This window comes from Lentzea jiangxiensis (genome assembly GCF_900104175.1).
GTDB classification, from domain to species: Bacteria; Actinomycetota; Actinomycetes; order Mycobacteriales; family Pseudonocardiaceae; genus Lentzea; species Lentzea jiangxiensis.
The window spans coordinates 287,832-700,597 of the sequence record NZ_FNIX01000003.1 but is presented as its reverse complement, the minus strand read 5'-3'; the positions used below and the strand labels follow the sequence as shown (position 1 = coordinate 700,597).

Genomic DNA, 412,766 nt, shown 5'->3' with positions numbered 1-412,766 from the left:
ATGATGTCGCCGCGGTAGGACGGCAGGCCCAGCGCGTCGATGTTCGACGAACGCGGCTTGGCGTACTGGCCGGCGATGCGGCCGACCTTCACCACGGGCAGGCTGGCACCGTAGGTCAGCACCACGGCCATCTGCAGCAGGGTCCGGATGTTCGCGCGGATGTGCGGCTCGGTGTTGTCGGCGAAGGTCTCCGCGCAGTCACCGCCCTGCAGGAGAAACGCCTCACCGTTCGCGACCTGCGCCAGTTGTGTGTGCAGCCGGTCGATCTCGGCGGGCACGGTGATCGGCGGCACGCTCTCGAGCACGGTCCGCACACGACGCGCCTGTTCGGCGTCAGGCCATTCCGGCTGCTGGGCAGCCGGACGCGACAGGGCGTCGGTCAGCTTCAGCTGCAGTGGCCCGGGTAGAGGTGGAAGTTCTGGCAACGCGTCCACCGGCACGTCCACGGTCCAGTTCACACGGCGAGGCTACGTCAGCACGTTGAGCACGTCGTCCGTCGTTCCGCAGGGCTGAACACCGATCCGCCGTCGTACTCCGTTCTGTGCCGTGGGCATCCGCCAGTGCCGTTGAGCCCAACAGAACAACGTCGTCCCGGCGACTCGCACGTGGTGGAACCTGCAGTCACCAGGAACCGTTCGTGGAGTCCGTTCTCGTCGCGGCGCGCGGCGCGGGTGCTGTCCGGACGCTGGTTCCGCCCAGCAGAACGCGATCTTCCTCCGCTTGTCGGGCGCGATCTACCGTCTGCCTGCCGAGCGACGCGCGAAGGAGCGGACCATGAGCGGAACCGAGTGGGCCGCACGGCCCGACTCGCGAAAGCACCTGCTGCTCACCGAGACCGCCGACGTGTTCCGGGACGTCGTCGGCGAGGGTGTGCGGCACGTCGCGGCGCGAGTCGGCGAGGCCGTCCGGCCCACCACCGGACCCGATCCGGACGAGCTCCGTGCCGAGATCGCCTCGATCGACCTGGACCGGCCGCTGTCGGACAGCGCGGAAGCACTGGCCGAGCTCGACGACATCTACCTCCGCGACGCCGTCTACTTCCACCACCCCCGCTACCTGGCGCACCTGGTACCGCCCGTCGCGATCCCGGCTCTGCTCGGAGAAGCGGTGCTCTCCGCGCTCAACTCCTCTTTGGACACCTGGGACCAGAGCACGGGCGCGATGCTGATCGAGCAGCGCCTGATCAGGTGGATCACGCGGCGGGCCGGGTTCGGCGAGTCGTCGAGCGGCATCTTCACGAGTGGTGGCACCCAGTCCAACCTGCAGGCGTTGATGCTGGCGCGCGACACGGCACTGGCGCGGCGGGCTCCGACGCCCGGGGAACGATGGCGGGTGCTGCCGAAACTGCGCGTGCTCGCGTCCGAGCAGGCGCACTTCAGCGTGGTCAAATCCGCGCGCACGCTGGGACTCGGTGACAGCGCGGTGGTCCGGGTCAGCACGGACTCCCGCTACCGGATGCGTCCCGACGCGCTCGAACAGGCGGTGTTCCGGTGCTACGCCGAGGGCGCCGTTCCCATCGCGGTGGTGGCGACCGCGGGCACCACCGACTTCGGGGCCATCGATCCGTTGCCCGCGCTGGCGGAAGCCTGCCGCAGGCACCAGCTGTGGCTGCACGTCGACGCGGCGTACGGCGGCGGGCTCCTGGTGTCCGCTCGTCGTGAGCGGCTCGCCGGCATCGAGAACGCGGACTCGGTCGCTGTCGACTTCCACAAGTCGTACTTCCAGCCGGTGAGCTGTGCGGCGCTGCTCGTCGCCGACGAGGCTTCGCTCAGGCACGTCGCGTACTACGCGGACTACCTCAACCCCGAGGACAGCGGCGTGCCGAACCTGGTCGACAAGAGCCTGCAGACCAGCCGGAGGGCCGACGCCGTGAAGCTCTGGCTCACGTTGCGCGTCCTGGGCGCGGAGGGCATCGGCGCCCTGTTCGACGAGGCGGTCGACCTCGCCCACGCGACGTGGCGGCTGCTTCGCGCAGATGAGCGCTTCACCGTGCTGGCGGAGCCGGAGCTCAGCACAGTGGTCTTCCGCTGGGTGGGCGGGTACGGCATGACCGATCAGGAGTGCGACGCCGCGAACCAGCACGCGTACTCCGCGTTGTTCGACTCGGGTGCCGCGATGATCGCGAAGACGAAGATCGATCGGCGGGTGTGCTTGAAGTTCACGTTGCTCAACCCGAACACGACTCTGCAGGACATCGCCGCCGTGCTGGACCTCGTCGCAGGACACTGCGCGAACCACCTCGTCCTGGCGGACGCCGAACCGCTCCTGCCGGAGGTGAGCTGAAGCCGATGGGAGGTCAGGGACGCACTCACGACTTCGTCGCGGTCGGCGTCGGCCCGTTCAACCTCGGGCTGGCGTGCCTGGTGGAGCCGGTGCGGGAGATCGACGGGATCTTCCTGGAGAGCAAGGACGAGTTCGAGTGGCACGGCGGCATGCTCCTGGAGGGGGCCGAGATCCAGACGCCGTTCATGGGCGACCTGGTCACGCTCGCCGACCCGACCTCGCCCTACTCGTTCCTCAACTACCTCAAGGAACGCGGCCGCCTCTACTCGTTCTACATCAGGACGAGCCTCTTCCCGTTGCGGGCGGAGTTCAACGACTACTGCCGGTGGGCCGCGGGCAAGCTGGACAGCGTCCGGTTCGGGCACCGGGTGGTCTCGATCGACCACGACCCGGACGAGGGCGTCCACGTGGTGACCGCGGTGGTGACGGCCACCGGTGAGGTGACGCGGGTGCGCGGCCGCAAGCTCGTGCTGGGCACCGGGACGACACCGAACGTTCCGTCCGCTGTGGACGGAGCGGATCCCGGTGACGAGGTCGTGCACACGTCGCGCTACCTGCACGCGAAGCAGGAGCTGTTGCGCAAGAACAGCATCACGGTCGTCGGCAGCGGGCAGAGCGCGGCCGAGGTGTACCTGGACCTGTTGCGGAACACCGCGTCGGACTCGTGCCAGGTCAACTGGGTGACCCGGTCGCCGAGGTTCTTCCCGCTCGACTACACCCGGCTGACGCTGGAGATGACCTCCCCCGACTACCTCGACTACTTCTTCTCCCTGCCGCAGCGGGTCAAGGACGAGCTGGTGTCCCGGCACAGCCCTCTCTACAAGGGCATCAGCGACTCCCTGATCACCGAGATCTTCGACGTGCTCTACGCGAGGAGCGTGACCGGCCCTCCGCCGGGCAGGCTGCTCACCAACAGCGAGCTGGTCGCCGTGGCCAGGGACGGCAACGACCACGTGCTGACGCTTCGGCAGGTGGAGGAGGGACGCGAGTACGCGCTGAGGACCGAGGCGCTGGTGCTCGGCACCGGGTACGGCTACCACGTCCCTGACTTCCTCGCGCCGCTGCGTGACCGGATCCGGTGGGACGACCGGGGGCGCTTCGTGGTCAGCAGGAACTACAGCATCGACTCGGCCGGGGGAGAGATCTTCGTGCAGAACGCGGAGCTGCACACACATGGCTTCGTGGCACCGGATCTCGGCATGGCCGCCTATCGCAACTCGTGCATCATCCGCGAACTGCTCGGCCGCGAGCACTACCCGATAGAGAGGTCCGTGACCTTCCAGGAGTTCGCGGCACCCAGGGGAGTCGTCGGTCACCCGGAGAGGACGCACCGATGAGCGAGATCGTGTTCCGGTACGTCGACGACCGGATCGGTGAGCTCGCGTTGCGCCCGCTCGATCCCGCTCGCGACGTCGACATGCTGCACTCGTGGTTCGTCGACCCGAAATGCGAGTACTGGGGTCTCCGCGACTCGACCGTCGAAGACGTGCGCCTTCGATGCGAGGAGATCGCGGCCAGCCCCACCCACGACGACTTCATCGGACTGCACAACGGTGCACCGGCGCTGCTGTACGAGCGGTACGTGCCGTCCAGCGAGCTGGGGCCGGACGTCTACACCCCGCTTCCCGGTGACGTCGGCTGCCACTTCCTCGCGGCTCCGACCACCGCGCCCGTTCGCGGTTTCACCGCGGTCGCGATCAGGACGATGTTCGAGTTCCTCTTCTCGGACCCCGCGACCGATCGGGTCATCGGTGAACCCGATGTCCGGCACAGCGCCATGCTCGCACTCGTGCTGCGCTACGGGACCGTGGTCGAGCGGGAGGTGGTCTTGCCCACCAAGACCGCCTACCTGTGCTCGACCACCCGTGAGCATTTCCACACCGCGGTGAACGCTCTGCCGGGTGGATCGAGGAGGTCTCGATGAGCGAGCCGTCGCCGGTCCGGCAGGACGACTTCGTGATCTCGGACCTCGAGGCCCTGACCGAGATCATCGGCGAACCGCCGCCCGAGGTGCGGAGCAAGGTCGTCGACCGGATCGACCGGCACGCGCGAACCCTGATCTCCCTCTCGCCGCTGGCGTTCCTCGCCACCGCGACCGAGTCGGGGCTGTGCGACGTGTCACCACGCGGAGATCCGCCCGGCTCGATCCTGGTGCTCGACGACCACACGCTGGTGCTGGCCGAGCGACCCGGCAACCAGCTGGCCTTCAGCCTGCGCAACATCGTCGTCAACCCCCGCGTCGGGTTGCTGTTCGTCGTCCCCGGAGTCGACGTGACCTTGAGGGTGAACGGCTCCGCTCGCCTGGTGACGACGCCCGCGTTGCTCGACTCGCTCGCCATCGGGGGAAAGCGGCCCCGGCTGGCGGTCCTGGTGCACGTGGAGCGGCTCTACCTGCACTGCGCCCGCGCGTTCAACCGCGCGTCGCTCTGGCACCCGCAGAGGTGGCCCGACACGACGTCGTTGCCGAGCGCGGGCACGATCCTGCGCGACCAGACCGGAAGCACCGCCTCCGCCGCGGAGATCGACTCCGAGCTGGAAGCGGTGAACCGGCACCTCTACTGAGGAAGAGCCTGTTCCGGTGGACAGGGCGCTGTTCCTGTTCCCAACCGCGTTGTCGGTCCGCGGTCAGTTGACCGGCGCCTCATTCCGGTGATGCGACTCCTGCCGCCGCCGTGGACGACCGCATCGCCCTGCGATCTGTGTCACGCGCACGCGACTGGGGTGAGGATGTCCATTCATCTTCCGGTGAGAATTTCTCGACGTCACCACCGGCGGAGCAGGGGGTGTGTCCTCGCGGTCATCATCGGGGACGTCCGGCTCTCGCCGCCGGCACTGCGGACTTCCGCAGTGGGGTCAATGCGGAACTGGTTAGCCTGGATGTGCGCCAGTCGAACATGGCGCACATCCGAGCAGCTGCCCGGGGCGGACGACTCGGACGTGGTGAGTTCAGCCGTTCTGTCGCTTACCAGGTGAAACGCTGTGCGCGTCGATGATGCCGCAGATCGGTCGCTACGGATGTTTTCGTCGTTGCGGTTTTCCGTGATGTGCGGGCGGTTGATCTGCTCCAGGATCGGGATGTCGGCGCAAGAGAATTCACCGCATCCGAGTGAACAGCCCTTCTGCGCAACGGACATCCACGCAGAACCGGCTTCACCACGGGGACGGACCGAGTTGCCGGAAGAACACCGCGGAACGGTGGCGTGCAGACGTCAGAGTCGACGAGAACAGATTGGCAACGGTGCACAATGATCGCTGAGCCGGATGTGGTGCGGGAATCGGCGTTGGCCGGCAAGGTCGTGCTCTGGGAGGAGTCGGCGCGGGACGGGGCGCAGGGCAAGACGCTGATGAGCCCTGACTTCCGGGTGTGGCTGGCGCGCGAGCAGGGGGCGATGTTCGGCGAGGACGGTCCTCGGCACGTCGTGTTCGCCGCCGGGTTTCCCGCGGTGTGCAAGGAGGAGTTCGAGGCCGTGCGCCGGGTCGCGGTGGAGGCCGAGGGAACGGTGAGTCCCGCGGCGGTCTGCCGGGGTACGGCCGCGGACGTACGACAGGCGATCGCTTCCGTGCACGGCATCGCGCATGCACGGGTCATGCTCGTGGTCCCGGCGTCGGAGGCCATGGCGGAAGTCATGACGCACCGGCGGGCCGCCGAGGCCGTGCGCGTCGGCGCCGCCCTCGTGAGCGACTCGCTGGGTGCCGGGGTCGCGGTGGACGTGTGCCTGGCCGACGCGTCTCGTGCCGATCACGGTCTGCTCGCGGACGCCGCGCGTGAGCTGACGGCCGCGGGAGCGGGGGTGGTGTTCCTCGCGGACACCGTGGGAGACCAGCTGCCCGCCGAGTCGGGCGCGATGTTCGCGGCCGCGCGCTCCGAAGGCGTGGTGCTCGCTTCGCACGCGCACAACGACCTCGGCCTGGGGCTGGCCAACACGCTCGAAGCCCTGAGCAGCGGTGCGCGGGTGGTGTCCTCCTCGTGGCTGGGCGTTGCCGAGCGCTCCGGTCTGGTGGCGACCGAGCAGGTGCTGTTCCTGCTGGCCTACCGCGCCGACCGGACCAAGGTGCTGCTCGGCGAGGACGCCGACGCGTGGAGCACGCCCCCGGACCTGACCCGGCTGCCCGGCCTGGCCCAGGCCGTGGCCGAGGAGATCGGTGTCCCGCTGGGGGTGACCACCCCGGTGGTGGGCACCGGTGTCGGCACGATCTCCACCGGCACCCCGTTCGTGCACCCGGAGCTGTTCCAGCCCTTCGCCCCGGAGCAGCTGGGCATCACCCCGAGCGTCGTGCTCACCCATCTGGCCAGCGCCCGTGTCGTCACCGCTGTCGCCGGCCGCCTCGGTCACGAGCTCGACGTCACCGGCGCGCGCGCGGCGATGGCCTGGGTGAAGTCCCGCGCCTACCAGCAGGGCCACGCGGTCGTGGACGACCAGGCGTTCGCCCACTACCTCGACGGGATGCGCGCCGGAGCGGGACAGCGGTGATCGCTGACATCGAAGACGTGCGAGACGCCCTGGGCAGGGGTGAGGCGGTGGTGCTGCCGAACCCCGCCCCGCTCACGCACGTCGTCACCGCCACCACCCCGGGCGCGGTCAACGCCGCCAAGGGCCGACCGGTCGACCAGGCCGTCGCGGTGTGGGCGCACAGCCCCGACGTCCGCACCGAGATCATCTCGGCGACGACGCTCGAACCGGCCGCGGCCGCCCTGGCCCACCGGCTTCTCGCCGACGAGCACGTCACCCTGCTCGTACCGACGTCGCCCGGCGTCCCCGGCTGGCTGGTGCCCGCCACCAGAGACGCCTGGACGTTGCTGTTCGGCGCCCGCTGGACGCCGGTGCGCCCGGTGCTGGACCCGTTCCCGCTGCTCTACGTGAGCAGCGCGAACCGCACCGGCCACCCGCCCGTGGCCTCCACCGCCGACGCCCTCGCGATGTTCCCGCCCGGCACGCCCGTGCTGGACCTCGCGGACAGCAGCCGGGCGGAGCCGGTCCGGCGAGCCACCACGACGCTGCGCCTGCACCCCGGCGGAAGCCTCGACCTGCACCGCCGCGGTGCGCAGGACCACCAGCACCGCGACACCACCGCCTACCTGGAGCACCTGCGGTCCTGTTACCCCGAGCCCTGATCCGATCCCTGTGGCGTTCAACGGTGAACCCCTGACATCGCGAGGAAGCGCCCCCTCCGCGTGCCGTCGCCGCCAACCGAAGGAACTCAGCCACATGACCACGCCCGACCACGCCGCTGCCGCCACACCGGATGGGATCGCCGTCATCGGCCTGTCCTGCCGCCTTCCCCGGGCGGCGAACCCGGACGCCTTCTGGGAACTGCTCGTCACGGGTGCAAGCGCGGTCACCGAGACCCCTGCCACGCGGTGGGACGCGAACGCCCTGTACGACGCCGACCTGTCGCGGCCCGGCAGGGCGAACTCGCGCTGGGGTGGCTACCTCGACGAGGTCGACCGGTTCGACGCGGCGTTCTTCGGCATCTCCCCGCGTGAAGCCACGGACATGGACCCGCAGCAACGGCTCGCACTGGAGCTGGCCTGGGAAGCGTTGGAGCACGCCGGCGTGGTCCCGGCCGCCCTGCGCGAGCACGCCGTCGGTGTGTTCATGGGCGCGTTCGGATCCGACTACGCCACCCTTGCGCAGCGCGAGGGCATCGAGGGGATCGGGCACCACACGGTCACCGGTCAGAGCCGCGCTCTCATCGCCAACCGCATCTCCTACACCCTCGGGCTGCGGGGCCCCAGCTTCACCGTCGACTCCGCCCAGTCGTCCGCGCTCGTCGCGGTGCACCTCGCCGCGCAGAGCATCCGCACCGGTGAGTGCGAGGTCGCGCTGGCCGGTGGCGTGCACCTCAACCTCGCACCGGAGAGCACCGTCGGTGCCGCCAAGTTCGGTGGCCTTTCCCCGGACGGGTACTGCCACACCTTCGACTCCGGGGCGAACGGGTACGTGCGCGGTGAGGGCGGCGGCGTGGTCGTCCTGAAGCCGCTCGCGAAGGCGCTGGCCGACCAGGACGACGTCCTCTGCGTGATCCGCGGCAGCGCGGTCAACAACGACGGCGCGAGCGACGGTCTCACCACCCCGGACGCCACCGCGCAGGCGGAGGTCCTCCGCGCGGCCTACCGCGCCGCGGACGTCGACCCGCGGCAGGTGCGGTACGTCGAGCTGCACGGCACCGGCACCAAGGTGGGCGACCCGGTCGAGGCCGCGGCGCTGGGCCAGGTGCTCGGCGCCGGCCGCGCTCCGGCCGACGCGCTGCGCGTGGGCTCGGTCAAGACCAACATCGGTCACCTCGAAGGGGCGGCCGGGATCGCGGGACTGCTCAAGACGGTCCTCTCGATCAGCAGGGGACAGCTCCCGCCCAGCCTCAACTTCACCGAGCCGAACCCGGACATCGCGTTCGACGAGCTGGGCATCAGGGTCCAGACCGAGACCGCGGACTGGAGCGCCGAGCCCCGGCTGGCCGGCGTCAGCTCCTTCGGCATGGGCGGGGCGAACTGCCACGTCGTCCTCTCCGGACCGCCCCGGTCCGCGGACGAGGTCACCTCGCACCACGCCGAGGCGACCCTGCCATTCGTGCTCAGCGCGAAGACGCCCGAGGCGCTGCGCGCTCAGGCCGGGAACCTGCGCGGCCGGGACCTCGACCGCGCCGGCCTCGCTCAGGCGCTGCTCACCCGGCGCACGCTCTTCGACCACCGCGCCGTCGTGCTCGCCGCCACCGCCGACGAGCTCGACTCCGGTCTCGCCGGGATCGAACAGGGTGTCCCCGGCACAGGCGTCGTCCTGGGGCGTGCCGAGAAGGCGGAGGCCGGTCCCGTCTTCGTCTTCCCCGGCCAGGGAGCGCAGTGGGCCGGCATGGGCCGTGACCTCCTCGACGTCTCCGAGGTGTTCGCGGATTCCGTCGCCGCCTGCGAGAAGGCGCTGGCACGGCACGTGAGCTGGTCCCTGACCGAGGTCCTGCGCACCGGCGACGGCCTCAACCGCGTCGACGTGGTGCAGCCGGCGTCCTGGGCCGTGATGGTGTCGCTGGCCCGGCTGTGGGCATCGGCCGGCGTCCGGCCCGCCGCCGTGCTGGGGCACTCCCAGGGCGAGATCGCCGCCGCGGTGGTCTCCGGGACGCTCAGCCTCGACGACGCCGCGACCGTCGTCGCCCTGCGCAGCAGGATCATCGCCGCCGAGCTGGCCGGTCACGGCGCGATGGCGTCGGTCGACCTGCCCGCCGACGAGGTCCGCTCGCGCCTGGCCGGCCATCCCGGCGTCGAGGTCGCGGTGGTCAACAGCGTGCGCTCGACCGTCGTCTCCGGAGACCAGGACACGGTCGACGCCCTGCTGGCGCAGTGGAAGGGGGAGGGCGTGCGGGCGCGGCTGATCGCCGTGGACTACGCCTCCCACAGCCCGCACGTCGACTCCGTGCGCGGGCAGATCGTCGAGGCCCTCGCCGGGATCCGCCCGCGCCGGGGCAGCACCCCGTTCTTCTCCACCGCGGACTGCGCCTGGACGGACCGGCTGGACGCCGCGTACTGGGCGCACAACCTGCGAGCGCCCGTCCGCTTCGGTGAGGCCACCGAAGCGTTGCTGGCCGAGGGCTTCCGCCACTTCGTCGAAGTCAGCTCGCACCCCGTGCTCGTCGGCGCCGTCGAGGACACGGTGACCGCCGCGGACATCGACGACGCGGTCGTCGTCGGCTCGCTCCGTCGCAACGAGGGCGACTTCCGCCGCTTCCTCACCTCGGTCGCGGAGGCCTTCGCGGGCGGGGTGGATGTCGACTGGTCCGCCGTGGTGCCGTCGACGCGCACGCGCGTTCGTGCCGCCGACCTGCCGACCTACCCCTTCCAGCGGCAGCGGTTCTGGATCGGCGACACGAACGGGGCAGCGGTCGACACGGGACCGGTGCTGCACGGGATCGACCTCGTCCGAGCCCATGCCGCCGCCGTGCTGCGCACCACTCCGGACGAGGTGAACGTCCGGGAGTCGTTCAAGCGACTGGGTTTCGACTCCATCATGGCCGTCGAGCTGCGCAACCGGATCAACGCGGCCGCGTCGCTGCGCCTGCCCGCCGGTGCCGCGTTCGACTTCCCGACCCCGAAGGCCCTCGCGGCGGAGATCGACCGGCTCCTCCCCGGCGGCACCCGGAAGGCTCCCGCCGCGGCCGTCGCCGTGGAACGGGTCACCGATGCCGAGGAGACGCCCGAGGACGACCCGATCGTCATCGTGGGCATGGGCTGCCGGTTCCCCGGCGACATCCGCTCACCGGAGGACCTCTGGCGGTTCGTCACCGCGGAGGCCGACGCCATCGGGCCGTACCCGTCCGACCGCGGCTGGGACGTCCGCGACCTGTTCGCGGGAAGCGCCGAAGTCGCCCGCACGGGTGGATTCCTGCACGACGCCCCGGACTTCGACGCCGAGTTCTTCGGCGTGTCGCCCCGGGAAGCGCTTGCCATGGACCCGCAGCAGCGCCTGCTGCTCGAAGTCTCCTGGGAGGCGCTCGAACAGGCGGGGATCGACCCGGAGCTCCTGCGCGGCACCGACTCCGGGGTCTTCGTCGGGGCGATGGCCGGCGACTACGGCACCAGGCTGCACGAAAGCCCGGACGCCGTGGCCGGGCACCTCCTCACCGGTGTCGCCGGAAGCGTCGTCTCCGGCCGGATCGCCTACCTGCTCGGCCTCGAAGGCCCCGCCCTGACGGTCGACACCGCGTGCTCCTCCTCCCTGGTCGCTCTGAACCTCGCCGTCGAGGCGCTGCGCCGGGGGGAGTGCTCGCTCGCCCTCGCCGGTGGTGTGACGGTGATGAGCACACCCGGCATGTTCGCCGAGTTCAGCCACCAGCGCGGTCTCGCTCGGGACGGCCGGTGCAAGGCGTTCTCCGCGGACGCGGACGGCACGGGCTGGTCGGAAGGCGTCGGCGTCCTCGCGGTGGAGCGGCTGTCCGACGCGCTGCGGCTCGGCCACACCGTCCAGGCCGTCATCCGGGGGACCGCGGTCAACCAGGACGGCGCCTCCAACGGCCTGACCGCACCGAACGGACCCTCGCAGCAGCGGGTCATCCGCAGGGCGCTGGCCGATGCCGCCCTCTCGGCGTCCGATGTGGACGTGGTCGAAGCGCACGGCACGGGTACTTCCCTCGGCGACCCGATCGAGGCCGAGGCGATCATCGCGACCTACGGCCAGGACCGGGACCGCCCGCTGTGGCTCGGCTCGCTCAAGTCCAACCTGGGCCACACCCAGGCGGCGGCCGGCGTAGCGGGCGTGATCAAGATGGTCATGGCGATGCGGCACGGCGTCCTGCCGAAGACCCTGCACGCCGACGAACCCACGCCGCACGTCGACTGGGCTTCCGGGGCCGTCGAGCTGCTGACCGAAGCGCGGCCGTGGCCGGAAGGCACCCGGCGGGCGGCGGTCTCGTCGTTCGGCATCAGCGGCACCAACGCGCACGTCGTCCTTGAGCACCGGCCGCGACCGGACGAACCGGAGCGGCATCAGCGGCAGGTCCCGTTCCTGTTGAGCGCCAAGACGCCGCAGGCGTTGAGCGCACAGGCCAGGCGGCTGCGCGACCACCTCGCCGAGCACCCCGGGCTCGACCCGGCCGACGTCGCCTTCACCCTGGCCACCGGTCGCGGCCACTTCGACCACCGTGCCGCGGTCCTCGCCACCGGCACGGCCGGGCTGCGCGAGCTGTGCGAAGGCCGTGGAACCCGCGACCTCGCCCGGCCCGGCGAGCCCGTCGCCTTCCTGTTCACCGGCACAGGTGCCCAGCGCCTGGGCATGGGCCGGGAGCTGTACGAGACCCACCCGGTCTTCGCCGCCGCCCTGGACGAGGTGGCCGCCGAGTTCGCCCGGCACCTGGCCGAGCCGCTGCACGAGGTCATGTGGGGCGACGACGCCGCGGTGCTCAACCGGCCCGAGCACGCCGAGCCCGCGCTGTTCGCCATCGAGGTCGCGCTGTACCGCCTCGTGCGGTCGTGGGGCGTCGAGCCCGACTTCGTGACCGGCCACTCGATCGGCGAGATCACGGCCGCGCACGTCGCCGGTGTGCTGACCCTGGCCGGAGCGGCGGAGCTCGTCGCCGCGCGCGGCCGGCTGGTCTCCGGCACGGGGCTGGCGGAGTTCCGCCGCGTCGCGGAGCGGATCGCCTACGCGGCACCGGCGATCCCGCTGGTGTCGAACCTGACCGGCACCCTCGCGACGGCGGAGCAGCTCCGCTCGCCCGAGCACTGGGTGCGGCACGTCCGCGACGCGGTGCTGTTCCACGACGGCGTGCGGTACCTGCGTGAGCGGGGCGTGACCCGCCTGGTCGAGCTCGGCCCGGACGGCGTGCTCGCGGAGATGGCGCAGAACTGCCTGCCCGGCACCGGCCAGCTCGTCCTGCCCGCCCTGCGCGAGGGCGAGCCGGAGACCGACACCCTGGTGCTCGCGCTGGCCCGGCTGCACACCGCCGGCGTCACCGTCGACTGGCCCGCGTTCTTCACCGGCACCGGTGCCCGCCGCACCGAGCTGCCCACCTACGCGTTCCAGCACGAGCGGTTCTGGCTCGACCCGGTCGTGAAGACCGCGGACCTCGCCTCCGCCGGACTCGACGCGGTCGCGCACCCGGTGCTGAAGGCGGCGCTGTCCGTCGACGGCACCACGGTGCTGACCGGCCGGCTCGACGAGGCCGGGCTGCCGTGGCTCGCCGACCACCGGGTCGGCGGTGCGGTGGTCGTCCCCGGGACGGCGCTGCTCGAACTCGCCGCCCGCGCCGGTGCGCACGTCGGCCGCCCCGGCGTCACCGAGCTGCTGCTGACCGCGCCGATGGTCGTCCCCACCGGTGACGCGCTGGACGTCCAGGTCCGCGTGTCGGCGGACGGTGCGCTGAAGGTCGTGTCGCGTGCCGCGGGCCAGGGGGAGTGGACCACCCACGTCACCGGTCAGGTCGACGGTGCGACCGGTACCGGGGCCGCCGCGGTGCCGTGGCCGCCGGCCGGTGGTGAACCGGTCGATCTGGACGCGTTCTACTCCGGGCTGGCCGAGCGGAGCCTGCGCTACGGCCCTGCCTTCCGGGGCGTGCGGCGCCTGTGGCGCGGCGACGGCGAACTCTTCGCCGAGGTCCGGCTGCCCGAGACGAAGAACGACCACCTGCTGCACCCGGCGCTGCTGGACGCCGTCCTGCAGCCGCTGGCGGCCGGTGAGCTGTTGCCGGACGGGGGGACGGCGCGACTGCCGTTCTCCTGGACGGGCGTTCACCTCCGCGCGGCCGGCGCGTCGGTGCTGCGGGCCCGGCTGACCGGGCTCGGTCCCGACACCGTGCGGCTGTCCGCCTGGGACGCCGAGGGCACGCCCGTCCTCGACGCCGACTCGGTGGTGCTGCGGCCGGTGTCCGACGCCCAGCTGCGCGACGCCGTGGCAGCGGACTCGCTGTACCGCGTGGAATGGCGGCCTGCCACCGTCGTGGCTTCCACGCGGGGCACCACGCGGCGGCTGCCGGTCCAGCCCGCCGGTCCGCTGCCGCAGCGGGTGCGCGGGGGACTGGCCTGGGCGCTGACCACCGTGCAGGACTGGCTGTCCGGCGAGCAGAGCGGTTGCCTCAGCATCGTCACCGGCTCCGACCCGGTCGGCGCTGCCGTGCAAGGTCTCGTGCGTTCTGCGCAGGCTGAGCACCCCGGCCGCTTCCAGCTGATCGAGGTCGACGGCAGTGCCGCCTCCGACGCGCTGGTGCCGTCCCTGGCCGGTGCGGCGGAACCGCAGATCGCCGTGCGGGAAGGTGCCGTGCTGGTGCCACGCCTCGCACGTCACCCCGTCGCGCACGCCGCCGCCGACACCGGGTGGGGCGGGGGATCGCTGCTCGTCACCGGTGCCGGTGGAGTCGTCGGCTCGGCACTGACCATGCACGCCGTGACGACCTGCGGGGTCGGCGACGTCGTCCTGGTGAGCCGTCGCGGCGAGCGGGCCGCCGGTGTCGCGCGGCTGGCCGACCGGTTGCGGGGGATGGGTGTCGCTGTCACGGTCGAGGCATGTGACGTGGGCGAACGCGCGCAGGTGGCGGAGTTGCTGGCGCGAGTTCCGAACCTGCGCGGCATCGTCCACGCGGCGGGAGCCGTGGCCGACACCGTTGTCGAAAGGCTCACCACCGAAGGCGTCGAGGCCGTCCTGACGTCCAAAGTGGACGCCGTCAGCCACCTGGACGAGCTGAGCAGGGGGCTGGACCTGGACTGGTTCGTCGTCTGTTCCTCGATCGCCGGGTGGTGGGGCACGGCGGGGCAGGCCAACTACGCCGCCGCGAACGCGTGCGTCGACGCGATGGTCCGCGAGCGTGCCGCCGCCGGGTTCCCGGCGCTGGCACTGGCCTGGGGGCTGTGGGAAGAGCGCAGCGACCTCTCCGGACACCTCGGTGACGCCGACCTCCAGCGGATGGCCGGGGTCGGTATCGCGCCACTGTCCACATCAGACGCCGTCGCGGCGTTCGGCGGTGCGTTGCGCTCGACCGAACCGGTGCTGGCGCCCGTCCGCCTGGACCTCCGGTCCGTCACCGGACAGCCCGTGCCGCTGCTGGCCGACCTCGTCCGCACGCCGGCCGTGGCCAAGCCCGCCGCGGCGGTGCCGGAGCCCTCCGCGGGCTTCGGGGAACTGACCGGCGACGAGCTCCGGACGGAGCTGACCCGGCTGGTGCTCACCAGCACCGCGGCCGCGCTGGGCCACGCCCGGCTGCGCGACGACCAGGTCGGGCAGCCGTTCTCCGCGCTGGGAATGGACTCGCTGACCGCACTGGAACTGCGCAACCAGCTCAGGGAGGCGACCGGCCTGCGCCTGTCGCCGACCCTGCTGTTCGACCGGCCCAGTCCACTGGACGTGATCGACCACCTGGTGGAAGAACTTTCGATCGAGAAGGACACCACTGTGACCAGCGTGATCCAGCCGACTGAACCCGAACCCGGACCCGAAGCGGCCGAGGACGACCCGGTCGTGATCGTCGGCATGGCGGCCCGCTTCCCCGGCGGGGTCAGCTCACCGCAGGAACTGTGGGACCTGGTCGCCACCGGTACCGACGCGATCACGGCGTTCCCCGACAACCGCGGCTGGGACCTCGACACCCTCTTCCACGACGATCCCGCCCACCGCGGCACCAGCTACGCCCGTGAAGGCGGTTTCCTGCACGACGCCGCCGACTTCGACGCCTCGTTCTTCGGCATCGCGCCCCGCGAGGCGCTGGCCACCGACCCGCAGCAGCGGCTGCTGCTGGAGACCTCGTGGGAGGCACTGGAGAACGCCGGCATCGATCCGCTGTCGCTGAAGGGATCCCGCACCGGCGTCTACGCCGGCGTGATGTTCCACGACTACTCCACCCGCGTCGGGGACGTCCGCGACGTCCCGGACGGCATGGAGGGGATGCTGACCGTCGGCAGCCACGGCAGCGTCGCGTCCGGCCGCATCTCCTACGTCCTCGGCCTGCAAGGGCCCACGATGTCGGTCGACACCGCGTGTTCGTCCTCCCTGGTGGCCCTGCACCTGGCCACGCAGGCGCTGCGCAACGGTGAGTGCTCGATGGCGCTGGTCGGCGGTGTGGCGGTGATGTCCACCCCGGTCACCTTCGTCGAGTTCAGCCGCCAGCGCGCACTCGCCGCAGACGCGCGCTGCCGGTCGTTCTCCGCCGACGCGAGCGGGACCAGCTGGGCCGAAGGCGCGGGCATGCTCGTGGTGGAGCGGCTATCCGACGCACGGCGCAACGGGCACCGGGTGCTCGCGGTGGTCCGCGGCAGCGCGGTCAACTCCGACGGCGCCTCCAACGGCCTCACCGCGCCGAGCGGCTCCGCCCAGCGCCGGCTCATCGAGCAAGCCCTGGCAGACGCGCGGCTGACCGCGTCCGACGTCGACGTCGTCGAGGCGCACGGCACAGGCACGCCTCTGGGCGACCCGATCGAGGCACAGGCCGTGCTCCGCACCTACGGCCAGAACCGTGACCGCCCGCTGTGGCTGGGTTCGCTGAAGTCCAACACCGGCCACACCCAGGCCGCCGCGGGTGTCGGCGGGGTCATCAAAATGATCATGGCGATGCGCCACGGTGTCCTTCCCAAGACCCTCCACGTCAGCAAGCCGTCGCCGCACGCGGACTGGGCTGCCGGATCGGTCGAGCTGCTGACCGAGGCGCGGCCGTGGCCGGAAGGAACCCGTCGAGCCGCGGTGTCGGCGTTCGGCATCAGTGGCACGAACGCGCACGTGATCCTCGAAAGCCCCGCCGAAGCGGCCGTTCCGGTCGCTGAGCCGCGAGCAGGGGCGATCACGCCGTGGGTGCTCAGCGCCAAGACCTCGGCGGCGCTGCGGGCGCAGGCGGCCAAGCTGGCGGACTTCCTCGACCGGGAGCCCGGCCACGACGACGGCGCGGTCGCGGCGGCACTCATGAGCCGGTCGCGGTTCGACCAGCGTGCCGTCGTCCTCGGTGGCGATCGTGACTCGCTGCTGGCGGGCCTCACCGCCGCCGCACACGGCGACGACGCGCCGAACCTGGTGGTCACGGCCGAAAAGCACACGGGCGGGACCGCCTTCCTGTTCGCCGGTCAGGGTAGCCAGCGCGCCGGCATGGGACGCGAGCTGTACGAGGCGTTCCCGCAGTTCGCGGCCGCGTTCGACGAAGCGGCGGAGGCACTGGACCCGCTGCTCGGCGTCAGCCTGCGCGACCTGGTCTTCACCGGCGCCAGCCTGGACCGGACCGAGCACGCGCAGCCCGCGCTGTTCGCGCTCGAGGTGGCGCTGTTCCGCCTCCTGGAAGCCTGGGGGGTGCGGCCGGACCACGTCGCCGGCCACTCCATCGGCGAGATCGCCGCGGCCCACGTGGCCGGCGTCATGTCGCTGCGCGACGCCGCGATCCTGGTCGCCGCTCGCGGCAGGCTCATGGGCGCACTGCCGGAAGGCGGGGTCATGGTCGCCGTGGAGGCTGCCGCCGCCGAGGTGACCGACCTGCTCGTCGGTCGTGAGCACGAAGTCGGGATCGCCGCGGTCAACGGTCCCAGGGCCGTGGTCCTGTCCGGCGCCGCCGCCGGAGTGCGGGCGATCACCGAGGAGCTGCGGGCGCGCGGCCACCGCACGAAGGCGCTGAGGGTCAGCCACGCGTTCCACTCGCCCCTGATGGCGCCGATGCTGGAGGAGTTCCGGGACGTCGTGTCCCGCCTCGGTTTCTCGGCGCCGCACATCCCGATGGTGTCGACGCTGACCGGCCAGGCCGCCGGGGCGGGCGACTTCACCACCGCGGAGTACTGGGTCCGCCACGTGCGCGAGCCGGTCCGGTTCGAGGACGCCGTGCGCGTGCTGGAAGCCGGCGGCGTCAGCACCTTCGTGGAGCTGGGTCCCGACAGCGTGCTCTCGGCGACGGCGTCGGCGAGCTTGTCCTCGTCGGCCGCGTCGCTGCCGGTGCTGCGCAAGGACCGCGCGGAGACACGAGCACTGCTGGAGACCGTCGCCAAGCTGTTCGTGCGCGGCATCTCCGTCGACTGGCCCGCCGTCCTGGGTGAGGCCGCGCTGCCGCACGTCGAATTGCCCACCTACGCCTTCCAGCGGCAGCGCTTCTGGCTCGACACGCCGCGTGCCACCCGAGGCGTCACGGGCACCGGCCTCGATGCGGTCGGGCACCCGTTGCTGACCGCCTCGATGTCCCTGGCCGGCAGCGGAGCCACTGTCCTCATCGGACAGCTGTCCACCGCACGTCCTGCCTGGACCGGTGGCCACCGCGTCGGTGGTGCCGCGGTGGTGCCCGGCACGGCACTGCTGGAGATGGCCGCCAAGGCCGGTGAGCAGGTCGGCTGCCCGAGAGTGGCGGAGCTCGTCTTCCGGGCTGCGGTGGTGCTCCCCGCCGAAGGCACCCTGGACGTCCAGGTGGAGGTGTCCGCGCCGCAGGGTGACGGCAGCCGTGCCCTCGCACTGCACTCGCGGGCCTCGGCCGACGCGCCGTGGACCGCGCACGCCACCGGCCGCCTCGTTCCGGGCGTGCCCGGTTCGGGGGAGAACCTGACCGAATGGCCGCCCGCGCACGCGGAGCCGGTCGACCTCGACGGGCTCTACCCCCGCCTCGCCGAGGACGGCCTGGACTACGGACCCGACTTCCAGGGCGTCCGCAGGGCCTGGCGTCGCGGCGACGACGTCTTCGCCGAGGTGAGCCTGCCCGCGGCGGTGCGGGACGAAGCCGGCGACTACCTGGTGCACCCCGCGCTGCTGGACTCGGCGTTGCACCCGCTGGCGGCGGACGCGCTGCGCCTGCCGTTCTCCTGGGCGGGGGTGGAGGTGCGCGGACCCGGTGCCGCGTCGCTGCGGGTTCGCCTGCGGGACAAGGGGAAGGACTCGTTCAGCATCGCCGCCTGGGACAACGTGGGCATGCCGGTCCTCTCCGCCGAAGAGCTCGTCGCGCGGCCGGTGGTGCGCGAGCAGCTGCAGGTGATCGGTGCCGCACAGGCGCAGGAGACCCTGTTCCGCATCGACTGGAAGGCCCCGGAGAAGCTGTCCGGGGCACGAGGAACCGGGCATCTCACGCTGACCGTCGACAACGGTGACCCCGCGATGCCGCTGCCGCGCCGGGTCCGGACCGCGCTGGACGCGGCACTGGCCTCGGTGCGCGGCTGGGTGGCGCGCGACCACGAGCCCGGTGCCCAGCTGGTCGTGCTCACCCGCGGTGCGGTGGATGGTGATCCGGTCGCCGCGGCGGTGTGGGGCATGGTGCGCTCCGCGCAGACCGAGCACCCCGGCCTGCTCCAGCTGATCGATCTCGACGGCACGGCCGCGTCGGACAAGGCGTGGCGGCAGCTGGTCGGCACCGACGAGCCGCAGCTCGCCGTCCGCGGCGGACAGGTCCGCGTGCCGCGGCTGGCCGGTGCCGGTGCCGCCGGGCCGTCCGCTCCCACCGAGTGGCGTGGCGGATCGCTGCTGGTCACCGGTGCGGGCGGAGTCGTCGGCTCCGCGCTGACCCGGCACGCCGTGCGCGAGCACGGGGTCCGGGACGTGATCCTGCTGAGCCGTCGCGGTGCCGACGCACCCGGCATGGCCCGGCTGTCCACCGAGCTGCGTGCGTTCGGCGCCTCCGTCACCGTGGAGGCCTGTGACGCGTCGGACCGCGAGCAGCTGGCCGGGGTCCTCGCGCGGATTCCGGCGGATCGGCCGCTGGCCGGCGTGATCCACGCCGCGGGCACCTCGCGGGACGGGACCATCCAGTCGCTGACCGCCGAGGCCGTGGAGGCGGTTCTCCCGGCCAAGGTGGACGCCGTGGCACACCTCGACGAGCTGACGAGGGACGCCGACCTCACCTGGTTCGTCATCTGCTCCTCCGCGGCCGCCTGGTGGGGCACGGCCGGTCAGGCCAACTACGCCGCCGCCAACGCCTGCATCGACGCCATCGCGCGGCGCAGGCACAACGCCGGGCAGCACGCGCTGTCGCTGGCGTGGGGGCTGTGGGCCGAACGCAGCGAGCTCTCCGGTCACCTCGACGAGGCGGACCTGCGCCGGCTCGCCCGGCTCGGGCTCAGGCCGCTGTCCACAGAGGACGCGCTGGCCACGTTCGACGTCGCGTTGCGCTCGGGGGAGCCGATGCTCGCCCCGATCGGGCTGGACACCCGTCAGCTCGTCGACAGCGAGTCGGCGCCGCTGACCCCGCTGCTGCGCGAGCACGTGAAGTCGCGTCCGGCGGTGGAATCCGCGCCCGTGCCGTCCATCAGGGGCGAACTGGCGGGCAAGGACGAAGGTGCCCAGGAGACCTTCCTGCGCGACCTGGTCTGCAAGCAGGTGTCCCAGGTGCTCGGCTTCGCGAGCGCCGACGAGGTGGAGGCCGACCGCGGCTTCTTCGAAATCGGGTTCGACTCGCTGACGGTGCTGGAGCTGCGCAACCGCATCGAGAAGGCCACGGGGCAGTCGGTGCCGCCCACGGCGATCTTCGACCACTCCACGCCGGGTGCCCTCGCGAAGTACCTGCGGATCCACCTCGGCGGCGCACAGGAAGCGGAACGACCGCGCGAGGTGGAGAGGCGTTCGCTGGCGGGGACGACGGTGCTGCTGACCGGTGCGACGGGCGGTCTCGGGCGGCTCTTCGCCAGGGAGCTCGCCGAGGCCGGGGCGAACCTGGTCCTGACCGGACGCGACCAGGCCGCGCTCGACGAGCTGGCGGACTCCATCAGCGGACCTTCTCTGGCGCTGGTGGCCGACGTCACCGACGGCACGGCGTTGACCCGCGCCGTCGAGCGGGCGGAGCAGGAGTTCGGCTCGGTCGACGTGCTGATCAACAACGCCGGTGTCGGCGGTCCGGCCGGACCCCTGTGGGAGGTCGACGAGGACCACTGGTGGCAGACGATGGAGGTGAACGTGCGCGGGACCATGCGCGCCTGCCGGGCGGCGTTGCCGGGCATGGTCGAGCGCGGACACGGGCGGGTCATCAACATCGTGAGCTCGGCCGGAAAGCACCGCTGGCCCAACGTCTCCGGTTACTCGGTGTCCAAGGCCGCCGCCATCAAGCTCGGCGAGAACCTCGCGCCGGAACTGGCGGGCACCGGGGTGTCGGTCCTCAACTACCACCCCGGTCTGGTCGACCTGGGTCTGACCCGCAGGCAGCTGGAAGCCGGGAAGACCGGCGACCGCCACGTCGACGGGGTGGGCGCGTGGATGGCCGACCAGCGCGACGGCGGCCGGTTCACCACGCCGGAAGCCTCCTCGGAGATGCTCGTGCGGCTGGTGTCCGGTGAGGCGGACGCGTTGTCCGGCGGCTACCTGACCCCGGAGGACGACCTGGGCCGCCTGCTGGGCGGCTGATCGAGTGCCCGGACCGCCACCGCGCGGTCCGGGCCTCTCCTCGAGCTCAGCCGGTGCGGCAGAGGCTTGGCGCCGACGACGGTTTCGACTTCACAGCAACAAGATCGGAAAAGGGAGATCATGGCGAACGTCGCTGAAGGCGGCCGCTGGTTGAGGAAGTTCCGCGCCACGTCCGAAGAAGCTCCGCAGCTGGTGTGCTTCCCGTACGCGGGCGGCTCCGCCGGGTGGTTCACCAGGCTCCGCATGGACCTCGCCGGCGAGGTCCAGCTGTCCGCGGTCCAGTACCCGGGCCGCCTGGACCGCCTCCGCGACCAGCCGATCGACGACCTGCACGTGCTGGCGGACGAGGTGTTCGCGGTGCTGGACAAGAGCCGGCCGGTGGCGCTCTTCGGGCACAGCATGGGCGCCGTGGTGGCGTTCGAGGTGGCGCGACGGCTGCAGGCCGCCTCCGTCCCCGTCTCACACCTCTTCGCGTCCGGCCGAGCGGCGCCGCACCTGCAGCGCAACGCGGGCGTGCACCTCATGTCCGACGACGACATGGTCACGGTGATCGAGTCGTTGGGTGGCGTCGAACCGGGCGCGCTGAGCAACGCCGAGCTCCGCGCGATGGTGCTACCCGTTGTGCGCAACGACTACCGGGCGATCGAGACCTACAGGTGCGAACCTTTCGCGTCGATCACCGCGCCGATCACCGTTCTGGCCGGCACCGACGACCCGATCGTGCCACTGCCGGACGCGAGCGAGTGGACGCGGCACACCACCGGGTCATTCGCCCTGGAGAAGTTCCCCGGTGGGCACTTCTTCCCGGTGGGCCAGTGGGGGACCATCGCGGATCTCGTGCGGCGCGAACTCCGCGGCGGCGCCGGACTCGGCAGCGGCGGACGACACGGCCGGGACGAAGCCGCCGGAGCCTGACCGGTTCGCCCCCGTGCCGGCCGGGCACCGCGGGGTGGTGCGGTGCCCGGTGTGCCTGCTTTCCGGGGTCACGTACGTGGGACGAGACCCGCCAGTGCGGAGGACAGCTGGGTGCGCCGGCGTACGCCGAGCTTGCGGTAGATGTTGGTGAGGTGGAATTCGACTGTGCGTCGCGAGACGTTCAGTTTGCGGGCGATCTCGTCGTTGGAGTTGCCGTCGAGGACCAGTGCGGCGACGCGGCACTCGTGCGGCGTCAGTGCGAGTGCGCTGAGCCGGGGAGCGGGGGGCGCGGCGTTGGTCGGTTCGGGGTGGTGCGGCACCGGTGCGTGCCGTGTGGCGGCGGAGGTCAGGCCGGCGAGCCGCTGTCCTGGTTGCACGGTGATGCCGCATTGCCGGCCGAGCGACTGCGCTTCCGCGAGGTGCTGCCGGGCGGCGTCGTGCTGTCCTTTCTCCCACCGCGTGGCGGCGAGCTCCAGCAGCACCTCCGCGTGCAGCATCCGCGCGGTCGATCGGCGCAGCACCGAGTCGGCCTCGGTCAGCCACGGGGCGGCGGCGCCGCCGCCGGTCACGATGCCCACGGTCAGCAGCGCGCGACCGATCGCGGTCGGCGCACCCCACTGCCGTGCCAGGGTCAGCTCCTGCAACGCGAGGTCCAGGGCCGGTTGTGGCTGTCCGAGCCGCAGGTGTGCCAGCGCCGCGGAGGACCGCCAGGGGCGCACCGCCGGATTGGGCCGGCCCCAGGCCTGGAACCGCTCACCGCATTCGAGCTGGTCGGCGAGCGCTGCCTCGTGGTCACCGAGTTCCATGTGCACAGCGCCTCTGGCGTGCAGCAGGGCGGTGTGGTGCCAGGTCTGCGGCAGTTGCCTGGAAGAGCCGAAGGGCGTCAGCGCGTTCTTGGCCGCGTCGAGGTCGCCCAGTGCGAGCTGAGCGCGAACCCAGGCGTCGGTGGCGTAGACGTGCCCCAGGTGGTCCAGGGGCAGGTTCGCGGTCCGTGCCGCGGACAACGCGAGTTCCGCGTCCGCGGCGGCGTCGGTGAAGGACCCGTGGTGGTGGTGCGCCCGCGACCGGAGCGAGTGACCCAGCAGGACGATCAACGACAGCCCCTGCCGCTGGGCGTCGAGCAGGATCTCGTCGCAGTGGCGCATCGCGATCTCCGCCTCGTCGGCGCGCAGCAGGGCGTTGATCACTCCGAACATGCGTTGCGGGTGCTGCAGCGCGGAGGCCGCGCCGCCGGACAGCGCCGCGAGCGCGGCCTTGCGGCACAGGGCCAGCTCGACGCCCCGGTTGCTGGCGTCCTCGGCGATCAGCCCGGCCAGCCTGCGGCTCTGCTCGTCACCGCGGCGCCACTGCTGCTCGTCGAACTGGCGGAAGTCCACCTGGCCGGCCTCCGGATCGCGCGAGGGCACGGTGATCCGTTCCAGCATGCGCACCACTTCGACAGCCGCGGGCATCTTGGGCCCGATCTCGTCCATGGCCCGGTGCAGCACCTCGCTGGCGCTGTCGTAGGCACCGTCGAAGTAGAAGATCTCCGCGAGCCGGCAGGCGGCCGCGAGGATCTCCTGCGGATCTTCCAGCCCGAGCATCCCCTCCTCGAGGTGCGCCACGGCCATCCGCGGGTCGAAGTAGGTCTCGGCCAGACCGAGCCGCAGCAGCAGGTCCTTCCTCTGCACGGCGGAGGGGGACTCGTCGAGAGCCCTGGCCAGCAGCTGTGCCCCGAAGCGGGCATCACCCTCGGCGATCACGTCGTCGGCGGCGGTGCGCAGAACCTCCACCGCCCACGGATTGGACTGAGCGGGCGTGCGCAGGACATGGCGTGCCACGACGAGAGCGGGTGCACGCGTGTCGTGCAGGAACCGCGCCGCCTTGGCGTGCAGCTGCTCGCCTTCCCGGTAGCCGACCGCGCTCTGGATGGTGTTCCTGATCACCACGTGCGAGAACTTCAGCCCGCTGTCCGGTGTGAGCACACCCATGCCTTCCAGCTGCCGCACCCGATCAGCGACCTCGCCGGCGTCGGCGTCCATGACGGCGGTCAGCAGGGCCAGGTCCGACGGCTCCACGGCCGCGATCGCCTTGGCGAGTTCGACGAGTTCGGGCGACTGGCGGTTGAGCCGCGCGAGCAGCGACTGGCCGAGTTTCTCGCATTCGGGGCGCAGCAGTTCGTGAGCGGCGCTTTCCTTCGGCGGCACTGATCGTTCCCGCATCACACCCAGGATGTGCCGCGTCACCGTGGGGCAGCCGCCGGTGGCATCGATGAAAGCCTGGGTGAACTTCTCGTCCGGCGTCAGCCCGAGCATTCGTTCGGTGAGCTGCGCGATGTTGCGCGCGGTGAAGAACGCGAGCCTCATGCGCTCGGAGTAGATCTCCAGCTCCGCGATCAGCAGGGGATCGGTCGGCCGGATCCCGGGTGTGCGGGTCATCAGCAGGACGATCGGGAGCTTGACGACGCGGTGCACGAGGTAGTTGAGCCAGCGCAACGACGAGACGTCCGTCCATTGCACGTCGTCGACGACCAGGCACAGCGGTGTGTGCTGGGCGAGCGCGGCCGTGAAGCGGTAGAGGTCGCGAATCGCCCGCTGGACCTGGAACTCGCCGACGTCGTCCCCATCGGCGGTGAGGTGCCCGGCGATGAGGTCGTACCCGGGCGGTGGGGCTTCACCCCCGGGGCCGGGCGGCAACTCGTCGCGCAGGTGCTCGAAGAGCTGCTGGACCACGGCGAAGGGCGTCTCCCGCTCCATCAGCGAGGCTTTCGCGCGGCAGACCAGGAACCCGTGCTCGGAGGCGAGCTCGCACGCCACGTCCAGCAGGGCGGTCTTGCCGAGGCCGGGCGTGCCCTCGACCAGGAGGGTGGAGGGTGTCGCGCGCTTCGCCGATTCGAAAGCATCGACGATGCGTTCCAACTCCGCGCCGCGACCAACGAGGATGGCGCTGCTGCCTGAGTGCTGGTGTGCGTCGGCGACCATTTATGCGCTCCGTAGTTGTCAACTAAGCCAATCGGGTGGTTTTCTGTCTCAGATCAGCTCATATCTTCCTCCTATCGATTCCACGTTACGGGTACCCGTCCGGTCAAGTTCTCGACCCCCTTGCGAGGAAGACTTTGGTGACATTGATCCGCGGGTGAGAACGGTCCTGTTCCGTTCGGGTTGCGCGTAAACGCCGGACCTGGGCACGAGTGACGCTGAGATTTGTCACAGGCCGCCGCGAGACGGCCTCACCGGGCGGAAAGCGGACACGGGATCGCTCGGGTCCATACGAGTCTGCCGGGTCCGTACGAATAGCGGCTCATGATCGATCGGCGACGATGTGCGCCGTCAGCGTGGTTTGTTGTCGATCAGCTCGTCCGTTGCCCGTTCCTCGGCGAAGATGTGACAGCAGAAGGCGCCTCGGCAGCCTGGTCGGCTGCTCGATCGCGGTATCAGGTGATCGGCGGGTGTGGCATCAACGTGACAAGTCCGCGCTGCGGACAACCGTAGTGTCGCGACAGGCGATCGGCGATGTGCGTCACTCTTTCGTGGCAGGCCTGCTGTCCGTTCTTGGCCCGGTGGGTGCGCCTCGTCGTCGTTGCCGCTGGTGAACGACCGCACTCCTGGGTGGCCGCCGCATCATCCGGCCTTCGGGGACCGGACTGCGGACTTCCGTAGTCCGACCGGCTCGAACCTGCTTAGCCTCGTTGGCGTAACAGCGGAACGTGATCGCCTCTTCGAGATTGCCGGTGGACGACTCGTGGGGTGTCGTCCAGCGAGCGTGGCAGAAGGTGGTGGGCCGCTCCGTCCCCGCCATTCTGTTGCGCAGGCTGGAAGTGGTTCGCGGCGATGATGCCGCAATGCGGTCGAGGTGGCGAGACCGTTGTCGTGGAGTTCGAAGACAGGCAGGTTTCCTGGGTCGTCTCAGCATTTCTCTGTCGATGCGGAAAAATCACCGCATCGGTCTGACGAGTCCCTCCTGTGCGACGGACGCCGAGGTCGAATCGACTTCGGCGGCAGGCAGGCCGAACCCACCCGCGGTGTGAAACGGAGGAGCGGACGTCAGAGATGACGAGAACAGATTGACGAAGGTGGACAGTGGTCACTGATTTCTCGGCGGGTGCGTTCCGGTTACCGGGACCTCCGTCGGTGTTCTCGCCTACAGCGACAGCAGCGGGCGATGAGACCACTCGGCGACCACGGCGTGAAGGGCTCCGATCCGCCAGCCGGAACGCGTGCTCGTGGCGGCACGCGCACCGCTGACATTCTGTCGGCCGAGCGATCCTCCGGCTTCGCCGAAGCCGGAGCCGTCCCCTTTCCGGTGCTCTGAAATCCGTTGTCCCGCTCCAACATAAGGATCTCATCGTGTCTTATTCGTCGTCTTCCGAGCCGGTCTTCCTGTTCCCAGGACAAGGCGGGTACTTGCCCGGTGGCCTTTCACGCGTGTGCGCCGACCGTTCACTGCCGCCTGTTGTCGGTCAGGTCGATGCGATCTCCCTCCGGCACGGCGGCCCCACGATCTCCACCCTGCTGGAGAGCGCGGACGCGCCGACCTTGGACATGCTGCTGGCCAGTGACGTCCCTGCCTTGAGCCTGGCCATCTTCGCCACCGAACTGGCGGTCCTGGACCTGGCCCGTGAGCTCGCCGGCGTCACACCGGGTCTCGTGATCGGCCACAGCTTCGGCGAGTTCGCGGCGTTGACCGCCGCGGGAGCGCTCAGCCTGGCGGACGGGGTCCGGCTCGTGATCGCGCGTGACCGCGCGCTGCGCGCTTCGCCCGACGCCGAGGGGGGAATGGTCGCGCTGCGCGTCGGGCGACAGCGGGCGAACGCCGTCGTCGGCTCCCTGGCTGACCGCGGCCTGACGGTCGCGGCCCACAACGGATACGACCAGGTCGTGGTCTCGGGCCCGCACGAGTCGTTGGACCGGCTGACGGCGCTGGCCGGCCTGCTCGGGATCGAGGCGACGCGCCTGCGTGTCCCGTACCCGTTCCACAACCGGCTGCTGGCGGCGGCGAACCGGTTGTTCGAGGCGGAGGTGGCCGAGGTCCGGGTACGCGCCCCGCGGGTGCCGATGTACTCGCCGGTGCTGGGCCGTTACGTCGAGACCGAGCAGGACAGCCGGGAGATCCTGACCAGCCACCTGGAACGGGAGGTCGGCTTCCTGCCGGCCCTGGTGTCGGTGCGGGGTGACGGGTACTCCCACTTCCTCGAGTGCGGTGCGCGCGGCGCCCTGACCGACCTCGTGAGCGCGTGCCTGCCGGGCGTGCAGACCGCGGCACCGTTGCGGCAGCGCCGGACCCTCGACGAACTGCGCAGCGCGTTCGCCACGTCCTCCAGCTCTGAGGCCGGGTCACCGGTCGCACAGGCAGGGCCGAACGGATCGCCGGTGGCGCAGGCCGGTTCGAACGGGTCACCCGTCGCGAGCGCCCGAACGGACGCGGCGCCGGTCGAACCTGCCCGATCGGGCACGCAGCAGGTCCCTGTGCCCGCTGCTGCCGTTCCCGCGACGGCACCCGCGCCTGCTGCCGCCGTCCCCACGACAGCACCCGCGCCCGCTGAACCCGCGCCGTCCGGGGGCGCGGACGCGCCGGGCTTGGTGGACGAGCTGCGCACCCTGTACGCCTCCGCCGTCGGCTATCCGGAGGAAGTGTTCGAGGCCGACATCGAACTCGAGGCGGACCTGGGCATCGACTCCATCCGGCAGACCGAGCTGCTCCAGCGGGCCCGCCAGAAGTACGACCTCCCCGAGGCCGACATCCGGATCACCGACTACACCACCCTGGAGTCGATCGCCGAGCTGCTCACCAAGCTCGGGGCTGGCCGGGTGAAGGCGTGAACAGTCCACGTACCGGTGCTTTCGCCGACCGGATCTGCCTGGTGACGGGAGGCTCCAAGGGACAGGGCCGGGCCATCGCGCGCGAGCTGGCCCGAGGTGGCGGCCATGTGATCGTGAACTGGTTCCACGACATCGACGCCGCGCGGCAGACCGTGGCGGACATCCTCGCGGACGGCGGTTCCGCGGAGCACCTGCGGGCGAGCGTGGCCAAGCAGGACGCGGTCGAGGAGATGTTCGCCGACGTCGCGCGCCGCCACGGGCGGCTCGACGTGCTGGTCAACAACGCCGCGCGCGGGGTGTTCGAACCCGGTCACGTGCTGACCGACCGCGACTGGGAAAGGGCGATCGACACCAACGTGCACGGCCCGCGCCGTTGTTGCCGTGCCGCCTTCCCGCTCATGAAGGACCGCGGCGGCGCGATCGTGAACCTCGGTTCGATCGGCACCAGCGTCGTCATCGACAACTACAGCTGCGTCGCGGTGTGCAAGGGCGCCCTCGAACAGCTGACGAAGTACCTCGCCGTGGAGTTCGGCCCGCACGGCATCCGGGTGAACATGGCGTCCGCGGGAATGCTCGTCAGCAAGACCGTGGAGTTGTTCCCCCGCAGCGAAGAGGTCCTGGAGGCGACGGTCGCGGGCACCCCGCTCGGCCGTCTGGGCACGGTCGAGGAACACGCGAAGCTCGTCGCTTTCCTCGCCTCGCCGGAGGCGTCGTGGATCACGGGGGAGAACGTCGTCAACGACGGCGGGATCCGGCTGGGCGGTGCGCTGATCCGCGCCGGGGGCACGTGGGGCGACGCCCCGCGGCCCGTCGCCGACGTCGCCGACGTCGCCGAGCCCAGCGCGTCGGATGCGCCGGTTCACGATGTGCCCGCCCACACCTCGGACAGTGCGCCCGCCCGCACCTCTGATCGGGCGGCGGACCGCACCCCTGATCCTGCCGATGACGACGGTGCCATCGCCGTCGTCGGGATGGGGATGGTCGTTCCCGGCGCGGAGTCGCCCGAGCAGTTCTGGGAACTGCTGCGCGCCGGCGAGCCCGCGTTCAGCGAACCGGGGGACCGCTATCCGCTCGACACCTTCTGGGCCGCCGATCCGGGCGACCGCGACCGCACGTACGCGCGCACCGCGGGATTCGTCCGGATGGGACGGCATGAGGACGTCGCTCCCGACGCCAGCCTGTCGTCGTCCTGGCTGCGCCACGCCTTGGGGCAGGCGTTGCCGGACGGGCCGTCGTCCCGTTCCTCGCTGTTCATCGGTGCCTGCTCCGACGGCGATCAGCACTTCGAGCAGGCGATGGTGGTCGAGGGGTACGCCCGCATGCTCGCCGAGGCTTGGCCGACGCCCGCGGGGCCGGGGGCGGAACGGCTGCGCTCCCTGCTGCGGGAGCGCTACCGGCTGGCCGCGGGCAGCCCCGAGAACCACCTGCCGGACGGGATCGTCCGCAACGCGGTGCGCGGCCTGCTGCCGGACACCACGCCCGTGACGATCGTGGACACCGCGTGCTCCTCGTCGCTCTACGCCATCGACCTGGGTGTGGCCGCTCTCCAGGAAGGCAGCACCGACCTGGCGCTGTGCGGGGGCTACTTCATGGTCACCCCGCGGTTCAACGTGCTGTTCAGCAAGCTCGGCGGCCTCAGCCGCCGGGGAGCGGTCAACGCGTTCGACGGTTCCGCGGACGGCACGCTCTTCTCCGACGGTGCGGCGGTCGTGGCACTTCGACGGCTGGGTGACGCCCGGCGCGACGGCCAGAAGGTGCTCGGTGTGCTGGCGGGGTTCGGTGCCGCGGCCGACGGCCGGGGCAAGGCCATCGCGGCCCCCAACCGCCGCGGGCAGGAACTGGCGATCGCACGCGCCGGGCAGGAGCACGCCCCGGTCTGGGTGGTCGGGCACGGTACCGGCACCAGGGCGGGTGACGAGGTCGAGCTGACCGCGCTGAACCGGTCGGCGGCCGGTCGGCAGGTGTTGTGCACCAGCAACAAGTCCCTGATCGGGCACACGGGGTGGGCCGCGGGCGCGGTGTCGGTGATCCACGCGCTGCTGGCCCTGCGCCACGGTGTGATCCCCGCCCAGCGGCCACAACCCGGCGCGGCGGCGACCGCGGAGCACGTCACCGTCCCCACTCGGGACACACCGCTGCCCGCCGGACCGCGCCTGGTCGGCGTCTCCGGGTTCGGGTTCGGCGGGACCAACGGGCACCTGCTGCTGCGCGACGAGCCCGGCCCGGGTGAGCCCGTGCCCGCCTCGCGGCCGGCGGCGAAGGACGATCGCATCGTCCTGGTCGCGTGGAGCGCCCACCTGCCGGGCGCACCGGCCTCGGCCGACGTCGCGGCGCGCCTGGGCGACGGGCGTGCGCCTGCTGACGACGCCGGCTTCCCGATGCCCTACCCGGCGCCGGAGTGGAAGGTGAGCAGGCTGCCCGCCGCGGTGTCGGACGCCGTCGACCGCACCCAGCTGATGGCGTTGGACGTGGCCGAGCGCTTCCTGGCCGAACACGGGCACCTGTGGGAGGGCCGCGAGGAGACCACCGGCGTCATCGCCGCGCACTACGGACCGACCCTGTCGTGGTACCAGTCGGCGCTGCGCTGCTACGCCGACGACCTGCTCGCCGTGGCGCCGGGTGAGCTCGACGCGGACGAGTTCACCGAGGCCGCGCTGGCCGTGGGCCGCGCGGTGCGGGCGGGAACCGCCGCGAGCACCCCGGACACGCAGCCCGGTCTGATGGGCAACGTCATCGCTTCGCGCATCGCCAACCGCCACAACCTCAACGGTGCGGTGCAGCTCGCCGACGCCGGACCGGACGCCACCGCGCACGCGGTCCAGACGGCGGTGCGGCACCTCCGCGGTGGAGCGCTCGACCTGGCGCTGGTGCTCAGCCTCAACGGCAACAGCACCGACGAACTGCGCACCCTGCTCGGTCGCGGTCCACTCGGCGAAGGCGCCTTCCTGTTCGCCCTGGCGCGGGAGAGCACCGCGGCGGCCGCCGGGTGGCCCGTGCTCTGCCAGGTCTCGGTCGCCACCGGCAGCGCCGGAGCCCAAGCCCCACGGCCGCTGGACTACCTCGGCGCCAACGGCGCGTGCGACCTCATCGGCGAGCTCGCCCGGCTGGGGGAGAGCCCCCGCGTGATCGCTGCCGGCCCTTCGGCGCCCGGGATCGTGCTGACACCACACCGGCCCGCCCGGTCGGCGCCGCGCAACGAGCGCTACGTCTGCACCTACGTCGAGGAACCCGCTTCCGACGCCGAGTGGACCACCGCTCCGGGGCCGGACTGGCTCGTCGTCGTGCAGCCCGGATGCGAGGAGTCGGTGCCCGCGCAGGTGCGCGAGTCCGGTGCCCACGTCCACGTGCTGGACGAGACCACACCGGTCGAAGCCCAGTTCCCCGACGCCGCGACGGGCGCGGGCCGGTTCAGCCACGTCCGCCTCTTCGCCTCCACCGGCGGGTCGGCGCCCGGCGAGGCCGTTCCGGAAGGGACTCTCCGCGCACACGAAGCGCTGTTCCTCGCGGCGAAGTCCTGCCGCGACCGGATCGACGCCGGTGGCTCGCTCGGCGTGCACCTCGTCGACGAGCTGCGCAGCGGTGTCCCGCACGCCTCCGCCGGCCTGTTCACCGGCATCGTCAGCAGCCTCGCCTGGGACCTCCGCGGGGCGCGGCTGGCCGTGGTGATCAGCTCGGAGACCGGAGGCTGGGACACCCTGAACCGGGAGGTGGCCGGCTACCGCGGCTACCCGGCGGTGCTCCACCACGACGGTGTGCGGCTGCGCACCAAGCTGGTGCCCGCCCCGCTCGACCTGAGCTCGAACGTGTCGCCGCTGCGGCCGGGATCGGTGGTCGTGGTCACCGGCGGCGCGCGGGGGATCACGGCGGCCTGCGCCAAGGAGCTCGCCTCTCGAACGCCGTTGCGGTTGTGGCTGCTGGGCTCGTCGCGGTTGCAGGACGTGCCGGAGGACCTGCTGTACGCGGGCGACGAGCAGCTCCCCGGACTGCGGGCGGACTTCCTCAAGTCCGAACGCGCCCGCACCCCCGGTGCCTCGGTGCGAGAGGTCATGGCCCGGTTCGACCGCCTGCTCAACGCCCGTGAGTCGCAGCGGAACCTGCGGGAACTGCGTGCGCTCTGCGGCGAGGACGCGGTCGACTACCTGAGCTGCGACCTCACCGACGCCGAGGCCGTCCGCTCGGCCGTCGAGACGATCCGGCAGGTCACCCCGGACGTCGACCTGCTCGTGCACGGGGCCGGCCTGCACAACGGCGGCGACATCTCCCGGCTGACGGTCGACGGGCTGCGGCACATCCGCGGGGTCAAGGTCGACGGGTACCGCAACCTCAAGGCGGCGTTCGGCACCGCCCAGCCCGCCCAGTGGTGCAACTTCGGCTCGGTGGCGGGCCTCGTGGGCCTGCCCGGCGAGACCGACTACGCGCCCGGCAACGACTTCCTCCACGGCGCGGCCCGCCAGGCGGCGCTGGTGCGCGGCGCGGACGAGCGCACGCTGATCTGGCCGATCTGGGCGGAGATCGGCATGGGCGGCTCGGAACTGATGCAGGGCAACAACGAACGAGCGGGGATCATGGCTCCGCTCGCCCCGGCCGAGGGTGTGCGGCACCTGGCCGCCGAGCTGAGCACGCCGTCGGTGGCCCAGCCGCTGGTGGCGTTCCTCAACGCGAAGGAACGCGCGACGTTCGGCGAGCAGTTCCCCGGCTTCGTGCACCCGGTGCCGGAACGCACCCGGTGGATGCTCGGCACCCCGCACCGCATCACGCGCGGCGCCACCCAGTGGCTGCTGGACCTCGGCGAGCGCACCGCGGGATTCCTGGTCGACCACACGGTGAACGGCAAACCGACCATGCACGGCACCGGTCTGGCCACCATCGCGGCCGAAGCGGCGACCGCGGTGATGCCCGGCTTGCCCGTCCGCACCCTGGAGAACCTGCGGTTCTCGGCGTTCGTCGCGCCGAAAGCCGGGCCGGGCAACCCCTACCGGGTGACGGCGCGGCCGGACGGCCCGGATCGCGTGCACGTCCGGATCACCAGCGACGTGGTGGACCGGCGTGGCCGCGTGCTGCGCGCGGACCGCCAGCACTTCGCGTGCGACGTCGTGCTGGGCGCCCTTCCGGTTCCCCCGCTCGCCAGGAACGTCGTCACCGACCGGCCGTCGGAGGACCCCTACTACCGCGATGACAGCGCCGTCGTCCTGCGCGGGGTCTACCGAGCGAGCGCCGACGGCAGGGAAGGTCCGGACGGCACCAGTTCCCGCTGGGTGCTGGTCCCGCCCGCGACCGAAGCCGACCACGCGCTCCTGGAGAACCCGCCGGTTCCCACGGTGATGCTGGACGCGCTGGCCCGGACCCGGTTGCTGCGCACCGACGGCAACGGCGTCCACCTGGTCGCGGTACCCCGCTTCATCGACCGCATCGAGTTCTTCACGACGGGCAGCGACGCGGCGGTGAGCAAGTCCAACCCGGACGGCATCCTGCTCGTCCACGTCGACGACGCCAACGTCGAGGAGGCGGTGAACGCGGACGGCCGGGTCCTCATCCGCATCTCCGGTTGCGAGACGTTCGACGTCGGCGACACCAGTTGAGCATGACGGCCCCGACCACCGTGGTCGGGGCCGCGCCCGTCCTCATCGCCCGGTACCGGCCGGGAGATTCCGCGACAAGTGGGCGCCCTGACCGAAATCTGTGAGGTAGAAATGACGCGTTTGAACGTTGGCAACCCCGGCAACGACGTAGCCGTTGTGGGTTTGGGCATGAGGCTGGCCGGTGGAATCTGCGAACCGGCGGACTTCTGGGCCGGTTTGATCGCGGCACGCAGTGAGGTCGGGGACCTTCCCCGCGACCGGTGGTCGTCGTACCCGGCACACGGTCCCGCGGCCGCCGCCGCGGTGAACCGGGCCGTCAGCCGCGCCGCCTACCTGGAGGACGCCGCGAACTTCGACGCGGAGTTCTTCGGCGTCACACCCAGAGAAGCGGTCCTGATGGACCCGCAACAGCGCCTCGTGCTGGAAGTGGTGTGGGAAGCGCTCGAACACGCCGGGATCCCGCCTCTGTCGCTCGCCGGCAGCAACTCCGCCGTGCTGATCGGCGTCGGCGGCGGTGAGTACGGGCAGATGCTGCTCAACGATCCCGAACGGATCGGTCCGTGGAGCAGCATCGGCGGGGCCTACTGCGCCGTCGCGAACCGGGTTTCGTACTTCCTCGACCTGCGCGGTCCGAGCCTGGCGCTCGACTCCGCGTGCTCGTCCTCGCTCGCGGCGATCCACTTCGGACGGCAGGCGCTGCTGTCCGGGGAGTGCGACGTCGTGATCGCGGGCGGGGTGAACCTGATCGCCGCACCCGCGCAGACCCTGTCGCTGGGGGCGTCGGGAGCGTTGTCGGCCGACGGCAGGAGCAAGCCGTTCTCGGCTTCGGCCAACGGGTACGGGCGGGGCGAGGGTGCCGGTGTCGTGGTGCTCAAGAGGCTGGACCACGCCCGGCGCGACGGCAACAACGTCCTGGCCGTCGTCCGCGCGAGCGCGGTCCGGCAGGACGGCCGCACTAACGGGATCATGGCGCCCAACGGCGACGCACAGCAGGAGATGCTCCGATCCATGTACGCCGGGGCCGGCATCGATCCGTCCGCTGTGGACTACCTGGAAGCGCACGGCACCGGTACCCCTCTCGGTGATCCGACGGAGGCGGCCGCGGCCGCGGCCGTCCTCGGTGCCGGCCGGGCGCCGGACTCGCCCCTGCTCATCGGATCGGTGAAGGGCAACGTGGGGCACCTCGAGGCGGGCGCCGGGGTGGTCGGGATCATCAAGACGGTGCTGGCCATGCGTGCCGGTGTCCTGCCGCCCACGGTGGGAGCGCGGGACGGTGTCAATCCCGCGGTCGAGGCGGAGCGGTCGGTCAAGGTGGTGGCAGAGCCGACCGCCTGGCCCGAGGTCGCCGGAAAGCCGAAAATCGCCGGGGTGTCCAGCTTCGGCTACGGGGGCACCATCGCGCACGTCTGCCTGGCCGAAGGCGACCCGCTGGAACCTCACGAGGAGCGGGACGCCACCGACGCGCCGTCCCTGCTCGTCCTGTCCGCCGCCACCCAGGAGGCGCTGGCGCCGACGGCGTCCAGGCTCGCGGACGCGCTGGAGACGGGGGAGCAGGACGTCGACGCGGTGGCGGCCACGCTGGCGCTGCACAGGTCGCACCTGCCGTGGCGGACCGCCGTGGTCGCCACCGACCGCGCCGAGGCGGCCGACCGCCTCCGGGCGTGGTCCGCGACGGAGAAGGTTCCGGGGGTGGTGCACGGACGGGCCACCGAGCAGGCCGCCGGACCGGTGTTCGTCTTCTCCGGGCACGGTTCCCAGTGGGCGGGCATGGGACACGAGCTGCTCCGCTCGAGCAAGCCGTTCGCGGCCCTGTGCGAGCGGCTCGACCCGGTCTTCCGCGAGGAGGCCGGGTACTCGCTGATCACCGAGATCGACGAGGGGGACTGCACGCGGACGGACCGCATCCAGGCGACGCTGTTCGCCATGCACCTGGGCCTGGCCGAGGTGTGGCGGTCCTGGGGCGTCGAACCGGTGGCGGCACTCGGCCACTCGATGGGCGAGATCGCCGCGGCGGTGACCGCCGGCGTGTGGAGCGCGGAAGACGCCGCCCGGTTCGCCTGCCGCCGCGCGGCACTGCTCGAGACCGTGGCGGGACGCGGTGCCATGGTCCTGCTCGACGTGCCGTTCGACGAGCTGCGAGAACGGCTCGCGGGCAAGTCCGGCCTGACAGCGGCGATCGAACCGGCCCGCGGCTGGTCCGTGCTGGCGGGCGACGTGGCCGCGGTGGAGGAGTACGCGAGCGTGCTGGCCGGCGAGGGCCGCGTGGTCCGCCGAGTGGCCTCCGACGTCGCTTTCCACAGCTCGCACATGGACGAGCTCGTCGACGACCTCGGCGCCGCGGTGCACGGGCTGTCGATCAGCCCGGCGTCGTTGCGGCTGTACGGCACGATCCTGGACGACCCGCGTTCCGACGCGCCACGGGATGCCGCCTACTGGCAGCAGAACCTCAGGCGCCCCGTGCGGTTCGCGGCGGGCGTGGAAGCCGCGGTCCAGGATGGACACCGCCACTTCCTGGAGATCTCACCGCACCCCGTCGTCGTCCACAACATCGCCCAGATCGCGGAGTCGCTGTCGGTCCCGGCGGTCACCGCGGCGCATTCGCTGCGTCGCGCGCGGCCGGCGCTCGCGGAGCTCACCGAACAGCTGGGCAGGCTGCACTGCGCCGGAGTCCGCGTCGACTGGCGAGCCCTCTGGCCCCGCTCGGCAGCGATCGCGTTGCCGCGCACGGCGTGGCAGCACAGCCGGTACTGGCTTCCGGAGGCGCCCGTGGACCGGGGGACGGGAGGCCACGACCCGGAGTCCTTCACCCTGCTCGGTTCCCGGCTGACGGCGGCCACCGTGCCGCCATCCGCTGTGTGGCAGACGACCCTTTCGCCCGAGAACAGGCCGTACGACGCTCCGCACACCGTGCACGGCGTGGACATCGTTCCCGCTGCCGTGCTGTTGTGCACGCTCGCCGACGCGATCACGGGTGACGCGGACAAGCCGCGCCACCTCCGCGACATCGTCCTGCGCACACCACTGCCGGCCGAGCAGGACCGCGCCGTCCAGGTCGTCTGCCAGGACGGCAGGGCGGTGCTCTCCTCCCGCCTGCAGGAGGCGTCCGAAGAGACGTCCTGGACCACGCACACCTCCGCTCGCGGCGGCGGTGAGGGCACGGCGCGCACGGACTCGGCCGAGGTGGCCGGAGACCCGGTGCCGCCGATGCTCCCCGCCGGCGCCGACGAGGTGCTCGAGCTGCTCCGGCCGCTGGGAGTGTCGGGGCTGGCCTTCGACTGGCAGGTGGACCACCTGCGGCACGACGACGACGTGGTGCACGCGTCCGTGTCGACGCCCGGCCGTGCGTCCCACTGGGCGGTGGTCCTCGACGCCGCCACCACGCTGTCCTCGCTCCCGCTGGCCCGGCAGGGCATCTACCGCATGCCCGCTTCCATCGAGTCGGTCGAGTGGACCGGTCCCGCTCCGTCCTCGGTCCACCTGGTCGCACGCCTGCGCAGCGGCACCACCGACACCATCGACCTGGACCTGCGGGGGACCGACGGGCAGTCCTCCGCCAGGGTCACCGGCCTCCGGTTCGGCGTTCTCGACGCGGACCAGACGTTGATCACCGACCCCAGGACGTTCCTGCACGGGCTTTCCTGGCAGCCGCTGGAGGTCCCGGCCGTCGAGACACCCGCGGCCACGGTCACCCTGGTCTCGCCCGAACTCTCGATGACCGCGGAACGGCTCGCGAAACACCTCGTGCGGGCCGGTCTGCCGTGCACGCTCGTCAAAGCAGCACAGGACATCTCGCTGCCCGTGGGCGACGGGCCGCATCACGTGGTGTACGTGGCCCCGTACTCCGGATCGGGACACGAGTACGACGCCACCGTCCGCCACCTGACCGATCTCGCCGACGTGACGCGGTCCGCGGTCGCGGCCGACCGGCCGGGAACCAGGTTGTGGGCCCTCACCCAGGACGCCCTGGCCTGCGACACCCCCTCCGGTCTCACGCACCGGCCCCTGTGGGGAGCCGCACGGGTGATCGCCTCCGAACACCCGGAGCTGCGCGGGGGCGTGCTCGATCTGGAGGAAGGTGACGACGACGCCGCGTTCGAACTGGTGGCGCGAGTCCTCAACGATCCTCCTGCCGAGGACTGGCTGGTCATCCGGAACGGTGCACTGCTCGCCGGTCGCGTCGTTCCCCGCCCGGACCGCGGCCAGACCCCGCCGGTGCCCCTGCGGCCCGACGCGACCTACGTGGTGACCGGCGGTCTGGGAGCACTCGGGCTGGAGGCGGCGCGGCACCTCTCCTCACGGGGTGCCCGCCGGCTGGTCCTGACCAGCCGGCGCGGACTGCCGCCGCGGTCCACCTGGACCGAGCAGCACGACGACGCGACCCGGCGCGCCATCGGCGTCGTCGAGGAGCTCGAGAGCCAGGGGGTGAACGTCCTCCCGCTCGCCCTCGACGTGACCGACGCCGACGCCGCACGAGCGGTGCTGACGCCCGACTTCCTGCGCATGCCGCCCATCCGGGGCGTGGTCCACACGGCCGGAGCCGTGCACGGCCGCCTGGTGGACGACCTGGACGAGGAGTCGATCCGGGAAACGCTGCACGCCAAGGTGCTGGGTGCGTTGGTGCTGGACGAGCTGTTCCCGCCGGGAAGCATCGACGAGATGGTGCTGTTCTCCTCCACCGCACCGCTGGTCGTGCTGCCCGGCTGCACCGCCTACGCCGCGGCCAACTCGTTCCTGGACGGCCTGGCCGCACATCGCAGGCACCGAGGAGGCAACACCACCTCGATCGCCTGGACGGTCTGGCGCGACACCGGCATGGGCAAGCTCAGCGCCGACGGAATGCAGAGCATGGAGGCCCAGGGCTTCGGGGACATCACCCCGTCCGAGGCGCTGCGCGTCTGGAACTGCCTGCACACCACGGATGACGGCTACGCGCTGGTCGTCAGGCCGACCACGCCACCGCCGGGAGGACGTCGCGCGCTGTTCGAACACGTCCGCGATCCCCAGAACGGCGGGTCGCGCGAAGGATCGGCGGCCGAGTCGATCACCCTCCTGCGCGATCTGCCCGCGGACGAGGTGTTCGACGCGGCGATGGCCGTGATCCGGAGCGTGGTGGCGGCCGAGACCGGTGTGCCGGAGAACCGGATCGAAGCCGAACGGCCGTTCTCGGACATCGGCCTCGACTCGGTCATGGGCATCGCCATCCGGGGCAAGCTGCAGCAGGGCACCGGAGTCGAGCTGCCCGCGGGCATCCTCTGGACGCATCCCACGCCGGCGGCCCTGAGCCGCTACCTCGCCACGGCAGCGGCGCGGTGAGCTCGTGACCGCGAGAGAATGATCAAGCTGGTGGCGTCGGACAGGAGTCGAGTGGACCGCGTCCGGCAGTGAGGAGAAGTCGCCTGCGGCACGACGGAGTGGTCGTGCCGCAGGCCCGGTGGACCGGGTCTCCGCCCGGAGCCGAAGCGAGCTGCCCACCGGAGCCCGAGGCCTTGCAGGCCGGTCACGTGTGAGACCACCAGCCGACAGTCCACTCGCGACATCGGCACGCCGGCCGGTTCTCGAGTGGCTCCGCACTTCGTCGGGTGCGGTGGAACCGCTGACCGGTGGTCGGCCCGCAGCCCTCGACGCGCCTGAGGTGGACTCACCCGCGGCCCCGGTGTCCGAAGTGGAATGACGACGGTCGGCCGATGTGATCACAACAGCGGCGGATCCGTGCTGTGGACAACCGCAGTGTCCGGAGTGGCGATCTGCTCGGTTCTCCCGCCGTGGGCGGGCTGTCCTTCAGCCTCGGTGCGGGACCTGTGATGCCGTAACCGCGGGTGGACGTGGATCTTCCTGGTGACGGTGACCGCGTGCGCCCTGGCTCGGCAATCGGACTGCGGGCTTCCACAGCCCGGTTGCCGCACAGCTGGATAGCGTCGTTTGCATCCGGTCGGAAGGTCATCGCACCGATCCAGGAGCGGTCGGCGCCTGCCGGCGGTGAGGTTCTTCCGTCACCGACACCGTGCCGCTCGAGCGAGAAAGGCTCTGAAACTTGCCGAATGCGAGTTCTTCACCTTGGGAGTGGTCGGAGTGGCAATGGCGATCCGCGGTCGGTGAGGTGGAGGCCGGTGTCCGGCTGGCCCCGGAGAACTGGCCGCGGAACGCGACCGTGGCCGTCGCGATCTCGGTCGACGTGGACAACGAGACGCTGCCCCTCTCCCGTGGCGAGACGGGGCCCGGGCTCCTGTCCCAAGGCCAGTACGGTGCGCGTGTCGGCCTGCCGCGCGTTCTGGAGACACTTCGCCGGCATTCCGCACCCGCGACGTTCTTCTACCCGGTCGTCTCCACCATGCTCGACCCCGCGGGGCTCGCCGCGGTACGAGCTGACGGGCACGAGATCGGGTTGCACGGCTGGATCCACGAGAAGTGCGGTGAGCTGACCGCGGACCAGGAGCGGGAGCTCGCTCTGCGCAGCGCGGACGCGCTGGAGGCCGCTACCGGTGTGCGGCCGGTCGGTCTGCGCACTCCGTACTGGGACTTCACGGTGCACACGCTGCCGATCATCAGGGAGCTCGGGCTCGAGTACGACTCGTCCCTGATGGCCGACGACCAGCCCTACGAGCTCGTGCACCGGGGTGAGGCGACCGGGGTGACCGAGGTCCCGGTGTCCTGGATCCGGGACGACGCCCCCTACTTCCCCGACGACGCCCTGGGAAAGCAAATCCTGGCGCCGCGTGAAGTGCTGCGCGTCTGGCAGGACGAGTTCGACGCGGCGTACGCCGAAGGCGGCCTGTTCACCCTCGCGCTCCACCCGCACATCATCGGGCACCGGTCACGCGTCAAGGTGCTCGACGAGTTGCTGGCGCACATCGCCGCCCACACCGGGGTCTGGTGGGCCACCCACGCCGAGATCGCGCGACACGCGGCGGCGCACCGGACACCTCCACCGAAGTGATGACCATCCCGACCCCCGTCCCGAATCGAGAGGACCGAGCACCGTGCCGATGATCGAAGAGGTTCACCAGGACCAGGCCGCCACCCTGGTCGACGTCTACACCCGAGCCTTCCACGACGACCCCGTCTTCTCCTGGATCTTCCCCGATGCCGAACGACGCGCGGAGTGCAACAGGCGGTTCTTCACGGTGGTCGTGGAGTCGACGTTCGCCGGTGGCGGCCTCGCCCTCCAGGTCGAGGACTTCAGCGCCGTCTCGCTGTTCTACCCGCCGTCCGTCCTGCCCAGCGCGGAGGAGCACGCCGAACTCATCGGCCGGCTGGAGGAACTGCTGGGCGACCAGGCCGAGCGGGCGGTGGCGTTCATGAACCTGCTCAACGACAACCACCCGCGAAGCGTACCGCCGCACCTCTACGGCACGTTTCTCTCGACAGTTCCGGGGCGGCAGGGTCAAGGTCTCGGGACCAAGCTGAAGAAGGCCCAGTTCGCCCTCGCCGACGGTGCGGACGCCGGTGTGTACGGCGAAGCCAGCTGCCTGCGCAACCTGGCGTTGTACGAGCGGCTCGGGCAGGTGCGGCTGGGCGAGGCGATCACCTTGCGAGGCGGTCCGTCGCTGTACCCGATCTGGCGGCCGCGGGCGAGTGACCGCGCCGCGAGGTCCTGAGGACGCCGGGCGTTCGGACGGGCCGGCGGTGGAAGCCGAGGAGGGCACATGAGCCGGTGGGGTGTCACCATTCCTTTGCCCGGGATGCCTCTCGCACTGCACCGGAGGATCGTCGAGGAGCTCCCGGACCTCGGGTACACCGATGTCTGGACCTCCGAGAAGGCGGGCACCGATGCCTTCACGCCGTTGGCGCTGGCCTCCCAGTGGGCTGAGCAGCTGCGGCTGGGCACCGCGGTGGCATCCGTGTACACCCGAGGTCCGGCGCTCCTGGCGATGAACGCGGCCACCGTCGCGGGGCTGGCCCCCGGCCGGTTCGTCCTGGGCATCGGCGCGTCGTCGAAGGTGATCGTGCAGGAGTGGAACGCCGCGGAGTTCACCACCCCTCTCCGCAGGGTTCGGGACACGCTGCTGTTCCTGCGGTCCGCGTTGGGCGGCGAGAAGGTGACCGAGACGTACGAGACGTTCTCGGTCAGTGGTTTCCGCCTGGAGAACCCGGTCGATCCGGTGCCGCCGATCGCGTTGGCCGCCCTGCGGCCGGAGATGCTGCGGTTGGCCGCGAAGGAGGCCGACGGTGCGATAACCAACTGGCTCGCTCCCGGTGACGTGCGCCGGATACGGGAGGAGATCGGTCACGGAGTCGAGCTGTCCGCACGGATCTTCGTCTGTCCCACCACCGACAGGGCGCTGGCGCGCCGGCTCGGCCGGCGGCTCGTCGCGGGCTACCTGACCGTTCCGGCCTACGCCGCGTTCCAGGACTGGCTCGGCCGCGGTGAGGCGCTCAGACCGATGCACGACGCCTGGAGCCGCGGTGACAGGCGCGAGGCGCTGGAGCTGATCCCCGACGAGGTGGTCGACGACCTCATCGTGCACGGAGCGCCGGAGGTCTGCCGCGACCGGATCCGGTCTTATGTGGACAGCGGCCTGTCGACGCCGATCATCGCCTTGGTCCCGACCGGGGACGACCCTGTCGGCCACATCAGGAGCCTGGGACCGGCTTAGCACCGCGGCACCGCGCCGAGTCGTGTGCTCGCGAGCGCCACGTGCTGGTCCGCGTTGGACACTTCAGCCGGTTCGTCGCACTCCACGACCAGATCGGACGCCGCCACCGTCGTACGGCCGAGGCGAGTTCCGGAAGCGGTGCCGCCGCAGCAGCCTCAGACCCGGCCGGTGACGAACCGGTCGAGCACGTCCGCGGCGGTGCGGACGTCCACGTCCAGCCCGCCGTCCTCGTCGATCGGCGGCCTGGTATTCGCTGCCGTCGAAGGTGACCAGCGGGCCGAACCCGGTCGTCGTCCCGGGCGATGGCGACGGGGCGCGCCGACGCTTCGAGCATGTCGGTCGTGAGCACCTTGCCGGTGTCCAAGACCGTCTTCTCCGCTGCCGGGGTCATGACGCCTCCGCTGAGCCGGGGTGGGTGGATCGGCACGCATCGCCCTGTGCAGCAGGACTTCAGGAAGCGAAGGGTGTGTCCCCGCACCGTTCCGCTCACCGGAACGACCGCCCTCGGGACGTTCCGGCACGTGGAACACCTGTGGCGGCCGAGTTCGCGCCTGCCGCGCGTTCCGGCAGGCGACGGCAGGTTCACAAGCGACAGGAACACGGGTGATCCGGTCAAACAGCCGTGGCACCGCAAGGCAGGAGGACGTCCCGGCCAGGTGGGTCGTCGCGTGCCGCGGCGCGGAGCCGTTCGAAGGCGGCGGTGCACCCGTCGTCACCGACCGGGTGCATGGACCGCGTGCGGAGTCCTGCGGCTGACGCGAGCGGTGGTTCGCGATCGATCCCGCAGGATGCGCTTCGGCAGCCCGGTGCGATCACGAACTCGGCAGATCCGCGCTGTGGACAACCGCGGAGTCCTGATCGGCGCCCTGCGCCGCCCTTCGTGACGGGTGAGCTGTCCGTTCGCCTTGCGATGAGGACGTCGGACATCGGTGTCACCGCTGGTGAGCGACTGCATCCTCTTGGTGACAGAACCGCTGGAACTCCCGCAGTTCGCTCCGTCCTCACCACTCGAACGAGCAAGTCCCCTGTCCGCGGCCACCGCGCAGGGGCTCGCAGGCGCGATCGACCCGTGAACAGGTGGCAGCGCTGCGGACATCCGCAGGCGCACCACAACGCACCGTTCCTATGCTCACCTGAGGAACAGTCGAGCGGAACGGGACTGACGAGATGATCGAGGAGCTGACGAGCAGGCCCCGTCACTACTTCCCGTCACGCCGGCCGCTCTCCGTGTGCCAACTCGGGAGTCTGCGCCACGCGGAGCGCCGGCGGCTCGGCTCACCGCTCCTCAGCGGCTGGCCGTGAGTGTCTCTTGTGGACGGTCCGATCCCGTTCGCGGCACCGTTCCGACAGCTGGAATGCTCGTTTGTACGGCGTCTTCACCGATACATACTTGCGGCGAAAATCGTTACGAGGACGGGTCGAGGTCGCTTTCGCAGGCGGGGAAAGCGGGCCGGCGACCGGTGGCGGATCCGGCTGGTCTGGCGGGTGCGCTCGCAGATCAGGTCGGTGCGCCGGTCTCACCGCCGACAGGTCACTCCCTTCCGGTGCAAGCGCGATCACTTCGGACGGGCCGCTGACCTGGCCGACGCGGCTGATGACGAGCTCCAACCCACTTCGGCTGAACTAGGGGCGATGACACGATGAGCCCGATCGATTCCGCGACCACCACCCTCGACCTGTCGGCTCCCGTGGAGTTGACCCACCTGGAGGCCGCGGCCCGGCCGATGCGCATCGCGTTGTCCGCGCAGGTCGTGGCGGACGTCGAGCGCGGGCGTCGCTTCGTCGAGGCGACGCTGGCGCAGTGTGAACGCCCGGTCTACGGTGCCACCACGGGATTCGGCCCCCTGGTCGTCTTCGACGGCCGGGAAAGCAGCACCGCGCAGTGCGAGAACGTGCTGCAGCACCTCACCGTCGGACAGGGACCCGACCTGCCGATCCCCGTCGCCCGCGCGGCGGTGCTCGTGCGCGCGCGGTCCCTGGCCCGCGGCTTGTCCGGCGCGTCTCTGTCCACAGTGGACGCACTGGTCCGGATGCTCGACACCGGTTTCGCCCCCGCCGTACCGACCTGGGGCTCGGTCGGCGCCAGCGGAGACCTCGTTCCCCTGGCGCACGCCGTCCAGAGCCTGCGCGGACACGGATACGCCTACTTCGACGGCGTTCGGATGCCCGCCGGCGACGCCCTGCGCGCGGCGGGCCTGGCGCCGCTCGAGCTGGACGGCCGGGACGCGCTGGCCCTGGTCAACGGGACGTCGGTGACGACAGCGGCCGCCGGTCTCGCCGTGTTGTCGGCACAACGCTCCCTGAAGGTCGCGGTCGCGCTGACGGCGGCACTGGCCGACCTGCTCGGTGCGACGCCCGCGTTCCTGGCGCCGTCCCTGCTCGAGGCGTTCGGTCATCCCGAGGCCGCAGCGACCGGCCGTGAGCTGTCGTGGTGGCTCGGGGGAACCACGCCGGTGGCGGGGAGGCCACTGCAGGAGCCCTACAGCATCCGGTGCACGCCGCAGCTGCTCGGCGCCGCCCGGTCGGCGGCCGGGTGGTCGGCCCGGACCGTCGCCGACGACCTCCGCGGCGTCAGCGACAACCCGCTGTTCTTCCCGGACGAAGACCTCGTCGCGCACGGGGGGAACTTCTTCGGCCAGCCCGCCGCCTTCGCCGCCGACCTGCTGTCCTCGGCGGTGACCCAGGTCGGCAACCTCGCCGAACGGCAGGTCGACCTGCTGGTGGACCCCGGCCGCAACGGCGGGCGGCCCCCGATGCTCGCGGCCGAGCCGGGCAAGCAGCACGCGATCCAGGGCTTGCAGGTGCTGGCGACGTCGGTCGTCGTGGCGATGCGCCGGGCGTGCACACCCGCGGCGATGCAGAGCATTCCCACCAACCTGCACAACCAGGACGTCGTCCCCTTCGGCACCCAAGCCGCGCTGACCGCCTACGAGCAGGCTCGTCTCCTGCGGCTGCTGCACGGTTGCCTCGGCGTCGCGGTGCGCCAAGCCGCCCACATCGGCGACCGCGAACCGACCGCGCCGCACTGCGCCGACCTCATCGCGGCGCTGGGCGAGCGCGTTGCGCCGATCACCCGCGACCGTCCGCTCGACGAGGACATCCGCGCGGCCGCCGATGTGCTGGACGAGCACGTCGCGGAGGTGCTGTCGTGATCGCTCCGCCGCTGCCCCGGCTCACCGTCCCGTTACCGCAGGACCCGCTCGCCCCGTGTGGCTGGCACCCCGGTGAACCCGGCGAGGCCGTCGGCCCGCCGTTCGACAGCGAGGCGGAGATCGCCTGGTACCGCTGGTTGCTGGGTCACCACGGCGCCTTCTGCGTGTGGCGGCTGCTCTCGGCCGCTCTCGGCCGCGGTGACCTCGACGAGGCCGCCGTCCTGCACGACACCTACTCGGCACTGCTGCTCTACTCGGGCAGTTGCCGCCCCGAGGTCTACCACTCGGTCATCCGGCCCCGGATGGCGGCGCGGCACCCGGCGATGAGCGGGACGTGGGCGCGCGACCACCGCCACGCCGCCGCGCTGCTCGCCGGAGTGCGGCCCGCCCCCGGTTCGGCGCTGAAGGAGGCGGTGAAGTTCAACCGCCTCGTGCACATGACGGTCGCCGCCCGGCTCGTGCCGGTCGGCGGGTCGCTGCTGCGCGATGCCGGGAGGGATGCCCACCAGGCGCCCACCGAGGACGAGCAGGCGCTGCTCGACGACTTCTTCCTCGTCGACCGGGCCCCGGTCTGCGCCCACGTCTTCACCGCGGCGCTGCGGGCGCGGGTCGCGGCGCTGCTGGCGGACCTCGCCGCGCGGCCGGTGCACGCGATCTACGACCGCGACGCGGTGAACGACTTCCAGACCGACCTGCCGATGCACATCGGCCGCCTCGTCCCGATCGCCGAGGCGGCTCTCGCGGATGGAGCCAACGCATGACGACAACAGCGGAACAGCCCGACAAGGCAGTGCTGCTCACCCCGCAGGTGCTCGAGTACGTCCGGGGCCAGCTCCCGCCGTTCACCGACGTCCAGCGCGAACTGATCGACGCCACGCTCGCCCTCGGCCAGGTGGCCGAGATGCAGGTGCCTCCGGAACAGGGGGCGCTGCTCACGCTGCTGGCCCGGCTGAGCGGCGCCCGCGTCGCGGTCGAGGTGGGCACGTTCACCGGGTACTCGACGCTCGCGCTGGCCGAGGGCGTGGGTCCGGCCGGTCGGGTGATCACCTGTGACGTGACCGACCGCTGGGCCGGGATCGCCACCGCCGCCTGGAGCCGGGCCGGTGTCGCTGAGCGGGTGGAGCAGCAGTTCGGGCCCGCCGCCGACACCCTGCGGGGCCTTCCGGAAGAGCCGTTCGTCGACCTGGCCTTCCTCGACGCCGACAAGGTCGGCTACCGCACCTACTGGGAAGAGCTCGTGCCCCGGCTGCGCCCCAACGGCCTGATCGTGGCCGACAACGTGCTCTACGCCGGCGAGGCGGCTTCACCCGACGCCGAGGGCAACGCCCGCGCCATCCGCGAGTTCAACGAACACGTCCGCAACGACGACCGCGTCGAGTCGGTCCTGCTGACCGTCGCGGACGGTCTCACCCTGGCCCGCAAGAGGGGCCCGGGGGAGCGGTGAGGGCCGGACGGCAAGCCGCTGAAGTGCCGGTGCGGCCGTGACGGCGGCCTGGGAGGTGCCCGCCGGCGCGCACCTCGGCGACTACGTGCTGCGGCCGGGCGCCCCGGACGACGACCGGCTCGCGGTGGTGGACCGCTCCCGGGGCGGGCGTGTCGAATGGACGTACGGACGGCTGCGCGCGGCCGTCGCCGGGCTCGCGGCCTGGTTGCGCCGGTCGGGGGTCGGCGACGACGACACCGTGCTGGTGCTGACCGAGAACAGCGCCGAGTTCGTGGTCGCCTACCACGGGGTCCTCGCGGCCGGCGCAGTGGTGCTCGCGCTCGACCCGCGGGACACCACCGAGCGGTGGCGTGCCGCGATCGACGGCACCGGTGCGAAGGCACTGATCGCGGAGACGGCCCTCGGACCGCCGGAGGTGCCGCTGCCGACCGTCTGCGTCGGCGCTCTCACGTCGAACGGCACTCCGTGGGACGAGGCGGTGGCCACGCCACCGTTGCCGCTGTCTCCGCCCGGTGGTGACCGGACGGCGGTGCTGATGAGCTCCAGCGGCACGCTGGGCACACCGCAGCTCGTGGCGGTGTCACACCGCAACCTGACCGCCAACCTCGGGCAGATCGCCCACCTGCACCGGGTGCGCGGCGACGACGTCGTCCTGTCGGTACCGCCGCTCAGGCACGTCTACGGGATGCAGATGGCGATGAACCCGGCGCTGAGGGCGGGCGCCACCCTGGTCATCGGCGCTACCCCGTTCTCGGCCGCAGACTTCACCCGCGACGTCACCGAGGACGGCGTGTCGCTGGCGTACCTGGTGCCGAGCGTGGTGACCGAGATCGGCGCGGCCGGGGAGCCGCTGCCGTCGCTGCGGCTGGTCGTCTCGGGTGGTGCGCCGCTGCCCTCGGTGGACGCCGACCGCTGCGCCGCGGTTCTCGGCGTCCCGGTGGTGCAGGGGTTCGGGATGACCGAGGCGGGGTGCGTGAGCTTCAGCCCGGACGGAGTCCGGGTTCCGCCCGGCTCCACCGGCGTGCTCGTCCCGGGCACCGAGGTGCGGTTCACCGGCGGCGCGGACGCGGAGTCGGGCGAGTTGTGGCTGCGCGGGCCGCAGATCGCCCGCGGGGCGGCGGACGCGGACGGCTGGCTGCGCACCGGCGACCTGGTGAGCCGCGACGCGCACGGCTTCCTGCGGATCACCGGCCGGGCGAAGGCGCTGATCAAGTACAAGGGGCACCAGGTGTCCCCGGTCGAGCTGGAGGAAGTGGTCACGAGCCACCCCGCGGTGGCCGAGGCCTTGGTCGCGGGCGTGCCCGACCTGGTCGCGGGGGAGATCCCGAAGGCCTACGTCGTGCTGAACGAGCCGGTGTCCCTCGCGGAGATTACGGCCTACGTCGCGGACCGCGTCTCGCCGCACAAACGGGTGCGGGCCATCGAGCGGGTGCGGGAGATCCCGCGCTCCTCGACCGGTAAGCGGATGCGGCCCCCGGCGCTGCGGGTGCTGGTCACCGGCGGCGGGCGTGGGCTGGGACGGACGTTCGCGGAGGCGCTGGCCGCCGCCGGGCTGTCCGTCGCCGTCGCCGGCCGCCACCGGGACGCCCTGGTGGAGACCGTCGACGGGATCCGGCAAGCCGGTGGAACCGCGACCTGGGTGCGCCTCGACGTGACGGACCACGATTCGGTGGCCGGTGGAGTCGACCAGGTCGTGGCCGAGCTGGGTGGCCTCGACGTGCTGGTGAACAACGCGGGTGTCGGCGGCCCGATCGGTCCCTTGTGGACCGTGGACGAGGCGGAATGGGTGCGGGCCTTCGAGGTCGGGCTCTTCGGAGCTGTGCGGGTGACGCGGGCGGTGCTGCCCTCGCTCACCGGACGCGTGGTGAACGTGGTGAGCCGCGCGGGCGCGGTCGGCTGGCCGCACGCCAGCGCCTATGCCGCCACCAAGGCGGGGTTGATCTCGGTGACCGCGAGCCTGGCCGGCGAGCTGGCCGACTCCGCGCGGGTGGCGGTGGCGTTCGACCCGGGCCTGGTCGACGCCGGGATGACCCGGTCCCACCTCGATCGCGGCCGGACGGGGAACCGCTGGGAGGACGACATCCTGGCGTGGACGGTGAAGGCCCAGCGGTCCGGGCGTTTCACCGCCGCCGAGGACTCGGCGGCCGCGCTGGTCTCCGTCGTCACGGGCGCGGCGGACCACGCGGCGGGCGGGTGCGTCCGGACGGAGGACGTGCTGCCACGACCGCGGCTTCTGCCGTCCGCCGAACCGGGGGAGCCGGATTCGATCAGGCCGGGCCGACGAGAGGTGTCCTCATGAAGGCTGCAATCCTGCACGGAAAGCACGAGTTGACCGTGGAAGCGGTCCCGGACGCGGTGCTCCAGGCACCCGGTGACGCGGTCGTCCGCGTTGTCGTCGCCGGGATCTGCGGCACGGATCTGCACGGCTACAACGGACTTCCCGGTCCGGCCACCGGGCCTCGCTGCGGGCACGAGTTCGTCGGCGTGGTCGAAGACGTCGGCACCGAGGTCTCCACGCTCCGTCCGGGGATGATGGTCGTCGCGCCGTTCAACTTCGCCGACGGGACCTGCGCCGCATGTCAGGCCGGTGTGCACAGTGCCTGCGCCGCGGGCGGCATGTTCGGTGTGGACGGCGACGGCGCACAGGCCGAAGCGGTCCGCGTCCCCTTCGCCGACGCCAACCTGGTGGCGGTGCCGGTGGACGAGAACGACGAACGGCTGTCGTCGCTCCTCGCCCTCACCGACACGATGGCGACCGGCTTGCACGCCGTCCGGACGGGCCGGGTCGCGCCGGGCTCGTCGGTCGCCGTCCTCGGTGACGGTCCGGTCGGGATGTGCGCCGCGCTCGCGGCCCGGGAGGCGGGCGCCGGCCGGATCATCCTCGTGGGCAGGCACGAGACGCGGTTGAGCAAGGGCCGCGACTTCGGTGCGACCGACACCTTCCTGGCCCGAGGCCCCGAAAGCGTCGCCGAGTCCATCGATTTCGTTCGCGCAGCCACACAAGGGCGTGGCGCCGACGTGGTGGTGGAGTGCGGTGGCGGCCCCCAGGCGCAGAACACGGCTTTCGCGCTGTGCCGGACCGGCGGCACCGTCTGCGTGATGGGCAGCCCGCCGATCGGTGACGTGACGCCGGTGTTCTTCCGCGGCATCACCCTCACCGGCGGGCTCACGCCGGCCCGCGCCTACCTTCCCGATCTCGTCGAACGGGTACTGGCCGGCACGCTCGCCCCCGGTTCCATCTTCGACAAGGAGGTGGCTCTGGACGACATCGTGTCCGGCTACGAGGTGATGGCCGCGCGCGCGGCCACCAAGGTGCTCGTGCGGCTCTAACGCGCCGAAAGCTGCATTTGCCAAGCGCAGTCAGGTTTTCGACAAACGCAGGAAGCGAGAAGCCAGATGCCAACAAGGACCTACCGAGCCCGAATCCGCTCACGTGTGGTCGTGCCGCTCATCCTGTCGGCCACCATGATCGCCGCCCTCAGCCCGGCCGTCACCGCCGCACCGACCCACCACCCGCAGGGTGCGTTCGAGTCGATCGCCAGTCCGAAGGAAAGGGCGAACAGGGCGGTCGTCCTCGGCTTCTACTCCGCGCTGAACCGTGGGGATCTCGGACACCTCGACAGGGTGGTGCGCCCCGACCTCGTCCAGCACTACCCCGCGATCGCCAACGGCCGGGCCGCGTTCCGCGAGTACCACGCGGGCCTGCGCAACCAGAACCCGGACCTCCGGTTCACCGTGAAGCGGACCATCGCCCAGAACGACCTGGTCGTGGCGCACAGCCACTTCGTCGGCAAGGCCGGCGACGCGGGGGTCGCCAAGATCAACCTCTTCCGCCTCGACAAGGGCAGGATCGCCGAGCACTGGGAGGTCAACGAGGCCGTCCGGCCGGCCGGCACCGGCAACGACATGTTCTCCACGCTCAGCTCGCCCAGGATCTCCAAGTCGCTGCCGTTCGCCACGGACGCCGAGAGCGAACACGTGGCTCGCGCCGCCTTCGCCGAGATCGTCAACCAGCCCGATGACGAGCTCCGCCTCCAGGCGCTCGACCGCTACATCGGGGACAACACCTACTACCAGCACTTCCCGAACGTCCCGAACGGAACCGGAGCGCTGCAGCAGTTCATCCACGACGCGTTCGCCGCGCGGCCGGATTACCGCGCCAACGTGAAGACCGTCGTCGCCGAGGGAGACCTGGTCGCTGTCTTCGTCCACCTGGAGAACCTCTTCGACATGGACAACGGCGTGGGCGCCGACCTGTACCGCGTCCGAGACGGAAAACTGCTGGAGCACTGGGTGGTCATCGAGCCCACTCCGCCGACTTCGGCCAACCCGAACACGATGTACTGATCCGAGGGACGCGGGCGGGAAAGGCGGTTCCATGCAGGACGACATCGCAATCCGGCCCGCGTCCTCGTCGTCATCGGGCCACAGCTGGCCCACGACTCCACTGGTTCTGCTCGCGATCGCCCTCGCGGCGGTCGTGGCCTGGCAGATCCGGGACTGGTCGTCCTATTTGGACGTGAGGCCGCAGCCGCTGTCCCTCCTCCCGGCCGATGCCGGGCACCACGCAGGAACAGGCGGGTCTCCCACCCCGCCTCCAGCCATCGTGGCGAGCGCCGTCCCCAATTTCGCCGGCATCACGATGCTCGCCGCGCACGTGACGATGGCGAGCGTGGTGCTGGCCGCCGCCGCCACCCGGCGGTGGGCGGCAGCGAGGCGCACCACCGCCGCGCTGGTCTTCGCGGCGACGTCGGCCGTCCTCAGCGCCTCGATGACGATCCCCCTGGCGGGGCTCACCGTCGGCAACGCGATCTCACGCGGCAACACGATGTCCGCGGCGATCACCGTCTTGCAGTACTCGTTCGTGCTCTCCCTGCTGGCCGCGGCCGCCCTGCACCCGCGGTTCGCTCCCCGACTCCCTGAAGGTGATCGACGTGCTGAACAGAAGAGATGCGATCAAACTCGGTTCCGTCGTCGGCGCGGCCCTGGTCTTCCCGACGAAGCAGCTGGCGTCCGCGTTCTCTGACGATCCGCCGGGGGTGCCGCCCTTCTCGGTGCCGTTGTCGATCCCCCCGGTGCTGAAGCCCACGCGGAGCACGGCGGACGCCGACTTCTACGACATGCGGATCGCGGAGACCGAACTCGAGGTCCTCCCCGGCATCCGGACCAAGACGCTCACCTTCAACGGGAGCTTCCCCGGTCCGACCCTCCGCGCCCGGCGCGGTCGCGCCGTGGTGGTCAGGCAGTTCAACGGCCTGTCCGGCCCTGCCACCGTCCACCTGCACGGCGCTGACGTCCCGGCGTCGAGCGACGGGCACCCGATGGACCCGATCGCACCCGGCCAGTCCAGGGAGTACCGGTATCCGAACGACCAGCGGGCCGCGACGCTCTGGTACCACGACCACACGCACCACTTCGAAGGCGAACGGGTCTACCGCGGCCTTTCCGGCGCGTACCTGCTGTCGGATCCCGTGGACGAGCTGCTTCCGCTGCCCACTGGCGAATTCGACGTCCCCCTGATGCTGCGGGACGCGAAGTTCGACAGCAAGGGCCAGCTCGTCTTCGTGCCGGACGACTTCCTCAACCGGCCGACGGTGCTCGTCAACGGACGGCCGCAGCCCTACTTCGAGGTCAAGCGGAAGCTGTACCGCCTCAGGCTGATCAACGGCTCGAACCTCGAGATGTTCAAGTTCCGGCTCTCCACCGGAGCGCCGTTCCTGCAGATCGCGTCCGACGGCGGTTTCCTGCGCGTGCCCGCGGTGCGGCAGGAGATCGACGTCTGGCCGGCGGAGCGTGCCGAGGTGCTGGTGGACTTCCGGTCGGTTCCGCCGGGCACCGCCATCGCGCTGCAGAACGTGGCGGCCCTGTCCGAGAACAAGCGCGACATCCTGCAGTTCCGGGTCGGCGACGGGGGTTCGTGGGCCAAGCCGGAGATCGCCATCCCCAGCTGGTCGGGCGGCGGGCGGGTCCCGCTGGTGCGGGGACAGGTCCCGGGTTGGCCGGCCAACAACGCGCTGCGAGGCCGGGTCACGAGAACCCGGCGGTTCGTCCTGCGCCTCGATCTCGCGAAGGGCCAGTTCGTCATCAACGACCAGGGGTTCGACCCGGACCGCGTGGACGCGACGATCGAGCACGGCTCGACCGAGATCTGGGAGATCGTGAACGACGACGCCGCTCTCGGCATCCAGCACACGCTGCACCTGCACCTCGTGCAGTTCCGGGTCCTCGACCGCAACGGCAAGCCCGAGCCCGCCCACGACTCCTACCCGAAGGACACCGTCCGCCTGTTCCCCGGCGACGTGGTCCGCATCCAGGCGACGTTCGACTCCCACCTCGGCCGGTACCCGTTCCACTGCCACTTCCTCGACCACGCGACCCACTCGATGATGGGCCAGTTCGAAGTCGTGCCCAAGCGATGAGGGGCCGGGCGCGGGTGGTGACGGCGAAGCCGGTCACCACCCGCGCCCGCAGACCGCGATGGGACACACCGACGGCCTCACACGCCGAGACTGCGCGTGGAAGCTCAGTCCGACTCGTCCGGACGGTTGCGCCCAAGGGACTCGTGCGCGGAGACGAACTCGCCCGCGCACTGGGCGACCGCGCAACCGATCTCGCCCGCCAGCAGCACCGCGGCGATGATCTCCGCCAGTTTGGCCACCTTGCCGGTGCCGGCGCAGCCGACCATGCCCAGCGTCGCCTGGAAGGCCGGAAGGCCCGTCCCGCCCCCGACCGTTCCCACGACGAGCGTGGGCAGCGTCAGGGAGATCTCCAGGTCGCCACTGCTCGTCACGCGGGAGTCCACGATCCCCTTCGCACACTCGCCCAGGTAGGCCATGTCCTGCCCGAACGCCTGGAACAGGCCGGCCATGCCGTTGGCGACGTGGATGTTGAGCGATGAGCTGCCGTGCAGCGCGAGCGTGCTCCGGTAGGCCTGGACGTACCGGTCCAGCCGCAGCACGTCCGTCCGCCCCTGAGAGGCCACGACATCCGCCGGGAGAACCGCCCGGGCGGTCACCGCCTTGCCCTTCAGGCGTGCCGGAATGGGCTTCTTGTCCTCCGGGTACGGCAGGAACTCCTCCAGCTCGATGCCGCTGTACCGGACGACGTGCTCCGAAACCGCGGCTATCGCTTTGCTCGCCATGTTGCTGCCCATCGCGTCACCGGTGGTGAACTCCACTGAAACCAGCACGGTGGAGCCGACGTGCTCGTAGTGGAACCGCTGCGCGCGCAGATGACCGCTGGTGCTCTCCGCCACGGCGAGAAGCACCTGTTCCTGATTTCGGCACCACAGCACGAGGTCCTGCGCTTCGCGGAGGCTGTTCACGCGGTAGTGGATGCCCCGCAGGAAGCGGTCGGCCGTCACGACGACTTCGCAGCCCCCCGACGCCTTGAGCATCTTCGCACCGCGGCTGTACGAGGCCACCAGGGTGCCCTCCAGCGTCGCCATGGGGACCACGAACTCGCCCACGGCGTGCTGTCCGTTCACCAGCACGGGACCGCAGAGTCCCAGGGGGACCGGTACGGCGCCGACGAAGTTCTCGACGTTGCCCGCGACGTCGCTCTCGGTGAGCGTCGTCTCCAACGCCGTGATCAGCTTCTTGTCGTCGGAAAGCAGTTCCGCCAGCAGGTTCCGCCGCTGACGCTCGCTGGTGCGCGAGATGTGCATCTTCACATGCCGTTCTGCCGAGTGGTGGGAGAGGCGCTTCGTCGAAGTCGTGGGACCACCTCGGCCTCGTGTTCCGCGAGGCGGCCCCACGTGTCGCGCCAGTTCTGCGAGGACGTTCCCGAGTTCCGCACCTCAGGAGTGGAGGAGGTCGCCGATCGCGTCGGTTCCTTGCGACACAGGGGTTTCGCCCGCACTTTCGACGATGTCGGTGATGGTGCGAAGCGCGTCGTACTGCGCGTACTCGGCTTGCAGCCGTTGCGCGGCGGCGCGGTAGCTGTCGTCACGCAGCACCTTGCTCACCGCCGCACCGATGTCAGAGGCGCGCGGCCTGCCCGTCGCGAGGTTGATGGCCGCGCCGGTCCACGCGGCGTGCGCGCTGGAGTCCTTCTTCTCCTCGGTCTCGCCCGCCAGGACGAGGGGCACACCACGGCTCAGGGCCATCTGCATCCCGCCGAACCCGCCGTTGCTGACGAACACGTCGACATGCGGGAGCAGCTGCGTGTACGGGATGTACTCCGCGGCACGCACGTTGTCCGGGAGGGCGCCGAGATCGCTCACCGGCCGGCCGCCGGTCGTGGCGATCACGAGGCAGTCCTGGCCGGCCAAGGCCTCGATCGTGGGCAGCATCAGCTCGGAGTAGTCGTCGTTGCTGACGGTGCCCTGCGAAACGAGAACCACCTTTTCGGCGTTGAGCACGTCTTCCCACCACTGCGGCAGCGGCACGTCCTGGTGGTCCGCCTCCCACGGCACGCCCACGAAGCGAACCGAATCGGGGAGGTCGCTGCGCGGGTACTCCAGGGAGGGGATGGACAGGTGCAGGCATTCGTCGGGCACCACGACCTGCGCGTCGAAGTAGGAGGGCAGCGTGCCGGTGCCGCCGCAGTCGCGGACCAGCTGCTCCGCGAGGCGTTGCGCGGAGGAGAACGCCGCGCGCACCTCCGCGTTGAGCCGGGCGTTGCGCTCCCGTCCGCTCGGTGACGCGTCGGGCAGCAGTCCCATGCCGAAAGGCGCCGTGTCCACGCTGTACAGGGGAAGCACCGTGACACCGAGACCGAGCACCCGCGCGGGCCGGATGCCCGGCGCGCCCAGCTGGATCGGCCACAGCCCGTTGAAGTACATCTCGTGCAGCACGACCGTGGGCGTGTCCGGTTGCTGGGCGAGAACCTCCTGGACGGCCTCGTGCTGCTCCCGCATGGGCTTGGCCAGCACCTCGGTGAGGTAGACGGCGATCTGCTCGACCCCGGGCGCGGCGGCGACGAGCTCCGGGACGGTTTGGTACACGTTCGGGCCGTCGTAGTCGGCGTGCCCCTTGAGCGGGTGGAAGGTGGCGCCCGTGCCGAGGACCGCGTCGCGCAGGTTGGTGCCGGTGACGAAGGTGACGTCGTGACCCCGGGCCACCAGGTGGGCGGCGATGGGGCGCAGCGGGTTCACGTGTCCGGGAAAGGGAATCGCTGCCATGACCACGCGCGTCATACGTTGACCTCCAGAAGAGCATCTCGAAGAAAGATCGGTCACCAGAACAGGACCAGCGACGTGGGAAGTGAGTCCGCGGAGGACTCGGCAGTGCCGCGGGAGGTGATGTGCGCGGACCTGGACGCGCAGGCGTGACGACCCGCGGATCACCGACTCGGTCGGAGAATCGCCGGTCTGCTCAAGCAGGAACGCTCGCGGGTGCATCGCCGCGGGCAGCTCGCACGAGTTTCATCAGCACGGACCTGACGCTGCACTCGAGGTAGGTGTGGTGCCCCTCGGCTCCGAGCGCCAGCAGGGAGTCCAGGAACGCGACCGGACGCACGAGGTGACACGCCAGCACTTCGCGGACATCGGCCGGACGCTCGACCCGGCGCCCCAGCACGGGGGAGTGGACCGGGATGCTCGGCGCGGCACAGGTGATCGTGTCCACCACGGCGGAGAACCGGGCCGCGGCCTCGTCGAGCAACGCGTTGTGGAACGGGTAGGACACGTGCAGCCGGGTCGTCTCGATGCCCGCCGCCGCGGCGAGGTGGACCAGGCGCCGCAGCGGTTCGGCCGGGCCGGAGACGACGACCTGCTCGGTGCTGTTGTCGACGGCGAGCACCGTTCGCTGATCGGCGAGCCCGGTGAGCAGTTCGTCGACGTGTCGTCTGTCGGTGCGCAGCGCGACCATGCCGCCGTCGGGCAGACCTGCTCCGCGCAGTGCCTCGTCGCGCGCGATGATCAGCCGGACCGCGTCTTCGAGCGAAACACATCCGGAGGCCACGAGAGCGGCGAACTCGCCGAGGCTGTGACCCACCAGAACGGCGGGCGACAGGCCGCAGCACCGGGTGTAGAAGTCGTACAGGCAGATCTCGGTCGCGAAGATCGCCAGGTGGAGCCTGCCGGGGTTGTCCTCGACCAGGCTTTCCAGCGTCGGCGCTGTGCGGTCGGTGAGCAACTCGGCCACCTCGGGTCCGCCCGCGGCCCCGGACGCCGCGTTGATCCGCTCCAGCACGGCGGGCAGTCCCGCGAAGTCGTCCGCGAACTCGTGCAGGCCACCCGGGAGATAACCGCCGTGGCCGGCGAAGAGGAAAACCGGGTCGGCGCTTTGCGTGTCCACAAAACTCCCTCGTCGGTGTGCTGTGCCCGAATATTGCGGTCGTGCCGGTGGTCGACAAGGCGTCATTCCGCCCTGTGGAACGGGGTGATCGTCCGCCCTGCGGGTCGGTACGCGTCGGTGGCCGGTTCACGGCGGGAGACCGAACATCCGGTGGAGCACGTCCAGCGGCAGCTCTTCTCCGTGCCGATCGGCCCTCTCCACCGGCACGGTTCGAAAATCACAGGCGAAATCTTCGATGAGTTGGCCCTGTCGCGTTCGAGGCTCCCTCTCGACCAGTGCAAAGCGCTGCCGGAGTCGAGGTGAGCAGGACTCGTGGAATTCGTCCTCCCGGGAACAGCGGATGAACTGCGAATTGATTCTCACTGTGCCGCGCACCCGTGCATCACCCGATCGGGTGACAGCGAGCGTCATCGGTTGTTGCGGTGATTGCGGAAAACCGCACTGTGGAGCACTGCGAGATTGCGGAGTTCCGCAGGTTCGCCCCCACCGGGATTCCATACCGTCGAGCACCGGTCCTCCGCAGATCGCGTCGAGGAGGTGGTGAGGGGTGGTGGCGGTGTTGTCGATCAGCACGTCGTGCACGGATTCGCAGCCTGGAGGCGATAGCCGCCAACCGGACGGCGACGCCGTGACCGGCAAGGCCGCCGCGGCGAAGGTGCTCGCCGTTCTGGAGGCTTTCAGCCTCTGCCAGGGCGAGGTCGGCGTCGCCGAGTTGGCGCGGAAGGCGGGTCTGCCGAAGTCGACGACGCACCGGATGCTGGGGTTCCTCTGCGATGAGGGCTTCGTCAAGACCGCTGCCGGGCGCTACGAGCTGACGGTCAAGGTCGCGAGGTTGTCGTCTTCCAGCACGGACGTCGACCCCGGGCTCTACGACCGCGTTCTCCCGTATCTGACCGACCTCCACGAAACGGTCAAGCACCCGGTTCTGCTGGTCATCCGTGCGGGAGGCGTCGCGCGGGTCGTCAAGCGGGTGTGCGGCAGCCGAGCCGCGAGTTTCGCGACCCACCTCGGCGACACGCTGCCCCTGCACTGCACGGCCGCGGGCAAACTGCTGCTGGCGCACGCGTGGACCCAGGCAGAACAGGATCTCGAGCTGCACCGCTACACCGACCTCACCATCACCGACAGGGGGCGGCTCCAGCGGGAACTGATCTCGACGCAGGCCAGCGGCATCGCGACGGACGTCAACGAATGGCGGCTCGGGGTGACGAGCCTGGCGGTCGCGCTGCGGATCTGGGGATCCGCGCCGGCCGTGATCGCGGTGGTCGGTCCCTCCGCCAGGGTCGACGTGCGCGCAGTGGCTCCCCAACTCCGGCGGCTCGCGCACCACGCCGCGCTGGGGATGCGGGATTCCCAGCTCCGATCTGTTGCGACGTGACGGTGCCGCACGACGTCGACGTGTTCAGTGTCAGGGCTCACCAGGCATTTCACCGATGCAGCCGGCCTGCCGAGGAGTTTCCGTCCGGTACGTCGTCGACCGGGTAGTCGGTGTACCCGGTCGCGCCGCCCGAGTAGAACGTCGTCTGGTCCGGGAAGGCTTCCGGACGATCGGCTTGCCAGCGCCGGGGCAGATCGGGGTTGGCGATCGCGGCGCGTCCGACAGCGACGGCGTCCGCCTGTCCGGTGCCGACGAGATCAGCTGCGGTCCGCCGGTCGGTGACCGAGGAGAAGCCGGTGTTGACGATCAGGGGTGAGCCGGAGATGCGCCGGAGGTCCTGGACCAAGGCGCTGCCGGAGGCAGTCGAAAAGCGCAGCGCAGGTGGCCGACACGTCCTCTTCGTCGAGCTCCAGCGCGCCTTGGACGTTGGCGCCGGGCGAGACGCGGATGCCGACGCGGTCCGCACCGATCGCATCGGCGACGGCGACCTCGACGACGAACCGCGCCCGGCGGTGCGAAGTGCTCAAGCCGATGCACGACGCGGACGAAGTCCTATGTGGACATGATTCTGCCGGATCCGGTCACCGCACCGGCCCCGATCTGTCGGCCACGTCGCTGTTCCGTCCGGCGGAACGGCCGGTTGTGCCAAACGACCGCCGTTCGGCAGATTTCGCATGTCGGCATCGAATCGCCCGGCGGATGATTCGGGTGTTCCGCCTCTGAATCCGGAAGTCCTTTCCTCCCTTTGAATTCGCCGAGTTCCGAGGTGCTCACATGTCGAGGAGTGCGGTCGTCACGGGACTGTGCGCGTGGCTGCCCCCGGGGTGGTGACGAACGCCGAGCTGTGCTCGCCGCTACGAAGGCGACCACGCCCTCTTCTCGGAACTGCGGGACCGGGCCCAGCGCTGTCGCGGTGCCCGTGCCTTCCCCGCCCTGCCGGTCAGCGACGGCGCGCCTCTCCGGTGACCGGCGAGCACGCCGCCGAGGGACAACTCGCCGTCTTCCGAGAGCGCACAGCGCGGCCCTGAAGGGGGTTGGAGCGCAAGGAGTTCGCGACGTTCCGCGGCGGCAGGCCCACTCATCCGAGGAAATTTCGCCTCGGCCAGAGCGTGCGGCTGCTCTCCGTTCTGCCTGGAGGTCCTGGTCCGGAGGGCGGATTTCCAGTCACGGCAACGATTTCCGTGTCAGGAGGAATGACTGGCTCGATCGCGCTGCCGCGTTCCGGTGCGCGGGACGGTTCGTTGACCGGTCCATGATCCACTTCCAGGGTGGATCACGTGGGGAAGTGTCTGCGACCCATCGAGAGCTGAGGAACCACGTGATGTCTTCCGACTTGGAACTTTCCGCCACCGCGGTCGAAAAGTGGCTCGTGGAACGCCTTTCGGAGCTCACCGGCACACCTGCTCAGTTCATCGACGTGGACGAGCGGATCAACCGCTACCTCCGCGACTCGGTGCACATGGTCCGCCTGCTGACCGATCTCGGGACCGAACTGGGCAGGACGCTGCGGCCCACGATGATGTGGGAGAACCCCACCGCCAGATCACTCGCCCAGGCGGTGAGCGCCTCCGCACGGCAGGGGGAGCCGAGCCCGGCTTCCGCTCCGGCCACGCGCGGCGCCCGCTCCGACGACCCCATCGCCGTCGTCGGCATGTCCTGCCGGTTCCCGGGCGCAGGTGACCTCGACGCGTACTGGTCGCTGCTGTCGAACGGGGTGGACGCCACCAGCGGCGTGCCGGCGCGGCGTTGGCACGCCGGCACAGCTCAGGTCGAGGCCTCTGCGGTGGACGACCGCGCCGGCAGCTGGCGTGGTGGTTTTCTGGAGCAGGTCGATGGTTTCGACCCGCAGTTCTTCGGCATCTCACCGCGTGAAGCGGCCGAGATGGATCCGCAGCAGCGGCTGGCGATGGAGCTGTCGTGGGAGGCGCTCGACGACGCGGGCATAGCGCCCCACAGCCTCCGGGACACCCGGACCGGCGTCTTCTTCGGCGCCATGTGGCACGACTACGCCCAGCTGGCCGCGGGTGACCTCGCCGGGACCACGCAGCACACCGCGACAGGTCAGGACCTCAGCATCATCCCCGCCAGGATCTCCTACTTCCTGGGGCTGCGCGGACCCGCCATCACGCTGAACACCGCCTGTTCGTCCGCGCTGGTCGCCATCCACCAGGCGCGGCAGAGCCTCCTGCTCGGCGAGTCGTCGCTCGCCCTGGCCGGCGGGGTCAACCTGATCCTCGCGCTGGACAGCATGGTCGCGATGGACCGGTTCGGCGCTATGGCGCCGGACGGGCGGTGCAAGGCGTTCGACAGCAGGGCGAACGGGTACGTGCGAGGTGAGGGCGGCGGTGTGGTGGTGCTCAAACCGTTGTCCCGCGCACTGGCCGACGGCGATCCCGTCTACTGCGTCATCCGGGGCAGCGCGATCAACAACGACGGCTTCAGCAACGGCATGACCGCACCCAGTCCGGCCGCTCAGGTGGAGGTCCTGCGAGACGCCTACGCCAACGCCGGGATCGACCCCGCGCACGTCGACTACGTCGAGGCGCACGGCACCGGGACGATGCTCGGCGACCCGATCGAGGCGGGAGCGCTGGGCGCGGTGCTCGGGGCGGCCCGCCCGGCCGACCGCCCACTGGTGCTCGGCTCGGCGAAGACCAACATCGGCCACCTCGAGGCGGCCGCGGGGATGGCGGGCTTCATCAAGACCGTTCTGGCGCTGTGCCACCGTTCCATCCCGCCGAGCCTGCACTTCGAGAACCCGAACCCGCACATCGACTTCGACGGCCTGCGGCTGCGGGTCGCTTCGCGGCGCACGCCGTGGCCACGGCACGACCGTCCCGGGCTCGCCGGGGTGAGCGCCTTCGGTTTCGGCGGCACCAACTGCCACGTGGTCCTGCAGGAAGCGGGCGCGGGCGGGGCGCACCTGGTGCCGCTGTCGTCCCGTGACGAGGACGGGCTCCGCGCCGCGGCGGCAGAGCTCCTCGAGGCGTGCGGGCGACCCGGTGCGACGATGCCGGCGCTGCGTTCCGCTGCCGTGGCCCGGGGAGTCGGGGAGGAGCAGCGGCTGGCGGTCACCGCGGAGGACCCCGCCGATCTGGCGAGGCGGCTCACCGCGCACCTCGACGGCCGCCCCCTGCCCGGCACGGCGACAGGCCTCGTGGAAGCGGATCGAGCCAACCCGGTGTTCCTGTTCGCCGGTCAGGGATCGCAGTGGCTCGGCATGGCGAGGGACCTGGTGCTCGAACCGGCCTTCCTGGCCGCTTTGCGGCGTTGCGACCGCGCGATGCGCTCCCACCTCGACGTGCCGGTCCTGGACGTGGTGCTCGCGGACGACCCGGCCTGGCTCGAGGACCTGCGGCTGGTGCAGCCGGCGATCTTCGCCGTGCAGGTCGCCCTCGCCGCTCTGTGGCGCTCCTGGGGAGTGCACCCCGGTGCCGTCGTGGGGCAGAGCCTGGGCGAGATCGCGGCAGCCCACGTGGCGGGGTGCCTGAGCCTGGAGGACGCGGTGCGGATCGTCTGCGTCCGCAGCAGGATCGTGCACGGCGCCGCGTCCGGCTCGGGCGCGATGGCCGTGGTCGAGCTGCCGGCCGAGGAGGCCCGCCGGGTGATCGCGAGCCGCGCGGACGAGATCTCGATCGCCGTCAGCAGCGGTCCGAACTCGACGGTGATCTCCGGAGCGGCTGATGCCGTGCGGGACCTCTCGTCCGAACTCGCCCGGTCGGGGATCACGCTGCGGCCGATCCAGGTGGACTACGCGTCGCACTCCCCGCAGATGGATCCGCTGCTGCCCGAGCTGCGATCGGCGCTGAGCGGCGTGCGTCCCCATCGCGGTGTCATCCCCTTCTACTCCACGGTTGCCGGCCAGGACGTGGCCGGTGACGAGCTGGACGCCGAGTACTGGTGCGACAACCTGCGCGAGCCGGTCCTCTTCGCGGAGGTGGTGCGGCTGCTCGTCGCCGAGGGGCGGCGCGACTTCATCGACGTGAACCCGCACCCGCTCCTCGTGCACGACGTGACCGAGTGCCTGGCGGAGGCCGGTCGCGAAGGTCACGTGCTGCCGTCCTCCCGGCGCGCCGAGCCGAGCCGCTCGGTGCTGCTCGACTCCCTCGGCCGCCTGTACTGCCTGGGGCAGGACGTGAACTGGGCCCGTGCGCACGCCCGGACCGGCCGGGAGCCGGCGGAACGCCCGCACGCGCTGGACGGGCAGGAGCGGGAGCCGGTGGTGCTGCCGCTGTCCGCGCACACCCCGGCCGCGCTCGCCGAGGCAGCCACCGCACTCGCCGACGTCGTGCGGACCGCCGCGGACCTCGGGGACCTCGGTTACACGGCCGCCCGTCGCTCTCCGCACGCGCGACGCCTGGCCGTCGTGGGTGCTTCGCGGACCGAACTCGCCGATGCACTCGAAGGAGCCGCGGAACGGCCGTTGGCGCCGACGTGGAAGAAACCGTCCGTCGTGTTCGTCTTCCCCGGGCACGGCGCCGCGTGGCCGGGGATGGGCCTGGACCTCGCCGCGACGGAGCCGGTGTTCAGGGACGCGCTCGAGGACTGCGACGCGGCCATCCGGCGGATCAGCGGGTTCTCCGTCCTCGAGTACCTGCGGCGGGAGAACGGGGAAGTGGACATCCCGTTGATCGAGGAGGTGCAGCCCGCCCTGTTCGCGATGGAGGTCGCGCTGACGGCCCTGTGGAGGTCCTGGGGCGTCGAACCGGACGCGGTCGTGGGGCAGAGCATGGGGGAGATCGCCGCGGCACACGCCGCCGGCGCACTGTCCCTCGAGGACGCCGCACTCGTGATCTGCCGCCGGAGCGCGCTCCTGGCGTCGATCCGCGGGCAGGGCGCGATGGCGCTGGTCGAGCTCGGCCTCGAGGAGGCGCGGACGCTCATCAGCCGGTGGGACGGCCAGGTCGAGGTCGCAGCGAGCAACAGCCCGTCCTCGACGCTGCTGGCCGGGAGTCCCGAGGCGGTCGAAGAGGTGCTGGGAGAGCTCGAGCGCACGAACGTGTTCGGGCGGCGCATGGTCGTCGACGTGGCCGGGCACAGCCGGCAGGTGGAGCCGCTGCTCGGCGAACTGCGCGCCGAGCTGCGCGGGGTCTGGCCCGCCGCGACCTCGGTGCCGTTCTGCTCCAGCGTGACCGGCGCGATGAGCGCGGGCGAGGAGCTGGGGACCTCGTACTGGCTGCGGAACCTGCGTGAACCGGTGATGCTCGGGCCGGCCGTCGCCCTGCTCGCCGAGCAGGGACACCAGGTGTTCCTGGAGATCAGCCCGCACTCCGTGCTCGGCCCGGCGATCGACGCGACGCTGCACTCGGTCGGCGCGACGGCCACCACGATCGCCAAGGCGCACAGGAAGCGGGGTGAGCGGACGGGCCTGCTGGAAGCCGTCGCGGCGCTGTACACGGCGGGGTGCGAGGTCGATTGGGACCAGGTGCAGCCCGCCGGTGGCCGCACGGTTCCGCTGCCCGCCTATCCCTGGCAGCGCGAACCGTACTGGCTCGACCGCGTTCGTGCCGCTCGACGCGACAGGACGAGCGCGATCGACGACGGTTCGCTCTCGGAGCCCGAAGAAGCCGCCCCGCAGGAGGCCGCGGGGAGCGTCGACGACGGTGCGGCCTTCGAGGACCGGCTGGCGAACCGGGTGGCCTGGGTGCTGCGCCTGCGGCAGGACGAGGTCCAGCGGGACGTCCAGCTGAGCAAGCTGGGCATGACCTCCTTGATGGCAATGGAACTCCGCAACCTGGTGCTGCGCGATCTGGCCGTGGAGATCCCGGTCTCACGAGTGCTGCGTGCGGACGGGGTCTCCGCACTCGCGGCTGAGGTGCGGACGTCGGCCGGCGCCGGCCAGACGGCGCCCGGTGCCGCGACGGTCGTGGGATCGATGGACTGGATGGAGCTGTGAACGCGATGACCTCACTGGTGGAACTGCTGGGGCGGGGCGTGCAGCTGACGCCGGCCGGGGACCGGCTGCGGCTGCGGGCCGCTCCGGGAACCCTCGGCCCCGCCGAGCGGGATGCGGTGGGGGAGCACAAGTCCGAGCTCCTGGACCTGCTCGGCGGGCGCTCGGCCTGTCGGCTGACCGGTGTGCAGGACCGCATCTGGTTCCTCGACAGGCTCGACCCGACGGGAGTGGCGTACACGTTCACCGTCACCTACCGGATCGAGGGGCCGGTCGACGCGCCGGCGCTCGCCACCGCGCTGGAGACCGTCTGGCGCCGTCACCCCGGCCTGCGGGCGACCTTCGAGGAGATCGGGGGAGTGCCGGTCCAGTTCATCGAGCCGGCGTCGAACCCCGTGCTGAGGACCGCCGATCTCCTCGGTGCCACTGACGAGGAGGTCGACCGGGAGCTGCGAGATGCCCTGATCGCGCCGTTCGACCTCGCTCGTGGCCCGTTGATGCGTTCGGTGCTCGTGCGCACCGGGGAGCGGGAACACGTGTGGGGGCTGACCCTGCACCACCTGGTCGCCGACGGGTGGACCACCGGGCTCGTCGTGCGGGAGATCTCCGAGATCCTCAACGGCGAGAGCGGTGCGGTCGCGGGCTTGGACTACACCGACTACGCCGAGTGGGAGCGCACACACGCCGACACCCCCGCCTCAGCCGAGAACCTGGACCACTGGGTGGGGGCGTTGTCGGGAAGCACTCCGCTGGAGCTGCCGCTGGACCACCCGCGCCCGCCCCGGCGCGGCCACGCGGGCGCGCGGGTCGACTTCGTCCTGCGACCGGAGCTGACCGCCCGGCTCACGGAGTTCGGCAGGGAGGAAGCGGCAACCCGGTTCGCCACGCTGCTCGCCGTGTACCTCGTGCTGCTGTGGCACTCCACCGAGCGCGAGGACATCTCGATCGGCACGCCGTACGCCAACCGGCTGGACCCCGGGTTCGAGCGGACCGCCGGGTGCTTCGTCAGCACCCTGGTGCTGCGCGTCGGCCTGTCTTCCGAGCTGAGCTTCCGCGAGCTGGTGCGCAGGACCGCCGCCGTGTGCGCCGACGCCTGGGACCACCAGAACTACTCCTACGAGAAGCTGGTGAGCGAGGTGGCCGGAAGCCGGGACCTCAGCCGCAGCCCGCTGTTCCAGGCGTTCTTCGCCTTCCAGGACGCGTTCCACCCGCTGAGGCTGCCCGGCGCCACGGCCGAGCTGCGCCCGTTCGACACCGGCAGCGTCCAGTTCGACCTCGAACTGCACTTCCACCCCGGCATCGACGAACGGGACCTGCTGGGGAGCTTCTACTACGACACGGCACTGTTCGAGCGCTCGACGATCGAGGCCATGGCCCGTCGCTGGCAGCACCTCGCCGCGTCGCTGATCGGCTCCCCGGACCTGCCGATCGGTGACGTCTCCCCGATGACCGAGCTGGAGCGCCGAAACCTCCGCAGGCGCAACAGCACCGCGTCGGACCACGCACGGGACACGACGGTCGACCGGCTCGTGGCGGCGTGGGCCGAGGCCGACCCCGAGCGCGTCGCCGTCCTCTGCGACGGCCGTGAGCTCAGCTACGCGGAGCTGGACAGCGCGGTGTCGGCGTTGGCCTGCCGCATCGACGCCGCGGGAGGCCGTGGCCGGCGAATCGGGATCTTCCTGGACCGCGGCCCCGAGATGGTGGTGGCGGTGCTGGCGGCGCTCCGCGCGGGCGCGGTCTTCGTCCCGCTGGCCACCGATCTGCCCGAGGAGCGGATGGCCTGGATCGTCGAGGACACCGGCATGTCCCTGGCGGTCACGCGATCGGACGTCGCCGCCCGCCTGCCCGAGCGGGTCCGGCCGCTGCCGGTCGACGGGCTACCGGGCGCGACGCCGGACGGGCCGCTCGAGCCGCCCGCCTCCGGCAGTCCCGCCTACGTGCTGCACACGTCCGGGTCGACGGGCCGGCCCAAAGGTGTCGAGGTGCGGCACGACAACCTGCTGAACCTGCTGCACGCGATGGCGGTGAAGCCGGGGATCCGGCAGGACGACGTGTTCCTCGCGGTGACCAGCCTGTCGTTCGACATCTCGCTGCTGGAGCTGCTGCTCCCGCTGGTCACCGGTGCCGCGGTCGTCGTCGCCACCGCGGAGGAGGCGACGGACCCGGCTCGCCTGGCCGATCTGCTGGACACCAGCGGTGCCACCATCATGCAGGCGACACCCTCCACGTGGCGGATGCTGTTCGACTCCGGCTGGAAGGGCCTGTCCCGGCTCACCGCGCTGTGCGGCGGGGAGGCCATGAGCCGCGACCTGGCCGACCAGCTCCTGGCCGGGTGCAAGGAGGTGTGGAACCTCTACGGTCCGACCGAGACGACGATCTGGTCCGCCCGCTGGAAGGTCGACGCGTCCGATCCCGTGCGCATCGGAGAGCCGATCGAGAACACCCGGTTCTACGTCGTCAACGGACGCGGCCTGCTCGTGCCACCCGGAGTGCCGGGCGAGCTGTGCATCGCGGGCGAGGGCGTCGCGAACGGCTACCTGAACCGGCCGGAGGAGACCGAGCGGCGATTCGTGGACCTGGCGGAGGTGCCCGAGCGCGTCTACCGCACCGGTGACCTGGTCCGCGAGCTGGCGGACGGCACCCTGACCTTCCTGGGCAGGACGGACCAGCAGCTCAAGGTGCGCGGTCACCGCGTCGAGGCCGCCGAGGTCGAACACGCGCTGCGCCGGCACCCCGCCGTCGTCGACGCCGCGGTCACCCTGACAGCGGACGGGGTGCTCGTCGCCCACCTGGCCGCGCACGACGGCGACACCGTCTCCGCGGAACAGCTCAGAGAACTGCTCGCTCCTGTCCTCCCCGCTTACATGGTGCCGCAGCGTTTCGCCATGCACACGACGCTTCCGATGACTCCCAACGGCAAGATCGACCGCACGGCGCTTTCGTCGATGGTCCCGGAGTCGGCTCCGGCCGCCACCGCGTACGAACCGCCCGTCGGCGAGACCGAGGCGGTCGTCGCGGAGATCTACGGCGACCTCCTCGGCCGGACCGGGATCGGCAGGCACGACGGCTTCTTCGAGCTGGGCGGGCACTCCCTGCTGGCCACCAGGGCGCTGTTCCAGGTCGAGGAGCGCTTCGGCGTGCGGGTGGAGCTGCAGATCCTCTTCGCGCACCCCACGGTGTCGGCACTCGCCGCACGGATCGACGACGACCTCACCCGCGGTGCCGGGGACGACCTCGCCATCAGCGCCGCGCTCGACCAGCTCGAGTCGATGTCGGACGAGGAAGTCGCCCGCCTGCTCGACGACCTCAACTGACGAACCAGCGAACCAGGAGACAGTGTGAACACGACCGACCGGCTCCAGCAGTTGTCCGACACCAAGCGGCTGGCGCTGCTGCGGCTGCTGGAGAACAAGAACATCGGGAACGACCGGCTGCTCACCCTGGAGGGGTCGAACGTCAAGGTGCTGCGGGAGGGCGCCCCGATCCTGTTCCTCTACCCGGCCACGGACGGCAGCGTGAGCTACATGAACAACTACCTGCCGCACATCCCCGAGGCCTGGGGCGTGTACGCCTTGCAGACCCCCGGCATGGATGGTGAGCAGTCGCCCTACCGCACGGTCGAGGAGCTGGCCGCCCACGGCATCCGCCAGATGCGCCGCGTCCAGCCGGAAGGCCCTTACTACGTCGCGGGGAACTGCATGGGCGGACTGCCCGCGTACGAGACGGCCCGCCAGCTGCACGAGCAGGGCGAACGGACCGGCCTCGTCCTGCACCTGATGCCGAACTTCAACCGCCCTTGGAAGGAGCTGCCGGTCGACAGCTCCTCGTTGCAGCAGCGGGCGATCATGGACTACGTCTACATCATCGAACGCCTGCTGGCCGTGCGGATCGACCTGCCGTGGGACGAGTTGAACGAGCTCGACGAAGAAGCACAGGTCGAGTTCGTCGTCCGCTACGTCGACGAGCACGATCTGCTGTCCGGAATGGACCTCGACGTCTTCCGCAACCGGATGGCCATCTACAAGGCGAACCTCTCGGCGATGCTCACCTACGACCCCCCGACCGGCTTCGACGGCAGCATCACGATCCTCGCCGTCGGCGAGGCCAGCCGGGAGGAGACCGTGATCCACGCGATGTCGCCTTACGCCGCACCCCTGCGGTCGATCCACCGCGACCAGATCAACACCATCTTCGTGGACGCCGACGGCGGCGCGCTGTTCGACGGCGCCGAGCCGGACATCGGCAAGATCGGCCGCGAACTGCGCGAGATCGTCTCCGCGGCGGGCGAAGGCACCCTGGCGTGACCGCCGAGGAACAGGACCGGTATCCGCACCTGTTCTCCCCGCTGGAGGTGGGCAACGCGCGTTTGAAGAACCGGATCGTGTTCCCGGCGATCATGAACAACTACGCGCGTCAGGGACTGGTGACCGATCGCACGGTCACCTTCTACGCCGAGCGCGCCGCCGGTGGTGCGGCGATGGTGGTCTCCGAGGCGCTGTTCGTCCACCCGAGCTCGGTGCCCCCGCAGACGGGTCTCGCGGCGTACGAACCCGCCAACGCCGAGGGGTTCGAGCGCCTCGCGGCCGCGGTCGAGGAACACGACTGCCGGATGGTCGGTCAGCTCCTGCACTCGGGCAGGCAGCAGGTGCGAGGTCCGGTGTCGAACAGCTCGATCGGGGTATCGCCCCTGCCGGACCCGTACAGCTGGACGGTTCCGCACGTGATGTCCACGTCGGAGGTCCGGATGATCGCCGAGTCGTTCGTGGCTTCCGCCGCCGTCCTGCAGCGCGCGGGGTTCTCCGGCGTCGAGGTGCACGCGGCGCACGGTCACCTGATCACGCAGTTCCTGTCGCCGTGGTCGAACACCAGGCAGGACGAGTACGGCGGCGACCTGGACGGGCGGACCAGGTTCCTGCGCGAGGTCCTGGCCGGCATCCGGTCGGTGTGCGGGTCGGGTTTCCTGCTGGGCTTGAAGATGCCGGGCGACGAACTGGTGGAGGGAGGCATCACCGCGGAGGAGTCGGCCCGCATCGCGAACCGGGTGAGCCGGGAGACTCCGCCGGACTACCTCGCGTTCGGCCAGGGCAACTCCTCGCTCAGCTTCGGCGACCACGTGCCCGACATGCACTACCCGCCCGGCCCGTACCTCGGGATCCAGCGCGACCTCAGGGAGGCGGTGACCCTCCCGGTCCTGGCGTTCGGCCGCGTCACCTCCGCTGCCGAAGCCGAGGCCGTCGTCCGGGACGGCATCGGTGACCTGGTCGGCCTGGGACGCCTCCTGGTGGCCGATCCCGGCTTCCCGGCCAAGGTGCGGGCGGGCCGCGAGCGGGAGGTGCGGCCGTGCCTCTACTGCAACGTGTGCTGGGGAGAGGTCACCAGTGGCCGCACGATCGCCTGCGTGGTCAACCCCGACCTCGGCACCGGTGGTGAAGCCGCTCGCCGGGTCCGCGGGGCGTCCACGAAGCGCGAGGTCACCGTGGTCGGCGCCGGTGTGGCAGGTCTCCAGGCCGCCGCGGCGGCGGCCGGGCACGGGCACCGGGTGACCCTGCTGGCCGGACCGCACCTCGGTGGCAAGGCGCGGGTGGAGTCGCTGTTGCCGGGACGCGCTGACATCGCCGCCACCCTGGAGCACCAGCGGTGGCTGGTGGAGCGCAACGGCGTGCGCGTCGAGCAGAGTGCGCGCGTGACGGAGGAGATGGTCCTCGCGACCGGTCCCGACGTCATCGTCCTCGCCACCGGGGCGCGGATGATGCGACCGCCCACCCTGGACGCCCACGGCGAGGAGGGCGTCAGCGTGCGGGACTACCTGCTCCGCGACGACAGCGGAGCAGGGCTGGGCACAGCGGTGCTGTTCGACTTCGACCACTCGGCCGGGACCTACGCGGTCGCCGACCTCCTGGCGCGGCGCTACCGCGAGGTGGTGCTCATGACGCCCAGGACGTCCCTGGGCGACGCGGTGCCCTACGTGAGCCGCCTGGGCGTCCACCGGAGGCTGCACGAGGCGGGCGTGCGCATCGAGTTGTCGACCGAACCGCTGCTGTACGAGGACCACGTGCTGCGCTGCGCGAACGTGTTCACCGGGCGGCTCACCGAGATCGAGGACGTGGTCCTGTTCACCTGGTCGACCCCCCGCCAGCCGGTCGACGAGCTGTCGGGTCCGTTGTCGGCGAGCGGAGTGCCCGTCCACGTCATCGGGGACGCGTACGCGCCGGGAACCATGCTCACGTCGATCCGGGAGGCCGAGATGCTCGGCAGGCGGCTGTGAGGGCACCTCGGCGGCCGATCCCCTGAGCTTCCGGTTCACCCAGTCAAACCCGTGGAGATGAGATGTTGAACAGCAGCACGGGCCGTTGCCCCGTGCAGGGGCGATTCGATCCGCTGGCTCCCGGCTACATCGCCGACCCGTATCCGGCGCTCGCCACCCTGCGCGAGGAAGCCCCGGTCTTCTACGAGCCGCGGCTCGACATGTGGCCGGTCACCCGGCACGAGGACGTCAAGCGGATCCTCACCGACCACGAGAGCTTCTCCGGCGCGATCACGCAGACCCCCTTCTACCCGCTCGCGGAGGAGGCGAAGGAGATCCTCGACGCCGGGTTCCACGCGACCCCGACCGTCTCCAACTGCGACCCGCCCAAGCACACCAGGGTCCGCGCCTTCAACGTCAAGGCGTTCTCCGCCAGGAGGGTCGCAGGGCTCGAACCGGTCATCCGGGCCTACACCACCGAACTGCTCGACGCTGTCGCGTCGAGGTCGCGGTTCGACCTGGTGCGGGAGTTGACGGCGCCACTGCCCGCCAAGATCGTGTTCAGCCTGATCGGCTTCCCCGAGTCGGACTCGGAAGCGCTCAAGGCGCTCGCCCTCAACCGCATGGCCTTCACCTGGGGCCGGTCCACAAAGGATGAACAGGTCAGGATCGCGGGAAGGATGGTCGAGTACTGGCGGTACTGCACGGACTTCGTCGCCGCGCGCAAGGAGGACCTGCGGGACGACTTCACCAGCGACCTGCTCCGCTCGCACCTCGCGGATCCCGCCGCGCTGTCGGTCGAGGAGATCGTCAACGTCATCCACGCGGTGAGCTTCGCCGGCCACGAGACCACGACCAACGCGTCGTCGAGCACGCTGCAGCGGCTGCTCGCGCACCGGGAACAGTGGGAGGAGATCTGCGCCGACCCCTCGCTGATCCCGAACGCGGTCGAGGAGGGGCTGCGCTTCGACCCGAGCCTGCACACCTGGCGCAAGATCACCACCAGGGAGGTCGACATCGGCGGGGTCACCGTCCCGGCGGGAGCCAAGCTGCTGCTCCTCATCGGTTCCGCGAACCACGACCCGGCGCGGTTCCCCGACCCGGACCAGTTCGACGTCCACCGGTCCAACTCCCAGCAGCACCTCACCTTCGGCAGGGGAATCCACGCCTGCTTCGGCGCTCCGCTGGCCCGGCTGGAGATGCGGGTCATGCTGGAGGAACTCACGGCACGCCTGCCCCACCTCCGGCTCGCGGCCGACGAAGTCGTGCGATACCACGAAAACGCGTGCTTCCGCGGCCCGGTGCAGCTGTGGGTGGACAACCCTTCCCCCGCCTGAGCCACCACCACGCACACGACCGGGTCCTTCTGCCCGGTGACGGGAACAGCCCGATCAAGGAGAACTGCACTGAGGTACTGGGAACGTCACATCGCATCGCCGGCCGATCCTCTTCGCGTGGCCGCCGCGCTCGCGGCGACATCGGCCGAGGACAACGTGCTCTACGAGAACCAGGGGTCGATCTGCTGGGGTGAGGGCGCCTACGCGACCGTGACCACGCGGGCCGGCGAACCGCTGTCGGCGATCACCGCGCGGCTCGCAGAGGTCGACGTCGAGAACTGGCGCGCCTACGGCTGGGCCACCTTCGAGCTGTCCTACGCGTTGTACGGACTGGACGACGCGTCGAAGGCCGACGCGGTCACCTTGATGATCCCGCGGCGTGAAGTGCGCTTCCAGAACGGCACCGTCCTCCTGCGCGCTCTCACCGCGGTGGACCTGGACGCGCTGGAGTCGCGGCTCGCGGACGCCGTGCTGACAGGTGGGATCGAGCCGGCGGAGGCGCGTGTCGAGGTCGACGTCGACGGCCACGACGCGGAGAACTACCGGGCCGCGGTCGCGGCGGGCATCGCGGAGATCCGCTCCGGCGCGCTGGACAAGGTGATCCTCTCCCGGGTGGTGCCGGTGCCGGAAGACATCGACATGCCCACGACGTACCTCACCGGCCGGCTTGCCAACAGCCCGGCGCGATCGTTCCTGCTGCGCTTGCAGGGCTGGGAGGCGCTCGGGTTCAGCCCGGAGATCGTGATCAGCGTGAGCTCCGGGGGCGAGGTGGTCACACAGCCGCTGGCCGGCACGCGCGCCTTCCTGGGCGATCACGAAGCCGACCGGGTACGGCGCGACGAGCTCTACCGCGACGCCAAGGAGGTCTTCGAACACGCGATCTCGGTGCGCCTGGCGGCGACCGAGCTGTCGACCGTGTGCACGCCGTCGACCGTCCGCGTCGAGGAGTTCATGAGCGTGAAGGAACGCGGCAGCGTGCAGCACCTCGCCTCCCAGCTCTCGGGTTCACTCGCACCGGACCGCACCGGCTGGGACGCGTTCGCCGCTCTCTTCCCGGCGGTCACGGCGTCCGGCATCCCCAAGGCATCCGCCTGCGAGCTGATCCGGCGCGCCGAGACGCAGCCGCGCGGTCTCTACAGCGGTGCCGTGCTGACCGTCGAACCGGACGGCGCCATCGACGCCGCTCTCATCCTCCGCAGCGTGTTCCGCCGTGACGGCGACATCTGGCTGCGGGCAGGCGCGGGCGTCGTCGCCCAGTCCACTCCGGAACGGGAGCTGGAGGAGACCCGGGAGAAGCTGCGCAGCGTGTCGCGCTTCCTCGTGCCCACGCGGTAGGTCGCTTCGCCGGAACGATCGGCGGGCCGGGAACGGCTCCGCCGATCGTCCGGGTCCCTTCCCCAGCCGGGAGACCGCGTTCCGCACCGTGGAACTCGGCGATCTGGGTCACACCAGGTTTGGAATAGATTCCTGCTGTCGTTCAGGAAGAGCCAGCGGGGGACTTCACCAGGAGTGACCATGAGCGTTCAGGAGCAGTTGCGCGGCGGCGCACCGGATCTCGACGACTTCCCCACGCTGTGCAGCGTTCCGCTGCGCCCGGACTGGTTCGACGACGAGGAAGAAAACCCGGCAGCGGGCGTCGTCCGGGGCACGGACTGATCGGCAGGAAATCGTCTGTGTCGCAGTTGGATCGTGACCGCACCTCCGGGAATTGTCGGCGGACGACTCGTGGAGTGGTGCACGCGGCTGTTCTGTGAACTACCGAGAGGCATCCCGTGAACATCGCACTCGTGACCTCCAGCGCCTTTCCCGGCAGCGACTGGTCGGATCGCGACACCCCCGTCCTGCGAGCCTGCCTGGAGGAACAGGGCTGCACGACGCAGATCCTCGCCTGGGACGACTCCGACGGTGTCGACTGGACCGCGTTCGACGTGGTCGCCGTGCAGTCCCCGTGGAGCATGTGGCTCAAGCTGGCGCAGTTCCGGGACTGGGTGGACTCCCTGCACCGGCAGGGCGTGCGGCTGGCGAACCCGCACGCCGTCATCGTGAGCGGTATGAGCAAGGAATACCTCCCCCTGGTCGAGCAGCACGGTGCCAGGACGATCCCGACCACGGTGGTCCGGCCGGGGGAGCGAATCGGTGCTGTGGCAGCGGAAGCGCTCGCGAACGCCGAACGTGAGTTCGGAGAGGCCGCCGTCGTCGTCAAGCCCGTCTCGTCGGGAGGCACGCTCGGCGCCGCCCGGGTCACCGAGGAGCAGGACCTGGCCGACAGGCTCGCGGCCTTCGCGGAAGCCGACGTGACCGCGTGCGTCCAGCCCTACGTCTCCACGATCGATTCGCTGGGGGAAAGCGGAATCATCATGATCGACGGTGAGGTCTCCCACGCGATCACCAAGGACGCCATCCTCGCGCCGGGCCGCGTCGGAACGCAGTTCCACCCGAACGCCCGTGCCGGCCACGTCGAACACGGCGACGACCTCACCGACATCCACACCGCGTACGACGCCTACCTGAAGACCGTTCCGGTCCACCCGGTGTCGGTACGGCTCGACTTCCTCCGCCACCCCGTCACCGGCAGGCTGCTGCTCCTGGAGATCGAATCGGTGGCACCGGTCAAGTTCTTCCACCTCCACCCGGAGGCGGCGGCGCGCTACGCCCGGTCCTTGATCGCCGTGGCGGCTCGGAGCGACCTGATCCGGTCTTGATCAGGTGATGACCTCGCGCGGCCGGCTTCCAGGTCCGCCGGGCACGCCAGGCCTTCGTTCACGACACCGACAGCGCAACGGGACTTCTCCGTTGTTCCTGCGTGTTTTCAGGTTGGCGTCGAGCTGATCTCATCGTACTCGTCAAGAAGAGAGCGAACATGTGCGATTCGCCAATCTCCGCCGGCCATGAGAAAGATGGCAGTGCACTGGAGGTCGTCGCGTCACCAGCACTGCGGAAACCGTCCACGCCAACGAGTGTCGCGCCTGGGGCGCAAGAACCTTCCTGGCACGTCAAGGCTTCGCAGCCGGTCAACTACGAAGTCCGCCTGTGCCAGGGTGTTTTCGACCCGAACCGCACAGACCTGCTCGACGCGGGCAGACCGGACGGGAACCGGACACACCGCCGGTTCGTGGTCGTGGACGAAACCGTCGACAGGCTGTACGGGACAGCCATGAGACAGTACTTCGAGCACCACGGCGTCACGTGCGAGATCATGGTGGTCCAGGCGGGCGAGGTGCGCAAAGAGATCGACGTGGTGTTGCGCTTCGTGGAGCGGCTCGACGCCTTCGGAATCGATCGCAGGCGTGAGCCGGTCATCGTGGTGGGCGGCGGTGTCGTGATGGACATCGTGGGTCTCGCCGCCAGCCTCTACCGGCGCGGAACGCCGTTCATCAGGGTGCCGACGACCCTGGTCGGTCTGGTCGACGCCGGGGTCGGCGTGAAGACCGGGGTGAACTTCAACGGTCACAAGAACCAGCTGGGCACGTATTCGGCGGCGACGCTCACCCTGCTCGACCGCGGCTTCCTCGCGACGCTGAGCCGCCGGCACATCAGCAACGGGCTCGCCGAGATCCTGAAGGTCGGTCTGATCAAGGACGAAGCACTCTTCGGCCTCCTCGAGCGGTACGGCCGGCTGGTCCTGGACGAGAACTTCCAGGGAACGTCGCCGGAGGGGGCCGACGCCGCCACCGCCATCCTCGAAGCCGCGATCACCGGCATGCTGGAGGAGCTCGAGCCGAACCTGTGGGAAGAAACGCTGGAACGCAGCATGGACTACGGGCACACCTTCAGCCCCGCCGTCGAGATGCTCGGCCTTCCCGCGATGCTGCACGGCGAAGCCGTGTGCCTCGACATGGCACTGAGCACCGTCCTCGCCCACCGGCGCGGACTCGTGAGCGAGAACGAGTGCCGGCGGGTGTTCTCGGTGATGTCCGATCTCGAGCTGCCCACCTGGAGCCCGTTGCACACGCCGGAGGTCCTCGGGCACGCGCTGCACGCGACAGTCCGGCGGCGCGACGGGCAGCAACGACTGCCACTGCCCGTCGGCATCGGGAACACCGTCTTCGTCAACGACGTCTCGGACGAGGAACTGGTCGCGGCCATCGAAATCCAGCGGGAGATGGCCACGACCAGTTCGGTGGAGGTCGCGTGAGGCCCGGCGGGGCGAGGCCTACCACAAGGTCTGGCCTCCCTCGATCGCGAGGTTGTGGCCGGTCATGTAGTCGGAGACCTCGCCGGCCAGGTAGACGACGGCACCCTGGAGGTCGCTGACCTCACCCAGCCGTCCGGCCGGGATGTTCGACACCCATTCGTCCACCAGGGGCGCCAGTGTCTCGGACTCCTCGATCAAGGCGGTCCGGATGATCCCCGGCGAAATGCAGTTCACCCGGATCCCGCGGTCGGCCCACTCGGCGGCCAACGTCCGGGTCAGGCTGACCACCGCCCCCTTGGAAACGTTGTACGAGACCTGCTTCTGGGGGTGAGGCACGATCATCGACGCCATCGAGGCGGTGTTGATGATTTTTCCGTACCCGTGCGGGAACATCGCCTTCGCTTCGTGCTGGCAGGCGATGAACACTCCCCTCAAGTTGAGGTCGTGCACCATGTCCCACTCTTCGAGCGTTGTTTCCTCGGCTGCGGAGTTGAGATTGATACCGGCGTTGTTCACCGCGATGTCGAGTCGGCCGAACTGCTCCACCGTCGTGCGCACGAAGCTCTCGACGGAACGTTCGTCGGCGGCGTCGGCCTGGATCGAAATCGCTTTCACGCCCTTTTCCAGCAATTCGCCGGCGACCTCCTCCGCGCGTTCCGCACTGAGGTCGACAACCGCCACCTGGGCGCCCGCTTCGCCCAGGGCGTGCGCGAATGCGCGTCCGATGCCTTGTCCCGCACCGGTTACGAGAGCCGATCTGCCGGTGAGCCGGAACCGGTCCAAGATTGAACGGGTCGCGGCAGCCTGGGCGTCGCCGATGATTTCGTCCATGTCTGCACTCGCTTCTGGGCCGATGGGAAACTAGCCGTTCGACACTATACATATCCTGGCCACGTTGCGGCAGAACAAATTCGAGGAGTGTCATGGACCTACCGTTCGACCAGAGCCGCATGGACGCGCTGATGGAAAAGGCCGGCGCCGATGTGGTGATCGCGACCACCCGTTTTTCCATCCAGCACCTGCTCGGCGGATACCGGTACTTCTTCTTCGCCAACCTCGACGCGATCGGCGTGTCCCGATATCTTCCGGCGCTCGTGTACGTCAAGGGCTCTCCGGAGAACTCGTTCTACATCGGGTGCGGCAACGAGGAGTGGGGAACCTCCGTTTTCCCGCTGTGGGTCCCCGACGTCCGCAACCAGTCGTGGTCGAGCGTGGACACCGCGAACTCGATCGTCGAGGGGCTGCGGGAGCGCGGCCTGGACAACGCGGTCATCGCGGTGGAGAAGGCCTTCCTCCCGTTCGACGCGGCCGAGGTGCTGCGCGCCGCGCTGCCGGGGGCGGCGTTGGTCGAAGCTCATCCGGTCCTCGAAGCCATCCGGGCGATCAAGACCCCCGAAGAGCTCGAGTTGGTGCGAACCGCCTCCGTGGGGATCATCGACTCCATGGCGGCCACCTTCGCCGCTTCGCGGCCCGGCGACACCAAGATCGACGTGGTCGAGCGGTTCCGTCGCGAGCAGACCGATCGGGGACTGGTCTTCGACTACTGCCTGGTGTCGTGCGGCAGCGAGTTCAACCGCGCGCCCTCGTCCAGGGTGTGGCGGGAAGGGGAAGCGCTCTCACTCGACTCCGGCGGGATGTACCAGGGGTACATCGGCGACCTGGCGCGCATGGCGGTGGCGGGTGAGCCCACCGGCTTGATGAACGACCTGCTCGCCGAGGTCGAGTCGGTGCAGCAGAGCGTGCGCGCCGCGGTGACGCCCGGCCGGCGCGGCGGGGACGTCTTCGACCTGGCCGACAAGGCGCTGGCCGCGTGTCCTCACGCGGACGAGATGTTCTTCGTCGCCCACGGCATGGGCCTCATCACGCACGAGGTCCCCCGGTTGACCGGTACCGGTCCGGTGCCCTACCCCGCGGACCACGCGGAAGCCCCGCTCGAGGTGGGGATGGTCCTGTCCCTGGAGACGACGCTGTCCAACCCCGAGGTCGGCATCGTCAAGCTGGAGGACACCCTGATCGTCACGGAGGACGGGTGGGAAGCGCCCGGAGACGAGGCGCGCGGGTGGAACCGGCCGCTGCCGGGTGGCGGCCGGTGAGCTTGCGATCCCGCATGGCCGGCGGCGATCCGCTGCTCGGCCTGATCCTCAAGGTCCCCGCCCACTCCGCGGTGGAGCTGGCCGGGCACCTGGGTTTCGACTTCGTGCTGCTCGACACCGAACACGCGCCCGCCGAGACCGTCGAGGTGGAGCACCACGTCAGGGCGGGCGAAGCCGCCGGCATCCCGGTGCTGGTGCGTCTCGCCGGGAACGATCCCGCCGCCGCGCTGCACGCACTCGACGCCGGCGCGGCGGGAATCGTCGTGCCCCACGTGTCGGACGCCGCGGACGCCGAAGCCGCGGTCCGCGCCGCGCACTACCCGCCCCGGGGAATTCGCAGTCTCGCGGTGAGCACCCGGGCGGGACGGCACGGCACCCGCACCCTGGAAGAGCACCTGGCCGAGGCCGCACGCGAGACGGTGGTCGTGGTCCAGGCCGAGGACCGGGACTCCGTCCGGAACTGCGACGCGATCGCCGCGACCGACGGCGTCGACGCCGTGTGGATCGGCCCCACCGACCTGTCGCTCTCCCTGGGCGTGCCGGGGAACTTCGGCCATGCGGACTACCGGGCGGCCGTCGACCGGATAGTCGAGGCGGTGGTCTCGGCGCCGCAGTGCGCGCTGTGCGCCTTGGTGGATCAGCCCGGCAAGGCCGGGGAGTGGCGAGAACGAGGCGCCAGCGTCCTCCTCTTCAACTTCAACACCGTGGTGGTGGACGGTTTGCGCGCCATCGTGAGCAGCGTGCGCCGGTAACGGACGGAGCGGATGCGTCCGGTCCCGCAGACGAGGCCGCTTTCCCGACGCTCGGCGTCAGGAAAGCGGCCTCGCGCCACAAGAGGGCTTGCTGTCGAACCCGGTGTGCTCACCCCTGCGGGAACTGACTGCGGCTTCGCTTCCGAAGTCCACTGTGGACGGCTGGTTCGCACTCGACGGGTTCGCGGCGGGCGGACCGGTCGTCGAGTCGGTCCGCACCCTGCCAAGCGCTCGGTTGGTGTGGATCGGCTCCGGCCGCGCGGAGGTGTCCGCTGATCGTGGTGAGCGGGCGGTGTCTGTCCGGGCGGACGTCACGGAAGTGCTCCTGCGGCCATAGCACATCGCGCTAGCCACGAACTGGAGTAAGGCGCCCCGCCATCCGGGTCCATTCGTCAGGTTACGTAGGTGAGAAAGTTTCACCACCCTCTCGACGCCGCCTCGGGTTTGTGCGTACGGTGAGCGCGTTGTCACCGTACCGGTCAGTAGGAACCCTGGCTGAATTCCTTTCTCCCCACCCCTGCCGGGTGAGGAAGTGAGCGCAGTGAACATGCTGTCGGATCGTGAACGGGTGCTGTGCCTGAGTCCCTTCGGCACGCCCAACCCGGCCCTCGTGGTCGCCGCCGAACGAGCGGGCGGGCTCGGTGTGCTCGACCTCGGGACCCACGCCGCCGCCGACCTCGCCCGCGTCTGTGCGCGGCACCCCCGCGCGTTCGGCGTCAGGCTGCACGGACCGCTGGCGGTGCCGCTGCCCGATGTCGTCGACACGGTGGTGATCGATCTTGAACGGCACCGGCCCGACCGCGCTGAACTGGGTGAACGCCGCGTCCTGGTGGTGGTCACCTCGGTGGCGGACGCCGTTGCGGCGATCGAGTACGGGGCCACCGGGTTGATCGCCAAGGGTGCCGAGTCCGGCGGCCGAGTGGGTGGTTCTCCGGCTTTCGTGCTGCTCCAGCAGGTGCTCGCGCTGACCGATCTGCCGGTCTGGGCGGCCGGGTCGATCGGCCCCGACACGGCTGCCGCGGCCGTCGCCGGCGGTGCTCGCGGAGTGGTGCTGGAAGGGCAGCTCGCGCTCGTCGCAGAAGCTCGAAAACATATTTCCAGTGAATTTGTCAACGCGATCCGGATGATGGACGGCGCCGACACCGTCGTGATCGACGGGTTACGTGTGCATGTTCGTCAAAACACGCTCGAAATTGGCCAGGAAGGGTCCTTGGCTGATTTTTACCGTAGCTCGTTCGGCACTGTCGGTGGTGTCGTGGGCGCGATTGCGCGGGGGATTCGCGAGAATCTCACCCTGGCGGGTGAGCGCCGTCCGATCCGGCCCGCCGGACCGTTCTGCGACCGGGTCCCCGGCCTGCGCTACCCGATCGCGCAGGGCCCGATGACCCGCGTCAGCGACCAACCGGCGTTCGCCGCCGCCGTCGCCGAAGGGGGTGCGCTGCCGTTCCTCGCGCTCGCGTTGATGGAGGGCCCGGCCGTCCGCACGCTGCTGGAGGACACCGCCGCGAAGCTCGGCGACCGGCCGTGGGGCGTCGGCCTGCTCGGCTTCGCGCCGCCGGAGCTGCGGGCACGGCAGATGGAGGCCGTGCTGGCGGTGCGGCCGAAGTACGCGATCGTCGCCGGTGGCACGCCCACACAGGCCCGTGAGCTGGAGGACGCCGGCATCGAGGCGTTCCTGCACGTGCCGTCTCCCGCACTGCTGCGCCGGTTCCTCGACGAGGGCGCGCGCAAGTTCGTCTTCGAGGGCTCGGAGTGCGGCGGGCACACCGGTCCGCGGTCCAGCTTCACCCTGTGGCAGCAGCAGATCGACGTGCTGCGCGGCCGGGAGGCCGACGTCGTCGCGTTGTTCGCCGGTGGCGTCCACGACGCCCGCTCGGCCGCGATGATCTCCGCCATGACCGCGCCGATCGCGGCACGGGGTGCGGCCGTGGGCGTCCTGGTCGGCACGGCCTACCTGTTCACCGAGGAAGCCGTCACGCACGGCGCGATCCAGCCGGTGTTCCAGCAGGTCGCGCTGGAGTGCGCGGACACCGCGCTGCTGGAGACCTCGCCCGGTCACGCGGTCCGCTGCGCGCAGACGTCCTATGTGGACACCTTCGAACGCGCGCGGGCCGAGGTGTCGGGCCTGTCGAAGCAGGAGAGCTGGGAGCGGCTCGAACAGCTCAACCTCGGCCGCCTGCGCCTCGCGAGCCGCGGCCTCGTCCGCGACGACGACGGGCTCCGGCAGGCCGGCGAGGACGAGCAGCGCCGCGAGGGCATGTTCATGATCGGCCAGGTCGCGACGCTGCGGTCCGAGCGCACCACGATCGCCCGGCTGCACGAGGACATCGTCTCCGGCGTGCTCCCCGGGACGGACGAGGAGCAGCCCGGTTCGGCGCCGCTGGACGTCGCCATCGTCGGCATGGCAGCGATCATGCCGGGCGCCCGCGACGTCGCCGAGTTCTGGGCGAACGTCCTGGCGGGCACCGACTCCATCACCGAGGTCCCGCCGGAGCGCTGGTCGCCCGAACGCTGCGGGAGCCCGTTCACCAAAGGCGGTTTCCTGCCGCGCACGGCGTTCGACCCGCTCGCCTACGGCATCCCGCCCGCCTCGCTGACGTCCATCGAACCCGCGCAGCTGCTGGCGCTGGAGGTGTCGGCCAAGGCGCTCGAGGACGCCGGCTACGCCACCCGCGTGTTCGACCGCGAGCGCACGTCGGTGATCTTCGGCGCCGAAGCCGGAGCCGACCTCGCGAACGCCTACACCATCCGCACCGCGTTGCCCGCACTGGGAATCCACGGCCTGGACGACCACCTGCCGGCCCTCACCGAGGACTCGTTCCCCGGCGTGCTCGGCAACGTGATCGCGGGCCGCGTCGCGAACCGCCTCGACCTCGGCGGCGCGAACTACACCGTCGACGCCGCCTGCGCGTCCAGCCTCGCCGCGCTCGACGTGGCGTGCAAGGAACTCGTCGGCGGCACCAGCGACATGGTCCTGTGCGGCGCGGTGGACCTGCACAACAGCGCGCACGACTACCAGATGTTCGCCTCCGTGAAGGCGTTGTCCGCCCGGGGCCGCTGCGCCACGTTCGACTCGGCGGCCGACGGCATCGCGCTGGGGGAGGGCGTGGCCGCGGTCGTGCTGAAGCGCCTCGCCGACGCCGAACGCGACGGCGACCGGATCTACGCCGTGGTCAAGGGCATCGGCGCGTCGAGCGACGGCCGGTCGATGGGCCTCACCGCACCCCGTCCCGAAGGCCAGCAACGTGCCCTTCGCCGCGCCTACGCCTCCGCCGGGGTGCCGGTCACCGAGGTCGGCCTGGTCGAGGCGCACGGCACCGGGACCGTGGTGGGCGACCGCACCGAGCTCAGGTCGCTGACGGAGATGTTCGCGGGCGTCGAGCCCGGCACGTGCACGATCGGCTCGGTGAAGTCGCAGATCGGCCACACCAAGTGCGCTGCCGGCCTCGCGGGAGTGATCAAGGCGGCTCTGGCCGTGCACACCGGAGTCCGGCCCGGCACGCTGCACGTCAAGCAGCCCAACGCCTTCTGGGACGCGGCGACCAGTCCGTTCACGTTCGGCCACCGCACGTGGGCGAGCGGCAACCGGGTCGCGGGGGTCAGCGCGTTCGGCTTCGGCGGCACGAACTTCCACACCGTCCTGGCCGGCTACACCGGTGCCGACGAGCCGTGGCACGGCCTGACCGCGTGGCCCGCCGAGCTGTTCCTGATCCGCGGCTCCGATCCGGCTGCGGCACAACGGGAAGCCGCTCGCCTCTCGGCGCTGGTCGACGACCGCACCCCGGTGCGTTCGCTGGCGGCGGCGTGCGGTTCGGGCACGGTGCAGGCGGCGTTCGTGGTCAGCGATCATGCGTCGCTGCGCCGCGCGTTGGCCGACGTCGAGGCCTGGCGCGCGTCGGACGTGGTGTCGTTGCGCACGGGGGAGCGGCCGAAGGTCGCGTTCCTGTACCCCGGCCAGGGCAGCCAGCGGCCGGGCATGCTGCTCGACCTGGTCACGGCCTTCCCGCGTCTGCAGGATCTCCTCGACGCGCGCTACGAGCGGGTCATGTACCCGCCGGCCGCGCTGACCGCCGAGGACGTCGCCCGGCAGCGCGCCGAGATCACCGACACCCGCAACGCCCAGCCGGCGCTCGGCATCGCCGGGCTCATGGTCACCGCGCTGCTGGACTCCGTCGGCGTGCGCCCGGACCTGGCCGGTGGCCACAGCTACGGCGAACTGGTCGCGCTGGCGGTCGCGGGCGCGTTCGACGCCTCCGAACTGCTGGAGCTCAGCGCCGTCCGCGCCGAGGCGATGCTGGAGGCCGTGGGGGAGGACCCCGGCACGATGGCGGTGGTGTCGGCCCCGCTCGACGAGGTCGAGGCCCTGCTGCCCGCGGACGTCGTGGTGGCCAACCACAACGCGCCCTCGCAGGTCGTGATCTCAGGTGCGACCGACGCTGTGCGTCGTGCGGTCGAGGTGGTGCGGGGCGCAGGGTTCGTCGTGAAGGACATCCCCGTCGCCGCCGCGTTCCACAGCCCGCTGATGGCCGGCGCCCGCGACCGCTTCGCCGCTCGTCTCGGGCGCGTGTCCTGGGGCTCCCTGAGGTTCCCGGTGTGGTCGAACGTGTCCGCCGCGCCGCACGTGGACGTGCTCGACGGACTGTCCGCCCAGCTCTCCGGGCGCGTGCGCTTCGTCGAGCAGATCGAGTCGATGTACGCCGCAGGCGCGCGGATCTTCGTCGAGGCGGGCCCCGGCGGCGTGCTCGGCTCGCTGGTCGCCAAGACCCTCGGAGACCGCCCGCACACCGCCCTGCGCTGCGACGGCCACGTGACCTTCCTGCGCACGCTGGCGGCACTGGCGGTCGCCGGTGTCGAGGTGGACACCGCACCGCTGTTCGAGGACAGGGCCGAACCGGCGACGACCGTGCCGCAACGGGCGTCCTGGTACGTGGATGGAGGACTCGTGCGCGACGCGAACGGCGACGCGCTGCCCGGCGGTCTCCGACCGGCGACCGAGATGCCCGTGGTGAGGGTCGGGTCGGGGCTGGGGCGTGACGAGATCGTCGAGAAGTTCCTGGACGGGATGCGGGACGCGGTCAGTGCTCAGCGGGACGTGCTGCTGAGCTACCTCGGCACCGCGCCCGCTTCCGTGCCGGGGAACGTGCCGGCGGTGCGGCAGGTGGTCGAGGCGGTGCCCGATGGCGTTGTCGCTCCGGGCGTTGCTGTCCCGCTGGCCGGTGCCGCGCCGCAGGAGGACGTGGCGACGGTCGTGCTGCGGACGATCAGCACGCGCACGGGCTATCCGGTGGAGATGTTGCGGCCGGGGCTGGACCTGGAAGCGGACCTGTCGATCGACTCGATCAAGCGGACCGAGATCGTCGGCGAGCTGGTGGCCGAGCTGGGTGCGACCGGCGCGGTCGACGAGCTGGCGCAGCTCAAGACCATCGACGGGATCGTCGCGTGGTTCGGCGAGGCCTCCGGTGAAGAGGCCACCTCGCCACGGGCGGTCACCGCACAAGCCGCACCCCCTCACGCCGCAGTCCCCACGCAGCCCCCGGGACGCCTGGTCCGGCTCGTCCCCCGGGTGGTGCCCGCCGCCCCGGCCGCCCCTGCCGACCTCACCGGCACCACCGTCCTGATCATCGACGACAACGGCATCGGGCTCGAGCTCGCCGACCTCCTCGAACGCCACACCGCCCGCCCCCGCGTCGAACCGGTCTTCCCGGCGGACCTGCGGGGCGTCGACGTCGTGGTGAGGCTCGGCGCGCGGCTGCCGGAGGCGTTCAGCGAGGTCAAGGCCTGCGTGACGAACGGCGTGAACCTCGTCGTCGTCACCACGGGCGGCGGCACGTTCGGCTTCGACCACCAGCCCGACGAACTGCCGGCCGACATCGGTCTGCACGGGCTGGTCCGCACCGCGGCGCTCGAGTACCCGGACCTCGTCGTGCGCTCGGTCGACGTCAACCCCAAGGAGAGCCACCGCGACATCGCCACCGCGCTGCTCGCCGAGATCGGCCCCGGTCCGGCGGTCGTCGGGTACCACGCCGGGAAGCGCCAGGTCGTCGAGGCGGTCGAACAGGACCTCGAGGCGAAGCCCCTCGGCCTCGACGCCGACAGCGTGGTGCTGCTGACCGGGGGTGCCCGCGGCATCACCGCCCTCGCGGCGCAGGCACTCGCCGAACGCACCGGGTGCCACGTCGAGCTCGTCGGCCGGACCCCGATCGCGCCCGAGGACCACCGGCTCAGCCACGCCACCACCGAGGCCGAGCTCGTCAAAGCCCTGTTCGAGCAAGGGGAGGAGGACGACGTCCTCGCCAAGGCGCGCAAGGTCCTGGCCGAACGCGAGGTCCGCACCACCCTCGAACGCCTCAGGGCCACCGCGTCGAGCGTCCGGTACCACGAGTGCGACGTCACCGACGCCGACGCCGTGGCCAGGGTCGTCGACGACGTCAAGGCCCGGTTCGGCCGCCTCGACGGCGTGGTCCACGGCGCCGGGGTGCTCGACGACAAGCTGATCGAGGACAAGACCCAGGAGTCGTTCGACCGCGTCTGGGCCACGAAGGTCAACGGCGCCAAGGCGTTCGAAGACGGTTTCCTCGTGCTGTTCGGCAGCGTCAGCGGGGTGTTCGGCAACCGCGGTCAGGCCGACTACTCGGCCGCGAACGACGCCCTCGACCGGATGGCGCGGTTCTGGGGTGCGCAGCGCCGGGTCGTCGCGGTCGACTGGGGTCCCTGGGCCGGTGCGGGCATGGCCGTCGGGCTGGCCGGGGAGTACGCCCGGCGCGGCATCCCGCTGATCGAGCCCGAGCGGGGTGTGGACGCTTTGCTGAACGAGATCGCCGGCGGTGAGGACGTTCAGGTGGTCTACCGATGGGAGGCATAGCGATCGTCGGGATCGGCGCCGTCTTCCCCGGTGCCCCCGACGCGGCGACGTTCTGGCGCAACATCGCGGGTGGCGTCGACGCCGTCGGGCAGATCCCGCCCGGGCGCTGGGACCCGGCCACCTACTACGACCGGGGCAGCACCAGCGGTGACCGGTTCTACTGCCGCAAGGGCGGGTTCGTCGACGACCTCGCGGAGTTCGACCCGACGCGGTTCGGCATCATGCCGTCCACTGTGGACGGAGCGGAGCCGGACCAGCTGCTCGCCCTGGCCACGGCCGCGGACGCCATCGCGGACGCCGGTGGGGAACCGGCGCTGCCCCCGCGCGACCGCGTCGGCGTGGTCGTCGGGCGCGGTGGCTACCTCACGCCCGGCTGTGCGCGTCTCGACCAGCGGGTGCGGCTCGCCGACGAGGTCGTGTCGGTGGTCGGGGACCTCTTCCCGAACCTCGCCGGCGCGGAGCTCGACGCGGTCCGCCGGGCCATCCGCGACCGCATGGGGCCGGAGCAGCCCGAGTCGTCGATCGGCCTCGTGCCGAACCTCGCGGCCTCGCGGATCGCCAACCGCTTCGACCTCAAGGGCACCGCGTACACGGTCGACGCCGCGTGCGCGTCCGGGCTGGTCGCCGTCGAGCACGCCGTCCGCGAACTCCAGGAGGGCCGCGCGGACGCCATGCTCGCCGGGGCCGTCCACGTCTGCCACCACCCGACGCTGTGGAGCGTCTTCACCCAGCTCCGCGCGCTCAGCCCGACCGAGCGCATCCGGCCGTTCGACGAGAGCGCGGACGGCACGCTGCTGTCCGAGGGCGTGGGCATGGTCGTGCTCAAGCGGCTGGAGGACGTCGGCGACGAACGCGTCTACGCCGTGATCCGCGGCATCGGCACCGCGAGCGACGGCCGCGCTACGAGCATGATGACGCCCAACCCCGAGGGCCAGCTCCTCGCGGTGCGACGGGCGTGGGCCGACGCGGGCCTCGACCCCCGCGAGAACCCGCCGGGACTCATCGAGGCCCACGGCACCGCCACGCCCGCCGGGGACGCCGCCGAGCTGCGGACGATGATCAACGCGTTCGGCGGGGACGGCGACGAGATCGGCATCGGCACGGTCAAGTCGATGATCGGCCACGCCATGCCCGCCGCCGGCATGGCCGGGCTGATCAAGGCCGCGCTCGCCCTGCACCACAACACTCTGCCGCCGACCCTGCACGTCGAGAACCCGCACCACGCGTTGCGGGACACCAGGTTCACGCCGGTCCGGGAGGCCCGCGAGTGGACCGGGCGGCACCGCGCGGTCGTCAACGCCTTCGGGTTCGGCGGCATCAACGCGCACGCCGTCCTGGACGGCCACACGATCGCGAAGCCCCGCAAGCCGGTCATGACCTTCGCCGCCGACACCGCCGAAGCACTGGCCGAGGCGCTCAGGGACCGGCGCACCTCCCACGCCGACAGGGCGTTCCGGCTCGCCATCGGCAACCCGGACGAGCGCAAGCTCCAGCTCGCCGAACGCGTCCTGGCGCGGGGCGGGGCCTGGCCCGGCAGGCACGACATCTGGTTCTCGCCCGAGCCACTGCTGGCGAGCACCGACCAGGTCGCGTTCCTGTTCCCCGGCTTCGAGCGCGAGTTCACCGGCGAGGTCGTCGACCACGCCGTCGGGCTCCTCCGGGACGGCAGGCGCGAAGCCCGCGAGCTGATGGCGCTCGGCATCACCCCCGGCGCGCTCGCCGGGCACAGCATGGGCGAGTGGACCGCGATGGTCGTCGGCGGCATCTACCCGACGATCGACGAGTTCGTCGCCGCACTCGGGCCCGGCGCGGTCGCGGTCGTCGACATCGCCTACGCCGCATTGGGGTGCTCCGCGGACGTCGCCGAGCGGCACCTCGTCGACGGCGTCACGGTCAGCCACGACAACTGCCCGCACCAGTCGGTGATCTGCGGACCGCTGGACCGCCTCGAAGAAGTCCTCGTCACGCTCAAGGCGCACGGCGTCATGGCGCAGCTGATGCCGTTCCGCACCGGCTTCCACACCCCGGCCCTGGCCCCGTACCTGGGGCGCGCCGGGGAGATGCTCGACAGCCTGCCGGTCCGCGCCTCGGACATCCCGGTGTGGTCGGCGAACTCCCTCGAACCGATGGCCGCCGAGGAGGTCCGCGACCTGGTCCTGCGGCACCTCGTCGAGCCGGTCCGCTTCCGCCCGCTGCTGGAGAAGCTGCACGGCGGTGGCTTCCGCGCGTTCGTCCAGATCGGACAGGGCAGCCTGCCGGGCTTCGTCGGCGACACGCTGCACGACAAGCCGCACCTCGCCGTGAACGCCGACATCGCGCCGGAAGCGCTGTGGGCGTTCGGGCTCAAGCGCGGCACCGCGCACAGGGTCAAGCTGCGGCTCGGCACGCCGAAGATCCACCTCGACCCGCTCGGCACCGAACCCGTTCCCGTGGCCGACGACAGCCCGATGTCCGCGGCCGTGAACAAGCTCCTCGCCCACACCACCGCCGTCGCCCGCGAGGTCGTCAGCGCGCTCAGGCCGAACGAGGCCGGCTTCACCCGCGAGTTCTCGCTGCGGACCATGCCCGAGCTCGTGGACCACTCGGTGTTCCCGCAGGCACCCGGCTGGCCCGACCTCGCCGACGGGTTCCCGATCGTGCCCGCGACCGGCCTGCTGGAGGTCTTCGCCGACGCCGCCCGCCGGCTCACCGGCGGCACCGTGCACGGCTTCGCACAGGTCAGGGCCAAGCGCTGGCTGACGGCGCTGCCCGCGACGACGGTGCGGATCTCGGCCAGGGTGGAAGGACCCGACCGCGTGCTGGTGAAGGTCGGCGACTACGCCGAAGGTGTCGTGCTGACCGCACCGCGGACACCCCAGCCGGTCGGCAAGCGACTCGAAGGCGTCCGCGAGGCCCCGGTGACGGCTGCCGAGCTGTACCGGGACAACTGGATGTTCCACGGTCCGGCGTTCGCGGGGGTCAAGGAGATCGACTGCTTGGCGGACAACGGGATCGCGGGGGTGCTGACACCGTTGCCCGCTCCCGGTGCGCTGCTCGACAGCGCCGGGCAGCTGATCGGCCACTGGATGCAGGTCTGCCGCACCGAGGACCAGACCGTGCTGCCGACCGGCATCGAGCAGGTCGCCTTCCACGGCCCGGCGCCGGCCGGCGACGTCCACTGCACCGCGTGGATCCGCGAGGTCACCGCGCAGACGATGACCGCCGACGCCGAGCTGCGGGTGGACGGGGAGCTGTGGTGCCGCATCACCGGCTGGACCACCCGCCGGTTCACCACCGACGACCGGATCTGGCAGGTCAAGCTCCGGCCCGGCACCGAGATGCTGTCCACACGGGACGGTGAGTGGCTGCGGGTCGCCGAGAACTGGTCCGACAGCGCGACGCGCGACCTGATCATGCGCCGCTACCTGAACTCCGCCGAACGGCTGCACTACGGCGGACTGGACGTGCCGGCCCAGCGCGACTGGCTGCTGCGCGTCATCGCGCTGAAGGACGCCGTGCGCGCCTGGCTCTGGGACCGCGGGGCCGGACCGGTCTACCCGGCGGAGCTGACCGTCGGCGCGGACGCGCGGGTCCGCGGGGCCTTCGCCGTCCCGCACACCGACGTGACATCCGAACCAGGGCGAGCCGCCGCCCGAGTGCGAACGGAGAAGTGATGGACGAGGTGCTGCAGCAGGTCGCCAAGCTGATCACCGAGGTCGTCGGGCCGGACTTCCTGCTGGGCGTGGAGATCACCCGCGACACCACGTTCAGCGACGACCTGGGCCTGGAGTCGATCGAGTTCGTCGCGCTGGCGGACAAGCTCAACGCCCACTACGGCGTCGACCTCGTGGCGTTCCTGGCGGACATGGACATCGACGAGATCATGGCGATGTCCGTCGGACGCCTCGTCGACCACATCACGGCCCGTGTCTGACGTCCACGCCCGAGGGCTGCGCTTCCACGTGCAACGGCTCGGGCCCCAGGACGCGCCGACCGTGGTGTTCGTCCACGGCCTGGTGATGGACAACCTGTCGAGCTTCTACTACACGCTCGCCGCCCCGCTGGCCAAGGCCGGCTTCGGCACCGTGCTGTTCGACCTGCGCGGGCACGGCCTGTCCGAGCGGCCGCCGTCCGGGTACACGCCGGAGGAGAGCGCGCTGGACCTTGTGGCCGTGCTCGACGGGATCGGCGTGACCGAGCCGGTCTTCCTGCTGGGCAACAGCTACGGCGGCGTCGTCGCGATGCACGCGGCCGTCCAGGCGCCCGAACGCGTCGGCGGCGTCGTGCTCGTCGAGTCGGCGGTCGGGGGAGTGGTCGGCGACGCGTGGTTCGAGGACATCACGAACACGCTGACCGTCGCGGCGCTGGGCCTGGAGTTCGACCGCACGCAGGACCAGCTGATGGCGCTGGGACAGCGCAAGATCGCGAAGCTCGCCGTGAACGCCGACGCCCTGCTCAACGGCACCACGCTGATCGACGACCTCGGTTCCGGCGCGAAACTGGACCTGACGCAGGTGCGCTGCCCGGTGCTCGGCGTGTACGGCGCCGAGTCCGAGCTGGTCGGCGCCGCCGCGGAGCTGTGCGAACGGATCCCGTCGGCCCGGCTGCACGTCGTGCCCGGCCTGGGGCACACGGTGCTGCGCGAGGCCACCGCCGAGCTGCTCGACGTGCTGCTGGACTGGTTGCCGTCATGAGCCGGTTCCTCTTCGTGGTGCCGCCGCTGACCGGCCACGTCAACCCGACCGCCTCGGTGGGCGGCGAGCTGCTGGCCCGCGGGCACGAGGTCGCGTGGGTCGGGCACCCCGGCACGCTCGCACCGTTGCTCCCGGACGGGGCGAGGACCTTCCCGGCCATCGACGACGTCCTGGAAGCCGGCATCCGCGCGAAACGGGAGCGCTGGCTCGCGTTGCGCGGGATGGCGGTGCTCAAGTTCTTCTGGGAGGAGTTCCTGATCCCGCTGGGGCACTCGATGGTGCCCGGCGTGGAGACGGCGGTGCGCGCGTTCCGGCCGGACGTCGTCGTGGCCGACCAGCAGGCGTTGGCCGGGCCGGTGGTGGCGAGGGGCGCCGGGCTGCCGTGGGCGACTTCGGCGAGCACGTCCGCCGAGCTGGTCAACCCGCTCAGGACGATGCCGAAGGTCGACGCCTGGGTGCGGGACCTGCTGCACGGCTTCGCGGGCGGGGACGTGCGGTTCTCCGAGGAGCTGGTGCTGGTCTACAGCTCGAAGGCGTTGGTGGCGGGGGAGTTCGGCGACGAGGTGGCGTTCGTCGGGCCCGCCCTGGCGCACCGGGTCGAACGGGTGGGCTTCCCGTGGGAACGGCTGACCGGTGGCCGGCGGGTCCTGATCTCGCTGGGAACGCTGAACGGGCCCGCCGGCGAGCGCTTCCTGGGCCAGGCGCTGGACGCCGTCGCGGGACTGGACGTGCAGGCCGTGGTGCTCGCGCCTCCTCGGCCGGCCCCCGAGAACGTCCTCGTGGTCCCGTCCGTCCCGCAGCTCGCTCTCCTGCCGCACCTCGACGCGGTCGTCACCCACGGCGGCCACAACACGGTCTGCGAAGCGCTCGCCCACGGGCTCCCGCTCGTCGTGGCCCCGATCCGCGACGACCAGCCGACCGTCGCCGCCCAGGTCGTCGCGGCCGGAGCGGGCGTCCGGCTGACCTACTCGCGGGCACGGGCGGCAGACATCCGCAGCGCACTGCGGTCCGTGCTGGACGAGCCGGAGTACGCGGCCGCCGCCGGGTCGGTGCGCGAATCGTTCCTGGCGGCGGGCGGCGCGGCAGCCGCGGCCGACCGACTCGAGAAGGTGGTGGCCGGGTGATCCTCAGCGTGGTGGTGGTGCTCGTCGTCCTGCTGGACGTGCTGCGCCTGCGAGCCCGCGCGTCCAAGCTGCGGGTGCTCTCCCGGGGAGCGGGCGAGCACACCCTGCTCACCGCCACCGGGGTGCACCCGGAGGGCTCGTGGGCGACCGACGACGACCTGGTCGACCTCGTGCCCCGCGACCTGCCGGTGGTCGCGGCGCTCGACCTGCTCGGCGCCGTCGACCCCGGCGGGTACCGCGAGGACCGGTGGGCGCGCGGGATCAGCGCGTCGCAGGCCGTGCTGGTGCGGGAGAAGTACCGCGAGGACGTGAACCCGGACGACCCGACGGAGTTCGTCGCGTACGTGCGGCGGGTCAAGGACCACGTGCACGCGAAGGTCGACATCGCGGTCGCGCCGGGGCTGGAGGCCGGGCCGTACGACCTCGGCTACCGCGCGGCGACGTTGCGGCAGATCGGCAAGAGGCCGTCGCTGTGGATCGCGGGTTCGGTCCTCGGCTACGCGGCCGTGCTCGGCGCTCTGGTCACCGACTGGCGGTGGGGTCTCGTCGCGCTGGCCGTCTACTCGGCGCACCCGCTCCTCGTGTTCGCCGGCACGCCGCTGCGGCCGCGCGACCTGTGGGTGCCGCGGGTCCTGCGCACGCCCCACCTGTGGTTCAAGACGTCGGGCGGCAGGAAGTCCACGGCGGAGAAGCGGCAGGCCGCGCGCCTCGAACAGGCCGCACCCTGGTACGAGCAGAACCGCGACCGGAACTTCCACGAGCCGCCGCGCGAGAACTGCCCCTCGTGCGGCGGCACGGAGCTGAGCCGCTGGGTGACCGCGCACGACCTGGTGCAGCGCAAGCCCGGCACGTTCACCATGGACCGCTGCGTCCGATGTGGACACGTCTGGCAGAACCCGCGGCTGACCGAGGAGGGCCTGGGCTTCTACTACCGCGACTTCTACGACGGCCTCGGCGAGACGTCGGCGGAGGCGGTGTTCTCCGGCAAGACCGAGCCGTACTACGGCCGGGCGCGCATGGTGGAACCATTCGTGAAGCCCGCGCGGTGGCTGGACGTCGGCTCCGGGCACGCGCACTTCTGCCTGGGAGCCAAGGAGGTGCTGCCCGGCACGAGGTTCGACGGGCTCGACCAGGGCGCGGCCATCGAGGACGCGGCCCGCCTCGGCCGGATCGAGAACGCCTACCGCGGCAGCTTCAAGGACTTCGCGGGCGAGCTCCAGGGCCGCTACGACGTGATCAGCATGCACCACTACCTGGAGCACGTGCGCGATCCGTGGGAGGAGCTCGACATCGCGGCGGACGTGCTGCCCGACGGCGGCTACCTGCTGATCGAGCTGCCGGACCCGGAATGGCGGCTGGGCAGGCTCTTCGGGCAGTACTGGATGCCGTGGTTCCAGCCGCAGCACCAGCACATGATGCCGATCGGCAACCTCGAGAAGACGCTCGCCGAACGAGGACTGACCACTGTGGCCACCGAGCGCGAGGAAGCCCACCTCTGCAACGACTTCACGCTCGCACTGCTGCTGTGGCTCGGCGACAAGGCACCGCGCACGCCGGCGCCGTGGCGTCCGGAGGAGGTGCGGCTGCGCCGGACCCGCAGCTTCCTGGTGTGGACGTTCGGCATCCCGGCGTTCTTCGCCACGATGCTGCTGGACCAGACGGTGAACCGGTTCCTGGCCCACCGCACCGGCACCGGCAACGCCTACCGGCTGCTCGCGCGGAAGACCCCGCGGGCATGACGGACCTCGCGGACAGGCCCGAGCTGGCGCCGGAGCTGAGGCTGGTGCCGCACGCGTTCCGGCGCACGTTCGGAAGGCCCGCCCGGGGCGTCTGGTACGCGCCGGGCGTGCTGAACCTGCTCGGCGGCGCGGTGAAGGTGCCCGCCAAGTGGGGTGCGATCGTGGCGGGGGACGGGCGGGACGACGGCCTGCTCGAGCTCGTGTCGGTGAACCGGCCGGTCGAACGCGCCCTGCTGCCGTCCGGCGACGTCCCGGCGTGGGCGGCGGGGGTGGAGGCCACCGGCGGCGCCACGCTGATGTGCAGCGTGGACCTGCCGCAGGGGAGTGGGCTGTCCGCCGCCGAGGCCCTGAGGACCGCGGTGGGGCTGGCGCTGCGAGACCTCGCGGGCACGCCGTTCGACGAACCCCACGCGGCAGCGCTCGACCTGCCGGGGCAACGGCTGCTCGTCGTCGACACGAGGACCAGGCGCGGGGAACCGCAGCGGGAACGGCCGTTCACCGCCGACCTCGACGACCTGGGCGCCGCTCTGACGGCGTACCACCGGGCCCAGGACCCGGACCCCGAGCAGGACGCCGTGGTGCGGGCCGCCCTCCGGGCCGGCGCACGAGGGGCGAGCACGCTGGTCGACCCGCCGGGCAGGCCCGCTGTCGCACTCGTCGACGCGGACCTGGTCCCGGCGGTCAAGAAGGCGATCACGAAGGCGGTGGAGGTCCCTCCCCGCTACCTCACGATCGTTCCCGGTCCCTTCAACACAGCGGCTTCACGGTGAACTCGGCGCGGCGGAGGTCCTTGGAGTTCGGGCCCACCAGCAGGACGAACTCGCCGGGCTCGACCACCCGGTTGCCCGCCGCGTCGACGATCGTGCACGCGGCCACGGGGAGCTCCAGGTCCACCTTCACCGTCCGGCCGGGCTCGACGTCGACCTGCTTGAACGTCTTCAGCTCCTTGTCCGCCCAGCTCACCGACGTGACGGCATCGCTGACGTAGACCTGCACGGTCTCCCGCGACGGCCGTGACCCGGTGTTCGTCAGCTCGATGCACGCCCTGACGGTCTCGTCCGGGCGCAGCACCGCCGTCTCCACCAGCAGGTCGCCGTACTCGACCGTCGTGTACGACAGGCCCTCGCCGAACGCGAACGCCGGCTCCTGAGTCAGGTCGGCGTAGCGCGTGCCGTGCTGGCCGCGGATCTGGTTGTAGTACGTCGGCTGCTGACCGGCGTGCGCGGCGAACGAGATCGGCAGGCGGCCGCTGGGCTCGACCAGCCCGTGCAGCACCTCGGCGATCGCGCGGCCGCCCTGCATGCCGGGGTTCGCGACCCACAGCAGCGCGGCGGCGTTGCGCGCCGACTCGGGCAGGACCAGCGGCTTCGACGCGAGCAGCACCACGACGAGCGGCGTGCCCGTCTCGGCGAGCGCGTCGAGCAGCGCGATCTGGCCCCCGATCAGGTCCAGCGTGGCGGTGGATCGTCCCTCGCCGACCAGCTCGATCTGGTCACCGACGACGGCCACCACGTAGTCGGCGTCCCGCGCGGCCGCGACGGCCTCGGCGATCAGGTTCGTGTCCGGAGCGCAGGCCTTCACAACCGGCGGGCGCGGCTGACCGTCGGGGAACGTGTCGCCCTCGGGGTCCGGCTCCAGCGTGAGGATGTCGGCGCCGCGGGCGTACGTGACCTCCTGCGACGACAGTTCACGCAGGCCGTCCAGGACGGTCGTGATCATCTCGCGCGGGTGGCCGTTCGGCAGCCAGTCGGCCTGGCCGGACGAGCCCGCCCAGTCGCCGAGCTGGGTCTGCGCGTCGTCGGCGAGGGGGCCGACGACCGCGATCTTGCCCTTCGGCTTTGCGAACGGCAGCACGCCGTCGTTGCGCAGCAGCACCAGCGAACGCCGTGCGACCTGCAGGTTCAGCGCCACGTGGTCGTCGTGGTTGATCATCGTGCGCTGGCGCTCGGCGTCGGGCCTGCGCGGGTTCTCGAACAGGCCGAGGTCGAACTTCAGCGTCAGGATGCGGGTGACGGCGCGGTCGAGGTCGGACTCCGCCAGCAGGCCTTCCTCGACGGCCTGCAGCGCGCCCTCGAAGAACTGCGGCGTCGTCATGATCATGTCGTTGCCGGCCTTCACGGCGGCCGCGGCGGCGTGCATGTGGTCGGGCTGCAGCTTCTGCTCCCAGACCATGCGGCCGACGTTGTCCCAGTCGGTGATCAGGGTGCCCTGGTACCCCCACTCGCCGCGCAGCACCTCGTCGAGCAGCCACGAGTTCACCGTGATCGGCACGCCGTCGGTGGACTGGTAGCCGAGCATGAACGTGGCGCAACCCTCGCGGGCGACCCGCTCGAACGGCGGCAGGAACCACGACCGCAGCTTGCGCCGCGACAGGTCCGCCTCGCTCGCGTCCCGGCCGCCCTGGGTCTCGGAGTACCCGGCGAAGTGCTTGGCGGTCGCGAGGATCGCCGTCTCGTCGCCGAGGCCGTCGCCCTGGTAGCCGCGGACCATGGCCGCCGCGAGCTCGCCGATCAGCACCGGGTCCTCGCCGAACGTCTCGTCCACGCGGCCCCAGCGCAGGTCGCGGGCGATGCACAGCACCGGTGAGAACGTCCAGTGCACGCCGGTGGCGGCGGCCTCCACGGCGGTGACGCGGGCGACCTGCTCGACGAGCCCGGGGTCCCAGCTCGCCGCCATGCCGAGCTGCGTCGGGAAGATCGTGGCGCCCTCGTAGAACGAGTGGCCGTGGATGCAGTCCTCGGCGATCAGCAGCGGGATGCGCAGCCGTGTCCGGGTGGTGAGGTCCTGGGCGCGCAGCACCCGCTCGGGCGAGGTGTGCAGGATCGAGCCGACGTGCTTGCGCAGCACGTGGTCGTCCAGGTCCTCCCTCGAGTCCAGCTGCATCATCTGGCCGACCTTCTCGGCCGGTGTCATGCGGCCGAGCAGGTCCGCGACCCGCTCCGCGGTCGGCAGCGTGGCGTCGAGGTAGGGCACGTCGTCGCGATCCATGTGGTCTCCGAGAGGGCTCGTGCGGCGGCAGCGTCTATGAGAGCGCTCTCACAGTTGATACCTGAAACCGGTTCCGGGCGAAACCGGTTTTTTGATTTCCGGTACAAACGAATCGTTCCAGCAACACGAACGCGACATGCCCGCTACTCCGGACAGCAGCCGGTTCCGGTGCGTCGTGCGGGTGTGACGCCCTGTCGCGGTCAGGCGTGACGAACGTTCGCCGCGCTAGCGGGTGGCCTTCGTTCCGGCAGGGGAGATGGCGAACCACTTGCCGTCGACGCCGTGGCCCACCGCGTCGCCCGCCTGCTCGTCGTCGACGTGGCGGTACACCGGTTTGCCGCCGATCGTGACCTGCTCCGTGCCGTCCGGCCGCCGCACGGTGCCGAGGAGCTCCCGGTCGAGCGAGGGGGCGTCGAACTGGCCGCCCTTCGCGAGCAGCGGCACCCACACGAGCGTGCACTCGGGTTCGAGGCAGGTCGGCTGGGGCGGGTCGGTGCCGTCGTCGGTGGTGAAGTAGAGCGTGTAGTGCTGGCGGTCGGCGACGACGGGACCCACCGCCGGCGACTGCTCCACCCGCAGCTTCGCGATGTCGCCCGGCAGCACGACCGCCGGGCCCGCGACGGGTCCGGCCGCGGCCTCCAGCGCCTCCGGCGAGGCGGTCTCCTGCGGAGGTTCGGCCGAACAGGCGCCTAGGCAGGCGAGGAGCAGGGCGAAGACGGCGATGCGGCTCACGCCCGGGCTTACGGATGGCGGCCCGGCGACGGTTCAGCGCGAGCCTCACCACAGGAAGACGAACCGCAGGAAGTGCACGGCCAGGAACCCGGCGGGGACGAGCAGCGCGGCCTTGGCGAACACCGCGAGCATCGGCCGGTTGCTGCGCGGCCCGAGCGCCCGCTTGCGCGTCCCGGCCGACGCCAGCGCCCTCTGCAACGCCCGGGCGACGTGGAACACCGGCGGGCCGATGTTGTTCTTCTCGCCGGGAAACGGCCCCACGGCCTCCACGTGCGGGTTCCAGTCCCGGTCGAACACGACGACCGCCGACGTCCACTGCCCGGTCACGACGCCGCGCAGCCCGACCGGCTTCGGCAGGTGTTCGTCCAGCCGCTGCGCGGGACCGTCGTGCTCGCCGGGGAGCAGCAGCACCAGCTTGGCGGGCGGCTGCGTCGTGCTCGCCTGCTCGACCTCCCACCACAGGCCCTCGCCCTCACCGAGTCTCAGCACGATCAGCTGCGACAGGTCCATCAACCTCCGCACGCCCGGCTGCCAGTCGTCGAACGGCAGGTAGAACCGCGCCGCCCCGAGGTGCGGCAACGGCTCGCCCGGCCGTCCCACCGCGATGACGGGCCCGAACGCCCCGAGTGCGCCGACCAGCTGCTCCTCGCGCGAGTGAAGTCCGACCAGGCCCTGCGCCAGCGCGCCGGGGATCTCGTCGATCCGGGCCGCGTGCCGGTCGTCGCCGAACCCGCGCAGGTACAGCACGGGTCTGCGGCTGTCCGCGCGCAACGCCTGGACCGCCCCGCGCGCCGATCGCGGCCGGGAGTACTTCAGGACCCGGTAAGCGAGGACGAGGGCGACCACGCCGCCCACCAGGAGCCACCCGCGCACCGCCCACGACAGCCGGTAGGCCCTCGTCGCCGCGACGATGCCGAGGAACCCTGCCACGAACACCAGGTAGCCGGTCGAGGTGACCACCAGGAACACCGGCCGCCGCCAGCGAGGCCTCGGCGGCACGAACCGGCTGACCAGCTCGACGACCTCGGCGCTGGCGGCACGGCGCCGGCCGCGCAGCACGATCGCGACCGCGCCGAGGAGACCGCCCAAGACCAGCCACGGCCAGGCAGCTGACCACGCCTGCCGGGTCTTGCGGTCGAGGTTCGCCTGATCGCGCTCGACGGCCGCCGGCAGGTCGCGGACGAACCGGCGGGCCAGGTCGAACTCACCGTCCTCGGCGGCGCTCGTGGCCAGCGAGATCGAGGCACGGGTCCGGCTGGACGCGGGCCCGTTGCCGGTGAACCAGCGGGCGGCCTCGGTGGCGTCCCGCGCCGAGCCGCGGTCGAGGGCGGCGAGGAAGGCCGCGTGGTGCACGGGCGCGTCTCGGAAGCCGTCACGCACGCGGAGCTCGATGCCCGCGGTGATCGTGAGCACCAGGGCGACGTAGACGGTGACGACGGCGACCGCGGTGACGGGGCGCGTCACCGGGCGGGGCCGGGAGTCTCGACCATGCCCGAACCGTACGAGCGGGTCAGGGCGGCCGCGGGCGCTTCCGCGGCCGAACACCCTTACGGCCGAGTGATCGCCGCCGGCACCAGCGCCCGGATCTCCGCGGCGATCTCGTCCACGTCGAGCGGTGGCTCGTGCGCCTGCCACTCGCGCAGCAGCCCGTGATCGCCCCGGCCAGCGCGATCGCGGTCAGCCGGTACGACCGGCGCGGTGCCGTCCCCGCGTCCGCCGCGCGCAGGGCCTCCGACTCGACGAACTCCGCCCACGTCGTCACCCAGCGGACGTGCTGCTACTCGATCTCGGCAGTCATGCCAACGGCCTCGACGTAGTTCAGGCGCGGTGCGCGCGGATCGGCCGTCACGCTGCTCACGAACACGTCCAGCAGTGTCGTGAAGCCCGTGCCGGTGAAGAGCGCGGGTCCCGACTGGAGCGGCTTCACCCGGCGCTCGGCCTTGCGCTGCTCGGGTGAGATGCCGCCGTGGACACGGCCACGTCGGCGCAACCCGCCGCGCATGTCAGGCGTCTGGACCTTTGCGCACGGGTCAGCTGCCCGTCGCGCTGGGGATGAGGGCGGGGCAGCCTCCGGTCGGATAACCGGAGTTGTACTCGAAATGCCACTGCTCGTTTTCGTAACGGCGGCACCAGCCGAGGGTGCCGCCGTTCTTCTCGACCCATTTCGCGGATTCGATCGGCTGGATGTCGACCGCGAATCCGATCACGTGCATCGAACGGTCCGGCGGGTTCAGCACGTACCTCGACGCGAGTTCTTCGGTGCCGAACTTCTCCACCGCCTCGTCGAACTCGGCCCGTTGCTGTCCGCGGCTGCGCTTGCCGTCGTTCAGGCAGAGCTGGACGCCCTGCTCAGAGGCCTTGGAGCGCAGCGCGAGCCACGCCTGCAGCACCTCGGGACGAAGACCTTCCGGGTCCTCGTCGTAGTACCGCGCGTCGATCGGGCAGGGCGGTCCCGCGGGCGGTCCGGGCACTTCCTCGACTATGGCGAGCGGCTTTCCGGCGTGCCGGTCGAACACGAGCGTCAATCTGCCCAGGTAACCCAGCGCGCCGCCGGTGGAAACCACGAGTGTGACGATCAGGAGAACGCCGAACACGACGCGTCTGGAGGTCTTGGACATGATTCGGATAATACGTCGGACGGCGGCGGTGTCTGTCAGCAACCCGTAACAGTCCTTCGGCAGCTGTGTCCCGGCGAACGTGGCGGGCGACACATCCGTTCGGACCAGCCTCGTTTTCGCCGGAGTGCGCAGATGTGATCGGTGAACGATTTCTGGCCCCTTTCGCCACCGCCGATCCGGGTGGCAACATTCTCGGCGGCCGAGAACCGGCCCGTTTTCATGAGGTCTCAGGAGGACCGCTTTCATGTCCGGCCGCATTTGTGCGTTCGTCGCTCTGCTCGTTTCGCTGTTCGCCTTCGCCGGCACGGCGCAGGCCGCTCCGTCCGCCCCACCCGCACAGCGGGGCACGGCGCTGATCCTGTCCGCGCAGTACTCGGACTTCGACGGCAACGCCGTCAAGGCAACCGTCCTGACCTGCGGACGAGGTGACCAGCACCCGCGTGGGGCCCTCGCCTGCGCGACGCTGGCGTCCGCCGATGCCGACCTGCAGGCCATGCAGGCCGACGGGAGGGCGTGCACGTTCCACTACGCCCCCGTCGAGGTGAGGATGTTCGGTTTCTGGCGAGGTGCGCCCGTGAACGAGGTGCACACCTACCCGAACTCGTGCGTCATGCTGGCGCACACCGGTGCCCTCTTCGATTTCTAGGAATCGAACACGGCACCTACGAGAAATGTGGAGCGGGGCGCGGCAGGGGCGCCCCGCTCCACATTTTCTCGCATCCGGAACCAGTGCTCCGTCGAATGGCGGGCGGCCCGTCCGGTGTGCGAGGGTTGGATCATGGCCGCCGCTCCGCGCTTCCCGCTGCTCCACTGGACGACCATCACCCCCGCGTTCGGCGTGCTCCTGCTCGTCCTGACGTGGGGGCGCGAACTCGGGGGCGTGCTCGTCGCGCTCGTCGCCGTGGTCCTCGCCGCGACCGTGCTCGCGGCCGTGCACCACGCGGAGGTCGTCGCGCTGAGGGTGGGGGAGCCGTTCGGGTCGCTGGTCCTCGCGGTCGCGGTGACGATCATCGAGGTGGCCCTGATCGTCACGCTGATGGTGTCCGGCGGGCCGGAGGCGTCGTCCCTCGCACGGGACACGGTGTTCGCCGCGGTCATGATCACCACGAACGGCATCATCGGCATCGCGTTGCTGCTCGGCGCGCTGAAGCACCACACGATCCTGTTCAACGCGGAGGGCAGCGGTGGCGCGCTCGCCACGGTGATGACGCTCGCCACGCTCACGCTCGTGCTGCCGACGTTCACGACGAGCACGCCCGGCCCCGAGTTCTCCGGGCCGCAGCTCGCGTTCGCCGCGTTCGCGTCCCTCGGCCTATACGCGATGTTCGTGTTCACCCAGACCGTCCGGCACCGCGACTTCTTCCTCCCCGTCGACGAGGCGGGCGTGATCGAGGTCGACGAGCACGCCGAAGCGCCGAGCGGCAAGGCCGCGCTCACCTCGCTCGGCCTCCTGCTCGTCGCGCTGGTCGCGGTGGTCGGCCTCGCGAAGATCGAGTCGCCCGCGATCGAGGCGGGCGTGCGCGCCGCCGGCTTCCCCCAGTCGTTCGTCGGCGTCGTCATCGCCCTGCTGGTGCTGCTGCCGGAGACCATTGCCGCCGCCCGCGCCGCCCTGCGCGACCGCATCCAGACCAGCATCAACCTCGGCTACGGCTCGGCCATCGCGAGCATCGGCCTCACCATCCCGACCATCGCGCTGGCGACGATCTGGCTGGACGGCCCGCTCCTGCTCGGCCTCGGCTCGACGCAGATGATCCTGCTGCTGCTCACGGTCCTCGTCAGCGTGCTGACCGTGGTGCCCGGCCGCGCGACCCGCCTGCAGGGCGGTGTCCACCTGATCCTGCTGGCGGCGTTCCTGTTCCTGGCTGTGAACCCGTAACGGGATCCGGCAACCGGTTGCCGGATCCGTTGTGCCCGGCTCGCCCGGCTCCTGCGTTCGCCCCTCACTGCGTCGCAGGGCATTTGCGTTGTCAGCTGGATCGGGAGTGCTGCCGGCACTGGCCGGTAAGTCCACAGTGGACGTTAAGCTGATCAGGCCGATGCCTCTCCGGAATTCAGGCATCCGATGCTGAACTCAGCTCTCCACAGCGCTGCGGGATCACGTTGCCGTTGCTGCGGTTCTCCGCAGGCTCCGGTTGCTTCTCCTGACGCATGGTGGTCTCGCCGCGGTCCACCCGTTGTGCGAACACCGCTTGCTGTAGGAGGAATGGCCTTGTCCACTCTGCATGGCACGATCGTCGAGATCCTCACCACCAAGTTCGCCGTTCCGGCGGACGCGATCACCGAGGACACGGTGCTCGAAGAGGTGCTGACCGACTCTCTCGACGTGGTCGAGTTCGGTGTGGTCATCGGAGAGCGCTACAACACCGTCCTCTCTGATGAAGAGCTTTCGTCGATCGTCACGATCGCCGATGTCGCCGCGTTGATGAGTCGCAAGGTCGCCGCATGACCTGCGCTGTGCTGCTGTCATCACCGGCCGGAGGATGGCGGGCCGGCGGGCGTAGGCGTTGACGAGACCTGAAAAGGCGTCGGCGCACGCAAGTCAACGGCAGTGCTCGGTCACGGCGCGCGGCGTCTTGAACCGCTCCGGCCACCGGGCTTCGTGGCCGCGGACGAGCCGGCCCAGGAATGCGGGCCTGCATCGCCGATGCCCTGTCTCAGCAGTATTGATTCTCCCTGGCATATCATTATGAGAGGGCAGTGCAATGCTCCCGACCGCGCTAGATGAACACACCGTCGTAGCACTGCGATCAGCGCTCTTCTCCGCCGACCCGGAAAACCCGGCTCGTGCCGCGATCGTTTCCGCACGACGGAAGGTGGAGCCGGGAAGCTCGCATCAGGAGCGGGCCAGGGCAGCTTATGACCAGTTGCGAGCTGTGGTCGCCGAGCTCGGCGCATCGAGCCGGATCGCGATGGATCCGGCCTTGGTGCGGAGTTTGTTCGAGTGTTCGGCTGTTGTCACGCCGGACCTGTTCGCCGTGTTGAGTGGCCATTTTGTCCTGACCGCCGGTGCGATTCAGCGGTTGGGCACCGCCTCTTCCGAGCAGAGAAGTGCGCTGGCCCGGCTTGACGACGCAGAGCACGTCGGAGTGTTCCTGCTCACGGAGCTGGGCTACGGCAGCAACGTTCTGGAGATGAAGACCGAGGCCAGATGGGATCCGTCGCTGAGGCAGTTCACGTTGCACACGCCGGATCGTGCGGCTGTGAAGTTCATGCCCAACGTGGCCGATGGCGACGTGCCCAAGGTTGCGATCGTGGCGGCTCGTCTGATCGTGGAGGGCCGGGACGAAGGCGTCTTCCCCTTTTTGTTTTCACTGCGCGACCACTCGGGAACTGCTCCGGGTGTCGAGACCCACCGGTTGCCGGAAAAAGGTTTTTGTCCGATGGACAACGCCGCCACGCGTTTCGACGGCGCTGTGGTGCCAGAAGGCGGCTGGCTGTCGGGAGGTATCGCATCGTTCGACCAGTCCGGCAAGTTCCACAGTTCGGTGCCATCGCGGCGGAAGCGCTTCCACCACACCATCGGGCAGTTGCAGACCGGGCGCGTGGCATTGGCCACCGGGACGGTCGCCGCTGCCCGCGCGGCTCTGTCGCTCACAGCTCGCTACGCGACCAAGCGCCGAACCGCCGGCGGCAAGTGGATGCTCGACCGGGACAACGTCCGCCTGCCGCTCACCGCAGCCGTCGCGAGGGTGTACGCCGCTTCTGCGCTGGGCAACGCGGCCTGGGCAGCGATCGAACCGGGGGAGAACGCCTCACCCGACGGGGCCGGCTCTCTCCTGGCGATGCTGGCCAAACCGATGTTGACGTGGACGGCCCTGGACGTTCTCCAGGAATGCCGGGAACGCATGGGCGCACAGGGCATGTTCCGCGCCAACATGATCGTCGACTACATCGGGATCACCCAAGGCGCTATCACCGCAGAAGGGGACAACCAGGTCCTCCAGGTCGCCGCCGGCCTGGCCTTGGCCGCCAACCGGGCGGCCCTGCTACCTCGGCCAGCCGGTCGGGTTCCGGCCTGGCAACGACTGCTGGACCTGCGCGCCCGTGCCCTGGCCGAAAGGGAAGGTTCCCGGGGCGGCCAGCAGGCGATGGAGATCGCGGAAGCGGGTGCAGCCGCGTGGGCCGCCCATGAGTTGCGCTCGACCTGCCAGGACCACACTGGTGCGCAAAGCTTGCTGGAGCATGTCGCCGAGCTGTACGGAACTGGAGAAGTGCTGCGGACCGCGTCTTGGCACATCGTTCACGGGACTGCCGAGCCTGGGGAGATTCGTGAGCTGGAGGGCCGCCGCGCGCAACTCGTCGAAGAACTGGCACCGCACCTCCACCAACTCATTGAGGCGTTCGGCGTCACTGCGGACCTGACTCCTTCGGCATTCGCGACCGAGAACTACTTGACCGCGTCTCTGCCGGAGAGTTGGACGTCGTAGTTCGATGTCCGTGAGAACGCCACACACCTCTCCTTCGGTTTCGGCGCACACCACTGCATCGGTTCGTCACTCTCCCGGATGCGGATGCGGATGCGGGTGGCCTTCTCGGTGCTCGCCATGTTGTTCGGGTGCACTTGGCCAGCTGGTCAGACCCGTACTTTCGACGTGGTGACGAAGTGATGGCCCCGAGCCGGCCTCAGCGGGTCGGCTCGGGCCATCACTTCGTTGTTCGAGCTCACCGTGGTCACGTCGCGTACTTAGCAGGCGTTGCACCCGACGGTGGCGAGCAAGGAGAACGACTCCGGCTGCTACGAGGCCTGTTGATTCGCCCCGACAGCCTGGAGCGCGTGCCCGGCGCCAGCACGATGCGGAAGATCGCGGGAGCGCGCGGTCTCAGGTGTTGAGGTCCTCGCCGACGTCCCGGTCGTTGTGGGCGCTGCAGACCTGCTCGAAGACCTCGTTGAGCTGCCCACGCCGGCACGGTTCGGGTCGAAGACTTGCCGAGCTGGATGAGCCGGTACAGCGTCGGACGAGCTGGGAGAGAGACGTGGCTGAGGCCCTGGGGCGTCGCACCACTTTTCCCGATCTGTAACCCAGCTCACCCTCCTGGCGTCGAGTACAGGACTGATGGTGTCCTCTTCTGTCGAGACAGTACGACGGGAAACGGCATCGGGTCGTTGTTGTCAAAGGAAAAGCGGACATGACTGTTCTCAGCGCACTGGGCTCGATCAACTGGGTCGCCGTGCTGCTCTCCGTCGTCGCCTGCACCGTGATCGGCGGTGTGTGGTTCGCGGTCCTGTTCGCCAAGCCCTACGCGGCGGCTCTCGGCCGGGAGAGCACACCGCAGCCGACGCAGCCGGCGTTGTTCTACGGTGGGCCGGCGGTCGCCACGCTGTTCGTCGTGACCACCACGGCGGCGCTGATGGCGGCGCTCGGCATCGACGCCATCGGGGACGCCGTCGTCTTCGCTCTGGTCATCGGGGTCGGCTACCTGGTCGCGAACACCGTCATCATCGCGATCAACCCGAACATGCCCCGGCCGCTGTTCTACAGTCTGATCTCCGGCGCGTACCACCTCATCGGCATCGTCGTGACGGCACTGATCGTGGTGGCGTTCTGATGAGGACCCGCATGCTCGGACGCACCGGCATCGAAGTCAGCGCCTACTGCCTGGGCACGATGATGTTCGGCCAGGTGGGCAACCCCGACCAGGACGACTGCGTGCGGATCATCCACCGCGCGCTCGACGCAGGCATCAACTTCGTCGACACCGCGGACGTGTACTCCTACGGCGAGACCGAGGAGATCGTCGGCAAGGCCCTGCGCGGCCGCCGCGACGACGTGGTGCTCGCGACCAAGGTCAACGGCGTGATGGGACAGGGCCACAACAGATCCGGCAGCTCGCGCCGCTGGATCATCGCGGAGGTCGAGCACTCGCTGCGCCGGCTCCAGACCGACTACATCGACCTCTACCAGGTGCACCACCCGGATCCCCGCACCGACATCGAGGAGACCCTGTCCGCGCTCACGGACCTGGTGAGGTCCGGCAAGGTGCGCAACATCGGCTGTTCGAGCATGCCCGCCTCGGAGATCGTGGAGGCGCACTGGGCCTCCGAACGCCGCGGGTTCGAGCGGTTCCGCAGCGAGCAGCCGCCCTACTCGATCCTGAACCGGGGCATCGAACGCGAGGTCCTTCCGGTGTGCGAGCGGTACGGCATGGGCACACTGGTCTGGAGTCCGCTCGCGATGGGCCTGCTGACCGGGCGGCACCGCAAGGGCCGGCCGTCGGACGCCCACGCCGCCCGCATGCACTGGGTGCCCCGCCACATGACCGACGAGCACAAGCTCGACGCGGTGGAGCAGCTGCTCCCGGTGGCGGAGAAGGCGGGCCTTTCGTTGACGCACATGGCGATGGCCTTCGCGGTCGCCCACCCGGCGGTCACCTCGGCGATCATCGGGCCGCGCACCATGGCGCAGCTCGAGGACCTCATCGCCGGTGCGGGCACCGTGCTCGACGACGACGTGCTCGACCGGATCGACGAGATCGTGCCGCCCGGCACCGACCTCGGCGCGCTGGACGTCTCACACGTCCCGCCCGCCCTGACGGACCCGACCCTGCGGCGGCGCCCGTCCGGCGACCGCACCGCCGCCTGACCGCCATGCCCACCGTGCTGAGCCGGCGCGCCCTCAACAGGGCCGCGCTGGCTCGCCAGCAGCTCCTCGAACGCTCCGCGATGCCGGTCGAGCAGGCCGTGGCGCACCTCGGCGGCCTGCAAGCGCAAGCACCTCAGGAACCGTTCATCGGGCTGTGGTCGCGGCTGCGGGGGTTCGACCCGGACGAGCTGTCACAGCTGTTGCTCGACCGCCGCGTGGTGCGCACCCATCTGATGCGGCGCACCGTCCACCTCGTGACCGCCCGGGACGCGCTCGCCTGGCGGGCACGGCACGACGCGATGCTGCGGCAACGGGTGATGGGGGTCTACCGCCGCGAGCTCGCGGGAATCGATCTCGACGAGCTCGCGGCGGCCGGCCGGACGGTCATGGCCGACGGCGAGCCGCGCACGATGTCGGAGATCGGCCACGCGCTCGCCGTTCGCTGGCCGACCGCCGGGGCGCGGCCGCTCGGCGAAGCGGTGATCGCCGCGCTGGTGCCGATGGCACAGCTGCCACCGCGAGGCCTGTGGCGCAGGACTGCCGGAGTGCGCAACATCCTGCTGTCGGCGTGGTTGCACCGGGACATCGACCCGCTCGCGCGGGACGGCTCCGACCCCGTGGGCCGGGCGCTGGTGCGGCGCTACCTGGCCGCGTTCGGACCGGCCGCGACGGCCGACCTGCGCGCGTGGTGCGGACTGGCCGGCCTGCCTGCGGCGGTGGCCGCGGTCCGCGACGAGCTGGTGTCCTTCCGGGACGAACGCGGCCGTGAGCTGCTCGACCTGCCTGAAGCGCCGCGGCCCGACCCGGACGCACCGGCACCGGTGCGGTTCTTGCCGGCCTTCGACAACGCGATACTCGGTTACGACGACCGCAGCCGCATCATCGACTTCGAACACCGGCTGTTGTCCGTCCAGGGAGAACGTGTCGTCCTGGTCGACGGTCGGGTCGCCGCGACCTGGACGCAGGACGGCTCCACCGTGGTGGTACGGCCGCTGCGCCGGTTCACGGCGGCCGAACGAAGCGAAGTCGAGCAGGAAGGACTGGAGGTCGCGTCCTTGCTGACGGCCGACGTCCGGCCGGGTGTCCAGGTGGAGGAGTCACAGCTGTGACGAGAAATCGAGGCATGTGGACGGGCAACTGTGGCGATGTAGGCGGTGGCGGCGATGACGACAGCGGATCAAGATTGCGCCCCGACGTCACCGCGGAACTCGGCATCGCCGCTCATCGGAGGCGCACTACCGGCAAGCTCTCGCCGAGGTGCCCCGCCCGGCCGATGAGCCCGCCAACCGGATGCGGGAGGTCATGTACCTGCACCTCACCCGTTGGCTGCCGCACCTGCTCGACCGCAAGGACCGGCTCAGCATGGACGTCGGCCTCGAGGTGCGTGTGCCGTTCTGCGACCACCGACTCGTCGAGTACGCGTTCAACACCCCGTGGACGCACCACAGCTTCGACAACCGGGAAAGATCCCTGCTGCGCGCGGTCGTGGCACCACTGCTGCCCAGCAGCGTGATCGACCGCACCAAGGCGCCGTAGCCGGTCACCCACGATCCGGCCCACCACCGCGCGATCACCGAGCAGGCATTCGACCTCCTCGCCACCCCGTCCGCTCCCGTGTGGACGCTGCTGGAACCAGAACACCTGCGAGCGCGGCTCGAGAGGCCCAGCGCCGACCACGCCACCCGCGCGGGCATCGACTTCGCCTTCAACCTCGACCTCTGGCTGCGCACCGCACAACCACGAACCGAAATCGGGAGGTCCTGATGAGTGCCCACGAGCCAGTCGCGATCGTCGGCATGGGGTGCCGCTTTCCCGGTGCCAGTACGCGGGCGGCAGGTGGCTGGGTGGCTTCGGCCCGTCGGTCGGCGCGCGGTTCCGCGGTGTGAACCGGCGCGGCTGGCGCGTGTGGCCGACGACCTCCACGGTGACCGACTGCTCCGCGACCCGGTTCGCGTTCGAGGTGAGGTCGCTGGGGCTCGCGGTGTCGCGCTGGCAGTACGACATCGAGCCGACCGCGGGCGGGTGCCGGGTGACGGAGTCGATCTGGGACCGCCGGCCGGGGTGGTACGTGCCGATCACGCGGCTGGCCACCGGGGTGAGGGACCGAGCGGTGACGAACCAGCGGAACATCGAGGCGACGCTGGAGCGGTTGAAGAGGATCGTGGAGTCGGGCTGACCGCGTCGCTGCGGGGAGCGGCCCAAGCGAAGCGGTGACCGCACGCGTCCGCTTGCTGGAGCGCGTGTGACGGACTGCGAAGCCGAGGCGCAAACCCCGGTGCCTCAAGGGAACCCGCCGGCACAAGCCGACCCCGCAAACGTCCACGAACCTTAAACCGATTTAAAACCCTTTGTCCCCAGCCGAATTTTGAACCCGCCCCGTGACCTCCCCGTAGTCATCGGTACAACACCGATCCACCCCGAGGAGACACAGAATGGGCGCTCGTCACCGCAAGCCCGCCATGATCGGCGCGGGTGCCGTGCTCGCGGTCGCCGCTGTCGCCGGTGGCATCTTCGCCTTCAGCGGCACCAACTCGAACGCGGCCGAGGACTGCGGCGGACTGGATCAGGCGCTGCGGAACAACCTCACCTTCATCGCCGGTCAGCAGGCGAACCCCGACGCCCAGTCGGACGCGCGCATCGCGAACCGCCAGGCGGTCGTGAACCTCATCAACCAGCGGCGTGCGGCCGCCGGTTGTGGCGGCAACGTGCAGGCGCAGCCCGAGAAGGGCCAGGCCGCCACGTCCGGTGAGGACTGCGGCGGGCTCGACAAGGCGTTGCAGAACAACCTGAACTTCATCGCGGGCCAGAAGGCGAACCCGGACGCGCAGTCCGAGGCGCGCATCGCGAACCGGCAGGCCGTGGTCGACCTCATCCAGCAGCGGCGCAAGGCGGCGGGCTGCGCGGGTGACGGTGGCGCGGGCAACGCCAACCAGGGCAACAACAACGCGGGCAACGCCAACCAGGGCAACAACAACGCGGACAACAACAACGCGGGCAACGGCAACCAGGCGACGGCCCAGCCCGCTCCCCAGCAGCCCGAGGCCGGCCAGGGCAACGGTGGCGCGTCCGGGCAGCAGGTCTGCGCAGGCTCGACCGTCACGCTGTCCGGCGAGGGCGGCGCGCCCGCCGCGTCCAGCGGCGAGTTCCCGATCGGCACCACGCTCAAGGTGACGAACCTGGACAACAACAAGTCCACCACCGTGAAGGTCGCGTCGGTGTCCGGCAGCTGCGCGCTGCTCAACAACGCCGCCTTCGAGCAGGTGCGGGAGCCCGGCAAGTTCCTGATCCGGCGGGCGCTGATCGAGAAGATCGGCTGACAGTCCACATCGGACGACCGGTGCGGAGTGGCTGTTCCCTCAAGGCGCGGGGGAACAGCCGTCCCGCACGTTCGGCGATTCCGCACGACTGAGGAATACCGACCGGCATTCGATCTCCCTGTGGTCAGGACCGCGGTCGGGGTGAGACCTTGGAACGGTCCCGAACCCCGATCGCGGAGAACACCACGTGACCGAGAAAGCCGCGGCACCGTCCGTCTTCCGGAACACGGCGTTCCTGCGCCTGTGGACCGGCACGACCGCGTCGGGCCTCGCGATGTGGGCCCTGCCGTTCGTCCTGGGCCTCGCGGTGCTCGAACGCTCGATCACGGCCGTGGAGCTCGGCGTCGTGCTCGCCACCAGAACGGTGGGCTTCCTCGCCGCGGTGCCCGTCGCCGGTGTCCTCGCCGACCGGCACTCCCGGCGCGGCGTCGTCTTCTGGTCGTGCCTCACGGCCGGGCTCACCACCCCCGTGATCGCCCTGGGAATGGGCAGCTCCCTGCTGCTGATGGCCACGGCGGCGACCGTCGTCGGCGCGGGTCAGGGCGCCTGCCGCCCGGCGTTCCAGGCGCTCGTCGCCGAGGTGGTGCCGGAGTCCGGACGTCAGCAGGCCAACGCCGCCACCACCTTCGCCATCAGGGTCACCACGCTGGTCGCCCCCGGTCTCACCGCTCTCGCCGCCCTGCTCGTCGACGCCCGCGCCCTGCTCGCCGTGACCGCGGTCCTGTGGCTGTGCGCCGCACTCGTGCCCCCGAAGGGGACGGCGGAGACCAAGGTCCGTGCGCAGCACCGGAGCTTCGGGAAAGGCTTCGTCACCGACTTCGCCGACGGTCTCCGGGAGGCACGCCGCCACCCGTGGATGCTCGGCGGCCTGGCCGCGCTGACGGTGATGATCGCCGCCGGCTACTCCGCGACGGCGGTCGTCCTGCCGCTGGTCAGCAGGGACCGCTACGGCACCGAGGCGGTGCTGGCCGCCGCCACGACCGCGTACACCGTGGGCGCGCTCGTGGGCGCGGTGCTGATCGCGCGCTGGCGGCCGCGGGCGGCGGGCTGGGTCGCGCTGGCCGGGCTCGCCTGCTACGGCCTCATCCCGCTGGGCCTGCTGCTGCCAGTGCACCCGTTCGCGCTGGTCGGCGTCTACGTCGTGGCGGGCGTCGGCATCGAGCTGTTCAACGTCCCCTGGTTCACCGCGATCCAGCGCGAGGTCGAGCCCACCAGGCTGGCCCGCGTCTCGTCGCTCGACTTCCTGCTGTCGTACGGGCTGGCGCCTGCCGGTCTCGCGTTCATCGCGCCGGCGATCGAGGAGTTCGGCGTGAGCGCGGTGCTCGGGGTTTGCGCGGTGCTCTGCTTCGCCGCTCCCGCGGCCGCCGCGCTGATCCCGTCGGCGCGAGGGTTCCGCGCTAGGACCACGACCAGCTGAACCCGCGCACACCGGGCGGCACGTTCAAGGCCACGTCCAGCAGCGTGCGCCCGGGAGCCACCTCGGACCCGTCCGCGAGCTGGACGACGGAGGCGGGAGGGGCACCCTCGAACGTCACCTCGAGCACGTACTCCCGCGTCGGCAAGCGGAACTTGCGCTCGTAGTTCGTCGCGGGAGGACAGGGCGCCCGGTGCACGAGCTCGTGCTCGATCACGACGCTCTCACCCTTGCGCAGTGGGCGTTCGAACAGCAGCTCCGCGACCAGCAACCCCTCGGCGGGCTCCTGGACGACCCGTCCGACCGTGCAGTTCTTCAGAGCCTTGACCAGCGGCGACGGGTGGTCGCGGTCGTCGGCGTGCAGGATCACGACCCACCGGTCGGGCCCGTTCATCGACGCCGACAGCACCTGCCGGGAACGGAACACCCGTTCGGTGCGGTCCGCCCCGATCGTCACGAAGTCCTGCTGGCTCACGCGCAGGAGCTGGTCGTCCCACTGCGTGTCCAGGTCGTGCAGGGCGTGCTCGACGGGCGCGGGGACCGGCCAGAACGCGGACACCGGCGCCGGTGCCCCGCGCAGCCAGCGGCCACGCGGGCGCGGGGGATCGAGCAGCTCCGACAGGTGGCCGGGAGGCACCCGCAGGATGTGCTCGAGGTGGACGACGGCCTGCAGCGACTTCTGCCGCTCTGGCCGGCTGCGGCCGGTCTGCCAGCAGCTCAGCGTCGCCATCGAGACGGAGACGCCGTTCTGCGCGAGGTGCTCGCGCAGGCGCTCCAGACCGAGACCGCGATTGGTGATCGCCGTCCGGAGCGCCTCCGCGAACTCGTCCACGCAGGTCACGCTAATGCATTCACACGCCCCGCTGAAGTGGCTGGTGAGGCCGGTAGGTCACGCGACCGTCGGCCACCACCACGTCGACCTCGACGGGAACTCCGGCGTGGTCGCCCATCGGTGCCAGCACCAGCGGTGCGGCGCCCGTGCCCTGGTGGACCACCAACGTCGTGCCCAGCCGGGTCGCGATCAGGTGGCCGAGCAGGTCGCGCGCGTTTGCCGCACCGGCGTTCTCGTTCGCGTCGGCGTGCATCCTCCAGTTGGCGTTCTCGACGAGCGCACCGGTCAAATGTCCTGTGTGGACCGGCCTGGCCGCGGTGAAGTCCGCCGTCGCCTGGCTCACCGCCGCGGTGGTGGCGGCGTGGTTCAGCACCTGTGCGCGCAGGGCCGCCGGGTCCTGCCGCACCACTTCGCCGACCGCCGCGTACAGGCCGTCCGGGGTGACGGGCGGGGGAGCGGGCCGGTTGAGCACGTCGAACGCCAGGTGCCGCAGGTGCCGCCGCGTGCTGCTGACGTGTTCCTCGTACTGGCTGAGCCGGCTCGGCGGGGCGGCCTCCGCCACCTCGTGCCGTTCGGATCCCCCAGCACCGGTCGGTGCGACCTGGCTGTTGGCGTCGGCGCGCGGTGGCACCGGGTCGGCGAGCACGAGGGACGCCCGCCGGCCCGGGGCGAACCGGACCAGCGGTTCCTCGGTCGCATGCCTGTTGACGATCGTGTCGAAGATCTTCCGGTCGAACTCGGTGGCCGGGTCCCAGTACAGGTGTGCTCCGTGCTGGACCCCCACGTTGCGGTTGACCAGCAGGAAGACCATGCCCTCGTAGTCGTCCTCGCTGAGCCGGTTGCCTTCCGTGTCGTACATGCCGTACATGTCGGCGTCACCGGTCACCCAGACGAGGTCGCCTCGCGAGTTCGCCCCGTGGACGACGCCGTCGATGACCTTGAACTTGCCCTCCCGCTCGTACTTCTCCATCGTGCCGATCAGTTCGGCGAACTCGGCGGCGCGTTCGTTGAAGCGCTTGGCGACCTTGTCCCGCATCGCCGGGTCGACGCCGGAGAGGTCCGGGTTGGGGTCCGGCTGGAAGAAGCCGACGAGCCCGACGTGCTCCGCGTCGGCACCGAGCAGCACGTCGGCCTGGTTGATGGTCTTCGCCTTGATGTCCTTGGGCTTCGGCATCGCGCCGTCGTGGAGCCAGCGAACGGAGTCCGGGTTCGTGGGACGGACGTCCAGCACGATGTTGAAGCGGTCGACGAAGTTCTGGAACCGCTCCTGGTTGAGCCTCGGGATGCCGAACTCCTGCTCGAGCCGGTCCGGGGTGAGTGACGCGGCGTCCTCCGGAACCCGCCATTGCACGGAGTCGCGCAGTCTTGCCGGACGTGGCGCGGCGGACGTCTTGGCGTCGATCTCGTCGAAGAGGTCCTCGACGAACGGCTTGCCGAGGTCCGGTCCCGGCAGCTGTGGCGCGGCGACCGGCTGACCCGAGGCCGTCCGCTCACCCGCGCCACCGGCACGGCTGGCCTCGGTTGCGTCCTGGTCCGCCGGTGGAGCGGCGAGCGCGCTGCTGACCGCCGGGGCGTCGACCTCGGCCTTCTGCTCCGGCCGTGTCGCCGGACCGGCCTCGGCGATCTCCCGCTGCTGTTCGGTCGCGCCGTCGTGCCGGCTCGCGGTGGTGGTGTCAGGAGCCGACGTGTCCGGTAGCGCCTCGCTCGTCCTAGGACCCGCGGTCGCCTTCTCGAACTCGTTGTCGGCCACGGCCAGCGGCTCGACCTCGGCGGAGTCGGTCGTCGGGTGCACGGTGGGGCTCGGCGCCGCGTGCTGAGGTTCCGGTTCAGCGGGCGCCGCGGGCTGGACGTTCGCGGGGCCGGTGGTCGTGTCGGCGGGTGGCGTGTTAGTGGCCGCGTCGTGGGCAGGTGTGTTGGTGGCCGCGTCGGCGGGTGGCGTGTTCGTGTTCGTGTCGGCGGGTGGGGTGTTGGTGGCCGTGTCGGCGGGTGGGGTGTTGGTGGCCGCGTCGCGGGCGGGTGTGTTGGTGGCCGCGTCGCGGGCGGGTGTGTTGGTGGCCGCGTCGCGGGCGGGTGTGTTGGTGGCCGCGTCGCGGGCGGGTGTGTTGGTGGTGGCGTTGCCGGGTGGGGTGTTGGTGGCCGCGTCGGCGGGTGGCGTGTTCGTGTTCGTGTCAGCGGGTGGCGTGTTAGCGGCCGCGTCGCGGGCAGGTGTGCTCGGAGTCGTGTCGGCGGGTGGCGTGTTCGCGTCGGCGGGTGGGGTGTTGGTGGTCGTGTCGCGGGCGGGTGTGTTGGTGGTGGCGTTGCCGGGTGGCGTGTTCGTGACCGCGTCGTGGGCAGGCGTGCTCGGAGTCGCGTTGGCGGGTGGGGTGTTGGTGGCCGCGTCGCGAGCAGGTGTGTTGGTGGTCGCGTCGCCGGATGGCGCGGGCGGCGCGGGCGGCGGGGTCGTGGGCGGCGGGGTCGCGTTGTAGAGGTCGACCTGGCGGTCGGCCTCCGCCTTCGCGTCCCACCACTTCTTCTGCTCGGCGTCCGCGGCCCTGCGGGCGTCGTCGAGCTTGGTCTCCGCGTCCTTGATCTTGTTCTCGGCCTCGGCGCGCTCGGCCGTGAGTGCCTTGTGGGCTTCCTCGGCGTCGGTGCGGGCGGTTTCGGCGTCGGCGACGGCCTTCTGCTGCGCCTGGAGCTCCGCGCGGGCGTCGACGGCGGTCTTGCGTTGCACGTCGAGCTGCGTGTGGGCGTCGGTGAGCTGCTGCTGGGCGTTGGTCAACGCGGTGTGCGCGGCGTCGGCCTCCTGCCCGAGCCGGTCCAGCTCGGCCTTCGGCGCTCCGCCGATCTGGGCGTCGTCCAGGGCGTCCTTGGTCGCGAGCGCGTCCTGGCTGAGCGACGAGATCCGCGGCGTCAGGTCCTGGATGTCCGCGCGGGTCCGCGCGACGTCCGCCACGGCGGTGTCGAACTCCGTCTGCCGCGTCCGGAGCTCGGCCTCGGCGTTGACGTGGTTCTCGATCGCCGTGTTCAGCTTCGTCGCGGCGTCACCCAGCGGCTGGTCGGTCCTCGCCAGCACGGCGGCTGCGGAGTTGATGACCTCCTGGGCCTCGTGCCGGGCCTCGTCGACCTTCTTCTCCGCCTCGCGCCAGTCGTCGGCCGTCTTCTTGACCTCGGTCTGGGCGTCCTTCAACGAGTCGCTGAAGGTCTGGTTCAGCATCGACTCGACCTCGGTGGCGGGCATGCGCACGCCGGCCGAGCCGGGCACCGTCAGATCGACGACGCCGGTCTTGCCGCCGATCGTCGCGACCACGCGGTACTCGACGTCGAACTGCACGAGACCGGTGCGCGACGGGTCCTTGGGCTTGACGCCTCCGCCTTCGGCCTGCGCCGGGCCGCCGGAGACCGCGGACGAGTCCTCGTTCGCGTGCTTCAGCTCGACGCCGCCGGTGCCGAAGTTGACGGTGTCCTTCGGGTCGCCCTGCTTGACCGCCGCGCTGCCCTGGGCGACGCCCACGGCCACGTCGGAGGTGTCGGCGACCTTGGCCTCGCTGGAGACGTCAACCGTCTTCGTGGTCAGCGGGGTCTCGATCTTGACGCCGTCGCTGAGCGAGCCCAGCTGCGGGTTCACGAGCTTCGCGTAGACCTTGACGTCGGCGTCCTGGCCGAACGTCAGCGCCGCCTCCTTGAGGCCCGGCACGTCGAGCGGGCCGGACAGCATCGCGGGCAGGTGCGGCTGCAGGTTCTCCGGGCTGAGCGTCGAGAGCAGGCTGTTGAGCGCGCCCGTGCCCTTGCCGGTGAGGCCCTTGCCCGCGCCGGCCCCCGTCATCGCCTTCACGGCGGCGTCACGCAGGTCGCCCGCGCCGCGCAGGTTCTCCACCGACGCGGTCGCCGGCAGCTGGGTGGCCCGGCTGTCCTGCTGGAAGGCGTAGGTCGCCTCCGGCGTGCCGAACTCGCTGCCGCGCCTGCTCGCCGCCGACATGTAGGGCTGCGGGGTGCCGCGACCGGTCGTCGGCTCCGAGACCTTCTGGTTGTCCGCGTGCGTGCGGACGACCATGTCCTGCTCGGCGCTGCGGACCTTCGCGACCTCCTTGTCGCCCTTCTCCACGACGAGCTCGAACTCGACCGGCACGTTGTAGCGCGCCGCCGGACCGCTCGCCGTGCGGTTGTGGCCGAACGCCATGCTGGTCGAGGTCGTCACCGAGCTGCTCTGGGCGGAGCCGACGTTCGCGATCACGCTGACACCCGCGGTGCCGGAGACGTTCGGGTTCGCGCTCCCCGGCGAGGCGAGGCCCGGTGCCCGCAGGCCGAGGCCCCAGCCGGTGCCGCGGCCCTTGCCGTCGCTGTCCTTGCGGGAACCGCCGTCGTTGTGGGACATGTCGACGCCGTCGTTGACGACCTGGTCGAACTTCGGCTCGCCCGCCTTCGCCCGCAGCGTGACCTGGTAGGAGTCCTTGCCGAACGTGCCGGGCTGGTGGACCAGCAGCGGCACGCCGCCGTCCAGGGCGCTGTCGATCATCGCCTTGACGCTCGACGGCGAGTTGAGGTCGACGATGCGCTGCAGGTTGCTCATCGAGTCCTTGAGCACCGAGTCCGGGATCAGCGCGTCGCTGCCGAACTTCTTGGTGTTCGTGGACAGCTTCGTCGTGAGCTCGTTGACCGCCGACGAGAGGTCCGGGACCTTTTCCACGTTGGACAGCCCGAGCGCGCCGGGCTCGCCCGGTGCCACCGTCGACGGCGGCGCCATCTTCGGGAAGTCGGGCTTGGGGACGTTCGGCGCCACCTTCGGCAGCACGCCCATCTCCCGCGCGACGTCCTCGGACACCCGCACGAAGACGGACTTCGGCAGGTTCACCTTCACGCCCTCGGCGTTCGGCGTGCCGCCGTGCACGAAGTTCTCGGTGCGGCTCTCGCCGACGATCGTGAACTCGGCGTCGACCTGGACCAGCACGGTCCAGGCGTCGTCCGGGGTGGTCCGGCCGCGGTCGACGTTGCCGCCGATCTCGTTCGCCGTGGTCTTGTTGTCCGACCACGGCGTCCACTTGCCGGTGACCGCGACGCCGCCGGACCCGCTGGGGTTCGACGGCTGGCCGGCGGGCGGCGGGGTGACGTTGGGACGCACCGGGACGTTGATGCCGCCGACGAGGTCGACCGACCGGCTCGTCGTGGACGACCCACCGGCCTTGTAACCACCGCTGACCGAGTTGTCGGTGCCGGTGGCGTCCGAGATGGACACCAGCTTCGCCCCACCGAGCTTGACCGACATGCCGAGCGCGCCGGAGCGGTCGGCGACGCGGCGGTCGTACTTGAGGCCCTGCTCCTGCACGCCGGTCTCGATGAGCCGCTGCAGGTTCGCCTTGATGTTCTCCGGGGCGAACATCTTGTCGATCTGCGCCCGTGACGCCGTGCCCGGTGTGGTGAGCGCCGAGTCGCCCTTGGCCGCGCGGTTGAGCGCGTCGATCGCCTGGTCCCGCAGCTCCGTCGTGTTGGCGACGGCCTCCACGTGGAGGAACTCCGGCGACTTCGGGCGGGCCTGGCCCGGGTTCAGCAGGTCCTTGACGGTCGGGGAGTTCGCGATCGGCGTGGCCGACGGGTCACCCGGCTTGAAACCGTCACCGGGGTCGTCCTTGAGCGTCGAGGAGTCCGACACCCACAGGTTGACCTTGCCGTCGATCTTGTTCAGCCCGGCGCCGGTCTTGGCGACGGTCTTCACGTCCGGCGCGTGCCGGCCGGGCGCGCCGGGCACGATGGTGCGGACCCACGTCCGGGGCCGCGTGAACGTGGTGATCTCGACCTCGAACTCCACGTCGCCCTGGAACACCTGCGCGTCCGGGCTGCCGGGGTTCGACGAGGTGGCGCTCACGGCCGGTCCCGCCGAGGTCTTGTCCGTCCACGAGTGGCTGTAGGACACACCGGCCTGCGGCATCGGGGTCAGCGAGGCGACGCCGGTCTTCACCGGGATGTTGGCCCTGCCGGTGATGCCACCGGTCCAGCCCTTGGTGGTGCTGGTGTTCGCGTCGAGCTTCGGACCGCTCGTGGAGGAGTCGCTGACCGGGCGCCCCTCGGCCTTGCCGAGGTGCTTCGGGTTGGTCAGCTTCGCCTTGACCGTGACGTTGACGTAGGTGTTCGTCGTCTTGCCGGAGTTCTTCAGCTGCACCTGGACGCCCGGACCGAGCAGGCTGTCCATGTTCGCCTTCAGCGCGGCCGGGGACAGGTTCGCGTCCAGCTTGCGCTGGTTCGCGAGCTGCGCGGCCACGTCACCGAAGCCCTGGCCCTTGCTGGAGCGGGGGTTCGCGTCCGGGTTGGTCCACTTCGGCAGGAACTTCTCGAACCCGGGCAGCTCGCGCAGCTTCGTCTCGACCTGGTTCTGCACCTGCGTCGCGGGCGCGAACTCGCCCACCTTGGCGTTGCCCGCGGCGAGCGTGTCGGCGACGTAGGGCGGCAGGAACCTGGTGTCCGCGGTCGCCGGGTCGGTCGTGGAGTTGCGGGTGCCGACCGGGGTCGGCAGGCCCACCGCACCGGCCTCGCCCAGACCCATGCGCATGTGGGTCGTGATCTCCATGGTCACGGGCTTGCCCGCGGGTCCCTGGACCTCGACCTCGGCGGTGACCTCGTACAGGCCGGTCTCGGCCTTGACCCCGATGCCGGACTTGCGGCTGGAGCTCGTGCCGGCGTTGACGCCCTCCGCGGTGCGCGCGGAGTACCCGCCGGTCGCGCCGACGGTGCCGCCGACCTTGCCGGGGACACCGATGTTGCCCCCGAAGCCCGCGGTGACGTCGAACCCGGTCTTGCTGGACGCGGACACACTGCTGCCCCAGGAGAAGGTGTCCTTGAGGTCCAGCGCCGCGTCGGCGTGCGTGCCGACGAGCTTCGCGTCCTTGAGCGTCGCCTTCATCTGCACCGCGGCGCCCTTGCTGGCGTGCGGGCTGATCAGGTCCGGCGAGGTGACGAAACCGCCGAGCATCGCGGGCAGGTTGTTGCGGATCGAGGTCGGGCTCAGGAAGTTCTGCAGCGCCTCGCGGCCCGGCGAACCGATCTTGGTGATCGACGGGTGCAGGTTCTCCGCGACGTCGTTGAACAGCTTCCCGGAGTCCTTGACCACCACGGCTTCCGGCACTGCGTTCTCGGCCTTGAGGCCCCACGCCGCGTCGGGCGGCGTGACCGCCGCGGAGGACTTGCCGGAGTCGACGATCGTGCTCAGGTCCGTCGGGACCTGCAGCGTCACGTCGGGACCGGTGCTGAGCGTCGAGAACAGCGAAGGGTTGCCCGACGCGTCGTACAGCGTGATCTCGTAGGAGACCGGCACCGTGATCTTCTTGGACCCGGAGTCCGATCCCTTGATCGCACGCTGCTCGGTGATGGAGGTGCTGGTGGCCTGCGACACCGCGGGGGTCGCGAGCGCGCCCTTGCCACCCAGCGAGCCGTACGGGCCCATCGCCACACCGGCTGTCACCGCACCGCCGACGTCGTTGGACGTCGAGATGCTGTTCGTCGTCGTGGACGCGGCGGCGGCCTGGTAGTTCTTGTCGACCTTCGTGTTCGCGGCGTCGGTGGTGCTGCTCCCGTCCGCGTGCATCTCGGCGCGGACGTTCGCCTCGAACCAGGCGTTGCCGATCTTGACCTGGAAGTTGCGCCCGTCGCCGAGGAACGTCTCGAAGTCGTTCTCGATCGCGTTCTTGATGCGGGTGGCGTCGTCGGGCCGCAGCCCGTTGATCTCCCGCACCACCGCGTCCGCGCCGCGCACGTCGGTCGGCACGATCGAGCCGAGCGCCTTGTTGTCCTGGAAGAAGCTCGGCAGGTTCGTGTCCGGGAGCTGGCCGACCGGTTGCGGCGCCATCGTCGTCATCGGGATGACGGGGTTGGGCGTCGGCCTGGGCGGCGCCGGACGGGTCTCCGGTTCCGGCGCGGGACGTGTGTCCGCGTCCTCGTTCTGACGCGTCTCCTGGAGCTCGTTGGTGAAGTCGAGGAAAGCCTCGAGGTGGGCGGTGTTGTGCCCACCCGCCTGCGCGTCCCGGATCTGCTGGTCGACGTGGCCGCGCACGGCCGCGAGGTCGGCGTCGCCGAACTGCCGCCAGGCGGGCGCGTTCACGTCGGCCGGCAGTTGCAGCGCGTGCGTGGTGAGAGCCGCGTCGCGGTTGTTCGTGAGCTGGTCGACCCGCTGCTGGTAGTACTCGACCTGGCGGTCCGCGGCCTCCCGCCGGTTCGCCTGCTCGTCGAGCATCGTCTGGGTCTTGAGGCGGTCGGGCACGATGTCCGAGGCGTTCCACCGGTCCCGGGCCGTCTTCATCTCGTCGAGGCGCTGCTCGGCGATCCGCGTGCGCTGGTCGTGGACCGCGGGCGGGCCCGCCTGCCGGGAGACCTCGATCATGTGCTCGATCGCCGCCGAGCGTGCGGCGTCACGGCCGTACGTCTGCTGCAGGTCCCGCAGCGCCGCGGTGTCCAGGCCGTACAGCGACGCCTCGAACGACCGCTGCGGTGTGCCCTCGTGGACGGGACCGAAGCCACCGGGGACGACGAGGTCCATGTCCGGGCCCGCGGAACGTGCCGACGGGTCCTGCATGAACGGCCGCGGCTCGGCCGCGGGGGCCGCCTGCTCCTGCCGGGCTTCGACCGGCGGGGTGGTGTCGCGGTCCCGCGCGCCGGTGTCCGAACCAGCCGACGCGGAGTCGTCCGATCGGACCGACGCCGAGTCGGCTGGTTCGACCGTTGGCGTGTCGGGTCGGGGCGGCACCGGCGTGTCGGGCCGGGACGGCACCGGCGTCTCCATCATCCGGATTTCCCGGATCTGGTCGTACAGGCGGTCGAGCTCCGGAGTCGGGAGACCGCCGATGCGCGCGTCGCGGATCAGATCGGTGACGCGGTTCTCGATGATCTCGGCGTCGACCGGCGTCACCGTCTGCCACTCGGGTGCCGTCGTGTCGGCGGGCAGGTTGAGCGCGTAGGTGGTCAGCGCGTCGGTGCGGTCGTACTGCAGCCGCATGAGCTCCTGGTCGAGCTGGCGCGCGTGGTCGGTGAGCCGCTGCTGCTCCGCCTGGCGCTGCGCCTGGTCCGTGCGCATCAGCTCGGACTTGAACACGTCCGGCAGGGCGTCGGTGGTCCGCTTGAGGTCCCGGACCTCCTCGCGGGTCTGGCGGATCTCGCTCTGCAGGTCCCGCAGGTGCTGCTGGAGGCCGCCTTCCTTGTGGGCGATCTCCTGGTAGCGGGACATCTGCTCGATCTCGAACGAGCGGTCCGGGTGGGTGCTGTGCTGCTCGGCCAGTTCGGCGAGCTCGGCCTGCGACTTCCCGTACAGCGACGCCCGGAACGCCGCGTGCTCGTGCCGCGGCGTCAGCACGCGGTTGTCCGGCTGCGCGTCGGAGTTCGACTGCGCATCGGCATCCGACCGCGCGTCGACGTCCGACTCCGCGCCGGATCCGGGAGCGCTGTGGACGCTTTCGGCGTCCTGCTGCGAGCGTTGCTCTTCGAGAGCGCGGGCCAGCTGGCGTGCGTTGAACTCCCGGGTCCTGGCGTCGAGATCGCGCAGGCGTTCTCCCCGCGCGTCGATCTCGGCGTTGAGCTGGTCCAGACGCTGCATCGCGGCCTGCAGCTTCGCGTACTTCTCCGCGGACTTCTCGAAGCGGTTGCTGTAGTCGGGATCGCTCACGAACGACAGGTTGCGCTCCGCCTGCTGCACCAGGGTTTCGGCCTGGGCGATCTTCTGGTCGAAGTCGACGGAGGTGTCGACCTCCTGGCCGAGCATCTGGTTCAGGAAGCCCTGGATACCCGTGTTCGACGATTTGCCGGCGCGGTAGTTCTGCAACGCCTCCCGGGCGTCGTCCAACTGGGAGGTCAGTCCGTCCAGGCCACGCGTCGCGGCGTGGTTCGTCACGGTGCGGACGTCTGCCTCGTTGCGCACCCGCTCCTGCAACATCTTCAGGTCCGAGGCGTCGAACCCGGCGTTCTCGGCCGCCGTGATCTGCGCGGTCAGCTGGGCGTCGAGGCGGGGCAGCACGTCCGCGGGGACGTGCTCGAGCTTGTCCGCGTTCGGACCCGCGACGAAGTTGTCGATGAGGTGGGTGGTGCCCAGCGCAGGGCCTTGCGCGGCAAGGGTCTCGATCTGGTTGTTGGTGCTGTCGAGGAGGTCGGTGAGGGTCTTGACCTGCGCGTCGACCTGGGCCCGCTTAGCGTCGTGCTGCGGGTTCCTCCACAAGCTGGACCTGCGGCGGGGGGCCTGGGACCTGACCTCGGCGATGCGGTTCTCGAGGGTCGAGGCTCGTTCACGCAGGGCGTTCACGAACGCCTGCGGGCCGCCGGGGTGCGCGGTTGCGCGCTTGACGAGCTGGACCTTCTGCGCGGCCTGGTAGAGGCCCTCGTCCTGGCGGCCCTTGTAGAGATCGGCGATGGTCTGGGTGACCTCCGCCGAGGACTTGCCCGCGAGCCACGCCTCCATGCCGGCGCGGACTTCCTGGGCCGACGGGGCGCCGAGCGCGCCGAAGGTGCCGTTCTGCGAGTTGATCTGCACCTGCGTCGCGCCGTCCGGGCCGTGCACGGTCTGCACGCCGTTGTTGTCGACGACGAGCTGCACGTCCAACGCCTGCGCGATCGAGTCCGGCAGGTGGGACCCGACGTGGGAGTCGGCCCACGACGGCGTTTGCAGGGCCTTCGCCACCAGGTCGGCAGGCGACGGCAACGCGCCGTTCGCGTTCAGCTGCTGGGTCAGGTGGTTGATCACCTCGACGTTGCCGGGGTTCGTACCGGCGGCCTTGGGGCCGGCGTTCACGACGTCCCAGCGCTTCGACGACCCGTTCGCCAGGTCGTCGGCGAGGTTCGCCCGCCACTGCTGGGTCTTGGCGTCGGGGGTGAGCCCGGGGGTGTTCGGTTCCAGGTCGGGGTGGAACTTCGCCAGGGTGTCCGGGCTGACCTGGTTCGCCACCCAGTTCGCCAGAGCGGGCGGGGTCAGGCCGGGGTGGTTGTGGTTCTGCGGGTTCTGCCGGACATCGCTCAGCACGGTGTCCACAGTGGAACGCACGTCGCCGGAACCGACCAGCGGTGACGCGTTCGGGACCGGCGCGTTCTGGAACGCCGCACTGCGCAGCACCGACTCGACCAGACCGACCCGGTCCAGGTTCGGCAGGTGCGTCTGGTTCGGACGGACGACGACGTCTACATCGACGTCGCCGTCGACGGCGACGTCGCTGTCCGAGTCGTAGAACCGGCCGGGCATGGTCGCCGGCCTGGTTTCGAGGTCGGCGTCGAGACTCGAATCCGAGTCCGGCTCGATGTCGACGGTGCCGTCAGTGCCGGGCGCGGACACCGGGCCCTCGTTCGACGGTGGCTTGGGCGTCCAGCCCGCAGGCGGCGGCACGGTGGCGGGACCGGCCGGTTCCAGCCTCGTGTCGGGAACCATGACCTGGCTGTTCGCGGTGCGTTCGATCAGCCAGAGGTGGCGCGGCCGGATACCCGGATCGCCCAGGTGGACGGCGGAGCCCATCAGGCCGCCGTCGTTGTCGTGGACGCCGGAGTTGGTGTCGTGTTGTTGCAGGACTCGGGTGGTGTCCTTGTATTCGTCGGGGATGCCGAGGTAGTGCAGGGTTTCGTGGGCGAGGACCTCGGGGCTGGTGTCGGGGTTCCAGTGGTCCTGGTTGACCTTCGGGTCGTTCGGGTCGACCTTGACGGTGGTGTGGGCGTCGGCTTTGTTGTCGGTGAATTCCAGGTTGACGTGGAACTGGTCGCCGCTGGGCAGCCGGAAGCCCTGGTTGAGCAGGTTGTCGACGCCGGTGGTGGCGTTGTCCCTGATCTGCGCGAGCTGGTCGGCGGTGACCTTGCCGGTGGGTTCGAGGTGGACCTTGACGGTGTATTCCTGCACGAACTTGCCGGGGCTGGTCTCGATGCGGCGCAGGTCGTAGTTGATGAGGCCCTTGTAGGACTCGATCTTCGACGGGGTGCTGTCGGTGCGGATGTCGCGGACGTCGAGGTCGACGGTGCGGACGTCGGTGTCGTTGCGGCGATCGGCCCAGGTGCTGCGGTCGGCGGGGTTGTCCGGGTTCGACCACTCCGCGGTCCTGGCGGGGTCGTGCCGCCACGACTCGTCGGACAGCACGTCCTTGCCGCGGTGCGACTCCGGCGTCGGCGGCGTCATCGCCGGCGGCGCGCCACCGCCGCGGACCTTCTTCGGCGCCTCCGGAGCAGCATTGGGCGTGCTCGTCTCCGCACCGCTACGGCTGCTCTGCGCCGCGGACGACTCCGCGGGCAGCGGAGGCGGCGAGGGCACCGGCTTCTTGCCGGTGTTCGCTGCGGTGTTCGTGTCGGCGGATGGCGTGGACGGGACCGGCGGCACACCGCCGTCGAGGTCCTGCGTCGGTGCTCCGGTGGTGGGCGGAGCAGGGCGGAGTGCACTCGTCTCCGCGCCGTGGCGGCTGCTCTCCGCCGCGGTCGCCTCCGCGGGCAGCGGGGGCAGCGGCTTCTCCCTGACGTCCGCTGCGGTGTTCGTGGCCGTGGTGTCGGCAGCGGAGGTGTCGCGAGCGGCTGGTTGCCGATCGGCACTCGTGGTGTCCGGGATGACCATTTCCGCGCGGACGTTGCGGCGGTCGGTTCTGGGGTTCTTCGAGCCCGGAGGGACCTCGCGGCCGTGCGAGATCGGATTGACGGGGATTTGCCCGGCATCCAGCCGCCGCTCAGGCGGCACGTCGCGTTGCAGCTCATCCAGCAGACGCGCGACCTCGGACCTGGTCCACGCGGCGGCGGCATCAGCGCGTTGCTGACCTGCCTGGGCGCTGTTCGTGCGGTTGTTGCTGTATCCGTGCAACTGGATTTCAGGCAGAGGCATTCCGTTGCGATGCCGCCACAGAGCCGCTTCGACCGTCGTCTTCGCCAGACCGGTCAGCATGCCGTTCGCGTTTCCGGGCAGCTGCTGCACGCCGGCCGCGATCTGCTCCGCATCCAGGTTCTTGGCGTCGCTCATCGGCACCTTGTAGCTCACCGCGTTCTGGTGAGACGTCGAGACGGCCACCAGCGGGTTCGCCAACTGCATTTGCGCGTTCGGGTCGTCGACATGGCCCCACTTGTCGAAGAACGACTGGCCGGGCTGCTTGCCGTAGTCGTTGAGGAACCACATCTCACCCGGCTGCGGAAGCTGGGGGCCCGCGATCTTGTTGATCGCCAGCCGCGCCTGGAACGCGGCTTGGCCCAGCGTGGTTTCCGCCATCTGGCGATCGCCGCCCTGGACCGAGGGACTGGCGAGGGCCGCACGGCTGTCCCGGATCTTCGTGAGCGCCTCGACGAGCATGAGTTCCGCGTCCACCGTCCCCGGTGGCTGCTTGCGCAGTTCCGCCTCGATACCGGCGAGGTTGTGCTGGTGCTTGCGCAGGTTCTCACCGATCGCCTGATCCAGGACGTCCTTGCGGTAACCGCCCTGTCGCACGGTTTCGACGGTGATCTGCATGTCGTCCGCGGCGCTGTTCACCACGACCGAACCGAGGTGGTAGCCCCACACCTGCGGAAGCTGCTGCCCGGTACCCGTGCGGGTGTAGTTCAGGCCGAAGTTGGCGCCACCCGGATCGGGGGCCGCGATCGACTGGATCATGTACGCCTCACCCGGCTTGGCCCAGGCGAACTGGTTGAGACCCAGCTGTTCGGCCGCCGCGTCGAGCTTGGCCCGCTGCTCCGTGCCCGGCACCAGAGCGGCGCCGTACTGGGCGCCCACCAGCGGCGGATCCGTGGAGGGGGTGACCATGACGTCAGCCACCTGCTGCGGGGTGAGGGTGTTGGGCACTGACGAGGGTTGCTTCGCCGCGTGAGCGAGCGCGAAAGCCATCTCGTGCATTCCGTTGAACTTCAGCGGACCGCCGTTGCCCACCTTGCCGACGACCGGCGCACCGCCCGGCGGCCGCATGATCGCCTGGCTGTGCGTGCCACCGATGATGCCCTGGGAGAACTCGCTGCACACTCCGGGTGGCCTGCTCGCAAAGTGCGGCTTGACCATGAGCAGCGTCGAATCCTCATAACGCACCGTGTTGCCGGGCGCCACCTTCAGTTCGAGTTTGCTGCCCACCTCCTTCAACCGCGCCTGAGCGTCCGCGATCACCTCCGGCGTCGCGTAGAACTCCCTGAACTGAGTGCCGCCACGACCCAGCGGCAGACCGATGCTGTTGTCCGAGGAGAACATCATCGGTGGCTTCGCCGCCACACCCGTCTCCACCACCGGCACCACGGACGGGAACTGACCTGGACGCGGTTCCAGCATCACCTGCGTGCTCTGCCAGACGAACTGCGGCTCCACACCGTCACTGGCGACCTGGTAGTCCGTCGTCGTCACCGGGCCGACGTAGCCGTCGATGATCGAGTCGATCAGGTCGTAGGCCGACTCACGATTGGCGAGGTGCTCCACCATCGCCTCGTGGTCCGGGCCCGCCACGGCGATCTCCGCCTCGGGGTCGTAGCCGATCACAATGTCGTCGTAGTCGATCGACGACGACGTCTCCTGCTCCACGGGACCCGTCTGCGGGTTGCGCGCCATCGGGCGGCTGAAGTTGATCGGCGCCGAGGTCTGCCGACCCGTGGAACCCATCTCGGGGTTGCGCGGCATCGGGCGGCTGAAGTTGATCGGCACCGCGGTTTGTTGTCCCACAGGACCCGTCTCCGGGATCTGCGCCATCGGACGGCTGAAGTTGACCGGTGCGGGACGGGTCTGCGCGCCTGGCGAACCGGCGCTGTCGTTGCGCACCTCGGTCCTGTCGCGTCCGGTCTCGTTGCGTCCGGAGTCGTTGAGGGGACTCGGGGTCGGCGTCACACCGGTGGGAGGAGGTGGAGCCGGTCGCGTCTGTGCGGGCGGCTGCGCCGACGGCGTCGTGTCCGGGCGCGGTGCCGGGGTGTTGACCGGGGGCACGTTCGTGCTGGGGGTGTTGACCGGCGGGATGTTCGCCGCCGGAGCCGGCGAAGGCGTGTTCACCGGCGGAGTGCCGGCCGGGGGCACGTTCGCCGGAGGGACGTTCGCGGGCGGCGGGGCGACGGGCGGAGCCGGGCGCGTCTGGGAAGGCGTGTCCGGGGTCGGCTTCGCCTGGGCCGGGGACGCGGTGGCTTCGGGACGGGGGTTCGCCTGGGGTTCCGGCTTCGGCTGGGCAGACGGGACCGAGGTCTCCGGCCTGGGCGACGGCGTGTTCGCCGCCGGGTTCGGAGGCGTGTTCACCGGAGGCGTGTTCACCGGCGGGGTGGTGGCCGGTGGCGTGGTGACGTTCGGCGCCGGGGACGGTGCGTTGGCCGCTGGGACGTTGGCCGGGGGCACGGTGGTGGGCGGTGCCGGGCGCGTTTGGGCCGGGGGTGTGTCGGAACGGGGGGTCTGCGCGGGCGGCGGGGTGTCCGTGCGCGGAGGCGGGGTGTTGGTGTTCGGCGTGGTCACCGGCGGCACGTTCGTCGCCGGGGACGGCGAAGGTGCGTTGGCCGGGGGCACGGTGGTGGGCGGTGCCGGTCGCGTTTGGGCCGGGGGTGTGTCGGAGCGTGGCGTCTGCGCGGGCGGCGGGGTGTCCGTGCGCGGAGGCGGGGTGTTGGTGTTCGGCGTGGTCACCGGCGGCACGTTCGTCGCCGGGGACGGCGAAGGTGCGTTGGCCGGGGGCACGGTGGTGGGCGGTGCCGGTCGCGTTTGGGCCGGGGGAGTGTCGGAGCGTGGCGTCTGCGCGGGCGCAGGGGTGTCCGTGCGCGAAGGCGGCACGTTCGTGTTCGGCGCCGGCGACGGCGTGGTCACCGGTGGCGTCGACACCGGCGTGCCGGGGCGCGACTGCGGAGGTGCGGTCGCGGCGGGCGCCTGGGCCGGGGGTGCGGTGTTCGGCGAAGAGACCGGTGGCGTCGAGACGGGTGGCGGCGTGCCGGGGCGCGACTGCGGGGGCGCGGCCGGAGCCGAGGCGGCCGGGGGCACGTTCGTGTTCGGCTGCGGGGTGAGCGGGGTCGGCTTCGGGGCCGGGGGCGGCGTCGAGGGCGACGTGCCGGGGGCCTTCGTGATGGTGTTGTCGGGCGTCGGGGCCTTGGGCGCGTCGAACACGCCCTTCGCGCCGCCGGGGCCGAACTTGTTGCCGCCGCGTTCGCCGCCGGTCGCACCGGGGGTCGCGCCCGGCGCCATGGGCGGGGCCATGCCGGGGCTCGCCGCGGGCGGGGGCGTCACGGCCGGAGCGGCGCCACCGCGCGGGCCCGCGCTCTGGGGCGGGGTCGCGACGGCGCTCTGCGAACCGGGCGTCGTCGGGGTCGTGCCACCGGGAACGCCGCCGGGCACAGCACCGGGAACGGCGCCGGGCTTGGGCGCACCCGAACCCGCGGAGGTCCCGCTGGGCGTGCCGCCGGGGGTGGTGGGCGAACCAGGCGTACCGGGAGTGCCTGGCGTGGTGGGGATCGTCGGCTTGGGAGCCGGCGGGGGAGTCGAGGTGGAGCTCGGCGGGGCCTTCGTGATGGTGCTGTCGGGCGTTCCGGGCTTGGGCGCGTCGAAGACGCCCTTGCCGGGACCCGTGCCGAACTTGCTGCCGCCGCGCTCGCCGCCGGTCGCACCGGGGGTCGCGCCGGGCGCCATGGGCGGGGCCATGCCAGGCGACATGGCGGGCGGCGTCGCGCCGCGCGGGGGAACGGCGCCCTGCGGGCCGGGCGGGGTCGAGCTGGGCTTGGTGCCGGCGACCTGACCGGGCGTGGAACCCGGGGTGGAACCGGGGGTGGCACCGGAGCCGGGCACGGTCGGAACGCCGCCGGCCTTGCCGCCGCCACCAGGCGTGCCGCCGCCCTTCGAACCGGGGGTGCCGGGAGCACCGGGCGTGCCACCGACGACCGGCGGCGCGCCGGCCGCGGGACCGCCCGGCGCCTTGCCGAGGCTCGGCGTGAACGAGGCGCCGCCGCCCTTGGGCCCTTGGGTCGGGTTGACCTTGCCGCCACCGGCCGGAGCGGGGCCGAGGCTGGGCGTGAAGCCCGCGCCGCCGCCCTTGGGACCCTGCGTGGGGCTGACCTTGCCGCCACCCGCCGGAGCGGGGCCGAGGCTCGGCGTGAAACCGGCACCGCCCTTGGGGCCTTGGGTGGGCGTGACCTTGCCACCACCGGCCGGAGCCGGGCCGAGGCTGGGCGTGAAGCCCGCTCCGCCCTTCGGCCCCTGGGTGGGGCTGACCTTTCCGCCGCCGCCCTGCGGGTTCAGGGTGGAACCGGGGCTGGCGCCGCCGCCCTTGGGCCCCTGGACGTCGCCGACCTTGCCGCCGCCCGGTGCCGGGCCGAGGCTGGGCGTGAAGCCCGCGCCGCCGCCCTTGGGACCTTGGGTGGGGCTGACCTTTCCGCCGCCGCCCTGCGGGTTCAGGTTCGAGCCGGGGTTGGCTCCGCCGCCCTTGATCGCGTCGGGACCGGTCGCCTTCGGGCCGCCCTGCGCGTTCAGGCCCGGCGTGAAGTTCCCGCCGCCCTTCACGGCCTGCGGCCCGGTGTGCTTCGCACCGCCCTGGGCGTTGAGGCCCGGGGTGAAGTTCCCGCCTCCCTTGATCGACTCCGGACCGGTGACCTTGCCGCCCGACGTGTTCAGGCCGGGAGGCGGTGCGGTGGCGCCGGGTGGCGGCTTCGCGTTGGTGCTCGGGTCGATCGAGCGGAAGTTGGAGCCCTGGCTGGTGTCCGTCGTGGTCGACGTCTGGTGCGTGGCCTTCAGGCCGGACTGGACGTCGGTGAACGCCTTGGCGCCCTTGTCCGCCTGCGCGATCGCGTTGTCGTTGGACGCGTTGAGGGCGGGCACCGCGAACAGGCCGATGGGGCCGAGCGCGTTGCCGCTGAAGTTCAGGCCGCGCAGGCCGCTCGAGATGCTCGACAGCCGGGACCCGAGGTCGCCCGCCTTGTTCTGCAACCCCTGCATCGAGGAGTCGCTCATGGAGTAGCCGCTGTTGCCGGTGGGGCCACCACCCGTGCCGGTGCTGACCGGTGGCGTCGAGGGAGGCGGGTTCGCCCCCGGGTTCGACGACGGGTTGGGATTGACGTTCCCCTTGGCCATGAGCGGTGCTTCTCCAGTAGTGCGTCAGAACAAGGCGGGATCTCGGATCCCGGCTGTTGGCTGGACTTACTCTGTCGGCCGGACGGAACGGTGGAACGTCGGCTGCACCGGCTCGGCCGCCGCACCACCGGCCTGGGCCTCCACCTCGAAGGCGGCGGCCGGGCGCAACGGCTCGTCCGCCATGAGCGGGTTGACGCTCTCGTAGGCGGCGGGCTCGGCCTCGACGCGCGAGGCGTAGTAGGCCTCACGCGGCTGCGACGGCTCGAGAGCGTCATACGCGTGCGACATCTGCGTGCGCGCGAGCGGCTCGTAGCCCGTGGCCTGCTGGAGCGGCTCGGACGGCGTGTCCGCGCTCGTGTAGACCTCACGCGCCTGCATCGGCTGCACGGCCTCGTGCAGCGAACCGCCCGAGGTCATGCTGACGCCGGACACCATCGTCGAGTCCGAAGCCACGCCGCGGGAGAACGCCACCGGCGCCTCCACGGCCTCCGCGCGCTGGAACGCCATCGGGGCCTGGACCGCCTCGGCGCGCTGGAACGCCATCGGCGCCTGAACGGCCTCGGCACGCTGCATGGGCTGCAACGGCTGAGCCGCTTCCGTGCGGTGGACTGCCTGCATCGGCTCGACGGCATGCATCGCCTCAACGCGCTGCATGGGCTGCAGTGGCTGCATCGGCTCGGCGCGGTGGAACGGCTGCAGCGGCTCCGCTTGCACCGCTTCGGCGCGCTGGAACGGCTGCAACGGCTCTGCCTGTACGGCCCGCACGGCGTGGGCGGGCTGCAACGGCTCTGCCTGCATCGCTTCAACGCGCTGCATGGGCTGCAGCGGCTCTGCTTGCACCGCTTCGGCGCGTTGGAACGGCTGCAGCGGCTCTGCCTGTACGGCCCGCACGGCGTGGGCGGGCTGCAACGGCTCTGCCTGCATCGCTTCAACGCGCTGCATGGGCTGCAGCGGCTGCATCGGCTCGGCGCGGTGGAACGGCTGCAGCGGCTCCGCCTGCATCGCCCGTACGGCGTGCGTCGGCTGCAGGTGCTCTGCCTCCTGCATCGCCATCCGGGCCTGCGCCGGCTCGGCGTCGGCGAGGCGTGCCGAGTTGTGCAGCGTCGCCGTGGCGGTGCCGTTCGCGGGGGTCTCACCGGCAGTGGCACTCGGAGCCGTGCCGCCGCCGCCACCGGCGCCGCCGCCCTGGTTGTTCTTGACCGCCTCGTCGATCTTGTCGTTGACGCCGTCCTGGGCCTTGTAACCCTCGTAGATGATCTCGGCGGCGTCGGCGGAGTTCTCGAACCGCTCCCAGCCCTTGCTGATCTTCTCCATGATGTCGTCGAGGTCGCCGATGCGCTTCAGCTGGCGGCCGAGCGCGGCGACGACGCGGGCCACGCGCGCGGCGATGTTCACGCCCAGCGCGACGGCCTTGCCGACCGCGAAGCCGATGAAGATCGGGATCGACGCGCCGAACGTCGGGATCATCGCGGCGGCGGCGAGGATCGCGCCACCGATCAGCGAACCGATCAGCTGGGCGATCAGGTCGCGGACGATGTCGCGCAGCACGGTGACGAGCATGCCCATGATCGCGACGATCTTGGCCTTGCTCTCGACGGCGTTGGCGAGCTCGTCGAGCTCCTGGTACATGCCGTCCATGGACGTCTTGAAGCGCTCGGACGACTGACCGGTCCAGCCGTCGAACGTCGCGAGACCGTTCTTGTGGTCCTCGGCGAGCACCCGGAGCTCAGCCGCGCGGGCCTTGTTGGCCTCGACGTTGGCCTGGATCTCCTCCGGGTTGCCCATCAGCTGGTTCAGGGCGTCGCGCAGGAACGACACGTGCTCGATCAGCCAGCCGACACCGGCGCCGATGATGCTGCCGAGCGGGTCGATCGCGAGCATCACCGTGGCCGAGGCGGCACCGATGGCGTTGAACGTGATGTCCAGGGCCTTCTCGGTCTCGCTCTCGGCGTCCTTGCTGATGCCGTCGATCAGGCTGCCGTAGGCCTCGATGAACAGCGAGCCCTTGAGCTTGTTCTCCTCGGTGATCTTCATCCCGGGAGGAGACGAGAGTGGGGTTTCCGGCGCGGTCATCGCAGTTCCTTACCAGGGCTGGTTGTCGTCGTCATCGTCGTCGTCCGCGCGGGACCTGCCGCGGACGGGCTGCGGCTGGGGAGCCGCCGCGGGCCGGGATGCCGGCGGTGCCGCAGGGGCCGGTTCCGGGTCGTCGTCGATCTCGTCGTAGGCGTCGCCGGTCTCCTCGGCGTCCTCGTCGTCCGGGATGGAGTCCGAGACCATCTGGTAGGCCTCGGTGCCCTCGCCGAGCGGCTTGAACAGCTCCAGGACCTGCAGCGCGGCCTGCTTCTGGGCCTGCCGCGCCGTTTCCAGGATCGCCGCGGTGAGCCGGGCGGCGCCCAGTTCGACCGCGCGGTGCCCGAGCTGCAGGTTCTGCAGGCCGCCGTTCGGGCCCACCGTGACGGTCACCGAGCCGTCCTTCGACGTCACGGTGGCGGAGGCCGCCGCGAAGTTCTCCGTGAGGTCCTCCGACTTCTTCTTCAGGTCGGCCAGCTTGGCCTCGTACTCTTCGACCCACTGGGTGGGGTTCGCGGGGTTCACACGGTCCTCCGGCGGCGGCGGTTCAACTGAGACGCGTCAGATCACGCGAGCACAGCGTTGATACGGGTGGCGATGCGGTCGTTGTCGGTCGGCGAGAGGCTCAGCCAGCCGTCCGAGTTGACCATCAGGTAACGGCCCTGGTGGGTGTCGAACCAGTTGATGACGACACCGGACCGCTCCCGGCCGAGGGTGACGCCGAACTGGCCACCCGCGACGCGGTTCGAGGCGAGCTCGTCGAACTGCTTGGCGTCCTGGGCGGACAGACCGGCCTGCCGCAGCGCCTCCTGGTCGTCCACCCCGCCCTCGCCGAACAGGTCCTCCGCTGGCTTGGCCCCTTCGGCCTCCTGCAGCGCCACGGCTTCCTGCAGCGACTGGACCCGCACGTTGACCGCCGTGCCCGGTCCGGGCACGGCGTCGGGCAGGACCTTGACGATCTCGCGGGCGATGCCGGTCTCCCGGATCCCGAGCAGCCCCACCCGGTCGTCGTCGATGATCGCGAGCGCGGCGCGCTCGCCGTTCGAGACGGCGAGCGCCCGCACCGTGCGGTCGAGTCCGGCCACGGCGTCCACGGACACCTTGTGGTCGTCGAGCAGCCGCAGATGGCCTTCGAGGCGCTCGTTGTCGACGAGACCGCGCGAGCGCAGCTCCTCAAGCGTCCTCTCGGTCAGCACACGGCGTTCCTGCTCCGTCGCGCCCTCGCTGGGCACGTCCAGCGGGTAGGGCACGCTGCCGAGGTTCAGCGAGTGCCACAGGACGTCGAACTCGCGCGGCGTGAGCAGGAACTCAGGCGTGATCACGCGGGCTCGGCTCCCTTCGGCTTCTTGACCTTCGCCGCACCGATCACCGACGGGGGCAGGTTCTCGCCGGGGACCTCGAACAGGTCGCCGCCCATGATGTAGCTGGCGGAGCGGTGTTCCTTGTCCTCCTCGCCCCTGCCACCGGCGCCCGGAGCGCCACCCATGGGCGCGCCCGCACCCATGCCGGCACCGGCCGCCGCGGCGCCGCCGGGGCCCATGCCCATCGGCATGCCGCCGCGGGCCGCGTTCTGGACACCCGCCGCGCCACCGGACTGCATCGCGCCACCGGCACCCGCGGTACCACCCGCGCCACCGCCGAACGCGCCGCCGCCGGCACCACCACCGCCACCCGCGCCCATCTGCGGGGTGTACGGCATCGGGCCGCCCTTCATGCCGCCACCACCGCCGGCACCGCCACCACCGCCGGCACCGCCGCCACCGCCGGCGCCACCGCCCGCACCGCCACCGGCGCCGCCGGGACCGTTGTAGCCGGGCGCGGTCGGCGTGTAGGCCGCGGGACCCTTGGGGTTCTGCGGGGTGTAGCCGGGGTTCTGCGGGGTGTAGTTCGGGTTCGCGATGTCCCTGCCGACGACCGGGGCCTTGGGGATGTTCTGGTTCTGGCCGCCGCCGGACCTGCCGGTGCCGGCGCCGCCGAGCTGCGGCGTGTAGCCCGGGGCGGTCGGGGTGTAGCTGCTGCCGCCACCACCACCGCTGCCGCCGCTGCCGCTCGTGTACGTGCTGCCGGAGTTGCCACCCAGCTGCGGGGTGTAGCCCGGCGCGGTCGGCGTGTACGCCGCCGCGGTGTTGGTGCTCGTGCTGCCGGGGTTGTAGCCGGGCATCTGCGGCGTGTAGTTCGCGCCGCCACCGGCGCCACCGCCACCGCTGCCGGCACTGCCGGCACCGGTGTAGCCGGGCGCGGTCGGCGTGTAGGCCGCCGCGGCGGGCTGGGTCCCGGTCGTGGTGCCCGTGCCGGTACCCGCACCGGTGCCCGCGCCCGCTCCGGTGCCGGTACCGGCACCCGTGGGGGAGGGAGGAGCGGCCACGGCGGCGCCGCTCTGCGCGTGCGTCGCCATGAGGGCGTCCGCGCTGCCGTTGAGCGTGGGCACACCTCCCATGCGCTGCATCGCCATCACCGGCTGCTCGACCTGGCCGGTGTTCGGGTTGAACGGCGGCTTGAAGGTCGGGGTCGTCGAGTCGATCTGGCGGGAGTTGGTCTCCATGTCCGTCATCACGGCGACGGCGTGCTCGTGCGCCGCGCGCGAGGCGTGGTTGGCCTGGGCGATGTCCGCGGAGGCCAGCACGAACGCGGGGGTGCCCGGCTGCGAGAGCGCGGCCGCGGCCTTGTTCCAGTCGAACTGGATCGGCTGGGGCATCTGCGCGCGGGCGTTCTCCATGACGCGGCCCTGGTCCGCGACCTTGATGCCGACGTCGACCGCCGTGCGGGCGGTCTCGTCGACCCAGTCCCCGAGCTTCTTCATCGCGGCTCGGGCGGCCTCGGCGGCGTCACCGGTCCACTTGGACTCCGACGCGGCGATGACCGAGTTGATGGTGCGCGCCGCCTCGGTCAGCTCGTTGCCGTACTTGCCCCAGTCGGAGCCGATCTGGCCGGCTTGGCCGGGGTCGTTGTTGTTGTGCACCGCGGCGTAAAGCTCTTGGTGCGAACGAGACGCCCAGTTCTGCGGGTCCGTGAGGACCGGGACGTTCTCGATGTCGCTCGGGTCGGTCTCGGGGGGCATGACCGGCTCGCCTCTCACGTCGATGGATCAGCTGGCCACAAGATCAGCTGTTACCCATGTGCTTCTTCAGTTCGGCCTGCTGGTCCTCGTCGAGGCGGGTGAAGTTCTCGATCGCCTCGACGATCGAGTTCTTGGTCTGCTCGAGAACCGTGCGGTACGCGGTCATGACGCTGACGAACGAGTACTGCTCGCCCTCCGCGCGGTGGGTGAACTTGTCGCGCATCTTGTCGCCGACCGGGTTCGCTCCGAGCGGAGCCGGTCGGGCGATGCTGCTGGTCGCGCGTTCGATCCAGGAGTCGACCTGGTCGATCTGCGCCTGGAACTGCTTGCGGAGCTCCTCGCCCGCTGCCGGGTCGAGCTGAACCTGACCCGAGGAGACGGTCTCGCCGAGCGGGACAGCCTCTTTGTCACCGACGATGTACATGCGGGCAGTATCAAGGGTCTTTTCGCGCATCGCGCGCTTTGCCGCAGGTGAGTTACCAATTGAGACTGGGGGCCGCAAAGCGTTGCGGCGGAGGGAAACGGGCCACCTCCAGGTGAACGTACCGTAACAGGCCTGATGGTTTGCGCAGGTTGTGGGAGCGCTCTCGACCTCTTGCCCATTCGGGCATCCGAGCTCTGTTCACATCACTGGAACGGCCCTTGACCAGGCCCGTTGTGACCTAAATCACAGTGCGTGAAATCCGGGATTTAGGGCTGTCTTGAGGTTCGTCGTGCACGAATTCGCCCATCACCGGATCGGCTGAATCTGTCGAACGCCGAACGAGCGCGGGCGCACCCTGTGGGAGTACGTCCGCGTTGCCCGATTCGATCGGTTTCCTCCGGCCGGTCACGCCAGCACGGAGTCGATCCGCGTGGCGATCCGGTCGTTGTCGGTGGGGGAGAGGCTGAGCCACCCGTCGGAGCGGACCATGAGGTAGCGGCCCTGGTGGGTGTCGAACCAGTTGATGACCACGTCAGCGCGGTGCCGGCCGTGCGTGACGCCGAACTGGCCGCCCGCCACGCGGTTCGCCGCTAGCTCGTCCAGCTGGCGCGCGTCCTGTGCGGACAACCCGGCCCTGAGCAGCGCCTGGCGGTCGTCGAGCTCGTCGTCCGCGGCACCCCACGGGTCCTCGGACTCCTCCTCCTGCTCGGCCTCCTGCAGCGCCACCGCCTGCTGCAACGTCTCCAGTCGCACCGACAGCGCGCTGCCGGGACCGGCGACGCCGTCGGGCAGGACCCGCACGATCTCGCGGGCCAGCGCGGTGGGCCTGATCTCGGACAGGCCGACGCCGTCTCCGTCGATCACGGCCAGCACGCCCTGGTCGCCGTTGGAGGCGGCCAGCGCCCGCACGGTCCGGTCGAGCCCGGCGACGGCGTCCACGGACACGTCGTGGTCGCCGAGCAGGCGCAGCAGGTCCTCGAGTCGCAGGTCACCGGCGAGCCCGCGGCCCCGCAGGTCCGCGATCGTCCTGTCCTGCAACGCTTTGAGCTCGCTCTCCGTAGCTCCTTCGCTGGGCACGTCGAGCGGGTACGGCATCCTGCCGAGCCGCAGCGTCTGCCACAGCACCTCGAACTCGCGGGTCGACAGCAAGTACTGGGGCGTGATCACGAGTGCTCGGAACCTCTCTGCTCTGCCTGCTTTGCGCGCAGTATCGGGCAGGAATGGGGCAGGCGTTCATGAATGTGGGATTGCGTACCCGATTGGGACGGAATGTTCACAGTCCGTCGTACTGCCCGCAATCGGCCCGCTTTCGAGTCATTTGGCCAGGAAGGACCGTTGCGCGACGTGGATCGGGGGCCACTCTCAAGTTGCGCTCCGTGCTGGTGTGTGCGAGCGATCTTGGAGCCCAAGTGGGCACTGCGGGCGGACTGACGTGACGCAACTCACACACTTTTGAGGGAGCGTGCTGTGACCGGAGACAAAGATCATCGCCGCTGAATCCCATTTCACTCAATAACTTCAGTGTGAACCAAAACAAGTGCTCGGCGATGCGGACCCGTGGGTGTGAAGATCGAGCGGTGACAGCCTCCGCATGGGCGCCTCTGCGCCGCAGCGCGTTCCGCGCGCTGTGGCTCGCCCAGTTCGCCTCGAACATCGGCACCTGGGCGCAGACGGTCGGCGCCCAGTGGCTCATGGGTGACCTCGGCGGCAGCGCCCTGCAGGTCGCGCTCGTCCAGACGGCCACGACCCTGCCGGTGTTCCTGCTGGTGGTGCCGTCCGGAGCGCTCGGCGACATCCTGGACCGCCGGCACGTGCTGATCACCGGTCAGGCGCTGATGCTCGCGGGCGCGGGCGGCCTGGTGCTCCTCGCGGGCACGGACAGGGCGACGCCCGCGAGCCTGCTCGGGCTGCTCGCCCTGATGGCCGTCGGTCAGGCGCTGTCGATGCCGTCGTTCCAGGCGATCCAGCCGGAGCTGGTGCCGCGCGAGGAGATCCCCCAGGCCGCGCTGCTCAACGGCGTCAACATGAACGTCGGCCGCGCCATCGGTCCCGCGCTCGGCGGCCTGCTGATCGCGCTGGCGGGCTCGGAGGCGACGTTCGCGTTCAACACGGTCTCGTTCCTCGGCGTGCTGGTCGTGCTGGCGCGGTGGAAGAGGCCGTCGGACCACCGCCCGCTCGGCACCGAGCACATCACGACCGCGATGCGGTCGGGCGCGCGGTACGTGGCGAGCTCGCCGCTGTTCCGGCGCGTGCTCGCGAGGCTCGCGCTGTTCATCGTGTTCGGCAGCGGCCTGTGGGCCCTGCTGCCGGCAATCGCCCGCGGTCCGCTCCGGCTCGACGCCGGCGGGTACGGCGTACTGCTCGGCAGCGTCGGCGCGGGCGCGATCGGCGGCGCGTTCGTGGTGCCGAAGCTGTTGCGGCGCATGAGCAAGAACCGGATGGTGCTGCTCGCTACATGCGTCTACGCGGCCTCGACGAGCACCGCGGTGCTGACCGGCAGCCTCGCGCCGGTGATCGTGGCGATGCTGCTGACGGGTGCGTGCTGGATCGCCACGCTCTCGACGTTCAACGCCACCGCGCAGGTGCTGCTGCCGGCCTGGACCCGGGCCCGTGCGCTGGCCTACTACCAGCTGATCCTGATGGGCGGGCAGGCGCTCGGCGCCGTGGTGTGGGGCGTCGTCGCGGACGTCTACAGCTTGAAGGTAGCGATGATCGCGCCCGCGGTGGCGATGGTCGTGCTCGCCCTCGCGGCGTCGAGGTGGCTGCCGCTCAACGACAGGCCGCTCGACGTCAGCCCGGCGACCTACTGGGAGGAGCCGCCGGAGATCACCGACAGCGAGGCGGGGCCGGTGCTGGTCACCGTCGAGTGGCCGGTCGCGCCGGAGAACGAGGACGCGTTCATCGACGCCATGCAGCGCGTCGGCAGGGCACGCCGCCGCACCGGCGCCACGATGTGGGGCCTCTTCCGCGACACCGAGCAGCCCGAGACGTTCCTGGAGACCTTCACCGTGGCGACGTGGCAGGAGCACCTGCGCCAGCACGTGGAGCGCGGCACGGTCGTGGACCGGCACAACCAGGAGGCCGCGCGGGAGCTGGCCAAGGGGCCCGCGCACGTGCGGCACCTGCTGTTCGCCGAGCCGAGGAAGCCCCAGTAGCCCCAGTAGGCCCAGCGGGTGTCCCATAGCAGCGGGCTATGAGCGGAAGGGATGCTCGCGGGACGATGGGCGGTGTGACGCTCTAGGGCACCTCGAACCCTGCGGAGGAACCCGATGAGATCGTTCACCCTGGTCCTGGCGCTCTTAGGTGGCCTGCTCGCTCCCACGTCGGCACACGCTGCTCCCGCACCGGCCGGCACGCCGAACAGCCCCCTGCTGCCGCCGGTGATCGCCCGGAACCTGCACCACGACATCCCCGAGCCGGCGTTCCACGCCGCCGTCGCCGACTACCCGGCCGAGCTGCGCGCGTTGACGGCGGTGCTGGACAACTACACCAGCGCCGACGACGACGCGGTGCACGCCGGCATGCTCCTGCTCTACCACGGCCACGACCGCCCGGAGTTCCTCGCGGCCGTGCGGGCCGACACCGAGGTCCTGCGGGCGTTGCGCCGGTTCGTCCTGGCACACCTGGACCTCTTCGGCACCGGCCGCCAGTACCTGGTGCACAACGCCACCCGCGAGCTGGGCAGGTTCCTGCGGCACACCGACATCGCGCTCACCGCTCGTCCGCTGCTCGCGGACCTGGCCCACCGCGGTGACGTCGTCGGGCGCCTCGCGCCGCTGTGGGTGGGCGTCGCCGAGATGGTCGACTGGTACGACAAGGCGAACTGCCGCCGCTACGGCACCTGCGACTTCCGCGCGAAGATCGACCGCCGCGTCCTCACCGTCCGCCACACCTGCGGCCCCGCACTCAGGATCCGCGCCCAGCAGCTCACGCGCGCCCAGCTGAGCCGGACGTGCGCGTCGCTCGCCGGGCAGGACGCCGTGTTCCACCGCGTGGTGCGCGATCCCGGCCCCGTCGCCGGGGACGGCAACACCTCGCTCGAGGTCGTCGTCTTCGACACCGGCAACGACTACCGCACGTACGCCGGTGTGCTGTTCGACATCTCCACGAACAACGGGGGCACGTACCTCGAGGGCGACCCGGCGATGAACCAGGCGCGGTTCATCGCGCACGAGGCCGACTGGCTGCCGTCGTTCGCGATCTGGAACCTCAACCACGAGTACACCCACTACCTCGACGGCCGGTACGACCTGCACGGCGACTTCGAGGAGAACATGACCACGCCGACGGTGTGGTGGATCGAGGGCTTCGCGGAGCACCTCTCGTACAGCTACCGCGGCGAGGTCTACGCCGACGCGCTGGCCGAGGCGAAGAAGCAGACGTACGCGTTGAGCGCGCTCTTCGACACCACCTACGACCACGATGCCACGCGGGTCTACAACTGGGGGTACCTGGCGGTCCGGTACCTGCTGGAAAGGCACCCGGAGGACGTCGCGGCCGTGCTGGCGGACTACCGCGCGGGGGACTGGGCCGGTGCCCGGGACCACCTGACGCGGGCGGTCGGGACCCGGTACGACGCGGACTGGTACGGCTGGCTCGGCACGCTGAGCTGACGGAGCTCAGCCGGATGCCGTGAGGGCCGCTCCGCGTTCCTGCCACCAGGGCCGGAACACCGGGCTGGCCAGGGCCTGCTCGGCGTAGGCCCCCAGCACCTCGGCGAACACGCGGCTGGCCTGGTTCCAGGTCAGCCGCTCGCGCCGCCACGCGAACACCAGGCGCATCCGCAGCGGCGCCCCCGCCAGCGGTCGCACGACCACGCCGGGTCCTCCCTGCGACGTCGGCTCGACCAGCTGCACGGCCTTGCCCGCCGCGATCAGCTGCCGGCCTGCCCCGCTCGGCATCTCGAACCGGATCCGCGGCACGAACCCCGCCGCGCGGCACGCCGCCCTCAACGCGGTCAGCGATCCGTCCTCGGCGCCCGGCGGGCCGACCCACGACTCCCCGGCGAGGTCGGCCAGCTCCACCTCCGGGCGGCCGGCGAGCCGGTGACCGGCGGGCAGGGCGATGAACACCGGCACCCACGGCACGACGACCCGCTGCGCCACCCCGCGCGGCAGGCCCAGGTCGCCCTCCTCGTCGACCGCGATCACGGCCGCGTCGAGGTGGCCGTTCGCCAGCGCCAGCGCGAGGCCCGTCGAGGACGGGTCGACCACGAGCGTGATGTCGTCGAGCACCTGCTCCAGGCGCGTGTACAGCGGGCCGACGCACTCCATGTGCACCGAGCCGAGGCGGGAGGGTCCGTCCCGCTGGACCATGTCGGAGCCGAACGCGTCCAGCTCGACGAGCAGCAGGCGGGCGCGTTGCAGCATCTGGGCGCCCAGGGCGGTCGGTTCGGCGCCCGCGCGGCCGCGTTCGAAGAGCTTGCCGCCGACCAGGCGTTCCACGCGCTGCAGCAGGGTGGTGAGCGAGGGCTGGGAGATGCCGAGCTGCGTGGCGGCGCGCGAGAGGCTGCCCGCGTCGCCGATGGCGCAGACGGCCCGCAGGTGCCGGATCTCCAGGTCCATAGCCTGAGGCTATCCCCGATCGGGAGTGGCGAGACCGCTGCGGGAGGAGGGAGGGTGGCAGGCAGGACCGCTCTGAGAGGACGCGAATTGGCTCGGACACGCCGCGACATGGCGAAACTGGTGGACGCGGACGGGTTCCGCACCTACATCCGCGACGGCTGGGGTGAGTGGGACAGCTCGGTCGACCTGCCCGCGGGCACGGCCGAGGCGGCGCGGGCGCACCGCGCCAGGCTCACCCGGGAACTGCCCGGCAAGCGGATCGCGCTGGCCGCGGGGCGTGCGCACGTCCGGTCCAACGACACGTTCCACGAGTTCCGCGCCGACAGCGACTTCGTGTGGCTGACCGGCTGCCAGGTCGAAGGCGCCGTGCTGGTGCTGTGCGACGACGACGCCACGCTGTTCGTGCCGGTGCCGTCCGAGGCGCACAGCGTCGACTTCTTCGGTGACGCCGACCGCAGCCCGTTCTGGATCGGCGCCGCGGCGGGCCCGAAGGAGTGGGGCGAGGCGCTCGGCGTCACGGCCCGTCCGCTCGAGGACCTGGCGAACGCCCTGCGCGGCCGCCACCCCGAGACGCTCGTCGCCAAGGGCGTCGACCCGCTGCTCGACGCGCTGACCGGTTCGCACAGTGACGAGCTGCGCACCGTTCTCGCGGAGCTGCGCCGTATCAAGGACGACTGGGAGGTCGAGCAGCTCCGCCAGGCCGTCGACGCGAGCGTCAAGGGCTTCGCCGACGTCGCCATGGAGCTCGGCCAGGCCGTGCGCGGCGGGGGAGAGCGCTGGCTGCAGGGCACGTTCGACCGCCGTGCCCGCACCGAGGGCAAGGGCCCCGGCTACACCTCGATCGTCGCCGCCGGGCCGCACGCCCCGGTGCTGCACTGGACGCGCTGCGACGGCCGCGTCAACGAAGCCGACCTGCTGCTGCTCGACGCCGGTGTGGAGATGAACTCCCTCTACACCGCCGACGTCACCCGGACGTTCCCGGTGAGCGGTGAGTTCAGCGGGCCGCAGCGCCAGGTCTACGACCTCGTGCACAGGTCGCACGTGGCGGCGCTCGCCGAGGTCCGGCCGGGCAACGACTACAGCGCCTTCCACCACACCGCCATGCGCGTGCTCGCCGAGGGCCTGCACGACTGGGGGCTGCTGCCGGTCAGCGTCGACAAGGCGCTCGACCCGTCCGGTCAGCACCACCGCCGCTACATCGTCTGCGGCACCGGGCACTTCCTGGGCCTCGACGTGCACGACTGCGCCGACGCCCGGCAGGAGACCTACCAGCAGGGCGTCCTCGAGCGCGGCATGGCGCTGACCGTCGAGCCGGGCCTGTACTTCCACCCCAACGACGAGACCCTGCCGCCGGAGCTGCGGGGCATCGGCGTGCGCATCGAGGACGACCTCGTGGTCACCTCGACCGGCGCGGACGTCCTCTCGGACGCGTTGCCGATCGAGGCGGACGACGTGGCCGCCTGGGTGCGCAAGCAGCGTTCCTAAGTGGACGGGCTGGAGCGGGCCCACGCGAACGTGAGTTCCACGGCCCGCTTCCAGTTCGCGTACTCGGCCTCGCGGTACTTCGCGTCCATCACCGGGTTCCACCGCGCCGCCAGGTGCCAGTTGCGGCGCAGTCCCTCGAGGTCCGGCCAGTACCCGGCGGCGAGGCCGGCGGCGTAGGCGGCGCCCAGCGACACCGTCTCCGCGACCAGCGGCCGCTGCACCGGGATGTCCAGCACGTCCGCGATGAACTGCATCAGCAGGTGGTCGGCCGTCATGCCGCCGTCCACCTTGAGCACCGGCGTCGGCGCCCCGAGGTCGGCGTTCATCGCGTCCACGACCTCGCGCGTCTGCCAGCCGGTCGCCTCCAGCACGGCCCGCGCCAGGTGGCCCTTGTTGATGTACGAGGTCAGCCCGACGACGAGGCCGCGCGCCTGCGCGAGCCAGTGCGGCGCGAACAGGCCCGAGAACGCCGGCACGATGTAGCAGCCACCGTTGTCCTTCACCGTGCGCGCCAGCGTCTCGATCTCCGGCGCGGAGTGGATCAGCCCGAGGTTGTCGCGGAACCACTGCACCAGCGACCCGGCGACGGCGATCGAGCCCTCCAGCGCGTACGCCGGTTCCCCGCCGATCTGGTAGCCGATCGTGGTCAGCAGGCCGTGCTTCGACCGCACGAGCTCGTCGCCGGTGTTCATCAGCAGGAAGCCGCCGGTGCCGTACGTGCCCTTGATCGAGCCCTTTTCGAAGCACGTCTGCCCGAACAGCGCCGCGTGCTGGTCGCCCAGTGCCGCCGTGATCGAGATGCCCGGCACCACCCGCGTCGTGACACCGCTGATCTCGGTCGACGGGCGGATCTCCGGCAGCACCACCGAAGGCACGCCGAAGAACTCCAGCAGCATCGGATCCCATTGCCGCGTCGAGAGGTTCATCAGCATCGTCCGCGACGCGTTGGTCACGTCGGTGACGTGCAGGCCGCCGTTGACGCCGCCGGTGAGGTTCCAGATCAGCCAGGTGTCCATGGTGCCGAACAGGACGTCGCCGCGTTCGGCCCTGGCGCGCAGCCCGGCGGTGTTGTCGAGCATCCAGCGCAGCGACGGCGCCGAGAAGTAGGTCGCGAGCGGCAGGCCGCAGCGGTCGCGGACCTCCTCGATGCCGGGCTGCTTTCCCAGTGACGCGACGAGTTCCTCGGTGCGGATGTCCTCCCACACGATCGCGCGGCCGACCGGGACGCCGGTGTGGCGGTCCCACAGCACGAACGTCTCGCGCTGGTTCGTGATGCCCATCGCGACGACCTGCTCGGCGCCGATTCCCGCCTGCCGCAACGCCTGCGGCACGATCCGGTCGACGTTGCGCCAGATCTCCACCGCGTCCTGCTCGACCCAGCCCGGCCGCGGGTGGTACTGGCGGTGCTCGCGCTGCGCGACCGCGACCAGGCGGGCGTTCTGGTCGAAGACGATGCAGCGCGTCGACGTCGTCCCCTGGTCGATCGCCATTACGAACCGTTGCACGGCGAGCCCCTCAGTTCTCGTCGACAAGCGAAGTGGTGACGGAGTCCGCGGCCTGCACGACCTGGCGCACCAGCGTCTGCCGCGGCCTCCCGGCGGAGTCGCACAGGCGGTCGGCCGCGCCGGAGATGCCGATCGCGCCGACGACCAGGCCACCGGGGATGCGGATGGGCGCGGCGATGCTGGCCTCACCGGGCATGTACTCCTCCGCCTCACCCGCCCAGCCCTGCGCGCGCACCTCGGTCAGCACCCGCTCCAGCATCTGCGCGCGCGTGATCGTCCTGCGCGTCAGCGACGTGAGCTCCCGCCGGCGTGCGGCCGCCGACAGGTCCGGGTCGTAGGCGAGCAGCACCTTGCCGAGCGCGGTGGCGTGCAACGGCAGCATCGCGCCGATGCCCAGGGTCTGCACGGAGTCGTCGGGCCGGAACACGTGGTGCACGACGAGCACGGCGCCGTCGTGGTGCATGCCGATCCTGACCTCCTGGCCGCTGCGCGCGGCCAGCGTGTCGGCCCAGTTGATCGATCGAGAACGCAGTTCGTTCGCGTCGAGGTAGGACGTTCCGAGGTGCAGCAGCGCCGCGCCGAGGCGGTAGCGGCCCGTCGCCTGGTCCTGCTCGACGAACTCGACCCGTTGCAGCGTCCGGAGAATCCCGTGCGCGGTGCCGCGGGCGAGACCGAGCGAGGCCGCTATTTCCGTGAGACCGTGGTGGCCGGAGCCACGCGCCAGGAGCCGCAGCACGGCTGCGGCTCGTTCGATCGACTGGATGGGTCCCGGCACGCGAAGAACGTAGTTGAGACGACCCGTGTCGGCAATGTCGAACAGCTGGGGCGGCCGTCATCCCTGGACACGAGCCTGAAACGCCTTGTCTGCGCGCAGCGTGACCGGTTGGTCACGCGTTCGGGGGTCACAGGTGTCGACATTGTCGAAACCTGCCCGTTGAGCAGGCGTGACGCGGCTCATTACGTTCCGCGTCAATCACCACGGGGTGATCAGCCGTTCAAGGACGAATGGGAGGCCAGCGTGGGTCTCGGGACAGTGTTCCTCAGCGAGTTGCTCGGCACGGGCATCTTGTTGTTGCTGGGTGCGGGCGTGGTGGCCAACGTGCTGCTCGCGAAGTCGAAGGGGTTCGACGGCGGCTGGCTGTTGATCAACTTCGGTTGGGGTCTCGGTGTCTTCGCCGGTGTCTACATCGCGTACAAGTCGGGGGCGCACCTCAACCCCGCCGTGACGATCGGCATCCTCACCAGCGGCGCGGACGAGTTCGCCCCCGGCGTGCCGGTGAGCGTGACCTCGACCCTCGTCTACTTCGCCGGTGAGTTCCTCGGCGCGTTCCTCGGTGCCGTGCTCGCGTGGCTCGCCTACAAGCCGCACTTCGACGAGACGCCCGACGAGGGCCTCAAGCTCGCGGTCTTCTCGACCGGCCCGGCGATCCGCAGCTACACCTGGAACCTGGTGTGCGAGGTCATCGGCACGTTCGTCCTGGTCTTCGTGGTCCTCGCCCTGGGCAAGACCCCGACCCAGCTCGGCCCGCTGGCCGTCGCGATGCTCGTCGTCGGCATCGGCGCCTCCCTCGGCGGCCCCACCGGCTACGCGATCAACCCGGCCCGCGACCTCGGCCCGCGCATCGCGCACGCCCTCCTCCCGCTGTCCTACCGGGGCACCGACGGCGAGGCCACCACAACTGGCGTGGCCGCCAAGAAGGACTCCGACTGGGGCTACTCCTGGGTGCCCGTCGTCGGCCCGATCATCGGTGGCGCGCTCGCCGGTGTCGCCGCCTCGCTCGCGTTCTGATCTGACCATCCCGAAAGGACAGCTTCGATGACGCAGTACGTTCTCGCCGTCGACCAGGGCACGACCAGCACGCGGGCGATCATCTTCGACCACAGCGGCTCCATCGTCTCCGTGGGCCAGAAGGAGCACGAGCAGATCTTCCCGAGAGCCGGCTGGGTCGAGCACAACCCGGTGGAGATCTCGGAGAACACCCGGTTCGTGATCGGCCAGGCGCTCGCCAAGGCCGACCTCAACACCGGCGACCTCGCCGCCGTCGGCATCACGAACCAGCGCGAGACGGCCGTGGTGTGGGACAAGAACACCGGTGAACCGGTCTACAACGCCATCGTCTGGCAGGACACCCGCACCCAGGCGATCGTCGACGAGCTCGGCGCGCTCGGTGGCGGCGGCGACCGCTACAAGGCCAAGGTCGGCCTGCCGCTCGCGACCTACTTCTCCGGCCCGAAGATCCGCTGGATCCTCGACAACGTCGAGGGCGCCCGCGAGCGCGCCGAGGCCGGCGACCTGCTGTTCGGCAACACCGACACGTGGACGCTGTGGAACCTCACCGGCGGCCCCAACGGCGGTGTGCACGCCACGGACGTCACCAACGCGTCGCGGACCATGCTGATGGACCTCGACACGCTGCAGTGGGACGCCGAGATCGCGGGCGAGATGGGCATCCCGGTGTCCATGCTCCCCGAGATCCGCTCGTCCTCGGAGGTCTACGGCACCGGCGGCCCCGGCGGCGTCCTGAAGGGCGTGCCGATCGCGGGCATCCTCGGCGACCAGCAGGCGGCGACGTTCGGCCAGGCCTGCTACGAGCCCGGCACCGCGAAGAACACCTACGGCACCGGCAACTTCATGCTGCTGAACACCGGTACCGAGAAGGTCGCGTCGAAGAACGGCCTGCTCACCACCGTCTGCTACAAGATCGGTGACGAGGCGCCCGTCTACGCGCTCGAAGGCTCCATCGCCGTCACGGGCTCGCTCGTGCAGTGGCTGCGCGACAACCTCGGCATCATCGGCTCCGCGCCGGAGATCGAGACGCTCGCGCGGACGGTCGAGGACAACGGTGGCGCGTACTTCGTGCCCGCGTTCTCCGGCCTGTTCGCCCCGTACTGGCGTTCCGACGCCCGCGGCGCGGTCGTCGGCCTGACCCGGTTCGTCAACAAGGGCCACCTGGCGCGGGCCGTGCTGGAGGCGACGGCGTTCCAGACCCGCGAGGTGCTGGACGCGATGAACGCCGACTCCGGTGTGCCGCTGACCGAGCTGAAGGTCGACGGCGGCATGGTCGCGAACGAGCTGCTGATGCAGTTCCAGGCGGACGTGCTGGACGTGCCGGTCGTGCGCCCGGTCGTCGCCGAGACCACCGCCCTGGGCGCCGCGTACGCCGCCGGTCTGGCCGTCGGCTACTGGTCGTCCCTGGACGAGCTCCGCGCGAACTGGGCCGAGGACAAGCGCTGGACGCCGGAGCTCGACGCCGACGAGCGCGAGCGCGAGTACCGCAACTGGAAGAAGGCCGTCACCAAGTCGTTCGACTGGGTCGACTCCGACGTCCGCTGATTTTCCCCTGAGGAGCTGAAGAAGTTGTTCGCAAGGCTGGATCCGGCTCGGCGTGCCCGGTCCCTGGAGGCCCTGGGCACCACGGAGTTCGACGTGCTCGTCGTCGGCGGTGGCGTGGTCGGGGCGGGCGCCGCCCTCGACGCGGCCTCCCGCGGGCTGTCCGTCGCACTGGTCGAGGCCGACGACTGGGCGGCGGGCACGTCGAGCCGGTCCAGCAAGCTCGTCCACGGTGGGCTGCGGTACCTGGAGCAGCTGGAGTTCAAGCTGGTCCGGGAAGCTCTGAAGGAACGCGGGTTGCTGCTGCGCCGGCTCGCACCGCACCTGGTGCGGCCGGTGCCGTTCCTCTTCCCGCTGAAGAAGCAGTGGGAACGCGCCTACGTCGGCGCGGGCGTGCTGCTGTACGACTCGATCGGCGGCGCCGGTGCCGTGCCGATGCACCGGCACCTGTCTCGCCGCGGGATGGCGGACATCGGTCCCTCCCTGGACGCCGACGCATTCGCCGGCGCGATCCGCTACCACGACGCGCAGGTGGACGACGCCCGCCTCGTGTCGACGCTGGTCCGCACGGCCGCCCAGCACGGCGCGACCGTCGTCTCGCGGGCACGGGTCACGTCGTTGCTGCGGGGGGACGGCCGGGTCACCGGTGCCTCGGTGCGCGACGAGCTCTCCGGCGTGACGCACGTCGTGCGCGCCCGCCGCGTGATCAGCGCGACCGGCGTGTGGACCGACTCGCTGAACGCCCTGTCGCCCGGCACACCGCCGTTCGAGGTGCGGATGTCCAAGGGCGTGCACGTGCTGGTGGAGCGCTCGAAGATCCAGCTCGACGGCGGCCTGATCACGCAGACCGAGAAGTCGGTGCTGTTCGTGATCCCGTGGGGCGCTCACTGGATCATCGGCACCACGGACACGCCGTACTCCGGTGCGCCGGAGGACGTCGCGGCCACCGCCGAGGACGTCTCGTACATCCTCGACCACGTCAACGCCGTGCTGCGGTCGCCGTTGTCGGTGGACGACGTCGTCGGCACCTACGCGGGTCTGCGGCCGTTGCTCGCCGGGGCGTCCAGCGACACGTCGAAGCTGTCGCGCGAACACGCCGTCGCCGAGCCCGAGCCGGGGTTCTTCGTGATCGCGGGAGGCAAGTACACGACCTACCGCGTGATGGCCGCGGACGTCGTGAACGCCGCTGTGTCCGGCTTGGGACGCGCGGTGGCGCCCTCCCTGACCGCCCGGCTGCCGTTGTGCGGCGCGGTCGGTTTCCACGAGCTGTGGGCGGACCGGGCTCGAGTCGCCGCGGAGTCCGGCCTGCCCACGTCCACTGTGGAGCGCCTGCTGCGCCGCTACGGCTCGGCCGTGCCCGACGTGCTGGCGCTCATCGCCCGGGACCCGTCACTGGCCTCGCCGGTCGCGGGCCACCTGGCGGCGGAGATCGTGTACGCCGTGACGCACGAGGGTGCGCTGGGCCTGGAGGACGTCCTGGCCCGCCGCACGCGGATCGCCATGGAGCACCTGGACTCCGGCGCCTCCGTGGCCGGTGAGGTCGCCGACCTGATCGCCGGTCCGCTCGGGTGGTCCCCGGTCGAACGCGACGCCGCCGTCGAGGCCTACCGGGCCGGCTCGGAGCTGGCGGCGAGCTGAGGTGGACAGCGCGGAGCTGATCGGGAGGCCGCCTTCCGGCGGCTCCCGCTGACGGGGAACACCGGGCGGGGAGCAGGGGTGCACCTGGCCCGGTTCCTCCCCGGCGGCGCCGAGCTCAGGCCGGGTGCGGTGCCGCACGCGGACCAGGACGGTCCGGCGCTGCCGCCGTGACCTCCTGGGCCGCAACCGGCGCGCCGGTCTTCGCCACGACCTCCTCGACCGTGACACCGGGGGCGAGCTCGACGAGCGCGAACGCCCCGTCCGCGACGTCGAGCACGGCCAGGTCAGTGATGACGCGCGCGACGACACCACGTCCGGTCAGCGGCAACGTGCAGGTGGCGACCAGCTTCGGGGCGCCGCCGCGGGCGGTGTGCTCCATGAGGACGATGACCCGGCGGGCGCCGCTCACGAGGTCCATCGCGCCGCCCATGCCCTTGACCATCGCGCCGGGCACCATCCAGTTGGCGAGGTCGCCGTGCGCGGAGACCTGCATGCCGCCGAGGACGGCGGTGTCGATGTGGCCGCCGCGGATCATCGCGAAGCTGGTGGGGGAGTCGAAGAACGAGGCCCCCGGCAGCACGCTGACGGTCTGCTTGCCGGCGTTGATCAGGTCCGGGTCGACCTCGTCGTCGTAGGGGAACGGGCCGACGCCGAGGATGCCGTTCTCCGCGTGCAGCGTGACGGTCGAGTCCGCGGGCAGGTGGTCGGGGATCAGCGTGGGCAGGCCGATGCCCAGGTTGACGTACTCGCCGTCGCGCAGTTCGAGCGCGGCGCGGGCGGCCATGTCGTCGCGGGTCCAGGCCATGTCAGTTCGCCTCCCGGCGGGCACGGGTCGTGCGCTTCTCGATGTCCTTGCGGGCGGCCTGCTCGGGGGTCAGGGCGACGACGCTCTGCACGAACACGCCGGGCAGGTGCACCTGGTCGGGGTGGATCTCGCCGGCCTCGACGACGCGTTCGGCCTCGACGACGGTGAACCGGCCCGCCATCGCGGCGGCCGGGTTGAAGTTGCGGGCCGCGGCGTGGAAGACGCAGTTGCCCGCACGGTCGGCGACGGCGGCCCGGACGAGCGCCGTGTCGGTGACGATCGACTCCTCCAGCACCATCTCCTTGCCGTGGAAGGTGCGGACCTCCTTGGGCGGCGAGGCGAGCGCGACGGTTCCGTCGGGGTGGTGGCGCCACGGCAGGCCGCCCTCGGACACCAGCGTGCCGACGCCGGTGGGCGTGTAGAAGGCGCCGATGCCGGAACCGCCCGCGCGCAACCGTTCGGCGAGCGTCCCCTGTGGAGTGAGCTCGACGGTCAGCTCACCGGCGAGGTACTGCCGGGCGAACTCCTTGTTCTCACCCACGTACGACGCGATGACCCGGCTGATGCGGCGGTGTTCGAGCAGCAGGCCGAGGCCGGCGCCGTCGACGCCGCAGTTGTTGGAGACGATCGTGAGGTCGTCGGCGCCCTGGTGCAGCAACGCCTCGATGAGGAACCACGGGATGCCCGCGAGCCCGAACCCGCCGACCGCGACGCTGGAACCGGACCGGATGCCCGCCACGGCCTCGGCCGGTCCGCCGACCACCTTGTCCAGGCTCATGAGCGGTTCTCCCCCGTGAGGTGGTCGACGAGCGCGGCCGTGACGACGCCCGGCTGTTCGACGTTGGCGAGGTGCGCGGCTCCCGGCACGACGAGGAGCTGTCCGTCCCGGACGGACGTGGCGATCTCCTCGAGGTGGCGGGGTGGCGTCGCCGGGTCGTCGGCCCCCGCGATCGCGAGGGTCGGCGCGGTGATCTCGTGCAGGCCGGCGCGCTGATCCATGCCGGCGATCGCCTCGCAGCAACTCGCGTACCCCTCGGCGGGAGTGGCGGCCACCATCGCCTCCCACGGCGCGCGGTCCCGGTGCGCCGGGGTGAACCAGCGCTGGACGACGGATCTCGCCACCGCCCGCGTCCCCTCCGCGCGGACGAGCGCGGCGCGGTCGGTCCAGGTCGACGCGGGCCCGAGGCAGGCGCTCGTGCACAGGACCGCGAGCCGGTCGACGCGCTCGGGGTCGCGGGCGGCCACGCGCAGCGCCGTCATGCCCCCGAGCGACAGCCCGACCAGGTGGGCCTTCGGCGCGCTGAGCCGGTCGAGCAGCCCGACGAGGTCGTCGGCCAGGTCGTCGAGGGTGCAGGCGCCGGGGACGACGGGGGAGCGGCCGTGACCTCGGGTGTCGTAGCGGACGACGCGGAAGTGCTCCTCGAGCGCGGGAACGGTGGCGTCCCACATCTCCAGCGCCGACCCGAGCGACCCGGACAGCACGACGACAGGGCCGTCCCGCCTCCCGCTGACGACGTGGTGGACCTCGACGCCCATCAGCGCACCGCCTCGAAGACCGCGGCCAGGCCCTGGCCGCCGCCGATGCACATCGTCTCCAGGCCGTAGCGGCTGCCGCGGCGGCGCATCTCGTGCGCGAGCGTCGCGAGGATCCGCGCGCCGGTCGCGCCGACCGGGTGGCCGAGCGAGATGCCGGACCCGTTGGGGTTGAGCCGGTCGTCGGCCGGGTCGAGCTCCCACTCGCGCAGCACGGCGAGCACCTGCGCGGCGAACGCCTCGTTGAGCTCGATGACGTCGACGTCGCCGAGGGTGAGCCCGGCGCGGCCGAGCGCGGCGGCCGAGGCGGACACCGGCCCGATGCCCATGACCTCCGGCCCGACGCCGGTGACGGCCCAGGACCTCAGCGCGAGCAACGGCCGCAGCCCGCGCTTCTCGGCCTCGTCGCGGGTGGTGACGACGCACAGCGCCGCGCCGTCGTTCTGGCCGCTCGCGTTGCCCGCGGTGACCGTGGACTCCGGGTCCAGCTTCAACCGCACGGGCTTGAGCGCGGCCAGGTCTTCCAGTGTCGTGTCCGGCCGCGGGTGCTCGTCCCTGCCGACCGTGAGATCGGGCTTGCCGCGCCGCCCCGGGACGGTCACCGGCACGAGCTCGTCGGCGAACAGCCCGGCCTCGTCGGCCGCGCCCCACCGCTGCTGCGACCGCACCGCCAGCTCGTCCTGCTCCTCGCGCGAGATGCCGTACTCGCGGCGGAGGTTCTCGGCCGTCTCGAGCATGCCGCCGGGCACCGGGTGGAACCTGCCGCCGGCGGTCTCCCTGGCCCGGTCGAGGCGGTCGACGAGCTGCACGCCGCCGCTGCGGACGCCCGTGCGCAGCCCGAGCGCGTAGTGCTCGACCTGCGACATCGACTCGGCACCCCCGGCCACGACGACCCGCGCCGCACCGGTCGCCACCTGTCCCGCCGCGTAGAGCACGGCCTGCAACCCGGAGCCGCAGCGCCGGTCGATCTGAATGCCGGGCACGCCCGTGCCGAGCCCCGCGTCCAGCGCCGCCACCCGGCCGATCGCCGGCGACTCGCCGCTCGCGTAGCTCTGCCCGATCACGACGTCGTCGACATCGCCCTCCTCCAGCCCCGTGCGCCGCACCAGTTCGGTGAGCACGGCCGTGGCGAGGTCGGCGGCGCTGAGCGAGGACAGGGCCCCGCCGAACCGCCCGACCGGTGTCCGGAGGGGTTCGCAGATCACGACGTCGGTCATGGCCTCGACGCTAGGCCCCTGCGGCGATATTCAGAAATACTCATTTCGTGCCCGGTGAGACTCTGAGAATATCAATCCCGTGGAGCTCCGTCACCTGCGCTACTTCGTCGCGGTCGCCGAGGAACGGCACTTCGGGCGCGCCGCCGAACGCCTGAACATGGCGCAACCACCGCTGTCGCAGCAGATCCAGCAGCTGGAGACCGAGCTCGGGGTCACGCTCCTGCACCGCACGACCCGCAAGGTGGAGCTGACCGGAGCCGGCGCGGTGTACCTCGAACGGGCGCGAGCCGTGCTCACCGCCGTGGACGACGCGGCCGCCGAAGCCCAGCGCGTGGCCAAGGGACTGCAGGGCCGCCTCGTCGTGGGCTGCGTCGGCTCCGCCACCTACAGCCTGCTGCCCGCCTTCGCCCGGGCCCTGCGCGAGGAGCTGCCGGCCGTCGACTTCACGTTCCGGGGCGAGATGCTCGCCCCGGACCAGCTCGACTCCCTGCTCGGCCGCCGCATCGACCTCGCCCTGCTGCGCCCACCCGTCGAGCACTCCGCGCTGAAGGTGACCACGGTCCGCCGCGACCAGCTGATCGTCGCGCTGCCCGAAGGCCACCCGCTGGCCCGCCGCAAGCGCCTGGGGGTCGGGGACCTGCGCGACCAGGACCTGATCGTGCACGCCTCCCGCGGCCGGTCCGTCATGCACGGCATCGTCACGGACCTGTGCCGCTCGGCGGGGTTCGAGGCGCGCATCCGGCACGAGGTCGCGGAGACCTCGACGCTGGTCACGTTCGTGGCTTCGGGGCTGGGGGTGGCGGTGGTCCCGCGGCCCGTGGCGGAGCTCGGGGTGCCGGGGACGACCTACCGGCCGCTGGCGGGGAACCAGGGCGTCGATCTGATGGCCGCTGTGCGCGCCGACGACGACTCACCGGTGCTCGCCAGGGCGCTCGGGCTGCTGGAGCGGGTGACACGGCGCTGAACCGCGGCGCCGGGAGGCCCGGCGCCGCACACGTCACTTGCGCCAGAACAGGTGGTGCGTCACCCCGCTCGAGCTCGGCACGACGTCCACGTGGAACCGGTCGAGCAGCTCGTCCGGCGACTTCCACAACGGCACGCCGTGCCCGAGCTCGACCGGCGACACCGCGACGTGCAGCGTGTCGATCAGGTCGGCGTCGAGGAACGAGCGGATGGTCGTGGCGCCGCCGCCGATCCGGACGTCCTTGCCCCGCGCGGCTTCCTTCGCCTGACGCAGGACGTCGGCCGGGTCGCCGCCGACGAAGTGGAAGGTCGTGTCGGAGAGGGTGAACGACGGCCGCACGTGGTGGGTCAGGACGAAGACCGGCGTGTGGAACGGCGGTTCGTCGCCCCACCAGCCCTGCCAGTCGTGGTTCTCCCACGGGCCGCGGTGCGGGCTGAACTTGTGGGCGCCCATGATCTCCGCGCCGATGTTGTTCGCGAAGTCGCGGGTCAGGTAGTCGTCGAGGCCGCGGGTGCCGCCGGGGTCGGTGCGGTTGGGCCAGCTCGCCGTGGCGCCCGCCCACGCGAACATGGCGCCCGGATCGGCGTGGCCGAACGGCCTGTCGAGGGTCTGGTCCTCTCCCGCGCCGAACCCGTCCCGCGACACGACGAAGTTCTGCACCTTCACCAGCTGGGTCATGGAGCTTCCTTTCCGTTCCTGGTCGGCAGGTTGACCGCGGTGGCCGCACGAATTCATCGGTCCCGGCCGCAAGAGCATGCCCCCGCAGCCGCACCGCTGCCGCGCGGTCGGACGTGAGACCGCGCTGACCAGCTGCTTCGGCGACTCGGGGGAGCAACCTGAACGGTTTCGGCGCGCGTTGGCAAAGACGGGGTGCAAGGGCGAAGCGAAACCCGAGGAGCTTCATGTCGTCAGACGCGGAACTGATCGGCAGATCACTGCGCGGAGACACCGGCGCCTTCGTGGAAGTGATCAGCCGCCACGAGACCGCGATCGGGAACTACCTCGCGCGCAGAGTGGGGCGGCAGGCCGCCGAGGACGTGCTCGGCGACGTGTGGGTGGCCGCCTACGAGTCCCGTGCGACGTACGACCGGTCATTTCCCGAAGCCAGGCCTTGGCTCTACGGAGTCGCGCTCAACAGGGTGCGGCGGTATTGGCGGTCCGAGCCAGCCGAGGAGCCGGCGGCGGACCTCACCCGCGTGGTGAGCGACTGGGACCCGTGGCCGGCGGTCGATGCCCGCGTGGACGCGCAGGCGTTGCTGCGCACGGCACTGGACCGGCTCAAACCGGAGGAACGGGAGGTGCTCGGCCTGGTCGCCTGGGAGGACCTGACCGTCGCGGAGGCGGGCCGGGTGCTCGACATCCCGGCCGGCACGGCGCGCCGGCTGCTGCACCAAGCGCGCAAAGCGTTGCGAGAGGCCCCCGAGGTGGCCGCGCTGCTGCAAGTCCCGACAACGTGAGAAGACACCCCATGGATGAGATGGATCTGATGAAGAAGCTGCGTGACGTCCCGTCCCCCGACGCCGAGGCCTACGACCGTGCTCGCACGGCACTGCAGGCGGCGATGGCGGAACCCGGGAGCACGGTCGTGCGCCCCAAGCGGTGGATGTCCTGGCCCAAGGTGAGCGCCGCCGCCGTGGGCGCGGCCGCCGTCGCGGTGGCCGTCGTGATGGCGACGACGAGCGGCACCACCCCGGCCGGGCCTTCCGACGCGGGCCGGTCCGAGGCCGCGCCGCAGGCGGTGGTCGAGTCGCCGCTGGTGAAGCTCGCCTCCGAGGTCAAGGCCGCGGGGACGCTGCCGGGCGACGCGTCGCTGATCATCGGCACGAAACCCGCGCCCGACGGCACGCCGTACGTCTACTACACCGTCTACAGCGACCGCGGCCAGATCTTCAAGGGCGACTCGCCGAAGACGCTGGCGAGCTCGGTGGCCAAGAACGACGACCAGGCCATGCCGTTCGACGCCAAGGTGATGGCGGCGGCCCGCCTGGCCGCCGACGGCGACGTGGAGAAGGCCAGGACCGCTATGGTCACCCCCGCCGGCAACGCCCTGGGACTCGGCCTGAGCCCCGCCGAGGCGGACAAGGCGTGGGCGGACGCCCAGGCCGAGATGGCGGAGGAGTTCCGCAAGATCGGCAAGCAGGTCCCCGCCCCGCGGCCGCGGCCGACGGGCAAGGAGCTCGAGAACCTCATCAACAACCACCTGTGGAGCAACAGCACGTACGCGCTGTTCGTCGGTGCCGCCAACACCGACGTCCGCGCCGGTGTGCTGAAGCTGCTCGCCACCATCAAGGAGGTGACCGTCGCCGAGGCCGAGGCCGGGGGCAAGCGCGTGCTGAACCTCAGCGCGAGCCCCGACATCCTGGGCGGTGACGCCTCGACGGTGCTGACCCTGGACTTCGACAACGGTCTGCCCATCAGCAACGAGATCTTCCCGGCGAAGGACTCGAAGACCCCGTCGAAGCACGCGATCGTCACCTACAGGTCGTCCCGCGTGACCCTCGCCGACGTGGCGGCGGGCAAGATCTGACCATCGCGCGGCATCGTGGGAGGACCGGCGAACACGCCGGTCCTCCCGCGGTCGTGGGTGGGTGTGACGCACCCTCCCGGGAGGACGCCGGCGGCCCTAGCGTCGAGATCATGAACGACGAACGGGTGATCGCGGACCTGCACGAGCGCTGGGTGTTCGGCTGGGACCGCCGCGAAGGGGACGAGCCCTTCGACTTCCGGCGGGTCTTCGGCGAGTTCTACGACTTCGGCTCCCCGGACGTCCGCCTCTACGACGACTTCGACCCCGAGCACCGCGTGGCGACGTCGGCCGCCGCGTACGGCGAGATCTGGACTCCGGCTTTCCAAGAGATGATCTCCGCCCACCACGCGGTCGACGACGGCCCGCACGTCCTCGTCTCCGGTGACCTCGCGGCGTCCACCCTGCGGTTCGTGGCGCGGATCGCCACCCCCGACGGCGTGACGGACATCCGCACCACGACCTCGCTGGTCTGGCGCCGCACGCCGGACGGGTGGCGGATCGTGCGCGAGCACAACTCGACGCAGAGCCTGCCCAGCGGGGAGTTCGACGGGCGGTTCGGCGAGGACCGCCAGGACTCCGGGCCGGTGTCGGCCGGGTAGGCGCGCCGGGCGAGGCCGTTCGCGGCCTGCCTGGACGACGAGTCCGGCGCGGTCGTGCGGACGTGTGGCCGGTGCGGTCGACGCCTAGGGTGACCTGTGTGGACGTTGTCGTGGTCGGTGCGGGAATCGCCGGGCTCTCGTGCGCACGCGCGTTGGCGGACGGTGGTGCGCGGGTGCGTGTCGTCGAACGAGGCCGGGTCGTGGGCGGGCGGATGGCCGGCAAGCGGGTCGGCGGCCGGTACGCGGACATCGGTGCGGCCTACTTCGTCGCCGACGACGTGGATTTCGCCGAGCAGGTCGAGTCCTGGCGCGCACGGGACCTCGCCCGGCCCTGGACCGACACGTTCAAGGTGTTCCCGGAAGGCCGGGACGCGCGGGGACCGGTCCGGTGGGCCGCCGCGGGTGGGCTGCGCGGCCTGGCGGTCGACCTCGCCCGCGGGCTCGACGTCCGGTTGTCCACGCGGGTGGACTCCGTGCCGGAGGACGCGGACGCGGTGGTGCTCGCCATGCCGGGCCCGCAGGCCCTGCGGTTGTCCCCGCCACCCGCGATCGCCTCGGCCGCGTCCCGCCAGACCTGGCGGCCGGTGATCGCCGCCGTCTTGACCTACCCGGACCGCTCGTGGGCATCACTGCCCGGGGCGTTCGTCAACGACCACCCCGTCCTGGCCACCGTCTGCGACGACGGTGACCGCCGCGGCGACGGCGCCCCGGTCCTGGTCGCCCACTCCACCGCGAGACTGGCCGCCGCGCACCTGGACGACCCCGCTGCCGCCGGTCCGGTCCTGGCCGGGGCCGTCGGCGATCTGCTCGGACTCAGCGCCTCACCGCGGATCGAGGTGCACCGCTGGACCTACGCCCAGCCCGAGGTGGGTGACGCCTCGCCGTACGCGACCGACGGCCGGGTGTGGCTCTGCGGTGACGCGTTCGGCCGTCCGCGCGTGCAGACCGCCTGGCTCTCCGGACGAGCCGTGGCCCGCGCGCTGCTCGGCTGAGCCGCGGACCCGGGAACGGCGCCGCGACGGCACCCCCTGCACCGGACGGAACCCCGCGTCGAGCGGCCCCGCGGCCGAGGAGGTCATCGCCGCTCTGGCGCAGTGCCGGGCGTCCTCCCGGACGAGAGGCCGCAGCGAGGTGTGACACAAGCGGACAGGAATCGTCCCGGCACTCTCCGTGAGAGCGGTTGCATGGTCCACTGCCCTTCGGCCGCGGGTCGGTCCCGGGGCCGGGAGAGGTGCACGGAATGAGTCCCCGGCGGTGGATCGGTCGTGTCCTTCTGAGCGTGGTGACGGTGTGCGGTGTGCTCTCGGGTGCCTCACCGGCGACCGCCGCCACGCCGCCGTCGCTGCGGTTCGCGAACCCGGACAGCCAGGCGCTGTACGGCACCGCGTACGCGGCGGCGCTGGACAACCTGTTGCGGCGCAACACCTTGGCCTACGACCCGCGCCACAACAGGAGCGGTCTGCAGGACCCGGCCGTCGGCTTCGTCCGCGCGGGCGGCGGCTACCAGCAGCCGTGGACGCGCGACGCGTCGATCAACAGCTGGAACGCGGCCAGCCAGCTGTCCCCGGCCCTGGCGGAGAACACGCTCTGGGCCGTGGTCGACCGGGACTCCGCCGGAGCCCTGCGGGTGCAGCAGGACGACCAGCAGTGGGACCAGGTCGTCTGGCTCACCGCCGCGTGGCACCACTACCTCGTCACCGGCGACCGCGAGTTCCTCGGCAACGCCTACGACACCGCCAGGAACACCCTGACGATCCGCGAGAACGCCGGCAGCGCGGGCTTCAACGCCACCTACGGGCTGTTCACCGGCGCGTCGTTCTTCAACGACGGCATCGCGGGCTACCCCGCACCGCCGGCCGACGCGACCGAGTCGGTCAGCACCGGCAGCATGCCGTGGCCGGGCATCGCGAGCGGGATGTACCTGAGCACCAACGAGGTCTACTACGCCGCCTACGTCAACGCGGCGAACATGGCCGAACGGCTGGGGCGGGCGCAGGAGGCCGCCGGCCACCGCTCGAAGGCCGCCGCGCTCAAGGCCGCGATCAACCGGCACTTCTGGAACCCGGCCACGGGCCTGTACGACTACCAGCTGCTCGCCGACGGCACGCGCGGCGCCTACCAGGAGGGCACCGGTCTCGCGTTCGCGATCCTCTTCGGCGTCGCGAACCCGGCCCAGGCGCGGTCGATCGTCGCGAACGCCCGCGGGATGAAGTGGGGCATGCCCGACACGTTCCCGCACTGGGACCGCTACTCCGAAGCCCAGCCCGGCAGGCACAACGCGATCGTCTGGCCGCTCGTGCAGGGCCTGTGGGCCAAGGCGCTGGCACGCCAGGGCGACCAGGCGAAGTTCGCGGCGGAGACCGCGCGGCTCGCGAAGCTCGCGAACAACAACAGCGGGTTCTGGGAGATCTACAACGGCACGACGGGAGTCGTGGACGGCGGCTACCAGCGGCTGGGCGACACGGTGAAGTTCCACTGGGGTTCGGAACCCGACCAGACCTGGTCCGCCACGGCGTTCCTCGACATGGTCCACACCGGACTGTTCGGCCTGAGGTACGGCGACGCGGGCCTGACGTTCGCGCCCACCCTGCCCGCCGGCTGGGGTGACGTCACCCTGCGGAACCTGCGCTACCGCGACGCCGACCTGACGATCTCCCTGCGCGGGGCGGGCACGGCGATCCGCTCGGTCACGGTCGACGGCCGCCCGGCACGCCCCGAGATCCCCGCGACCCTGACCGGCGCGCACACCGTCGAGATCACGCTGACGGGTGCGACCGGCGGCGACCGCGACGGCGACGGCGTGGCCGACGCGCGGGACCGCTGCCCCGACACGGCGGGCACGGTCTCGGGCTGTCCGGCACCGGCTCACCTGGAGGCCGAGGACGCGCTGAACACCGGCGGCGTCAAGACGAACGTCAACCACACCGGCTACTCCGGCCGCGCTTTCGTCGACGGGCTCTGGGCACAGGGCGCCTCGTCGGCGTTCACGGTGCACCGCGCGTCCGCCGGACAGGGCACCGGCGCCGTCACGGTGCGGTACGCGAACGCCCACAACGATGCGCGCACGATGACGTTGTCGGTCAACGGGAGCGTCGTGCGACAGGTGAGCTTCCCGAAGGTCTCCGACAGCTGGGACGCCTGGGGCACGGTGACGTTCGACGGCGTTCCGGTGAACGGCCGCGACGCGGTGGTGACGTTCTCCTACGAGCAGGGCGACACCGGCGCCGTCAACTTCGACCGGCTCTCCTACAGCGGGTCGTGACCGCGGGGCCGGCTCAGGTTCGGGACCCGAGCCGGAACCCCGGGTTCTACTGCGCGGTCGGCATCGGGTGGCCTTCCGACGCCTGCACGACGACGATGCCCTGACCCTGCAGCGCGAGCTGGTACGCCTCACCCGAGCCGCGGCCGATGACCGCGCCGAGCTTGGCCGTCTTGCGGATCGACGACTGCAGCGAGGTCGACCACAGCACGGCCGACTGCATGTCGACGTACGTCGGCACGTCCACGTTCAGCACGACCGGCGTGCCGTAGGCGGTCACGGCCAGCGCCCCGGTGCCCGTGAACGTGGTGTTGAACAGACCGCCGCTGAGCATCGACGCGCCCTCGGTGCGGTTGATGTCCCACCGGAGGGAGCTGTCGAAGGCGAGCACGTTCTTGCCGTTGACGGTGACGCTCTCGTCCTCCAGGTGGAGCACGAAGATCTCGTCGGCGTCCTGGGCGAGGAACACGTCGCCGCTGCCCGACACCTTCATCAGCGACATGCCCTCGCCGGTGAACGCCTTCTTGAACAGCTTGCCGATACCACCGGCGCCCTCGTAGGCGAAGTCGACCTCGCCCTGGTAGGCGATCATCGACCCCTGCTTGGCGAAGAAGAAGCCGCCGCTGCCGGTGAGGTCCACCTTCAGCATGCGTTCGTTCTGCAGTTGGAAGCTTCCGGGCTCGACGGCCCGCTCCTCGTGGTTGAACAGTGAGCTGCGCATGCGCAGATCATGCCTTAGCCGCCTCGTGGACGATCCCGCGCGCCATCGTTGCGAACACGAGGTCGTGCAAGGGTTTCTGCGCCCACCAGTACAGCTGGCCGAGCAGTCCGTCCGCGGTGAACGTGATCTTCTGCCGGTAGCGCGTCCGGCCACCGTCGCGGTCGACGCGCATGTCGAGCAGCGTGTGGCCGGGCATCTTCATGTCCGCCCGCAACACCAGCCGTCTCGCCGCGTCGTCGCGGTGCACGACGGTCCAGAAGTCGACGACGTCGCCTTCTCCCACCTGGGGTGCGCGGCCGCGGTAGAGACCGATGCCGCCGGCGAGGTGGTCGATCGCGCCGCGGACCGTCCACACGAGAGGGATGGTGTGCCAGCCGTTCTTGCCGCCCAACGTCGTCACCGTGCGCCACACGTCCTCCGGTGACGCCTCGGTGAGCACGGTCCGCTCCTCGGTGAACACCTCGCCGCCGGACTTCTCCGGCTCGGGCGCCGTCGCGGCGCGGATGGCGTTGTCGATGCTCGTGACGCCGCCGGGCGGCGGGGGCAGCACGTCGGTGACGGGCGGGCCGTCGGCCGTGAGGTCCTGGTCCAGGGAGGCGAACAACGGTTCCGCGACCGCGGCCGGTGTCGGCGTCACCAGTCCGGCGACCTGCGCGGCGACCTTGTGCGACCACACCGGCGTGGGCACCGGCAGCCGGACGGGAAGCCCGAGCACGCGCGCGCACCGCTGCACCAGTTCGAGGTAGCTGAGCTGTTCGGGGCCGGGCACGTCGAACGTGCCGTCGACCGGCTCGGGCAGCTCGGCGGCGGCGAGGAGGTAGTGCACGACGTCGGCGACGGCGACCGGCCTGCTGGTGTTGTGCATCCACGACGGCACCGGCACCCACGGGGTGAGCTTCGCGGACGACCGCAGCAGCTCGAAGCTCGCGGAGCCCTCGCCGATGACCATCGAGGCCCGCAGCACGAGTGCGGGCACCCGTCCCGCGGTCACGACGTCGCCGACCTCGGCCCGCGAGGCGAGGTGCGGGGACGGGGAGGCGGAGCCGGGCCGCGGGCCGCCGACGTAGACGACCTGCCGCACGCCCGCGTCCTCCGCGGCGGCCGCCAGCACGAGAGCGGCGCCGCGGTCGACGTCGGCGAAGTCCGCCCGGTCGAGCGAGTGCACGAGGAAGTACACGAGCTCGTTGCCCGTCAACGACTCCCGCACCGCGTGCGGGTCCGTGGCGTCACCGACGTGCACCATGACCTGGGTGGGGAACCGCGTCGCCTGCGCGCTGTCGCGCACGAGCACGGCGACGTCGTGGCCGGCCGCGAGGAGCTCCGGCACGAGGCGCGACCCGAGGTGCCCGGTCGCGCCCATCACCAGGCATCTCACCGGATTCCTGTCCGGTTCTGCAACGCGCCGACCTTGATGCCGTAGAGGAAGAACACCGCCATGAAGACCTCGATCCGCTGCTGTGACGACAGCCCGTCGAGGTCGACCGCGATCTCCGAGTCCCGCACGTCGTCGTTCTCCGCGAGCCGCTGGTTGAAGATCGCCCGCGCGACGTCCTGGCTGCGTTCGTCGACGTCCGCGTGGAACAGCCGGCGCAGGTCGCAGTCGTGCGGCAGCGGGTGGCGGACCAGCTCGGCGGGGTAGCGGGCGTTCATGACGCGCGCGGCCGTGTTGAGCGCGTGGGCGACGAGCGCCGGTCCCTTGTCGAAGTGCTCGACCATGGCGACCAGTTCCTCGAGGGTGGCGACGTCCTCCTCGATGCTGACCGGTGTGCTGATGTCGAGGTCCACCCGTTCCATCGCCATCGCGACGTTCTTGAGCACCTGAACGGGGTCGACCAGGAGCTGGTCGCCGAGGTGGGCGCTCGCCCGGTGGTGGTGTGGATCCAGTAACTCCCGCGTTTCGCGGTCGAGCGGCGCGCGGAGCAAGTCGTCGTTCTCGGTCGTCACGGGCTCGAAATGCCCACTTTGGAGTGAGCGCAATCGTCCGTCCACGAACGGATGACGGCCGGTGCGACGCGTGGGTGATCGCCAAGATGCGCGCTCCGGGTGGAGCCGGACACGCTTTCACCGCTTTGACCAGCAGGAACGCAGTGGCCCCACAGGTCGCCGTTCGGCTGCGACGATCGTCGCCCCCCGTTCGGACCAGGCCTGCGGGTACCGTGGGTCGATGCCGAGTGGAGTGATCATCACCGGGGCGTCGCGGGGCATCGGCCGCGCGACGGCCGTGGCCTTCGCCGAGCGGGGCCACCGCGTCGCCGTGCACTACAGCAGCCGCCGCGACGACGCCGAAGACACCCTCGCGCGGCTCGCCGGCGACGGCCACGTGCTGATCGGCGGCGACCTGGCCTCACCGGAGGCCGCCCGCTCGCTGGTCGCCGAGGCGGTGGCCGCCCTCGGCGAGGTCGACGTGCTGGTCAACAACGCCGCCGTCGCACCGAGCGCCGCCAACCCGCACCGCCTCGGCGACAGCACGTGGGAGGAGTGGACCGGCGCGTGGCGGTCCATGCTCGACGTGAACCTCCTCGGCGCCGCCAACGTCACCTGGGCGGTGGCCCGGCACCTGATCGACCGCGGCGCGCCGGGCAGCATCGTCAACGTCGGCTCCCGCGGCGCGTTCCGCGGCGAACCCGACCACCCGGCCTACGGGGCGAGCAAGGCGGCGCTGCACGCGTTCGGGCAGTCGGCCGCGATCGCCCTCGCCCCGCACGGCATCGCGGTGACGTCGGTGGCGCCGGGGTTCGTCGCCACCGAACGCCAGGCCTCGAAGCTCGCCGGGGACGCCGGTGACGCGGTGCGCGACCAGAGCCCGTTCGGGCGGGTCGGCACGCCGGAGGAGATCGCCGCCGCGATCGTGCACCTGGCTTCGCCGCAGGCCGCGTGGTCGTCCGGGGCGGTCCTGGACCTGAACGGAGCCTCCCACCTGCGCACGTGACGTGCCGCGCCGCCGACGCAGGGGGCGCGCGAACGCCGGGGAACCGTCCGGCACCCGTGATCAGCCGATGACGGCCGTGACCTCGGCCTCGACCAGGATGCCCGGCTCGAACAGGACCTCGACGCCGATCAGCGCGGCGGGCGGGGTCGAGGTGATGCCCAGCTCCTTCGCCGCCTGCTCGACGCCCGCGGCGAACGCGTCGTACATCTCGCGCTTCCAGCCCGCCGCGTACCAGGTGACGCGGACGACGTCGTCGAACGTCGCCCCGGCGGCCGCGAGCGCCTTGGCCACGTTTCGGTAGACCTGCACCACCTGTCCGGTCAGGTCACCGGGCGCGACCAGTTCGCCGTTCTCGTCCCAGGAGACCTGCCCCGCCACGTGGACCTGCCTGCTGCCGGTGGCCACGGCCACGTGGTGGTAGAGCGGCACCTGGACGTGACCGTCGGGGTTGATCAGGGAAACCGTCATCACTCACTCCTCAATGACTTCACGCTTGAAGTGATTCCACTATGCACTCACTTCAAGCGTGAAGTCAAGCGGGGCCCGGTAGGGTGTCCGCGTGGCAGCAGTGGACCCCGAACCCGGCCCAGGCGCTCCGGAGGAGCCGCGCTGGCTCGACGCCGCCGAGAAGGAGGCGTGGACCGGGCTGATCTCGCTCGCGCTGCTGATGCCGGGCCGTCTCGAGGCACCGCTGCACCAGGAGCACGGCCTGACGCTCTTCGAGTACATGACGCTGAGCCAGATCTCGGAGGCGCCGGGCCGGGCGATCCGCATGAGCGAGCTGGCGTACGTGACCAACGGCTCGCTGTCCCGGCTGTCGAACGTCGTCAAGCGCCTCGAGCGGCGCGGCTGGGTGACGCGCTCACCCGACCCGGCGGACGGCCGCTACACGCTCGCCTCGCTGACGGACGACGGCTACGAGCTCGTCGTGGCCGCGGCGCCGGTGCACCTGCGCGCGGTGCGGGAACACGTGCTGGACCCGTTGAACAAGGCCGATCGGCAGGCGTTGGCGCGCATCGCCGCGAAACTGCGCACGCGTCCGTCGGACTACGGCCGCGAGGCGCACTGACCGTCTACTGAGGACCGCGTCCGCCGAGCGCGCCGAGGACCGTGGAGACCTGGAGCCGGGTGCGCGCCGCGGCGTCGTCGCCCTCGCCGAGCTCGGGCGCCCCGGCCGGGAGCTGGTGCACCGCGTCCAGAACCGCCAGGTAGAGGCGCAGGCACCAGGACGGTGACGCCGCCGTGATCGCGCCGGCGGCGTGCAGGCGGGAGAACAGCAGCTCCGCCCGCTCCACCACCTCGTCGCCGAGGAACGAGTGTCCGTTGTGGACTCGGCTGACGACGTCGACCGCCAGGCGGTGGCTGAACTTGATCCCGATGACCAGCTCGGTGACGCGGTGCAGGGCCACGAGCGGGGGAGCGGTCTCGACCTTCGCCTCGTCCAGCGCGTGCAGGTACTGCTCGTTCAGCTGCGCGAACAGGGCGTCCAGCAGGGCTTTGCGGCACGCGAAGCGGCGGTGCACCGTCGCGCGCGCGAGCCCGGCCTCGTCGGCGATCCGTTCCAGCGACGCGGTCGGGTCGTCGGCCAGCACGACCTTGGCGGCCTCGAGGATGCGGGTCACGTTGCGCTCGGCGTCCGCGCGGACGGGACGGGGCGGGGTGGACGCGCTCATCTGACCTCCAGGGTGACGACCAAGAGTAACGATCAGCGTAAATGCGACATCGAAGTCTCGGTTATTGACAGAAGTGAGACTCTCGTGTTGCATTTGTGGTGTCACCCTTCCGACCGCAGGAGTTGTTCACCATGGACCTGAAGCTCGCCGGCAAGCGCGTTCTCGTCACGGGCGCCAGCAAGGGCATCGGCTTGGCGATCGTGCAGGCATTCCTCGCAGAGGGCGCGCACGTCACGGCCGTCTCGCGGCGCACCACGCCCGAACTGGAGGCGACCGGCGCGAGCTTCGTGGCGGCCGACCTCTCCACCACCGACGGGCCGCAGCGCATGGTCGACGCCGTGCTGGCCACCGGTCAGGGACTCGACGTGCTGGTCAACAACGCGGGCGGCGGCACGCTGCCGGAGGGGTCGCTCGACAACGTCCTCGACGGCGGCGACGAGATCTGGCGGGACGTGTTCGAGATGAACCTGCACTCCGCGGTGCGCGTCACCAGGGCCGCGCTCCCGGCGCTGCTGGAGGCGAAGGGCGCCGTCGTCAACATCGGCTCCGACACCGCCCGCCGCGTCGGCGCGCCCGGCGCCACCCCGCTGCCCTACGCGGTGGCCAAGGCGGCGCTGAACATGTTCACCAGGGCGCTCGCCGAGCGCGTCGGGCCGGAGGGCGTGCGGGTCAACGCCGTCTCGCCGTCGCTCACCCGCACCTTCAGCATCGAGGGGGACGGCGGCTACCTCTCCCAGGTGGCGGGCGCCTTCGGCGTCGAGCACGCCACGCTGCTGTCCGGGCTGCCGAAGGAGCTGGGCATGCTGACCGGCCGGATGATCGAGCCGGAGGAGATCGCCCGCGCGGTGCTGCTGCTGGCGTCGCCGACGATGCCGAGCGTCATCGGCTCGACGTGGGCGGTCGACGCGGGCTCCACCAAAGTGGCCTGACCTGCCGCCGCGAGTGCCGCCGCGAGTGCTGCCGCGATCGGCGGTCCGCGTCCTCGGCGACGACGAGCGGCACTGGCCGAGCGGGGCGGTCCGCCCCGCTCGGCGCGGACGGATCAGGGGTTCCAGTAGTAAGTGGCGAAGACGCGGTCGAAACGCCGCTCCTCAAGGTCCTTGCGCTGCAACGCCCAGTGCACGGAGGCGCCCTCCCAGCCACTGATGTCGGTGTGCCAGTCGGCGAGGAGCACCCAGTCCGCGGGTTCCTCCGAGACCGCGAAGTCCACCTTCCCGTCGGCGGCGGCCCTCGTCGCCTGTTCGACGACCGCGTCGAGCGGGTCGTGCAGGTCGACGACCTCCTCGGAGGCGAAGCCGCCCAGTTGCAGCGTGCCCCAGCCGGCGATGCCCGCGCGTGCGTCGCGAAGGAGCTCGCGCAGCTCGTCGGACCGCGTGGGCCACGCCGCTTCCCAGTGCAGGTCCGCGGAGTAGTGCTCTTCGCAGTAGCGGGGCAGCGACAGGTCGGGCGTCGCCCGCAGCGGTCCCTGCGGGAACCGCTCGATCTTCTCGCGGTACTCGTCCACTGTGGACCACCAGGAGGAGTGCCTGTCCCGTTCGGCCACAGCGGTTCCCGCCGGGACGTGCACGGCGCTGCCGGCGTCGGCGTAGTCGCAGTCGTCCTCGACGATCGCGAACAGCAGCAGGGTGCCGTCGGGCGGTAGCGGGAGGTCCGTCGAGCCGGCGGGGAGCGCGGCGAGGTCGATGGTGGCGACGTAGGGCGTGGCTGGGTCGGGGACTTCGGCCGGCAGCAGGAGCGGTCCGCCGAACCGGCCCACCACCGGACCGTCGCCGTCCCGCGCCAGCCTCACGCACGGACGGACGACGTCCTCCCAGTGCCGCACCTCGTCGGCGGAGAAGCCTCGCGCGAAAGCTTTGTCGCGAAAGGAACTCAGTTGGTCTCGTAATGCTGAACTCACCGCGAGATCGTAGTTCCGCCGAGCCCGCGCGGACTCCGGCGCACAGCGCACCGAGCCGGGCCGGTCCGATGTCGACGGACAACCCGGTGGTCCCGTCCGGCGGAACAGCCGATGCCTGGCGGGCATCGCCGTGGTTGGCTTGGGGCGTGGAGTTGCGACAGCTGAGGTACGTGGTGGCGGTGGCCGAGCACCGCCACTTCCGCCGTGCGGCCCAGGCCCTCGGCATGACCCAGCCCTCCCTGTCCCGGCAGGTGGGCGCGGTCGAGCGCGAGCTCGGGACGGCGCTGTTCGACCGGACCGCCCGCGGTGTGGTGCCGACGGCCGCGGGCGCGGTCTACGTCGAGCACGCGCGGCGGGTGCTCGAGCAGGTCGAGGCGGGCGCCGCCGAGGCGCGACGGGCGGCGCGCGGGCAGACCGGCGCGCTGCGGCTCGGGTTCGTCGGCGAGGCGCTGGTCGAGCTGCTGCCGTCGTTGCTCGCACGGTTCCGGTCGGCTCATCCCGCGGTGGCGCTGGAGTGCCGGGAACTCTCGACGGCGCAGTGCGGTGCGGCGCTGCTCACGGGGGAGATCGACCTCGCGATCAGCCGCGGTGCGCCCGCCGGGGAGGGTGCCGAGCGGCTGACCGCGGTGCCGGTCGCCGGCGACCACCTCGTCGCCGTGTGCCACCGAGGTCACCCCTTCGCGGGGCAGTCGGCGATCTCACCCGAGCAGCTGTGCGGTCAGCCGTTGATCGCCTCGTCCGCGGCCGACGAGCCCGCGGCCGCACGGGTGCTGGCCCCGGTGCTGAGCGGTGCCGGTGGGGTCACCTCTGCCCGCGACGTGCACACCGTGATCGGGCTGGCGGCCTGCGGCATCGGCGTCGGGCTGGTGCCCTCCAGCGTGCGCGGGCTGGCCCGGCCGGAGACCGTGATGATCGAGGTCGACCCGCCGCTGCGGCTGCCCGACCTCACCATGGCCTTCCGTGCGGCCGACGTCTCGCCACCGCTGGGCGCCTTCCTCGACGTCACGAGGGCGCACTGCCCCGGCACCGGCAGACGCCTCAGCCGCGTGATGCCCAGGAGGCATCAGGCGGCCGGTTGACGGGCATCACCGCCACGGCGGGGACGCGCGACGGGTGACATGAGGGCATGTCGATCACTCAGCAGGCCGTGCGGTACGGCGTCACCCTCGCGGGCACGGGAGGGCACAACCTGGTCGAGGCCGTCGTGGAGGAGGCGAGCGAGGCCGCCGGGCACGGCGTCGACTCGGTGTGGATGGGACAACGGCTCGACTACGACGCGATCGGCCTGGCGGGCCTCGTCGGCGCGCGGGTGCCGGGTGTCGACGTCGGGGTGTCCGCGGTGCCGGTGTTCGGGCGGCACCCGCTGCTCGTCGCGAGCCAGGCGCAGACCACCCAGGCGGCGCTCGCCGGCCGCTTCCACCTCGCGGTGGCGCTGGGGGCACCGCCGATCGTCGAGCAGGCGTTCGGGCTGCCGTGGGAACGCCCGGTCGCCCGTCTGCGCGAGTTCCTGACCGTGCTGGGCCCGCTGGTCCGCGGCGAGCCGGTCGACCACGAGGGCGAGCTGATCACCGCCAGGACGGTGCTGCCCACCAGGGTGCCCGGAGCGGCGCCGACGCCGGTCCTGGTGGCGGCCATGGCGCCCAAGGCGCTGCGGATCGCCGGGCAGCTGGCGGACGGCACCGTCCCGTACCTCGCCGGGCCGCGCGTGCTGGCCGAGCACATCGTCCCCGCGATCACCGCCGCGGCGGCCGAGGCGGGCAAACCGGCTCCCCGCGTCGTGGCACTGGTCCCGGCCGCCGTCACCACCGGCGAGGAGGCGCGCCGCACGATGGCGGAGGGACTCGCCTTCTACCCGCAGTTCGAGTCCTACCGCCGCGTGCTCGCGCTCAACGGCACCGAGAACCCGGTCGACCTCGCGCTGATCGGCGACGAGGACACCGTGGCGGACGGGCTGCGCGCCTACGCCGAGGCCGGGGCGACGGAGATCGTCCTGACCGCGCACCACGACCTCGACGCCGCCACCCAGTCCAGGACCCGCCGGCTCGCCGGGGCGCTGTCGGCCGGAACCCCCGCACGGGCTTGAGAAGACACCGCGACGGCGGCCTTCTGCGGCAGCACGATCGCAGCTCACGGTGAGCACGTGCAGGTCCCACTCGGCGAGCGCCCCTCCGTACAACCGGTCGAGAAACCCCATGCGCCCGTACGGTGTCCGCACCACGACGGTGGGTGCGCCTCGTTCGTCCGCCGGCGCCCAGTGGTTCGCCGGGCACGTCTGGCCGTCGTGGGTGGGGATCCGCAGGTCACGGGCGCGCCAGACGGCGGAAGGGAGCTTCAACAGCCGTTGCGCGAGCAGGCCGACAGCCGTGCCCGCGAGGTCGAAGCGCGGTCGTGTGCCCACGCCGTCCTTCCTGTTAGGACGGAAGACGAACGGCGAGGACACGTGACGATCTAGGGTGTTGTCCTCCACCTGGGGGGACGCGTGCGGAACGAACTGGCTGCTCTGGCCGCGGAGGTCATGGGCATGACACGCGAGCCGTGGGAGTACCTGCTGCTGCGCGCGACGGTCCGGCGTGGCGCGCTGTGGCCGAACGACCGGATGAACCACCGGCTCACCTCGGGGCCGTCCGAGGAGCACGTGCGGTGCAAACACCCGCAGGCTTTGCGGGCGTTGCCCCGCGACTGCGTCCTGGAGATGCGCATCGAGCGAGACGGCACGTTCGAAGCATTGCTGACCAACGGCATCAAGCAGTTCACCGGCTACCTGCCTCCGTCGTACACCGTGGTGGTGGAACCGCGTCCACGGGAGCTCTTCGAGCCCCACGAGCGCGTCGGCGTGGTGAGCGACGGGCCGTTGGCGCACGTCGAGGCCGCGCTCGGCGCGCGGATCCCCGCAGACGTCCACGACCTGTACCGCGGCGGCCGCACCACGCTCGGCGGGGACGAGCTGATCCCCGCCGACGAGATCCTCGCGGTGCACCGGAGGTTGCTCGAGAGGGGCAGGGAGAAGGCCGGTGACCCGCGCCGGTGGCACAGCTTCTGGCAGTTGGCGTTCAACCCGCCGGGAACCGTCCGGCCGGTGCCCTTCCACCCGCTGTGGGTGCCGATCTCGCGCACGCCCGGCTACCACGGCGAACGATGCGTCGACCTCGCGCCCGGACCTGCCGGCCGGGTGGGCCAGGTGCTCGACGACGGTGTGCTCAGGGCCGGTTCCGTCGAGGAGTGGTGCGCGGCCCCGATGCCGCGGGGGATCAGGGCCGAGCGGCTGACGAGTCCGACGCCCGCGCGGATCGCGGCGGTTCCGCGGGACGCGGTGGTGCTCGAGGTCGACGCGGCGGAGGAGCTCGACCTGACCGCGCTCGACCTGACCGCGCTCGACCTGACCGCGCTCGACCTGCCGTCCCTGGGGAGGCTCAAGGTGCGCGCCGGACGCGTGCGGGTGGGCGATCTGCCGATCAGGGACCTGGAGGTCCACGCGGACGAGGTCGAGCTGGGCGCTTTGGACCGGTTGACGACACTGCGGATCAGCGGTGCGCGCGTCGAGCTGCCACCGCTGCCTTCGTTGCGCGTGCTGCACGCGGCCGAAGCCGAGGTCGACGTCGTGCCGGACGGCCTCGACTACCTCGCGCTGAACGCCGGGCAGTGGTCGCGGTGCAAGGCGCGCCCAGCCGCCGCACGGCTCTACGGCGAACGATCGCTCGCCCGCGCCCTTGACTGAGCCACGGGCCTGGGAGCGGAGCTGCCGCGCGAGGTGGTCCGGGGACGGGCCGGGTAGGCGGTCAGGACGGGGAGCGGTGCACCGGCGCGTCCTCGTCCAGGTCCACGAGAACGCGGTGGAGGTGCTCGGCGGCCGTTTGGAGCACGGCTTCGTCGACCTGGCCGAGAACGCGGCCGATCACCTCGGTGACGGCTGCTCCGGTCTCCCGGGCGACGTCCCCGCCCTGCTCGGTGATGCGGACGATGGTGCTCCTCGCGTCGGCGGCGTTCGCCTCGCGGGTGATGTGACCGTTCTCGTGCAACCTGCGCAGGATGTTGCTCAGGCCTCCCGTGGTGAGCAGCAGCTGTGAGGAGAGCTCGTGCGGACGCGCGCCGTCACCCCGGGCGGCCAGCGCCCCGAGCACGTCGAGTTCGCTGCGGGAGAGCCCGCGCTTCTTGAGCACGTCGGCGATATGGCGTTCCAGCAACGTTTGCAGCCTCACGGCGTGCTGGGCGAGAGACAGCGAGGAAAGCTCACGAGCGGAAGACACACCCGGATCCTACCGGATAGCTTTCGTGATAGCTTTCGTAAAAGCTAAATCGGAGGCGTGATGACGACGGCGATCGAGAACGTGCGGGTCTTCGACGGCTCGGCGGTGGGTGAGCCCCGGCGGGTGGTGTTCGGCGACCGCGTGTCCGGGGAGGACACCGGTGTGGCCGACGAGGTGGTCGACGCGGCGGGCGGGGTGCTGCTGCCGGGACTGGTCGACGCGCACGTGCACGTCGTGCGCGGCCGGGCCGACCTGGAGGACCTCGCTCGCCGGGGCGTGACGACGGGCCTGGACATGGGTGCGTGGCCGCGCGAGTTCGTCGACGAGATGCGGAGCCAGAAAGGGGTGGCGCGGATCTTGAGCGCCACCGTGCCGGCGGTGGGCGCGGGCGGCCACCACGCGAGGATGCCGGGCTTTCCCGCCGAAGGGGTCGTGACCGGTCCGGACGAGGCGCGGGCGTTCGTCGGCCGTCGCGTCGCGGACGGCGCCGACTACGTCAAGATCGTCACCGAGGCGGCACCGCCCGAGGGCATGGACCAGGCCACCGTGAACGCTCTCGTCGAGGCGGCGCACGACCACGGCCTGCTCGTCGTCGCTCACGCGGTCACGACGGGTGCGTTCCGCGTCGCCGCCGAGGCCGGTGTGGACGTCAGCACCCACGCGCCGCTCGACGCCGCCCTCGACGACGACACCATCGCGAGGATGCGGGAGATCGGGATGGTGTCGGTGCCAACGCTGACGATGATGGAGGGCACCGCGAAGCTGTTCGGCGGCAACGGTTTCCGCTATGAGCACGCACGTGACTCGGTCACCGCGTTCCGCGCCGCCGGCATCCGGGTCTTGGCCGGGACGGACGCGAACTCGGCGCCCGGAGCGCCGTTCGCCCCGGTGCACGGCGAGTCGCTGCACCACGAGCTCGCACTGCTCGTCGCCGCCGGGCTGACCCCGCTCGAGGCTCTGGCGGGTGCCACGTCGCTGCCCGCGCGGGTCTTCGGCCTCGACGACCGCGGCGTGATCGCGGAGGGGAAGCGCGCCGACCTGGTCCTTCTCGACGGTGACCCGACGGCCGATGTCGCCGCCACGCGGAACGTCAAAGGCGTCTGGATCGCCGGAGAGCGCGTCCAGCTCCAGTCGCAGGTCGACGAACCAGCGGTCGAGCCGAGCGTTCCGCGCGGCGGGAAGCGAGCCGCCGCCGATGTTTCGACCGGTCGGCCGGGGGTAGAGGTCTTGCATGACCACGACTCGCTGTCACGCCCGGGACGTCGAGGTGACGCTGCGTTCCAAGACGATGGTGCTCGACTTCACCGGAGAGTGCGACGGTGAGGCGCTGACCGGGATCCGGTTGGTCGCCGAGCTGCCGGACGCGGGAGGCCCCGAGGACGGCGGGACCGTCGTTCTGGAGCAGGGCACCGCGACCGTCACCCAGCCGGGCGGTGAGGTGCACCTGGAGGCACGGGAACCGGTGTCCTGGGACGGGGAACCGGTCGACGTCGACTTCGTGCTGCCGGAGAGTCCGGAGTCGACGGTGCTCGCGGTGCGCGGGCTGGCCGTCGCGCTGGGACCGGACAACAGCTGACGCGCTAACCGCTGCTGCGCAGCAGCGGCCGCATGAGGTCGTGGATCTGCGCTGAGGGTTCCAGACCCAGTTCCGCGCGCAGCAAGGCCCGGTAGTTCTGGTACTGCCGCACTGCCTGAGCGGGGTTGCCGTCCGCGAGGTGCAGCTCGACGAGCGTGCGGTGAGCGCTTTCCCGCAGCGGGTCCGTCTGGACGGCGGCCAGCGCCGCCTGGTGTGCGTGGTGGTGGTCGCCGTGCGACCGGAACCTCTCGCTCAGCACCTCCAGCGCGCGCAGCCGTGCCTCCCCCCACCAGTCCCGTTCGGTCCGCACCCACGGCTGGTCCCACCCCGGCAGCAGGTCGGCCTTCAGCACGGCGACCGCCCCGGGGGTCGCGTCCGGTTCTGTGGTGAGAGCGCAGGCGCGGCGGAAGTCGACGTCGACCCCGGTGGCCAGGGTCAGCGCGTCGTCCACCGCCGCGACCAGCGGAATGGGCTTTCCCAGCCGCCACAGCGACGACCGCAGGCAGGCCGCCGCACGTCGGGCGGTGGCTTCCGGCCAGAGCAGGGCGGCGGCGATCCCTCTCGGCACGGGACCCTCGCGCAGCGCGAGCAGGGCCAGGAGTCTCTGCGCGCCGGGCACGACGTGGACCGGCGCCGGGCCGAACGCCAGCCGGAACCCGTCGAGCAGCTGGATGTGCGGCAGGGGATCAGGGACACGGGGCAGCTCTGTCATGTCGTCGGACCACTCCTCTCCCGCGTTCAGGGTCGCCGGGTGCCCGGAGGTTGCGGCGTCACACACCGCCGGACCGAATTGCTCCTTCCTGACCAGCGGCGGTGACGCGGCCGTGCCGTGCGGGTGTCGGCGCGGAGCCGTGCGCGTCACGAGTGCCGCCTAGCTTTCGCCGTGGAGTCACACCCCACGGGAGGCGAGATGTTCCTGCACACCAGCAGGTTGCAGTTCGAAGCGAAGCCCGACCACCCCGACGCGCACTACGCCCGCAAGCTCCAGGAGCTGATCGGCGGCGCGTACGGCGAGATGACGGTGACGATGCAGTACCTCTTCCAGGGCTGGAACTGCCGGATGGAGGGCAAGTACAAGGACCTGATCATGGACGTGGCGACCGAGGAGATCGGCCACGTCGAGATGCTGGCCACGATGGTCGCGCGCCTGCTGGAGAACGCTCCGGCGGAGGCGACCGACGAGGCGGTGAAGGACCCGGTCGTGGCGGCGGTGCTCGGCGGGATGGACCCGCAGCAGGCCATCGTGAGCGGCGGCGGGCCCACGCTGTCCGATTCCAACGGCGTGCCGTGGAACGGTCGCTACATCGTCGCGAGCGGCAACCTCATGGCCGACTTCCGCGCGAACGTCGCCGCGGAGGCGCAGGGCCGGCTGCAGACCGCGCGGCTCTACAACATGACCGACGACAGCGGCGTGCGGGACATGCTCAAGTTCAACCTCGCCCGCGACACCGCCCACCAGAACATGTGGCTCGCCGCGATCGAGGAGCTGCAGGAGGACGGCCTCGAGGGCCCGATCTCGCCGAGCGCGCTGTTCGACGAGGAGCACGCCGAGCACGCGGGCACGATCTGGCACAACTCCGACGGCGCGCTGGGTGCCGAGGGCGGCTGGGCCTCGGGCACCGCGCCCGACGGCGCGCACGAGTTCTCCTACGTGATGAACCCGGAGCCCCTGGGCGGACCCGCGTCCGCGCCCAAGCCGGACCCGCTGCTCTACGCGACCAGCCCGGCCAACCTCGGGCTGATCGAGAAGGCCATCCGCAAGCTGACCTGAGGAGGACCACCCGATGGTCGGCATCACGGTGCCAGCTCGCATCCGATCGGCCGCCGTCGTCATGGGACCCGCCTTCGTCGTCGCGGTCGCCTACGTCGACCCCGGCAACTTCGCGACGAACATGGCGGGCGGCGCGACGCACGGATACCTGTTGTTGTGGGTGATCGTCAGCGCCAGCGCGCTGGCGATGTTCATCCAGTACCAGTCGGCGAAGCTGGGCATCGTGACCGGCCGCAACCTGCCTGAGCTCTGCCGCGAGCACTACCCGCGGCCCGTCACCAGGGCGTTGTGGGTCCAGGCGGAGCTGGTGGCCATGGCCACCGACCTGGCGGAGTTCGTCGGAGCGGCGGTGGCGCTGAACCTGCTGTTCGGCGTGCCGCTGCTGCCGGCGGCGCTGATCACCGCGGTGGTGTCGTTCGGCATCCTCGCACTGGCGCCGCTGCGCAGGCGGAGGTTCGAGTCCGTGATCATCGGACTGCTCGCCGTCGTGCTCGGCGGGTTCCTCTACCAGACCCTGCACCTCGGCCCGCTGACCGGCGCGGCCGCGGGTCTGGTGCCGGGGTTCGCCGGGGTGGACAGCGTGCTGCTCGCCACCGGCATGCTCGGCGCCACCGTCATGCCGCACGTGATCTACCTGCACTCGGCGCTCACCCAGCGCCACCACAGCCCGTCGCCCCACCGGCAGCGCGGTGCGTTGAGGGCCAGCCGCACCGACATCGTGGTGGCGCTGGGCATCGCCGGGATGGTGAACGTCAGCATGCTCGTCGTGGCGGCCGGCGCGTTCCACCAGGCCGGTGCGCCGCGCGAGTCGCTGGAGGACATGCACTCCGGCCTCGGCCAGCTGCTCGGTCCCGGTGCGGCGCTGGCGTTCGCGCTGGCACTGCTCGCGTCCGGGCTCGCGGCGTCCAGCGTGGGCACGTACTCCGGTCAGGTGATCATGGAGGGGTACCTGCGCCGGCGGATCCCGCTGTGGCTGCGCCGGGCGGTGACCATGGCACCGGCGCTCGCCGTGCTGTCGTTCGGCGTCGACCCCACGAAAGCGCTGGTGCTGAGCCAGGTCGTGCTGTCGTTCGGCATCCCGTTCGCGTTGATCCCCCTGGTGCTGCTGACCAGGCGCAAGGACGTCATGGGCGCCGCGGCCAACCGCAAGGGCGTCACTGCGGTCGGCGCGGCGGCGGCTCTCGTGATCTCCGCGCTGAACCTCTTCCTGCTCGTGAGGACGGTGACGGGGTGAAGCACGTGGACCGGGCGGCCCTGGTGCTGGGCCTGGGGATCGGCGGGTTCATCGACGGCATCGTGATCCACCGGCTGCTCGGCCGGCACCACGTGCTGTCCGGGTGGTACCCGCTCGACGACATCCATCCGATGATGGTCGGCGACGGGCTGTTCCACCTGCTCTGCCTGCTGCTGGTGCTCTGGGGTGTCGCCCTGCTCAACCGGCGGCAGCCGTTGCCGAACCCCGTGCTGGCGGGCGGGATCCTCACCGGCTGGGGCGTGTTCACCCTCGTCGAGGGCGTCGTCGACCACTTCGTGCTGGGCATCCACCACGTCCGGCACGGGCCTGGCGAGCTGCTCCACGACATCGCGTTCCTCGTGGTGGGAGCCGTGCTCGTCGTGGCCGGCGTCCTGATGAGCAGGCGATCACAGCCGGCCGTGCGCGAGCGCGCCTGACTTCGGGACGGGTCACAGGGGTATTCGCTGCGCTTCCGGGTACGCGGGAGCAGAGCCGTTCTCCGGAAAGGAACACCTCATGCGCAGTCGTGTCCGAGCAGCGGGCCACGCCGTCCACCCGATCCTCATCGTGTTTCCGCTCGGCCTGCTCACCACGGCGGTCGGCTTCGACGTGCTGCACCTGCTGACCGACCGGGCGAGCTTCGCGTTCACGGCGGCCCACCTCATCGCCGCCGGCGTGCTCCTGGGCCTCGTCACCTCGGCGACCGGGTGGCTGGACTGGTTCCTCGTCGTCCCGCGCGGCACGCGCGCCCGCCGCGTCGGCCTGCTGCACGGCCTCGTGAACGCCGGTGTGCTCCTGGTGTTCGCGATCAGCTGGTTGCTGCGCCTGGCCGAGACGGACTGGACGCCGACGTGGCCCGCGATCATCGCCGGCTGGGCCGGCCTGCTCGGGGGCGGGCTCGGCGGCTGGCTGGGCGGTGAGCTGGTCGAGAGGCTCGGCATCAGCGTGGAGGAGGAGGCGCACCCCGACGCGCCGAGCTCGCTGGCCCCGTCACGGCGCTGAGCCGAGCCGCTCGCCGTAGCGCCTGGCCAGCCGGACGATCGCCGTGGACGCGGGAGCGACCACGACGTCGAGCACCCGGCTGACCGGGGTGAACGCGGCGAGTCGCGCGACCGCCCACCAGCGCGGCACGGCGAGGGTGCGGGACGTCCGCGCGGTCAGGCACTTCTCGACCGCGCGGGCGACGCGGTCCGGATCGGAGCCCGCCGACAGGCGGCGCGGTGCCTCCCGCTCGCTCGGCCTGCCGTCGATGTCGCGCGTGAGCCACTCCGTGGAGATCGGACCGGGGCAGACGGCGTGCACCCGGACCCCGCGCGGCACCTCCCGGCGCAGCCCCACGGCCAGTCCCAGGACACCCGCCTTGGTGGCCGAGTAGAGCGACAACGGCGGTATCGGTGCCCATGCGCTGATGGACGAGATCATCACGACGTCCCCGCCGCGGTTCCCGAACAACGGCAGCACGAGCCGGGTCATCTCGGCGACCGCGGTGAAGTTGACCTCCACGAGGCTGCGCACCTGCTCGCCGCTCAGGGCGGCGAGCTTGTCGACGCGGCCCTGCCCGGCGTTGTTCACCAACGCGTCGATGCGGCCGAAGCGTTCCACCACGGCGTTCACGAGCAGCTCGCGATCGGCCGGATCGGTGACGTCACAACGGATTCCCCACGCGCCGGGCAGCTCGGCGAGGGCCGCGTCGAGCCGGTCCTGGTCACGGCCGCAGATCGCGACCCGCGCGCCACCGCGGACGAGCCGCCGCGCGGTGACGCGCCCGATGCCGGCCGAACCTCCGGTGATGAGAACGACTTTGCCTTGCACGGATCGCATGATGCTCACCTCGCGCGCAGTAGCGTGATGTAGAGGGTCAGTCCCGGACCGAACGCCATCGCCACCACGGGGTCACCCGGCTTCGGCGCGCGGGCGCGGAGCAGTTCGTCGAGGACCATCAACACCGTCGCCGACGAACAGTTCCCGTGCTCGCGCAGCACGTGCCGCGACGGGTCGAGCGCTTCCGGCGCCAGGCCGAGCTCGTGCTCGACGGTGTCGAGGATGCGCGGGCCACCGGGGTGCACGGCCCAGCCCCGCACGTCGGGCACGGTGAGACCGTGGTCGTCCAGCAGGCGTTCGACGGCCCGCTTCACGTGTTTGCCGAGCACCTCGGGCACGTGCGGGGACAGCGTCATCCGGAAGCCGTGGTCGGTCACGGTCCACGTCATGTGGTCCGCCGTGGCCGGATCGGTGACCGCGCCGGTGGCGACGACCTCCAGCCCGGACTCCTGCGGTCGCAGCACCACCGCCGTGGCCGCGTCACCGAACAGCGCGTGCGACACGATCTGGCCCATGTCCGCGGTGGACGGCTGGACGTGCAGGGAGGTCAGCTCCACGCACAGCAGCACGGCCGGGCGGTGGTGAGCGGTCACGTAGTCGGTGACGGCCGCCAACGCGGGCAGGGCCGCGTAACAGCCCATGTGGCCGACCATCAGCCGTTGCGCGTCATCGGCCAGGTCCAGCGACGACGCCAGTTGCACGTCGAGTCCCGGTGCGGTGTAACCGGTGCACGACACGACGGTCAGCTGACCGATGTCGGCGGGGTCGAGGTCGGCGGACGCGAGAGCGGCGGAGACGGCCTCGTGCCCCAACGGCCGCGCGTACTCGTTGTAGAGCCGCATCCGCTCACCGGTCGTGCACTCGGACAGGTCGAGGTCCAGCGGGCTGACGACGGCGTGCCGGCGCCGCACACCCACCGCCGCGAAGATCCGCTCCGCGGCCCTGCTGCCTCCCAGCAGCGGGCGGAAGTGCTCGTCCCACAGGGTGCTCTGCTCGATCGCCCGGGGCAGTGCCGTGGCGATCGCGGCGATGTGCGCGGTCACCAGCGCGCCTCGTCGGGGTTCTCGCCCAGTGCACTGGCGCCGAGCCAGTCCGCGCACACGTCCGACGTGGCCGGTTGCAGCGCGCCGCACCGGGCGTCGCGGTAGAGCCGTTCCAGCGGATGGCCCCGGCGGGTGGCCGAGGCGCCCGCCGCCTCCAGCACCGAGAACGCGACCTGGGCGGCCGTGTCCCCGGCGATCAGCTTCGCCCGCCACACCCAGCGGTTCGTCTCGGGGCTGCCGGGGTCGTCGGTGACGAGCGCGGCGGCCTTCCTGACGACGAGCTCCGCCGCGGCCACCTGCACGTCGGCGCGCCCCAGGCGAGCGCGGACCATCGGCAGCGCGTGCAGCCCGCGTTCACGCAGGTGCTCCGCTCCATGCCGCAGCACGGCCTGGGCGACGCCGACGTAGACGGCGGCGTAGGAGGCGACGAGCCACTGGGGCATCACCTGCGCCAGCACCAGCGCCGCGCCCTCGATCCCGCCCACCAGGGCGTCCTCGCCGACCTCGACGCCCAGGTGCAGGTCGTGGCTGGCCGTGGCGCGCATGCCGAGCGAGTCCCAGACCGGCCGCACCTCCACGCCGGGACCGGCCGGAACGAGGAAGTACGAGATCCGCGGCTCGTCGGAGTGCCTGTCCCTGGCGGCGACGAGGTACGCGTCCGCGTGGCCCGCGCCCGAGACGAACGTCTTGGCGCCGTCGATGCGGAAGCCGGAACCCGTCCGCTCGTAGGAGGTGCGCACCTGGGACAGCCGGGAGCCGATGCCGGGCTCGCTCATCGCCACCGCGTACAGGGCGCCCTCCGCCGCGGCCTTGAGGACGCGGTCGCGAAAGGTGAAGAAGCTCTCCGTGCCGCCGAACTGGCGCACCAGTTCGTCCGGCGTGGAAGCGAGCGCGCCCGTGACGGAGGCGTGCATGTTGAAGATCAGCGCGGTCGCACCCGCCCCGCTGCCGAGCCGCATCGCCACGTCGGTGTACTCGGCGAACGACGCGCCGGCGCCACCCAGGTGCGGCGGTGCCATCAGGCCGAGCAGTCCGGCCTCGCGCAGGTCGTCGAAGTCCTCCTCGGGGAAGGCGCCGGCGGCGTCGTAGCGCGCCGCCCGGCCGGACATGCGTTCGGCCAGGGAGTGGAGGTCCAAGGCTCATCCCTTCTTGCGGCCGGCGCCCTGGAAGAGCACGGCCGTGGTCGCGGTCGGGACCATGCGGACGGGACGCCCGCGGCGCACCGGCCACGTGAGCAGGTCGAGCAGTGACGGGCGAATACCCCGCAACGCCAGCCGTACACCGTGGCGGGCACATTCGCGGACGAGGGCGGCGCGGTCGACGAGCAACGCGGGATCGTGCACGCCGCGCGGTGCGAGACCGACGCGCTCCGCGAGGCCGATCGCGACCAGGCGGCACACCGCGGTGTCCGCCAGCGTGTCGAGCACCAGCAGCCCACCGGGCCGCAGGATCCGGCACGCCTCCGCGACCGCACCCGCGAGGTCGTGCACGTGTTCGAGGATCTCGCCCGCGACCACGACGTCCGCGCACTCGTCGGGCAACGGCACGGCGAGCACGTCCCCCAGCACGGGCTCGATGCCGCGTGCCCGGCGCAGGCTGGGCTCCGACAGGTCCACGCCGATGTGCCGGTACCCGTGCAGGTGCGGTGCGAGCAGACCAGCGCCGCAGCCGAGGTCGACGAGGACCGCACCGGGCCGTGCCGCGGGGACGAGCCGGGCACGTGCGGCGGCGAGCCAGTGCAGCATGACGAACGGGCCGCGCGGGTGCCACCACTGCTCGGCGAGCCGTTCGTACAACGCGGGGTCGTTGGGTTCGAGCTCGTTCTGCGGCTTCGCCGGCAGCTGGCAGAGTGGAGATCCGTGGGTCTTACAGGAGCTCTTGCGCGTTCGTGTCATCCGATGCCCGCTCTCGCCGTCACCGCGGTCGCGGCGGCGCTGGCCGTGACGACCGGGAGGTCGCCGGGAGGGGTGGTCGCGGTGGCCGCGGCGGTGTTGGCGGGCCAGCTGTCCGTGGGGTGGCTCAACGACCTGCTGGACGCGGACAGGGACGCGAGCGTCGGCCGTGCCGACAAGCCGGTGGCGGTGGGCACGGTGTCGCGGGAGCTGGTCGCGACCGCGACGGTCATCGCGGCGGTGGCGGCTGTTCTGCTGTCGCTGCTGTCCGGAGTGGACGCCGCGCTCGTGCACGTCGTGATGCTGTGCTCGGCCTGGGCGTACGACTTCGGAGTGAAGGCGACGGCGTTCTCCGTTGTGCCGTACGCGGTCTCGTTCGGTCTGCTGCCCGCGTTCGTCACGCTCGGCGGGCCGGACGGCCGGTGGGCGCCTGCGTGGCTCCTCGCCGCCGGCGCCGTGCTGGGCAGCGCCGCGCACTTCGCCAACGTCATCCCCGACCTGGAGGACGACGCCGCGACCGGGGTGCGCGGTCTGCCGCACCGCATCGGCGGGGCCGCCAGCGCGGGAGTGGCAGCCGCGCTGGCGGTGATCACCGGAGTGGTCCTCGCCCTCGGCCCGCCGGGTCCCGTCACGACGGCGGGACTGGTGGCGGTGCCGTTGTCGGTGGTGATCCTCCTGGTCGGCAGGGTGCGAGGCCGGCGGGCCGGGTCGCGTGCCAACTTCAACGCGCTGCTCGTGGTCGCCGTCGTCGACGTCGTCCTGCTGGTCATCACCGGGGGAACCGAGCTCTAGCCGCCAGCACCGGTGGCGCGCACGGCCGAGCCCGGCCGACGAGGGCGAACACGGCGCTGAGTGCCAGTGCGGCTTTCCGCACAGGCGTCCTCACCGCGGCTCGGGTCTGCGACATGACCATTCCAGCGGGGGAGCGGGACGGGCTTCGGTCGTGCCCGGCTACCCGTGCCCCCGCGCCGCAAACAGACAGGACATCCCGGTTGTTCCGCATTGCCGGGGGTATCCACGGCCCTCGTGCTCCGAGAAAGGCCGGATACATGAACACAGCAGGGAAAACGCTCCTGGCGGCGGCGGGTGTGGCGACCGCCGTCGTGGTGGCGAGGCGGCGGCGCGGCGGCTCGGACGACCAGGGCTCCGGGCAGTGGCTGGCCGTGACGGTGAACCGCGCTCCGGAGGAGGTGCACGCCTCGCTCCCCGAGGACCTGACCCGGTGGCGTGACCAGTTCGAGCTGCGCATCCAGCCGGCGACCGGTGACAAGGGCACCGAGCTGCGGGTGAAGCCGACCGGCGACGTGTCCCGCCACGACCTCAGGCTCGCGCTGCGCCGGGCGAAGTCGGTGCTGGAGGCCGGTGAGGTGGTGCGGCCCGACACCGCGCCCACGCACCCGGGGCCGCTGGGCAAGGCGTTGCGGCTCGTGACGAACCAGGCGGGAGGAGGTGGCAGGCTGTGAAGGCGCTGTGCTGGGAGGGGATCAACGACGTCCGCGTGCAGGACGTGCCCGACCCGGAGTTGCTGGGCGACCAGGACATGATCCTCAAGGTGCGGCTGAGCACCGTCTGCGGCTCGGACCTGCACCTGCTCACCGGGCACATCCCGTTCATGCAGGCGGGCGACGTGATCGGCCACGAGTTCATGGGCGAGGTCGTCGAGGTCGGGTCCGGTGTGACCCGGCACCGGCCCGGTGACCGCGTGGTGGTGTGCTCGTTCATCGCGTGCGGCCGGTGCTGGTACTGCCGCAACGAGCTGTACTCGTTGTGCGACAACACCAACACCAACCCGGCGATCACCCAGCACCTGTGGGGGGCCGATCCGGGAGGCATCTTCGGCTACTCCCACGCCATGGGCGGCTTCCGGGGCAGCCACGCGGAGTACGTGCGCGTGCCCTTCGCCGACCACACCGCCATCCCGATTCCCGAGGCCGTGGACGACATGAGCGCGCTGTTCACGTCGGACTCGGCGGCGACCGGGTGGATGGGCGCCGACCTCGGCGGGGTCAAGCAGGGCGACGTCGTGGCCGTGTGGGGCGCCGGCGCGGTGGGGCAGATGGCGGCTCGCGCCGCCCAGTTGCTCGGCGCCGAACGGGTCCTGATCATCGACCGCTTCGACTACCGCCTGCGGCAGGCCGAAACGATGTTCGGGGTGGAGACGGTCAACTACGCGGAGACGTCCGTCGGCGACGCGTTGCTCGACGCCACCGGGGGCCGTGGACCGGACGTCTGCATCGAGGCCGTCGGCTGCGAGGCGCACTCGACGGGTCCGCAGCACGTCTACGACCAGGTGAAGAGCAAGCTGAAGCTGGAGACGGACCGCCCGATCGCGGTGCGGGAGGCGATCTACCACTGCCGCAAGGGCGGCTCGGTGTTCGTCCTGGGCGTCTTCACCGGCATCGTCGACAAGTTCCCCCTGGGAGCGATGATGAACAAGGGCCTGACGGTCCGCGGCGCGCAGCAGCACGGCCAGCGCTACATCCCGATGCTGCTGGACCGGATCGCCTCCGGTGAGCTCGTCACCGACCACCTCGCGACGCACGTCATGCCGTTGAGCGAAGGCGCCCGCGGCTACGAGCTGTTCAAGAAGAAGGAAGACGACTGCGTCCGTTCGGTCTTCCGGCTGTGATCGACGTTCACGGTGGGGATGCCGGGGTAGCCGACCGGCATGAGCGCTGAGAACCCAGGACCGGGCTCGCTGCACTTCGTCGGCAACGCCACGACGGTGCTGCGGCTCGGACCCTTCACCCTGCTGACCGATCCCAACTTCCTCCACAGAGGACAGTGGACGCACATCGGCCAGGGCGTCGTGTCGAGGCGGCTCACCGATCCGGCGATCGAGATCGCCGACCTGCCCGAACTGGACGCCGTCGTGCTCTCGCACCTGCACGGCGACCACTTCGACCGGGTGGCGAGCAGGGAGCTCCGGCGCGACCTGCCCGTGCTCACCACCCCGCACGCGGCGAAACGCCTGGTGCGGCGCGGCTTCCGGGAAGCCGCGCCGCTGCGCACCTGGGAGACCGTGACGCTGTCGCGCGGGTCGGCCAGGCTGACGATCACCTCGCTGCCGGGCCGGCACGCGCTGGGACCGCTGGGCCGCCTGCTGCCCCCGGTGATGGGCACCATGCTCGAGTACCGGGAGGCGGCGGGCGTCCTCCCGTTCCGGATCTACCTCAGCGGCGACACCCTGGTGCACCCCGAACTGGGCCGGATCCGCGAGCGCTTCGACGGCATCGACCTCGCGGTCGTGCACCTCGGCGGCACCAAGGTGCTCGGCGTGCTGCTCACCATGGACGGCGAGCAGGGCGCCGATCTCCTGGAGCTGCTCGCCCCGCGCACCACCGTTCCCGTGCACTACGAGGAGTACGGGGTGATGAAGTCGCCGCTGTCGGACTTCACCTCGGAGGTCGCGCGGCGGCGGGCGGGGTTCGACGTGCGGGTGGTGGAACGCGGGGACACCTTCGTGCTGCCGGGCTGACCCGGAGGACCCCGGCCGGTGCCGCGTTCAGGGTTCGGGCGGCACCGCCTCCCGGCAGCAGGCCGCCAGCGCGGGAAGGACGTCCGCGCTGGCGGGTGAATCACCAGGATGGTCCTGCGGCAGGTCAGCCGTACGCAGACCGGGGGAGCTGCCCGTGGGTGGGTGTGCCCTGGCTCCCGAGAGGCTTGAGCCGCGCTTCGGCGTCCGCGGGTGTGCGGTGAGGCAGGCCGTCCTCCCGCAGCTCGGGTCGGACCGCGACGGCAGGTGACAGGCGCTCCTGCGGTATCTCGAACGGCGCGTCGTCGGACATGCTGCCGGGTAGCCGTGGTCGGGGTGCCCAAACGCCGCTGCCCGACCGGTCGTTCGACGGTAATCGCCACTACGCGCCGTCACGGTTCCCGGTAGGCCTCGCTACAGGGCGAACCGGCCGCTGCGCCACTGCCAGTGCCGCCCGGCCCGCAGGTGGTCGACGACCGCGCGCTGGAGCACCGTGCGGCGTGGCAGGTCGTCGAGCGGGGTGGTCAGGCTGCGGAAGACGAACCGCCGCACCTCGACGTCGGCGTCGATGCCCTCGGGCTCCTCGTAGGGCTCCAGCTCGAACCTCCGCTGGAACCGGATGATGTTGGAGTCCTCCGGCAGGTACTCGCGCAGCTGCGGGTCGAGCAGCCACGAGCCGCAGGAGAACGCCGTGTAGTGCTCGTCGGGGAAGTGGCGCGGGAAGAACGCGCGCGCCTCGTCGAGCGACGCGTCGACCGCCTCCGGTGTGAGCGGGCCCGAGTCGGGCACGTGCAGGCCGAGGGCCGTGTCGCCGCGCTGGTGCTGCAACCGGCCGAGCTCGTAGACGCCACCGCGCACGTGCAGCGTCAGCCAGCTCTGCATGACCGGCCAGCCCTCGCCGCGCATCCGGCGGTCGACCGCGAGGTTGCGGCCCAGGTCCGCCAGCGTCGCCCGCGAGACGGCGTCGTCGATGCCGTGGTCGCGGTGGTACGCCGTGACGACGTCGACCAGGGCCAGGTAGGCGTACACGTACAGGTGCCGCCAGGCGAGGCCCCGGTCCCGCGGCAGTTCCGGTCCCGGCGGCAGCCACCCGTTGCCGCCGAGGTCGGCGCGCACCAGCGCGGTCGAGCGGTCCAGCAGCCACCGCAGCTCTTCGGTCCACAGTGGAGAGTCAGCCTCCGGCCAGGCGGTCAGGACCTCGGCGGCGTCGTCCGGCGGCACCGCGAGCCGCTCCAGGAGAGCGGGTGCGTCGGCCTTGGCGGGCAGCGGGGCGGACGGCCGGTCGCCGGCCAGCCGGTGCACGCGTTCGACGTCCGCGACCGGAACTCCGAGCCGTGCCGCGGTGTTCTCGAGATCCACGACGACGACCCTACCGGCCGCGCGGTCGCCCGGGAGGCGTGAGCGTGCGGCCGGCGGGGGAGGTCACCGCTCGAGCATGCCGGGGCCGAAGACCTCGTACCTGATGTCGTCGGAGTGCATCCCGCGACGGAAGAGTGCGGCGCGCACGTCACGCATGAAAGCGATGGGACCGCACAGGTGCGCGACGGCGTCGGCGGGTAGTGGGATCGCTTCCACGTCGACCCGGCCGGCCTGCCCGCCGTCGTCACCGTTCTCGTACCAGGTCAGCTGGTCCGGGCCGGCGAGGCGCGTGTACTCCTCGCGGTGGGCGTGGCGGTCGGCGGAGAGTTCGGCGTGCACGGCGACGACCTCGCGCGACGGCTGGGTCGTGGCGAGGTGGTCGAGCATCGACATCATCGGGGTGATGCCGATGCCCGCGCTGACCAGCACCACGGGACGGTCTCCGGCGGCGAGCACGACCTCGCCCGCCGGAGGGCCGAGCAGGAGCGTGTCGTCGGTCCGCACGTGGTCGTGCAGGAAGGTCGACACCGCGCCGTCCGGGGTGCCGTCCGCGCCGCGCACCCGGCGGACGGTGATGCGCAGCGCGCCGCGGCCGGGCGCCTGCGACAGCGAGTACTGGCGGGGCTGCCGGTGGCCGTCCGGGAGGTCGACCGCCACGGACACGTACTGGCCGGGCTCGAACGCCGGAACGACGCCGCCGTCGTCCGGCACGAGGGTGAACGACACCGTGTCGACTGCTTCCTCGTCGCGCTTGGCGACGCGCCACGGCCGCCACAGGGTGTCCGGGGTGACGCCCGCGGCCTGGAACAGCCGGGCCTCGGCGGCGATCAGCGTCACCGCGAACAGCCAGTAGACCTCGTCCCAGGCGGCGGCGACCTCGGGCGTCACCGCGTCACCGAGGACGGTGGCGACGGCGCCGATGAGGTGCTTGCCGACGATGGGGTACTGGTCGGGGCGCACGCCGAGCGAGACGTGCTTGTGGGCGATGCGCTCGGCGATCGGGCCGAACGGCGTCCCGTCGAGCAGGTGCTGTGCGTACGCGACCACCGCGGAGGCGAGCGCGAGCTGCTGCTTGCCGCTGGCCTGGTTGCCCTGGTTGAACAGGTTCAGCAGCTCGGGGTGCGCGGCGAACATCGACGGGTAGAACTCGGCGGTGATCGCGGCGGCGTGGTCGCGGACGACGGGCAGGGTCGCCCGCACCACGGCGGCTGAAGCAGCGGACAGCACAGGTAGCTCCTCGGGGATCGGCGGGAACCGGACGTGTGGCCCGTGTTCCGGACACCTCCTGAGCTTGCGCGATCACCCGCGGCGGAAGCAGTTAGGAAGGTCGCTGCCCGGCCGGGACCTTCGTCCCGGGACCCGCACGTCCAATCCACCGTGGACAGTCAGTGGAGCAGTGCGCGGGTCTGAGCGGCGATCTCGACGTCCTCGCGGGCTTCGAGCACCCACACCTCCACGTCCGAGCCGTCCCTGCTGATCCGGGCGTCCCGCGGGTCCTCGGCGTTGAGCCGGGTGTCGAGGTCGACGCCCAGGAACCCCAGGCCCGCGGCGGTGTCGGCGCGCAGCTCGGCGTCGTGCTCGCCGACACCTCCGGTGAACACCAGCAGGTCGAGCCCGCCCAGCGAGGCGGTCATGGCGGCGATGCCCTGCCGCAGCCGGTGCACGTACACCCGCAACGCCAGGAGTGCCTGCTCGTCGCCCTTCCCCGCGGCGTCGCGGACGTCGCGCAGATCACCACCGACCTCCGACAGCCCCGCCAGCCCGGCGTGGTGCTCCAGGCCGTCTTCCAGGTCGTCCAGCGCCAGTCCGGCGCGTTGCAGCCACACCAGCAGACCGGGGTCGACGTCACCGCTGCGGGTGGCCATCACGAGCCCCGCCAGCGGGGTGAAGCCCATCGTCGTGTCGACCGACCGCCCGTCGGCCACGGCGGCGAGCGAGGCGCCGGAACCCAGGTGGCAGTTCACCACGCGAGCACCGGTCGTGCCCGCCAGCCCGGCGGCCCGCCGGGACGCGTAGGCGTGCGACAGGCCGTGGAACCCGTACCGGCGCAGGTCCCACCTGCGCCGCCAGGCCGCGGGGACGGCGTAGGTCGTCGCGGCGGCGGACATCGTGGTGTGGAAGGCCGTGTCGAAGCACGCGACGTGCGGAACACCGGGCAGCAGCCGCCGGGCCGCGTCGATGCCGGCGAGCGCGCGCGGCTGGTGCAACGGCGCCAGCCCGGTGAGCCCTTCGATCCCCGACCGCACGTCGTCGTCGACCGCGGTGGCCTCGGTGAACTCCGGGCCACCGTGCACGACGCGGTGCCCGACCGCGTCCACGTCGGGCGCGTCCTGCAGGAAGTCCTCCAGCGGGCCGGTTTCGTCCCCTCCGGACCAGCGTTCGAGAGTGGTCTCGGCGAGGACCTCGTCGTCGCCGCCGAGCACACGCAGCTTCAAGCTGGAAGAACCGGCGTTCACCACGAGAACGTTCATCGCCACGCCCAGTCGCGCACCTCGGGCATGTCCTCGCCGTGCTCGCGGATCCAGGCGTGGTGCCGGGCGCGCTGGTCCTGCATCAGCTGCCGGAGGCGGGCCGCCTTGGGACCGAGTCCGGGAACGCGGTCGATGACGTCGATGACGAGCCGGTACCGGTCCATGTCGTTGAGCACGAGCATGTCGAACGGCGTCGTGGTGGTGCCTTCTTCCTTGTAGCCGCGAACGTGCAGGTTGTGGTGGTTGGTGCGGCGGTAGGTCAGGCGGTGGATGAGCCAGGGGTAGCCGTGGTACGCGAAGATCACCGGTTTGCCGGTGGTGAAGAGCGCGTCGAACTCGCGGTCGGGCATGCCGTGCGGGTGCTCGGTGTCGGGTTGCAGCCGCATCAGGTCCACGACGTTGACCACCCGAACGCGCAAGGACGGCAGGTGTTCGCGCAGCAGCTTCGCCGTCGCCAGCACCTCGACGGTGGGTGCGTCGCCGGCGCACGCGAGCACGACGTCGGGTTCTTCGGTGCCGTCGTCGTTGCTCGCCCACTCCCAGATGCCCGCGCCGCGGGCGCAGTGCAGGATCGCCTCGTCGATCGGGAGCCAGTCGGGGGTGTCGTTCTTGCCGGCCACGATGACGTTGACGTAGTCCTTGCTGCGCAGGCAGTGGTCCGCGACCGAGAGGAGCGTGTTGGTGTCCGGTGGCAGGTAGACGCGGACGACTTCGGCCTTCTTGTTCATGACGTGGTCGATGAAGCCGGGGTCCTGGTGGGAGAAGCCGTTGTGGTCCTGGCGCCACACGTGCGAGCTGAGCAGGTAGTTCAGTGACGCGACGGGGCGGCGCCACTCCAGCTTCTTGTGCGTCTTGAGCCATTTGGCGTGCTGGTTGAACATCGAGTCGACGATGTGGATGAACGCCTCGTAGCAGTTGAACAGGCCGTGCCGGCCGGTGAGCAGGTAGCCCTCCAGCATGCCCTGGCACAGGTGCTCCGACAGCACCTCGACGACGCGGCCGTCGTGGACGAGGTGCTCGTCGACGGGCAGCGTCTCGGCCTGCCACTGCTTGCCGGTCACGTCGTAGACGGCGTCGAGCCGGTTGGAGGCGGTCTCGTCCGGGCCGAAGATCCGGAACGAGCGCGCGTCGGCGTTGAGCTCGACGATGTCGCGCAGCATCCGGCCGAGCACCCTGGTCGGCTCGGAGTGCGTGGTGCCGTGCTGGACGACCTCGGCGGCGTGCGCGCGGATGCCGGGCATCTTCAGCTCGCGCAACAACAAGCCGCCGTTGGCGTGCGGCGTGGCACCCATCCTGCGGGTGCCGTCCGGGACCAAGGCCGCGAGTTCGGGCCGTGGGGTGCCGTTCTCGTCGAACAGCTCCTTGGGCCGGTAGCTGCGCAGCCACGCCTCCAGCTGGCCCAGGTGTTCGGGGTTGTCCCGCACGCCGGCCAACGGGACCTGGTGCGCACGCCACGTGTTCTCGACCGGCTTGCCGTCCACTTCGGACGGACCAGTCCAGCCCTTGGGGCTGCGCAGCACGATCATGGGCCAGCGCGGCCGGTCCTCGGACCCCTTGACGCGGTGGATCTCGTCGATCACCTGGTCGAGCACCTCGGCCATCCGCGCGTGCATCGTCTTGGGCTCGTCGCCTTCGACGTAGTAGGGCGCGTAGCCGTAGCCGCGCAGCAACGCGTCCAGCTCGTCGTGCGGGATGCGGGCGAGCAGGCTCGGGTTGGCGATCTTGTAGCCGTTGAGGTGCAGGATCGGCAGCACCGCCCCGTCGCGCCGGGGGTGCAGGAACTTGCCGGCGTGCCAGCTGGCCGCGAGCGGCCCGGTCTCGGCCTCGCCGTCACCGACGACGCACGCGACGATCAGGCCGGGGTTGTCGAACGCGGCACCGAACGCGTGGGCCAGCGAGTAGCCCAGTTCGCCGCCCTCGTGGATGGACCCGGGGACCTCGGGTGCCACGTGGCTCGGCACGCCGCCGGGGAAGGAGAACTGGCGGAACAGCCTGCGCATGCCGTCTTCGTCGCGCGGCACGTCCGGGTAGGTCTCGCTGTAGGTGCCCTCCAGCCACGTGTTGGCCAGCAACGCGGGACCGCCGTGACCGGGACCGGTCACGAACATCATGTCCAGGTCGCGGTCGCGGATGACGCGGTTGAGGTGGGCGTGGAGGAAGTTCAACCCCGGCGTGGTGCCCCAGTGGCCCAGCAGGCGCGGCTTGATGTGCTCCGGCGTCAGCGGCGCGGTCAGCAGCGGGTTGTCCAGCAGGTAGATCTGGCCGGCCGACAGGTAGTTGGCGGCTCGCCAGTACGCGTCGACGAGCTCCAGGTCGGCGTTCGGCATCTCGCGCTCCTCATCAGGTTTCGTTGGCTCCCACGCTGCCGTCGCGGAGGATCACCGGACAGGGCATGCGGTCCACGCGGACGAGGACCGAAGTCCCTGGGTTCCCGGCGGGCGGTCGTGCACACCACGATCAACTTCCGGTGTGCACCGGGGGCAGGACGGGGATGCGGCCCGAGAAGGCTTCCCGGACGGGCTGGTGCACCGCGAGAACGGGACACGGCGCGTGGTGCGGCGCGGGTGATCGCCTCGTGCGGTTGGGGCGCGGACCAGGACGGCGCAGCACGCGGCCGTCACCCGCTCCGCCCCGGCCAGCGCGGTGACGTGGCGGTGCCCGTCGTCGTCGGCCTTCGGCGTGCCGCGCACCGCCACGGTGTCGCGGTGCGTCGTGGCCGGCAACGGCAGCACGTGCTCTCCCAGGCCACGAGCCGAGCTGCCGGACCACCCCGAGCCGGGCACGGGCCGCGGCCCACCTCAGCGTGCCGGGATGATGACGACGGTTCCACGGGGTTGGCGATGCTTTGCACCGTCCGGAGCAGAGCGGGAAGCAGGCTCAGTGGCGGGACCGAAGTCCCGTCGTCAGCAGGGCGCGTGTTCGCCGGTGTTCACCAGCAGCTCCGCGACGGGGCGGCGCGGCGTCGCCGGGACCGGGGTGCTGAACCCCACCCGCAGCACGGTCTGCGGCACGAGCATGCCGCCGAGCGCGCGCCTCAGGTTCTCGCGGACCGGACGCACCTCGACGGGTTGGGACAGGAACGACGCCGACAGGCCTCGCGTGGTCGCGGTGAGCAGGACGCGCTGCATCGCCTGTCCCGCCTGCAGTTCGCCGAGCGGGCCGTCGTAGAACGAGCAGAGGACGACCACGAGCGGGTCGGACTCGTAGTCCTTGCCGGGGTGGCGCTCGGGGCCCTGGAAATCGCGGAAGGCCCACTCGTCCTGCATCGCGGGCCGCACCCCCGCCGAGGCGGGCGGCACGCCGTCGGTGGCGCCGGGGCGGTGGCCGGTGAACGCCGCGAGCTCGGCCTGCACGGCCTCGTCGCCGAGCTGTACCTCGTGCGCCTGCCGGACGAACCGCTTGAGCTGCGCCCGGTCCTGCGGCGTCGAGATGACGTGCAGCCACGAGCGCTCCAACTCGGCCGCCCTGACCAGGGCGTGCCGCTGCCGAGGGTCGACCGGGGCCTCCAGGAACGGGCTGCGGTTGGTGCGCCGGCGGGGAACGGCGTCGAGCAGGGCGCGGTTCTCGGCGTTGATCTTGATCGAACCGCCGCGCCGGACCACCGCGAGCGCACCCGGTGCGTCGTGACCGGGCAGCATCGACACCAGCGGGCGCACGCCCTGGGCCTCCAGCGCGAGGCGCAGGTTGAACAGCGCCGCGCCGCACGAGAGCCGCAGTTCGCGGTCCTCCGGGTCGGTCGCCGTCAGCCTGCGGCCGTGGTCCGCGTACAGCTCGATGCGGTCCCGCTTCACCTGGAACCGCCAGGGCTGGGTGTTGTGCACGGACGGCGCGAGCGACGCCGCCGCGAGCACGCCCTCGACCTGTTCGGGCCCGAGCCCCAGCGCCGCCGTCACCTGAGCCATCTTCTTCACCCCGTCGTGTTGCCTTGTCCTGCGTCGTACCGCTCCACTGTCCGCGACGCCACCGGGCCGGTCCCACCGCCGAAGGTCCCGACCTGACCGGGACCGCTCGCTGACGGCACCGGCGTGGCCGCCGGTGTCGTCAGCGAGTCCGGGGTGCGGTCCGTGCGATCGCAGTCGTGACGGATCTCCACATCACCGACCTGCGGCGGTGCGGGCAGCTCGGCCTTGACCAGCGCCGAGAGCGCTTCGAGCAGGATCGCGGCGGTGCGGTGGTCGTCGGCGTGGGTGAAGTGGGCGACGACGCGGCGGCGGCCTCGGCCATCAGCTGCTGGGCGTGCTCGACCATGCCCTGGAGGCTTAGCGCGACGCGGCGTTCGAACCGCGAAAACTCAGGTGAGCAGCTGCCCGCCGGTCACACCCAGGACCTCACCGGTGATGTAGCTCGACTCCTGCGAGGCGAAGAAGACGTAGGCCGGTGCCAGCTCGGCGGGCTGCGCGGCGCGGCCCATCGGGGTCTGCGCGCCGAAGTCCTCGACCTTCTCGGCGGGCATCGTCGCGGGGATCAGCGGCGTCCACACCGGGCCGGGTGCGACGGAGTTGACCCGGATGCCCTTCTCGATCAGGTCGGCGGAGAGCGCCTTGGTGAAGTTGACGATCGCGGCCTTGGTGGCCGCGTAGTCCATCAGCGGGGGAGAGGGCATGAACGCCTGGATCGACGAGGTGGTGATGATCGCCGACCCCGGCCGCATCAGCGGCACCGCGGCCTTGCACAGCCAGAACATCGCGTAGATGTTGGTCTTGAAGACGCGGTCCAGCTGCTCGCTGTCGATGCCGAGCAGCCCGTCGCTCTGCGCCATCTGGTAGGCCGCGTTGCTGACGAGGACGTCGATCCGCCCGAACTCCTCGCGCGCCCGCTCGACCAGGTCGCGGCACGCGTCCTCGCTGCGCAGGTCGCCCGGCGCCAGCACGGCCTGCCGCCCGGCGTCGCGCACGAGCTCGGCGGTGCGCTCGGCGTCCTCCTGCTCCTCCTCCAGGTAGGACAGCAGCACGTCCGCGCCCTCCCTGGCGAACGCGATCGCCGTCGCCCGGCCGATGCCCGAGTCCCCGCCGGTGATCACGGCCTTGGTGTCGGTGAGCCGGCCGCTGCCCCGGTAGGTCTTCTCGCCGTGGTCGGGCTCCGGCCCCATCTGCCGGCCGGTGCCGGGGTGGGCCTGTTCCTGCCCCTCCTGGACATCGGGACGCGGGTACTGCTCCCGCGGGTCCTGCCGGGTGTACTGGTCTGCGGACATCTGCTGCCACCTCGCGACGATCGGCCTTCGGAACCGCAGGTGTTCCCGCCGAGATCGCGTTCAACCGCACGGCCCACGGGATCACACGCCGTTCCCGAGCGGAACCGCCCGGTCCTGCCGCCCGCCTGGCCACGGCGCCACTGTCCCCGGCGTGGTGGTCGCCGGTTCCTCCACTGTGGACTGATGCGTGCCGGGAAGGCGACGGTCGTTCACCCGGCAGAACTACCGCTGTCGCCGAAGCGGCAGGACGGCCCACACGACCTTGCCACCGCCGGAGGACGGGGTGCTGCCCCAGGCGACGCACATCCGGTCGACGAGGTCCAGTCCGCCCTGCCACGGTCCGGCGTGGTGGGCCGGGGGTTCGGGGTTGTCGTCGCGGACGGCGAGGGACAGGCCACCGGCGTGCAGTTCGACGCGCAGCAAGGGCTCGGAACCGGCGTACCGGACCGCGTTCTCGACGAGCTCGCTCACCACGAGCAGCGCGTCGTCGACCACGCCGGGCAGGGTCCACTCCTCGCAGGCGGAGCGGACCGCGTCCCGGGCCATCAGCGGCGCGACCAGCGACCGCGGCAGGCTCAGGCAGCGGCAGCGCCGCAGGGGAGGTTCTTCGGCGCGCTCCAGAGCCGCGGCCAGGTCGGTCGTCGTCGCCACGTGCCGCGTCACGCCGCTGCGCCTGAGGTCGCGGTGGTGCCGTGCCGTCTCGGCGAGGAGCACCAGCGGCACGTCCGGCCAGTGCGAGATCTTCGTCCAGACCGTGGCGAAGACGGACAGCATGGCGTGGCTCGCCGACTCGAAGTCCGGACCGAGGCGGACGACGAGCGCGACCGGCACCCCGGTCGCCTGCTCGAGCAGCCCGTCGCGCAGCTCGGCGTACGTGGACAGGTCCAGCCGCCCCACGGGGGTCGCCACCACCACGCCCGCGAGGTCTGCCGTCCGCACGCTGATGTCCGTCACGCGCCCGCGTCCTGCCACAGATCCGACCTCAGCGGGTGCTCGCGCAGGACAGCCGTGGCCTTGTGCGCTTCTTCTTCCTGTACGTCGTACCGCACGGCGATCAGCTCACGCCCGCACTGGCGGGAGTGCGACGCCATCCGCCTGGCCTGCCTTCTTCTCCGGCGTCCAGCCGCGGCCGACGAGGCAGCCGTGCCCGGGGGAGGTCACCGACCACGAAGGTGGGTGGCGACCCGGAGCGGGCGAAGACGGTCGACAGAGCGAGGACCCCCCGCCGGGACGTGCGGCACGACCGCCACCGCGGCGGGCAGCCCGAAGACGGGAGCGCGCAACGCCTCCACTCCGCGGGCGGAGCCTCCGACGACAAGGTCTCGTGGCACCGGTACTCCTCTGCCTCGTGTTGTCGAAACGGGGTACCCCAGGCGCCCGAAGCGACACTTCGGGGCCGTTGCTCCATTCGGCCGCGCCGCGGGTTTCCGGGTCGACGGCGGGGCCGGACGGTAATACGGTCGTACTACCTGCCTTCACCGCCAGGTCGGGTTCAGCAGGCAGCTCGGCTGATGCGGCGCCACCTGACAAGGGATGCCGTATGACTGATGAAGCTTTTGAACACGATGAAATCGCATCGGTGCGTGTCGCCACGATCGACGCGGCCGTGGTCATCCGGATAGCCGGTGAGGTCGACGCCTTCACGGAGGCGGCGGTCCGCGAACCTCTCTTCGAGACCCTCGACGCCACGCCACCGGTGGTGGTGCTCGACCTGGAGGAGGTCTCCTTCATCGGGTCCACCGGTCTGCGCGTGCTCGTGGAGGCCTGCGACCAGGCGAGGCGCGACGGCGTCGATCTGCGCGTGGTCGTGAACACGCGCCCGCTCCAGCGGCTGCTGGAGGTCAGCGGGCTCGACGGGCACCTCCCGATCGCCGGGTCCCTGCACGACGCGCTCATGGGTGCGGGAAGCGCCGCGAAAGCCGGCTGATGACCGGACTGCGGAGCGAACAGCGGTTGAGGTGCAGTGCCGAGGAGCGCGAGGGGTGCGCGGTGATCCGCCCCGAAGGCGTCCTCGGGCACTCGACCTACGGCGTGCTGCGGGACTTCATGCTGAAGTGCGCCGTCGAGCAACCCCGGGCACTGGTCGTCGACCTCAGCGCTGTGAAGATCGCGACGAACAGCGTTCTGAACGTGTTCACGACGGTGTGGCTGCGCATCAGCGACTGGCCCGCGCTCCCGGTGCTGGTGGCCACCGGATCCGCGTACGCCGACCTGTTCCGGCGCGCACCCGTGCGGCGCCACGTCGGGGTGTTCGGCGAGGTCGGTGAGGCGCTGGCGAACGTCGACCGGCCTCAGCCGCGCCGGCGCGCGCACCGGACCCTGCCGCACGACCTGGCGAGCCCCCGCGCCGCCCGCCGGTTCGTCGCCAGGACCTGCGCGGAGTGGGAACTGCCGGACCGCCTGACCCAGGACGCCGTGCACGTGGCGTCGGAACTCGTGCAGAACACCGTGGAGCACACCGGCTCCGAGGCCCGGCTGCGGCTGGAGCTGCGCCGGGGCCGGCTCACCGTGGCGGTGGGCGACGACGACCCGGCTCCGGCCGTGCTCGTCGACCCCGCGAGCGACGCCTGCAACGCGGGCAGGGGTGTGCACATCGTCGTCCAGCTCGCGAAGACCTGGGGATGCGTGGTCGACGCGGCCGGGGGTCGCAAGACGGTGTGGGCGGTGCTCGGCAGCCGGTAGCCCAGGTGGTCCGGCTCGACGTGCACCGGTCCCGGACACACGTGCCCCTTTTCGAGCCGCACCCCGTCGGTGGCCTGCTCGACGCGGTCCGCAGACCGCCCGGCACAACCCGGAGCGCCTCGGCACCGATGACCACTGCGTGGTGGCGCGGCATCCAGATCCACCAGCGCGTTTCAGGGCGGTCCGCGCGGGAAGTTCCGGTGCGGAGCGCCGGGGAGTTGATGCGCGCGTGGTGGACGACGACCTGCACGAACTGGCCGAGGCCTTCGGGGTGTCGACCTCCTACCGCGGCGCCGGTCAGGAGCGGCTGCCGGTGGACCGGCCGGTGGTGCGGGCGGTGCTCGAGCAGTTCGGGCTGGACACCTCGAGCGCCGCGGCGGTCCGCGGTGAGCTGGCGGAGGTCCGGCGGCGGCGGTCCGCGGCCGTTCTGCCGGACACCGTCGTGCTGAGCGGCCGTCAGGCGGTGGACCTGCCGCACGGCGGGGTCGTGCACTGCGAGGGGGGCCAGGAGATCCCGGTGAGCGGCCGGGCGCGCGCCGACCGGATCCCGTTCGGCGTGCACCGCCTGGAGACGGGGGACCAGCGGGTGCTGCTGCTCGTGACCCCGCGCGGGGTGCCGACGCCGTTGCCCGCCTGGGGGTGGACGGTCCAGCTGCACGCGCTGCGCTCGGGGAGGTCCTGGGGCATGGGCGACTTCGGCGACCTGAGCTCGTTCGTCGGCTGGTGCGGTGAGCTCGGCGCCGGCGCGGTGCTGCTGAACCCGGTGCACGCCGTCACCCCCGTCTCGCCCGTCGAGCCGTCCCCGCACTCGCCGTCGAGCAGGCAGTTCCTGAACCCCCTCTACCTGCGGGTGGAGGACACCGCCGCGTACCGCCACGCCCCGGCGGAGATCCGCGAGGCCGTGGACGAGCTCCGGCCGTCCGGCGGCGAGCTGGTGGACCACGACGAGACGTGGCAGGCCAAGCTGGCGGCCCTGGAGCTGCTGTGGTCGCACGCTTCGCCACCGGACGGGCCGCCGCGACCCGGGCTGGCGCGATTCGCCACGTTCTGCGCGCTGGCCGAGCGGCACGGTGCGGACTGGCGGCGCTGGCCCGCCCGGCTGCGGCACCCCGATTCGCCCGCGGTGGCGGAGCAGGCCGCGGGGCTCGCTCGCCGCGTCGCGTTCCACGCGTGGCTGCAGCGGTTGTGCGCCGAGCAGATCGCGAAGGCCAGGGACTCCGCGGACCTGGCCGTCGGCCTGATCGGCGACCTCGCCGCGGGAGTGGCGCCGTCGGGCGCGGACGCGTGGGCGTCGCAGGACGTGCTGGCGCTCGGGACGACGATCGGGGCCCCTGCCGGGGAGGACTGGGGAGTCCCGCCGTGGCGTCCCGACCGGCTCGCCGCCGCGGGGTTCGCGCCGTTCCGCGACGTCCTGCGCGGCGTCCTGCGGCACGCCGACGGCATCAGGGTCGGTCACGTCGCCGGGTTCTGGCGGCAGTGGTGGATCCCGCGGGGTGAACCGCCGCAGCGGGGCACCTACGTCCGCTACGACGCCGAGGCGATGCTCGGCGTGCTCGCGCTGGAGGCCCACCGGGCGGGCGCGGTGGTCGTGGGGGAGGACCCGGGGGAGGCGGAGCCCGAGGTGACGCGGGCGCTGCACGACCGGGGGATGCTCAGCTCCGCCGTGCTGTTGTCCCGGCAGGGGTGCAGGCCGGTACCGCCCGACCGCTGGCCCGCCCGGGCGGTGGCGACCCTGTCCGCGCACGACCTCCCGACCGCGACGGGCTTCCTGCGCGCCGAGCACGTGCGGGTGCGCACGGAGCTCGGGCTGCTGGAACTGCCCGCCGGTCAGGAGCGGGCACGGGCACGGCTCGACCGGGACGAGCTCGTCGACCTCCTGGTCGCCGAAGGGCTCGTCGACGAGAACGCGGCCGAGCAGGAGGTCGTGGTGGCGATGCACGAGCTGCTGGCGCGCACGCCGTGCCGGCTGCTGCTGGTGGCGCCGGAGGACCTGCTGGGAGAAGCGCGCCAGGCCGGCTTCCCCGGCTCCGCCGGGGAGTACCCGAACTGGCGCATCCCGTTGCCCGTGTCCCTGGAGGAGCTGCGCGACGCCCCGGTCGTGCGGGTCGCCGTGCAGCCGTTGCGGCGCGCTCGCCCGCCGCTGGGATGACGCTCCCGCCGCTACCGGGCGGGATCCGGTGACACGGCGGTGGTGACCTGCGAGGTGGCACCGGCGCGTTCGTACGCGCGCAGGACCTCCTGCGCGACGTGGTCCCAGGAGTAGCGGGCGGAGACCCGGTCGCGGCCCGCGATCGCGCACTCCTGGCGCAGCGTGTCGTCCATCAGGAGCCTGCGCAGCGCCCGCGCCTGGCTCTCGGTGTCGTCCGGCGGGACGAGCAGGCCGGTGATGCCGTCGACGACGATGTCCGCGAACTCGCCGGTCGCGGTGGCGACCACCGGGACACCGCACGCCATGGCCTCGACCGCGATCCCGCCCGACGGCTCACCCGCGGGCGCGCACACGACCGCGTCGGCGGAGCGCAGCAGGGCGGGCATCGACTCGTGCGGCACCTTGCCGACGAAGGTCGTCCGGGACGCGACGCCGAACTTCTCCGCCCGTGCCCGCAGCTCGGCGACCTCGCGCTCGCCGTCAGGTCTCGTCCCGTCGGGGAGCCCGGTGATCAGCAGCTCCGCGCAGTCCACTCGCGACAGTGCGATGAGGACGCCGTCGATGCCGCGCGCCGCCGGTGGCGGACTCGCGACGACCACGCGGTACATCCGGTCGCGCCGGGCCCGCGGTCCCTCCGGGGTGAACGCGTCGATGTCGACACCGCTGCCGACGATGGAGATCTTCTTCCGGTTGACGCCCTTCCCGGCGAGGGCGAACGCCTCGTCCGAGCCGGCCGCGACGACGTGCGCCACTTCCCTGCCGACCAGCACTTCGATCTTGCCGCGCTCGGCCGGACCGCCGGTCGCACAGCGCCTACCCGGCGTCGCCAGCGAGTGGAACGTCTGGACGACGGGGGCCCCGGCCCGCCTCGCACCCAGTACGCTCACCAGGCCCGACATCCACCCGTGCCCGTGCACCACGTCCGGCGGCGTCACGCCCCACTCCCGGGTGAGGGACGAGGTGAAGTCGCCCAGGTGGGCCAGGACCTCGGCGTCCGCGAGGCTCTCCGCAGGCCCGGCGGCTACCTGCACCACGTCGAAACCCCGGTCGGTGCGCACCCGGTCGGGCAGCTCCGGATCGGCCCGGCGGCTGTAGACCGCCACCTCGTGACCGAGCCCGGCCAACGCCGCCGCGAGACCGGCGACATGGGCGCCGAGCGGATCCACGCCCTTGCCCAGCGGGTTCGAGTGGACGGACACCATTGCGATCTTCACTTGAGCGCTCCCACAGTCGAGGTGCGGCGAGCTGTGTTGTCAACTCGGAGTCACCGAACACGAACGGTCGGCGACTTCGGCGGGTACCCTGGCCGACCCGGCGGAAACACCGGCGGAAACACCGGTGGGGACAGTCGCCCTGCCGGGTGTTCGCCTGGTCCGCCCGCGCGCCGGGGTCTGTGGTACACACCGTGCCGCAGAGGCGTGTTGCCGTCGGGCGAATGCGCCGGTGGGACAGGCGAACCGCCGGCCGCGCCGCTGACCGGCGAGGCGTTGCGCCGGTCGCCCGGCGCGGGCTCGGCACCGCCCGCGAGTTCCTCCAACCGTGCCGTGATCACCTGCAGCACCGGGGCGCGGTTGCCGTGCTCGCGCTCGTGGTCCCGCACGCGTTCGAGCCCCTCCTCGGTGAGCGACCGGACGCGGTGCCTCAGGTCGCCCAGCGGGAGCTGGTCGTAGTCCGTCGAAGGGAGTTGTTCAGCCACGTCGGTCGGCTACCCGGCGCCGGCTCGGGGACGTGGTCTCCGGTGTTCTGAGGGGAAGATCAGGTGGAGGTCAGGGTCGAACCCTGATGGCAGGCGTTCCCGCCGCGGGCAGGCTGGAAGTCGTCAAGGGGAAACCGCAGTCCGAGGAGAGTCATGAGCGAACCCAAGGCCGAGTCCACCCGCACCACCGTCGACTCGGTGGTCGACGCCGTGCGCGGACTGGTCAGCGAGGGCATCAACCGTCGAGTCGTCGTGCGTGACAGCAAGGACGACGTCGTGCTCGAGGTGCCGGTGGCTCTCGGTGTCGTCGCGGCGCTGGCCGCTCCGGTCGCCACGACCATCGGCGCCGGCGTCGCCCTGGTGGGCAAGTGCGACATCAAGCTCGAGGACCGCCGCCGTCCCGGCGCGCAGCCGGCCACGACGGCCGGAGCCGACCAGGTGTAGTCCGCAGGTGTGGTCCGCGCAGGGGCGGTCCGCACAGCTGCGGTCAGGGGTTCCGCAGGGGGAGCCCGGCAGGCGCCGTCACCAGTGGTGACGGCGCCTGCCGCCGTGTTGGGGCCTGAGGTGGGACAGGGCCGGCGCGCACGCCGCTTCGCGCGCAACAGTGAGCGCGCCACGCATGCCGCTGGTGCGCCGACGCTCTCCCCGAAATCGGAACCGACGAGTTCTGGTCGTGCCGAGCCCTGTTGTCTAAGGTGTCCGCCATGGTGCGACCACGACGGGTGACGGCGCCTGTCGTCGGACTCTCGGTTCTGCTCGTGTTGTCCATCGCCGCCTGGATCGGTGGAGACGTCCTCATCGACCGCCTCACCGCCACCCGCTGCACCAGTCCGGCCACCGTCCAGGTCACCGCCGCCCCCGCGGTCGCACCGGCGTTGACCGAGGCGGCGGCGAGGCTCGACGTGGGCGACGACTGCTACCGCGTCGTGGTCGAGGCCCAGGCGGCGCGCGAGACGATGGCCCGGCTCGTCGACGGGAGCGGGGCGCCCTCGGTGTGGGTGCCCGAGTCGACGATGTGGTTGCGGCAGGCGCGGGACTCCGGGGCTTGGAGGGTGCCCGAGGCCGGGGTGTCGGTGGCGCTGTCGCCGGTGGTGCTCGCGGTGAAGGACCCGGCCAGGGGCAGGAGCTGGCGGGAGCTGATCGGACCGGGCGCCAAGGCGGTCGCGGGCATCGCGGATCCCGCCAAGGACCCGGCGAGCCTGTCGGCGTTGCTGGCGGTGCGCGGGTTCGCGTCGAACGAGAAGGATCCGGCGGCGGCCACGGTCGCGGCGATCCGGCCCGTGTCGGCGGACTACTCCGAACGCGCCGACGACCTGTTCGGTCGGCCGCTCGACGTGTTCCCCACGTCCGAGCAGGCCCTCGAGAGGCACAACTCCACGCCGGGTGCGGCGAGGCTGACGGCGGTCGCCGCGGAGAACCCCGTGCCGCCGCTGGACTTCCCGTACGTCGTGCTGCCCGACGCGGGACAGGAGCAGCGGCAAGGGGCGGAGAAGTTCCTGAACCACCTGCGGTCCGGGACGGAGCTGCGGAAGTTCGGCCTGCGCGCGCCGGACGACGGGGCCGCCGGGCTGGACCGGGACTTCGTCGACGAGACGCTGCGCTTGTGGAGCGGCCTGACCCTGACCGCGCGGGTGCTGGCCGTGCTGGACGTGTCCGGTTCCATGAACCAGCTCGTGCCGCGGACCGGGACCACGCGGATGGCGCTCGCCGTCGCCGCCGCGGAGCGCGGGCTGGGGTTGTTCAAGCCCGCCACGCAGATCGGCCTGTGGAAGTTCTCCACGAAGCTCGACGGCGACAAGGACTACAAGCAGGTCCTCCCGTTCGCGTCGGTCAAGGAGCACGTCGCGAACGGCCAGGCCGTCGCCGCCGTGCGGGCGACGCGGGCGACGGCGAACGGGGCGACGGGCCTCTACGACACCACGCTCGCCGCGTACCAGGAAGCCAGGAGGAACTGGGAGCTCGGCCGCATCAACATCCTCGTGATCATGACCGACGGCCGCAACGAGGACCCCGACTCGATCAGCCAGAGGCAGCTGCTCGACGAGCTCGGCAAGCTGCAGGACAAGCGCCGGCCGCTGCCCGTCATCGCGATCGGCATGGGGCCGGACGTGGACGTGCAGGAGCTGACCCGCATCGCCGACGCGACCGGCGGTCACGCGTTCACGACCGTCGATCCCGCCGGCATCAGCGACATCTTCGCGCAGGCGCTCAGCACGATGCTGTGCCAGCCGCCCGCGTGCCGTCCACAGTAGACACCGGTAGCGGACGCACTAGTACGGGTCGTACGGCCCGTCGTGGCCGAACAGGCGCGCGACCGGGCGCAAGCGCAGCCGCAGCAGGATCTTGATGCCCACGTTGCGCAGGAACCACGGCATCTCGGCGAGCACGCGCCTGCGGTCGGTCCAGCCCGGTTGCGACAAACGGAAGCGCGCGAGGGAGCCCGCACGGTCCACGTAGACGTACCGGTTGCCGCACAACACCTTCGCCAGGATGCCGAGGGTGACCCCGATGGACGAGAACGCGTCGTGCACCAGGATCTCGCCGCCCGGCACCAGGTTCTCCGACCACAGCATGTCGTCGGTGCAGGTCCAGTAGTCGTGCTTGCCGTCGATGTACAGCAGGTCGATGCGCTCGTCCCAGCGCTTGCGCAGTTCGGTGCTGTACGACGCTTCGAGCCGCACGACGTCCGTCAGGCCCGCGCGGGCGACGTTCTTCTCGAAGCGGACGCGCGTGGGCGTGCCGCCGAAGAGCCTGCCCTCGACGAACGGGTCGACCGCGACCACCGTCGCGCCGACCGAGCGGGCCGCGAGGCCGAGCACGGTGGTGGATCTGCCCTGGTGGCTGCCGATCTCCACGATCCGGGCGCCGGGGCCGAGCCGCAGCGCGGCCTCCCACAACATGGTGGCCTGGTCCACCGTCAACCACCCGGGGACCTGGTCGCCCAGCTCCCACGCCTGCTCGAACGCCGTCGAAGAAGTCATCGCCACCTGCCTGAGTGCGCCCCAGCACGGTCGTGGTGGCCCAAGATAGCGACAGTCGCCCCCGAGCACTACCCGGTGGTAACTTCCTGCGCCATCGAGAGACTGAAAATCGCACGCCGGAACCCGACGACGTGGGTGCTCATCGCACTCACGGTGTTGTCGTTCGCGCAACGCTTCGGAACGGCCACGTTCGACACCAAGCTCGACCTGGCCGTGAACCCGGTCGGCTTCCTCGGCAGGGCGCTGCACCTGTGGAACCCGGCCGCGACGGCGGGCGAGCTGCAGAACCAGGCGTACGGCTACTTCTTCCCGATGGGGCCGTTCTTCGCGGCCGGTCAGATCCTCGGCATCCCGGCCTGGATCACCCAACGGCTCTGGTGCGCGCTCCTGCTCTGCCTGGCCTTCTACGGGGTGCTGAGACTGGCCCGCGCGCTCGGCATCGGCCACGAGCCGACGAGGTACGCCGGCGCGCTCGCCTACGCGCTCGCGCCGCGGGTGCTGACCGAGATCGGGCCGCTGTCGGCCGAGATGCTGCCCGCCGTCATGCTGCCGTGGGTGCTGCTGCCGCTGGTGCTGGCCGACCGGATCGGCTCACCGCGCCGCGCGGCCGCCCTGTCCGCGCTCGCGGTGCTGGGGATGGGCGGCGTCAACGGCGCGATGGTCGTGATGGCGCTGGTGCTCCCCGGCATCTGGCTGCTGACCCGGCGGTGGAACCGGCGGCACGTGGAACTGGTGCTGTGGTGGGCCGGCTGCGTCCTCGCCGTCGCGCTGTGGTGGATCGTGCCGCTGCTGCTGCTCGGGCGGTACAGCCTGCCCTTCCTCGACTACATCGAGTCGGCGGCGAACACCACCGCCCCCATGTCGCTGTTCCAGGTGCTGCGCGGCACGAACCAGTGGGTCGCCTACGTGCTCCAGGGCGAACCGTGGTGGCCCAACGGGTTCATCCTCGTCGACAACCCGGTGCTGATGGCCGGCACGGCGCTGGTGGCGTTGATCGGCGTCGTGGGTCTGGCCCGGCTCGGGCTGCCGGAACGCCGGTTCCTCGTGCTCGGCACACTCGCCGGGCTCACGCTGCTGACCGTCGGCTACGTCGGGTCGCTCGACTCGCCGCTCGCCGAGGTCGTCCGCGGGCTGCTGGACGGCCCGCTCGCGCCGCTGCGCAACGTGCACAAGTTCGAGCCCGTGCTGCGGCTGTGCCTGGTCCTCGGGTTCGTCCACGGGCTGCACCTGTCGCGGCCGACCGGGCTGCGCGCCGCTCCCGAGCACCGGCGGCGCCGGGTCCGCACGGTCGTGGCCCTGCTGCTGATCGCCGTCGTCGCGGCGCCCGCGTGGCTGCTGACCCTGCGGCCCGGCCTCGGGTGGTCGGACGTGCCCGGCCACTGGCGCGAGGCGGCGTCGTGGCTCGCGGAGAAGGACGGCCGGGCGCGGACGTTGCTGCTGCCCGCCACCGGGTTCGGCCAGTACACGTGGGGCCGGACGGTCGACGAGCCGATGCAGTCGCTCGCGCAGGCCCCGTGGGCCGTGCGCAACCAGGTGCCGCTCGGGTCCGAGGGCAACACGCGGTACATGGACGCCGTCTACGACGCGCTCGCCGACGGGCGCGGCTCGGCGGGGCTGGCCGACTTCCTGGCGCGGGGCGGGTACCGGTTCCTGCTGCTGCGCAACGACATCGCGCGCGAACAGACGAGCGCGCCACCGCTCGCGGTGCTGCGCCAGGCGTTGCGGGGCTCACCCGGCATCGAACGCGTCGCGGAGTTCGGGCCCGAGGTGCGGATGCGCGACCAGCGGCTCGTCAGCTCGGTGGACGCGTCCGCGACGGGCAGGTCGCTCGAGGTCTTCGAGGTGAAGCGGCCGGTCCCGGTCGTCACGGCGGTCAACGCGGCCGACGTGCCGACGGTGAGCGGCGGTCCGGAGTCGTTGCTGCCGCTGCTCTCGCAGGGCCTCGTGAAGCCCGACCAGCCCGTGGTCCTCGCCGGTGACGCGACGGAGCGGTCCGACCAGGTGCTCGTCACGGACGGCCTGCGGCGCAAGGAGCGCAACGTCGGCAGGGTGTCGGACAACCTCAGCCAGACGATGTCCGCGGACGAGGCCTCGAGACAGGGCCGCGTCGCGCTGGACGTGTCGCCGTTCCAGGACGTGAAGCACCAGACCGTGGCCGAGTACCGGGGGATCCGGGCCGTCCGGGCGTCCACGTCGACCGCCTACGCCGACGCCGCGGGGGCGATCGACCCGGCCAACTCGCCGTTCGCCGCGGTGGACGGCGACGGCGGGTCCGCCTGGCACTCGTCGAGCTTCACCGGTCCTGTCGGGCAGTGGCTGCAGATCGACCTCGACACCCCGCGCGCGGTCGGCGAGGTGACCCTGGACCTCGTCGACGACCTGCGCGTGGGGTGGGCGGTCACCCGGATCCGGATCACCACGGACACCGGCAGGAGCGACCACGTCGTCCCGCCCGGTGGCGGCCGGCACGCCTACGCCGTCAGCCCCGGTCTCACCGGCAGCGTGCGGGTGACGGTCCTCGGCGTCGCCGCCGACCGCCAGGACGGCAACGTCGGCATCAAGGAGCTGAGCGTCGCGGGCATGACGGCGCAGCGGGCGTTGCGCGTGCCGCGCGACCGGGAGGCGGCCAGGCAGGGCTTCTCGTTCACCCGCGGCAGCCAGTCGCGCCCCGCCTGCTACCGCACCGACGAGGCGGTGCGCTGCGACTCGTCGCTGTCGCGGTTCGGCGAGGAGGTCACCGGGCTCACGCGGCTGTTCCGCACCTCCGCCGACGGGAAGTTCGCGGTGAACGCCACCGTGGTGCCCGCCGCCGGTGCGAAGAACCCCGTGTCGCCCGAGGGCGTGGCGGTGACGGGCTCGTCCTCGGTCGCGGGCGACGTCGCGGCGAGCGCGCTGTCCGCTGTGGACGGTGATCCGGGAACGTCGTGGGTGCCGGACGTGACGGACCTGCGGCCGACGCTCACCCTGGCGTGGCAGGGGAAGCGGTCGGTGTCGGAGTTCCGGGTCGAGACCGTCCGCGGCGCGAAGAGGCCCGTGGAGCTCGAGGTGCGCACCGATGCCGGGACCGAGGTCGCGCGGGTCGGCGAGAACGGTCCCGTCACGATCAGGGCGGCGGACACCCAGAAGCTCGAACTCGTCGTGCGCGAGGCGGGCGGAACCGGTCCCGCCGAGATCGGCGAGCTCCGCGTGCCCGCGCTCGACGGCGTGCTGAAGCCCGTGCCCGCGACGACGCCGTTCACCGTGCCGTGCGGCCGCGGGCCGGTCATCGACGTCGACGGCAAGAAGATCAACAGCTCGGTCAGCGGCGTGCTCGGCGACGTCCTGGCCAACCGCCCGCTGAAGGCGGTGCTGTGCGACGACGACCTGGCGACCGCCCTGGAACTGCCCGCCGGTGACCACGTGCTGACCACGTCGCGCTCCGAGTCGTTCGTGGTGCAGGACGTCTCCCTGACGCACCTCGAACTCGCGAAACCCGCTGCCACGCACCGGGAAGTCACCATCGGCACCTGGGACGCCACCGAACGCGAGGTCACGGTCGCGCCGGGGGCGGAGGCGCTGCTCGTGGTGCCCGAGAACGTCAACGACGGCTGGACCGCGACCCTGGACGGGCAGGTGCTGCAGAAGGTCAGGGTCGACGGCTGGCAGCAGGCGTACGTCCTGCCCGAGGGCGACGGAGGCGTGGTCGCGCTGGAGTTCGGCCCGGACGCCCGGTACCGCACCGGTCTGCTGGCCGGCGCGATGGGCGTGCTCGCGGTCCTCGTGCTCGCCGCGCTCCCGGTGCGGCGGCGGGTCGAGTTCGTGGCGCCGTCACCGAGCCGGTGGCCGGTCGTCGCGATGCTGGTGCTGCTGGCCGTGCTCGGCGGGATGCTGCCGATCGTCGCGGTGATCGCCTGCCTGCTCGCGCGCGAGTTCTGGGCCGCCGCGCCGAAGGTGATCGCGTTCGGCGGCGTGGCGCTGGGGTCCGGTGTCGCGGTGCTCGGCCGGGTCCTCGGTCACGGGCAGGAGTGGGCCTACGTCCCGCCCGCCCAGGCCGCGCTGCTGGTGGCCGTCTCGGCGGTGGTCGCGGCCTCGTTCCGCCCGTTCGGTCCGAAGCACGATCCGGGCACCGAGGAGGCCGCCGAACGCACGGCGCCCGTAGAACCCGTCGCGGACTGATCAGGCGGTCCTGGAGCCGCGCACCTCGATGACGGTGCCCGCCACCACCAGGCCCGCGGTGGCGAGCAGCGCACCGGTCACGACCTGGCCGACGGACCCGTTGAGCCACACCGCGATCAGCGCGACCTCGGCGGCGACCGCGATCCACACGGCTACGGTGGACCGCCGGTCCCCGCTCGCGATGCGGGAGAACAACAGCAGCTGCACCAGCGCGAGGCAGGATCCGACGAGGGCGAACTGCCACAACGGGATCGAGTCGCCGTGGTAGTTCGAGCCGCCGATCAGCGACACGCCCAGCGGCCCGAACAGCGCGCAGCCCGCCACCACGAACGCGTCGAGGCCCGCGCACACCGCCAGAGCCTTCGGCAGCATGCGGCGGCGGTCGTCCGCGACGGCCATGCGCGGCAGCACGAGGACGCCCACCGCCTGCGGCAGCCAGTACGCGATCTTCGTGACGACCGCGCCCACGGCGTAGCCGCCCGCCTGGCCGGCGAGCTGGTGCCGCGCCAGGACGAGGTCGAGGTTGACGAGCAGGACCAGCGCCAGCATCGCCTGCGACGCGTGCAGGACGTCCGGCCCACCGGCGGGCCTGGCCGGCCGGGGGCCACCGCACAGCCGCCACCCCGTCAGCACGACCAGGAACGAGCCGATCGCCGTGCCCGCCAGCACCGAGGTCGACGAGGGGGAGAGCCAGAGGCCGGTCACGCCGCCGCCCACCTTGCCGAGCCCCTCCAGCGACACGAGCAACGCGAGTGCGCCGAACCGCTGCGTCCCCTGCAGCAGGCCGTGCAGGACGCCCAGGACCGTGAGCGGCGCCAGGGACAGCGCCAGCCACACGACCGGCCACGGGCCGTCCAGGTGCAGCAGGCGGGCGAGCAGCGGCACGAGCGCGAAAGTCAGCACCGTCATCCCCGCGCTCACGACCAGGCCCAGTCCGAAGAGGCGGCGCGGGCCGAGGCTCGTGACCCGCAGAGCCGCGACGGTCTGCAGGCTCATGGCCGGCACCACACCGATCACCACCAGCGCGAGCAGGGCGCTGAGCTCGCCGAAGACCGCGGGGGCGAGCGCACGCGCGGCCGCGATGGTCAGCACGTAGCTCGCCGCGTTGGCGCCCAGCAGAGCGCCGGTGATGAGCAGGGCGTCCAGGCGGGTCGTCGTCGTTGCCGGAGCGGACACGCGGGATCCTTCCGGTGGCAGGTCTGCCGCGGGGGCGGGGCCGAACCCCGTGGGCCGAACCCCGTGGGCCGGACTTCGGCGCCGGCCCTACCCGCGAGTACTACCGGCCGGTAGTTTCGGCGACTGTAGCCCCGGCGAGCACGGAGGGGGAGCAAGTGCGGCCGAACGGACCGAAGCTCTACGCCACGTGCGCCGCGCTGGCCCTCGCGGCTCTCGCGCCCGTGCTGTGGCCGGGTCACGTCCTCGTCTACGACATGGTGTTCACACCGGAACAGCCGCTCAACGCGGCGGCGTTCGGGCTCGGGGACGCCCTGCCGCGGGCGGTGCCGGTCGACGCCGTGGTGGCGTTGCTGACCCAGGTCGTCCCCGGCCAGGTGGTGCAGAAGATCGCGCTGCTCGCGATCGTCTTCGCCGGCGCGCTGGGCGCCGGGCTGCTGGTGCCGACGGACAGGACGGGCGTGCGGATCGTCGCGGCCGTGGCGTACTCGTGGAACGCCTACGTGGCCGAGCGGCTCTTCATCGGCCACTGGACGCTGCTGCTGGGGTACGCGGCGCTGCCGTGGGTCGCCATGGCGGGTCTGCGGATGCGTGCTGGCGAACCGCGCGCGTGGACCCGGCTCGTGCTCGCCTTCCTGCCCGCCGTGCTCTCCGCGCCGGGCGGAATCCTGGCGCTGGGCACGGCTCTGGCCACCGCCGGCCGGCGCGGGGCGGGGAAGGTCCTCGCCATCGGTGCCGTGCTGAACGCGCCGTGGTGGGTGCCCTCGGTGCTGCACAACGGACTCTCCGACCCGGCGGGGGTCGAGGCGTTCAGCGCGCGGGGCGAGAACTGGGGCGGTCCGGTGCTGAGCGTGCTGGGCCTGGGCGGGATCTGGAACGCGGAGGTCGTCCCGGACAGCCGCGCCAACCCGGTGCTCCCCGTCATCACGGTGCTGCTCCTCGGCGCCGCCGTCCTCGGGCTGCGGGAGCTGGCGAAGCGCATGCCCGTGTGGCCGCTGGCGGGACTGGGGGCGTTCGGGACGGTGCTCGCCCTGATCGCGGTGCTGCCGGGCGGTGTGGCGGCGCTGGAGGCGCTGATCGAGCACGTGCCGGGCGCGGGGTTGTTGCGCGACAGCCAGAAGTGGGTGGCGTGGCTCGCGCTGCCGTTCGCCCTCGGGCTCGCGGTCGCGGTCGAACGGCTGCGCGCGCGGATGCTCGTGGCGGTGCTGCTGCTGGGCTTGCTGCCCGACCTCGCCTGGGGTGGGTTCGGGCGGCTGGAACCGGTGCACTACCCGGCGGACTGGGCTGCGGTGCGGGAGGAGCTCGCCGGCCGGCCCGGCGACGTGGCCGTGTACCCGCTGTCGGCGTTCCGCCGGTTCGACTGGAACGACCGGCGCACCCAGCTCGACCCGGCCCCGCGCTTCCTGCCCGGCACAACGGTCGTGGACGACTCGCTGTCGGTCGGCGGCCGGGTCGTGGCGGGGGAGGACCCGCGGGCGGCGCGGTTGCGACGCGGCGACCTGAGCGGCATCGGCTGGGTGCTGGTCGAGCGCGGGACGCCGGGCCGGGTGGACGAGAACCTCCTGGCGCGCTTGGAGATAGTCCACGACGGTCCCGACCTGGCGCTCTACCGCGTTCCCGGAGCAGTGCCCGCTGAACCGAACGGCCCACCCGTTGCGCCCGTTGTGCTCGCCTGGGTCGCGGCTGGGTCACTGATCGGCGCCAGCCTGTTGTGGAGATGGTTACCGGTCGGTAGATTCGCGGCACCCCGACGTGAGGAGTAGACGTGGAACTGGTTTCGGTGCTGGTCGCGATCGTCGCCGGTGCCGCGCTCGCCGGTGGGGTCGGCGTGATCGTGGTCGAGCAGAACAAGCCCGACAAGGTGATCGAGCAGCGGCTCGACGAGGGCGTGCAGGCCCAGGAGCCCGAGGTCCTCGACTACGGCTCCCGCTGACCGGGTGACCGTGGTCTTCTCCGGGGACCCGGCGGCGTCCTGGAGCATCCTGCTGGAGGCGGACCTCCGCGAGGCGCCGGACCCCGCGGCGGTCTCCGCGCGGATGCGCCGTGCCGCCGAGGAGTTCCCGAACCTCGGCCCGGCCGCGGTCGTGCGGCGTCCGTCCGATTGGGACGGTGTGCGCGCGGAGTTCGCCGACGGCCACTACCGCGAGGGCGGTCCGCTGGTGCGGGTCGCGCTCGCCGGCCACTCGCTGGTGATCGCGGCTCACCACGGTGCCGTCGACGGCCTCGGGTTGCTCGCCCTGCTGGGCGTCGCGCTCGGCGAACCCGTGCACAGCTCCGCCACCGGTGTGGCGTTGAGAAGCCCTGACCGGCCCTACCTGCTGAGCGCGCTCGACCGCGTGCGCGAAGCCGTGTGGACGCCCCCCACGCGCATCGAGCCGTCGTTGCGGGGCAACGAGACCGGCGACCACCTGGTCTCCCGCGCGCTGCCCGCGGTGAAGCTCGGCAGCGCCAGGCTCACCTCCGCCGCGCTCGACGCGACGCGGAGGTGGAACGCCGCCCGCGGCGTCCCGCACGGCCGCGTCGTCGCCGCGATCGGCGCCTCCTGGCGCGGTGGCGCGGATCCGCGTCCGGAGGCCGACAGCGCGTTGCTGAGGCTGCGCCTGCCCGCCGGGGCGACCGAGGAGGACGTGCGCGCCCTGCTCGCGGCGGCGGCGCCCGAGGCCGGGTTCCCCAGCGCGCACAACCCCTTGGCGCGGTGGGGGATGAGGGTGCTGGCCTCCCGGCTCGGCAGCACGTTCCTCGCGTCGAACCTCGGTGTCGTCGACGCCGACGTCGCCGGTCTGCGCTTCTTCCCCGCGGCGAGCGGCCGGTCCGGCGTCGCGTTCGGCGTGGTGACGACAGGGGAGGTCACCACGGTCACGGTGCGCGTGCGGCGCCGCGACTTCGACGCGGCCGCCGCCGCGGGACTGCTGGACCTGTTGTGCGCGGCGGTTCTCGGCGACCGCGAGGTCCAGCGCTAGCTGTGCGGAACGTTCTTCACTGACCGAGAGGGTGTTGCGCGGACTGCGCAACACCCTCTCGACCAAGCTCTGCCGGGTGCGCGAACCCCTCGTTCGCCCTCGGTGCGCGTTCCTCAACGACCACGGGGCTCGGCGCCGGCGCGCAGGGCGCCGTGCAGGACGGTCTCGAACGCGCCGAGGCTTTCCTCCCAGCTGAACTGCCGGGCGCGCCGCCGCCCGGCCGCCCCCATCGCCTTGCGCAACGCCCGATCGCGCAGCAGCGTGTCCGCGTGCCGCACGAACTCGTCGAAGTCGTCGGCCAGCAAGCCGGTCTCGTGCTCCACGATCGCCTCGGCGACACCGCCCGCCGACCGGTAGGCGATCGTAGGCACGCCGTGCGCCGCGGCCTCCATGATCACGATGCCCCAGCCTTCCTTGACCGACGGGCACAGGTGCACCCACGCCCCGGCGAGGATCTCGTGCTTGGTCTGCTCGTCGACCCAGCCGTGCAGCACGACGCTGTCCTGCACACCGCGATCGATCGCGTGCTGCTGCAGCACTTCCTTCCACGGCCCCTCGCCGACCAGTTCGAGGCGCAGGTCCGGCCACTTCGGACGGAGCTGGGCGACCAGGTCGATCGCGTGCTCCAGGCGCTTGTGCGGCACCAGTCTCGACACCGCGACGAGCACCGGCGCCTGCGTGCGGCGCGCGGTCACCGCGGGCGGCGCGTCGAGACCGTTCGGGACGACGGCGGTGCGCCGCAGCTCGACGCCCAGCTGCCCGAGCTCGTCCCGCGTCACGTTGGACACGGTGACGTAGCGGCACCTGCGGTACAGCCGCGGGGCGAGCCACGACTCGATCCACCAGCCGATCCTGCCGAGGAACGGGCCCAGAGCGCTGTGCCACTGCTCGCGGTGCACGTGGTGCACCAGCACGAGGACGGGGCAGCGCGCCACCAGGCGGCTGAAGAAGGGCATTCCGTTCTGCACGTCCACGATGACGTCCGCGTCGGAGCGCAGGATCGCCAGCAGGGCGTGCAGGTAGACCGTGAACTTGTTGCCGCGCCTGCGGAAGCGCACTCCCGCCACCCAGTCGCCGGACGGGGCGCGGTCGTGGCCCGCGCACTGGATCGAGACGCGGTAGCCGAGCCGGACGAGCCCCTCGGCGATGCGCTCGACGTAGCGTTCGGAACCGCCGCCCTCGGGGTGTCTGGTGTCGCGCCAATTCACCAGCAGAATGCTCGGCCGGTAATGCGGGGCACGCGACATCTGCCTCTCCCGGTGCTAGGTTACTGTCAAGTAGCCATAGTAGACGGAATGCGGGGGATGGCAATGGTCGAGATCGGTTCAGTTTCGGCCCGGGAAAAGTTGTGGAAGCCAACTTTCGAGCGCTCTGTTCGGCTTTTTCGCGCATTTTTGAAAGAACAGACCGACCCCGACCACTTCTACCGGGTCCTGGCGGACGACTCGGTCGCCCAGGTCTCGTCGTACGTGTCGCTGGGCGGTGCGGTCGTGCTCGACGTCGGCGGCGGTCCCGGCTACTTCGCCGAGGCGTTCCGCGCGGCCGGCGCACGGTACGTGGGGCTCGACCCGGACGTCGGCGAGCTGTCCGCGCGCGGCGAACCCGACCCCGGCATGATCCGCGCGAGCGGCACGGCGCTGCCGTTCCGGGACGGCTCGGTGGACGTCTGCTATTCGTCCAACGTCCTGGAGCACGTGGACGACCCGTGGCTCATGCTCACCGAGATGGTGCGTGTGACCAGGCCCGGAGGCACGATCTTCATGTCCTACACGCCCTGGTTCTCACCCTGGGGCGGCCACGAGACGGCGCCGTGGCACTTCCTCGGCGGGCACTACGCGCGCCGCCGTTACGAGCGCCGCAACGGCAAGCCGCCGAAGAACGCCTTCGGCACGTCCCTGTTCCCGGTGAGCGTCGGAGCGGTCAGGCGGTGGGCTCACCGCCAGACCGTCGCCGACGTGGTGGAGACGTTCCCCCGGTACCACCCGTGGTGGGCGAAGTGGATCACCCGCGTGCCGGGGGCCCGGGAGATCGCCTCCTGGAACTTCGTGGTCGTGCTCAGGCGACGTGCCTAGCCCGCCGCCCGAACATCCCGAGCGCAATTCCCGCGAGCAGCATCACCAGGCCGGTGGAAAGCAGGACGACCGGGCCGGTGGTGCTGATCAGGGTCAATTTGTCACGTGCTTCCGAGGCGCGCGCCACCGATTCGTCGACAGTTTTCTCGTTGAAGGTCAAAGTGGCGTCGAGCAGCACCGTTCCTTCTTTTCCGTCCGGTCCGGCGAGCACCTGGCGCTGTTGTTCCGAACCCTTGACGATGATGCCGCTGACCGGCTCCACCCACATGGTGCGGGTGTTCTGGTAGCGGCGCTCCGCCTTGACCGAGGCCTCGGTGCTGCCGACCAGCGTGCCGGGCACCTCCTGGTCGCGGAACTTGGTCGACGGGATCTTCTGCACGAACTTGTAGACCTCGAGGCCGGCGAGCGTCTCGGTGCCCTCGTACCGCGCGGTGGACGCCTTGCGCAGGGTGGTGTCGAAGTACTCGTAGTCCTGCGGCTGGGTGTCGAAGGGGAACTTGTAGTTCAGCCCCTCCTGGTGCACCGCCCTGTCGTCCTTGGACGGACCGTTCTCGCTGTCGGTCACGTACTGCTGGCTGCACTGCTGCAGCGCCATGTTCGTCCGCCGGTCGAGGCACACCCGGTGCTCCATCGCGGAGACGAGCTTGTTCTCGGAGTCGGTCACGACCAGGCCCTGGTCCCACACCATCACGTCGCCGCCGACCTTGGCCTCGGGCACCGTCAGGTTGCTCTCGACCTTGCGGGTGGCCGTCAGCTGAGCGTCCTTGACGACGAGCTCCTGGGGGTAGAAGACCTTCGCCGCGCCTTCCGCCACGGATTCCGTCTTCTGGTCGAGCGGCACGACCGCGAGCTCGGGGTACACGTACAAGCGCAGGACTGCTGCAAGTGCCAGAGAGAAGATCCCCAGTCCTACCAGCACGAGGCTCGCAATGCGTCGCACTCGTCCTCCTTCCAGGTGTGAGAGGGACGTCACAGTGGCGAGGAAACTACCGGACAGTAACCTCTGCGCAACCCTTCGACCGGGGTGACCCAGGTCATCTTGATCGGTCCGCGTGGAGAAAGCAGCTACTCGGCCGCCGAACCGCGGAGCCGTTCGGCGGAACCCCTGCTGTCCAACGGGTAGCGGCTGAACGACCCAGCTCCTTACTCATCGGCGACGAGGCCGGAGGAAGAGACACGTGGCAGAAACCCCTGTGTGCTACCCGGGAGCAGTTGAGCAGGCCCGGCTGCTCGCCCGCGGTACGACGACCGCGGCAGAACTCCTCGCGACGGCGGAACACCGCCTGAACTCGTCGAAGCACGTTTTCACAGATGTCGATCTGGCGGCCGCCCGGCGCAGTGCGCGGGACGCCGATCGGCGGCTGGCCGAGGGCGAGCGCGGAGTGCTCCTCGGACTGCCTCTGGCGGTGGAGGATTCCCTGCCCCGTTCGGCTTTCGACGCACTGGCGGCGACCGGAGCCGTCGTGATCGGACGGACGTCGTCGCTGGAGAGGCACCGCAACCCGATGATCGGCCTCGCCGCCACGGCACTGGACCCGAGGGTGTCGGGCACCGCCGTCGCCGTCGCCACCGGGGTGGTGTCCGCGGCGCTGGCCCGCCGCGCACCTGGAGCCGGGCAGGTGCCCGCCGGAGGGGTGGGCCTGGTCGGCTTCCAGGCCTCCGGCGGGTCCGGCGTGGTGGCGAGGAGCGTGGCCGACGTGGCGCACGTCGTGGGCGGGATCGGCTGGGCCGCCGCTCCCGCCGACCGTCCACTGAGGATCGGGGTGTCCCTGCGCGGCCTGTCGGTGACCACGCGCACCCGCGCGCCGATGCGCAGGGTGGTCGAGGACGTCGCCGCGCTGCTGTCCCTGCACGTCGGCGAGGTGGTGGACCACGACCCGCACCTCGCGGGCGAGTCCCGGCTGCTCCTCGCGCCGCACCTGGCGGCCGGGCCTCGTGAGCTGGCCCTGCTCGACCGGTGGGTGCCGCGGCCGTTCAAGGGCGTCTGCCGGTCGATGAGGGCGGCGGAGCGGGTGATGCTGAACCACATGTTCACGGGCGTCGACGTGCTCGTGACGCCGGGGCACACCGGTCCGCCCGAGGCGGTGCCGTTGCCCGGCGGCGTGCTGGTGCGCACCGGCGCCACCACGCCGTTCTCCCCGCTCTGGCGGGTCAGCGGCTATCCGGCCGTGTCCGTGCACGCGGGCTCGGACGCCGACGGCAACCCGCTGCCGGTCACCCTGATCGCGGTGCCCGGTGCGGAGGGCGACCTGCTCGGCGTCGCCCGGATCATCGAGGAGGAACGCGGAGCTCATCGCAGGCCGTAGTCGACGTTGGAGGACGACACCACGTTCTCGAGGTCGAGCGCGTCGTCCGGGTCGCTGGAGGTGGTGACGCCGTAGGTGATCGCGGCCGCCAGGCACGCACCGATCACCAGCGCCAGCGACCCGGCGACCACACCGCGTCGCCGCAGGGCGAGCAGAAGCAGCCCGGCCACCAGCAGGACGGCGCCGCCGGCCCACAGGACCACTGGAAGAACGGTGATCAGGAACAGCCGCGGCAGGTTCTCCTTGACCTGGTCGACGTTCGCGGTGACCGACGCGTTGGTCAGCCGCAGCTCTCCGGCGAACACGGGCGTTCCGGCGCCTTCGCCCTGATCGTCGGTGCGCAGCTCCTGCCGGATGTCCTCCCGCACGGACAGCACCGCCCCGGTCCTGGGCTCGACGAGCAACGTCCGGGTGACGCCGTAGTACTGGGTGACGTCGACGGACGGCTCCGGGCTGCCGACCAGGTAGCCCGGCACCGCGAGCCGGTCGAGCGCGGTCGGCGGGACGGTGTGCTGGAACCGGTAGACGTCGAGCCCCTGCAACAGCTGTTCGCCGGCGAAGTGGATGTCGACCGGGCGCTTGAGAACCGTGTCGTACCAACGGTGGTCGCGCTGCTCGGTGTCGAACGGGAACACGAAGCTGAGACCGGGGTGCAGCAGTTGCCTGTCCTGCGCGGTGATCCGCTTGCCCTGCTCGGTCTCGTAGAACTCGCCGTGGCAGGGCGCGACGGCCTCGCCGGTGCGGCGGTCCAGGCAGATCCTGCGCACCTCGGCGCTGAGGACCAGCTTCTCGGCGTCCTCCTTGACGATCGTCGCCCGCTTCCACACGGTGACGTCACCGTTCTTCTTGATCTCGGGCGCGGCGAGGTCGCCCTCGACGTGGGTGGTCGCGGTGAGGCGGAGGTTGTGGCGGACTTCGGGCGCTTTGCCGGGAGGGTGGACGACGGCCGTGACTCCTTCGCCCTCGGAGACGGAGACCGTGTTGATGTCGTGCTGCAGCTTGGCCAGCAGCGGATAGGTGTGCAGCTGCAGCACCAGTCCGGCGGCCACGGCGATGGCACCGATCCCGAGCAGGGTGACGACGACTGCGGTGCGCACTGGTCCTCACAGGTGTTCGACCGGCAGGGAGGGTGTTCGTGAGGCGCGATTTCCGGTAACCGTGCGTTCTGTTCTACTCGTCCGGTGACCTAGATCACAAGGGCATACCTGAATCCCATTCGGGTTACCGCACCGCGGCGGCTGGGTCACGGTCACCGCTCGGTTGGGTCAAGGCGTCGCGAACCCGTGGCCGGCGGCGCGGAGCCGGGAATGATCGGCGTGCCAGTCGTGGTCAGGTCGACGAACTCGGGGGACTCATGGGAGTGCGCAGATGGGTGGCCGCGGCCTTCTCGGTCGCGGTCGTGGTGGCAGCGACGGGCCCGGCGGCCGCGGCGGTGCCCGGGTGGCGCCTGGCCCCGGCTCCGCAGATCACACCGACGAGCACCCTCCGGGACGTGGTCGCGGTCGACGCGGGGAACGCCTGGGCGGTCGGCCTGGAGGGGTACGACCCCGACCGGCAGTACACGACCGGTGATCCGGTCGTGCTGCGGTGGAACGGAAGTGCGTGGTCGCGCACGTCGCTCCCAGCGGTGCCGGGCCGGGTGTCGTTCCAGCGCGTGGCGGCGTCGTCCGCGGACGACGTGTGGGTGAAGGGCGCGCCGATGCTGCCGGACGGCAACATCACCCTGCTGTGGCGCTACGACGGCACGACGTGGACCGAGGTCCCGTACCCGCAGGGCGCCACCGCGAGCACGCTGACCATCCGCGACATGTCCGTTGTGGACGGACGCGCGTGGCTGGTCGGGCATCGCGGCAACGCGCCGGTGTTGCACGAGTGGACGGGCTCCTCCTGGCAGGAGCACGCACCGCCCGCGGAGTGCGTCCGCGGCGGGGGCTTCGTGAACTTCTGCACCGTCAACGCCGTCAAGGCGTTCGCGCCCGATGACGTCTGGGCGGTGGGCAACGGCATGTGGAACGGCTACCGGGGTCCGCTGCTGTTCCACTGGGACGGCACGGCTTGGCAGGTCGTCGAGGCCGGTCTGAACGGGCAGCCGTTCAGCCTCCAGGCAATCGACGGACTGTCCTCCCAGGACATCTGGGCGGTCGGCGACGGCGGGGGTGTGGGGCCCGGCAACCTGGTGGTGAAGCGGGACGGCGCCGGCTGGCGGCTCGTCGGAGGGCCGAACGTCTCGGCCACGCCCGGCATCGCGGTGAGCGCGGACGGCACCCCGTGGGTCGTCGGCAAGTTCCCGATGGCGAGCTTCAGCTCCCACGGCCCGGCGGGCTGGAGCACCGCCGTGGCTCCTGCCCCGCCCGGCTCGTCCGGCACCGTCTACAACGCCGTCGCCGCCGTTCCCGGCACGAACCGCGTGATCGCGGTGGGTTCGGCGGACCTGCCCGGCACCAGCCCGCTCCGGCTGCAGGCGGTGGTCGCCGAGTACTCGACGCGGTGAGGTGGTGCCTGCGGCTGCCCGTTTCCTGGCAGCCGCAGGTGGTTCGGGCTCCCGTGATATCAAGTGCGCTTCAGCTCAAGGGCTCACAGGGGGAGCAGCTCATGTCGGACAGTTTCCTGGTGGCCGCGCGCATCCCCATGACGCGCGAGGGGTTCGAGGCCTGGCTGCGCACCCCGGTCGAGGACCTGGGAGTGATCTCCAACCCCGGCGCGATGTTCGACGGGTGGTTCTGGAACGGTCGCGACCAGGAGCCCGACTGGGACTCGGCCGGCGTGGGGATGACGCCGGGGCAGTACTTCTCGGAGCGCGTCGACGACTCCTGCGGCGGCAACGAGGAGTGCGGCGTCGTCCTGCACCGCGACGGGGCGCTGGAGGTGTACCTCTTCCACCTCGGCTATTCCGTGTGGAGCATCCACACCGCCCTGCTCGTGCTCGCCGCGGCCGGGCGGTTCCAGTCCGAGGACGCCGAGGGCGCAGTGCTGTTCTGGGCGGAGACGGGCGCCAACCTCCTGCCCGCGGACTCGCGCGGCTGGCTCTCGGTGCTGTCGGTCGGCGGGGACGGGGCGCGGTTCGTCGCCTCGCGCGACCTCGCCGAGGTGGTCGCCGGTCTGCGGCCGGCCGAGAGCCGGTTCTTCGAGCTGGTCGAGCGGCTGGCCGGGGAGTCCGAGGAGTTCGACCGGGAGTCCGGTGAGGAGTTCCGCACCGAGACGCCGCGCGATCCCTCCTTCACCGACCCCGCGGTGCTCGCGCGCTGACGCGGGACCTCAGCCGCGGGTGAGCGACGCGAGCACGATCCGTTGTGCCGCAAGGGTCGTGGCGACCAGCGCGGCCGGATCGCGAGCGATGCGTTCGGTGCCGGAACGCATCATGCCCGACAGCAGCTCCACGGTGAGATCCACGTCGTCGACGCCGTGGAACTCACCGGCGTCGAGGCCGTCCCGGACGACGTTGCGCACCTCGACGACGAGAGCGGTGAACGGGTTCTCCGCTCCGGCCGGGAGATCGGCGACCAGCGGGCTCGAGTTCGGGAGGAACAGCGGGCCCATGGCCTGGTCCGTGGACGCCGACAGGACCACCTCGACGATCTCCCGCAGCCGGTCCGCTGCCGGCTCCGCGGTGCGCCCGGCGATCGATGCCACCCGGTGCACCAGCGGACGGCTGACCCGGCGGGCGAGCTCCAGCACCAGGGTCCGCTTGTCGCGGGCGTAGTTGTAGAGGGTGTTGCGCGCCAGCCCCGCCCGCGCCGCGATGTGGCCGAGGGTGATCGAGTCGTAGTCGCGTTCGAGCAGCAGGTGCCGCAGCGCCTCGGTGAGGTCGGCCCACACCTTCTCGTGGTGTTCCTCGATGGAGGCGGCTTTGATCCGCGGCATCTGGTCGTTCTCCTTGTTCGCCTACCCCGCAGAGGGTACGAGGTCGTGCGACTGGTTCTCCTGGTGGACCGCGGTCAGCCCGACGCGGGTGAGCCGCCGGCCTTGCGGCGTGCGGACCGACTCGTCGTCGTAGAGGCCGACCACCAGCCAGGTGGGCTCGCCGGGCAGCCAGTGCTCGACGCGGACGTGCGCGTGGATTCTCTCGGTGCCATCGTCGATCCGCACGACGTGACCGGTGACGGCGTGGTGCGCCGGGACGTCGAAGTCCTCGATGTCGGCGTGGTGGCCGAGCAGCTCGATGAGCTCGGCGCGATCGTCGGTCGTGGGGCATCTCCCCGAGGCGACATCACGCCGAGGCCCGGTCACGTCACCAGGCCTCGGCCACGACGGCGGCCCACCCGTTCCCGGGCAGGCCGCCGTTCGGTCTCGAACGTCAGGCGCACACGTTCGAAGTGCTGTTGTTCAACGTGAGGTTGCGGAACGTCGTGTTCGTCCCACAAGGACTCTCCCGCAACGCCGAGTTCGTCACCGTCAGGTTCTGGACGGTGATGTCCCGGTTGTTCGGGAACTCCGACCGGGCGGCGAGCCGGATCTCGCCGCCGCCGCTCACCGTCCCGCTCTGCGCCGCGAGCACCACGTTGGTGCAGTTCTCGATCAGCACGGCGTTGTTGCCGGTGTTCGCGAGGTCGATCCGGTCGATGGTGAGGCCACCGCTCTCCGACACGCAGAACACGCCGCGGCCACCACCACGCGCCCGGACCGTGCCCACGCGGATGTTCGTCGGGTAGGAGGTGCCGATGCGGCCGTTGCGGTTGGCGGTGCGGAAGGCGGCGTAGCCGGTGCCCGTGCCCGCGTTCTCCGCGTCGACCGTGCCGACGGTGGCGTTGATCGTGTCGTTGAGCAGCAGGCCGGACTCACCCACGTTGCGGGCGGTGACGGTGCCGATCGTCAGGCCGTCCACGCCGTAGGTCTCCACGGCGTGGCTGCTCGCGCCGGACGCGTACACGGTGTCGATCCTGATGTTGCGGCTGCGCACGCTGGTGTTGCCGCGGTTGTCGATGCGCACGCCGAGGCCGCCGGACAGGCGCAGGTCGATCTGGCCGAGCACGACGTTGTCGACGTTGCGCAGGAAGATCCCGTACAGCGGGCGGCCGGTGACGCTGAGGTGGCGCACCTCGACGTCGCGGGTGCCCCGGGAGTAGATCGGCGCCTGGTCGCCGGTGCCCGAGCCGGTGACGTTGATCGTGCCGCAGACGTCGATGCCGGTGTAGCTGGGCAACGAGATCCGGGAGCCGGCGCTGATCGATCCGCTGCCGCGCACCAGGACCCACTGCTTCGACGTGCGTCCCGCGGCGAGGCTGTCGAGGGCGGCCTGGACCGCGGCCCGCATGTCGGTGCCGGTGTAGACGGTCCGGCTGCCGTTGCGGGAGGTCCAGGTGCCGCCGTTCAGCACCGCCTCGGCGTTGAACGTCCGGTCACCGCACGCCAGGACCTGCGGCTGGGCGGTGGCGGCGGGGGCGAGACCGCCGAGCACCGCCGCCGCGGCCACGACGGCGCCGACGCGCCATCCGGTGGGAACCATGATAACTCCTTTCTCGGGGGGCGGCGGCGGTTCGAGACGTCAGGCGGGCTCACCCGAGGGCGCGGGGAGCTGGACGCCGAGCGGGACCGGGGTGCCGAAGTTCGGGGTGCCGTCGGCGTTCCAGGTGAACTTCTGCGCCCGGGTCGAGCGCTCCATGCCGCAGCCGGCCGAAGTGCTGGTGTTGCCGTGGTAGACGATCCAGTCCTCGGTGCCGTCGGGGGACTTGAAGAACCCGTTGTGGCCCGGCCCGAAAACGCCGTGCTCGTCGTTGCGCTGGAACACCGGGTTCGGCGACTTGGTCCAGTGCGCGCGGTTGAGCGGGTCGGTGCCGGTGAGGGTGAGCAGCCCGAGCTTGTAGTCGGGGCCCCAGCAGGCGCTGGCCGAGTACACGATCATGGTGCGGCCGCCCCGGTACAACGGCTCCGCGCCCTCGTTGACCGCCGCGGTCTGCCGCTCCCACGCCAGCGTGGGCTGGGAGATCGTGCGTCGCGCGCCGCTGATCGTGTACGGGTTGGACATCGGGGTGATGGTCAGGCTCTGCGTCCCGTCCATCGCGCTGCCCATCAGGTACAGCTTCCCGTTGTGCTGCAGGATGCTCGGGTCCAGCTCCCAGGTGTTCCCGAGGTCCGCCTTGAACGCGTACGGGCCCATCGGGTCGGACCCCGCGCTCTCCAGCACGTGCAGGCGCTGGGTGGGGTTGTAGTCCGGCACGTTCTGCCCGGCCACGTAGTAGAGGTACCAGCGGCCGTTCAGCGGGTGGAACTCCGGTGCCCACATGTTGCAGCACCCGTTGGGCCGTCCGGACAGCGAGAACACCACCGTGTCCGCCGCGCTCGACAGGCCGGCCAGCGTGCGGGACCGGCGCATCGTGATCGTCGAGTTCCACGTCGTGGTCGCCAGGTAGTAATAGCCGTTGTGAAACTGCAGCCACGGGTCGGGGCCGCTGCCCTTGACCGGGTTCGTGAAGTTGCCGGGAGCGCCGATCTTCACGAGCCGCCACTGCTGGTTCGTGCCGCCGGTGTCGGGCCACTGGATCAGCTGGGCGGCGTTGGCGGACGAGAAGTCGAGGACGTCGACGGCCTTGCCGCTCGCCCGGCTGATCAGGCGGACGTGCCCGTCGGGGGAGTCGGCCAGCCGGAACTGCTGACCGGTGCGGCCGGCGTCCGCGGTCTGCACGAGCCCTGCCCGGTCCGCGGTCGACGGGAAGTCGAGGACCTTGCCGCTGTGCCGCGACTTCACCCGGTAGAAGCCGCCGCCGGAGTCGACGAACTGCCACTGCTGCCAGGCGCCGTCGTTCCGCGTGAACTGCGAGATCCGGGCACCGTCCGCAGTGGACAAGTCGTAGACGTCCAGTGCCTTGCCGCTGTTGCGGTTGACCAACGCGTAGGAGGCGTTGGTGTCGACGACGGCGGCGGACGCAACGGGAGGCACCGCGGCGGTCATGCCGCCCAGCAGCGCGACCAGGACGGTGGCGCTGCGCCATCGGCTGGTGGTGGAGGTCAAGGGTCTCTCCTTACCGCAGGTACGGCCAGCCCGCTGAGTCGAAGGCCAGCAGGTTGATGCCGAGCCGCGACGCACCGGAGTCGGTGTAGTGGTGGTAGACGAGGACGTCGCTGTCGACGTCGCCGAAGACGTCCTGGTGTCCCGGCCCGTGGACGCTGCCCTGCCCGGCGAGGATCTCCGTGCCGCCGCCGGACGTCAGCGCGGTGCCGTTGCGGTCGACGTACGGACCGGTGACGCTGCTGGAACGGCCCACCATCACCCGGTACGTGCTGGACGCGCCGCGGCAGCAGTAGTCGAACGAGACGAACAGGTAGTAGTGGGCGCCGCGCTTGACGATGGTCGGCGCCTCGATCGGGCCGCCGTTCCGGCCGGCGAGCGGGCGGACCACCGAGTCGGACCGCAGACCTGTGGACGGGTTCAGCGCGACCATCTTGATGCCGGACCAGAAGGAGCCGAAGCTCAGCCACCAGCGGCCCTGGTCGTCCACGACGAGGTCGGGGTCGATGGCGTTGAAGTCGTCGGACGTCCGCGACTCGACGACCAGCCCGCGGTGGGTCCACGTGCCGGAGTCACCGCTCGGACTGGTGGCGAGGAAGATCGCCGACCGGTTCGAGCCGAACGTCGAGGCCGAGTAGTAGAGCCAGTACCGGCCGTCGCGGTAGGTCAGGTCCGGCGCCCAGAGGTTGCGGTCGCCGCCTGTGTACGGGGTGGTCCACGACGCGCCACCGGGGAACGCCGATCCCGCGTTGCGGAAGGCGATCCGGTCGGTGGACGTCTTGAGCGCGACGCCGTGGCCTGTGTGTGCCACGAGGTAGCCCCCGCCGGGCCGCTTGACCGCGCTCGGGTCGTGGACGCTGATGTCGCCGGTCACGCGGCCGGGCAGGGGGTACGCGCCCGCGGGCGGTGCCGTCGTGACGGCGGCGGTCAGGACCACCGTCACGACCAGTGCGATTCTCCTCAGGACGGCCATGAGACACCTCGATCTCCTGGACGGGGTTGTCGCGGCGGCGGGGTGTCGCGGTCACTCCAGGACGAACGTGGCGTCCGTTCTGCCCTGGGCGTCGGTCGCGGTCTGGAGGGTGAGCAGGCCGGACGTGGCGCGGAGGTAGCGGCCCGGGAAGTTCACCGACTCGAACGACACCGCCGAGCCCGCCGCGAGACCCGCGCGCTGGGAGAAGCTGGCGTCGTTGCGGAACAACGCGCTGCCGTCGCCGCGCTCCACCCACAGCTCGTTGTTGCGGTGCCGCAGGTAGTAGCCGGGGAAGTTCGTAGACTCGAGCGACACCGAGCCGGAGCCGGCCAGCCCCGTGACGAGCTTGAACTGCGAGTCGGCCAGCGGGGCCACGTTCGCCTCGACGCGGGCGCGGTACTCCCAGTGCCGCACGAACCGGTCGGGGGCGGCGTAGGACCGCAGCCGCACCGGGGTGGCGCCGTCGGGGACCGGGATGCCGAAGTCCGGTGTGCCGTCGGCCCGGTAGTAGACCTTCTGCACGCGGGTGCGGCGGTTCGGGTCGTTGAGCGGGTCGCCGCTGATGTCCCGGTAGTTGCGGTCGTGGTAGACCACGACGTCGCTCGCGCCGTCCTCGGACACCGTGAACGAGTTGTGTCCCGGCCCGTACTGGCCCGTCGCCTCGCTGGTGGCGAACACCGGGTTGGGGCTCTTGGTCCACGACGCAGGGTTGAGCAGGTCCGCGGACGCCGACGCGGTCAGCAGGCCGAGGCAGTAGTTGGCGTCGGTGGCGCTGGCCGAGTAGGTGAGGAAGATCCTCCCGTTGCGCTGCAACACAGATGGCCCCTCCGCCACCTTGTACCCGCGGGTCTCCCACGCGAGCGTCGGCACCGTCAGCCTCGTCACCGTGCCGGTGATCGTCCACGGGCTCGCGCCCATGCGGGCGAGGTAGAGGTTGGAGTTCGTGGAGATGCCCGGTTCCTGCTGTGCCCAGGTCAGGTACCGCACACCGTTGTGGACGAACGTGGACGCGTCCAGCGAGAAGGTGTCCCACGGTGTGGTGATGCGGCCTCGCTCGGTCCAGGGCCCGGTCAGCGGGTTGGCGCTGGAACTCTCCAGCACGTACATCCGGATGCGCCAGACGTCGTCGCTGCGGCCCGCGGCGAAGTACACGTACCACTTCCCGTTGATGAAGTGGATCTCCGGAGCCCAGATGTGCGCGGCCATCTCACCGCTGGAGTGCTTGCGCCAGATCACCGTCTCCGCCGCCGAGGCGAGGCCCTGGATCGTGCTCGCGCGGCGCAGCACGATCCGGTCGTACTCCGGGACGGTCGCGGTGAAGTAGTAGAAGCCGTCGGTGTGCTTGAAGATGTGCGGGTCGGCGCGGCGTTCCGCGATCGGGTTGGTGTAGCGCACGGCGGGCGCCGCACCCGCCTGCGGCACGGGCAGCCCGGCCACACAGGTCACGGTGGCGAGGACCAGCACCGCCAGGCGGAGGAGAACCGTCTTCATCGACTGTCCTTTCAGGCCAGCGGCGCGGTGACGGCGAAGGACGCGTCACCGGCGAACGCCGAGTCGGAGGTGCGCCAGTCGACGCGCAGTTCGTAGTTGCGGTGGCGCAGGTAGCGGCCGGGGTGGGAGTACGACTCGAACGACGTGCTGCCGCCGCCCGCCAGCCCGGCCCTGCCGCAGAACGTGGCGTCACGGGCGAACACCGCGTCGCCGGTGTTGACGTCCAGCCGGACCCGGAAGTCGTAGTGCCGCAGGTAGCGGTCCGGGAAGTTCACCGACCGCAACGAGTGGCAGTTCGCGTTGGCCAGACCGGGCACGACGGTGAACGTCGCGTCCTGGCGCGCCGGGAGCGTGCTGGACGAGTTCACCGGATCGACGTAGCCGAGGTTGTCGCGGTGCCGGACGTAGCGGTCGGGAACGTTGACCGAGCGCAACGACCGGGCGCCCGTCGCCACCGCCGTGCCGTCACCGGAGTCCTCTCGCAGCACGGTGAAGTGCCGTGCGGTGCCGGACAACCCGGTGAGCTCCACCTTGGCGCCGAAGCTCGTGAGGTCCGTGCTGTCGGCGTAGAAGTACCGCCGCTGGCCGTACTGGTCGAAGTAGATCCGCCAGCGGCCGTCCGGGAGCCGCACGAGCGCGGGTCCTTCGAGACCGGAGCCCCAGCCCGCCCAGTTGCCGGTGCCGACGAACGTCCACGGCCCGTTCAGCGACGTGGCGGTGGCGTGCTCGATGTACTTCGTCGTCTCGTTCTTGAGGAAGTTGTGGTACGTCCCGCCCACCTTCACCAGGAAGCTGTCGATGTAGTTGGCCGGGATGCCGAGTGCGACCGGGCTGCTCCACGCCGACAGGTCGCCGTTGGCCGCGGTGATCCGGTAGGGCCGGAACTGCCCCGCCGTCCCGGCCGTGGACGCGGAGAAGACCACGTGCACGCTGCCGTCGGAGTCCTTGAACCACTCCGGTGCCCACGTGCTGCCGGTGGACCCGTTGAGTCCGACCCGGACGTTGCGCAGGAACGTCCACGTCACGTAGTCCGCGCTGCGCGCGAAACCGATCGTGTCGCCGGTCCAGTTCGTCGTGTAGACGATGTAGTAGTAGCCGTCGGTGTGCCTGATGACGCTGGGATCGCGGATCAGGCCCGACGGCGGGGTGTAGGCGTTCGCCCTGACCTGGGTGAAGCTCGTCGCGTTCGCCGAGTCGTAGACGTACATGTTCGACTCGCTGCTGTTCGTGAACGCGGTCATCAGGTAGTGCGGCACCGGCCCGGCGGCCGGCGCCGCGGGAGCGGTGACGACGGCCGCTGTGGCGGTCAGGGCGGCCGCGACAGCGACCACCAGGCGTTTCCTGGACGAACGGACAGCGCGCGGCAGGGGGATGCGCATGAACCGGCTCCTAGCACCATTGAGAGGCTCCGGAAGGTGAACGCTAACACTATGAACTAGTCCTGCTCCGCAAAGCAATGGTGAGAATCTGTCGGAGATCGAGTTAGCGATAACAATCAGTGTGTTTCGACGATGTTCGACGACGGTTCGACGATTCGATCGGCAGTAGTGCGTCAGTAGAAGTGCACGCCGACATCGCACCGCTCGCGGGCCGCAGGAAGGCCGACAGCCGTTGCCCCCGCCGCGCTGTTCTCCACCACGCTGTTCCCCACCGCGATCGACGAGGAGAACCCAGCTCCACCCCTGCCCGGGGGAACGCGGGCCGGGCCGGCGCGTCAGCCGCGCCGGCCCGGACGGGTGGTGGGGGTCAGAGGACGACGGGCTTGCCGCCGAGGGTGACGACGAGCCTGCCGTCGGGGGCGAACGACCAGCCGAGGGCTCCGGAGTAGCCGGAGCACCGCGAGCCGTTGGCGCCGCTCCAGAACTGGTTGGTGGAGTCGGTGTTGCCGACGACCTTGTCGTTGCTCCCGCTGCTGCTGCGGCAGGAGGTGTTGGAGCGGAACACGGAGCTGCCCGCGTCGAAGGTGTAGTTGCGCTCGTCGTTGTCGATGCTGAGGTTGCTCGACACCGTCATGGAGCCGGGGTTGCGGTTGTAGGTGAAACCGTGCTTGCCGTTGTCGTAGGCGATCGTGCGCCGGACCGTGTGGTTGACGCCGATGTCCTCGCCGCCGAGCTTGAAGCCGTTGCGGTCACCGTTGCCGGCCTGGCCGCCGTTGCTCAGGGTGCCGTTCCCGTACGCCAGCGAGTCCTCGATGGTGACGGCGCCGATCGGGCCGGTGTCCGACTTGGTGTAGAGGTCCCAGCCGTCGTCGATGTTGTTGTGCGCCACGGCGTAGCGGAACACGTTGCCGGGCCCGGAGGTCAGCTTGGCGGCGAACCCGTCGGCGTCCTCGCCGTCGGAGTCGGCGTTGTCGTGCGACTCCGCGCTCAGGACGAGGTTGTGGGACGGCCACTGGTCCTTGGGGGTCGTGGAGAGCATGCGGGACAGCTGCAGGCCGGTGTCGCGGTTGAACCGTGTGATCGTCCGCTCGAAGATGTTGTGGCTGCCGCCGACGAAGATGCCGTTGTCCCCGGCACGTTCGACGACGACGCCGAGCACGTGCCAGTACGAGCCGTTCACGGCCAGGCCGCGGTTGGCCGGGTCCTCGGCCTGCGCCGAGAAGTTCAGCACCGGCGTCTCGCCCTGGTAGGCCGCCAGCTTCTTGCGGGCACCCGCCGTTCCGCTGTTGGTGGGTGGGATCGTCACCGTCTGCGAGAAGCTGTAGGTGCCGCCGCGCAGGAAGATCGTGCCGCCCGCGGCGACGCGGGGGAGTGCCGCCGTCAGCGTGGTCGGGTCGGAGATCGTGCCCGAGGCGCTGTCACGACCCGTCGGCGACACGTACAGGGCGTCGGCCGGGGGCGTGCTCGTCGTGGTGGTCGTCGGACCGGTGGTCGTCGTGGTGGTCGTGGTGGTGCTCGTCGGTCCGCCGGCCGGGGTGAGCGTCCACTGCTTGGTGGCGGCGCCGTCGCAGGAGTTGGTCTGCACCACCGCACCCGCTGCTGTCGAGTTGTCCTTGACGTTCACGCACTTGCCGCCGTTGGCGTTGACGAGGCGGTGGCCGGTGCCGTTCGGCGTCAGCGCCCAGACCTGGCTCGTCGCACCGGTGCACGTCTCGAGCTGGACCGGCTTGCCCGCGCTGGTCGACGCGTCGCGCACGCCGACGCACAGGCCACCCGCGGTGATCCGGACACCGCCGCTCACGTCGGTCAGCACCCACTCCTGACCGGCGCACGCCTGCTGCCGCAGCTGCGTCCCGCTCACCGGGCTCGTCCCCGCGTCGAGGCACAGGCCGCTGCCGGCGTTCTTCAGGACGTAGGTGCCCGCCGCGTTCGCGGTCGCCGCCGCGCCGGGCCACGCCGCGAGCGTGGTGACCAGCGCGACGACGGCACCGCCCGACACCAGCCCGGCGCGGACGCGTCGTTGTCGCGCCGGGTGCGCGGACTGCTGCGAAATGCCCATGGAGACTCCGCTCAACGTTGAGAAAGGGTGTGCCCGGTCGGATGCGCGGCGGGTTCCGTCGGATGCTAAGAGCGTTCTCGGCGCCGGGTCAATGACGGAATTCCGTGGTGGGAGTCGATTGCCGAAGTCGAACGAGTCGAATGGCCAGGTCATCGGCAGTCGAACCGATCAACGGCGCGAGGCGGAGAATATCCGCTGGTCACACTCGTGAACGGAAACGAGCTATTCCTGGTTCACCACCATGAACTCCTCCGGCGTTCCGGTGTCGTGCATTGCGCTTTTCTCGCGGCTGCCGTTAGCGTGCAGGTGAGTGCTCACGGATCACGTCAAACCCTGTCTGTCGACGAGTAGATCCACGGAGAATTCCCATGCGCGTAAAATCTCTTGTCGTCTGCGCCGTTCTTTTCTCGGGCGCACTCGCCGCGATCTCGTCCTCGACCGCCGCGGCCGCACCGGTCCGGTACGAGGCGGAGACCTCGCCCGCGGTCTGCTCGGGGACGATCGACTCGAACTGGGCCGGCTTCACCGGCAGCGGGTTCTGCAACGGCGCCAACTCCACGAGCGGCCACGCCCAGTTCCAGGTGACCGCCGCGGCGGCGGGCACCGCGACGCTGGGCATCCGGTTCGCCAACGGCACCACCACCGCGCGACCCGCTGACGTCGTGGTGAACGGGGCCACCGCGCAGACCGCGTCGTTCGAGGGCACCGGCGCGTGGTCGACCTGGGTCACCAAGACGCTGAGCGTCCAGGTCGTCGCGGGCACCAACACGATCCGGCTGAACCCGACCACCCCGGGCGGCCTCGCGAACGTCGACCACCTCGACTTCGAGGCCGGCGGCACCACGCCTCCGCCACCGGGAGGTCTCGTCGGCTGGGCTTCGCAGGCAGGCGGCACCACCGGCGGTGCGGGAGGCACCACGGTCACCGTGAGCACGTTCGCCGACTTCAAGGCCCAAGCGCAGTCCTCGGGCGCGAAGACGATCCTCGTGAACGGGGCGCTCAGCGGCTCCGGCACCGTGGAGATCGCTCCGGACAAGACCATCCGCGGCGTCGGGGCCGGCTCGGGCATCGCCGGGACCACCCTCAACATCGAGGACGCCAAGCCCGCCAACGTGATCATCCAGAACATGAACATCCGCGGGGTGCGCGGCAACGACGCGATCCAGATCGAGAACGCCTCGCACATCTGGATCGACCACAACACGATGTCGAGCACGATCGAGAACGATCCCGACTACTACGACGGCATGCTCGACATCACGCACGGCGCGGACTACATCACGGTGTCGTGGAACGTCGTCCGCAACCACTGGAAGACCTCGCTGGTCGGCCACTCCGACAGCAACGGCGGAGAGGACCGCGGCCACCTGCGCGTGACCTACCACCACAACTGGTTCGACCGGACCTTCGAACGCAGCCCGCGGGTGCGCTTCGGCGAGACCGTCCACGTCTTCAACAACTACTACTCGAACATCGACAACAACGCCGACTCCTACGCCATCGCATCGGTGATGGACGCGGGCCTGCTCGTCGAGGGCAACGTGTTCGAGAACGTGCGGCAGGCGTGCTGGTCCAAGAGCGGTTACGCGGACTCCGGCCCCGGCCGCCTGGTCGCGCGCGACAACTCGCTCACCGGCTCCGGGCCGTGCGAGGTCGACGGCACCGTCGCCGCCATCCCGTACCCCTACACGGCGGACGCCTCCGGCACGGTCAAGGCCTCCGTCACGGCCGGCGCCGGCGCCGGCCGGATCTGAGGAAGCCCGCGTCGAGCCACCCGGTGCCCGCCGCACGCTGCTGGCGGGCACCGGGCCGGACTTCTACCGCTCGCACGACGTGATCGGCCACTCCGACGGCGCGTCGAGCGGTGCGGGAACCGCGCACTTCCTGCGGCGAGATCGGCAGGAGACGAGCTCCGTCACACGTGCATGGAGTTGAGGGTGAGGTGCTCGGTCAGTTTCGGCTCCATCTTGGTCACCGCCAAGGCCGGCAGTTCCAGCCCGGACAACAGCCCGAGGAGGTTCTCGCCCCGCAGGCCGTAGCTGAACAGCTCGCACGCGTTGAACCCGGCCGCCCAGTGCGTGACCTCGTCGTTGGCCATCCACCGCGCCTGCTCGTGCACCGTGAGGTCGAGCCACCAGCCGACCCTGTCGTCGAACGGCAGTGACAGGAACGCCTCGATGTCCTGCGCGTCGGCCGGATCGCGGTGCAGCCCGGCCCGGACCGCCGCGCGGTGCCGCGGGTAGTCGCGGATCAGGCGAACCTTGACGGCGTCCGGCGCGCCCGCCGCGACCGCGGCGGGATCCGTCGCCGTGGTCATCGCCACTCGCAGCTCCCGGCAGGCGTCCCACTCGCGCACCTCGTCGTCCGAGGCGACCAGCCGGAGCCGCTCGTCCGGGTGCAGGCCGTTCCACAGGTCGTCCTGCTCGTCCTTGCCCAGGCCGACGAACCTCTGCACCCAGTCGACGAGCGCTTGCTGCACCGACCGGTCCCGCACGCCGTGCGGCTTCATCAGGTCCAGGGTCGGCGGGAGCTCCCGCCGCACGTCGAAGCGGCACGAGAACACCAGCAGGTAGCTCCAGCCCGCCCTCGCGGCGCGTCCGAACACGCCGGCGCACGTGTGCGGGCCCTGCGGCGGGCAGCCGCCGGGGTTCGCGCACAGCCTCAGGGTGTCCGGCGTCTCCGCGGACCCGACGACGATCGCCGGTGCCGGGTACCGGTTGAGCGCGGTGATCGCCCGCCGTTCGTGCTCCTTGAACGGCGCGTACCGGTAGTTGGGCACCGACTTGCCGGGCATCGCGAAGTGCATCGGGATCCTGGGGTTGTCGGGTTGCAGCAACGCCAGGAGGTTGACGATCGTCATCGACGTCCCCTCGTCGACGAAGAAGTGCACCGTCAGCCCGTCCGGCACCACCACCGTCTCCGGTCCGTCGTACGACCCGTGCCCGATCAGAACGCCTGCCACCATCACTGTCCTCCACCCGTCGCCTACCGGTGATGATCGTCGGCGCCGGGAGGCGCGTGACAGGCAGACACGAATGGCTCAGCGCGACACCGAATGGGGGTGCCGCGCCGCGCGTCCGGGTTCTCGGGTTCCGTCCGGCCGTCCAGCGAGCGCGGGAACGGTCCGCGCTCGTCCCGGGCACGGCCGCGGCGGCGACGAACGGGGGCCGTCGCGGTCGATCCGGCTCGAATGGAACATCAAGTTTGAGCCGATGTGCCATCCCGTACGTATCCCCGGTCATGCGCCGCATGAACGAGGAGGACGAATGACGCACCGCGTGACCGACAGGCGGAAGTTCCGCCTGATCGCTTCGTTGTCGGCGGTGGCCGTTGTCGCAGCGGGCACCGCCACCGTGGCGCTCGCCGCCAAGAACGGTGAGCCCGCGCCGGTGAGTGCGTTCGTGCCCATTGAGCAGGTGAGCAAGAACGTCGTGGAGCCGAAGGTCGGCAAGAACGGCGCCTCCGGCGTCTTCAGGGTCGACTGCGGCACCAACGAGAACGGCAAGTTCAGCGCCGACAACCCGGTCGCCCAGCCGGGCCTGAAGCACGGTGCCCAGCACGTCCACGACTTCGTGGGCAACCTGTCGATCAGCGCCGAGTCCACGGACGAGAGCCTGGTGGACTCGGAGACGACCTGCCGCAACGGCGACCGCTCGTCCTACTTCTGGCCGGTCGTGCGCATCAACCCCAAGGCCAACCCGCAGTCGGTCGGCTCCAACCCGGACAAGATCAAGGACAACGGGCCGGGCGAAGTCGCGTGCCCCGGTGTCGCGAACCGGCTTCCCGCTGTGCCGCAACGGGTGCGGGACGAGGTCGTCAAGAACCTCCAGCAGCTCGCCCAGCAGCTCAGGGAAGCCAACGACCGGGTGTCGAAGGCCCAGAACCCCGCCGACCCGAACTTCGTCAACAACACCGTCCTGGGCCCGTTGCGCGCCAAGCGGGCCGCCACGCTCGACCGCATCGCGACCGCGATGAGCCGGGCCGGGCGCAAGCCGAACCTGACCCCGCTCGCCGACTGCGACCTGCGCTGGGGTCACGGCAACCACGGTGGCGGCGGCCACGGCAACCACTCGAAGCCGCGCAAGTTCGCCGGTGAGGGCGTTCTCCAGCAGCAGCCCGAGCAGGCCGCCGAGCAGAACGCCGACCAGAAGAACGCCGACCAGAAGAACGCCGACCAGAAGAACGGCAACGAGCAGAACGCCGCCGGGCAGAACGGCGCCGAGCAGGACGCCGCGACCCCGACGATCAAGTGCCCGTCGGTGCGCGAAGCACTTCCCGGTGTGCCGGACCAGGCCCTCGACGAGGTGGACCGCGACCTGGACCAGCTGGACAAGCAGATCGCCGAGGCCAACCAGCGCCTGGTGACCACCAAGGGCCAGGGCGGACCGAACTTCATCGACAACGCGATCCTCGGGCCGCTGAAGGACAAGCGCGTCGCGACGATCGACCGGATCGCCATCGCGATCGGCCGCAACGCCGAGAAGCCGCAGGGCCTGGACAAGCTCGCCAAGTGCGGCCTCAACGAGGGCGACGAGGGCGGCGAGAACAACAACGGCGGCAACAACGGGAACAACGGCAACGGGAACAACAACAACGGCGGGAACAACGGCAACAACAACGGCGGGAACAACGGCAACAACAACGGCGGGAACAACGGCGGTGGTGCCACCACCACGACGGTCGCCCCGCCGCCCCTGGCCGCTCCCACCGGCAAGAACCTGGAGCTCGTCGGCAACAACGGCAAGATCGTCCGGCCGGCCGAGGTGAAGATCGAGTACCGCGGCAACGCGACCAGCAAGGTCACGGCCATGCCGAAGTTCCTCAAGATGGTCACCGGTGACGCCAAGCCGACGAGCCGCGGCCCCGCCAACGCCCGCGCCACGTGGACCTGCAGCGGGTTCGAGGACCGGCTGTCCGACAAGTACGTGATCTGCCCGAACGGCAGCAAGGTCATGCGCGTGCACGACTTCGCCGGCTGCTGGGACGGTCAGAACGCGGACAGCGCCAACCACCGCGACCACGTCCGGTTCGCCGACAAGCAGACCGGTGCCTGCCCGCAGGGCTTCAAGGCCATCCCGCAGCTGCGGATCAGCATCTCCTACAACATCTCGCGCGACATCCAGCAGAAGGGGCAGTACCAGCTCGACGCGTTCCCGGAGGAGGAGCACAACCCGTTCTCCGACCACAACGACTTCGCGAACGTCAACTCCGACCAGACGATGGCGAAGATCGTGAAGTGCGTGAACGACGGGCGCAGGTGCTCCTGACCGTCGCCTGATCCACCCGGGGGTGGGGCCTCGCCGGGCTCGTGGTCCGGCGAGGCCCCACCCTTTCGCGTGCGCGCCGAAGCGTGTTCCCGGTGTCGTGACGGTGTGGACACGGTGTTGTCATCTTCACGAGATCCGAAACTTTCTCGTGTTGTCCTAGCCTCGCCACGTCCTCCTCCGACCGAGTCAGGAGTTCTGCGATGCGAGTGGCCAGGTGGGCGGTAGCCGCGGTGGGCGCGTTGGTCGCGAGCACGGTGCCGCCGGCGGTGGCGGCACCACCGGCGGGCGGCACGTTCTCGGTGCTGAGCTACAACATCGCCGGGTTGCCGGAGGGGCTCTCCAGCGGCAACCCGAAGGTGAACACGCCGATCATCGGCCAGCGGATCCGGCCCTACGACGTCGTGCAGGTGCAGGAGGACTTCAACTACCACGCGTCCCTCTACGCCAGCAACACCCACCCGCACCGCACGCCCACCAGTGGCGGGGTTCCGTTCGGCGACGGTCTCAACACACTGTCCAACCACGCGTACTCGGACCTCACCCGCGACCGGTGGGACCGGTGCAACGGCACGGACTGCCTGACTCCCAAGGGGTTCACGTGGTCGCGGATCCGCCTGGCGGAGGGCGTGTTCGTCGACTTCTACAACGTGCACTCGAACGCCGGCAGCACCGAGGCCGACCTCGCCGCCCGCCGCGCCAACATCAGCGAGCTCTCCCGGTTCGTCACCACCCACTCCGCGGGCAACGCCGTCGTCATCGCGGGGGACACGAACACCCGCTACACCCGCGCCGGTGACAACATCCGCGAACTCTTGTCCGCCAACGGCCTCACCGACGCCTGGGTGCAGGAGGAACGCGGTGGCACGCCGCCCGCGGCGGGTGACCCCGCACTGGTGTGCGACGACCGGAACGTGACCGACGCGTGCGAGGTGGTCGACAAGATCCTGTTCCGCGGCAACAGGTACATCAGCCTCGAACTCACCCGGTACGCCAACGAGAACGCGGCCTTCCGCACCGCCGACGACAAGATGCTGTCCGACCACTACCCGATCGCGGCCGGCTTCCGGTGGACCCTCAACCCCGCGCTCTCGCTCAGCGACACCTCCGGCGGCCCGCACGGAACCGCCTTCACCGACGTGCCCTCGGTTCCACTGGGGCAACGCGTCACCAAGGTCGGTCTCCGCTCCGGCTCGCGCGTCGACCAGGTGGGTCTCACGTTCGCCGACGGCACGGCGTTCAGCCACGGCGGCAGCGGTGGAACGCTCCAGGAACTGGCGTTGGCCGAAGGGGAGCACCTCAAGTCGGTCACCCTCCACCCGGGACAGCACGACGGGCGTACGAGGATCTTCCGCGCCGCCTTCACCACGAGCGCCGGCCGCACCTTGGCGGGCGGTGGTACGACGTCGGCCTCGGCCACCTACACCGCTCCGGACGGCTGGCAGATCGCCGGCTTCCACGGCCGGTCGGGCAGCGAGGTCGACTCGCTCGGGGTGGTCTTCACGCGGATCGGCTGACCGCCTGCCGCACCTGCCCGGCGCGGGACGTGCCCGTCGTCGTCGTGCTCGAAATCCCCACGTACGCGGCGCGCCCGCAGGATGCGTTACAGAGCAGACCCGGTGCTCGCCCCAGTGCCGGAAGCCGTGAGGACGTCGTGGGTGCTGAGCGTGATCCGGTACCCGAACACCAGCAGCCCGTGCAGCAGGAACAGCCACAGCCCGAGCGCCGCGACCCCGCCGGGGACCGCCAGGCCGCCGTACGGGATCGCCCAGTCGACGGGGATCGCGAGGAACACCGCGAAACCGTGCAGGAAGCCGGTGAGCACCGCGCCGAGACCGACGCCCGCCGCCAGGACCGTCCTGACCGGCAGTGCGACCGGCCCGACGAACGCGAACACCAGGGCCACGGTCGCGCAGATCGGGACCATGTCGAGGTGGAACGACAGCACGACACCCAGCACGGTGGACCAGCCGCCGGCCTCGTAGAGCGGACCGACCACCGACGCGAACGCCAGGGGGAGCGCGACCAGCAGGGGCGCGAGGAGGAGCACGGGCAGGAACGCGATCCGCCCCGCCCACCCGGTCCACTTGGTCACGTGCTCACCGGCCGCCTGCACGAGCGCCCGGCGCAGCCCCTCGCCGTAGAGGGAGGCGGGGAAGAGCGACGCGGCGAGCAGGGGCCAGGACGTGGTCGTGGCCGCCTCCGCCAGCCCGACGAGGGTGCCGGTGGGGTCGTGCGCCTCGGGCAGCGCGCCGCCGAGCGCCCGCGCGCCGTCGACCACGAGGTCCGGGCCGAACAGCAGCGCCACCCCGCGCAGGGCGAGCAGCAGCAGCGGCACCAGGCCGAGCGCGGAGAAGAACGTCAGTCCCGCCGCCCACAGCAGGAGGTCCCGGCCGCGCAGCGCGCTCGAGGTGGCCGCCGCCACGGCGCGGAGTACATGCATGATCGGGAAGTACCCGAACCTGCGCCGGGTCACCCCTGCGCCTACGGTGGTGGGGTGACCGGTGAGAACCCCGTCGCCGGTTGGTCCCGGCTCCACGGTGAGGACGTGTCCGGCAGCAGGCTCGTCGTCGGCTGGCTCAGGCTCGTGCACTCGCTCGCCCGGCCGCTGGACCGCGTGCACCCGGACGTCCTGTCGGCGGCCGGGGTGGTGGTCGCGGCGGGCGCGGTCGCCGTCGCCGGCGCGGGTGGGCGCTGGGCGCTGCTGGCGCTGGTGCTGGTGGTGGCCACCGGCCTGCTCGACGGGCTGGACGGTGCGGTCGCCCTGCGCACCGGGCGGGTGCGGCCGCTGGGCGCCGTGGTGGACGCGGTCGCGGACCGGCTGGCGGACCTGTCCCTGGTGCTGGTGTTGCTGGTGCTCGGCGCCGAGGCGTGGTGGTGTGCCGCCATCGGTGCTTCGGTGCTGCTGCACGAGTACGCGCGGGCCAAGGCCCAGGCCGTCGGCATGGCGTCGGCGGGCGTGATCACGGTGGCGGAACGCCCGATCAGGGTGATCGTGGTCGCGATCGCCTGCGCGGGAACGGGTCTGGCGCCCGGCGGCACCCCGGTCACCGGCTGGAGCTGGGCCGCCGTGTCCGCTCTCGTGTGGGCCGGGTGCGCCGTCGCCGGGCTGGTCCAGCTCGCGGCCGGCATCCGGCGGGAGCTCGCCGACCGGCCGTGGACGGGGCCGTTCGCGTCAGGCCGGCCCGACCAGACCGGCGACGATCCGCGCTGACATCGCCACGAGCGGCAGCCCGCCGCCGGGGTGCGCCGAACCGCCGACGAGGAACAGGCCGGGCACGGGGGAGCGGTTGGCGGGCCTGAGCAGGGCCGCGCGGGGCCCGTTGGACGACGAGCCGTAGATCGAGCCGCCCACCGAACCCGTGTCGCGAGCCCAGTCCGCCGGTGTGCGGACCTCCCTCCAGCGCACCCGGTTCCGCACGTCCAGCCCCCGCTCGGCCATCACCCCCAGCACGCGGTCGGCGTAGGAGTCGGCCAGTTCCGGTGCCCTCCAGTCGACATCGCCCTGTCGTGGCGCGTTGACCAGCACGAACCACGCCTCGTCTCCCGGAGGTGCGATGGCCGGGTCGTCCGGCGCGCACACGTAGACCGTCGGGTCCGGCACCGGTCGCGGATGGCGGCCGAAGATGGAGTCGAACTCGTCGTCGTAGTCGGCGGGGAACAGCACGCGGTGGTGCGCGGGGTCCGGCGTCCTGCCCCGCAACGCGAGCAGGAGCACGAACCCGGACAGCGACGGCTGGGTCTTGCGCAGGGTCCGGCGTGGACGGTGCGAACGCCGGTCGGTGAGCAGCTCGCCGTAGAGGTGTTCGGCGTCCACATCGGACACGACGACGTCGGCGGCGTGCCGTTCGCCGTCCCGCAGGCGCACCCCGGTGACCCCGCCGCTGCCGGACTCGACGGCCGTGACCGCCGCGCCGAAGCGGAAGCGCACGCCCAGTTCGGCGCAGCGGTCGAACAGGGCGTCGCCGAGCCGGCGCAGCCCGCCGCGCACGTACCAGCCGCCGAAGCGCTGCTCGACGAACGGGACCACCGTCATCAGCGCGGGCGTGCGGCGCGGGTCGGAACCGCTGTAGGTGGCGTAGCGGTCGAGGAGCATGCGCAGCCGCGGGTCGGTGAGCCTTCGCCGGCCCACGCCGCGCAGCGTGCGCCACGGTGCGATCGCCATGAGGTCGCGCACGCTCGCCGAGCGCCGCACCAGGTCCCGCACCCCGCCCAGCGGGTTCTGCAGCACCGGTTCGCCGACGAGGTCCCACAACCGGTCGGCGTCGGTGAGCACCGCACGCCACTGCCGCGCGGCTTCGGGGCCGAACGCGTCGCTCAGCGCGGCCTCCACGTCCTCCTCGGCGTGCGGCATGTCGAGCTCGGAGCCGTCCGGGAAGCGGTACCGGCAGGTCGGCTGCACCGGCACGATCTCCACGACGTCGTCGAGCGGCGCGCCCGTGGCCGCGAACAGGTCGCGGTAGACGTGGGGCAGCGTCAGCAACGACGGCCCGGTGTCGAAGGTGAACCCGTCGCGCTCCAACGTTCCCAGCTTGCCGCCGTGGCTCGCGGCCTGTTCGAACACGGTCACCTCGTGCCCCGACCTCGCGAGGCGCGCGGCCGCCGCCAGGCCCCCCATGCCGGCGCCGATCACCGCTACCCGTGCCATGTCAGCTGCTCTCCCGCAACGATCGACCCTTCCACCGCAACCGTCCCGCCCGCCGGGCCCGCCACGACCGCGCGACGAGCGACAGCAGCACGCCCACCGACACCGGGTGGGCCAGGGCGTCGGGCCACACCCGTGCGCCGGTGTGCCGTGCCGCCACGACCCTCGTGAACACCCCGGCCGCGTAGCCGACGGCACCGGCCCGCGAGCCCGCGAGAGCGGCGACCGGCGGCAGGACGTAGAGCCACGCCAGGACGAGCGACAGCGCCACCGCCCCCACCGGGCTGCCGGTGGCCGACCACAGCGACTTCTCGTACCCGTCCCGGACCTCGGTCCAGTCCTCGTACATCCGGCAGACAGCCACCGTGCTGCCGTCGACGACCACACCGCGGCCACCGCTGCGCTTGACCGCCCGCATCAGCGCGATGTCGTCGAGCACCGCCGCGGCGATGCCCTCGAAGCCTCCGCTGCGGTGGTACGCGCCGGCGTCCACGACCAGGAACTGCCCGTTCGCCGCCGACAGCGACGGCCGGGGCGAGCGCTCCGCCAGCCGCAACGGCAGGAAGACCAGCCACGACCACTGCAGCAACGGCTGGACGAGACGCGCTCCGGCGCCGTCCGCGAGCTGACGCGGGAACGGCGACACCACGTCGAGGTAGTTCTCGCGCAACAGCGCGACAGCGGAGGCGATCGCGTGGGGTTCGAGCACGACGTCGGCGTCGACGAACACCAGCACGCGACCGCGTGCCAGGCCGGCGAGCTGGGCGCACGCGTGGGGTTTGCCCGGCATCCCGTCCGGTGGTGCGCTTCCCGTGACGACGCGCAGCCGTTCGTCACCCCCCGCGGCCCGGCGCACCTCGCCGGCGGTGCCGTCGGTGGAGCCGTCGTCCAGCACGATGATCTCCAGATCGGGAACACCGCGCTGGCCCAGCAGCGACTCGACGGTCGGCGCGATCCGGTGCGCCTCGTCGCGCGCGGGCACCAGGACCGACACCTCCTCGCGGCACTGCGGCGGGTTCGCGGCCGGTACCCGCATCAACCGCGCGTTCACCAGCGCGTGTGCCGCTGCCACAACAGAACCGACGGCGGCGCCGCGCACCGCCGCACCGAGGAACCGCTTCACCGATGAGCCCGCCACAGCGACACGGCGAAGGGCACCGCCACCAGTCCCATGAGCAGTCCGGCGACCAGGGACACCATCGGACGGCCGAAGAAGGCCGCGTGAGCCCACACCGACGAACCGTAGGTCCACAGGTACAGCACGGGTGCCGGTCCCGCCCGCAGGTCCAGCTCCCTCGTGACGCGTGGCCGGCCGACGCCGCGGTGCAGCGCGGTCATCATCAGCACGGAGACGAGCAGCCATCCGGCGTAGTTCGTGAGGGGGATGCCGTCCACGCCGGGCAGTGCCGGGCTGGGACCGGCCCACTCCCAGTGGCCCGCGTCGACCATCTGCGGGTCGAGGAACACGTCCCACGACGCCAGCGCCCACGCGCTGATCCCGACGACCAGCCAGAACGGGGCGCTCACCCGCGACCAGCCCGCGAGCGCGCGGCCGACGAGCAACGCGGGCCAGCTCATCATCACCCAGGCCAGGGCCACGACCACCGGAACCCCGGCGACCTCCAGGCCCAGCGTGCCCGTGTAGCGGTAGTCTCCGAACGGGAAGCCCGTGTGCACGCCGATCGTCTCGGCCAGCAGGCCACCGCCTCCGGCGACCGCCACCAGCAGCACCGCCGCGCGCGGGCCGAAGCGGGCCAGCGCGTCGCAGACCGACGCCACCGCGAAGGCGATCACCGACGCCACCGTCGTGAAGAGCCGCTCGTCCGGCTCGGTCCTGGAGTAGACGATCTGCGCCAGCACGACGAGCGCACCGCAGATCCACGCCACCGCCGCGAGAGCGCGCACCCCACCGCTGGGTCCGCGAACGGCGACGCCCGGAGCACCGAGGTTCACGCCGGCCTCCGCCGGCGGGCCGCGGCGCGCAGCAGGGGCACGCGACCTTCGAGGGGGACCGTCCAGAGGTCCGTTCCGGTCACGCCCCACCGGCCGAGAAGCCGGTTCGCCGCGGCGAACCCGGTCGTGGCCGCGCGTTCCATCAACGCCACGGGCAGGTCGATGCGCACCAGATCTCCTGCCAGCACCAGGAAGTCGTCCGGCGTGCCGACCGGGGGCCTGTCCCCGTAGCCACCGGCGGGGAACAGCGGGCAGTCGGACCGCCACTCGTGCCGCTCGTCGACCACGGTGGCGCCCCTGGTCTCCGGGTAGACCTCGGTCAGCTGGTCCCACAGCCGCTTCTTCGCCTCGTCCTCGTCCACATCGGACGGAATGGCGTAGCCGTGCAGCTCCACGACCGAGCCGCCGGTGCGCGCCGCCCAGGCCCGTGCCTCGTGCTCGTAGTTGTCGAGGACGCTCACGTTGTCGAGCAGGTCGTAGCCGCTCGTGCCGATGAAGCCGGGCCGGTCGACCGGGCGGTCCAGCCAGTACCGCGACACCAGGAACGGGGGAGCCGTGCGCAACCCGTCCACCTTCGCCCGCCAGTCCGCGTCGCCCAGACCGGGGGAGGACCGCACGATCGCGCGCAGTCCGTTCACGTCGGCGGCGAGGACCACGGCGTCGGCGTCGAGCACGCCGTCCTCCGTGGTCACGGTGAAGCGCCTGTTCTCACCGCGTGCGACCGAATGCACGTCCACGCCGGCGCGGACGTCGGCGCCCAGCTCGGTGAGGCGGCGCCCCAGCGGGTCCCACAGGCCGTGCGGGAACGGGTCCGCGGCGACGTCGAAGAGCAGTCCCTCGTTCGACCCGAGGAAGTAGATGTGGAACATCACCGCGAGCTCGGCGGCCGACATGTCGCGCGGGTGCGCGAAGAAGCTGCGCGAGAACACCTCGAACGCGAGCGCGTGCGCCGCCTCCGGGAACCGCACGCGTTCCAGGTACTCGGCCGCGTTGAGACCGTCGAGCTCGTCGTAGACCCCGGGAACCGACACGTCCAGCAGCTTCAGGGCCGCCTCGGGGTTCATCTCCGGGAGGTCGCGCCAGCGGAACGTCGGGCTGCGCCGCAGGAACGCCAGCACGTTCCACGGCGCCGTCGTCGGCATGCCGGCGAACGAGTCACGGGCACCCCGTGCGTGCCACAGCGGGTAGTCCGGCATCGCGGTGAGCGCACGGCCGTCCGGGTCGACCCGCTTCAGCAGGGACCGCAGGTTGTAGTACTGCCGGAAGAACGCGTGGAAGCCGCGGGTCATCGTGACGTCGCTGCCGTCCGCGAGCTGCGTGGGCCACCCGCCGACGCGGCCACCGAGGTAGGTCTCGCGCTCGTACAGCACGACCCGGGCACCGCGTTCCGCGAGGAGCGTGGCCGCCGACAGCCCGGCGATGCCGCCGCCCACGACCGCGACGACCGGCACGTCGCCGTCCAGTCGCGGCCGTCCCGCGGGCGCGGGGATCCGCACCGCCTTGCGATCCTTCATCGGTGCTCCCTGTCCGGCCCGCAGCCGTCCGACACGCGGATGCCCAGGGCGTGCTCCACCGCCGCGACGGCCGCGGGGCCGGCTCGCGCCCGGTGCGCCGGACATCTGCTTCGAGGTGACGAGATCGGCGCCGGAGTGCTCCGGCGCCGATCTCGTGGTGGTTCTCCACGTCTGCCTCGACCGTATGGGCAGTCGGCCCGGCCTGCACGACGAGAACGGCGAGAGCTCAGGCCTCGCGGCTCTGGTCGACGGCGACCACGTCCAGGACCTCGTCGAACGATCCGTACACCCGGTCCGGAACGGAGTGCAGCGCGTGCACGGTGTCCTCGTCGGCGTTGTTGCGGGAAGCGTGGTCGACGAGCTGCCCCTTGTCGGCGGGGTAGATCACGTCGTCCAGCACCGTGCGCAGCCGGTCGATGGTGGTCGTGTCGCTCATCGCTCTCCTCCAGCTAGGTTCTCGACGCCACCGGCTACCCGTGCGTCCCGCACGACTAACGCCCCGGCGCCCCGGCTGAGGGGAAGGTCTCGCGCGGTCGTGCCGGACGCACCTCGAACACCTGCCGGATGACGCCGATCCACCAGATGAGGGTCAGCGCGACCACCGTCGGGTTCTTGAGGAACAGCAGCACCGCGAGATAGGTCTGCCTGGCCGACCCCGGCAGCAGGCCGGACACCACGTGCTCGGCGAGGACCTCGAACACGGCGAACGCCGCGCCCAGGAAGGCGACCTGCCACAGCAGGCTGCGCCAGTGCCGCCGCACGAAGGTCCGCGCGGCGCTCCAGCGCAACGTCCGGCCAGCCATCGCGATGCGCCACACGAGCACCACCAGGGCGAGACGTGCCGCCAGCACCACGAACTCCGAGGCCGTCGCGAGGGCGGGGTCGATCTCCCCGGTCCAGTTCACGACCACCAGGCGCTGGACCGAGGCCACCGCGGACAGCGCCACCACCGGTGCCAGGTGACGGGTGTAGCAGCGCCAGGTCCACCTCGGCACCTCGAGCGCCAGCGTCAGCTCACTCATGATCCCCCCAAATACTTTAGTCAGCTCAACAATTTAGTTCAGCATACTGAAATCTTCTGTGAGGTAAAGTGCCGATGTGGAAGAGCGAGACGCCGGACGCGCACTGAGCACCGCCGTGGTGGCGTTCCACGAGGCGGTCGGCGCCAGCCTCGGGGTCACGGCGGTCGACCAGCGTGCGCTCGCGGTGATCGCCGGGGCGGGATCGGTGTCGGCGGGAGAGCTGGCCAAGGAGATCGGCCTGACACCGGGAGCGGTCACGGGGGTGGTCGACCGGCTCGTGCGGGCGGGACTCGCCTCTCGGACGCCCGACCCGGAGGACCGCCGCCGGTTGGTGATCACCGCCGTCCCCGGCGCGTTCGGGGACGCCTTCGGGGGCCTGGGCAAGGCGATGGCCGAACTGGCCGAGCGCTACTCGCCCGCCGAGCAGGCCGTGATCGCCGACTGGGTGGCGAACACGATCGAGGTGCTGCGTGAGCAAACGCGCATCCTCAACGCGAAACCGCCGCGGCGGTAGCGGACGCGGTTGGGTGCGGAGTTGCCCGCTATCGGCGGCTCCTCCGTGACTGACCGCAGTGGGAAGCCTTCGCGGTAGCCCGAAGTCACGACCGGTCGTGCCCGATTTCGGTGCAGTGTCCGTGTCGGGGCGACATCCGTGGGATCCTGGACATCTCCTGATCTGGAGAGTGCAGGTCGTGTTCCTGCCTTCGCGGAGGCGCCTGGTGAAGACCGTCGACGAAGACTCGAAGTCGCTGGTGCTCGACTTGCCCGTCGAGCCGACCATCGTGATGGCCGAGCTGCGCGGTCAGCTCACCTCCGCCCTCGCGGACCTGGGCGAGGACCACGTCTACGACGTCCTCCTGGTCGTGACCGAGCTGGTGTGCAACGTCCTCGACCACGCGTCGGGCTTCGGCCGCCTCCGCGTCCTGCGGCACGCGACCCGGTGCGAGGTCACGGTCGAGGTCGACGACGGGTCGCCGGTCCTGCCGGTGCACGGGCGGTCGCGGCTGGGGGACACGCGGGGGCGGGGGATCGTGGTCGTCGACAAGCTCGCCCGCGAGTGGGGCACCCGGCCGGCCGCTGGGGGCAAGACGGTGTTCGCGGTGGTGAGGTGCCCGGAGGACGGGGAAGCGCGGTGCGGCTAGCGGTCGAGCCGCGGTGATGTCACGGCCTCCGGCCTGCCGCCCGCAGTGACGCGACCGCCTCCGGCACGCTGCCGGACAGGGGCAGCGTGCCGTCCAGCCCGGTGAGCGCCAGCGGCAGCCGGGTGGCGCGGCTCGACGCCACCAAGGCGAACGGTGTCCGCCGCTGCGCCGCGTGGTCGTCGGTCTCCACCCACGTCTGCGGAGGTGCACCCTGCCGCGGAAGAGCAGGTCAACGCTACGACCGGGACCTCTGCCGCTCAGGCGCCGTGTCGCGGTCGTGCCCTGACCCGAACCGACCTGGCATTGGTTCTGATTCCCGTTCGTCGACGTCGGCAGAGGTGTCGTTGCGAGGGCTTCCGGGTTGGGCAGCGGCTCGCGTCGGCGCTTCTCGCGGTGGGCTGGGCGGGAGCGCGGTGACCAGGCAGAACAGCGGAGCCAGGGGTGGTCGAGGTGGTGCGGCGCAACCAGGCGGGTCTCGTCTTCGACCTCGGGGCCGTGACGTTCTTCTGCTCCGCCGGCATCAGCCTGCCGGCGGTCGTGCGGAGGCAGGCCGAGCAGCGGAACGACATCGAGCCCGCGAGACCGTTAGGTCGCCGCCGCGCACGGGATGACAGCCCACACGGCCTTCCCGGCGTTGCGCTGAGCCACGCCCCACTGCTTGGCCAGCCGGTTCACGATCACCAGGCCGCGCCCGCGCACCGAGTCGGGCCGGGACGGCTGCATCTGCGGAGGAACGGGTGAGGCGTCCTCGGCGACGATGCTGACGGTGCAGGGCTCATCGGATCTGTGGAGCTTCAGCCGTGCAGGCAGCCGCGCGTGGTCGAAGATGTTGGACGCGAGCTCGGTGATCACGAGCAGCACGTCGAGAACGTCGTCCTCGCGCACGTTCGAGAGGATCGACTGAGCCCATCGCCGGATCTTCGCCGTGTCGGGTGCGGTGCTCGCGAGCTCCATGACGTGCCACCCGCCGGCGGATTGCGCGTCAGCCAAAGCGTGGCCTCGCCGTTCGTCTGGCTTCACACAGATGGGTTACCTCCGGTGCCCAGGACGAAAACCGGTGACCTGGCTCGCACCATCGAACCGCCGGTCATCACGGCAGCTGCACACCGACGACGCACGTGTCGTCGTCCGTGTCGGCCTCGCTCTGGGCGAGCAGGTGGTCGAGGAGGTCGTCGAGGTCGGCCCGCGGCTCCCGCACGGTCTCGCAGAGGCGGTTCAGGCAATCGTCCAGCGGCGCGTCCCTGCGTTCGACCAGGCCATCGGTGTAGAGCAGCAGCGTGTCGCCCCTTTCGAGCACGATCTCGCCCTCCGCGTACGACGCCTCGGACATCGCGCCGAGCATCATTCCCTGCAGGAACGGCAGCAGGTCGCCCCGCCCGTCCCTGATCAGCACCGGCGGCAGGTGGCCGGCGCGGGCCCAGCGCAGCACGCGGGTGTTCGGGTCGTAGAGGCCGCAGATCGCGGTGGCGAAGATGGTGTCGGCGAGGTGGTGGGCCACCAGGTTCAGCCACGTGAGCAGCTGGGCCGGGCCCGCGCCGGTGGCGGCCAGGCCTCGTAGCGCGTTGCGCAGCACGACCATGCCGGTGGCGCCCTTGATGCCGTGGCCGGTGATGTCGCCGACCGACACCAGGATCTGCTTCGACGGGAGCACCACCGCGTCGTACCAGTCGCCGCCGACCAGTTCCTCCTGCGCCGCCGGCCGGTACCGCACGGCGACGCGGAGCCCGAACGCGTCGAGCGTCGGGTGCGTCGGCGGCATGATGACCTGCTGGAGCTGCAGCGTGAGCTTGTTGTGCTCGGCGGCCTCCTGCGCGGTGATCGCCAGCTGGTCCTGCGTGGCCGACAGCGCGACCTCGGTCCAGTGCTGGGCGGAGACGTCCTGGTAGGCGCCGCGGACGGCGAGCAGCGCGCCGTGCGAGTCCAGGACGGGTTCGGCGATCACGCGGACGTGCCGGGTGACGCCGTCGGGCCGTTGCAGGCGGAAGGCCGCCGAGGCGCTGCGGTGGTCGTGCAGGACGGTCTGCACGAAGCCGTTGAGCGCGGGCACGTCGTCCGGGTGCGCGTGCGCCGCGATCTGGCCCAGCGGCACCGGGTCGGCGCTGGGCTCGCGGCCGAAGAGCGCGTGCAGCTGGCTGTTCCACACGATCGCGCCCGTGTGCTGGTCCTCCTCGAAGCCGCCGACGCGGCCGAGGCGCTGGGCGTGCTGCAACAGGTTCGCGAGGCGTGCCGTCTCGTCCTGCACCCGCCACACCACGAGCACCAGCACGCCGTGCCGGGTGATGCTCACGCCGGCCGTCACCGGCAGCGACACCTCGTCGATCAGCGCTGCCAGGTCCATGTGCTCGGTGCGGAACGCCTCGCCGGTGGCGTGCACGTGCTCGACCTTGTCGAACAGGCCGCCCTCGGACGCGGCCAGCGGGTAGGCCTCCAGCAGGGTCTTGCCCGCCACCGCGGCCCGCGGCCTGCCCGCCAGGTCGACGAACCGGCCGTTGACGTGGTGGACGCGGAAGTCGGCGATGGTGCCGTCCGGTGACAGCTCCGGACCGAGGACCAGCGCCGGGTCGAGCAGTCCGTCGGCGAGGTCCACCAGCTCGGACGGGGCCGCCGCGCCGTGGTCGGCGAGACCGGCCGTCGCCGTGCTGTCGAGGGTGGCCGCGCACAGCTCCGCCAGGGCCTCCACCTGCTTGTGCACGCTCAGCGGCTGCGGCGGCAGGGCCGAGGGCCAGCAGATCTCCAGCACCCCGGTGATCCGGCCACCGGTGCCCGCGGGCACGGTGACCCGGCCGGGCAGGTCGGCGCCGATCGATGGCAGGCCCGAGTCGTGCAGGTCGGCGATCCACACGGCCTCGCGCCCCATCAGCGCCCGGCGGGCCGGCGTCGGCACTCCCGGCGGGACGTACCGCCAGCGGCTCGCCTCGCCGGGAGTGAACCCGGCGTGCCCGGCGAGGGTGAGCGACGCGTCCGCGCCCGCCAGCCAGATCGCCACGGCACTCGCGCCCAGCGGGGCCAGGGCGTGGGCGAACAACGACTGCGCCGCCGACTGCGTGTCGTCCGCGTGCAGCGCCCCGCTCTCCGCCGTGCGCAGGCGAACCGCCGCGGTGGCGTCCGGCCGGCCGTCCGGCAGCGGGGGAGCGGTGAGCTCGTCGCCGGAGACCTCGTTGACGATCTCCACGGCGAGCTGGAGCTGCGTGATGTTCGCGCGTTCCGCGAGCAACGCGAGCTGTTCGGCGGCCTGCGCCGGACCGCAGCGCAGGCGCTCGACGAGCACGCCCTTGGCGAGCTCGACCAAGGCCCGGCCGTCCGCGGTGGCCCTGGCCTCCTCGATCTCGTCGCGCAGCCGGGCGACGGTGCCCGCGAGCCGCCCGACGCCCGCCTCGTCGCCGGTCACCTCGTGCGCATCCACCGGTGCACGCACGCGAGGAGGTCCTCGGCGTCGACCGGCTTGGTGACGTAGTCGTTGGCGCCCGAGGCGATGCTCTTGTCGCGGTCACCCGGCATCGCCTTCGCCGTGACGGCGATGATCGGGAGGTCCACGTGCTCCGGCATGGCGCGGATGGCGGCCGTGGCGGCGTACCCGTCCATCTCCGGCATCATCACGTCCATCAGGATCAGGTCGATCTCGGGGTGGCCGACCAGCGCCTCGATCCCCTCCCTGCCGTTCTCGGCGTGCAGGACCCGCATGTCGTGCAGCTCCAGGATGCTGCTGAGGGCGAAGAGGTTGCGCGCGTCGTCGTCGACGATCAGCACCGTCCGGCCGGCCAGCTGACCGTTCACCCGGTGCGTGGCCTCCGGTCGCGGCTGCTCGGGACGCACGAGCGGCAGGACGTCCTCCGGCGCGTCCGCGTTGAGGTGCAACGCGATCCGCTCCCGCAGTTCGTCCAAACTGGACAGCAGCTCCAGCGGCCGCGTGCTGCTGCGGCTCTCCAGTTGCTGCTCGTACTGCGGCGCCAGCCTGCGGTTGTTGTGCGCCAGCACGGGAATCGTGCGGGTGGCGGTGTCGCCGTCGAGCGCCTCCAGGAACCGCAGCGCGGCCCCGTCCGGCATGTCGAGCTCCAGGACGACGCAGTGGCACGGCTCGGTCGCGAGCGCGGCGGCGGCCTCCTCCCGGCCGACCGCGGTGACCACCTCCACGGGACCGCGCGGGTCGTTGCTCGCGGACAGGTCGGTCACGGCGCTCTGCGCGACCAGCGACAGCAGCCCCTGCGGCCGTTCCTCGACGACCAGCAGCCGCCGCTTGTGGGTCACGGAGGGGACGGGCTCCTCCACCGCGGCGGGAGCGGCCGCCTCGACCGCGGCCAGCGCGGGTTCGGCGAAGTCCGCGCTGTGCACCGGGAGGTAGAGCGTGAAGGTGCTGCCCTTGCCGAGCGTGCTCTCCGCGGTGATCGACCCGCCGAGCAGGTAGGCGATCTCGCGGCTGATCGACAGGCCGAGTCCGGTGCCGCCGTACTTGCGGCTCGTGGTGCCGTCGGCCTGCTGGAACGCGCCGAAGATGGACTCGAGCTGGTGCTCGGCGATGCCGATGCCGGTGTCGCTGACCCGGAACATGATCGCCTGGCCGTGTGCGCGCATGGCGGGCGGCAGCTCACCGGGGTCGGCGACCTCGATGCGCAGCTCCACCCCGCCGGTCTCGGTGAACTTGACCGCGTTGGAGAGCAGGTTGCGCAGCACCTGCTGCAGGCGCGTGTCGTCGGTGACGAGCTCCGGCGGCGTGCCCGGCGAGGTGGTCAGCTGGAAGCTCAGGCCCTTCTGGGACGTGAGCGGGCGGAACGTCACCTCGACGTAGTCCAGCAGCTGCCGCAGGGAGACGCGTTCGGGCGTGATGTCCATCTTGCCCGCCTCGATCTTCGACAGGTCGAGGATGTCGTTGATCAGGCCCAGCAGGTCCGAGCCCGCGGAGTGGATGATGCCCGCGTACTCCACCTGCTTCGGCGTGAGGTTGCGGCTCGGGTTCTGCGCGAGCAGCTGGGCGAGGATGAGCAGGCTGTTGAGCGGGGTGCGCAGCTCGTGGCTCATGTTGGCCAGGAACTCCGACTTGTACTTCGACGCGAGCGCCAGTTCCCGCGCACGGGTCTCCAGCTCCTGGCGGGCCTGCTCGATCTCGAGGTTCTTCGCCTCGATGTCGCGGTTCTGGGTGGCGAGCAGCGCCGCCTTCTCCTCCAGCTCCGCGTTGGAGCGCTGCAGCTCCTCCTGGCGCACCTGCAGCTCGCCCGACCGCGACTGCAGCTCACCCGCGAGGCGCTGCGACTCGACGAGCAGCTCGTCGGTGCGGGCGTTGGCGACGATCGTGTTGACGTTGACGCCGATGGTCTCCATCAGCTGGTCGAGGAAGTCGCGGTGGATGGCCGTGAAGTGGTGCACCGACGCGAGTTCGATGACACCGAGGACCTGTTCCTCCACCACGATCGGCAGGACGACGAGGTTCACCGGCGCCGTGCGGCCGAGCCCCGAGGAGATGGCGACGTAGTCCGCCGGCACCTCGTCGACGGCGATGGTGCGGCGGCTGCGCGCCGCCTGGCCGACGAGCGACTGGCCGAACCGGAACCGGGTCGGCCTGGAGTCGTCGTCGGGGTGGCCGTAGGAGCTGATCAGACGCAGCTCCTGGCGGTCCTCGGTGTCGTCGGCGAGGTAGAAGGCGCCGAACTGCGCCGACACCAGCGGGGTCAGCTCGTCCATGATCAGCTCGGCGACCACGGCCAGGTCCCGGCGGCCCTGCATCAGGCCGGAGATCCGGGCCAGGTTGGACTTCAACCAGTCCTGGTCCTGGTTGGCCTTGGTGGAGTCGCGCAGCGACCCGACCATCGAGTTGATGTTGTCCTTGAGCTCGGCGACCTCGCCGGAGGCCTCGACGGTGATCGACCGGGTCAGGTCGCCCTCGGCGACCGCGCTCGTCACCTCGGCGATCGCGCGCACCTGGCGGGTCAGGTTCCCGGCGAGCTCGTTGACGTTCTCCGTCAGGCGCTTCCACGTGCCGGACACGCCCTCGACCTCGGCCTGGCCGCCGAGGCGGCCCTCGCTGCCGACCTCGCGCGCCACGCGCGTCACCTCGGCGGCGAACGAGCTGAGCTGGTCGACCATCGTGTTGATCGTGGTCTTGAGCTCCAGGATCTCGCCGCGCGCGTCGACGTCGATCTTCTTCGTCAGGTCGCCCTGCGCGACGGCGGTGGTGACCTGGGCGATGTTGCGGACCTGGTTGGTCAGGTTGTTCGCCATGAAGTTGACGTTGTCGGTCAGGTCCTTCCACGTGCCCGCCACGTTCGGCACGCGTGCCTGACCGCCGAGCATGCCCTCCGTGCCGACCTCGCGGGCCACGCGGGTGACCTCGTCCGCGAACGCCGAGAGCGTGTCGACCATCGTGTTGATGACGCCCGCGAGCGCGGCGACCTCGCCCTTGGCCTCGACGGTGATCTTCTGGGACAGGTCGCCGCGGGCGACCGCCGTGGCGACCTGCGCGATCGAGCGGACCTGGTTGGTCAGGTTGGACGCCATGACGTTCACGTTGTCCGTCAGGTGCTTCCACGTGCCGGAGACGCCGCGCACGGTCGCCTGGCCGCCCAGGTTGCCCTCGGTGCCGACCTCGCGCGACACGCGGGTGACCTCGTCGGCGAAGCCGGACAGCTGGTCGACCATCGTGTTGATGGTCTCCTTGAGCTCCAGGATCTCGCCGCGCGCGTCGACGCGGATCTTCTGGCTGAGGTCACCGCGGGCGACCGCCGTCGTCACCTGGGCGATCGAGCGCACCTGTGCGGTGAGGTTGTCCGCCATGACGTTGACGGACTCGGTGAGGTCCTTCCACGTGCCCGAGACGCCCTTGACGTCCGCCTGGCCGCCGAGGCGGCCGTCCGTGCCGACCTCGCGGGAGACGCGGGTGACCTCGTCGGCGAAGCTCGACAGCTGGTCGACCATCGTGTTGATGGTGTTCTTCAGTTCGAGGATCTCGCCGCGGGCGTTGACCGTGATCTTCTGGCTGAGGTCGCCCCGGGCGACCGCCGTGGCGACCTGGGCGATGGACCGGACCTGCGCGGTCAGGTTGCCCGCCATGAAGTTCACCGAGTCGGTGAGGTCGCGCCAGGTGCCGGACACGCCCTTGACGTCCGCCTGGCCGCCCAGGGCGCCCTCGGTGCCGACCTCGCGGGAGACGCGGGTGACCTCGTCGGCGAAGCTCGACAGCTGGTCGACCATCGTGTTGATGGTGTTCTTGAGCTCGAGGATCTCGCCGCGCGCGGTGACGGTGATCTTCTGGCTGAGGTCGCCCTGCGCGACCGCCGTGGTCACCTGGGCGATGTTGCGGACCTGGTCGGTCAGGTTGCCCGCCATGAAGTTCACGGAGTTCGTGAGGTCGAGCCACACGCCGCCGACGCCGGGCACCTCGGCCTGGCCGCCGAGCCGCCCCTCGCTGCCGACCTCCCGGGCGACGCGGGTCACCTCGTCCGCGAACGACGACAGCTGGTCCACCATCGTGTTCACGGTGTTCTTCAGTTCCAGGATCTCGCCGCGCGCGTCGACGTCGATCTTCTGGCTGAGGTCGCCGCGGGCGACCGCCGTGGCGACCTGGGCGATGTCGCGGACCTGGCTGGTCAGGTTGCCCGCCATGGCGTTCACCGAGTCGGTGAGGTCCTTCCACGTGCCGGACACGCCGGGCACCTCGGCCTGACCGCCCAGCCGCCCGTCCGTGCCGACCTCGCGCGCGACGCGGGTGACCTCGGAGGTGAACAGCGAGAGCTGGTCGACCATGCCGTTGAAGACCGTGGCTATCTCGCCGAGCAACCCGTCGGAGTCGTCGGGCAGGCGGATGCCGAAGTCTCCGTCGCGCACCGCCGTGAGACCGGCGAGCAACTGCCGCAACTCGGGCAGGTCGGTTGCCCGTCTGGCGACGTCCTGACCAGCCAATGCCTCGGCAGGCGCACTCGTGCCACTCATTTCCAGCGTCCTCCACTGCACGGCGGGAACCACGTGGAGGTGGACGCCTGTTTGCTCAAGCTCACCTCAGCGAACTCGAACGACCTTACTCGAACCGGGACCGCGCTCCGACGTGAGCGCGGTCCCGGCGAGTTCCGCGTGCCGGCGAACCCGATCAGCCGGGGATGTTCTTCGGGTCCCGCTCGCGCGGGTAGGTGTTCCGTTCGCCGATCGTGCCGTCCTGCTTGCGGATGATGTGCTCGGCACCGCGCTCGACGGCCATCTCCCGGCCCTTGGCGGTCGCCTCGGCCTTCGTGTCGTGCGTGCTGGAGGCCTGCGTGTTGCCCTCGACCTTGTTCTTCCAGGTTCCGTTCTCCTGGTACGTCTCGACGTCGCCCTTCATCACGGCCTCCTTCGTCGTGGTGGTGGTGGTGGTGGTGGTCGAAGGGGTTCCCAGCCTTGGGCTTTTCGACACCGCCGGAGGGCAAACGTCTGCTTTTCGTTGGCGCACAACGTGATCGCATGCCGATTCGGTCGTTGCCGCCGTGCCGCCGCCTTCCTCGTGAAGATCACCCGAGCGGGCGACGGGAGGCAGTCGGGGCGGGTCGGGAGCACATGCCTTGCGGCGCGGGGAATCCGGTGCGGTGGGACGCGGATCGACGTCACCACCGTGCTCGCGCCGTAGCGGCTGAAGGCCGCGCGGTGCTCGAGGTCGCCCACCGCGGTCCCACTCCCCGGCCTCGCGGCAGAGCAGGCGTGGCGGGCTTCCACCGCGCCGACCGCTCGCGCCGTCGCGCGGACGGCGCCAACGCCGGGCTCGTCGTGCTCGACAGGGCGCTGGGTGAGGGAGCCTGCTTCCGTCTCGGCCTGCCCTCGTCCGATCAGGTGTGAGGACCACGCCGCCGTTCAGGTGAAGCCCGGAAGTCGTTCAACCCCAACGGTTTGGCGGGAGGAGCGGCGGGTAGCCGCGACCGGCGCCGGGAGGTCGGCGTCCGTTCCCGGCGGCGAACGAAGGCGGCGACCATGACGATGCGGCACCCCTGCGCTCCGACCACCCGTCCCGTCCTGGCATGACCCGGTGGCCGGTCGCCGGGCTGCTGGCCCTGCTCGTGGCGGGGTGCGGAGGTCTCGGCCCGAGCGCCGCGGACCGTCCCGACACCCTGGTGACGACGGGCTTCGGGTTGCCGGACGAGCACGCCACCGCACGCGTGGACGTGTTCCGGCAGCGGCGTCCGGAGGTCGACCTCCGGATCAACGAGGGAGCGTTCGACGAACAGCAGTTCCTCTCGGCGGTGGCGGCGGGTGACCCACCGGACCTGGTCTACGCCGACCGGCGCAAGCTCGGCGGCTACGCGGCCAGGGGAGCGGTGCAGGACCTGGGACCGTGCCTGCGGCGGCAGGGTGTCGACCTGGCGCGGTACCGCGCCGCGGCGGTCCGGCAGGTCACCTACGGGAACGTGGTCTACGGCGTTCCCGACTTCTTCACCGTCCGCGTGCTCGTGCTGAACAACCCGGTGCTGCGCCAGGCGGGGATCGACCCGGCCTCGGTGTCCACATCGGACTGGACGGCGCTCGCCCGGATGGCGGAGAAGCTCGCACGGGTCCAGGACGGCCGCATCGAACGGATCGGCTTCGACCCGCGCATGCCGGAGTTCCTGGCGTTGTGGAGCAAGGCGAACGGCGCCGACCTCGTCTCGGACGGACCGCACCTCGACGACCCGCGCGTCGTCGAGGCCGTCCGCTACACCGCTGACCTGGTCCGGGCGCAGGGCGGCTGGGCGGCGTTCCGGGCGTTCCGGGACACCTTCGACTCCTTCGGCGCGAACAACGAGCTCGTCACCGGACAGGTCGCCGCGATGGCCATCGACTCCTGGTACGTCAACACCCTGGCCGCGAACTCGCCCCAGGTCGACGTCACCGTCGTCCCCTTCACCGACCGGCAGGGCGCCGTCCTCACCGAGGCGGGTGGTCAGGCGTGGGCCATTCCGCAGGGAGCCCGCCACCCCGAACTGGCGTGCGAGTTCATCGCGACGATGACCGCGGCGGACACCTGGGTCACCGCCGCGAAGGCACGCCGTGACGCCCTCGCGAAGAAGGGAAAGCCTTACAGCGGAACGTTCACCGCCAACCGCGTCGCCGACGAGAAGATCTTCGGCGAGGTGTACGACCCGCGCGGCATCCCGGTGCTCGAGCAGGGCGTGCGCGTGTTGCGGTCCGTGCAGGACAGGTCCTTCGCGCTGCCGCCCAGTCCCGCCGCCAGCGACCTCGTGCGGTCCTGGGAGTCCGCGGTCGCCAGGGCGCTGCTCGGCGGGCAGTCCCCGCAGGAGGCGATGCGGCAGGCGCAGCGCGAGGCGGAGCGGGCGATCACCCGCGTGGGAGGCCGGTGATGGTGAGCACGCGCGAGGCCCGGGCCGGCTGGCTGTTCGTGCTGCCGTGGGTGGCCGGTTTCCTGCTGCTGACAGCGGGGCCGATGCTCTACAGCCTGTACCTGTCGTTCACGCACTACGACCTGCTGAAGCCGCCGCGGTTCGCGGGCCTGCAGAACTACCGGGAGATCCTCCTCGACGGTCGTGCGGCGACCGCGCTGTGGAACACCGTCTTCTACACCGTGCTGCACGTGCCGGCGCAGATCGTCCTGGCGCTGGGACTGGCGTCGTTGCTGCGCCGCGCCGGACGGTCGGCCGGCCTGTTCCGCACGGTCCTGTTCCTGCCCACGATGACCCCTCCGGTCGCGCTCGCCGCGCTGTTCCTGCTGCTGCTCAACGGTCAGAACGGTGCGGTGAACGCGGTCCTGGGCTGGTTCGGGTTCAGCGGCCCGCAGTGGACGACCGACCCGGCGTGGATCAAGCCGGGGCTGGTGCTGATGAGCCTGTGGACCGTCGGCAGCACCGCCGTGCTGTACCTGGCCGCGCTGACCAGGGTGCCGGCGGAGCGCTACGAGGCGGCCCGGCTGGACGGCGCCTCCGCGTGGCGGCAGTTCTGGCACGTCACGCTGCCCGGCATCAGCGGCACCGTGTACTTCACGTTGGTCGTGAACACCATCGCCTCGCTCCAGGTGTTCACGGAGGCGTACACGATGTTCTTCGGCGCCAGGCCTTCCACGCCCGCGGAGGGCGACGCGGCGCTGTTCTACGTGATCTACCTGTTCCAGGAGGCGTTCGGGTCGCTGCGGATGGGGTACGCCTCGGCGCTGGCGTGGGTGCTGTTCCTGGTCATCGCCGTCATCACGGTGGTCCAGGTGCGGCTGTCCCGCGACTACGTGCACTACGAGGACAGGTCATGATCCGCCGCGTCCCCGTGGTGGCGGCCCTGCTCGCGATCGGCCTGCTGTTCGCCTACCCGTTCTGGTGGCTGGTGAGCGCGTCGCTGAAGGACCGCTCGCGCGTCTTCGACAACGCCCTGCTGCCGTCACCGGCCGACTTCGCCAACTACGCCGAGGTGTGGCGCGCCGTCCCGCTGCTCGCGTGGGTGGGCAACAGCGCGGCCGTCGGGATCGCCGCCGCGGTCGCCGCCACGGTGTCGAGCGCGGTCGTGGCCTTCGGGTTCGCCCGCTTCCGGTTCCGCGGCCGCGACGCCCTGTTCGGGCTCGTGCTCGCCACGATGATGCTGCCGGGAGCCGTCACGATGGTGCCGGTGTACCTGGAGTGGCACGCCGTGGGCCTCGCGACCACGCAGGTGCCGCTGTGGGCGGGCAACCTCTTCGGCTCGGCGTTCTACGTGTTCCTGCTGCGCCAGTTCTTCCTCGGCCTGCCCGCCGAGGTGTTCGACGCGGCGCGGGTGGACGGCGCGGGCCCGTGGCGGCAGTTCCGCTCGATCGCGCTGCCGCTCGCGCGGCCCGGGCTGGTGGTGGTGCTCGTGTTCGAGCTCAAGGCCGCGTGGACGGACCTGATCAGGCCGTTGATCTACCTGCGCGAGCCCGAGCTCTACACGCTGCCGCGCGGGCTCAAGGCGGTGCTCGACAGGTTCGGGCAGGGCGGCGAGGCGCAGTGGGAGCTCGTGATGGCGGCGAGCGTGGTCGCCACCGTGCCGATGGTCCTGCTGTTCCTGGTGGCTCAGCGGTACTTCGTGCGCGGGGTCGTGACCCAGCGCGCCGAGGAGTAGGGGTCAGCGAGCAGGGGGTCAGCGCTCCGCGCCCGGCAGCTGCCCGGTCGTCGTGAGCTGCTCGGCGATGTCGCGCAGCTTGACGTTGGTGTGCTGGCTCGCGCGGACCAGCACGGTGAACGCCTGGTCGGCGCTGAGCTTGTGGCGCTCCATCAGGATCCCCTTGGCCTGGCCGATCAGGTCACGGGTCTCCACCGCCGCCGAGAGCTCCCGGCGCTCCTGGGCGGAGGCGAGCGCGATCGCCGCGTGCCCCGCGAACAGGCTGCCGACGTGCCGGGACTCGTCGTCGAAGGCGTTCGGCTCGCTCGCGTACAGGTTGAGCGCGCCCAGGTCCTCGCCCTGCACGTACAGCTGGAACGACAGCATGCTCCCGACCTCGAACTCCGCCGCTTTGCGTCCGAACGCGGGCCACCGCTCGTCGTGGACGACGTCGGGCACGGAAACGATCTTCTCGTCGAACAGCGCGGTCAGGCACGGCCCCTGGGCGGTGTCGAACTGGGCCTGGTCCACGGCGCAGGGGAGCTCCCCGGTGGTGGCGACGGTGCGGATCTCCTTCTTCCCGACCACGGTCATGATGCCGGCGTGCGCGGCGCCGGGGATGGTCCCGACCGCCGTGTGCACGATGGCGTCCATGGTGTCCTGCTCGCCCTGCTGCCCCTGCAGCGCGAGCGCGATCTCGGTCAGGTGGGTCGCCAGGTCCCTGCCGCCGTCGGCGGGCGTGGCCTCGGCGGCGAGTGGACCTGCGGTGATCTCGACCATGACGGGAGGGGTACCCGGACAAAGGCGGAGGTAGTCGGGCACGCCTGGACCGGGGCGCGAGGGCGGGAGGCCACCATCGTCGTACCGCGTGGTTGACCAGCGGCTCGCTGGGTACCTGTAGCAGCAGGTCAGGCCTCAGGAGGAACCTTCATGCCCAGTCGCGCCCTCGTCATCCCGTTCGGTCTGCTGGTCACGTCGGCCGTGGTCGACGTGGTGCACCTGCTCACCGGTCAGGAGCGCTTCTCCTCCGCCGCCGGGCACCTGATCGCGGCCGGGCTGCTGCTCGGCGTGGTCACCGCCGCGATCGGCTGGCTGGAGCGGATCTTCGGCGAGCCGCTCGACGCAGGGGAGCGGCGCGCGGTTCTGCGCCACGGCCTCGTCACCGCGGGCGTTCTCGTCCTGTTCGCCGTCAGCTGGTCGCTGCGGCTCGGCGTCGAGGGCTGGCAGCCGGCGTGGCCGGCGCTCGCCCTGTCGTGGGCCGGGGTGGTCGTGGCGGCGTTCGGCGGAGCGCTGGGCGGCAGGCCGGTCGAGGAGGACTCCCAGCCGGACACCGCCGGGGCGTTGCGCACCGCCTGAGCCGTCACCGGCCGGCCAGTGCCGCGGCCGCGGCGAGCGCGGCCGCCGTGGCGCACAGGACACCGGCGGCTCCGGTGCTGACGGCGACGGCGCCGACCGCGCTCGGCAGGACGACCTGGCCGAGGCGGTTGCCCGTCAGGCGCAGGGACATCGCCCGGCCGCGCAGACCCGGTGGCGTCGAGTGGGCGAGCCACGCCATGGTGAGCGGCTGCCCGACGCCCAGGCCGAGACCGAGGAAGACCACCAGGCAGGCCATCGCGGCGGCGGGCAGCGGCAGGGCGAGCGCGGCCATCGACACCGCGGACAGGGCGGCCGTGCCCACCATCAGGCGTCGGCGGCCCAGGAGCGCGACGAGCTTGCCGAGGAAGAACCGCGACACCATGGACGCGACGGCGCGCAGGGTCAGCAGCAGGCCGACGAAACCCGCCGTGAGACCGCGGTCTGTGCCGAGTGCGGGCAGGTAGACCAGCGTGATGTCGACGGCGGCGATCACGATGCAGCTCACGAGCAGAGCCCGCGGCAGCCCCGGCAACCGGACCAGCGTCCGCATCCCGCCGTCCTCCCGCTCCCGCGCCCCGGCCGCCACGGCGGGCAGGCGCAGGAACAGGGCGCTCAGCGTGAGCACCAGTCCGATGCCGGTCGAGGCGGCGAACAGGGCGCCGGTGTGGGGAACCGCCTGCCCGCCCCCGGCCAGCACGATCAGGCCGGGACCGAGCGCCTGCCCGAGGGAGGCGGCGAAGGTGTAGTGGCCGAACGCCGTGTCGAACCGGTCCGGCGGGGCCGCGTTGGCGACGGCCGCCTGTTGGCCCACGACGCAGAGCAGGTGCCCTGTGCCGAGCACGACGATCCCGGCCGCCAGCCCGGCCGGTGCCGACCCGGCCAGGAGCAGCACCGCGGCGGAGACGGTCATCAGCAGCGCCCCCGCGATCATGACCCGCCGTTCGCCGAACCGGTCGGTCGCCTGCCCGGAGGGCACCGCCAGCAGGAGGGGCACCACCGCGAACGACGCGGCCAGCGCGCCCAGCCAGCCGCCGGGGACGTCCAGCTCGATCGCCCGGTACGTGACGGCCGGACGCAGGACGAACGTGATGGCCTGGGCGAGAACCGAGTGGACCAGCAGCAGAACGAGCAGGCGGCGGCCGGGACCGCCGGTCACCGCGGGTCCGGCTTGGCCAGGCGCCACGCCGCCTTCGCGCCGAGACTGGTCTCGATGTGCGCTCGCATCACGTCGGCAGCGGTCTCGCCGTCGCCTTCGAGCACCGCCTGGAACAGCAGGGCGTGCTCGTTCGCCTTGGCGGCGCGTTCCTCGTCGCTCCGCTCGGCCCGCAGGCCGTGCCGGCGGTAGCGGTCGCTGGTGTCCCACAGGCCGTCGAGCATGCCGGTCAGCATCGTGTTGTGCGAGGCGCGGTAGATCGCCGCGTGGAACCGCCGGTGCGCCATGAGGTGCGCCGTGGTCGGGTCCCCGGGCAGCGGTTCGAGGTCCTCCAGGGCGGCGCGCATCTCGGCGATGTCCTGCCTCGTGCGCCGTTCCGCGGCCAGCGAGGCGGCCATGGGGTCCAGCGAGCGGCGCACCTCCAGCAGGTCGCGCGCTTCCTCCGCGGTGAGCGCGGTGACGCGCGCGTCCCGATGGGCGTCGAGCTCGACCAGTCCCTGCTGCCGCAACCGGCGCAAGGCCTCGCGCAGGGGAGTGGTGCTGATGCCGATCTGCTGGGCGAGCAGCGCCTGGTTGAGGACGGAACCGGGTTCGAGGGCCCCGGAGAGGATCAGTTCGCGCACGTGGGCGTACGCGAAGTCGCTCTTGGTCGTGTGCGGCTCAGCCGGTTGCGTCATGCGGACCTCCCAGTACAGCGGAGGTTATAACCTGACGCGTCAATCGAAGGCTTGATGTGGCGTTGCTCTCTGAATGAGCGGGCGGAGGCAGGTCGCCGAGCTTATAACCTGCCTCCGCCGGTGCTCACCTGATCCCGTGCTGCTGCAGCCACAGCTCCAGCACGCCGAGGTGCCACAGCTCGTTCCCGCCGGCCTTGGTCTCGTGGCCGTTGGGGTTCGCGAGCAGTTCGTCGACGTAGTCGCGCCGCAGCACCCCGCGCTGCCGTGCGGCAGGGGAGCTCATGGCCGAGCGCAGCAGGTCGAGCACTTCACCGTCGAGCCGGGTCAGGGCCGGAACGGGGAAGTAGCCCTTCTTCCGGTCCACCACCTCGTGCGGCAGCAGGTCGCGCCCGATGTCCTTGAGCAGGCCCTTGCCGTTCTGGTCGGCCTTGAGCTCCGGCGGGCACGCGGCGACGAGCTCCACCAGGTCCTGGTCGAGGAACGGCACGCGGGCCTCGACACCCCACGCCATCGCCATGTTGTCGACCCGCTTGACCGGGTCGTCGGGCATCAGCAGGTGCGTGTCGGTGCGCAGGACGGCGTCCAGCGCCGTGTCGGCGCCCGACTCCGCGAGGTGCTCGGCGGCCAGCTCACCGCTGACGTCGCGGCTCGTGAGCCACCGCGGTTCCAGGACGTGCGCGAGCTCGTGGTGCTCGAGGTCGTGGAACGCGTCGCGCAGCACCTCGGCGGCCTCACCGCGGGCCGCGTCCGCCGCCGGCTGGTGGTAGCGGTACCCGGCGAACACCTCGTCGGCGCCCTGGCCGCACTGCACGACCTTGACGTGCTTCGAGACCTCGCGGCACACCAGGTGGAACGCGGTGACGTCGTGGCTGCCCATCGGCTCGCTCATCGACCCCACGGCGTCCGAGACCGCCAAGGCGATCTCCTCGTCACCGATGCGGATCTGGTGGTGGTCGGTGCCGAACTTCTGCGCGATGGCGTCGGAGTAGACGAACTCGTCGCCCTCCACGTCGCCGCGGCTCGTGAACCCGATGCTGAAGGTGCTGGGCCGGTGCCCCTCGTCCGCCAGCAGGGCGACCAGCAGGCTCGAGTCGAGGCCGCCGGACAGCAGCACGCCGACCTCCACGTCCGACACCGTGCGGCGGCGGACCGCGACCTGCAACGCCTCGCGCACCGCCTGCCGCCAGTCCTGCGCCGTCCAGTCCGCGTGCTCCGGTCGCCGCGTGTACGAGGGCTGCCAGTAGACGCGGTCGCGCGGCTGCTGACCGGGCTCGAACACGCGGATCGTGGCGGGAGGGAGCTTGCGCACTCCCTTCAGGACGGTGCGCGGCGCGGGCACGATGGAGTGCCAGGTGAGGTAGTGGTGCAGGCCGGCCCTGTCGAGCTCGGTGTCGACACCGCCACCCGCGAGCAGCGCCGGCAGGGTGGAGGCGAACCGCGTCCGCCCGCGCACCTCGGCGACGTAGAGGGGCTTGATGCCGAGCCGGTCGCGGACCAGCAGCACGCGGTCGCGGCGCCGGTCGACCAGGGCGATCGCGAACATGCCGACGAGGTGGTCGACGAACCCCTCGCCCCAGTGGTCGTAGGCCTTGAGGACCACCTCGGTGTCGCTGGTGGACCGGAAGCGGTAGCGGCCGGACAGCTCCTCGCGGAGCTGCTCGTAGTTGTAGATGCACCCGTTGAACGCCACCGCGAGCCCGAGCTCGTCGTCGACCATCGGCTGCGCGCCGGCGTCGGACAGGTCGATGATCGACAGTCTTCGGTGCCCGAGCGCCACCCGGCCCTCCGACCAGTGGCCCGCTCCGTCCGGCCCGCGCGAGTACATGGTCCGCGTCATGCGCTCGACCGCGTCGAGGTCCGGCCGGTCGGGACCGTGGACGATCTCACCGGCGATTCCGCACATGGAGTTCTCCTCGGGTGTTCGGCTGACAAGACGTCCTCCGAATACCCCGGATGTCGATGTTCACGTCCCGGCTGTGGCCGGGCTCGCGTGTGAGCAAACCCACGACCGTTTCGCCCGTTGGCAGGTTGACGCGACCGGGCCGGTGCCCCGGCAATGGACCCCATGCATCTCTCGGCCGCCGACCTCGACCAGGCGACCATCCCGCAGCTCGCGCGCCGGATGGCGGACGGTGGGCTCACCGCGGCCGGTCTGACCCGTGCCTACCTGCGCCGCGTCGTCGAGCTCGACCCCCGCCTGCGCGCCGTGGTCGCGGTCGACCCCACGGCGGAGAGCCAGGCCGAGGAGAGCGACCGCAGGCGGGCGCTCGGGCAGTCGCGCGGCCTGATGGACGGCATCCCCGTGCTGCTCAAGGACAACATCGACACCCGCGGCCTGGCGACCACCGCCGGGTCACGGGCGCTGAGCGTGCCTCCGGAGGCCGACGCCGAGGTGGTGACGCGTCTGCGTGCGGCGGGCGCGGTCGTGCTCGGCAAGACGAACATGACGGAGTGGGGCAACTTCCGCTCGCCGTGGGCCAGCTCCGGCTGGTCGGCGGTGGGCGGCCAGACCGCGAACCCGCACGTGCTCGACCGCACCCCGTGCGGCTCGTCGTCCGGCTCGGCCGTCGCCGTCGCGGCGTCGCTGGCGCAGGTGGCGGTCGGCACCGAGACGAACGGCTCGATCGTGTCCCCGGCGGGCCACGCGGGGATCGTGGGGTTCAAACCGACGCCGGGCCGGGTGAGCAACGCGGGCATCGTGCCGATCACGGCGCTGCGGGACACCGCAGGCCCGATGGCACGGCACGTCGTGGACGCCGCGATCCTCATGGCGGCCATGGAAGGCACCGACCCCTCGTTCACCCCCGGCACGCTGCGCGGCGCGAGGATCGGCGTGTGGCGCAGGACCGGGTTCGACCCCGACGTCGACCGCGTGGTGGCGTCGACCGTGGAACTCCTCCGGGACCGCGGCGCCACCACGGTCGACGTCGAACTGCCGTACCAGGACGCGATCCAGGCCGTCGACCGCCCGGCCATGGTCGCCGAGTTCCGGCACGACCTGGAGCGGTACCTGCGCACCCGCACCGGCGCGCCGCGCACGATGCGCGAGCTGGTCGAGTTCAACGAGGCCGACCCGGTCGAGCTGTCGCGGTTCGGCCAGGAGCTGTTGCACGACGCGGAGAAGGCGCGGCCGCTGACCGACCCGGTCTACCGCCACCAGCGCCTCACCGCGACCGGCCTGGCACGCCGCTCCCTCGACGAGACCCTGGCGGCGCACCGCCTGGACCTCGTCATGGCGCCCACCAACGGACCCGCGTGGCTCGCGCGCGGCGCCGACCCGTCCGGACCGCGCACGGCCCTGCCCGCGGCGGTGGCGGGCTACCCGAACGTCAGCATCCCCGCGGGCTTCGCCGGGCCGCTGCCGATCGGCGTGTCCTTCCTCGGCGGGCGGGGAGCGGACGAGGCGGTGCTGCGCTTCGCGGCCGCCTTCGAGGACGCGGCGCGGGCCCGCCGCACGCCCGCCTACCTGCCCGGGGTCGCCTGACCGGCCTCCGACGCGTGCAGGCACATACCGGCCAGCAGGACCACCGCACCGCCGAAGCTCAACGTGAACGTGTCCGTGGCCATGCCCACCACGACACCGAGCACGCCGAGGAGGTCCACCGCCCACCGGACGGCCCGCTGGTTCGGCTGCCACCGGGGGACGTCGTCACGGTGCCGCGGCCGGGCCGTCGGGGGAACGACAGGAGCCTGCCTGAGCGGGGTCATCGATGCCCTTTCGACACGGGGGAGTCGGTGCAGCGCGCGGATACCCCGTTCGGGCGGTTTCACACACGCTCGAACAGCCGCGCCAGGCCGCTGATCTCCAGAACGCGTCGCACGGCCGGGCTGGGCGAGCTCAGCCGGAGCGACCCCGTCATCGCGACGGCCCTGGCACGGCTGCGGACCAGCGCGCTGATCCCGCTCGAGTCGCAGAAGGTCACGCCGGAGACGTCGACGACCAGGTGGTGGCGGCCCGCCTCGATCAGCCGGTCGAGCTTCGCCAGCAGCATCTCCGAGCCCGCCACGTCCAGAGCTCCGGCCAGCGCCACCTCGGTCTGCGCCGCCGAGGTGCCGACGACCTGGATCCGCAACACGGTGCACCTGCCTCCACAGCCGACGTGGAGGCGGTGAATACCCGCTGTCCGCCGGAACATGGCGCGCAGCAACACTTTTCCGTGATCAGGTTGACGGGCTCGGCGGCGGGTACACCGAGCGGTCGCCCCACGCCTAGAAGGCGTCCTCCGTGAAGTCGATCGGCGGCTCGTCCTCGAACGCCCGCGACCTGCCGGTGCGCTGCTGTCCCGCCGCGACCACCTCGTCGAGGTCCTGCCCCTCCTTGATCGCCGTGTACGCGCGCCGCAGCGACGGTGTGCTGGTCCGCATCGCACGTTGCACGTCGGGGTCGTTGACGGCCCGGCCGGACGCGACGTCCTGCCACGACACCACCCCGGAGTCGATCTTGCGCTGCAGGTCCTTCAGCGCGTTCGGCGCGTCCTTCGACCGGGCGAACCTCTCGATCTCGGCGATGTCGGCGGGCGACAGGTCGGCGCCGCGGGTCCGCGCCTTCGACACCTCCGCGGCGACCTGGTCCAGCCGTGCACCCCTGGCGTCGAGGTCCGCCCGCCACGCCTGCAGCTGCTGACGCGCGCTGTCGTGGGGGAACGTCATTCGCCGCCTCCCGTGCCCGGAGCGCCCGGCTGCGCCCAGCGCTCCTCCTTCGCCGCCTCCAGGTACTTGCCGCGCGCCTTGTACCCGCCCTTGGCCACGCCCCACGCACCGCTGCCGACGGCGGACATGCCGTCACCCGCCTTCTCCTTGCCGTCCTGGAAGCCGTCGACCACGTCGAAGAAGTCGTTGACGTCCCGCACGTCGGGGATCTTGGAGAGCGCGGTGCCCATCAGCTTGATGCCGTTGATCACGCCCTGGACGCCCTCGATGAGCGTCTGCATCGACTGGATGAGCTTGCGGACCTGGTCGACGATGTTGACCACGTCGTAGACCATCCACACGGCACGGCCCCAGCCGACGAGCGGGATCCACGCCGTCATCGCGGCCTTCACCAGCTTGTCGCAGATCTTGTCGAGCAGGGTCAGCGCGAGCTTCGCGGCCGACCGGCAGGAGCTCGCCATGTTCTTGAACCGGTCGCCGATGAACTTCGCGACCTGCGAGTCCCACTCGACGGCGACCGTCCACGTGCGACGCATGCGGTTCTCGAAGCTCTGCGCGGCGCCGCCGTCCCAGTGCGGGGAGAGCTCCTCGATGCCGTTGGCCACGTTGTGCCGCACGTTGTCGAGCGCCTTGGCGACGCGGTCCCACGCGGCGGCGTTCGCGTCGATCTTCTCGAAGTCGCCCGCGAGCGGCATGACGAGGTCCCGCACCAGGTCGTCGCCGGTGACCTGCTGGTAGATCCAGTTGACGCCCTGGATCTTCCACCCGGCGGCCTCGATCAGCTCCTTGACCGTCTGACGGCCCGGCCGGTCGTCGGGCACCGAGCGCAGCGAGACGGCCGGGTCCTCGACGTCCTGGTACCCGTTGCAGACCCCGGCGCTCATCCGCCGACCCCCAGGAACCGCTCCAGCCAGGACGGGGGCTCCGCCCCGCCGCCCGCGGTGTCGATCAGGCAGACGCCGACCCGGTCGGCCTTCTCGTAGGCGGCGGCGGACTTGACCAGCGCCTCGGCGTCCTGGTTCATCTTGCGGTTCGCGGCCTCCAGCGTCTCGCCGTAGAGCTGCGCGACCCCGGTCACGACGGGGTCCAGCAGCGACAGCATGCCGGTGAACCCGGACGTGTCCCCGCCTTTGGTGACCGCGTGTTCCCGGATCGTCAGGAAGTGCTCCGCCTGACGCTCGAGCAACCCGCTGCACGCGCGCAACTCGTCCGGTACTACCTGGAACTTCTCTCCCATGGCGCTCATGACGCCTCACCCCACTGTGCGGTCCCGCCGCGTTCGGCCCTGTGGACAACTCGGATCACGTACGTTCGCGATCGGCGGCACCTCGAGCAGGTGGAGCCGCGCCCGATGTCCGCAACCTGGGTACTCGGCGCGAGCGGGGTCGCCGTTACGGAGGAAGAGGGGTTCCGGGTCGTGGTGAGGCTGGACCGTCTGGTCAATGTGCTGGGTGGGTACGGGGTCCGGTTGTGCTGCTGCCCGGTGCCGCGGTCGGCCGAGCTGCGCGGTGTGGTGCTCCGGGACACGACGGACGGCCGGCCCGAGGTCGGTGACGTGTACCTCGCGGTCGGCGCCGAGTCGGTGGCCGAGGCGGTCCACGCGGCGGTGTCGGCCCGCGCGGTCGTGGTGCTCGTCCGGGGTGGTGAGGAACTGCTGGCGGACGCCGTCGCGACGGGGGAGGCCGAGGGGATCGCCGTGGCGCTGGCGGATCCCGCGCTGTCGTGGAGCCAGCTGGCGGGCGTCGTCTACGGCCTCGTGCTGGAGGGCAGGGAGACCGAGTCCGGGCGTGGCCCCACCGACCTCTTCGCGCTGGCCGACAGCCTCGCCGCCGCGACCGGGGGCGCGGTGACCATCGAGGACCGGGTGTCGCGCGTGCTGGCGTACTCGGGTCCGCAGCAGGAGGCCGACGCGGCACGGCTGGAGACCATCCTGGGCCGCCAGGTGCCCGCGTGGGTGCGGGAGCTCTTCGACGCGGCGGGCGTGCCCGCGCACCTGCTGGCGTCCGACGAACCGCTCTTCGTGCCCGGCGACCCCGCGCGCGGCCTGACCGGGCGGATGGTCGTCGCCGTCCGCGTCGGCCGCGAGCTGCTGGGAACCGTGTGGGTCACGTGCCCCGAGCCGTTGCGGGGTGATCGGCGCACCGCCCTGACCGACGGCGCCCGGATCGTGGCGCTGCACCTGCTGCGGTCGCGCGCCAGCGCCGACCTGGAACGCCAGGTCGAGTCGGAGTGGGTGATCCGGTTGCTGGAGGGCACGGCGGACGCCGCGACGGTGATCAGCCAGCTCGGGTTGCCGCCGGGACCCGCCAGGGTCGTCGCGGTCCGCGCGCACGTCGGCGACGAACGGCACGCGGCCGTGCTGCTGGCCTTCGAACAGGCGACCACCGGCTTCGGCTGGTCGCGGCCGGGGCGCAGCGCCCTGTCCGGCAACAGCGTCTACACGATCCTGCCCGGCGACGGGGTCGCCGCGGCGCGGGACTGGCTGGCGGCGCTCGAAGCCGCGCTGCCGGGGCACGTCTCCACGTCGGCGGGGATCAGCGCCGCCGCCGAGCCGGCCGACCTGCCCGCCGCGCGGCAGGAGGCCGACGAGTGCCTGGCGCTGCACGAGGGGCGCTCCGACGACGCGCCCGCCTACGACGAGTCGTGGGACGAGATCCTGCTGCAACGCCTGCGCACCGCGGCGCGCGTCGGCAGGGCGTCGGCCCGCGGACCGGTGGCGGACCTGCGCCGGCACGACGCCGAGCACGGCACCGGCTACGTCGCGACCCTGCGGGCCTGGCTGGAGGCGCAGGGCGACCTGGCCGAGGCCGGGGAGCGGCTGGGCGTGCACGGCAACACCGTGCGCAACCGGCTCCGCAAGATGGCCGAGGTGACCAGCCTCGACCTGGACGACGCCGCGAAGCGGGTCGCGATGACCATCGACCTCGCGGCGACGGTGTCGGATTCCTACAACCGCTGAGCCGAAATTGTAGGAACGGGACAACCGGTACGCCTCGTCGTGCACGCACCCTGGAGTCGCAACCCAGCGATGACAGGAGGCAGGGATGGACGGCGTCGAGCGCCTTGACGGCGGTCCGCGCTCAGCGGTCGTGGTCGGTGCGGGGGTCGTGGGGCTGTCCACGGCGTGGTTCCTGCAGGAGCGCGGGGTCGAGGTGACGGTCGTCGACCGGACCGGCGTCGCCGCCGGCGCGTCCTGGGGCAACGCCGGCTGGATCGCACCGGGGCTCGCGATCCCGCTGAACGAGCCGGCCGTGCTGCGCTACGGCCTGCGGTCGGTGTTCGACCCGGCCGCGCCGCTGCACCTCCCGCTGACCGCCGACCCGGGGCTCTGGTCGTTCCTCGCGCGCTTCGCCGCCCACTGCCGCTGGTCGTCGTGGACGAGGGTGGCGAAGGCGAACCTGCCGCTCAACGAGGAGAGCCTCGAGGCCTACGACGTGCTCACCGCGAACGGCGTCGAAGCGCCCACCGTCGACGCGCCGATCACCGCGGTCTTCACCTCCGCGGCACCCGCGCGGGGCTTGGTGCACGAGCTGGAACGCCTCGCCGCGGCCGGGCAACCCGTCGACCACACGCGACTGTCCACAACGGACCTGCGCGACCAGGTTCCGCTCGCGTCGTCCGCACTCGCGGTCGGTGTGCGCATCGACGGGCAGCGGTTCGCCGCTCCCGGCGAGTTCGTCCAGGCGCTGGGCCGTGCCGTCGCCGCTCGCGGCGCCGCGATCCGCACCTTCGAGGTCGCGGACGTCCGCGAGGACGGCGCCGGGGTGGTCGTGACGGGGCAGGACGGCGAGGCGGTCTCCGCCGACGTGGCCGTGGTCGCCACCGGTGCCTGGCTGTCGCGGCTCGCGGCCCGCACCGGCGTCCGCACGCCGGTCCGCGCCGGACGCGGCTACTCGTTCACCGTGCCGGTCGACGAGCCGGTGCGAGGTCCGGTCTACCTGCCGGAGGTGCGGGTCGCCTGCACGCCCTACCGGGGTGGTCTCCGGGTCGCGGGCACGATGGAGTTCCGCGACCCGGACGCGCCGCTGGACGAGGCGCGGGTGGACGCGATCATCGCCTCCGTCCGGCCGTTGCTCGACGGCGTGCGGTGGGAGGAGCGCACGGACGTCTGGGTGGGTCCGCGTCCGGTCACCCCGGACGGTCGCGCGCTCATCGGTGCGACCCGGGTGCCGGGGGTGTACGTCGCCGGCGGGCACGGGATGTGGGGCCTGGCCCAGGGACCCGTCACCGGGCGCCTGCTGGCGGAGCAGGTCACCACCGGCAAGCAGCCCGCCGCGCTGCGCGAGTTCGACCCGCTGAGGTGACCGCCGCGTGGACCTGACCGACCCGCCGCTGACCGACCTGCCGCTGACCGACCTGCCGCTGACCGACCTGCCGCTGACCGACGACGAGCGGGCCGAGCTCGCGCGGCTGCGCAAGGAGAACGACTTCCTTCGCGTCCAGCGCGACATCCTCCTGCGCGTCGCGAGCGACTACGCCCACGACTTCGAAGCGGTGCTGCGCCGCGACGACCCCTGACCCCTTTCCGGTCCGTGCGGGCCGTGAGCCGATCCGCCGGCTCGCACGGACATCCCCGCCGTCAGGGCGGAGCCTCCTCCCGTCCGCCCTGACGGCACCTTCCGCCACGGAGGCATCATGACCAGCACGACCCCGCGCGTGTGGCTGTCGCCGCAGGCGCACCACCGGCTCCGCGACGAGCTCGCGACCCTTCTCGCGTCTCCCCGCTCCAGTGAGGAGAACGACGACCACGGGTTCACCTCCCGCCGCGACCGGGAGGTCCGCATCCGCCAGATCAACGACCTCCTCACCCACGCGATCGTCGGCGAGGACCCGCCGGACGACGGCGTCGCCGAACCCGGCATGGTGCTCACGGTCCGCTTCGACGACACCGGCGAGACGGAGACGTTCCTGCTCGGCGCCCGCGGCGCGGAGCACGGGACGATCGAGGTCTGCTCACCGGACTCCCCGCTGGGAGCGGCCCTGAACGGTGCCCGGCAGGGGGAGCGGCGCACGTACCGGACTCCGAGCGGCGCCGGGGTCGTCGTCAGCCTGATCGGCGCCGTGCCCTACGGCAGGGCGCACGAGGTACGTCGTGCTCAGTGACCGCGAACGCGAGACGTCGTGCGAGATCGAGCGCACTCTTTCCGACGACCCGCTCGCGATCTTCCGAACGGCTTCGGGGCCGGGTCCCGGCAGGGCGATCTCCGCCGGGGCGTTCCGAGCCGTCAGCTCTCCGGCAGGAGCCCGCGCACGAAGGCGGCCTGCCCGGCGTGCTGCAGGTCGTCCTCGATGACGCTGACCAGGCGCACCACGCGGGTGACCGGCGGGTCCCACGACTCGTCGACCACCTCGGACATGGCCGCCGGCTCCACCCCGCGCAGGTACTCGCGCGTGCGGGCGTACACGGCCCGGTGGTAGCCGAGCAGCAGCTCGGACGACGCGACCACGGCGGCGACCTGCTCGTCGTCGTGGCCGTAGCCGGTGTCCTCGGGCGGGAGCGGCAGGCCGAACCGGTCCGCCCACCCGTCGGCGGTCCAGACCTGGCCGGTGCCCGCGAGGTCGGCGACGTGGTCGTCCTGGACGCGGGTCAGGTGCCAGACGAGCCAGGCGATCGAGTTCGCGGAACCGCCCACCCGGTGCGCGAGCTGCTCGGTGGACAGTCCTTCGAGGACTCGTCCCACCGCCTGCTGTACCCGGTCGAAGCCGTCGAGCACCACGTCCGCCGCGCTGATCTCACCCATGATCCCGTTTACCCGCGGCGGCGCGGTCCTGCACACGAAAGGTCAAGCCCCGGTGCCGTGCCAGTCGAGGCACAGGACCATCGCGTCGTCCTCGGGGATCCGGTCGCTGCGGTGCCCGGAGAGCTGCTGGAGGATCTCCCTCGGCACCTGCGCGGCGGGCAGCAGCCGGGTCACGCTGATCGCCCGCGCCAGCGCGCGTTCGCCGTAGCGCTCGCCGGCGGGGGAGGACGCGTCGTGGACGCCGTCGCTGACGAAGATCAGCCGGTCGCCCGGGCGGACCTGGAACTCCTGCGGTGCGTACTGCGTGTCCTCGAACATGCCGAGGGGCAGCTGGTCTTCGAACGAGATGCACTCGACGGCGCCGTCGCGCAGGCGCCACACGCTGGGGGAGCCCGCGTCGATCACCTCGACGCGCCCGGTTTTCAGCTCGAACTGCAGCAGCAGGACGGCGACGTGCAGCCGGCCCGCGTGCTGGCCGTAGACCGCCTGGTCGGCGAGCGCGGCCTGGTCGGCGAGGGAGACCCCGGCGCGGCGGGCGTTGCGCAGGGCGTTGACGGCGAGGTTCGTGAGCAGGGCGGCGTCGATGCCCTCGCCCATGCCGTTCGTGAGGGCCAGCGTGAGGTGCTCGGCGGAGGCCGACCAGTCGAAGTTGTCGCCGTAGATGGCGTAGGCGGGTTCCAGCTGCCCGCCGAGGTCGTACTCCGAACGCCCGCAGGACCTGCCCGGCAGCAGCTGCCACTGCATCTCCGCCGCGAGCGTCAGGCGTGCCGCACGCCGCGCCTGGAGGTAGAGGTCGGTGTCGCGTTCCGCCACGACGATCTCGTGGCCGAGGGTCCGCGCGATCCTGGTGAGCTCCGCCACGTCGTCCGGTTCCGGCACGTCCGGCAGGTCGAGCGCGAGCACGCCGAGCCGGTCGCCGCGGACGGTCACCGGCAGGTGGACCGTCACCGCGGTGCCGGAGCGGTGCTCGACGAACGCCTGCTGGGCGCCGAAGGCCTGGCCGGGCGTGCTGCCGTTCACCGGGATCGGCTTGCTCGTGTACGGCAGCTCGGCGACCGGCTGCAGCATGGTCAGCGCGTAGTCGGCGAGCAGGAGCTGCACCGCGTCCGCCTGGTACAGCTGTCTCAGGTGGACGCGCGCGACGTCGAGCAGCGCGTGCGGCGCCGCGGCTCTGAGAGCCTCCTCGACGACGAGATATCTGTTCACCGCTTGTGCGGTCACGGTGTGTTCCTGCCTTCTCTGCGCGGATGCCGGTCAAGCATCGCGGACGTGGCCGAACATGACACGGGACCACGTGGATGCGACAGTGGACACGTGAACCGGATTCGGCAACACGCCACTGTTGACGACGTGCTCCAGGTTCTCACCCAGGTCGTCGAGCAGATCGAGGTCATGTGGGAGCGGAGCAAGGACGCCTCGCCCGCCCCTCTGTCGGTGTCCCAGTTGCGCGTGATGTTCGTGCTCGAGCACTCCGAGGGCGCGAACCTGCGGGCCCTCGGTGAGGCGCTCGACGCCGCGCCGTCGTCGGTGAGCCGGCTCTGCGACCGGCTGCAGGCGGTCGGCTTCCTCGACCGCGGGCTGAGCACCACCAGCCGCCGCGAGGTCGTGCTGGCGCTGAGCGACCGCGGGCGCGCCTACCTGCAGGAGCTGCGCGACCGGCGGCGCGAGCACCTCCGCGACGTCGTGGACGCGCTGCCGCCGTCCGCCCGGTCCACGCTGGTCTCCGGCCTGCGCCGGTTGCGGGACGCGGCGTCGTCGGTGCACCCGCTCGACGACGAGCAGGACACGACGGGCACGCAGACCGCCTGACCTCGCGCACGACCCGCCGTGCCAGGACGGTGCCCGCAACGCGACCTCCACTGCTAACGTTTGTCGTGCGACAATAGTTTAGTAGCGGGGACAATGGGCGGCGGGGGCTCGAGTGGCGACAGGGAAGGCTGCCGGGCGGACTCGCCGGATCGAGTCGGAGGAGGATCTGCTGAGGGCCCGGCACGCGGTGCGTGAGGCCGCCGTCCTGGCGGGTTTCGACCTCATCGCCCAGACGAGGGTCGTGACCGCGGCGAGCGAGCTGGTCCGCAACGCCTACGTCCACGGTGGCGGGGGCGCCATGACCATCACCCACCTCGTGGCGGTGGGCGGCCGCCGCGGACTCCAGTTGCGGGTCACCGACCACGGTCCCGGCATCGGCGACGTCGACGCGGCGCTCGTCGACGGCTTCAGCACCGGCGTGGGACCCGGCCACGGACTCGGGGGAACGCGCAGGCTGGTCGACGAGTTCACCATCGACACGGTGGTGGACGAGGGCACCACCGTGACCGTCGTGGGGTGGGCTTCGTGACCGCACCCGTCGGGGGCCGGTCGCGACCCGGCCGCCCCGCCGATTCGGAGACATCCGCCGTGCCGCCCCACCCGGCGTCCGGCGCCTGCCACGGAGTTCGTTCTGATGACAGCTGAAGGACCCATCGCCTCCATCACGGCCGACGCGGTTCGCGTCCTGCGAGCGCAGGTCCGTTCCTTGTGCGACGAGCACGACGTCTCCGTGGAGCTGCGCGCCCGGCTGGTGCTCAGCGCGACGCTCCTGGCCCGGGACGACCTCGTGGCCGAGCCCTTCACCGCGCACGGACAGCTCGACGGGCCGGTCCTCGTCCTGACCGTGCCGCTGGCGGCGCCCCTGGACCGCACGCGTCCGCTGAACCTCCCCCTGCTCCCCGAACCCGTGGACGCACCCGCCGCCGTGTGGCGCGTGCCGGCGTGGACGGGGTCGCGTGACGGCAGCGGGCCGGACCCGGCGGACGACCAGAGCGCGACCGAGGCCGAGCTGAGCGCCCTCGTGGCGCGCACGGACGCCCTGGAACGCGAACACCTGCAGCTCAAGCACGAGCTCGCCGAGACCAACAGCGGTGTCGTGGCGATGTACGTCGAGCTGGAGGACCGGGACGAGCAACTCCGCACCGCGCACGCGGTGATCTTCCGCGAGCTGGAGGACGCCCTGCGCCCGCCACCACCCACCGTCGAGGGCGTCGAGCTCGGGGTGCACTACAGGCCCGCGGACAAGGACGCGCCCACCGGCGGCGACCTCTACGACTGGTTCGTCCTCGCGGACGGCACCCTGCAGATCACGATCGTCGACGCCGTGGGCCACGGGGTCACCTGCACCCGCAACGCCCTCAACGTCACGCACACCATCCGCACCCTCACGCTCGACGGCTACCCGCTCGAAGACCTGGTCCGCCGCGCCGCCGAGATCAACGAGACCCTCATGGCCACCGTGCTGGTGGCCCGGCTCGACCCGCGCACCGGTGCGCTGCGGCTGGCGGGTGGCGGCCACCCGCCCGCCCTGCTGGTCTCCTCGACGGGGGAGTCGGCCTACCTGCAGGCCAAGGGGCGGGGCGTGGGCTTTCCCGCCCCCGGCAGCCACGAGATCCACAGCACCACGCTCTCGCCCGGCGACCTGCTGCTGCTCTACACCGACGGCCTCGTGGAGAGCCGCGGTGACGTCGACGAGGGCGAGATCCGTCTCGCCGACACCGCCAAGGCCCGGTCACGGCAGCCCCTCGGTCCGTCGCTCTCCGCCATCGTCGAGGACATGCACGACACCGTGCTCTACACCGACGACACCGTCCTGCTCGGTGTTCGCTTCCAAGGCCTCGCGTAGCGAGGACGGGTTCGTTCCGGCTCGCTGCCGCCGTTGTCGACGAGCTGGTCTCCCAGCCTGCGCCGGGTCCGGCAACGGATGGCCGGACCCGGCGGTGGACCGCTCAGGTCCGCAGGTCCACTCCCCGCGGCTCGCGGACCAGCGACACCGCGGCGAACGACACCACCGACAGCACCATGATGTAGACGCCGACCGACACGGCCGTGCCCGTCGACTGCACCAGCGCCTGCGCGATCGTCGGGGCGAACGCACCGCCGAGGATCGCGCCCAGCGCGTAGCCGATGGACACCCCCGAGTACCGGACCTGCGTCGGGAACATCTCGGCGTACATGGCGGACATCGGCCCGTAGGACAGGCCGAGGCCGAACGACAGCACGACGACCGCCAGCACGAACAGCAGGACGTCGGCGGTCTGCATGAGCAGGAACATGGGGATCATCCACACGAACAGCGCGGCGTACCCGATCTGGAACGTGCGCACGCGGCCGATCCGGTCGGACAGGCCGCCGGCCCAGAGGGTGAACACGAGCCAGCCGACGGCACCCGCGATGGTGGCGGCCAGGACGGACGGGCGGGACAGGCCCAGTTTCGTGCCGTAGCCGATGAAGTACGCGATGAGCAGGTAACCGGCGGCGTTGTTCGCCACGAAGATCAGCGCGGTGAGCACGACGTTGCGGGTGTGCTCGCGGAACAGGTCGCGCAGCGGCGCCGACGAGTGCGCCCTGCGCGTCAGCATCTCCTGGAAGACCGGGCTCTCCTCGACGATCCGGCGGATGACGTACCCGCCGACGATCAGGACGACCGAGAACAGGAACGGGACGCGCCAGCCCCAGGACAGGAACTGCTGCTCGGTGGTGAGCGTCGTCGTCAGCCACAACACGCCGGTGGCGAGGACGAGTCCGATGGGGACACCGATCTGCGGGTAGGCGCCGAACAGCCCGCGTTTGCCGGTGGGGGCGTGTTCGACGGCCATCAGCGCCGCACCACCCCACTCGCCGCCCGCGGAGAAACCCTGCACGATCCGCAGCAGCACCAGCAGGACCGGCGCCGTGACGCCGATGCTCGCGTGCGTGGGCAGCAGACCGATCAGCGTGGTCGCGAGGCCCATGATCAGCAACGTGAGCACGAGCATCCTCTTGCGCCCCAGCCGGTCGCCGAACCGCCCGGCGACGACCGCGCCGAGCGGGCGGAACAGGAAGCTGATGCCGATGGTGGCGAGCGAGACCAGCTGGGCGAGCCCGGAGGACTGCGCGCTCGCCGGCGCGAAGAACAGCGGCGCGAACACCAGGCTCGCGGCCTGCGCGTAGATGAAGAAGTCGTACCACTCGACGGTGGTGCCGGCGAGGGTGCTCGCCAGGACCCGGCGTTCCTCCCGCGTCCGGGCGGTACTCGGGGCGTGGACGGTGTCGCGGGCTGGTTCGGACATCGCAACCTCTCCGTTTCGACGATCGCCGTGGACCGCGTCGGCTCGGCGGTGGGTGGCCCTCGCGACCGCCGGCGCCGACCGCTCGATCATCGCGCAGCCGGGCGTGCCGGGGCATCGGATCGCCGAACCGAACGCTTCGCGCCGCGGTCGGCCACGACGGCATCCCGCGGACTGCTCCGTTCGGGAGATTCGCGTCGCCCGGCGTAACGGCCCGCTCGCTGACGGAGACATCAGCCTTGGTGCCCGCGCGAGGTGGAGGTCCGCCGATGAAGATCGACCTGTTCAACGAGATCCAGAACCCCGGCCCCGCCTCCGAGCAGTTCCGGTTCCGGCAGGCCCTCGACCAGGCCCGCCTCGCCGACGAGCTCGGGTACGGCTGCTGGTGGCAGGTCGAGCACCACGGCGCGGGCGAGTTCAGCCTGTCCTCGGCCCCGGAACTGGTGCTCGCCGCCCTGTCCCAGCAGACCTCCCGCATCCGCCTCGGCCACGCCGCCGTGCTCGCCCCCGGCCGCTTCAACCACCCGATCCGCGTCGCCGAACGCGCCGCCACCCTCGACCACCTGAGCGGTGGCCGCGTCGAGCTCGGCCTCACCCGCTCCACCATCCCCGAGTGGAACCTGTTCGGCATCGAGCCCGCCGACGCCCGCGCCCAGACCGCCGAGGCGTTCGAGATGGTGCCGAAGATGTGGACCAGCGACCGCTTCTCCCACTCCGGCGCGCACTACGACATCTCCGACGTCTCGATCATCCCCAAGCCGCTGCAGACCCCGCACCCGCCGCTGTGGCAGGCCGCCGCCTCCCCGACGTCCTTCGAGGAGGCAGGCCGCCGCGGCGTCGGCGTGCTCGGCACCACGATCTGGGAGTCGATCGACCGGGTCGCCCGCATGATCGACCTCTACCGCGCGGCCGCCGCGGAGTGCACCTCGCCGGTCGGCTCGTTCGTCAACAACCAGGTCGCCTACTTCACGTTCGTGCACTGCGCCGAGACCGACGAGCAGGCGATGCGCAACGGGGCGGCAGCCGCCGCGGCCTGGTACACGGTGACGGCGCTGCGCTTCTTCAACGCCGCCGCCGAGTTCGCCGCGACCATGCAACGCCACCAGGACATCCTCGCGGCCGGCGACGGCGGCCTGACCGGGGAGTTCCTGCGTGCGGAGGTGGACGCCACCCCCACCGACGCGCAGCTCGTGATCGGCCGGATCATCCAGGGCGAGGACGTCCCGGAGGACGAGCTGTTCGAGGTGCTCTCGGCACAGCAGTCGCTGATCGTCGGCAGCCCCGAGACCTGCCGCGAGAAGCTGCGCGTCTACGCGGACCTCGGCATCGACCGGTTGATGTGCCTGCAGCAGATCGGGCCGATCGGGGCGGACGAGGTGATGACGAGCATCAGGCTGATCGGTGAGCTGATCCCGGAGTTCGACCGGTCCTGACGGGCGCTGGATCGACCTGAGCACGCGGACGCGGTCGGCGACGGCCCGCCGGGCCACGCGGTGAGGTTGTCGTCGTAGGACCACAACGCGTAGGGCGCCACGTGCGAGTCGACCTCGGTGGTGCGGTCGTCCAGCATCGGCATGACGATGACCTGCCGGGCGATGGCCGGGCCGCCGCGGTCGCGAGTGAGGATCGCCGGCGCCGCCGCCATCCCACCTCCGGCGCTGTCGCCCGTCACGCCGATCCGGGTGGGGTCGATGCCCAGCTCGGCGGCGTGTTCGTGCAGCCACCGCAGTGCCGTGCAGGCGTCCTCGAGCGGGGTGGGGAAGGGGTGTTCGGGCGCGCGTCGGTACTCGACGGAGAGCATCGGCACGCCGCTCGTGGACACGTACCGGGCGCCGCGCCTTCCTTGGCGTCCCAGCGCATCGTGATGCGCGTGCCGTCGTCCGCGGTGGCGTGGTGATCGGTGGTGGTCACGTCGGCCGGGATCGGCTGGGCCGTCCCGGCGGCGCCGATGATCGGCTCCCGCAGTGCCCGGCGCGCCTCGACGTCGCCCACGGCCGACGGGGTGGCTTCCGCCATCGCGCCGGCCATCGGGGCCGGCGCGGTGGCGATCTCGGGGTCCAGCCCGAGTGTCATGGTGTGCTCCTCCTCGGTGGGGTGGTCAGGAAACGAGGAAGACGACCTTGCCGGCGACTCCGCCCGACGCCGCCTGCGCGTGGATCTCGGGCAGGTCGGTCAGCGGCACGCGCCGGGCGACGTCGACGCGCAGGTCACCGGAGTCGACCAGCGCCACGAGCTTCGCCAGCTGCTCGGCGTCGCTGCGGACGTAGAGGTTGACGCCGCGCACGTCGCGGTCCTCGTCGGTCGGCGCGGGCATCCAGATCGTCGTGTTGACGACGGCTCCACCGGGGCGGACCACCGCGGGCAGCTGCGCCAGGACCTCCGGGGCGACCGGGGCGAGGTTCAGCACGAGGTCGACCTGCTCGGTCACCGCCGAGAGCACGTCCACCGCGGTGTGGTCGACGACCTCGTCGGCACCGGCGGTCCGCACGGACTCGGCGCTGCGCGGGCTCGCCGTGGCGATGACGTGGGCGCCGGCCTGCTTGGCCAGCTGGACGGCGTGACCGCCGACCGGCCCGCCCGCGCCGTTGACCAGCACGCGCTGCCCGGCCCGCAGCCGACCGTGGTCGAAGAGCGCCTGGTAGGCGGTGAGGCCCACCACCGGCAGCGCGGCGGCGTCGGCCAGCGGGATGTTCCGGGGCGCGGGGGACAGGGCGGCGGCCGGGGCGATCACGTACTCGGCCGCCGCGCCGGGCCTGGTCATCGGCAGGAACCCGATCACCTGGTCGCCGACCGCGAGGCCTTCGACGCCCTCGCCGAGCACGTCGACCGTGCCGGCGACGTCGAGGCCGGGGGTGTGCGGCAGGCCGACCGGGATCGGTCCCTGCATGACGCCCAGCCGGATGTTGCCCTCGACGGGGTTGAACGTCGTGCCCGCGACGCGGACCAGGACCTCACCGGCCGCGGGGACGGGCCGCTCCACGTCCTCGTACCGCAGGACCTCGGGACCGCCGAACTCGTGGAAACGCACTGCCTTCATGACTGCCCTCCTCGCTGTTTGCTTCGAACTCGAAGCATCTGGACCTGAGAGTAGACCTGCTTCGAATTCGAAGCAAAGTGACGTGCGGCACGTCGGGGAGGCGGCGTCAGCGGGGAGGGCCGAGCACGACGTTGCCGGAGATCTCGGCGGCCTCGGCAAGCAGCGACAGCGGGATCTCGAACCCGTCCGGCCGCGGTGCGCGCAGGTCCCGGCAGGCGTGGCGGAACATCTTCTCCGGTCCGCCGGGAGTGGAGAAGAGCAGCAGGTCGGCGCTCTCGGAGGTGATCCGGTGGCTGTGCGGGACGCGGCGAGGGAGGAAGACCTCGTCCTCGGGCCGGTGGGGACGGAGGTGCCGTCCCCCTGCTCGGAAGCCCTGGTGCGTCGCCGTCGGTGGCCACGGCCTCGCCGTGCCCACCTGTGTCCAACGCTGCCCAGCTCGGCCCTGCTCCTTCGAATTCGAAGCAGTAAACTGCGGCCATGCCCGACTCACCGCCGTCGCTCGATCCCGTTCAGCTCGGCGCCTACTTCGCCCTCGTCGAGGTGACGAGCCTGCTGCGCCACGCCGTTGAGCAGCAGCTCAAGGAAGCCGGCGACCTGAGCTACGTGCAGTTCCAGCTGCTGGCGCGGCTCGGGGACTCGCCGACGGGCAGTCACCGCATGACCGACCTGGCCGACGGCGTCGTCTACAGCCGCAGCGGCCTGACCTACCAGGTCGGCCTGCTGGAGAAGGCGGGACTGGTCGAACGGGCGCCGTCCGCCGACGACGAGCGGAGCGTCACGGTCACCATCACCGAAGCCGGGCGCACGCTGCTCGCCGCGGTGCTGCCGGGTCACGTCGAGGTCGTCAGCGGCCTGCTCTTCGAACCGCTCTCCCGCGACGACGTCGAGGCGCTGGCCGGACTGCTGGCGCCGGTGCGCGACCACATGCGGTCCGCGCCGCCGCGGTCGGCGGCGCCCCGCCGCCGCAAGGGCTGACGTCGCAACGCCATGACGCCGGTGTCCCTCGTGGAGCGGGCGCGGCGTCTCGACCGGCCTTTCGCGGATGCGATCGCCTGTGTCAGGCGAGCTCCTTGGCCTTGACCGGTCTTCAAAACGACGATCTTCCTGCCCTTGTGACTTCTGACGACCCCGGCCTGCAACGACGGCACTGGTTCCCCCTCCGGCTTGATGTGACCGTGACCGTGGACAGGAGCCGAGGCGTTCGAAAGGTCTGATCGGACCAGCTGCCGCCCTGGGCCCAGGTCACACCTTCAGGTGAAGTGGGCCCGCCACCCGGAACCGAAGCGCCCCAACGGCCGAACCTCCCGGTGCGCGGATCCGCCAGATGCGGTTCAGCCGGTTCGGGACGGCGCCACGCACGCGTCCCTGTGCGTCCGTCGAAAACCGAGCGGACGCACAGGGACGCTGCTCAGCCGGCAGCGCAGGCTGTTCCGTTGAGCGCGAACGCCGAGGCAGCCGCCGTGTTGCCCGTGTGCGTGCTCTGGAAGCCGATCTCCACCGCTCCGCCGGGCGCTATCGCGGCGTTGTGGCCGGTGTTGCGGGCCGTGACCTGCCCGGTGGCGGGGGAGTAGGTGGCGTTCCAGCCGGAGGTGATGGTCTGGCCGGTGGGCAGGGTGAAGGCGAGCGACCAGCCGTTGACGGGTGCGCTGCCGGTGTTGGTGATCGTGAGGCTCTCGACCAGGCCGTTGTTCCACGCCGTGACCTTCGCCTTGACCGAGCACGGTCCCGGGGCCGGGCCGGGGGAGCCGGTGATGCCGAAGAACTCCAGTGCGACGGCGGCCATCCCGGACGACGGCAGGGTGTGTCCCGCGCCCTGGACGCTGTAGACCTCGACATCGGCGCCGTAGCGGCTGCGGTTCCAGCCGGGGCGCGGGGTGTCGGTGGACGTCGGCGTCTGGCCGACGCCGAACACGTCCGTCCACTGCTCCATCGACTCCTGCAGCAGGGAGTACGGCACGAGCGTGTCGGCGGTGCCGTGCCACAGCTGCACCTTCGGGCGCGGGCCGGTGAAGCCGGGGTTGACCCGCCGCACGGAGTCACCCCACTGCTGCGGCGTGCGGTTCATGCTCCCGCCCGTGCACCGGCTGCGGCCCGGCGGGAAGTCGGCGGCGTTCGCGAAGCAGTCGAACGGCACGCCCATGAACGCCGCACCCGCCTTGAAGACGTCCGGGTACAGGGCGAGCATGTGGTTGGTCATCATGCCGCCCGAGGACGACCCCGTGGCGAACACGCGGCTCGCGTCACCGCCGTAGCGCTGCACGACGTGGTTGACCATCGAGACGATCGAGACGGGGTCGCTGCCGCCACCGCGCCTCTTCGCCGCCTCCGACCACGTGTCGAAGCACTTGCCGAACCCCGCCTCCTGCTGGGCGCTCGGGTAGATCACGACGAACCCGTGCCGGTCGGCGAGCGAGGCGAACTCGCTGCTCGAGTGGAAGCCGGGGCCGGAGCCGCCGCAGCCGTGCATGGCGACGACGACCGCGGGCTTCGCGGGGCGGGCGTCCGGCACGTAGACGTGCATGCGCATGCCGCCGGGGTTGTCGCCGAAACCGGTCACCTCGGTCAGCGCCGCCGCGGAGGCCTGCGGCGCGAGCAGCGTGCAGGCGAGCAGGGCGCTGCCGAGGAGTGCTTTCCAGGTGGTGCCACGTGTCGTCATCGTCGACCTCCGGTCAGGGTTCCGGATCTCCGAGCGGCCCGAAGGTATTCAAATCTTTGACGGACGTCAATTTTTTGACGAACATCAGGCTGCGCCGTTCGACGAACGACAGGGGCGCACCCGGCGCCCGACCTGCTCAGAGGTCGAGCACGAGACGTGTCGAACGCGACCGGGACACGCAGATCATCATCACGTCACCGCTTTCCTGCTCCTCCGGCGTGAGAACCGAGTCCCGGTGGTCCGGGACGCCGTCCAGCACGACCGTCTCGCAGGTGCCGCACGTGCCCTCCCGGCAGGAGGACAGCACGGGCACGCCCTCCGCCTGGACCACGTCGAGCACGGACCTCCCGGCGGGGACGCGCAGGACCGTGCCCGTCTGCGCCAGCTCGACCTCGAACTCCTCCGAGAAGCTCTGTGCGGCAACGGTTTTCGGTGAGAACCGTTCGACGTGGAGGGAACCGCTGGGCCAGTCCGCGCAGCGCTGCTCGACCGCGAGCAGCAGCGCTTCCGGCCCGCAGCAGTACACGGCGGTGCCCGGCGAGGGCCGACCCAGCACCGCGTCGAGGTCCAACAGCCCGCACTCGTCCTGGGGGTGGATCTCGACGCCGGCCAGTCGTTCCAGCTCCGCGCGGAACGCCATGGACGACCGCGTCCTGCCGCCGTAGACCAGCCGCCAGTCCCGCCCGGCCGCCTGCGCCCACGCGATCATCGGCAGGACGGGGGTGATCCCGATGCCGCCCGCGATGAACAGGTAGCGCTTCGCCTCGACGAGCTCGAAGTGGTTGCGCGGCTCGCTCACCTCGACGTGCTGCCCCTCGGCGAGCACGTCGTGCACGTGCCGTGATCCGCCGCGCCCCCCGGCTTCGCGCAGCACCGCCACCTTCCAGGCCGAGGTGTCCGCCGGGTCGCCGCACAGCGAGTACTGGCGCACCGGACCCCCGGCCGGCGCCAGGTCCACGTGCGCGCCGGGAGTCCAGGCGGGCAGCGGGCCGCCGTCCGGGCGCCGCAGCGTGAGCAGCACGACGCCGTCGGCGACCCGGTCCTTCTTGTCCAGCACCAGTTTCACGACGTGTGTCCCACCGGGTGTCCGAGCAGCCACTCCCACAGTTCGACCGGGTCCTCGAACTCGCGCTCGGCGGCGCAGTGGCACACCGCGTGGAGCCGGTCGGTGCCCGGCACCCAGTGGATGCGGAACACCCGGTTGCCCGCGGTCACGACCGGCCGCACAGCCGGCCCAGCATCCGGCGCGCGGCGAGCCCGCCGGTGTCGATGTTGATCGACAGCTCCTGGTAGCCCTCGGGTTCGTTCGCGATCACCTGCTCCAGGACGTTCAACGCCACGACGTCCTGCAGCACGACCGTGCGGTTGCTGTCCGCGAGGAACGCGGAGACCTCCTCGTCGCCGAGGGCGAAATCTCTCGCCACGGCCCAGAAGTCGTGCGTCGAAGTCTCGGTCTCCGGTGTGATCGCGTAGACGACCTCGACGTGGAACGCGTCGGGGTCGGTGCCGTCGGCGCGGGGCACCGACCCGACCGGTGCGATGCGGCTGTGCAGCTTGTACAGGCACGGCGGCGTGTACTCGATGTCCTGCCAGCGCGCGATCCTGCCCTGCAGGCCGGTCGACTTGGCGTAGAACGGCGGGCACTCCGCGTCGTCCATGTGGCGCGACACGAAAACGATCCCGGCGTCCTCGTCGACCTCCGTCGTGATGGGAGTGGACGCGACCTCCGGTGTCCCGATGTAACCACCGTGCAGGTACGTCTCGTGCGAGAGGTCCAGCAGGTTGTCGACGAGCAGTCCGTACCTGGCGTTCAACGGTTCCATGCCGCTGACGGTCGTGTAGCCGGGGTCGACGAGCCACGGTGCGCGCGGAATCCTTGCGGCGTCCGCCTTCGCGGGGTCGCCGATGAACACCCAGACGAACGAGTCCTGCTCCACCACCGGGTACGGCAGCAGCCGTGCGGTGCGGGGGACGCGGGCCTGCCCGGGCACGGCGACGCACTTGCCGCCGGCGTCGTAGGTGAAACCGTGGTAGCCGCAGACCACCTGGTCGTCGACCAGCCGGGAAGGCGGCTGGGACAACGGGAACCGGCGGTGGACGCAACGGTCCGGCATGGCCGTCACGACGCCGTCGCGGGTGCGCCAGAACAGGACCGGCTCACCGCAGACGGTGCGGGAGAACAGGTCGTGGGTGATTTCGGAGCCGTAGGCGGCGACGTACCACTGGTCACGCGGGAACCAGCTCATCGGCACTCCTCCTCGTGGTGGGAGCCACAGGGTGGCGGAGACCGGGGCCCGAGTCGTAGCACCGTTCCCGGAAAATGGAAGCTTTGCCGGATCACGTGGAGAGAGCGCGGGAGATCGCCTGCGCACAGGTGCGGACGAGACCGGCGAGCGCGTGCGCCGTGGTGCTGCCGTACCGCACCACCAGGGACACCGCGGCGACGACCTCACCGCTGCCGTCGCGGATCGGCGCGCCGACGGACAGCGCGTCCATCGTGACCTGGCGGTCGCTCACCGAGAAGCCGTTCGACCGCACGGCCGCGAGCATGCTGCGCAGCTGCACCGGATCGGTGACGGTCTTCTCGGTGTGGTGGTCGATCGGTCCGTTCAGGACCTCCTCCTGCACCTCGGGCGCGGCGTGCGCGAGCAGCACCAGGCCGACGCCGGTGGAGGTGAGGGCGAACCGGCCGCCGACGCGGGTGAGCACCGGCACCGAGCCGAACCCGGCGATCCGTTCGACGAAGACGACCTCCGTGCCCTCCCTGACGGCGAGCTGCACGTTCTCCCTGGTGATCTGGCAGAGGTCCTCCAGGTACGGCAGCGCGGTCTCGCGCAGGCCCGGGCCGCGGGGCGCGAGGGAGCCGAGTTCCCACAACCGCAGGCCGACCTGGTAGAGCCCGGCGTCGTCGCGTTCCACGGCACCCCAGGCGCACAGCTCCTGCAGCAACCGGTGCGCGGTCGAGAGGGGCATGTCCGCGCGGCGGGCCAGGTCGCTCAGCGTCAGCGCGCGGTGCTCGGCGTCGAACGCGTCGAGCAGTTGCAGGGCGCGGCCGATCACCGGGCCCGTGGGACCCTTCGGCCGGCCGCGCCGCTGCGTGCTCATCGCGTCATCTTCCACCGCGGTCCACGGCGGGGACCAGGATGGACGGTTCCGCGTGCGCCGGGGATGAACCCCGCGGGCGGCGGAGGCGTATCCCTCGGCAGGGCATCGCGGATCGTGGTGTCGGCGTCCAGGGACCTCCGACAGAGGAGCACGGATGAACCCCGCCGCTCAGATCGCCTTCCGCATCGCCGTCGGCTTCGTGGCGCTCGGACTGGGAGGGGCGTCGATCGCGGCACTCGTCGGCCTGGTCCTGTCCCGCACCGGGTCCCCGGTGGCCGCGAGCGTCTCGCTGTGCGGCCGCGACGAGATCGCACCGGCCGGCGGGAAGGACTACCTGGCGCAGAACAACGTGTGGAACGCCGGAACACCGCAGTGCGTCGTCGTGGGGGACCAGTCGTTGCGGATCGAGAGCGCCGGGCACGACGTCCCGCCGCAGGGCGCCCCGGCCGCCACGCCGTCGCTGTGGAGGGGATGCCACTGGCAGGACTGCACCGACGTCGGCGACCTGCCGGTCCGGGTGTCGGCGATGCCCCGCATCACCAGCGACTGGGTGAGCAGCCAGGTCGACGCCGGGACCTTCAACGCCGCCTACGTGGCGTGGTTCCACAGCGGACCCGTCGCCGACGGCAGGCCGGACGGCGCCGAGGTGGTGATCTGGCTCCGCAGCCGCGGCGGTGTCCGGCCGGGCGGCGTGCTGCTGGCCCGCGAGGTGCCGATCTCCGGCGCGCGGTGGAACGTGTGGCTCGCACGCGACCAGGGCCGGGTGCGCGTCACCTACGAACGCGTCGGCGAGGTCACCGCGGTCAAGGGCCTCGACATCAGCGCGTTCACCGAGGACTCCGTCGCACGCGGCCAGGTCTCGCAGGAGCACTACCTGATCGCGGTGGAGGCGGGGTTCAACCTGTGGCGCGGCGGGGCGGGAAACTCGATCGAAGCCTTCTCGGTCTCCGTGGACGGCCGCAAGCCCCGCAACGCCCTGGGCACCTCCGCCCCCTCGGCGTGCTTCGCCGCGCTGACCGTGCAGGACACCTGGGAGGGAGGGTTCCGCGCGGTCGTCGAGGTGGCCAACGCGGGGACCTCGCCCGTCGGGGGATGGGTCCTCGACTGGACCTCCCCCGGCGGTCAGCGGGTGCGGGGCGCCGCGGGGGTGCGGGTGACCCAGACCGGCTCCGCCGTCCGCGTGGCCGGCTCCGCGCTCGAACCGGGCGGCTCGACCACCTTCGACCTCGTCGGCAGCGGAGACCCGCCCGGAGTCGTGCCCATCACCTGCACCCCTGCCTGACCGCACCCGCGCCCGCTCCCGTCAGTTGGCGACCAGCCGCCAGCGGTTGTCCGCCGAGCCGTTGTCGGAGTCCTGCACCACCTGCGCTCCTGCGGCGGTGGACCCGTTGAGGGTCCCGAGGAACTTGCCGCTGTGGGCGTTGCGGAGCTTGTGGGTGCCGTCGCCGTTGGAGATCAGCGTCCACCTGTGGTCGGCCGTGCCGTTGTCCGACCACTGGAGCGCTCGCGCGTTGTCGGCGGTCGACATGTTCTCGACGCCCAGCACCTTGCCGCTGTGGACGTTGCGCAGCCGCACGTCGGACCCGTCGGTGATCAGCTGCCAGTTGTGGTCGGCGGTGCCGCTGTCGTGCCACTGCACGGCGAGTCCACCATCCACTGTGGACATGTTCTGGACGCCGAGCACGAGGCCGGTGCCGGCGTTGACCAGCCGGTAGCTCGTCGCGCCGCCACCGCCGGTGCTCCAGTAGACGGTGTAGTTGAAGCCGTGCGCGTCGTGGAACGGCCCCAGGTTGACCTGCGCCCCGTTCGCCCGCGCGGTGAACGCCAGGGACGACGAACTGGTGCGGGTGACGGAGTTGACGTCGAGGGAAGGCAGCGCGGACAGCGCCGTGTTGCCGTAGTTGCCGGCCAGCACGGCCGGGCCGTAGGTGAGCGCGACGACGTTCGGGTTGTCGTTGGCGGGCTGGACGATCACGCGCATCGGCAGCCGCAGCGTCACCACGTCGCCGGACGTCCACGACCTCGTGAGGGAGGCGTACGTGCCGGGCGTGGTGGCGACGTTCTGGGCGACGCCGTTGACGCTGACGGTCGCGCCCGCCGTCCAGGCCGGGATGCGCAGCCGCATGGTCCACGACCCGCCCGCGTTGCCGGTGACGGTGAGCGTCGTCGTGTCGCTCGCCGGGTAGCTCGTGCTCTGGGTGACCGTGATGCCGCGCGACGACCACGTCAGCACCGACGGCGTGTAGAGGTTCACGGTGAGCGTGGTGCCGTTGTGGAAGTAGACCGAGTCGGCGAGCTTGGTGTTGGTCTCGATCCCGGTGCCCTGGCAGCACCAGAACGTGGTGTAGTCGGTGCTCCAGTTCCCGCCGCCCCACGCCGGTCCGGTGTTGCCGCGCCGGTGGCCGGGGTTCAGGCCGGTGAAGTAGCAGATGTGGCCGTGCGGGTCCGCCGGGTTCTGCTGGCCGATCAGGTGGTTGAGCAGGGTGCGTTCGTAGTAGTCGAAGTACGCGGCCCGGCCGGGGTCGAGCAGCCACAGCTCGCGGGTCAGCTTGAGCATGTTGTAGCTGTTGCACGCCTCGCACGTGTCGGTGTTGAGGTAGGCGGCGATGGCGTTGGGGGAGCGGAAGTGCTCGGCCTGGCTGTTGCCGCCGATCACGTAGGTGTGCGCGCCGACGGTGATGTTCCAGGAGTTGACGGCGATGTCGCGGTAACGCGTCGTCCCGGTCGCCTTGTACTCGCGGGCGGCGCCGATCCACTTCGGCACCTGCGTGTTCGCGTGCAGGCCCGCCAGCCGGTCCTGGTTGGCGGCCAGCGGGTCGAACACCGCGGCGTGGTCGAACCGCTGCGCCGCCGCCAGCCAGCGCGCGTCACCCGTCTGCTGGTACAGGTCGGCGAGCACGGCGTTCATCCCGCCGAACTCGGTGCCCAGCACCCTCTGCATCGTGCTGTAGGACAACCGGGCCGTGCGCCAGTCCACCCACCCGGCGAACCGCAGCAGCACGTCGCGCGCCTGCGTGTTGCCGATGTACCGCCAGACGTCCAGCAACCCGGCGAGGGTCTTGTGCAGCGAGTAGTACGAAACGGCCTTGGGCGACCCGGCCTCCATCGCGTCGAGGTCCGACTCCGGGAAACCCGACAGGTACCCGGTGTTGAACCCGGCCGCGGCGTTGTTCGCCTGGCACTTGGCCAGTTCGGCGACCACGTAGTTCGCCCTGTCCCTGCACGTCGTGTCGCCCAGCACCGCCCACGCCTGCGCCCAGGCCGTCAGGAAGTGGCCCTGGCTGTGGGTGCGGAACGGGAAGTTCGGCGCCTCCCAGCCTCCCAGCGCCGCCGCGCCGCCCGTGGACAGCCGGTGGTTGGCGCGGAAGTTGTAGAGCAGCCGATCGGGGTTGATGAAACGCAGGTAGGACAGCGTCCTGTTCTGGTTGTCGAGCCACCTGCCCGCCGTGAGCCGCACCTCGGAGAGGTCGAACGGAAAAGCCGACACCCCCAGGTCGCCCCGGACCGGGGGTGTTGTGGCCGCCTGTGCCGATCCTGCCGCCGGTAAAGGCACGGCGGTGGCGACGGCGGCCACGCCGGCGGCGTTCAGGAACCTGCGTCGACTCAACGGTGAGGACATGGGAACGCTCCAGTTGCTCGGCTGACGGCACCGGCGGCGGACGGCTCTGCGAGCGAACCTAGCCAGGATGCCGCCTCGCAGTCAACGCCTGTTGTTAGCGCTAACGCAGATCGATGAGGCATTCGACCACGCCTGATAGCCCATCGACACGGTGTTCTGGGTGTGTGCGATCGATGTTGGCTGAGTAATTCTGTTAGCGCTCACACTTCGGAGCGGAGATCGACACGGGCCGCCTGGCCGGGTGGCCGCGGTTCGGTGTTCGGCAATTGGGGAAATGGCCGGAAAAGTGCGGACGGATACGGTCCGGGGCAAAGCGGGTCCACTTCCGCGACGCTAAAAGTTTTAGCGGGTTTCGAATGCTTCCCCACTCGACCAGTCCGTGCTCAGAGAATTTTCGAAACTTCCGGGAAAGCCTCGGCCGTCTTTCGGCGTACTGCCGGCGCTGCTAGTGTCGGAATCATCGCCCCTGCCTCGCCGGTCATTTCGCGCCGTCCGCTGCCGTACCACTCTCGATGAGGAGGAGTACCGCACATGGTTCAGGCCACAGCCCGACCGAGCCGCGCCCGCGGCCGTCTCGCAGCAGGGGTCCGCGGTGCCTGCATCGCGCTGGTCATGGCGCTGACCCCCGGCGTCGCCGCCGCCGACGTGGGGATCACCGCCACCTGCTCGAGCCAGACCGGCAACAACGGCGGCTACTACTACTCGTTCTGGACCGACGGCGGCGGCCGGGTCTGCATGGAGTTCGGCAGCGGCGGCAACTACAGCACGTCGTGGAGCAACGTCGGCAACTTCGTCGGCGGCAAGGGCTGGAGCAACGGTTCGCGGCGAACCGTGAACTATTCCGGCAGCTTCAACCCGTCCGGCAACGCCTACCTCACCCTCTACGGGTGGACGTCGAACCCGCTCGTCGAGTACTACATCGTCGACAACTGGGGCAACTACCGGCCCACCGGCAACTACCGGGGCACGGTGACGACCGACGGCGGCACGTACGACATCTACGAGACGATGCGCTACAACGCGCCTTCCGTCGAAGGCGACAACAAGACCTTTCCGCAGTTCTGGAGCGTCCGGCAGCAGAGGCGGACCGGCGGGTCCATCACCACCGGCAACCACTTCGACGCGTGGAGCCGCGCCAACATGCGGCTCGGCAACTTCAGCTACTACATGATCATGGCGACGGAGGGGTACCGCAGCAGCGGCAACTCCAACATCACCGTGCGGTGAGCGTCCCGTCACCTCGCGACGGGAACCCGCCGTCCCCCACCGCACGACCTGCGGTGGGGGACGGCGGCACCTACTCGAACACGCCGTAGCCCGCGACGGCGTGCGCCCGGACCCCGTCGAGGTCGAGCTCCACGCCGATGCCGGGGGCGTCGGGCAGCGTGATGTAGCCGTCCTTCACGATCGAGCCGCTCCCGTCGGGAGCGTGGACGTAGCTGTCCCACACCTCCCGCTCCTCCAGGGCGTGCCACTCCTGGACGAAGAAGTTGGGGATCGCCCCGCACTGGTGCGAGGTGGCCATCGTCCCCAGCGGCGTCGACACCAGGTGCGGTGCGAACGGGATGTAGTGCATCTCCGCGAGGTTGGCGATCTTCTTCGCCTCCGCGAGACCGCCGCACTTCGGCACGTCCGGCTCGATGACGTCGACGGCACCGCGTTCGAGCAGCTCGCGGAACCCCCACCGCAGGTAGAGGTTCTCGCCCGCGCAGATCGGCGTCCGGGTCTGGGCGCGCACCCGCACCAGCGCGTCGACGTTCTCCGCCGGGATCGGCTCCTCGAGCCACATCAGCCCGAACGGTTCGAGCTCCCACGAGATCCGGCACGCGCTCGGCACGTCGTAGCGGGCGTGCAGGTCGATGGCGAGGTCGACGTCCGGGCCGATCGCCTCCCGCACGGCCGCCACGCGGTCGACCATCGAGCGCAGCTCGGCGGCGTTCACCGTGTGGTTGAAGGGGTCGAACTTGGCCGGGTGGTGCAGGTCGTCGATGTCGAACTTCAGGGCGGTGAAGCCCTCGGCGACCATCCGCTGGGCCCGGTCGACGCAGCCGGCGACCGAGCCGGCCGGGTCGTCGCCGTCGCCGCAGTCGGCGTAGAGGCGGATCCGGTCGCGGAACTTCCCGCCGAGCAGCCGGTGCACGGGCAGACCCGCGGCCTTGCCCGCGAGGTCCCACAGCGCGATCTCGATCCCGGACAGGGCGATCACGAACACCCCGCCCTGCGGACCCGCGAAGACCTTGTTGCGCCGCAGCTTCTCCCAGCACCGCTCGACGTTGCGCGGGTCCTCCCCGAGCAGCAGGGGTGTCAGTGAGTTGATCATCCCGACGACGGCGCCCGCGCCGGCGTCGGGGTTGGCCTCGCCGAACCCGCTGAGGCCCTCGTCGGTGTCTATCCGCACCAGCGTGGCCTCACCGTGGTAGGCGACCACCGCCGTTGTGACGTTCACGATCCGCATTGCTCTCCCGTCGCCGGGTGGTGCACAGGAACGGACTGTCGCGATCCCCAACTTGTCCTATAAGCTGATGACATGCAAAGGGGACAAGAGTCTCCGGACGCTGTCAAGGTCCGGACTCTTCCGGTCCAGGTCGCGGCCCTGCTGACCCGCCGCATCGTCAGCGGCGGGATCGACGGCGGCCGTGCCCCGTCGGAGCTCGACATCTCCCGTGAGTTCGGCGTTTCCCGGGTCGTGGCAAGGGAAACGCTCAAGATCCTCGCCTCGCTGGACATCGTGGACGTGGCGCAGGGCCGCCGCGTCGTCGTGCGCCCTCCGGCGGAGTGGGACTACCTCAGCCCGTTGCTCATCGAGTGGCTGCCGGCGGAGACCGTCGGCGAACTGCTGCAGGAGCTGCACCAGATGCGTGTGCTGCTCGAACCCGAAATCGCCGCGATGGCCGCGGTCGGTGTCACCGACGCGACGCTGGACCGGCTCAAGGCCGAGATCGACCGCATGGCGGAGCTCGAGGCGGACCCCAACGCCTACCTCGAGGTCGACCACGAGTTCCACATGGAGATCTGCCGCGCGGCCGACAACCGCATCCTCGACCGGATCATGTACTCCGCTCGCTGGCTCGGCACGGCCAGCCGGCGCATCACCAACGAGGCGCCGGCCGCGCTGGCCAAGGCCACCGCCGACCACACCGAGATCTACGAGGCGATCGTCGCGCGCGATCCGGACCGCGCCCGCGCGGCGATGCGCAAGCACTTGGCGAACAACTCCGCTCTCCTCGCGGAGAAGGAAAAGCAGACCAGGCGGGCCACCCGCCGCCGCTAGACCCACCGCAAGACCGAGTACTCCGCTTCGCCGTTCTCCGCCGTATGAACGACCCGGCAGCGCGGCGCTCGCCTCGCTGTACCGCCGGCTGCACCGTCGCCCCGTCGGTACGCGTCCGCATGCCCGGACGCGAGAGGAGTGGTCATGGAAGAGAAAACTGACTTATCCAGGCGGACTTTCCTGGGGATGAGCGCGTTGGGCGTGCTCGGCCTCGCCGGCTGCGGCGGCAGTCCGGCCCCGCCGCAGGTCGACGTCCAGGTGCCGCAGGCCCTGCTCGACCAGGCCGCCTCGCTGCGCGGCGGCTCGGTCGGGATGCTGTCGCAGAAGCTCTACGCCGAGGCCGCCAACAAGGCGCTGGACAGGTCGCTTCAGGTGTTCGCCGAGGCCACCGGTACCACGATCCGCAACGACCTGGTCTCCGGCGACGCCGGCGACATGGTGGCGAAGATGGACGCCGAGGTGAGGTCGGGCACCAGTCGCGACTTCGCCTTCGTGAGCGATCGGCGGTTCGTCGGCCAGCTCCACAACCTCGGAGCGCTCACCGACGTCACCGACGTCGTCGAGGAGATGCGCAAGCTCTACGGGGATCCCGCGACGGAGGCGGCCACCTACTGCGTGTTCGGCGGGCGGTGGTTCGCGATCCCGTACCACTTCATCGCGTCCGCCATGTACCTGCGCAAGGACTGGTACCAGGAGAAGGGCCTCCCGCTCAAACCCCAGTACACGTGGGAAGAGTTGCGCGACAACGCGTTGGAGGTCTCCGACCCGGCGAAGAAGCGCTTCGGCTGGGGCCTCACCGTGAACCGCTCGGGCGACGCCAACGGCTTCATCGCCAACGTCATCAACTGCTACGGCGGTGCGATCGCGGACAACACCGGCACGAAGGTCGTGTTCGACTCGCCGGAGACCGTCGCCGCGGTCACGTTCATCGGCGACATCTACACGAACCCGAAGTACACGCCCATGCTGCCGCCGGGGATCGGCAGCTGGACCGACTCGAGCAACAACGAGAACTGGCTGGCCCAGATCCTCGGGCTGACGCTCAACCAGTTCAGCGTCTACGCCGACTCGAAGACGAAGAACAACCCCGTCTACGGCAACACCCACGTGTTCAACGGCGCCACCGGACCGGCGCTCGACAAGCCGCTCGCGTTCGGCGAGTCCAACTCGTTCGTCGTGTTCAAGGGCGCCAAGAACCCCGACCTCGCCAAGCTCGTCGCGAAGTACATGGTCAGCGGGAGCGCGTTGCTCGGTGTCGCGAAGGGAGCGCCGTGCCTCGTCAACCCGTCGTGGGACAAGGTGTGGGACTCCGACCCGTACTACTCGAGCGGTGACCCGGCCTTCCCCGCGTTGCGGGAGCAGACCCGCACGCCGCTCCCGGTGACGACGAAGACCGGGTTCGCGTTCCCGCAGGCGCCGAGCCCCGGTGAACAGGCCGCCACCGCCGCCTACCTGCTGACCGACATGATGCAGTCGGTCATCCAGGGCACCCGGCCGGCCGAGGCCGTCGCCGCGACGCACGCCCGGATCGTGCAGGTCTTCGAGCAGCAGGGCTACCAGCAGTGACCGTGCTGGGCACGCGGCCGGCGCCGCCCCGTCCGGCGCCGAGCGGACCGTCCCCCTCGCTCACCACGTCGCAGCGGCTGCTCGGGCGGGACTGGCGCCTCGCCGCGGTGTTCATCGGGCCGACCCTGGTGCTGGTCGCCGGGCTGATCCTGTTCCCCATCCTCGACTCGGTCTTCACCAGCACCACCGAACGCCACGGCGCGGAAACGGTGTTCGTAGGGCTCGACAACTACACCGCGCTCGTGGACGACGCCCTGTTCCACAAGGGCGTGCTCAACTCGTTCGTCTTCACCGCGTACGCCGAGATCTTCAAGGTGGTCCTCGGGCTCATCGCGGCGTTGATGCTGCACCACATGCGCCGCGGCCGGGCGTTCTTCGCCGGGATCATCCTGCTGCCGTGGGTGGTGCCGACGGTCGTCACGGCCTTCACCTGGCGGTCGTTGTTCGACCCGATCTTCGGCAGCGTCAACGTCCTGCTCACCGACTCCGGCATCGGGCCCGCCCTGGCCGCGGTCGGGCTCGTCGACCGCTGGCCCGCGGAGTGGCTGTCCGACCCGAACCTCGCGATGCCGGCGGTCATCCTGGTCAACGTCTGGAAGGGCATCCCGTTCTTCACGGTGACGTTCCTCGCCGGGCTGAAGGCCATCGACGCCGGCCTGTACGAGGCGGCCGTTGTGGACGGTGCCTCGCCGTGGCAGCGGTTCGTGCACATCACGCTGCCCGGCCTGCGCAACATCATGATCGTCACGGTGCTGCTGTCGTCGATCTGGACGTTCAACAACTTCGACCTGATCTGGCTGATGACCCAGGGCGGGCCGGGGGACGCGACCGCGCCGTACGTGATGGTGGCCTACTCCAAGGCCATCCAGCAGCTGCAGCTGGGCGCGGGTGCCGCGGTCACGCTGGTGATGCTGCCGGTCATCGCCGTCCTCGTGGTGGTCCTCGTGCGGATGATGCGCCGCAGCGACCTGCCGAGCGCGGGCGACCTGGGGCGCCGGCGGCTGACGCCCGGCCAGCGCCGGGCGCTGCCGTGGGTGGTCGTGGTCGGCTCGGCGCTCGTGCTGGTCTGGGCGTCGCCGCACATCGTGTGGAAGGCCGCGGCCGTGCTGGGCGTGTTCGTGGTCCTCGCGGCCGCCGTGGGACAGGTGGTCTCCGTGCTCGCCGCGCGGGGAAACCGGTTCGCCGCCCGGCTGGTCGGCGGCACCGGCAGCGGGATCGCGCTCCTGGGCCTGCTGGGGTTCGTGCTCGCCCCGCTCTACTGGATGACGGTCACGGCCTTCAAGTCCGACGACCAGATCGTCGCGCGCACCGACGACCTCTGGCCGACGCCGTGGACCACCGAGCAGTTCACCAACCTGTTCTCGGACAGGGCTTTCGGCACGTGGTACGTCAACACGATCCTGGTGTCGGTGGCGTCCACCGCGATCGCGCTGGTCTGCGCGGCACTGGCCGGGTACGCGCTGGCGCGGTTGAGGTTCCGGGGCTCGGAGAGCTTCACCGTGACGATCCTGCTCACCTACGTGATGCCGGGAGCGCTGCTGTTCATCCCGCTCTACCGGATGATGAGCGGCATCGGCCTCAACGACTCGTTGTGGTCACTGGTGCTCGCGTATCCGACGTTCACCCTGCCGTTCGCCACGTGGTTGCTCGTCGGGTACTTCAAGTCGATCCCGGCCGACCTCGAGGAGGCGGCGCTGGTCGACGGCTGCACGCGGTTCGGGGCGTTCCTGCGGATCGTGCTGCCGCTGGCGAAACCGGGCCTGCTCGCGGTGGCGCTGTTCACGCTCACCAACGCGTGGAACGAGTTCCTGTTCGCGTTCGTGTTCATCACCAAGGACGACTACAAGACGCTGCCCGTCGGAATGCAGTCGATGATCTTCGGTGACGTCGTGCCGCAGGGCCAGCTGGCCGCGGCCTCGCTGCTGATCAGCATCCCGGTCGTGGTCATGTACGCGTTCGGGCAGCGGTTCCTGACCGAGGGCCTCACCGCCGGGGCCGTGAAGGGATGAGCCCCGTGGTCACGGAGGAACACGTCTCGACGGCGTCGCGGCCGAGCGACCTGCGCATCACCGACCTGCGGGTCGCCACCGTCGCCGGGGTGCCGTTCCGCTCGTCGATCATCAGGATCGACACCAACCAGGGCCTGGCCGGCTACGGGGAGGTGCGCGACCAGGCCAGCGCCACCTACGCGCTGGTGCTCAAGAGCCGGCTCGTGGGGGAGAACCCCTGCAACGTCGACAAGATCTTCCGCAAGATCAAGCAGTTCGGGCACCACGGCCGCCAGGGCGGCGGGGTCTCCGGCGTCGAGATGGCGCTGATGGACCTCGCCGGCAAGGCCTACGGGGTGCCCGCGCACGCGTTGATCGGGGGCCGGTTCCGCGACGAGGTCCGCTGCTACGCGGACACGCCGTCGCTGCCGGACCCGCACGCGATGGGCGCCCGCCTGCTGGAGCGCAAGCAGCGCGGCTTCACGATGCTGAAGATGGACGTCGGCGTCGACCTGCTGTGGGACGTGCCGGGGGCGCTGATCGCACCCGCGGGCGCCCGCGCGGACTCGACGACGATGCACCCGTTCACCGGCATCCAGGTCACCGCGAAGGGCGTCGACCACCTGGCGTCCTATGTGGACATCGTGCGGTCCGTCGTCGGCTACGACGTCGCGCTCGCCGCCGACCACTTCGGCCACATCGCCCTCGACTCGTGCATCCGGATCGGCCGCGCCCTGGAACCGTTCACCCTGGCGTGGATCGAGGACCTGATCCCGTGGCAGCTGACCGACCAGTGGCGCCAGCTCACCGAGGCCGTCGCCGTCCCGACCTGCACGGGGGAGGACATCTACCTGCTGGACGGCTTCCGGCCGCTGCTCGACGCGGGCGCCATCCGCGTGGTGCACCCCGACCCCGCGACGGCGGGCGGGATCGCGGAGACCAAGCGCATCGGAGACCACGCCCAGGAACGCGGGATACCGATGGCGTTGCACCTGGCGGCGTCACCGATCGCGACGATGGCGTGCGTGCACCTCGCCGCCGCCACGGAGAACTTCCTGGCCCTCGAACACCACGCGGCCGAGGTGGAGTTCTGGAGCGACCTGGTCACCGGCCTGCCCCGGCCGTTGATCCAGGACGGCCACATCGCGGTGCCGGACACGCCGGGACTGGGGTTCGGCGACCTCGACGAGTAGGTGCTGCGAGAGCACCTCGACCCGCGCGATCCGGTGTTCTTCGCCGAGACGACGCACTGGGACGCCGAGTCGAGCCACGACCGGCTGTGGAGCTGAGTGGCTGTTTTGATGCTCAGATCCTGTTTCCCACCAACGCTTCTGAGTGAGATGTGCCGGTCGAGGTAGGTGGATCGGCGAGTTCGTCGACCGGTTGTTCACGTGCGAAGGCCGGCCGCGGCTACGACGCCGCCAAAAAGATCAACGGACGCAAGCGGGCCGTCGTGGTCGTCCCGGCGGGCATGACCGACCGCTATCGCCCGCGAGCTGCTGTTCCGGCTGCCTCACGACGGCTCACTCGTTCACGATGGCAATCGCCCGCACCGGCATGGTGCCCATGCCTACAACCGGCATCGGCAACGCCGTGAACCGGGCGCCGCGTGCAGGCACCTGCTCCAGGTTCGTCAGATGCTCGACAATGGGGATACCCGCGCGCAGCAGTCCTTGGTGCGCCGGCCGACTCGGATCAGTGGCGTCATCGATGTTGAGGGAGTCGATGCCGACCAACGCGGGCCCGACGGCGATCAACGCGTCGACGACATCCGGCGTGAGGAACGGATGTCCATCCTGGTAGGTGTCAGTACCCCAATGGCGGGACCAGCCGGTGTGGAACAGCACCGCGAATCCCTCCACCTCCGGGAGGATCGGATCACCGGGCTGCAACACGACGACAGGCACGTCCGCGACTCGTTCCAGCGGAAGACCTGCCGTGTCGTAGCCGTCCTGGTGGTAGTGCAACGGCGTGTCCAGGTACGTTCCAGTGTTGGCGATCAGATCGATCTGCCCGATCTCGAACGACACGCCAGGCGCCATACGGGCAGCGGTTTCCTCGCGGCTCACGTAAGTCGTGACACTCGGTGTTTTCATGCCACGTATCGTGGTCATCCCGTGATAGATGGGATGGCTGAGATCAATGATGCGGCGCATGTGCGCAGTATGAAGTGCTCTCTGACGGCAGCGCTCAGCCGGTCCACCAAGAACGGAAATGGTCAAGCTCCCCAGACAGCCGCTGAGTCAGGCCCGTCCCTGCTCGGCGCGCCACCGCTCGTACTCGGGCCGTGCCTCGTCCGACAACGGGTAGTACCGCCGCAGGTCGCCCCCTTCGGCCAGGCGCAGCCGCGAGAACTCCTCCCACTCCGCGTGTTCGCGCGCGACGGCGAGCACGGCGGGCGCGAGCTTGACCGGCACCACGACCGCCCCGTCGTCGTCGGCCACCACGATGTCGCCCGGCTCGACGAGCGTGCCGCCGCACGCCACCGGCACGTTGACGGCGGTGGGGACGATGTCGGTCTGGGCGTGGAAGTTCGGTGTGGCGCCCCGGATCCACAGCCCGAGACCGAGCTTCTTGGCCTCACCGGTGTCGCGCAGGCACCCGTCCACCACGACACCCGCGCCACCGCGGCCCTTGAAGTAGGTCAGCATCATCTCGCCGAACACACCGCTGCTCATGTCCCCGCGCGCGTCGACGACGATCATGTCGCCGGGTTGTGCGTGGTACATGACGTGCCGGTGCAACTGCTTCTCCGGCTCCTCGTACTCGTCCACCGGGTACAGGTCCTCGCGCTTCGGCAGGAACTGCAGCGTCAGCGCCGGCCCGGCCACGCGCACGCCGGGGGTCACCGAGACCGGGCCGCGGATGAACGCGCTGCGGATGCCCATGCGGCTGAGCTCCGCACTGGCCGTCGCGCTGCCGATCGCGGCGAGGGCCGCGCTGAGCTCGGCAGGCGGGCGAACGATGTCGTGCGTCTCGACCACGTCGGTAGCTCCCTCGGATCCGCGCCGGCCGCACGGGCCGAAGAGTTCGATGAGACCTCGATCCGAGCCTAGTGGTCAGACGATCGTCTTGGGCGCCTTCAGCTCGGTCCACTTCCACCAGGGGTAGTGGTACTCGCCCTGCTCCACCTGGAAGCGCTTACCGCAGCCGAGGCACTCGCAGATGCGGTCGGGAACCCACTGCCGGTCGTTGGGCACCGTCTCGACGACCCGGACGTGCCGCTGGGCCTCCTCCTTCTCGACGTCGTAGAACTGGTGCGAACGGTAGGCGGCGCAGAGACAGCGGCCCTGGGCGAAGAGCTTGATCCGGTCGAGCGCGTGGACGAGGTTGGCGTTGTTCGACACGAACGCGCCGCCGAGGTCCGCGTCCGCCGTCGCCTTCTCGATGGCGGGCAACGCCTGCGACACCGGTGCGAGGACCGCGGGGTCGCGGGTCCGGAAGACCGTCCACACCGCGGAGAGGACGCGTTTCCCGTCGCCGGAGAGGAAGTCCTCGACGAGCGGGGACGAGCCTGCGCCGGTCACCCCTGCGCCGGTCACCCCTGCGCCGCGCCGGATCCGCCGGCCGCGAGCAGTTCGCGGTACCGGGCGACGTGGTGGTCCGCGGGAGTCGGCGACACCACCGGCTCGGGGAGGTCGTCGGGGTCCTCGGCGCCGATCGGCACACCCGCGGCCCGGCACCGCCCGGCCACGCCGGAGTAGCCGTCGTCAGCCCACTCGCCGTACTCGCCGCTCAGCGCCTCGCTGAGGGTGCCACCGCGCAGGAGGTGGAACTGGCCCTCGTCGTCCAGGCTGACCACGGGCGCCCCGGAGAGCGGCAGGTCGTCCGGCCCGCGCCAGTAGCCGAACGCCCGGCCCTCGTCCTCGTCCTCGGCGACCCACGTGATCAGCGCGGCCGTCTCCGCGATCGCCCGCGTGTTGGCGGCGATGTCCGGGTTGGCGAGGTCCGCGGCGGTGAGGTAGCTCGTGTCCAGCGCGGCCGGCCGCTCGTCGTCGGCGAACAGCCGCAGGCTCTCCGACCACGGGTTCGGCTGGTCCGCGTCCTGGCGGCGGCGCCAGACGGCGAGGTCCTCGGGAATCATCGGCACGCCTCTCGGTGGTGCTTGCGGTGTGGTCACCGAGCAGGAGTCTCGCACGCGACCTCGCACCGGGGCCGGAGCGCGTCAGCCCGCTCGTCGCACCGCCTCCGGTGTGGGCGCGCTCCGGACCGGCCGCTGGAAAGGGGCCGTGAGGAGGCCGGCGCCCGTCCGGCTCCACCCGGCGCACGACGAGTTCTCTGTGGACCCGGATGCGTTTTGCGTTGAAGGGCAGGGGTAATCGCCCGGTGTCCTCCTGCCTCGGCGGGGGAGGCGTTCACCGGTCGAGCAGCGCGCCGGCGCAGTGTCGCGAGCAGGGCGGTGGGGCGTGGAAGAAGCGATTTCGGTGTCCGGTCCGACGGTCGGCGTGGAGGAGGAGTTCCTCCTCGTGGACCCGGTGACCGGTGTGGCGGTGAACCGGGCGGACGAGGTCGTCGCCGTCGCGCGGCAGGTGTTCGGGCTCGCCCTGGACTACGAGCTGACCGGCACCCAGGTCGAGGTCAAGACCTCGGTCTGCCGCGACGCGGACCAGGTGCGCCGCGAGCTGCTGGACCTGCGGCGGACGGTCGCGCTGGCCGCGCGGGAGGCCGGGTGCCGGGCGATCGCGGTGGGTGCGCCGCCGTTCGGGGACACGACGGGGACGATCACGGACGGCGTGCGGTACCGGCGCATCGCGCGGGAGTTCGGGGTGCTCGCGGGCCAGCAGCTGATCTGCGGGTGCCACGTGCACGTCGCGGTGCCCGACCGGGAGACCGCGGTGCTGGTCTGCAACCACGTGCGGCCCTGGTTGCCGGTGCTGGGCGCGGTCACCGCGAACTCGCCCTTCTCCGGCGGCGCGGACACCGGGTTCGCGAGCTGGCGGTCGATGGTGTGGTCGCGGTGGCCGGTTTCGGGACCGCCACCGGTGTTCGCCTCGTGGCAGCACTACGAGTCCCTTTGCGACACGATGCTCAGCGCCGGCACGGCCCTGGACCCGTCGATGGTCTACTGGGACGTGCGGCCTTCCGCGCGGTGGCCGACGGTGGAGGTGCGGGTCGCGGACGTCGCCGCCGGCATCGACGACGTGGTGCTGCTCGCGGCGCTGGTCCGCGCTCTCGTGACCCAGGCCGTGGCGGACATCCGCCGTGGCGTGCCGCCCGTGCCCGTTCCCGCCGAGACGTTGCGCCAGGCCTGCTGGCGGGCGGCCAGGGACGGCCTCGCGGGCGGGGCGCTCGACGTGCTGTCCGGCCGGCTGGTCCCGCTGCGCCGGCAGCTGGACGACCTGGTCTCGCGGCTGACGCCCGTGCTGGAGGCCAACGGCGACCTGCCTTCGGTGCGGAGGGGGTTGCGCGTGCTGGACCGCGACGGCTGCGGTGCCGACCGCCAGCGCCGGGCGCACCGCGACGGCGGTGTCGAAGCGTTGCTGCGACTGGTCGAGGTCGGCGAGGCGCGCACCCGTTCACCTCACGGCGTCGTCGAGGTGAAGTCGTTCGCCGAGGTGGACCTGTCGAACTGCGACGAGCTGGAACGGCGTTGTGCGCGGGCGGTGGCCGCGGGCGCCGAGGAGGTCGTGCTGGACCTGTCGGAGGTCACGTTCTTCGGGTCGTCCGGCATCACCGCGCTGGCCGGGATCCGCGAGCTGGGGCTCGAGCGGCGCGTGCCGATCAGCGTCGTGGCCAGCGAGGCGGTGGCACGCGTGCTGCGCGCCACCGCCATGGTCACCCTGCTGCCGCTGCACGTGCCGCGGGAGAGGCCCCTTCCGACGGCGGGATGACGGTCGCGGGCTCACCGCGGGACGAGCACCACCCGCTGCGCGGCCGCGCGGTGACCGGGCCACCGCGCGACACCCGCTCCGGCTTCGGCCGGGCTCAGATCGGCTCGTCGGGGGTGCGCACCGTGCTGGCGACCGAGCCGCCCGGTTCGTCGGCGAGCTGCCCGCGCCCCGCGGCCTCCGCCAGCACCTCCTCGTCCAGCGGTTGCGGTGCGACGGGCACGTCGGGCTGCTCCTCGGCGAGGCGTTCGTCCAGCGGACGGGCGTGCGCCTGCTCGTACGGCGTCATGCCGTACTTGTCGACGCCGCTCCACCGCTCGGGCGGGTCCATGCCCGCCTCGAGCGGGTCGAGCCGGAGACGGTCCTCGTCCAGGTCCTCCGCGCTGTTCAGGGCGGCGGGGTCCGTTTCGACGGAGTCGGGGGAGCCGGTGTCGTGCGGTGGCGTGTAGGACGCCAGGTCGTCTCCCGGGTTCGAGTCATCTGTTGCCATGACGGCCGTGTACCCGGCGGGCGCGCGGCCAATCGATCTCTTTCGTGAGCCCGCTCGCAGCCGGCGCCACCACGTTTCCGGCGGCCCTCACCGCGGTAGTTCCAGCGGGACGAAGGGAGGCCGCATGCCGGACCGTCGGCGAGACGTGCGCGAGCGGTGGGATCGGGTCGGCGGGCGCGGGTTCCGCAGCCTGCGGGCGGGACGGCGGCACGGCGACGAGCCGGACGTCGTCCTCGTGCCCGGCCTCGGGGCGCTGGGCTACCTGGTCGACACCCTCGACGCCTGCGGCGGCAGGACCACGGCGCACCTGCTCGACGTGCCGGGCTTCGGGCACCGGGCGGCGCGGGTGTGCCCGGCCGGGATCGGCACCGTCGCCGAGGCGGTGTGCGGCTGGATCGACGAGGTGCCGCGCGCTCCGGTGGTCCTCGTCGGGCACTCGACGGGTGCCCAGGCCGCGTTGCACGTCGCCGCGGCGCGACCGGACCTCGTGCGGTCGCTGGTGCTGCTCGGACCGACCTTCCCGCCGGAACAACGCGGCGTGAAAGAGCTGGTCCGCGCGTTCGTGCGCAACTTCCTGCACGAGTCGCCCGCACTGGTGCCCGCGACGGTGCCCGACTACCTGCGCGGCGGACCGGCGGAGATCACGCGCTTCATCCGGTCGGCCCAGCACGACGCGCCGGAGGACGTCATCACGGAGGTCCGCTGCCCGGTGCTGCTGGCACGCGGCGAGCACGACGCGTTCGCCCCCCAGCCGTGGGTCGACCGCCTCGCCGCCGCGGCACGGGACGCGCGGTCGGAGGTCGTCGGCGGCGCGCACACGTTCCCGTTCCGCAGGGGAGAGGAGACCGCACGGCTCATCGCGCTGTAGGGCGTGTGCCGTGGGGCCGTTCGATGAGAGTCACGGCTGACGACGCTCGGCGATGAGCCGTGCTTCCTCGACCAGCGCGGCGCGGACAGCAGCGGCCGGAGCGGTGAGGCTCCCGATCCACGCGAGGCCCATCGAGCGCCCCGCCCACCCCGGGTCGTCCACCTCCACGCAGACGACCCCGTCGGGCAGCGCGGCGGCGGCGAGACCGGGGATCGTCGTGATCCCGAGCCCGGCGGCGACGAACCCGAACCGGGCCGACCAGTCACCGAGCTCGGCCACCACCCGCGGCTGCGCCACCGTGGGCCAGGCGCCGAACTGCGGTTCCCCGCGTGCTCCCCTGCCGACGACCCACCCCTCCCCGGCGAGCTCCGCCACGGGCACCCGCCGCGCACCGGCGAGACGGTGCCGGCGTCCCACCGCGAGCAGCAACGCGCCGGAGAGCAGCGGTTCGACCTCGACGCCGGTGAGGTCCCAGCCCGGCAGGTCCTCCCCGGAAGCGAGGATCGCCAGGTCCACCCGCCCGGCCCGCAACCGCCGGATCTGCACCGGCGTCGACGACTCCAGGAACTCGACCTCGACCGAGGGGTGGTCGGCGCGCACGCGGGCGATCGCGCGGGGCACCAGGCGCAGGGCCGTGGTCGGGAACCCGCCCAGCGCGATCCGGCCGCCGAGCGGTGCTGGGAGGTCTTCGAGCTCGCGGTGGGCGACCTCGTACTGGTCGAGGATCACCGCCGCGCGCACCGCCAGCCGGCTGCCCGCCGCCGTCGGCTCGACCCCGCGAGGTCCCCGGTCGAACAGCCGCGTGCCGGTGGCGGCTTCGAGCGCGGCGATCTGCTTGGACAACGCCGACTGCGTGAACCCGAGGCGCTCGGAGGCCGCGGTGAGCGAACCGGTCTCCACCACGGCCCGCAGAGCGCGCAGCAGTTGCGGGTGGACGTCGAGCACGAGCCGAGTATGTCAGGACCTCGGTATGCCAGCATGGAATACCTGCGTTGATCGACTTTCTCTGGTGGCATGCCGGTCCGGCGTCGAGACTCGGTTCATGAGCAAAGTCTGGTTCGTCACCGGAACGTCGACCGGCTTCGGTCGCCTGTGGACGGAGGCCGCGCTGGAACGGGGTGACCGCGTGGTGGCCACCGCCCGCGACCCCGAGAAGCTGCGGGACCTGGAGGGGCGCTTCCCCGGCACCGTGCTGGCGCTGGAACTCGACGTCACCGACCGGGAGGGCGTCTTCGCGGCGGTCGACCGCGCGGCCGGTCACTTCGGGCGCATCGACGTCGTGGTCAACAACGCGGGCTACGGCCACTTCGGCATGGTCGAGGAACTCTCGGAACGTGAGCTGCGGCAGCAGATGGAGACCAACTTCTTCGGCGCCGTCTGGGTCACGCAGGCGGTGCTGCCCGTCCTGCGGCGCCAGGGCGGCGGGCACCTGCTGCAGGTGACCAGCGAGGGCGGCGTGCGCGCCTACCCCGGAATCGGGGCCTACCACGCCTCGAAGTGGGCGCTCGAAGGCCTTTCCGAAGCGCTGTGGCAGGAGGTCGAGGGGTTCGGCGTCCACGTCACCTGCGTCGAGCCCGGTCCGTACGCGACCGACTGGCTCGACCGGGGATCGCGCCGCAGCGCCGAGTCGCCGGACTACGCGCGGGCCCGCGCTGGGAACGCCGTGGAGTTCGAGATCGGGGAGGCCGCCGCGACGGCACCGGCGGTCCTCGCCCTGGTCGACGCGGAGCACCCGCCCCGCAGGCTGCTCCTGGGACGCGTGTTCCCCGTGATCGAGGAGCTCTACCAGGAACGCCTGCGGACGTGGCGCGAGTGGCAACCGGTGTCGCTCGCCGCGTTCGGCGCACCGGGCGACAACCGCACCTGACCTGCCGCGACGGCGTGTGCGGTCCGTCCGTCGAAATCGGGCGAGACCGGAGGATTGACCTCCTGCGACAACGGGCATCCCGGTGCGCGCGATCCGACGGCCGGTAAGACCGAGGCCGGAGAAGGGGCGCAGGGTCCCTTCGCGAAGAAGCGGATCCACCACCTCGCTCGGAACAGGAAGTCGACACTTTGCAGATCCAGCACATCACGCGCTCGGGTGCGGACAGCGGCCGCACCGGCGACCGCGCTCAGGTGCCTGTTCGCACGCAGCCGCTGTCCGCTCTGCCGGCGCAGGGACTCTTCAGCCATCCGCACGTGGACGCCGGATTCCGGTCCGCTCCGGTGGCCGGCGCGGTCCGGCCCGCCTACACCGGGCTCTTCCAGGAGGCGTCCGGTCCACTGAGGACCGGGTGAAGGTCGCGAGTTCGACTCGTCGGCGCCCGCGAGGAAGCTCGGCCGAAACGACGGAAGCCCCGCATTCGCGGGGCTTCCGTCGTTTCTCGCTCGGGAGCGAGTGCTACTTGAAGGCGTCCTTGACCTTCTCCACCGCTTCCTTCAGGTGGCCCTTGGCCTGCTCCGCCTTGCCCTCGGAGCGCAGACCCTCGTCGTTCGTGACGTCGCCGACGCCTTCCTTGACCTTGCCCGTGAACTGGTCGCTCTTGGCCTCGAACTTGTCATCGGCGCCCATGATGTCCTCTTCCTGTCATCGAACGTCCTGCGTCAACGTTGTGACGGGGATGCCCATGACGTTTCAAACCAAAACGTGAGCTGAAGCGCCACGGCGGCAAGGTGTCCGGAGGGTCCGCGGGGTCGGCGGACCCGAAACGAGGACCACCGTGAGGCGGTTTTCCGGACCGTCAGCGCCGCCGTGATGTCGTTGCGGGAACTTCGTGGGCTTCCGGACGTTGAAACAGGTGGATCTGCCGACGTCACTGCTGCGCCCACCTGCACCTGCTTCCAGAACCGTACAGTGCTACGTGTTACTGTAGGGGTATGCCTGATGATGCCGACGTGGACGGCTGTAGTAGTGGGCCGGGGCGAACCCGGCTCGAAGTGGTGAGCACGCCGTGTTGATCTTTTCCGGCTTGCTGGCGATCGTGGCGCTGACCGCCGCCACGGGGTATTTCGTCGCCCAGGAGTTCGCCTACATGGCAGTCGACCGGGGCCGGTTGCGGCAGATGTCCGAAGCGGGGGACGGAGCCGCCGAACGGGCGCTGCGCGTGACGCAGAAGCTGTCGTTCATGCTCTCCGGTGCCCAGTTCGGCATCACCGTCACCGCCCTGCTGGTCGGGTACGTCGCCGAGCCCCTGCTGGGCACGGGGCTCGCGAACCTGCTGGGCCTGCCCGAGTCGTTCGGCGTGCCGCTGGCGATGGCCGTGGCGCTGATCTTCGCGACCGTCGTGCAGATGGTGCTGGGCGAGCTGCTGCCGAAGAACCTCGCGATCGCGAAGCCCGAGGCCCTGGCGAAGTGGCTGAGCTCGTCGACGCTGCTCTACCTCAAGATCGCCGGCCCGGTCATCCGCCTGTTCGACGCGGCGGCCACCAGGCTGCTGCGCTCGATCGGCGTCGAACCGGTGGAGGAGCTGCCCCAGGGCGCCACGCCGGAGGACCTCAAGCAGATCGTCGGCGACGCGGGGGAGCAGGGCCACCTGGACCCCGAGCTCGCCCAGCTGCTCGACCGCGGCCTCGGCTTCCGCGAGCTGGCGGCCGAACAGGCGATGACGCCACGGGTGAACGTGCACTCGGTGCGCGCGGACGAGCCCGCCTCCCGCGTGGTGGAGCTGCTCGACACCGGCCACTCGCGCTTCCCCGTGGTCGGCGACGACCTGGACGACATCCGCGGTGTCGTGGGCCTGGCCGAGGTCCTCACCCTCACGCCCGAGCAGCGGCCCACCACCCCCATCGGCGCCGTCGCGGCGCCCGCGCTCGTCGTTCCCGCGACGCTGCCGCTGCCGGCCGTCCTGGAGAGGCTGCGCACCGAACGCCGCCAGCTCGCCTGCGTGCTCGACGAGTTCGGCGGCTTCGCCGGGATCATCTCGCTGGAGGACCTCGCGGAAGAGCTCGTCGGGGAGATCCAAGACGAGGACGACCTGGTCGAGGACATCATCGAGCGCCTCGACGACGCCCGGTGGCGGGTGCCCGGCCGCATGCGGCTGGACGAGGTCGAGGACGCGACCGGGATCGCATTGCCGGAAGACGACGCGTACGACACCGTGTCGGGTCTCGTGCTGCACCAGCTCGGCCGCACCGCGGAGATGAACGACGAGGTCGACGTGGACGGGGTGACGGTGCTGGTCACCGCCGTGGCGCGCAACGTGCCGGACACGGTCGTCCTGACGACACGGGTTCGGGAGGAGGTCCGATGAGCATCGGGATGTCACTCGCGATCTCGTTCGTCCTGCTGGCGCTCAACGCCTTCTTCGTCGCCGCCGAGTTCGCGTTGATCGCGGCGAAGCGGCACCGGCTGGAGCAGGAGGCCGAGACGTCCCGCGCGGCGCGGGCCGCCGTGGCGGGGGTGCGCGAGCTGTCGCTGATGCTCGCGGGCGCCCAGCTCGGCATCACGCTGTGCACGCTCGGCCTCGGCGCGCTGGCCAAGCCCGCCGTCGCCGACCTGTTCGAGCCGCTGCTGACCGCGGTCGGCCTGCCGGACGCCCTCGCCTACGGCATCGCGTTCACGACCAGCCTGGTGCTGGTGGTGTTCCTGCACATGGTCGTCGGGGAGATGGCGCCGAAGTCGTGGGCGATCTCGGACCCCGAGCGGTCCGCGCTGATGCTGGCGCTGCCGTTCCGCGCGTTCGCGCACTCGGTCCGTTGGGTCCTCAGTGGACTCAACAACACGACGAACGCCCTGCTGCGCCTGATGAAGGTCGAGCCGCAGAACGAGCTGGCGCAGGCGCACCGGCCGGAGGACCTGCGCCTGCTGGTGCGGCAGTCGGGCGAGCACGGGCTGATCCCGGAGAACCAGCAGCGGCTGCTGACGCGCATGCTGCAGGTGCAGAAGACGACGCTGCGCGAGGTCATGGTGCCGGTGCAGGAGGCCTCGACCGTCGCCGAGAACACCACGGCCCGCGAGATCGAGCGCCGCAGCCTCGCCTGTGGACGGTCGCGGTTCCCCGTGACCGACCGGCACGGCCGTTATGTCGGCCTGGTGCACATCCGCGAGGCCATGCGCGCGACGGCGCGGGGCGAGGACCCGGACGCCCGCACGTTGATGGGCCCGGTCCTCACCCTGGAGGCCGGGATGCCGGTCGCCGCGGCCGTCACCGCGATGAAGGCCGACCGCGCCCAGCTCGCCCTCGTGTCCGGCGACGAGCGCGTCGTCGGCCTCGCGGCGCTGGAAGACCTGCTCGAAGAGCTGATCGGCGACTTCGACGACGAGACCGACGCACCGCGCGTTGCGGTGCGCCAGAACTGATCCACCCCCAGTCCCGCAGGAGGAGACTTGTTCAAGCGGATGCTCAGCGCGTTCGGCGTTGGCGGACCGTCCGTCGACACGGTGCTGGACTCGCCGCACGCCGTCCCTGGCCAGCTGGTCACCGGGCAGGTGCGCATCCAGGGCGGCAGCGCGGACGCCGAGATCGGCCAGGTCGTGCTGTCACTGGTCACCCGCGTCGAGGTGGAGCACGGTGACCACGAGTTCGGTGGTGTCTCCGAGTTCTTCCGCACGGTCGTGCAGCAGGGCGTGCGGGTCCCGGCCGGTCAGCTGGTCGCGATCCCGTTCCAGCTGCCGATCCCGTGGGAGACGCCGATCACCGCGGTCGGCGGCGGCCAGCTGCCGGGCATGACCGTCGGCGTCCGCACGGAACTGGTCATCGCGGGCGCGCCGGACAAGGGCGACCTGGACCCGATCCAGGTGCACCCGCTGCCGTCGCAGGACGCGGTGCTCAACGCCTTCGGCCAGCTCGGCTTCTCGTTCCGCAGCGCCGACGTCGAGGCGGGGCGCCTGCACGGCGTGCCGCAGGAGCTCGGTTTCTACCAGGAGATCGAGTTCTTCCCGCCCGCGCAGTTCGCGGGCTCGGTCAGCCAGGTCGAGCTGACCTTCGTGGCGAACCCGCACGAGCTGTACGTGATCCTGGAGGCCGACAAGCGCGGCGGGATGTTCTCGTCGGGCGGTGACGCGTTCGGGCACTTCCGGGTTTCGCACCAGGAGGCGCAGGGCACCGACTGGGCCTCGGCCGTCAACGGCTGGCTGGCCCAGGTCGCGCAGCGCGGCCACGCCACCCCCGCGTTCGGGGGCAACCCGGCGTTCGGCCACCAGCCCGGATATGGCGGTCACCACGGATACGACCACCACGGCCACCACGGCCACCGCAGCGGTCCCGGCATCGGTGGCGTGGTCGCCGCGGGCGCGGCAGGGGTCGTCGGTGGCATGGTGCTGGGAGAGGTCGTGGACGAGGTGTTCGACGAGGGCGAGGACTTCGCCTTCGGCGAGGAGTGAGCTGAGCAACCGCGGTTCCGGCGCTCCTCCCGGGCGCCGGAACCGGCGGCGGACGGAGCACGACGGACGAGGAGGTTCGTGATGGCGCTGGCAGACCGCGAGAAGCGCGAGCTCGAGCAGATCGAGCAGCGCTTGTTCGAAGAGGATCCCGAGTTCGCCGCGAAACTGGCGAAGCCGTCGGTCTTCGTGTTCCTCTCCCGCAGGACCCTGCTCCTGGCCGGCGCGGTGGCCGCGTTCCTCTGCGGCTTGCTGGTCGTGATCGCCGGGGTGACGTGGTCGTCGGTGCCGGTGGTCGTGCTCGGCGCCGCCGTGTGTGCGAGCGTCTTCGCGGGCCTGGTGGTCTGGGTGTGGCGTGGGCAGCGCGACCCCCGGAGCCTGTCCCGCAGGGCTCGTTCGCGGTAGCCGCGGCCGTCGCCGACGTCCAGCCCGACGCGGCACACCATCTGCTGTCCGGTGCGATCCTGTGGCGTAGGGCGGAACGGGGAGAGCTGGTTGGCGAAGCGGCGGTACGTGGCGAGGGGCGTGCCCGGCGGGTACCGGGTCTGGGACACCAAGGTGCGGCGGTGGTGGGGCGACCACTACGAGCTGTGCCCCGACGACCTGCTCGCCGAGCTGAACGGCGCCGCCGACCCCGCGCGGATCACCGCCCTGCTCAAGCGCTACCGGGCGCTCCGGCGCTGAGCGTGCACTCCGGTCGAACGCCGCCCTTGGTGTCATGACGCGATCAGCAGGACCGGCCCCGGTGCGGTTCCGCGACAGCCATCCGAAGACCGGACGCCGGCAGCGGCACCGAACCCACCCGACCCACCCGACCCGGACGGCCCGGACGGCCCGGACGACCGCGGAGCTAGGGGTGGGGTCCCGGCCGGAAGCCCGTCCAGCGCAGGTCGGCCGGCAGGTGGCCCATGTCGTTGTGGAGCAGCAACGCCGCAGGGGTGCCCGCGCGGTGCTGGATCACGGTGAGAGCGGTGTTGCCGCAGCTCATGGCCAGCCAGCGGTCCGGTGGCGCGTCCAGGGCGTGCCGCACCAGCCACGCCACCTGGTAGGCGTGGGTCACCAGGACCTCGTGGGTCTCGGACGGCGCGGGGCGGGCGAACCGGTCGACCAAGGCCTCGGCCAGACGGGCGCCGGCGGCGGCCTCCGCGGCGTCGTAGCCGTCGAAGAAGCCGGCCCACGCGGATGGCGGGTTCTCCGGGACGTGCGGCACGTGGTCCACCAGTTCCGCCGCCTCGCTCACGGGGACGCCCGGCAGGTGCTCGCCCAGGATCCCGGCGGTCCGCGCGGCGCGGGGGAGCGGGGAGTGCCACACCGCGTCGATCGGCAGCCGGGCGAGGCGGTCGCCCAGCAGGTGCGCCTGGCGAGCACCGGTCGCGGTGAGCTCGCCGAACGGGTCCGCCGCGCCGTGCCGCACCAGGTACAGGTGGCGAGTCGCCAACGCATCCCCACTCAGTCAAGTGGCAAGAACATCCCGATGATAACGCCATCTGGAACTATGTATCCCTGACTGGCGCTGCTTCGGACGGGTGAACTGCTGCCCGGTTGGCCTGCAACGCGCACCGGATCGTTTGACCATGTCCGAGTTGGTTGTAGCAATACAGAAAGCGTGCGGGGGCGCAGTCCGGTCGGGGTCGACGCGGAGGAGGCGGGAGTCGATGCACCGGCTCGACGAAGTGCAGGCCAGGGAACTGACGCTGGCCGCTGTGGGAGCGGTCAACAGGCGGGATCACCCGTGGTCGGTCGAGGTCGTCCGGTGTCTGGCGGCGGAGGAGCAGACGAAGGTCGTCGCGATCGACACGTGTGCGGCGATCCTGCTGCGGGGAGTTCCCCGCGGCTCGCTCGGCGCCGGCGTGCGGATCGCGGTGGACGGTTCGGCGGCGCGGGGAGAGGAAGCCCGTGCGCGGGCTTCGGAGGTGTTGAGCGGGCTCGCGGCCGGGGACGACGGACGGGTCGCGTTCGTGCTGGGAGCGCTGGGAGAGGAAGAGCAGTTCGACGTCTTGCTGGCGCTGGTGCGCGCCGCGGCGGCGTGGATCGACGCGTACGTGGGCATCGACGGCGACACGGTCGACGCTTACTACGCGATCTCGAAGGCGGAGATGAGCTGACGACACCATGTGGTTCCGGGCGAGTCGGTGAGGCAACTCCTCCCGCGCGCGGTGGTCGTGTTCACGCACGGGACCTCGGACGACCACCGCAGCTTCGACCCGCCGGTTCCGTTTTTCGTGGACGCCGGGTACCGCACGGTCACGCGGGGCCTGCCCGGCCACGCAGCAGCGAGGACGGCGACCTGACGAAGGCCTCCCGCGACCTGCCGGGGTGCCCGACGAGGTCGGTGCGCCGGCGGCTGTGCCGATCGGATCCTCCCCGAGCGGCTGCACCGGCGAGGCAGCGGCGATCGAGGCACCGCCCCGGCTCGACGCGCTGACGATGATCGCGTGGCGGTTGTCCGTGCCCCTGCTGCTGCTCGCGCCGAAGCGGCGGGTGCCGACGCTGGTCGGCCACGGCGAGCACGACCATTCCGGCATCATCGCGTCCGCTGGTCCGGCACCGGGTCGTGCCCGGTGCCGGGCACCTCGCGCACCGCGACACCGCCGGCGCCACAGCCCGTGTCGTGCTGGACTTCCCGCGCGGTTTCAGGCGAACACGAAAGTGCTCGCGTCCGTTGTGCAGAGTCGCCGCGCCGCCCATACGGTCGTCACAGGAGGTCGGCGATGCGAAGCCAGTACGAGTACCTGGCGGTGCTGGGCGTGTGCGTGCTCATCACGGTGCCGCTGGAGTGGATGGGGCGCGGCGTGTACCGGCGCGTCCCGGACCTGGCGCGTGCCATCGCGCCGGTGCTGCTCGTGCTCGCGGTCTGGGACGTCGCCGCGATCCTGCGCGGGCACTGGCACTTCCACCCCGAGGCCACGACCGGGGTGCTGATCGGTGGGGTGCTGCCGGTCGAGGAAATCCTGTTCTTCGTGGCGATCCCGTTGTGCGCGGTGCTGACGTATGAGGCCGTGCGCGGCCATTCGGAACGTTGGTCGCGCAATGGTTGAGGAGTACTCGCTCGCCGCCACCGCGGCGGTCGTGGTGGTGCTGCTGCTCGAGTTCTGCCTGTTGCGCACCGGTTTGTTCAAGCGGCCCGCCTACTGGGTCACGATGGCGGTCGTGCTCGGCTTCCAGGTCCCGGTGGACGGATGGCTGACGAAGCTCGACGCGCCGATCGTGCTCTACGCGGACTGGGCGATCACCGGGGTGCGGGTGCCGTGGGACATCCCGGTGGAGGACTTCCTCTACGGGTTCGCGATGGTCACCGCCGTGTTGTTGTTGTGGGAACGGGGAAGGCTGGCACGTGAACAAGCTTGAGGTACCGGGGAAGTTCGACCGCGCCGCTCGCGGCTACGACTTCCTCGTCGGGCTCAACCCCGGCTACCACCAGGCGCTGCGCCGCTCGGCGATGGCGCTCGGCCTGAAGCCCGGCATGCGGGCGCTCGACCTGGGGTGCGGCACGGGCGCCTCGACGGCCGCCCTGGTCGCCGCCGCGCCGGGCGTGGAGATCGTGGCCGTGGACGCGTCGGAGGGCATGCTCGAGCGGGCACGGCGGAAGCGCTGGCCCCGGACGGTCAGGTTCGTGCACAGCCGTGCCGAGGACGTCGACGAGGGCCGGTTCGACGCGGTCTTCGCCGCCTACCTCGTGCGCAACCTGCCGGACCCGGACCCGGCGCTGCGCAAGATCGGCTCGATGCTGAAGCCCGGCGGAACGCTGGTGCTGCACGAGTACTCGGTGCGCGACTCGCTGCTCAGCACGGCGGTGTGGACGGCGCTGTGCGGGTTCATCGTCCCCGCGGGCTGGCTCGCGACCGGGGACCGCTCGCTCTACACCTACCTGTGGCGCAGCGTGATGGACTTCGACGGCGCGTCCGCGTTGCGCGACCGGTTGCGGCGCAACGGTTTCAACGGCGTGCGCAGCGCACCCCTGCCCGGCTTGCAGCTCGGTGTGGTGCACACCTTCCGCGGGCACGTGCCGGAACAGGAGCAGCGGTGAGGGATCGCAAGGCGGTGCGCATCCCGGCGCCGGCCGGGCGTGCGCAGTTCGGCGGGGACGCGCCCGTGGTCGCCGTGGTGGGCGGTGGCATCGCCGGGCTGTCCGCCGCGACGCTGCTGGCCGAACGCGGCGCCAGGGTGGTGCTGTGCGAACGGGAGAAGTACCTCGGCGGGCGCGTCGGCGGCTGGAGCACCCGGCTCGCCGACGGCAGCGAGGTCACCATGACCCGCGGCTTCCACGCCTTCTTCCGGCAGTACTACAACCTGCGGGCGTTGCTGCGGCGCGTCGACCCGGCGGGCCGGGCTCTGGCCGGCATGCCGGACTACCCGCTGCAGCACGCCTCCGGCCACCGGGACGGCTTCGCGGACCTGCCGACGACCGTGCCGTGGAACGCGCTCGCCTTCCTGCGCAGCAGTCCCACCTTCCGATGGCGCGACCTGCCCGGCATCAACGCGAGGACCGCGCTCTCGTTGCTCGACGTGTCCGTGCCGAGGGTGTACGAGGAGCTCGACGGCATCGACGCCGCCACGTACCTGGAGCGGATCCGCTTCCCCGAGGCCGCGCACGCCCTCGCCTTCGAGGTGTTCTCCCGCAGCTTCTTCGCGCACCCGACCAGGATGTCGGCCGCCGAGCTCGCGGTGATGTTCCACATCTACTTCCTCGGCTCGGCCGAGGGGCTGCTGTTCGACGTGGCCGCCGACCCGTTCCCGCACGGGCTGTGGGAACCGCTGCGGCGCCACCTCACGTCGCTGGGCACCACGGTGTGCACGGGCGTCGAGGTCCGCTCGGTGCTGCCGGGCGAGAGGAAGCGGTTCTCCGTCACCATCGGCGGCGGCGCGATCGAGGCGGACGCCGTCGTGCTCGCCGCCGACGTCCCCGGTCTGCGGGCGCTCGTCGGCGGCTCGCCCTCGCTCGGCGACGCCGCGTGGCGCGAGAAGATCGGCGAGCTCCGCACCGCGCCGCGGTTCCTCGTGTCGCGCTACTGGCTGGACACCCCGGTCGACCCCGACCGGCCCGGCTTCCTCGGCACCGGCGGCCACGACCTGCTCGACAACATCAGCGTCCTCGACCACTACGAGCACGAGGCACGGGCCTGGGCCGCCCGGACCGGCGGGTCCGTCGTGGAGCTGCACGGCTACGCGCTGCCGTCCGACGTGGACGAGCAGTCCGCGCGGGCCCGGCTGTGGCACCAGCTCACCGAGGTCTACCCGGAGACCAAGCAGGCGGGGATCGTCGACGAACGGCACGAACTGCGCGAGGACTGCCCGCTGTTCCCGGCCGGTGGGTACGCGGGCAGGCCGGGGGTGACCACACCGGACGACCACCTGGTGGTCGCGGGCGACCTCGTGCGCGTCGACCTGCCGGTCGCGCTCATGGAACGCGCCGCCACCACGGGTTTCGCCGCCGCGAACCACCTGCTGAGCGGCTGGGGCGTCGCCGGCACCGACCTGTGGAGCGTGCCGACCGAGGGCCGGGTGCCGTTGCTGCGCTCGGCGGCCCGTCGCTGGAGGACGCTGTGATCGTCGTCGTGGGAGCCGGTCTCGCCGGACTGAACGCCGCCCTGGAGCTGACCGCGGCGGGCTTCGAGGTCACCGTGCTGGAGGCCTCGGACGAGGTGGGTGGCCGCGTGCGGACCGACGTCGAGGACGGCGTGCGGTTCGACCGGGGCTTCCAGATCCTGCTGCCCGGCTACCCCGAGCTGGAACGGCTGGAGCTGGACCCGTTCCCGCTGCGGCACTTCCGGCCGGGCGCGTTCGTGCACGACAACGGCAGGCACGACCTGCTCGCCGACCCGCGCAGCGGACCCGCGGCGTGGGACGGGTTCCTGCGCCAGCACGTCCTGAGCGCGCGGGACGTGGCCGCGGTGGCGCGCTTCTCGGTGCCGGACGCCTTCGGCCCGGTCCGGCCGTTGCTCGGCGCGCCCGACCGCACGACCCGGGAGGCGTTGCGGGAGCTGGGGGTGTCGGACCGCGGGGTCGAGGCGGTGTTCCGCCCGTTCCTGTCCGGGGTGTTCCTGGAACGGGAGCTGACGACGTCGTCGCGGTTCTTCCACCTGGTGTGGCGCAGCTTCGCCCGTGGCGGCGCGGCGGTGCCCGCGCTGGGGATGGGGGAGCTGCCCAAGACGATGGCGGAACGCCTGCCGAGGGGCGTGGTGCAGCTGGAGACCCCGGTGCGGGCAGTGCACGACAACGGCGTGGACCTCGAGGACGGTGGACGGGTCACCGCCGACGCCGTGGTGGTCGCGACGGACGGCACGACCGCGGCGCACCTGCTGCCCGGCCTCGTCGACCCGCTCTGGAACGGCGTCACCACGTGGTACTTCCGCCCACCGCGCTCCCCGCTGCGGGACGGCTGCCTGGTCGTCGACGCCGGCGGCGGCCCGGTCGTGAACACCGCCGTGATGTCGGAGGTGTCGCGCCCGTACTCGCCGCACGCCCCGCTGGTGCAGGCCTCCGTGGTCGGCGAGGCCGGTGAACAGGACGTCCGCCGGCACCTGAACCGCCTGTACGGCACGGACACCAGCCGGTGGGAGGTGCTGCGGCGCTACGACGTCCCGCGCGCGATCCCGGCCATGACCGCGCCGCGCAGGTTGAAGCAGTCCGTGCGCGCGGGCGATCGGCGGTACGTGTGCGGTGACCACCGCGACACCAGCTCGATCCAGGGGGCGCTGCACTCGGGACGACGGGCGGCCCGCGCCGTGCTCGCCGACCTGCGCGGTGCGCGGTGACGCTGCTGCTCTTCGGTGACCAGCTCGGGCCGCACTTCTGCACGACGCACGACGACCGTGACCTGGGGGGCCACCTCAGGCCCGGCTATCGCGAACATGGACCTCGACCCAGGCCCTAGCCGCGCACGCGGTCCAGGACCAGTTCGATCGCCTCGGTCAGGGTCCTGGGGCGGTGCACGAACGACGGCAGCGGCACGCCCTCCCAGCCGGCGCCGGCCACCGCGACCACCGGGTCCGACCCGGTGCCGAGCCGCTCCAGCGGCACGCGCCGCGCCAGGTCGGGCCGGTGCGCCCACACCAGCACGACGGTGGGCCGCAGGCGGGTCACCGCGTCGCACAACGCCTCGGCGGGGACGCGCGCGCCGAGGTTGCCCCACAGGCAGCCCTCTTCGGACAGCGCCGCCCCCAACGCCTCCAGGGGCAGCCAGTGCTGCTCCTCGGGCGCGCACGACAGCAGGGCGGCGAGCACGCCGGGACTGCCCGTGCGGGGGACGGCGCGCAGGGCGTGCAGCACGCTCCCGCTGGCGAGGTGTTCGACCTCGACGCCCTGCCCGGTGCGGACGACCTGGTCGCCCAGTTCCACCAGCGCCGGGACGAACACGTCCTCCCACGCCGACACGACGCCGTGGCCGGTGATGAGCTTCGAGGCGAGGTCGGCCATCATCGGCTCGTCGAGCCGGTTCGCGGCGGCGAGGAACCCCCGCTGAGCCACCACCGCTTCCTCAGGGGTGATCGGCGTGCGCGGGCCGTCGGACGGCGCGACCGGCTCCTGGCGCGCCAGCACGGCGGCGGCCGCCGCCGACACGCCCTGCGCGGTCAGGACGACCATCCTGCGCAGCACCTCGACATCCGCGTCCTCGTAGCGGCGGTGGCCGCCTTCCGTGCGGATGGAGGGGCCCAGCCCGTAGCGCTGGTCCCAGGTTCTCAGCGTGGTGGGGGCGATGCCCAGCATCCCCGCCACCGCGCGCGGCGTGTACGTCACGTCCTGCGCGCGCGTTCCGCGAGCATCGCCCTCAACTCACCCTCACCCAGTCCGCCCCGGATGCCGGAGGTCTCGTGCACCTCCAGCGCGTGCGAGCGACATTTTCCCACGACCGGGCAGCGCTGGCAGATGGCCTTCGCCGCAGTCTCGCGCTGATCGCGCGCGGCTCCGGTGGGCTCGTGGAAGAAGCAGGCGTTGTCCATCCTCCGGCGGAGACCGGCGAGCCGCCAGTCCCACGACTCGGCGACCGGCTGAGGAAGGCGGGACAGCTCGAGCATCGACTGGGAAACGACGCAAGTCAGTCGGGGAACCGCCCTGCCCGGCGCAGTGCGTACCGGCGTTCGGCGTAGTCGAGGTCGTCGCGCCACAGCCGGGCGGCCGCCCACCTCATGACCGGCCGCAGCGCGCCCGCCGCCGGCCTGGCCAGCGCGAACCCCGGCCGGTCCGAATGCGCGATGGTCGCCTCCACCACGGCGGTGCGGCCCTCGCGGATCGGGGTCGCGTGGGTCTCGACCACGCTGCCCCGGCCCTCGCCCTCGACGATGTGCATCACGATCGTGCGCGGCTCCGGGCAGGTGAACGCGGCGATGACCGGCACTCCCACCCGTCCGGCGAGCCGGAACGTGACCTCCACCAGGAACCGGTCCTCGGTCTCGGTGGGGGTCTCCAGGACGTGCAGGTTCGCGAACGAGTACGGGTGGAACCACGCGCCGTGCCACGGGTCGAGCCGGTTCGCGACCACGTCCTCGGGGTCGCACCGGCCGATCAGCGTGGCCACCGCGTCGATCGACCCGGCCGGCGGACGCTCCGGCAGCACGGGGGCGTCCAGGGGGTCCTCGCCGCCCACCTCGTCGAGGCGCACCCACACCAGAACGCCGTCGTCGTGCGCCGGGAACGGCGTCCACGCGCCGAACCGCGTGCCGTCGAGCGCGAGCCCGTGCCAGCGGCAGATCAGCTTGCCCTCGGCCACCGCGCCGTCGCACAGAGGTGCGCCGAGGTGCGGGCACGAGCCGGAACCGGCCATGAGCACGCCGTGCGGCCCGCGCCAGAGCACGACCTCCTGACCCGCGATCGTGCGGCCGCAGGGCTTGCCCTTCACGACGTCGCTGCTCGCGCCCGCGACGTACCAGTTGCCGGACGGGCGCGCGGTGGCGCGCTTGAGCGCCGCCTCGATCAGCGCCGGCTTCGCGTCCTGCCACGTCGGCCTCTGCTCGCGCCACGGCGGGCTCGAGTAGATCCGCAGCGGGATCCGGTCACGGATCGACTTCTTCTCAGGCGGCACGGGCGAACACCGCCCTGGCGAGCGCGGGCAGGGCGACCGCGAGCCGCCTGCCGTTGGAGACGACGACGCGGCGCGACAGCACGTCGCAGTCCGCGTCCTCGACGAGGTCGAGGATCCGCCTGTAGAGCCGGTAGGCGGTGAGCACGCACGGCCGGGAGCGCGGTGCGAGCATGCCGATGCCCGGCCACGCCTGCTCGTAGATCCGCCGGGTCCGCCGCACCTGGTCGCGCAGCGCGGCCCTGACCTGCCGGTCCGCCTTGCCGGACGCGCGGGCGTGCAGCAGGCGCTCGCGGTCCACGCCGAACTCGGCGAGCTCGTCGGCGGGCAGGTAGACGCGGTTGCGGTCGAGGTCCTCGCCGACGTCGCGGATGAAGTTCGTGAGCTGGAAGGCGACGCCCAGCGCCGCCGCGGCGGGCTCGGCCTCCTCCCGGGACGTGCTGGTCCCGAGCACGGGGAGCACCTGCAGGCCGATGACCGCCGCGGATCCGTGCACGTACCGTTCGAGGTCGCCGAACGTGGGGTAGTCGGTGACGGTGAGATCCATCCGCATCGACGCCATGAAGTCGTGGAAGTGCTGGACGGGGATGTCGTAGCGGTGCACGGTGTCGATCAACGCCGACAGCACCGGGTCGTCTCCCGCCCGGCCTTCGAACGCGTCCCGGAGGCGGACCTCGATGGCGCCCAGGGCCTGCGCCTTCTCGTCAGGTCCACTGTGGACGTCGTCGACCACGTCGTCCACCCAGCGGGCGAACCCGTACAGGGCGTGCACGGCGGGGCGTTGCTCCGCGCTGAGCAACCTCGTTGCCAGGTAATAGGTCCGGCCGTGCAGTGCGTTGAGCTCGCGGCAGCGCCGGTACGCGTCGCGCAACGCCGGTGCGGTGATGCCCGCGGCGTCCAGTTCGCGTTCAGCCGACATCAAGCGGTCCTTTCGCGGAGAAGGTGTGTCCAAACTAAGTCCCCGAGTTGTGCCCCGCACAACGGCGCGGCTCATCATGCAGATCCTCCGGCGCGCTGCTTAGCTCAGATCATCGAAGGCCCGACTACTTCCAGAGGGAACGCCGATGTCGCTGCTGACCAGCGTGGACGCCCGCCCGTCGCAGGTGGACGACTTCCGCGTCCTCCTCGACGAGGCGCTGTACGACTTCCTGCGCGCGAGGCAGGACGTGGCGCCGGAGCTCTCCGCCGAGCTGCGCGGGCTGGTCCTGGCCGGTGGCAAGAGGATCCGCCCGACGTTCGCGTGGTGGGGCTGGCGCGCGGCAGGGGGTTCGCCACCGGCCGATGCCGTGGTGCGGGCGATGGTGGCGCTGGAACTGCTGCAGTGCTGCGCGCTCGTGCACGACGACGTGATGGACCGTTCGGCGACCAGGCGCGGCAGGCCGTCCGTGCACGAGTCGTTCGCCGCGCAGCACCGGCGTGAGCGGTGGGCCGCGAGCGCCCGCCAGTACGGCGACTCGGCGGCGATCCTGGCTGGTGACCTCGCCCTGGCCTGGGCGGACGACGCCCTGGTCACAGCGGGTCTGCCGAGCGACGTGCTGAGCCGCGCCTGGGGCCCGTGGCAGGCCATGCGGACCGAGATGATCATGGGGCAGCACCTCGACCTGCTGGCCGTCGCCCGCCGCGAGGAGTCGCTCGAGGCCGCGGTGCGCGTGGCGGCGTTGAAGACCGCGGCGTACACCGTCGAACGCCCGCTGCACCTCGGGGCGGCCCTCGCGGGCGCGGACGCGGACGTCGTCGACTGCCTGCGCGCGTACGGCCACGACATCGGTGTGGCCTTCCAGCTCCGCGACGACCTGATGGGGGTCTTCGGCGACGCCTCGGTCACCGGCAAGCCGGTGGGCGAGGACCTGCGGGAGGGCAAGCGGACGCCGTTGATGGCCATCGCGTTCTCCCGCGCGCAGGGCTTGCCCGCGGCGCAACGGCTGCTTCGCCGGTGCCTGGAGAGCAGCAGCGTCAGCGACCGGACCGTCGACGAGGTCCGCGCGCTGCTCGTGGAGCTGGGCGCGGTGGCCGCCGTGGAGGAGCACATCGAGAAGCTGCTGGCCTCCGGGCTGGCGGCGCTGGACCGTGCTGTCATCGACGACGAGGCGCGCCGCGAACTGGTGCGCCTCGCCAACCGGGCCGTCCAGCGGACGACCTGACCGAGAGGAACGCAGTGGTTCAGGTGGTGAAAGGCCGCACCGACCGGGTGGTCGTGGTCGGCGCGGGCCTGTCGGGACTGTCGGCGGCGCTGCACCTGCGTGGTGCGGGCCACGAGGTGACCGTCCTCGAACGGCACCCGCATCCGGGCGGTCTCGCGGGCCGTCTCGAGGTCGACGGGCATCGGATCGACACGGGTCCGACCGTGCTGACCATGCCGGAGCTGCTGGACGACGCGTTCGCCGCCGTCGGGCAGAAGCGCGAGGACCACCTCGAGCTCCTGCCGCTGCACCCGGCGTACCGCGCGACGTTCGCCGACGGCAGCGCGCTCGACGTGCACACCGACGCCGGCCGCATGGAGCAGGCGGTCCGCGACTTCGCGGGCGACCGGGAGGCGCAGGGCTACCGCGAGCTGCGGGAGTGGCTGACGAAGCTCTACGAGGTGGAGAAGGACAGGTTCATCGGCGCGAGCTTCGACTCGCCGCTGGACCTCGTCGGCCGCGACCTCGTGGAGCTCACCCGGCTCGGCGGGTTCGGCTCGCTGGACAAGGCGGTCGGGCGGTTCCTGAAGGACGAACGGCTCCGGCGCGTCTTCACCTTCCAGGCGCTCTACGCGGGCGTCGCACCGAAAGACGCCCTCGCCGCCTACGCCGTCATCGCCTACATGGACACCATCGCGGGCGTGTGGTTCCCGCGCGGCGGCATGCGCGCCATGCCGCAGGCGTTGGCCGACGCCGCCGCGCTGGCCGGCGTGACGTTCCACTACGGGGTGGAGGTCGAGCAGCTCGAACGCTCCGGCTCCCGCGTCACGGCGGTGCGCACGGCCGAGTCGCGCATCCCCTGCGACGCCGTGGTTCTCGCCACCGGACCCGCTCAGAGCACGCGGCTGCTGCGCGGTGAACCACGCCGTGTGCTGCCGTTGCGGTGGTCGCCGTCCGCGGTGGTCGTGCACCTGAGCGCCCGGCGGGTGGTGGACGACCTCGCGCACCACACGATCTCGTTCGGTGACAAGTGGAACAGCACGTTCGACGAGATCGTCCGGCAGGGCAAGCTGATGAGCGATCCGTCACTGCTGCTCACGACGCCGTCGCTGACCGATCCCGCGCTCGCCCCGGAGGGCAGGCACCTCCAGTACCTGCTGGCACCGTGCCCGAACCTCGACGCCGCGCCGCTGCGCTGGGACGCGATGGCGCAGCGGTACGCCGAGCAGATCATGGAGGAGCTGGCCGCGCGCAAGCTGCTCGTCGACGCCGAGCCGCTCGCCGTGGTGACGCCCGACGACTGGGCACGGGACGGCCAGGCCGCCGGCACGCCGTTCTCGGCTGCGCACACCTTCGCCCAGACGGGGCCGTTCCGGCCTACCAACCTGCCGTTCCGGCGGGGCAACGTCGTGCTGGCGGGCAGCGGGACGACGCCAGGGGTGGGCATCCCACCGGTGCTGATCTCCGGCCGGCTGGCCGCGGAGAGGCTGCGGCGGCCGGGGAAGTGAAACGGTTTCACGCCGGGATGCGGGCACGGTCTGCGGCCGCATCCCCGAGGTGGGCGTTCGGGCTGTGAGCTCCGGCCCCGCAACCGTCACGGGTGCAGGCCGGGACCAGCCTCCGCGCTGGGCGCGATCGGGGTGGGGCTGAGGGCGGTGTCGTCCTCGCCCTCCTCCAGCAACGTGGCCGCGGGCCCGACGATGCGCACGTCCGGGGTGCCGATCGCCTCCTCGTCCTTGTCGGCGTAGTCGAAGCGGGACAAGATGCTGCGCATGGCCTCGATGCGGGCCCGCTTCTTGTCGTTGCTCTTGACCACGGTCCACGGTGCGGTCTCGGTGTCCGTGGCGCGCAGCATCGCGACCTTCGCCTCGGTGTAGTCGTCCCAGCGGTCGAGCGACTTGATGTCGTTGGGGCTGAGCTTCCACTGCCGCACCGGGTCGATCTGCCGGATGACGAACCGGGTGCGCTGCTCGTTGCGGGACACGGAGAACCACAGCTTCACCAGCAGGACGCCGTCGTCGACGAGCATGCGCTCGAACTCCGGCACCTGCCGCATGAAGCGGTCGTACTCCTCCTGCGTGCAGTAGCCCATGACGCGCTCGACGCCGGCGCGGTTGTACCAGGAGCGGTCGAACAGCACGATCTCGCCCGCGGTGGGCAGCTCGCGGACGTAGCGCTGGAAGTACCACTCGCCGCGTTCCCGCTCGCTGGGCTTGCCCAGGGCGACGGTGCGGGCGCCGCGGGGGTCGAGGTGCTCGGTGAACCGCTTGATCGTGCCGCCCTTGCCGGCCGCGTCCCTGCCCTCGAACAGGATCACGAGCCGCCGGCCGGTCTCGGTCACCCAGTACTGCAGTTTCAGCAGCTCGATCTGCAGCAGCCGCTTCTGCCGCTCGTACTCCGGACGGCCCATCCGCTCGGTGAACGGGTAGTTCTCCTGCCACGTCAGCACTTCGCTGCCGTCGGCGCGGCGCAGGACCGGTTCGTCGTCGTCGGGGAACTCGGCGGTGTAGCCCTCGACGAACAGGTCCGCGGATTCGAGAGTCAGGTCTGTCACGAAAACGTACATACCCGACGTACCGAAGTGGAAACCGCCGGGTAGGGGGCCTGCGCCGCCACGAGGCGGACGCGGCGCCGGCGCTGATCTCGTGGGCGGCGTGCCGGGACGACCCCCGGCGGCGGGTGCGAGGCCTTCAGCGTGCCGCTGGGCGGGGACGAGCCGTGGGGCAGCGCGTCGGCCTCGCGGTCGCACGTCACCGAGCCGCCCGCGAACCCGCCGGGCGCGTGGCGCGTGCCGAAGACCTTCGTCCTCGGCACGCGCCACGACTCGACCACCTGCGCCCGGCTGTCCCGCTACCGAGCCCCGATGAACGAGCGGTACCAGTGGTAGCTGGCGCGCGGGGTGCGTTCCTGCGTGGCGTAGTCGACGTGGACCAGGCCGAACCTGTGCTTGTAGCCGTGCGCCCACTCGAAGTTGTCGAGCAGCGACCAGCAGAAGTAGCCGCGCAGGTCCACGCCCGCCTCCGCGGCCGCCTCGGCGGCCGCGATGTGGTCGCGCAGGAAGGAGATGCGGTCGTCGTCCTGGAAGCCCTCCACGTCCGGGTAGACGCAGCCGTTCTCCGTGACGTACACGGGCGGCAGGCCGGGATGCCTCTGCTTGAGGTCCGTCAGCGCCGTGGTGAGGCCGACCGGCTCCACCGGCCAGCCCATGCCCGTGCGCGGCACGTCCGGGAGCCGGGTCGTGTCGACGCCGATGTCGTGGGCGGTGCGCTTGGCCGGGTCCGGCTCCCGGTGCGGCGCGTCGGCCACGTGCAGCCGGTAGTAGTAGTTCAGGCCCACGTAGTCGAGCGGTTCCCCGATGACCGCCAGGTCGTCCTCCTGCCGGAACGAGAAGTCGGTGATGTCGCCGAACACCGACTGCGACTCCTCCGGGTACGCCCCGCCGAACAGCGGATCGGTGAACTGCCTGCGCAGCAGGACGTCCTGGCGGGTCGCGGCGGCGACGTCGGCGGGGGAGTCCGTCACCGGCACGGCCGGTGACTGGTTGAGCACGATGCCGAACTCCTGCTCGGCCAGTCCGTTCGCCCGCATCGCCCCGACGGCGAGGCCGTGGCCCAGCAGCAGGTGGTGCACCGCCGCCAGCGCCCCGTGGCCCTCCCGCGCGCCCGGAGCGTGCCGGCCCTCGGCGTAGCCGACGATCGAGGAGCAGTACGGCTCGTTCAGCGTGGTCCACTTGCGGACCACGTCGCCGAGCGCCTCGTGCACGAGCGCGGCGTAGTCGGCGAACCGGTGCGCGGTGTCGCGGTTGCGCCACCCGCCCTCGTCCTCCAGCGCCTGCGGCAGGTCCCAGTGGTACAGGGTGAGGAACGGCTCGATCCCCCTGCTCAGCAGCCCCTCCACGAGGCGGCGGTAGAAGTCGAGGCCGCGCTGCTCGAGGCGTCCCCTGCCCTCCGGCAGGATCCGCGACCACGAGACGGAGAACCGGTACGCGTCGACGCCCAGGTCGCTGAGCAGGCGCAGGTCCTCCTCCCAGCGGTGGTAGTGGTCCGCCGCCACGTCACCGGTGTCCCCGTTCGCGACCGCCCCGGGCACCGCCGCGAAGGTGTCCCAGATGGACGGGCCGCGGCCGTCGAGGCTGGCCGCGCCTTCGATCTGATAGGCCGAGGTCGCCACACCCCAGCGGAAGCCGGCCGGAAAACTCACAACAGTCTCCTCTGAGAGGGGTCAGCCCTTGACGGCGCCCGACATGATGCCGCCGACGATCTGGCGGCCGAACAACAGGAACACGGCCAGCACGGGCACCGTGCCGATGGTCGCGGCGGTGAGCACGAGCGTGTAGTCGGTGGTGTACCCACTGGCCAAAGTGGACAGGGCGGTCTGCACGGTCGGGTTCTCCGGCGTGAGCACCACCAGCGGCCAGAAGAAGTCGTTCCACGCCTGCATGAACGTGAACAGGCCCAGCACCGCGGCCGCCGGGCGTGCCGCGGGCAGCGCGACGTGCCAGAACAGCCGCAGCGAGTGGCAGCCGTCCATCCGGCCCGCCTCCAGCAGCTCGTCCGGGATCGCGCGCTCGAAGTACTGGCGCATGAAGAACACGCCGAACGCCGTCACGAGCCCCGGCACGATCACCGCGTGGATCTCGCCGGCCCAGCCGAACTCGGCCATCATCATGTAGAGCGGGATGATGCCGAGCTCGGTCGGGATGGCCTGGGTGCCGATGATGAGCAGCAGCAGGACGTTGCGGCCGCGGAACTTCAGCTTGGCGAACGCGAACCCCGCGAGCGTCGAGAACAGCACCACCGAGATGGTCACCGTGCCCGACACGAAGATCGAGTTCATCAGCGCCAGCGCGAAGTCCGTGGTGTCGAAGACCCGCGCTATGTTGGCGAAGAGGTTGCCGCCCGGCACCAGCACCGGCGGCATGCTGTCGATCGCGTCCGGTGTCTGCGAGGACACCACGAACGACCAGTACACGGGGAAGGCCGACCCGGCGAGGATCGCGATCAGGGCGGCGTAGGTCCACGGCCCGGCCACCCGCCTCGCCAGCCTGCGCGCCCTCGCCGAGGGGCCGGCCGGGGGCGCCGGCGCCGGGCGTTCCAGCACTGCGGTCATGGGGTCACTCCGTCCGGATCCGCTTGGTCACCAGGTAGCCGAACCCGGCGACGACGACGGTGGCGATGGCGAGCACGACCGCGATCGACGAGCTGTAGCCGAAGTCGTACTTCGTGAAGCCCTGCTCGTAGAGGTACAGCGCCGCGGTCTGGAACTGCCGGTCGGAGCCGCCGGTCGCGGCCGCGGCGCCGGGGTTGAACAGCAGCGGCTCGGCGAGCAGCCGCATGTTGCCGGTGGTCGCGATGATCGTCGTGAAGATGATCTGCGGCCGCAGCAACGGGACCGTGATGCGCCAGAACTGCTGGCGGCCGTTCGCGCCGTCCAGGGTGGCCGCCTCGTACAGCGACGGCGAGATCGCCTGCATGGAGGCCAGGAAGATCAGCGCGTGGTAGCCCGTCCAGCGCCACACCACCATCACGGCGATCGCGATGTGCGAGGTGGCGGTGCCCGCCTGCCAGTCGATCTGCCCGGCGCCGAACAGGCCGAGCAGCCAGTTGAACAGACCGAAGTCCCGGCCGAACAGCTGCGCGAAGATGATCGTCACCGCCGCCACCGAGGTGATGTTCGGCAGGATCACGCCCATCCGGAACAGCGTGCGGGTGCGGACCTTGCGGTTGAGCAGCTGCGCGATGACCAGCGCGAACAGGATCTGCGGAACCGTCGTGAGCAGCCACAGGCTCAGCGTGTTGCCCATGGCGTTCCAGAAGTACGGGTCCGCCATGAGCGCCGCGTAGTTGTCGAACCACACGAAGGTCGCCGCGTCGGACTCGAGCAGGTTGCGGTCCTGCAGCGAGACCCAGATCGTGTAGAGCAGGGGGAACAGCCCGAAGACACCGAAGATCAGGAAGTACGGCGCCACGTACCCGTACGGCGCGAACTTCGTGTCCCAGCGGTGCCTGCGGACCGTCTTGTCGATCACAGCCATGTCAGCGGATCACTTCTGCACGTCGCCGACGAACTGGCGCCACGAGTCCTCGCCGTTCTGCTTGCCCTGCTCGACGCGCTGCATCGCGTTGCCGATGGCGGTCTGGATGTCGCCGGCCTTCGGGCCCTGGTACTGCGGGTTCAGCTTCTTCGCCGCGTCGGTGAACAGCTTGCCGATCGGGGCGTCGTTGAAGTACGGGTTCTTGTAGTCGACGATCGACGGGTCCTCGTACAGCTTCGGGGTCGACGGCAGCAGCCCGGCGCTCTTGAAGACCTTGGCCTGCTGCTCGGGCGCGGTCAGCCACGCCGCCAGCTCCACGGCCTTGTCGATGTTCTTGCCCGACTTGGGCACGGTCAGGTACGAGCCGCCCCAGTTGCCGCCGCCACCGGGAACCGAGGTGACGTCCCACTTGCCCGCGGCCTCGGGACCGGCCTGGTCCTTGATCTTCGCCATCTGCCACGCGGGGCACGTCACGGTCGCGAACTGGCCCTGCTTGAAGCCGGTGTTCCAGACGGGCGTCGAGAACAGCAGCTTCGCGGACAGGCCCGAGTTCACCCCGTCGACGACGAGGTTCCAGGCGTCCTTGATCTCCTTGTTGTCGCCCACGACGATCTTGTCGGTCTTGTCGTAGTAGCCGACGGACGCCTGGCCGACGATCGCGTTGAGCACGGTCGGGCCGCCGTCGAACCACTTGACGCCCTCCGGCGCCTTCTCCTGGAACTTCTTGCCCGCGGCCATGAAGTCCTGCCAGGTCGGCCACAGCGCGGCGACCTGGTCGCGGTCGGCGGGCAGCCCGGCGTTCTGCAGCAGGTCGCGGCGGTAGCAGATGGCGAGGCCGCCGACGTCGGTGCCGTAGCCGATCTGCTTGCCGTCCTTGCTCAGCGATCCCTCCCACTTCCACGGCAGCCAGCGGTCCTTGAGCTGGTCACCGCCCTTGGTGTTGAGGTCCACGAACTTGTCCGGCGTCGCCTTGAACTGGTTGACGTAGCCGGTGTCGACCGCCTCGATGTCCGCGGTGCCGCTGCTGGTCGCGAGGTGCGCGGCGAGGTTCTTGTGGTGGTCCGAGTAGGAGGCGGTCCTGTCGCTGATCTCGATGTCGGGGTGGGCGGCCTGGTACTCCTTCAGCAGCTCGGCGTACCCGAAGTTGCCGAAGAGGCCGATCGTGAGCTTGGTCTTGCCACCGGACGCGGTGCCGCTGCCACACCCGCTGAGCACCAGGGCGGTCGCCATCACGGCGCAGCCGAGGGCGAGGGATTTGGGGCGCATGTTCCAGGCCTCCGTCGATTTTTGGGCGCGTTGAAGCAGAGAGGTGGTTCTTTTCGAACAGGTGAACCGGCGTGGATCGGAAAGCGCCGGCCGAAGATGTGTGGCGACTATGACAACGGGGTTACGCGTCATGAGTCAAGTAACAGATTGATAAACATCGTTCGCGGTGCAGCTGTTTGACGAGCGGAAGTGCTGCTCGTAGGGTCTATGTAACCGCTTACGGTGAAACGGAGGCCCGATGGCGACCGGGCGTGAGATCGCCCAGCTCTGCGGCGTGTCCGTGGCGACGGTGTCGCGCGTCTTCAACCAGCCGGGAACGGTCAACGAGGAAACGCGCGAACGAGTGCTGCGGGTCGCGAAAGAGCTGGACTACCGGCCCAACGAGTCCGCCCGCGCGTTGTCGACCAAGCAGTCGACGATGATCGGCCTCGTCTGGGACACCGACCACCGCAGGCCGGGCTGGCGGCACCCGTACCTGCAGGACCTCCTGATCGGCCTGAAGTCCGCGCTGAGCGCCCACGGCTACCACCTGCTGATGCTCGCGACGAGCGGCGACGCCCGCGAGGTCGGCGCCTCCCTGGCCGACCCGGTCGGTTACGTGAACATGACGCGGCGCCACCACCTCGGCGGGCTGGTGCTGATCGACAGCGGCTCGGACGCGAAGGCCTTCGAGACGTTCGCCCAGTCCGGTGTTCCGTGCGTGGCGCTGGACGTCGCGGTCGAAGGACCTCGGGCGACGTACGTGACCTCGGACAACGAGGGCGGCGCCTGGTCGGCGGTCCGGCACCTGCTGTCGCTGGGGCACTCGCGGATCGCCACGATCACCGGGCCTGTGGGGAACCAGCCCTCGCGGGCCCGCGTTTCGGGCTACCGCAGGGCTTTGCGGGAGGCCGGGGTGGCGTCGCGCGACGACTACGTGGTGTCCGGGGACTTCTACCGGGCCAGCGGAACCGCCGCGATGCACCGGCTGCTGGCGTTGGACGAGCCGCCCACCGCGGTGTTCGCGGCGAGCGACGAGATGGCGGTGGGGGCGCTGCTCGCCGCCCGTGCCGCCGGGCTGCAGGTGCCGCGCGACCTCGCGCTGGTGGGGTTCGACGACATCGAGGTCGCGTCGGTGGTGGAGCCGGCGTTGACGACGGTGTCGCAGGACAAGCCGGGGTTCGGGGTGGCGGCGGCCAAGGCGATCATGGCGATGATCACGGGGGCGGAGAAGGAGGGGCCCCTGGTGCTGCCGACGACGTTGGTGGTCCGGGGGTCCTGCGGGGGCTGAACGCTCGGCGGCGCGGGGGAGTGCGGCAGAGGGCGGGTCGTGGGTTCGCCGCGGACTTCGCGGATGGCGCGGGCGACCCCTGGTCAAGCCCGCCCCGGCCGAGCACCGGGTGCGAGCCTCCGCCCTCAGTCCTCTGTGGACGTCGCCGCCGCGATCAGCGCGATCAGCTGCCGCCGGAAGTGCTCGTAGTCGTCCACCGCGCCGAGCAGCGTGTCCGACTCGCGCTCCTCGCGGCGGGCGGCGGCCAGGGCGCGGCGGCCCACCGGCGTGATCTTCACCGACGTCCGCCTGCGGTCCTTCGGGTCCTGGCTGCGCACCACGTGCCCGCCGCGGTCGAGGTGCTCGATCGTGCGGCTCATGGTCTGGTCGGTGACCCGGCAGAGCAGGGCCAGCTCGCGTTGCGAACGCGGGCCGTCGGCCAGGTGGTGCAGGGTGATCATGCCCGCGTGGGTGAGGCCCCGGCCTGCCAGGAAGTCCTCGAAGCGCTTCTCGACGACGCGGGCCGCGACCGACAGGAGCCTGCCGGTCGGCCAGGAGGCGACGTCCGCGCCCACCTGGTCCGGGCGGTGCGCCACCGCCAGTTCGTCTCCCTCGGCCACGGCCCCATCATCCCAGACCCGCCCGATCACCCCACGTCGGTCCCGAACGGCATGCCGGTCACCGGCTCCTCACCCGCCAGTGCCGCGGCGATGGCGGCGGCGGCCGGGGGGTAGGCGAGTTCGCCGAGGCCGCCGAGCGGGGCGTTCGACTGCACGATGGTCACGTCGATCTCGGGTGTCTGCCCGATTCGCGCCCACGCGTAGTCACCGAACGACGACTGCGCGACGTGCCCGTCCCGGACCGTGATCTGCGCACCGAGCACAGTGGACAGAGCATCGACCACGCAGCCCTCGACCTGCGCGCGGACGCCGGACGGGTGCAGCGCCACGCCGACGTCGACGGCCGCGTGCACGCGCAGCACCCGGCGCGCGGACGGGTCCGCCACCGCGATCACCGCGATCGCCGAGCCGTACTCCTCCAGGCACGCGACGCCGCGGTGGGTGCCCCGTGCGGGCGGCCTGGTCCAGCGGGCCCGTTCGGCTGCGGTGTCGAGCAGGCGGTGCAGGCGCGAGTCCGCCGGGAGCAACGAGCGGCGCAGCGCCACCTGGTCGAGGCCGGACCGGGTGCCGATCTCGCTGAGGAAGTTCTCCTCGGCGTAGACGAACTGGCCCGCGTACACGGCCCGCCAGAACCCGGTGCGCAGCGGGGCCGGCCGGACGGTGACGGTGACGTCGCCGGGCACGCCGTACGGGAAGTGGTCGCCGCTGGCCTTGATCAGCGCCGGGTTGCTGAAGAACGGCAGCACGGTCAGGCCCCACGTCGCGACCTCGTGCGCACGCCGCACGGGCACACCGCCCGCGCCGATCTCGGCCGACAGGCGGTGCACCGACATCGGCCGGTACGAGTCGTGCCGCATGTCGTCGGCTCGCGTCCACAGCACCTGCACGGGAGCGCCGACGCGACGCGAGCAGGCCACGGCCTCCAGCACCGGGTCCGTTTCGATGCGACGACCGAACGCACCGCCCGAGGTCGTCGTCTCCACCCGCACGGCCGTGGCGGGCAGGCCGAGCTGGCGGGCGAGCTGGGTGCGGAGACCGCCGGGGTCCTGCGTCGGCGCCCAGATGGTCACGCCGTCCGGACGAACGTGCGCCGTGGCGTTCATCGGCTCCATCGGCGCGTGCGCGAGCAACGGCATCTCGTACACGCGCTCGAAGCCGGTGACCGGGCTCTGTGCGGGCAACGCCGACCGCAGGTCCGCGAGCCACGTGCGGCTGTCCGCGGCGGGGGTGCCACCACCCCACGTGATCTTCAGGGCGTCCCTGCCCCGCAACGCCTGGTGGGTCGACCTCGCGATCACCGCGACACCGCCCTGACCGTCTGCGGGCGTCGTGAGCGTCAGGACGTCGACCACTCCCGGCAGGCCGCGGGCCGCGGTGTCGTCCACGGACTGCGGCGTCGCGCCGATCCACGGCGGCCGGGCCACGACCGCGACCAGGGAGCCGGCGGGACGGGAGTCGATGCCGTACCGGGTGCGGCCGGTGACGATGTCGCGGGCGTCCACCCGCCCGTCCCGGGTCTTGCCCAGCAGCCGCCACTTCTCCGGAGGCGTGAGCTCGACGGGCACGGTGGCGGGGTCGAGCGCGGCCGCCGCGGGGACGAGCGCCCGGTAGGCGAGCCTGCCCCGGCGCGGGTGGCGCACGGCGCCGTCGCGAGCGGTGCACTCGGCCACCGGCACGCCCCAGCGCTGCGCGGCGGCCGTGACGAGCAGGCAGCGCGCGGTCGCCGCGGCGGTGCGGATCGGCGTGGCGAGCTGCCGCACGGACGTCGAGTTCGTCACCGCCTGCGAGCCGTACCGCTCCGTGTCGCCGGCGGCCTGCTCCAGTGCGACGTCGCGAACACCGACCGCCAGTTCCTCGGCGACCATCAGGGCCACCACGGTGCGCACGCCCTGACCGGTGTCCGGCCGGGGCACGGTCGCGGTGATCCGGCCCGAGTCGTCCAGTCGCACGAACACGTTCGGCACCAGCTCGTCGGAGGCGGCGAGCGCGGGGATCGGCACCGCCACGACCAGCGCGCCGACTCCCGCGCCGCGCAGCAACGTCCGCCTGCTGATCACCGCTCCTCCCTCATGATCCGGCTCGCGCGGCGCACGGCGTCGCGGATGCGCGGGTAGGTGCCGCAGCGGCAGACGTTGTCGCGCAACGCTTCCCCGATCGCGGCGTCGTCGGGGTCGGGATCGCGGGCGAGCAGCGCCGCCGCGGCCATCACCTGGCCGGGCTGGCAGTAGCCGCACTGCGCCACGTCGAGCTCCCGCCACGCCCGCTGCACCGGGTGGTCGCCGTCGCGCGACAACCCCTCGACGGTGGTGATCCTCGTGCGCACGCTCTCGGCCGTCGTCTTGACGCACGGCCGCGCGGCCTCACCGTCCACATGGGACGTGCAGGCGCCGCACAGGCCGACACCGCACCCGTACTTGACGCCCGTCAGTCCCAGCTCGTCGCGCAACACCCACAGCAGGGGAGTGTCGCCGTCGACGTCGACCTCGCGTCGTTCACCGTTGACGCGCAACGTGTATCGGGCCACCTGGGGTCCTCCTGATTTGCTCAGTGCGCTGAACGTAGCACGGCGGGGAAGGGTTTGTTCAGCGTGCTGAACAACTGCATAATGCTCAGCGTGCTGAACGAAACGCGGGCCGGCCGCGACGTGCTGGTGTGGGGTGTGGTGGCGAGTGCGCTGCTCACCGGCTTGGTGTGGCTGCTCGGACAGCGGTTGCACGGCATCGCCCTGCTGCCCGACCAGGGCGCGTCCTGGTACTACTGGAAGCTGCCCGATCCGACCTTCTGGACCAGGGCGTCCGCCTGGGTGGGCTACGCGGCGCACCAGCTGGTGTCCTGGGGCCTGATCTACCACGCGCAGACGCGGATCCGCCGGTACACGTCGGGGTTGCACCGCGTCAACTACACCGCCCTCGCGGCGAACGGCGGGTTCATCGCCCTGCACGCCCTGCAGACGCAGCTGTTCTACGACGGCCTCGCGCAGGACGTCTCGATCTTCAGCTCGCAGGGTTCGGTCGTCCTGCTGCTCGTGTGGGTCCTGCTGATGGAGAACCGCCGCCGCGGGCTCGTCCTCACCTGGTCCGCGCCGATCTCCGCGCAGGTGGTCTCGTTCGCGCGCCGCTACCACGGCTACCTGTTCAGCTGGGCCGCGATCTACACGTTCTGGTACCACCCCATGGAGTCGTCCAGCGGACACCTCATCGGGTTCTTCTACATGTTCCTGTTGCTGGTGCAGAGCAGTCTGATGTTCACCCGTGCACACACGAACCGCTGGTGGACGATGACGCTGGAACTGATGGTCGCCGTGCACGGCACGCTTGTCGCGGTGATGAACTCCGGCCCGAACGGCATCTGGCCGATGTTCCTGTTCGGGTTCGTGGCGATCTTCGTGCTCACCCAGATGCACGGCGTGGGGCTCAGCACGACGGCTCGGTGGTGGATCGGCGGCACGTTCGTCGTGGCGGCCCTCGCGGTCTACTCGTGGCGCGGCTTCGGCAAGATCGACGAGGTCGTGCGCATCCCGGCGATCGAGTACCTGCTGGTGGCCGTGCTCGCCCTGCTGATCTGGGCGGGCATCCGGCTCACCGCCCTGGTGCGGAGGTGACCTGGCCGCGCGGGACGGCGGCCGCCGCGTGCCTCGGCGTGCCGCTCGTCCTCCTCGTCGCCGGCTGGGGCCCGCTCACCGCGGGACATCCCGCGCAGCCGGTGCTGCTCGGCGTGGTCGCCGTCGTGGGCACAGCCGTCGTGCTGTGGAAGCGCACACCGTCGTGGCTGGCGGTCGTGCTTGCCGTTCTCCTCGTCGCACCGTTGGTGTACCTCCAGCCGTTCGCGGCCACGGGCGACACCGACGACGCGACGGTGTTGCGCCCGGACGGGCCGGTGCGCGCCGGGCTCGTGTTCCACCCCGGAGCCCGGGTGGACCACCGCGCCTACGTTCCGCTGCTCCGGCGCGTTGCGGCGCGAGGGTTCCTCGTGGTGGTGGTGAAGGAGCCGCTGAACTTCGCCCTGCTGGGCGGCGACACGGCCTCCCTGCGCGCCGAGCACCCCGGGGTGCCGGTCTGGGCGGTCGGCGGGCACTCGCTGGGAGGCGTCGCCGCCGGACGGGACGTGGCCGCCGACAGCTCGGTGCGCGGACTCGTGCTGTGGGCGTCCTACCCGGTCGACGACCTCTCCGGCCGCACCGGGCTCAGGGCGTGGTCGATCCACGGCGACCGGGACGGGTTCACGACACCGCGGGACGTCGCCGAGTCGCGGAAGGTGTTGCCGGCGGACACGAGGTACGAACTGGTCCCTGGTGCCGTGCACGCCTTCTTCGGCGACTACGGCGACCAGCCGGGCGACGGCGTGCCCACGACCTCGCGCGCCGAGGCGCAGGAGCGCATCGTCGCGCACACCGCCGCGGCACTGGAGGAACTGGCTACTCCAGCCCGCGGATCGTCGCCATCGAGGTGAGACCGGACATCTCCAGCAGCGGTCCGAGCAGCGGGGTGGCGATGATCTCCAGCCGCCCGGCCTCGGCGAACAGCACGCTCATCCCGGCGCTGTCGACGTAGGTCACGCCGGTGAGGTCGACCACGAGCGGTCCCTCGACGTCCGCGAGAGCGCTCGCGAACGCTCCGGTGTTGCTCAGGTCGATCTCACCCTTCGCCGTGATGAGGGACCTGCCCTGCGAGTCCTCGGATCTGGTCAGCGTCAACGGCGTCGTCATGCGGAATCATCACCTGCATCGTCACAGTGGTACCGGTGGGGTCGGGGAGGATGGCGACTGCGTCCATCATCTTCTCCATGATCGCCGTCCCGCGGCCGCGCCGCTCAGCCGGATCGGCGTTCGGGGTCTTCCAGGTGCCGGTGTCCGCGACCGTCACGAGCAGCTCGCGGTCGCCCGCGGTCTCGAGCCGCAGCCGGACACCCTGGCGCACCACGCCCCGGTAGGCGTGCTCGATGGCGTTCGCGGACGCCTCACCGACGGCGAGCAGCACGCGCTGGGCGAGCGAGGTGGAGAAGCCGCACTGGTCCAGCCAGGCACGCAGCCTGGTCCGCGCGCCGTGGAGCTCGCCGGCCTCGGCGGGGAAGACCACTTCCAGGGGCGCGGGGTGCCGGTACAGCAGCAGGGCCACGTCGTCGTCGTAGCCGCCCTCCGGAGCGAGGTCCTCCATGATCTGCCCGGCGAGGTCCTCCAGCCCGTTCGCGCAACCCTCCTGGACGGCGTGGGCGGCCTTCTCGATGCCCTCGGTCAACGAGCTCGTGCGGCGTTCCACCAGGCCGTCGGTGTAGGTGAGCAGGGTGGAGCGCGGCGGCAGGACGCACTGCGCCTCCGTGCGCGGCAAGCCCAGCTTGACCGCGAGCGGGATCGATCGGCCACCCTCCAGCAACTGCGTGGTGCCGTCGGCCAGCGCCAGGATCGCGGGCGGGTGCCCGGCGCTCGAGTGCACGAGGCGACCGGTGGCGGGGTCGAGCACGCCGCAGAACACCGTGGTGCACAGCGCACCGGGGACACCGGCGGCGAACTGGTCGAGCGCCGTGAGTGCGCGGGCGGGGCCGATCTCCTGCAGCAGCAGGGCGCGGCAGGCACTGCGCAGCTGGCCCATCACCGCCGCGGCGGGCAGGCCGCGGCCCACGCAGTCACCGACGACGATGCCGATCCTGCCGTCGCGCAGCGGGAACGTGTCGTACCAGTCGCCGCCGACCTCCAGGCGCGCGGCCGGCTCGTAGCGCACGGCGAACCCTCCCGGCAGGTGCGACGGGCCGAGGATCGCCCGCTGCAGCGCCAGGGCCGTCTCCCGCTGCTGGTCGATCTGCCGTGCGCGGGCCAGCCCCTGGGTGAGGTGACCGGCGAGCAACGCCAGCAGCAGCTCGTCCTGCGCGGTGAAGGGGTGCCGCGAGTCGAGGCGCAGCCAGAGCACCATCGGGCCGTCGGGATGCTCGACGGTGACAGCGGTGGCCCCGTCGTCCAGCAACACGGGGATCAGCGCGCCGTTGCGGCTCAGCGCGGTGAGCGCCGCGCGCCGGTCCTCCGGCAGCTCCTCCCAGGCCAGGCGGGAGGTGGCGCCGCTGACCTGGGGCGCGGAGTGCCGGTGGAAGACGACGGCCAGCACGTGCTCGGCCCGCCAGAGCCTCTCCATCTGCTCCAGCGCGGCGGTGAGGGCGTCGGCGGCGCTGGTCGCGCGGGACAGCCGCATGTTCATCTCGGCGAGCGCGATCTCGCGCCGGCGGGCGTGGTGCTCGGCGGTGACGTCGCGGAACGTCCCCACCGTCATCGTCCGGCCGCTGTCCGGGTCGCGGGCGGGGTTCATCATGGCGTTGATCCACAGCCGCCGGCCGTCCCGGTGGGTGACCGGGACGGTGAGGCCGTGCCGGTCACGTCCGGACCGCGCCTCGAAGGCGTCGGTGAACTGCTTGCACTCTTCGGGATCGGTCCGCGCGTCGGGCCACCACGGGTGCGGCACGGGGTAGGGCAGGCCTTCGGGCCCGTAGCCGAGGATCTCGGTGAACGCGGTGTTGATCTCGACCACCGTGCCCTGGTCGTCGCAGACGAAGAAGGCCTCCTGCAACGAGTCGATCAGGGCGTCGCGCCAGCGGGCGTGCCGCCCGCGCAGCCGGGCCAGGTCCACGTTCGCCCGCACGCGGGCCAGCAGGTCGGCCGCGGCGAACGGCTTGACCAGGTAGTCGTCCGCGCCGGCCCGCAGTCCCTCGCCGGACGCCTCCTGCCCGGCGCGCGCCGACAGCAGCAGCACCGGCACGGCCATCGTGCGCGGATCGGCGCGCAGGGCGGAGACCAGCGACAGGCCGTCCATGCGCGGCATCATCACGTCGCTCACGACGAGGTCCGGCGGCTGGGCGCGCACGGCCTCCAGCGCCGCCACACCGTCGTTGACCGTGCGCACCTCGTAGCCCGCCCTCAGCAGCAGCCGGGTCAGGTACCCCCGCATGTCCGCGTTGTCGTCGGCGACCAGGACGGTGGCGAGCACCTCCGGCGCGGCACCCGCGGAGGTGCTGCGCGGCAGCTCGTCGGGGGTCTGGCCGGGGTCGGGCAGCCAGCGCAGGGCCTCCTGCACGTACGGCGCCGCGATGCCGGTGTCCGCCGGCGGCACCGGCTCCCGGGAGATCGCGTCCGCGGGCAGGTGGTCCGCGCCGAACGGCAGCTCGATCGTGAAGCGGGTGCCCACACCCTCCGTGCTCTCGGCGCGGATGGTGCCGCCGTGCAGGCCGACGAGCTCCTGCACGAGCGCGAGACCGATGCCGCTGCCCTCCCTGGACCGCGACCAGGAGTGCTCGATGCGGTGGAAGCGCTCGAACAGCCGGGGCATCTCGTGCTCGGGCACCCCGACCCCGGTGTCGCTGACCGTCACGACCGCCCCGCCCGCGCCGGCCCGCACGGAGACGCCGACGGCGCCGTCCACGGTGAACTTGAGCGCGTTGCTCAGCAGGTTGAGGACGACCTTCTCCCACAGGGCGAGGTCGACGTACACCGGTGCGGGCAGCGCGGCGCAGTCGATCTCGAACGCCAGCCCCGCCTTCTCGACGGCCGAGCGGAATACGCTCGCCAGCTCGGCGGTCACCGCCGGGAGGTCGACCGGCTGGAAGCTCGCCTGCATGCGGCCCGCCTCGAGGCGGGAGAAGTCGAGCAGGGTGTTGACCAGCTTGCCGAGCCGCAACCCGTTGCGGTGAATGACCTCCAGCTCTCCGGCCGCCTGCGGGTCCTGCGGGGGCAGCCGGTCGCGCAGTTCCTGCACCGGGCCCATGATGAGCGTCAGGGGCGTGCGGAACTCGTGGCTGATGTTGGAGAAGAACGCGGTCTTCGCGCGGTCGAGCTCGGCGAGCTCCTCGGCACGGCGTTGCTGGGCGCGGAAGTCCCTCGCACCGGCGACACCGGCGGCGAGGTGTCCGGCGACCAGCTCCACGAAGCCTCGGTAGCCGTCGTCGAGCGGGCGGTGCCGGTTCAGGCCCGCGACCAGGAACCCGTGCGGTGTGCCGCCGGGACGTTGCAGAGGGGCGACCAGCGCCTGGGCGGGCGGCCTCGGCCACGGCCCGGTGGGGAGATCGGCCGCCGCGCCCAGTTCGACCACGGTGGACTCGCCGCGCCGGGCGGCTCCCACCGGCCACACCGGTTCCCCGTCGCGGAGGACGGCGGGCGCCGCGGGGTGCTCCGGCTTGACCCCGGTGGACCCGGCCAGCCGCGCGTGGCCGTCGTCGAAGAGGTAGGTCAGGGTGAACGGCAGGTCGTACCGGTTGCGGTCGAGCTGGTCGCAGGCGGACGCCAGCACCTCCCGCTCGTCGCGGGCGACGCTGGGGTTGGAGCCGAGGTCCCGCAGGGTCGCCATCCGGCGCTCGCCGATGACGCGTTCGGTCTCCTCGCTGACGACGCACAGCATCCCCGCCACCGCGCCGCTCTCGTCGCGCAGGGGGCTGTAGGAAAAGGTGTGGTACGACTCCTCGGGATAGCCGGAGCGCTCCAGGAACAGCAGCAGCGCCTCGTCCCAGGTGGCCCTGCCGGTGGTGAGCACGCTGTCCACCCTCGGGCCGATGTCGCCCCAGATCTCCGCCCACACCTCCGCCGCCGGCCGGCCGAGGGCCCACGGGTACTTGCGGCCCAGCGTGTTGAGCCGGTAGGCGTTGTTGCAGAAGAACGTCAGCTCCGGTCCCCACGCCATCCACATGGAGAACCGGGACGACAGCAGGATGCTCACGGCCGTCTGCAGGCTCTGCGGCCAGCCGGCCGGCGGCCCGAGCGGGGTCGCGGCCCAGTCCACCGCGGCCAGGTCGCGGCCGATCTCCCCGCTTCCGGCGAACACGTCGGCGAGTCCGGGCTCGTCCTGTCTGTGCCCGATGCCGTCAGAGCTCGTCACCGACCGTCCCCTCCACCGGACTCGACAGTGTTGACCTGTACAGGGTGCACGGGATTCGCGGCGGTTGCATGACCAGTGGTGAGCGGCGTTCGTCACGCCACCGCTCACCACCGGGTGGTGAACGGTGCTACTCGGTGCCCTCGAAGACGACGGCGGCGTCGGTGCGGGCGGGCTGGCCCCACACGAAGTCGCGCGCCGAGGCGTCGTGGGCGAGGTAGTGGCGGAACCACGACGTCATGACCCGCTTCGCGGCGGTGAGCTGGGCGGCGCGGGTGATGGAACCGTTGTCGCAGAACAAGCCAGAGGAGTCCATGAACCCGCAGTGGAACCCACCGGTGATGGTGCGCAGCTGCTTCGACGGCGGCTTGGCGGCGAACATCGGCCGCTGGTGGTCCGCGACCGGCGTGATGGTGTCCTGCGACCCCGCGAGGAACTGGGCCGGTGCCGCCAGGGTCGCCGCGGCGGCCTTGGCCGACGGGGTCGTCTCGGCGGCGGCGTAGGTGGAGACGGCACTGACCTTCGGGTTGCGGGCGGCCGCGAGGACGGCGGCCCCTCCGCCCATCGAGTGCCCGGACACGCCCAGCGCCGCGGTGCTGATGTGGTCGCGGAACCGCGACCCGCTGGTGGTGTCCTGGGCGACGAGCCAGGTCAGGCCGGTGTTGAGGTCGTCGGCGAACGCGCTGTGGCTCGGGCTCAACCCGCCCTGGGTGGTCGGCACCACCACGACGAAGCCCCACGACGCGAGGTGGTTGCTGGTGCTCGTGTACTTGGAGGTGGCCTGGAAGAAGCCGTGGCCGAACGCGATCGCGGGGAACCGTCCCGCCGCGACCGGTTGGTTCGCGCCGGCGGCGGTGGCGGGGTAGTGAACTCGGGCGGGTACGGACCGGCCGCCCGCCACGGCGGTGACATCGCTGTACGCCACCGGGTACGAGCCGGGGAGCCCGTAGTCCGGCGGCGCGGCTAACGCGGTCGGGACGGCCACGACCGAGGCCACCAGGGCAAGCGTCATCGCGAGAACTCGCATCTTCCGCTCCTCGTGAGATGGGGTGGAACCGCGGCGCTGGTGGCGCCGCGACGTCAGGGTTCGCCGAACCGCATGCGCAGGTTCGTGACGGCGAGGTGCAGGCGCGGCCTGGCGGCGGTGAGCCAGCCGATCCCGCCGGTCTCGGGGAGGTGCCAGCGCAACCTGGTCGGGCGGACGCGGGCGGAGGTGCGCAGCGCGGTGCGGTGGGCGGTGCCGTTGCTCGCCTGCCACACCGACGTCGTGATCCGCGCGGGGAGACCGGGCGCGTGGAGCGGTGCTTCCACGGCGGTGGCGTGGGTGCGGGCGGTGAGGTGGCCCGCGTCGAACGTGAAGTCCGCCTGCTGCTTGGGGATCGCCCACATCTCCCGGGCACCGCGCCGGGACGTCTCGTCGTCCACCCAGATGTGGGTGATGGACAGTCCCGGGCTGACCCCCCTGCGCACGACCACCGCGGCCAGCAGCTCGTGGTAGGAGAGCAGACCGGGTGGGCGGTAGTCGACGAAGGCCGTCACCACCAGCACGCGGCCGAACAGGGTCAGGGGCACCACGCCCGGCGGCGACGGGGGAACCGCCGAGCGTGGTGCCGTCCACACCGTGAGCCAGCCTTGGCCGCACAGGTCCCACGGTGCCGGGGGGAAGTCCCCGGGGGTCGACCGATCCGTTCTGCCGGGGGCGGAGCCCGGCTCGTTCCGCGGGCCGGGACGTGGTTCGCCCGGCGGTGTCGTGCCGTGCTCAGCGGACATCGCTCGCCTCCCCGGTGGGCCGCAGGGCCGCGGGCGCGTCCGCCGGGACCGCGGGCCGGCGCGGCCGCACCGCCCCCACCCGCGCGTAGGCCGCGCCCAGCGGCGGCCGGGGGTCCGGCTCGCCCTTGTTGGGCCACAACGACATCGCGCGCTCGGCCAGCGCGGTGATGGTGAGCGCCGGGTTGACGCCGAGGTTGGCCGGGATCGCCGAGCCGTCCACGACGTGCAGTCCGGGGTGGCCGTGGACGCGGTGGTACGGGTCGACGACGCCGGTCTCGGGGGAGTCGCCGATCACGCAGCCGCCGATGAGGTGACCGGTCAGCGGGACGTCCACCAGGTCGTTCCACGCGCCCCTGGCGACGCCGCCCGCGCGGGCCGCGAGCCGGCGCGCCACCTCGTGGCCCGCCGGGATCCACGACGGGTTCGGCGCCCCCTCGCCCTGCCGGGTGGTCAGGCGGCCGCGCCGCGTGCAGGTCGTGAGGGAGTTGTCGAGGCTCTGCATGACGAGCAGCGCGATCGTCTCCTCCGACCACCGGCGCGGCGTGTGCGTCTTCAGCGCTGTGCGGCGTTCGGCGAGGAGCTGGGCGAGGCCCCGGCGGAACCGGGACGGGCCGCCGTCGACGAGGGTGGTCATCAGCAGTCCCATCAGGTTGCTGCCGCGGCCGTACCGGACGGTCTCGACGTGCGTGTCGGCGTCCGGGTGGATCGACGACGTGATCGCGAGGCCGTGCGTGTTGTCGATGCCGCCGCCGGGCACCCGCACGGCGACGACCGCCTCGGAGTTCGTGCGGCACAACGTGCCCAGCCTCGGCGACAGACCGGGCAAGCCGCCCCGGTCGCGGATGCCGTGCAGCAGCCGCTGGGTGCCGAGCGACGCCGCCGCGAACACGACCTGGGAGGCGGTGAACACGCGTTTCGCCCGTCCGCCGGTGCGCCGGGTGTGCACCTCGTGACCACCACCGGGGCGGGGACGGACGTCGACGACGGTGGTCAGCGGCCAGACCCGGGCACCGGCCTGCTCGGCCAGGTGGAGGTAGTTCTTCGGCAACGTGTTCTTCGCGCCGTGGCGGCAGCCCGTCATGCACGAACCGCACGAGATGCAGCCGTTGCGGCGTGGCCCGGCGCCGCCGAAGAACGGGTCCTCGCCGTCACGACCGAAGTGGACACCGACCCGCGAGGGGCGGAACGTCGTGCCGACGCCGAGCTCCCCGGCGACCTCGCGGAGCAACCGGTCGGCGTCGGTGCGGCACGGGTTCTCCACGACGCCGAGCATCCGGCTCGCCTGGTCGTAGTGCGGTGCGAGCTCGGCCCGCCAGTCGGTGATGCGGGCCCAGCGCCGGTCGCGGAAGAACGACTCCGGCGGCTCGTACAGGGTGTTGGCGTACACCAGGGAACCGCCGCCGACACCGGCACCGCTCAGCACCAGCACGTCGCGCAGCGGGGTGATCCGCTGGATGCCGGTGCACCCGAGCGCCGGTGCGAACAGGTAGTCGCGCAGCTGCCACGAGGTGCGCGGGAACTCGTCGTCGGCGAACCTCCGCCCGGCCTCCAGCACGCCGACCCGGTAGCCCTTCTCGGTCAGCCGCAGGGCGGTCACGGCGCCGCCGAACCCGGACCCGATGACCAGCACGTCGTAGTCCACGGTTCACGCACCTCCGGTCAGCTGGTGGTCGCCCAGCCGCAGTCGCCTCGTGCGGCGCAGGTACTCCCCGGTGCCGCCGGGCCAGTTCGTCGTGATCGACCCGTCGTCCGAGCGGTACCACGACGCGCAGCCGCTCCAGACGCCGTCGCGCAGCCGGGCGCGCATCTCCTCGTCGAACGCCTCGGCGGCGGCGGGCCGCACCTCCAGCCCGGTGCCGGTCTCGGCGAGGTGGCGGACCGCCGAGACGACGTAGCGGCACTGCGCCTCGATCATCGTGAGCACCGAGTTGCCGCCGAGGTTGGTGTTCGGGCCGTAGACGAGGAAGAACCCGGGGAAGCCCGGCACGGTCATGCCCAGGTGGGCCCGCGGCCGCCCGGCCCACACGTCGGCGAGGTCGCGGCCGTGCCTGCCGGTGACCCGCAGCGGCAGCCGGAAGCCCGCGACCTCGAAACCGGTGCCCCAGATCAGGACGTCCGCGGTGTGCTCACGGCCGTCGGCGGTGCGCAGGCCGCTCGTGGTGACCTCGGTGATCGTCTCGGTCACCACCTCGGTGTTCGGCGCGGTGAGAGCGCGGTACCAGTCGTTGCTGAACAGCACCCTCTTGCAACCAGCGGGGGTGCGCGGCCGCAGCCGCTCCCGCACAGTCCGGTCACGCACCCGGAAGGTGAGGTGGGCATGGGCGATGGCGGCGACGATCCCGCGCGAGAACCGTCCCGCGTTGAGCAGTCCCGTCAGCGCCTCGCCGACGAGCCACACCCCGGCCCTGGCGGCCCGCGAGGTCAGAGCGCGGGCCGGGCGGTGGCGCGGGGCGTCGGGTTTGGGCAGCACGTGCGGCGCCGTCCGCTGGAACACGGTCAGCCGGCCCGCCAGCGGCTGGATCTCCGGCACGAACTGCGCCGCGCTGGCACCCGTGCCGACCACCGCGACCCGCCGGCCGCGCAGGTCGACGTCGTGCCGCCACCGGGCGCTGTGGAAGACGGGACCCGTGAACCGGTCCAGGCCGGGCAGCGCCGGGGTCGACGGCGTGCCCAGCTGGCCGACGGCCGACACGAGGACGTCCGCCTCCAGGACCTCGCCGCTCGCCAGTTCCACGCGCCACCGGTGGCCCTCGAACGACGCCGCGACGACGTCGGCGCCGAACCGGATGCGGTCGCGCACGGCCTCGGCGTTGCGGCGGAGGTAGGCGAGGATGTCGGGCTGCGCCGCGTACCGGTGCGGCCACGTGAGGTTGGGGGAGAAGGAGTAGGAGTAGAGCGAGGACGGCACGTCGCACGCGGCGCCGGGATAGGTGTTGTCCCGCCACACCCCGCCGACGTCGTCGGCGCGCTCCAGCACGGTGAACCGCTCGAAGCCCGCTCTGAGCAGCGACAACGCGACGCCCAGTCCGCCGAACCCGGCTCCGACGACGATCACTTCGGGGTGTACTCGCACGTCTCGAAACTAGGGAGGACCACTCGTTCGCACCAGGACAACAGCGGCCGCGCGATTGACAATCGCGGCCATGAGGACGTTGTCCGATCCCGCGGTCCGGCACTGGGACTTCCCCCGCGGCATCACGAGCGTCGCGCTGCTGCTGCGCTTCGGCGCCGAGCACGGCCTGGCGCGGGAGGCGCTGCTCGCCGGCAGCGACCTCACGCCCGCCCAGCTGGCCGACCCGGCGGCGGAGATCAGCGCGCAGCAGGAGCTGGCGGTCGTCCGCAACCTGGCGGGCCACCTGCCCCACGCGGGCGTCGCCGCGGGACGCCACTACCACGCCACCACGTTCGGCGTGCTCGGTCACGCGTTCCTCAGCGCCGCCACCGTGCAGGACGCGGTCGACGTCGCCCTGCGCTACCTCGACCTGAGCTTCACCTTCACCTGCCCGACGGCCGTGCTGGACGGCGAGCGGCTGGTGATCTCCCTGGGACCCGGCGCGCTGCCCGCCGACGTGACGCCGTTCCTCGTCGAGCGCGACCTCGCCGCGATCCACACCGTGATCGGCGAGCTGGTGGCGGGAGAGGTCCCGGTCCTGTCCGTCGACCTCGCCCACGCCGCCCCGCCGGACACCGGCGACCACGAGGAGGTGTTCGGTGTCCGGCCACTGTTCTCCCAGCGCCACAACAGGTCCGTTGTGGACGCCTCGGTGCTGCTGCGGGCGCTCCCGCTCGCGAGCCCGGAGGGCACCGCGCTGTCCGCACGGCAGTGCGAGGACCTGGCCGCCCGCCGCCGCAGGAGGCCGGGCGTCGCGGGGGAGCTCCGGCGGGTGCTGGAGCTGTCCGAGCGGTTCGGGGAGTCCATGCCGGTGGTGGCCCGCTCGCTCGGCCTCAGCCCGCGCACGCTGCGCCGCAGGCTGACCGAGTGCGGGACGAGCTACCAGGCCGTGCTCGACGAGGTGCGGGCCGAGCGCGCCGTCGTGCTGCTCACCGGGACCGGAGCGTCGGTCGACCAGGTGGCCACCCGGCTGGGGTTCGCCGAGGCCGCGAGCTTCATCCACGCCTTCCGGCGGTGGTACGGCACCACACCGGGCAACTACCTGCGGGAGCGTCACCCGATGCGGTGATGGGAGCGTCGCCGACCAGATTCACCCGATCAGGTTTGAAGACACCCCGGCGGGGTATCCGCGCCTGCATCGTGAGGGCGTTCGGCGACGGAGGCACCGCAGTCATGGACCGTGAGATGAGCATCGAGACCGACATCGACTTCGACATCGACTTCGACGATTCGGCGGCTCGCCGCATCGCGCGCTACGTCCACGACGTCGTCACGAGCCTGGGGCTGCGCGGTGACAGCTCGTGCGTCGAGGTCGACCCGCGCCCCGCCGCCTACGTGGCGCTCGACGGGCGCATGCCCGACTTCCCCGACCACGACGTGGCGCTGCTGTGGAAGGAGGGGACCGGCTGGTCGGCGGCGGTCGAGGACCGCATCGGGCAGCTGGTCGAGGTGGCTCGCCTGGGAGGTGACCCGATGCCGATGCCCGTCGTCGTGGCCCGTTGGGTCGGCGCCCTCCTGCGGACCGACTTCGCCCGCGAGCCGAGCAACTGCGACTTCGCCGCGTTCGTGCCGGCGCCACGCGGTGCCGTTCTCTCCTGAGTCGTCTCTCCCGAGCCCCGGCGCGCGTTCAGGCCCGCCGCGCCGGGGTAGCCGTTCGCCATGAGCACCGAACGCCATTACGACGAAGCGACGAGCAAGGCACCGCTGGACGAGTCCGCGGAGAGCGACGACACCGTTCCCGGACGCAGCGGCTCCGGCTCCGTGCACCCGGAACCGAACCCGACGGGCAACGTCGGGCTCTCCGACTTCTCCGTGTCCGACGACCCGGACCGGGGCTGACGTGTCACCCGGCGGAACGCAGGTCGAAGCGTTCCGCCGCCCACGAAGCCAACCGGGGCCGCAGCGCCAGGTAGACGTCCGGGTCGAGACCCATGCCGGTGTGCGTGCTGTGCACCTCGACCCACTCGGCGGACGGGTCGAGGGAGAGTTCCCACGGCACGATGCCGTCCGACTTGGAATAGATTGACATCGCGGGCAGGTCGTCCGGCAGCGGTGCGGTGATCGCGGCGACGTTGTCCTCGAAGCAGGAGCCGTTGAGGCACTCCGCGTTCATCAGCCCCGGTATGCCGACGGAAGCGAGCTGGGCGAGCGCGCGCGCCGCGAGCAGCACGTGCGGATGCGCGCCCATCGGGTCGAGCAGCGGGCTGCCCAGCATCACGAGGCCGCGCACCAGGTCCGGCCTGCGCGCTGCGGCCAGCCGGGCGAGCCCGCCACCCCGGCTCTGCCCCAGCAGCACGACCGGTCCGCCCGTCTCCTCCGCGTGCTGCTCCAGCCGCTGTTCGACGCGGTCGACCAGTTCGGAGGTGCAGCCGACGTTGAACCCGACGCCGGCGCCCACCGGCACGTAGCCCCTGTCCCGCAACCACGTCGTGGCGAAGGTGAGGCTGACCTCGCCCGCGCCGAAGCCGGGCACGAGCACGACGCCGAGACCCGCGCCCTCGTGCGGATCGGCGTCGCGCCACACCCGGTGCCGCAGCAGGCGGGGGATCGTGAGCGCCGCGACGGCGACGTGCTCCCGCGCCAGGGACCGCAGCTGTCCGGTCGTGCTCGTCATGTGTTCACTCCTGTGTTCCGGCGTGCAGTGGGAGTTCGCCGGGCAGGATGCGGCCAAACAGCCAGCTCGCTCACGTTTACCGGAACAAGAACGAATTTCGGTGTTCTGCGTCGTTTGCGCCGCCGCTGACCGGGTAGCTCGATGTCCAGCACACGACAACGAGCTGAGGAGTCAGCCGTGACGGAAAACCAGATGGGTGGAGTGCGCACGGCGGCCAAGGACGAGGGCTCCGAGGTCGCGCAGCACGCCAAGGAAGCTGCCGGTCAGGTCGGATCCACCGTCCGCGACCAGGCCGCCCACGTGACCCGCGAGACCAAGGACCAGGCACGCCACGTCGTCCACGACGTGCGGCAACGTGTTGCCGCGGAAGCGGAGCAGCAGGCGACGCGGGTGTCGAAGCAGCTCGGGCGCATCGCCGACGAGCTGGGCGAGATGGCGGGCAGCGCGCCGCCGGACTCGATGTCGTCGGGAGCGATCCAGAGCGTGGCCGACACGAGCAGGCAGGCCGCCCGCTTCCTCGACGAACGGGGTGCGCAGGGGCTGCTCGACTCGGCGCGCGACTACGCCCGGCGCAAGCCCGGCACGTTCCTGCTGGGTGCCGCCGTGGCGGGCTTCCTGATCGGCCGGGTCGCCAAGAGCGCGTCCGGTGGGAGCACGTCCGGTGGGAGCCCGGAACCGCAGCGTCCGCAGGGCGGCGTGGTTCCCGTGGCCTCCGAACGCACCGATGTGGCAATGGGTTACGGCGCACCTCTGACGCCGAGCGCGGCGCCTGCCGTTCCCCCGACGGCGCCTGCTGTTCCCCCGACGCCTGCTGTTCCCCCGGCGGGGGTGCCGCATGTCGAGCCCTGAGATGCCGGCGTCGCGAGTGGACACCACCGGCGAGTCTCTCGGCGACCTCGTCAGCGAGCTGACCGGTGACCTGTCCAAGCTGATGCGCCAAGAGCTGGAGCTCGCCAAGGCCGAGCTCCGCGAGGAGGCGTCCAAGGCGGGCAAGGCGACGGGGATGCTCGCCGCCGCGGGGTTCGCGGGCTACCTGACGACCGTGCTGCTGAGCTTCGCGCTCGTGTTCGCGCTCGGCGCGGTCATGCCGCTGGGCTGGGCCGCGCTGATCGTCGCCGTGCTGTGGGGCATCGCCGGAGCGGTCCTCTACACCTCCGGCCGCGCCAAGCTGCGCACCGTCAACCCGAAGCCGGAACGCACCGTCGCAACGTTGAAGGAGGACGCGGAATGGGCGAAACACCCGACCAAATAAGGCGTGAGATCGAAGTGACCCGTGCGGAGCTGCGGGACGACGCCAACCGCCTGGTCGACCACACGAGTCCGAAGGCCATCGCCCAGCGGCGCGTCCAAGGAGTGCAGCGCGGGCTGGTCTCGGTGAAGGAGCGAGTGATGGGAACCGCCACGCAGGCCACGTCGGCCGTGCGGGAACAGGGTCAGGACGCCGGCAGCGCCGTGGCCGAACGAGCCGAGCAGGCGGCGCACGCCGTGCAGCAGGCACCGCAGCGCATCGCCCAGCAGACGCAGGGCAGTCCTCTGGCGGCCGGCCTGATCGCGTTCGGCGGCGGCCTGCTGCTCGCGGCGCTGCTGCCCCGCACCGACGCGGAGCAGCAGGCGGTGCAACAGCTCTCCGACAGCTTCTCGGACGTGCTGGAGCCGGCGAAGGAAGCGGTGGCGGAGTCGGCGCAGAGCCTCAAGGAGGACCTGAAGTCCTCGGTGAGCGATGCGGCCGGTGAGGTGAAGCAGGTCGCCACCGACGCGGCCCAGACCACGGCCACGCACACGAAGGAGGCCGCGCAGGAGGTCGGCGGCCACGCGCGCGAGTCCGGACAGCGGATCTCCGGGCAGTGACACCGGTTCGGGCCGCCCGCGTTCCGCGCGGGCGGCCCGAACCCCTTCCAGGACGAGGTGATGAAGCGATGACCGAACCCGAGCACGACCACGTCGAACGCGGCGCGGCGGAGGAGCGGAGCGGTGCCCCGCTGACGCCGACCGAGGAAGAGGCGGCGAAGCGACCGCCGAGCCAGGAGGACTCCGGCCCCGGCGCGGGCCTGGACGGCGGCGGCCGCTACGGCGAGGACGGCTGACGTGCCCGTTCCGGTGCAGGACCTGAAGAGGCTGCTCGGGTCCACCCGTCCGGACGCCGCGCTGGTGCTCGTCGAGGGCGACTACGTGGTGGCCGGAGGCGAGGACCTGGACGGTGACGCCCTGCGCGGGGCGCTGACCGTGGTGACCAAGGACGACCTGGTCGAGCGCGTCGGCGCGGGACCGGTGTCCGACCGCGCCCTCGAGGAGGCTGCTGCGGCGCTGAGCTCCGCGGTGGACAACCTGGGAGGGTGACGCGATGCCCGCGACGCCGTCGGTGGCCGCGTCGAGCAGCTGGCGCGACGACGAGGGCACCCGCATGCCGTCGGGTGACGTCCACGCGTGGTGGCCGGGCCAGAACCAGACGCTGTGCGGGGTGCAGCTGAGCCGTGCGCGGCTCGCGCGGTTCCCCGGAGTGCTGTGGATCGACGCGGTGTGGGTGGCCGAGACGGACGCCGACGCCCCCGTGATGGGGCTGTGCCGCCGCTGCACCGCTGCGACCCGTCCGAAGAAAGACCGCCCCTCGCGTTTGGCGCGCCGGAGGCCCGGGTAGCCCGTGCCGCGTCAAGCAGCCGGCGCGCCACCTCCCCGACTGTCCCCAAGGCGGCCATCCCATGCACAGCGCACTCGACAGGGCCATCTGCGACGCACTCGCCCTCATCCGGACCACACCCGGTGCGGACCTCGTCGACCAGGCCGAGCAGGCGCGCAAGTGCCTGGCCCAGGCGGTCACGAGCGCACCGGAAGCGCCCCGGCAGGCGCTGACGCACATCGCGGCGGCCGACGAGCACCTCGAATACGGCGAACTGATGGAGGCGCGCACGCTGCTCACGGCGGCGCGCGGCTTCCTGCCCGGTCGTCGGGCCGTGGTCGCCGCGCGCGCCTGAGCACCACCTCCCCGCGTGGGCGGAGGCGGTGCTACCGCTGGTCCATGCCTCCCTCGTCGTGGGGTTCCGACTCGTCACGGCCCCGGTGCGGTCCACCGGGGTTCTCGTCGGCGAACGTCGGGCGGGTGTGCTCACCGCCGATGTCCGCGTCCTCCAGTTCGCTCTCCGCGGTCACGCGATCGGGCTCGGGCGTGGTCATCGCCACTCCTCCTGCCAGTCGTGGTGGGTGTCGAAGGCCTCGGCCAGCAGGCGCAGCGCGGCCTCGTCCTCGGTGCGCTCGACCTCGGTGCGCAGCAGCGCGACCTTCTCGCCGAACGGCACCGGGTGTCGCTCCTCCGCCGCCTGGACCGGACCGGGCAGCAGGAGCAGGCCGGTGCCGTCGTCGGACCGCGCGATGCGCAGTCTGCCCCTGCCTTCGGCCTCGTCGAGCAGGGGCAGTTCGCCGTCGGCCAGGCGCCGCTCGTCCTCGGTCAGGCGGTCGAGGACGAAGCGTCTGAGTGCGTCGTTGTCCATGGCACGGGATAGCCGTTGCGCGGCGGCCTAGTCCGGCGGTTCGCTCTCGTCCTCGGTCTTCTCCTGCGGGATCTCCGGCTCGGGGGTCTCGAGGTCGTCGAGGCTCGGCGTTCCCGGGGAGTGGGGCGCTTCGGGGTTCACGGGATTGGTCATGCCGCGCGGTTACCCGCACGGCACGACCTCAAGCCCTCCGTCACCTACGCGGGGACGGTCCACCTCTGGTTGGCCCCGCCCGTGCACGACCAGATCTGCAGCTTCGCGCCGTCGGCCGTGTTGTGGCCGATGACGTCGAGGCACTTGTTGGCGCCGACGTTCACCAACGTGCCGTTGGTGGCGGTCCACCTCTGGTTCGGTCCGCCGAAGCAGTCCCACAGCTGGACCGCGGAGCCGTCCGCCGTGCCGTTGCCGGTCACGTCGAGGCACTTGCCCAGGCCGCGCACCGTGCCGTCGGAGGACAGCGTCCACGTCTGGTTCGGGCCGCTGAAGCAGGTCCACAGCTGCGGCAGGGTGCCGTTGGCGGTGGAGCCGCCGGTGACGTCGAGGCACTTGCCGCCCAGGCCGGTGATGGCGCCGGTGCGGCCGGCGGGCGGGGTGCCGGGGTCGAGCGTGCCGGGCCACGTGAAGGTCGCCATGGCTCCGGCGGGGAGGGTGTAGCCGAACGTCTGGCCGCCGTAGGAGACGCGGAAGTCCTGCCGGCCGCCCGAGTTCAGCGCGACGAGCACGATCCGGCCGTCCGGGTTGCGGAACGCCACGTTCTGGACGCCGCCCTCGCCGTAGCCCGTCGAGTCGATGCGGACCGCGCCGGGCTGCACGAACTTCGACAGGTGGCCGAGCACGTAGTACTCGGCGTTGTAGGTGACGTTGCCGCCGCTGGTCGTGACGACGCCCGTGCAGTTGGTGCAGCTGCCGATCACCGGGCCGTTGTTCTGGTCCAGAGCCATGTTCCAGGTCGTCACCGTGCGCGCGTGGTTGCGGGTCGCGCCGATGGCGAGGTTGATGCCCTGCCAGCGCAACGTGTCGCGGAACGTCGCCGCGTCGTCGGCCGACTTCGTGCCGGAGCACTCGGTGAAGAAGATGTCCTTACCCGGCTGGTTGTTCTTCACCACCGACTGGCCGCTCGGGTTGCCGCCGTAGCAGTGCCACGCGGAGCCGATCACGTTGCCTCCGGCGCCGCTGTTCACGGTCTGCGGGTAGGTCGTGTCGTCCCAGTTGTGGTCGTAGCCGAGGACCCTGGCCTGCTCACCGGCCGCACGCAGCTTCGGCACCAGCGTGTTGATGACGTTGACCTGCTGCTGTGCCGACATCCGCATGCCGGGGTAGCCCGGCGGTTCGAAGTTCGGCTCGTTCTGCACGCTCAGGTAGTCGATCGGGATGCCCGCGGCCCTGTACGCCTGCGCGAACTTGACCAGGTAGTCGGCGTAGACACCGATCCGGCCGTCGTTGAGGGATCCCTGGATGAGGCTGTTGTTGTTCTTCATCCACGCGGGCGCGCTCCACGGCGTCGCCATCACGGCGAGCTGCGGGTTGATCTGCTTGGCCTGCTGCAGCAGCGGCAGGATGTACGGCCGGTCGTGGTCGATCGAGAACCGCGAGAGAGACGGGTCCGCCGCGCCGTCGTTGTAGGTGTAGAAGCTCCGCGAGAAGTCGGTCGCGCCGACCGGCTGCCGGATGAAGCTCATGCCGATACCGGTGTTCCGGTCGAACAGGTTGCTCATGATCTCGTTGCGGCGCGGGGAGTTGAAGACGTTCCACGCCGCCGCGTCGGTGAACGACGCGCCGAAGCCCACCATCGACTGGTAGGTGGTGTTCGGGTTCACGGTGATCGTCGACCCGGAGCCGCCCGAGCCGAACGCCACGTCCGCCTGCCGGGTCAGCTGGGCGGACCGGTCACCGGTTGTGAGCCACACGCTCGCGTTGGTCGCGGCGGTGGCGGCGGGGGAGACCAGGGTGCTTCCCACCGTCACCACGATCGCCGCTGTTGCGATGCCGCGCCACCGTTGTGTCGTCTTTGACATAAGCGCTCCTTGCAGGGGTTTGGGCGCCCGACAGCGGATTCTTCAGTTGTAGAGGCGGAAATCCGCGATGCTCCACCAGTTGCCCGCGCTCCCGGTGGACGTGATGCGCAGGTAGCGCGCGGTGGTGCGGCGGAGGTTGATCGTGGTCAGCTGGCCGGCGCCTGCGCCGGACGCGATCGAGCGCCAGGACGTGCCGTCGTCGCTGACCGAGAGCTCCCAGTCGCGGGCGTAGTCGCCGAGGTTGCCGCCGGAGTCGACCGCCACGCGCCGGAAGTCCTCGCGACGCCCCAGATCGACCTGCAGGAACTGGCCGGGGGCCTGGGCGGCGCCGTTGGACCAGCGGGTCGAGGCGTCGTCGTCGATGGCCGCCGCGCCGTCGGGCGACGCGGAGGCACCGGTCAGCGGCACCTGGTCGAGCCTGCTCCGGTGCTGGGTGGTCCAGGTGAACGTCGCCAGCGCACCGCCGGGCAGGGTGTACTCGAAGGTCCGGTCACCGAGCTCCACCGCGAACGAGCGCGGGTCGTCGTGCTGGTTGTGCACCACCAGGGCCGTGGAACCGTCCCGGTTGCGGAACGCGGCGTCCATGATCTGCCCGTTCCAGCCGGTCGTGCCGAACGACGTGCTGCCGATCCGCCGTGCGCCCGGCTTCACGAACTTCGACAGGTGCCCGATCGTGTAGTACTCGGCGTCGGTGACGACCGAGCCGTCCGGCCGCACGGTGACGAGACCGGTGCACGTGCCGCAGCCGCCGAGGTGCGGGCCGCCGGTGCTGTCGAGCGCGATGTTCCAGTTCACCGCGCTGCGCGCCCAGTTGCGGGTGGTGCCGAGGACGACGTTGCGGGCGTGCCAGCGCAGCGTGTCGCTGAAGACCTTGGCCGGTGGATCGGTGGCACTCCTGGACCCCGAGCACTCGGTGAACCAGATCCCCTTGTCCGGGAACGCGGTGTGCAACGCGGTCTGCGCGCTCGGATCGCCGTAGTAGCAGTGGTACGCCGTGCCCGCGACCCACTTCGCGGCCTCGCTGCGCAGCACCTGGTAGGGGTAGTCGGCCTCCGCCGTGCCGTCGTTGGGGTGCGTGGCCCAGTTGTGGTCGAAGCCGAGGATCTTCGTGCGCGGACTCGCCTGCGCGAGCTTCGGGCCGAGCGCCTCGATCACCTCCACCTGCTGCGCGACCGGCATGTCGGTGCCGGGGTAGGCGTCGGGTTTGCGGTTCTGCGGCTCGTTCTGCACCGACAGGAAGTCGACCGGCACACCGGCCCTCGCGTACGCCTGCACGAACTTCACGAGGTAACGCGCGTACGCGTCGTAGATCCTCGGGTCGTCTTTGAGCTGACCGCCGACGAGCGAGTCGTTGGTCTTCATCCACGCCGGCGGGCTCCACGGCGTGGCCATGACCTTCAGCCTCGGGTTGAGCCGCTTCGCCTCGCGCAGCAACGGCAGGACCTTCGCCTCGTCGTGCCGGATGCTGAAGTGCCGCAACGCGAAGTCGGTTTGTCCGGCCGGCACGTCGTCGTAGGTGTAGTGCTCCTTCGCCGCCGTGAAGTCGGACGAGCCGACGGGCTGGCGCAGGAAGCTCACGCCGATGCCGGTCTTCGGGTCGAACAGCTTGCGCATCGTGTCGGCCCTGGTGGCGGGCGGGAGGCTCGCGAGCAGGGCCGCCGACGAGTCGGTGATGGACGCGCCGAATCCGTCGACCTCCTGGAAGCGGCGACCGGGGTCGACCACGATCGTCGGGTGCGCTGACCGCTGCTTGCCGAACGTGACGCGCGGGCGTTCGTGCATCAGTTCCGCCCGGTCCGGGGTGGTGACCCAGACCCGCACCCCGGCCGAGTCGGGTGTGCCCGAAGCGGGTGCAGCGGCCGGCACAGCCGTCAGGGCGGCTGCCAGAGCCACGATCGCGGTAGTTCTCATCGCCGTCCTTCGGGCTTGTAACGGCGTTCGTCACTGTGAAACGCCTGTGTTCCAGGATGAAACACCCGGTCGTGGCGAGCGTCAATGGTCTGGTGGAGTTCCGGTACAGTGACCTGGTGGAACGCAAGATCGAGAACGTGAAACAGCGCGCGAGCCTGCGGGACATCGCGGCGGAGACCGGAGTCTCGATCGCGACCGTCTCCCGCGTGCTGAACGACCACGTGAACGTGGCCCAGCGGACTCGTGACCTGGTGTTGCAGGCCGTGGAGCGGCGCGCGGTGGCCTCGCAGCGGACTCGCACCGTTTACGTCCGGTGTCCGTACGTGTTGACGGACTACTTCGGGTTGCTCGTGTCCTCTGTCGCCGAAGGGCTGAAGCTGCACGGCCTGCGGCTGCTGCTGGACGCCGGGGAGTCCGGGCAGGGATCCTCCGTCCTGAGGTCGTTGCCCGAGACCGGCGACGTGGACGCGGCGATCCTGATCCTGCCTCCCGAGGACGGGGAGGAGCTGCTCGCGCTGTCCCGGGCCGGGTTCCCGTTCGTGGTGCTGGATCCGCGGGTGTCGCCGTTGCCGGACATCGCTTCGGTGTCCGCCGCGCACTTCGCCGGGGCTCGGGCCGTGGCGGATCACCTGATCTCGCTGGGACATCGGGACATCGCGGTGATCGCCGGGCCGGAGGAGTGGCTGGCGGGAGACGCTCGGCTGGCCGGGCACCGGGCGGCGCTGGCCCAGGCCGGGGTGCTGCTGGCGGCTGATCGGTTGCGGCACGTGGAGCCGACCACCGCGCATGGTCGTCGTGCCGCCGCCGAGTTGTTGCAGGGCTCGCCCCGGCCGTCGGCCATCGTCTGCTTCAACGACAAGGTGGCAGTGGGGACTTTGCAGGCCGCTCGGGAACTGGGGCTTCGAGTACCCGCCGACCTGTCGGTCGCCGGGTTCGACGACATCGATCTGGCCGAGGCGACTTCGCCGCCGTTGACCACCGTTCGGCAGCCGTTGGAGGAGATGGGGCGGATCGCCGTGGCCCAGTTGATCCGGATGGTGGAGGGGCAGGCGTTGGAGGCGTTGCACATCGAGCTGGCCACCGGGTTGGTGGTTCGGGGATCCACCGCTGCGGTTGCGTAGCGTTCCCCTGCGGCCGTCGGGGGGCCTGCCGCGTAGGTGTGGGCACCCCACCGGAAGGCCTTGCCGTAGGCCGAAGGGGCTCGGCTTCGCCGTCGCTTCGGCCTCGCGCCGGGGTGCTCCTCGCCTCCGGTTTCGCGGTTAGGGGCGCAGGGTTGTGGACTCGCCCGTTCGCAGGGTGATCCGCCGTCGCCGGGTGCCGAAGCGCACCTCGGTTTCCGTGCCGCCCACGCTTCGGATGGTCGCGCTGGTGACCTCGCCGTCCTTCCACACCATGTCCACCGAGAAGCCGCCGCGTGCGCCGATGCCGGTGGCCGAGCCCGTCCCCCACGCCGAGGGCAGTGCGGGGAGCAGCTCGATCACGCCGGGGCGGGAGTACAGCAGCATTTCCAGCATGGCGGCGGGAGCGCCGAGGTTCGCGTCGATCTGAAAGGCCGAGCTGTCGCCGAAGCTGTACATGTCGAAGAAGTTCGGGGCTGTGCCGTTCGCGTTGTCGATCGACGGGCGGAGGACCTTCTGGATGAGCTCGTAGGAGCGGTCGGCGTCTTTCAGGCGGGCCCAGCAGGCCGCTCGCCAGGCGAGGCCCCAGCCGAAGCTCTCCGTGCCCCGGCTGATCAGGTGCTGCCGCACGCCGTCGAGCAGGGCGGCGGGGGAGTCGTCGTGGTTGATGCGGTCGCCCGGGAAGAACCCGACCAGCCCGGAGAGGTGGCGGTGGGTGGTCTCGCCCAGGTCGTCGGGGGACATCCACTCCTGCAGCACGCCGGTCTTCGGGCTCACCTCCGGAAGGCGCAGGCGGTCTCGCAGGGCTGTGATCTTGCGGCCGTAGGGCTGGTCTCGGCGCAGGACGTCGGTGGCGGTGCGGTACTTGCCGAAGAGGTGGTGCACGAGCTCCTGGGTGTAGGTGATGCCACGGGCGTCCTGCGGGCCGTGTTCCGGTGACCAGTCGTGGTCGTCGACCAGGCCCTGCGGGGTTTCGACGAGGCGGGCCTCCCAGAACTCGCACGCACCCTTGAGCAGTGGGTAGATCCTGGCCAGGTAGTCGCGGTCGAGGGTGTACTCGTAGTGCTCGTAGAGCGACATGCACAGCCAGGCGTTGCCGCCGGGGTGCCACCACCAGCCGCTGCCGCCGTGGATGTTGGTGGAGAAGGCGACTGCCCAGCCCGCCACGCGGTCGTTGGTGTTGCGGAACCTGTTGCGGGGGTCCTGGAACACCGACCGGGTGGTGCCGGTCCACGCCGGGAGCTGGGCGGCGCAGTAGTTCGCGAGGGCTTCGAACGTGTCGGACAGGGCCGCTCGGTCGGCCAGCCAGTAGTTCATCTGGATGTTGATGTCGGTGTGGTGGTCGCTGCGCCAGGCGGGCTCGTTGTCCGACAGCCACAGGCCCTGCAGGGTGATCGGCAGGGTGTCGCGTGAGCCGGTGATGGCCAGGTAGCGGCCGAACTGGAGGTAGCTCGCCTCCAGTTCGGGGTCCGGGGTCGTGCCGGCCGCCCTCGCCCGCAGGCGGGTCCACGTGTCCATCTCGCGCTGGGCGTCGGTGGAACGGCCGAGGTCGAGCTCTTGGCGGTCGTACCTCTCGCGGTAGTCGGCCACGTGCGTGCGGACCAGGTCGTCGGGCCTGGCTCGGACGGCTGCCTTCCGCAGGGCGGTCCGGGCCGGTTCGGCCTGCGGGTCGAGGAAGCCGGTCGCGGCGTCCGGGACGTAGTTGGTGCCGCCGGAGAACAGGACGACGAGGTCCGAGCAGCCGGTGAAGGTCAGCTTCGTGCCGTCGACCGCGACTGTCCCGTCCGGGCTGAACGCGGTGACGACGCCGCTGTACGCGAGCTCGTTCGCAAAGGAGCCGCTGAAGACGGCGGCGGTGTGCGTGGCGTCGCCGGCGGTCGGTTCGCCGTGGGCGCCGGTCAGGGTGACGGTGCCGGACTGGTCCGGGCCGGTGAGGCGGACGACCACCACGTCGTCCGGGTGGCTCGAGAACATCTCGCGGCGGTACCGCTTGCCGCCGTGCGAGTACTTCGTGGTGACCAGGCCGTTGCTGAGGTCCAGCTCGCGGCGGTAGCCGGTGGCGCCGGCGTGGGACGGCATCTCGACGTGGAGCCTGGCGAGCAGCGAGAACGTGCCGAAGTGCGTGGAGTCGTAGGGGAGCTGGCCGTCGCCGTCGGGGGTGTCGTTGAGGTCGCCGGTCCAGAGGGTGACGTCGGTCAGGTACAGGAAGTCCTTCTCGACGCCGCCGCCGACCAGGGCGCCGAGGCGGCCGTTGCCGATCGGCAGGCCCTGCTCGATGATCTTCGCCTCGTCGGCGGGAGCCGGGTACCAGAGCGTGGTCGGGGTGGGGTTGAGGGGGTTGCTCGTCGGCCGTTCGGGGGCGGGGTGCGCGGTGAACGCGGGCAGGACCATGGCCCCCAGTCCTAACGCACGGACTGTCCCGTCCCGGTCAAAGTCGTCCGAGGTGGTGGCTGTGGGGGTGAAACCGGCTTGCCGAGGTAGCGCGTGGCCAGGTCAGGGCACCACGAGCACCGGCCAGTGCCCCGTCTTGACCAGCCGGGTCGCGACCGACCCGGCGAACCGGTGCCCCGCCTGCCGTGACGCCCCGACGACCACCATGTCCGCCCGGCACTGGTCCGCCGAGTCGCGCAGCACCGTGAACGGGTCGCCGAACGCCTTCACGAACGTCACCGGCACGTCCAGTTCCTCGGCGGCGCAACGGGTCTGGTCGCTGAGCTCGGCGTGCAGCCGGGCCGTGGCCTCGTGCTCGAACACCGACGCCACGGCCGGGCTGAACGCCGCCAGGGACGAGTGGCACGCCACGAAGGCGACGACCAGGCGGGCTCCCTGGCGGCGGGCCAGGCCGAAGGCGGCGGCCGCGGCGCGCATCGCCGTGTCCGAGCCGTCGACGCCGACCATGATGGTCCGCGACGACGGCAGGGGAGCGGGACCGAATTCAGCCACTGCGGACTGGAAGGCGTTGGTCGGGCCGGCGCTCATGGTTCCCCCTCGGTCATCGTGCGACCGTTGAGTCTGCTTCCTTCTTCTCGAGGTCGATCGTCGTGCGCAACGTGATCGGCTTGAGGAGCAGCGCCGCGATGATGCCGACGACGCCGACCGCGGCGGAGATCAGGAAGATGTGGGCCGTCGCGTCGCCGTAGACGGTGTGCACGACCGTCTGGACCTGGGGCGGCAGTGCCTGCAGGTTCAGGGCGCTGGTGCTGCCGGTCGACTGGCCCGCCGGCACGCGCAGCGCGGCGGAGAGGTCGGCGGTGACGCGGTTGGCGAGGACGGCGCCGAGCACCGAGACGCCGATCGTGCCGCCGAGCGAGCGGAAGAACGTGACGGTCGCGCTCGCGGCGCCCAGTTCGCTCAACGGCACGCTGTTCTGCACGGCCAGCACGAGGTTCTGCATCGTCATGCCGACGCCGACGCCCACGACGGCCATCGCGACGCCGACGATCCACAGCGCGGTGGCGTGGTCGACGAAGCCCAGGCCCAGGAAGCCGAGCACCAGGATGATCGTGCCCGCGACGATGTACGGCTTGATCCTGCCGGTGCGGCTGATCATGCGGCCGGAGACCGTGGACGACACCAGCACGCCCGCCATCATCGGGATGGTCAGCAGACCCGCCTCGGTCGGGGAGTAGCCGCGGCCGATCTGGAAGTACTGGCCGAGGAACACCGCGCCGCCGAACATGGCCATGCCGACCGCGAGGCTCGCGATGATCGCCAGGGCAGGGGTGCGGCGGGCGACGATGTGCAGCGGGACCACGGGTTGCTCGACCCGCAGCTCCACGGCGATCGCGACGCCGAGCAGTGCGACACCGGAGCCGACCATCGCGGCGGTCTGCCACGACAGCCAGCCGAACGAGGTGCCGACGAACGAGACCCAGACCAGCAGCACGCTCACGCCGGCGGCGATCAGGACGGCGCCGAGGTAGTCGATCTCGACGTTCTCGCGGCGCGCGGTCTCCAGCTTCAAGGTCGCCTGCAGCACGCCGAACGCCAGCGCGGCGATCGGCACGGCGACCCAGAAGCACCAGCGCCAGCCGAGCCACGACACGTCGACGATCAGGCCGCCCAGCAGCGGGCCGCCGACCGTCGCGACGGCCATGACCGCGCCGAGGTAGCCGTTGTAGCGGCCCCGATCGCGCGGCGGGATGATCGCGGCGATCACGACCTGCACCAGCGCCTGCAGACCGCCGACGCCGAGGCCCTGGAACGCGCGGGCGGCGATGAGCTGCCCGGTGTCCTGCGCGAAGCCGCTGAGCAGCGAGCCGATCACGAAGATCACGATCGCGGCCTGCACCAGCGTCTTCTTGTTGAACAGGTCGGCGAGCCTGCCCCAGATCGGGGTCGTGGCCGTCGCCGTGAGCAGGGTGGCGGTGACCACCCAGGTGTACTGCGTCTGCGTGCCGTTCAGCGAGCCGATGATCCGCGGCAGCGCGGTGGAGACCACCGTGGAGCTGACCATGGCCACGAACAGCGCGAGCAGCAGTCCGGACAGCGACTCGAGCACCTGCCGGTGCCCCATCGCCCGAGTCTCGATCGTCACGTCCGCCCCTTCGTCGCCCTAATTCTTGCGCGGTGTGCAAATTTGCGCAATGAGCAACTTACACCGCTACGCTGACCCGCATGGAGACCCCCAGCACGCTGCGCGAGCAGAAGAAGGCGGTGACCAGGCGGGCGCTGGCCGGCGCGGCCCTGCGGCTCGCGGTGGAACGCGGGCTCGACGGGGTGACGGTCGAGGACATCGCGGACGAGGCAGGGGTGTCCCGCAGGACGTTCTCCAACTACTTCGCGAGCAAGGAGGATGCGGTGCTGGACGCGGACCGCGACCGGCTCAGGGCGCTGATCTCGCTCGTCGAGGCGCGGCCGGCGGACGAGGAGGCGTGGCAGGCCCTGCGCGCGTCCACGGCCGAGCTGTACCGCGTCCGGCCGCTCCCGGACGTCGAGTGGATGGCCCAGCTGCGGCTGTTGCGCCGGCACCCGTCACTGCTCGCGCGACAGGCAGGCGGTCAAGTGGCGCTCGAACGCGACCTGACCGCCGCGCTGGTCCCGCGCGAGCCGGACGAGGAGGTCGCCCGGCTGATGGCGGCGACGTTCCTCACCACGATCCGCACCGGCATCGGGCTGTGGCTCGAAGGAGCCGGGGAGCAGCAGCTGCCCGACCTGGTGGACCGCCTGCTGAGCAGGGTGCGGGTTCAGGGCACGTAGACCTGCCCGGTCTGCCGGCCCTCGATCGAACGGACGTACGCCCGCGCGACGTCGGCCAGCGGCACCGGCTTCATGCCGGGGAAGTAGTCGCCGTAGACGTCGAGCGCCTCGGTGAACACGGTCGGGCTCACGGCGTTGATCCGCTGCGGTGCGATCTCGATGGCGGCCGCCCGCACGAACGCCTCGACGGCGCCGTTGGCCAGTGAGGCGGCGGCGCCCGTGACGACCGGTTCGCGGGCGAGCACGCCGGTGATCAGCGTGAACGACTCGGTGACGTGCGCGAGCCCTTCCCGCACGAGTGCGACCTGCGACAGCACCTTCCCGGTCAGCCCGGCCTGGTGGTCCGCGATCGTCAGGTCGCGCAACGGCTTGAACGGCACGTGCCCGGCGGCCGACGCGACGGCGTCCACCTGCCCCGCCGTCCGGTAGAGCTCGGCGACCTGCGCCGGGTCGGTGACGTCGAACCGCAGATCGCCTCCGGTGCGCGCGACGGTCACGACGTCGTGCTTGCGTTCGGCGAGCGCCTGGTGGACGGCGGTGCCGAGCAGGCCGGTGGCTCCTACGAGCAAAATCCTCATGCCGTCGACGCTAGGTCCGCTCGCGGTGCCTGTGAAATGCCGTTCGTGCAGCACTTATGATCGGTGGTCATGAATGTGGAGCTGCGCCACCTGCGGGCCCTCGCCGCGATCGGCGACCACCGGTCGATCACCGCGGCCGCGCGGGCGCTGCACGTCACGCAGCCCGCGCTCTCCCGGACGCTGGAGCAGCTGGAACGGCGCCTCGGCGTGCGGCTCGTCGACCGCACGACCCGGCACGTCGCCCTGACTGACCCCGGGCGGCGGCTGTGGGAGCACAGCCACCGCATCCTCACCTCGCTCGACTCGGCGCTGGCGGAGGCCGTCCAGCCGCAGCCGATCAGGCTGACGTTCGCGTGGGCCGCGCTCGGCCGGTTCACGATCCCGTTCCTGCGGGAGTGGCGCGCGGAGCACCCGGACGTCCTCGTGCGCATCCGGCAGGCCGACGACCCCGAGGCGGCGTTGCGGCGCGGCGAGGCCGACGTGGCCGTCCTGCGCACCGAACCCGCCGGCACGGGCCTCGGTCACGTGGCGCTGGTCGAGGAACCGCGGATCGCGGCGGTCGCGGACGACCACCCGCTCGCGTCCCGGGAAGCCCTCGTGCTGGACGACCTCGTGGGTGAATGCGTCGCGGTGTGCGAGACGGCGGCGACCACCAGCGCCGACCTCTGGCCCGCGGGCGCACGGCCGCGGACGGTGGACGTGCCCGGCGTGGTCGAGTGGCTGACCTCCATCGCGACCGGCACGACCGTCGGCGTCACGGCGGCGGGCACCCGTCACCACCACCCGCAGCCCGGCATCACCTACCTGCCGCTGACCGACGCCGAGCCCGTCTCCGTGCACCTGGCGTGGCCGGCCGGGGCGGCGCACCCGTCGACGGAGGCGTTCGTGGCCCTGGCACAACGGCACATGCGGACGTCCCAGCCCTGACGGGTCAGCGGTCCGGCCGCCACAACCGCAGCTGCAGCATCGCCGCGAACCGCGCGTTCGGGTCGCCCAGGTCGATCCCCCCGACCTCCGACAACCGCCGCAGCCGGTACCGGAACGTGTTGGGGTGCACGAACACGGCGGCGGACGCGGCCGCCACGTCCCCGAACGCGTCCAGCCACGCGGAGAGCGTCTCGACCAGGCACGCGTTGTGCTTGCGGTCGTACGCGATCAGCCGCGCGACGGGCCCGGTCAGGGTGTCCCCGCGTTCGGCGATCAGGTCCGACAGCTCCAGCAACAGCCCCTCGCTGTGCACATCGGACACCCGCGCGACCGGACGTGAGGCCCGTCCGGCCCGCAACACCCGCAGCACCAGGTCGGCGCCGGCCCGCGAGCGCGACAGCGTCAGGCCGTCCGACACCTCGCCCACGCCGACGAGCACCTGGTTGCCGATGCGGGTGCGGAAGTCGGCCGCGATCCGCAACGCCCGGTCCTCGGACTCCGCCGGCAGGATCGCGTAGGCGACGTCACCGATCAACGCGGCCGCCGCGCGCGGGTGCACGGCCGTGAGGTGCATGGCGAGCGCGTCGGCGACCTGCTGGCGTTCGGCGAGGAGACGGGCGTGTGCGGCCGGGTCGTCGCCGTGCGAGTGGGCCAGGGCCAACGCGAGCACCACGCACGCCTGGTCGGCGAGTCCGAGACGCCGGACCGCCTCCGCCGCGCCCGGACCGCCCTCCACCGCGGTCGACACCAGGTCGGCGCGCAGCCGCCGTTCGACGTCGGCGCCCGCCCGCTGGCGCATCATGTGCAGTGCCACGAGCTTGGCCGCGTCGCGGAAGGCCGCGGAGCTGTCGGGGGAGAGCGGGGAGCGGACGGCGGCCCAGATCGAGCCGAGGAACTCGTCGCCCGCGCGGACCGCCACGGCGACACGGGGGAGGCAGAACGTGCCGTCGTCGGCGGGCAGGCCCTCGATGGTGACGGGCTCGTCGCTGCGGTAGAGCTGCTGGAACACCCCGCGCGCCTCCAGCAGCTGGGAGAAGCGCGCCGGCACCCGCCTGCCCAGGATCGTCTCGACGCGCGACGCGTCCGCCTCGTCCTGGCGGCCGGAGAACGCGAGGACGCGCGAGCTGCGGTCCTCGATCGTCACCGGGGCGCTGATCAACGACGCCACGGCGTTGGCCAGCGCGAACAGGTCCCCGGCCGGCACGCCGCCGAGGGTCTCGGACGGGCCGACCTCGCCCTCGGCGAGCAGCGAGCGCAGCATCGCCGCGAGCTGGTTCCACGACGCGCCCGGCGCGAGGCCGAGCAGCGCCACCCCGGAGCGGTCGACGGCCGCGGCGACCTCGTCGGTCACCACGACCGGGCCGCGCACGACGAGCGCGGCCGCGTCCTGCTCGCCCAGCAGGTCGAGCAGCCCGGCCGGCTCGCGCACGCCGACGCCCAGCACCAGCGCGGACGGCGGCAGCGCCTGTTCGTCGTCCGGGTCGTGGATCACGACGCCGCCGATGTCCGCGGACCGGCCGGGATCGCCGCGCACGAGGTCGATCAGCGTGGTGCCCAGGTCGTCCAGCACGCGGGTGAGGCCTGTTCGCGGGCTCATGTCCACCACCCCGCCCACCGTCTACAGAGGAATCCCAGTAGTGTTCACTGATTGAAGCCTACTAGCACACCGGCATGTTTAGCCTGGTCAAGTGCCTCTCAGCGATTCCGGATGCCCAAGCATTTTCGCGAAATGGGAGCAGTGTGGGAGCGCGAGTGATGAACACATTCGCGATGGCCAGGTGGTCACCAGGCTTTGCCCGGTCCTTCCGCACTCCAGGACCACCCGCCATCCACTTCCCAGCGGCGCTGGAGTTGTTCGAGCATTCGACTGATCATGGCTTCGGTCACGTGCGAGTGTCGATCATCGGTGGAAGTGCGCTTGTGGCCCAGCCGCTCCAACCTCAGCACGCGTGGCACCTCGTCCTCGATAAGCCAGGTCTCTTGCGTGTGGCGCAGGTCGTGAAAACCACGCCTTCCTTGAGTGAACTCCAGCCGAGCGCCTCGTTGCCCGCGAGTGCAGGCAACCAGGCTCGGAGCCGGAAGTTGCACCGGCGGTGCAAGACACCACGCCTCGTGGTGAAAACGAATTGCGAGTCGGGGTTGCGTTCACGATGAGCGAGCAGTTCGTTCACGAGAAATGGCGGCAGATGGACATCGCGGGCGCTGGCCGGGGCCTTGGGAGGCCCGAGGACGGTTTTGGGTCCTGAACCTGGTGAAGCGCTCCGAACCTCGGATCTACCGTGATACGCGGGTTCGGATCCAGGTAAGTCCTGATCCACTGCAGCCCGGCCGGTTCGCCCCGGCGCAGACCGGTGTAAGCGGCTGTGATCACCATCAATCCGTCGTCAGAGTGCATCCTTCGCGATCGCGTCAACCTCGTCCGTAGTGGCGTGCGGCCGCTCTGGTGAACCTGCGAAGGCGATGCGCAGCTCCGGCATGGGTTCTGACCGATCAGCTTCTCGTCGACCGCCTCGCCGAGGATCTGGGGGAAGAGCGTGAGGATGTCCTGCGCGCTCTTGTCGGCGAGATTGGACCGCAGCGTTTTGTTGACCCAGCCCTTAACCTTGATCCGCTCGATGTCGCAGAGTGCAGTGCCGGACCAGTACGGCAGAATGTGTTTGTGCAGTTGCGATTCGTACTTTGACCAGATTGTCAACGACCAGCGTCGGCAGCACACCTAGCACTGGCTGCTGGAGGTCCGGGTCGAGGTCTGCCGGTCGAGACCCACCCGGACCGCACCGCCAGCCGCGAGGTGATGGACACGCTGTTTGAGCTGGCCAGCGACCACAACATCATCACCCTCTCGCCGCCGCCGTTCACCCAGCGGATCCTGCTGGTCGACCCCTACGGTCACCCCTTCGCCGCCAAGGTCGGCGCGGGCATGGGCGAACCCGAACCGTTCACGCCGCGATAGAGGCAACTGGTGGAGTGCAGGTATTCGAACCTTGCTGTATCCCGGTGTTAGGGGCTGCTCGGCCCGCTCAGGCGGGACATCGCGAACCGCCTGAGCGGGCGCGGAAGCGCATCCTTCAGAGGACGGGTGGCCGAGGTCAGTCTCGGATCATGTTGAACTGGTCGCCGCAGGCCCGTGCCCCGTCGGCATGCGTCGTGCAGACCTGCACCCTGATGCGGTCGACCCCACCGGGCAGATCGGGGTTGCCGATGGTGAAGTTGTAGCTCAGCCCCGCGCTGCTGGTTGTTCTAGTCTCGCTGTCGACCTTCGTGGAACCGGCGAACGCGTCGAAGTGGACGGTGGTGGGGTTGCCGAAGTAGCTCCACACCGAGCCCTGCACTGTCGAGGTCCGGTTGCCCCAGATAACACCGCCCGAAGCGCCCCCGTCGAAGAGACAGCTAGCCGAGCACACCGAGTACGTGTCGTTGGCCCACGCAGCTGAGCTGGGCCCTGCCGATGCGATCCCGGCAGCGAATAGGCCCGACGCCATCGTCACGGTGGTCAGCGCGCCCAGCCTCCGGGCTGCTCGCGACGTCCTTGTCATGTTGCCCTCTCTTGTATCGTCGATTTCTGGGCTTAGATCGACCACCGTCATCCATGGCTGCGACGCGAGCTGACAATCGTTCGTCGCAACAGTGAAGCCCGCACGGATGCAGGCGTCGATGACGTGATCAGTCGCGGATCTCGTTGTATTGCGATCCGCACAGGCGGTCGCCGCCAGCCGTCGAGCACACTTGCACCCTGATGCGGTCAACCCCTCCCGGCAGGTCAGGATTGCCTATGTCGAACCGATAGCTGACGTCACCAGCGCTGCTGCTGCGCGTGGCGCTGTCCACCTTGGTCGATCCAGCGAACGCGTCGAAGTAGACGGTGGTGAAGTCTGCGTAGTGGTTGGTCACTGATCCCTGCACCGTCGCCGTGCGGTTGCCCCAGATGATCCCGCCAACGGCGTACCCCTCGGAACAGGTGACCGAGCAGACCGAGAACGTGTCGTTTGCCCACGCCGTCTTCGTTGTACGGCTCTCTGCTGCCGCGGTGTCAGGAAACGACATCGTTCCAATCGCCACTACGACCAACAACGCTGGAATGGCGGTCACATGTCGCCAGTCATACGTCTTCATCGACACCTCAAGGCCACCACCCTTGGTATTGAATAGCCTTCATTTCGTGCACGACTCGCGCTTGCCCCAAACTGTCCTGGCCGTGCCAGGAGGATGCAAGTCGATTAAACCCCAGTCTGTTGCTTCATGCGTTCCGCCGACTTTTGGACGCAGATATCGCAGCACATACTTCGCACTTTCATCACCCCAGGTCGCCTCCTCGACCATACCCGAGCGCGCCGCTTGCGTGACCGGTCGACAAGCCTTTCACCTGTTCAGCCGATGACTAACCGAACCGTGCAGGTGCCGATTCCGCCGGTGTGGAGGGCGTCGATGGTGCTGTCGTGGCCGTAGGCACCGTCGCCGAAGTCGGGTCTTCGCTCGACGGTGGGGTCTGACCAGTTAAAACATGTCAATGGGGCCGCCTTCGGAAGATGTCCCGAAAGCGGCCCCGTCGTGGCCTGCCAGGTCTGGTCAGTCCATCACGTCTGCCGGCCTCGCCGAGGTGGAGAGCGGGTCGTAGTAGGGGTAGCGGGGGTCCAGTGCCTCGGAGTCTTCGAGTTCGATCCCGGTTCGGTAATTCTTGGTCCAGCAGGAATGCCCGGATCACGGTCGTATTCGGCGAGCTGGTGCACCCACCGCTTCCCGACGTACGGCACGTCGCACACGATCCGCGGCGTCGCGTACCCAGGCAGGTAGCCCATGATCGCGTGCTGCAGCTCCTGCGCCTCCCAGACGGACACCCTCCAGTGCTCGGCGTTGGGGATCATGTCGCCCACACGTCTCGCGAGTGAATGCGCGGGGCATGGCTCTCAGACCGGACAAGGTCGGTGGAGCTGGTCGTCGGCTGTGGGAGCACGACCCGGGAGCAGAACCATGCGTTGAACGTGCCAGTACGTCCCTCAACGAATTCGGACGAAGCTGCACTGACCTGCGAGAGTTGCACTTCCGCAGGTCAGTGCAGCGATCACGCCAGAGGAATCCACTCCGTCTTCACCGTCACCGCGTCCAGGGCGTCCGGCAGCGGCGTCACCCCCAGCCCGGGGCCTGTCGGGACGGTCAGATGGCCGTCGTCGAGCACGAACGGCTCGGTGACGTCCATCGAGTAGTAGCGGTCCGACGCCGAGGTGTCGCCGGGCAGGGTGCAGCCGGGCAACGCCGCGAGCGCCACGTTCGCGGCCCGGCCGATGCCCGTCTCGAGCATCCCGCCGCACCACACCGCGATGTTGTTCGCCGCGCAGACGTCGTGGATGCGCCGCGCCTCCAGGTAGCCGCCGACCCTGCCGGGCTTGACGTTGACGATCTGGCAGGCGCCGAGCCGGATCGCGTCGGCGGCCGAGGACGCCGAGGTGATCGACTCGTCCAGGCAGATCGGCGTCTTCACCACCTTCGCGAGCTCCGCGTGGGCGAGCAGCTCCTCCTCGTCCAGCGGCTGCTCGATCAGCAGCAGGTCGAACGGGTCGAGCTTCGCGAGGTGCCGCGCGTCGCCGAGCGCGTAGGCGGTGTTCGCGTCGACCTGCAGCAGCACGTCCTCGCCGAACCGCTCGCGCACGGCCCGCACCGGCTCGACGTCCCAGCCCGGCTCGATCTTCAGCTTGATCCGGACGTAGCCCTCGTCGAGGTACCCGCCGACCGCGTTCAGCAGTTCGGGGATCGAGTTCATGATCCCGACCGACACGCCGCACGGCACGCGGGCGCGGACGGCGCCCAGCTCACGGCCGAACGACACCCCCCGCTCCCGCAGCTCGGCGTCGAGCACGGCCATCTCCAATGCCGCCTTGGCCATCCGGTGCCCGTGGTACTTCTTCAGGCGCGGCGCCACCGAGATGCCGTCGACGGGACCTGTCAGCGCGGGAACCAGGAACCGCCGCAGCACGTCGGCGCAGCCCTCCAGGTACTCCGAGGAGTACACCGGCTCGGACATGGCGACGCACTCGCCCCAGCCCTCGCCGGAGTCCGTGACGGCGCGCAGCAGCAACAGCTGCCGCACGGTCTGCGTGCCGAACGAGGTGCGGAACGGCGACCTCAGCGGCATCTCGACCCAGCGGATCTCCACCCCGTCCAGCTTCACGAACCACTCCTCTGCACGACGTACCAGCCCGACCTGTCGAACCCGGTGACGCGGGCGCCGGCGGCCAGCAGGCCGCCGAGCACCTCCCGCACGGCGTAACGCCACTCGGTCGCCGCGGCCGGGTTCGCGGCCCGCAGCGCCTCCACGTCCGGCGGCACGGCGACGAGCACCGTGTCCGCGGAGCACACGCCCCGCACCGGCAGGCCGTCCTCGGAGATGCCGAGCCCGACCACCCCGGACGCGCTGACGGTGTGCGGCTGCCCGGCGCACGCGGCGACGACCTCGGGGGCGGCGATCTTCCAGCTGACCAGCAGCCGGTCCGTCTCGCCGCCGCCGTTGATGTCGTCGTCCATGTGGCCGTAGAAGTCGGGCAGGTACTCGGTCGCGCGGGCGGCGAGCTTGCCCAGGTTGAAGTAGGCGTTGCGGCGCACGAGCGGGTCGAACGTCCAGGTGATCTCGCTCAGCCCGCGTTCGAGCGCCCAGGTCCGCTGGTCGAGCTTGAGCGCGTAGCCGACGTTGCGGCCGCGCATGCCCGCCGCCACCCCGGCGATGTGGCTGTGCAGCGCGCCCGCCGCCGGGGGTGAGCAGAAGCCGATGCAGGCACCCACCAGGTCGTCGCCGTCGAACGCGCCCGCGACGTAGCTGCCCGCCTTGGTCATGGCGCGCAGCAGCTCCGCGGTGACCGGGGAAGCGCCGCCCGGTCCGGTCGGCCGCCAGATCGACTCGTACAGCCGCTGCGTGGCGAGGAGCTCCGCGTGGTCCGTGAGCTGCCGGACCACGACGTTCCGGGTCACCAGGGTCATGTCAGCTCCCTCACGAGCGCCGCGAGCAGCTCGGTGCGCGGAGCGATCTCCGACACCAGCACGTGCTCGCTCTCAGCATGCGCTCCTCCGCCGACGGCGCCGAGCCCGTCGAGCGTCGGAACGCCCACGCCCGCCGTGAAGTTGCCGTCCGAGGCACCCCCGACCGCGGCTTGCGCGAGACCCGGCAGCAACGCCGACGCCAGGTCGAACAACGCGGCGGACGCCGACAGCTCGAGCGGCGGGCGGTTCGGGCCTCCCGTCACCTCCACCTTCGCGCCGTCGAGCACCGGTCGCAGCGCCTGGAAGTCCTCGTCGACGCGGAGCTGTTCGGCGGTGGTCCGCACGCGCACGTCGACCATGAACCTCGCCTTCGCGGGAACGGTGTTCGTCGTCGTGCCGGCGGAGACGACGGTCGGCACGACGGTCGTCCCGGTGGCCGGATCGGCCAGCCGGGTGACCGCGAGGACCTGGTGCGCGGCCTCGACCGTGGCGTTCACGCCGCGCTCGGGCTCGAGCCCGGCGTGCGCGGCCCGGCCGTGCAGGGTCACCTCGTACATCGAGGTGCCCTTGCGCTCGGTTTTGAGCGCACCGCCGTCCGCCGACGCTTCGCAGACGAGGACGGCCGCGTGCTCCACGGCCTCGGCCTCGATCAGCCCCCGCGACGACGGCGAGCCGATCTCCTCGTCGCCGGTGATCAGCACCGTGACGCCGTCGGGGGACCCGAGCGACGCGACGGCGTGGAAGATCATCACGACGCCGGTCTTCATGTCGAAGCACCCCGGCCCGCGCAGCACGCCGTCCCGCACGCCGAACGGGATGCGTTCCAGCGTCCCGATGGGCCACACGGTGTCGTGGTGGCCGAGCAGCAGCACCTTGCGCGGCCCGGTGCCCAGCCGCCACCGCAGGTGCGTGCGGCCGTCGAGCACGATCCGCTCGGGCGGCGAGCCGAGCAGCGCGGAGCCCACCTCGGCGGTGACCTCCGCGCTGCGGGCGACGGCGGCCAGGTCGGTGGACGGCGACTCGCAGGTCACGAGCCGCTCGATGTCGTTCAGCAGGTTCATCAGGAGACCTTCGGCGTTGCGCGGACACTCACGTGCACGTACTGCTCCCCGGTGGGCAGCGAGTAGGACACCACGGACGACCGGGTCTTGTCCTCGTCCTCCGGAACAGGAACGTCGAGTCGTCGACCGTGCTCGGCCACCAGTCGCGGCGGGTTCTCCCGCAGCCAGTCGCTGATCTCGTTGAGCTGGGACATCCGCGCCTCATCCACGTCGACGTGACTCCGGTCACCGGCAACGCTAGGGTCGGCGCCCCCGCGCGCACCTCGTCCCGGCCGACGAACCTGACGTCCGCGATCTGTCGGCGCGGACGAAGCCGGTCGCGGGTGGAGCCTGCTCCACCTCCGGCCGGGCAGTCTGCGTGATCGTTCCGCGCGATCGGCGAAATTACGTTCTTCCTCAGGAAGTCGTTGCTGAGCAAGGAGAACGTGATGAGGGCAGACGCGCTGTCGCTGCAGGCGGTGCGGAAGGTGTACGGCTCGGGTGCGGGAGCGGTCACGGCGTTGGACGAGGTGACCGTCGGCATCCGGCGGGGCACCTTCACCGCGGTGATGGGCCCGTCCGGCTCGGGCAAGAGCACCTTCCTGCACTGCGCGTCGGGCATGGACCGGCCGACGTCCGGGCGCGTGCTGCTCGGCGACACCGACCTCGGTGGCCTGAAGGAGGCCGCGCTGACCGCCGTGCGCCGCGACCGGATCGGGTTCGTGTTCCAGGCCTACAACCTGCTGCCGTCGCTGACCGTGGAGCAGAACGTCACCCTGCCGCTGCGCCTCGCCGGCCGGGCCGCCGACCGGCGGTGGCTGCGCGAGGTGGTCGGCAGGGTCGGTCTCGACGGACGGCTCGACCGGCTGCCCGCCGAGCTATCGGGCGGCCAGCAGCAGCGCGTCGCGATCGCCCGTGCCCTGGTGGCGAGGCCCGAGGTGGTGCTGGCCGACGAACCGACCGGCGCCCTGGACTCGCGCACCGCGCACCAGGTCCTGACGCTGCTGCGGTCCGTTGTGGACGACATGGGCCAAACGGTCCTGATGGTCACGCACGACCCGGTAGCCGCTTCTGCCGCGCACAGCGTGCTGTTCCTGGCCGACGGACGGCTGGCGGGCGAGCTCGCCGGGCCGACGCCGGAGCGCGTGGCCGAGCGGATGACGCACCTGGGGGAGTGGTGAGCGTGCTGAACCTGACGCGGCCGGGCGGAGTGCCCGGCGTCGAGTTGCTGGTCTGCGCGACGGTCCTCGTGGCGCGGCTCGTGGGGGGTGAGAAGTCGTGCTGACCCTCGCCTGGCAGACCGTCAAGGCCCGCACCGGCGGGTTCGCCGGGGCCTTCGTCGCGATCCTCTGCGGCACCGCGCTCGTCGCGGCCTGCGGGATCCTCATGGAGTCCGGTCTGCGCGGCGGCGTCCCGACGCAGCGCTACGCCGCCGCCGACGTGGTCGTCACCGGGGACCGGATCGTCCGGCCGCCCGGCGCCGACGTCCTGGCGTTCGAACACGCCGCCGAGCAGCCGGGCATCCTGGCCGCCCTCGCGGCCCGGATCGCCGCGGTGCCCGGGGTGAAGGCCGCGGTGCCGCAGCGGACCTTCCAGGCCGTGGTGGTCGGGCCGGACGGGCAGCCGCTCGCGGGCAAGCCGTCCTTCGGCCACAACTGGGACTCCGCCGTGCTGGCGCCGTTCACGCTGAAGGAGGGGAACGCTCCTCGGGGCGACGAGGTCGTCCTCGACTCGGCGCTCGCCGCCGAGGCGGGGGTCGCGGTGGGCGGCGAGGTGCGGGTGATGACCCGTTCGGCGCCCGTGACCCACCGAGTCGCGGGCATCGCCGAGGCGCCCGGTCGTGCCCGTCAGGCGGCGATGTTCTTCAGTGAGGCGAAGGCGGCCGAGCTCGCCGGGCGCGCGGACCAGGTGAGCGCCATCGGGGTGCTCGGTGCGAACGCGGACCGGGTCGAGGAGGCGCTGAAGGGCGAGCGCGTCACGGTGTCGGAGGGCGCCGACCGCAGCGCGGCCGAGTTCGACGACGTCAGCCGGACGAAGTCGATCCTCGCGATCCTGGCCGGCTCGTTCGGCGGGTACGCGGTCCTGGTCGCGATCTTCGTGGTCGCCAGCACCCTGGCGTTGAGCGTCGAGCAGCGCCGCCGCGAGTTCGCCCTGCTGCGGGCCGTCGGTGCGACGCCGCGGCAGATCCGCAGGCTCATCGGCGTGGAGACGACGGTGGTGTCCGTGGTCGCCGGTGTGGCCGGCAGCCTGCTGGGCATCGGCGTCAGCCAGGGGTTGCGCGCCGCGTTCGCGAGGATCGGCGTGGTGCCGGACGACTTCGCGCTCTCGATCAGCCCGATCCCGCTGGTCGCGGCACTGCTGATCGGGGTCGGCGCGGCACGTCTCGCCGCCTGGAGCGCCGCGCGCAGGCCGTCGTCGATCAACCCGGTCGAGGCGCTGGGCGAGGCCGCGGTGCAGAAGCGCGACGCCGGGAGGATCAGGCTCGCGATCGGCTGGGCGCTGGTCGGTCTCGGCCTCGGCGCGACGACGTTGCCGTTGTTCCTGCGCGGCCAGCTCGGCGCGGCGATGTCGGTGATGGCGGCGCTCGTGCTGATCATCGGCCTGGCGCTCACCGGCCCGCGCGTCATCGGGGCGGCGGTGCGGGTGATCGCCCCGGTGCTCGCGAGGTCGTCCGGCGTGAGCGGCTACCTGGCGGCGGCGAACGTGCTGAAGAACTCCCGGCGCCTCGCCGCGGCGGTGACGCCGTTGATGCTCGCGATCGGGTTCGCGGTGGTGAACTACTACAGCCAGACGACCTTCACCGCCGCCGTCGGCCAGGAGACCACCAGGTCGATCACCGCGGGCCACGTGGTCACCGGTGTCGCGGGAGTGCCGGCCGAGGTCGCGGACGCGGCCCGGCGGCTCCCCGGCGTCACCGCCACCTCGCTGGTGCGCACGCAGGTGATCACCGCGAGCAGGACCGGTGAGACCGTCGAGGTGCAGAGCCGCCCGGCCAACGGCCTCGACCGGACGGCGGGCGGGCTGGTCGACCTCGGCGTCGTCTCCGGGAGCCTCGACGACCTCGCCGGAGGCACCGTGGCGTTGAGCGACTCGCACGCCTCCTCGGAGGACAAGAAGATCGGCGACACCGTCGAGTTCTGGTTCGCCGACGGCAGCCCGGCGAAGCTGCGGGTGGTCGCGACCTACGACCACGACCTGGCGTTCGGCGACTACGTGCTCTCGGCCGCCGACGCCCGTGCCCACACCACCGCCGGCATGGACAGCGCCGTCCTGGTGCGGGCCTCCGACACGACGGCTCTGCGAGGCCTGACCGACCGTTATCCCGGTCTGCAGGTGACGGACCGGGTGGCGGCGCAGGACCGCGACGCCGAGCGGACCCAGTTCCTGCTGAACCTCGTCGCCGTCGGCGTGATCCTCGGCTACGTGGCGATCTCGGTGTCGAACACGCTCGTGATGTCCACGGCGGCCCGCCGCCGCGAGTTCGCCCTGCTGCGGCTCGTCGGCACCGGACGGCGGCAGGTGGTGCGGATGATGCGGACCGAGGCCCTGCTGACGGTCGGACTGGCCGCCGTGCTCGGCTCGCTGGTGGCGGCGGTCCCGCTGGCCGTGCTGGCGGTCGGCCTCACCGGCGCCCCGCTGCCCTCCGGCCCGATCACGGTCTACCTGGGCGCGCTCGCCGGGGCCGCGGTGCTCGGCGTGGTGTCGATCGCGATCTCGACGCGGTTGTCGTTGCGCGCCAAGCCGATCGACGCCATCGGCATGAGGGAGTAGGAACACGAGAAGGGCCACCTGGAGATCCAGGTGGCCCTTCCCCGTCGTGTCGTCAGCCGACCGGCGGGGCCATGTCGAACCAGTTGAAGCCCTCCACGAGCCGCGTGGTCGTCGCGGTCGAGTCCGGCGTGGTCAGCTGCCAGCGCGTCACCCAGCGGTAGGTGCCCGGCGTGAGGCTCTCGTCGACGTCGGTGTCCGGGTCGTCGGTCACCGGCGAGTACTGGTGGACGGCCTTCTTCGTCAGCGTCGCGGTGACCGTCGCGTAGCCGGACTGCGTCTTGAGGTAGTCGCCGACGCCGTGGTCCGCGGCCCGTGCCGGATCCATGTACCGGACCTGCACGGTGTCGCCGCCGAACGACCCGTCCACCGCCGTGACCGTCACGATGTGACCACCGCCGCGCTGCAGGCTGTTCTGCGGTCCCGCCGAGTACCGGCCGTAGATCATCTGCACCGGGCCGCGAGCCAGCTTCTTCGCCATCTCACCGCCGAAGTCCGGGGTGGTGTGGGTGCTGACGCCGTCGGTGACCGCGGCCCAGCCCGCGTCCCGCGCCGGCTTGGTCGCGATGGTCCACGCGGTCCGCAGGTTCGTGAGGTTCGTGCCCTTGCTCGTGTACTTCGCGTCGGTCCCGATCCGGCCGATCGAGTTGGTGATCACGCCGTAGTCGGCCTGGTCGTGCGGCGCCAGGTTCTTGACCTTCGTGGTCAGCCACCCGACCGGCGCGTTCTTCTCGTGGGCCCAGTAGTGCAGCACGTTGTAGAGCGACGACGGCCCGCAGTACGAGCCGCCGTTGTTCTCCAGGCCCGCGCGGTGCTGGTCGACGTCGCTGACCCCGCACTGCTTCACCGAGAAGTCGGGGCCGGCCAGGTCGGTGACCTTCACGCACGGCGTCGGCTGGCCGATGACCGGGTCCGCGGCGGCGACGGCCGGGAGCGCGATGGTCGAGAGGGTGGCGGCGGCGACGATGGCTTGGCGGATCATGGTGTCTCTACCTTCCGTTCGCGGAATGCGGTGGTGGGCAAAGACTGTTCGAGTGGCGACGAGAAGGCATGAGGGGTGGACCCTCAACCCCAACGGAGGAAAGTTGGGTGTATCAGGCCGTCCCCCACGCGACTCCGTCAGAGAACCTGCTGGATGGGGCTGGGCTGCTGACCGAGGTGGACCGGCATCGAGTGCAGCCCGTAGACGATCGAGAGCTTGCGGAACGCGAGGTCGCCCGGCTCGACCGCGAGCCGCATCTCCGGGAACCGCTTGGTGAGCGCCGGGTAGGCGATCCGCAGCTCCATCTTGGCGAGCTCAGCCCCGATGCAGCGGTGCGCGCCGTAGCCGAACGCGAGGTGCTGACCCGCGGCCCGCTCCGGGAGGATTTGCTCGGGGGTCGCGTAGACGCTCGGGTCGCGGTTCGCCTGCGACAGCGAGCACGCCACGATGTCGCCCGCCCTGACCTTCGTCCCGGCGATCTCGATGTCGCGCCGGGCGATCCGCAGGAACGCCACCGACACGACGCTGAGGTGCCGCAGCAGCTCGTCGACCAGCCCGTTCACGGCCTTGTCGTCACCGAGCGCCTGCTCCCACAGCGCCGGGTTGCGCAGCATCGCGAGCGTGCCGAGCGAGATCATGCTGGCGGTCGTCTCGAAGCCGCCGGTCAGCAGCCCGTCCGCCAGCCCGGCCAGCTCGTCGTCGTCCAGCTCGTCGCCGTGTTTGCGCACGAGCTCACCGAGCAGCCCGTCGGTCGGTGCGAGCCGCTGCGCCCGCACGAGTTCGCGGAAGTACACGATGGACTCGGACACCGCGGACAACGACGTCGTAGCCGCCCCGCCGAGGTCGAAGCGCGAGACGCTGCGCCGCTGGAACTCCTCGCGCTCGCTCGCGGGCACGCCCAGCAGCTCGCAGATCGTGAGCGCCGGCACCGTCATCGCGAAGTGCTCGACGAGGTCGACCGCGCCGTCCTTCATGGACATCAGGTCGAGCTGGTCCGCGACGATCTGCTCGATCCGCGGCACGAGCCGCGACAGCCGCCGCATGGTGAACTCGGGCGTCAGCACCCTGCGCAGCCGCGTGTGCTCCGGCGGGTCGCTGAACCCGAGCCCGCCCGGTGCCTCGTCCGAGAACAGCCCGAGCTCCCGCAGGTGGCCGAAGTCGTTGCTGAACGCCTCGGAGTCGACGAGCACCTGCTTGGACGCCTCGTACCCCGTCACCAGCCACACCGTCACGGGCAGCGGCAGTCGCGTCAACGGCGCGGTGGCCTGCATCCGCGCCATCTCGGGCACCGGGTCCAGCCCGGTGCGCCGCAGAGGTGCCAGCACGCGTGACGGCACGAACCAGGACGACTCGAGGTCGAACCCGGTTTTGCTCAGGTGGGCGAGGAACCGTTTCCCCATCCACTCGGTCACGCGCGACCGCACATCGGTCGCTGACTGCAGAACTTCCCACATGACGCGGCTGTCCCTTCGGCGGAAAAGGGGTTTAGGACCAGGTCAACCCCATCGGAACGGACAATAACGACGTCGTCGCTCGCGCGTCGTCATACCCTGGCCTAACGCGCCGTCATACTTTGGTCCAGGCGTCCCTGGGCCGGTGCGGAGGGCGTTCGGCTCGGAACGGAGCGTCAGCACCGCGACGAATCACGCTGCTCAGCCCGCCGCGGGCGTGGGGATCCGCTGACGTGCTCGGTGGAGCGGTACAAGGTCGTGACGGCCGTGCGTCTCGTTCCGGCGTGGGGCGGCTCGGCCGCGAGTTCGCCGGACGACCCCGCGGTGGTGTCGCTGCAGGGCGAGGCGCGGAGCGTCCTGTCGACGTTCGACGGGAAGCGCCGCGTCCTCGCCACCGGCTGCCTCAGTGGCAGTGCCCCTGCCTGCCGAGCGTCCGCACCGGCGTGACGCCGGGCCGCGTCCACTGGGGAACGGGCCGGCTGTCCTCGTCCCAGCTGGGCTGCCCGTCCGCGTTCGTCCGCCAGAACCAGCCGGCCTGCCGCGCCTCCGGCCAGCCCTCGGGGTGCCGCTCCCACTGCTCGCCCCGTCCGCGCGCGGTGATGTCGAGCAACGCCAGCGAGCCGTTGACGCGCTCGCACCCGCGCCCGGTCGTGGAGTAGGTGAGGAACGTGCGGTCGCCGTCGCGCAGGTAGCTGGTCAGGTACCCCATCTCCCCGCCGACGGGCTCGTCCAGGCCCCGCACCGAGTACCACGGTTGCGTGTAGCCCATGAATTCCACGAACGGCGCCACCTCCTCCCACGCACCGGTTGTCAGCACGGCGAACGAAACACCACGCGCGTGGAGGTAGGCGGCGTCCTGGAAGTGCCACGGCACGTGCGTGCACCCCTCGCACTGTCCCTGATGTGGTGCGCCGTCCCACCACATGTGCTTGTAGACGACGAGTTCCTCGCGCCCCTCGAACAACTCGACGAACGGCACAGCCCCCTGCGCTCCGACGACCTCGACCTTCCCGTCGAACTCGACCATCGGCAGCTTCCGGCGTTCGGCCGCGATCGCGTCGCCCTCGCGCGTGTGGGCCTTCTCGCGGACCAGGAGCTCGTCGCGGGCCTTCTGCCAGGTGGCGAGGTCGGCGACGGGCGGGAGTCCGGTCATGACGATTCCTCCGTGGTGTGGTTGGTCCCTGCACGCCCAGGTCGAAGCCGTCACGGGTTTCTCGACATCGCCGCCGACTCGCGTTCGGTCACCGGCCAGGGCTGCCTCAGCCACGGGCGGCCTCCAGCAGCCTGCCGCCGTCGAGACGCAGCCGGCGGTCGATCCTCACCTCGTTCAGGAACCGCTCGTCGTGGCTCACCACGACCAACGCGCCCCGGTACGCGTTCAGAGCGCTCTCCAGCTGCCCGGCGCTGACGAGGTCGAGGTTGTTCGTCGGTTCGTCGAGCAACAGCAGCTGCGGCGCGGGTTCGGCGAACAGGACGCACGCCAGCGTCGCCCGCAGCCGTTCGCCACCGGACAGCACCCCGACCGGCAGGTGTGCCCGTGCGCCCCGGAACAGGAAGCGCGCCAACAGGTTCATCCGGTCCGCGGGCGGCATCGCCGGGGCGAAGTCCGCCAGGCTCTCGGCCACCGTGCGGGAGTCGTCGAGCAGGTCGAGCCGCTGCGACAGGTACGCGACGCGCCCGTCGGCCCGCTTCACCTCGCCGCTGTCCGGGGTGAGCGACCCGTGGACCAACCGCAGCAGGGTCGACTTGCCGGCGCCGTTCGGGGCGGCCAGCGCGATGCGTTCCGGGCCGCGGATCGCGAGGTCGAGGTCCGCGAACAGGTCGCGCACCCGCAGACCGGAACCGACGAAGAGCGTGCGACCGGCGGGAACGGCGGTCCGCGGCAGCTCCAGGCTGATCTTCTGCTCGTCCTTCAACGCGCGTTCGGCCTGGTCGAGCTTCGAGCGGGCCGCGCCGAGCCGGGCGGAGTGCGTGCCGTCCGCCTTGGCAGCCGAGACCTCCGCGTTGCGCTTCATGTTGCCCGCGAAGATCCTCGGCAGTCCCGCGTTCGAGAGGGTGCGCTGCGCGTTGGACGCCCGGCGCGCGGCGCGTTCGCGGGCCTGCTGCATCTCCCGCTTCTCGCGCTTGACCTCCTGCTCGGCGCTGCGGACGTTCTTCTCGGCCACTTCGCGCTCGGCCGCGACCGCCTCCTCGTAGGCGCTGAAGTTGCCGCCGTGGAAGCGGACCTCGCCGCCGTCGAGCTCGGCGATCCGGTCCACCCGGTCGAGCAACGCGCGGTCGTGGCTCACCACGAGCAGGCACCCGCGCCAGTCGTCGAGCACGTCGTGGAGCCGGTGCCGGGCGTCTAGGTCGAGGTTGTTGGTCGGCTCGTCGAGCAGCAGCACGTCCGGCTGCTTCAGCAACTGCGCCGCGAGCCCCAGCGAGACGACCTGCCCGCCGCTCAGCGTGCCGAGCACGCGGTCGAGGGCCAGGTCGCCGAGCCCGAGCCGGTCGAGCTGGGCGCGCGTGCGTTCCTCCACGTCCCAGTCGTTGCCGATGGTGGTGAAGTGCTCCTCGGCGACGTCACCGGACTCGACCGCGCGGATCGCGCTCAGGACGTCCGCGACGCCGAGCACCTGCGCCACGGTCAGCCCGGCGGTGAGCGGCAGGTCCTGGGGCAGGTAGCCGAGCACGCCGGTCACGGACACGCTGCCCGCGGACGGCGTCAGCGCTCCGGCGACGAGCTTGAGCAGCGTCGACTTGCCGGCGCCGTTCGGGGCGACGAGGCCGGTCCGGCCGCCGGGCACCGAGACGGACAGGCCGTCGAACACGGGGGTGTCGTCCGGCCAGGAGAACGACAGGGACGACACGACGATGAAAGCGTCGGACATGGGTGCGAGACCTCGGGATGTGCCGCGCGCGGAACCACCGCGCGTGAGGGAAAAGGGAACGACGAAACGGCCATCGCGGGGATGGCCTGTCACATCCAGGGCTCACCCTGAGATGTCGTCTTCACCCACCAGCACGTCGAACTCCTCTTCGAGGCGGTTGATCTCGGTTCCCACGCTAGCAGCCGTTCGCAAGTGGATGGTGCGGTCGTGGTTCACTCGGCTGTGTGACAACGGTTCTGGAGCTGCTGCGGGAGCGCCGGCGGCAGCGAAGCACCCCCGGTCGGCGCACCGACGACGCCCGTCTCGTCCTGCTGGTCGAAGGCGGGAGCTCGCGAGGCGTCTACTCCAGCGGGATGACCGTCGCGATCGAACGGCTCGGCCTGCTGCCGCTGTTCGACGCCGTGTACGGCAGTTCCGCGGGCTCGCTCAACGCCGCCTGGCTGCTGTGCGGGCGGGCGGACAGCAGCAAGCACGCGTGGTGGGACCCGGCCGTGATGCGCACGACCATCAACCCGCGGCGCGCGTTCACCCGGCGGCCGGTCGTCGACACCCACCACCTCGTGCACACGATCTACACGCAGGTCCACCCGATGGGCTTCCAGGAGGTCGTCGACAACCCCGTCGAGTTCCACCCGATGACCACGGACGCGCTCACCGGCGAGCCGGCCGACCTGCACGGGTACGTCCGCGACACCGCGAGCCTGCAGACCGCGCTGCGGGCGTCGACCGCCATGCCGTTCCTCGCGGGCGATCCGGTGGTGATCGACGGCCGCCCGTACGTCGACGCCGGGCTGAGCGAGACCATCCCGGTCGGCACGGCGGTCTCGCAGGGCGCCACGCACGTCGTGGCGCTGCGCACGCGCCGCGAGGACGAGTTCCTGGGCGTGCCGCCGTCGCGGGGCGAACGCCTGGTGCTGTCGCGCTGGTTCGCCCGGCACGCGCCCGGGGTCGTCTCGAACTGGTTGCGCCGCGAGGAGATCCGGGCGAAGGACGAGGAGATGCTCGCGTCGCACCCCGCGTGCCTGCAGATCCGGCCGCCGCTGGGCAGCGCCGTGATCGGCCGCACCGAACGGCGTCCGCACGTCATGCAGCAGGCCCTCGACGTCGGCGTGGCGGCCGCGATGAGCCACCTGGGCAACGGGCACCTGTGACGGCGTGCCCGCCGCGGCCGACCGGCTAGCTTGTGCGCGTGGACTTCGACGAGTACCGGAAGTACGACGCGACCGGGCTGGCCCGGCTCGTCGCGGACAGGCAGGTGTCCGCTGCCGAACTGCTCGCGGTGGCGCGCGAGCGCGCCGCCGAGGTGAACCCGAGGCTCAACGCGATCGTCCGGGACGTGCCCGCCGATCCGTCCGACGACCTCACCGGCCCGTTCGCGGGCGTGCCGTTCCTGATCAAGGACCTCGGCCAGGACTACGCGGGCCTGCCGACGTCGAACGGCTCGCGGTCGCTCCAGAACAAGAAGGTCACCGAGCACTCGACCGTGGTGCGGCGGTGGATCGACGCCGGCCTGGTGATCTTCGGCAAGACGAACCTGCCGGAGTTCGGCGCCAAGGCGATCAGCGAGCCGGCGGTCTGGGGTCCCGCGCGCAACCCGTGGGACCTCGACCGGACGCCCGGTGGCTCGTCGGGCGGGTCGGCGGCCGCGGTCGCCGCCGGGATCGTGCCGTGCGCCGGCGCGAACGACGGCGGCGGCTCGACGCGGATCCCGGCCGCGTGCTGCGGGCTCGTGGGGCTCAAGCCGGGGCGCGGGCTCACGCCGTTCGGCCCCGAGACCGCCGAGATGATGCACGGCGCGGCGGTGCAGGGCGTCGTGTCGCGGACCGTGCGGGACACGGCCGCGATGCTCGACGTGATCTGCGGAGGGGAGCTCGCCGGTCCGTACTCGGTCGCGCTGCCGGAGTCGTCGTTCGCGTCGTGCGTCGGGCAGGAGCCCGGGAAGCTGCGGATCGGCGTGCGGGTGCCGTCGGCGATCAACCCCGCTCCGCACCCGGAGGCGGTCGCGGCCGTCGCGTCGGCGGTGCGCGTGCTCACCGACCTCGGGCACCACGTCGAGGAACTGCCGGAGGCGCCGTTCGACGACGCCGTGCTGGCCAAGGACTTCCTGCTGACGTGGTTCGTGAACCTCGCCTGGAAGGTGGCCGACGCCCAGCGGCAGACCGGGGCGCCGGACGCGGCGTTCGAACGCGACACGCTGCTCATGGCCGCGCTGGGACGGGCCACGAGCAGCGTCGACTACGTGGACGCCGTGCAGCGGCGGCATGCGCACACCCGCCGCCTCAGCACGTTCTTCGAGTCCTACGACCTGCTGCTGACGCCCACCCTGGCGACCCCGCCGCCGAAGGTCGGCCAGTTCGACCTGCCGGTGTCGCTGCGGCGGGCCACGGACGCGGTCCTCAAGACCGGCACCGCCCGGTTCCTCCGGCACACGGGCCTGGTCGACGACATGATCAGGGACAACCTCGGCTGGGTGCCGTACACGCAGCTCGCGAACATCACCGGCCGGCCCGCGCTGTCGCTGCCGCTGCACTGGACGGCCGACGGGCTGCCGCTCGGCGTGCAGTTCGTGGCGCCGCTGGCGGGGGAGTCGTTGCTGATCAAGCTGGCGGCGCAGCTGGAGCAGGCGGCGCCGTGGGCGGAGCGCTTCCCGGTCATGAGCTGAGGAAGCGCAGCAGCTCCGCGGTGACGAACTCCGGGTTCTCCTCGACGAGCCAGTGGCCCGCCTTCGGCACGTCGACCGCCCGCACGACGTTCGTCATCCGCGGCGCCGCCGTGCCCTGGATCGTCCGGGCCTGGCCCTCCGCGGCCATCACCAGGGTCGGCACCCCCACCGGCCGGGCGGCCTCGGTGTCGCGGACGTCCTGCTCCAGGGCGCGGTAGAGCTCGAAACCGTTGGCCAGGTTCTTGCCGTAGGTCCGCGCGTACTCGTCGATGTCGGCGTCGGTGAACGGGGACTTCGTCGCCGTGCCACCGAAAGCGCTGCCCTGGTGGGAAACCTGCGGGTAGAAGGCCTTCAGGTAGTCGCGGACCTCGTCGTCGACCAGCGTCTCGGGGATCCCGGGCTGCGAGTGGAACGCGATGTGCCAGCTCAGCGAGCGGTAGGTGCGCGCGTCGATCGCGGGGCCCGGCAGCGGCAGGTCGAGGTAGCCGAGCCGGGTGGTGTCCTGCGGGAACTGGCTGGCGTACTGGAACGCGACGGCGGCACCCAGGTCGTGGCCGATGATCGAGGCGTCGCGCAGCCCCAGCTTCTCGGTCAGCGCGTGCACGTACCGCGCGAGCGTGGCCTTGTCGAAGCTCGTCGGTGTGCCGGTGCTGTCGCCGAGGCCGGGCAGGTCGACGGCGTAGACGGTGTGGCGTTCGGCGAGGTCCGGCATCACCGGCCACCAGCCGTACCAGGTCTGCGGCCAGCCGTGCAGCAGCACGACCGGGGTGCCGCTGCCGCCCGTGACGTAGTGCAGGCGGACGCCGTCGACGTCGGCGAACTCGTGCCGGAAGGTCTTCTGGAAAGCCGGGTCGTCCTGGGTGACAGCGGCGTGTGCCGGCGCGGGGTGCGGAGCAGTCGAGCAGGCGGTGATCAGGAACAGGAGAGCGACTGCGAGGCGTTTCATGATCTCAGCCTGCGATGGACTTGCTGTTCGCGGCACGAAAACTTGCCGATGTGGCAAGCTGCGGGTCGTGAACGCCGAAACCGAGCAGGTGCTGGACGGGGTGGGTGCGCGGCTGCGGACGCTGCGGCGGCACCGCGGCATCACGCTCGCCGACCTCGCGACGACCACCGGGATCTCCGAGAGCACCCTGTCCCGGCTGGAGAGCGGGCAGCGGCGTGCGACCCTCGAGCTGCTGCTCCCGCTGTCGCGGGTGTACGACGTGCCGCTGGACGACCTCGTCGGCGCTCCGCGCACCGGGGACCCGCGCATCCACCTCAAGCCGATCCACAGGTTCGGCATGACGTTCGTCCCGCTGTCGCGGCGGCCGGGCGGGGTGCAGTCGTTCAAGATGCTGATCCCCGCCGTGCCGCGACCGCTCGAGCCGACGTTGCAGACCCACGACGGCTTCGAGTGGCTCTACGTCCTCAACGGGCGGTTGCGGCTGGTGCTCGACGACCTCGACCTGACGTTGCCGCCCGGTGAGGCCGCCGAGTTCGACACCTCGAAGCCGCACTGGCTGGGCAGCGCGGACGGCGGTGCGGTCGAACTGCTGATCCTGTTCGACCCCCAGGGGGTGCGCACGCACGTCCACGCCGACCGCGTCACCTCCGGTTGAAGCGCGCGGTCGCCACCACCCCGGCCAGCGTGACGAGCGCGACGGCCACCCCGTAGCCGATCGCCGTCGAGACCGCGCCGACCGCACCGATGGCGAGGCCCGCGATGATCGCCGAACTGCCCATCGCCAGGTAGCCGACGAAGAAGATCGCGGTGAACAGCGCGGCCCGCTCGTGCGGCGCGACCTCCGGCACGAGCCCGCGCGTGGTGCCCGCGAACGACGCGCCGATCCCCGCACCGCCCACGGCCGCGGCGGCCCACAGCAGCGGCAGCGACGTGGCGCCGATGCTGCCGACGAACAGGACGGCGCCGGCGACCATCGCCACCAGGCCGCCCAGCCGCAACCCGGCCGCGCGCACCCCGCCGGTGAACGCGGAGGCCGCAGTGGACGCTCCGAGCGCGACGAAGGCCAGCAGCGAACCGACGATCGGGCTCTGCACGGCGAAGACCGCGACCAGCAGCGCGGGCACGAGCCCCATGAACGCCGTCATGGTCATGAACCCGCCGAGGATGCCCGGGACCGACGTCCAGTACAGCCGGCGCACCTGGCGCGGCAGCGAGAGGCGCGGGTTCAGCGAGGCCAGGGCGCCGGGCTTGCGCGTCGCGGTCTCCGGCGTGAAGATCGCGAAGACCGTCCCGGCCGCCATGACGACCGCGAGCACGAACCACACCTCGAAAGCGGCGTTCGCGGCGGCGAACTCCGCCAGCACCCCGGCGAACAGCGCGCCGATCGCCAGTCCTCCCAGCGGCGCCATGCTGGTCATCTGCGCGCCGAGCTTCTTGAACCGCTCCGGCGCGAGCTCCACCACCGCAGCACTGAGCGCGGCGGACGCGGCGCCGGTCGCGATGCCCTGCACCACCCGCGCCGCGATGACCCAGCCGATGCCCGGGGCCACCAGGAACATCACCATCGCGACGAGGTCCACCGCGAGCGCGCCGATCATGAGCGGACGCCGTCCCACGTAGTCCGACAGCGACCCGACCACCAGGATCGCGATGAGCAACGAGAACGCGTAGACGCCGAACGCGAGCGTCAGCACCCACGGCGCGAACCCCCACTGGTGCTGGTAGATCGGCAGCAACGGCGTCGGGGCGCCGGCCGCGACGAGGATCGCGACCATCGCGGCCGAGATGCCCGCGAAGCCGGCACCGCGGGAGAGCAGCGGCCGCCGCACGGCCGGCTCTGTGCGTTCGAGCAGGGCGGTCATCGCACGTCCTTCTGAGTTCGGTGTCTTCGGAGTGCGACGACGGTAGACCGGCTTACTTCGTTTTTGCAAGTGAACTTTGATTTACGCAGTTAGCTACACGTCGACAAGGTTGCTACGCTCGAGGGTGTGAAGCGACGTGACTTCGGCCAGTACTGCGGCCTCGCCCGCGCGCTGGAGCTGGTGGGCGAGCGGTGGGCGTTGCTGATCGTCCGCAACCTGCTCGTGCGCCCCCGCCGGTACACGGAGCTGCAGACGGGCTTGGCGGGCATCCCGACGAACGTGCTGGCCACGCGCCTGAAAGAGCTGGAACAGGCCGGAATCGTCGAACGCCGGGTCGCCCCGGCCCCGGCGCGAGGTGTCGTCTACGCCCTGACCGACGTGGGTTGTTCGCTGGAGCCGGCCCTGCTGTCGCTGGCCCGCTGGGGCGCGACACAGCTCGGCGAGCCGCAGCGGGGCGACGTCGTGACGCCCGAGGGTCTGGTGCTGAACCTGCGCGCCGTCTTCCAGCCGGCCGAAGGCGCGGGCCTGACCGCCTCGTGGGAGATCCACGTCCGTGATGTGGTGGTGCACGCGGTCCTGACCGACGGCGACCTGGTCACCGGGCTCGGCCCGGCTCCCGCCGAGCCAGACCTGACGATCACCGCGACCTTCGCCGACGACGAGCTGGCCTCCTACCGCGCCATCATGACGGCGGCGCGGGACGGCGAGGTGGAGCTGAAGGGCCGTCCCGCGCTGCTCGACACCTTCCTGCGCGTGTTCACCGTCCCGCGCGTGGCCTGAGCACGGCCGGGCCGGGGAACAGGAGGCCGGCGACGAGCAGGGGCACCCGGGGCGACTCCTCGCGATCTACGTCCCGCTGCAGGCCTTTCACATCGCCGTGGCCTGATCGGAGGGCCGGCCGGGCTGGACCACGCCGCGCGCGACCCCCAGTTCGACCAGGTCCTGCGGCCGCAGCCGCAGCTCGTCGGCCGTGCGCCGGGCCTGCGCGGGATCCCGTTTCAGGATCGCGGTCGCGAGCTCCGGTGAGATCACCGCGAAGTAGCTGTCCGGTGTCACCCACAGCCGGTCCGGCGCGGCGAACGCCAACGCGCCACCCGATCCGCCCTCGCCGATCAGCAGCGTCGTCACCGGCACGCGCGCGGACGCGACGGCCGTGAAGAGGTCGGCGATCGCGGCACCCACCCCCGCCTTCTCGGCCGCCTCGTCGTTGGCCGCACCGGGCGTGTCCACGAGTGTCAGCACCGGCACGCCGAGCCGGTCGGCGAGCCGGACCAGGCGCGCCGCCGTGCGGAACCCCGCCGGTCGCGTCGCCGTGCCGTCCTGCGCCGCGTACGCGAACGTCTCCCCGTCGCGGTGGCCGAACCCGCAGAACACCCCGGGGTCGACGCCGCCGGCGCGGTCGCCGCTGACCGGTTCGTGCCACTCGAAGTAGGACGCCAGGTAGGCCTTGGCGCGCGGACGGCCGAGCGTCCGGGCGCGCACCACCGCGTCCCATCCCGTCGTCGGCAGCAGGGCCTCGCCCAGCGCCACCGGTGGGGGAGCGGCGGCGCGGGCGGGCGTGGTGAGCAGCCGCAGCCACCGCCCCAGGCGGTCGCGCAGCTCCTCCCGCCGCACGAGCTGGTCGACCGACCCGGCCGCGAACTGCTGCGCCACCGTGTAGCCGGGCGGCCGCACCCGCGAGCCGGCGAACCCCACCTGGGCACCGCGCAGCCCCAGCACGACGTCCGCGCCCGCCCCGAGCGTCGCCCAGCCGCCGCCGGTCGTGGGGTCGCGCAGCACGGCGACGTGCGGGAGCCCGGCCTCGCGGGTCAGGGTGAGCTGGCGGGCGATCCCGGACAGCTGCAGCAACGCGAGCGTGCCCTCCTGCATGCGGCTGCCCCCGGTCGCGACCAGCGACACCACCGGCAGCCGCCGTTCGCGGGCGTGCGTGAAGGCCTGCTCGATCCGGGTGCCGGTCCGGGTTCCCAGCGAGCCGCCGAGGAACCCGAACTCGAACGCCACGACCACGGCGGTGACGCCACCGATGCCGGCGACCCCGCAGACGACCGACTCGCGTTCCCCGGTCGACCCGGCCGCACGGGCCAGCTGGTCGCCGTACCCCGGCCACCCGAGCGGTCCGTCCACTTCGGACGGAACCGGCTCGTCCGGCAGCTCGGTGAACGACGACGCCACGTCGCCGATCACCTCGCGGGCGGTCTCACGTCCCGAGGGCACGTTTCATCACCTTGCCCATGTCGTTGCGCGGCAACGACTCCACGAACCGCACCACGCGGGGGCGCTTGTGCGGGGTGAGCAACCGGGCCACGTGGCCGGCGAGCTCGTCGGCGGGCGGTGCCGCGCCCGCGGGCACGACCCAGGCGACGATCCGTTCGCCCAGGTCGTCGTCGGGCTCCCCGGTCACCGCCACCTCCTTCACCGACGGGTGCTCCAGCAGCGCGTTCTCGATCTCGCCCGCGCCGATCTTGTAGCCGCCGCTCTTGATGATGTCCGTGGCCTTGCGCCCGACGATGCGGAAGTAGCCGTCGGGGTCGCGCGTGCCGACGTCGCCGGTGCGGAACCAGCCGTCCGCGAACGCCTCCGCGGTGGCGTCGGGCCGGTTGAGGTACTCGGTGAAGAGGTTCGGGCCGCGTACCTGGATCTCGCCGATCGCGCCGGCGTCCTCCAGGGCCTGTCCGGCGTCGTCGACGAGCCGCACCCGCACGCCCGGCAGCGGCACCCCGACCGCTCCCGGCCGGCGGTCGCCGTCGGCGCGCACGCTGGTGTTCATCAACGTCTCGGTCATGCCGTAGCGCTCGACGACCCGCTGCCCGGTCGCCGCGGCGATCCGCTCGTGGTCGCGCACCGGCAGCGCCGCCGAGCCCGACACCAGCAGCCGCGCCCCGGCCAGGGCCCTGCCGAGTGCGGGGTTGCCGCCGACCTCCTCGGCGATGCGGTGGTACATCGTCGGGACGCCGAACATCATCGTGCCGTCGCCGTCGAGCGCCTTCGCGAGCTGCTCGGTGGAGAACTTGCCGAGGTGGTGCAGCGTCCCCCCGCGCCGCAACGGCCCGAGCACGCCGAGGATCAGGCCGTGCACGTGGAACAGCGGCAGCGCGTGCACCAGCACGTCGTCCGCGGTCCACTGCCACGCCTCCGCCACGGCGTCCAAAGTGGACACGATGGCGCGGCGCGGCAGCACGACACCCTTGGGGGAGCCGGTGGTGCCCGAGGTGTAGACGATCAGGGCCGGAGCCTCGTCACCGGGATCGGCGAACGTCCCCGAGGAGCCGCCGTCGAGCGTGACGTCCCGCCGCGGCACCGAGCTCAGGCCTTCGGGGAGGGTGACGCCGGGTGCCGCGAGCACGGCCGCGGGCGCGCTGTCCGCGACGATGTGCGCGAGTTCCCGTTCGCCGACCTTCGGGTTGAGCGGCACGGCCGGCACCCCGGCGAGCAGGGCCGCGACGACCGCGACGCACGTCTCGATCGTCGGTGTCGCCCAGACCGCCGCGCGGGGGAGCCCGGACAGCTGCTGTGCCAGGGCTCCCGCGCGGGCCGCGAGCTCGGAGTGGGTCAGGGCGCGGTCGCCGAAGCGGAGGGCGACGCGGTCGGACTGCGAGGCGAACATCAACTCACCAGATTCCCGGGACGACGAGGGCGAGCCACACCAGCGGCGGCGCCGCCGCGACCATGATCCCGCCGTAGACCATCAGCTGCTTGAAGAACCTGTCGCGGTCGACGTCCTGCGCACCGGCCAGCACGAGAGCGCCGTTGGTGGAGAACGGACTCACGTCGACCACCGTCGCCGACACCGCCAGCGCCGCGATCAGGCCGATCGCGCTGACCTCGCCCTGGAGCAGGAACGGCACCGCCAGCGGGATGAGCGCGCCCATGATGCCGACCGACGAGGCGAACGCGGAGACGATCGCGCCGATGTAGCAGATCAGCAGCGCCGCGAGCAGGGGAGCGCCGACGCCCGCGACCGAGTCGCCCGCCCACTTGATCGTGCCCATCGTCTGCAGCACGGCGACGTAGGTCAGGATGCCGCAGATCAGCAGCACGGTCGGCCAGGTGATCTGGGTGATCGCCTCCTTCGAGGTCTCCGGCCACACCACGCTGAGCAGGACGGCGACGGTGATCGCGGCGAGGCCGACGTCGAGGTCGAAGACGAGGGCGGCGACCACGAGCGCGGCCAGGCCGAGGAGGGTGGCGACGCGGGGCGCCGTCAGGGTGGTGCGCTCGTCGTCGCTCGCCTCGTCACCGCTGCTCCCGCCGCCGGTGCGGACCAGCGCGGGAGCGCCGAGGGGCTGGCGGGCGAGCTTCATGCCGCCGCACGCCACGAACACCACGACCGCGATCAGCAGGTTCACCACCAGGCTCGCCAGGAACAGCACGACCGGGCTGCCCGGCAGGCCCTCCTTGTCGACGATGCCGTTGACGATCGTGCCGTAGATGCTGATGGGGGAGAACCCGCCGGCCTGAGCGCCGTGCACGACCATCACGCCCATCAGCAGCGGGCTGATCCGGTACCTGGCCGCGAAGCCCATCGCGATCGGCGCCACGATGGCGACCGCCGCCGGGCTCACCGCGCCGATCGCGGTCAGCACACCGGTGATCGCGAACATCACCCACGGCATCAACGCGATCCGTCCGCCGACGAGCCGGATCGCCCTGTGCACCAACCAGTCCGTGGTGCCGTTGGCGCGGGCGATCGCGAACAGGAACGTGACCCCGACCAGCACGACGAACAGCGAACCGGGGAAGCCTTTGAAGATGTCGTCGGTCTTCATGTCCGCCACCAGCGTGCCGACCCCGAAGGCGGCGGCGAAGGCGAGCGCGCCCATGTTGATCGACCTGGTCGTGGCGATGACGAACACCACGACCAGCACGAGTGTCGAGATCAGTTCGGCGGACATGCGGGGCTCCCGTCGTTGGGGCTGTCCGATTCGGCACAGTGGCCAAGTGGCTGAGCCACTTTCCGCCCGCCCTCCACCGGCTGTCAAGAGCTGGTCTACTGGCTGATCCACTTGACCGGTTATCCTGGGGCGATGTCCGAGGCACTGCGGCCCGTGGTCAAATCGCGCCTGTACGAGCAGGTGCTCGAGCGCCTGCGGGCGTACGTGGGCGAGGCCGGCCTGAAGGCGGGGGACAGGCTCCCCGCCGAACGGGACCTGGCCGCGAGCCTCGGCGTCAGCCGAGCGTCGGTCAAGCAGGCGATCGTGGTGCTGGAGGTCCAGGGCCTGGTCGAGGCCCGCCACGGCGGTGGCACGTACCTGGTGCGCGACACCCTCGACGTCGAACCGGTCGAGCAGCTCGTCGAACGCCGCAAGCGCCTCCCCGAGGTGCTGGAGGCCCGCGAGGCCCTGGAGACCAAGCTCGCCGAACTGGCCGCCGAACGCCGCACGGAAGCCGAGCTGGAGACCATCCGGCTCGCCCTCGACTTCATGCGCGACGAGATCGCGGGCGGCGCGAACGGCGTGGAGGGCGACCGCCGCTTCCACGCCGCCGTCACCGCCGCCGCGCACAGCTCGCTGCTGGCCGACTTCATGAAGACGATCGCCCGGCAGATCACCGAGAGCCGCACCGAGTCGCTGCGCCAGCCGGGGCGCCCGTCCCGGTCGCTGGCGCAGCACACGGCGATCTACGAGGCCATCACCGCGGGTGACGCGAAGAAGGCCGCGGCGGCGATGCGCAAGCACGTGCGCACCGTGGCGAAGGTGCGGCTGCTGACGTGGGTGCCCGAGGACTGAGCCGCAGGCGCCGCGCCGGACGTGCCGCTCGCACGACACCCCGGCGCGGCACCCCGCACCGTCAGCGGAGCCGGATCACCACCTTCTGCTGCGCCGGCTTCCCGGCCGCCTTCACCGTGCGGGAGGTCCCGTCAGCCTCGTGCACCACGACCGTCCAGTCCCGTTGGGACACCTTGCCCGGGAACCAGCCCCGAGCCGGGTGCACGGTGACCGTGTCGCCGTCCTGCACGATCCGCGTCCGCGACGACAGCTTCCGCCCACCGTCCTCGTACAGCGTGAACTCACCCTTGGCGCCGGCCGTCACGTGCACGGTCAGCTCGTCGGCCGGGTTCTTCACGTCGTTGGCCACGTCCGAGGTGCGCTCCACCAGCATCCCGCCGGAGCGCAGGAACACCGGCATGGTGTCCCAGCCCGCGCTGACGGTCGCCCACGAGTTGCCCTGGTACACGCGGCCGGTGAAGTAGTCGGTCCACTGGCCGGGCGGGAACCACACGCGCGTCTCGCCCACGTCACCGGGCGTGGTGATCGGAGCGACCAGCACGTCGGAGCCGAGCATGAACTGGCTGTCCGCGGTGGAGTACGCCTCCGGGCTGCCGGGGTGCTCGAGCCAGGCGGGCCGCACCATCGGCACGCCGGTGCGGTTCGCCTCCTCGGCCAGCGTGTAGATGTACGGCACGAGGCGTTCGCGCAGGTTCAGGAACTTCGTCGCCGACGCCTGCGCGGCCGGGCCGTACTGCCACGGCAGCCGGTCGCCGTGGTTGCTGTGCAGGCGCGTGATCGGCTGGAACGCACCGAGCTGCACCCACCGCGCGTACATGTCGTCCGGCATCTTGGTGGTGTAGCGGACCTGCCCGTTGTCGAGGTAGGTCTCCGACCCGCGCAGGCCGGTGGTGTCGTTGTGACCGCCGATGTCGTGGCTGATGTTCGACATGCCCGTCGCCACGCCCTCGGCCGAGGTGTAGGCGATGGTGCCCTTCAGCACGCCCCACGTCGACGACGTGTCACCCGTGAAGTGCAGGGTGGTGCGCTTCTCCGCCCACGGACCGGTCTGCAGCGGGCCTGCGCCGCTGTACCCGCCCGCCTGCAGCGAACCGAAGCCGCGCGAGAACGCGAACGCTCCGATCTTCGAGTACTGCTCGTTGATCCACGTGTCCGGCGTGACGCCGCGCAACGACGAGCCCGAGCCGTCGCAGCACCAGTCGAGCCACCAGAAGTCGGTCGGCATCTTGCGGTGCAGCTCGAGGTAGGCCCGCAGCTGGTCCGGGTCGCCCCAGTCGAACACGTAGCAGTTCGCGCAGCTGCCCTTGGCGAGCTTGCCCTTCGCCGTGGCCTGGGCCTGCGCGAAGTCCGGGTCGTCGCCCTGGATGCTCGGGTGGATGTTCAGCGTGCTGTGCAGGCCCTCGCCGTGCGCCCAGTCGAGGAAGCCCTGCGGGTCGGGGAACTTCGAGGAGTCCATCCGCCAGCCGTTCCACAGGTTGTGCGCCTTGTAGTCGGTGTCGACCACGAGGACGTCCAGGGGAACGCCGTGCTGGCGGAACGCGGGCAGGATGCGGTCGCGGAAGTCGGCCGCGGTCCGGTCGATGTACTCGGAGTACCAGACGCCGTAGGCCCAGCGCGGCAACAGCTTCGACCCGCCGGTCAGCGCCGCCAGGTCGCCGAGCGCCGCCTTGTGGTTCTGGCCGTAGCCGAACAGGTAGCCGTCCTGGTACGGCTGCGCACCCCGGTCCGCGCGCGGGGTTCCGTTGCGCAGAGCGGAGATCGTGTCGTCCAGCAGGTACCAGCCGTCGCGGTGCGTCAGGCCCGGGTAGAGCTTGGGGTCGCCGTTGGTGCCGGTGTACCCGTCGAGCGAACGGCGGTAGCCGCCCAGCGCGACGTGCTGCGCCGTGCTGGCGAGACCGACGCTGTCGAGGTTGACGTGGCAGCCGGCGTCCGGGCACGTGAGGCTGAGGTCCGAGGTGCCCGCGGGCAACGCCACCTGAGCGGTCGCCGTGGCCCAGGTCGCCCAGTTCGCCGTGGTGGGCAACGTGACCGCCTGGCCGTTGAGGTGCACGGTCCGGGGCTCGTGCTTGCCGTCGCCGCCGGCACCGTTGGCGTAGCGCAGCACGACCGGGTGCGTGCCCGCGGCCGGGACGCTGGTGACGCGCTGGGTCAGGGTCGTGCCGCCGCGCAGTTCGGCGACGAAGCCGGTGCCCGCGAAGCCCGCGTGCTCGTCCGCGATGGTTGCCGGACCGCTGATCCGGCCGTTCTCCGCCTCGCAGGTGGTGCCGAAGCGGCAGTCGTCCACCGCCCGTTCGGCCGGGTAGGCCTGGCCGGCGGTGAGCAGGGCGAGGCTGTCAACGTTGACATTGCCCGAGTCGCCCGACCGCCGGGTCAGCGAGACGCGGTGCTCGCCGGCGGTCAGGTCGACCTCGAACTCCGCCTGCCGCCAGTCGCGCCAGTCCGTCGTGCGCGGCAGCGTGACCTGCCGGGCCGCCTGCCCGTCGACGCCGAGCCCGAGCGTGCGGTCCTCGTGCCGGCCGTCGCCGCCCTGGCCGTTCGCGTACTTCACGACGACCCGGTGCCGGCCCGCGGTGGCCGCGCGGACGGTGGCCGTGACCGAGTTGTTGGCGTAGGAGAAGCCCGCGACGAACCCGTAACCGGTGTGACCGGGGTGGTCGGCGGCCACGAGCATGCCCTCGCGCTGCTGGTCCTCGGCCTCGCAGAGCTGTCCGGTCGCACAGACCACCCGCCGCCACGGGGACGCGGTCGTGCCGGCCGTCTTGATCTCCAGGTTGTCCGCGCGGAACGGGCCGGAGCCCACGCGGTAGCGCACCGTCATGGCCGACGTGGTGATGACCAGCCAGCCGTTCTCGGTGCGCGAGGTGTACGGGGTTCGGGGGAAGGTGCGGTTTACAACGTTGTAAGTGGCCTGGTCCTCAAACCTGCGGTCGCCGGCGAACTCGCTGCGCACGAGGGTGGGGGAGAGGATCTGGAACCGGGCCTGACCCGAGGTGACCGTGCCGGTGGGCTGGGCGGTCGCCGGAGCGGGGAGGGCCAGTGTCACCAGAGCTAGTAGGGGGATGACGGTCGTGCGTTTCCGCATGGTGCTCCTCGTCTGACGCCGTCGGCTTCCGAGGTGTTCAAGCAGCTGAACCTTCCTCACCTTGGCGTGACCGTGTGGAGCGATCAAGACTCCACTTGGCCCACACCGGCCACCCGCGAACGGATCACCGGTTTGCCCTCTGCCCGTACGGGCACCACGTCGGTGACGTCAGGGAGCGGTGGCTGTACTCCGACGACCTGGTGCGACCCTGGCGGGACGCCCTGCACGTGGAAGATCCTCTGTTCGACGTGCACGCGCACCTGGGCACGGACGACCCGAGCGGGTTCTCGGCCACCGCGCCCCGGCTGCGGGAAGCCCTGGCCGCTGTGGACGCGCGCGGCCGTCTTCGCGCCCGCACCCCGGGGACGCCGCTGCCCCTCACCTGACGACGTGCGGCCGGTGCGGCGGCCCACCGGGCGTGGCCGCCGCACGGGCCGCGGTGACGGGACCGCTCAGCGCTTGAGCGTGAAGGTGAAGTCGCCGGAGACCCTGCCGCTCAACCGGACCGCCGACACCACCTTCCCGTCGGCGACGAGACGCCCGACCTCGGCGCGGGACAGACCGCACCCCTCCGCGATCAGCCGGACGGGCCGCACAGGGATCCGCGCCTCGAACCGCACCGCCACGTCCACCACCTCCTGGTCGAGGTCGGAGCCGGTCGTGTCGAGGCGCCAGGCGCCGTCCCAGTCGAGCGAGACGCGGTTGCGGTGCTGCAGGAGCGGGTCCTGCAGCAGCTCGGCGGTCAGGCCGGGATCGTTGTCGTGCAGGCGGTTCAGCAGCTCGGGACGCACCGAGCGGACGTGCGTCCGCTCGAAGATCGTGAGCTTGACCGTGTCCCCGCAGCCGGTGCAGAGCGCGAGCAGCCAGGCGTCGAGGACCTTGTGGTTGGCGTTGACGCGGAACTTGCCGCTCGCCCGGAAGCGGTCGGCCGCGCACACGTGGCAACGGCGGCGGACGAGAGGAAGGCAGGTGGGCACGACGGCCCAGGTGTTGAGCACAGGAGTACACCGTTCGGTGAGAAATCCGCAGCAAGGGGAGCGCGCTGCTCAGAGAGCGGCGCGCAACGAAGACCAGCGCTTGGGAAGACTCACGAGGTGTACAACGGCACGTCCCTGCCTCGGCGGCTCAGTCGAGCAGGAAGGTAGCGGCTCGCGGCGATGGCGCTCCATCCATTTTCGGCAGGGGTGCGGGACCGAGCACGGTCTCCAGTTGCTCCCACCGCGTCACGAGGTCCGCGAGCATCAGCATCATCACGTCGGGGAACGCGTACAGGAAGCTCTGGTAGCGGTAGTGGTCGAGGTAGAACACCACCACGTCGTCGCTCAGGGCCGTCGCCGACGTGGTGCGGGCGTTGAAGAACATGTCGTAGTGGCCGAGCAGCCCTCCACGGCCCAGGACCTCGCGTTCGTAGATGCCGCCGAAGTCGACCTCGACCGCGCCCCGCGCGACCAGGAACACCCCGTGCGCGGGCTCGTCCTCGTGGAAGAGCGCATCGCCCGCTGTGTAGGAGATCTCGTCGAACATCGACGCGAGCGTCTCCAGTTCGGAGTCGGCGAGTGAGGTGAACAGCCGCACGCCGTGGGGGTCGGCGCTCTGCCGCAGGCACGCCACCCGCTCGGTCAGCTCGTGTTCGGTGAGGTGGTTCATCCTCATCCGCACGAACCGCAGCATCCTGTCCGTGCCGCGCGACTGGGCGCGTGACCTCCCGGCGCTCGGCGGGGTGTAGAGCGCCGCGTCGCCGCTGATCCGCGCGGCTTCCCGGAGGCCGGACTCGTAGGCGCTGTGCACGCAGCCCCAGTGGTACGGGTTCGTGCCCTCGCCGGCGAAGAACAGCCCGTCACCGACCGGTTCCGCCAGAGCGGCGATGTCCTTGGACGACGAGCCCACGCCGATGCACGTGTACGAGCCCCGCGCGAACGGGTCCGCGGACCAGCTGGTGCGCGAGATCTGGTGCGGCGCCGGGACGTCGGGGCCGAAGAGGTCCTCGACGACGGACGTGGCGTAGGACGACACGTCCTCTGTGGACCAGGTCTCGGCCTCCCGGCCGAGGGAGGCGCCGAGCAGCATCACCAGGACCGGCTTGCCGTGCGACTTCCACATGCTGATGACGACGGTGGGGTAGCGGTCCGTGTCCCGGCAGAGGTAGCCGAAGACGTACTGTTCGGTGGGCCAGAACGGTTCGGCGTAGTGCAACGCGATCTTGTTGAGCGTGCCGAACCCGAGCCGGGCGATCGCGGTCCGCTTGGCCTCGGGCAGCGGCGGCACGAACTCCACCGCGTCCGCCTTCAGCACGCCGAGCGGCACCGTGACGAGCACCTTCTCCGCCTCGAACACACCGCGGTCCGTCGTCACCCTGCCGTTCTCGACACGGGTCACGACGTGTCCGAGCCGGATGTCGAGGTCGTGCGCCAGGGCGTCCACAACGGACTGGTAGCCGTGGTGCAGCGTGCTGTCGCCGTAGCCGTAGACGAGGTAGCCGTCCTCCCAGTGCTTCAGCGAGAGCTTGTCCGGGTCCTCCGCCGCGTCCTCGCGCAAGATCACGTTGAGGTGGTAGCGCACGGCCTGTTCGTCCTCCGCGCACAGGTCGCGCCCGGCGAGGACCTGCCGCACCGCCTCGCCCAGCGGTAGGTCCGGGTGGTCGTCCGCGCGGGCGACGGCCGCGCGGTGTGCCAGCTCGTGCAGCACCTCGTCGGCGAGTTCGAGGGTGCGGGTCTTGGAGCGGTGGTTCACCGCGCACCGGTCCGCGCCGAACAAGTCGAGGCTGTCGAAGCCGCCCGTGTAGGCGCTGTCCCCGCCTACGTAGCTGTGCGGGATGCCCAGCTCCTCGACGAGTTCGGTGATCGGGTTGCCGTCCGTGCCGTGGATCCAGTGCGCGCCGAGGTCGACCCCGTGCTCGTCGGTCCAGATCCGGCCGCCGACCCGGTCCCGCGCCTCCAGCACGGTGATCGCGTGGCCCCGTTCGCGCAGCGCACGCGCCGCCGTCAGACCGGCGATCCCCGCACCCACCACCACGACGCCGGGTATGGCGTCCTCACCTTCGGATATCTCGGGCATCGCTCGATTGTCGGGCGTCCACGCGTGTTCGGACATTCCCGGATCGTGTGGTCTCGCTGGGCAGTCCGCGTTGTCCGCGAGCGCTCGGGATCTCGGCGCCAAGACCCTCACCTGCGCTGCGCTCCCCGAGGGAACCGGAACCACCAGGTAGTGACTTGATCTACAACCGCAGGTATAACTTGTTCTCATGTAAACCAGAGTGAGGAAGATCACATGGCGCACACAATGACGTGTGACAACGGTTTGAAGGGTCCTTCACGACGATCGTTCATTACTGGAACAAGTTCTATTTTTGGCGTGGCTGCCCTCGGGGGCGTCGTGCCGGTGGCCCAAGCCGCGGCCTCGATCGCCGACGCGGCGGTCGTTCCCGCTCTCGTGATCGGCACCGGCTACGGCGGTTCCGTGGCAGCACTGCGCCTCGCCCAGGCCGGAGTCGACGTCCACATGGTCGAGATGGGCATGGCGTGGGACACCCCCGGCGCGGACGGCAAGGTCTTCGCCAACACCACCACACCGGACCAGCGCTCGTTCTGGTTGCGCACCAGGACGAAACAGCCGCTGAGCAACTTCCTCGGCTTCCCGATCGACAAGGCGATCCCGAGGTACACGGGAATCCTCGACGCCGAGGAGTTCACCGGCATCACCGTCTACCAGGGACGCGGTGTCGGAGGCGGCTCGCTCGTCAACGGCGGCATGGCCGTGACGCCCAGGCGGGAGAACTTCGCCGACGTCCTGCCGACCGTGAACCCCGACGAGATGTACGGCACCTACTACCCGCGCGCCAACGCCGAACTGGGGGTCGGACTGATCCGGCCGGAGTGGTTCGACACGACCAAGGCCTACCAGTACGCGCGGGTCGGCAGGAAGCACGCGCAGCGGTCGAACTTCCCGTACGTCTTCGTGCCCACCGTGTACGACTGGAACTACATGGAGCAGGAGGCCGCCGGGACGGTCCCGAAGTCCGCTCTCATCGGCGAGATCCTCTACGGCAACAACCACGGCAAGAAGTCGTTGCAGAAGTCGTACATCCCCAAGATCAGGGCGACCGGCCGCGTCACCATCTCGCCGCTGCACAGGGTCGTCGACGTCAGGCCCGCCACGGGCGGCTACCGGGTCACCGTCGAGCAGCTCGACACCACCGGTGACCCGATCGCGGTCAAGGAGGTGACCGCGGCGAAGGTGTTCTTCGCGGCGGGCAGCGTCGGCACGAGCAAGCTGCTGGTGAAGCTGAAGGCCACGGGTGCGCTGCCGAACCTGAACGGCGAGGTCGGCAGGGGCTGGGGCGACAACGGCAACGTCATGTGCGGCCGCGCCAACCACATGTGGGACCCGACCGGCGAGCTGCAGTCGTCGATCCCGACGCTCGGCATCGACAACTGGGCGGCGGGCGGCGCCTTCGCCGAGGTGGCGCCGCTGCCGACCGGGATCGAGACCTACGCGTCGTTCTACCTGTCCATCACGAGAACCCCGCACCGCGCCCGGTTCACCTGGAACGCCGCCGCGGGCAAGGTCGACCTCGACTGGCAGACGGCGTGGAAGAGCGTCTCGATCAACGCCGCCAAGACCATCTTCGACAAGATCAACTCAAAGGAGGGGACGATCTACCGGACCGACCTCTTCGGCGTCTACAAGATCTGGGGCGACCACCTCACGTACCACCCGCTCGGCGGCGCCGTGCTGAACAGGGCGACCGACAACCACGGGCGCCTGCACGGGTACCGGGGTCTGTACGTCGTGGACGGAGCGCTCATCCCCGGCTGCACCGTCGTGAACCCGTTCGTCACGATCACGGCGCTGGCCGAGAGGAACATCGAGAAGATCATCGCCACCGACTTCTGACGACCGGTCCTGTCCGGACGGTCAGAACTTCGGGAGCACGCACATCGCGTCGAGGCCGAACACCCGGTTCAGCCGGCCGAACACGAGCCACGCCCCGATGCTCATCGTCAGCTCCACGATCTCCACCTGGCTGTAGTGCCGGGTCATGCGCGACCAGAACTCGTCGTCGAGACCGTGGTGGTCCAGCGCGTACCGTTCGGCGTACTCCGCGGCCAGTCTCGCCCGGTCGTCGAAGGCGTCGGTGGTGCGCCACTGGGCCACCGCGTCGGCGAAGCCGTCCTCGACCTCGACGCCGTCGCGCTCGGTCCGCCAGCCGAGGCAGAACATGCAGCCGTTGATCTGCGCGATCCGCAGCCGCGCCGCCTCGAACTCGCGCAGGCCCAGCGTCGTGTGCTGGTACACGGCGAGGGAGAGGTTCGCGGCGGCGACGCCGATGCCGGGAACCAGCTCGCCCCACACGTACCCGATCGGGTCCTTGCCCTCGGGGATGTCGATGTTCACGGCTTGCCCCTTCCGAGCTTGTCCCTTCCGAGCTTGCCCGCGACGGGCCGCAACGGGACGTCGAGCGCGTCGTAGAGCCCGGGTTCCTGCCCGGCCAGCCAGTCGACGGCGTTGACGATGCGGCCGACCGCCGTGGCGTTGCCGCCCGCCGACCGGTTCTCGCCCTCGTCCACGGCCTCGACGGAGACCTCGATGCGCGGCCGGCCCTCGATGATCACCTTGTGCGCGCCGTCGCCGGACGGGGGCATCGGCCAGTCCGTCGCGCAGGAGGCGTGGATGCGCGTCACGTGCTCGATGACGATCAACGGCTCACCACCGACGATCCCCTGGACCTCGAACCGGATCGCGCCCTGCGTGCCCGCCTCGAACTCGCCCATGGACCGCGTAGTCACGGTCTCGTCGAGCGCGCGCCGGTCGACGGTCTCGCGGATCTCGTCGACCTCCGCGCCCAGCGCTCTCGCCATCAGCCGGATCTGCCCGCCCCACACCATGGTCGGCACGCCCGGCATGAGCATCGGTGCCGCGTAGTCGAGCGGCTGCCCGAACCCGATCAGCCACCGCACCGCGTCGGGCTGGTCGTAGGTGGAGTAGTCGAAGATCTCCTGGCACCGCACCGCGTCGACGGTGTGCCCGAGCCCGCTGACCATCAGCGGCAGCACGTCGTTGCCCCAGCCGGGGTCCACGCCGGAGACGAACAGCGACCCGCCGCCCGCCGCGATCGCCGCTAGAACCGGTTCTCGCATCTCGGGTGGCGCGCTGCGGTGGTCGTACAACGCGTAGAGCGACGGCGTGACGACGACCGCGCCCGCCCTGATGGCCTTCGTGATGTCGGCGAGCGCGTCGTCCGGCCTGATGTCGCCCGACGCCGCGTAGACGACGGCGCGCGGGCTGGTGGCCAGCACCGCGTCGATGTCGGTGGTGGCCGCGACTCCGAGCTCGTGGTCCAGTCCCGCGAGATCGCCCGCGTCCCGGCCCCGCTTCTCGGGGTTGTGGACGACCACGGCCGTCAGTTCCAGCCCCGGGTGGGCCTCGACGGCCCGGATGGCGGCGCGCCCGACGTTTCCCGTACCCCACACCACTGTGGCGATCATGCGGGTAGACTAACTAGAACACGTTTCAGTTTACAAGGGTCCATCAGACGTAAAGGCGCGGCGATCAGTCCGGCAGCAGTGGCACCGAGATCCCGGGGTCGCGCCCGATCGACGTCCCCCGCGTCACCGACCGGGACCCGAACCGGTCCCGCACGTGGTCCAGTGCCGCGTCCAGCGCCGCGGGCTTCCGCTCCTCGAACGGCAGCGCCATCTGCACCGGCGCGTCGTCCTCCAGGTTCGTGAGCGACACGCCCAGCAACGTGATGCCGCGGCTGGAGATCAACGGCATCGCGGCGTCGAGCAGCTGCCGGGCCGCCGCCAGCAGCACCTCGGTCTCCGTCGTCGGGTACCGCACGGTGTGCGACCGGGTCGCGCGGTCGAAGTCGCCGAAGCGCAGGCGCAGCACCACGGTCCGGCACGCCCGGTGGGCGGTGCGCAGGCGTCGCGCGATGCCGTCGACCAGCGAAGCGAGGATGGCGTCGAGGTCCTCCCGCGTGCGTTCCGCCGGGCCGAGCGCCCGTTGCGCGCCGACGGACCGGCGGCGCCGTCCTGCCTGGACCGGCCGCGGGTCCCTGTTGTGCGCCAGCGCGTGCAGGTGCCGGCCCGCGGCCCGGCCGAGCAGCGACACCAGCGCCTTCTCGTCGAACCCGGCGACCTCGCCGACCGTCCGGATGCCGAGGCCGCGCAGCTTGGCGGCCGTCACCTCGCCCACGCCCCACAGCCGTTCGACCGGCAGGGGGTGCAGGAAGTCGAGCTCGCGGTCGGCGGGCACGACCAGCAGGCCGTCCGGCTTCGCGACACCGCTCGCGACCTTGGCGAGGAACTTCGTCCGCGCCACCCCGACCGTGATCGGCAGGCCGACCCGCTCCAGCACGGCCGCCCGCAGGCGTGCGGCGATCACCTCCGGCGGGCCCGCGATCCGGTGCAGGCCGCCGACGTCGAGGAACGCCTCGTCGATCGACAGGCCCTCGACCAGCGGCGTCGTGTCGCGGAACACCTCGAAGACCGCCTTGCCGGCGGCGGAGTAGGCCGACATCCGCGGTGGCACGACGATCGCGTGCGGGCACAGCCGCCGCGCCCGAGCGCCGCCCATCGCGGTGCGGACGCCGAACGCCTTGGCCTCGTAGCTCGCGGCCAGGACCACCCCGCCGCCCACGATCACCGGACGACCGCGCAGGCTCGGGTCGTCCCGTTGCTCGACCGACGCGTAGAACGCGTCCAGGTCGGCGTGCAGGATCGGGGTGCTCACGAACACATGTTCGCATCCATCACCCGATCGGAACAGTGGTGGTCACATGATCGCGCGGGCGATCGGCCAGGCGCCGGGCGCGGTGTTCGACAGGACCGTCGTGGTCGTGCCGGTGTGCGGGTCGTGGGTGGACTTGAACGACTGACCGGCGTCGTACCCGGCGAGGAGCACGGTGTCGCCGGTCTGGTGCAGCCAGAAGCCGAGGCCGTAGCACAACGACTCCTCGGGAACGTCGTGGCGCGGCCGCACGGCCTCGTCCGCGTACCCGCTCGCGAACAGCGCGCGCCAGAACTTCGCCATGTCGCCCGCGGTGGTGTGGATGCCGCCGTCGCCGTTCGCGAGCACGGGGAGGTGGAAGACGTTGGTCCGGTCGACGCCGTCGAGGTAGCCCACCGCCGCGTCGCCCGGCAGCTCGTCCGACCGGAGGAACCCGGTCCTGGTCAGGCCGAACGGGTCGAGCACCCGGTCGCGGACGAGGTCGTGGTAGCCCCGGCCGGAGGCCCGTTCGGCGAGCAGCGCGAGGACCACGTAGCCGCCGTTGCAGTAGCCGAAGCGCTCACCGGCGCCGAACTTCGCGGGGTGCCCGTCGAGCAGCGGCAGGAACGCCTCGGTGGTCGTGAGCCGGTGCACGTCGCTGATGACGTAGTCGTCGGCCTCCCAGTCGCCCTCCTCGTCGAGGTAGTCGCCGATGCCGGACGTGTGCGTGAGCAGGTGCTCGACCGTGACGTCGCCGGCGATCAGCGGGAGGTCGTCGCCGAGCAGCGACCGGGCCGTCGTGCCGAGGGTGAGCACACCTTCCCGGACCAGCGACAGCACCGTGAGAGCGGTGAACCCCTTGCCGCCGCTGGCGATGCCGAACCGGGTGTCCACCGTGTTGGGCACGCGGTGGGCGCGGTGGGCGAACCCGTACGCCTTCTCGAACTCGACCTCGCCCGCGCGGTCGATCCGCACCACGCCGGAGAAGCCGGTGTCCCCGGCGATCCTGTCGATGTCCTCGCGCCCCATGGGCGCAGGCTAGACCCGGCGGGTGGTCGCGCCGAAGCGGATTTCCGCTCAGCCGGCAGCAACGGTCAGGCAACCGATCCCGCGGGCATCCCGTTTCGGACAGTGTCGGGTCAGTCGGCACTCGGGAAGGGGCCACCCGGTCTTGTCGCACGCCACGCTCCAGCGCGCCGCCGAGGTGCGGACCGGCTCATCACCGCCGCGGCGGTGGCCGTTCGCGCTGGCCGTCACCGCGCTGCTGGCCCAGATGGCGATCGCGATGGTCACGACGGCGGTGCGGCAGACCCCGACCGTCGACGAACCCGTTCACATCGGTGCCGCGGCCGTCTACCTCGAGCAGCACAGCCTGCGCTACAACCCCGAGCACCCGCCGCTGGGCAAGCTCGTCATGGCGACCGGGCTCGCGTTCGCCGGCCTGCGGCTCGACCCGGGCTTCTCCGGCGACCAGACCGAGCTCGGCCGGCACGTGCTCTACGAGCAGGGCAACGATCCGGGGGAGTTGCTGCTGCTGGCCAGGCTTCCGGTGATCGTGCTGACGCTGCTGTTCGGGCTGGTCGTCTTCCGGTTCGCCGCGGACATCTCGACCAGGACCGGCGGCCTGCTCGCGTTGGCGCTGTACGCGTTCTCCCCGGACGTCATCGCGCACGGCTCACTGGCCACAGTGGACCTCCCGGTGACCGGCTTCCTGCTGACGTCGGCCTGGCTGCTGTGGAGGGCACGCGGCAACCCGGCGCTGCACCTGCCGCTCGCCGGGCTCGCGCTCGGCGCCGCCGTGGCGACGAAGATGAACGCGTTGGCCGCCGTGGCGGTGCTGCTGGCACTCGCGGTCTGGCGGCACCGCGCCCAGGCCGCCTGGCTCGCGGTGGTCGCGCTCGCGGTCGTGTGGGCCTCCTACCTCGCCGTGGATCCGTTGCTGCGCTGGGAAAGCCCGCCGGACCTGCCGTCCGCGCCGGTCGGCTGGCTGCCGTTGCCGGAGCCGTACCTCGACGGGCTGCGCGCGCAGCTCGGGTTCGAGGACCGGGTGTGGGGCGGCTACTTGTTCGGCACCCACTACGAGGGCTCGCGCTGGTACTACCTGCCGGCCGCGTTGCTGGTGAAGACACCGGTCGGCGCGCTGCTCCTGTGGTGCGCCGGGGTCGTCGCGGTGCTCGAGGAGAAGCGCGAGGCGGCCCTGTACCTGCTGGCCCCGGCGGCGGTGTTGCTGGCGGTCGCCATGAGCGGGAACCGCGACCTCGGTGTGCGGTACGCGATCGCCGTGCCGGTCTTCCTCGCCGTGGCGGCCGCCGTGCTCGCGCACCGGCGCTGGGCCGTGCTCGCGGCCGCGCTGGTCGCCGTCAGTTCGGTGTGGACGTTCCCGTACTACCTGCCGTACTCCAACGAGGTGTTCGGCGGCCCGTCGAAGACCCACCTGCACCTGCACGACTCGAACGTCGACTGGGGTCAGGACCTGGGCAGGCTCGCGGAACGGCTGAAGCGCTACCCGGGCGAGCGGTTGTGGCTCGTGTACAAGGGCGCCGGCGTGCCCGAGCACTACGGCGTCCACGCCGCCGACCCGCGCGAGGTCGAGCCCGACGACGTGCACGGACTGCTCGTGGTGTCGAACACCGCCATCGCCAAAGCGGGCGACCGCCTCCGCGCGTTGCTCGACACCAGCGCGCCGATCGACTCGGTCGGGCACTCCATCACGATCTTCCGCAGGCCCTGACCGCGGGAAAGTTCCGCACCCCCACGGATGCGGACCCCGATCGTCCCGCACCGGGAGTCCTCCGGCAGTGATCGCAGCGAACCGGAAGATCGCCGTCGCGCTGTCCCCGTCGCCCCGGACCGCAGAGCCGCCGGCCGAGGACGTCGCCCGGCGGTACTCGGCCGTCGGCTCAGATCAGCGCGCGGATGGCGCGTTCGAACCCGATCACGTGCTCGGCGGAGAGCTCGGACGCCTTCTCGGCGTCCCCTTCGACGATCGCGGTGAGCAGCGGCACGTGCTCGTCGACGTGGCCCGCCATCCCGGACAGCCGCGGCAGGAACAGGCACCAGATGCGGGTGGCCAGGTTGTCGTAGGAGACCAGGGTGTCTTCGAGGAACGGGTTGTGCACGCACCGGTAGATGGCGCGGTGGACGCCCACGTCGGCGCGCAGGAGCTCGGTGTTGTCACCACGGGGCGTCGCCGTGTCGAGCCGCGAGCGCAGGTCGGTGAGGGAGGCCCTGTCCTCGGCCGTGGCGCGCTCGGCCGCGGCTGCCGCGGCGAGGGGTTCCAGCGTCCTGCGCACCTCGGAGATGTGCGAGAGGTCGGAGATGTTCACGTCGGTGGCGAACGTGCCGCGGCGCGGGAAGGCGACGACGAGCCGTTCCTGCTCGAGCCTCTTCAGGGCCTCGCGGATCGGGGTGCGGCCGACGCCGAGCTCGGTGCGCAGCCTCTCCTCGTTGATGGGCTCGCCCGGCCTGATCTCCAGCATCACCAGGCGGTCCCGCAGGACGGCGTAGGCCTGCTCCGTCAGGGTTGCCGAGGCGGGCTCGTCGTTGACCCGTGCGTTCATGTGTCCTACGGTAACGCACAAACTGATATACCAGTGTTCGACCACGCTGGAGGCGTCGCGCATGAGCAGCTCGGCCCAGCCGCCCGGAGCGCACCTGCCGGAACACCCCGACTTCCTGTGGGACGACACGGAACCCAAGGCCTCCTACGACGTCGTGGTCGTCGGTGGCGGCGGTCACGGTCTCGCCACCGCCTACTACCTCGCCAAGGTCCACGGCATCACGAACGTCGCCGTGCTCGAGAAGGGCTGGCTCGCGGGCGGCAACATGGCCCGCAACACCACGATCATCCGGTCGAACTACCTGTGGGACGAGAGCTCCGGCATCTACGAGCACTCGCTCAAGCTGTGGGAGGGCCTGGAGGACGACCTCGGCTACCCGGTCCTGTTCGACCAGCGCGGGGTGCTGAACCTGGCGCACAGCCTCCAGGACGTGCGGGACGGCGTCCGGCGGGTCAACGCCAACCGGCTCAACGGCATCGACGCGGAGTGGCTGGACCCGGCCGGGGTCGAGGAGATCTGCCCGATCGTCAACACCTCGCCCGACGTCCGCCACCCGGTGCTCGGCGCGACCTACCAGCCGCGCGCGGGCATCGCGAAGCACGACCACGTGGCCTGGGGCTACGCGCGGGCCGCGCACGCGATGGGTGTCGACCTGGTCCAGGACTGCGAGGTCACCGGGCTGGAGACCGCGGGCGGCCGGATCAGCGCGGTGCGGACCTCCCGCGGGCGGATCCTGGCGGGCAAGGTCGCGCTGTGCGCGGCCGGGCACAGCTCGGTGCTCGCGAAGATGGCCGGCCTGAGGCTGCCGCTGGCCTCACACCCGTTGCAGGCGCTGGTGTCCGAGCTCCTCGAACCCGTCCACCCGACCGTCGTGATGTCGAACGCCGTGCACGTCTACGTCTCCCAGGCGCACAAGGGAGAGCTCGTCATGGGAGCCGGCATCGACAGCTACAACGGCTACGGCCAAAGAGGTTCGTTCCACGTCATCGAGCAGCAGATGTCGGCGGCGCTGGAGCTGTTCCCGGTCTTCGCGCGGGCACACCTGCTGCGCACGTGGGCGGGCATCGTCGACGTCAGCCCGGACGCCTCGCCGATCGTGGGGCTGACTCCGGTCGCGGGCCTGTACCTGAACTGCGGCTGGGGAACCGGTGGCTTCAAGGCCACGCCGGGTGTAGGCCACTGCTTCGCGCACACGGTCGCGAACGACGAGCCGCACCCGTTCAACGCGCCGTTCACCCTCGAGCGCTTCACCACGGGCGCTCTCGTCGACGAGCACGGCGCCGCCGCCGTGGCCCACTAGGAGCGCTGACGATGCAGCTCATCCCGTGCCCGTGGTGCGGTCCGCGCGAGGAAGCTGAGTTCCACTACGGCGGCCAGGCCCACGTCGCGTACCCCGAGGACCCCTCGGCGCTGACCGACGAGGAATGGGCGCGGTACCTGTTCTTCCGCGACAACCCGAGCGGCCCGTTCGCCGAGCGCTGGAGCCACAGCGCCGGGTGCCGGCGGTGGTTCAACGCCGTGCGCGACACCCGCACCCACGACCTGCTCGCCGTGTACCGCGTCGGCGAGCCGATGCCCGAGGTGACCCCGTGACCTTCCGCACGCCCACCGGTGGCTCGATCGACCGGAACACCCTGCTGCGCTTCACCTTCGACGGCCGCGCCTACACCGGGCACCCCGGTGACACGCTCGCGTCGGCGTTGCTCGCCCACGGCGTGCACGAGATCGGGCGCAGTGTGAAGCTCGGCCGCCCGCGCGGTGTCGTCGCGGCGGGCTCCGAGGACCCGACCTCGCTCGTGCAGGTGGAGACGCCGTTCTCCGAACCCATGCTGCTCGCCACGACCGTGGAGCTGTACGACGGCCTGGAGGCCCGCGGACTGTCCGGTCAGGGACGTCTGTCCACCGAACCGGACCCGGCGCGCTACGACGCGAAGCACGAGCACTGCGACGTGCTGGTGGTCGGCGCCGGGCCCGCCGGTCTGGTCGCGGCCCTGACCGCCGCCCGCAGCGGTGCGCGGGTGGTGCTGGCCGACGAGCAGAACCGGGCCGGTGGCGCACTGCTGGGCGTGGACGAGTACCTGGACGACCGGCCGTCCGCCGAGTGGGTCGCGGACGTCGTCGCGGAGTTGAAGAGCACGCCCGGTGTGCTCGTGCTGGAGCGCACCACCGCGTTCGGCATGTACCAGGACGGGTTCGTGCTCGCGTTGCAGAAGCGGACGGACCACCTCGGCTTCGCGGCACCGGCGACGGCGGCACGGCAGCGGGTCTGGCGGATCCGCACCAGGCGGACCGTGCTCGCCACCGGTGCCCACGAACGTCCGGTGGTCTTCGCCGGCAACGACCGGCCGGGGATCATGCTGGCCTCGTCCGCGCGCACGTTCCTGCACCGCTACGGCGTGCTGCCGGGCTCGCGGGCGGTCGTGTTCACCACCAACGACAGCGCGTACTGCGCGGCCATCGACCTCGCCGAGTCCGGAGTGGACATCGCCCTGGTCGTCGACGCCCGCCCGGAGGCGCCCGCGCGGCTGGCGGCGGAGTGCGCGGCGCGGGGTGTCGAGGTCCGCGCCGGGCACGTCGTGACCGGGACCGGGGGCGCGGGACGGGTGACCGGCGCGCACGTCGCCCCGCTCGGCGGAGCACCCGGGTACCCGGACTCCGTCGTGTGCGACACCGTGCTGGTGTCGGGCGGCTGGAACCCCGTGGTGGGCCTGTTCAGCCAGGCGCGCGGCAGACTGCGCTACGACGCCGGGCTCGGTGCCTTCGTGCCGGGTGAGGAGCTGCCCTCCGTGGCAGTGGCGGGAGCGGCGACCGGTGAGCTGGACCTGACCGCCTGTGCGCGGCAGGGACGGAACGCCGGAGCCGCTGCCGCCGCGGCGGCCGGGTTCCCCTCCGGTGGCCAGGTCGCGCTGCCCGTCTCCGACTCGCGGTGCACCGCGCGGTCCGGTCTGGTGCTGTGGCGGGTGCCGGGTGACGAGGCCACGAGCTTCGTCGACCTGCAGCGGGACGCCACGGTCTCGGACGTGCTGCGGGCGACCGGGACGGGTTTGCGGTCGTTGGAGCACATCAAGCGCTACACCACCATCGGCACCGCGCACGACCAGGGCAAGACGTCCGGCATGATCGCGGCGGGCATCGTCGCCGAGGCGTTGGGCGTGGAGCTCGCCGAACAGCGGCCCACGACGTTCCGCCCGCCCTTCACCCCGGTGTCGTTCGCGGCGCTGGCCGGACGTGACCGCGGCGAGCTGCACGACCCCGTCCGCGTCACGGCGCTCCACCCGTGGCACGTGGCCCGCGGCGCGCTGTTCGAGGACGTCGGCCAGTGGAAGCGGCCCCGGTACTACCCGGAGGACGGCGAAGACCTGCACGCGGCCGTGCTGCGGGAGTGCAAGGCCACGCGCCAGAGCGTCGGCATGATGGACGGCTCCACCCTGGGCAAGATCGACGTGCAGGGCGCCGACGCCGGCGAGTTCCTCGACATGCTCTACACGAACGTGATGAGCACGCTGAAGGTCGGCAGGATCCGCTACGGCGTGATGTGCGGCCTCGACGGGATGGTGATGGACGACGGCACGGTCATCCGCGTCGCCGAACAGCGGTACGTCGTCACCACGACGACGGGCAACGCCGCCAAGGTCCTCGACTGGATGGAGGAGTGGCTGCAGACGGAGTGGCCGCACCTCGACGTGCACTGCACCTCGGTCACCGAGCACTGGGCCACGATCCCGTTGGTGGGTCCCAGGTCCCGGGACGTGCTCGCCGCCGTGGCCCCCGGGCTGGACGTGTCGAACGAGGCCTTCGAGTTCATGACCTGGCGCGACACCGCGGTCGCCGGTGTGCCGGCGCGGGTGTGCCGGATCAGCTTCTCCGGCGAGCTGGCCTACGAGATCAACGTGACCGCCTGGCACGGCATCGCCGTGTGGGAGGCGTTGATGGCGGCGGGGGAGGAGTACGGGATCACGCCGTACGGCACCGAGACCATGCACGTGCTGCGCGCCGAGAAGGGCTACCCGATCATCGGGCAGGAGACCGACGCGACGGTCACGCCGCAGGATCTCGGAATGGCGTGGGCCGTGTCGAAGAAAAAGGCCGACTTCATCGGCAAGCGGTCGTTCGCCCGTGCCGAGAACAACCGGCCGGACCGCAAGCAGCTCGTCGGCCTGCTGCCCGTCGACCCCTCGGTGCTGCTGCCGGAGGGGTCGCAGGTCGTGGAGACGGACCGGGTGCCGCAACCTCCGGTGCGGATGCTCGGCCACGTCACGTCCAGCTACCCCAGCGCCGCCCTGGGCCGCACCTTCGCGCTGGCGCTGGTGCGCTCGGGCCGCGAACGCATCGGCGAGACGGTGTACGTGCCCGTGGAGGACTCGCTGGTACCGGTCACGGTCACCGAATCCGTCCTGTACGACAAGGAAGGTGCCCGCCGTGACGGCTGACCCGACCAGCCCCCTGCACGCCTGGACCGACGGGCTGGCGGCGCTCGCCCCCGTGCTGGCCGTGGCGGAGCGGCCGTTCCGCTCGCAGCTCACGGTGCGCGTGTCCGACCCGGAGGCCATCGCGGCGGCGGGTTCGGCACTCGGTGTGCCGTTCCCTTCCACTCCTTGCACGTTCACGACGGGCTCCGGGCCGTTCGGGGACGTCGAGGTGCTCTGGCTCGGGCCGGGCGAGTTCCTCGTCGTGGCCGGGCCCGGCCTGCAGATCGCGATCGAGGAGGTGGTGCGTGACGCGCTCGGGACCGCGAGAGGGTCCGTGGTGGACACTTCGGCTCAGCGCACGACGGTGGTCCTCGAAGGGCCGCTCGTCCGGGACGTGCTGGCTCACGGATGTTCCGTGGACCTGCACCCGTCTTCGGCTCCCGCCGGCACTTGCGTGCAGACGCTGCTCGCGCGGACGGGAATCGTCCTGCAGGTGACCGGTGAGGACGCCTTCACCGTCCTGGTGCGCTCGTCGTTCGCCGGCTACCTCGCGGCCTGGATCTGCGACGCGTGCGTCGAGTACCTGGCGGCGGAGGTGACAGCTCCCGGCACCGTCGGCGCCTGAGCCTTGCGCACCAGGAGCTGGGCCTGCAGGAACCGCTCGCCCTCGATCGGCGGGCGCACCATCCGCCCGACCTCCGTGAACCCGGCCTCGCCCAGCACCTCCGCCAGGCCACCCGGTGACCACCGGTAGGCGGTGGTCACCCTGTGGTCGAACGCCCGGGGACCGGCGTCGTCCCCGGCGAAGAACCCGAGCAGCAGGTGACCGCCGGGCGCCAGCACGCGGTGGAACTCCGCGAAGACCGCCGGGACCTCGGAAGGCGGCGTGTGGATGACCGAGTAGGACGCCAGAATGCCGCCCAACGCGCCGTCGGCGAGGTCCAGGGCAGTCATCGTCCCCTCGTCGAACCGCAGGTCCGGGTGCGCCTGGCGGGCGAGGGCGATCATCGCGGGGGAGAGGTCGAGACCGAAGACGTCGAGGCCGAGCGAGGCCAGGTGCGCGGTGAGGTGTCCGGGGCCGCAGCCGAGGTCGGCGACCGGGTGGCCCGCGCTCCGGCAGACCTCGGCGAACGCCGCCAGCACCGCGCGGTCGAGCGGACGGGTGTCGAGCACGTCGCCGAACAGCTCGGCGTAGAGGGACGCCACGGCGTCGTAAGAGGTCCTGGTGGCTTCGAGCGGATCGGTCACGGCGGAACCTTAATGCCCGGTGGTTCACGTGTCGGAGTTGTGCTGTTGCCAGTGAGCGGCTGTTGCACCGTCGACGCAAACCTGTTGTGGTGCTTATAGTTCCGCGGTGATTTCCGTTCTCCGCGATCCGGTCTACCGGGCACTGTTCGGTGCCCAGGTCGCCGCGCTGACCGGAACGGGAGTGGCCACGGTCGCGCTCGGGCTGCTGGCCCACGACCTGGCGGGGCCCGAGGCGGGGTCGGTGCTCGGCACGGCGCTGGCGATCAAGATGATCGCCTACGTCGGGGTCGCGCCGATCGCCACGGCGCTGCTCGGCGCGTTGCCCCGCCGGGCCGTGCTGGTGTCGCTCGACGTCCTGCGGGTCGCGGTGGCGGCGGTGCTGCCGTGGGTCGGCGAGGTGTGGCAGGTCTACGTCCTGGTCTTCCTGCTGCAGGCCGGGTCCGCCGCGTTCACGCCGTTGTTCCAGGCGACGATCCCGGACGTCCTGCCCGGCGAACGCGACTACACCCGCGCGATCACGTTGTCCCGCATGGCCTACGACCTCGAAAGCCTGCTCAGTCCCGCGCTGGCGGCCGCAGCGCTCGCGGTGCTGGGCTTCCAGCAGCTCTTCCTCGGCACCGCGCTCGGCTTCGCCGCGTCGGCGCTGCTCGTGCTCTCGGTCGTCCTGCCACGCCCGACACCGTTGCCGCGCAACGGCCGCCGGTACGACGCCACGACCAAGGGCATCCGGATCTACCTCGCCACGCCCCGGCTGCGCGGACTGCTCGCCGTGCACTTCGCGGCGGCGGCCGCCGGATCGATGGTGTTCGTCAACACCGTGGCGCACGTCAGAGACGGCCTCGGGCGGGACGCGGCGGACGTCGCGGTGGCACTGGCGGCCAACGGTGCGGGCTCGCTCGTCGCCGCGCTGGCCTTGCCCGGCCTGCTCGAACGCTGCGCGGACCGCGTCGTGGTGACGCGTGCGGCCACCACACTTGTGGTGGTGTTGTCGGCCGGTGCGCTGTTCGCGCACCACTGGCCCGCGCTGCTGCTGGTGTGGGGCTTGATCGGCGCCGGGTGTTCGCTCGCCCTGACGCCGGGCGCGCGCCTGCTGCGCCGGTCGGCCGACGACGCCGACCGGCCGTCCCTGTTCGCCGCGGACTTCGCGCTGTCCCACGCCTGCTGGCTGCTGTGCTACCCGCTCGCCGGGTGGCTCGCGACGACCGCGGGCACCACCACCGCGTTCGTGGTGCTCGGCGTGCTGGCCGCGGCAGGAGCGCTGTGCGCCCTGCGGTTCTGGCCCGTGCACGACCCGGAGATCGTCGAACACGAGCACCACGACCTCGACGGTGCCGTGTGGACGCACGCGCACGAGTTCCGCATCAACGACGACCACGCGCGCTGGCCGCGCTGAGCGTCACCCGGCGGGCTGGAACACCTGGACGAGGCTGCCCGCGGGACCGGTGACGAGCACCTGACGGCCGCCCGGCCCGCTGGCCACCTCGCTCACGAACGGCACCCCGGCGGCGCGCAGCCGGGTGACCTCCGCGTCGAGGTCGTCCACGACGAGGTGGATGCGGTGCGACCGAGTCCGGTGGTGTGGCGGGAGCGCCGGACAGCAGCAGCCGCAACGGCCCGCGCACCACGTCGGCGAACGCCGCTCCGGCGACATCGTTGTCTTGTCCACGGAATCGTGCCGAAGCCATCCCCCTGTGGCGCAACGAAATCCGTGACTCGAAGGTGAAACCGGACATCGAGGCCGGAGGTGCCGGCAAACCCTCCGAACGACCGGATGTCGGCCACGGCCGCGGCGGCTACGGTCTCCTGACCCTGCATCCCTGCGAAGGAGCCCGCAAGTGCGAAGAAGAAGATCCCTGCTGACCGCGGCACTCGTGGCGGTGACCACCGCGGCGCTGGCCTCGCCCGCGGCCCCCGCCCTGGCCGCCGGGTGCTCCGGCACCAACGACGGCGACGTGGCGATCGGCGACAACCAGACGGTCGAGTCGCCCATCGCCATCAGCGAGTGCGCGTCGGCCCCGTCCGCCACCGCCACCGTGCCGGTGAAGATCGTCCACACCTACGTCGGCGACCTCCAGGTCAGCCTCGTCGCGCCGGACGGCTCCGCCTACGTCCTGCACAACCGGTCCGGCGGCTCCGCGGACGACATCGACCAGACCTACACCGTCGACCTGTCGGGCGAGACCTCCAACGGCACCTGGAAGCTCCGCGTCAACGACAACGCGGCCAACGACGCCGGCCGGATCGACACCTGGTCGCTGAACCTCGGCGGCTCCACCCCGGCCGACGACTTCTCCGTCGCCGTCTCGCCCGCGTCCGGTTCCGTCGCGGCGGGGTCGGCGGCCTCGGCCACCGTGCAGACGCAGACCACGGCGGGCCAGGCGCAGACCGTGCAGCTGACCGCCACCGGCCTGCCCGCCGGCGCCACGGCGTCGTTCAGCCCGGCTTCCGTCACCACGGGCTCCAGTTCGACCCTGTCGATCAGCACGACGACGTCGATCTTGTCGGGCACCTACCCGATCACCGTGCGCGCCGCGGGTGCCACGACCAGGACGGCGACCTACACGCTGACGGTCACCGGCGGCACCGGCCCGCAGATCCCGGACGTCGACATCGCCGCGGTCAAGGCGCACCTCGCGCAGTTCGGCACGATCGCCGCGCAGAACGGCGGCAACCGGCGGTCCACCTCGGCGGGCTACCGCGCGTCGGTGGCCTACGTGAAGGACAAGCTCACGGCCGCCGGCTACGCCGTCACCGAGCAGCCCTGCACGTCCGGCTGCACCACCGGCGCCGGTCCGAACCTGATCGCCGAGTGGCCCGGTGGCAACGCGAACAACGTCTACATGTTCGGCGGCCACCTCGACGGCGTGTCCGCGGGCCCCGGCATCAACGACAACGCCTCCGGCTCGGCGGCGCTGCTCGAGACCGCGCTCGTGCTCGCCCAGCGCACCCCGTCGATGACCAACAAGGTCCGGTTCGCCTGGTGGACCGACGAGGAGCAGGGCCTCAACGGCTCCCGCTTCTACGTCTCGCAGCTCCCGTCCACCGAACGCGCGAAGATCAAGACCTACCACAACTTCGACATGGTCGGGTCGACCAACGGCGGCTACTTCATCAACAACATCACCAGCACCCAGTCCGTGCACATGAAGGCGTACTGGGACTCCCTGGGCCTGCAGCCGGAGGAGAACACCGAGGGCCGCAACCGGTCCGACGACGCGTCCTTCACCAACGCGGGCATCCCGGCGTCCGGCTACGCGATGGGCGCCAGCGCGCGCAAGACCACCGCGCAGGCGAACAAGTGGGGCGGCACGGCGGGCGGCGCGTTCGACCCCTGCTACCACGCGTCCTGCGACACCACCGCGAACATCAGCGACACGCACCTCAACCGCGCGGTCGACGGCATCGCCTACACCGTCTGGAAGTCCGCGGTCGGCACCGGCACCCCAGGCGCCGACTTCGCGGTCTCGGTGTCGCCGGCGTCCGGTTCGGTGGCGGCGGGCTCGTCGGTCCAGGCGAGCGTCGCGACCCGGACGGTGAGCGGCGACCCGCAGACCGTGCGGCTGTCCGCGTCCGGGCTTCCCGCCGGGGCGACGGCGTCGTTCAGCCCGGCGTCCGTCACGACGGGCTCGGCGTCGACGCTGACGATCAGCACCACGGCGTCGGTGGCCGCGGGCACCTACCCGGTCACGATCACCGCGGCCGGCACGGCGTCGCGCACCGCGACCTACGCGCTCACCGTCACGGGCGGCGGTGGCGGGTCCTGCACCGGCACCAACCCCGACGACGTCGCCATCCCGGACGCGGGTGCCGCGGTCGAGAGCACCATCGCGCTCTCCGGGTGCTCCGCCACGCCGTCCTCCGCCTCGGTCGTGACCGTGCGGATCGTGCACCCGTACGTCGGTGACCTCACGGTGGCCCTGATCGCGCCGGACGGCTCGTCGTACCCGCTGCACAACCGCAGCGGCGGCAGCGCGGACAACATCGACCGCACCTTCTCGGTCAACGTGGCGGGCGAGACCGCGAACGGCACGTGGAAACTCCGCGTCCAGGACTCCGGTCCCGCCGACGTGGGCACGCTCGACACGTGGAGCCTGAACCTGACCCCGTAGCACCGTCGGGAAGTGGCATCCTGGTTTCCGCCTGCATTGGGCCTTCTGGGATGCCACTTCTCGGGTGACGATCACGGGCGTGACCAGTCAGCACACCACCAGGATCGCCGAACTCGTCGGCGAGGACACCGCCCTGGCCTTCGACGCGCTGCGCGAGCTCCGGCCGCACCTCACCGACGTCGACGAGTTCGTCGACGTCGTAGGCGCCCAGCGGCGGGAGGGCTACCGGATCGCCGCCTCGTTCGACGCGGACGGCCGGGTCGTCGCCGTCGCCGGGTTCCGGCACAGGACGAACCTCCACGCCGGCTCCCACCTCTACGTCGACGACCTGAGCACGCTCCCGTCCGCCCGCAGGCAGGGCCACGCGGGCGCGCTGCTGCGCTGGGTCGACGAGGAGGCGCGCCGTCTCGGGTGCGCGGCGGTCCACCTCGACTCCGGCACGCCGCGGCACCACGCGCACCGGCTCTACCTCGGCTCCGGCTACGACATCACCGCGTTCCACTTCGTCCGGAAGCTCTGAAGACGCCGGGCGAGCAGCAGTGCGGACCGGTGCTCGCCGCGTCATCCCGGCCGTTCACCTAAACCGGTTCGCCCCGCTGTACGTACACCTGGACATGAGCACATCTCGGTCCGGTAACGAGCCGTCGCACGAGAGGGCGCCACATGGGCAAGCACCACGATGACCACCGCCGGGTGAAGGTGATCGCGGGTGCCGTCGGGCTGGTGGCCGTGGTGATCACCACCGCGACGTTCACCGCCAGCCAGGCGGCGCCGCAGCAGCGCACCGCTCCCGCCCAGGTCACCGAGACGCTGCGGGAGAAGGCGTCGGTGCCGGGCACCGCGTGGGCCGTCAACCCGGTCACCAACGAGGTCCTGGTCACCGCCGACGACACCGTCACCGGGGCGAGGTGGGACAACCTGAAGTCCACAGTGGACGCGATGGGTGCCGGGGTGGCGCTGCGGCGCACGACCGGCACGTTCCGGCTGTTCGCGGAGGGCGGGGACGCCCTCTTCGCGGGCGGCAGCCGGTGCTCGCTCGGCTTCAACGTCGTGACCGGCGACGGCCGCCCCGGCATCCTGACCGCGGGCCACTGCACGGCCGCGGGCAGGCAGTTCTCCCTGACCCCCGGTGGCAGGGCGGCCGCCACCGTCGTGGACTCGACGTTCCCCGGCAACGGCGACTTCGCCCTGCTCACCTACGACAACCGCGGCACCGGCGCTCCCAGCGAGGTCGACACCGGCAACGGCCGCAGGGTCCGCATCCAGCGCGCCGCCGAGGCGCGGGTCGGCACGCAGGTCCAGCGGATGGGCAGCACGACGGGGCTGCGCGCCGGCCGCGTCACCGGCCTGAACGCCACGGTCAACTACCCGGAGGGCCGCGTCACGGGCCTGATCCAGACGACCGTGTGCGCGGAGGGCGGCGACAGCGGCGGGCCGCTCTTCACCGCCAACGGCAACGCGATCGGCCTGACGTCCGGGGGCAGCGGCAACTGCCGCACCGGTGGCGTGACGTTCTTCCAGCCCGTCACCAGGGCCTTGGCCGCGGTCGGCGCCCGCATCGGCTGACGGGACCCCGTGTCACGCCGGGCCGGTCACGACCACCGGCCCGGTGTCACCGGGCGAACGACGAGATCGCGTACGCCCGGTGCCCACGTCTTCCGGCGCCACCACGAAAGCCGCTCCCGGCACGGACGGCCGTCCGGTCCCGCCCGTCCCGTCACGGCCTGGAGACCAGGACCACGCACGCGACCACCAGGGCGGTCAGCGCCAGGAGGGTCACGCCGAGGTCCACGAGGAAGCCGATCAGGCGCGCGGTGGCCATGCGGTCACACCGGACTGGTGTCGGCCCCGCGACGGGAGCGCAGGCTCGTGAACGTGACGGTGGCCAGCACGCCGATGATCACCAGGAGGGAGAC

337 protein-coding genes and 2 pseudogenes (1 of these 339 only partly in view) are annotated in these 412,766 nt (G+C 71.4%); 173 read left to right on the top strand and 166 right to left on the bottom strand.

Annotated elements, in window-relative coordinates; all coding sequences use genetic code 11:
• The coding region (locus tag BLQ91_RS13900) for a 3-deoxy-7-phosphoheptulonate synthase (protein ID WP_143022634.1) at nt 1-458 on the bottom strand (458 nt) is incomplete at its 3' end.
• A 316-nt stretch (nt 459-774) separates the two neighbouring features.
• Here BLQ91_RS13900 and BLQ91_RS13895 point away from each other — a divergent pair.
• The 8 genes from BLQ91_RS13895 (at nt 775) to BLQ91_RS13860 (ending at nt 21,938) form a co-directional block, all read left to right on the top strand.
• Nucleotides 775-2,283, top strand: coding sequence for a pyridoxal phosphate-dependent decarboxylase family protein (locus BLQ91_RS13895; RefSeq protein WP_090097269.1), 1,509 nt, complete (start codon nt 775-777; stop codon nt 2,281-2,283).
• A 5-nt stretch (nt 2,284-2,288) separates the two neighbouring features.
• A complete protein-coding gene (locus tag BLQ91_RS13890) occupies nt 2,289-3,620 on the top strand; it encodes a lysine N(6)-hydroxylase/L-ornithine N(5)-oxygenase family protein (protein WP_090097190.1) in 1,332 nt (443 codons plus the stop codon).
• Nucleotides 3,617-4,207 carry a GNAT family N-acetyltransferase gene (locus tag BLQ91_RS13885; RefSeq protein ID WP_090097189.1) on the top strand — a complete coding sequence of 197 codons (591 nt, stop codon included), beginning with the start codon at nt 3,617-3,619 and terminating at the stop codon, nt 4,205-4,207. Before BLQ91_RS13890 ends, BLQ91_RS13885 begins: the two co-directional genes overlap by 4 nt.
• Nucleotides 4,204-4,845, top strand: coding sequence for an MSMEG_1061 family FMN-dependent PPOX-type flavoprotein (locus BLQ91_RS13880; protein ID WP_090097188.1), 642 nt, complete (start codon nt 4,204-4,206; stop codon nt 4,843-4,845). The genes BLQ91_RS13885 and BLQ91_RS13880 overlap by 4 nt, the downstream gene beginning before the upstream one ends.
• A gap of 683 nt (nt 4,846-5,528) precedes the next feature.
• The gene (locus tag BLQ91_RS13875) at nt 5,529-6,755 is read left to right on the top strand and encodes a 2-isopropylmalate synthase (RefSeq protein ID WP_090097187.1); all 1,227 of its coding nucleotides are present in this window, start codon (nt 5,529-5,531) and stop codon (nt 6,753-6,755) included.
• Nucleotides 6,752-7,396 carry a hypothetical protein gene (locus BLQ91_RS13870; RefSeq protein ID WP_090097186.1) on the top strand — a complete coding sequence of 215 codons (645 nt, stop codon included), beginning with the start codon at nt 6,752-6,754 and terminating at the stop codon, nt 7,394-7,396. The genes BLQ91_RS13875 and BLQ91_RS13870 overlap by 4 nt, the downstream gene beginning before the upstream one ends.
• 94 nt (nt 7,397-7,490) lie before the next feature.
• Nucleotides 7,491-21,023: a type I polyketide synthase gene (locus tag BLQ91_RS42620; protein ID WP_090097185.1), complete on the top strand. Its 13,533-nt coding sequence runs from the start codon at nt 7,491-7,493 to the stop codon at nt 21,021-21,023.
• Nucleotides 21,024-21,143: 120 nt separating this feature from the next.
• Nucleotides 21,144-21,938 carry a thioesterase II family protein gene (locus BLQ91_RS13860; protein ID WP_090097184.1) on the top strand — a complete coding sequence of 265 codons (795 nt, stop codon included), beginning with the start codon at nt 21,144-21,146 and terminating at the stop codon, nt 21,936-21,938.
• 68 nt (nt 21,939-22,006) lie between these two features.
• On the opposite strand, the gene BLQ91_RS13855 is transcribed toward BLQ91_RS13860, so the two are convergent.
• Nucleotides 22,007-24,898, bottom strand: coding sequence for a helix-turn-helix transcriptional regulator (locus tag BLQ91_RS13855; RefSeq protein WP_090097183.1), 2,892 nt, complete (start codon nt 24,896-24,898; stop codon nt 22,007-22,009).
• Between the two features lie 1,365 nt (nt 24,899-26,263).
• On the opposite strand from BLQ91_RS13855, the gene BLQ91_RS13850 reads away from it, so the two are divergent.
• The 12 genes from BLQ91_RS13850 to BLQ91_RS13795 all read left to right on the top strand — a co-directional run bounded on the left by BLQ91_RS13850 (nt 26,264) and on the right by BLQ91_RS13795 (nt 50,852).
• Complete coding sequence (locus tag BLQ91_RS13850) at nt 26,264-27,736, top strand: acyltransferase domain-containing protein (protein WP_090097182.1); 1,473 nt, start codon at nt 26,264-26,266, stop codon at nt 27,734-27,736.
• Nucleotides 27,733-33,315 carry an SDR family oxidoreductase gene (locus BLQ91_RS13845; protein WP_090097181.1) on the top strand — a complete coding sequence of 1,861 codons (5,583 nt, stop codon included), beginning with the start codon at nt 27,733-27,735 and terminating at the stop codon, nt 33,313-33,315. Before BLQ91_RS13850 ends, BLQ91_RS13845 begins: the two co-directional genes overlap by 4 nt.
• Before the next feature lie 111 nt (nt 33,316-33,426).
• On the top strand, nt 33,427-38,628 hold the full coding sequence (locus BLQ91_RS13840; protein WP_090097180.1) for a type I polyketide synthase: 5,202 nt from the start codon (nt 33,427-33,429) through the stop codon (nt 38,626-38,628).
• A gap of 784 nt (nt 38,629-39,412) precedes the next feature.
• Nucleotides 39,413-40,249 (top strand): polysaccharide deacetylase family protein, encoded by an 837-nt coding sequence (locus BLQ91_RS13835; protein ID WP_245733402.1) that lies wholly within the window; start codon nt 39,413-39,415, stop codon nt 40,247-40,249.
• Between the two features lie 49 nt (nt 40,250-40,298).
• Nucleotides 40,299-40,910 (top strand): GNAT family N-acetyltransferase, encoded by a 612-nt coding sequence (locus BLQ91_RS13830; protein WP_090097178.1) that lies wholly within the window; start codon nt 40,299-40,301, stop codon nt 40,908-40,910.
• Between the two features lie 48 nt (nt 40,911-40,958).
• Nucleotides 40,959-41,909, top strand: coding sequence for an LLM class F420-dependent oxidoreductase (locus BLQ91_RS13825; protein ID WP_090097177.1), 951 nt, complete (start codon nt 40,959-40,961; stop codon nt 41,907-41,909).
• 1,640 nt (nt 41,910-43,549) lie between these two features.
• Entirely contained in the window at nt 43,550-45,061 is a 1,512-nt protein-coding gene (locus tag BLQ91_RS13820) for an HAL/PAL/TAL family ammonia-lyase (RefSeq protein WP_176959736.1), read from the top strand.
• Complete coding sequence (locus BLQ91_RS13815) at nt 45,058-45,822, top strand: L-tyrosine 3-hydroxylase (protein WP_090097176.1); 765 nt, start codon at nt 45,058-45,060, stop codon at nt 45,820-45,822. Before BLQ91_RS13820 ends, BLQ91_RS13815 begins: the two co-directional genes overlap by 4 nt.
• Nucleotides 45,819-46,505: an O-methyltransferase gene (locus tag BLQ91_RS13810; RefSeq protein ID WP_090097175.1), complete on the top strand. Its 687-nt coding sequence runs from the start codon at nt 45,819-45,821 to the stop codon at nt 46,503-46,505. The genes BLQ91_RS13815 and BLQ91_RS13810 overlap by 4 nt, the downstream gene beginning before the upstream one ends.
• A 37-nt stretch (nt 46,506-46,542) precedes the next feature.
• Nucleotides 46,543-48,804, top strand: coding sequence for an SDR family NAD(P)-dependent oxidoreductase (locus BLQ91_RS13805; protein WP_090097174.1), 2,262 nt, complete (start codon nt 46,543-46,545; stop codon nt 48,802-48,804).
• Nucleotides 48,801-49,835 carry an alcohol dehydrogenase catalytic domain-containing protein gene (locus BLQ91_RS13800; RefSeq protein WP_090097173.1) on the top strand — a complete coding sequence of 345 codons (1,035 nt, stop codon included), beginning with the start codon at nt 48,801-48,803 and terminating at the stop codon, nt 49,833-49,835. Before BLQ91_RS13805 ends, BLQ91_RS13800 begins: the two co-directional genes overlap by 4 nt.
• 111 nt (nt 49,836-49,946) lie before the next feature.
• Entirely contained in the window at nt 49,947-50,852 is a 906-nt protein-coding gene (locus BLQ91_RS13795) for a nuclear transport factor 2 family protein (protein ID WP_176959735.1), read from the top strand.
• 162 nt (nt 50,853-51,014) lie between these two features.
• Here BLQ91_RS13795 and BLQ91_RS41305 read toward each other — a convergent pair whose 3' ends face one another.
• Nucleotides 51,015-51,350 (bottom strand): hypothetical protein, encoded by a 336-nt coding sequence (locus BLQ91_RS41305; protein ID WP_090097171.1) that lies wholly within the window; start codon nt 51,348-51,350, stop codon nt 51,015-51,017.
• Between the two features lie 89 nt (nt 51,351-51,439).
• Between BLQ91_RS41305 and BLQ91_RS13785 the strand changes: the two genes are divergently transcribed.
• Nucleotides 51,440-52,924: a multicopper oxidase family protein gene (locus tag BLQ91_RS13785; RefSeq protein ID WP_176959734.1), complete on the top strand. Its 1,485-nt coding sequence runs from the start codon at nt 51,440-51,442 to the stop codon at nt 52,922-52,924.
• 104 nt (nt 52,925-53,028) lie between these two features.
• On the opposite strand, the gene BLQ91_RS13780 is transcribed toward BLQ91_RS13785, so the two are convergent.
• The 4 genes from BLQ91_RS13780 to BLQ91_RS40275 form a co-directional block, all read right to left on the bottom strand.
• On the bottom strand, nt 53,029-54,171 hold the full coding sequence (locus tag BLQ91_RS13780; RefSeq protein WP_143022631.1) for a hydroxymethylglutaryl-CoA reductase: 1,143 nt from the start codon (nt 54,169-54,171) through the stop codon (nt 53,029-53,031).
• 132 nt (nt 54,172-54,303) lie between these two features.
• Entirely contained in the window at nt 54,304-55,644 is a 1,341-nt protein-coding gene (locus tag BLQ91_RS13775; protein ID WP_176959733.1) for a glycosyltransferase, read from the bottom strand.
• 178 nt (nt 55,645-55,822) lie between these two features.
• A complete protein-coding gene (locus tag BLQ91_RS13770) occupies nt 55,823-56,746 on the bottom strand; it encodes an ACP S-malonyltransferase (RefSeq protein WP_176959732.1) in 924 nt (307 codons plus the stop codon).
• 126 nt (nt 56,747-56,872) lie between these two features.
• Nucleotides 56,873-57,328, bottom strand: coding sequence for a hypothetical protein (locus BLQ91_RS40275; RefSeq protein ID WP_143022630.1), 456 nt, complete (start codon nt 57,326-57,328; stop codon nt 56,873-56,875).
• A gap of 46 nt (nt 57,329-57,374) precedes the next feature.
• Between BLQ91_RS40275 and BLQ91_RS13765 the strand changes: the two genes are divergently transcribed.
• Nucleotides 57,375-58,124, top strand: coding sequence for an IclR family transcriptional regulator (locus BLQ91_RS13765; RefSeq protein WP_176959731.1), 750 nt, complete (start codon nt 57,375-57,377; stop codon nt 58,122-58,124).
• Between the two features lie 49 nt (nt 58,125-58,173).
• Here BLQ91_RS13765 and BLQ91_RS41300 read toward each other — a convergent pair whose 3' ends face one another.
• Complete coding sequence (locus tag BLQ91_RS41300; protein WP_090097165.1) at nt 58,174-58,470, bottom strand: beta/alpha barrel domain-containing protein; 297 nt, start codon at nt 58,468-58,470, stop codon at nt 58,174-58,176.
• Between the two features lie 975 nt (nt 58,471-59,445).
• Here BLQ91_RS41300 and BLQ91_RS13755 point away from each other — a divergent pair.
• From BLQ91_RS13755 to BLQ91_RS13720, 9 genes are all read left to right on the top strand, one after another.
• A complete protein-coding gene (locus BLQ91_RS13755) occupies nt 59,446-64,020 on the top strand; it encodes a type I polyketide synthase (RefSeq protein WP_090097164.1) in 4,575 nt (1,524 codons plus the stop codon).
• 5 nt (nt 64,021-64,025) lie between these two features.
• Nucleotides 64,026-67,331, top strand: a complete 3,306-nt coding sequence (locus BLQ91_RS13750; RefSeq protein WP_176959730.1) for a non-ribosomal peptide synthetase — start codon at nt 64,026-64,028, stop codon at nt 67,329-67,331.
• A gap of 24 nt (nt 67,332-67,355) precedes the next feature.
• A complete protein-coding gene (locus tag BLQ91_RS13745; RefSeq protein ID WP_090097163.1) occupies nt 67,356-68,321 on the top strand; it encodes a thioesterase domain-containing protein in 966 nt (321 codons plus the stop codon).
• Nucleotides 68,318-70,282, top strand: a complete 1,965-nt coding sequence (locus tag BLQ91_RS13740; RefSeq protein WP_245733401.1) for an oxidoreductase — start codon at nt 68,318-68,320, stop codon at nt 70,280-70,282. Before BLQ91_RS13745 ends, BLQ91_RS13740 begins: the two co-directional genes overlap by 4 nt.
• A 62-nt stretch (nt 70,283-70,344) precedes the next feature.
• Complete coding sequence (locus tag BLQ91_RS13735) at nt 70,345-71,598, top strand: cytochrome P450 (protein WP_245733400.1); 1,254 nt, start codon at nt 70,345-70,347, stop codon at nt 71,596-71,598.
• A gap of 117 nt (nt 71,599-71,715) precedes the next feature.
• Nucleotides 71,716-72,933 (top strand): salicylate synthase, encoded by a 1,218-nt coding sequence (locus BLQ91_RS13730; protein WP_245733399.1) that lies wholly within the window; start codon nt 71,716-71,718, stop codon nt 72,931-72,933.
• Nucleotides 72,934-73,113: 180 nt separating this feature from the next.
• On the top strand, nt 73,114-73,254 hold the full coding sequence (locus tag BLQ91_RS41295; protein WP_176959729.1) for a hypothetical protein: 141 nt from the start codon (nt 73,114-73,116) through the stop codon (nt 73,252-73,254).
• A gap of 131 nt (nt 73,255-73,385) precedes the next feature.
• Nucleotides 73,386-74,300, top strand: coding sequence for an ATP-grasp domain-containing protein (locus BLQ91_RS13725; RefSeq protein WP_245733398.1), 915 nt, complete (start codon nt 73,386-73,388; stop codon nt 74,298-74,300).
• A gap of 206 nt (nt 74,301-74,506) precedes the next feature.
• Nucleotides 74,507-75,733, top strand: coding sequence for a sedoheptulose 7-phosphate cyclase (locus BLQ91_RS13720; protein WP_425412478.1), 1,227 nt, complete (start codon nt 74,507-74,509; stop codon nt 75,731-75,733).
• Nucleotides 75,734-75,751: 18 nt separating this feature from the next.
• Here BLQ91_RS13720 and BLQ91_RS13715 read toward each other — a convergent pair whose 3' ends face one another.
• A complete protein-coding gene (locus tag BLQ91_RS13715) occupies nt 75,752-76,564 on the bottom strand; it encodes an SDR family NAD(P)-dependent oxidoreductase (protein ID WP_090097159.1) in 813 nt (270 codons plus the stop codon).
• Nucleotides 76,565-76,656: 92 nt separating this feature from the next.
• Here BLQ91_RS13715 and BLQ91_RS13710 point away from each other — a divergent pair, with 92 nt between their 5' ends.
• The 9 genes from BLQ91_RS13710 (at nt 76,657) to BLQ91_RS13665 (ending at nt 93,746) form a co-directional block, all read left to right on the top strand.
• A complete protein-coding gene (locus tag BLQ91_RS13710) occupies nt 76,657-77,826 on the top strand; it encodes a M24 family metallopeptidase (RefSeq protein WP_090097158.1) in 1,170 nt (389 codons plus the stop codon).
• Nucleotides 77,823-78,578 carry an HpcH/HpaI aldolase family protein gene (locus BLQ91_RS13705; RefSeq protein WP_245733396.1) on the top strand — a complete coding sequence of 252 codons (756 nt, stop codon included), beginning with the start codon at nt 77,823-77,825 and terminating at the stop codon, nt 78,576-78,578. The genes BLQ91_RS13710 and BLQ91_RS13705 overlap by 4 nt, the downstream gene beginning before the upstream one ends.
• Nucleotides 78,579-79,110: 532 nt before the next feature.
• Nucleotides 79,111-85,440, top strand: coding sequence for an SDR family NAD(P)-dependent oxidoreductase (locus BLQ91_RS13695; protein ID WP_342670637.1), 6,330 nt, complete (start codon nt 79,111-79,113; stop codon nt 85,438-85,440).
• Entirely contained in the window at nt 85,428-89,093 is a 3,666-nt protein-coding gene (locus BLQ91_RS13690; protein ID WP_090097156.1) for a type I polyketide synthase, read from the top strand. Before BLQ91_RS13695 ends, BLQ91_RS13690 begins: the two co-directional genes overlap by 13 nt.
• Complete coding sequence (locus BLQ91_RS13685; RefSeq protein ID WP_036014077.1) at nt 89,093-89,353, top strand: acyl carrier protein; 261 nt, start codon at nt 89,093-89,095, stop codon at nt 89,351-89,353. Before BLQ91_RS13690 ends, BLQ91_RS13685 begins: the two co-directional genes overlap by 1 nt.
• On the top strand, nt 89,346-90,113 hold the full coding sequence (locus BLQ91_RS13680; RefSeq protein WP_090097155.1) for an alpha/beta fold hydrolase: 768 nt from the start codon (nt 89,346-89,348) through the stop codon (nt 90,111-90,113). The genes BLQ91_RS13685 and BLQ91_RS13680 overlap by 8 nt, the downstream gene beginning before the upstream one ends.
• On the top strand, nt 90,110-91,237 hold the full coding sequence (locus BLQ91_RS13675) for a glycosyltransferase (protein ID WP_090097154.1): 1,128 nt from the start codon (nt 90,110-90,112) through the stop codon (nt 91,235-91,237). The genes BLQ91_RS13680 and BLQ91_RS13675 overlap by 4 nt, the downstream gene beginning before the upstream one ends.
• Nucleotides 91,234-92,976: a class I SAM-dependent methyltransferase gene (locus BLQ91_RS42030; RefSeq protein WP_218130258.1), complete on the top strand. Its 1,743-nt coding sequence runs from the start codon at nt 91,234-91,236 to the stop codon at nt 92,974-92,976. The genes BLQ91_RS13675 and BLQ91_RS42030 overlap by 4 nt, the downstream gene beginning before the upstream one ends.
• Nucleotides 92,973-93,746 carry a hypothetical protein gene (locus tag BLQ91_RS13665; RefSeq protein WP_090097153.1) on the top strand — a complete coding sequence of 258 codons (774 nt, stop codon included), beginning with the start codon at nt 92,973-92,975 and terminating at the stop codon, nt 93,744-93,746. The genes BLQ91_RS42030 and BLQ91_RS13665 overlap by 4 nt, the downstream gene beginning before the upstream one ends.
• Here BLQ91_RS13665 and BLQ91_RS13660 read toward each other — a convergent pair.
• From BLQ91_RS13660 to BLQ91_RS13650, 3 genes are all read right to left on the bottom strand, one after another.
• The gene (locus tag BLQ91_RS13660) at nt 93,724-95,964 is read right to left on the bottom strand and encodes an exo-beta-d-1,3/1,6-glucosidase (RefSeq protein WP_090097152.1); all 2,241 of its coding nucleotides are present in this window, start codon (nt 95,962-95,964) and stop codon (nt 93,724-93,726) included. The genes BLQ91_RS13665 and BLQ91_RS13660 overlap by 23 nt on opposite strands.
• Nucleotides 95,965-96,189: 225 nt before the next feature.
• Nucleotides 96,190-96,696 (bottom strand): COG4315 family predicted lipoprotein, encoded by a 507-nt coding sequence (locus tag BLQ91_RS13655; RefSeq protein WP_090097151.1) that lies wholly within the window; start codon nt 96,694-96,696, stop codon nt 96,190-96,192.
• Between the two features lie 45 nt (nt 96,697-96,741).
• A complete protein-coding gene (locus BLQ91_RS13650) occupies nt 96,742-98,160 on the bottom strand; it encodes a hypothetical protein (RefSeq protein ID WP_090097150.1) in 1,419 nt (472 codons plus the stop codon).
• 24 nt (nt 98,161-98,184) lie between these two features.
• On the opposite strand from BLQ91_RS13650, the gene BLQ91_RS42615 reads away from it, so the two are divergent.
• On the top strand, nt 98,185-98,349 hold the full coding sequence (locus BLQ91_RS42615; protein WP_245733395.1) for a hypothetical protein: 165 nt from the start codon (nt 98,185-98,187) through the stop codon (nt 98,347-98,349).
• Between the two features lie 124 nt (nt 98,350-98,473).
• Here BLQ91_RS42615 and BLQ91_RS42610 read toward each other — a convergent pair whose 3' ends face one another.
• Together BLQ91_RS42610 and BLQ91_RS13640 are read right to left on the bottom strand one after the other, a co-directional pair.
• On the bottom strand, nt 98,474-98,698 hold the full coding sequence (locus BLQ91_RS42610; protein WP_245733394.1) for a hypothetical protein: 225 nt from the start codon (nt 98,696-98,698) through the stop codon (nt 98,474-98,476).
• Nucleotides 98,699-98,726: 28 nt separating this feature from the next.
• Nucleotides 98,727-99,407, bottom strand: a complete 681-nt coding sequence (locus tag BLQ91_RS13640; protein ID WP_245733393.1) for a D-alanyl-D-alanine carboxypeptidase family protein — start codon at nt 99,405-99,407, stop codon at nt 98,727-98,729.
• 151 nt (nt 99,408-99,558) lie between these two features.
• Between BLQ91_RS13640 and BLQ91_RS13635 the strand changes: the two genes are divergently transcribed.
• From BLQ91_RS13635 to BLQ91_RS13585, 11 genes are all read left to right on the top strand, one after another.
• Nucleotides 99,559-99,960, top strand: coding sequence for an SSI family serine proteinase inhibitor (locus BLQ91_RS13635; protein ID WP_090097149.1), 402 nt, complete (start codon nt 99,559-99,561; stop codon nt 99,958-99,960).
• Nucleotides 99,961-100,092: 132 nt separating this feature from the next.
• Nucleotides 100,093-101,190, top strand: coding sequence for a calcium:cation antiporter (locus BLQ91_RS13630; RefSeq protein WP_090097148.1), 1,098 nt, complete (start codon nt 100,093-100,095; stop codon nt 101,188-101,190).
• 333 nt (nt 101,191-101,523) lie between these two features.
• The gene (locus tag BLQ91_RS41290; protein WP_176959728.1) at nt 101,524-101,760 is read left to right on the top strand and encodes an acyl carrier protein; all 237 of its coding nucleotides are present in this window, start codon (nt 101,524-101,526) and stop codon (nt 101,758-101,760) included.
• A 256-nt stretch (nt 101,761-102,016) separates the two neighbouring features.
• Nucleotides 102,017-103,741 (top strand): acyl-CoA dehydrogenase family protein, encoded by a 1,725-nt coding sequence (locus BLQ91_RS13620; protein ID WP_090097146.1) that lies wholly within the window; start codon nt 102,017-102,019, stop codon nt 103,739-103,741.
• A gap of 700 nt (nt 103,742-104,441) precedes the next feature.
• A complete protein-coding gene (locus BLQ91_RS13615) occupies nt 104,442-104,861 on the top strand; it encodes a DUF1761 domain-containing protein (protein ID WP_090097145.1) in 420 nt (139 codons plus the stop codon).
• Nucleotides 104,861-105,895, top strand: coding sequence for an aldo/keto reductase (locus BLQ91_RS13610; RefSeq protein ID WP_090097144.1), 1,035 nt, complete (start codon nt 104,861-104,863; stop codon nt 105,893-105,895). Before BLQ91_RS13615 ends, BLQ91_RS13610 begins: the two co-directional genes overlap by 1 nt.
• Before the next feature lie 5 nt (nt 105,896-105,900).
• On the top strand, nt 105,901-107,004 hold the full coding sequence (locus tag BLQ91_RS13605; protein WP_090097143.1) for a winged helix DNA-binding domain-containing protein: 1,104 nt from the start codon (nt 105,901-105,903) through the stop codon (nt 107,002-107,004).
• Nucleotides 107,005-107,071: 67 nt separating this feature from the next.
• On the top strand, nt 107,072-107,431 hold the full coding sequence (locus BLQ91_RS13600) for an asparagine synthase-related protein (protein WP_090097142.1): 360 nt from the start codon (nt 107,072-107,074) through the stop codon (nt 107,429-107,431).
• Nucleotides 107,432-107,696: 265 nt separating this feature from the next.
• Complete coding sequence (locus BLQ91_RS13595; protein WP_090097141.1) at nt 107,697-108,071, top strand: SRPBCC family protein; 375 nt, start codon at nt 107,697-107,699, stop codon at nt 108,069-108,071.
• A gap of 529 nt (nt 108,072-108,600) precedes the next feature.
• Nucleotides 108,601-109,212, top strand: a complete 612-nt coding sequence (locus tag BLQ91_RS13590; RefSeq protein ID WP_425412477.1) for an RlpA-like double-psi beta-barrel domain-containing protein — start codon at nt 108,601-108,603, stop codon at nt 109,210-109,212.
• Nucleotides 109,213-109,399: 187 nt separating this feature from the next.
• Nucleotides 109,400-110,629, top strand: coding sequence for an MFS transporter (locus BLQ91_RS13585; RefSeq protein ID WP_143022629.1), 1,230 nt, complete (start codon nt 109,400-109,402; stop codon nt 110,627-110,629).
• On the opposite strand, the gene BLQ91_RS13580 is transcribed toward BLQ91_RS13585, so the two are convergent.
• From BLQ91_RS13580 to BLQ91_RS13535, 8 genes are all read right to left on the bottom strand, one after another.
• The gene (locus BLQ91_RS13580; RefSeq protein WP_245733390.1) at nt 110,610-111,458 is read right to left on the bottom strand and encodes an XRE family transcriptional regulator; all 849 of its coding nucleotides are present in this window, start codon (nt 111,456-111,458) and stop codon (nt 110,610-110,612) included. The genes BLQ91_RS13585 and BLQ91_RS13580 overlap by 20 nt on opposite strands.
• Before the next feature lie 19 nt (nt 111,459-111,477).
• Entirely contained in the window at nt 111,478-129,393 is a 17,916-nt protein-coding gene (locus tag BLQ91_RS13575) for a hypothetical protein (RefSeq protein WP_143022628.1), read from the bottom strand.
• Nucleotides 129,394-129,459: 66 nt separating this feature from the next.
• Entirely contained in the window at nt 129,460-131,427 is a 1,968-nt protein-coding gene (locus BLQ91_RS13560; protein WP_090097136.1) for a PAT1 family protein, read from the bottom strand.
• A 48-nt stretch (nt 131,428-131,475) separates the two neighbouring features.
• On the bottom strand, nt 131,476-131,988 hold the full coding sequence (locus BLQ91_RS13555) for a YbaB/EbfC family nucleoid-associated protein (protein WP_245733389.1): 513 nt from the start codon (nt 131,986-131,988) through the stop codon (nt 131,476-131,478).
• 41 nt (nt 131,989-132,029) lie between these two features.
• On the bottom strand, nt 132,030-132,785 hold the full coding sequence (locus BLQ91_RS13550) for an ESX secretion-associated protein EspG (protein ID WP_090097135.1): 756 nt from the start codon (nt 132,783-132,785) through the stop codon (nt 132,030-132,032).
• Complete coding sequence (locus BLQ91_RS41285; RefSeq protein WP_176959726.1) at nt 132,782-134,521, bottom strand: PPE domain-containing protein; 1,740 nt, start codon at nt 134,519-134,521, stop codon at nt 132,782-132,784. The genes BLQ91_RS13550 and BLQ91_RS41285 overlap by 4 nt, the downstream gene beginning before the upstream one ends.
• A 43-nt stretch (nt 134,522-134,564) precedes the next feature.
• Nucleotides 134,565-134,945 carry a hypothetical protein gene (locus BLQ91_RS13540; RefSeq protein WP_090097133.1) on the bottom strand — a complete coding sequence of 127 codons (381 nt, stop codon included), beginning with the start codon at nt 134,943-134,945 and terminating at the stop codon, nt 134,565-134,567.
• A gap of 405 nt (nt 134,946-135,350) precedes the next feature.
• Nucleotides 135,351-136,112 carry an ESX secretion-associated protein EspG gene (locus BLQ91_RS13535; RefSeq protein ID WP_090097132.1) on the bottom strand — a complete coding sequence of 254 codons (762 nt, stop codon included), beginning with the start codon at nt 136,110-136,112 and terminating at the stop codon, nt 135,351-135,353.
• Nucleotides 136,113-136,522: 410 nt separating this feature from the next.
• Between BLQ91_RS13535 and BLQ91_RS13530 the strand changes: the two genes are divergently transcribed.
• A complete protein-coding gene (locus tag BLQ91_RS13530) occupies nt 136,523-138,100 on the top strand; it encodes an MFS transporter (protein WP_245733388.1) in 1,578 nt (525 codons plus the stop codon).
• 114 nt (nt 138,101-138,214) lie between these two features.
• Nucleotides 138,215-139,558, top strand: a complete 1,344-nt coding sequence (locus BLQ91_RS13525; protein ID WP_090097130.1) for a collagenase — start codon at nt 138,215-138,217, stop codon at nt 139,556-139,558.
• Between the two features lie 6 nt (nt 139,559-139,564).
• On the opposite strand, the gene BLQ91_RS13520 is transcribed toward BLQ91_RS13525, so the two are convergent.
• The gene (locus BLQ91_RS13520; RefSeq protein ID WP_090097129.1) at nt 139,565-140,509 is read right to left on the bottom strand and encodes a LysR family transcriptional regulator; all 945 of its coding nucleotides are present in this window, start codon (nt 140,507-140,509) and stop codon (nt 139,565-139,567) included.
• Between the two features lie 108 nt (nt 140,510-140,617).
• Between BLQ91_RS13520 and BLQ91_RS13515 the strand changes: the two genes are divergently transcribed.
• Nucleotides 140,618-141,994: an aminopeptidase P family protein gene (locus BLQ91_RS13515; protein ID WP_090097128.1), complete on the top strand. Its 1,377-nt coding sequence runs from the start codon at nt 140,618-140,620 to the stop codon at nt 141,992-141,994.
• On the opposite strand, the gene glpK (BLQ91_RS13510) is transcribed toward BLQ91_RS13515, so the two are convergent.
• Complete coding sequence (gene glpK, locus BLQ91_RS13510; RefSeq protein ID WP_090097127.1) at nt 141,991-143,484, bottom strand: glycerol kinase GlpK; 1,494 nt, start codon at nt 143,482-143,484, stop codon at nt 141,991-141,993. The genes BLQ91_RS13515 and glpK (BLQ91_RS13510) overlap by 4 nt on opposite strands.
• Nucleotides 143,485-143,509: 25 nt before the next feature.
• Entirely contained in the window at nt 143,510-144,274 is a 765-nt protein-coding gene (locus BLQ91_RS13505) for an IclR family transcriptional regulator (protein ID WP_090097126.1), read from the bottom strand.
• A 243-nt stretch (nt 144,275-144,517) separates the two neighbouring features.
• On the opposite strand from BLQ91_RS13505, the gene BLQ91_RS13500 reads away from it, so the two are divergent.
• Genes BLQ91_RS13500 through BLQ91_RS13490 form a run of 3 tightly spaced genes read left to right on the top strand, consistent with a single transcriptional unit; the run spans nt 144,518 to nt 148,468 of the window.
• Nucleotides 144,518-145,288, top strand: coding sequence for an MIP/aquaporin family protein (locus BLQ91_RS13500; RefSeq protein WP_090097125.1), 771 nt, complete (start codon nt 144,518-144,520; stop codon nt 145,286-145,288).
• Nucleotides 145,289-145,315: 27 nt separating this feature from the next.
• The gene (gene glpK / locus BLQ91_RS13495) at nt 145,316-146,833 is read left to right on the top strand and encodes a glycerol kinase GlpK (RefSeq protein WP_090097124.1); all 1,518 of its coding nucleotides are present in this window, start codon (nt 145,316-145,318) and stop codon (nt 146,831-146,833) included.
• A 24-nt stretch (nt 146,834-146,857) separates the two neighbouring features.
• Complete coding sequence (locus tag BLQ91_RS13490) at nt 146,858-148,468, top strand: glycerol-3-phosphate dehydrogenase/oxidase (RefSeq protein ID WP_090097123.1); 1,611 nt, start codon at nt 146,858-146,860, stop codon at nt 148,466-148,468.
• A 115-nt stretch (nt 148,469-148,583) separates the two neighbouring features.
• Here the strand turns inward: BLQ91_RS13490 and BLQ91_RS13485 are convergent, their stop codons facing one another.
• From BLQ91_RS13485 to BLQ91_RS13470, 4 genes are read right to left on the bottom strand one after another with little or no spacing between them, the layout of a single operon-like run.
• A complete protein-coding gene (locus BLQ91_RS13485) occupies nt 148,584-149,273 on the bottom strand; it encodes a CoA transferase subunit B (protein WP_090097122.1) in 690 nt (229 codons plus the stop codon).
• A gap of 1 nt (nt 149,274) precedes the next feature.
• Nucleotides 149,275-150,051 (bottom strand): CoA transferase subunit A, encoded by a 777-nt coding sequence (locus BLQ91_RS13480; RefSeq protein ID WP_090097121.1) that lies wholly within the window; start codon nt 150,049-150,051, stop codon nt 149,275-149,277.
• Nucleotides 150,048-150,809, bottom strand: a complete 762-nt coding sequence (pcaD, locus tag BLQ91_RS13475) for a 3-oxoadipate enol-lactonase (RefSeq protein WP_176959725.1) — start codon at nt 150,807-150,809, stop codon at nt 150,048-150,050. Before pcaD ends, BLQ91_RS13480 begins: the two co-directional genes overlap by 4 nt.
• Entirely contained in the window at nt 150,809-152,023 is a 1,215-nt protein-coding gene (locus tag BLQ91_RS13470; RefSeq protein WP_090097120.1) for an acetyl-CoA C-acetyltransferase, read from the bottom strand. Before BLQ91_RS13470 ends, pcaD begins: the two co-directional genes overlap by 1 nt.
• A 79-nt stretch (nt 152,024-152,102) precedes the next feature.
• On the opposite strand from BLQ91_RS13470, the gene BLQ91_RS13465 reads away from it, so the two are divergent.
• Nucleotides 152,103-152,987, top strand: coding sequence for a LysR substrate-binding domain-containing protein (locus BLQ91_RS13465; protein WP_090097119.1), 885 nt, complete (start codon nt 152,103-152,105; stop codon nt 152,985-152,987).
• A gap of 33 nt (nt 152,988-153,020) precedes the next feature.
• On the opposite strand, the gene BLQ91_RS13460 is transcribed toward BLQ91_RS13465, so the two are convergent.
• Nucleotides 153,021-153,665, bottom strand: coding sequence for a dihydrofolate reductase family protein (locus tag BLQ91_RS13460; RefSeq protein ID WP_090097118.1), 645 nt, complete (start codon nt 153,663-153,665; stop codon nt 153,021-153,023).
• A 224-nt stretch (nt 153,666-153,889) separates the two neighbouring features.
• Here BLQ91_RS13460 and BLQ91_RS13455 point away from each other — a divergent pair, with 224 nt between their 5' ends.
• The 5 genes from BLQ91_RS13455 (at nt 153,890) to BLQ91_RS13435 (ending at nt 159,375) form a co-directional block, all read left to right on the top strand.
• Complete coding sequence (locus BLQ91_RS13455; protein ID WP_090097117.1) at nt 153,890-154,444, top strand: RNA polymerase sigma factor; 555 nt, start codon at nt 153,890-153,892, stop codon at nt 154,442-154,444.
• Nucleotides 154,445-154,455: 11 nt separating this feature from the next.
• Nucleotides 154,456-155,514, top strand: a complete 1,059-nt coding sequence (locus tag BLQ91_RS13450; protein WP_245733387.1) for a hypothetical protein — start codon at nt 154,456-154,458, stop codon at nt 155,512-155,514.
• 110 nt (nt 155,515-155,624) lie between these two features.
• On the top strand, nt 155,625-156,113 hold the full coding sequence (locus BLQ91_RS13445) for a YybH family protein (RefSeq protein WP_090097116.1): 489 nt from the start codon (nt 155,625-155,627) through the stop codon (nt 156,111-156,113).
• 98 nt (nt 156,114-156,211) lie between these two features.
• Entirely contained in the window at nt 156,212-157,105 is an 894-nt protein-coding gene (locus BLQ91_RS13440) for an NAD(P)/FAD-dependent oxidoreductase (RefSeq protein WP_090097115.1), read from the top strand.
• A gap of 248 nt (nt 157,106-157,353) precedes the next feature.
• The gene (locus BLQ91_RS13435; protein ID WP_090097114.1) at nt 157,354-159,375 is read left to right on the top strand and encodes an MGH1-like glycoside hydrolase domain-containing protein; all 2,022 of its coding nucleotides are present in this window, start codon (nt 157,354-157,356) and stop codon (nt 159,373-159,375) included.
• A 46-nt stretch (nt 159,376-159,421) separates the two neighbouring features.
• Here the strand turns inward: BLQ91_RS13435 and BLQ91_RS13430 are convergent, their stop codons facing one another.
• Genes BLQ91_RS13430 through BLQ91_RS13420 form a run of 3 tightly spaced genes read right to left on the bottom strand, consistent with a single transcriptional unit; the run spans nt 159,422 to nt 162,037 of the window.
• On the bottom strand, nt 159,422-160,093 hold the full coding sequence (locus tag BLQ91_RS13430) for an AIM24 family protein (RefSeq protein WP_090097113.1): 672 nt from the start codon (nt 160,091-160,093) through the stop codon (nt 159,422-159,424).
• Between the two features lie 7 nt (nt 160,094-160,100).
• Complete coding sequence (locus BLQ91_RS13425; protein ID WP_143022627.1) at nt 160,101-161,468, bottom strand: DUF2867 domain-containing protein; 1,368 nt, start codon at nt 161,466-161,468, stop codon at nt 160,101-160,103.
• A complete protein-coding gene (locus BLQ91_RS13420; RefSeq protein WP_090097111.1) occupies nt 161,465-162,037 on the bottom strand; it encodes a hypothetical protein in 573 nt (190 codons plus the stop codon). The genes BLQ91_RS13425 and BLQ91_RS13420 overlap by 4 nt, the downstream gene beginning before the upstream one ends.
• 220 nt (nt 162,038-162,257) lie before the next feature.
• On the opposite strand from BLQ91_RS13420, the gene BLQ91_RS13415 reads away from it, so the two are divergent.
• Nucleotides 162,258-163,022: an SDR family NAD(P)-dependent oxidoreductase gene (locus BLQ91_RS13415; protein WP_090097110.1), complete on the top strand. Its 765-nt coding sequence runs from the start codon at nt 162,258-162,260 to the stop codon at nt 163,020-163,022.
• A gap of 60 nt (nt 163,023-163,082) precedes the next feature.
• Here the strand turns inward: BLQ91_RS13415 and BLQ91_RS13410 are convergent, their stop codons facing one another.
• Entirely contained in the window at nt 163,083-163,490 is a 408-nt protein-coding gene (locus BLQ91_RS13410) for a RidA family protein (protein ID WP_090097109.1), read from the bottom strand.
• Between the two features lie 91 nt (nt 163,491-163,581).
• Here BLQ91_RS13410 and BLQ91_RS13405 point away from each other — a divergent pair, with 91 nt between their 5' ends.
• Nucleotides 163,582-164,091, top strand: a complete 510-nt coding sequence (locus BLQ91_RS13405; RefSeq protein WP_245733386.1) for a MarR family winged helix-turn-helix transcriptional regulator — start codon at nt 163,582-163,584, stop codon at nt 164,089-164,091.
• Nucleotides 164,092-164,095: 4 nt separating this feature from the next.
• On the opposite strand, the gene BLQ91_RS13400 is transcribed toward BLQ91_RS13405, so the two are convergent.
• Nucleotides 164,096-164,695, bottom strand: a complete 600-nt coding sequence (locus tag BLQ91_RS13400; protein WP_090097107.1) for a TetR/AcrR family transcriptional regulator — start codon at nt 164,693-164,695, stop codon at nt 164,096-164,098.
• Between the two features lie 131 nt (nt 164,696-164,826).
• On the opposite strand from BLQ91_RS13400, the gene BLQ91_RS13395 reads away from it, so the two are divergent.
• Nucleotides 164,827-165,624: an SDR family NAD(P)-dependent oxidoreductase gene (locus tag BLQ91_RS13395; RefSeq protein WP_090097255.1), complete on the top strand. Its 798-nt coding sequence runs from the start codon at nt 164,827-164,829 to the stop codon at nt 165,622-165,624.
• 113 nt (nt 165,625-165,737) lie between these two features.
• Here BLQ91_RS13395 and BLQ91_RS13390 read toward each other — a convergent pair whose 3' ends face one another.
• Entirely contained in the window at nt 165,738-166,592 is an 855-nt protein-coding gene (locus tag BLQ91_RS13390) for a DUF1963 domain-containing protein (protein WP_090097106.1), read from the bottom strand.
• Between the two features lie 146 nt (nt 166,593-166,738).
• On the opposite strand from BLQ91_RS13390, the gene BLQ91_RS13385 reads away from it, so the two are divergent.
• The 3 genes from BLQ91_RS13385 to BLQ91_RS13375 all read left to right on the top strand — a co-directional run bounded on the left by BLQ91_RS13385 (nt 166,739) and on the right by BLQ91_RS13375 (nt 170,307).
• On the top strand, nt 166,739-167,671 hold the full coding sequence (locus BLQ91_RS13385; RefSeq protein ID WP_090097105.1) for a LysR family transcriptional regulator: 933 nt from the start codon (nt 166,739-166,741) through the stop codon (nt 167,669-167,671).
• 47 nt (nt 167,672-167,718) lie between these two features.
• On the top strand, nt 167,719-168,675 hold the full coding sequence (locus BLQ91_RS13380) for a TIGR03564 family F420-dependent LLM class oxidoreductase (RefSeq protein WP_090097104.1): 957 nt from the start codon (nt 167,719-167,721) through the stop codon (nt 168,673-168,675).
• 396 nt (nt 168,676-169,071) lie between these two features.
• Nucleotides 169,072-170,307 (top strand): SMI1/KNR4 family protein, encoded by a 1,236-nt coding sequence (locus tag BLQ91_RS13375; RefSeq protein ID WP_090097103.1) that lies wholly within the window; start codon nt 169,072-169,074, stop codon nt 170,305-170,307.
• A 61-nt stretch (nt 170,308-170,368) separates the two neighbouring features.
• On the opposite strand, the gene BLQ91_RS13370 is transcribed toward BLQ91_RS13375, so the two are convergent.
• Nucleotides 170,369-170,836: a MarR family winged helix-turn-helix transcriptional regulator gene (locus BLQ91_RS13370; protein ID WP_090097102.1), complete on the bottom strand. Its 468-nt coding sequence runs from the start codon at nt 170,834-170,836 to the stop codon at nt 170,369-170,371.
• 60 nt (nt 170,837-170,896) lie between these two features.
• Between BLQ91_RS13370 and BLQ91_RS13365 the strand changes: the two genes are divergently transcribed.
• Nucleotides 170,897-172,159, top strand: a complete 1,263-nt coding sequence (locus BLQ91_RS13365) for an amidohydrolase family protein (protein ID WP_090097101.1) — start codon at nt 170,897-170,899, stop codon at nt 172,157-172,159.
• Nucleotides 172,104-172,412, top strand: a complete 309-nt coding sequence (locus BLQ91_RS13360; protein ID WP_090097100.1) for a hypothetical protein — start codon at nt 172,104-172,106, stop codon at nt 172,410-172,412. Before BLQ91_RS13365 ends, BLQ91_RS13360 begins: the two co-directional genes overlap by 56 nt.
• A 4-nt stretch (nt 172,413-172,416) precedes the next feature.
• On the opposite strand, the gene BLQ91_RS13355 is transcribed toward BLQ91_RS13360, so the two are convergent.
• Nucleotides 172,417-173,124 carry an AfsR/SARP family transcriptional regulator gene (locus tag BLQ91_RS13355; protein ID WP_143022625.1) on the bottom strand — a complete coding sequence of 236 codons (708 nt, stop codon included), beginning with the start codon at nt 173,122-173,124 and terminating at the stop codon, nt 172,417-172,419.
• Between the two features lie 198 nt (nt 173,125-173,322).
• On the opposite strand from BLQ91_RS13355, the gene BLQ91_RS13350 reads away from it, so the two are divergent.
• The 4 genes from BLQ91_RS13350 (at nt 173,323) to BLQ91_RS13335 (ending at nt 176,419) form a co-directional block, all read left to right on the top strand.
• Nucleotides 173,323-174,183, top strand: a complete 861-nt coding sequence (locus BLQ91_RS13350) for a manganese catalase (protein ID WP_090097254.1) — start codon at nt 173,323-173,325, stop codon at nt 174,181-174,183.
• A 13-nt stretch (nt 174,184-174,196) separates the two neighbouring features.
• Complete coding sequence (locus BLQ91_RS13345; protein WP_090097098.1) at nt 174,197-175,417, top strand: Nramp family divalent metal transporter; 1,221 nt, start codon at nt 174,197-174,199, stop codon at nt 175,415-175,417.
• Nucleotides 175,414-175,854 (top strand): DUF2243 domain-containing protein, encoded by a 441-nt coding sequence (locus BLQ91_RS13340; RefSeq protein WP_245733385.1) that lies wholly within the window; start codon nt 175,414-175,416, stop codon nt 175,852-175,854. Before BLQ91_RS13345 ends, BLQ91_RS13340 begins: the two co-directional genes overlap by 4 nt.
• 79 nt (nt 175,855-175,933) lie before the next feature.
• The gene (locus BLQ91_RS13335) at nt 175,934-176,419 is read left to right on the top strand and encodes a DUF2231 domain-containing protein (RefSeq protein ID WP_090097097.1); all 486 of its coding nucleotides are present in this window, start codon (nt 175,934-175,936) and stop codon (nt 176,417-176,419) included.
• Here the strand turns inward: BLQ91_RS13335 and BLQ91_RS13330 are convergent.
• The 4 genes from BLQ91_RS13330 to BLQ91_RS13315 are packed head-to-tail and all read right to left on the bottom strand — an operon-like array spanning nt 176,408 to nt 180,176.
• Nucleotides 176,408-177,238 carry an SDR family oxidoreductase gene (locus BLQ91_RS13330; protein WP_090097252.1) on the bottom strand — a complete coding sequence of 277 codons (831 nt, stop codon included), beginning with the start codon at nt 177,236-177,238 and terminating at the stop codon, nt 176,408-176,410. The two genes, BLQ91_RS13335 and BLQ91_RS13330, sit on opposite strands and share 12 nt — an antisense overlap.
• Before the next feature lie 5 nt (nt 177,239-177,243).
• Nucleotides 177,244-178,281 carry a type III polyketide synthase gene (locus tag BLQ91_RS13325; protein ID WP_342670636.1) on the bottom strand — a complete coding sequence of 346 codons (1,038 nt, stop codon included), beginning with the start codon at nt 178,279-178,281 and terminating at the stop codon, nt 177,244-177,246.
• Nucleotides 178,278-179,417 (bottom strand): acyl-CoA dehydrogenase family protein, encoded by a 1,140-nt coding sequence (locus BLQ91_RS13320; protein WP_245733384.1) that lies wholly within the window; start codon nt 179,415-179,417, stop codon nt 178,278-178,280. The genes BLQ91_RS13325 and BLQ91_RS13320 overlap by 4 nt, the downstream gene beginning before the upstream one ends.
• Before the next feature lie 3 nt (nt 179,418-179,420).
• Nucleotides 179,421-180,176 (bottom strand): class I SAM-dependent methyltransferase, encoded by a 756-nt coding sequence (locus BLQ91_RS13315; RefSeq protein WP_090097096.1) that lies wholly within the window; start codon nt 180,174-180,176, stop codon nt 179,421-179,423.
• Between the two features lie 3 nt (nt 180,177-180,179).
• On the opposite strand from BLQ91_RS13315, the gene BLQ91_RS13310 reads away from it, so the two are divergent.
• The 4 genes from BLQ91_RS13310 (at nt 180,180) to BLQ91_RS13295 (ending at nt 183,651) form a co-directional block, all read left to right on the top strand.
• Complete coding sequence (locus BLQ91_RS13310) at nt 180,180-180,965, top strand: UbiA family prenyltransferase (protein WP_090097095.1); 786 nt, start codon at nt 180,180-180,182, stop codon at nt 180,963-180,965.
• A gap of 257 nt (nt 180,966-181,222) precedes the next feature.
• A complete protein-coding gene (locus BLQ91_RS13305) occupies nt 181,223-181,636 on the top strand; it encodes a hypothetical protein (protein ID WP_143022624.1) in 414 nt (137 codons plus the stop codon).
• Nucleotides 181,633-182,802, top strand: coding sequence for a zinc-dependent alcohol dehydrogenase (locus BLQ91_RS13300; RefSeq protein ID WP_090097093.1), 1,170 nt, complete (start codon nt 181,633-181,635; stop codon nt 182,800-182,802). Before BLQ91_RS13305 ends, BLQ91_RS13300 begins: the two co-directional genes overlap by 4 nt.
• Before the next feature lie 39 nt (nt 182,803-182,841).
• On the top strand, nt 182,842-183,651 hold the full coding sequence (locus BLQ91_RS13295) for an MBL fold metallo-hydrolase (RefSeq protein ID WP_090097092.1): 810 nt from the start codon (nt 182,842-182,844) through the stop codon (nt 183,649-183,651).
• A 411-nt stretch (nt 183,652-184,062) separates the two neighbouring features.
• Here BLQ91_RS13295 and BLQ91_RS13285 read toward each other — a convergent pair whose 3' ends face one another.
• From BLQ91_RS13285 to BLQ91_RS41280, 8 genes are all read right to left on the bottom strand, one after another.
• A complete protein-coding gene (locus BLQ91_RS13285) occupies nt 184,063-185,007 on the bottom strand; it encodes an acyltransferase domain-containing protein (RefSeq protein WP_090097090.1) in 945 nt (314 codons plus the stop codon).
• A 63-nt stretch (nt 185,008-185,070) separates the two neighbouring features.
• The gene (locus tag BLQ91_RS13280; RefSeq protein ID WP_090097089.1) at nt 185,071-186,234 is read right to left on the bottom strand and encodes a globin domain-containing protein; all 1,164 of its coding nucleotides are present in this window, start codon (nt 186,232-186,234) and stop codon (nt 185,071-185,073) included.
• A 158-nt stretch (nt 186,235-186,392) separates the two neighbouring features.
• Nucleotides 186,393-187,478, bottom strand: coding sequence for an acetate/propionate family kinase (locus BLQ91_RS13275; RefSeq protein ID WP_090097249.1), 1,086 nt, complete (start codon nt 187,476-187,478; stop codon nt 186,393-186,395).
• Nucleotides 187,475-189,805, bottom strand: coding sequence for a phosphoketolase family protein (locus BLQ91_RS13270; RefSeq protein WP_090097088.1), 2,331 nt, complete (start codon nt 189,803-189,805; stop codon nt 187,475-187,477). Before BLQ91_RS13270 ends, BLQ91_RS13275 begins: the two co-directional genes overlap by 4 nt.
• A gap of 576 nt (nt 189,806-190,381) precedes the next feature.
• Nucleotides 190,382-191,380, bottom strand: a complete 999-nt coding sequence (locus BLQ91_RS13265) for an Acg family FMN-binding oxidoreductase (RefSeq protein WP_090097248.1) — start codon at nt 191,378-191,380, stop codon at nt 190,382-190,384.
• Between the two features lie 389 nt (nt 191,381-191,769).
• On the bottom strand, nt 191,770-192,669 hold the full coding sequence (locus BLQ91_RS13260) for an SDR family oxidoreductase (protein WP_090097087.1): 900 nt from the start codon (nt 192,667-192,669) through the stop codon (nt 191,770-191,772).
• Nucleotides 192,670-192,891: 222 nt separating this feature from the next.
• A complete protein-coding gene (locus tag BLQ91_RS13255; protein WP_143022623.1) occupies nt 192,892-193,623 on the bottom strand; it encodes an ATP-binding protein in 732 nt (243 codons plus the stop codon).
• Nucleotides 193,620-193,760 (bottom strand): hypothetical protein, encoded by a 141-nt coding sequence (locus BLQ91_RS41280; protein WP_176959724.1) that lies wholly within the window; start codon nt 193,758-193,760, stop codon nt 193,620-193,622. The genes BLQ91_RS13255 and BLQ91_RS41280 overlap by 4 nt, the downstream gene beginning before the upstream one ends.
• A 488-nt stretch (nt 193,761-194,248) precedes the next feature.
• Here BLQ91_RS41280 and BLQ91_RS40250 point away from each other — a divergent pair, with 488 nt between their 5' ends.
• The 3 genes from BLQ91_RS40250 to BLQ91_RS13240 all read left to right on the top strand — a co-directional run bounded on the left by BLQ91_RS40250 (nt 194,249) and on the right by BLQ91_RS13240 (nt 197,500).
• The gene (locus tag BLQ91_RS40250) at nt 194,249-194,596 is read left to right on the top strand and encodes an STAS domain-containing protein (RefSeq protein ID WP_176959723.1); all 348 of its coding nucleotides are present in this window, start codon (nt 194,249-194,251) and stop codon (nt 194,594-194,596) included.
• Complete coding sequence (locus BLQ91_RS13245) at nt 194,596-195,351, top strand: ATP-binding protein (protein ID WP_090097084.1); 756 nt, start codon at nt 194,596-194,598, stop codon at nt 195,349-195,351. The genes BLQ91_RS40250 and BLQ91_RS13245 overlap by 1 nt, the downstream gene beginning before the upstream one ends.
• Nucleotides 195,352-195,580: 229 nt before the next feature.
• Nucleotides 195,581-197,500, top strand: coding sequence for a 4-alpha-glucanotransferase (locus tag BLQ91_RS13240; RefSeq protein ID WP_342670635.1), 1,920 nt, complete (start codon nt 195,581-195,583; stop codon nt 197,498-197,500).
• A gap of 11 nt (nt 197,501-197,511) precedes the next feature.
• Here BLQ91_RS13240 and BLQ91_RS13235 read toward each other — a convergent pair whose 3' ends face one another.
• Both BLQ91_RS13235 and BLQ91_RS13230 read right to left on the bottom strand, forming a co-directional pair.
• Complete coding sequence (locus tag BLQ91_RS13235; RefSeq protein ID WP_143022621.1) at nt 197,512-198,714, bottom strand: glycosyltransferase; 1,203 nt, start codon at nt 198,712-198,714, stop codon at nt 197,512-197,514.
• 50 nt (nt 198,715-198,764) lie between these two features.
• Complete coding sequence (locus BLQ91_RS13230) at nt 198,765-199,196, bottom strand: DUF8129 domain-containing protein (protein ID WP_218130257.1); 432 nt, start codon at nt 199,194-199,196, stop codon at nt 198,765-198,767.
• A gap of 153 nt (nt 199,197-199,349) precedes the next feature.
• Here BLQ91_RS13230 and BLQ91_RS13225 point away from each other — a divergent pair, with 153 nt between their 5' ends.
• Nucleotides 199,350-199,640: a DUF4342 domain-containing protein gene (locus BLQ91_RS13225; RefSeq protein WP_090097082.1), complete on the top strand. Its 291-nt coding sequence runs from the start codon at nt 199,350-199,352 to the stop codon at nt 199,638-199,640.
• Between the two features lie 260 nt (nt 199,641-199,900).
• On the top strand, nt 199,901-201,448 hold the full coding sequence (locus BLQ91_RS13220; protein ID WP_090097246.1) for a VWA domain-containing protein: 1,548 nt from the start codon (nt 199,901-199,903) through the stop codon (nt 201,446-201,448).
• Between the two features lie 18 nt (nt 201,449-201,466).
• Here the strand turns inward: BLQ91_RS13220 and BLQ91_RS13215 are convergent, their stop codons facing one another.
• The gene (locus BLQ91_RS13215; RefSeq protein ID WP_245733383.1) at nt 201,467-202,177 is read right to left on the bottom strand and encodes a class I SAM-dependent methyltransferase; all 711 of its coding nucleotides are present in this window, start codon (nt 202,175-202,177) and stop codon (nt 201,467-201,469) included.
• A 135-nt stretch (nt 202,178-202,312) separates the two neighbouring features.
• Here BLQ91_RS13215 and BLQ91_RS13210 point away from each other — a divergent pair, with 135 nt between their 5' ends.
• Nucleotides 202,313-206,332 carry an alpha-(1->3)-arabinofuranosyltransferase gene (locus tag BLQ91_RS13210; protein ID WP_245733382.1) on the top strand — a complete coding sequence of 1,340 codons (4,020 nt, stop codon included), beginning with the start codon at nt 202,313-202,315 and terminating at the stop codon, nt 206,330-206,332.
• On the opposite strand, the gene BLQ91_RS13205 is transcribed toward BLQ91_RS13210, so the two are convergent.
• Complete coding sequence (locus tag BLQ91_RS13205; protein ID WP_090097081.1) at nt 206,333-207,508, bottom strand: polysaccharide biosynthesis protein; 1,176 nt, start codon at nt 207,506-207,508, stop codon at nt 206,333-206,335.
• 155 nt (nt 207,509-207,663) lie between these two features.
• Between BLQ91_RS13205 and BLQ91_RS13200 the strand changes: the two genes are divergently transcribed.
• Genes BLQ91_RS13200 through BLQ91_RS13195 form a run of 3 tightly spaced genes read left to right on the top strand, consistent with a single transcriptional unit; the run spans nt 207,664 to nt 210,465 of the window.
• Nucleotides 207,664-209,268: an MmpA family trehalose lipid delivery protein gene (locus tag BLQ91_RS13200; protein ID WP_090097080.1), complete on the top strand. Its 1,605-nt coding sequence runs from the start codon at nt 207,664-207,666 to the stop codon at nt 209,266-209,268.
• A 2-nt stretch (nt 209,269-209,270) separates the two neighbouring features.
• On the top strand, nt 209,271-209,438 hold the full coding sequence (locus tag BLQ91_RS41275) for a hypothetical protein (RefSeq protein WP_176959722.1): 168 nt from the start codon (nt 209,271-209,273) through the stop codon (nt 209,436-209,438).
• Between the two features lie 4 nt (nt 209,439-209,442).
• Complete coding sequence (locus BLQ91_RS13195; RefSeq protein ID WP_090097079.1) at nt 209,443-210,465, top strand: hypothetical protein; 1,023 nt, start codon at nt 209,443-209,445, stop codon at nt 210,463-210,465.
• A gap of 113 nt (nt 210,466-210,578) precedes the next feature.
• Here the strand turns inward: BLQ91_RS13195 and BLQ91_RS13190 are convergent, their stop codons facing one another.
• Complete coding sequence (locus tag BLQ91_RS13190) at nt 210,579-211,673, bottom strand: glycosyltransferase family 4 protein (protein ID WP_245733381.1); 1,095 nt, start codon at nt 211,671-211,673, stop codon at nt 210,579-210,581.
• A 186-nt stretch (nt 211,674-211,859) separates the two neighbouring features.
• Here BLQ91_RS13190 and BLQ91_RS13185 point away from each other — a divergent pair, with 186 nt between their 5' ends.
• A complete protein-coding gene (locus BLQ91_RS13185; RefSeq protein ID WP_245733380.1) occupies nt 211,860-212,537 on the top strand; it encodes a class I SAM-dependent methyltransferase in 678 nt (225 codons plus the stop codon).
• On the opposite strand, the gene pgfA (BLQ91_RS13180) is transcribed toward BLQ91_RS13185, so the two are convergent.
• Nucleotides 212,521-213,477 carry a cell envelope lipid trafficking protein PgfA gene (pgfA, locus tag BLQ91_RS13180; protein ID WP_176959721.1) on the bottom strand — a complete coding sequence of 319 codons (957 nt, stop codon included), beginning with the start codon at nt 213,475-213,477 and terminating at the stop codon, nt 212,521-212,523. The genes BLQ91_RS13185 and pgfA (BLQ91_RS13180) overlap by 17 nt on opposite strands.
• Before the next feature lie 238 nt (nt 213,478-213,715).
• Between pgfA (BLQ91_RS13180) and BLQ91_RS13175 the strand changes: the two genes are divergently transcribed.
• Nucleotides 213,716-214,843 carry an amidase gene (locus BLQ91_RS13175; protein ID WP_143022620.1) on the top strand — a complete coding sequence of 376 codons (1,128 nt, stop codon included), beginning with the start codon at nt 213,716-213,718 and terminating at the stop codon, nt 214,841-214,843.
• On the opposite strand, the gene pgfA (BLQ91_RS13170) is transcribed toward BLQ91_RS13175, so the two are convergent.
• Nucleotides 214,828-215,940, bottom strand: a complete 1,113-nt coding sequence (pgfA, locus tag BLQ91_RS13170) for a cell envelope lipid trafficking protein PgfA (RefSeq protein WP_090097075.1) — start codon at nt 215,938-215,940, stop codon at nt 214,828-214,830. The genes BLQ91_RS13175 and pgfA (BLQ91_RS13170) overlap by 16 nt on opposite strands.
• A gap of 257 nt (nt 215,941-216,197) precedes the next feature.
• Here pgfA (BLQ91_RS13170) and BLQ91_RS13165 point away from each other — a divergent pair, with 257 nt between their 5' ends.
• Nucleotides 216,198-217,334 (top strand): hypothetical protein, encoded by a 1,137-nt coding sequence (locus tag BLQ91_RS13165; RefSeq protein ID WP_143022619.1) that lies wholly within the window; start codon nt 216,198-216,200, stop codon nt 217,332-217,334.
• Between the two features lie 101 nt (nt 217,335-217,435).
• Nucleotides 217,436-218,089 carry a hypothetical protein gene (locus BLQ91_RS13160; RefSeq protein WP_090097073.1) on the top strand — a complete coding sequence of 218 codons (654 nt, stop codon included), beginning with the start codon at nt 217,436-217,438 and terminating at the stop codon, nt 218,087-218,089.
• 9 nt (nt 218,090-218,098) lie between these two features.
• Here the strand turns inward: BLQ91_RS13160 and BLQ91_RS13155 are convergent, their stop codons facing one another.
• The 8 genes from BLQ91_RS13155 to BLQ91_RS13120 form a co-directional block, all read right to left on the bottom strand.
• A complete protein-coding gene (locus BLQ91_RS13155; RefSeq protein WP_090097072.1) occupies nt 218,099-218,704 on the bottom strand; it encodes a TetR/AcrR family transcriptional regulator in 606 nt (201 codons plus the stop codon).
• A gap of 21 nt (nt 218,705-218,725) precedes the next feature.
• Complete coding sequence (locus tag BLQ91_RS13150; protein ID WP_090097071.1) at nt 218,726-219,070, bottom strand: nuclear transport factor 2 family protein; 345 nt, start codon at nt 219,068-219,070, stop codon at nt 218,726-218,728.
• A gap of 67 nt (nt 219,071-219,137) precedes the next feature.
• Nucleotides 219,138-220,286 (bottom strand): hypothetical protein, encoded by a 1,149-nt coding sequence (locus tag BLQ91_RS13145; protein WP_090097070.1) that lies wholly within the window; start codon nt 220,284-220,286, stop codon nt 219,138-219,140.
• Nucleotides 220,287-220,325: 39 nt separating this feature from the next.
• Nucleotides 220,326-221,789: a family 43 glycosylhydrolase gene (locus tag BLQ91_RS13140; RefSeq protein ID WP_245733379.1), complete on the bottom strand. Its 1,464-nt coding sequence runs from the start codon at nt 221,787-221,789 to the stop codon at nt 220,326-220,328.
• A gap of 10 nt (nt 221,790-221,799) precedes the next feature.
• Entirely contained in the window at nt 221,800-222,759 is a 960-nt protein-coding gene (locus BLQ91_RS13135) for an arabinan endo-1,5-alpha-L-arabinosidase (RefSeq protein ID WP_090097069.1), read from the bottom strand.
• A gap of 51 nt (nt 222,760-222,810) precedes the next feature.
• On the bottom strand, nt 222,811-224,250 hold the full coding sequence (locus tag BLQ91_RS13130) for a family 43 glycosylhydrolase (RefSeq protein WP_090097068.1): 1,440 nt from the start codon (nt 224,248-224,250) through the stop codon (nt 222,811-222,813).
• A gap of 11 nt (nt 224,251-224,261) precedes the next feature.
• Nucleotides 224,262-225,629, bottom strand: coding sequence for a glycoside hydrolase family 43 protein (locus tag BLQ91_RS13125; protein ID WP_176959719.1), 1,368 nt, complete (start codon nt 225,627-225,629; stop codon nt 224,262-224,264).
• 367 nt (nt 225,630-225,996) lie between these two features.
• Nucleotides 225,997-227,688 (bottom strand): RICIN domain-containing protein, encoded by a 1,692-nt coding sequence (locus BLQ91_RS13120; RefSeq protein WP_090097067.1) that lies wholly within the window; start codon nt 227,686-227,688, stop codon nt 225,997-225,999.
• Nucleotides 227,689-228,056: 368 nt separating this feature from the next.
• On the opposite strand from BLQ91_RS13120, the gene BLQ91_RS13115 reads away from it, so the two are divergent.
• Entirely contained in the window at nt 228,057-229,442 is a 1,386-nt protein-coding gene (locus BLQ91_RS13115; protein ID WP_090097066.1) for a pectate lyase family protein, read from the top strand.
• 161 nt (nt 229,443-229,603) lie between these two features.
• Here BLQ91_RS13115 and BLQ91_RS13110 read toward each other — a convergent pair whose 3' ends face one another.
• Nucleotides 229,604-230,653: a putative adhesin gene (locus BLQ91_RS13110; RefSeq protein ID WP_090097065.1), complete on the bottom strand. Its 1,050-nt coding sequence runs from the start codon at nt 230,651-230,653 to the stop codon at nt 229,604-229,606.
• Nucleotides 230,654-230,954: 301 nt separating this feature from the next.
• On the opposite strand from BLQ91_RS13110, the gene BLQ91_RS40245 reads away from it, so the two are divergent.
• The gene (locus tag BLQ91_RS40245; protein WP_176959718.1) at nt 230,955-232,955 is read left to right on the top strand and encodes a DUF1996 domain-containing protein; all 2,001 of its coding nucleotides are present in this window, start codon (nt 230,955-230,957) and stop codon (nt 232,953-232,955) included.
• Between the two features lie 200 nt (nt 232,956-233,155).
• On the top strand, nt 233,156-234,469 hold the full coding sequence (locus BLQ91_RS13100) for a jacalin-like lectin (RefSeq protein WP_090097064.1): 1,314 nt from the start codon (nt 233,156-233,158) through the stop codon (nt 234,467-234,469).
• An 86-nt stretch (nt 234,470-234,555) separates the two neighbouring features.
• Here BLQ91_RS13100 and BLQ91_RS13095 read toward each other — a convergent pair whose 3' ends face one another.
• Complete coding sequence (locus BLQ91_RS13095; RefSeq protein WP_090097063.1) at nt 234,556-235,428, bottom strand: YhjD/YihY/BrkB family envelope integrity protein; 873 nt, start codon at nt 235,426-235,428, stop codon at nt 234,556-234,558.
• A gap of 21 nt (nt 235,429-235,449) precedes the next feature.
• Between BLQ91_RS13095 and BLQ91_RS13090 the strand changes: the two genes are divergently transcribed.
• Entirely contained in the window at nt 235,450-236,166 is a 717-nt protein-coding gene (locus BLQ91_RS13090) for a CDP-alcohol phosphatidyltransferase family protein (RefSeq protein ID WP_090097062.1), read from the top strand.
• Here the strand turns inward: BLQ91_RS13090 and BLQ91_RS13085 are convergent.
• From BLQ91_RS13085 to BLQ91_RS13060, 6 genes are all read right to left on the bottom strand, one after another.
• Nucleotides 236,128-237,600 carry a phytoene desaturase family protein gene (locus tag BLQ91_RS13085; protein ID WP_090097061.1) on the bottom strand — a complete coding sequence of 491 codons (1,473 nt, stop codon included), beginning with the start codon at nt 237,598-237,600 and terminating at the stop codon, nt 236,128-236,130. The two genes, BLQ91_RS13090 and BLQ91_RS13085, sit on opposite strands and share 39 nt — an antisense overlap.
• A gap of 1 nt (nt 237,601) precedes the next feature.
• A complete protein-coding gene (locus tag BLQ91_RS13080) occupies nt 237,602-238,735 on the bottom strand; it encodes a glycosyltransferase family 2 protein (RefSeq protein WP_245733378.1) in 1,134 nt (377 codons plus the stop codon).
• Nucleotides 238,717-239,550 carry a carotenoid biosynthesis protein gene (locus BLQ91_RS13075; RefSeq protein ID WP_090097060.1) on the bottom strand — a complete coding sequence of 278 codons (834 nt, stop codon included), beginning with the start codon at nt 239,548-239,550 and terminating at the stop codon, nt 238,717-238,719. The genes BLQ91_RS13080 and BLQ91_RS13075 overlap by 19 nt, the downstream gene beginning before the upstream one ends.
• Complete coding sequence (locus tag BLQ91_RS13070) at nt 239,547-241,064, bottom strand: FAD-dependent oxidoreductase (protein ID WP_090097059.1); 1,518 nt, start codon at nt 241,062-241,064, stop codon at nt 239,547-239,549. Before BLQ91_RS13070 ends, BLQ91_RS13075 begins: the two co-directional genes overlap by 4 nt.
• A gap of 226 nt (nt 241,065-241,290) precedes the next feature.
• Nucleotides 241,291-241,500, bottom strand: a complete 210-nt coding sequence (locus tag BLQ91_RS13065; protein WP_090097058.1) for a DUF2795 domain-containing protein — start codon at nt 241,498-241,500, stop codon at nt 241,291-241,293.
• Between the two features lie 55 nt (nt 241,501-241,555).
• A complete protein-coding gene (locus BLQ91_RS13060) occupies nt 241,556-242,086 on the bottom strand; it encodes a hypothetical protein (RefSeq protein ID WP_090097057.1) in 531 nt (176 codons plus the stop codon).
• A gap of 76 nt (nt 242,087-242,162) precedes the next feature.
• Between BLQ91_RS13060 and BLQ91_RS13055 the strand changes: the two genes are divergently transcribed.
• Nucleotides 242,163-242,600 (top strand): MarR family winged helix-turn-helix transcriptional regulator, encoded by a 438-nt coding sequence (locus BLQ91_RS13055; RefSeq protein ID WP_090097056.1) that lies wholly within the window; start codon nt 242,163-242,165, stop codon nt 242,598-242,600.
• Nucleotides 242,601-242,805: 205 nt separating this feature from the next.
• Nucleotides 242,806-243,228, top strand: coding sequence for an ATP-binding protein (locus BLQ91_RS13050; protein ID WP_245733377.1), 423 nt, complete (start codon nt 242,806-242,808; stop codon nt 243,226-243,228).
• 19 nt (nt 243,229-243,247) lie between these two features.
• Here BLQ91_RS13050 and BLQ91_RS41270 read toward each other — a convergent pair whose 3' ends face one another.
• From BLQ91_RS41270 to BLQ91_RS13030, 5 genes are all read right to left on the bottom strand, one after another.
• Nucleotides 243,248-243,418, bottom strand: a complete 171-nt coding sequence (locus BLQ91_RS41270; RefSeq protein WP_176959717.1) for a hypothetical protein — start codon at nt 243,416-243,418, stop codon at nt 243,248-243,250.
• 395 nt (nt 243,419-243,813) lie between these two features.
• A complete protein-coding gene (locus BLQ91_RS13045) occupies nt 243,814-244,182 on the bottom strand; it encodes an ATP-binding protein (RefSeq protein ID WP_090097055.1) in 369 nt (122 codons plus the stop codon).
• Nucleotides 244,183-244,318: 136 nt separating this feature from the next.
• Entirely contained in the window at nt 244,319-246,643 is a 2,325-nt protein-coding gene (locus tag BLQ91_RS13040) for a PP2C family protein-serine/threonine phosphatase (RefSeq protein WP_090097054.1), read from the bottom strand.
• Entirely contained in the window at nt 246,613-251,145 is a 4,533-nt protein-coding gene (locus BLQ91_RS13035; protein WP_090097237.1) for a HAMP domain-containing protein, read from the bottom strand. The genes BLQ91_RS13040 and BLQ91_RS13035 overlap by 31 nt, the downstream gene beginning before the upstream one ends.
• 154 nt (nt 251,146-251,299) lie before the next feature.
• The gene (locus BLQ91_RS13030) at nt 251,300-251,599 is read right to left on the bottom strand and encodes a DUF2188 domain-containing protein (RefSeq protein ID WP_245733376.1); all 300 of its coding nucleotides are present in this window, start codon (nt 251,597-251,599) and stop codon (nt 251,300-251,302) included.
• 227 nt (nt 251,600-251,826) lie between these two features.
• Between BLQ91_RS13030 and BLQ91_RS40240 the strand changes: the two genes are divergently transcribed.
• The 4 genes from BLQ91_RS40240 (at nt 251,827) to BLQ91_RS13015 (ending at nt 255,225) form a co-directional block, all read left to right on the top strand.
• On the top strand, nt 251,827-252,015 hold the full coding sequence (locus BLQ91_RS40240) for a hypothetical protein (RefSeq protein WP_218130256.1): 189 nt from the start codon (nt 251,827-251,829) through the stop codon (nt 252,013-252,015).
• A gap of 179 nt (nt 252,016-252,194) precedes the next feature.
• Complete coding sequence (locus BLQ91_RS13025; protein WP_090097052.1) at nt 252,195-253,511, top strand: extracellular solute-binding protein; 1,317 nt, start codon at nt 252,195-252,197, stop codon at nt 253,509-253,511.
• A complete protein-coding gene (locus BLQ91_RS13020; RefSeq protein WP_090097051.1) occupies nt 253,511-254,407 on the top strand; it encodes a carbohydrate ABC transporter permease in 897 nt (298 codons plus the stop codon). Before BLQ91_RS13025 ends, BLQ91_RS13020 begins: the two co-directional genes overlap by 1 nt.
• On the top strand, nt 254,404-255,225 hold the full coding sequence (locus tag BLQ91_RS13015) for a carbohydrate ABC transporter permease (protein ID WP_090097050.1): 822 nt from the start codon (nt 254,404-254,406) through the stop codon (nt 255,223-255,225). The genes BLQ91_RS13020 and BLQ91_RS13015 overlap by 4 nt, the downstream gene beginning before the upstream one ends.
• Before the next feature lie 18 nt (nt 255,226-255,243).
• Here the strand turns inward: BLQ91_RS13015 and BLQ91_RS13010 are convergent, their stop codons facing one another.
• On the bottom strand, nt 255,244-255,984 hold the full coding sequence (locus BLQ91_RS13010) for a GAF and ANTAR domain-containing protein (RefSeq protein WP_090097049.1): 741 nt from the start codon (nt 255,982-255,984) through the stop codon (nt 255,244-255,246).
• A 150-nt stretch (nt 255,985-256,134) separates the two neighbouring features.
• On the opposite strand from BLQ91_RS13010, the gene BLQ91_RS13005 reads away from it, so the two are divergent.
• The gene (locus tag BLQ91_RS13005; RefSeq protein WP_090097048.1) at nt 256,135-256,560 is read left to right on the top strand and encodes a DUF2231 domain-containing protein; all 426 of its coding nucleotides are present in this window, start codon (nt 256,135-256,137) and stop codon (nt 256,558-256,560) included.
• A 4-nt stretch (nt 256,561-256,564) separates the two neighbouring features.
• Here BLQ91_RS13005 and BLQ91_RS13000 read toward each other — a convergent pair whose 3' ends face one another.
• The 3 genes from BLQ91_RS13000 to BLQ91_RS12990 form a co-directional block, all read right to left on the bottom strand.
• Complete coding sequence (locus BLQ91_RS13000; protein WP_245733375.1) at nt 256,565-257,743, bottom strand: MFS transporter; 1,179 nt, start codon at nt 257,741-257,743, stop codon at nt 256,565-256,567.
• Entirely contained in the window at nt 257,713-258,390 is a 678-nt protein-coding gene (locus tag BLQ91_RS12995) for a GntR family transcriptional regulator (protein WP_090097046.1), read from the bottom strand. Before BLQ91_RS12995 ends, BLQ91_RS13000 begins: the two co-directional genes overlap by 31 nt.
• Before the next feature lie 124 nt (nt 258,391-258,514).
• Entirely contained in the window at nt 258,515-260,293 is a 1,779-nt protein-coding gene (locus BLQ91_RS12990) for an N-acetylglutaminylglutamine amidotransferase (RefSeq protein WP_090097045.1), read from the bottom strand.
• A gap of 153 nt (nt 260,294-260,446) precedes the next feature.
• Between BLQ91_RS12990 and BLQ91_RS12985 the strand changes: the two genes are divergently transcribed.
• On the top strand, nt 260,447-261,874 hold the full coding sequence (locus tag BLQ91_RS12985) for an amidase family protein (protein WP_090097044.1): 1,428 nt from the start codon (nt 260,447-260,449) through the stop codon (nt 261,872-261,874).
• On the opposite strand, the gene BLQ91_RS12980 is transcribed toward BLQ91_RS12985, so the two are convergent.
• The 5 genes from BLQ91_RS12980 to BLQ91_RS12960 form a co-directional block, all read right to left on the bottom strand.
• On the bottom strand, nt 261,853-262,098 hold the full coding sequence (locus BLQ91_RS12980) for a hypothetical protein (RefSeq protein WP_090097043.1): 246 nt from the start codon (nt 262,096-262,098) through the stop codon (nt 261,853-261,855). The genes BLQ91_RS12985 and BLQ91_RS12980 overlap by 22 nt on opposite strands.
• Nucleotides 262,099-262,157: 59 nt before the next feature.
• Entirely contained in the window at nt 262,158-262,466 is a 309-nt protein-coding gene (locus BLQ91_RS12975) for an STAS domain-containing protein (RefSeq protein WP_176959716.1), read from the bottom strand.
• A 133-nt stretch (nt 262,467-262,599) separates the two neighbouring features.
• Nucleotides 262,600-263,040, bottom strand: a complete 441-nt coding sequence (locus tag BLQ91_RS12970; RefSeq protein ID WP_090097041.1) for a hypothetical protein — start codon at nt 263,038-263,040, stop codon at nt 262,600-262,602.
• On the bottom strand, nt 263,037-263,924 hold the full coding sequence (locus BLQ91_RS12965) for a WXG100 family type VII secretion target (protein ID WP_090097040.1): 888 nt from the start codon (nt 263,922-263,924) through the stop codon (nt 263,037-263,039). Before BLQ91_RS12965 ends, BLQ91_RS12970 begins: the two co-directional genes overlap by 4 nt.
• Nucleotides 263,921-264,286, bottom strand: coding sequence for a P-loop NTPase family protein (locus tag BLQ91_RS12960; RefSeq protein ID WP_176959715.1), 366 nt, complete (start codon nt 264,284-264,286; stop codon nt 263,921-263,923). The genes BLQ91_RS12965 and BLQ91_RS12960 overlap by 4 nt, the downstream gene beginning before the upstream one ends.
• A 171-nt stretch (nt 264,287-264,457) precedes the next feature.
• Between BLQ91_RS12960 and BLQ91_RS12955 the strand changes: the two genes are divergently transcribed.
• From BLQ91_RS12955 to BLQ91_RS12940, 4 genes are all read left to right on the top strand, one after another.
• On the top strand, nt 264,458-265,999 hold the full coding sequence (locus BLQ91_RS12955; RefSeq protein ID WP_090097236.1) for a PucR family transcriptional regulator: 1,542 nt from the start codon (nt 264,458-264,460) through the stop codon (nt 265,997-265,999).
• Nucleotides 266,000-266,084: 85 nt separating this feature from the next.
• Nucleotides 266,085-267,344 carry an NAD(P)/FAD-dependent oxidoreductase gene (locus BLQ91_RS12950; RefSeq protein WP_090097039.1) on the top strand — a complete coding sequence of 420 codons (1,260 nt, stop codon included), beginning with the start codon at nt 266,085-266,087 and terminating at the stop codon, nt 267,342-267,344.
• A gap of 7 nt (nt 267,345-267,351) precedes the next feature.
• The gene (locus BLQ91_RS12945) at nt 267,352-267,558 is read left to right on the top strand and encodes a hypothetical protein (protein ID WP_090097038.1); all 207 of its coding nucleotides are present in this window, start codon (nt 267,352-267,354) and stop codon (nt 267,556-267,558) included.
• Between the two features lie 117 nt (nt 267,559-267,675).
• A complete protein-coding gene (locus BLQ91_RS12940; RefSeq protein ID WP_090097037.1) occupies nt 267,676-268,143 on the top strand; it encodes a GreA/GreB family elongation factor in 468 nt (155 codons plus the stop codon).
• 122 nt (nt 268,144-268,265) lie between these two features.
• On the opposite strand, the gene BLQ91_RS12935 is transcribed toward BLQ91_RS12940, so the two are convergent.
• Together BLQ91_RS12935 and BLQ91_RS12930 are read right to left on the bottom strand one after the other, a co-directional pair.
• Nucleotides 268,266-268,772 (bottom strand): mycothiol transferase, encoded by a 507-nt coding sequence (locus BLQ91_RS12935; protein ID WP_425412476.1) that lies wholly within the window; start codon nt 268,770-268,772, stop codon nt 268,266-268,268.
• A gap of 51 nt (nt 268,773-268,823) precedes the next feature.
• Nucleotides 268,824-270,002: a PP2C family protein-serine/threonine phosphatase gene (locus BLQ91_RS12930; protein WP_218130254.1), complete on the bottom strand. Its 1,179-nt coding sequence runs from the start codon at nt 270,000-270,002 to the stop codon at nt 268,824-268,826.
• Nucleotides 270,003-270,131: 129 nt separating this feature from the next.
• On the opposite strand from BLQ91_RS12930, the gene BLQ91_RS12925 reads away from it, so the two are divergent.
• From BLQ91_RS12925 to BLQ91_RS12915, 3 genes are all read left to right on the top strand, one after another.
• Nucleotides 270,132-270,590, top strand: a complete 459-nt coding sequence (locus BLQ91_RS12925; RefSeq protein ID WP_245733374.1) for a MarR family winged helix-turn-helix transcriptional regulator — start codon at nt 270,132-270,134, stop codon at nt 270,588-270,590.
• Between the two features lie 112 nt (nt 270,591-270,702).
• Nucleotides 270,703-271,119: an ATP-binding protein gene (locus tag BLQ91_RS12920; RefSeq protein ID WP_090097034.1), complete on the top strand. Its 417-nt coding sequence runs from the start codon at nt 270,703-270,705 to the stop codon at nt 271,117-271,119.
• 105 nt (nt 271,120-271,224) lie between these two features.
• A complete protein-coding gene (locus BLQ91_RS12915) occupies nt 271,225-272,436 on the top strand; it encodes a PP2C family protein-serine/threonine phosphatase (RefSeq protein ID WP_090097033.1) in 1,212 nt (403 codons plus the stop codon).
• Between the two features lie 103 nt (nt 272,437-272,539).
• On the opposite strand, the gene BLQ91_RS12910 is transcribed toward BLQ91_RS12915, so the two are convergent.
• A complete protein-coding gene (locus BLQ91_RS12910) occupies nt 272,540-273,862 on the bottom strand; it encodes an MFS transporter (protein ID WP_090097032.1) in 1,323 nt (440 codons plus the stop codon).
• 266 nt (nt 273,863-274,128) lie between these two features.
• Here BLQ91_RS12910 and BLQ91_RS12905 point away from each other — a divergent pair, with 266 nt between their 5' ends.
• The gene (locus BLQ91_RS12905) at nt 274,129-275,292 is read left to right on the top strand and encodes an LLM class flavin-dependent oxidoreductase (protein WP_245733373.1); all 1,164 of its coding nucleotides are present in this window, start codon (nt 274,129-274,131) and stop codon (nt 275,290-275,292) included.
• A gap of 131 nt (nt 275,293-275,423) precedes the next feature.
• On the opposite strand, the pseudogene BLQ91_RS42605 reads toward BLQ91_RS12905, so the two are convergent.
• The 3 genes and pseudogenes from BLQ91_RS42605 to BLQ91_RS12890 form a co-directional block, all read right to left on the bottom strand.
• A pseudogene (locus tag BLQ91_RS42605) lies at nt 275,424-275,660 on the bottom strand (alpha/beta hydrolase fold domain-containing protein); the annotation flags it as partial.
• A gap of 297 nt (nt 275,661-275,957) precedes the next feature.
• Entirely contained in the window at nt 275,958-276,896 is a 939-nt protein-coding gene (locus BLQ91_RS12895; protein ID WP_090097031.1) for an NADP-dependent oxidoreductase, read from the bottom strand.
• 106 nt (nt 276,897-277,002) lie between these two features.
• Nucleotides 277,003-277,311 carry a cupin domain-containing protein gene (locus tag BLQ91_RS12890; protein ID WP_176959713.1) on the bottom strand — a complete coding sequence of 103 codons (309 nt, stop codon included), beginning with the start codon at nt 277,309-277,311 and terminating at the stop codon, nt 277,003-277,005.
• A 62-nt stretch (nt 277,312-277,373) separates the two neighbouring features.
• On the opposite strand from BLQ91_RS12890, the gene BLQ91_RS12885 reads away from it, so the two are divergent.
• Nucleotides 277,374-277,871 carry a MarR family winged helix-turn-helix transcriptional regulator gene (locus tag BLQ91_RS12885; RefSeq protein ID WP_090097030.1) on the top strand — a complete coding sequence of 166 codons (498 nt, stop codon included), beginning with the start codon at nt 277,374-277,376 and terminating at the stop codon, nt 277,869-277,871.
• Nucleotides 277,872-278,304: 433 nt separating this feature from the next.
• Here the strand turns inward: BLQ91_RS12885 and BLQ91_RS12880 are convergent, their stop codons facing one another.
• From BLQ91_RS12880 to BLQ91_RS12860, 5 genes are all read right to left on the bottom strand, one after another.
• A complete protein-coding gene (locus BLQ91_RS12880; RefSeq protein WP_090097029.1) occupies nt 278,305-279,552 on the bottom strand; it encodes an extracellular catalytic domain type 1 short-chain-length polyhydroxyalkanoate depolymerase in 1,248 nt (415 codons plus the stop codon).
• Nucleotides 279,553-279,688: 136 nt separating this feature from the next.
• On the bottom strand, nt 279,689-280,618 hold the full coding sequence (locus BLQ91_RS12875; protein WP_245733372.1) for a PDR/VanB family oxidoreductase: 930 nt from the start codon (nt 280,616-280,618) through the stop codon (nt 279,689-279,691).
• Nucleotides 280,615-280,779, bottom strand: coding sequence for a hypothetical protein (locus tag BLQ91_RS41265; protein WP_090097027.1), 165 nt, complete (start codon nt 280,777-280,779; stop codon nt 280,615-280,617). The genes BLQ91_RS12875 and BLQ91_RS41265 overlap by 4 nt, the downstream gene beginning before the upstream one ends.
• Entirely contained in the window at nt 280,764-281,798 is a 1,035-nt protein-coding gene (locus BLQ91_RS12865) for an aromatic ring-hydroxylating oxygenase subunit alpha (protein ID WP_090097026.1), read from the bottom strand. The genes BLQ91_RS41265 and BLQ91_RS12865 overlap by 16 nt, the downstream gene beginning before the upstream one ends.
• A 91-nt stretch (nt 281,799-281,889) precedes the next feature.
• Complete coding sequence (locus BLQ91_RS12860) at nt 281,890-282,657, bottom strand: IclR family transcriptional regulator (RefSeq protein WP_090097025.1); 768 nt, start codon at nt 282,655-282,657, stop codon at nt 281,890-281,892.
• A 154-nt stretch (nt 282,658-282,811) separates the two neighbouring features.
• On the opposite strand from BLQ91_RS12860, the gene BLQ91_RS12855 reads away from it, so the two are divergent.
• Nucleotides 282,812-283,939: a GH12 family glycosyl hydrolase domain-containing protein gene (locus tag BLQ91_RS12855; protein ID WP_090097024.1), complete on the top strand. Its 1,128-nt coding sequence runs from the start codon at nt 282,812-282,814 to the stop codon at nt 283,937-283,939.
• A 21-nt stretch (nt 283,940-283,960) separates the two neighbouring features.
• On the opposite strand, the gene BLQ91_RS12850 is transcribed toward BLQ91_RS12855, so the two are convergent.
• Nucleotides 283,961-286,276, bottom strand: coding sequence for a beta-L-arabinofuranosidase domain-containing protein (locus BLQ91_RS12850; protein WP_090097023.1), 2,316 nt, complete (start codon nt 286,274-286,276; stop codon nt 283,961-283,963).
• 531 nt (nt 286,277-286,807) lie between these two features.
• Here BLQ91_RS12850 and BLQ91_RS12845 point away from each other — a divergent pair.
• Nucleotides 286,808-287,503: a glycoside hydrolase family 11 protein gene (locus BLQ91_RS12845; RefSeq protein ID WP_090097022.1), complete on the top strand. Its 696-nt coding sequence runs from the start codon at nt 286,808-286,810 to the stop codon at nt 287,501-287,503.
• Between the two features lie 70 nt (nt 287,504-287,573).
• Here BLQ91_RS12845 and BLQ91_RS12840 read toward each other — a convergent pair whose 3' ends face one another.
• Nucleotides 287,574-288,731 (bottom strand): mandelate racemase/muconate lactonizing enzyme family protein, encoded by a 1,158-nt coding sequence (locus tag BLQ91_RS12840; protein ID WP_090097021.1) that lies wholly within the window; start codon nt 288,729-288,731, stop codon nt 287,574-287,576.
• A gap of 72 nt (nt 288,732-288,803) precedes the next feature.
• Between BLQ91_RS12840 and BLQ91_RS12835 the strand changes: the two genes are divergently transcribed.
• From BLQ91_RS12835 to BLQ91_RS12820, 4 genes are all read left to right on the top strand, one after another.
• Nucleotides 288,804-289,547, top strand: a complete 744-nt coding sequence (locus BLQ91_RS12835) for a FadR/GntR family transcriptional regulator (RefSeq protein ID WP_090097020.1) — start codon at nt 288,804-288,806, stop codon at nt 289,545-289,547.
• A gap of 186 nt (nt 289,548-289,733) precedes the next feature.
• Nucleotides 289,734-291,113 (top strand): extracellular solute-binding protein, encoded by a 1,380-nt coding sequence (locus BLQ91_RS12830; protein WP_245733371.1) that lies wholly within the window; start codon nt 289,734-289,736, stop codon nt 291,111-291,113.
• Between the two features lie 2 nt (nt 291,114-291,115).
• Nucleotides 291,116-293,122: an ABC transporter permease gene (locus tag BLQ91_RS12825; RefSeq protein WP_245733370.1), complete on the top strand. Its 2,007-nt coding sequence runs from the start codon at nt 291,116-291,118 to the stop codon at nt 293,120-293,122.
• A 5-nt stretch (nt 293,123-293,127) separates the two neighbouring features.
• Nucleotides 293,128-294,294, top strand: a complete 1,167-nt coding sequence (locus tag BLQ91_RS12820; protein ID WP_218130253.1) for a mandelate racemase/muconate lactonizing enzyme family protein — start codon at nt 293,128-293,130, stop codon at nt 294,292-294,294.
• A gap of 330 nt (nt 294,295-294,624) precedes the next feature.
• Here BLQ91_RS12820 and BLQ91_RS12815 read toward each other — a convergent pair whose 3' ends face one another.
• The 4 genes from BLQ91_RS12815 to BLQ91_RS12800 form a co-directional block, all read right to left on the bottom strand.
• Nucleotides 294,625-295,257: a cyclase family protein gene (locus BLQ91_RS12815; protein WP_090097017.1), complete on the bottom strand. Its 633-nt coding sequence runs from the start codon at nt 295,255-295,257 to the stop codon at nt 294,625-294,627.
• An 87-nt stretch (nt 295,258-295,344) separates the two neighbouring features.
• Complete coding sequence (locus BLQ91_RS12810; RefSeq protein WP_090097016.1) at nt 295,345-296,085, bottom strand: ribonuclease activity regulator RraA; 741 nt, start codon at nt 296,083-296,085, stop codon at nt 295,345-295,347.
• Nucleotides 296,086-296,160: 75 nt separating this feature from the next.
• Nucleotides 296,161-296,628 carry a hypothetical protein gene (locus BLQ91_RS12805; RefSeq protein ID WP_090097015.1) on the bottom strand — a complete coding sequence of 156 codons (468 nt, stop codon included), beginning with the start codon at nt 296,626-296,628 and terminating at the stop codon, nt 296,161-296,163.
• A gap of 11 nt (nt 296,629-296,639) precedes the next feature.
• Nucleotides 296,640-297,185: a hypothetical protein gene (locus BLQ91_RS12800; RefSeq protein ID WP_143022615.1), complete on the bottom strand. Its 546-nt coding sequence runs from the start codon at nt 297,183-297,185 to the stop codon at nt 296,640-296,642.
• A 340-nt stretch (nt 297,186-297,525) separates the two neighbouring features.
• Here BLQ91_RS12800 and BLQ91_RS12795 point away from each other — a divergent pair, with 340 nt between their 5' ends.
• Nucleotides 297,526-298,932 (top strand): glutamate--cysteine ligase, encoded by a 1,407-nt coding sequence (locus tag BLQ91_RS12795; protein WP_245733369.1) that lies wholly within the window; start codon nt 297,526-297,528, stop codon nt 298,930-298,932.
• Between the two features lie 94 nt (nt 298,933-299,026).
• On the opposite strand, the gene BLQ91_RS12790 is transcribed toward BLQ91_RS12795, so the two are convergent.
• Complete coding sequence (locus tag BLQ91_RS12790) at nt 299,027-299,419, bottom strand: hypothetical protein (protein ID WP_090097012.1); 393 nt, start codon at nt 299,417-299,419, stop codon at nt 299,027-299,029.
• A 124-nt stretch (nt 299,420-299,543) separates the two neighbouring features.
• Here BLQ91_RS12790 and BLQ91_RS12785 point away from each other — a divergent pair, with 124 nt between their 5' ends.
• Nucleotides 299,544-300,287, top strand: a complete 744-nt coding sequence (locus tag BLQ91_RS12785; protein WP_176959712.1) for an alpha/beta fold hydrolase — start codon at nt 299,544-299,546, stop codon at nt 300,285-300,287.
• Nucleotides 300,288-300,317: 30 nt separating this feature from the next.
• Here the strand turns inward: BLQ91_RS12785 and BLQ91_RS12780 are convergent, their stop codons facing one another.
• Complete coding sequence (locus BLQ91_RS12780; protein WP_090097010.1) at nt 300,318-301,232, bottom strand: LysR family transcriptional regulator; 915 nt, start codon at nt 301,230-301,232, stop codon at nt 300,318-300,320.
• Between the two features lie 97 nt (nt 301,233-301,329).
• Here BLQ91_RS12780 and BLQ91_RS12775 point away from each other — a divergent pair, with 97 nt between their 5' ends.
• A complete protein-coding gene (locus BLQ91_RS12775; RefSeq protein WP_090097234.1) occupies nt 301,330-302,154 on the top strand; it encodes an SDR family NAD(P)-dependent oxidoreductase in 825 nt (274 codons plus the stop codon).
• 188 nt (nt 302,155-302,342) lie between these two features.
• On the top strand, nt 302,343-302,567 hold the full coding sequence (locus BLQ91_RS12770; RefSeq protein ID WP_090097009.1) for a hypothetical protein: 225 nt from the start codon (nt 302,343-302,345) through the stop codon (nt 302,565-302,567).
• Between the two features lie 103 nt (nt 302,568-302,670).
• Here the strand turns inward: BLQ91_RS12770 and BLQ91_RS12765 are convergent, their stop codons facing one another.
• On the bottom strand, nt 302,671-302,841 hold the full coding sequence (locus tag BLQ91_RS12765; protein WP_090097008.1) for a CsbD family protein: 171 nt from the start codon (nt 302,839-302,841) through the stop codon (nt 302,671-302,673).
• A 379-nt stretch (nt 302,842-303,220) separates the two neighbouring features.
• On the opposite strand from BLQ91_RS12765, the gene BLQ91_RS12760 reads away from it, so the two are divergent.
• The 5 genes from BLQ91_RS12760 to BLQ91_RS12740 all read left to right on the top strand — a co-directional run bounded on the left by BLQ91_RS12760 (nt 303,221) and on the right by BLQ91_RS12740 (nt 307,272).
• Entirely contained in the window at nt 303,221-304,519 is a 1,299-nt protein-coding gene (locus BLQ91_RS12760; protein WP_090097007.1) for a hemolysin family protein, read from the top strand.
• On the top strand, nt 304,516-305,568 hold the full coding sequence (locus tag BLQ91_RS12755; RefSeq protein ID WP_090097006.1) for a hemolysin family protein: 1,053 nt from the start codon (nt 304,516-304,518) through the stop codon (nt 305,566-305,568). Before BLQ91_RS12760 ends, BLQ91_RS12755 begins: the two co-directional genes overlap by 4 nt.
• Before the next feature lie 27 nt (nt 305,569-305,595).
• Nucleotides 305,596-306,591, top strand: a complete 996-nt coding sequence (locus tag BLQ91_RS12750) for a sporulation protein (protein ID WP_090097005.1) — start codon at nt 305,596-305,598, stop codon at nt 306,589-306,591.
• Between the two features lie 81 nt (nt 306,592-306,672).
• Nucleotides 306,673-306,993, top strand: coding sequence for a DUF3040 domain-containing protein (locus BLQ91_RS12745; protein WP_090097004.1), 321 nt, complete (start codon nt 306,673-306,675; stop codon nt 306,991-306,993).
• Nucleotides 306,994-307,083: 90 nt separating this feature from the next.
• On the top strand, nt 307,084-307,272 hold the full coding sequence (locus BLQ91_RS12740; protein WP_090097003.1) for a hypothetical protein: 189 nt from the start codon (nt 307,084-307,086) through the stop codon (nt 307,270-307,272).
• A 166-nt stretch (nt 307,273-307,438) separates the two neighbouring features.
• On the opposite strand, the gene BLQ91_RS12735 is transcribed toward BLQ91_RS12740, so the two are convergent.
• A complete protein-coding gene (locus BLQ91_RS12735) occupies nt 307,439-308,026 on the bottom strand; it encodes a histidine phosphatase family protein (protein WP_090097002.1) in 588 nt (195 codons plus the stop codon).
• Between the two features lie 217 nt (nt 308,027-308,243).
• Between BLQ91_RS12735 and BLQ91_RS12730 the strand changes: the two genes are divergently transcribed.
• From BLQ91_RS12730 to BLQ91_RS12705, 6 genes are all read left to right on the top strand, one after another.
• A complete protein-coding gene (locus tag BLQ91_RS12730) occupies nt 308,244-308,693 on the top strand; it encodes a hypothetical protein (protein ID WP_090097001.1) in 450 nt (149 codons plus the stop codon).
• A 606-nt stretch (nt 308,694-309,299) separates the two neighbouring features.
• Nucleotides 309,300-309,626 (top strand): lycopene cyclase domain-containing protein, encoded by a 327-nt coding sequence (locus BLQ91_RS12725; protein ID WP_090097000.1) that lies wholly within the window; start codon nt 309,300-309,302, stop codon nt 309,624-309,626.
• On the top strand, nt 309,619-309,936 hold the full coding sequence (locus BLQ91_RS12720) for a lycopene cyclase domain-containing protein (protein WP_090096999.1): 318 nt from the start codon (nt 309,619-309,621) through the stop codon (nt 309,934-309,936). Before BLQ91_RS12725 ends, BLQ91_RS12720 begins: the two co-directional genes overlap by 8 nt.
• Nucleotides 309,923-310,615 (top strand): class I SAM-dependent methyltransferase, encoded by a 693-nt coding sequence (locus BLQ91_RS12715; RefSeq protein WP_090096998.1) that lies wholly within the window; start codon nt 309,923-309,925, stop codon nt 310,613-310,615. Before BLQ91_RS12720 ends, BLQ91_RS12715 begins: the two co-directional genes overlap by 14 nt.
• Nucleotides 310,612-312,135: an FAD-dependent oxidoreductase gene (locus tag BLQ91_RS12710; RefSeq protein WP_090096997.1), complete on the top strand. Its 1,524-nt coding sequence runs from the start codon at nt 310,612-310,614 to the stop codon at nt 312,133-312,135. The genes BLQ91_RS12715 and BLQ91_RS12710 overlap by 4 nt, the downstream gene beginning before the upstream one ends.
• The gene (locus BLQ91_RS12705) at nt 312,132-313,343 is read left to right on the top strand and encodes an NAD(P)/FAD-dependent oxidoreductase (protein WP_245733368.1); all 1,212 of its coding nucleotides are present in this window, start codon (nt 312,132-312,134) and stop codon (nt 313,341-313,343) included. The genes BLQ91_RS12710 and BLQ91_RS12705 overlap by 4 nt, the downstream gene beginning before the upstream one ends.
• Before the next feature lie 115 nt (nt 313,344-313,458).
• Here BLQ91_RS12705 and BLQ91_RS12700 read toward each other — a convergent pair whose 3' ends face one another.
• From BLQ91_RS12700 to BLQ91_RS12685, 4 genes are read right to left on the bottom strand one after another with little or no spacing between them, the layout of a single operon-like run.
• The gene (locus BLQ91_RS12700) at nt 313,459-314,325 is read right to left on the bottom strand and encodes a MerR family transcriptional regulator (protein ID WP_090096996.1); all 867 of its coding nucleotides are present in this window, start codon (nt 314,323-314,325) and stop codon (nt 313,459-313,461) included.
• Nucleotides 314,322-314,603 carry a WhiB family transcriptional regulator gene (locus BLQ91_RS12695; RefSeq protein ID WP_090096995.1) on the bottom strand — a complete coding sequence of 94 codons (282 nt, stop codon included), beginning with the start codon at nt 314,601-314,603 and terminating at the stop codon, nt 314,322-314,324. The genes BLQ91_RS12700 and BLQ91_RS12695 overlap by 4 nt, the downstream gene beginning before the upstream one ends.
• 20 nt (nt 314,604-314,623) lie before the next feature.
• Nucleotides 314,624-315,607 carry a Rieske (2Fe-2S) protein gene (locus tag BLQ91_RS12690; RefSeq protein ID WP_425412465.1) on the bottom strand — a complete coding sequence of 328 codons (984 nt, stop codon included), beginning with the start codon at nt 315,605-315,607 and terminating at the stop codon, nt 314,624-314,626.
• The gene (locus tag BLQ91_RS12685; RefSeq protein ID WP_090096994.1) at nt 315,597-316,523 is read right to left on the bottom strand and encodes a phytoene/squalene synthase family protein; all 927 of its coding nucleotides are present in this window, start codon (nt 316,521-316,523) and stop codon (nt 315,597-315,599) included. The genes BLQ91_RS12690 and BLQ91_RS12685 overlap by 11 nt, the downstream gene beginning before the upstream one ends.
• Nucleotides 316,524-316,668: 145 nt before the next feature.
• Between BLQ91_RS12685 and BLQ91_RS12680 the strand changes: the two genes are divergently transcribed.
• Both BLQ91_RS12680 and crtI read left to right on the top strand, forming a co-directional pair.
• A complete protein-coding gene (locus tag BLQ91_RS12680) occupies nt 316,669-317,745 on the top strand; it encodes a polyprenyl synthetase family protein (protein ID WP_176959711.1) in 1,077 nt (358 codons plus the stop codon).
• A gap of 26 nt (nt 317,746-317,771) precedes the next feature.
• Nucleotides 317,772-319,232, top strand: a complete 1,461-nt coding sequence (gene crtI, locus BLQ91_RS12675; RefSeq protein WP_425412464.1) for a phytoene desaturase family protein — start codon at nt 317,772-317,774, stop codon at nt 319,230-319,232.
• Between the two features lie 86 nt (nt 319,233-319,318).
• Here crtI and ppk2 read toward each other — a convergent pair whose 3' ends face one another.
• Nucleotides 319,319-320,278 (bottom strand): polyphosphate kinase 2, encoded by a 960-nt coding sequence (gene ppk2, locus BLQ91_RS12670; protein WP_245733367.1) that lies wholly within the window; start codon nt 320,276-320,278, stop codon nt 319,319-319,321.
• 141 nt (nt 320,279-320,419) lie between these two features.
• Here ppk2 and BLQ91_RS12665 point away from each other — a divergent pair, with 141 nt between their 5' ends.
• Nucleotides 320,420-320,611 (top strand): hypothetical protein, encoded by a 192-nt coding sequence (locus tag BLQ91_RS12665; RefSeq protein WP_090096991.1) that lies wholly within the window; start codon nt 320,420-320,422, stop codon nt 320,609-320,611.
• On the opposite strand, the gene BLQ91_RS12660 is transcribed toward BLQ91_RS12665, so the two are convergent.
• The 4 genes from BLQ91_RS12660 to BLQ91_RS12645 are packed head-to-tail and all read right to left on the bottom strand — an operon-like array spanning nt 320,575 to nt 325,024.
• Entirely contained in the window at nt 320,575-321,924 is a 1,350-nt protein-coding gene (locus tag BLQ91_RS12660; RefSeq protein WP_090096990.1) for a GH1 family beta-glucosidase, read from the bottom strand. The genes BLQ91_RS12665 and BLQ91_RS12660 overlap by 37 nt on opposite strands.
• Nucleotides 321,925-321,945: 21 nt before the next feature.
• Nucleotides 321,946-322,833, bottom strand: coding sequence for a carbohydrate ABC transporter permease (locus tag BLQ91_RS12655; protein ID WP_090096989.1), 888 nt, complete (start codon nt 322,831-322,833; stop codon nt 321,946-321,948).
• Between the two features lie 4 nt (nt 322,834-322,837).
• Nucleotides 322,838-323,758 (bottom strand): carbohydrate ABC transporter permease, encoded by a 921-nt coding sequence (locus tag BLQ91_RS12650; RefSeq protein WP_090096988.1) that lies wholly within the window; start codon nt 323,756-323,758, stop codon nt 322,838-322,840.
• Between the two features lie 9 nt (nt 323,759-323,767).
• Nucleotides 323,768-325,024 carry an ABC transporter substrate-binding protein gene (locus tag BLQ91_RS12645; protein ID WP_090096987.1) on the bottom strand — a complete coding sequence of 419 codons (1,257 nt, stop codon included), beginning with the start codon at nt 325,022-325,024 and terminating at the stop codon, nt 323,768-323,770.
• A gap of 238 nt (nt 325,025-325,262) precedes the next feature.
• On the opposite strand from BLQ91_RS12645, the gene BLQ91_RS12640 reads away from it, so the two are divergent.
• Nucleotides 325,263-326,294: a LacI family DNA-binding transcriptional regulator gene (locus BLQ91_RS12640; protein ID WP_090096986.1), complete on the top strand. Its 1,032-nt coding sequence runs from the start codon at nt 325,263-325,265 to the stop codon at nt 326,292-326,294.
• Nucleotides 326,295-326,419: 125 nt separating this feature from the next.
• Here BLQ91_RS12640 and BLQ91_RS12635 read toward each other — a convergent pair whose 3' ends face one another.
• Genes BLQ91_RS12635 through BLQ91_RS12625 form a run of 3 tightly spaced genes read right to left on the bottom strand, consistent with a single transcriptional unit; the run spans nt 326,420 to nt 329,417 of the window.
• The gene (locus tag BLQ91_RS12635) at nt 326,420-326,893 is read right to left on the bottom strand and encodes a MarR family winged helix-turn-helix transcriptional regulator (RefSeq protein ID WP_245733366.1); all 474 of its coding nucleotides are present in this window, start codon (nt 326,891-326,893) and stop codon (nt 326,420-326,422) included.
• 26 nt (nt 326,894-326,919) lie between these two features.
• The gene (locus tag BLQ91_RS12630; RefSeq protein ID WP_176959710.1) at nt 326,920-328,950 is read right to left on the bottom strand and encodes a xanthine dehydrogenase family protein molybdopterin-binding subunit; all 2,031 of its coding nucleotides are present in this window, start codon (nt 328,948-328,950) and stop codon (nt 326,920-326,922) included.
• Nucleotides 328,947-329,417 carry a (2Fe-2S)-binding protein gene (locus BLQ91_RS12625; protein ID WP_090097229.1) on the bottom strand — a complete coding sequence of 157 codons (471 nt, stop codon included), beginning with the start codon at nt 329,415-329,417 and terminating at the stop codon, nt 328,947-328,949. Before BLQ91_RS12625 ends, BLQ91_RS12630 begins: the two co-directional genes overlap by 4 nt.
• Nucleotides 329,418-329,507: 90 nt before the next feature.
• Here BLQ91_RS12625 and BLQ91_RS12620 point away from each other — a divergent pair, with 90 nt between their 5' ends.
• Both BLQ91_RS12620 and BLQ91_RS12615 read left to right on the top strand, forming a co-directional pair.
• A complete protein-coding gene (locus BLQ91_RS12620) occupies nt 329,508-330,494 on the top strand; it encodes a hypothetical protein (protein ID WP_218130252.1) in 987 nt (328 codons plus the stop codon).
• Complete coding sequence (locus BLQ91_RS12615; protein WP_218130251.1) at nt 330,491-331,342, top strand: alpha/beta hydrolase; 852 nt, start codon at nt 330,491-330,493, stop codon at nt 331,340-331,342. Before BLQ91_RS12620 ends, BLQ91_RS12615 begins: the two co-directional genes overlap by 4 nt.
• Here the strand turns inward: BLQ91_RS12615 and BLQ91_RS12610 are convergent.
• The 6 genes from BLQ91_RS12610 to BLQ91_RS12585 form a co-directional block, all read right to left on the bottom strand.
• Nucleotides 331,308-331,598, bottom strand: coding sequence for an STAS domain-containing protein (locus tag BLQ91_RS12610; protein ID WP_090096983.1), 291 nt, complete (start codon nt 331,596-331,598; stop codon nt 331,308-331,310). The two genes, BLQ91_RS12615 and BLQ91_RS12610, sit on opposite strands and share 35 nt — an antisense overlap.
• A complete protein-coding gene (locus tag BLQ91_RS12605) occupies nt 331,528-335,736 on the bottom strand; it encodes a SpoIIE family protein phosphatase (RefSeq protein ID WP_245733365.1) in 4,209 nt (1,402 codons plus the stop codon). Before BLQ91_RS12605 ends, BLQ91_RS12610 begins: the two co-directional genes overlap by 71 nt.
• Before the next feature lie 127 nt (nt 335,737-335,863).
• Nucleotides 335,864-336,760: an alpha/beta hydrolase family protein gene (locus tag BLQ91_RS12600; protein WP_218130250.1), complete on the bottom strand. Its 897-nt coding sequence runs from the start codon at nt 336,758-336,760 to the stop codon at nt 335,864-335,866.
• 53 nt (nt 336,761-336,813) lie between these two features.
• A complete protein-coding gene (locus BLQ91_RS12595) occupies nt 336,814-337,503 on the bottom strand; it encodes an acetoacetate decarboxylase family protein (RefSeq protein WP_090096981.1) in 690 nt (229 codons plus the stop codon).
• Entirely contained in the window at nt 337,493-339,145 is a 1,653-nt protein-coding gene (locus tag BLQ91_RS12590) for an FAD-dependent oxidoreductase (RefSeq protein WP_090096980.1), read from the bottom strand. The genes BLQ91_RS12595 and BLQ91_RS12590 overlap by 11 nt, the downstream gene beginning before the upstream one ends.
• A gap of 3 nt (nt 339,146-339,148) precedes the next feature.
• Entirely contained in the window at nt 339,149-340,576 is a 1,428-nt protein-coding gene (locus tag BLQ91_RS12585) for a flavin-containing monooxygenase (protein ID WP_090096979.1), read from the bottom strand.
• A 70-nt stretch (nt 340,577-340,646) separates the two neighbouring features.
• On the opposite strand from BLQ91_RS12585, the gene BLQ91_RS12580 reads away from it, so the two are divergent.
• From BLQ91_RS12580 to BLQ91_RS12570, 3 genes are all read left to right on the top strand, one after another.
• The gene (locus tag BLQ91_RS12580; protein ID WP_090096978.1) at nt 340,647-341,684 is read left to right on the top strand and encodes an AraC family transcriptional regulator; all 1,038 of its coding nucleotides are present in this window, start codon (nt 340,647-340,649) and stop codon (nt 341,682-341,684) included.
• A 116-nt stretch (nt 341,685-341,800) separates the two neighbouring features.
• Nucleotides 341,801-342,214 carry a DUF6292 family protein gene (locus BLQ91_RS12575; protein WP_143022614.1) on the top strand — a complete coding sequence of 138 codons (414 nt, stop codon included), beginning with the start codon at nt 341,801-341,803 and terminating at the stop codon, nt 342,212-342,214.
• Nucleotides 342,215-342,274: 60 nt separating this feature from the next.
• A complete protein-coding gene (locus tag BLQ91_RS12570) occupies nt 342,275-342,454 on the top strand; it encodes a hypothetical protein (protein WP_090096976.1) in 180 nt (59 codons plus the stop codon).
• Between the two features lie 4 nt (nt 342,455-342,458).
• Here BLQ91_RS12570 and BLQ91_RS12565 read toward each other — a convergent pair whose 3' ends face one another.
• The gene (locus BLQ91_RS12565) at nt 342,459-343,229 is read right to left on the bottom strand and encodes an alpha/beta fold hydrolase (RefSeq protein ID WP_090096975.1); all 771 of its coding nucleotides are present in this window, start codon (nt 343,227-343,229) and stop codon (nt 342,459-342,461) included.
• Nucleotides 343,230-343,406: 177 nt separating this feature from the next.
• On the opposite strand from BLQ91_RS12565, the gene BLQ91_RS12560 reads away from it, so the two are divergent.
• The 7 genes from BLQ91_RS12560 (at nt 343,407) to BLQ91_RS12535 (ending at nt 346,198) form a co-directional block, all read left to right on the top strand.
• Complete coding sequence (locus tag BLQ91_RS12560) at nt 343,407-344,078, top strand: hypothetical protein (protein WP_143022613.1); 672 nt, start codon at nt 343,407-343,409, stop codon at nt 344,076-344,078.
• Entirely contained in the window at nt 344,065-344,481 is a 417-nt protein-coding gene (locus BLQ91_RS12555) for a phage holin family protein (RefSeq protein WP_090096973.1), read from the top strand. Before BLQ91_RS12560 ends, BLQ91_RS12555 begins: the two co-directional genes overlap by 14 nt.
• A 14-nt stretch (nt 344,482-344,495) precedes the next feature.
• Entirely contained in the window at nt 344,496-345,077 is a 582-nt protein-coding gene (locus BLQ91_RS12550; protein WP_176959709.1) for a hypothetical protein, read from the top strand.
• A gap of 68 nt (nt 345,078-345,145) precedes the next feature.
• Complete coding sequence (locus BLQ91_RS41260; RefSeq protein WP_176959708.1) at nt 345,146-345,313, top strand: hypothetical protein; 168 nt, start codon at nt 345,146-345,148, stop codon at nt 345,311-345,313.
• A 1-nt stretch (nt 345,314) separates the two neighbouring features.
• Complete coding sequence (locus BLQ91_RS12545; protein WP_090096971.1) at nt 345,315-345,566, top strand: hypothetical protein; 252 nt, start codon at nt 345,315-345,317, stop codon at nt 345,564-345,566.
• 4 nt (nt 345,567-345,570) lie between these two features.
• Nucleotides 345,571-345,864, top strand: coding sequence for a hypothetical protein (locus tag BLQ91_RS12540; RefSeq protein WP_090096970.1), 294 nt, complete (start codon nt 345,571-345,573; stop codon nt 345,862-345,864).
• A gap of 61 nt (nt 345,865-345,925) precedes the next feature.
• Nucleotides 345,926-346,198 (top strand): hypothetical protein, encoded by a 273-nt coding sequence (locus BLQ91_RS12535; protein ID WP_090096969.1) that lies wholly within the window; start codon nt 345,926-345,928, stop codon nt 346,196-346,198.
• Between the two features lie 31 nt (nt 346,199-346,229).
• Here BLQ91_RS12535 and BLQ91_RS41255 read toward each other — a convergent pair whose 3' ends face one another.
• From BLQ91_RS41255 to BLQ91_RS12520, 5 genes are read right to left on the bottom strand one after another with little or no spacing between them, the layout of a single operon-like run.
• Nucleotides 346,230-346,397: a hypothetical protein gene (locus BLQ91_RS41255; RefSeq protein ID WP_176959707.1), complete on the bottom strand. Its 168-nt coding sequence runs from the start codon at nt 346,395-346,397 to the stop codon at nt 346,230-346,232.
• Nucleotides 346,394-346,711, bottom strand: a complete 318-nt coding sequence (locus BLQ91_RS12530; RefSeq protein WP_090096968.1) for a hypothetical protein — start codon at nt 346,709-346,711, stop codon at nt 346,394-346,396. The genes BLQ91_RS41255 and BLQ91_RS12530 overlap by 4 nt, the downstream gene beginning before the upstream one ends.
• Before the next feature lie 27 nt (nt 346,712-346,738).
• Nucleotides 346,739-346,864: a hypothetical protein gene (locus BLQ91_RS43335; RefSeq protein ID WP_281199385.1), complete on the bottom strand. Its 126-nt coding sequence runs from the start codon at nt 346,862-346,864 to the stop codon at nt 346,739-346,741.
• A gap of 44 nt (nt 346,865-346,908) precedes the next feature.
• The gene (locus tag BLQ91_RS12525; protein WP_090096967.1) at nt 346,909-348,726 is read right to left on the bottom strand and encodes a ricin-type beta-trefoil lectin domain protein; all 1,818 of its coding nucleotides are present in this window, start codon (nt 348,724-348,726) and stop codon (nt 346,909-346,911) included.
• A gap of 42 nt (nt 348,727-348,768) precedes the next feature.
• Nucleotides 348,769-350,637, bottom strand: a complete 1,869-nt coding sequence (locus BLQ91_RS12520; protein ID WP_090096966.1) for a discoidin domain-containing protein — start codon at nt 350,635-350,637, stop codon at nt 348,769-348,771.
• Nucleotides 350,638-350,753: 116 nt separating this feature from the next.
• Here BLQ91_RS12520 and BLQ91_RS12515 point away from each other — a divergent pair, with 116 nt between their 5' ends.
• Entirely contained in the window at nt 350,754-351,758 is a 1,005-nt protein-coding gene (locus tag BLQ91_RS12515) for a LacI family DNA-binding transcriptional regulator (RefSeq protein WP_218130249.1), read from the top strand.
• A 138-nt stretch (nt 351,759-351,896) separates the two neighbouring features.
• On the opposite strand, the gene BLQ91_RS12510 is transcribed toward BLQ91_RS12515, so the two are convergent.
• From BLQ91_RS12510 to BLQ91_RS12500, 3 genes are all read right to left on the bottom strand, one after another.
• Entirely contained in the window at nt 351,897-354,146 is a 2,250-nt protein-coding gene (locus BLQ91_RS12510; protein ID WP_090096964.1) for a glycoside hydrolase family 95 protein, read from the bottom strand.
• A gap of 102 nt (nt 354,147-354,248) precedes the next feature.
• Nucleotides 354,249-354,734: a universal stress protein gene (locus BLQ91_RS12505; protein WP_090096963.1), complete on the bottom strand. Its 486-nt coding sequence runs from the start codon at nt 354,732-354,734 to the stop codon at nt 354,249-354,251.
• A 13-nt stretch (nt 354,735-354,747) separates the two neighbouring features.
• Nucleotides 354,748-356,271, bottom strand: coding sequence for an MFS transporter (locus tag BLQ91_RS12500; protein ID WP_090096962.1), 1,524 nt, complete (start codon nt 356,269-356,271; stop codon nt 354,748-354,750).
• Nucleotides 356,272-356,372: 101 nt separating this feature from the next.
• Here BLQ91_RS12500 and BLQ91_RS12495 point away from each other — a divergent pair, with 101 nt between their 5' ends.
• The gene (locus BLQ91_RS12495; RefSeq protein WP_090096961.1) at nt 356,373-356,954 is read left to right on the top strand and encodes a TetR/AcrR family transcriptional regulator; all 582 of its coding nucleotides are present in this window, start codon (nt 356,373-356,375) and stop codon (nt 356,952-356,954) included.
• Here BLQ91_RS12495 and BLQ91_RS12490 read toward each other — a convergent pair.
• Nucleotides 356,942-357,532: a short chain dehydrogenase gene (locus tag BLQ91_RS12490; protein ID WP_090096960.1), complete on the bottom strand. Its 591-nt coding sequence runs from the start codon at nt 357,530-357,532 to the stop codon at nt 356,942-356,944. The two genes, BLQ91_RS12495 and BLQ91_RS12490, sit on opposite strands and share 13 nt — an antisense overlap.
• A 69-nt stretch (nt 357,533-357,601) precedes the next feature.
• Between BLQ91_RS12490 and BLQ91_RS12485 the strand changes: the two genes are divergently transcribed.
• Nucleotides 357,602-358,459: a LysR family transcriptional regulator gene (locus BLQ91_RS12485; protein ID WP_090097226.1), complete on the top strand. Its 858-nt coding sequence runs from the start codon at nt 357,602-357,604 to the stop codon at nt 358,457-358,459.
• A 4-nt stretch (nt 358,460-358,463) separates the two neighbouring features.
• Here the strand turns inward: BLQ91_RS12485 and BLQ91_RS12480 are convergent, their stop codons facing one another.
• The 3 genes from BLQ91_RS12480 to BLQ91_RS40235 all read right to left on the bottom strand — a co-directional run bounded on the left by BLQ91_RS12480 (nt 358,464) and on the right by BLQ91_RS40235 (nt 361,154).
• A complete protein-coding gene (locus BLQ91_RS12480; RefSeq protein WP_090097225.1) occupies nt 358,464-360,056 on the bottom strand; it encodes a PucR family transcriptional regulator in 1,593 nt (530 codons plus the stop codon).
• Between the two features lie 185 nt (nt 360,057-360,241).
• Nucleotides 360,242-360,406 (bottom strand): hypothetical protein, encoded by a 165-nt coding sequence (locus BLQ91_RS41250; RefSeq protein WP_176959706.1) that lies wholly within the window; start codon nt 360,404-360,406, stop codon nt 360,242-360,244.
• 220 nt (nt 360,407-360,626) lie between these two features.
• Nucleotides 360,627-361,154 carry a hypothetical protein gene (locus BLQ91_RS40235; RefSeq protein WP_143022612.1) on the bottom strand — a complete coding sequence of 176 codons (528 nt, stop codon included), beginning with the start codon at nt 361,152-361,154 and terminating at the stop codon, nt 360,627-360,629.
• Nucleotides 361,155-361,253: 99 nt separating this feature from the next.
• Between BLQ91_RS40235 and BLQ91_RS41245 the strand changes: the two genes are divergently transcribed.
• On the top strand, nt 361,254-361,412 hold the full coding sequence (locus BLQ91_RS41245) for a hypothetical protein (protein ID WP_176959705.1): 159 nt from the start codon (nt 361,254-361,256) through the stop codon (nt 361,410-361,412).
• A 136-nt stretch (nt 361,413-361,548) separates the two neighbouring features.
• Here BLQ91_RS41245 and BLQ91_RS12470 read toward each other — a convergent pair whose 3' ends face one another.
• The 7 genes and pseudogenes from BLQ91_RS12470 to BLQ91_RS12440 all read right to left on the bottom strand — a co-directional run bounded on the left by BLQ91_RS12470 (nt 361,549) and on the right by BLQ91_RS12440 (nt 366,680).
• Nucleotides 361,549-361,779 carry a hypothetical protein gene (locus BLQ91_RS12470; protein ID WP_143022611.1) on the bottom strand — a complete coding sequence of 77 codons (231 nt, stop codon included), beginning with the start codon at nt 361,777-361,779 and terminating at the stop codon, nt 361,549-361,551.
• 343 nt (nt 361,780-362,122) lie between these two features.
• A complete protein-coding gene (locus tag BLQ91_RS12465; protein ID WP_143022610.1) occupies nt 362,123-362,572 on the bottom strand; it encodes a hypothetical protein in 450 nt (149 codons plus the stop codon).
• A gap of 453 nt (nt 362,573-363,025) precedes the next feature.
• Nucleotides 363,026-363,324: pseudogene (locus tag BLQ91_RS42600) on the bottom strand (lysine 2,3-aminomutase); the annotation flags it as partial.
• A gap of 194 nt (nt 363,325-363,518) precedes the next feature.
• On the bottom strand, nt 363,519-364,622 hold the full coding sequence (gene menC, locus BLQ91_RS12455; protein ID WP_090096956.1) for an o-succinylbenzoate synthase: 1,104 nt from the start codon (nt 364,620-364,622) through the stop codon (nt 363,519-363,521).
• Complete coding sequence (locus tag BLQ91_RS12450) at nt 364,619-365,425, bottom strand: GNAT family N-acetyltransferase (RefSeq protein ID WP_090096955.1); 807 nt, start codon at nt 365,423-365,425, stop codon at nt 364,619-364,621. The genes menC and BLQ91_RS12450 overlap by 4 nt, the downstream gene beginning before the upstream one ends.
• Nucleotides 365,422-366,486 carry a M20 family metallopeptidase gene (locus tag BLQ91_RS12445; RefSeq protein ID WP_218130248.1) on the bottom strand — a complete coding sequence of 355 codons (1,065 nt, stop codon included), beginning with the start codon at nt 366,484-366,486 and terminating at the stop codon, nt 365,422-365,424. Before BLQ91_RS12445 ends, BLQ91_RS12450 begins: the two co-directional genes overlap by 4 nt.
• Nucleotides 366,486-366,680: a hypothetical protein gene (locus BLQ91_RS12440; protein ID WP_090096953.1), complete on the bottom strand. Its 195-nt coding sequence runs from the start codon at nt 366,678-366,680 to the stop codon at nt 366,486-366,488. The genes BLQ91_RS12445 and BLQ91_RS12440 overlap by 1 nt, the downstream gene beginning before the upstream one ends.
• 234 nt (nt 366,681-366,914) lie before the next feature.
• Here BLQ91_RS12440 and BLQ91_RS12435 point away from each other — a divergent pair, with 234 nt between their 5' ends.
• Together BLQ91_RS12435 and BLQ91_RS12430 are read left to right on the top strand one after the other, a co-directional pair.
• Nucleotides 366,915-367,646, top strand: a complete 732-nt coding sequence (locus BLQ91_RS12435; protein ID WP_090097224.1) for an ABC transporter ATP-binding protein — start codon at nt 366,915-366,917, stop codon at nt 367,644-367,646.
• Between the two features lie 97 nt (nt 367,647-367,743).
• The gene (locus tag BLQ91_RS12430; protein ID WP_090096952.1) at nt 367,744-370,236 is read left to right on the top strand and encodes an FtsX-like permease family protein; all 2,493 of its coding nucleotides are present in this window, start codon (nt 367,744-367,746) and stop codon (nt 370,234-370,236) included.
• A gap of 52 nt (nt 370,237-370,288) precedes the next feature.
• On the opposite strand, the gene BLQ91_RS12425 is transcribed toward BLQ91_RS12430, so the two are convergent.
• From BLQ91_RS12425 to BLQ91_RS12405, 4 genes are all read right to left on the bottom strand, one after another.
• Nucleotides 370,289-371,215: a hypothetical protein gene (locus BLQ91_RS12425; RefSeq protein WP_090096951.1), complete on the bottom strand. Its 927-nt coding sequence runs from the start codon at nt 371,213-371,215 to the stop codon at nt 370,289-370,291.
• 137 nt (nt 371,216-371,352) lie between these two features.
• Nucleotides 371,353-372,627: a cytochrome P450 gene (locus BLQ91_RS12420; RefSeq protein WP_245733364.1), complete on the bottom strand. Its 1,275-nt coding sequence runs from the start codon at nt 372,625-372,627 to the stop codon at nt 371,353-371,355.
• Between the two features lie 442 nt (nt 372,628-373,069).
• Nucleotides 373,070-373,819: a DUF899 family protein gene (locus tag BLQ91_RS12410; protein ID WP_090096948.1), complete on the bottom strand. Its 750-nt coding sequence runs from the start codon at nt 373,817-373,819 to the stop codon at nt 373,070-373,072.
• Nucleotides 373,820-373,925: 106 nt separating this feature from the next.
• Nucleotides 373,926-375,536, bottom strand: a complete 1,611-nt coding sequence (locus BLQ91_RS12405; RefSeq protein ID WP_090096947.1) for an ABC-F family ATP-binding cassette domain-containing protein — start codon at nt 375,534-375,536, stop codon at nt 373,926-373,928.
• 224 nt (nt 375,537-375,760) lie between these two features.
• Here BLQ91_RS12405 and BLQ91_RS12400 point away from each other — a divergent pair, with 224 nt between their 5' ends.
• Nucleotides 375,761-376,687, top strand: a complete 927-nt coding sequence (locus BLQ91_RS12400) for a patatin-like phospholipase family protein (RefSeq protein WP_090096946.1) — start codon at nt 375,761-375,763, stop codon at nt 376,685-376,687.
• 38 nt (nt 376,688-376,725) lie between these two features.
• A complete protein-coding gene (locus BLQ91_RS12395) occupies nt 376,726-378,198 on the top strand; it encodes an amidase (protein WP_090097223.1) in 1,473 nt (490 codons plus the stop codon).
• Here the strand turns inward: BLQ91_RS12395 and BLQ91_RS12390 are convergent.
• A complete protein-coding gene (locus BLQ91_RS12390) occupies nt 378,188-379,144 on the bottom strand; it encodes an alpha/beta fold hydrolase (protein ID WP_090096945.1) in 957 nt (318 codons plus the stop codon). The two genes, BLQ91_RS12395 and BLQ91_RS12390, sit on opposite strands and share 11 nt — an antisense overlap.
• 67 nt (nt 379,145-379,211) lie before the next feature.
• Here BLQ91_RS12390 and BLQ91_RS12385 point away from each other — a divergent pair, with 67 nt between their 5' ends.
• On the top strand, nt 379,212-379,799 hold the full coding sequence (locus tag BLQ91_RS12385) for an XRE family transcriptional regulator (RefSeq protein ID WP_090096944.1): 588 nt from the start codon (nt 379,212-379,214) through the stop codon (nt 379,797-379,799).
• Here the strand turns inward: BLQ91_RS12385 and BLQ91_RS12380 are convergent.
• Complete coding sequence (locus tag BLQ91_RS12380; RefSeq protein ID WP_090096943.1) at nt 379,786-381,006, bottom strand: MFS transporter; 1,221 nt, start codon at nt 381,004-381,006, stop codon at nt 379,786-379,788. The genes BLQ91_RS12385 and BLQ91_RS12380 overlap by 14 nt on opposite strands.
• A 126-nt stretch (nt 381,007-381,132) precedes the next feature.
• Between BLQ91_RS12380 and BLQ91_RS12375 the strand changes: the two genes are divergently transcribed.
• The gene (locus BLQ91_RS12375) at nt 381,133-381,786 is read left to right on the top strand and encodes a winged helix-turn-helix transcriptional regulator (protein ID WP_090096942.1); all 654 of its coding nucleotides are present in this window, start codon (nt 381,133-381,135) and stop codon (nt 381,784-381,786) included.
• An 87-nt stretch (nt 381,787-381,873) separates the two neighbouring features.
• Here BLQ91_RS12375 and BLQ91_RS12370 read toward each other — a convergent pair whose 3' ends face one another.
• From BLQ91_RS12370 to BLQ91_RS12360, 3 genes are read right to left on the bottom strand one after another with little or no spacing between them, the layout of a single operon-like run.
• Nucleotides 381,874-383,220 (bottom strand): carboxyl transferase domain-containing protein, encoded by a 1,347-nt coding sequence (locus tag BLQ91_RS12370; protein ID WP_176959704.1) that lies wholly within the window; start codon nt 383,218-383,220, stop codon nt 381,874-381,876.
• On the bottom strand, nt 383,204-384,610 hold the full coding sequence (locus tag BLQ91_RS12365) for an acyl-CoA synthetase (RefSeq protein ID WP_090097221.1): 1,407 nt from the start codon (nt 384,608-384,610) through the stop codon (nt 383,204-383,206). Before BLQ91_RS12365 ends, BLQ91_RS12370 begins: the two co-directional genes overlap by 17 nt.
• A gap of 4 nt (nt 384,611-384,614) precedes the next feature.
• Nucleotides 384,615-385,898, bottom strand: a complete 1,284-nt coding sequence (locus tag BLQ91_RS12360) for an SLC13 family permease (RefSeq protein WP_090096941.1) — start codon at nt 385,896-385,898, stop codon at nt 384,615-384,617.
• A 132-nt stretch (nt 385,899-386,030) separates the two neighbouring features.
• Here BLQ91_RS12360 and BLQ91_RS12355 point away from each other — a divergent pair, with 132 nt between their 5' ends.
• The gene (locus BLQ91_RS12355; RefSeq protein ID WP_090096940.1) at nt 386,031-386,732 is read left to right on the top strand and encodes a FadR/GntR family transcriptional regulator; all 702 of its coding nucleotides are present in this window, start codon (nt 386,031-386,033) and stop codon (nt 386,730-386,732) included.
• A 61-nt stretch (nt 386,733-386,793) separates the two neighbouring features.
• Here the strand turns inward: BLQ91_RS12355 and BLQ91_RS12350 are convergent, their stop codons facing one another.
• Nucleotides 386,794-389,814 (bottom strand): TIM-barrel domain-containing protein, encoded by a 3,021-nt coding sequence (locus BLQ91_RS12350; protein ID WP_090096939.1) that lies wholly within the window; start codon nt 389,812-389,814, stop codon nt 386,794-386,796.
• A gap of 227 nt (nt 389,815-390,041) precedes the next feature.
• On the opposite strand from BLQ91_RS12350, the gene BLQ91_RS41240 reads away from it, so the two are divergent.
• Complete coding sequence (locus BLQ91_RS41240; protein ID WP_176959703.1) at nt 390,042-390,200, top strand: hypothetical protein; 159 nt, start codon at nt 390,042-390,044, stop codon at nt 390,198-390,200.
• Nucleotides 390,201-390,266: 66 nt separating this feature from the next.
• Here the strand turns inward: BLQ91_RS41240 and BLQ91_RS12340 are convergent, their stop codons facing one another.
• Nucleotides 390,267-390,812 (bottom strand): DUF1062 domain-containing protein, encoded by a 546-nt coding sequence (locus tag BLQ91_RS12340; RefSeq protein ID WP_090096937.1) that lies wholly within the window; start codon nt 390,810-390,812, stop codon nt 390,267-390,269.
• 127 nt (nt 390,813-390,939) lie between these two features.
• On the bottom strand, nt 390,940-392,868 hold the full coding sequence (locus tag BLQ91_RS12335; RefSeq protein WP_245733363.1) for an FAD-dependent oxidoreductase: 1,929 nt from the start codon (nt 392,866-392,868) through the stop codon (nt 390,940-390,942).
• 297 nt (nt 392,869-393,165) lie between these two features.
• Here BLQ91_RS12335 and BLQ91_RS12330 point away from each other — a divergent pair, with 297 nt between their 5' ends.
• Nucleotides 393,166-394,707, top strand: coding sequence for a GMC oxidoreductase (locus BLQ91_RS12330; RefSeq protein WP_483810786.1), 1,542 nt, complete (start codon nt 393,166-393,168; stop codon nt 394,705-394,707).
• A gap of 21 nt (nt 394,708-394,728) precedes the next feature.
• Here the strand turns inward: BLQ91_RS12330 and BLQ91_RS12325 are convergent, their stop codons facing one another.
• The 4 genes from BLQ91_RS12325 to BLQ91_RS12310 form a co-directional block, all read right to left on the bottom strand.
• The gene (locus tag BLQ91_RS12325; protein ID WP_090096934.1) at nt 394,729-395,208 is read right to left on the bottom strand and encodes a carboxymuconolactone decarboxylase family protein; all 480 of its coding nucleotides are present in this window, start codon (nt 395,206-395,208) and stop codon (nt 394,729-394,731) included.
• The gene (locus BLQ91_RS12320) at nt 395,205-396,299 is read right to left on the bottom strand and encodes an NAD(P)H-dependent amine dehydrogenase family protein (protein ID WP_090096933.1); all 1,095 of its coding nucleotides are present in this window, start codon (nt 396,297-396,299) and stop codon (nt 395,205-395,207) included. The genes BLQ91_RS12325 and BLQ91_RS12320 overlap by 4 nt, the downstream gene beginning before the upstream one ends.
• Nucleotides 396,300-396,363: 64 nt before the next feature.
• Complete coding sequence (dinB, locus tag BLQ91_RS12315; protein WP_090096932.1) at nt 396,364-397,554, bottom strand: DNA polymerase IV; 1,191 nt, start codon at nt 397,552-397,554, stop codon at nt 396,364-396,366.
• A gap of 36 nt (nt 397,555-397,590) precedes the next feature.
• On the bottom strand, nt 397,591-398,553 hold the full coding sequence (locus BLQ91_RS12310; protein ID WP_090096931.1) for a serine hydrolase domain-containing protein: 963 nt from the start codon (nt 398,551-398,553) through the stop codon (nt 397,591-397,593).
• 142 nt (nt 398,554-398,695) lie between these two features.
• Between BLQ91_RS12310 and BLQ91_RS12305 the strand changes: the two genes are divergently transcribed.
• Nucleotides 398,696-400,255, top strand: coding sequence for an ArnT family glycosyltransferase (locus BLQ91_RS12305; RefSeq protein WP_245733362.1), 1,560 nt, complete (start codon nt 398,696-398,698; stop codon nt 400,253-400,255).
• Between the two features lie 169 nt (nt 400,256-400,424).
• Here the strand turns inward: BLQ91_RS12305 and BLQ91_RS12300 are convergent, their stop codons facing one another.
• On the bottom strand, nt 400,425-401,084 hold the full coding sequence (locus tag BLQ91_RS12300) for a GntR family transcriptional regulator (RefSeq protein ID WP_090096930.1): 660 nt from the start codon (nt 401,082-401,084) through the stop codon (nt 400,425-400,427).
• A 61-nt stretch (nt 401,085-401,145) separates the two neighbouring features.
• On the opposite strand from BLQ91_RS12300, the gene BLQ91_RS12295 reads away from it, so the two are divergent.
• From BLQ91_RS12295 to BLQ91_RS12280, 4 genes are read left to right on the top strand one after another with little or no spacing between them, the layout of a single operon-like run.
• Nucleotides 401,146-402,384 (top strand): sarcosine oxidase subunit beta family protein, encoded by a 1,239-nt coding sequence (locus BLQ91_RS12295; protein ID WP_090096929.1) that lies wholly within the window; start codon nt 401,146-401,148, stop codon nt 402,382-402,384.
• A gap of 11 nt (nt 402,385-402,395) precedes the next feature.
• On the top strand, nt 402,396-402,677 hold the full coding sequence (locus BLQ91_RS12290) for a sarcosine oxidase subunit delta (RefSeq protein WP_090096928.1): 282 nt from the start codon (nt 402,396-402,398) through the stop codon (nt 402,675-402,677).
• Nucleotides 402,674-405,514, top strand: coding sequence for a 2Fe-2S iron-sulfur cluster-binding protein (locus BLQ91_RS12285; RefSeq protein ID WP_176959702.1), 2,841 nt, complete (start codon nt 402,674-402,676; stop codon nt 405,512-405,514). Before BLQ91_RS12290 ends, BLQ91_RS12285 begins: the two co-directional genes overlap by 4 nt.
• Nucleotides 405,504-406,118, top strand: coding sequence for a sarcosine oxidase subunit gamma (locus tag BLQ91_RS12280; protein ID WP_218130247.1), 615 nt, complete (start codon nt 405,504-405,506; stop codon nt 406,116-406,118). The genes BLQ91_RS12285 and BLQ91_RS12280 overlap by 11 nt, the downstream gene beginning before the upstream one ends.
• On the opposite strand, the gene BLQ91_RS12275 is transcribed toward BLQ91_RS12280, so the two are convergent.
• Nucleotides 406,037-406,741: a class I SAM-dependent DNA methyltransferase gene (locus BLQ91_RS12275; RefSeq protein ID WP_090096925.1), complete on the bottom strand. Its 705-nt coding sequence runs from the start codon at nt 406,739-406,741 to the stop codon at nt 406,037-406,039. The genes BLQ91_RS12280 and BLQ91_RS12275 overlap by 82 nt on opposite strands.
• 106 nt (nt 406,742-406,847) lie before the next feature.
• Between BLQ91_RS12275 and BLQ91_RS12270 the strand changes: the two genes are divergently transcribed.
• Nucleotides 406,848-408,134, top strand: a complete 1,287-nt coding sequence (locus tag BLQ91_RS12270) for an MFS transporter (protein WP_090096924.1) — start codon at nt 406,848-406,850, stop codon at nt 408,132-408,134.
• A 3-nt stretch (nt 408,135-408,137) separates the two neighbouring features.
• On the opposite strand, the gene BLQ91_RS43760 is transcribed toward BLQ91_RS12270, so the two are convergent.
• Nucleotides 408,138-408,284 carry a VOC family protein gene (locus tag BLQ91_RS43760; protein WP_425412463.1) on the bottom strand — a complete coding sequence of 49 codons (147 nt, stop codon included), beginning with the start codon at nt 408,282-408,284 and terminating at the stop codon, nt 408,138-408,140.
• 292 nt (nt 408,285-408,576) lie between these two features.
• Here BLQ91_RS43760 and BLQ91_RS12255 point away from each other — a divergent pair, with 292 nt between their 5' ends.
• The 3 genes from BLQ91_RS12255 to BLQ91_RS12245 all read left to right on the top strand — a co-directional run bounded on the left by BLQ91_RS12255 (nt 408,577) and on the right by BLQ91_RS12245 (nt 412,416).
• A complete protein-coding gene (locus tag BLQ91_RS12255; protein ID WP_218130246.1) occupies nt 408,577-410,850 on the top strand; it encodes a proprotein convertase P-domain-containing protein in 2,274 nt (757 codons plus the stop codon).
• A gap of 79 nt (nt 410,851-410,929) precedes the next feature.
• Nucleotides 410,930-411,370, top strand: coding sequence for a GNAT family N-acetyltransferase (locus BLQ91_RS12250; RefSeq protein ID WP_090096923.1), 441 nt, complete (start codon nt 410,930-410,932; stop codon nt 411,368-411,370).
• Between the two features lie 143 nt (nt 411,371-411,513).
• A complete protein-coding gene (locus tag BLQ91_RS12245; RefSeq protein ID WP_090096922.1) occupies nt 411,514-412,416 on the top strand; it encodes a S1 family peptidase in 903 nt (300 codons plus the stop codon).
• 260 nt (nt 412,417-412,676) lie between these two features.
• Here BLQ91_RS12245 and BLQ91_RS12240 read toward each other — a convergent pair whose 3' ends face one another.
• Nucleotides 412,677-412,766: the end of a TerC/Alx family metal homeostasis membrane protein gene (locus BLQ91_RS12240; protein ID WP_090096921.1), read on the bottom strand. Its footprint extends 882 nt past the window's final position; 90 of the gene's 972 nt are visible here — the last part of the coding sequence; its start codon lies beyond the right edge, outside the window — the gene reads right to left on this strand; the stop codon is at nt 412,677-412,679.

Excerpts from the sequence above, each read along its gene's own strand:
- BLQ91_RS13895 (WP_090097269.1), top strand. The coding sequence starts at position 775 with ATGAGCGGAACCGAGTGGGCCGCACGGCCCGACTCGCGAAAGCACCTG.
- BLQ91_RS13890 (WP_090097190.1), top strand. The coding sequence starts at position 2,289 with ATGGGAGGTCAGGGACGCACTCACGACTTCGTCGCGGTCGGCGTCGGC.
- BLQ91_RS13885 (WP_090097189.1), top strand. The coding sequence starts at position 3,617 with ATGAGCGAGATCGTGTTCCGGTACGTCGACGACCGGATCGGTGAGCTC.
- BLQ91_RS13880 (WP_090097188.1), top strand. The coding sequence starts at position 4,204 with ATGAGCGAGCCGTCGCCGGTCCGGCAGGACGACTTCGTGATCTCGGAC.
- BLQ91_RS13875 (WP_090097187.1), top strand. The coding sequence starts at position 5,529 with ATGATCGCTGAGCCGGATGTGGTGCGGGAATCGGCGTTGGCCGGCAAG.
- BLQ91_RS42620 (WP_090097185.1), top strand. The coding sequence starts at position 7,491 with ATGACCACGCCCGACCACGCCGCTGCCGCCACACCGGATGGGATCGCC.
- BLQ91_RS13860 (WP_090097184.1), top strand. The coding sequence starts at position 21,144 with ATGGCGAACGTCGCTGAAGGCGGCCGCTGGTTGAGGAAGTTCCGCGCC.
- BLQ91_RS13855 (WP_090097183.1), bottom strand. The coding sequence starts at position 24,898 with ATGGTCGCCGACGCACACCAGCACTCAGGCAGCAGCGCCATCCTCGTT.
- BLQ91_RS13840 (WP_090097180.1), top strand. The coding sequence starts at position 33,427 with ATGACGCGTTTGAACGTTGGCAACCCCGGCAACGACGTAGCCGTTGTG.
- BLQ91_RS13830 (WP_090097178.1), top strand. The coding sequence starts at position 40,299 with ATGATCGAAGAGGTTCACCAGGACCAGGCCGCCACCCTGGTCGACGTC.
- BLQ91_RS13825 (WP_090097177.1), top strand. The coding sequence starts at position 40,959 with ATGAGCCGGTGGGGTGTCACCATTCCTTTGCCCGGGATGCCTCTCGCA.
- BLQ91_RS13820 (WP_176959736.1), top strand. The coding sequence starts at position 43,550 with ATGAGCCCGATCGATTCCGCGACCACCACCCTCGACCTGTCGGCTCCC.
- BLQ91_RS13810 (WP_090097175.1), top strand. The coding sequence starts at position 45,819 with ATGACGACAACAGCGGAACAGCCCGACAAGGCAGTGCTGCTCACCCCG.
- BLQ91_RS13800 (WP_090097173.1), top strand. The coding sequence starts at position 48,801 with ATGAAGGCTGCAATCCTGCACGGAAAGCACGAGTTGACCGTGGAAGCG.
- BLQ91_RS13780 (WP_143022631.1), bottom strand. The coding sequence starts at position 54,171 with ATGCACATCTCGCGCACCAGCGAGCGTCAGCGGCGGAACCTGCTGGCG.
- BLQ91_RS13775 (WP_176959733.1), bottom strand. The coding sequence starts at position 55,644 with ATGACGCGCGTGGTCATGGCAGCGATTCCCTTTCCCGGACACGTGAAC.
- BLQ91_RS13755 (WP_090097164.1), top strand. The coding sequence starts at position 59,446 with ATGTCTTCCGACTTGGAACTTTCCGCCACCGCGGTCGAAAAGTGGCTC.
- BLQ91_RS13750 (WP_176959730.1), top strand. The coding sequence starts at position 64,026 with ATGACCTCACTGGTGGAACTGCTGGGGCGGGGCGTGCAGCTGACGCCG.
- BLQ91_RS13735 (WP_245733400.1), top strand. The coding sequence starts at position 70,345 with ATGTTGAACAGCAGCACGGGCCGTTGCCCCGTGCAGGGGCGATTCGAT.
- BLQ91_RS41295 (WP_176959729.1), top strand. The coding sequence starts at position 73,114 with ATGAGCGTTCAGGAGCAGTTGCGCGGCGGCGCACCGGATCTCGACGAC.
- BLQ91_RS13715 (WP_090097159.1), bottom strand. The coding sequence starts at position 76,564 with ATGGACGAAATCATCGGCGACGCCCAGGCTGCCGCGACCCGTTCAATC.
- BLQ91_RS13710 (WP_090097158.1), top strand. The coding sequence starts at position 76,657 with ATGGACCTACCGTTCGACCAGAGCCGCATGGACGCGCTGATGGAAAAG.
- BLQ91_RS13690 (WP_090097156.1), top strand. The coding sequence starts at position 85,428 with ATGGGAGGCATAGCGATCGTCGGGATCGGCGCCGTCTTCCCCGGTGCC.
- BLQ91_RS13685 (WP_036014077.1), top strand. The coding sequence starts at position 89,093 with ATGGACGAGGTGCTGCAGCAGGTCGCCAAGCTGATCACCGAGGTCGTC.
- BLQ91_RS13675 (WP_090097154.1), top strand. The coding sequence starts at position 90,110 with ATGAGCCGGTTCCTCTTCGTGGTGCCGCCGCTGACCGGCCACGTCAAC.
- BLQ91_RS13665 (WP_090097153.1), top strand. The coding sequence starts at position 92,973 with ATGACGGACCTCGCGGACAGGCCCGAGCTGGCGCCGGAGCTGAGGCTG.
- BLQ91_RS13660 (WP_090097152.1), bottom strand. The coding sequence starts at position 95,964 with ATGGATCGCGACGACGTGCCCTACCTCGACGCCACGCTGCCGACCGCG.
- BLQ91_RS42615 (WP_245733395.1), top strand. The coding sequence starts at position 98,185 with ATGCCCGAACCGTACGAGCGGGTCAGGGCGGCCGCGGGCGCTTCCGCG.
- BLQ91_RS42610 (WP_245733394.1), bottom strand. The coding sequence starts at position 98,698 with ATGCGCGGCGGGTTGCGCCGACGTGGCCGTGTCCACGGCGGCATCTCA.
- BLQ91_RS13635 (WP_090097149.1), top strand. The coding sequence starts at position 99,559 with ATGTCCGGCCGCATTTGTGCGTTCGTCGCTCTGCTCGTTTCGCTGTTC.
- BLQ91_RS13630 (WP_090097148.1), top strand. The coding sequence starts at position 100,093 with ATGGCCGCCGCTCCGCGCTTCCCGCTGCTCCACTGGACGACCATCACC.
- BLQ91_RS13620 (WP_090097146.1), top strand. The coding sequence starts at position 102,017 with ATGCTCCCGACCGCGCTAGATGAACACACCGTCGTAGCACTGCGATCA.
- BLQ91_RS13615 (WP_090097145.1), top strand. The coding sequence starts at position 104,442 with ATGACTGTTCTCAGCGCACTGGGCTCGATCAACTGGGTCGCCGTGCTG.
- BLQ91_RS13610 (WP_090097144.1), top strand. The coding sequence starts at position 104,861 with ATGAGGACCCGCATGCTCGGACGCACCGGCATCGAAGTCAGCGCCTAC.
- BLQ91_RS13605 (WP_090097143.1), top strand. The coding sequence starts at position 105,901 with ATGCCCACCGTGCTGAGCCGGCGCGCCCTCAACAGGGCCGCGCTGGCT.
- BLQ91_RS13575 (WP_143022628.1), bottom strand. The coding sequence starts at position 129,393 with ATGGCCAAGGGGAACGTCAATCCCAACCCGTCGTCGAACCCGGGGGCG.
- BLQ91_RS13560 (WP_090097136.1), bottom strand. The coding sequence starts at position 131,427 with ATGAAGATCACCGAGGAGAACAAGCTCAAGGGCTCGCTGTTCATCGAG.
- BLQ91_RS41285 (WP_176959726.1), bottom strand. The coding sequence starts at position 134,521 with ATGCCCCCCGAGACCGACCCGAGCGACATCGAGAACGTCCCGGTCCTC.
- BLQ91_RS13540 (WP_090097133.1), bottom strand. The coding sequence starts at position 134,945 with ATGTACATCGTCGGTGACAAAGAGGCTGTCCCGCTCGGCGAGACCGTC.
- BLQ91_RS13525 (WP_090097130.1), top strand. The coding sequence starts at position 138,215 with ATGAGATCGTTCACCCTGGTCCTGGCGCTCTTAGGTGGCCTGCTCGCT.
- BLQ91_RS13520 (WP_090097129.1), bottom strand. The coding sequence starts at position 140,509 with ATGGACCTGGAGATCCGGCACCTGCGGGCCGTCTGCGCCATCGGCGAC.
- BLQ91_RS13515 (WP_090097128.1), top strand. The coding sequence starts at position 140,618 with ATGGCGAAACTGGTGGACGCGGACGGGTTCCGCACCTACATCCGCGAC.
- glpK (WP_090097127.1), bottom strand. The coding sequence starts at position 143,484 with ATGGCGATCGACCAGGGGACGACGTCGACGCGCTGCATCGTCTTCGAC.
- glpK (WP_090097124.1), top strand. The coding sequence starts at position 145,316 with ATGACGCAGTACGTTCTCGCCGTCGACCAGGGCACGACCAGCACGCGG.
- BLQ91_RS13485 (WP_090097122.1), bottom strand. The coding sequence starts at position 149,273 with ATGGCCTGGACCCGCGACGACATGGCCGCCCGCGCCGCGCTCGAACTG.
- BLQ91_RS13480 (WP_090097121.1), bottom strand. The coding sequence starts at position 150,051 with ATGAGCCTGGACAAGGTGGTCGGCGGACCGGCCGAGGCCGTGGCGGGC.
- pcaD (WP_176959725.1), bottom strand. The coding sequence starts at position 150,809 with ATGGGCGTCGAGGTCCACCACGTCGTCAGCGGGAGGCGGGACGGCCCT.
- BLQ91_RS13470 (WP_090097120.1), bottom strand. The coding sequence starts at position 152,023 with ATGACCGACGTCGTGATCTGCGAACCCCTCCGGACACCGGTCGGGCGG.
- BLQ91_RS13460 (WP_090097118.1), bottom strand. The coding sequence starts at position 153,665 with ATGACCCAGCTGGTGAAGGTGCAGAACTTCGTCGTGTCGCGGGACGGG.
- BLQ91_RS13455 (WP_090097117.1), top strand. The coding sequence starts at position 153,890 with ATGTCGTCAGACGCGGAACTGATCGGCAGATCACTGCGCGGAGACACC.
- BLQ91_RS13450 (WP_245733387.1), top strand. The coding sequence starts at position 154,456 with ATGGATGAGATGGATCTGATGAAGAAGCTGCGTGACGTCCCGTCCCCC.
- BLQ91_RS13445 (WP_090097116.1), top strand. The coding sequence starts at position 155,625 with ATGAACGACGAACGGGTGATCGCGGACCTGCACGAGCGCTGGGTGTTC.
- BLQ91_RS13435 (WP_090097114.1), top strand. The coding sequence starts at position 157,354 with ATGAGTCCCCGGCGGTGGATCGGTCGTGTCCTTCTGAGCGTGGTGACG.
- BLQ91_RS13430 (WP_090097113.1), bottom strand. The coding sequence starts at position 160,093 with ATGCGCAGCTCACTGTTCAACCACGAGGAGCGGGCCGTCGAGCCCGGA.
- BLQ91_RS13415 (WP_090097110.1), top strand. The coding sequence starts at position 162,258 with ATGCCGAGTGGAGTGATCATCACCGGGGCGTCGCGGGGCATCGGCCGC.
- BLQ91_RS13410 (WP_090097109.1), bottom strand. The coding sequence starts at position 163,490 with ATGACGGTTTCCCTGATCAACCCCGACGGTCACGTCCAGGTGCCGCTC.
- BLQ91_RS13400 (WP_090097107.1), bottom strand. The coding sequence starts at position 164,695 with ATGAGCGCGTCCACCCCGCCCCGTCCCGTCCGCGCGGACGCCGAGCGC.
- BLQ91_RS13395 (WP_090097255.1), top strand. The coding sequence starts at position 164,827 with ATGGACCTGAAGCTCGCCGGCAAGCGCGTTCTCGTCACGGGCGCCAGC.
- BLQ91_RS13380 (WP_090097104.1), top strand. The coding sequence starts at position 167,719 with ATGTCGATCACTCAGCAGGCCGTGCGGTACGGCGTCACCCTCGCGGGC.
- BLQ91_RS13365 (WP_090097101.1), top strand. The coding sequence starts at position 170,897 with ATGACGACGGCGATCGAGAACGTGCGGGTCTTCGACGGCTCGGCGGTG.
- BLQ91_RS13355 (WP_143022625.1), bottom strand. The coding sequence starts at position 173,124 with ATGACAGAGCTGCCCCGTGTCCCTGATCCCCTGCCGCACATCCAGCTG.
- BLQ91_RS13350 (WP_090097254.1), top strand. The coding sequence starts at position 173,323 with ATGTTCCTGCACACCAGCAGGTTGCAGTTCGAAGCGAAGCCCGACCAC.
- BLQ91_RS13345 (WP_090097098.1), top strand. The coding sequence starts at position 174,197 with ATGGTCGGCATCACGGTGCCAGCTCGCATCCGATCGGCCGCCGTCGTC.
- BLQ91_RS13335 (WP_090097097.1), top strand. The coding sequence starts at position 175,934 with ATGCGCAGTCGTGTCCGAGCAGCGGGCCACGCCGTCCACCCGATCCTC.
- BLQ91_RS13330 (WP_090097252.1), bottom strand. The coding sequence starts at position 177,238 with ATGCGATCCGTGCAAGGCAAAGTCGTTCTCATCACCGGAGGTTCGGCC.
- BLQ91_RS13315 (WP_090097096.1), bottom strand. The coding sequence starts at position 180,176 with ATGACACGAACGCGCAAGAGCTCCTGTAAGACCCACGGATCTCCACTC.
- BLQ91_RS13310 (WP_090097095.1), top strand. The coding sequence starts at position 180,180 with ATGCCCGCTCTCGCCGTCACCGCGGTCGCGGCGGCGCTGGCCGTGACG.
- BLQ91_RS13305 (WP_143022624.1), top strand. The coding sequence starts at position 181,223 with ATGAACACAGCAGGGAAAACGCTCCTGGCGGCGGCGGGTGTGGCGACC.
- BLQ91_RS13295 (WP_090097092.1), top strand. The coding sequence starts at position 182,842 with ATGAGCGCTGAGAACCCAGGACCGGGCTCGCTGCACTTCGTCGGCAAC.
- BLQ91_RS13275 (WP_090097249.1), bottom strand. The coding sequence starts at position 187,478 with ATGAACGTTCTCGTGGTGAACGCCGGTTCTTCCAGCTTGAAGCTGCGT.
- BLQ91_RS13270 (WP_090097088.1), bottom strand. The coding sequence starts at position 189,805 with ATGCCGAACGCCGACCTGGAGCTCGTCGACGCGTACTGGCGAGCCGCC.
- BLQ91_RS13265 (WP_090097248.1), bottom strand. The coding sequence starts at position 191,380 with ATGGCTCAGGTGACGGCGGCGCTGGGGCTCGGGCCCGAACAGGTCGAG.
- BLQ91_RS13260 (WP_090097087.1), bottom strand. The coding sequence starts at position 192,669 with ATGTCCGCAGACCAGTACACCCGGCAGGACCCGCGGGAGCAGTACCCG.
- BLQ91_RS41280 (WP_176959724.1), bottom strand. The coding sequence starts at position 193,760 with ATGGCGTCGCACTCCCGCCAGTGCGGGCGTGAGCTGATCGCCGTGCGG.
- BLQ91_RS13245 (WP_090097084.1), top strand. The coding sequence starts at position 194,596 with ATGACCGGACTGCGGAGCGAACAGCGGTTGAGGTGCAGTGCCGAGGAG.
- BLQ91_RS13225 (WP_090097082.1), top strand. The coding sequence starts at position 199,350 with ATGAGCGAACCCAAGGCCGAGTCCACCCGCACCACCGTCGACTCGGTG.
- BLQ91_RS13220 (WP_090097246.1), top strand. The coding sequence starts at position 199,901 with ATGGTGCGACCACGACGGGTGACGGCGCCTGTCGTCGGACTCTCGGTT.
- BLQ91_RS13215 (WP_245733383.1), bottom strand. The coding sequence starts at position 202,177 with ATGACTTCTTCGACGGCGTTCGAGCAGGCGTGGGAGCTGGGCGACCAG.
- BLQ91_RS13165 (WP_143022619.1), top strand. The coding sequence starts at position 216,198 with ATGGGAGTGCGCAGATGGGTGGCCGCGGCCTTCTCGGTCGCGGTCGTG.
- BLQ91_RS13160 (WP_090097073.1), top strand. The coding sequence starts at position 217,436 with ATGTCGGACAGTTTCCTGGTGGCCGCGCGCATCCCCATGACGCGCGAG.
- BLQ91_RS13155 (WP_090097072.1), bottom strand. The coding sequence starts at position 218,704 with ATGCCGCGGATCAAAGCCGCCTCCATCGAGGAACACCACGAGAAGGTG.
- BLQ91_RS13145 (WP_090097070.1), bottom strand. The coding sequence starts at position 220,286 with ATGGTTCCCACCGGATGGCGCGTCGGCGCCGTCGTGGCCGCGGCGGCG.
- BLQ91_RS13135 (WP_090097069.1), bottom strand. The coding sequence starts at position 222,759 with ATGGCCGTCCTGAGGAGAATCGCACTGGTCGTGACGGTGGTCCTGACC.
- BLQ91_RS13130 (WP_090097068.1), bottom strand. The coding sequence starts at position 224,250 with ATGAAGACGGTTCTCCTCCGCCTGGCGGTGCTGGTCCTCGCCACCGTG.
- BLQ91_RS13125 (WP_176959719.1), bottom strand. The coding sequence starts at position 225,629 with ATGCGCATCCCCCTGCCGCGCGCTGTCCGTTCGTCCAGGAAACGCCTG.
- BLQ91_RS13120 (WP_090097067.1), bottom strand. The coding sequence starts at position 227,688 with ATGGGCATTTCGCAGCAGTCCGCGCACCCGGCGCGACAACGACGCGTC.
- BLQ91_RS13115 (WP_090097066.1), top strand. The coding sequence starts at position 228,057 with ATGCGCGTAAAATCTCTTGTCGTCTGCGCCGTTCTTTTCTCGGGCGCA.
- BLQ91_RS13110 (WP_090097065.1), bottom strand. The coding sequence starts at position 230,653 with ATGGTGGCAGGCGTTCTGATCGGGCACGGGTCGTACGACGGACCGGAG.
- BLQ91_RS40245 (WP_176959718.1), top strand. The coding sequence starts at position 230,955 with ATGACGCACCGCGTGACCGACAGGCGGAAGTTCCGCCTGATCGCTTCG.
- BLQ91_RS13100 (WP_090097064.1), top strand. The coding sequence starts at position 233,156 with ATGCGAGTGGCCAGGTGGGCGGTAGCCGCGGTGGGCGCGTTGGTCGCG.
- BLQ91_RS13085 (WP_090097061.1), bottom strand. The coding sequence starts at position 237,600 with ATGGCACGGGTAGCGGTGATCGGCGCCGGCATGGGGGGCCTGGCGGCG.
- BLQ91_RS13070 (WP_090097059.1), bottom strand. The coding sequence starts at position 241,064 with ATGAAGGATCGCAAGGCGGTGCGGATCCCCGCGCCCGCGGGACGGCCG.
- BLQ91_RS13065 (WP_090097058.1), bottom strand. The coding sequence starts at position 241,500 with ATGAGCGACACGACCACCATCGACCGGCTGCGCACGGTGCTGGACGAC.
- BLQ91_RS13060 (WP_090097057.1), bottom strand. The coding sequence starts at position 242,086 with ATGAGTGAGCTGACGCTGGCGCTCGAGGTGCCGAGGTGGACCTGGCGC.
- BLQ91_RS13045 (WP_090097055.1), bottom strand. The coding sequence starts at position 244,182 with ATGGAGCTCGCGAGCACCGCACCCGACACGGCGAAGATCCGGCGATGG.
- BLQ91_RS13035 (WP_090097237.1), bottom strand. The coding sequence starts at position 251,145 with ATGAGTGGCACGAGTGCGCCTGCCGAGGCATTGGCTGGTCAGGACGTC.
- BLQ91_RS13025 (WP_090097052.1), top strand. The coding sequence starts at position 252,195 with ATGACCCGGTGGCCGGTCGCCGGGCTGCTGGCCCTGCTCGTGGCGGGG.
- BLQ91_RS13020 (WP_090097051.1), top strand. The coding sequence starts at position 253,511 with ATGGTGAGCACGCGCGAGGCCCGGGCCGGCTGGCTGTTCGTGCTGCCG.
- BLQ91_RS13015 (WP_090097050.1), top strand. The coding sequence starts at position 254,404 with ATGATCCGCCGCGTCCCCGTGGTGGCGGCCCTGCTCGCGATCGGCCTG.
- BLQ91_RS13010 (WP_090097049.1), bottom strand. The coding sequence starts at position 255,984 with ATGGTCGAGATCACCGCAGGTCCACTCGCCGCCGAGGCCACGCCCGCC.
- BLQ91_RS13005 (WP_090097048.1), top strand. The coding sequence starts at position 256,135 with ATGCCCAGTCGCGCCCTCGTCATCCCGTTCGGTCTGCTGGTCACGTCG.
- BLQ91_RS12995 (WP_090097046.1), bottom strand. The coding sequence starts at position 258,390 with ATGACGCAACCGGCTGAGCCGCACACGACCAAGAGCGACTTCGCGTAC.
- BLQ91_RS12990 (WP_090097045.1), bottom strand. The coding sequence starts at position 260,293 with ATGTGCGGAATCGCCGGTGAGATCGTCCACGGTCCCGACCGGCCGGAC.
- BLQ91_RS12985 (WP_090097044.1), top strand. The coding sequence starts at position 260,447 with ATGGACCCCATGCATCTCTCGGCCGCCGACCTCGACCAGGCGACCATC.
- BLQ91_RS12980 (WP_090097043.1), bottom strand. The coding sequence starts at position 262,098 with ATGACCCCGCTCAGGCAGGCTCCTGTCGTTCCCCCGACGGCCCGGCCG.
- BLQ91_RS12970 (WP_090097041.1), bottom strand. The coding sequence starts at position 263,040 with ATGACGTTCCCCCACGACAGCGCGCGTCAGCAGCTGCAGGCGTGGCGG.
- BLQ91_RS12965 (WP_090097040.1), bottom strand. The coding sequence starts at position 263,924 with ATGAGCGCCGGGGTCTGCAACGGGTACCAGGACGTCGAGGACCCGGCC.
- BLQ91_RS12960 (WP_176959715.1), bottom strand. The coding sequence starts at position 264,286 with ATGAGCGCCATGGGAGAGAAGTTCCAGGTAGTACCGGACGAGTTGCGC.
- BLQ91_RS12950 (WP_090097039.1), top strand. The coding sequence starts at position 266,085 with ATGGACGGCGTCGAGCGCCTTGACGGCGGTCCGCGCTCAGCGGTCGTG.
- BLQ91_RS12940 (WP_090097037.1), top strand. The coding sequence starts at position 267,676 with ATGACCAGCACGACCCCGCGCGTGTGGCTGTCGCCGCAGGCGCACCAC.
- BLQ91_RS12915 (WP_090097033.1), top strand. The coding sequence starts at position 271,225 with ATGACAGCTGAAGGACCCATCGCCTCCATCACGGCCGACGCGGTTCGC.
- BLQ91_RS12910 (WP_090097032.1), bottom strand. The coding sequence starts at position 273,862 with ATGTCCGAACCAGCCCGCGACACCGTCCACGCCCCGAGTACCGCCCGG.
- BLQ91_RS12905 (WP_245733373.1), top strand. The coding sequence starts at position 274,129 with ATGAAGATCGACCTGTTCAACGAGATCCAGAACCCCGGCCCCGCCTCC.
- BLQ91_RS12895 (WP_090097031.1), bottom strand. The coding sequence starts at position 276,896 with ATGAAGGCAGTGCGTTTCCACGAGTTCGGCGGTCCCGAGGTCCTGCGG.
- BLQ91_RS12885 (WP_090097030.1), top strand. The coding sequence starts at position 277,374 with ATGCCCGACTCACCGCCGTCGCTCGATCCCGTTCAGCTCGGCGCCTAC.
- BLQ91_RS12880 (WP_090097029.1), bottom strand. The coding sequence starts at position 279,552 with ATGACGACACGTGGCACCACCTGGAAAGCACTCCTCGGCAGCGCCCTG.
- BLQ91_RS12865 (WP_090097026.1), bottom strand. The coding sequence starts at position 281,798 with ATGAGCTGGTTCCCGCGTGACCAGTGGTACGTCGCCGCCTACGGCTCC.
- BLQ91_RS12860 (WP_090097025.1), bottom strand. The coding sequence starts at position 282,657 with ATGAGCACGCAGCGGCGCGGCCGGCCGAAGGGTCCCACGGGCCCGGTG.
- BLQ91_RS12855 (WP_090097024.1), top strand. The coding sequence starts at position 282,812 with ATGAACCCCGCCGCTCAGATCGCCTTCCGCATCGCCGTCGGCTTCGTG.
- BLQ91_RS12850 (WP_090097023.1), bottom strand. The coding sequence starts at position 286,276 with ATGTCCTCACCGTTGAGTCGACGCAGGTTCCTGAACGCCGCCGGCGTG.
- BLQ91_RS12845 (WP_090097022.1), top strand. The coding sequence starts at position 286,808 with ATGGTTCAGGCCACAGCCCGACCGAGCCGCGCCCGCGGCCGTCTCGCA.
- BLQ91_RS12840 (WP_090097021.1), bottom strand. The coding sequence starts at position 288,731 with ATGCGGATCGTGAACGTCACAACGGCGGTGGTCGCCTACCACGGTGAG.
- BLQ91_RS12835 (WP_090097020.1), top strand. The coding sequence starts at position 288,804 with ATGCAAAGGGGACAAGAGTCTCCGGACGCTGTCAAGGTCCGGACTCTT.
- BLQ91_RS12830 (WP_245733371.1), top strand. The coding sequence starts at position 289,734 with ATGAGCGCGTTGGGCGTGCTCGGCCTCGCCGGCTGCGGCGGCAGTCCG.
- BLQ91_RS12815 (WP_090097017.1), bottom strand. The coding sequence starts at position 295,257 with ATGCGCCGCATCATTGATCTCAGCCATCCCATCTATCACGGGATGACC.
- BLQ91_RS12800 (WP_143022615.1), bottom strand. The coding sequence starts at position 297,185 with ATGATTCCCGAGGACCTCGCCGTCTGGCGCCGCCGCCAGGACGCGGAC.
- BLQ91_RS12790 (WP_090097012.1), bottom strand. The coding sequence starts at position 299,419 with ATGGCAACAGATGACTCGAACCCGGGAGACGACCTGGCGTCCTACACG.
- BLQ91_RS12785 (WP_176959712.1), top strand. The coding sequence starts at position 299,544 with ATGCCGGACCGTCGGCGAGACGTGCGCGAGCGGTGGGATCGGGTCGGC.
- BLQ91_RS12775 (WP_090097234.1), top strand. The coding sequence starts at position 301,330 with ATGAGCAAAGTCTGGTTCGTCACCGGAACGTCGACCGGCTTCGGTCGC.
- BLQ91_RS12765 (WP_090097008.1), bottom strand. The coding sequence starts at position 302,841 with ATGGGCGCCGATGACAAGTTCGAGGCCAAGAGCGACCAGTTCACGGGC.
- BLQ91_RS12755 (WP_090097006.1), top strand. The coding sequence starts at position 304,516 with ATGAGCATCGGGATGTCACTCGCGATCTCGTTCGTCCTGCTGGCGCTC.
- BLQ91_RS12745 (WP_090097004.1), top strand. The coding sequence starts at position 306,673 with ATGGCGCTGGCAGACCGCGAGAAGCGCGAGCTCGAGCAGATCGAGCAG.
- BLQ91_RS12730 (WP_090097001.1), top strand. The coding sequence starts at position 308,244 with ATGCACCGGCTCGACGAAGTGCAGGCCAGGGAACTGACGCTGGCCGCT.
- BLQ91_RS12725 (WP_090097000.1), top strand. The coding sequence starts at position 309,300 with ATGCGAAGCCAGTACGAGTACCTGGCGGTGCTGGGCGTGTGCGTGCTC.
- BLQ91_RS12720 (WP_090096999.1), top strand. The coding sequence starts at position 309,619 with ATGGTTGAGGAGTACTCGCTCGCCGCCACCGCGGCGGTCGTGGTGGTG.
- BLQ91_RS12695 (WP_090096995.1), bottom strand. The coding sequence starts at position 314,603 with ATGCTCGAGCTGTCCCGCCTTCCTCAGCCGGTCGCCGAGTCGTGGGAC.
- BLQ91_RS12685 (WP_090096994.1), bottom strand. The coding sequence starts at position 316,523 with ATGTCGGCTGAACGCGAACTGGACGCCGCGGGCATCACCGCACCGGCG.
- BLQ91_RS12680 (WP_176959711.1), top strand. The coding sequence starts at position 316,669 with ATGTCGCTGCTGACCAGCGTGGACGCCCGCCCGTCGCAGGTGGACGAC.
- BLQ91_RS12655 (WP_090096989.1), bottom strand. The coding sequence starts at position 322,833 with ATGACCGCAGTGCTGGAACGCCCGGCGCCGGCGCCCCCGGCCGGCCCC.
- BLQ91_RS12650 (WP_090096988.1), bottom strand. The coding sequence starts at position 323,758 with ATGGCTGTGATCGACAAGACGGTCCGCAGGCACCGCTGGGACACGAAG.
- BLQ91_RS12645 (WP_090096987.1), bottom strand. The coding sequence starts at position 325,024 with ATGCGCCCCAAATCCCTCGCCCTCGGCTGCGCCGTGATGGCGACCGCC.
- BLQ91_RS12640 (WP_090096986.1), top strand. The coding sequence starts at position 325,263 with ATGGCGACCGGGCGTGAGATCGCCCAGCTCTGCGGCGTGTCCGTGGCG.
- BLQ91_RS12610 (WP_090096983.1), bottom strand. The coding sequence starts at position 331,598 with ATGACGACGCCGTTGACGCTGACCAGATCCGAGGACTCGCAGGGCAGG.
- BLQ91_RS12600 (WP_218130250.1), bottom strand. The coding sequence starts at position 336,760 with ATGCGAGTTCTCGCGATGACGCTTGCCCTGGTGGCCTCGGTCGTGGCC.
- BLQ91_RS12595 (WP_090096981.1), bottom strand. The coding sequence starts at position 337,503 with ATGTCCGCTGAGCACGGCACGACACCGCCGGGCGAACCACGTCCCGGC.
- BLQ91_RS12580 (WP_090096978.1), top strand. The coding sequence starts at position 340,647 with ATGAGGACGTTGTCCGATCCCGCGGTCCGGCACTGGGACTTCCCCCGC.
- BLQ91_RS12575 (WP_143022614.1), top strand. The coding sequence starts at position 341,801 with ATGAGCATCGAGACCGACATCGACTTCGACATCGACTTCGACGATTCG.
- BLQ91_RS12570 (WP_090096976.1), top strand. The coding sequence starts at position 342,275 with ATGAGCACCGAACGCCATTACGACGAAGCGACGAGCAAGGCACCGCTG.
- BLQ91_RS12565 (WP_090096975.1), bottom strand. The coding sequence starts at position 343,229 with ATGACGAGCACGACCGGACAGCTGCGGTCCCTGGCGCGGGAGCACGTC.
- BLQ91_RS12555 (WP_090096973.1), top strand. The coding sequence starts at position 344,065 with ATGTCGAGCCCTGAGATGCCGGCGTCGCGAGTGGACACCACCGGCGAG.
- BLQ91_RS41260 (WP_176959708.1), top strand. The coding sequence starts at position 345,146 with ATGACCGAACCCGAGCACGACCACGTCGAACGCGGCGCGGCGGAGGAG.
- BLQ91_RS12540 (WP_090096970.1), top strand. The coding sequence starts at position 345,571 with ATGCCCGCGACGCCGTCGGTGGCCGCGTCGAGCAGCTGGCGCGACGAC.
- BLQ91_RS12535 (WP_090096969.1), top strand. The coding sequence starts at position 345,926 with ATGCACAGCGCACTCGACAGGGCCATCTGCGACGCACTCGCCCTCATC.
- BLQ91_RS41255 (WP_176959707.1), bottom strand. The coding sequence starts at position 346,397 with ATGACCACGCCCGAGCCCGATCGCGTGACCGCGGAGAGCGAACTGGAG.
- BLQ91_RS12530 (WP_090096968.1), bottom strand. The coding sequence starts at position 346,711 with ATGGACAACGACGCACTCAGACGCTTCGTCCTCGACCGCCTGACCGAG.
- BLQ91_RS43335 (WP_281199385.1), bottom strand. The coding sequence starts at position 346,864 with ATGACCAATCCCGTGAACCCCGAAGCGCCCCACTCCCCGGGAACGCCG.
- BLQ91_RS12525 (WP_090096967.1), bottom strand. The coding sequence starts at position 348,726 with ATGTCAAAGACGACACAACGGTGGCGCGGCATCGCAACAGCGGCGATC.
- BLQ91_RS12520 (WP_090096966.1), bottom strand. The coding sequence starts at position 350,637 with ATGAGAACTACCGCGATCGTGGCTCTGGCAGCCGCCCTGACGGCTGTG.
- BLQ91_RS12510 (WP_090096964.1), bottom strand. The coding sequence starts at position 354,146 with ATGGTCCTGCCCGCGTTCACCGCGCACCCCGCCCCCGAACGGCCGACG.
- BLQ91_RS12505 (WP_090096963.1), bottom strand. The coding sequence starts at position 354,734 with ATGAGCGCCGGCCCGACCAACGCCTTCCAGTCCGCAGTGGCTGAATTC.
- BLQ91_RS12500 (WP_090096962.1), bottom strand. The coding sequence starts at position 356,271 with ATGGGGCACCGGCAGGTGCTCGAGTCGCTGTCCGGACTGCTGCTCGCG.
- BLQ91_RS12495 (WP_090096961.1), top strand. The coding sequence starts at position 356,373 with ATGGAGACCCCCAGCACGCTGCGCGAGCAGAAGAAGGCGGTGACCAGG.
- BLQ91_RS12490 (WP_090096960.1), bottom strand. The coding sequence starts at position 357,532 with ATGAGGATTTTGCTCGTAGGAGCCACCGGCCTGCTCGGCACCGCCGTC.
- BLQ91_RS12485 (WP_090097226.1), top strand. The coding sequence starts at position 357,602 with ATGAATGTGGAGCTGCGCCACCTGCGGGCCCTCGCCGCGATCGGCGAC.
- BLQ91_RS12480 (WP_090097225.1), bottom strand. The coding sequence starts at position 360,056 with ATGAGCCCGCGAACAGGCCTCACCCGCGTGCTGGACGACCTGGGCACC.
- BLQ91_RS41245 (WP_176959705.1), top strand. The coding sequence starts at position 361,254 with ATGGACACGCTGTTTGAGCTGGCCAGCGACCACAACATCATCACCCTC.
- BLQ91_RS12465 (WP_143022610.1), bottom strand. The coding sequence starts at position 362,572 with ATGAAGACGTATGACTGGCGACATGTGACCGCCATTCCAGCGTTGTTG.
- BLQ91_RS12450 (WP_090096955.1), bottom strand. The coding sequence starts at position 365,425 with ATGACCCTGGTGACCCGGAACGTCGTGGTCCGGCAGCTCACGGACCAC.
- BLQ91_RS12445 (WP_218130248.1), bottom strand. The coding sequence starts at position 366,486 with ATGAACCTGCTGAACGACATCGAGCGGCTCGTGACCTGCGAGTCGCCG.
- BLQ91_RS12440 (WP_090096953.1), bottom strand. The coding sequence starts at position 366,680 with ATGTCCCAGCTCAACGAGATCAGCGACTGGCTGCGGGAGAACCCGCCG.
- BLQ91_RS12435 (WP_090097224.1), top strand. The coding sequence starts at position 366,915 with ATGAGGGCAGACGCGCTGTCGCTGCAGGCGGTGCGGAAGGTGTACGGC.
- BLQ91_RS12425 (WP_090096951.1), bottom strand. The coding sequence starts at position 371,215 with ATGATCCGCCAAGCCATCGTCGCCGCCGCCACCCTCTCGACCATCGCG.
- BLQ91_RS12410 (WP_090096948.1), bottom strand. The coding sequence starts at position 373,819 with ATGACCGGACTCCCGCCCGTCGCCGACCTCGCCACCTGGCAGAAGGCC.
- BLQ91_RS12405 (WP_090096947.1), bottom strand. The coding sequence starts at position 375,536 with ATGTCCGACGCTTTCATCGTCGTGTCGTCCCTGTCGTTCTCCTGGCCG.
- BLQ91_RS12390 (WP_090096945.1), bottom strand. The coding sequence starts at position 379,144 with ATGAAACGCCTCGCAGTCGCTCTCCTGTTCCTGATCACCGCCTGCTCG.
- BLQ91_RS12380 (WP_090096943.1), bottom strand. The coding sequence starts at position 381,006 with ATGACCGCCCTGCTCGAACGCACAGAGCCGGCCGTGCGGCGGCCGCTG.
- BLQ91_RS12365 (WP_090097221.1), bottom strand. The coding sequence starts at position 384,610 with ATGTTCGCCTCGCAGTCCGACCGCGTCGCCCTCCGCTTCGGCGACCGC.
- BLQ91_RS12360 (WP_090096941.1), bottom strand. The coding sequence starts at position 385,898 with ATGTCCGCCGAACTGATCTCGACACTCGTGCTGGTCGTGGTGTTCGTC.
- BLQ91_RS12355 (WP_090096940.1), top strand. The coding sequence starts at position 386,031 with ATGTCCGAGGCACTGCGGCCCGTGGTCAAATCGCGCCTGTACGAGCAG.
- BLQ91_RS12350 (WP_090096939.1), bottom strand. The coding sequence starts at position 389,814 with ATGCGGAAACGCACGACCGTCATCCCCCTACTAGCTCTGGTGACACTG.
- BLQ91_RS12335 (WP_245733363.1), bottom strand. The coding sequence starts at position 392,868 with ATGCCCGAGATATCCGAAGGTGAGGACGCCATACCCGGCGTCGTGGTG.
- BLQ91_RS12320 (WP_090096933.1), bottom strand. The coding sequence starts at position 396,299 with ATGATCGCCACAGTGGTGTGGGGTACGGGAAACGTCGGGCGCGCCGCC.
- BLQ91_RS12310 (WP_090096931.1), bottom strand. The coding sequence starts at position 398,553 with ATGGGGCGCGAGGACATCGACAGGATCGCCGGGGACACCGGCTTCTCC.
- BLQ91_RS12300 (WP_090096930.1), bottom strand. The coding sequence starts at position 401,084 with ATGAACGCACGGGTCAACGACGAGCCCGCCTCGGCAACCCTGACGGAG.
- BLQ91_RS12295 (WP_090096929.1), top strand. The coding sequence starts at position 401,146 with ATGAGCAGCTCGGCCCAGCCGCCCGGAGCGCACCTGCCGGAACACCCC.
- BLQ91_RS12290 (WP_090096928.1), top strand. The coding sequence starts at position 402,396 with ATGCAGCTCATCCCGTGCCCGTGGTGCGGTCCGCGCGAGGAAGCTGAG.
- BLQ91_RS12245 (WP_090096922.1), top strand. The coding sequence starts at position 411,514 with ATGGGCAAGCACCACGATGACCACCGCCGGGTGAAGGTGATCGCGGGT.